This window comes from Pseudoduganella danionis, assembly GCF_009720775.1.
Taxonomy (GTDB): Bacteria; Pseudomonadota; Gammaproteobacteria; order Burkholderiales; family Burkholderiaceae_D; genus Rugamonas; species Rugamonas danionis.
In genome coordinates this window covers 346,029-752,178 of record NZ_WNKW01000002.1, presented here as the reverse complement: position 1 = coordinate 752,178, position 406,150 = coordinate 346,029, and the positions used below count along the sequence as shown (strand labels likewise).

The 406,150-nt window shown below is 59.6% G+C and carries 362 protein-coding genes, 3 tRNA genes, 1 rRNA gene, 1 other RNA gene and 1 riboswitch (1 of these 368 running past the window's edge); of the genes, 142 read left to right on the top strand and 225 right to left on the bottom strand.

Translation table 11 applies throughout. From position 1 onward, the window contains the following. Window positions 1-116 (bottom strand): 16S ribosomal RNA (locus tag GM655_RS11540); the annotation flags it as partial. Between the two features lie 539 nt (window positions 117-655). Here GM655_RS11540 and GM655_RS11535 point away from each other — a divergent pair. The 3 genes from GM655_RS11535 (at window position 656) to GM655_RS11525 (ending at window position 4,093) form a co-directional block, all read left to right on the top strand. After that, window positions 656-2,014, top strand: a complete 1,359-nt coding sequence (locus GM655_RS11535) for a sensor histidine kinase (protein ID WP_155434785.1) — start codon at window positions 656-658, stop codon at window positions 2,012-2,014. A 59-nt stretch (window positions 2,015-2,073) separates the two neighbouring features. Next, entirely contained in the window at window positions 2,074-2,835 is a 762-nt protein-coding gene (locus GM655_RS11530) for a LytR/AlgR family response regulator transcription factor (RefSeq protein WP_155434784.1), read from the top strand. Window positions 2,836-2,926: 91 nt separating this feature from the next. After that, window positions 2,927-4,093, top strand: coding sequence for a sensor histidine kinase (locus GM655_RS11525; RefSeq protein WP_155434783.1), 1,167 nt, complete (start codon window positions 2,927-2,929; stop codon window positions 4,091-4,093). On the opposite strand, the gene GM655_RS11520 is transcribed toward GM655_RS11525, so the two are convergent. The 3 genes from GM655_RS11520 to GM655_RS11510 all read right to left on the bottom strand — a co-directional run bounded on the left by GM655_RS11520 (window position 4,090) and on the right by GM655_RS11510 (window position 6,973). Beyond that, window positions 4,090-5,181 carry a porin gene (locus GM655_RS11520; protein WP_503826588.1) on the bottom strand — a complete coding sequence of 364 codons (1,092 nt, stop codon included), beginning with the start codon at window positions 5,179-5,181 and terminating at the stop codon, window positions 4,090-4,092. The genes GM655_RS11525 and GM655_RS11520 overlap by 4 nt on opposite strands. A gap of 182 nt (window positions 5,182-5,363) precedes the next feature. After that, window positions 5,364-6,017 (bottom strand): class I SAM-dependent methyltransferase, encoded by a 654-nt coding sequence (locus GM655_RS11515; protein ID WP_155434782.1) that lies wholly within the window; start codon window positions 6,015-6,017, stop codon window positions 5,364-5,366. 14 nt (window positions 6,018-6,031) lie between these two features. Continuing rightward, complete coding sequence (locus GM655_RS11510; RefSeq protein ID WP_155434781.1) at window positions 6,032-6,973, bottom strand: CysB family HTH-type transcriptional regulator; 942 nt, start codon at window positions 6,971-6,973, stop codon at window positions 6,032-6,034. Between the two features lie 153 nt (window positions 6,974-7,126). Between GM655_RS11510 and GM655_RS11505 the strand changes: the two genes are divergently transcribed. From GM655_RS11505 to GM655_RS11475, 7 genes are read left to right on the top strand one after another with little or no spacing between them, the layout of a single operon-like run. Further along, window positions 7,127-8,818 (top strand): nitrite/sulfite reductase, encoded by a 1,692-nt coding sequence (locus tag GM655_RS11505; protein WP_155434780.1) that lies wholly within the window; start codon window positions 7,127-7,129, stop codon window positions 8,816-8,818. After that, complete coding sequence (locus GM655_RS11500; protein WP_155434779.1) at window positions 8,811-9,413, top strand: DUF934 domain-containing protein; 603 nt, start codon at window positions 8,811-8,813, stop codon at window positions 9,411-9,413. Before GM655_RS11505 ends, GM655_RS11500 begins: the two co-directional genes overlap by 8 nt. 9 nt (window positions 9,414-9,422) lie before the next feature. Beyond that, window positions 9,423-10,142, top strand: coding sequence for a phosphoadenylyl-sulfate reductase (locus GM655_RS11495; RefSeq protein WP_155434778.1), 720 nt, complete (start codon window positions 9,423-9,425; stop codon window positions 10,140-10,142). Window positions 10,143-10,190: 48 nt separating this feature from the next. After that, window positions 10,191-11,123 carry a sulfate adenylyltransferase subunit CysD gene (cysD, locus tag GM655_RS11490; RefSeq protein WP_155434777.1) on the top strand — a complete coding sequence of 311 codons (933 nt, stop codon included), beginning with the start codon at window positions 10,191-10,193 and terminating at the stop codon, window positions 11,121-11,123. Beyond that, complete coding sequence (locus GM655_RS11485) at window positions 11,123-12,442, top strand: sulfate adenylyltransferase subunit 1 (protein ID WP_155434776.1); 1,320 nt, start codon at window positions 11,123-11,125, stop codon at window positions 12,440-12,442. Before cysD ends, GM655_RS11485 begins: the two co-directional genes overlap by 1 nt. Window positions 12,443-12,490: 48 nt before the next feature. Next, window positions 12,491-13,258 carry a uroporphyrinogen-III C-methyltransferase gene (gene cobA / locus GM655_RS11480; protein WP_155434775.1) on the top strand — a complete coding sequence of 256 codons (768 nt, stop codon included), beginning with the start codon at window positions 12,491-12,493 and terminating at the stop codon, window positions 13,256-13,258. 39 nt (window positions 13,259-13,297) lie between these two features. Next, window positions 13,298-14,089, top strand: a complete 792-nt coding sequence (locus GM655_RS11475; protein WP_155434774.1) for a glutaminyl-peptide cyclotransferase — start codon at window positions 13,298-13,300, stop codon at window positions 14,087-14,089. Between the two features lie 6 nt (window positions 14,090-14,095). On the opposite strand, the gene GM655_RS11470 is transcribed toward GM655_RS11475, so the two are convergent. Genes GM655_RS11470 through lptF form a run of 3 tightly spaced genes read right to left on the bottom strand, consistent with a single transcriptional unit; the run spans window position 14,096 to window position 16,781 of the window. Next, a complete protein-coding gene (locus tag GM655_RS11470) occupies window positions 14,096-14,467 on the bottom strand; it encodes a sirohydrochlorin chelatase (protein ID WP_155434773.1) in 372 nt (123 codons plus the stop codon). An 11-nt stretch (window positions 14,468-14,478) separates the two neighbouring features. Continuing rightward, a complete protein-coding gene (gene lptG, locus GM655_RS11465; protein WP_155434772.1) occupies window positions 14,479-15,648 on the bottom strand; it encodes an LPS export ABC transporter permease LptG in 1,170 nt (389 codons plus the stop codon). Beyond that, the gene (gene lptF, locus GM655_RS11460) at window positions 15,645-16,781 is read right to left on the bottom strand and encodes an LPS export ABC transporter permease LptF (protein ID WP_155434771.1); all 1,137 of its coding nucleotides are present in this window, start codon (window positions 16,779-16,781) and stop codon (window positions 15,645-15,647) included. Before lptF ends, lptG begins: the two co-directional genes overlap by 4 nt. Before the next feature lie 102 nt (window positions 16,782-16,883). On the opposite strand from lptF, the gene GM655_RS11455 reads away from it, so the two are divergent. Beyond that, window positions 16,884-18,377 carry a leucyl aminopeptidase gene (locus GM655_RS11455; protein WP_155434770.1) on the top strand — a complete coding sequence of 498 codons (1,494 nt, stop codon included), beginning with the start codon at window positions 16,884-16,886 and terminating at the stop codon, window positions 18,375-18,377. Between the two features lie 76 nt (window positions 18,378-18,453). Here GM655_RS11455 and GM655_RS11450 read toward each other — a convergent pair whose 3' ends face one another. From GM655_RS11450 to GM655_RS11440, 3 genes are read right to left on the bottom strand one after another with little or no spacing between them, the layout of a single operon-like run. Then, on the bottom strand, window positions 18,454-18,903 hold the full coding sequence (locus GM655_RS11450; RefSeq protein WP_229632517.1) for a hypothetical protein: 450 nt from the start codon (window positions 18,901-18,903) through the stop codon (window positions 18,454-18,456). A gap of 59 nt (window positions 18,904-18,962) precedes the next feature. Further along, window positions 18,963-19,157: a DUF1653 domain-containing protein gene (locus GM655_RS11445; protein ID WP_155434769.1), complete on the bottom strand. Its 195-nt coding sequence runs from the start codon at window positions 19,155-19,157 to the stop codon at window positions 18,963-18,965. Then, the gene (locus tag GM655_RS11440; RefSeq protein WP_155434768.1) at window positions 19,157-19,564 is read right to left on the bottom strand and encodes a phiTE_015 family protein; all 408 of its coding nucleotides are present in this window, start codon (window positions 19,562-19,564) and stop codon (window positions 19,157-19,159) included. The genes GM655_RS11445 and GM655_RS11440 overlap by 1 nt, the downstream gene beginning before the upstream one ends. Window positions 19,565-19,981: 417 nt before the next feature. Between GM655_RS11440 and xth the strand changes: the two genes are divergently transcribed. Continuing rightward, a complete protein-coding gene (gene xth, locus GM655_RS11435) occupies window positions 19,982-20,749 on the top strand; it encodes an exodeoxyribonuclease III (protein ID WP_155434767.1) in 768 nt (255 codons plus the stop codon). 29 nt (window positions 20,750-20,778) lie between these two features. On the opposite strand, the gene GM655_RS11430 is transcribed toward xth, so the two are convergent. The 8 genes from GM655_RS11430 to prpB all read right to left on the bottom strand — a co-directional run bounded on the left by GM655_RS11430 (window position 20,779) and on the right by prpB (window position 34,505). Then, entirely contained in the window at window positions 20,779-24,411 is a 3,633-nt protein-coding gene (locus GM655_RS11430; RefSeq protein WP_155434766.1) for an EAL domain-containing protein, read from the bottom strand. A gap of 251 nt (window positions 24,412-24,662) precedes the next feature. Next, a complete protein-coding gene (locus tag GM655_RS11425; RefSeq protein ID WP_155434765.1) occupies window positions 24,663-26,333 on the bottom strand; it encodes a cation acetate symporter in 1,671 nt (556 codons plus the stop codon). Beyond that, window positions 26,330-26,638: a DUF485 domain-containing protein gene (locus GM655_RS11420; RefSeq protein ID WP_155434764.1), complete on the bottom strand. Its 309-nt coding sequence runs from the start codon at window positions 26,636-26,638 to the stop codon at window positions 26,330-26,332. The genes GM655_RS11425 and GM655_RS11420 overlap by 4 nt, the downstream gene beginning before the upstream one ends. Window positions 26,639-26,731: 93 nt before the next feature. Then, window positions 26,732-28,633: a propionate--CoA ligase gene (locus tag GM655_RS11415; protein WP_155434763.1), complete on the bottom strand. Its 1,902-nt coding sequence runs from the start codon at window positions 28,631-28,633 to the stop codon at window positions 26,732-26,734. A 34-nt stretch (window positions 28,634-28,667) separates the two neighbouring features. Beyond that, the gene (prpF, locus tag GM655_RS11410) at window positions 28,668-29,858 is read right to left on the bottom strand and encodes a 2-methylaconitate cis-trans isomerase PrpF (RefSeq protein WP_155434762.1); all 1,191 of its coding nucleotides are present in this window, start codon (window positions 29,856-29,858) and stop codon (window positions 28,668-28,670) included. A 2-nt stretch (window positions 29,859-29,860) separates the two neighbouring features. After that, on the bottom strand, window positions 29,861-32,458 hold the full coding sequence (gene acnD / locus GM655_RS11405) for a Fe/S-dependent 2-methylisocitrate dehydratase AcnD (protein ID WP_155434761.1): 2,598 nt from the start codon (window positions 32,456-32,458) through the stop codon (window positions 29,861-29,863). After that, window positions 32,458-33,603 carry a bifunctional 2-methylcitrate synthase/citrate synthase gene (gene prpC, locus GM655_RS11400; protein WP_155434760.1) on the bottom strand — a complete coding sequence of 382 codons (1,146 nt, stop codon included), beginning with the start codon at window positions 33,601-33,603 and terminating at the stop codon, window positions 32,458-32,460. The genes acnD and prpC overlap by 1 nt, the downstream gene beginning before the upstream one ends. A gap of 14 nt (window positions 33,604-33,617) precedes the next feature. Then, window positions 33,618-34,505, bottom strand: a complete 888-nt coding sequence (gene prpB, locus GM655_RS11395; protein ID WP_155434759.1) for a methylisocitrate lyase — start codon at window positions 34,503-34,505, stop codon at window positions 33,618-33,620. Between the two features lie 173 nt (window positions 34,506-34,678). Here prpB and prpR point away from each other — a divergent pair, with 173 nt between their 5' ends. After that, window positions 34,679-36,337 carry a propionate catabolism operon regulatory protein PrpR gene (gene prpR / locus GM655_RS11390; protein WP_155434758.1) on the top strand — a complete coding sequence of 553 codons (1,659 nt, stop codon included), beginning with the start codon at window positions 34,679-34,681 and terminating at the stop codon, window positions 36,335-36,337. Window positions 36,338-36,470: 133 nt separating this feature from the next. Here the strand turns inward: prpR and clpA are convergent, their stop codons facing one another. Next, on the bottom strand, window positions 36,471-38,777 hold the full coding sequence (gene clpA / locus GM655_RS11385) for an ATP-dependent Clp protease ATP-binding subunit ClpA (RefSeq protein WP_155434757.1): 2,307 nt from the start codon (window positions 38,775-38,777) through the stop codon (window positions 36,471-36,473). Further along, complete coding sequence (gene clpS / locus GM655_RS11380) at window positions 38,774-39,076, bottom strand: ATP-dependent Clp protease adapter ClpS (protein ID WP_155434756.1); 303 nt, start codon at window positions 39,074-39,076, stop codon at window positions 38,774-38,776. The genes clpA and clpS overlap by 4 nt, the downstream gene beginning before the upstream one ends. A 322-nt stretch (window positions 39,077-39,398) precedes the next feature. Between clpS and cspE the strand changes: the two genes are divergently transcribed. After that, complete coding sequence (cspE, locus tag GM655_RS11375) at window positions 39,399-39,602, top strand: transcription antiterminator/RNA stability regulator CspE (protein ID WP_008446468.1); 204 nt, start codon at window positions 39,399-39,401, stop codon at window positions 39,600-39,602. Window positions 39,603-39,683: 81 nt separating this feature from the next. Here the strand turns inward: cspE and chrA are convergent, their stop codons facing one another. Together chrA and icd are read right to left on the bottom strand one after the other, a co-directional pair. Then, complete coding sequence (chrA, locus tag GM655_RS11370; RefSeq protein WP_155434755.1) at window positions 39,684-41,027, bottom strand: chromate efflux transporter; 1,344 nt, start codon at window positions 41,025-41,027, stop codon at window positions 39,684-39,686. A 74-nt stretch (window positions 41,028-41,101) separates the two neighbouring features. Further along, a complete protein-coding gene (icd, locus tag GM655_RS11365) occupies window positions 41,102-42,355 on the bottom strand; it encodes an NADP-dependent isocitrate dehydrogenase (RefSeq protein ID WP_155434754.1) in 1,254 nt (417 codons plus the stop codon). A 197-nt stretch (window positions 42,356-42,552) separates the two neighbouring features. On the opposite strand from icd, the gene GM655_RS11360 reads away from it, so the two are divergent. Further along, a complete protein-coding gene (locus GM655_RS11360; protein WP_155434753.1) occupies window positions 42,553-43,113 on the top strand; it encodes a pseudouridine synthase in 561 nt (186 codons plus the stop codon). A 148-nt stretch (window positions 43,114-43,261) separates the two neighbouring features. Here GM655_RS11360 and rpsT read toward each other — a convergent pair whose 3' ends face one another. Beyond that, on the bottom strand, window positions 43,262-43,528 hold the full coding sequence (gene rpsT, locus GM655_RS11355; RefSeq protein ID WP_154359505.1) for a 30S ribosomal protein S20: 267 nt from the start codon (window positions 43,526-43,528) through the stop codon (window positions 43,262-43,264). Window positions 43,529-43,710: 182 nt separating this feature from the next. Here rpsT and murJ point away from each other — a divergent pair, with 182 nt between their 5' ends. Then, a complete protein-coding gene (murJ, locus tag GM655_RS11350; RefSeq protein WP_155434752.1) occupies window positions 43,711-45,261 on the top strand; it encodes a murein biosynthesis integral membrane protein MurJ in 1,551 nt (516 codons plus the stop codon). Window positions 45,262-45,397: 136 nt separating this feature from the next. Here murJ and GM655_RS11345 read toward each other — a convergent pair whose 3' ends face one another. The 38 genes from GM655_RS11345 to xrtB form a co-directional block, all read right to left on the bottom strand. Then, entirely contained in the window at window positions 45,398-45,871 is a 474-nt protein-coding gene (locus GM655_RS11345) for an FxDxF family PEP-CTERM protein (RefSeq protein ID WP_155434751.1), read from the bottom strand. Window positions 45,872-46,085: 214 nt separating this feature from the next. Further along, the gene (locus tag GM655_RS11340) at window positions 46,086-46,772 is read right to left on the bottom strand and encodes a type II secretion system protein (protein ID WP_196308746.1); all 687 of its coding nucleotides are present in this window, start codon (window positions 46,770-46,772) and stop codon (window positions 46,086-46,088) included. Then, window positions 46,772-47,152 (bottom strand): type II secretion system protein, encoded by a 381-nt coding sequence (locus tag GM655_RS11335; protein ID WP_155434750.1) that lies wholly within the window; start codon window positions 47,150-47,152, stop codon window positions 46,772-46,774. Before GM655_RS11335 ends, GM655_RS11340 begins: the two co-directional genes overlap by 1 nt. Further along, complete coding sequence (locus GM655_RS11330; RefSeq protein WP_155434749.1) at window positions 47,146-47,613, bottom strand: type II secretion system protein; 468 nt, start codon at window positions 47,611-47,613, stop codon at window positions 47,146-47,148. Before GM655_RS11330 ends, GM655_RS11335 begins: the two co-directional genes overlap by 7 nt. Window positions 47,614-47,619: 6 nt before the next feature. Beyond that, complete coding sequence (locus GM655_RS11325; protein WP_155434748.1) at window positions 47,620-49,650, bottom strand: secretin GspD/PilQ domain-containing protein; 2,031 nt, start codon at window positions 49,648-49,650, stop codon at window positions 47,620-47,622. Further along, window positions 49,650-50,207: a hypothetical protein gene (locus GM655_RS11320; protein ID WP_155434747.1), complete on the bottom strand. Its 558-nt coding sequence runs from the start codon at window positions 50,205-50,207 to the stop codon at window positions 49,650-49,652. The genes GM655_RS11325 and GM655_RS11320 overlap by 1 nt, the downstream gene beginning before the upstream one ends. Beyond that, a complete protein-coding gene (locus GM655_RS11315) occupies window positions 50,204-50,758 on the bottom strand; it encodes a hypothetical protein (RefSeq protein WP_229632516.1) in 555 nt (184 codons plus the stop codon). The genes GM655_RS11320 and GM655_RS11315 overlap by 4 nt, the downstream gene beginning before the upstream one ends. After that, a complete protein-coding gene (locus GM655_RS11310; RefSeq protein ID WP_155434746.1) occupies window positions 50,743-51,288 on the bottom strand; it encodes a hypothetical protein in 546 nt (181 codons plus the stop codon). Before GM655_RS11310 ends, GM655_RS11315 begins: the two co-directional genes overlap by 16 nt. After that, window positions 51,285-52,127, bottom strand: a complete 843-nt coding sequence (locus GM655_RS11305; protein WP_155434745.1) for a hypothetical protein — start codon at window positions 52,125-52,127, stop codon at window positions 51,285-51,287. The genes GM655_RS11310 and GM655_RS11305 overlap by 4 nt, the downstream gene beginning before the upstream one ends. Then, window positions 52,120-53,784: a GspE/PulE family protein gene (locus GM655_RS11300; protein ID WP_155434849.1), complete on the bottom strand. Its 1,665-nt coding sequence runs from the start codon at window positions 53,782-53,784 to the stop codon at window positions 52,120-52,122. Before GM655_RS11300 ends, GM655_RS11305 begins: the two co-directional genes overlap by 8 nt. Before the next feature lie 68 nt (window positions 53,785-53,852). Continuing rightward, window positions 53,853-55,049: a type II secretion system F family protein gene (locus GM655_RS11295; protein WP_155434744.1), complete on the bottom strand. Its 1,197-nt coding sequence runs from the start codon at window positions 55,047-55,049 to the stop codon at window positions 53,853-53,855. Between the two features lie 29 nt (window positions 55,050-55,078). Beyond that, a complete protein-coding gene (gene gspG, locus GM655_RS11290) occupies window positions 55,079-55,522 on the bottom strand; it encodes a type II secretion system major pseudopilin GspG (RefSeq protein WP_155434743.1) in 444 nt (147 codons plus the stop codon). A 128-nt stretch (window positions 55,523-55,650) separates the two neighbouring features. Continuing rightward, a complete protein-coding gene (locus GM655_RS11285; RefSeq protein WP_155434742.1) occupies window positions 55,651-56,439 on the bottom strand; it encodes a LuxR C-terminal-related transcriptional regulator in 789 nt (262 codons plus the stop codon). Continuing rightward, a complete protein-coding gene (locus GM655_RS11280; protein WP_155434741.1) occupies window positions 56,436-57,152 on the bottom strand; it encodes a response regulator in 717 nt (238 codons plus the stop codon). The genes GM655_RS11285 and GM655_RS11280 overlap by 4 nt, the downstream gene beginning before the upstream one ends. A 204-nt stretch (window positions 57,153-57,356) precedes the next feature. Next, window positions 57,357-57,983, bottom strand: coding sequence for an NF038129 family PEP-CTERM protein (locus GM655_RS11275; protein WP_196308745.1), 627 nt, complete (start codon window positions 57,981-57,983; stop codon window positions 57,357-57,359). Between the two features lie 12 nt (window positions 57,984-57,995). Continuing rightward, window positions 57,996-61,055 carry an ExeM/NucH family extracellular endonuclease gene (locus GM655_RS11270; protein WP_155434739.1) on the bottom strand — a complete coding sequence of 1,020 codons (3,060 nt, stop codon included), beginning with the start codon at window positions 61,053-61,055 and terminating at the stop codon, window positions 57,996-57,998. A 154-nt stretch (window positions 61,056-61,209) separates the two neighbouring features. Then, window positions 61,210-62,193, bottom strand: coding sequence for a TIGR03790 family protein (locus GM655_RS11265; RefSeq protein WP_155434738.1), 984 nt, complete (start codon window positions 62,191-62,193; stop codon window positions 61,210-61,212). 97 nt (window positions 62,194-62,290) lie between these two features. Next, on the bottom strand, window positions 62,291-63,706 hold the full coding sequence (locus GM655_RS11260) for a mannose-1-phosphate guanylyltransferase/mannose-6-phosphate isomerase (protein ID WP_155434737.1): 1,416 nt from the start codon (window positions 63,704-63,706) through the stop codon (window positions 62,291-62,293). Continuing rightward, window positions 63,703-64,863: a nucleotidyltransferase family protein gene (locus GM655_RS11255; protein ID WP_155434736.1), complete on the bottom strand. Its 1,161-nt coding sequence runs from the start codon at window positions 64,861-64,863 to the stop codon at window positions 63,703-63,705. The genes GM655_RS11260 and GM655_RS11255 overlap by 4 nt, the downstream gene beginning before the upstream one ends. 9 nt (window positions 64,864-64,872) lie before the next feature. Next, entirely contained in the window at window positions 64,873-65,874 is a 1,002-nt protein-coding gene (galE, locus tag GM655_RS11250; RefSeq protein ID WP_155434735.1) for a UDP-glucose 4-epimerase GalE, read from the bottom strand. A gap of 32 nt (window positions 65,875-65,906) precedes the next feature. Beyond that, the gene (locus GM655_RS11245) at window positions 65,907-66,593 is read right to left on the bottom strand and encodes a hypothetical protein (protein WP_155434734.1); all 687 of its coding nucleotides are present in this window, start codon (window positions 66,591-66,593) and stop codon (window positions 65,907-65,909) included. A 104-nt stretch (window positions 66,594-66,697) separates the two neighbouring features. Next, window positions 66,698-67,576, bottom strand: a complete 879-nt coding sequence (gene epsG, locus GM655_RS11240; protein WP_155434733.1) for a chain length determinant protein tyrosine kinase EpsG — start codon at window positions 67,574-67,576, stop codon at window positions 66,698-66,700. Window positions 67,577-67,589: 13 nt separating this feature from the next. Further along, on the bottom strand, window positions 67,590-68,993 hold the full coding sequence (gene epsF, locus GM655_RS11235; RefSeq protein WP_155434732.1) for a chain length determinant protein EpsF: 1,404 nt from the start codon (window positions 68,991-68,993) through the stop codon (window positions 67,590-67,592). Window positions 68,994-69,062: 69 nt separating this feature from the next. Beyond that, a complete protein-coding gene (gene epsE, locus GM655_RS11230; RefSeq protein ID WP_155434848.1) occupies window positions 69,063-69,851 on the bottom strand; it encodes a polysaccharide export protein EpsE in 789 nt (262 codons plus the stop codon). 31 nt (window positions 69,852-69,882) lie between these two features. After that, window positions 69,883-70,854 (bottom strand): EpsD family peptidyl-prolyl cis-trans isomerase, encoded by a 972-nt coding sequence (locus GM655_RS11225; RefSeq protein ID WP_229632515.1) that lies wholly within the window; start codon window positions 70,852-70,854, stop codon window positions 69,883-69,885. Window positions 70,855-71,104: 250 nt separating this feature from the next. Continuing rightward, window positions 71,105-72,487 carry an undecaprenyl-phosphate glucose phosphotransferase gene (locus tag GM655_RS11220; RefSeq protein WP_155434731.1) on the bottom strand — a complete coding sequence of 461 codons (1,383 nt, stop codon included), beginning with the start codon at window positions 72,485-72,487 and terminating at the stop codon, window positions 71,105-71,107. A 10-nt stretch (window positions 72,488-72,497) separates the two neighbouring features. Beyond that, entirely contained in the window at window positions 72,498-73,787 is a 1,290-nt protein-coding gene (gene epsL, locus GM655_RS11215) for an XrtB/PEP-CTERM-associated polysaccharide biosynthesis outer membrane protein EpsL (RefSeq protein ID WP_155434730.1), read from the bottom strand. A 47-nt stretch (window positions 73,788-73,834) separates the two neighbouring features. After that, a complete protein-coding gene (locus tag GM655_RS11210) occupies window positions 73,835-74,497 on the bottom strand; it encodes a CAAX prenyl protease-related protein (RefSeq protein WP_155434729.1) in 663 nt (220 codons plus the stop codon). A gap of 125 nt (window positions 74,498-74,622) precedes the next feature. After that, entirely contained in the window at window positions 74,623-76,536 is a 1,914-nt protein-coding gene (locus GM655_RS11205) for an ATP-binding cassette domain-containing protein (protein WP_155434728.1), read from the bottom strand. Between the two features lie 138 nt (window positions 76,537-76,674). Then, window positions 76,675-77,703, bottom strand: a complete 1,029-nt coding sequence (locus GM655_RS11200) for an SDR family oxidoreductase (RefSeq protein ID WP_155434727.1) — start codon at window positions 77,701-77,703, stop codon at window positions 76,675-76,677. A 13-nt stretch (window positions 77,704-77,716) separates the two neighbouring features. Next, the gene (locus tag GM655_RS11195; RefSeq protein ID WP_155434726.1) at window positions 77,717-78,997 is read right to left on the bottom strand and encodes a nucleotide sugar dehydrogenase; all 1,281 of its coding nucleotides are present in this window, start codon (window positions 78,995-78,997) and stop codon (window positions 77,717-77,719) included. 36 nt (window positions 78,998-79,033) lie between these two features. After that, the gene (locus tag GM655_RS11190; protein WP_229632514.1) at window positions 79,034-79,789 is read right to left on the bottom strand and encodes a WecB/TagA/CpsF family glycosyltransferase; all 756 of its coding nucleotides are present in this window, start codon (window positions 79,787-79,789) and stop codon (window positions 79,034-79,036) included. Then, complete coding sequence (wecB, locus tag GM655_RS11185) at window positions 79,786-80,967, bottom strand: non-hydrolyzing UDP-N-acetylglucosamine 2-epimerase (protein WP_371866781.1); 1,182 nt, start codon at window positions 80,965-80,967, stop codon at window positions 79,786-79,788. Before wecB ends, GM655_RS11190 begins: the two co-directional genes overlap by 4 nt. 78 nt (window positions 80,968-81,045) lie before the next feature. Continuing rightward, window positions 81,046-82,098, bottom strand: coding sequence for a glycosyltransferase family 4 protein (locus GM655_RS11180; protein WP_155434725.1), 1,053 nt, complete (start codon window positions 82,096-82,098; stop codon window positions 81,046-81,048). After that, window positions 82,095-83,543, bottom strand: coding sequence for a phenylacetate--CoA ligase family protein (locus tag GM655_RS11175; RefSeq protein ID WP_155434724.1), 1,449 nt, complete (start codon window positions 83,541-83,543; stop codon window positions 82,095-82,097). The genes GM655_RS11180 and GM655_RS11175 overlap by 4 nt, the downstream gene beginning before the upstream one ends. 61 nt (window positions 83,544-83,604) lie before the next feature. Beyond that, window positions 83,605-85,095 (bottom strand): O-antigen ligase family protein, encoded by a 1,491-nt coding sequence (locus GM655_RS11170; protein WP_155434723.1) that lies wholly within the window; start codon window positions 85,093-85,095, stop codon window positions 83,605-83,607. A gap of 46 nt (window positions 85,096-85,141) precedes the next feature. Next, complete coding sequence (gene epsI, locus GM655_RS11165) at window positions 85,142-85,837, bottom strand: exosortase-associated protein EpsI, B-type (RefSeq protein ID WP_155434722.1); 696 nt, start codon at window positions 85,835-85,837, stop codon at window positions 85,142-85,144. Beyond that, window positions 85,834-86,742, bottom strand: a complete 909-nt coding sequence (xrtB, locus tag GM655_RS11160) for an exosortase B (RefSeq protein ID WP_229632513.1) — start codon at window positions 86,740-86,742, stop codon at window positions 85,834-85,836. Before xrtB ends, epsI begins: the two co-directional genes overlap by 4 nt. A gap of 284 nt (window positions 86,743-87,026) precedes the next feature. Here xrtB and GM655_RS11155 point away from each other — a divergent pair, with 284 nt between their 5' ends. Next, window positions 87,027-88,118, top strand: a complete 1,092-nt coding sequence (locus GM655_RS11155) for an acyltransferase family protein (protein WP_196308744.1) — start codon at window positions 87,027-87,029, stop codon at window positions 88,116-88,118. Window positions 88,119-88,180: 62 nt separating this feature from the next. Here the strand turns inward: GM655_RS11155 and GM655_RS11150 are convergent, their stop codons facing one another. Further along, the gene (locus GM655_RS11150) at window positions 88,181-90,523 is read right to left on the bottom strand and encodes a heparinase II/III domain-containing protein (RefSeq protein ID WP_155434720.1); all 2,343 of its coding nucleotides are present in this window, start codon (window positions 90,521-90,523) and stop codon (window positions 88,181-88,183) included. Window positions 90,524-90,939: 416 nt separating this feature from the next. Here GM655_RS11150 and GM655_RS11145 point away from each other — a divergent pair, with 416 nt between their 5' ends. From GM655_RS11145 to GM655_RS11120, 6 genes are all read left to right on the top strand, one after another. Next, complete coding sequence (locus GM655_RS11145) at window positions 90,940-92,388, top strand: lipopolysaccharide biosynthesis protein (protein WP_155434719.1); 1,449 nt, start codon at window positions 90,940-90,942, stop codon at window positions 92,386-92,388. A gap of 66 nt (window positions 92,389-92,454) precedes the next feature. Beyond that, window positions 92,455-93,600 carry a glycosyltransferase gene (locus GM655_RS11140; protein ID WP_196308743.1) on the top strand — a complete coding sequence of 382 codons (1,146 nt, stop codon included), beginning with the start codon at window positions 92,455-92,457 and terminating at the stop codon, window positions 93,598-93,600. Beyond that, window positions 93,597-94,742, top strand: coding sequence for a glycosyltransferase family 4 protein (locus GM655_RS11135; RefSeq protein WP_155434717.1), 1,146 nt, complete (start codon window positions 93,597-93,599; stop codon window positions 94,740-94,742). The genes GM655_RS11140 and GM655_RS11135 overlap by 4 nt, the downstream gene beginning before the upstream one ends. Then, window positions 94,739-96,331 carry a glucosamine inositolphosphorylceramide transferase family protein gene (locus GM655_RS11130; RefSeq protein ID WP_155434716.1) on the top strand — a complete coding sequence of 531 codons (1,593 nt, stop codon included), beginning with the start codon at window positions 94,739-94,741 and terminating at the stop codon, window positions 96,329-96,331. The genes GM655_RS11135 and GM655_RS11130 overlap by 4 nt, the downstream gene beginning before the upstream one ends. Before the next feature lie 61 nt (window positions 96,332-96,392). Next, a tRNA-Arg gene (locus GM655_RS11125) sits at window positions 96,393-96,467 on the top strand. Window positions 96,468-96,539: 72 nt separating this feature from the next. Continuing rightward, entirely contained in the window at window positions 96,540-98,057 is a 1,518-nt protein-coding gene (locus GM655_RS11120) for a glucosamine inositolphosphorylceramide transferase family protein (protein ID WP_443094155.1), read from the top strand. A 76-nt stretch (window positions 98,058-98,133) separates the two neighbouring features. On the opposite strand, the gene GM655_RS11115 is transcribed toward GM655_RS11120, so the two are convergent. The 20 genes from GM655_RS11115 to GM655_RS11020 form a co-directional block, all read right to left on the bottom strand. Then, the gene (locus GM655_RS11115) at window positions 98,134-99,003 is read right to left on the bottom strand and encodes a class I SAM-dependent methyltransferase (protein ID WP_155434714.1); all 870 of its coding nucleotides are present in this window, start codon (window positions 99,001-99,003) and stop codon (window positions 98,134-98,136) included. 122 nt (window positions 99,004-99,125) lie between these two features. Beyond that, complete coding sequence (locus tag GM655_RS11110) at window positions 99,126-99,518, bottom strand: RidA family protein (protein ID WP_155434713.1); 393 nt, start codon at window positions 99,516-99,518, stop codon at window positions 99,126-99,128. Next, the gene (locus tag GM655_RS11105; RefSeq protein ID WP_155434712.1) at window positions 99,518-100,693 is read right to left on the bottom strand and encodes an acyl-CoA dehydrogenase family protein; all 1,176 of its coding nucleotides are present in this window, start codon (window positions 100,691-100,693) and stop codon (window positions 99,518-99,520) included. The genes GM655_RS11110 and GM655_RS11105 overlap by 1 nt, the downstream gene beginning before the upstream one ends. 12 nt (window positions 100,694-100,705) lie before the next feature. Then, window positions 100,706-101,560 carry an enoyl-CoA hydratase family protein gene (locus tag GM655_RS11100; protein ID WP_155434711.1) on the bottom strand — a complete coding sequence of 285 codons (855 nt, stop codon included), beginning with the start codon at window positions 101,558-101,560 and terminating at the stop codon, window positions 100,706-100,708. A gap of 25 nt (window positions 101,561-101,585) precedes the next feature. Next, window positions 101,586-102,104, bottom strand: a complete 519-nt coding sequence (locus GM655_RS11095; protein ID WP_155434710.1) for a MarR family winged helix-turn-helix transcriptional regulator — start codon at window positions 102,102-102,104, stop codon at window positions 101,586-101,588. A gap of 22 nt (window positions 102,105-102,126) precedes the next feature. After that, on the bottom strand, window positions 102,127-104,538 hold the full coding sequence (locus GM655_RS11090) for a bifunctional salicylyl-CoA 5-hydroxylase/oxidoreductase (RefSeq protein WP_155434709.1): 2,412 nt from the start codon (window positions 104,536-104,538) through the stop codon (window positions 102,127-102,129). A gap of 10 nt (window positions 104,539-104,548) precedes the next feature. Continuing rightward, the gene (locus tag GM655_RS11085; protein ID WP_196308742.1) at window positions 104,549-106,177 is read right to left on the bottom strand and encodes an AMP-binding protein; all 1,629 of its coding nucleotides are present in this window, start codon (window positions 106,175-106,177) and stop codon (window positions 104,549-104,551) included. Between the two features lie 144 nt (window positions 106,178-106,321). Further along, on the bottom strand, window positions 106,322-107,035 hold the full coding sequence (locus GM655_RS11080) for a response regulator (protein ID WP_155434708.1): 714 nt from the start codon (window positions 107,033-107,035) through the stop codon (window positions 106,322-106,324). 116 nt (window positions 107,036-107,151) lie between these two features. Continuing rightward, on the bottom strand, window positions 107,152-112,104 hold the full coding sequence (locus tag GM655_RS11075) for a two-component regulator propeller domain-containing protein (RefSeq protein ID WP_155434707.1): 4,953 nt from the start codon (window positions 112,102-112,104) through the stop codon (window positions 107,152-107,154). 12 nt (window positions 112,105-112,116) lie between these two features. Then, window positions 112,117-113,292 carry a patatin-like phospholipase family protein gene (locus GM655_RS11070; RefSeq protein ID WP_155434706.1) on the bottom strand — a complete coding sequence of 392 codons (1,176 nt, stop codon included), beginning with the start codon at window positions 113,290-113,292 and terminating at the stop codon, window positions 112,117-112,119. Between the two features lie 82 nt (window positions 113,293-113,374). Further along, window positions 113,375-115,165: a gamma-glutamyltransferase gene (gene ggt, locus GM655_RS11065; protein WP_155434705.1), complete on the bottom strand. Its 1,791-nt coding sequence runs from the start codon at window positions 115,163-115,165 to the stop codon at window positions 113,375-113,377. 213 nt (window positions 115,166-115,378) lie between these two features. Continuing rightward, window positions 115,379-116,137 carry a 3-hydroxyacyl-CoA dehydrogenase gene (locus GM655_RS11060; protein WP_155434704.1) on the bottom strand — a complete coding sequence of 253 codons (759 nt, stop codon included), beginning with the start codon at window positions 116,135-116,137 and terminating at the stop codon, window positions 115,379-115,381. A 102-nt stretch (window positions 116,138-116,239) separates the two neighbouring features. Continuing rightward, window positions 116,240-116,767 carry a hypothetical protein gene (locus GM655_RS11055; RefSeq protein WP_229632512.1) on the bottom strand — a complete coding sequence of 176 codons (528 nt, stop codon included), beginning with the start codon at window positions 116,765-116,767 and terminating at the stop codon, window positions 116,240-116,242. A gap of 99 nt (window positions 116,768-116,866) precedes the next feature. Continuing rightward, on the bottom strand, window positions 116,867-119,056 hold the full coding sequence (locus GM655_RS11050; RefSeq protein WP_155434703.1) for a sodium-translocating pyrophosphatase: 2,190 nt from the start codon (window positions 119,054-119,056) through the stop codon (window positions 116,867-116,869). A 209-nt stretch (window positions 119,057-119,265) separates the two neighbouring features. Next, window positions 119,266-119,922, bottom strand: coding sequence for an adenylate kinase (gene adk, locus GM655_RS11045; RefSeq protein ID WP_155434702.1), 657 nt, complete (start codon window positions 119,920-119,922; stop codon window positions 119,266-119,268). A gap of 262 nt (window positions 119,923-120,184) precedes the next feature. Beyond that, window positions 120,185-120,937 carry a 3-deoxy-manno-octulosonate cytidylyltransferase gene (gene kdsB, locus GM655_RS11040; RefSeq protein WP_348699934.1) on the bottom strand — a complete coding sequence of 251 codons (753 nt, stop codon included), beginning with the start codon at window positions 120,935-120,937 and terminating at the stop codon, window positions 120,185-120,187. A 3-nt stretch (window positions 120,938-120,940) separates the two neighbouring features. After that, window positions 120,941-121,117, bottom strand: coding sequence for a Trm112 family protein (locus tag GM655_RS11035; RefSeq protein ID WP_071651656.1), 177 nt, complete (start codon window positions 121,115-121,117; stop codon window positions 120,941-120,943). Beyond that, the gene (gene lpxK, locus GM655_RS11030) at window positions 121,098-122,186 is read right to left on the bottom strand and encodes a tetraacyldisaccharide 4'-kinase (protein ID WP_371866780.1); all 1,089 of its coding nucleotides are present in this window, start codon (window positions 122,184-122,186) and stop codon (window positions 121,098-121,100) included. Before lpxK ends, GM655_RS11035 begins: the two co-directional genes overlap by 20 nt. A gap of 66 nt (window positions 122,187-122,252) precedes the next feature. Then, a complete protein-coding gene (locus GM655_RS11025) occupies window positions 122,253-122,687 on the bottom strand; it encodes an ExbD/TolR family protein (protein ID WP_155434700.1) in 435 nt (144 codons plus the stop codon). 9 nt (window positions 122,688-122,696) lie between these two features. Further along, window positions 122,697-123,302: a MotA/TolQ/ExbB proton channel family protein gene (locus tag GM655_RS11020; RefSeq protein WP_155434699.1), complete on the bottom strand. Its 606-nt coding sequence runs from the start codon at window positions 123,300-123,302 to the stop codon at window positions 122,697-122,699. Window positions 123,303-124,310: 1,008 nt separating this feature from the next. On the opposite strand from GM655_RS11020, the gene xseA reads away from it, so the two are divergent. Next, a complete protein-coding gene (gene xseA / locus GM655_RS11015) occupies window positions 124,311-125,663 on the top strand; it encodes an exodeoxyribonuclease VII large subunit (protein ID WP_155434698.1) in 1,353 nt (450 codons plus the stop codon). Window positions 125,664-125,698: 35 nt separating this feature from the next. On the opposite strand, the gene GM655_RS11010 is transcribed toward xseA, so the two are convergent. After that, entirely contained in the window at window positions 125,699-126,691 is a 993-nt protein-coding gene (locus GM655_RS11010) for a glucokinase (RefSeq protein ID WP_155434697.1), read from the bottom strand. Between the two features lie 274 nt (window positions 126,692-126,965). On the opposite strand from GM655_RS11010, the gene GM655_RS11005 reads away from it, so the two are divergent. Both GM655_RS11005 and sodB read left to right on the top strand, forming a co-directional pair. Then, the gene (locus GM655_RS11005; protein WP_155434839.1) at window positions 126,966-127,946 is read left to right on the top strand and encodes a LacI family DNA-binding transcriptional regulator; all 981 of its coding nucleotides are present in this window, start codon (window positions 126,966-126,968) and stop codon (window positions 127,944-127,946) included. A 124-nt stretch (window positions 127,947-128,070) separates the two neighbouring features. Beyond that, entirely contained in the window at window positions 128,071-128,649 is a 579-nt protein-coding gene (gene sodB / locus GM655_RS11000; RefSeq protein ID WP_155434696.1) for a superoxide dismutase [Fe], read from the top strand. An 87-nt stretch (window positions 128,650-128,736) separates the two neighbouring features. Here sodB and GM655_RS10995 read toward each other — a convergent pair whose 3' ends face one another. Further along, window positions 128,737-129,375: a TetR/AcrR family transcriptional regulator gene (locus GM655_RS10995; RefSeq protein WP_155434695.1), complete on the bottom strand. Its 639-nt coding sequence runs from the start codon at window positions 129,373-129,375 to the stop codon at window positions 128,737-128,739. Between the two features lie 66 nt (window positions 129,376-129,441). On the opposite strand from GM655_RS10995, the gene GM655_RS10990 reads away from it, so the two are divergent. The 7 genes from GM655_RS10990 (at window position 129,442) to GM655_RS10960 (ending at window position 136,449) form a co-directional block, all read left to right on the top strand. Beyond that, window positions 129,442-130,623 (top strand): TCR/Tet family MFS transporter, encoded by a 1,182-nt coding sequence (locus GM655_RS10990; protein ID WP_155434694.1) that lies wholly within the window; start codon window positions 129,442-129,444, stop codon window positions 130,621-130,623. Between the two features lie 119 nt (window positions 130,624-130,742). After that, window positions 130,743-131,069, top strand: a complete 327-nt coding sequence (locus GM655_RS10985; protein ID WP_155434693.1) for a DUF4148 domain-containing protein — start codon at window positions 130,743-130,745, stop codon at window positions 131,067-131,069. Window positions 131,070-131,135: 66 nt separating this feature from the next. Beyond that, the gene (locus GM655_RS10980; protein WP_155434692.1) at window positions 131,136-132,593 is read left to right on the top strand and encodes an efflux transporter outer membrane subunit; all 1,458 of its coding nucleotides are present in this window, start codon (window positions 131,136-131,138) and stop codon (window positions 132,591-132,593) included. Between the two features lie 50 nt (window positions 132,594-132,643). Beyond that, on the top strand, window positions 132,644-133,141 hold the full coding sequence (locus GM655_RS10975) for a MarR family winged helix-turn-helix transcriptional regulator (protein ID WP_155434691.1): 498 nt from the start codon (window positions 132,644-132,646) through the stop codon (window positions 133,139-133,141). Between the two features lie 15 nt (window positions 133,142-133,156). Further along, window positions 133,157-135,325, top strand: coding sequence for an FUSC family protein (locus tag GM655_RS10970; protein ID WP_155434690.1), 2,169 nt, complete (start codon window positions 133,157-133,159; stop codon window positions 135,323-135,325). Continuing rightward, window positions 135,315-135,515: a DUF1656 domain-containing protein gene (locus GM655_RS10965; RefSeq protein WP_155434689.1), complete on the top strand. Its 201-nt coding sequence runs from the start codon at window positions 135,315-135,317 to the stop codon at window positions 135,513-135,515. Before GM655_RS10970 ends, GM655_RS10965 begins: the two co-directional genes overlap by 11 nt. A gap of 31 nt (window positions 135,516-135,546) precedes the next feature. Beyond that, complete coding sequence (locus GM655_RS10960) at window positions 135,547-136,449, top strand: HlyD family secretion protein (protein ID WP_371866779.1); 903 nt, start codon at window positions 135,547-135,549, stop codon at window positions 136,447-136,449. Window positions 136,450-136,458: 9 nt separating this feature from the next. Here the strand turns inward: GM655_RS10960 and GM655_RS10955 are convergent, their stop codons facing one another. The 4 genes from GM655_RS10955 to GM655_RS10940 all read right to left on the bottom strand — a co-directional run bounded on the left by GM655_RS10955 (window position 136,459) and on the right by GM655_RS10940 (window position 140,489). Further along, a complete protein-coding gene (locus tag GM655_RS10955) occupies window positions 136,459-136,791 on the bottom strand; it encodes a hypothetical protein (protein WP_155434688.1) in 333 nt (110 codons plus the stop codon). 59 nt (window positions 136,792-136,850) lie between these two features. Then, window positions 136,851-137,516, bottom strand: a complete 666-nt coding sequence (locus GM655_RS10950) for a thiol:disulfide interchange protein DsbA/DsbL (protein ID WP_155434687.1) — start codon at window positions 137,514-137,516, stop codon at window positions 136,851-136,853. Between the two features lie 76 nt (window positions 137,517-137,592). Further along, window positions 137,593-138,513, bottom strand: coding sequence for a cobalamin-binding protein (locus GM655_RS10945; protein ID WP_371866778.1), 921 nt, complete (start codon window positions 138,511-138,513; stop codon window positions 137,593-137,595). An 8-nt stretch (window positions 138,514-138,521) separates the two neighbouring features. Beyond that, window positions 138,522-140,489, bottom strand: coding sequence for a TonB-dependent receptor family protein (locus GM655_RS10940; protein ID WP_155434686.1), 1,968 nt, complete (start codon window positions 140,487-140,489; stop codon window positions 138,522-138,524). A 78-nt stretch (window positions 140,490-140,567) separates the two neighbouring features. Beyond that, window positions 140,568-140,744: riboswitch (cobalamin riboswitch) on the bottom strand. 168 nt (window positions 140,745-140,912) lie between these two features. On the opposite strand from GM655_RS10940, the gene GM655_RS10935 reads away from it, so the two are divergent. After that, a complete protein-coding gene (locus GM655_RS10935; protein ID WP_155434685.1) occupies window positions 140,913-141,710 on the top strand; it encodes a DODA-type extradiol aromatic ring-opening family dioxygenase in 798 nt (265 codons plus the stop codon). A 1-nt stretch (window position 141,711) separates the two neighbouring features. Here GM655_RS10935 and GM655_RS10930 read toward each other — a convergent pair whose 3' ends face one another. Next, window positions 141,712-142,470: a penicillin-binding transpeptidase domain-containing protein gene (locus GM655_RS10930; protein ID WP_155434684.1), complete on the bottom strand. Its 759-nt coding sequence runs from the start codon at window positions 142,468-142,470 to the stop codon at window positions 141,712-141,714. 159 nt (window positions 142,471-142,629) lie between these two features. On the opposite strand from GM655_RS10930, the gene GM655_RS10925 reads away from it, so the two are divergent. Both GM655_RS10925 and GM655_RS10920 read left to right on the top strand, forming a co-directional pair. Further along, window positions 142,630-143,061 (top strand): GFA family protein, encoded by a 432-nt coding sequence (locus GM655_RS10925; protein WP_155434683.1) that lies wholly within the window; start codon window positions 142,630-142,632, stop codon window positions 143,059-143,061. Window positions 143,062-143,091: 30 nt separating this feature from the next. Then, window positions 143,092-143,271, top strand: a complete 180-nt coding sequence (locus GM655_RS10920; protein ID WP_155434682.1) for a hypothetical protein — start codon at window positions 143,092-143,094, stop codon at window positions 143,269-143,271. A 9-nt stretch (window positions 143,272-143,280) separates the two neighbouring features. Here GM655_RS10920 and ylqF read toward each other — a convergent pair whose 3' ends face one another. Then, window positions 143,281-144,204, bottom strand: coding sequence for a ribosome biogenesis GTPase YlqF (gene ylqF / locus GM655_RS10915; RefSeq protein WP_229632530.1), 924 nt, complete (start codon window positions 144,202-144,204; stop codon window positions 143,281-143,283). A 160-nt stretch (window positions 144,205-144,364) separates the two neighbouring features. Here ylqF and GM655_RS10910 point away from each other — a divergent pair, with 160 nt between their 5' ends. Next, window positions 144,365-146,350: an OPT family oligopeptide transporter gene (locus GM655_RS10910; RefSeq protein WP_155434680.1), complete on the top strand. Its 1,986-nt coding sequence runs from the start codon at window positions 144,365-144,367 to the stop codon at window positions 146,348-146,350. On the opposite strand, the gene GM655_RS10905 is transcribed toward GM655_RS10910, so the two are convergent. Further along, window positions 146,347-147,273, bottom strand: a complete 927-nt coding sequence (locus GM655_RS10905; RefSeq protein ID WP_155434679.1) for a histone deacetylase family protein — start codon at window positions 147,271-147,273, stop codon at window positions 146,347-146,349. The genes GM655_RS10910 and GM655_RS10905 overlap by 4 nt on opposite strands. 135 nt (window positions 147,274-147,408) lie before the next feature. Here GM655_RS10905 and GM655_RS10900 point away from each other — a divergent pair, with 135 nt between their 5' ends. From GM655_RS10900 to GM655_RS10875, 6 genes are all read left to right on the top strand, one after another. Continuing rightward, the gene (locus GM655_RS10900) at window positions 147,409-149,415 is read left to right on the top strand and encodes an alpha/beta hydrolase family protein (protein WP_155434678.1); all 2,007 of its coding nucleotides are present in this window, start codon (window positions 147,409-147,411) and stop codon (window positions 149,413-149,415) included. Between the two features lie 73 nt (window positions 149,416-149,488). Continuing rightward, complete coding sequence (locus tag GM655_RS10895) at window positions 149,489-150,409, top strand: AAA family ATPase (RefSeq protein ID WP_155434677.1); 921 nt, start codon at window positions 149,489-149,491, stop codon at window positions 150,407-150,409. A gap of 5 nt (window positions 150,410-150,414) precedes the next feature. Next, window positions 150,415-151,425, top strand: a complete 1,011-nt coding sequence (locus tag GM655_RS10890) for a DUF58 domain-containing protein (protein ID WP_155434676.1) — start codon at window positions 150,415-150,417, stop codon at window positions 151,423-151,425. Beyond that, on the top strand, window positions 151,422-153,422 hold the full coding sequence (locus GM655_RS10885) for a transglutaminase TgpA family protein (protein WP_155434675.1): 2,001 nt from the start codon (window positions 151,422-151,424) through the stop codon (window positions 153,420-153,422). Before GM655_RS10890 ends, GM655_RS10885 begins: the two co-directional genes overlap by 4 nt. Beyond that, window positions 153,413-154,534, top strand: a complete 1,122-nt coding sequence (mltB, locus tag GM655_RS10880) for a lytic murein transglycosylase B (RefSeq protein WP_155434674.1) — start codon at window positions 153,413-153,415, stop codon at window positions 154,532-154,534. The genes GM655_RS10885 and mltB overlap by 10 nt, the downstream gene beginning before the upstream one ends. 424 nt (window positions 154,535-154,958) lie before the next feature. Beyond that, window positions 154,959-155,297, top strand: a complete 339-nt coding sequence (locus GM655_RS10875; RefSeq protein ID WP_155434673.1) for a hypothetical protein — start codon at window positions 154,959-154,961, stop codon at window positions 155,295-155,297. A 59-nt stretch (window positions 155,298-155,356) separates the two neighbouring features. Here the strand turns inward: GM655_RS10875 and cysM are convergent, their stop codons facing one another. Continuing rightward, window positions 155,357-156,259 carry a cysteine synthase CysM gene (cysM, locus tag GM655_RS10870; RefSeq protein ID WP_155434672.1) on the bottom strand — a complete coding sequence of 301 codons (903 nt, stop codon included), beginning with the start codon at window positions 156,257-156,259 and terminating at the stop codon, window positions 155,357-155,359. Window positions 156,260-156,531: 272 nt separating this feature from the next. Between cysM and GM655_RS10865 the strand changes: the two genes are divergently transcribed. Next, complete coding sequence (locus tag GM655_RS10865) at window positions 156,532-158,295, top strand: FAD-dependent oxidoreductase (RefSeq protein ID WP_155434671.1); 1,764 nt, start codon at window positions 156,532-156,534, stop codon at window positions 158,293-158,295. 45 nt (window positions 158,296-158,340) lie between these two features. Here the strand turns inward: GM655_RS10865 and GM655_RS10860 are convergent, their stop codons facing one another. From GM655_RS10860 to gyrA, 17 genes are all read right to left on the bottom strand, one after another. Next, window positions 158,341-159,678, bottom strand: a complete 1,338-nt coding sequence (locus GM655_RS10860) for an MBL fold metallo-hydrolase (RefSeq protein ID WP_155434670.1) — start codon at window positions 159,676-159,678, stop codon at window positions 158,341-158,343. A 232-nt stretch (window positions 159,679-159,910) separates the two neighbouring features. Then, window positions 159,911-161,287, bottom strand: a complete 1,377-nt coding sequence (locus tag GM655_RS10855) for a M20/M25/M40 family metallo-hydrolase (RefSeq protein WP_155434669.1) — start codon at window positions 161,285-161,287, stop codon at window positions 159,911-159,913. 141 nt (window positions 161,288-161,428) lie between these two features. Further along, window positions 161,429-161,779: a ComEA family DNA-binding protein gene (locus GM655_RS10850; protein WP_155434668.1), complete on the bottom strand. Its 351-nt coding sequence runs from the start codon at window positions 161,777-161,779 to the stop codon at window positions 161,429-161,431. 114 nt (window positions 161,780-161,893) lie between these two features. After that, window positions 161,894-162,835 carry a D-glycero-beta-D-manno-heptose-7-phosphate kinase gene (gene rfaE1, locus GM655_RS10845; RefSeq protein WP_371866776.1) on the bottom strand — a complete coding sequence of 314 codons (942 nt, stop codon included), beginning with the start codon at window positions 162,833-162,835 and terminating at the stop codon, window positions 161,894-161,896. Window positions 162,836-162,845: 10 nt separating this feature from the next. Then, a complete protein-coding gene (locus GM655_RS10840; RefSeq protein WP_155434667.1) occupies window positions 162,846-164,213 on the bottom strand; it encodes a UDP-glucose dehydrogenase family protein in 1,368 nt (455 codons plus the stop codon). A gap of 13 nt (window positions 164,214-164,226) precedes the next feature. Beyond that, a complete protein-coding gene (gene lapB, locus GM655_RS10835; protein ID WP_155434666.1) occupies window positions 164,227-165,402 on the bottom strand; it encodes a lipopolysaccharide assembly protein LapB in 1,176 nt (391 codons plus the stop codon). Window positions 165,403-165,411: 9 nt separating this feature from the next. Then, window positions 165,412-165,714, bottom strand: coding sequence for a LapA family protein (locus GM655_RS10830; protein WP_155434665.1), 303 nt, complete (start codon window positions 165,712-165,714; stop codon window positions 165,412-165,414). A 156-nt stretch (window positions 165,715-165,870) separates the two neighbouring features. Continuing rightward, window positions 165,871-166,176 (bottom strand): integration host factor subunit beta, encoded by a 306-nt coding sequence (locus GM655_RS10825; protein WP_155434664.1) that lies wholly within the window; start codon window positions 166,174-166,176, stop codon window positions 165,871-165,873. Window positions 166,177-166,185: 9 nt separating this feature from the next. After that, on the bottom strand, window positions 166,186-167,865 hold the full coding sequence (gene rpsA, locus GM655_RS10820; RefSeq protein ID WP_155434835.1) for a 30S ribosomal protein S1: 1,680 nt from the start codon (window positions 167,863-167,865) through the stop codon (window positions 166,186-166,188). 168 nt (window positions 167,866-168,033) lie between these two features. Continuing rightward, the gene (gene cmk, locus GM655_RS10815; RefSeq protein WP_155434663.1) at window positions 168,034-168,699 is read right to left on the bottom strand and encodes a (d)CMP kinase; all 666 of its coding nucleotides are present in this window, start codon (window positions 168,697-168,699) and stop codon (window positions 168,034-168,036) included. Window positions 168,700-168,704: 5 nt separating this feature from the next. Continuing rightward, window positions 168,705-170,018, bottom strand: coding sequence for a 3-phosphoshikimate 1-carboxyvinyltransferase (aroA, locus tag GM655_RS10810; protein WP_155434662.1), 1,314 nt, complete (start codon window positions 170,016-170,018; stop codon window positions 168,705-168,707). Window positions 170,019-170,042: 24 nt separating this feature from the next. Then, on the bottom strand, window positions 170,043-170,945 hold the full coding sequence (locus tag GM655_RS10805) for a prephenate dehydrogenase (protein ID WP_155434661.1): 903 nt from the start codon (window positions 170,943-170,945) through the stop codon (window positions 170,043-170,045). A gap of 57 nt (window positions 170,946-171,002) precedes the next feature. Further along, complete coding sequence (gene hisC, locus GM655_RS10800; protein WP_155434660.1) at window positions 171,003-172,112, bottom strand: histidinol-phosphate transaminase; 1,110 nt, start codon at window positions 172,110-172,112, stop codon at window positions 171,003-171,005. Window positions 172,113-172,252: 140 nt separating this feature from the next. After that, window positions 172,253-173,326, bottom strand: a complete 1,074-nt coding sequence (gene pheA / locus GM655_RS10795; protein WP_155434659.1) for a prephenate dehydratase — start codon at window positions 173,324-173,326, stop codon at window positions 172,253-172,255. A gap of 3 nt (window positions 173,327-173,329) precedes the next feature. After that, the gene (gene serC / locus GM655_RS10790) at window positions 173,330-174,439 is read right to left on the bottom strand and encodes a 3-phosphoserine/phosphohydroxythreonine transaminase (protein ID WP_371866775.1); all 1,110 of its coding nucleotides are present in this window, start codon (window positions 174,437-174,439) and stop codon (window positions 173,330-173,332) included. 10 nt (window positions 174,440-174,449) lie between these two features. Further along, window positions 174,450-175,001: a DUF2059 domain-containing protein gene (locus GM655_RS10785; protein ID WP_155434658.1), complete on the bottom strand. Its 552-nt coding sequence runs from the start codon at window positions 174,999-175,001 to the stop codon at window positions 174,450-174,452. A gap of 107 nt (window positions 175,002-175,108) precedes the next feature. Next, the gene (gene gyrA, locus GM655_RS10780; protein ID WP_155434657.1) at window positions 175,109-177,754 is read right to left on the bottom strand and encodes a DNA gyrase subunit A; all 2,646 of its coding nucleotides are present in this window, start codon (window positions 177,752-177,754) and stop codon (window positions 175,109-175,111) included. Window positions 177,755-178,200: 446 nt separating this feature from the next. Here gyrA and ompA point away from each other — a divergent pair, with 446 nt between their 5' ends. The 8 genes from ompA (at window position 178,201) to GM655_RS22960 (ending at window position 184,178) form a co-directional block, all read left to right on the top strand. Next, window positions 178,201-178,932: an outer membrane protein OmpA gene (gene ompA / locus GM655_RS10775; protein ID WP_155434656.1), complete on the top strand. Its 732-nt coding sequence runs from the start codon at window positions 178,201-178,203 to the stop codon at window positions 178,930-178,932. A gap of 90 nt (window positions 178,933-179,022) precedes the next feature. Beyond that, window positions 179,023-179,718 carry a bifunctional 2-polyprenyl-6-hydroxyphenol methylase/3-demethylubiquinol 3-O-methyltransferase UbiG gene (gene ubiG, locus GM655_RS10770; RefSeq protein WP_155434655.1) on the top strand — a complete coding sequence of 232 codons (696 nt, stop codon included), beginning with the start codon at window positions 179,023-179,025 and terminating at the stop codon, window positions 179,716-179,718. Window positions 179,719-179,732: 14 nt separating this feature from the next. Continuing rightward, window positions 179,733-180,425 (top strand): HAD family hydrolase, encoded by a 693-nt coding sequence (locus tag GM655_RS10765; RefSeq protein ID WP_155434654.1) that lies wholly within the window; start codon window positions 179,733-179,735, stop codon window positions 180,423-180,425. Window positions 180,426-181,002: 577 nt separating this feature from the next. Next, window positions 181,003-181,740, top strand: a complete 738-nt coding sequence (locus GM655_RS10760; protein WP_155434653.1) for an NYN domain-containing protein — start codon at window positions 181,003-181,005, stop codon at window positions 181,738-181,740. 115 nt (window positions 181,741-181,855) lie between these two features. Then, the gene (locus GM655_RS10755; protein WP_155434652.1) at window positions 181,856-182,590 is read left to right on the top strand and encodes a hypothetical protein; all 735 of its coding nucleotides are present in this window, start codon (window positions 181,856-181,858) and stop codon (window positions 182,588-182,590) included. 166 nt (window positions 182,591-182,756) lie between these two features. Continuing rightward, a complete protein-coding gene (locus tag GM655_RS10750) occupies window positions 182,757-183,260 on the top strand; it encodes a hypothetical protein (RefSeq protein WP_155434651.1) in 504 nt (167 codons plus the stop codon). 37 nt (window positions 183,261-183,297) lie between these two features. Beyond that, window positions 183,298-183,906 (top strand): hypothetical protein, encoded by a 609-nt coding sequence (locus GM655_RS10745; protein ID WP_229632511.1) that lies wholly within the window; start codon window positions 183,298-183,300, stop codon window positions 183,904-183,906. Beyond that, the gene (locus tag GM655_RS22960) at window positions 183,891-184,178 is read left to right on the top strand and encodes a hypothetical protein (RefSeq protein WP_229632510.1); all 288 of its coding nucleotides are present in this window, start codon (window positions 183,891-183,893) and stop codon (window positions 184,176-184,178) included. Before GM655_RS10745 ends, GM655_RS22960 begins: the two co-directional genes overlap by 16 nt. A 340-nt stretch (window positions 184,179-184,518) precedes the next feature. Here the strand turns inward: GM655_RS22960 and ssrA are convergent. After that, window positions 184,519-184,878, bottom strand: a transfer-messenger RNA (tmRNA) gene (ssrA, locus tag GM655_RS10740). A gap of 262 nt (window positions 184,879-185,140) precedes the next feature. Between ssrA and GM655_RS10735 the strand changes: the two genes are divergently transcribed. Then, window positions 185,141-185,440 carry an antibiotic biosynthesis monooxygenase family protein gene (locus GM655_RS10735; protein WP_155434650.1) on the top strand — a complete coding sequence of 100 codons (300 nt, stop codon included), beginning with the start codon at window positions 185,141-185,143 and terminating at the stop codon, window positions 185,438-185,440. Between the two features lie 40 nt (window positions 185,441-185,480). Further along, complete coding sequence (locus tag GM655_RS10730; RefSeq protein ID WP_155434649.1) at window positions 185,481-185,783, top strand: hypothetical protein; 303 nt, start codon at window positions 185,481-185,483, stop codon at window positions 185,781-185,783. Here GM655_RS10730 and GM655_RS10725 read toward each other — a convergent pair whose 3' ends face one another. The 4 genes from GM655_RS10725 to GM655_RS10710 form a co-directional block, all read right to left on the bottom strand. Beyond that, a complete protein-coding gene (locus GM655_RS10725; RefSeq protein WP_155434648.1) occupies window positions 185,784-188,096 on the bottom strand; it encodes a putative bifunctional diguanylate cyclase/phosphodiesterase in 2,313 nt (770 codons plus the stop codon). A 27-nt stretch (window positions 188,097-188,123) separates the two neighbouring features. Next, window positions 188,124-189,317, bottom strand: coding sequence for a nicotinate phosphoribosyltransferase (pncB, locus tag GM655_RS10720; RefSeq protein WP_155434647.1), 1,194 nt, complete (start codon window positions 189,315-189,317; stop codon window positions 188,124-188,126). After that, window positions 189,314-190,177: a cysteine hydrolase family protein gene (locus tag GM655_RS10715; RefSeq protein ID WP_155434646.1), complete on the bottom strand. Its 864-nt coding sequence runs from the start codon at window positions 190,175-190,177 to the stop codon at window positions 189,314-189,316. The genes pncB and GM655_RS10715 overlap by 4 nt, the downstream gene beginning before the upstream one ends. 160 nt (window positions 190,178-190,337) lie before the next feature. Next, a complete protein-coding gene (locus tag GM655_RS10710) occupies window positions 190,338-190,949 on the bottom strand; it encodes an FMN-dependent NADH-azoreductase (protein ID WP_155434645.1) in 612 nt (203 codons plus the stop codon). Between the two features lie 118 nt (window positions 190,950-191,067). On the opposite strand from GM655_RS10710, the gene GM655_RS10705 reads away from it, so the two are divergent. Continuing rightward, on the top strand, window positions 191,068-192,042 hold the full coding sequence (locus GM655_RS10705; protein WP_229256190.1) for a LysR family transcriptional regulator: 975 nt from the start codon (window positions 191,068-191,070) through the stop codon (window positions 192,040-192,042). An 82-nt stretch (window positions 192,043-192,124) separates the two neighbouring features. Here GM655_RS10705 and GM655_RS10700 read toward each other — a convergent pair whose 3' ends face one another. Beyond that, window positions 192,125-193,030 carry a DnaJ C-terminal domain-containing protein gene (locus GM655_RS10700; protein ID WP_371866774.1) on the bottom strand — a complete coding sequence of 302 codons (906 nt, stop codon included), beginning with the start codon at window positions 193,028-193,030 and terminating at the stop codon, window positions 192,125-192,127. A 190-nt stretch (window positions 193,031-193,220) separates the two neighbouring features. Between GM655_RS10700 and GM655_RS10695 the strand changes: the two genes are divergently transcribed. Next, complete coding sequence (locus GM655_RS10695) at window positions 193,221-193,817, top strand: FxDxF family PEP-CTERM protein (RefSeq protein ID WP_155434644.1); 597 nt, start codon at window positions 193,221-193,223, stop codon at window positions 193,815-193,817. Window positions 193,818-193,887: 70 nt separating this feature from the next. On the opposite strand, the gene GM655_RS10690 is transcribed toward GM655_RS10695, so the two are convergent. Then, window positions 193,888-194,226 (bottom strand): beta/gamma-crystallin, encoded by a 339-nt coding sequence (locus GM655_RS10690; RefSeq protein WP_155434643.1) that lies wholly within the window; start codon window positions 194,224-194,226, stop codon window positions 193,888-193,890. Between the two features lie 46 nt (window positions 194,227-194,272). Beyond that, window positions 194,273-194,971, bottom strand: a complete 699-nt coding sequence (locus GM655_RS10685) for a beta/gamma crystallin family protein (protein WP_155434642.1) — start codon at window positions 194,969-194,971, stop codon at window positions 194,273-194,275. Window positions 194,972-195,153: 182 nt separating this feature from the next. Between GM655_RS10685 and GM655_RS10680 the strand changes: the two genes are divergently transcribed. Both GM655_RS10680 and GM655_RS10675 read left to right on the top strand, forming a co-directional pair. Then, window positions 195,154-196,545, top strand: a complete 1,392-nt coding sequence (locus GM655_RS10680) for an MATE family efflux transporter (protein WP_155434832.1) — start codon at window positions 195,154-195,156, stop codon at window positions 196,543-196,545. A gap of 141 nt (window positions 196,546-196,686) precedes the next feature. Continuing rightward, a complete protein-coding gene (locus GM655_RS10675; RefSeq protein WP_155434641.1) occupies window positions 196,687-198,897 on the top strand; it encodes a S9 family peptidase in 2,211 nt (736 codons plus the stop codon). An 80-nt stretch (window positions 198,898-198,977) separates the two neighbouring features. On the opposite strand, the gene GM655_RS10670 is transcribed toward GM655_RS10675, so the two are convergent. Further along, window positions 198,978-199,169: a CsbD family protein gene (locus tag GM655_RS10670; RefSeq protein WP_155434640.1), complete on the bottom strand. Its 192-nt coding sequence runs from the start codon at window positions 199,167-199,169 to the stop codon at window positions 198,978-198,980. Window positions 199,170-199,439: 270 nt separating this feature from the next. Here GM655_RS10670 and GM655_RS10665 point away from each other — a divergent pair, with 270 nt between their 5' ends. Both GM655_RS10665 and GM655_RS10660 read left to right on the top strand, forming a co-directional pair. Then, on the top strand, window positions 199,440-200,267 hold the full coding sequence (locus tag GM655_RS10665; RefSeq protein WP_155434639.1) for an HDOD domain-containing protein: 828 nt from the start codon (window positions 199,440-199,442) through the stop codon (window positions 200,265-200,267). Window positions 200,268-200,445: 178 nt separating this feature from the next. Continuing rightward, window positions 200,446-200,721, top strand: a complete 276-nt coding sequence (locus GM655_RS10660) for a flagellar protein FliT (protein WP_155434638.1) — start codon at window positions 200,446-200,448, stop codon at window positions 200,719-200,721. Window positions 200,722-200,816: 95 nt separating this feature from the next. Here the strand turns inward: GM655_RS10660 and GM655_RS10655 are convergent, their stop codons facing one another. Next, complete coding sequence (locus tag GM655_RS10655) at window positions 200,817-202,349, bottom strand: type IV pilus assembly protein FimV (RefSeq protein ID WP_155434637.1); 1,533 nt, start codon at window positions 202,347-202,349, stop codon at window positions 200,817-200,819. Between the two features lie 153 nt (window positions 202,350-202,502). Here GM655_RS10655 and fumC point away from each other — a divergent pair, with 153 nt between their 5' ends. Beyond that, window positions 202,503-203,900 (top strand): class II fumarate hydratase, encoded by a 1,398-nt coding sequence (gene fumC / locus GM655_RS10650; RefSeq protein ID WP_155434636.1) that lies wholly within the window; start codon window positions 202,503-202,505, stop codon window positions 203,898-203,900. Window positions 203,901-203,910: 10 nt separating this feature from the next. On the opposite strand, the gene GM655_RS10645 is transcribed toward fumC, so the two are convergent. Then, on the bottom strand, window positions 203,911-204,729 hold the full coding sequence (locus tag GM655_RS10645; RefSeq protein ID WP_155434635.1) for a hypothetical protein: 819 nt from the start codon (window positions 204,727-204,729) through the stop codon (window positions 203,911-203,913). Between the two features lie 174 nt (window positions 204,730-204,903). On the opposite strand from GM655_RS10645, the gene GM655_RS10640 reads away from it, so the two are divergent. Beyond that, window positions 204,904-205,122 (top strand): RNA-binding S4 domain-containing protein, encoded by a 219-nt coding sequence (locus GM655_RS10640; protein WP_155434634.1) that lies wholly within the window; start codon window positions 204,904-204,906, stop codon window positions 205,120-205,122. A 144-nt stretch (window positions 205,123-205,266) separates the two neighbouring features. Continuing rightward, window positions 205,267-205,557 carry a DUF883 family protein gene (locus tag GM655_RS10635; protein ID WP_155434633.1) on the top strand — a complete coding sequence of 97 codons (291 nt, stop codon included), beginning with the start codon at window positions 205,267-205,269 and terminating at the stop codon, window positions 205,555-205,557. An 18-nt stretch (window positions 205,558-205,575) separates the two neighbouring features. Here GM655_RS10635 and GM655_RS10630 read toward each other — a convergent pair whose 3' ends face one another. The 10 genes from GM655_RS10630 to GM655_RS10585 all read right to left on the bottom strand — a co-directional run bounded on the left by GM655_RS10630 (window position 205,576) and on the right by GM655_RS10585 (window position 212,513). Beyond that, window positions 205,576-206,037 (bottom strand): DoxX family protein, encoded by a 462-nt coding sequence (locus GM655_RS10630; RefSeq protein WP_155434632.1) that lies wholly within the window; start codon window positions 206,035-206,037, stop codon window positions 205,576-205,578. Window positions 206,038-206,066: 29 nt separating this feature from the next. Beyond that, window positions 206,067-207,713 (bottom strand): MNIO family bufferin maturase, encoded by a 1,647-nt coding sequence (gene bufB, locus GM655_RS10625; protein ID WP_155434631.1) that lies wholly within the window; start codon window positions 207,711-207,713, stop codon window positions 206,067-206,069. 21 nt (window positions 207,714-207,734) lie between these two features. Continuing rightward, window positions 207,735-207,989: a BufA1 family periplasmic bufferin-type metallophore gene (locus GM655_RS10620; protein WP_155434630.1), complete on the bottom strand. Its 255-nt coding sequence runs from the start codon at window positions 207,987-207,989 to the stop codon at window positions 207,735-207,737. A 222-nt stretch (window positions 207,990-208,211) separates the two neighbouring features. Next, entirely contained in the window at window positions 208,212-208,412 is a 201-nt protein-coding gene (locus tag GM655_RS10615) for a YjfB family protein (RefSeq protein ID WP_155434629.1), read from the bottom strand. A gap of 73 nt (window positions 208,413-208,485) precedes the next feature. Beyond that, the gene (mobB, locus tag GM655_RS10610; RefSeq protein WP_155434628.1) at window positions 208,486-209,022 is read right to left on the bottom strand and encodes a molybdopterin-guanine dinucleotide biosynthesis protein B; all 537 of its coding nucleotides are present in this window, start codon (window positions 209,020-209,022) and stop codon (window positions 208,486-208,488) included. 67 nt (window positions 209,023-209,089) lie between these two features. Next, window positions 209,090-209,269: a hypothetical protein gene (locus GM655_RS10605; protein WP_229632533.1), complete on the bottom strand. Its 180-nt coding sequence runs from the start codon at window positions 209,267-209,269 to the stop codon at window positions 209,090-209,092. A gap of 76 nt (window positions 209,270-209,345) precedes the next feature. Next, the gene (locus GM655_RS10600) at window positions 209,346-210,077 is read right to left on the bottom strand and encodes a general secretion pathway protein GspB (RefSeq protein ID WP_155434627.1); all 732 of its coding nucleotides are present in this window, start codon (window positions 210,075-210,077) and stop codon (window positions 209,346-209,348) included. Beyond that, the gene (locus tag GM655_RS10595; protein WP_155434626.1) at window positions 210,078-211,790 is read right to left on the bottom strand and encodes an AAA family ATPase; all 1,713 of its coding nucleotides are present in this window, start codon (window positions 211,788-211,790) and stop codon (window positions 210,078-210,080) included. It abuts the gene before it with no gap. A 31-nt stretch (window positions 211,791-211,821) separates the two neighbouring features. After that, on the bottom strand, window positions 211,822-212,340 hold the full coding sequence (locus tag GM655_RS10590) for a hypothetical protein (protein WP_155434625.1): 519 nt from the start codon (window positions 212,338-212,340) through the stop codon (window positions 211,822-211,824). Beyond that, the gene (locus GM655_RS10585) at window positions 212,340-212,513 is read right to left on the bottom strand and encodes a hypothetical protein (protein WP_229256189.1); all 174 of its coding nucleotides are present in this window, start codon (window positions 212,511-212,513) and stop codon (window positions 212,340-212,342) included. The genes GM655_RS10590 and GM655_RS10585 overlap by 1 nt, the downstream gene beginning before the upstream one ends. Before the next feature lie 316 nt (window positions 212,514-212,829). Between GM655_RS10585 and GM655_RS10580 the strand changes: the two genes are divergently transcribed. The 12 genes from GM655_RS10580 (at window position 212,830) to GM655_RS10525 (ending at window position 226,651) form a co-directional block, all read left to right on the top strand. Continuing rightward, the gene (locus tag GM655_RS10580) at window positions 212,830-214,188 is read left to right on the top strand and encodes a GIN domain-containing protein (protein WP_155434623.1); all 1,359 of its coding nucleotides are present in this window, start codon (window positions 212,830-212,832) and stop codon (window positions 214,186-214,188) included. 386 nt (window positions 214,189-214,574) lie between these two features. Beyond that, window positions 214,575-215,444, top strand: coding sequence for a glucosamine kinase nucleotide-binding domain-containing protein (locus GM655_RS10575; protein ID WP_155434622.1), 870 nt, complete (start codon window positions 214,575-214,577; stop codon window positions 215,442-215,444). Window positions 215,445-215,448: 4 nt separating this feature from the next. Then, window positions 215,449-216,183: a GntR family transcriptional regulator gene (locus GM655_RS10570; RefSeq protein ID WP_371866773.1), complete on the top strand. Its 735-nt coding sequence runs from the start codon at window positions 215,449-215,451 to the stop codon at window positions 216,181-216,183. Next, window positions 216,180-217,295, top strand: a complete 1,116-nt coding sequence (gene nagA / locus GM655_RS10565) for an N-acetylglucosamine-6-phosphate deacetylase (protein ID WP_155434621.1) — start codon at window positions 216,180-216,182, stop codon at window positions 217,293-217,295. Before GM655_RS10570 ends, nagA begins: the two co-directional genes overlap by 4 nt. A gap of 5 nt (window positions 217,296-217,300) precedes the next feature. Then, complete coding sequence (locus tag GM655_RS10560) at window positions 217,301-218,314, top strand: SIS domain-containing protein (protein WP_155434829.1); 1,014 nt, start codon at window positions 217,301-217,303, stop codon at window positions 218,312-218,314. Between the two features lie 25 nt (window positions 218,315-218,339). Further along, on the top strand, window positions 218,340-219,626 hold the full coding sequence (locus tag GM655_RS10555) for an ABC transporter substrate-binding protein (RefSeq protein ID WP_229632509.1): 1,287 nt from the start codon (window positions 218,340-218,342) through the stop codon (window positions 219,624-219,626). A gap of 1 nt (window position 219,627) precedes the next feature. After that, window positions 219,628-220,485: a carbohydrate ABC transporter permease gene (locus GM655_RS10550; RefSeq protein ID WP_155434620.1), complete on the top strand. Its 858-nt coding sequence runs from the start codon at window positions 219,628-219,630 to the stop codon at window positions 220,483-220,485. Then, window positions 220,482-221,285, top strand: coding sequence for a carbohydrate ABC transporter permease (locus tag GM655_RS10545; protein ID WP_155434619.1), 804 nt, complete (start codon window positions 220,482-220,484; stop codon window positions 221,283-221,285). Before GM655_RS10550 ends, GM655_RS10545 begins: the two co-directional genes overlap by 4 nt. Beyond that, a complete protein-coding gene (gene nagZ / locus GM655_RS10540) occupies window positions 221,282-222,787 on the top strand; it encodes a beta-N-acetylhexosaminidase (RefSeq protein WP_155434618.1) in 1,506 nt (501 codons plus the stop codon). The genes GM655_RS10545 and nagZ overlap by 4 nt, the downstream gene beginning before the upstream one ends. 23 nt (window positions 222,788-222,810) lie before the next feature. Beyond that, the gene (locus tag GM655_RS10535) at window positions 222,811-224,127 is read left to right on the top strand and encodes an MFS transporter (RefSeq protein ID WP_155434617.1); all 1,317 of its coding nucleotides are present in this window, start codon (window positions 222,811-222,813) and stop codon (window positions 224,125-224,127) included. A gap of 4 nt (window positions 224,128-224,131) precedes the next feature. Next, the gene (locus GM655_RS10530; RefSeq protein ID WP_155434616.1) at window positions 224,132-225,244 is read left to right on the top strand and encodes an ABC transporter ATP-binding protein; all 1,113 of its coding nucleotides are present in this window, start codon (window positions 224,132-224,134) and stop codon (window positions 225,242-225,244) included. Window positions 225,245-225,349: 105 nt separating this feature from the next. Continuing rightward, entirely contained in the window at window positions 225,350-226,651 is a 1,302-nt protein-coding gene (locus GM655_RS10525) for a hypothetical protein (RefSeq protein WP_155434615.1), read from the top strand. Window positions 226,652-226,732: 81 nt separating this feature from the next. On the opposite strand, the gene GM655_RS10520 is transcribed toward GM655_RS10525, so the two are convergent. The 4 genes from GM655_RS10520 to GM655_RS10505 all read right to left on the bottom strand — a co-directional run bounded on the left by GM655_RS10520 (window position 226,733) and on the right by GM655_RS10505 (window position 232,897). After that, window positions 226,733-227,938 carry a DUF5009 domain-containing protein gene (locus tag GM655_RS10520; RefSeq protein ID WP_155434614.1) on the bottom strand — a complete coding sequence of 402 codons (1,206 nt, stop codon included), beginning with the start codon at window positions 227,936-227,938 and terminating at the stop codon, window positions 226,733-226,735. A 4-nt stretch (window positions 227,939-227,942) separates the two neighbouring features. Continuing rightward, window positions 227,943-229,046: an acyltransferase family protein gene (locus GM655_RS10515; RefSeq protein WP_155434613.1), complete on the bottom strand. Its 1,104-nt coding sequence runs from the start codon at window positions 229,044-229,046 to the stop codon at window positions 227,943-227,945. Beyond that, complete coding sequence (locus GM655_RS10510; protein WP_155434612.1) at window positions 229,043-230,119, bottom strand: glycoside hydrolase family 18 protein; 1,077 nt, start codon at window positions 230,117-230,119, stop codon at window positions 229,043-229,045. Before GM655_RS10510 ends, GM655_RS10515 begins: the two co-directional genes overlap by 4 nt. 108 nt (window positions 230,120-230,227) lie before the next feature. Next, window positions 230,228-232,897, bottom strand: a complete 2,670-nt coding sequence (locus tag GM655_RS10505; protein WP_155434611.1) for a TonB-dependent receptor — start codon at window positions 232,895-232,897, stop codon at window positions 230,228-230,230. A gap of 332 nt (window positions 232,898-233,229) precedes the next feature. On the opposite strand from GM655_RS10505, the gene GM655_RS10500 reads away from it, so the two are divergent. Beyond that, window positions 233,230-233,970, top strand: coding sequence for a GntR family transcriptional regulator (locus GM655_RS10500; protein ID WP_155434610.1), 741 nt, complete (start codon window positions 233,230-233,232; stop codon window positions 233,968-233,970). A 147-nt stretch (window positions 233,971-234,117) separates the two neighbouring features. Further along, window positions 234,118-234,960 carry a transposase gene (locus GM655_RS10495; RefSeq protein ID WP_155434609.1) on the top strand — a complete coding sequence of 281 codons (843 nt, stop codon included), beginning with the start codon at window positions 234,118-234,120 and terminating at the stop codon, window positions 234,958-234,960. Between the two features lie 91 nt (window positions 234,961-235,051). Here the strand turns inward: GM655_RS10495 and GM655_RS10490 are convergent, their stop codons facing one another. From GM655_RS10490 to rpsP, 9 genes are all read right to left on the bottom strand, one after another. Next, window positions 235,052-237,775: a M16 family metallopeptidase gene (locus GM655_RS10490; RefSeq protein WP_155434608.1), complete on the bottom strand. Its 2,724-nt coding sequence runs from the start codon at window positions 237,773-237,775 to the stop codon at window positions 235,052-235,054. Window positions 237,776-237,868: 93 nt separating this feature from the next. Next, window positions 237,869-238,648, bottom strand: a complete 780-nt coding sequence (locus GM655_RS10485; RefSeq protein ID WP_155434607.1) for a transporter substrate-binding domain-containing protein — start codon at window positions 238,646-238,648, stop codon at window positions 237,869-237,871. 126 nt (window positions 238,649-238,774) lie between these two features. Further along, window positions 238,775-239,110 carry a DUF3579 domain-containing protein gene (locus tag GM655_RS10480; RefSeq protein ID WP_155434606.1) on the bottom strand — a complete coding sequence of 112 codons (336 nt, stop codon included), beginning with the start codon at window positions 239,108-239,110 and terminating at the stop codon, window positions 238,775-238,777. Between the two features lie 224 nt (window positions 239,111-239,334). Then, entirely contained in the window at window positions 239,335-240,303 is a 969-nt protein-coding gene (locus GM655_RS10475; protein WP_155434605.1) for a CobD/CbiB family protein, read from the bottom strand. 55 nt (window positions 240,304-240,358) lie between these two features. Beyond that, entirely contained in the window at window positions 240,359-241,024 is a 666-nt protein-coding gene (locus GM655_RS10470) for a CoA pyrophosphatase (protein WP_155434604.1), read from the bottom strand. A 110-nt stretch (window positions 241,025-241,134) separates the two neighbouring features. After that, a complete protein-coding gene (gene rplS, locus GM655_RS10465; RefSeq protein ID WP_155434603.1) occupies window positions 241,135-241,521 on the bottom strand; it encodes a 50S ribosomal protein L19 in 387 nt (128 codons plus the stop codon). Between the two features lie 107 nt (window positions 241,522-241,628). Continuing rightward, window positions 241,629-242,375: a tRNA (guanosine(37)-N1)-methyltransferase TrmD gene (gene trmD / locus GM655_RS10460; protein WP_155434602.1), complete on the bottom strand. Its 747-nt coding sequence runs from the start codon at window positions 242,373-242,375 to the stop codon at window positions 241,629-241,631. Between the two features lie 21 nt (window positions 242,376-242,396). After that, on the bottom strand, window positions 242,397-242,957 hold the full coding sequence (rimM, locus tag GM655_RS10455) for a ribosome maturation factor RimM (RefSeq protein WP_155434601.1): 561 nt from the start codon (window positions 242,955-242,957) through the stop codon (window positions 242,397-242,399). Window positions 242,958-242,971: 14 nt separating this feature from the next. Further along, window positions 242,972-243,217, bottom strand: a complete 246-nt coding sequence (rpsP, locus tag GM655_RS10450; RefSeq protein WP_155434600.1) for a 30S ribosomal protein S16 — start codon at window positions 243,215-243,217, stop codon at window positions 242,972-242,974. Window positions 243,218-243,438: 221 nt separating this feature from the next. On the opposite strand from rpsP, the gene GM655_RS10445 reads away from it, so the two are divergent. Then, a complete protein-coding gene (locus GM655_RS10445; RefSeq protein WP_155434599.1) occupies window positions 243,439-243,867 on the top strand; it encodes an NINE protein in 429 nt (142 codons plus the stop codon). Window positions 243,868-244,071: 204 nt separating this feature from the next. On the opposite strand, the gene GM655_RS10440 is transcribed toward GM655_RS10445, so the two are convergent. The 8 genes from GM655_RS10440 to GM655_RS10405 form a co-directional block, all read right to left on the bottom strand. Beyond that, the gene (locus GM655_RS10440) at window positions 244,072-245,862 is read right to left on the bottom strand and encodes an acyl-CoA dehydrogenase (RefSeq protein ID WP_155434598.1); all 1,791 of its coding nucleotides are present in this window, start codon (window positions 245,860-245,862) and stop codon (window positions 244,072-244,074) included. A gap of 120 nt (window positions 245,863-245,982) precedes the next feature. Continuing rightward, window positions 245,983-246,915: an electron transfer flavoprotein subunit alpha/FixB family protein gene (locus GM655_RS10435; protein WP_155434597.1), complete on the bottom strand. Its 933-nt coding sequence runs from the start codon at window positions 246,913-246,915 to the stop codon at window positions 245,983-245,985. A 10-nt stretch (window positions 246,916-246,925) separates the two neighbouring features. Continuing rightward, on the bottom strand, window positions 246,926-247,675 hold the full coding sequence (locus tag GM655_RS10430; protein ID WP_155434596.1) for an electron transfer flavoprotein subunit beta/FixA family protein: 750 nt from the start codon (window positions 247,673-247,675) through the stop codon (window positions 246,926-246,928). Between the two features lie 223 nt (window positions 247,676-247,898). Next, complete coding sequence (locus tag GM655_RS10425) at window positions 247,899-248,126, bottom strand: sulfurtransferase TusA family protein (protein ID WP_155434827.1); 228 nt, start codon at window positions 248,124-248,126, stop codon at window positions 247,899-247,901. A 231-nt stretch (window positions 248,127-248,357) separates the two neighbouring features. Next, complete coding sequence (gene alaS, locus GM655_RS10420; protein ID WP_155434595.1) at window positions 248,358-250,967, bottom strand: alanine--tRNA ligase; 2,610 nt, start codon at window positions 250,965-250,967, stop codon at window positions 248,358-248,360. Window positions 250,968-251,035: 68 nt separating this feature from the next. Then, entirely contained in the window at window positions 251,036-251,788 is a 753-nt protein-coding gene (gene ugpQ / locus GM655_RS10415; RefSeq protein ID WP_155434594.1) for a glycerophosphodiester phosphodiesterase, read from the bottom strand. Window positions 251,789-251,836: 48 nt separating this feature from the next. Next, on the bottom strand, window positions 251,837-252,133 hold the full coding sequence (locus tag GM655_RS10410; protein WP_155434593.1) for a Txe/YoeB family addiction module toxin: 297 nt from the start codon (window positions 252,131-252,133) through the stop codon (window positions 251,837-251,839). Continuing rightward, window positions 252,111-252,383 carry a type II toxin-antitoxin system Phd/YefM family antitoxin gene (locus GM655_RS10405; RefSeq protein ID WP_155434592.1) on the bottom strand — a complete coding sequence of 91 codons (273 nt, stop codon included), beginning with the start codon at window positions 252,381-252,383 and terminating at the stop codon, window positions 252,111-252,113. Before GM655_RS10405 ends, GM655_RS10410 begins: the two co-directional genes overlap by 23 nt. A 165-nt stretch (window positions 252,384-252,548) precedes the next feature. Here GM655_RS10405 and GM655_RS10400 point away from each other — a divergent pair, with 165 nt between their 5' ends. Together GM655_RS10400 and GM655_RS10395 are read left to right on the top strand one after the other, a co-directional pair. Then, on the top strand, window positions 252,549-253,778 hold the full coding sequence (locus GM655_RS10400; protein WP_155434591.1) for a CaiB/BaiF CoA transferase family protein: 1,230 nt from the start codon (window positions 252,549-252,551) through the stop codon (window positions 253,776-253,778). Beyond that, window positions 253,778-254,551, top strand: coding sequence for a hypothetical protein (locus GM655_RS10395; protein WP_155434590.1), 774 nt, complete (start codon window positions 253,778-253,780; stop codon window positions 254,549-254,551). Before GM655_RS10400 ends, GM655_RS10395 begins: the two co-directional genes overlap by 1 nt. Before the next feature lie 80 nt (window positions 254,552-254,631). Here the strand turns inward: GM655_RS10395 and GM655_RS10390 are convergent, their stop codons facing one another. Then, a complete protein-coding gene (locus tag GM655_RS10390; protein WP_155434589.1) occupies window positions 254,632-254,967 on the bottom strand; it encodes a hypothetical protein in 336 nt (111 codons plus the stop codon). 196 nt (window positions 254,968-255,163) lie between these two features. Here GM655_RS10390 and GM655_RS10385 point away from each other — a divergent pair, with 196 nt between their 5' ends. After that, window positions 255,164-255,865 (top strand): hypothetical protein, encoded by a 702-nt coding sequence (locus GM655_RS10385; protein WP_155434588.1) that lies wholly within the window; start codon window positions 255,164-255,166, stop codon window positions 255,863-255,865. 61 nt (window positions 255,866-255,926) lie between these two features. On the opposite strand, the gene GM655_RS10380 is transcribed toward GM655_RS10385, so the two are convergent. Beyond that, window positions 255,927-257,234, bottom strand: coding sequence for an MFS transporter (locus tag GM655_RS10380; RefSeq protein WP_155434587.1), 1,308 nt, complete (start codon window positions 257,232-257,234; stop codon window positions 255,927-255,929). 104 nt (window positions 257,235-257,338) lie between these two features. On the opposite strand from GM655_RS10380, the gene GM655_RS10375 reads away from it, so the two are divergent. After that, window positions 257,339-258,259: a LysR family transcriptional regulator gene (locus GM655_RS10375; RefSeq protein ID WP_155434586.1), complete on the top strand. Its 921-nt coding sequence runs from the start codon at window positions 257,339-257,341 to the stop codon at window positions 258,257-258,259. A gap of 45 nt (window positions 258,260-258,304) precedes the next feature. Here the strand turns inward: GM655_RS10375 and GM655_RS10370 are convergent, their stop codons facing one another. From GM655_RS10370 to GM655_RS10355, 4 genes are read right to left on the bottom strand one after another with little or no spacing between them, the layout of a single operon-like run. Beyond that, window positions 258,305-259,177, bottom strand: a complete 873-nt coding sequence (locus GM655_RS10370) for a DUF6178 family protein (protein WP_155434585.1) — start codon at window positions 259,175-259,177, stop codon at window positions 258,305-258,307. Window positions 259,178-259,185: 8 nt separating this feature from the next. Continuing rightward, window positions 259,186-259,962 (bottom strand): hypothetical protein, encoded by a 777-nt coding sequence (locus tag GM655_RS10365; protein ID WP_155434584.1) that lies wholly within the window; start codon window positions 259,960-259,962, stop codon window positions 259,186-259,188. Between the two features lie 2 nt (window positions 259,963-259,964). Further along, on the bottom strand, window positions 259,965-260,465 hold the full coding sequence (locus GM655_RS10360) for a hypothetical protein (protein WP_155434583.1): 501 nt from the start codon (window positions 260,463-260,465) through the stop codon (window positions 259,965-259,967). A gap of 33 nt (window positions 260,466-260,498) precedes the next feature. Beyond that, the gene (locus GM655_RS10355) at window positions 260,499-260,792 is read right to left on the bottom strand and encodes a DnaJ domain-containing protein (RefSeq protein ID WP_155434582.1); all 294 of its coding nucleotides are present in this window, start codon (window positions 260,790-260,792) and stop codon (window positions 260,499-260,501) included. 176 nt (window positions 260,793-260,968) lie between these two features. On the opposite strand from GM655_RS10355, the gene GM655_RS10350 reads away from it, so the two are divergent. From GM655_RS10350 to GM655_RS10335, 4 genes are all read left to right on the top strand, one after another. Beyond that, window positions 260,969-262,735, top strand: a complete 1,767-nt coding sequence (locus GM655_RS10350) for a glutamine--tRNA ligase/YqeY domain fusion protein (protein WP_155434581.1) — start codon at window positions 260,969-260,971, stop codon at window positions 262,733-262,735. Window positions 262,736-262,904: 169 nt separating this feature from the next. Next, window positions 262,905-264,746, top strand: a complete 1,842-nt coding sequence (locus GM655_RS10345; RefSeq protein ID WP_155434580.1) for a CHASE domain-containing protein — start codon at window positions 262,905-262,907, stop codon at window positions 264,744-264,746. A 200-nt stretch (window positions 264,747-264,946) separates the two neighbouring features. Beyond that, window positions 264,947-265,654: a glycine-rich domain-containing protein gene (locus GM655_RS10340; protein WP_155434579.1), complete on the top strand. Its 708-nt coding sequence runs from the start codon at window positions 264,947-264,949 to the stop codon at window positions 265,652-265,654. Window positions 265,655-265,742: 88 nt separating this feature from the next. Next, a complete protein-coding gene (locus GM655_RS10335) occupies window positions 265,743-265,955 on the top strand; it encodes a hypothetical protein (RefSeq protein WP_155434578.1) in 213 nt (70 codons plus the stop codon). Between the two features lie 81 nt (window positions 265,956-266,036). On the opposite strand, the gene GM655_RS10330 is transcribed toward GM655_RS10335, so the two are convergent. Next, the gene (locus tag GM655_RS10330) at window positions 266,037-266,276 is read right to left on the bottom strand and encodes a hypothetical protein (protein ID WP_155434577.1); all 240 of its coding nucleotides are present in this window, start codon (window positions 266,274-266,276) and stop codon (window positions 266,037-266,039) included. A 418-nt stretch (window positions 266,277-266,694) separates the two neighbouring features. Between GM655_RS10330 and GM655_RS10325 the strand changes: the two genes are divergently transcribed. Continuing rightward, window positions 266,695-266,964, top strand: a complete 270-nt coding sequence (locus tag GM655_RS10325) for a hypothetical protein (RefSeq protein ID WP_155434576.1) — start codon at window positions 266,695-266,697, stop codon at window positions 266,962-266,964. 6 nt (window positions 266,965-266,970) lie between these two features. Here the strand turns inward: GM655_RS10325 and GM655_RS10320 are convergent, their stop codons facing one another. Beyond that, window positions 266,971-267,864 carry an SDR family oxidoreductase gene (locus GM655_RS10320; protein ID WP_155434575.1) on the bottom strand — a complete coding sequence of 298 codons (894 nt, stop codon included), beginning with the start codon at window positions 267,862-267,864 and terminating at the stop codon, window positions 266,971-266,973. Window positions 267,865-267,875: 11 nt separating this feature from the next. Here GM655_RS10320 and GM655_RS10315 point away from each other — a divergent pair, with 11 nt between their 5' ends. The 4 genes from GM655_RS10315 (at window position 267,876) to GM655_RS10300 (ending at window position 271,432) form a co-directional block, all read left to right on the top strand. Further along, entirely contained in the window at window positions 267,876-268,904 is a 1,029-nt protein-coding gene (locus tag GM655_RS10315) for a CDP-6-deoxy-delta-3,4-glucoseen reductase (RefSeq protein ID WP_155434574.1), read from the top strand. A gap of 65 nt (window positions 268,905-268,969) precedes the next feature. After that, the gene (locus tag GM655_RS10310) at window positions 268,970-270,310 is read left to right on the top strand and encodes an MFS transporter (RefSeq protein WP_155434573.1); all 1,341 of its coding nucleotides are present in this window, start codon (window positions 268,970-268,972) and stop codon (window positions 270,308-270,310) included. After that, complete coding sequence (locus GM655_RS10305) at window positions 270,307-270,978, top strand: DUF1345 domain-containing protein (RefSeq protein WP_371866771.1); 672 nt, start codon at window positions 270,307-270,309, stop codon at window positions 270,976-270,978. The genes GM655_RS10310 and GM655_RS10305 overlap by 4 nt, the downstream gene beginning before the upstream one ends. A 103-nt stretch (window positions 270,979-271,081) precedes the next feature. After that, complete coding sequence (locus GM655_RS10300) at window positions 271,082-271,432, top strand: HPF/RaiA family ribosome-associated protein (RefSeq protein WP_155434572.1); 351 nt, start codon at window positions 271,082-271,084, stop codon at window positions 271,430-271,432. Window positions 271,433-271,459: 27 nt separating this feature from the next. On the opposite strand, the gene GM655_RS10295 is transcribed toward GM655_RS10300, so the two are convergent. After that, window positions 271,460-272,248, bottom strand: a complete 789-nt coding sequence (locus GM655_RS10295; protein WP_155434571.1) for a helical backbone metal receptor — start codon at window positions 272,246-272,248, stop codon at window positions 271,460-271,462. Between the two features lie 144 nt (window positions 272,249-272,392). On the opposite strand from GM655_RS10295, the gene GM655_RS10290 reads away from it, so the two are divergent. Next, complete coding sequence (locus GM655_RS10290) at window positions 272,393-273,394, top strand: GGDEF domain-containing protein (RefSeq protein WP_155434570.1); 1,002 nt, start codon at window positions 272,393-272,395, stop codon at window positions 273,392-273,394. Here GM655_RS10290 and GM655_RS10285 read toward each other — a convergent pair. Then, complete coding sequence (locus tag GM655_RS10285) at window positions 273,391-273,960, bottom strand: DUF5610 domain-containing protein (RefSeq protein ID WP_155434569.1); 570 nt, start codon at window positions 273,958-273,960, stop codon at window positions 273,391-273,393. The two genes, GM655_RS10290 and GM655_RS10285, sit on opposite strands and share 4 nt — an antisense overlap. A gap of 66 nt (window positions 273,961-274,026) precedes the next feature. Here GM655_RS10285 and sbcB point away from each other — a divergent pair, with 66 nt between their 5' ends. After that, entirely contained in the window at window positions 274,027-275,481 is a 1,455-nt protein-coding gene (sbcB, locus tag GM655_RS10280; protein WP_155434568.1) for an exodeoxyribonuclease I, read from the top strand. Between the two features lie 92 nt (window positions 275,482-275,573). Here the strand turns inward: sbcB and pyrF are convergent, their stop codons facing one another. Beyond that, on the bottom strand, window positions 275,574-276,395 hold the full coding sequence (pyrF, locus tag GM655_RS10275) for an orotidine-5'-phosphate decarboxylase (protein ID WP_371866770.1): 822 nt from the start codon (window positions 276,393-276,395) through the stop codon (window positions 275,574-275,576). 151 nt (window positions 276,396-276,546) lie between these two features. Between pyrF and GM655_RS10270 the strand changes: the two genes are divergently transcribed. The 3 genes from GM655_RS10270 (at window position 276,547) to GM655_RS10260 (ending at window position 279,267) form a co-directional block, all read left to right on the top strand. Next, window positions 276,547-277,311 carry an SDR family NAD(P)-dependent oxidoreductase gene (locus GM655_RS10270; protein ID WP_155434567.1) on the top strand — a complete coding sequence of 255 codons (765 nt, stop codon included), beginning with the start codon at window positions 276,547-276,549 and terminating at the stop codon, window positions 277,309-277,311. 323 nt (window positions 277,312-277,634) lie between these two features. Beyond that, window positions 277,635-278,015, top strand: a complete 381-nt coding sequence (locus tag GM655_RS10265; RefSeq protein WP_155434566.1) for a VanZ family protein — start codon at window positions 277,635-277,637, stop codon at window positions 278,013-278,015. A 64-nt stretch (window positions 278,016-278,079) separates the two neighbouring features. Next, the gene (locus GM655_RS10260; protein ID WP_229632508.1) at window positions 278,080-279,267 is read left to right on the top strand and encodes an MFS transporter; all 1,188 of its coding nucleotides are present in this window, start codon (window positions 278,080-278,082) and stop codon (window positions 279,265-279,267) included. A gap of 5 nt (window positions 279,268-279,272) precedes the next feature. On the opposite strand, the gene GM655_RS10255 is transcribed toward GM655_RS10260, so the two are convergent. The 5 genes from GM655_RS10255 to GM655_RS10235 all read right to left on the bottom strand — a co-directional run bounded on the left by GM655_RS10255 (window position 279,273) and on the right by GM655_RS10235 (window position 282,732). Next, on the bottom strand, window positions 279,273-279,803 hold the full coding sequence (locus GM655_RS10255) for a hypothetical protein (protein ID WP_229632507.1): 531 nt from the start codon (window positions 279,801-279,803) through the stop codon (window positions 279,273-279,275). Then, the gene (locus GM655_RS10250; RefSeq protein ID WP_155434565.1) at window positions 279,803-280,648 is read right to left on the bottom strand and encodes a DUF6160 family protein; all 846 of its coding nucleotides are present in this window, start codon (window positions 280,646-280,648) and stop codon (window positions 279,803-279,805) included. Before GM655_RS10250 ends, GM655_RS10255 begins: the two co-directional genes overlap by 1 nt. Before the next feature lie 29 nt (window positions 280,649-280,677). Further along, window positions 280,678-281,472, bottom strand: coding sequence for a hypothetical protein (locus GM655_RS10245; RefSeq protein ID WP_155434564.1), 795 nt, complete (start codon window positions 281,470-281,472; stop codon window positions 280,678-280,680). Between the two features lie 68 nt (window positions 281,473-281,540). Further along, complete coding sequence (locus GM655_RS10240; RefSeq protein ID WP_229632506.1) at window positions 281,541-281,987, bottom strand: DUF6160 family protein; 447 nt, start codon at window positions 281,985-281,987, stop codon at window positions 281,541-281,543. A gap of 235 nt (window positions 281,988-282,222) precedes the next feature. Further along, window positions 282,223-282,732 (bottom strand): DUF6160 family protein, encoded by a 510-nt coding sequence (locus GM655_RS10235; RefSeq protein WP_155434562.1) that lies wholly within the window; start codon window positions 282,730-282,732, stop codon window positions 282,223-282,225. Between the two features lie 536 nt (window positions 282,733-283,268). Between GM655_RS10235 and GM655_RS10230 the strand changes: the two genes are divergently transcribed. Genes GM655_RS10230 through GM655_RS10205 form a run of 6 tightly spaced genes read left to right on the top strand, consistent with a single transcriptional unit; the run spans window position 283,269 to window position 289,138 of the window. After that, complete coding sequence (locus GM655_RS10230) at window positions 283,269-284,039, top strand: C39 family peptidase (protein WP_155434561.1); 771 nt, start codon at window positions 283,269-283,271, stop codon at window positions 284,037-284,039. A gap of 50 nt (window positions 284,040-284,089) precedes the next feature. Beyond that, entirely contained in the window at window positions 284,090-285,139 is a 1,050-nt protein-coding gene (locus GM655_RS10225; protein ID WP_155434560.1) for a transporter, read from the top strand. Window positions 285,140-285,160: 21 nt separating this feature from the next. After that, entirely contained in the window at window positions 285,161-286,837 is a 1,677-nt protein-coding gene (locus GM655_RS10220) for an OmpP1/FadL family transporter (protein ID WP_155434559.1), read from the top strand. Between the two features lie 18 nt (window positions 286,838-286,855). Then, window positions 286,856-287,404 carry a DUF2059 domain-containing protein gene (locus tag GM655_RS10215; protein WP_155434558.1) on the top strand — a complete coding sequence of 183 codons (549 nt, stop codon included), beginning with the start codon at window positions 286,856-286,858 and terminating at the stop codon, window positions 287,402-287,404. After that, the gene (locus GM655_RS10210) at window positions 287,401-288,402 is read left to right on the top strand and encodes an AraC family transcriptional regulator (RefSeq protein WP_155434557.1); all 1,002 of its coding nucleotides are present in this window, start codon (window positions 287,401-287,403) and stop codon (window positions 288,400-288,402) included. Before GM655_RS10215 ends, GM655_RS10210 begins: the two co-directional genes overlap by 4 nt. 55 nt (window positions 288,403-288,457) lie before the next feature. Beyond that, the gene (locus GM655_RS10205; RefSeq protein ID WP_229632505.1) at window positions 288,458-289,138 is read left to right on the top strand and encodes a cyclic di-GMP-binding domain-containing protein, MshE-related; all 681 of its coding nucleotides are present in this window, start codon (window positions 288,458-288,460) and stop codon (window positions 289,136-289,138) included. 104 nt (window positions 289,139-289,242) lie between these two features. On the opposite strand, the gene GM655_RS10200 is transcribed toward GM655_RS10205, so the two are convergent. Next, window positions 289,243-290,880, bottom strand: coding sequence for a M28 family peptidase (locus GM655_RS10200; protein ID WP_155434555.1), 1,638 nt, complete (start codon window positions 290,878-290,880; stop codon window positions 289,243-289,245). A gap of 99 nt (window positions 290,881-290,979) precedes the next feature. Here GM655_RS10200 and gluQRS point away from each other — a divergent pair, with 99 nt between their 5' ends. Beyond that, on the top strand, window positions 290,980-291,876 hold the full coding sequence (gene gluQRS / locus GM655_RS10195; protein WP_155434554.1) for a tRNA glutamyl-Q(34) synthetase GluQRS: 897 nt from the start codon (window positions 290,980-290,982) through the stop codon (window positions 291,874-291,876). A gap of 19 nt (window positions 291,877-291,895) precedes the next feature. Next, window positions 291,896-293,473 carry a CYTH and CHAD domain-containing protein gene (locus GM655_RS10190; protein WP_155434553.1) on the top strand — a complete coding sequence of 526 codons (1,578 nt, stop codon included), beginning with the start codon at window positions 291,896-291,898 and terminating at the stop codon, window positions 293,471-293,473. Window positions 293,474-293,490: 17 nt separating this feature from the next. On the opposite strand, the gene GM655_RS10185 is transcribed toward GM655_RS10190, so the two are convergent. Then, window positions 293,491-294,096 carry a LysE family translocator gene (locus GM655_RS10185; protein ID WP_155434552.1) on the bottom strand — a complete coding sequence of 202 codons (606 nt, stop codon included), beginning with the start codon at window positions 294,094-294,096 and terminating at the stop codon, window positions 293,491-293,493. Window positions 294,097-294,231: 135 nt separating this feature from the next. Then, complete coding sequence (locus GM655_RS10180) at window positions 294,232-295,197, bottom strand: LysR substrate-binding domain-containing protein (protein WP_155434551.1); 966 nt, start codon at window positions 295,195-295,197, stop codon at window positions 294,232-294,234. Window positions 295,198-295,301: 104 nt separating this feature from the next. Between GM655_RS10180 and GM655_RS10175 the strand changes: the two genes are divergently transcribed. From GM655_RS10175 to GM655_RS10160, 4 genes are all read left to right on the top strand, one after another. Next, complete coding sequence (locus GM655_RS10175) at window positions 295,302-296,003, top strand: HAD family hydrolase (RefSeq protein ID WP_155434550.1); 702 nt, start codon at window positions 295,302-295,304, stop codon at window positions 296,001-296,003. A 136-nt stretch (window positions 296,004-296,139) separates the two neighbouring features. After that, window positions 296,140-296,691 (top strand): DinB family protein, encoded by a 552-nt coding sequence (locus GM655_RS10170; RefSeq protein ID WP_155434549.1) that lies wholly within the window; start codon window positions 296,140-296,142, stop codon window positions 296,689-296,691. Next, window positions 296,688-297,779: a 2-hydroxyacid dehydrogenase gene (locus GM655_RS10165; protein WP_155434548.1), complete on the top strand. Its 1,092-nt coding sequence runs from the start codon at window positions 296,688-296,690 to the stop codon at window positions 297,777-297,779. The genes GM655_RS10170 and GM655_RS10165 overlap by 4 nt, the downstream gene beginning before the upstream one ends. 114 nt (window positions 297,780-297,893) lie before the next feature. Continuing rightward, a complete protein-coding gene (locus tag GM655_RS10160) occupies window positions 297,894-299,291 on the top strand; it encodes a DUF3422 family protein (RefSeq protein WP_155434547.1) in 1,398 nt (465 codons plus the stop codon). Here GM655_RS10160 and GM655_RS10155 read toward each other — a convergent pair. Continuing rightward, window positions 299,254-300,150 (bottom strand): alpha/beta hydrolase, encoded by an 897-nt coding sequence (locus GM655_RS10155; RefSeq protein ID WP_229632504.1) that lies wholly within the window; start codon window positions 300,148-300,150, stop codon window positions 299,254-299,256. The two genes, GM655_RS10160 and GM655_RS10155, sit on opposite strands and share 38 nt — an antisense overlap. 87 nt (window positions 300,151-300,237) lie before the next feature. On the opposite strand from GM655_RS10155, the gene GM655_RS10150 reads away from it, so the two are divergent. Further along, the gene (locus GM655_RS10150) at window positions 300,238-301,041 is read left to right on the top strand and encodes an alpha/beta fold hydrolase (RefSeq protein ID WP_267874296.1); all 804 of its coding nucleotides are present in this window, start codon (window positions 300,238-300,240) and stop codon (window positions 301,039-301,041) included. 40 nt (window positions 301,042-301,081) lie between these two features. Here the strand turns inward: GM655_RS10150 and GM655_RS10145 are convergent, their stop codons facing one another. From GM655_RS10145 to GM655_RS10130, 4 genes are all read right to left on the bottom strand, one after another. Then, window positions 301,082-301,534 (bottom strand): hypothetical protein, encoded by a 453-nt coding sequence (locus GM655_RS10145; RefSeq protein WP_155434545.1) that lies wholly within the window; start codon window positions 301,532-301,534, stop codon window positions 301,082-301,084. 62 nt (window positions 301,535-301,596) lie between these two features. Then, window positions 301,597-302,226: a glutathione S-transferase family protein gene (locus tag GM655_RS10140; protein WP_155434544.1), complete on the bottom strand. Its 630-nt coding sequence runs from the start codon at window positions 302,224-302,226 to the stop codon at window positions 301,597-301,599. Window positions 302,227-302,279: 53 nt separating this feature from the next. Next, on the bottom strand, window positions 302,280-303,209 hold the full coding sequence (locus GM655_RS10135; protein ID WP_155434543.1) for a nuclear transport factor 2 family protein: 930 nt from the start codon (window positions 303,207-303,209) through the stop codon (window positions 302,280-302,282). 46 nt (window positions 303,210-303,255) lie between these two features. After that, window positions 303,256-303,696, bottom strand: a complete 441-nt coding sequence (locus tag GM655_RS10130) for a hypothetical protein (protein ID WP_229632502.1) — start codon at window positions 303,694-303,696, stop codon at window positions 303,256-303,258. A gap of 118 nt (window positions 303,697-303,814) precedes the next feature. Between GM655_RS10130 and GM655_RS10125 the strand changes: the two genes are divergently transcribed. After that, entirely contained in the window at window positions 303,815-304,288 is a 474-nt protein-coding gene (locus GM655_RS10125) for a GNAT family N-acetyltransferase (RefSeq protein ID WP_155434541.1), read from the top strand. Here the strand turns inward: GM655_RS10125 and GM655_RS10120 are convergent. Further along, window positions 304,278-305,015, bottom strand: coding sequence for an SEL1-like repeat protein (locus GM655_RS10120; protein ID WP_155434540.1), 738 nt, complete (start codon window positions 305,013-305,015; stop codon window positions 304,278-304,280). The two genes, GM655_RS10125 and GM655_RS10120, sit on opposite strands and share 11 nt — an antisense overlap. Window positions 305,016-305,297: 282 nt before the next feature. Here GM655_RS10120 and GM655_RS10115 point away from each other — a divergent pair, with 282 nt between their 5' ends. The 6 genes from GM655_RS10115 (at window position 305,298) to GM655_RS10090 (ending at window position 310,455) form a co-directional block, all read left to right on the top strand. Further along, window positions 305,298-305,822, top strand: a complete 525-nt coding sequence (locus tag GM655_RS10115; RefSeq protein ID WP_155434539.1) for an RNA polymerase sigma factor — start codon at window positions 305,298-305,300, stop codon at window positions 305,820-305,822. After that, window positions 305,819-306,376, top strand: coding sequence for a hypothetical protein (locus tag GM655_RS10110; RefSeq protein WP_155434538.1), 558 nt, complete (start codon window positions 305,819-305,821; stop codon window positions 306,374-306,376). Before GM655_RS10115 ends, GM655_RS10110 begins: the two co-directional genes overlap by 4 nt. 140 nt (window positions 306,377-306,516) lie before the next feature. After that, window positions 306,517-307,074: a PAAR domain-containing protein gene (locus GM655_RS10105; RefSeq protein ID WP_155434537.1), complete on the top strand. Its 558-nt coding sequence runs from the start codon at window positions 306,517-306,519 to the stop codon at window positions 307,072-307,074. Then, entirely contained in the window at window positions 307,061-307,702 is a 642-nt protein-coding gene (locus GM655_RS10100; protein ID WP_155434536.1) for a hypothetical protein, read from the top strand. The genes GM655_RS10105 and GM655_RS10100 overlap by 14 nt, the downstream gene beginning before the upstream one ends. Further along, window positions 307,699-308,247, top strand: a complete 549-nt coding sequence (locus tag GM655_RS10095; RefSeq protein ID WP_155434535.1) for a hypothetical protein — start codon at window positions 307,699-307,701, stop codon at window positions 308,245-308,247. The genes GM655_RS10100 and GM655_RS10095 overlap by 4 nt, the downstream gene beginning before the upstream one ends. Before the next feature lie 159 nt (window positions 308,248-308,406). Continuing rightward, entirely contained in the window at window positions 308,407-310,455 is a 2,049-nt protein-coding gene (locus GM655_RS10090) for a M13 family metallopeptidase (RefSeq protein ID WP_371866767.1), read from the top strand. An 89-nt stretch (window positions 310,456-310,544) separates the two neighbouring features. On the opposite strand, the gene fabR is transcribed toward GM655_RS10090, so the two are convergent. Further along, window positions 310,545-311,225: an HTH-type transcriptional repressor FabR gene (gene fabR / locus GM655_RS10085; RefSeq protein ID WP_155434534.1), complete on the bottom strand. Its 681-nt coding sequence runs from the start codon at window positions 311,223-311,225 to the stop codon at window positions 310,545-310,547. Window positions 311,226-311,381: 156 nt separating this feature from the next. Between fabR and GM655_RS10080 the strand changes: the two genes are divergently transcribed. Together GM655_RS10080 and GM655_RS10075 are read left to right on the top strand one after the other, a co-directional pair. Continuing rightward, on the top strand, window positions 311,382-312,455 hold the full coding sequence (locus GM655_RS10080; protein WP_155434533.1) for a ferredoxin reductase: 1,074 nt from the start codon (window positions 311,382-311,384) through the stop codon (window positions 312,453-312,455). 18 nt (window positions 312,456-312,473) lie between these two features. Continuing rightward, entirely contained in the window at window positions 312,474-313,655 is a 1,182-nt protein-coding gene (locus tag GM655_RS10075) for a fatty acid desaturase family protein (RefSeq protein ID WP_155434532.1), read from the top strand. Window positions 313,656-313,672: 17 nt separating this feature from the next. Here the strand turns inward: GM655_RS10075 and GM655_RS10070 are convergent, their stop codons facing one another. After that, window positions 313,673-313,894, bottom strand: a complete 222-nt coding sequence (locus GM655_RS10070; RefSeq protein ID WP_155434531.1) for a hypothetical protein — start codon at window positions 313,892-313,894, stop codon at window positions 313,673-313,675. A gap of 124 nt (window positions 313,895-314,018) precedes the next feature. Here GM655_RS10070 and GM655_RS10065 point away from each other — a divergent pair, with 124 nt between their 5' ends. Then, entirely contained in the window at window positions 314,019-314,912 is an 894-nt protein-coding gene (locus GM655_RS10065; protein ID WP_155434530.1) for an SDR family oxidoreductase, read from the top strand. 50 nt (window positions 314,913-314,962) lie between these two features. Here GM655_RS10065 and GM655_RS10060 read toward each other — a convergent pair whose 3' ends face one another. The 3 genes from GM655_RS10060 to GM655_RS10050 all read right to left on the bottom strand — a co-directional run bounded on the left by GM655_RS10060 (window position 314,963) and on the right by GM655_RS10050 (window position 318,610). Next, entirely contained in the window at window positions 314,963-315,643 is a 681-nt protein-coding gene (locus GM655_RS10060; protein ID WP_229632501.1) for a hypothetical protein, read from the bottom strand. A gap of 71 nt (window positions 315,644-315,714) precedes the next feature. Continuing rightward, window positions 315,715-317,112, bottom strand: a complete 1,398-nt coding sequence (locus tag GM655_RS10055; RefSeq protein ID WP_155434529.1) for an alkaline phosphatase — start codon at window positions 317,110-317,112, stop codon at window positions 315,715-315,717. A 25-nt stretch (window positions 317,113-317,137) separates the two neighbouring features. Beyond that, window positions 317,138-318,610: an alkaline phosphatase gene (locus GM655_RS10050; RefSeq protein ID WP_155434528.1), complete on the bottom strand. Its 1,473-nt coding sequence runs from the start codon at window positions 318,608-318,610 to the stop codon at window positions 317,138-317,140. Window positions 318,611-318,851: 241 nt separating this feature from the next. Between GM655_RS10050 and GM655_RS10045 the strand changes: the two genes are divergently transcribed. The 4 genes from GM655_RS10045 (at window position 318,852) to GM655_RS10030 (ending at window position 321,109) form a co-directional block, all read left to right on the top strand. Further along, window positions 318,852-319,343, top strand: a complete 492-nt coding sequence (locus GM655_RS10045; protein WP_155434527.1) for an Hcp family type VI secretion system effector — start codon at window positions 318,852-318,854, stop codon at window positions 319,341-319,343. Between the two features lie 497 nt (window positions 319,344-319,840). Beyond that, window positions 319,841-320,227 (top strand): hypothetical protein, encoded by a 387-nt coding sequence (locus GM655_RS10040; RefSeq protein WP_155434526.1) that lies wholly within the window; start codon window positions 319,841-319,843, stop codon window positions 320,225-320,227. A 151-nt stretch (window positions 320,228-320,378) separates the two neighbouring features. Further along, on the top strand, window positions 320,379-320,726 hold the full coding sequence (locus GM655_RS23305) for a penicillin-insensitive murein endopeptidase (protein WP_155434525.1): 348 nt from the start codon (window positions 320,379-320,381) through the stop codon (window positions 320,724-320,726). After that, window positions 320,723-321,109 (top strand): hypothetical protein, encoded by a 387-nt coding sequence (locus GM655_RS10030; protein WP_229632499.1) that lies wholly within the window; start codon window positions 320,723-320,725, stop codon window positions 321,107-321,109. The genes GM655_RS23305 and GM655_RS10030 overlap by 4 nt, the downstream gene beginning before the upstream one ends. A gap of 349 nt (window positions 321,110-321,458) precedes the next feature. On the opposite strand, the gene GM655_RS10025 is transcribed toward GM655_RS10030, so the two are convergent. Together GM655_RS10025 and acs are read right to left on the bottom strand one after the other, a co-directional pair. Continuing rightward, a tRNA-Ser gene (locus tag GM655_RS10025) sits at window positions 321,459-321,549 on the bottom strand. An 86-nt stretch (window positions 321,550-321,635) separates the two neighbouring features. Further along, window positions 321,636-323,624 (bottom strand): acetate--CoA ligase, encoded by a 1,989-nt coding sequence (acs, locus tag GM655_RS10020; RefSeq protein ID WP_155434524.1) that lies wholly within the window; start codon window positions 323,622-323,624, stop codon window positions 321,636-321,638. A gap of 230 nt (window positions 323,625-323,854) precedes the next feature. On the opposite strand from acs, the gene GM655_RS10015 reads away from it, so the two are divergent. The 4 genes from GM655_RS10015 (at window position 323,855) to GM655_RS10000 (ending at window position 327,048) form a co-directional block, all read left to right on the top strand. After that, window positions 323,855-324,460: a TIGR00645 family protein gene (locus GM655_RS10015; protein WP_155434523.1), complete on the top strand. Its 606-nt coding sequence runs from the start codon at window positions 323,855-323,857 to the stop codon at window positions 324,458-324,460. 14 nt (window positions 324,461-324,474) lie between these two features. After that, window positions 324,475-326,004 (top strand): fumarate hydratase, encoded by a 1,530-nt coding sequence (locus GM655_RS10010; protein ID WP_155434522.1) that lies wholly within the window; start codon window positions 324,475-324,477, stop codon window positions 326,002-326,004. Further along, window positions 326,004-326,846: a glutamate racemase gene (gene murI, locus GM655_RS10005; RefSeq protein ID WP_155434521.1), complete on the top strand. Its 843-nt coding sequence runs from the start codon at window positions 326,004-326,006 to the stop codon at window positions 326,844-326,846. Before GM655_RS10010 ends, murI begins: the two co-directional genes overlap by 1 nt. A 126-nt stretch (window positions 326,847-326,972) precedes the next feature. Then, window positions 326,973-327,048, top strand: a tRNA-His gene (locus tag GM655_RS10000). A gap of 665 nt (window positions 327,049-327,713) precedes the next feature. Here the strand turns inward: GM655_RS10000 and GM655_RS09995 are convergent. The 8 genes from GM655_RS09995 to GM655_RS09960 all read right to left on the bottom strand — a co-directional run bounded on the left by GM655_RS09995 (window position 327,714) and on the right by GM655_RS09960 (window position 333,981). Then, on the bottom strand, window positions 327,714-328,280 hold the full coding sequence (locus GM655_RS09995; protein ID WP_155434520.1) for a recombinase family protein: 567 nt from the start codon (window positions 328,278-328,280) through the stop codon (window positions 327,714-327,716). Window positions 328,281-328,545: 265 nt separating this feature from the next. Then, window positions 328,546-328,854: a hypothetical protein gene (locus tag GM655_RS09990; RefSeq protein WP_155434519.1), complete on the bottom strand. Its 309-nt coding sequence runs from the start codon at window positions 328,852-328,854 to the stop codon at window positions 328,546-328,548. Then, a complete protein-coding gene (locus tag GM655_RS09985; RefSeq protein ID WP_155434518.1) occupies window positions 328,851-329,267 on the bottom strand; it encodes a hypothetical protein in 417 nt (138 codons plus the stop codon). The genes GM655_RS09990 and GM655_RS09985 overlap by 4 nt, the downstream gene beginning before the upstream one ends. A 294-nt stretch (window positions 329,268-329,561) precedes the next feature. After that, a complete protein-coding gene (locus GM655_RS09980) occupies window positions 329,562-330,740 on the bottom strand; it encodes a plasmid recombination protein (RefSeq protein ID WP_196308741.1) in 1,179 nt (392 codons plus the stop codon). A 100-nt stretch (window positions 330,741-330,840) separates the two neighbouring features. Next, window positions 330,841-331,200: a hypothetical protein gene (locus tag GM655_RS09975; RefSeq protein WP_155434516.1), complete on the bottom strand. Its 360-nt coding sequence runs from the start codon at window positions 331,198-331,200 to the stop codon at window positions 330,841-330,843. Then, entirely contained in the window at window positions 331,200-331,469 is a 270-nt protein-coding gene (locus GM655_RS09970) for a hypothetical protein (protein WP_229632498.1), read from the bottom strand. Before GM655_RS09970 ends, GM655_RS09975 begins: the two co-directional genes overlap by 1 nt. Window positions 331,470-331,568: 99 nt before the next feature. Then, window positions 331,569-332,510 (bottom strand): hypothetical protein, encoded by a 942-nt coding sequence (locus GM655_RS09965; protein ID WP_155434515.1) that lies wholly within the window; start codon window positions 332,508-332,510, stop codon window positions 331,569-331,571. Between the two features lie 109 nt (window positions 332,511-332,619). After that, the gene (locus GM655_RS09960) at window positions 332,620-333,981 is read right to left on the bottom strand and encodes a tyrosine-type recombinase/integrase (protein WP_155434514.1); all 1,362 of its coding nucleotides are present in this window, start codon (window positions 333,979-333,981) and stop codon (window positions 332,620-332,622) included. Window positions 333,982-334,388: 407 nt separating this feature from the next. Between GM655_RS09960 and GM655_RS23240 the strand changes: the two genes are divergently transcribed. From GM655_RS23240 to GM655_RS23185, 3 genes are all read left to right on the top strand, one after another. Beyond that, window positions 334,389-335,864 carry a DUF4214 domain-containing protein gene (locus GM655_RS23240; protein ID WP_155434513.1) on the top strand — a complete coding sequence of 492 codons (1,476 nt, stop codon included), beginning with the start codon at window positions 334,389-334,391 and terminating at the stop codon, window positions 335,862-335,864. A 183-nt stretch (window positions 335,865-336,047) separates the two neighbouring features. Beyond that, window positions 336,048-336,509: a hypothetical protein gene (locus GM655_RS09950; protein ID WP_155434512.1), complete on the top strand. Its 462-nt coding sequence runs from the start codon at window positions 336,048-336,050 to the stop codon at window positions 336,507-336,509. Window positions 336,510-336,618: 109 nt separating this feature from the next. After that, window positions 336,619-336,744, top strand: a complete 126-nt coding sequence (locus GM655_RS23185; protein ID WP_267874295.1) for a hypothetical protein — start codon at window positions 336,619-336,621, stop codon at window positions 336,742-336,744. Between the two features lie 47 nt (window positions 336,745-336,791). Here GM655_RS23185 and GM655_RS09945 read toward each other — a convergent pair whose 3' ends face one another. From GM655_RS09945 to dusA, 5 genes are all read right to left on the bottom strand, one after another. Further along, window positions 336,792-337,199, bottom strand: coding sequence for a hypothetical protein (locus GM655_RS09945; protein WP_155434511.1), 408 nt, complete (start codon window positions 337,197-337,199; stop codon window positions 336,792-336,794). A gap of 137 nt (window positions 337,200-337,336) precedes the next feature. After that, entirely contained in the window at window positions 337,337-337,684 is a 348-nt protein-coding gene (locus GM655_RS09940) for an energy transducer TonB (RefSeq protein WP_155434510.1), read from the bottom strand. A gap of 65 nt (window positions 337,685-337,749) precedes the next feature. After that, complete coding sequence (locus GM655_RS09935; protein ID WP_155434818.1) at window positions 337,750-338,088, bottom strand: energy transducer TonB; 339 nt, start codon at window positions 338,086-338,088, stop codon at window positions 337,750-337,752. 109 nt (window positions 338,089-338,197) lie between these two features. Beyond that, on the bottom strand, window positions 338,198-339,952 hold the full coding sequence (locus GM655_RS09930; RefSeq protein ID WP_229632497.1) for a methyl-accepting chemotaxis protein: 1,755 nt from the start codon (window positions 339,950-339,952) through the stop codon (window positions 338,198-338,200). 336 nt (window positions 339,953-340,288) lie between these two features. After that, window positions 340,289-341,314: a tRNA dihydrouridine(20/20a) synthase DusA gene (dusA, locus tag GM655_RS09925; RefSeq protein ID WP_155434509.1), complete on the bottom strand. Its 1,026-nt coding sequence runs from the start codon at window positions 341,312-341,314 to the stop codon at window positions 340,289-340,291. A gap of 168 nt (window positions 341,315-341,482) precedes the next feature. On the opposite strand from dusA, the gene GM655_RS09920 reads away from it, so the two are divergent. After that, on the top strand, window positions 341,483-343,099 hold the full coding sequence (locus tag GM655_RS09920; protein ID WP_155434508.1) for a family 43 glycosylhydrolase: 1,617 nt from the start codon (window positions 341,483-341,485) through the stop codon (window positions 343,097-343,099). Between the two features lie 209 nt (window positions 343,100-343,308). Here GM655_RS09920 and typA read toward each other — a convergent pair whose 3' ends face one another. From typA to GM655_RS09850, 14 genes are all read right to left on the bottom strand, one after another. Continuing rightward, window positions 343,309-345,144 carry a translational GTPase TypA gene (typA, locus tag GM655_RS09915; protein WP_155434507.1) on the bottom strand — a complete coding sequence of 612 codons (1,836 nt, stop codon included), beginning with the start codon at window positions 345,142-345,144 and terminating at the stop codon, window positions 343,309-343,311. 166 nt (window positions 345,145-345,310) lie between these two features. Next, window positions 345,311-346,231, bottom strand: coding sequence for a tRNA pseudouridine(55) synthase TruB (gene truB, locus GM655_RS09910; RefSeq protein WP_155434506.1), 921 nt, complete (start codon window positions 346,229-346,231; stop codon window positions 345,311-345,313). Between the two features lie 11 nt (window positions 346,232-346,242). Beyond that, window positions 346,243-346,656, bottom strand: a complete 414-nt coding sequence (gene rbfA, locus GM655_RS09905) for a 30S ribosome-binding factor RbfA (RefSeq protein ID WP_155434505.1) — start codon at window positions 346,654-346,656, stop codon at window positions 346,243-346,245. 74 nt (window positions 346,657-346,730) lie between these two features. Next, window positions 346,731-349,580 (bottom strand): translation initiation factor IF-2, encoded by a 2,850-nt coding sequence (gene infB, locus GM655_RS09900; RefSeq protein WP_155434504.1) that lies wholly within the window; start codon window positions 349,578-349,580, stop codon window positions 346,731-346,733. 46 nt (window positions 349,581-349,626) lie between these two features. After that, window positions 349,627-351,192 carry a transcription termination factor NusA gene (gene nusA / locus GM655_RS09895; RefSeq protein ID WP_155434503.1) on the bottom strand — a complete coding sequence of 522 codons (1,566 nt, stop codon included), beginning with the start codon at window positions 351,190-351,192 and terminating at the stop codon, window positions 349,627-349,629. After that, window positions 351,189-351,677 (bottom strand): ribosome maturation factor RimP, encoded by a 489-nt coding sequence (rimP, locus tag GM655_RS09890; RefSeq protein WP_155434816.1) that lies wholly within the window; start codon window positions 351,675-351,677, stop codon window positions 351,189-351,191. The genes nusA and rimP overlap by 4 nt, the downstream gene beginning before the upstream one ends. 285 nt (window positions 351,678-351,962) lie before the next feature. Further along, a complete protein-coding gene (locus tag GM655_RS09885; RefSeq protein ID WP_155434502.1) occupies window positions 351,963-354,116 on the bottom strand; it encodes a pseudouridine synthase in 2,154 nt (717 codons plus the stop codon). After that, complete coding sequence (gene scpB, locus GM655_RS09880) at window positions 354,103-354,879, bottom strand: SMC-Scp complex subunit ScpB (protein ID WP_155434501.1); 777 nt, start codon at window positions 354,877-354,879, stop codon at window positions 354,103-354,105. Before scpB ends, GM655_RS09885 begins: the two co-directional genes overlap by 14 nt. A 258-nt stretch (window positions 354,880-355,137) precedes the next feature. Further along, window positions 355,138-356,163, bottom strand: coding sequence for a glucokinase (locus GM655_RS09875; protein WP_155434500.1), 1,026 nt, complete (start codon window positions 356,161-356,163; stop codon window positions 355,138-355,140). A gap of 300 nt (window positions 356,164-356,463) precedes the next feature. Next, complete coding sequence (locus tag GM655_RS09870) at window positions 356,464-357,426, bottom strand: VTT domain-containing protein (protein ID WP_155434499.1); 963 nt, start codon at window positions 357,424-357,426, stop codon at window positions 356,464-356,466. 51 nt (window positions 357,427-357,477) lie between these two features. Continuing rightward, window positions 357,478-359,163, bottom strand: a complete 1,686-nt coding sequence (locus tag GM655_RS09865; protein ID WP_371866786.1) for an ABC transporter ATP-binding protein — start codon at window positions 359,161-359,163, stop codon at window positions 357,478-357,480. A gap of 92 nt (window positions 359,164-359,255) precedes the next feature. After that, window positions 359,256-360,398 (bottom strand): ABC transporter permease, encoded by a 1,143-nt coding sequence (locus GM655_RS09860; protein WP_155434498.1) that lies wholly within the window; start codon window positions 360,396-360,398, stop codon window positions 359,256-359,258. Next, on the bottom strand, window positions 360,395-361,333 hold the full coding sequence (locus GM655_RS09855; protein WP_155434497.1) for an ABC transporter permease: 939 nt from the start codon (window positions 361,331-361,333) through the stop codon (window positions 360,395-360,397). Before GM655_RS09855 ends, GM655_RS09860 begins: the two co-directional genes overlap by 4 nt. A 10-nt stretch (window positions 361,334-361,343) precedes the next feature. After that, window positions 361,344-363,167, bottom strand: coding sequence for an ABC transporter substrate-binding protein (locus GM655_RS09850; protein ID WP_155434496.1), 1,824 nt, complete (start codon window positions 363,165-363,167; stop codon window positions 361,344-361,346). Between the two features lie 537 nt (window positions 363,168-363,704). On the opposite strand from GM655_RS09850, the gene GM655_RS09845 reads away from it, so the two are divergent. Further along, complete coding sequence (locus GM655_RS09845) at window positions 363,705-366,533, top strand: TonB-dependent receptor domain-containing protein (protein WP_229632495.1); 2,829 nt, start codon at window positions 363,705-363,707, stop codon at window positions 366,531-366,533. A gap of 203 nt (window positions 366,534-366,736) precedes the next feature. On the opposite strand, the gene GM655_RS09840 is transcribed toward GM655_RS09845, so the two are convergent. Next, window positions 366,737-366,934 (bottom strand): hypothetical protein, encoded by a 198-nt coding sequence (locus GM655_RS09840; protein WP_155434494.1) that lies wholly within the window; start codon window positions 366,932-366,934, stop codon window positions 366,737-366,739. 31 nt (window positions 366,935-366,965) lie between these two features. Here GM655_RS09840 and GM655_RS09835 point away from each other — a divergent pair, with 31 nt between their 5' ends. After that, entirely contained in the window at window positions 366,966-369,836 is a 2,871-nt protein-coding gene (locus GM655_RS09835) for a TonB-dependent receptor domain-containing protein (RefSeq protein ID WP_155434493.1), read from the top strand. A gap of 71 nt (window positions 369,837-369,907) precedes the next feature. On the opposite strand, the gene aroG is transcribed toward GM655_RS09835, so the two are convergent. The 4 genes from aroG to GM655_RS09815 form a co-directional block, all read right to left on the bottom strand. Continuing rightward, window positions 369,908-370,987 carry a 3-deoxy-7-phosphoheptulonate synthase AroG gene (gene aroG, locus GM655_RS09830; RefSeq protein ID WP_155434492.1) on the bottom strand — a complete coding sequence of 360 codons (1,080 nt, stop codon included), beginning with the start codon at window positions 370,985-370,987 and terminating at the stop codon, window positions 369,908-369,910. Between the two features lie 356 nt (window positions 370,988-371,343). Next, window positions 371,344-372,804, bottom strand: a complete 1,461-nt coding sequence (tldD, locus tag GM655_RS09825) for a metalloprotease TldD (RefSeq protein WP_155434491.1) — start codon at window positions 372,802-372,804, stop codon at window positions 371,344-371,346. A gap of 90 nt (window positions 372,805-372,894) precedes the next feature. After that, entirely contained in the window at window positions 372,895-373,695 is an 801-nt protein-coding gene (locus GM655_RS09820) for a carbon-nitrogen hydrolase family protein (RefSeq protein WP_155434490.1), read from the bottom strand. 22 nt (window positions 373,696-373,717) lie between these two features. Continuing rightward, window positions 373,718-377,947: a YhdP family protein gene (locus GM655_RS09815; protein WP_155434489.1), complete on the bottom strand. Its 4,230-nt coding sequence runs from the start codon at window positions 377,945-377,947 to the stop codon at window positions 373,718-373,720. Between the two features lie 47 nt (window positions 377,948-377,994). On the opposite strand from GM655_RS09815, the gene glnE reads away from it, so the two are divergent. The 4 genes from glnE to GM655_RS09795 all read left to right on the top strand — a co-directional run bounded on the left by glnE (window position 377,995) and on the right by GM655_RS09795 (window position 385,390). After that, window positions 377,995-380,913, top strand: coding sequence for a bifunctional [glutamate--ammonia ligase]-adenylyl-L-tyrosine phosphorylase/[glutamate--ammonia-ligase] adenylyltransferase (glnE, locus tag GM655_RS09810; RefSeq protein WP_371866785.1), 2,919 nt, complete (start codon window positions 377,995-377,997; stop codon window positions 380,911-380,913). A gap of 130 nt (window positions 380,914-381,043) precedes the next feature. Further along, window positions 381,044-381,505: a cache domain-containing protein gene (locus GM655_RS09805; protein ID WP_155434487.1), complete on the top strand. Its 462-nt coding sequence runs from the start codon at window positions 381,044-381,046 to the stop codon at window positions 381,503-381,505. 176 nt (window positions 381,506-381,681) lie between these two features. Continuing rightward, complete coding sequence (locus GM655_RS09800) at window positions 381,682-384,636, top strand: TonB-dependent receptor domain-containing protein (RefSeq protein WP_155434486.1); 2,955 nt, start codon at window positions 381,682-381,684, stop codon at window positions 384,634-384,636. Between the two features lie 373 nt (window positions 384,637-385,009). Continuing rightward, the gene (locus GM655_RS09795) at window positions 385,010-385,390 is read left to right on the top strand and encodes a hypothetical protein (RefSeq protein WP_155434485.1); all 381 of its coding nucleotides are present in this window, start codon (window positions 385,010-385,012) and stop codon (window positions 385,388-385,390) included. Window positions 385,391-385,485: 95 nt separating this feature from the next. On the opposite strand, the gene gap is transcribed toward GM655_RS09795, so the two are convergent. Next, window positions 385,486-386,496, bottom strand: coding sequence for a type I glyceraldehyde-3-phosphate dehydrogenase (gene gap, locus GM655_RS09790; RefSeq protein WP_155434484.1), 1,011 nt, complete (start codon window positions 386,494-386,496; stop codon window positions 385,486-385,488). Between the two features lie 63 nt (window positions 386,497-386,559). Continuing rightward, window positions 386,560-388,554 carry a transketolase gene (gene tkt, locus GM655_RS09785; RefSeq protein WP_155434483.1) on the bottom strand — a complete coding sequence of 665 codons (1,995 nt, stop codon included), beginning with the start codon at window positions 388,552-388,554 and terminating at the stop codon, window positions 386,560-386,562. A 164-nt stretch (window positions 388,555-388,718) separates the two neighbouring features. Between tkt and GM655_RS09780 the strand changes: the two genes are divergently transcribed. The 3 genes from GM655_RS09780 (at window position 388,719) to GM655_RS09770 (ending at window position 392,075) form a co-directional block, all read left to right on the top strand. After that, window positions 388,719-389,444 (top strand): 16S rRNA (uracil(1498)-N(3))-methyltransferase, encoded by a 726-nt coding sequence (locus GM655_RS09780; RefSeq protein WP_155434482.1) that lies wholly within the window; start codon window positions 388,719-388,721, stop codon window positions 389,442-389,444. A gap of 200 nt (window positions 389,445-389,644) precedes the next feature. Then, entirely contained in the window at window positions 389,645-390,949 is a 1,305-nt protein-coding gene (locus GM655_RS09775; protein ID WP_155434481.1) for an aspartyl/asparaginyl beta-hydroxylase domain-containing protein, read from the top strand. A 4-nt stretch (window positions 390,950-390,953) separates the two neighbouring features. After that, window positions 390,954-392,075, top strand: coding sequence for an aspartyl/asparaginyl beta-hydroxylase domain-containing protein (locus GM655_RS09770; RefSeq protein ID WP_196308740.1), 1,122 nt, complete (start codon window positions 390,954-390,956; stop codon window positions 392,073-392,075). A 143-nt stretch (window positions 392,076-392,218) separates the two neighbouring features. Here GM655_RS09770 and GM655_RS09765 read toward each other — a convergent pair whose 3' ends face one another. After that, window positions 392,219-395,110, bottom strand: a complete 2,892-nt coding sequence (locus tag GM655_RS09765; RefSeq protein ID WP_229632494.1) for a TonB-dependent receptor domain-containing protein — start codon at window positions 395,108-395,110, stop codon at window positions 392,219-392,221. Window positions 395,111-396,346: 1,236 nt separating this feature from the next. Between GM655_RS09765 and GM655_RS09760 the strand changes: the two genes are divergently transcribed. Beyond that, window positions 396,347-397,990 carry an NAD(P)/FAD-dependent oxidoreductase gene (locus GM655_RS09760; RefSeq protein ID WP_155434479.1) on the top strand — a complete coding sequence of 548 codons (1,644 nt, stop codon included), beginning with the start codon at window positions 396,347-396,349 and terminating at the stop codon, window positions 397,988-397,990. A gap of 25 nt (window positions 397,991-398,015) precedes the next feature. Here GM655_RS09760 and corA read toward each other — a convergent pair whose 3' ends face one another. The 5 genes from corA to glnA all read right to left on the bottom strand — a co-directional run bounded on the left by corA (window position 398,016) and on the right by glnA (window position 403,788). Next, the gene (gene corA, locus GM655_RS09755) at window positions 398,016-398,984 is read right to left on the bottom strand and encodes a magnesium/cobalt transporter CorA (protein WP_155434478.1); all 969 of its coding nucleotides are present in this window, start codon (window positions 398,982-398,984) and stop codon (window positions 398,016-398,018) included. A gap of 77 nt (window positions 398,985-399,061) precedes the next feature. After that, complete coding sequence (gene ntrC, locus GM655_RS09750; protein ID WP_155434477.1) at window positions 399,062-400,567, bottom strand: nitrogen regulation protein NR(I); 1,506 nt, start codon at window positions 400,565-400,567, stop codon at window positions 399,062-399,064. Between the two features lie 67 nt (window positions 400,568-400,634). After that, window positions 400,635-401,750, bottom strand: coding sequence for a nitrogen regulation protein NR(II) (glnL, locus tag GM655_RS09745; RefSeq protein ID WP_155434476.1), 1,116 nt, complete (start codon window positions 401,748-401,750; stop codon window positions 400,635-400,637). Further along, entirely contained in the window at window positions 401,747-402,250 is a 504-nt protein-coding gene (locus tag GM655_RS09740) for a DUF4124 domain-containing protein (RefSeq protein ID WP_155434475.1), read from the bottom strand. Before GM655_RS09740 ends, glnL begins: the two co-directional genes overlap by 4 nt. 122 nt (window positions 402,251-402,372) lie before the next feature. Beyond that, window positions 402,373-403,788 carry a type I glutamate--ammonia ligase gene (glnA, locus tag GM655_RS09735; RefSeq protein ID WP_155434474.1) on the bottom strand — a complete coding sequence of 472 codons (1,416 nt, stop codon included), beginning with the start codon at window positions 403,786-403,788 and terminating at the stop codon, window positions 402,373-402,375. Window positions 403,789-404,100: 312 nt separating this feature from the next. Between glnA and GM655_RS09730 the strand changes: the two genes are divergently transcribed. Next, window positions 404,101-404,559 (top strand): rhodanese-like domain-containing protein, encoded by a 459-nt coding sequence (locus GM655_RS09730; RefSeq protein WP_155434473.1) that lies wholly within the window; start codon window positions 404,101-404,103, stop codon window positions 404,557-404,559. On the opposite strand, the gene GM655_RS09725 is transcribed toward GM655_RS09730, so the two are convergent. After that, window positions 404,556-405,950 (bottom strand): TAXI family TRAP transporter solute-binding subunit, encoded by a 1,395-nt coding sequence (locus GM655_RS09725; protein ID WP_155434472.1) that lies wholly within the window; start codon window positions 405,948-405,950, stop codon window positions 404,556-404,558. The two genes, GM655_RS09730 and GM655_RS09725, sit on opposite strands and share 4 nt — an antisense overlap. 28 nt (window positions 405,951-405,978) lie before the next feature. Then, on the bottom strand, window positions 405,979-406,150 hold the 3' portion of the coding sequence (locus GM655_RS09720; RefSeq protein WP_229632493.1) for a transglycosylase domain-containing protein. It continues 3,353 nt past the right edge of the window; 172 of the gene's 3,525 nt are visible here — the last part of the coding sequence; its start codon lies off the right edge, out of view; it ends in the stop codon at window positions 405,979-405,981.

The following is a 406,150-nucleotide window of genomic DNA, read 5'->3' as shown; positions in this document are numbered from 1 at the left end:
TATTACTCACCCGTTCGCCACTCGCCACCAGAGCAAGCTCCGTGCTGCCGTTCGACTTGCATGTGTAAGGCATGCCGCCAGCGTTCAATCTGAGCCAGGATCAAACTCTTCAGTTTAATCTCTGTTTTTTGCCATTTCTGGCACCGTTATTTCTAACGGGTCGCTCACTCAAAATACTGACAGTTCGCTTCTTTTACAAAGCGTCCTATTTCATTTATTTCTTGTGAACATTTGATATTTTTTAAGTATCACGAAGACTAGCTTCGTGTGCACTTTCATCAAACGTCCACACTTATCGACTGTGAATTTTTAAAGAACTTTTCTTTGGCACTGCTTGCTGCGTTTCGACAAATCGTTTTGTTTGTCAGCAGCAGAGAAGCGAGAGTATGAAGCGTTTAAATCGTTTCGTCAACCCCTACTTTTCAACTCGTTTAACTCGGCGCTGCTTCTGAGCGACGCCTTGTTTTGCGAGGGGGCGAACTATAGCAAATAGTTGGCGGCTTAGGCAAGCCCTGCTTTTTATCGCGCTTTTCACCGTCCAATCCCGTTTTTATGCAGACTGTCGCATTCACTTGGCAAGTACAGGCTCGCCTCGTTACAGTTGTAACATCTGGCCCATTGCCATACAGACCGAATTCAGGAGTGCTTCGTTAATATGCTGCCCAATCCCAAAACCCAGGAAACACTCCGCGCCGCCGGTATTTGGCTGCACCGCTTTTTCGACACGGTGGCGACCTGGGTAACCCAGCTGTCCTGGTGGAAGTTCTTAGTCTTTGCCATCCTGATGCTGATTGCAGGCTCTATTCTGCAGGACGAATTATTCTCCTCCGGCCCAGATGAGGAAGTTGTTGTCCATAATGAAAAACGTCCGAAGCGGAAAAATGGCGACACCAACATCCTGATCGACGATAGCGGCATCCATTTCAACCCGCGCGGCAAAATTCGCAACAAGGATAGCGAAAGCAGTGCCCCGCCGGCATCCCCCACGCCACCACGCGAGCCTGCTGAACCAAGGGAGCCTGCTGAACCCGCTCCCGCCGCCGAGCCTGCGCCACCGGCCGAAGCTACCCCTCCCGGCCAGCGCGGCAAAGGCGGCAAATCGACCGCCTCGGTTCCTGCGCTGCCTACCCTACCGGGCGAAGAGGTGCATATCGACTTGCCACCACAAATTGGCGAGGAACTGTCGAATGCTATCGAAGAAGCTGTCGACGATGCGGCCGAGCAGAAGGTTACCCGCTACCATCGTCAGGCTTCGACCTGGTTCAAGAGTTTCGTCACCCTGCTGGTACTGGCACTGTTCGGCACCAAAGCGCTGATGGGCGGCAAGAAACGCGCCGAAGCAGAAACCCAGAACGCCAATGCGGCAGCGGAACGGGAATCCATGCAGCGCCAGCTCAGTGAAGCCAAAATGCAGATGATGCAGGCACAGGTAGAACCTCACTTCCTGTTCAATACGCTGGCCTCGGTTGAACACCTGATACAGACAGACCCGCCACGCGCCTCGGCCATGCAGCGCAGCCTGATCAAATACTTGCGCGCGGTGCTGCCCCAAATGCGCGATAACACCCTGATTACCAATCTGGGCCGCGAAGCGGACATGGTGCTGGCCTATCTGAACCTGCTGAAAATGCGCATGGAAGAGCGCCTGACCGTGGACTTCGACATCCCTGAAGGCTTGCGCACGGCCGCCTTCCCGCCCATGATGCTGCAGTCCATGGTAGAAAATGCGATCAAGCACGGCCTCGAAGCCAAGCCGGAAGGCGGCACGCTGAAAGTGCGCGCCGATGTGGCCCACAACAAGCTGCGCGTGATCGTCACGGATGATGGTCTCGGCTTCGGTGCCATACCTAGCGATGGCACGGGACTGGGCCTGATGACCATACGCGAACGCCTGAAGCTGCTGCACGGCGATCAGGGCCAGCTATTGATCGCGGCCAACAGCCCTAGCGGGGTGATCGCCACGATTGAGGTGCCCTACCAGCTAGCCCAGTCGTCCGATAAAAAACCCAATTGATTATTCACCCGATTCGTTGAATAATCGCTTAACTAAAAAACATCAAAGAGCACGTACACATGCCTACAGCAATTATTGCCGACGACGAGAGACTGATGCGCGACCAGCTGCGTATGCGGCTGGAACAGGTCTGGCCTGAACTGGAGATTATTGGCGAAGCCAAAAATGGCGATGAAGCCATCGAACTGGTCGATCAGCTCAAACCTGACTTTACCTTCCTTGATATCCGCATGCCGGGCAAAACCGGCATGGAAGCCGCCACGGCCATCGGCACCAAAAGCCACATCGTGTTCGTCACCGCCTACGATGCGTATGCCGTGGAAGCATTCGAGCGCGGTGCGGTGGACTATGTGCTGAAACCACCTGAGCCCGAGCGCCTGCAGATTACCGTTGATAGGCTGAAGACCCGCCTGTCCAAACCGGCTGCCGACGTCAATGCCAGCGTGACCGCCATGCTGTCGCAACTGGCAGAGAAGATCGCCGCCCCCAAGCCGGCCCACCTGCAATGGATACAGGCCAGCATCGGTCAGGATCTGCGCATGATTCCCGTAGAAGAAATCCTGTTCTTCCGCTCGGATGAGAAATACACCTGCGTCCAGACCGAACGCTACGAGGCGCTGATCCGCAAACCCGTGCGCGACCTGGCAGACGAGCTGGACCCTGCCCTGTTCTGGCAGATCCACCGTGCCACGCTGGTCAACGTCAACGCCATAGAGGGCGTCACGCGCGATATCCGTGGCCGCCATCTGGTCATGATCAAAGGCCGCCCCGAGCGCCTTGAAGTGAGCCGCAGCTTCCTGCATCTGTTCAAACAGATGTGATACTGCCGGCGACGCCTGCGGCAGCGCAAGCTGCCGTGCTTCGCTTGTTCTAGTGTAGAGCCATGCGGTGCAAGCCGCGACGGAGAATTCCATGGCTCGCCACCGTACCCTGTTATGGCTCACCACCGGCATAGCCTTCGCCATCGTCTGGCTACAGCGCAGCCGCCATACGCCCGCCAGCACCAACCCCACCTCCCAGCGCAGCCGCAGCATCATCCAGCATGCCAGCGACGCCATCATTTCCACTGACGAACATCAGCGCATCTTGCACGCCAATCCTGCTGCGGCTGCCATGTTCGACACCAGCGTACAAGCCATGGAAGGCGCGCCACTACAGCGTTACCTGCCACGTGGTCAGCGCCAGTACAGCGACAGCGGACAGGGCCGCTATTTCGGCGAGACCGGCATACGCCTGCGCATGAAGGGGCGCCGCGCCGGCGATTATCTGGTGACGGGACAGCGCGCGCACGGCCAGCTCTTTCCACTGGAAGGTTCGATTTCGGCACTGAACGAGAATAATCACAACATCTACACCATCATTCTGCGCGACATCACCGAACGCAAGCAGGTGCAGGAGCAGCTGGAGCAGTCCTACGCACAACTACGCCAATTGTCCGCTGCACTGCAGACCATACGCGAAGAGGAACGCAAATATATTGCACGGGAATTACATGATGACTTGGGCCAGTTGCTGGCCACCCTAAGGGGCGATCTGGCACTACTGAAGCGCGCCCAACCATTCGGACCCTCAGCGCGCAAGCTGCTGACGGGTATGGACACTCTGCTGATGTCGGCCATTACTTCACTACGCCGCATCGCCAGCAATCTGCGGCCACGCGCACTCGATGAAGGCGGACTGTACTACGCACTGGAGAGTCTGCGCCAGGACTTCGTCAATCGTTACAACATCCCGTGTCAGATGCAGGCCAGCGAAGAGGAATTGATACTGAATGATACCTACAGTACGGAGATTTTCCGCATCGTGCAGGAAGCGTTGACGAATATCTCGCGCCACGCAGAAGCCAGCAAAGTTTCACTGTCGCTGCAGCGCCAGCCGCCCGATTTAAAGATAGAGATACAAGATGATGGACGCGGCATCGCCGAGCAGGACATGGACAAGGCCATGACTTTCGGCCTGCTCGGGATGCGCGAACGCGTGCGTGCTTTACGGGGCGAGATCACCATTATCAAAGACGGCGGCACACGGATCACTATCCGCCTGCCGCTGCCGGATCAGGCTCCCGCCCCTGCCGCTTAGAACGAGTGGCGTACGCCGATGTTGAAGGCCTTGTTGCCCGAACCAGCTTCGTTGTTGTTGCCAACGGTATAGCCAGCGCCGTTCTTGTTCTTGATCTTGGCGTAAGCCACGTAGGTGCTGGTACGCTTCGACAGCGCGTACAGGTAACCCACAGCCCACTGGTCAGCATCTTGATTGAAGCTGGTCTTGTCGTTCTTACGGGTGTAAGAAGCCAGAACGGTACCGGCTGGTGCCACTGGAACCGACACACCGATCAGCAGATCGTTGCTGTCCAGACTAGCTTTAGGAGCAACAGCGTAACCGTAGGCATTAGCCACTGGCAGAGCAGCGCTGTTCACGCCTTTGTCTGCGCCGTAGGCGAAGTAGGCTTTAGCAACCTGGAAGTCGTAGTTGATGGCGAACAGGGTGTTGCGGCCGGTGTCCTGCAGCTTGGCTGGGGTGGAGCCTACAGCAGCGGTGTCGTTGTTACGGTTGTTGTACACCAGACGGGCATTCAGAGGACCTTGAGCGTAGTTCAGGCCCAGACCGAATTGACGGCCAGCGGTGGCGCTGCCAGCTTGCTCGCCCAGCGAGTACAGGGCTTCGGCGCTGAAGCCTTCCATCGTAGGCGTAACGTATACCAGAGCATTGCTGGTACGGGTGTTAGCGCCTGCGGTTGGGAACAGATTCTTGATGCTGCCAGCGTAGCCAGCGCCGAATGGGTCAGCAACCTGGCTCATGGCGTTGTACAGCATCGTGTATTGACGGCCGATGGTCAGGCAACCAGCTTCTTTGCTCTTCAGACCAACGTAGGACAGACGGTTGAACAGAGCGCTGTTGGTGTTGTCCAGTGCGCCGTCGTCCACTTTCAGACCGGTTTCCAGTTGGAAGATAGCCGACAGGCCACCACCCAGATCTTCGGTACCGCGGAAGCCCAGACGGGACTGGCCGCCGATGCCGCTGGTTACTTTGGTCACACTGCCGGCGGCGCCACCGCGCTCGCTCACCAGACCTGCATCGACCAGACCGTAGATCGTAACGTTCGATTGAGCTTGGGCTTGTGCGGCGAAGCCGCCGATGATCATTGCTGCCAGAGTCAGTTTTTTCACTTGAAAATCTCTTTGATGAGTTAATAGAAGGTAAAGCTTGTTTTGCATCTACGGGGCGAATCATGCCTACCAATTGCTTCAGGAATGTGACATGACCGGATTTGTTGCAAATCAACGTCATAAAAGAAAAAGCCGCTAAAAGCGGCTTTTTTCGATAATTCTCAAGGAAATCCGTGCATCTGCTATTTCAGTCGGCAGCTCAGCAGGTAGTAATATTCCAGCCGCTCGACACGGATCTGGCGCGCTGCCGTGGCAAAACGCTTACGCAGGGTGCTGTCGGTCAGGTAATTTTTCATAATCTCGTAACGCTGGCCGTCATCGGCCGTGAGGATCTGATAAGTATTGCCTTCGGCGTCGGTACGGGCGAACACCATGGAATTGCCGTCCACATAGGACTCGTCCAGCAGCACCAGCAGAATATCCTTGCCCAGTTTGGCACGCAGCGTCTTCAGGTATTTCTCCTGATCTTCGCGCTTCACGTGGCCCCACAGGCCGGCAGCGAACACGGCGGTGTACTTGCCTTCCAGCCCGTCCGGCAGATTAAACGCATCCATCACGCTGAAAGTGACCACATCTTCGTCCAGACCACGGGTTTCGGCCAGTTCTATCATTTCCGGTAGCAAATCGGTGGCATGCACGGATTCCGCCACTTCGGCGATCAGGTCAGTCCAGTAAGCCGTACCGCAGGCCAGCTCCAGCACTTTATGGCCCTGGAACAGCTCGGCGACCATTTCCTGCAGGTCGTCCAGATCATCGAAGCGCTCTTCCTGCGCATAGACCTGATCATAGTTGTCGGCGTTGACGGCATAGAATTGTGCCAACTGATTGGTAATCATGGGATGCTTTCTCTTTATAGTTCGTAGTGCTCTTTTTCACCGTTCATGGCCTGCTCGATCAGCTTACGGTTGAGCGTAGGCGCCAGCAATTCAATGAAGGTATATATATAGCTGCGCAGATACGCGCCCTGCTTGACCGCCACCCGCGACACATTCATGCCGAACAGATGGCCTACAGGGATGGCGCGCAGATTCTTGTCCCGTTCCGGGTCAAACGCCATACCGGCAATAATGCCTATGCCCATGCCCAGTTCCACATAGGTTTTAATGACATCAGCGTCTATGGCTTCCAGCAACACGTCCAGCTTCAGACCACGCAGGGAAAACGCATGGTCGATCTTGCTGCGGCCGGCGAAGGCGCTATCGTACGTGATGATGGGGAAAGCGGCAATTTCTTCCAGCGTTACTTGCTTGGATTTCAATAAAGGATGGTCAGGCGGCACCACCACCACGTGTTCCCATTGATAACATGGCAATGTGATCAAACCATTAATTTCCGCAATCGATTCGGTAGCAATGGCCAGATCAGCCTGATCGCGCTGTACCATCTCAGCAATCTGCTGGGGATTACCTTGCAATAAAGATAAGCGCACCTTGGGGAACTTCACCATGAAGGCCTGCACCACTTTCGGCAAGGTGTAGCGCGCCTGGGTGTGGGTGGTGGCGATGGTAAAACTGCCGCTGTCCTGTGCCGCGTACTCTTTACCTATGCGTTTCAGGCTATCGATTTCCTGCATAATCAGTTCTACCGACTCCAGCACCAGCCGGCCCGGCTCCGTCAGGCCGCGGATACGCTTGCCGTGACGGGTAAAAATATCCACGCCCAGCTCCTCTTCGAGCTCGATAATGGCCTTGGACACCCCCGGCTGCGAGGTAAACAGTGCCTTGGCAGCGTCGGTCAGGTTGTAATTCTGGCGTACAGCTTCGCGCACGAAACGCAATTGATGTAGGTTCATTGCAGGTTCTGGCCCATCTTAATTATTAAGTGTTCTAGCTTATACCCAATACGTATATAAGCAAATAAAGACTAAGTCGTATGGAATAAAGACGAAGTTTATTACTATTGCCGCTAGTTTGGGGATTCTAGCCAGCGACTATCTAGGAAGAATATGTATCAATACGACCAATATGACCATCTCATCGTCCGTGAACGCATTGCCCAGTACCGCGATCAGGTACGCCGCCGTCTCGCCGATGAGCTGACCGAAGCCGAATTCCTGCCGCTGCGCCTGCAAAACGGCCTGTACATGCAGCGTCACGCCTACATGCTGCGTATCGCCGTGCCTTACGGCCTGCTGGCATCGAAACAGATGCGCATGTTTGCCCATATTGCCCGCAAGTACGACCGCGGCTATGGCCACTTTACCACCCGCCAGAACATCCAGTTCAACTGGATGGAGCTGGAACAGACCCCGGACATCCTGAGCGAACTGGCTTCGGTGGAAATGCACGCCATCCAGACTTCGGGCAACTGCATCCGTAACACCACCTCCGACCCGTTCGCCGGTGTGGCCGCCGACGAGATCATCGATCCGCGTCCGTATGCGGAAGTGCTGCGCCAGTGGTCCACCTTCCACCCTGAGTTCATCGCGCTGCCGCGTAAATTCAAGGTTGCCATCAATGGTGCTGAAGAAGACCGCGCTGCGATTGCCGTGCACGACATCGGCCTGACCGTGGTGCGCAATGAAGCGGGCGAAATCGGCTTCAAGTTCATGGCCGGTGGCGGCATGGGCCGTACCCCTATTCTGGGTAGCGTAATCCGCGAATTCCTGCCATGGCAACACCTGCTGACCTACACGGAAGCCGTGATGCGCGTGTATAACCAGTACGGCCGCCGCGACAACAAGTACAAAGCCCGTATCAAGATACTGCTCAAAGCCATCGGCGTGGAAGAATTCACGCGTCAGGTGGAAGCCGAATGGGCCGACCTGAAAGATGGTCCAGAAACCCTGACGCAGGATGAAATGCAGCGCGTGATCGACTACTTCCAGCCGCATGCCTACAAGGCGCTGGACAACATCGACTATCTGGCACAGCACGCCGACAACAAGGCGTTTGCCAACTGGGTCAAGCGCAACGTCAAGGCACACAAGCAGGCTGGCTATGCCGCCGTGGTGCTGTCGCTGAAGAAGACCGGCGTGCCGCCGGGCGACGCGACCGCCGAACAGATGGACTTCATGGCCGATCTGGCCGACAAATACAGCTTCGGCGAACTGCGCGTCACGCACGAACAGAACATCGTACTGGCCGACGTCGAACAGTCGCAGTTGTACACGCTGTGGGAACAGGTCAAAGCCAAAGGTCTGGCCACGCCGAATATCGGCCTGCTGACCGACATGATCTGCTGCCCGGGCGGCGACTTCTGCTCGCTGGCCAATGCCAAGTCTATCCCGATTGCAGCGGCGATTGCCGAGCGCTTCGACAGCATCGACTTCCAGCACGACATCGGCGAAATCGAATTGAATATTTCGGGCTGCATCAACGCCTGCGGCCACCACCACGTGGGCGGTATCGGCGTACTGGGTGTGGATAAGGATGGCAGCGAATGGTATCAGGTCTCGATCGGCGGCGCGCAAGGTAACAACGCCGCCATCGGCAAGATCATCGGCCCATCGTTCTCGGCGCTGCAAATGCCGGAAGTAATCGGCCGCCTGCTGCAGGTGTATGTACGCGAGCGCGCCGAAGGCGAACCGTTTGCCGAATGCGCCCAGCGTCTGGGCATCGCCCCGTTCAAGGAATTTGTATACGCCACGCCGATCGTCGAACCCGGTCGTCTGGTAGGAGAGGATGAATATGCATGATGTAAAGACCCAGAACGCCGGCCAGATCATCAAAGGCCGTAGCGTCGTCGAAGATCAATGGCTGGTACTGCGCGGCCCGGAACTGCCGGAAGGCGTGAAGGCCGAGGCTGAAGACATCGCTGCCCTGGCCGTCCCTGCCGGTAAAGTCATCGTGCCGGTGGCAGTGTGGAACGCCCAGCGCGAAGCGCTGCTGGCACGGGCTGCAAATGGCGAAATCGGCGTCTGGTTCGCCAGCGACGAACGCCCGGAACCACTCAAGGACGATCTGGCCAAGTTCGCAGTCGTCGCAGTGGACTTCCCGAAATTCACCGATGGCCGCGGCTATTCGATCGCCTACAACCTGCGCACCCGCCTGGGCTGGACCGGCGAGCTGCGTGCGATTGGCGATGTGCTGCGCGACCAGCTGTTCTCGATGCAGCGCGTGGGCTTCGACGCCTATGCCGTACGCGCCGACCGCAACATCCACGATGCGCTGAAAGGCCTGTCCGATTTCTCGGAAACCTATCAGGCTTCGGTCGACCAGAAAGTACCGCTGTTCCGCCGCCACACCCGCAACGTGGGTGTCAATACTGGCGATGCCGGCTTCGGTATCTAAGGACACACCATGACTGACCTGAACCAGAAAATCGCCGACACCAGCGCCACGCTGGCGCGCATTGCGGCCGACTTCAGCCCCGCTGTTTTCGCCTCCAGTCTGGCCGCCGAAGACATGGTGCTGACGGACCTGATCCTGAAGGCCAAGCTGAACATCGGTATCTTCTCGCTCGAAACGGGCCGTCTGCACAAGGAAACGCTGGACATGCTGGATCGCGTCAAGCAGCACTACGACGGTTACGAGATTGCCCTGTACCGCCCGCAGGCAGAAGCAGTAGAAGGCTACGTGGCCCAGCATGGCCTGAACGCTTTCTACGACAGCGTGGAAATGCGCCGCGAATGCTGCCGCATCCGCAAGGTCGAGCCGCTCGGTCGTGCACTGGCCGGTAACAAGGCATGGGTCACGGGTCAGCGCCGCGCCCAGTCCACCACGCGCGCCGAACTGCATGTGCAGGAAGATGATCCGGCCCACGGCATGACCAAGTTCAATCCGCTGGCCGACTGGTCGGAACAGGACGTATGGGACTACCTGCGCAACAATGGCGTACCATATAACGCACTGCACGATCAGGGCTACCCGTCGATCGGCTGCGAACCTTGCACCCGCGCTGTCCAGCCGGGCGAAGATGTGCGCGCCGGCCGCTGGTGGTGGGAGAACCCCGACTCGAAAGAGTGCGGCCTGCACATGGTCGACGGCAAACTGATACGCATTAAATCCGTGGCGGCGTAAGCTCCAGCGCCACAGAAAACCCAGTACACACAAGAATAGGCAATCGTCATGAACGCTCTCGTTGAAAACCACGCCGCGCACGTCAATTCGCGCCACCTCGATGCTCTGGAATCGGAAGCGATCCATATCCTGCGCGAAGTCGCGGCCGAATGCAGCAACCCTGCCCTGCTGTTCTCGGGCGGTAAAGACTCGGTAGTGCTGCTGCGTCTGGCGGAAAAAGCTTTCCGTCCCGGTAAATTCCCGTTCCCGCTGGTGCACGTCGACACCGGCCACAACTTCCCTGAAGTGATCACCTTCCGCGACAAGCGCGTGGCCGAACTGGGCGAACGCCTGATCGTGGGTTCGGTGGAAGACTCGATCAAAAAAGGCACGGTACGTCTGCGTAACCCGCAAACCGATTCGCGCAATGCCGCGCAAGCCGTGACGCTGCTGGAAACCATCGCCGAACACGGCTTCGACGCCTGCATCGGCGGCGCGCGCCGCGACGAAGAAAAAGCCCGCGCCAAGGAACGCATCTTCTCGTTCCGCGACGAATTCGGCCAGTGGGATCCGAAATCGCAGCGTCCGGAACTGTGGGATCTGTATAACACCCGCGTCCATCCGGGCGAGAACATGCGCGTGTTCCCGATCTCGAACTGGACCGAACTCGATGTGTGGCAATACATCGCCCGCGAAAAACTGGAACTGCCGCCGATCTACTTCGCGCACGAACGTCAGGTGATTCCACGTAACGGCCTGCTGGTGCCGCTGACCGATCTGACCCCGCCACGCGAAGGCGAAACGGTGGAAACGCAGGTGGTACGCTTCCGTACCGTGGGCGATATCTCCTGCACCTGCCCGGTATCGTCCGATGCAGCAACGGTGGAGCAGATCATTGCCGAAACGGCCGTGACCCAGATTACCGAACGTGGCGCCACCCGTATGGACGACCAGACCTCCGAAGCCTCGATGGAAAAACGTAAAAAAGCAGGATACTTCTGATGAACGCACGCATAGAAACCCAAGCCGCAGACCAGACCGAAAAAGGCCTGCTGCGCTTCATTACCGCCGGTTCCGTCGATGACGGCAAATCCACCCTGATCGGCCGCCTGCTGTTCGACAGCAAAGGCATTTTCGCCGACCAGCTGGACGCCATGTCGCGCTCCAAGCACAAGCGCACGGTAGGCGACACGGTCGACCTGTCGCTGCTGACGGACGGACTGGAAGCCGAACGCGAACAGGGCATTACCATCGACGTGGCCTACCGCTACTTCGCAACCCCTAAGCGTAAGTTCATCATCGCCGATACGCCGGGCCACGAACAGTACACCCGCAATATGGTGACGGGTGCTTCCACCGCCGATGCCGTGATCATTCTGATCGACGTGTCGAAAGTGAAGCTGCGCGAAGATGGCGGTGTGGATCTGCTGATCCAGACCAAGCGCCACTCCACCATCGCTCACCTGCTGCAGATCGAGCACGTGATCGTGGCCGTCAACAAGATGGATCTGGTGAACTACGACCAGAGCATCTACGACCGCATCGTCAAAGCCTACGGCGAATTCGCTGCCACGCTGGGCCTGAAAGACATCACGCCGATTCCGCTGTCCGCCCTGACCGGCGACAACGTGGTGGACAAGAGCGAGAAGCTGGACTGGTATCAGGGCCCTACCCTGATCGAGCTGCTGGAATCGCTGTCGGTGTACGACGAATCGCACGCTGCGCCATTCCGCTTCCCGGTACAGCTGGTGGCACGCCACAACGGCCACGAAGCCAACGACTTCCGCGGCTACATGGGCCGTATCGAAGCCGGCAAGGTTTCGGTAGGCGACAAGCTGGTGGTGCAGCCTTCGGGCCAGAGCGCTACCGTGAAAGACATCCTCACGCTGGAGGGTTCGCACCAGTCGGCCGTGGTGGGTCAGTCCATCACCCTGCTGCTGAACGAATACCTCGACATCTCGCGCGGCGACATGCTGGCCGGCGCCGAACAGCCAGCCACCCTGCTCAAGCAGCTCAAAGCGGACGTCTGCTGGATGTCGGATGAAGCACTCGACCTGCGCCGCAAATACTGGATCAAGCACGGCACCAAACAGACTTCGGCCAAGATCACCACCATCGAGTCTCTGCTGGACATCAACACCCAGCAGCGTCACAGCGCAGAAGGCCTGAAGCTCAACGATATCGCCCGTATCGGCCTGACTGTGCAGCAGCCGCTGGCAGCCGACGCCTATGCCGATATCCGTGCTACCGGCGCCTTCATCCTGATCGATGAAGTCACCCACCAGACCGTGGCTGCGGGCATGATCCGTCTGGCCGACTAATTGGCAAACGTAGCACTCGTAGCAACCGCAGCAAACTAGGAGCACAGCATGTCAGCATTGGGAAAAGTCTATCTGATCGGCGCCGGTCCCGGCGCGCAGGATCTGATCACATTACGTGGCGCGCGCCTGCTGGCGCAAGCCGACGTGGTGCTGCACGACGCTCTGGTGACAGACGAAATGCTGGAGCTGTGCCCGCAAGCGGAGAAAATCCTGGTCGGCAAGCGCTGCGGCCAGCTCTCCACGGCGCAGCAGTTCATCAACAAGCAGATGATCGATAGCGCCAAGAAATTCCCGCTGGTGGTACGCCTCAAAGGCGGCGATCCGATGATGTTCGGCCGCGCCGATGAAGAGCTACGCGCGCTGGAAGAAGCTGGCATCGAAGTGGAAGTGGTGCCCGGCATTACTACCGCGCTGGCCGCCGCCGCCGCCACCAAACAGCCGCTGACCAAGCGCGGTGTGGCACGCAGCGTGGCCTTCTTCACCTCGTCCACGGCGCCGGAACACAGCGAGCACGAGGCCATCCCCGACACCGACACGCTGGTGCAGTACATGGGCGGGCGCGAAGCCATCGCCACGGCAAAACGCCTGCTGGGACAAGGGCGCCATCCCGAAACGCCAGTAGTGGTGATCGAGAACTGCAGCCGTCCCGACCAGCATATCCGCCGCCTCACCATCGCCGCGCTAGCGCAAGGACTGGGCGCTGCCCACGGCCCTGTGCTAGTGATGCTGGGCGACGCCATGCAGATGCGCGCCCACCAGTACGATGCCGATAGTGCCTTGACCACCGAAGCAAAACCTCAACAACGCCGCGCCTGATCCGTAATAGAATATCCATTGCTACCAACCGAGGTCACAATGGATTTTCTGCGCACGTCGTACGTCACTGCCCGCTACTCATTCGCCCTGCTCGCCACGAGCCTGCTGCCGCTGGCCGCTGCTGCTGCCATTCCCACCTACGATTTCAAGGTCGTGCGCAGCTATCCGCATGATCCGCAGGCGTTCACGGAAGGCTTGCTTTACCGCGACGGCTTCCTTTACGAGAGCACTGGCCTGAACGGCAAATCGTCGATCCGTAAAGTGAATCTGGAAACGGGTGCCATCCTGCAAAGCAAGGACATACCGCCGCAGTATTTCGGCGAAGGCCTGACCGTATGGGGCAATGCGCTGGTGGGGCTCACATGGCAGACCCAGACGGGCTTTGTATTCGATCTGGCGACCTTCGAAATGCGCAGCCAGTTCGTCTATCCGGGTGAAGGCTGGGGCCTGACCCAGAACGGCAAAGAACTGATCATGAGCGATGGCACGGCCACGCTGCGCTTCCTCGATCCCAAGACCTTCCTCGAAATACGGCGCGTGAAAGTGACGGCAGACGGCATCGCCGTCGATCAACTGAACGAACTGGAAGTGGTGGGCGACGAAATCTTCGCCAACATCTGGCATACCAGCACCATCGCCCGTATCGATCCGGCGACGGGCAAGATCATAGGCTGGATCGATCTGGCCAAGCTGTATCCCGCTGCCGGCAAAGGCCTGAATGGCGAAAACGTCCTGAATGGCATCGCCTACGATGCAGAAAAAAAACGCCTGTTCGTGACGGGCAAGCTGTGGCCCAAGCTGTACGAAATCAAACTGGTGCCACGCAAATAAAGCGGATTAGACAGGCAGCGACGCCACGCAGTAGTCCGACAGCGCATTGAGCACGGCCGCATTTTCTCCGGCAGCTTCCACCACCTTGATGGCCACTTGCGGAAAGCTGCTGCGCAGTTCTTCCACCATCACCGGCAAGTCACGCATCACATGACCGCCCTGCCCCAGAAATACGGGCACCACGGTCACCTGCGTGACGCCGCTGGCGGCCAGCTCGGCCACCAGTTCGGGCAGGCGCGGCGCCATCAATTCAAGAAACCCAAGACGCACTTGCACATCAGGCAAACGTGCCTGCGTCAGATCGCGCAGCTTTTCAAACGGTACAGCCCACGCTGCAGAGCGTGCGCCGTGGGCAAACAATACGAGTGCGCTGCTCATAAGCTGATTCCTTAATGTCGTTCCACCCACCACAGCGCCCACAGCGCCAGTAGCAGGAACAATATACTGGGCGCTATTGCCGTAATCACGGCCGGCCATGTGCTGAGCATGCCCAGATGGGAGAACAGCGTATTCACCAGCAGGAAGCTCACACCGATCATAATGCCGATGAAAATCTTCAGGCTCACGCCACCGGCACGCGTGTGCAAATAGCCGAATGGCAGGGCTAGCGCCATCAGCACGAAAATCGCCAGCGGGTCGAACAGCTTCTTCCAGAACGCGATCTTGAAGCGCTCCGTCTCCTGCTTGTTTTCCTGCAGGTGGCGCGTGTAGGCTGCCAGCTCAGAAGCCGACATACGATCCGGATCGGAGCCTGCCACCGCAAGGATGCGCGGCGTTACCTCGGACAGCAGATCCTTGGTCGCCAGCTTGCTGGTGCTGATCATGCTGGTATCCTGCGCGAAGTTGTTCTCCAGCGTGGCCACACTGCCTGGTTTCAGCAGCCCCGGATTGGTGAACAGGTTTTCCGTCACGTCCGTCATCTGCCACAGATTATTGCCCTTGAACGATGCAGTCGCCGCCAGCGTAATCGAACGCAGACGCAGTTCGTTATCGAACTCGTACAGCTTGACGCCGACCAGCGTACCATCCGGCTGCACCTTTTTCACATTGAAAAAACGCGAACCGATGACAGTGCCCTTCATGCCTTCCGATTTGACGATGTCCTTGGTCCACAGGCCGGAACGAAATTCCGAGGAAATCGCAGCGCCACGTGCCGTCAGCTTGATTTTCTCGGCGATAGGCGCGGTACGGGGCGTAATCACTTCACCGAACAGAAAAGTCACCAGCACCAGCACCAGCCCCACCTTGGCCAGCATCCATGCCACCATGCCGGTCGACATGCTGGACGCACGCATGATGGTGAATTCCGAAGTGGCGGCAAACTGCGCCATCGTGTAGATGGTGCCGATCAGCGCGGCCAGCGGCATCACTTCGTATACATGGCCCGGCAACTGCACCAGCACATACAGGAAGGCGTACTGGATCGCGTAACCGTTCTTGCCTACCGAAGGCAGTTCCCCCGTCAGGTCCATAAAGGCCTGCAGCGCGAGGAAGGCCACCAGCACAAAGGCAACGGCCTGCAGAATGGAGACCGCGAAATAGCGTTGCAGGATTTTCATTTGAGTTCGGCCTTCTTGTCAGCAGCGCGATTGCGCTTCAGAGCCGACAGCAAAGCCAGCGGATGATAACGGTGGTTCAGGTTGAGGCGCCAAGCAAACAGCGCAAACACCAACAGCAGAGCGATCAGGTGCAGCGGCCACCACGACATCACGAAGCTGGCCTTACCCTGTTTGACGCTGGCCTCGACCAGTTTGACCATATTGCTATAGCTGAAGAAGATCAAGAGCGCGATGATCAGGTTGGCCGAGCTGCCCGCGCGAGGATTGACGAAACCGAGCGGTATGGCCAGCAGTATCAGAATCAGGCAGGTCGCGGGCGAAGCGATGCGCCACAGTAGTTCGGCACGGGCGAAGTTGGAGTTATCCGCCAGCAGTTCCATGGTGGGCACAGCATTGATATTGCGTTCGGCATCCAGATCCTGGCTACGCGGCGTTACGCGCATGCTGTAGCTCTCAAATTCCATGGTCTGGAAATCGGACTGGCCTGGGGTACCCTGATAACGACGGCCATTCTTCAGCACCAGATAGCGCTCGCCTTTAGGACCGATATTGATCACCCCTTCGCGCGCCACCACCACTGCCGTACCATGTTCGTCGACCGTATTGACGAACACGTTCTGCACCACGGCCTTCTCACCGGCCACACCTTCGACGAAGAAAATCCGGTTGGCGGAAGCCGATTCCTTGAACTGGCCGGGCGAGACTTTCTGCAGATCCTCGCGCTTTTCGAAGCGGTCGACATATTCCGAGCTTTTCAGCTGCGCCCACGGCGTCGCAACAAAGCTCAGGCCAGCCGTTAGCAGCACCAGCGGCAGGCCGAAACTCAGCACCGGCGGGATCCAGCGGGTCAGGCTCAGGCCAGAGGCGAACCACACCACCATTTCCGAATCGCGGTAAGTGCGGGTGACCACCATCAGCACAGAAATAAAGCTGGTGAGGATGACGATAGTTGGCAGATAATTCAAGGCGGCGAACGCGATCAGCGCGATCACGTCGCCAGATGCGACCTTGCCGCCGGCAGCCTTACCAAGGACGCCGATCAGGGTCCACGTCACGCTGATACTGAACAGCACCGTGAAGGTGGCCCCGGCTGCACTGGCCATTTCACGACGTAAGGCGCGTTGAAAGATCATTCGAAGTTTATAATTCGGCAGTTAAGGGCTCATCACAGAGCCACAGTTTAAATAACAGCCTGTATAACGGGCTGGCAATTCGTACACGACACGGAGAATCAAATGGACTTTAGCATAAAAGCATTCGACACAAAAAACACCATCGCTACGGCCAAAGCCGGCGTTGTGGCCGTCGCAGTCTTCGAAAACAAGAAGCTGTCGCAAGCGGCCAAGGCACTCGATGCTTCGGGCGAAATCAGCGCTGCGCTGAAGTCTGGCGACATCTCCGGCAAAGCCGGCAGCACCCTGCTGCTGCGCGGCGTTAAAGGCGCCAGCGCCGAGCGCGTACTGCTGGTAGGTCTGGGCAGCGAAGACAGCATCAGCGAAAAGAGCTTTGCCAGCGGCGTGGCCGCTGCACTCAAGGTGTTTGCTACCCTGGGCGCAAGCGACGCTATTATCGCATTGCCGATGTCGGAAGTGAAAGAGCGCGACGTTAACTGGGCAATCCGCTGCGTAGTGCAGACTGCCCACGAAGGCGTGTTCCGCACCGACGGCCAGAAGAGCAAGAAAGACCCTGCACCAGCCGGCGTGAAGAAAATCGCTCTGGCCGTGGCCAGCACCGCCGCCACCAAGCTGGCACTGGCTCAGGCCATCGCGATTGCCAACGGCATGGACCTGACCAAGGAACTGGCCAACCTGTCGGCCAACGTCTGCACCCCGACCTATCTGGCCAATACTGCCAAAAAACTGGGCAAGGATTACAAGTTCGACGTTGAAGTGCTGGACCGCAAACAACTGGAAGCCCTGAAAATGAACAGCTTCCTGTCGGTCACCAACGGCAGCGAACAGCCACCGAAGTTCATCATCCTGAAACACATGGGCGGCAAAGCCAAAGACGCGCCAGTGGTGCTGGTCGGTAAAGGCATTACCTTCGACACGGGCGGCATTTCGCTCAAAGCCGGCCCCGGCATGGACGAGATGAAGTTCGACATGGGCGGCGCCGCATCGGTACTGGGCACCTTCCGCGCCATCGGCGAAATGAATCTGAAGCTGAACGTGATCGGCGTGATCGCGGCTTGCGAAAACATGCCATCGGGCCGCGCCACCAAGCCAGGCGACATCGTCACCTCGATGAACGGTCTGACCATCGAAATCCTGAACACAGATGCGGAAGGCCGTCTGGTCCTGTGCGATGCGCTGACCTATTCGGAGCGCTTCAACCCGGCCGCCGTGGTCGATATCGCCACCCTGACGGGCGCCTGCATCATCGCGCTGGGCCACCATAAGAGCGGCCTGTTCACGCGTGACGACGAAGCCCACAACAAGCTGGCCGACGAGCTGCTGGCCGCCGGTAAAGCTGCCAGCGACACCGCATGGCGCCTGCCTATCGGCGAAGAGTACAACGAACAACTGAAGTCCAACTTCGCCGATCTGGCCAACATCGGCACGCCGGGCGGCGCATCCTGCACGGCTGCAGCCTTCCTGGAAAACTTCACCCGCAAGTACACCTGGGCCCACCTGGACATCGCCGGCACGGCATGGAAATCGGGCGGCGCCAAGGGTGCTACCGGCCGTCCGGTACCGCTGCTGACCAACTTCCTGATCAACCGCACCTGATCCGGTTAGCCCATGCAAAAGGCCCGCAGTGCGGGCCTTTTTTTATGCCGGGCGGCGCTGCTGCCGCAGCCAGGCTTCAGTACAGCGTCACGCCAGCCGCCGGTGCGGGCGCCATATCGCGCTCGGTAGCAGGCCGCATCAGCACCGTCAGCGTGGCCGGATATTCGTAGCCGGCACCCGTGTTCTTGTCGACGAAGTAGCCCACGCCTGCTGTCAGCACCAGATTGCCCCACAGGCTGCTATTCACCTTGGAATCAACTTTCTCGTAAGCCCAGCCAGTGCCATCCTGCTTGCAGTCGATACGCAGCGGGCTGGCGCTCTTGCGCAGGCTGATGCGGGCCGGCGTCGTCACGAACCATTTGCCCACATCGTTGGACAGCACACAGCCAACACCAGCGATCTGGCGGTGATTGAGCACCGTCTGCACCAGCACGGACTGCTCGGTGTTTTCCGTCAGCGTCGCGCAGGCACTCAGCGCCAGCAGTGCGGCCATACCGGCAGTAACAGGGAATAAGCGATAGAACATGGTCGACCCAGAGTATCTTCGGTCACACCAGTGTAGCAGCGGGGAGGAAAAGCAAAGGCTCAATCAAGCGGTGTAAAGCGTGGTACTTTCACGCCATCGACCTCGACGAGTTCGAAGAAAACATCTTTGGGGCGGGTCCAGACGGTGCCGTTCGCGGCGCGATACACGATGACTGGACGGAGATCAGCTTCCTGGGTGGCCTCACACACGAGTTCGTAGAGGCCACCTTTGTAATGCCTGTAGCGTTGCGCCATCAGGCGTTGTGATGCACGCGATCCGCCGTTTTGGCCGGTTGCTCGGCCACGGTTTCCTGCTTCTGTTTCAGACTCTGCACCACTTTCAGGATATCGTCCAGACCACCGGCACCGCCGAGCGACGAGAACGCGTCCAGTACTTCGTTGAGCACCTGATTACGCACCGCCGCATCGTTCTGTGCAATGGCCGGAGCGCGCTGTACTGCCTGTTTGGCTTTTTCCTGAGCTTCGGCTTCCTTCTGGGCAGCCGTTTTACGACCGCCGGGAGCTTTGCCGTGGGCCAGCGCTGCCTGCCAGATCACCCAGCGGCGCTGGGTCTCAAAGACCAGGTATTCATCAGGTTTATCTTCGCGACGTCGGACGATGTGACCGTCTTTCTGTGCCCATGCTTCAAATGCAGCTCGCATTTTTCATCCTTTGCAAATGCGCTACGCGCAATTCACTATTAAAACCACAAGTAATTTCCATATAGTACCATTTATTATTATTTTACAACATAAAAATATGTGTGGTACTTGTTATTTTTTATTGCCGCCGAGAAAAACTAGTTCTCTGATGAATTTGCAATAGTATATTTCTTTTTTGCTTACTATGTCTGTATTTTCCGTTCAATTTTGACAACGGCGAGACATTTTCAGAAATTTTTTTTCATTTTTCGGCGATTTGCTGCATTTTAGCCTCGCCCTCGTTCCGCACAAAGTCCTTTTCGATGTTTTTTTACAAAAATGATTAACTATGCAACAACAACCTGCCTGCGGCAGATGCGGTAAGATGCGCGGCATGAATTCAACCGCCCCAACGGCAACGCAAGAAAGAACACAACAATGAAATTGGCCACCTGGAACGTCAACTCTCTCAACGTCCGCCTGCCCCATGTACTGAAATGGCTGGAGGAAAATCCCATCGACGTGCTGTGTATTCAGGAAACGAAGATGACGGATGATAAGTTCCCGCAAGCCGCGATCGAAGCGGCCGGCTATCACGTCGTCTACAGCGGCCAGAAAACTTATAACGGTGTCGCCATCATTTCCAAGTCGCCCATCGCCGATGTGGTCAAGAACAATCCGCTGTATGAAGATGCCCAGCAACGTATCATCGCCGCTACGATAGATGGCGTACGGGTGGTGTGTGCCTATGTGCCTAACGGCCAGAGTATCGATTCCGACAAATACCAGTACAAGCTGGGCTGGCTGGCCGCCTTCCATGACTGGATCAAGGCCGAAGCAGCGCAGTATCCGCAACTGGCCGTGGTAGGCGATTACAACATTGCGCCGGAAGACCGCGATGTGCACGATCCGGCCGCGTGGGAAGGACAGGTACTGGTGTCGGTGCCGGAGCGCGCAGCGCTGCAGCGCCTGCTCGACATCGGTCTGGCCGATGCCTACCGCCTGTTTGAACAGGCGGAAAAATCGTTTAGCTGGTGGGATTATCGTGCGCTGGGTTTCCGTCTCAACAAAGGGCTGCGCATCGACCACATACTGCTCTCGCCGGCGCTGGTACAACGCTGCAGCGCCTGCATAATCGACCGCGTGCCGCGCAAATGGGAGCAGCCTTCCGACCACGCGCCCGTGGTGGCCACGCTCGACGAATAGACACCACCTGACAGCCTGCCGGCGCCTGCTCAGGCGCGCGGCAGCAGCAACTGGGCCGTCGCATGCGGCACCGGCTGCGAGAACAGATAACCTTGCGCATACTGGCAGCCGCTACGCTGCAGCAAGGCATACTGCCCTTCCGTCTCCACCCCTTCCGCCACCACCGATAGCTGCAGGCTGTCCGACAGCGCAATAATCGCTTCGACGATGGCGCGGTCTTCCGCGCTCGCCTCCAGATCCTTGACGAAGGCCCGGTCGATCTTCAGCTTCTTCACAGGGAAGCGCTTGAGATAGGCCAGACTCGAATAACCAGTGCCGAAATCATCGATGGAAAGGCGGATACCCAGCTTGTCGATCTGCCCCAGCACATCCAGCGTCTGCTCGCCGTGCTGCATCAGTGCCGTTTCCGTGATCTCGAATTCGATCATCTGCGGGTCCATGCCCGTATCGGACAGTATGGTACGGATGGCGTCCATCAGACCACGGTGCATGAACTGGCGCGGCGACAGATTCACCGCCAGCGGCACCGGCAGCATGCCGGCCGCGCGCCATGCCATGCTCTGGGTGCAGGCCTGTCTGAGCACCCACTCGCCCACAGCCACGATCTGGCCATTCTCTTCCAGGATAGGGATGAAATGGTCGGGCTGTATCAGCTCGCCCTTGTGGCGCCAGCGCAGCAGCACTTCCATGCTGTGCAGGCGGCGCGTACCGATGTCCATGATGGGCTGATAGTACAGCTCGAATTCATCCAGCGCCAGCGCGCCGCGCAAGCTCGACTCCAGCTCGAAGTGGCGTGCGGCCGTCTGATTCATGGCCTCTTTGAAGTACTGGTAATTATTCCGGCCGCTGGCTTTGGCGTGGTACATCGCCGCATCGGCGTGGCGCATCAGCGTCTCCACATCGCCGCCATCATCAGGGAATACGGAGATGCCGATCGACGGGGTGATATGCAGATTGCGCCCTTCCAGCGGGAAGGACTCGGACAGCGCTTCGATAATCTTCTGCGCCACATTGCTGGCTTCTTCGGACGAGCGTATGCCCGGCACCAGCACCACGAATTCATCGCCGCCCAGGCGGGCCACAGTATCGCTGGCGCGCACCGCGCGGCACAGGCGGCTGGCCACTTCCTTGAGCAACTGGTCGCCTGTCAGGTGGCCCAGCGTATCGTTGATGGTCTTGAAGCGGTCCAGATCGATGAACATCACGGCCAACAGGCGTTCCGAGCGCAGCGCCGCCAGCATCGCACGGTCCAGCCTATCGGCCAGCAGCGAGCGGTTGGGCAGGCCGGTCAGGCTATCGTGATAGGCCATGTGATGCACGCGCGCTTCGGCCTGCCGGCGCTCCACGATTTCAGCCTGCAGCTGGGCATTGGCGCCCGCCAGTTCGGCCGTACGTTCCTGCACGCGCAGTTCCAGCTCATCGCGCGCGCGGCGCACAGCATCGGCCGCCTCGTGGCGTTCCGTCACATCGTCCACCAGCCAGACGGAGCGCCCGCGCGGCTGCGACAGGTCGAACGGCCGACCCGATAGGCGGCCCCAGAACAGCGAGCCATCGCGCCGCACCAGCCGGTATTCGGAGGCGTGCACCCGGCCCGCCTCGAAATCGCGCGCGGTGGCCGCACGGGCCCTGTCCCACTCCTCCAGATCGGGATAGAAGGACTGCACGCTGAGCGCCTGCATCTCGCCCGGCGCGTAGCCGAACAGCTCTTCCATCTTGGCGTTGCAGCGCACGTTGCGGCCCTGCTCTATCATCGAGATGCCCATCACGGCACTATCGAGGATGGCCTGATTCTCCAGCAGCGCATTGCGCAGCGATTCTTCCGCGCGCTTCTGTTCGGTGCGGTCTTCGATCACCCAGATGGTGCCCTGAGTCGGATCTTCAGGATTGATGACATAGCCGATTAGCTGCGCCCACATGCGTGTGTCATCAGCGCGCCGCATTTCGATCTCGGTCTGGAACGGTTTGCCCACCGACAGGAAGGGATAGGCTTTAGCGCCCAGCGCTTCGTAGTCGGCACGGGACGGATAGAGCGCCATGCCGGGCAGGCCTAGCGCCGCATCGCCTTCGTAGCGGAACATCTCGGCAAAGCCGCGATTGTAGCGCGTGACCACGCGGTTCTTGGTGAACAGAATGCTCATCGACGCATTGGTCATGATGGCTTCGACTTCCATCTGCATCTGGCGCGATACCGTCACGTCTTCCAGAATCCAGATGGTGCCGCCTTCATGGTGGCTCGCATCGACGGCTTTGGCACGCACGCGGCACCAGAACAGACTGCCATCTTTGCGCTTGAATTCATACTCGGCGAGTTCAAACGGCAGCCCTTTGCCCAGCAGCGGCGCCGCTTCGCGCCGGAACGCCCGGTACAATTCATAGGACGGAAACACGGCCGAAGAAGGCTGGCCTATCATTTCGTTGACATCGTAGCCGAACATCTGTGCCATGCGCGGATTGCAGCTAACTACCGTATGCGATTTACTGAACAGGATACCGATCGACGCATTATCAAGAATCGCCTTCTGTTCCAGCAGTAGCTGGCGCGTGCCTTCTTCATGCTGACGCTGGGCGCTGCGGTCATCGAAGATCCAGATGGTGTCCTGCTGCGAGCGGCCCGGATTGATCACGTAGCCAAACGCGTGGGCCCAGAAAGTCGAGCCATCCTGCCGGCGCATTTCCATTTCGGCCTGATAGGGCTTGCCGCTGGCCAGCAGTGGCAAGGCTTGGGCCATCACGGCATCGAACATCGCACCGGACGGGTACAGCGTGGACGTCAGGCGCCCCACCCCGCTATCGACACTGAAGCCGAAGAATTCGGCAAACCGGTCGTTATAGCGCAGGATGCGGTGATCGCGCTGGAACACGATGGCCAGCGGCGCATTGTCCATAATGGCCTGCATCTCCAGCAGCGCACGGCGCAGCTTTTCCTCGTCGATGCGGTGCTCGTTGATGTCTTCGACGATCCAGATGGTGCCATCGGCCGTATGGCTAGGATCGATCGCCCGCCCATACAGACGGGCCCAGAACAGCGTGCCATCCTTGCGCCGCAACTGCGCTTCGCGTTTGAACGACAAGCCCTGTACCAGCAGCGGACCAGCCGCCCGCCCCAGTTCGATAAACTCCGCTTCGGACGGGAAGACTTGATTGGTAGATCCGCCTTCGAGTTCCTGCCGGCTATAGCCCAGCATCTCGGCACAGCGGATATTGCATTCCTGTACGGTGGCATCTTTGGTGAACAATATCCCGACCGCGGCATTTTCCAGTATGGCCTGCTGCTCGAGCAGCGTCTTGCGCAGCGCGCGCTGGTCGCGCTCCAGCTCGGTAATATCATGGAATACGATGGTGGCGCCACGCACGCCAGCGCTGGCCGGCAGCGGCTTGCTGCTGGCCTGTACGGACAGATAGCGCCCGTCGGCACAAGTCAGGCAACTGTCCCAGCGCTGATAGTCCTCGACTGCCGTCTGCATGGCGGCCAGGCTGGCAGCGCGCACATGGCGCGCAAACAGGTCGCCCGCATTGCGCCCGGCCGGATCCGTACCCAACAAGGCCACCAGTTCCGGATTGGCAGCAAGCAGCGTGCCGTCCACGTCGTAAGCGCAGGCGGGAACGCCTACCAGCGCGAGGGCCTCGGCAATAAATTCGGAATAGCTTGCAACGTAAGTCATGAAAACCTGTGGCATCTGATCGGCGATGCCACCTCGCCCATTACCACTTGGCAGCATAGTTGGCAGATGATAAACCACAAACTCGGACTACGCCAACGCGGCGCCCGAGCAAAGCTCCTAAAAACGACAATGCCCGGCGAACCGGGCATTGCGTTTCAAGCATTATTTATTTTCGGCTAATTCAGTCACTTGATATAGCTAAGTTTCGCATTGAAAGTTAGCGCATCGCTGTGGCGCTTAGCCGGCTACCATCAGTGACCGCTGGCAGCATCAGCACCGATACCGGTTTCCGAACGCATTTCCTGCGCTTCGTAACCAGCACGGTCTTCTGCCGCACGCTTGCTCTTGTCGGTGATCGAGAACAGCCAGATACCAACGAAGCCTACCGTCATCGAGAAGATGGCTGGCGAAGCGTAGGGGAAGATTTCCTTGGCATTGCCCAGTACGTCCACCCACACCGATTTCGACAGTATGGTCAGGCCCACTGCAGTGATCAGGCCCATGAAGCCGCCGATGGTAGCGCCACGGGTGGTGCAGTCTTTCCACAGCACCGACATGAACAGCACAGGGAAGTTAGCCGAAGCAGCAATTGCGAAGGCCAGCGACACCATGAAGGCGATGTTCTGCTTCTCGAAGGCGATACCGAGTGCCACAGCAACGATACCCAGAGCGATGGTGGTGATACGCGACACTTTCAGTTCGCTGGCACCGGAGGCTTTGCCCTTCTTGATCACGGTAGCGTACAGGTCGTGCGACACAGCGGAAGCGCCCGACAGGGTCAGACCGGCAACCACGGCCAGAATGGTCGCAAATGCCACAGCCGAGATGAAGCCCAGGAACACGTCGCCGCCCACAGCCTTGGCCAGGTGGATAGCTGCCATGTTGTTACCGCCCAGCAGTTTGCCGGCACCGTCCTTGAATTCAGGGTTGGTGCTGACCAGCACGATTGCGCCGAAGCCGATGATGAAGGTCAGGATGTAGAAGTAGCCGATCCAGGTGGTGGCCCAGAACACGGATTTACGTGCTTCTTTTGCGCTAGGTACGGTGAAGAAGCGCATCAGGATGTGTGGCAGGCCGGCGGTACCGAACATCAGTGCCATACCGAACGAGATTGCCGAGATTGGGTCCTTGATGAAAGTACCTGGGCCCATGATGGCTTCTTTTTTGCTGTGCACTTCTACAGCTTTCGAGAACAGTGCTTCAGGGCTGAAGCCGAATTGTGCCATCACCACGAAGGCCATGAAGGACGCGCCACCCAGCAGCATCACTGCTTTGATGATCTGCACCCAGGTAGTTGCCGTCATACCGCCAAACAGCACGTAGATCATCATCAGCGTACCAACCAGCACCACGGCGATCCAGTAGTCCAGACCGAACAGCAGTTTGATCAACTGACCTGCACCCACCATCTGGGCGATCAGGTAGAAGGCCACCACCACCAGCGTACCGGAAGCGGAGAACACGCGGATCGGGGTCTGCTTGAAGCGATAAGCCGCTACGTCAGCAAAGGTGAAACGGCCCAGATTACGCAGACGCTCAGCCATCAGGAAGGTGATGATAGGCCAGCCGACCAGGAAGCCGATCGCGTAGATCAGACCGTCGTAACCGTTCAGGAATACGGAAGCGGAAATACCCAGGAAGGACGCGGCCGACATATAGTCGCCGGCGATCGCCAGACCGTTCTGGAAACCGGTGATACCGCCACCGGCGGTGTAGAAGTCAGCGGCCGATTTGGTTTTGGCGGCAGCCCATTTGGTCACGAACAGGGTGAACACCACGAACACGCCGAACATTATGATCGCGGTCCAGTTGGTGGCCTGTTTGGCGGCCTGGCCCAGATCGCCGCCAGCAGCCAGAGCAACACCGGAGGCACCGAGCAGCCCGACGGCTGCCATCAGAGAGAGAAACTTACGTGCGTTCATGCTTTCACCTTTGCTTTGATGGCTTCAGTCAGTTCGTCGAATTCGCTGTTGGCGCGACGTACATAGATGCCGGTGATGACTACGGTGAACAGAATGACGAACAGACCGAGAGGCATACCCCAGGTCATGACGCCGGCACCGAGCTTGGATGCCATGAACTCTTTATTGAAAGCGATCAGCAGGATGTAGCCGTAGTAGACCACCAGCATGGCCAGCGTCAGCCACCAGCCGTAGCCCGAACGGACTTTGACCAACTTGTGATAGTTGGGATCACTTTTTATTTTCTGAACGAGATGATCTTGCATTTTATGTCTCCTATTTTAGGTACAGGTACTCTTTTTTTATTCGAGCTTGAGGCAAGATTAAAGGGGCTGGCTTACCAGCCCCTTACGGCAAAATTAATTTTTGAGGCCGTTTTGCACTGCGTTCTGGATCTGTTGTAAAGATGCAGGATCTTCGATGGCGGTCAGGTCGCCCGGGCTGCGGCCCTCGCAAATCGCCTGTATCGAACGGCGCAGCAGCTTGCCGGAACGGGTCTTCGGCAGTTGCGGCACGAAGAAGACGCGTGCTGGCCGCGCCACCGCACCGAGCTGACGATCGACCACGGCGAAGATTTCCTTCTCCTGCGCCGCACGCTGCTCGTCGCTGCTGACTTCGGCGGCGTTCTTGGCGATCACGAACGCTACCGCCACCTGCCCTTTCAGCTTGTCCTCTACCCCGACCACGGCCACTTCCGACACATTCGGGTGGCTGGTAATCGATTCTTCGATTTCACGCGTACCCAGGCGGTGGCCGGCCACGTTGATCACGTCGTCGGTACGGCCAAGGATGAAGTAATAGCCGTCCGCGTCGCGCAAGCCCCAGTCGAAGGTGGAGTACACCTGCCGGTCGGTGAAGGTGGACCAGTAAGTGTCAACGAAGCGCTGGTCGTCGCCATACACGGTCTGCATGCAGCCCGGCGGCAGCGGCCCTTCGATGACCACTACGCCTTTTTCGTTGGCGCCGCATTCCTCGCCGGTCGATTCATTAAGCAGTTTGACCTTGTAGCCGTACATCGGCACACCGGGGCTGCCCAGACGCGTCGGCAAGTCTTCGATGCCCTTGGCGATAGACAGAATCGGCCAGCCCGTTTCGGTCTGCCAGTAGTTGTCGATGATGGGCACATGGAGTTCGTCGTAAATCCACTGCGAGGTGGTTTCATCGAGCGGCTCGCCCGCCAAATACAGTGCGCGCAGCGACGTCAGATTGTACTTGCGCATATATTCGGGTGGCTGCTTGCGCAGCACGCGGATTGCCGTCGGCGCCGAGAACATGCGGGTCACCTTGTACTTCTCGACGATGCTCCACCAGATGCCGGGATCAGGGCAGATCGGCATGCCTTCATACATGATAGTGGCCATGCCGGCGATCAGCGGGCCATACACGATGTAGGAGTGGCCCACTACCCAGCCGATGTCCGAGGTGGCGAAGAAGGTTTCACCGGCGTTGCCGCAGAAGTTGTACTTCATCGACGAGGCCAGTGCCACGGCATAGCCGCCCACGTCGCGCTGCACGCCTTTCGGCTTGCCGGTGGTGCCCGAGGTGTACAGGATGTAGGACGGTTCGTTCGACTCCATCCAGGTGACCGGTACTTGCGCGTCCATGTGGACGGCGCGCAGTTCGGCGTAATCCACATCGCGCCCTGCTACCAGCTCCATCGCTGCCAGCTTGCGGTCCACCAGCAGCACCTTGGCCGGCTTGGCCGACGACAGGTTGATGGCTTCGTCGAGCAGGTGTTTGTAAGGGATGGCTTTGCCGTTGCGCGAGCCACCATCGGCCGACACGATCAGCACCGGCTTGGCATCATCGATGCGGCTGGCCAGCGAGTTGGCGGCAAAGCCGCCGAACACCACCGAGTGGATCGCGCCTATGCGGGCGCAGGCCAGCATCGCAAACGCCGCTTCGGCTATCATCGGCATGTAGATCAGCACACGGTCGCCACGGCCTACGCCGAGCGACTGCATGACGGCGGCGCAGCGCTCGACTTCGCGCTGCAGTTCAGTGAACGAATAGCTGCGTTCCGTATTCGTTTCGGTCGAAATGGCGATCAGCGCCGCCTTATCGCCCTGGCTAGCCGCCCAGCGGTCCACCGCGTTGTAGCACAGATTGGTGGTGCCGCCCACGAACCACTTGGCGAACGGCGGGTTGGAATGATCGAGCACTTGCGTGCATGGCGTGTTCCAGTGGATCAGCGCAGATTCGTCTTGCCAGAATTGTTCAGGCGTGGCGATAGAGCGCTGATAGAAATCAGCGTAATTCATGTCTCCTCCATACTCCGTATCAGATTGCAGCTATTTAGAACGTATCACCAGGTACGCGTACCCATCCCTCCATCAGTACGCGGGCGCTGCGGCTCATCACCGCCTTGGTCACGCTCCATTCACCATCCTTGAGCTGGGCTTCCGCGCCCACGCGCAAGGTGCCGGACGGGTGGCCGAAGCGCACCGCCGGCAGCGCCTTGCCGCCTGCCGCGAGGCTGACCAGCGTGCCGGGGATGGCGGCGGCCGTGCCGATGGCAACGGCGGCCGTGCCCATCATGGCGTGGTGCAGCTTGCCCATGGACAGAGCCCGCACCAGCAGGTCGATGTCGCCGGCTGCCACGGCCTTGCCGCTGGATGACACGTAATCTTTAGGTGGCGCCACGAACGCGATCTTGGGCGTGTGCTGGCGTTTGGCCGCTTCGCTCACATCCGAGATCAGGCCCATGCGCAGAGCGCCGTGAGCACGGATGGTTTCGAACATGGCCAGCGCCTTGGCATCACCGTTGATGGCATCCTGCAGTTCCGTACCCGTGTAGCCGATAGCGTCGGCATTCACGAAGATGGTCGGAATACCGGCATTGATCATGGTGGCCTTGAAGGTGCCCACACCGGGCACTTCCAGATCATCCACCAGCTGGCCGGTGGGGAACATCGAGCCACCTGCGCCCTCTTCTTCGGCCGCAGGGTCCATGAATTCCAACTGGACTTCAGCCGCAGGGAAGGTCACGCCATCGAGTTCGAAGTCGCCCGTCTCCTGCACTTCGCCATTGGTCATCGGCACATGGGCGATGATGGTCTTGCTGATGTTGGCCTGCCAGATACGGACTACGGCTACGCCATCGCGCGGCACGCGGGCCGCATCGACCAGACCGCCGCTGATGGCGAAGGCACCGACGGCAGCCGACAGGTTGCCGCAGTTACCGCTCCAGTCGACGAAAGCCTTGTCGATGGAGACCTGACCGAACAGGTAGTCGACGTCGTGATCGGCCTTGCTGCTTTTGGCGAGAATCACAGTCTTGCTGGTGCTGGAAGTAGCGCCACCCATGCCGTCGATCTGCTTGCCGTACGGGTCGGGACTACCGATCACGCGCAGCAGCAAGGCGTCGCGTGCGGCGCCCGGCTGCTGTGCCGCTGGCGGCAGATCCTGCAGGCGGAAAAAGACGCCTTTGCTGGTGCCGCCGCGGATGTAAGTCGCAGGGACTTTGATCTGTGGAAGATGCGCCATGATCAAGCCGCCTTGGACGACGCGAGGAAGTCCTGCGCAAAGCGCTGCAGCACGCCGCCCGCTTCGTAGATCGACACGTCTTCCGACGAATCGAGACGGCAGGTGACCGGCACTTGCAGGGTTTCGCCGTTCTTACGATGGATCACCAGCGTCAGCGTGGCACGCGGTGCACGCTCACCGACCACATCGTAAGTTTCGGTGCCATCCAGCGCCAGCGTCAGACGGTTCACGCCCGGCTTGAACTCGAGTGGCAGCACACCCATGCCGACCAGATTGGTGCGGTGGATACGCTCGAAGCCTTCGGCCACAATCGCTTCCACGCCGGCCAGACGCACGCCTTTGGCAGCCCAGTCACGCGAGGAACCCTGACCATAGTCGGCACCGGCCACCACGATCAGCGGCTGTTTGCGTTCCATATAGGTTTCGATGGCTTCCCACATACGTGTGACTTTTCCTTCCGGCTCCACACGGGCCAGCGAACCGGCCTTGATGCTGCCGTCAGCATTACGCACCATCTCGTTTTTCAGCGTCGGGTTAGCGAAAGTGGCACGCTGCGCCGTCAGGTGGTCGCCACGGTGGGTGGCGTAGGAGTTGAAGTCTTCTTCCGGCAGACCCATTTTGTGCAGGTATTCACCGGCAGCGCTGTCCATCATGATGGCGTTCGATGGCGACAGGTGGTCGGTGGTGATGTTATCGCCCAGCACGGCCAGCGGACGCATGCCTTTCAGCGTACGCTCGCCTGCCAGTGCGCCTTCCCAGTATGGCGGACGGCGGATGTAGGTCGATTGCGCACGCCAGTCGTACAGCGGCTCGGCCTTCTCGGCCACGGCATTGCTGCGGTCGAACATCGGAATATACACTTTGCGGAACTGCTCGGGCTTGACGGAAGCAGCTACCACGGCGTCGATTTCTTCGTCGCTAGGCCACAAGTCTTTCAGCGTCAGCGGCTTGCCGTTGGCGTCGGTACCCAGCACATCTTTTTCGATGTCGAAGCGAATGGTGCCGGCAATCGCATAAGCCACCACCAGCGGTGGCGAAGCCAGGAAGGCTTGCTTGGCGTAAGGGTGGATACGGCCGTCGAAGTTACGGTTACCGGACAGCACAGCGGTAGCGTACAGATCACGCTCCACTACTTCCTGCTGGATTACCGGATCAAGCGCGCCGGACATGCCGTTGCACGAAGTGCAGGCATAGGCCACCACGCCGAAGCCCAGCTTTTCCAGCTCAGGCATCAGGCCCGCTTCTTCCAGATACAGCGTCACGGCTTTGGAGCCGGGCGCCAGCGAGGATTTCACCCAAGGCTTGCGCAGCAGACCAGCCTTGTTGGCATTGCGTGCCAGCAGACCGGCAGCAATCATGTTGCGCGGGTTATTGGTGTTGGTGCAGCTGGTGATCGCCGCGATGATCACAGCGCCATCCGGCATTTTGCCCGGTTCATTTTCCACCACACCGGAAATGCCGCGTGCTGCCAGTTCCGAAGTCGGCACACGCTTGTGCGGATTCGATGGACCAGCGATGTTACGCACCACGGTGGACAGATCGAACTTGAGTACGCGTTCGTACTCGGCGTTCTTCAGCGCATCCGACCACAGGCCCGTATGCTTGGCGTACTGCTCTACCAGTACCACCAGCTCGTCGTCGCGACCGGTCAGCTTCAGGTACTTGATGGTCTGTTCGTCGATCGAGAACATCGCGGCAGTCGCACCGAATTCCGGTGCCATGTTGGCGATGGTGGCGCGGTCGCCCAGCGTCAGCGCCGTAGCGCCAGCACCGTAGAATTCCAGATAGGCGGAAACCACTTTTTCCTTGCGCAGGAATTCGGTCAGCGCCAGCACGATGTCGGTCGCGGTGATGCCGGCTTGCGGCTTGCCGCTCAATTCCACACCGATGATGTCCGGCAGACGCATCCACGATGCGCGGCCCAGCATCACGGTCTCTGCTTCCAGACCACCCACGCCGATAGCGATCACGCCCAGCGCATCGACCATAGGCGTGTGCGAGTCGGTACCGACCAGCGTATCAGGGTAAGCCACGTTGTCACTCACCTGAATTACCGGCGACATACGTTCCAGATTGATCTGGTGCAGGATGCCGTTACCAGGCGGGATCACGTCCACATTCTGGAAGGCTTTCTTGGTCCAGTTGATGAAGTCGAAGCGGTCTTCGTTACGACGGTCTTCGATGGCGCGGTTCTTGTTGAACGCGTCCGGATCGAAACCGCCGCACTCCACGGCCAGCGAGTGGTCCACTACCAGCTGGGTCGGCACCACTGGGTTGACCAGCGCTGGATTGCCACCTTGCTCGGCGATCGCATCGCGCAGACCGGCCAGATCGACCAGTGCGGTCTGGCCCAGAATGTCATGGCACACCACACGGGCCGGGAACCATGGGAAGTCCAGATCGCGCTTGCGTTCGATCAGCTGCGACAGCGAAGCATTCAGCGTGGCAGGATCGCAGCGGCGTACCAGATTCTCTGCCAGCACGCGCGAGGTGTACGGCAGCTTGTCGTAGGCACCGGGCGCGATCGCATCGACGGCGGCACGCGCGTCGAAGTAATCAAGCTTGGTACCCGGCAGGCTTTTACGGAATTGGGTGTTCATTATTTGCGGTCCTTGATAGGCACGAATTGCAGGTCTTCAGGGCCAACGTAGTTGGCGCTAGGACGGATGATCTTGTTGTCGATGCGCTGCTCGATGATGTGAGCGGCCCAGCCCGAAGTACGCGAGATCACGAACAGCGGCGTGAACATGGCGGTCGGCACGCCCATCATGTGATAGGACACAGCCGAGAACCAGTCCAGATTCGGGAACATCTTTTTAACTTCCCACATCACGCTTTCCAGACGTTCGGCGATGTCGTACATCTTGGTCGAACCGGCTTCTTCGGACAACTGGCGTGCCACGTCCTTGATCACCACGTTACGCGGGTCGGAGATGGTGTACACAGGGTGGCCGAAACCGATCACCACTTCCTTGTTGGCCACGCGATTGCGGATGTCCGCTTCGGCTTCGTCCGGATTCTCGTAGCGTTTCTGGATTTCGAAAGCGACTTCGTTAGCGCCACCGTGCTTAGGACCGCGCAGCGCGCCGATCGCGCCGGTGATCGACGAGTACAGGTCGGAACCCGTGCCGGCGATCACGCGGCTGGTGAAGGTCGATGCATTGAACTCGTGTTCTGCGTACAGGATCAGCGAAGTATGCATGGCGCGTACCCACGATGCCTGTGGCTTCTCGCCGTGCAGCAGGTGCAGGAAGTGGCCGCCGATCGAATCGTCGTCGGTTTCCACGTCGATGCGTTTGCCATTGGTGCTGTAGTGGTACCAGTACAGCAGCATGGAGCCGAACGATGCCATCAAGCGGTCAGCGATATCGCGTGCGCCCGGGGTGTTGTGGTCATCTTTTTCCGGCAGCGTGCAGCCCAGTACGGATACGCCCGTGCGCATCACATCCATCGGGTGAGCCGATGCAGGCAGCGCTTCCAGCGCGGCTTTCAGATTGGCTGGCAGGCCGCGCAGCGATTTCAGTTTGGCCTTGTAGGCTTTCAGTTCTGCTTCGGTCGGCAGTTTGCCGTGTACCAGCAGGTGGGCGATTTCTTCGAATTCGCAGGTATTGGCAACGTCCAGAATATCGTAGCCGCGGTAGTGCAGGTCATTGCCGCTCTTGCCGACGGAGCACAGTGCAGTGTTACCGGCTGCAACGCCCGACAGGGCAACGGATTTTTTTGGTTTGAAGGTAGCTTCGGTCATTTGGGATTCTCCTCTTACTTTTTCTGGGCGGCGAACAGGGCGTCGAGCTTTTGCTCGAAGCTGTGGTAGTTGATGCGCTCGTAGAGTTCAGCGCGGGTTTGCATGGTGTCGACCACGTTCTGCTGGGTGCCGTCGCGACGGATGGCGGTGTAGACGTTTTCGGCAGCCTTGTTCATGGCGCGGAAAGCCGACAGCGGGTACAGCACCAGACCAACGTCGGCACCGCGCAGTTCATCGACAGTGAACAGCGGGGTCGCACCGAATTCGGTGATGTTGGCCAGCACCGGCACTTTCACGGCGGCGGCAAATTTCTTGTACATGGCCAGATCGATCATGGCTTCCGGGAAGATCATGTCGGCACCGGCTTCCACGCAGGCGACAGCGCGCTCGATGGCAGCATCCAGACCTTCAACAGCCAGCGCATCGGTACGGGCCATGATGACGAAGTTTTCATCGGTACGCGCATCCACGGCAGCGGCAACGCGGTCGACCATTTCCTGCTTGGTGACGATCTCTTTGCCTGGGCGGTGGCCGCAGCGCTTGGCGCCTACCTGATCTTCGATGTGCATGGCGGCTGCGCCAGCCTTGATCATCGATTTGACGGTACGGGCCACGTTGAAGGCGGAGGCGCCGAAGCCGGTATCCACGTCGACCAGCAGCGGCAGGTCGCACACATCGGTAATGCGGCGCACGTCGGTCAGCACGTCGTCGAGGCTGGAGATGCCCAGATCCGGCAGGCCCAGCGAGCCAGCCGCCACGCCGCCACCGGACAGGTAAATGGCTTTGAAGCCGGCACGTTTAGCCAGCAAGGCGTGGTTGGCGTTGATCGCACCAACGACTTGCAGAGGGGATTCTTCCTGTACAGCTTTGCGGAAAGCGGCGCCTGCGGAATATAGACTCATGTTGTGACCTTTCAATGTTGCGTTAAGTGCTGTCCTTAGTGCAAGCAGCGTGCCATGCAGCCAGCCTATACAAATCAATCACTTAGCAAACCATAACGTTCCACAAATGTTTCATTCTCGTTTCAAATGTGTTTCACATTGAAACATCGCAACACCTACTCTAGAATGCAAGCATGCGCCATTCCACTCCCCTACCCTTCGACGCCAACGACAAACCCGTGATCTGGACGGTGTCCGTTTCGCGCCTCTCCGACCTGTTCCGCGACATCACGCTCGAATACGACGACCTCGCCACCATCGAACCGATCAAACTGGGCTTCGACGAAGCGGCGCGGCACATCCGCGAGCGCATGGCGACGGAGCGCTGCGATGCCGTGATTGCGGCGGGCTCGAATGCCGCCTACTTGAAGGGGCGTTTGTCCGTACCCGTCGTGATCGCGCGCTTCAGCGGCTTCGATGTGATGCAGGCACTGGCGCGGGCGCGGCGCGTATCGGACCGCATCGGCATCATCACCTATCAGGAAAAGCTGCCCGAACTGACCGAATTTGCCAGCACCTTCGGCTTCGATGTGGCTCAGCGCACCTATGCCACGGAAGAAGATGCACGTGCCCAGATCAATGACCTGAAGGCGGCTGGCATCAAAGCCATCGTCGGCGCCGGCCTGATTACCGACCTGGCCGAAGAAGCGGGACTGACCGGTGTGTTCGTGTATTCGGCCACCTCGATCCGCGACGCTTTCGACAACGCGCTGGAAATGGCGCGCCTGACGCAACTAGAATCGAACCGCCACCGCGCCCGCGGCACAGTCGAGAAAGACACGCTGCGCGCCAAGCACGGCATCAACGATCTGCGCGGCGAATCGCTGGCGATGGAAGGCATACGCCAGTCCGTGGTGCTGTACGCGAAATCGGCCGCCACCGTGCTGATACAGGGCGAAACGGGCTGCGGCAAGGAACTGGTGGCGCAGGCCATCCATCGCGAAAGCCCGCGCACGCTGGGCCAGAACCGACCCTTCGTGGCAGTCAACTGCGGTGCGATTGCCGAGTCGCTGCTGGAATCGGAACTGTTCGGCCATGAGGAAGGCGCGTTCACGGGCGCACGACGGGGTGGCCATGCCGGCCTGTTCGAAGCAGCCAACCGCGGCACGCTATTCCTCGACGAAATCGGCGAGATGCCGCTGACCTTGCAGACCCGCTTGCTGCGTGTGCTGGAAGAGCGCGAAGTGGTGCGGGTAGGCGGCACCCGCCCCATACCCATCAATGTACGCATCATCAGCGCCACCCACTGCGACCTTGAACAGCGCGTACGCGAAGGCCGCTTCCGCGCCGATCTGTTCTACCGGCTGGCCGTGCTGCGCCTGACCTTGCCACCGCTACGCGAACGGCCCGACGATATCGTACCGCTGGCTGAATGGTCGCTGAAAAATGCACTGGCATCGCTGGGCGCACGGCCCCATCCTAACCTGCATGCAGAAATGCGCGCCTGCGCACCCGTACTGCAAGCCTATGACTGGCCCGGCAATGTGCGCGAACTACGCAACCTGACGGAACGGCTGGCGCTATTCCTCGCGGCCGAACCGCTACAGGCGCTGACGCCCGCCTTCGCCCTGAGCGTAGCACCGGAACTGAGCTATGCAAACCGCCACGAGCCAGTGGCACTAGCTGGCAGTCCAGCCCCCGCACTAGCGCCTATGCCAGCGCCACACGCTGCCAGTGAAAGCGTCAGCGCCGTACTGGCACGCTTTGGCGGGCGGCGCGATGCCGCCGCCGACTATCTCGGCATCAGCCGCACCACCCTGTGGCGCAAACTGCGCGCTGAAGGCCAAAACTAAGCCGGGGTCAGGTCGGGCATTGGCGCAGAGTTCGGCTGGCTTATAGCAAGCTCTGCACCAATGCCCGACCTGACACCTGCACTTTGCCCGACCTGACCCCACAAAAAAAAATCGGGGCGAGGCCCCGATTTTCTTATTCCACTTCGACCGTTTCCGGTGGCGTGCTTGGTGCAGCATCCGGCGGTTCCGGGAACTCCAGCTTGACCTGATCTTTTTCGTCCAGATCCACCGTCACGCGGCCGCCCGTTACCAGTCGACCAAACAGCAGTTCATCGGCCAGCGCTTTGCGGATCATGTCCTGGATCAGACGCGCCATCGGGCGTGCGCCCATCAGCGGATCGAAGCCTTTCTTGCCGAGGAACTTGCGCAGATTCTCGGTGAATACGGCTTCCACTTTCTTCTCGTGCAGCTGCTCTTCCAGCTGGATCAGGAACTTGTCGACCACGCGCAGGATGATTTCCTCATCCAGCGGACGGAAGCTGATGGTGGCGTCGATACGGTTGCGGAACTCCGGCGTGAACATACGCTTGATGTCCGCCATTTCGTCGCCCGCCTGCTTGGCCGTGGTGAAGCCGATCGAGGCCTTCTGCAGGCTCTCGGCACCGGCATTGGTGGTCATGATGATGATCACGTTGCGGAAGTCGGCTTTGCGGCCGTTGTTGTCCGTCAGCGTGCCATGGTCCATCACCTGCAGCAGGATGTTGAAGATGTCCGGATGGGCTTTTTCGATCTCGTCCAGCAGCAGCACCGCATGCGGCTTCTTGGTGATGGCTTCCGTCAGCAGGCCGCCCTGATCGAAACCGACATAACCCGGCGGCGCGCCGATCAGACGGCTGACCGCATGGCGCTCCATGTACTCGGACATATCGAAGCGGATCAGTTCGATGCCGAGGATGAAGGCCAGCTGTTTCGCCACTTCCGTCTTGCCCACGCCGGTAGGACCGGAGAACAGGAAGGAACCAATAGGCTTGTCCGTTTTACCCAGGCCAGCACGGGCCATCTTGATGGCCGACGACAGCGCTTCGATCGCTGGGTCCTGTCCGAACACCACATTGCGCAGGTCGCGGTCGATAGTCTGCAGCTTGCTGCGGTCGTCCTGGTTGACGGTCTGCGGCGGAATCCGCGCGATCTTGGAGATGATGTCCTCGATCTCGGTTTTACCGATGGTCTTCTTCTGCTTGGATTTCGGCAGGATGCGCTGGGCAGCACCGGCTTCGTCGATCACGTCGATAGCCTTGTCCGGCAGATGACGGTCGTTGATGAAGCGCGCGGCCAGTTCGGCAGCGGTGGACAGTGCCGACGCGGAATACTTCACACCATGGTGTTCTTCGAAGCGCGATTTCAGGCCACGCAGAATCTGCACGGTCTGCTCCACGGTAGGCTCGTTCACATCAACCTTCTGGAAGCGGCGGCTCAGTGCGTGGTCTTTCTCGAACACGCCACGGAATTCCGTGTAAGTGGTCGCGCCCACGCATTTGAGCTGGCCATTCGCCAGTGCTGGCTTGAGCAGGTTGGATGCATCGAGCGTGCCGCCGGACGCCGAACCGGCACCGATGATGGTGTGGATCTCGTCGATGAACAGAATGCCGTGCGGATTATCCTTGAGCTGCTTGAGCACGGCTTTCAGACGCTGCTCGAAATCGCCGCGGTATTTGGTACCGGCCAGCAGCGCGCCCATGTCGAGCGAATACACCACGGCATTCTGCAGAATTTCCGGCACATCGCTCTGGGTGATGCGGTAGGCCAGACCTTCGGCGATCGCGGTCTTGCCCACGCCAGCTTCGCCCACCAGCAGCGGGTTGTTCTTGCGACGACGGCACAGGATCTGGATCACGCGATCCACTTCCTCTTCGCGGCCGATCAGCGGGTCGATCTTGCCTTCGGCCGCGGCCTTGTTCAGGTTCTGGGTGTACTGGTCAAGCGGGCTTTCCTTAGGCTGGCCTTCGCCGCTAGGCGTGCCTTCCTCGCCACCTTCCGAAGCCTTGGCCGGTTCGCCCTGCTGATCCTTGCGTACACCGTGCGAGATGTAGTTGACCACATCCAGACGGGTCACGCCCTGCTGGTGCAGGTAGTACACGGCATGCGAATCCTTTTCGCCGAAGATAGCCACCAGCACGTTCGCGCCGGTCACTTCTTTCTTGCCGTTGGACGCCGACTGCACATGCATGATGGCACGCTGGATCACGCGCTGGAAGCCCAGCGTCGGCTGGGTATCCACTTCGCCCGTGCCGGGCACGGTCGGCGTGTTATCACCGATGAAATTGGTCAGCGTTTTGCGCAAGTCTTCAATATTGACGGCGCAGGCGCGCAACACTTCGGCAGCCGAAGGGTTGTCCAGCAAGGCCAGCAGCAAGTGCTCTACCGTGATGAATTCGTGCCGTGCCTGTCGAGCCTCGACAAACGCCATGTGCAAACTTACTTCTAATTCCTGCGCAATCATACTTCCTCCATCACACATTGCAGGGGGTGGCCTGCCTTGCGGGCGTGCGTTAAAACAAACTCCACTTTGGTACTGGCGACGTCTTTGGAAAATACGCCACACACACCTTTGCCGTGCTGGTGCACGCTGAGCATGATTTGCGTGGCCGTTTCGCGGTCTTTATTGAAATACTCCTGAATAATGGCCACCACGAACTCCATCGGGGTGTAGTCATCATTCAGCAGCGCCACCTGATACAGCGGCGGCGGTTTCAGTGCCTGCCGCTCCAGGAGCGCTTCGGTGTCATGCTTGGTTGCCATACGCTTATATTCTAATGCTTTCAGTCTTGTTGCAATGTGATTTCACATAGCTGTGTCTATAGTTTCCATCTTACGCGTTTTCTCGACTTGCCGCAGATGGCTCCCTCTCTTGCAAATTCAAGAGTTGCATTTCCACCAATTTAATTCAAAGTAGCAAAATGGATACAAATATGCTTGACATTAGAATTTGCTACGCTAACAATGCGTTATCGGCTGCGTGCAGAAATGTACATGTTGATAAGAAGTGAGGCGTGAGGAGGGGGCAAGAAGCTTCTTGCTTTTATGGCTCGTGTGATCCGTTTTAATTTTGAAAGTTCTTTTTATGGCAACAGGTACTGTTAAGTGGTTCAATGATTCCAAAGGTTTTGGCTTCATCACTCCTGATGACGGCGGCGAAGATTTGTTCGCTCACTTCTCCGCAATCAACATGAACGGTTTTAAGACCCTCAAAGAAGGTCAAAAAGTTCAATTCGAAGTCACGCAAGGCCCTAAAGGCAAGCAAGCTTCCAACATCCAATCCGCTTAATTTCTTAAGCAGCAGATGTAAAAAACCTCGCCATGCGAGGTTTTTTTTCGCCCCTAGGTCTGGGCACCTGTTGTAACAGCCCTACAAAAAGTATCCATGAAGCAACCCTGCTGCAGCGCAGAAAATGATCACTTTGTGCACTTTTTGCTGGTAGCGTATCAGCGCTAGCGCCGCCACCACAGCGATCAGCGCTGCTGTCAGATCAAACTGCCCTGCCCAGCCCTGCGGCCAAAAAACGTTGTAACCGAAGAACAGTGCGAGATTGGCGATCACCCCTACGACGGCCGCCGTGATCCCCGTCAAAGGTGCGGTCAGTTGCAAGTCGTCGCGCGTGGCTTCTACCAGCGGGCCGCCAGCCAGAATAAAAATAAACGAGGGCAGAAAGGTGAACCATGTCACCAACAGCGCTGCGACGGTGCCCGCCAGCCAGGCCGGCTGCGCGCCGTTCAGCGCCTGCCCGTAGGCACCCACAAAGCCGACAAAGGCCACCACCATGATCAGCGGACCGGGCGTGGTTTCGCCCAGCGCCAAACCATCCATCATCTGCGCCGGCTGCAGCCAGCCGTAATGCATGATAGCGCCCTGGTACACATAAGGCAGCACGGCGTACGCCCCGCCAAAGGTCAGCAGCGCCGCCTTGGTGAAGAACCAGCTCATCTGGGTCCAGGTGTGCTGCCAGCCCAGCAGCAAGGTCAGCGCGCCCATGGGCAACAGCCACAGCAACAAGCCGCTGACCAGCACCAGCAGCAGGCGCGACCAGCGGAACTGCGCGTGCGCAGGCGGCGGCGTGGAATCGTCGATTACGGCCGCACCATAGTGCTGTTGTACGGCGGCGCCATGACCCGCGATGCTGAATGCGGCAGGCCGCCAGCGCCCGCCCAGATAGCCGGCCAGCGCCGCCAGCCCGATAATCAGCGGGAAAGGCCAGTGCAAGGCAAAGATGGCCACAAAAGCTGCGGCGGCGATGCCCCACAGCCAGCCATTGCGCAGCGTACGTTTGCCGATGCGGTGCGCCGCCTGCAGCACGATGGCCGTCACGGCCGGCTTGATACCGTACAGCATGCCTGCGAGTAGCGGCAGCTGGCCATAGGCCGCGTACAGCCATGACAGCACGATCAGCAACAACAGCGAGGGCAGCACGAACAGCACACCCGCCACCACGCCACCACGCGTGCGGTGCAGCAGCCAACCGATGTAGGTCGCCAGTTGCTGGGCCTCGGGACCGGGCAAGGTCATGCAGTAATTGAGCGCATGCAGAAAGCGCCGTTCCGAGATCCAGCGGCGCCGCTCCACCAGCTCTTGATGCATGAGCGCGATCTGGCCGGCCGGACCACCGAAACTGATGCAGCCTAACAGCCACCAGTAGCGTACGGCCTGCCAGTAACCCGGCGTGGCCGGACTGCTTTGCGCTTCGTGCTGCACCATCCACTCTCCCCTGTGCGGAAATAAAAAAAGGCCCGCTTCATCGCTGAAGCGGGCCCTGTATGCTAATGCAAGAATTACATGTTGGCGATCATCACGTCGCCGAAGCCCGAGCACGAAACCTGGGTTGCGCCTTCCATCAGGCGGGCGAAGTCGTAGGTGACTTTCTTCGAGTCGATCGATTTTTCCATCGACGAGATGATCAGATCAGCAGCTTCAACCCAGCCCATGTGACGCAGCATCATTTCAGCCGACAGGATCAGCGAACCTGGGTTCACATAATCTTTGCCTGCGTACTTAGGTGCGGTACCGTGGGTAGCTTCGAACATCGCTACGGAATCCGACAGGTTGGCGCCTGGAGCGATACCGATACCGCCCACTTGTGCTGCCAGTGCGTCGGAGATGTAGTCGCCGTTCAGGTTCAGGGTAGCGATCACGCTGTATTCTGCTGGACGCAGCAGGATCTGTTGCAGGAACGCGTCAGCGATCGAATCCTTGACGATGATGTCTTTGCCGGTCTTAGGATTCTTGAATTTGCACCATGGGCCGCCGTCGATCAGTTCAGCGCCGAATTCGGTTTGTGCCAGTTCGTAAGCCCAGTCACGGAAGCCACCTTCGGTGTACTTCATGATGTTGCCTTTGTGAACGATGGTCACGGATGGCTTGTCGTTGTCGATCGCGTACTGGATCGCTTTGCGTACCAGACGCTGGGTGCCTTCTTTCGACACTGGCTTGATGCCCAGACCCGAGGTCTCTGGGAAGCGGATCTTGGTCACGCCCATTTCCTTGATCAGGAAGTCCATCAGTTTCTTGGCGCCTTCCGAACCTTGCTGGTATTCGATACCGGCGTAGATGTCTTCCGAGTTTTCACGGAAGATGACCATGTCGGTTTTCTCTGGCTCTTTCACTGGCGAAGGCACGCCGGTGAAGTAGCGCACTGGGCGCAGGCAGACGTACAGGTCCAGCTGCTGACGCAGAGCCACGTTGAGCGAACGGATACCGCCGCCAACTGGAGTGGTCAGAGGGCCTTTGATGGAAACCACGTAGTCTTTCAGTACCGTCAGGGTTTCTTCTGGCAGCCATACGTCCGGACCGTACACATTGGTCGATTTTTCGCCAGCGTAGATTTCCATCCAGCTGATCTTGCGCTTGCCAGCGTAGGCTTTGGCAACAGCAGCATCGATCACTTTGATCATGACTGGGCTGATGTCGACGCCAGTACCATCACCTTCGATGTACGGAACGATAGGGTTATCTGGTACATTCAGGGAAAAATCGGCGTTGACGGTGATTTTCTGGCCGTCGGCAGGTACTTTGATATGTTGATACATCGTGATCTCCGAAGTGGACGCTAGACTAGCAGCGAGCTGCTATCAGGCAGGAATTAGTTGCACGGTGGTACATTTGTCCGAAGTCTTCTATAAGACATAAGACGGGCGTTTCACATTATGCACGAGTATTTTACTAGGCGCTACGGTTTTTCAGATACTGGCCAATAAGCCTACACCAAAAACACCCCAAGAAAAGTATGTCTCTCATTCTATTTAACAAACCTTTCCAGGTACTGTGTCAGTTCTCACCACAGGACGGCCGTGCGACACTGGCCGACCACCTCAGCATTCCCAATATCTACCCTGCCGGCCGGCTCGACGCCGACAGCGAGGGACTGATGCTACTCACGGACGACGGCAAACTGCAGCATATGATAGCCCACCCCGACCATAAGGAAGCCAAGGTCTACATCGTGCAGGTGGAAGGTGTACCGGACGCAGCAAGCCTGGCGAAATTACAGTCGCCGCTTGATCTGGGCGACTTCGTCACCAAGCCTTGCAAGGCGGTACAGATCGAAGCGCCGGAGTGGTTATGGCCGCGCAATCCGCCCATCCGCGAACGGGCCGATCAACCTACTAGCTGGCTGGCAATTACACTGCAGGAAGGAAAGAACCGGCAGGTGCGGCGCATGACGGCGGCCGTGGGCTTGCCCACGCTGCGACTGGTGCGCACCGCCATCGGCGGCATTTCGCTGGCCACCCATCCCTTGATGCCGGGCGAATGGATGGAAGTGTCGCCCAAGGATATAAATACCTGAGCAAAGCAGCAGCGCGGCCAGCCGGTGCAAACAGGCTGGCCTGCATTGGCCATTTACGACGAAAAAAAACCCGCCGCGCAAGCACAAAAACCCGCACCAGCCAGAGGCTAGTACGGGTTTCTAAACAGCTAACTTCCCGTGAGGGAAATTAAGCGGCCAGTGCTTTCAGAGCAGCGGCCAGACGGCTCTTATGGCGAGCTGCCTTGTTTTTGTGGATGATCTTCTTGTCGGCGATGCTGTCGATGGTCGACACGGACGATTGGAAGATAGTCGTTGCAGCAGCCTTGTCACCAGCTTGGATCGCTTTGCGAACTGCTTTGATCGCGGTACGCAGGGTCGAGCGCTGAGCCGAGTTGTGAGCGTTTTGCTTAACTGCTTGACGAGCACGTTTGCGCGCTTGTGCGGTATTTGCCATGGAATTTCCTAAAACAGGGTAAAGGTTCGTTTGCAAACATTTATGTTTGCCAAGCAGGTGCAATTCATTGCATCTGCCGATCAAACTACTGCTTGCCAAACATTAGTGTCTGCATAACAGAATTTTGTACAGCCTGCGATTATAGCGATATTTTCCGTCAGGAGCAACTATAATCATGCCCCATGAACTTGCTTAAAACTCTAGCCGCCATCTCCAGCATGACCATGCTGTCGCGCGTTACCGGCCTGTTGCGTGAAACCCTGTTTGCCCGCGCCTTTGGCGCCGGCGCCTATACAGATGCCTTCATCGTCGCGTTCCGCATTCCCAACCTGCTACGCCGATTGTTTGCCGAGGGTGCTTTCTCGCAAGCCTTCGTGCCCATTTTATCCGAGTACAAGAACCAGCACGGCCAGGAGGCCAGCAAGACCCTGGCCGACCATGTGGCCAACACGCTGGTGTGGGCCACGCTATTCGTGAGCGCCATCGGCATTATCGGCGCGCCCATCTTTGTTTACCTGATCGCCACCGGCCTCGACCAGCAGGCCGGCGCTTTCGATGCCGCCGTCTGGATGACGCGCCTGATGTTCCCTTATATTAGCTTCATGGCGTTTGTGGCGCTGGCGGGCGGCATCCTGAATACCTGGCGCGAGTTCAAGATACCGGCCTTCACGCCGGTACTGCTAAACCTGTCCTTTATTGCCGCTTCGCTGTTCCTGCAATCGCATCTGGAGCAACCGATCTATGCCATGGCAATTGCCGTCTTCATAGGCGGCATCCTGCAGGTAGCCATCCAGATCCCTGCCCTGATCAAGATCGGCATGCTGCCTACACTCTCTTGGAATCCAGCCGCTGGCCTGAGCGATCCGGGCGTGCGCCGCGTGCTGAAAAAGATGGGGCCGGCCGTGTTTGCCGTCTCGGCCGCCCAGATCAGCCTGATGATTAACACCAGCATCGCCTCGCGCCTGGCTGAAGGCAGCATCTCGTGGCTGTCCTATGCCGACCGCCTGATGGAATTTCCCACCGCCCTGCTAGGCGTGGCATTGGGCACAATCCTGCTGCCCAGCCTGTCCAAAGCCCAGTCAGATGGCGATCCGCAAGAATATTCGGATCTGCTGGACTGGGGGTTGCGCCTGACCTTTTTACTGGCCCTGCCGGCCGCGGTGGGACTGGCGATGTTGGCCGAACCGCTGATTGCCACCTTGTTCCACTACGGCAAATTCACGGCCGAAGCGGCCAGCCAATCAGCCCGCCCGCTGATCGCCTATAGCGCTGGCTTGCTGGGGATTATTCTGGTAAAAACGCTGGCACCGGCATTCTATGCACGGCAGGACATCCGCACGCCCGTCAAGATCGCCACCGGCGTGCTGCTTGCCACCCAGCTAATGAACTGGCTGTTCGTTCCGTATCTGCAAGTCGCAGGGTTGGCGCTATCGATAGGCTTGGGCGCCTGCATTAACGCCGCTTTCCTGTTTGCCGGACTGCGCAAACGCGGCATCTATATGCCAAAACCGGGCTGGCCACTGTTCTGCCTGAAGCTGGTGATCGCCTGCGTCCTGATGGGTGCTGCCGCTTGGTATGGCGCGCACGAAGTCAATTGGCTGGGCATGCAGCACCATACTCTGCTGCGCATAGGCGCACTGCTACTGGTCATCGGCGCCTGCGCGACGGTGTATTTCGCCGTACTACTGGCACTGGGCTTCCGCCTGCGCGACTTCAAGCGCAGCGCCCGCTAATCAGCACTACAGGTGGCCGGCCCACGCCAGCCACCACCCTCCGACTTCTGATACCGCCCCTCCAATAGTCGCCCTCGCCTATCGACAGGCGAAAAAAAACCCGCCGAAGCGGGCTTTTTTTCAAGTCAGCTATAAATTAAGCTGCTTTGTTTGCTTTGCGACGAGCAACTACGCCCAGCAGCATGCCATAGGTTTCTGGTTCTGGAACAGCGGTTACACTGTAGGTACCAGCATACGAAGCTACTTTACCAGCAGTAGGAGTACCGAACAGTTCCAGTTTCCATGGGGACTTACCGATCAGCTCAACGCCAACGAATTTCAGCTTACCGCTGCTCGATTGCGACAGATCAGCTGCAACGCCGTTCAGGTTGGTAGCTGCATCGAAAGTCAGATTCTGACCGGTGACGCTGATTGCTACATCGAAATAGCCCGACGAGTTCGAGGTAAAGTTAATTACATCTTTACCACCCGACAGAATGCCATCACCCAGAACCGAGCTCCAGGAATAGGATTCACCATCGGTGTTAACTACGATAGTTTGGTCGCCAGCATAGGCACCGAACGAAGCAGCAGCCAGCAGAGCGCCAGCAACGAAAGATTTCAATTTCATATGATTTCCTTAATCAGACGAATTGTGGCTAAGCTTGCGCTGGCCACGCATTAGTTAAACGGAGTGCTACGGAACAGATCATATCATAACAAGATGGAAAGCAATTGTAAATTTTCCATTTAAGTTTCAATACTAGAAACTATTTTCGCGATATGGGAAGCCTATCTGCAGTGCAACATTTTTATCGCTTAATTAGTGCATTCAAGAAAAGAAGTTACTGCGAATTTTGACGTGAGGGCAACTCGATTTGCCCCGCCTCCGGGCTCGAAGGCGCGGCCCCAGAGGGAAAGCCCGGTTTAGCCCACTCATCCGACGCCTCGGTCTGCACGCCTTCCGCCGTTTCGCTAGTTTTTTTCGCGCTTTGTCGTGCTGATGCGACATTTTCGCTAGATCTTGCTGCCAGTTCGTGGCTGGGTGGGGTTTTATCTGTCATAGACGCGGCCGAAAATTTCCAGTCTGAAATTTTCAAGGCACCTGAAAAACCCGCGAATCGACTCGGAAAATTGCTCAACTTCACAGGTTTTGCATTAGACAAACTATAAACTGCCACGACTCCCCGCTTATCGCCGGCATAGACGATGCCCCATTCGACACGTCCAGTCACCGGATCCGCAAAAATCTTGCGCAAATGCCGTCGTGGCGTCGGGAATCGCGGGTCACGTAGCAGATCATTGAGTGAGCCCGGCAAGCTAGCCTGGCCCGCAGGCGTGGCCTCGGCATAGCTCTGCAACGCATCGCTAAAAGCCGCACCGATCAACAATAACTCCTGCTCCGCCTTGCTGCGCTGCAGCATTGCGCCAAGCTTAATAGCCGAGGCAGTCACCAGCCCGATAATCGCGAGCAAAATAACCAGGCTCAGGTAGGTAAACCCGGACTGTCGACGATGAGCAAATGGAAACATTACCAATCCGCGTAAGGCTTGCCGCTGCGATCAATGCCCGCAGCTCCGCTGCGGATGTTATACACCCCGCCCTTGCTACCATCCTCGGGGGGGACGATGATCCAGCTACTGTCGCTGTCCGTCAGCGGGTCTACCGGCATGGCACGTAGATATTTTTTCTCCACCAGTTGTTCTAGCGTATCCGGATAGCGCCCCGTATCGCCATAATACTGATCCAGTACTTGTCGGACATTACGCAGGTTATCCGCCAGCACCACCTCCTTCGACCTGTCTATGCCGGGAAAAAAACGCGGTACAGCCAGCGTGAGCATCAATGCAATAATGCCCAGCACCACCAGCAATTCAATCAGCGTAAATCCTCGATGACGCATGCTTACCATTTCCTATATGGGACACCATTGAGCCCCGATTTTTCACTGAGACTATAAACATCATAGACGTCGCTGCCCTCGCGCGGCTGGTCCGGCTCGCTAGCATAACTACGCTTGCCCCAGGTCTGAGCCTCGCTCAGGGAAGGATCAGTATTCAACGGGTCGCGCGGCAGGCGGCGTAGAAAGTACAGCTTGGCATGCGCAGGGTTCTGCACATCCGGCACACCGATCACCAGCGACTCCAGTGACTTGGGATAGCCCGTCTCGCCCAGCATTTTCGTGATGCGGCCCTGGTCATAGGCCAGCTTATAGGCATCGATAGCCTGACGAATCTGATGCAGATTCTCACGCAATTCCTGCTCCTGACGGCGCTGCACCACGATTTGCGCAGTCGGCACAACCAATGCACTCAACAGGCCCAGTATGGCCAGCGTCACCAACAATTCAATCAGCGTGAAGCCCTTCATCATGATGGATCAGGGGCGCGGCTGCAGCGGTGACGGCGCGACGACCTCACCTTGCGCAGCGGATTCGGCACTACCTGCAACTTGCGGTGGGACCGGAGCAGACAGGCCGCTAACAACTGGCAGTGGCATGCCCCCCACCGCTACAGGCGGCGCGACCGATGGTGGCATAGGCACCGGCAGCGAAACCGGCGCCGGGACAGGCGCCGGGACAGGCGCCTGGGTAGGCGCAAGCGGCATGCCAGTCACCGCCGGAGCTGCCAGTACACGCACCGACATATCGGGGCGACGGCGGAAGCTTGCCTCCGTCCCGGCCGAGAATTCGGACACCGATGCTTCCGGACGCTGCAGATTGCGGATCAAATGCGGCGTAATCGACAACACGATCTCAGTCTTCTGGTTGTCGTCACGCTTGTTGCCGAACAAGCGGCCCAGCACAGGCAGATCACCGAAGCCCGGCACATGGTTGCCGGAGCCACGCTCTTCGCTGTTGATCAGCCCTGCCAGCACCTGATTCTCGCCATCCTTCAGTTGCAGCATGGTGCTGGCCTGACGCGTACCGATCTGGTAGGCCGTGCCACCATTCTTGGTGGTGATAGTGCCGGTCAAATTGCTAACTTCCAGCGCGACGCGTATCGCCACCTCGTTATTCAGGTACACGATAGGCTCCACATTCAGCTTCAGCCCCACTTCCACCAGACTGATGGAGTCACTGGCAAAGCCGCCCACGCCCGACGACACGGTGGTGGTAATCACCGGCAGCTTGTCACCGATAACGATGCTGGCCTTTTCCTTGTTGCGCACGCGAATGCGCGGATTGGCCAGCAAGTTGGTGTTGTTGTCCTTGGTATTCGCATTCAGGCTGGCCGATACGCCTGTCACGCCTATATTGCGCTGGTTCAGATTATTCAGATCGCGCACCGTAATGCCCGAACCACCCGTGGTGGTCAGGGGCGCCAGCTCCACGGTCGTGGGCCAGGCCACACCGAGGTCGGTGGTACTGCCCCGCTTCACCTCCAGAATCTCCACTTCCAGCATCACTTCCGGCTCGGGCGTATCCTGCAATGCTATCAGCCGCTCGGCCAGACGGATCGCATCTGGCGTATCGCGCACGATCAGCAGATTGAGTTTTTCATCCACCACCACGTCACGCGTCTTGAGTATGGTCTTGAGCGTATTGGCCACCTGCTTGGCTTCAGCGTTCGCCATGAAGAAGGTCTTGACCGACATCTCCTGATATTCCTTCAGCTTGGCCGCCACATTCGGGAAGATCAGGATGGTATTGGCATCCATCACCTGCTGTTCCAGCTGGTTAGTCAGCAGCATGAAATAGATGGCCGATTCCACTGTGCTGTTCTTCAACAAGATGGTGGTACGCTGGTCCAGCTTCACATCTTTATCGAAGATGAAATTAAGCCCCGAGCGGCGCGCAATCACATCAAACACCTGCTTGAGCGGCGCGTCATGGAACTCGATGGTGATGGCCTGCTTATACACTTTGGCCAATCCCGACTCGCTCGCCGGCGGTGCCAGCTTGTCCATCACGTCGCGCAGCATCAGGCGCGCTTGCTCGTGGGCCGGCTGTTCAGAGAGTACGGCATTGAGCTTTTGTCTGGCCAGCTCCAGCTCGTTTCTGTTCAGATGCAAGCTGGCGGCTTCCAGCAGTTTGCCCAGCCGTTGATCGCGCTCCAGCAGACGCAGGCCGGCACGGGCCCGTTCGTTCTGCGGGTCTAGCCCCTGCACACGCAACAGGCTCTGTTCGGCCAGGTCAACCCGTCCCTCGGCACGGTAGCGTTCCGCCTGATCGAGGAAGCGCTGTGCTGCCACTTCGCGCGCGCGCAGATAGGCAGCACGGTACTGGGGATTGGTCGGATCGGCTTTGCTGGCCTCCTGATACTTCAGCAGGCCAGCCTCGATCTTGTCTTCGGCAATCAGCGCACGGCCATCGCGGTAAGCCATCTGGCCGGCACAGCCGCTCAGTGCAGCCGCCAGCATGGCAGGCAAAGCGGCACGGCGGCCCAGATTTGTCAGGTGGCTAGCCATCAGTCGAGTGCTCCAATATTCATCTGTTGTACCTGATTCAAAGGCAGATAGGTAATCGACATCGCTGGCGGCGCGATCTTCTCCACGCGGTAGCTGCCGTCGATAATGGTTTGCGGCCGGACGACATAGGTCTTGTCGCCCCGTACCAGATAAACTTCCCATACGCCATCGGCCAGCGCCTTGCCGATCACGGCAAATGGCACGGGTGGCGCCGTCGGCGCTGCTGGCGCCGCATGGGAAACGGCTGCTGGCGGCGGTGCTGGCGGATTCCAGCTTTGTCCTTGGAAGATGCCTGCGCCCGCTGCAAACGTGGCCTCATCTGCCTCCCCCACCAGCGTGGAGCGTGGAATCAGGCGCAAAATTGCCGCGTCGGCATGCGCCTTGGCGTTGCGTTCAGGCGCAGCTGCGCTGGGTACCGATGCAGCTTCGCTTGTAGCGGCTGGCACCGACCGCTGCACGGCTTCAGCAATGCCGCTATCGGGACTGCTATCGCCGAAGATCAGCAAGGCCGCCGCAGCGGCCAGCGCCAGCGCCATCAATATCTGATATGGCTTCATGCGCCGCCATCCTTCAGATACAAGGTCAGGCGCAAGCGTGCTTCCACTATGGGCTCGCCGATCTGCTCGCGCCGGAATGCCACTTCATCAAGCGCAGCAAACGGCATGGTGCGCAGGGCCTGCAAGGCAAACTGCCAGATCGCCTGATACGGGCCTTGCACGGGCAATGTGATCTGATAGGTCGTCACGCCACTGGCCACATCACGTGCCGTCTTGTATTCCCCTTGATTTAGCACTAGCCCGTTTTTGGCAGCCAGATCGAACAGGACTTTCACCTGCTGTTCAGCATAGCGTTGCGGCCCCAGCACAGCATAAAAGTCGGCCAGATTCTGATTGGCTGTGGGCGCTGCTGGCGCCGTTACCAGTGCCGGCAATGGCTGTGCAGGCACTGGCCGTACAGCTGCGTGCTGAGGCACTAGCCAGAGCCAGCTCGCCATACCGGCCACCATCAGCGCAACGGCGATACACAGCGGCGCGCCGGCCCGGGCCAGCGCAAGCCGGCCACGCAGCAACAAGGGCGCCAGTTCCAGCCACTTCAGCGTGCCAGCCATATCGCCTCCACCTGAAAACGCAGGGGACGATTGGCGTCCTGCTCGTTCATTTCATGCCGCGTCAGCGTCACACTGCTGAACAGTTCCTGCTGCTTGAGCTGAGCCACATAGGCCACCATATCATCGCTGGTCCTGGCTTCTGCCATAAGCCGCAGCACTTGCTTTCGCGGATCCGGCTCCAGCGCCAGTAAAGCAATCTGGTGCGGTGTGGCGGCCAGAACGGCATCCTGCAGCTCGCGCCATGGCAGATTCAATTGCTGAATGGCGCCATTAACGAATTGTGCCTGGGCCGGCGTAAGCACCGGCTGGGCAATTTCGCGCGGCCGGCGCGACAAGGCCTCCGCGCGCTGGTGCAGGTGCTGCAGTTCGGCCGCACGGTCACGTTGCTGCTGCACCAAGCGCCAACCGGTGAACGCGGCCGTCGCGCACAGCAGCACCGCGGCGCCAGCCAGCAGCAACACAGCCGGATGAGTATGGAATAGCGTACGGCGCACGCTCGCCGCGGCGAAATCGATTTTGACGGCTTTCATTGTGCACACCCGCTGAGTGCCAGCTGGGCCAGCACCGACATCGCGCACCTGGCGCCCTGCTGCGCCTGATCGAGCACGGCGCACGGTATGTGCTCAGCATGGCTGACCGGCCCATGCCACAGCTTGGGCGCACTGCCACATACTTGCAGCAACTGCGGCGCTGCCATATCGAGCCGCAGTGCCTCGCGCTGCAGCACCTGCCCCAGCCACAGCTGATCGGCATTCTGGGCCGACGGCATGGGCAGCACCCGAATGGCGCGCACGGCGCTCGCGTCGGGCTCGAGCGCCGCGATACTCAGCACACCATCGTGGACAGCAGCAAACCATGCACCGGGCCGCAATGCACGCCGCCAGCGATTCAGCACAGCGATCATCTGCGGCTCGATGCTGACAATCCGCAAGCCGTGTTCTTGTGCCTGCAGTTGCAGCACTTCCAGCAACTCGCGCGGCATAGCGGCCGCCCAAAATGGTGCGGCCGCATTCCAGTCTGCGCTGATCTGCCAGCCCGCCGGTGCTTCGCCGTACAGTGACTGGAAGCGCAGGCCGGCGCTGGCCTGCAGATCGGCCAGCCGGGCAGCGCCAGCCGGCGGCTCGACGCGCCACAGCCGGACCAGTTCATCTGCCAGCACAAAACGCACGGGCCAGCCGGCCAGTTGGTGCCCGCCCAGCAAGGCACGCAGCCCCTGCGCCAAGCCATCATAAGGATGCGCAACCGCCGCGCTGCACACGTGTTGTGCCAACACTTCCACACCAGCTTTGCGCCAGCGGCTTTCGCGCAACAGGCTGACGCCTTGCGCTGCGACGCCTATGCGCAGCGACTGTCCCCAAGCTCTACGCATGCAAAGTCACCCGTTTGATTTCTGTCAGCGTGGTAGCTCCACGCTTGACCAGTTCCAGCGCCGCCTGCCGCAGGCTGCGGGTTCCGTTGGCATAAGCTGCCTGCTTGATCTGGCGGATAGGCCGCTTATCCACAATCAGTTCGCGGATTTCGTCATTCAGCGTGAGGATTTCAGCTATCGAACGGCGCCCCTTGTAACCTGTGCCACGACAGTCGCCGCAGCCCTTGCCCTGCATGAAGCGGTAGTCATAAGCCTCGCTGCGCGTCAGTCCTACACTGGCCAGTTCCTGCAAATCGGGCTCATACGCGGTAGCGCAATGGGGGCAGTTCATCCGGATCAGGCGTTGTGCCCAGATGCCGTTCAGCGCCGAGACAAAGGCATAGGGGTCTATGCCCATGTGGGTGAAACGGCCGAATACATCGAACACATTGTTGGCATGCACAGTCGTGAGCACGAGGTGGCCCGTCAGTGCCGACTGCACGGCAATCTCCGCTGTCTCGCGGTCGCGAATTTCGCCCACCATGATTTTGTCCGGATCATGCCGCAATATCGAGCGCAGGCCCTTGGCAAAGGTCAGGCCTTTTTTCTCGTTCACAGGTATCTGCAATATGCCGGGCAACTGGTATTCCACCGGATCTTCAATCGTGATGATTTTCTCGCGCCCGTTATGGATCTCGGTCAGCGCCGCATACAGCGTAGTGGTCTTGCCGGAGCCGGTGGGCCCGGTCACCAGCAGCATGCCATAGGCTTCCTGCGCCAGTGCGCGCAGCGCCGCCAGCGACGGCGCATCGAAGCCCAGTGCTTCCAGCGTCAGCGAACCATAGGCCTCGATCATGGCGCGCTTATCCAGAATGCGGATCACAGCATCTTCGCCGTGGATGCTCGGCATGATGGAGACGCGCAGATCGATTTCGCGGCCGTTCGCTTCGACCCGGAAGCTGCCATCCTGCGGCACGCGACGCTCGGCGATATCGAGTTCGGCAAGTACCTTCAGGCGCGAGATGATCTGCTCGGCCAGCTCGACGCCATGCACGGCAGTGGCATGATCGAGCACGCCATCCACACGGTATTTCACGGCCAGACCGCCAGCCGTGCTTTCCAGATGGATGTCGGACGCCGCAGCCTTGAGCGCATCGTACAGCGTGGAATTCACCAGCCGCACGGCCGGGCTGGCAGCCTCCGACACGGAAGCGAACGACAGCACAGCCGCCGTCTTGCCGTCACGCCGCCCTTCCGCCGTACCGGGCAGCAGGCTGTCCGTAGCGCGTGCCGACTCCTCCTGTTTGGATAGATAGGCCTGAATATCGGCCTGCAGTGCCAGCCGGGTCGACAGCGGCGCCTGCGGCGTGGCCCGCGCCTGCGTTCCCAGCCAGGTCTGCAAATCCAGATCGAAAGGATCGGCAATCACCCCGACCACGCCGCCATCGGCCGCGCGCAGCAATACGCAATGGCGCGCCATGGCTAGCGATAGCGGCAATAGTTCGAAGGCCGGCGCCAGCGCCAGCATGTCGGCAGTTTCCAGCACCGTCATGCCGAACGGGCGCGCCAGCGCCTGTACTACCTGACGCGGCTCCAGCCCCGTCTGGGCCTGCAGCTCGTCGACCAAGGTCCGTCCCGAGGCACGGCACACCCGGCGCGCGCGTGCTAGCAGCGCCATATCGATGGTGGCCGGCGCGCCCTCGCCGGTCGCGCTAACGCTGCAGCCTGGGCTGGGCACGGCGGCCGTCATGACATATCTCCCGCCAGATCGAAGATGGGCATATACAGCAACACCACAATCGCGCCGACCACCAGACCGATGGCGGCCATCAACAGCGGCTCGAAAGTACGGGTAAAGCGGTCTATCCAGCGGCTGATTTCGCCGTCGTAGAAGGCGGCTGATTGGGTCAGCATGGGCCCCATGTCGCCAGTGCGCTCGCCGACCCGCAGCATGCGCAGCGAGATCGGCGTGGTCAACTGGTTGGCCTCGAACGCAGCCGACAGCGGCAGCCCCGCCTCGACCGCATTGCGAGCCTGCTGCAAATGCTGGCGCAATGCCGGCGAAACCATGCCCTGCACGGTTTCGATCGCTTGCACGATGGTGATGCCGCCCTCGCTCAGCATGCCCAGCGTCAGATACAGACGCGATAGTTCGTAAATACGGGCCCGTTCACCCACACCGGGCAAGCGAACCAGCAGACGCATTACGCCGCCGTTGCCAGCCAGCCGGCGCACTGCCAGCACGCCGCCCACCAGAAGTAGCGCGACGGCCGCCAGCAGCAGGCTGGTATGCTGGGCGGCGAACTGGCCCCAGTTCAGCATCTGCTGGGACATCCAAGGCAGATTGCGCCCGGCGCCCTGATAGACTTCGGCAAACCGTGGCACCACATACGCGATCAGGAACAGACTGACACCGCCGCCGACCAGCAGCAGGATGCAGGGATATATGGCAGCCGACACCAGTTTGGCGCGTACCAGATCGATACGCTGCTGGTAGTCGATATAGCGCGCCAGCGCCCGCGGCAGATCAGAAGTGCCTTCGGCCGCACGCACTATGCCCACATACAGGGGCGGGAACAATTCCGGCTGCTCGGCCAGCACGCTCGAATAACGCTGGCCTTCGCGCAAGCCGGCCAGCAGACGCTCCAGCACATTGCGCGTGGCCGGGCTGGCTTCTTTTTCCAGCAGCGCTTCCAGCCCTTCGACAATGCCGAGTCCAGCCGTGAGCAAGGCCAGCAATTCCTGGCTGAACAGCACCAGCGACAGGCCGCCGGATGTGGCGCCGCTGCGCCGCCAGCCCAGTGTCGTGCGCTGCGGCGCAATCGCGCTCACGTACAGCCCACGCGCCTCGACCTGGCGGCGCGCGTCGACTTCATCGCGGGCGTCGACCAGCATCTGGCCGATCACCATATCGGCCGACAGTGTACGGACTTCGAACTGCATCGGGTGGCAACTTTCCGGATCAGGGCAGCTTACTGCGTGGTGATGTCGGCGTCTTCGCCGCTACCGCCAGGCTGACCGTCGCGGCCCAGCGAAATAATCTCGAATTCAGCTTTGCTGCCGGGCGCCTTGTACTGGTAAGGATGGCCCCAGGGATCGGGCGGTATGCCTTTTTTCAGATACGGCCCATTCCATTTGGCGCCTGCCGCAGCCGGTGCCGCCAGCAGAGCCGCCAAGCCCTCTTCCGTATTCGGATAGCGCCCCACATCGAGACGGTAGGTGTCCAGCGATTTTTCGAACGCTTCAATCTGGGCCCGGGCGATCGTCACTTCCGACTTGCCCAGCTGTGAAAAATACTTGGGGCCTACATAAGCGGCCAACAGACCAATGATGACGATTACAACCAGCAATTCCAGCAAGGTAAAACCGCCAGCCTTGGGGGCGCCTGTCTGACGACAACTCTTCGCTACATCCATCCGAACAACTCCTTAAACCAACCCACCTGCTTGCAAGAGACAAGAGGCTACCATGGGCTTTATTTATCCGACAATCTTTTCTTTTTGCACCACATCGACCTACGAGCCGAGTGCCAAGCGCTAGGTTTTCAGGCCACACGCGCGAGCGGCGCCGGCGGCTGCTCGAACAGCAGCAAAGCCATGCCGCGCGCGATCGCATGGGTGCGGTTCGAGACGCCAAGCAGCCGGTACAGGTGCTGCAAATGGTTCTTCACAGTCAGCCCGCTAATCCCCAGTATCAGGCCGATTTCTTCATTACTCTTGCCCTCGCGGACCCAGTGCAGTATCTCGCGTTCGCGCGCCGTCACCGGACGGGCCAGCACGCCATCCTGCGCCTGCCACTGGTTCAGCCGCAGCAAGGTCAGATGCAGCGTGGGCAGTAACAGGCTGAAAAAATAGCCATGCCGCGCCCGCGGCCGCTGCGGCAAATTAAACAGCAGGAACACCGTATCCTGCCCTGCCGTTCGGCCATTACCGTGCAACATCACATTATCCAGCCCCAGATCACGCAACTCGCCCAGATAGGCGTCCAGCGGCGACAGGTTTTCACTGCCACTCGCATCGAGCCAAGCCGGCAGCAAAGATGCAATCCGGCAGGTCCGTGCCAGCCGCAGCGCCAGACCGTCAAGCGGATTGCAGATACGCGCCAGCAGTCCGCCCTCGAGCACGACAGAGTGCAGCGTGTCGAGATGCTGCAGCACATCGCCCGGGCCGAACTGCAGACAGACCATCAACTGATGCGGCAGCAGCGCCTGCAAGGGGCCCTGCGACCACAAGAAGAACTGGCGCCGCTCCTGCACCGGCAATGCCGCTTCGATGGCATGCAGCAGATACTCCTGTTCCAGCTTGCTCAGAATGACCAGTGCCTCGTAGCTCATGCGGACGCCGCCTGCATCGAAGCGCCGCGTGCCACATAGCGGTAACCACTACCCCGTACGGTTTCTATACAACCCTGTCGGCCACTGGGCTGCAGCGCTGTGCGCAAGCGCCCCACATGGGTGTCGACCGTACGCTCGGCCACATAGACAGCACTGCCCCACACTTGATCCAGCAACTGCGCCCGGCTATGCACACGCTCCGGATGCTGCATAAAAAAATTCAACAACTTCAACTCCATGCCGACTATGGCCAACTGCTGGCTACCCGCCGTCACCCGCAAAGTATGGGGATCCAGCCGCAGGCCGCTGGCATCCGGCGCCGCCTGCGGCTGCAACACAGGCCACCGCCGCAGCAATGCATGCACGCGTGCCACCATCTCGCGCGGGCTGAAGGGTTTGGTCATATAGTCGTCCGCACCGCTTTCGAGTGCCATGATCTTGTCCGGCTCGCCACAACGCGCCGTCACCATCATGATCGGCAGCGCACGGGTGCGCGCTTGGGCGCGCAGGCGCCGTATCAGCGTCAGGCCCGACTGCCCGGGCAGATTCCAGTCCAGCAGCAAGACATCCGGCAGACTGTCTTCCAGCATCAGTAAAGCAGTTTCAGCATCATGCGCGCGGCTGACCGTATGGCCGGCCATGCCGAGATTCAAAGCGATCAGCTCTAGCGTCGCTGGCTGGTTTTCAATGACAAGGATATGGGCAGGTGGCATGGCAAATCCGTGTAAAGAAAATACTATGCAATATGCAACATAGCTTTACTAATATGATTTGCCTTCAGGATTTAGATGTTTTCGATATATATCCAGTATTTATCAGCGTTACTAGCAATGCGAGATCAACAAAAGTTGTGCGCGACAAACAAAAAAACGACAGCACCGGCAAACGGCCTGTCGTTTTTTTGAGTCAGGCTACACTCAGGCTGGCAACTGGCGGCGACGGACCAGGCCCAGCAGGGCCACACCGGCGCCCAGCATCAACCAGCTGGACGGCTCGGGCACGGCCGTGATCTGCACCAGACCATTGTCGTAGCCACTCAGCAGCAAAGTGCCATGGCCGCCGGCCGTAGCAGCCGGCACGAATTCCAGATTGAGGGCACTGAAGCCGTCACTGCTGACCGGATACTGCAGCAGATCGCCTTGGGCATCGAACAGCGCCACACTGAAACTGGAATTGCTATTGCCGGGAGCACCGTCGATGCTGAGGTCAAAACTGATCTTGCCACCTGCGTAATTCACTTCATGCCGGAGCTCGCTCCAGCCATTCAGCGTGGTATCCAGCGTGTAGCCAGTGGCCAGGCTGCCCGTTACATCGCTCAGTTGTGCGCTGGCAGGCTGGATGAAACCGCCGAAATGGCTGAGCTTGGCCCATGCCGGCGAGGGATCCATGGGCGCGCCGCCCAGCTGGATGTCTATCCAGCCATTGCTGCCCAGGGTCAGCGTATTCAGTTCAACATGGAAGGTACTGGCCGCCGAAGCCAGCGTCGCGCACGTGCCCAGGGCCACGGCCAGCAGGCCGCGACGGAAAGTAGTGAGATTCAACATATTCATGATTCCTTAAAAAGTACCGCTGTAGACTTTAACTGCCGAATAGCGCACCGTGCCGCTGCCAGACTTGCTGAAGGTGGTAGGCACGACCACGCTAGCCCCCGGGGCCAGATTGCCGCTCAGCGTGATATACGGCGCGCCGTTATGGCTGCCGCTTGCATTGACCAGCGTGGCATCGGCCACCAACCCCACCAGCTCGACCTGCAGCGGGCCTTGCAGCGCCACATTCGAAGTATTCGTCAGCGTCAGGCTACCCACCCATTTGCCAGTGGAACGGTTCAGCACCAGTCCCGAGGCGGCGGCACGCACGCTGCTGCTGACATCGGTATAAGGCGCAGCCAGATTCAGGCTGATCACCACTGGATCGTGGTCCGACGCACGGTAAGGAGCGCTGGTGTATTTATCCTGCGGCTTGCCATCCGTGTTGTAGTCCACCACGGTCGGCTCATCGGCATTGTTATGCCATTCGGCCGCATCGACCACCTGCCCATTCAGTGCCGGGCTGGCCAGTGCGTGATCCAGATAACCGGCTTCGCCATTGAACACAAACGAGTAAGGCATGCCGCCACCAGCGCGGACGAAACGCTCGAGCTGGTTGACATAGCCCGTGGCCGTAATGGCAGCTATCGGATCTTCCATGCCGTAGGAGTTGAAGTCGCCGATCAGCAGCACGCGGTTGTCGCCGGCAGCCGCCGTCACCTGCGGAACGAAACTATTCACCAGACGCTGCGCCTGCTGAATGCGGGTGGCATTCCAGCAACCCTGGCTATCGCCCTGGTCGGCATCGGCACCGTTACCACTCGGGCAACTACCTTTGGACTTCAGGTGATTGACGATGACAGAGAACTTCGCGCCATTCGCAGCCTGGAAGGTCTGGGCCATAGGCGGCCGGTTGTTGATGGCGTCGGCATCGGACAGTGCGCCACCAACCAGTTTCACGCTGGCCAGTTTGTAGATCATGGCGACACGGATAGCATCGGTACCAGTGCTGGCGGGCTTAGGCACGACGGCATACGTCTTCAGGCCGGTGCCCGGCGAAATGGCTTCGTTGAGCGCATCGACCAATTTGGTAACGGTGTATTCGCCCTTGTTCTGGATTTCCATCAGGCCATAGACGTCAGCATTGATGGCCTTCAGCTCACCCACGATCTTGGCGGTCTGGCGGTTGAACTCATTCAGATTGTCGGCCCCGCGGCAATTGGACTTGGACACGGCGCTACCAAGCGAGCAGCCCTGCCCCGTATTGCCCAGATCATCCGTACCGTTGGTAAAGGTAGTGAAGTAGTTGAGCACGTTGGCGCTGGCCACCTTGATATTACCGGCTACCAAAGCGGGCACATCGGCACGTGGATTATCGGCCGAGAACACGGGCGCCACGGTCGGTTGCAGCTTGAAGCCGGCACCGCCACCGCCTTTGGCGCCGAAATCGATCACGCCCGTCAGGTCACGCACACTGAAGCCAGCGCGCAGCGAACCATCTTCCCCCAGATACGGAATCGTGGTCGGGGTGACGAAAATGCCGTCATCGAGAATGATCTGATTCTTCTGGTTGGCAGCGGCCTGGGCCAGTGCTTCTGGCGTACCGGGACGGTAACGGTTGGAAGCAATTTCCAGACGCCCCGAGGACAACGTGACTTCGCCACGGTCGCCCAGGAATTCCAACTGCGACACGGTCAGCGGGTTGGTGAAACGCACCAGCATGCCTTCCACGCGCGCCAGATCATCGTATGGCAACTGGATATTGGTCGGTGCAATCACCTTGTCCTTGTCCAGCCGGATGATGGCTGTGACGTTGGTGAGTTCAGTATAGGAACGCGTTGCGCCGCTGGCCGTGTATTCGCTCACGGTGCCGCTAATGCGCACCAGATCGCCGACTTTGACGGTGCCGATATTGGCAGCCGTGGTGTAAACAAACAGACCGTCCGAGGTAGCGGGGTCGCCATCGCCTACGGCATCCTGAATGAAGAAGCCAGTGCCGACTTTCGCCGTTACCACGCCCTCGGTGGTCTGGGTGGTATTCACATAGGGACTGGCTGCCGCCGCGCCCTGAATCTGCGGAATGGTATGGCTTACTGCGGCCGGCGCAGCCACCGTCACATTGATCGTGCAGCTAGTCTGCTGCGACTGATCGTTATCAAAACGGATGGTGACTGGATAGGTGTTCGCCGCCACACCCGCGCCCACATTCAGCGTTACGCTGGCGTTGGCGCCTATGCCCGCTGCCGCCACGAAATCGACCAGGCTGATGCCGGGGATGCTGGCAGAAGTAATCACGGCATTGTTGACGATACCATCCGCATCGGTGGCGCTCAGTGCGGCGCTACCGCCCACGCCCACGCCCAGCGACAGGCTGGCCGGGCAAGTGGCAACGATAGGGGGGGCGGCTGGCGCGGAACAGGCATGCGAGGCCGTGCTGGTGTTGCGCGGCGCAGGCGCAGCCGTGCTGAAGTCGCTGCTATTGTTATTGGTATCGGTACAGCCATCGGCTGCGCGCAATGCCGCCGTGGTATTCGACAGCACTGGTGCGGCAGCACTACCTTCGAAGTAATTGGCGCCGCCAAAACCGATCAGATCGACGAAGCTAGCCACCGCAGGCGATACGCCCGACAGCAGCGTGCCACTATTGACCAGCGCAACCTTACCAGTGGAGCCGCTCAGGTTCAGCGCGCCGAATGCATCCGGTGCAGGCAAGTTATCGGTGCCGCCCGTGCCAGCGCCTTCCTGCACCAGGTAATACTGCCCCGGTTGCAATACCACGCCTGCCGGGATAGGCGTCTTTTGCCAAGTGCCGCCCGTGGCCGATGCGTACTGCACACTCCAGCCACCGATATTCACCGCGACATCGCTGCGGTTAAATAGTTCGATGTAGTCATTCTTATACTTGGCGCCAGTATTGCCGCCACCACCGTACACTTGGCTAATCACCACTTGGGCGCCCGTATCAACAGGCACCGCGACGACAGCCAGTGCCGGGGCAGACAGCGCACCCAGCAATGCAGCGGCCATGGCCGTGCGGCGCACAGGCCTGGCCTGTGCCGCAACGCGCGACAAATAGGAGGTTTTTTTCATGGAGTTTCCTGAGGTAGTAAGTGTCGAGAATGCAGAGTTAACAAAATGTATTTAAACATGACATTTTGCATAGTAATCTGCACGCTTGACGCCTTGATGACAGTGCATTAGTCCGTTCAGACTAAGCACTGCCGCTCAGGACCTCCACGCGGATTCAGTGGCGGTAGGGTGCGGCCAGCGGTTCGCCGATAAACAGGCCCTGGGCCGGCCAGGCGACACTTTTCCAGTAGGCTTCGATCGCACTGGCGCCGCGTAGATACTGGCTCAGCAGCACGGTAGAGTTAGGGAATTTCTGCCAATGGTTGCAAGGCTCCGACACGGTGCCATAGCTGGCCGTTGCACCGGCATCGAGCCAGCGCAGGCTGCTCATCTGGCGCTCGCCCAGCAAATCACCGCCGAAAGAAGTCAGGTGATCGGCTAGCGCGCCAGGGAGAAATTTAAGCGTATTCAGCTTGGGTACGCTGGCCAGTCCCGTCTGATACAGCATGATATCGCTGACCTGCTCGATACTGTCCGCCTGCATTGTCTTGATGGTCAGCTTTTGCTGCGGCAATACCATCGAACGGGGGAAAAACCGTGCCCGGCTACTCCGTGCAGCATCGCTGGTCTGCAGAAAATACGCGCTGGCCTGAGGCACAGAAAATCCGCTGGCCACACCACGGTCGATAAGCGCTTTGGCGTTCTCGACGTTATCGGTAGGCAGCAACATCGACAAACGCAATTTCAGCTCGCTATACGGCCGCGCGCTGGGCGAGTTGTAGTAGGCGCTAGGCTTGGCCGGACCACAGGGTTTGGCGCACAAGGCACTATCCAGTCCCAGCGTATAGGCTGCTGTAATGGAATTGCACTCCACCGCATACGGCGCCGTCCACACCATCAGCACGGCCTGTATCTCCGGCGCCAATTTAGCGTCGATCTTGCCTTTCAGTGCCTCAAACTCCTCCGCGTCGAGTTTGCGCGGAGTATGCGGGATCTGCACGTGGACGATGTTGGCGGCCGGGATGCCGCGTGCCTTGCGATAATACTCGCCGACTTCGACGCTGTTCGGCTCATCGTCATTGACAACCACAGCCAGTTGCGCCGCAGTCAGGCCGCGCGCCGGCAGAAACTGGGCATGAACAGCAGTCAGCAGCGACATGGCTGCACAGAATAGAAAAATATGGCGCAAGTAAGTCAGCTTTCAAAAAAAACGGAAGCCGCAGCTTCCGTCTCGATTATAGCGTTATCGTGCCCGCTTAGGCACGCTGGTACACATCTTCAAAGCGTACGATATCGTCTTCGCCCAGATAGCTGCCAGACTGTACTTCAATCAGATGCAGAGGCAATTTACCGGGATTTTCCAGCCGGTGCGTCATGCCGATAGGAATATAGGTCGATTCGTTTTCCGTCAGCAGCGTAACTTTATCGCCACAGGTTACCGCGGCCGTACCGCTGACCACGATCCAGTGCTCGGCACGATGGTGATGCATCTGCAGCGACAGTTTGCCGCCCGGATTGACGGTAATCCGTTTGACCTGGAAACGCTCGCCGACATCAATCCCTTCGTAACAACCCCATGGACGATACACTTTGGTATGGTGCAGGTGCTCGGTACGCTGCTTGGTCTTCAAATGATCAACCACGTTCTTCACGCGCTGCACCTGATCCTTGTGCGCGACCAGCACCGCATCGTTGGTCTCCACCACCACCAGATCCTGCACGCCGATGACGGCGACGATACGGCTCTCGGCACGCACCAGCGAGCCGCTCACGTCATCCAGATAGACGTCGCCGCGGGTCGTATTACCGTGCCCGTCGTGCGGCTGAACTTCCCACAGGGCCGACCACGAACCAACGTCGCTCCAGCCTATGTCGGCCGGCACCACGATGGCGTGCTTGGTATGTTCCATTACGGCATAGTCGATCGAATCCGATGGGCATGCCGTGAACGAAGCCTCGTCCAGACGGCAGAAATCCAGATCGCGGTAATCCTTGCCCACTGCCGTCGCAGTGGCGTCGGCGATGGCAGGCGAATACTTCTGCAATTCCGCCAGATAGACTTCGGCGCGGAACAGGAACATGCCACTATTCCAGTAGTAATTGCCGGCATCGACAAAGCCCTGCGCCTTGGCACGGTCCGGCTTCTCGACGAAGCTATCGACCGCATAGCAGTGTGGCGCGGCTGCGGCGGCGCCGCTACGAATGTAGCCATAGCCCGTCTCCGGCGCCGTCGGCACAATGCCGAAAGTCGCCAAAGCGCCCTGCTCGACCAGCGCAGCAGCATGACCGATGGCGGCAAAGAAAGCACCGACATGTTCGATCACGTGATCAGCCGGCAACACCAGCATCACCGCGTCCGGATCGATGGCGCGCAGATAATGCGCGGCGGCAGCCACCGCGGGTGCCGTATTGCGGCCTACAGGCTCCAGCAGTATGCCGAGCGGGTCAATGCCAATTTCACGCATCTGCTCTGCCACGAGGAAGCGGTGCTCGTTGCCGCATACGATCAACGGCGCCTGCATCTGCGCGCGCTCATGCAGGCGCAATGCGGTTTCCTGCAGCATCGTACGTTCCGAAACAAGTGGCAGTAGCTGCTTAGGCAATACCGCACGCGAAAGCGGCCACAAACGGGTTCCAGACCCACCGGACAGGATTACCGGGTAAATTTTCATGCAATATTTCTCTTTTTGGTTAATTCGCTATCTTGCGCCGTGCGCCGCTTGCTACGCCGATCGCGTGCATTGGCCCACGAGTCGGGATGGGTTTCGGAGACGTGCTTCATCTCGCCACAGCGGTCGACACTATAATCCTTAAACACGATCATTTCGTTTAAAGAAACATTCGGTAACACCCTAGTGTATTCGAAGAGTACACTGCGCACCACCTCCGCCCCGGCACAGATATGGCTGCCATGGCCTATCCAGGTCGGCCCGACGATATGCACGCCGGCCTCGATGCGCGTGCCCGAACCAATATAGACGGGACCTTCGATACGCGTGCCTTCCCAGTCTATGCTGGTATTCAAGCCCACCCACAAACCATCATTGATCTGTATGCCGGGCATGTGCAGGTTCGCGACCTCCCCCATCAGTACGCTCTGACAGGTTTCCCAATAGTCCGAAACGCTACCGATGTCTATCCAGTTGTAGTTGCGCGTCTGGGCGTAGAACGGCAGTCCTTTCTCGGCCAGCAACGGAAATAACTCCGAACCGATATCAAAGGTCTGGCCGGAAGGAATCAGGTCTATGACTTCAGGCTCGAAAATATAGATGCCGGTGCTGACAAAATTCGATTTGGCATCCTGCTGACTGGGTTTTTCCTGAAATTCCGTGATACGGCCATCCGTGTCCGTCACCACCACGCCATAATTCGACACCTTGTCCCACGGCACTTCCTTGGTGATGACAGAGGCCAGCGCGCCCTTGCGGCGGTGCTCGAACAGCGCCGACTTGATATCCAGATCGATCAGCGCGTCACCGCACAACACGATGGTCGTGTCGTCGAAGAAGCCACCGAACTCCTGGATTTTCTTCATGCCACCCGCCGAACCCAGCGGCTGCGGCACGACTTCGCCCTCATCCGTGGTGTAGCCCTCGAAGGAGTAGCCGATCTGTACGTTGAACTGATGGCCTTCGCCAAAATACTCTTCTATCTTTTCATGCAGGTAGCTGACGTTGACCATGATTTCTGTCACGCCATACTTTTGCAAATGTTCAATCAGATAGGCCATCACTGGCTTGCCCAGGATGGGGATCATGGGCTTGGGCAAATCATAGGTAAGCGGACGTACGCGCGTGCCCTTACCCGCAGCCAGTATCATTGCTTTCATGCAGATCCCTTATATCTTGGACATCGTTTGCCAACGCCAGGAATCAGCACACATCTGATCTATGTTGCGTTGGGCCTTCCAGCCCAGTTCCCGCTCAGCCAGACCGGGATCAGCATAGCATGCCGCGATATCGCCCGGGCGCCGCGCTGCAAACTCGTACGGAATAGGCTTACCGCTGGCCTGTTCGAATGCGCGCACCATTTCCAGCACGCTATTGCCACGTCCGGTACCCAGATTGTAGGTGTACACACCGGCACCGTCGGCCAGCTTTTGCAAGGTGGCCAGGTGGCCAAGTGCTAGATCAACCACGTGTATGTAATCACGCAAGCCGGTACCATCCGGTGTTGGATAATCATTCCCGTAGACCGAGAGAATTTCGCGCTCGCCAGCTGCCACCTGCGCCACATACGGCACCAGATTATTCGGGATGCCATTCGGCTGTTCGCCGATCAGACCACTTTCATGCGCGCCCACCGGATTAAAGTAACGTAGCAAGGCAATCCGCCACGATGGATCAGCCTTGTAGAGGTCGCGCAGTATTTCCTCTATCATCAACTTGCTGCGGCCATAAGGGTTGGTGGCCGACAAGGGGAAGTCTTCCAGTATCGGTACCGAAGCCGGATCGCCATAAACTGTTGCAGACGAGCTGAATACCAGCGTCTTCACGCCGAATTTCGCCATGGTTTCAAACAACACCAGGCTACCTGTCACATTATTGTCGTAGTAGCGCAAGGGCTGCTCGACCGACTCGCCCACCGCTTTCAGTCCAGCGAAATGGATTACCGCATCGAACTGGCGGGCAGCGAACAGCGCTTCCAGTGCGCCACGGTCGCGGATGTCGGCCTCGACCCAGTCCAGCGGCTGGCCAGTGATCTGACTAAGCCGCTGCACAACGGTTCGATGGCTGTTACACAGATTATCCAGCGCCACGACCGCGTGCCCAGTCTTGAGTAGTTCGACACAAGTGTGGGAGCCGATATAGCCTAAGCCCCCTGTCACGAGAATATTCATCTTTAATCCTTGGGCAATTAAGTAATAGCGTTTTACTTTCCGCGCAGTTGAAATGCTCTATCCATAGACGACAACAAGCGCCCGGCGTCGACCCACACTACAAGATCATCGAATTCACCGCCCACGGCGGCAGATTCCTGAGTTTTCTCCCGGCTGATGTACTCGCGGGATGCCGTGACATTATGCAGCTCATCTATATTAAAACCATTTGCGCCATTTTGAATCTGTGGTCGTCCTTGCGGGCTGACGCCGAAGTTATTCTTTCCTGTCGAGAATACTATGGCCGGAGCGCACAGCAACGCGATGGAGCATTCGTCTTGCCCGACGACATACACGAGCTTACCGCTAGCCAGACGCCGCAATATCGTCCTGTTGGGAACCACGTCGCGCTGCACCGAACTCCCCGTCAATGCCGGTGTCACACTGTAACGTAGTAGATGCCACCAGCCATCGACACCATCAATACCTAAGGTCACCCATGGTATGTAACCCGTACAATCGGCATCAGTGGAACACGGCGCATCAGTCTCTTTGCCATCGCTAGATGAAGTAGCAGGGCGTGGGAGCCGCCCGTGGGAAACTGCATAGCCTTGCAGAGCATCGCGCGCTGCAGCCAGGCGCAGGTGGGTAAGGTGTTCGCGCCGCTGATCAGGATTCAGACGTTCGGCGAACCGCATCAGCAATGTTGCCGCGCCTAGAACCAGTACCAGCATGATCATCAGGGCTGCACCATTTTGTTCAGCCCTGGGGTGCCTAGTCAGAAGAGACATCGGTATCAACCGAAAGGAAAAGCCGGCATGGCCGGCTTTATCCTATGTACAAATTAAAAATCTACCAGCACGGATCCGATGACTTCCGCACCGCTGTGGCGCATCTGCTCGCGCAGCAGATTGATATCTTCGATACGCGTATGATTCTTACGCGCCACCACCAGGACACCACCGACACGCGACGCAATCGCCAACGCATCAGCGCCAACCGAGAACGGTGCCACATCGTACAGCACCACATCAAAGTGCTGATCCAGACGCGGAGTCAGCGCAGCAAAACTGCTCCGGCTTAACAGTTCCTGCGGATTTGGCGGCAGCGTGCCAGCCACCAGCACGGACAAATCGACAAACGCATCGACCTTGGCCACAACATCCGTATCGGCACGACCAGCCAAAATGTCCGACAGGCCCTGGCGCGCTTTCAGATCGAAGATTTCGTGCTGACTAGGCTTACGCAGATTGCTATCAACCAGCAGGGTATGCTCGCCCAACTGGGAAAACACCACGGCCAGATTAGCAGCGAACAGGCTGGTACCTTCGCCCGAATCGACACCAATAATAACCAGCCCCTTATGACCACGGGCGAACCAACGCAGCATCAGTTGACTGCGAATTGCACGCAATTGCTCGACCTGATTACTGAATGGTTGATAAGCCGCCAACAGTTTGGGCGAATAGCTGCCCTCGCCCGCCTGCAGGTAGGGATAGTCAAACTGACGTGCCAGCACCTGCTGAATATCACTTTCTGTAATCAGACCGAGACGCTGTGCGGCCTCACCAAAACGTATACCCAGCTCTTTTTGCATGCGCAGCACGCGCTCAGCATTTTCAGGTGTGATTTTGCCAGACTCAAGCAGCAGTCCACCGATACTGGAATCGGAAGTACGTGGCGTCGGAGTTGCAGAAGAAACAGATTGGACTGGAGCATTCATAGCAGTTCCCTTATTAATTCAAACGCAGACGACGAGGCGACAACAGATTACGCAGGCGGCTAGGCTTACGCGTCGTGACATTCCAGTCGATTACCCCAAACACAGGGATTTCCAATGCTTCGGTCAGATCAGTATCGGAGCGCACGCGTCGATCCAGCAATTCAGCGGCCAGCGCCAGACCTACGCCCAACATCGAGCCCAGCACGAACGAGAGCAGCACATTCAGGAACACTTTAGGACTGGACGCTTCGATCGGTGCCACAGCCGGATTAAGAATGGCCACATCGGACTGCTCGCTCTGACCTTCCAGATGCGTCTGAGAGAAGCGCTGCGAAGTGATATCAAATGCACGCTGAGCATTTTCAACATCCTTGGCCAGAGCACCCAGTTCGTCGCGAGTACGATTCAGTTCCAGAACCTTGCGTTTCTGCTCTTGCAGCGCGGCACGGATATCCGCTTCACGGCGACGGAAAATAGTCGCGTTATTTCCAACGCTGCTACCGGTACTCTTGATAGCGGCATTCAGATCAGTACGCAACTTCTCCACCTCTGCTTTGGCAGCCTGATACTGAGGGTGATTACGATCGAGTCGTTGCGACAACTCGGCCAACTTGCTTTCTGCATTGCCAAGGCCTATGCGCAGATTTTGCACCAATGGATTGCCATTGATGTCAGGCGAATCAACCGAACCATTTGCCATGCCCGCACGCGAATTCGCTTCCATCAATTGTCCCTGCGCAGCAACGAGCTGGGCGGACAGATCATTCAGGCGGTTGGTTTCAACGTCGAGACGGTTATCAACGCTGACAATGCCATTTTCCTGCTGATACTTCGACAGGCGCGACTGGGTCGCTTCCACATTGTCACGCAATTGCTTCAACTGTTCATTGAAGTGGGCGGCGGCCTTCTTGGAAGGTTCGACTTTCAACGCAACGCTGATCTTCTGATATTCATCCGCAAAGGTATTAGCAACCACGGCAACGAATGCAGGGTCGTTGCCCTTAAAGCTAATTTCCACTACGCTACTTTCCCGCGACGGAACAATCTCCAGCTTCTTGAGCAATAAGTCGGCCAGCCAGTCACGTACAGTGCCCTTGCCTTCCGTGGAATCATTAAATTGCTGAATCACCGTCGGATTCGTCGCCAAGCCCAAGCGATCAATTACGCGCAGCGCAACGTTCTTACTGCCGATAATATCTGTCTGGGTTGCCATATATCCGGGCATCAGTTGCCCCGGCATCGTCAGCCCCGTTACAGGATCGACACCTTTGTAGTTCAAAAGAATGGAGGCAGTCGCCTTGTAGGTTTTAGGCAGGACCAGACTAACGATAGTCGTGGCAACGACTGTAACCAACAGCACCATAAGCACGATCCCTTTACGGGCGCGCAGGACGTGCAGGAATTGGGTAAGGTTCATGGAAACACTCTCACAAGAATTGCAGACAGAAGCCTGAGTTAAACCAAAGTACTAACTCAGGCCCACGGCTTAAAACAGACTTTCCTTAACATACACTACGTCATCAGGCTGAACCAGATCATCCTGCTTAGCATCGAGCACTTGCTGTTTACCGTTGACGTCGCGACGTTTAATCACCATACCGCGCTCCGTTCCACGAGGTGTCAGACCACCGCCCGCCGACAGCGCTTGCAAAACGGTCATGGAGCGTTCAAGACGTACTGGACCAGGCCGCTGAACTTCGCCGTAGATATAGAAGCGTGGTGCGCGCTCGACATACAGCACGTCATTCGCTGCCAGTTCGAGATCTTTGTTCAGCTCGCCGCTACGCACCATACCGATGATGTCCACAATTTCCTTGGTGGTGGTGCCGTTGCGCTTACGGATCAGCGACACAGCATCACCGCCGTCGGCAGCAATGCCGCCCGCCATCGCCAGCATATCCAGTACGCTGCGGCGTCCTTCAATCGGATAGCGCCCCGGACGATTTACCTGGCCGAGTACTGAAATTTGCTGGTTCTGAATTTGCGTGATCAGGATACTGACTTGTGCTTTACGCAGAAAACCACCGCTTTCGAGCAAACCACCCAGTTTTTTCTCAGCGCTGATTGCAGTCAAGCCGCCAATTTCAACCGGTCCCAATAATGGGAACGTGATTGTTCCGGCGTCACTCACCCGGGTCTCTGTCGCCAGATCGGGATTACCGTACACGGTGATTTTAAGAATATCACCTGGACCCAGCACTGCGTCTGCCGCCTGAGCACCGCCAACCATCAGCAGTAGCGCCAGCAAAGCGAACCATTTTGTCAGTTGTTTCATCATGATGCGACCTCTTATCTGTCAGAAAAATTTATTTCAGACCAGCAACGCCACGCGCCGTGGCCGCATCATCGGCTTTAGCCTCCGATTTATCGCTGGTGACCGCCGCAGGCGCTTCGACCGCCGCTGGAGCGCTTGCCGGCGCAGCAGCTTTCTCAGGCGGTTGACGGCCATTCAGGTATTCAATCTTGGCTTTGCCGCGCAGACGTGCCAGTTCCGCATCCGCCGCATCTTTATTCTTCTTGTTCACCAGATATTGTTCAATCTGACCTGCTGCTGCCGCCAGTTTTACCGGGACATCTTTGATTTCAGCGATTACTACCAGCAAGCTACGCTCGCCTTCTTTGATAATGAACAACTGACCACGCGGCATATTGACCAGCTTATTCGCCAGTTCAGGTGGTAGTTCGGCGCTAGTGCGCGAAATCTGGGTGCGGCCGAATGCTACTTTATGCTGCTCCATCCAGCTCGCTACTTCTTCCAGCGACTTTGCGCTATCGATCACGCCCTTCAACCCGTCGTTCATATCTTTAGTCGCGAAGACCAGTTCATTCATATCGAACTGCTTACGATTGGTGAAGAATTCAGGATGCTGGTTGAAGTAGGCCTCTACCTCCGCCGCGTTAGGCTTGGTTGGAGCGCCGAGTTTTTTTTGCAAATACGACTGGGCAATAATCAGGGCTTTGGCACGTTCGATCGCCTGCACTACTTTGGGATCACGGTCCAGCTTGTCCTGCACAGCTTCGTTCACCAGCAACTGGCGATCCACCAGCGATTCAATCAACTGCTTGCTGGCTGCTTCCTGCTGAGGTGCCTGCACGTTGGCCCGCTGCAGTTCTTCGTTCAATTGCGAAACGGTGATTTCCTCACCATTAACACGAACCAGTGCCTGGCCGGGCTTAGATTCCTTATTACCGCAAGCGCTCAAGCCAGCGGCAACAAGCAGTAGCGTCGCAAGAGTTTTAGCACGATTCATTGAGTTTGCCTTTTTGATCTGGTTCAATGTATTTATCCTCGATAGTCCAAAATTGTGCTTCCGAAAGCGACTGCTATGCGGTGCCCGTAATGCCTGCGATGAAAGTACAACAATGCTTTAATGACAATTAATATTGACAAAAATCTATAAATGCTGGCAACGAAGTATGCACTTTACCCCCAGTGATTGTCAATATTATAAATAGAGTATAAGCGCGCTATCACAATAATAGCTTACGATAATGTTAACCATTTCACTGAACAGGAAAACGTTCAGCTCAGTGGGCATTTTCCCGCTTTAGAACGACATGCACCGTCTTTAAGATAATCCAAATGTCTAGCCACAATGACCACTTCCTTAAATAATCAAGGTCGTAATGTATGCGCGCCTCCATCTTATCCAGCGTTTCCGTCTCTCCCCGCAAACCATTGACTTGCGCCCATCCGGTAATGCCGGGTTTGACCTTATGGCGCAACATATAGCCCTTGATCAACTTACGGTATAACTCATTGTGTGCCACGGCATGGGGACGTGGTCCCACGATACTCATACGTCCCTGCAAGACATTAATAAACTGTGGCAACTCATCAAGCGAAGTGCGACGCAGGAAGGCGCCAACGCGGGTTACCCGCGCATCGTTTACCCGCGCCTGCACGACCGTTGCGCCATCGTCCGTCACAGTCATCGAACGGAACTTGTAAACGATGATTTCCTCGCCATACAAGCCATAGCGGCGCTGACGGAAAATCACGGGGCCCGGCGAACTCAGCTTTACAGCCAGCGCGATGATCAACATGATCGGCAACAGTGCGATCTGGATAATCAATGCCAGCACGATATCGCTGACACGCTTGACCAAGCTATTAATACCTGTGAATGGCGACTCGCGAATGGCAACCACGGGCATACCACCCACGCTATCAAAGCGGGCCTGCATCAGGTCAAACACGTAAATATCCGGAAGGAAATATACCGACGCTGTCGTATCCTGCAATTCGTCGAGCAGTTTACGGATACGCGGCTGTGCAGAGATCGGTTGGCTGATGAAGATCATCTTCACATTGTGTTCCCGCACGTAGGCTGGGATATCCACCATTTTCCCAAGTAAAGGATCACGATTGCCGCCAGCGATACGGTCTTCGACCCGATCATCGAAGAATCCTAAGACTTGCATGAACAGATTAGGATGCTGCTTACATACGTTAGCAAACTTTAGACCTACTTCGTTCACCCCCACCACGACGACCGAACGGACTTCACTATCCTTACTGGAGCCGAAGGTGACACTACGTAACGCCCAATGACTTGCCAATAGAATCAGGGGAGTAAGCACAAACCAGGCTTTTACCGCCTGGTTATCCAGTCGAGCACTGAGACCGCTTGCGAAACCAATAAAACATAGTAGGCTCACCGTAATCAGCCAGCCCACCACAGTATCCCGGGTATAGGCCAACATCCTGCCACTACGCCAGGTACGGTACGGGTCAACATACTGATAGACCGACGACGACACAAAAAACGCCAATATCATGAGCACCAGCGCATAACCGGTAAAGGGCTCGTGGAACGCTAAACTACAAAGATAAAGCGTCCCCATAATAACGAGCGGATCAAGCACCCGCTGGAAAAACGAAATCAGAGGAATATCACTGAGGGTCATGGGACGACTATCAATATTGCACATTAACATTAAGGCTAACACCTTTGGCACGGTAATTACCGTTGCCAAATACTGCCGCGGCGAGGCCACTACGGGCTTCTCTAAACACGGTACCGGACACCTGCACCCGGTTCATAGGCAGATAACTGAGCCCCGCCGACACGCGCCGGTTACGATCACTGACATCCAAAGTACTGCTGCTTACCAGCAAACCGCTAAACGTGCGGCGCTCAGCCCGTCCTTGGGCCGTCGCCTGCAGTTTGGAAGAAATATTCCACACCACATTAGCACTTACCCCGGTTTGCATTGCATAGCTGGCCAGCGCACTTTCAACGGCCACAAATTCACGCCAGACGGCACCATTCAGCCCAAGCTGGCCATCCATAGACGTGGCGGCCTTCAGCTTGGCATTGAACCCGCTCGAATCACGCTCGGTGAAATAGACATGCTTACGCTTGGCCCAGCCGCCTAGAAATTGAAGATTAGTGATAGGAGTGACACGCCAGTCAACATTGAGTTTGACGTCATTCTGGTCATTGCCCGCATCGATCACGCGCCCGTTAATACTACGCAGGGTATCGTAACGGCTACGGATCTGATCAACTTGCAGGCCGATCGAACTGCCGGAGGACGCGAGGTAATCGATGCCGACAAGTCCCGCCCCCACAGTACGGTTGTTATAAGCCTGAGCGCTAAGGTCAAAGCTATACATATCGCGCGTATATCCTACCCGTGCGCGCCAGCTTGGATGGAAACTCCAGCGTGCCGTGGCAAATTCCTGACGCTGCACGCGCAAATTACGCTCACTGGTCACGACGTCGGTGTAGGGTGCCAGAATTTGCTCATACATACCACCAAGCGTGCCCTGCAGGCGATTTCCCAACTGCCAGTTCAATTCGACTTCAGCGTCCTTGCCATTGTAGTCAAGCTGGGTAAAGTGCTGAAACTTTACCCTGCTCACATTAGCCTGCACCTTGACCATCTGACGCCCAATATTCTCATTCACCTGCAAACCTGCCTGCAATTGACTCGAACGATCACTACGCACACCACCGTAACCCGGGTTGTTGTCGCTCAACCGGAACAGGTTATCGTCATAGGACTGGCCCAAGGATGCGTAAGGATGTATGCCGGGCTGAGTTTCCTGTGCATTCGCACTGACGGCACCAATTAATGCAACACCCAGCCAGCAACTGCGCACAAAATCAGTCGTTCTATCGAGACGGGGCAATTTTCCCCAGGCGGTCACTAACTTAGTCCGGCGATGGCAATCAGAGAAAATGTCCAGAGGGCTCAGCATGAATTATTCGTCTTTTAGAAATGTTAAAAATTCGATATTTCGACATCTTACCAGTAAGTCCACTGGCCAGTAACCAGAATCCAGATGCCTAACCCACCGTTAGTAACCGCATGGGCCAATATAGGCACCCATAACTTCTGGGTTCGCATGTACAGCAAACTATAAATACCGCCGGCAACCATACCGGCCAGCCACAAGTTATGCTCAATTCCGAATAATATCACTGAAACAATGAAACTTTTGCAATTAATTGCGGCTGGCGCAAGCTTCTCAAAGTCCTGAGCAACTATCCAACGGGCCAGAAATGAGCGCCAGAATAGTTCCTCCATGACCGGCACCACCACGGCACCGCCAAATAACCTAATCCCTACCAGCAACCAGTTAATCTGCCCGTCATCGCGCGGATCAAAACCAGCAGATTTTCCTACGACCATCCAGTCTGCATTCAATGCTATCCAAAGCCACAATACCAGCAACCCGGCACTGATAGACAATAATAGTGAGCGCCACTGAACACGAACTGACACCAACTCTTGATACTGTTTCCAAAATGCGACGAGGACTATTGAGACGGCCACGATTTTGACGGGATACAGCCAACGCAAGGCTTCCGCACTCAGGCCAAAACGACTCAGAGCATCGGCTACGGCGATGAACGCCATATAAATCGCGAACGGCAACACACGCACGAATGCAGCACGACTAATCATTTTGCCTCCCTTTGACGACGGCAATATGACCAGGCTCCATTTTTTACCAGGTCGCATTCCGATGTTAAAACTCGCAGCAAGCACATTGCGCAATACACCCTTCCGCCAGCTAAACCGGCCTTAAATTAGAGATGACTACGTGCCTCGATTTGCTCCCATTTCTCGAGTGCTTCCAGCAACAGAACTTCGATCTCTTCGATGCGAGCACTCATGCGCTTGGCCTCTGCCGGATTCTGTCGGTAGATATCTGGTGCAGCCAAAGCAATCGACAAAGCACGTTGCTCATCCTCGAGCAACGCTATTTGCTCAGGCAGGGCTTCCAGCTCACGCTGTTCCTTGTAGCTCAGCTTTTTCTGTTTACTCGCTGGCGTGGCTGGCGCGGTGACGGGTGCACTAGGCGCTGCTGTAACGGGTTTGGGTGAATTTTTCTTTTCAGTCAATGTTGCACTGGCAACGCGCTCCCAATCTGAATAGCCGCCTACATATTCACGCCACCGGCCTTCGCCCTCGGCAACAATCACCTGAGTAACCACGTTATCAAGGAACATACGGTCGTGACTAACCAGGAATACGGTTCCGGTGTAATCCTCCAGCAACTCCTCCAGCAATTCCAGGGTGTCGATATCCAGGTCATTGGTAGGCTCATCGAGCACCAGGCAATTGGCAGGCTTGGCGAACAGACGCGCCAGCAGCAGCCGGTTACGCTCACCACCCGAGAGAGACTTGACTGGTGAACGTGCACGCTCGGGCGCAAACAGGAAATCGCCGAGATAACTCATCACATGCTTGCGCTGACCATTCACTTCAACCCAGTCGCTACCTGGCGCAATCGTATCCATCAAGCTGGCCTCTTCATTCAACTGGGCCCGCATCTGATCAAAATAAGCCACCTGCAAGCGCGTTCCCAGTCGAGCTACGCCCTGATCCGGCGCGAGCTCGCCCAGTATCATCTTCAGCAGCGTGGTCTTACCTGCGCCATTCCGTCCTATCAAGCCTACTTTATCGCCGCGCAATATCGTGGCACTAAAATCGCGCACGATCACCTTCTCACCAAAGCTCTTGGACACATTCTCGAGATCGGCGACTATTTTTCCTGAACGCTCGCCAGCCGACAGTTCCAGCTTGACTTGTCCCTGCTGTTCACGTCGCGCTGCGCGTTGCAAGCGCAAAGCTTCAAGCCGGCGCACCCGCCCTTCATCACGCACGCGGCGCGCTTTGACCCCCTTGCGTATCCAGACCTCTTCCTGCGCAAGGAATTTATCGAACTTGGCTGCCTCGACTTCTTCGATCTCTAGTTGTTCGCTTTTACGCGTCTGATAAGCGCTGAAGTTGCCCGGATAGGACAGCAGGCGGCCACGGTCGAGTTCAATGATGCGGGTGGCCACATTATCGAGAAAACTACGGTCGTGGGTAATAAACAGGACTGAACCCTTAAAGTCCCGCAGCAATGCTTCCAGCCATGCAATTGCCGCAAAATCCAGATGATTGGTTGGCTCATCCAGTAACAACACGTCTGGCCCTGCCACCAGCGCAACTGCGAGCGCCACCCGCTTCTGCATCCCACCGGAAAGTGTTCCTATGAGTGCGGCACCATCCAGATTCAGACGATCGAGCGCGGTTTGCACTTTATTGGCAATATTCCATCCGTCAGTCGCATCAAGTTGCAGTTGCAATTCATGCATGCGCTCCATGAGCGACTCGTCATCGCCCTGCCCAAACTGGGCCGTCAATGCCTCGTATTCCTGCAGCAATTGCTGCTGCGCGCCCATACCCAATGCGACAGCGCTATGCACTGATTGGGCCGGATCAAAGCTGGGCTCCTGTTCGACATAAGCAATTTTCAGCCCTTGCTGCTGGACCAGCAAGCCGTCATCAAGTTTGGTACGGCCAGAAATAATTTTGAGCAATGAAGATTTGCCCGTGCCATTTCGGCCGATCAAGCCAACACGCTCCCCGGTTTCAAGCGAAAATTCAGCGTTGTCGAGCAATGCAACGTGACCAAAGGCCAGTTGCGCGGAGGAGAGAGAAATGACAGCCATAGAAGGAATAGGGCGCAACGGCTTTTAGCATTACCGTAACACCAGTAAGATGATGAAAGAAGCCATCATTGTAATGGCAGAAGTAGCCCCGCTGGCGTGATACTTCACGCCAGCGCTTTTCTACCAATACCCAACGAACTAACTTAGCTGAGACACATACCAGGCTAGTGATTCTTGCAGACCATCGGCGATGCGATGGCTAGGGGCATAGCCCAGCAAGCGCTTGGCTTTTGAGACATCCGCTTGAGAATGACGTACATCACCGACGCGGAAATCGCCATAGCTAGGCTTAAAATCAGCCAGATGCGGAAACTTCGGAGCGAGTGCTGCACGCATGCTTTCACATACTTCATTGAGCGTCGTACGATCGCCGACCGCCACGTTATACACCTGGCCGATCGCGTCTGTATCAGTCACTGTGGCGGCCAATAAGTTGGCCTGTACAGCATTGGCAACGTAGCAGAAATCCCGGCTGGTTTCGCCATCACCGTTAATGCGCACCGATTCGCCGGCGATCATGGCTGCAATCCACTTGGGAATCACTGCGGCATATGCGCCGGCTGGATCCTGACGAGGACCAAAAATATTAAAGTAACGCAAACCCACGGTGGCCATGCCGTAGGTACGGCCAAATACGTCTGCATACAACTCATTGACCAATTTGGTCACAGCGTAGGGCGAAAGTGGACGACCAATGGCGTCCTCCACCTTCGGCAACGCTGGGTGATCACCATAAGTGGAACTCGATGCCGCGTATACGAATCGTTCGACCCCGGCATCACGTGCCGCAACGAGCATATTCAGGAAGCCGCTGATATTGCATGCGTTGGTAGTGATCGGATCTTCGACGGAGCGAGGAACACTGCCTAACGCAGCCTGATGCAAAACATAATTCACACCGGCACTCGCCTGACGGCAAACCTCTACATCACGGATGTCGCCCGTGATCATTTGGAAGCGCGCCCATTGCTGAGGGCTTACAGCGGCCTGGACCTGATCGAGGTTATGCTGATGCCCCGTGATAAAGTTATCGAGTCCAACGACTTGCTGATCGAGCTTGAGCAAAGATTCGAGCAAGTTCGAACCGATGAAGCCGGCAACGCCCGTCACCAGCCACTTACGTGGCTGGGCAAGCAATTGCTGGCGCAAGGTTTGATACGCAGTCATGTCCATCCCTATCTTACAGACGCCATACGCGCAGGCCAGCCTGCTCCAGGGCAGCCTGGTTGAAGCAAGCTTTTACGTCAATGAAGCAACCGCCCTTGACCAGCTTCGCTGCGAAATCCTCGGCGGCCATCGCAATGAATTCCTTGTGCGATACTGCAGCGACAATCGCGTCTGCGCGTGGCAGATCTTTCCAGCTAGTCAGTTGCACCCCATATTCATGTTCTGCACCTTCGGCCTCGGCATGCGGATCATGCACAAACACTTCCACGCCATAGCTCTTCAGTTCAGCGATCACATCGGCCACCTTGGAGTTGCGCAAATCGCCGCAGTTCTCTTTGAAGGTCAAACCCAGCACGTTCACACGTGCGCCTTTAATGTAACTGCCTGCAGCAATCATATTCTTGATGGTTTGCTCAGCAATATATTTCGCCATGCCATCGTTGATACGACGCCCCGCCAAAATCACCTGCGGGTTGTAACCAATTTTCTCGGCTTTGTGGGTCAGATAGTACGGGTCGACGCCTATGCAATGGCCGCCTACCAGACCAGGGCTGAACTTCAGGAAATTCCATTTGGTCCCTGCAGCCTTCAGCACTTCGCTGGTATCAATGTCGAGTTTATCGAAAATAATCGCCAGTTCATTCATCAGTGCGATATTCAAATCGCGCTGAGTATTTTCAATTACTTTTGCCGCTTCGGCCGCTTTAATCGACGATGCACGGTGCACGCCCGGGATAACGATGCTCTCATACATCTTGGCCACAGCTTCCAGCGTCTCGGGAGTATCACCGGAAACGATCTTCAGGATCTTGGTCAGCGTATGCTCACGATCACCTGGATTGATACGCTCTGGCGAATAACCTACGAAGAAGTCCTTCTTCCAGGTCTTACCCGATTCTTTTTCCAGCACTGGAATGCAGATTTCCTCAGTGGCGCCAGGGTAAACGGTCGATTCATACACCACGATGGCGCCCGATTTCATATGGCGGCCAGCACTACGCGAAGCACCGACCAGCGGGGTAAAGTCAGGCTGACGCGCATCGTCAACCGGGGTCGGAACCGCCACGATGATAATGTCCGCCTCACCCAGCTTGGTCGGGTCAGAGGTGTACTCGGCAAATTTCGAAGCCGCCATTTCCTCATCGGTCAGCTCGCGCGATGGGTCAGTACCACGCAGGCAAGCATCTACTTTATTTTGTGCAATATCAAAACCGATGGTACGGGCATGCTTACCAAATTCAACCACCAAAGGCAGGCCCACATAGCCCAGTCCGATAACAGCGATAATAGTCATAAAAAATCCTTCACCAGAAAAATAAACGTGGAACTGCTAGCGGCGTATCCATTCCTTGAGGAAAAGTCCGATAAACGCCATATCATCAATAAAATAACGCCGGAACATGCGACGCGGCTCTTGCAGGAAACGGTAGAACCACTCGAGACCATTACGTTGCATCCACAAAGGCGCACGCTGCACCCGACCAACGACGACGTCAAAGGTTCCCCCTACGCCCATGGCAAATGGTATCTTCATCTGCTCTTGGTAGCGTCCCAAAAAATGCTCTTTCTTGGGTGAACTGATTGCGACAAACAGCAAATCGGCCTTGGCCGCACTGATAGCGTCAACCACGCCCGCCTCTTCTTCGGGCTTCCAATAACCGTTGCGATATCCGGCCACAATCAGGTTCGGAAAGCGCTGCTCGTACACTGCCTTGACCCCTGCAACCACTTCCTCTCGTGCACCCAACAGATACACACGCCACTGGCGCTCGGCTGCGCGCCCCATCAAAGAATCAAACAGGTCGACACCGGCGACGCGCTCCTTGATAGGCTTCCCCAGCAAGCGCGAAGCCCATACCACAGGCATACCGTCAACATTAATTAGTGCGCATTCGTTAATAATACGGCGCAATTCCGGATCACGATCAGCTTTCACGAGCTTGTCGACATTCACGACCACGTGCTGATGAGGTTTGCCGCTCGCGATAAAGCTCTCGACACGCTGCAAAGTCTCCTCCATGGTCAGATTATCCATCTGACACCCCATCATGGTGATCCGGCCCGGATCGTTGACCGGATTGCTCATGCCAGCACTCCCGCCAGTATGGTGACTATGCGCTCAGCAGCCTTGCCGTCCCACAAAGCCGGACGACGCCCTTGCTTTCCTTGGCCACTCAAAATCAGCCTAACCTGCGCCACCATTTGTTGCGGATCCGTTCCGACCAGCACATTGGAGCCTTCGTCTACCGTAACCGGGCGTTCGGTGTTTTCGCGTATGGTCACGCATGGCACGCCGAGTGCAGTCGTCTCTTCCTGCAAGCCGCCACTATCCGTCAGCACGACTGCGGCGTCTTTCCACAAGTTCAGGAAAGCCATATAGCCCTGTGGGCCAACCAGCATCACGTGGGGGCCCAGATCAATGCCAAACTTGTCCAGATTAGCTCGGGTACGCGGGTGAACCGGGAAAATTAATGGCAATTCTGCAGAAATCTCGCGCAATCCTTCAGCAATTCGCGCCATCGTGACAGGATCATCGACATTACTTGGACGATGCAAAGTCAGCACCCCATATCGGGCTCCCGCCTGCGCCGCCTTGAAACCATTCGGATCCAGGGTTTGATCACCTGACTGAGCAAGCTTTGCTGCTTGGTACAACACATTGTCGACCATCACGTGACCGACATAGTGCACGGCGGACGCTGGTTTCCCCTCCCGTGCCAGATGTTCGACACCACTGGGTTCAGTCACAAAAAACCAGTCCGTGATGCTGTCCGTCACCAGACGGTTAATTTCTTCCGGCATCGTCAAATCACCACTGCGCAAGCCGGCCTCGACGTGAGCGACCGGAATCTGCAATTTCTTGGCAACGATGGAACAGGCTAGCGTGGAGTTGACGTCACCCACCACTAGGACAGCATCAGGTCGCTGCTGCTGGCACAACTCCTCGAACGCCAGCATGATTTTGCCCGTTTGCTGAGCATGACCACCACCGCCAGCCGCCATGAACAAATCGGGAGCTGGGATACCCAGCTCCTCGAAAAACACATCATTCATGTCGTGATCGTAATGCTGACCGGTATGGATAATTTTAAAATCCAGCCCTCCATGTGCCTGCAATGCGCGCACTATCGGCGCAATTTTCATGAAATTTGGCCGTGCGCCGGCAACCAGGTAAATCAAAGGCTTGGTCATAAGATCGAAAGTTCCGCCAAATAAAAAGTTCCAGCCCTGTGCGCAACATTCGTCCATGATGCGCCGCAACATTATTCGCCAAGGCCGCCACACTGTACACCATGCGGACCCGCAATGGCAATATAGGCAACATCAAGCAACAAAAAAATACTATTGCTTCAACACAGCATAACGATCCTGCAAGCGAGAAAGGACCACACTTGCCTCGTATTCGGATAACACTCGCTGATGGGCTCGTTTGGCCATGGCTTCTGCCGCAGGCCGATCTGACAGCACCTCGACCAAGGCACAGGCCAGCGCATCAAGATCCCCCACATCAACCAACTTGCCGCAGTCCCCGTGCTCCAACATGCAAGGCACTCCGCCTACCCGTGTCGCCACTACTGGTACGCCCGCCACCATGGCTTCTAAGACGGTCATCGGCATTTGCTCAAAGTGGGATGGCAGAACAAATGCTGCCGCACGGGCTAACAGCTGTGATCGCTGGCTCTCGTCTACCCAACCAGGCAATTCAAGGACATCCAGTATGCCTAGTGTGCTAGCCAATTCACGCACCTGAGTGAACTCGCCCTCACCTCCAAGAATCAGTCTGGCTTCAGGCACTTGATCTCGCACGCGTTTAAACGCGCGCAACAAATCATAAACGCCCTTCTTATTATCCAAACGTCCCAAAAAAAGAATGTCGCTACTCTGCTGGCGTGCAGGACTGCTACCGTTGATCTGTATCGGATTGGGCAACATTTCAATCTTCTTTACACCAATGTCTGTTAGCAACTTCATCGCATCATCGCTTAACACTAGCGCGTAATCGACGCGGCGCATCATGGCGATGGCAAACTGCCGCTGCCGCAGACTCATACGCTGTTCGAGAAACACCCGGAATTCTCCACTATGCAAATGGAATATCACCGGGCATCTGAAAAACTGCGCCACGCGGATGAATACGGCCTTGCGCCAAAAGCTAGCTTCAGAAGCCACATGTGCATGCAACAAGGCCACCTGACCGGTAGCCATTAACCATGTGACACGCAGTAGCGCCCAGGCAGCTACCCAAGCTTTATGTAAAAAACCGGCACTTATATGCGTCTGGATAAACACACAGCGCCCGTCGCGCTCATAGCCAACGCGCAACAGGGTGCCGATTACCGTCGCAATCCCCCCTTTGGCAGTCGGTGAGGGACCGATCATTACCACCCGCTTCATACTTCCCCCTGAATATGGGAAGCTCCCAGATAATTGCTGATATCCAGATTTTGTACCAAAAGCTTGTGTTTGCCTGTCGATGTCCGTGCGATCTCGTCGACCCGAACAATATCAACCTCCAAACCACCCTGTGTCTTGGCCCTGATGCCTGCAGATAATTGCGCGCGCGCTGACTCATTGAGTTCGGTTGCAGACAGTACTTTCAGAACGGCACGCCCCGGCTCGTTTTGTTCGAATTGCATCCGGTCCGCATCCGCCAATTGCTCAAAATGCGCAGCCCCGATAGTACAAATGGACACCAGCCGCTGTTCCTTACAAACCAGAAATTCCTGCAGTCGTCCTTCAATACGATCAACCACAGGGAAACCCGGCCTGATCGTATTGGGAGTGGCACTCCACATGGCCAGATCACCTGTGCGATAACGTATCAGAGGCATGACACGGTTATCAAATCCTGTCCCGACAATTTCACCGAGCTCACCGGGACGCGTCACCGGATTACCGTCAAATCCAATAAGTTCGAGTTTTCCGTACAGTGGCCAGAAAAAATAGCGCGGATCTTCCGGTAACGAAATAGCTTTTAGCGCTCTCTCGGTGTGTCCATAATCAAGTAAAACCGGGCAGTTAAATACCCGCCGTATGAGCTCAATCTGATAGTCATACACATTTTCAGAGAACAGTTGTACGCAGCGTATACGTTCGGTGATATCTGGCGCCGGATTTGCCTCCAGCCATTTAGCAAATGGCACTAGCGCGGAAGGGAATGCATGTATAAAAGTAGGCTGCCATTCACGCGCAGCGGCCATATACCGCGGCATGTGTTGCGGCTCCAGATGATCAGAACTTAAATGCAGATACCGTTTGATCGGATCATACATCCAGATCGGCCCGCCTGGACGATCGGCACCGGGTACAGTGCGTCCACGCAACGCCAAGATCCGATCGGCGGGCCCTATCCCAGCTACCGTATCAAATGTACCGTTATAGGCAAAATCTTTGGAGCGGGATACATATTTCTCCAAATACAGGCGCATCGGTATCGATGTCGAGCCGCCCGTATGCGCTGCCAAGCGATGCCGTGCAGCCTTGGCGCTCGAGAGATAACTCGTCATCGCACTCTTCAGGCTCACCTTCTCCAGCAACGGAAAAGCGGACAGCAATTCCTCCGGCGAGCGATCACGACGAACTTCTGCCTGCATAGCCTGATAGGCTGGGACCGTCTCAGCCGCCCAGCGCAGAGTCTGCATCAACTTCTCATCGGCACGCTTCGCAGTCCACACCGGATCGCGGCAGCCATGTATTTCGGCAAGAAATTTTTCGTATTTGACGCCATAACGCAGGCTGGTCGGGAAATGCGAGTAAATTCCACCCAATGTCGTCTTGATCCACTGCGGCGCTGCCGTGTAGTGCTTCAAGAATGGGTGAATAATGTCTTCCATCGGCATGCGATTTTCTTCTTTTAAAATTGCGCAAACTTGCTAACTACCGGCAGGCCGCTGAGCCCCATTAAGCTATAGGACGCAACATCTTGCTTGCTTGATGCCATTGCGGCGCGACCTCCCGCTCGGCCAACTGAGCAACCCTCTGCTTGCGCGCCTCTAGACCCAAGCCTATGGCAATCGCCAGCCAGTAAAACACATGTAATAACTCAAATATTAGGCGAGTACCCGACATGCATTGCACAAAGAACACAACCAGAGCAACCGACATCCCATTGAAATAAGCCCGCACTAACGGTGTCTGCGTTTCATCCCGCGCCAAGCGCCTATACAGGCGCCAGACTTGCAAAAGGAAATATACGATGAGCGGTATCCCAACAATCCCGTGATCCTTAACCAAGCGCAGATAAGCATTGTGCGGGTGCCCCTCCACAATCAAGCCCTGACGTGCCGGAGTGGACCACAAAATTGAGTTAGTCCCATCACCCAAAATCGGGTGTCTCGCCACATCGGGCAACAATGGTAGCCAGATACCGCGGACCCTACCTGCCGTCAGTGGATCATTATGTGCACCGATCGTACCTTTCTGCCCCATGCCCGTAGTAGCACGCTCAATAATAGAATCCGGCAAGACTGCCGCGACTACTGCAAAAACCAGTACGCCGGCAAAAATATAGCGATAACTACCACGCAAGAAGAAGAATGCAAATGTAACAAGAATCACACCCAAGAAGGCGGCACGGGAAAAAGTCAGTACCAAGGCTAATACGGTCGCGCCCATTACTGCCGCGCCCCATATTTTGGCATTCAAACTACGATAGGACGGGAACATAAACAGTGCCGCTGCGTACGCGGGCAAAAGTTCAACGGCGAGCTCATTGGCATGCAAGCCCGTCGCATTAAGGAAGGTCCGTGCGGCCGGCGTAGCCATTTCGCGTAGACTCAGCCCTGATAAACCGGCCACCAAGAAGACTAAGATAGGCAGCATGACGATAGAAAAGCCGACTAACGCAACCCAGCGCTGTGGCTTTTCACTTTGTGCCACCGCCGCGCACAACAACCAAACTGCCACCAATATCAGCATAGGCTTGATCAATTCAGCCACTAAATATGCTTTTGCAGTGGTATATAGCGTTGGCGTGGTCAGATAATAATGGGGGGCGATATTGGGCACTTTCCCCATACCAATTACCGCCCCCAGTGATAAGAGAGCAATAATTGGCAGGAATAAACGCCAAGGAATAGGGGCTAACCACCGTCTTCCGACAATCCCCGCTAACAGGGCAGCCCCTAAAGTTCCCGCCAGCACGATGTTTAAAGGAGTGAACCCCGGAATTCCTAACAACTGTCGCGGCATCAGCACGGTCGCTGCCAAAGGCATCATGATGACGACCAAAATGACGCCAACACGAAAATCCACCATGGTCGCGATCAATCCACACACCAGTACTACCAGCGCGATCAACGGCACCCCTGCCCCTAAACCAACGAGCATGCCCAACAGGATCGCAAATAATAAGAATCCCGCAATGAAGAGTATATGCTTAGTGCCTGACATGAACGAAGCGATTCCTGAAATGTGAATGAGATAGGCGCGTAAGCAATTATGGCTTACTTGCGCCGCCCAGCAAACGCTGCGCCAAACGGGGATCGACCTGACCCATCAATTCAGTCGAGAAAGCAGCTTGTTTGGCGTACGCCTGGGTTGCATTATTCGACAATGAAGAGACGCGGAACAGATACCCGTCCGGAATCACGCCCGACATCGCATACTTCAGCTGAGCGATCTGACGATCCACATAACTTTGCACAACCGTGTCGCCCATCGTGAACCAGTAAGTAACTGGCTCGATACGCACATCTCCTTGACGGGCAACCATGCGGGTACCGCGGATATTCGCATTCGCGACATGCAAATTCGCCTGCTCCAGCTGCGAAATCTGGAAACCTTGCGCTGTATAACAAACCTCCTGCCGGTGCGCACGCAGTTGCCGAGTTTGACTTCCACCGTAGGCGATAGACAGCATGATCCGTTCACCGGAGGTCGAGTTGACATACGTACGATTCAACGTTTGATCATAAATGCGTGCAATCAGCTCCTTGGTGTCTTCCGAAGGCACGAATGGCACACCGCCAGTCTCCATCACCCAGTTACCAAACTGCTTAGGCACTGCCGATTCCAAGTCAATCGCATCTTCCTTGCGCGTCAGGCGCTTGGTCGGCGTTAAGTACGCCGTAGCACAAGCGGCCAGCACCATTAACGTCGCAATTACCAGCGACAATCGCATAAAACGCTTCATACTGCCCCTCCAGTGGCTACCTTGCCATCATTCTTATCCGCATCAGGCGCCCCAAAACGCAGCAGCGAATCCACACCGATGATCAGCATCAAGGCACTGGCGAACAGCACCATGCCCGCAAAACCATGCAGGAAGCCCTGCCCTGCGGCGTCACCAAAGTGGTAGGTGATCAAGGTCAGCACCATCACACGAATCACATTGGCCGTGAAGGAAATAGGCACGATCAACAGTGCCAACGTAATATTCCGGAACGTTGAATCATGTCGCACGATATTTAAGTACAGCAGCCCCAGGGCCTCGAGCGTAAATAGGGTATGTAACCCGGCGCAGGCATCAGCGACCAGCAGACTATACTGACCGATCTGCAGCATCACGCCGGTACGCGCGATCGGATAGCCCGCCCAATACAGCACATGCTCGGCAACGTAAGAAACTGCAGTCTTCATTGGCAGGGTCAGTGCATCCACCAGCGGCCCGGGCAACGGAATCATGAACAGCATGAAGAACAAGGGGAACCAATAAGCTTTCAGTGCGGCCGGACCACGCAGCAATAGCAACAGACCAATCAGAAGCCACAGCGAGGAACCGACCTCGAAAAGCAATATTTCCTGTGAACGTCCGAGGATATACAGCAATAGGCCAAATACCAACGGTACCCAGCCCCATACACTACCGGACTTGCCGGCGCTAGCTGCGAGCATTTCATCCCATTTGCGATACATCAGCCAAATAGAAATGGAGAGCACGATAGGACCATGCGCCTGCTCGTCTGAACTCCAGATGCCTGTCAGCAAGCTATATATTGTCGGCACAAAAAGAACCAGCAAACCAACAATAATAGGTAGCGACTCAACCAGCCTTGGAAACCGTGCACTTATACCTGCTGCGGTGGGTAAACTTTGCATGTTCGTGCTCATCATTCCTCAACTACGAGAAGTACTTAAAAATGGGGAAATGGCCATCAAGAGAGCATGAATGTTAACACAAATGCTACTTAATGTGCATCTATAGCAATTATAAAGCCATTCATCTTAGACGCCACTTATTTCCACCTTGCCTAGAGGTAAATGTACTTCAAATCTTGACTACTTCGACGATTCAGGCATACTCATTGGTTGTCTTTAGCTATTTGACAACGACAACTATCGCACAACATCTGCCCCCATCCATTGCGCAAACGGAGTTTAATTTGAAGTTTCTATTTTCTGCACCGCTCATAGACGAGCGCATAACGGAGACAGGCGGTCGCGCCACTGGCTTCGACTATCTACGAATAGGACTAGCTGCGCTAGTAATCTGCTTCCACTCGATGATCACGAGCTACGGTAGCAGCTTTCAGGAGGACGTAACTCATCACGGCGCAGGACGCGCGTGGTACCTCATTCTCCCCATGTTCTTCGCCTTGAGCGGCTTCCTGGTTGCTGGCAGTCTGGAACGCTCCAAGAGTATCGGCGTTTTTCTTGGCCTGCGAGTATTTCGCATCTTTCCTGCCTTGGCCATGGATACCCTCGTCTGTGCGCTGCTACTTGGGCCAATGCTGACAACCTTACCATTGGGTGAATATTTCAGTAATTCAACTTTCCACCAGTATTTCCAGAATATATTGGGGATTATTCATTTCGAATTACCTGGCGTATTCGAAACTAACCCATCTCATAAGGTAAACGGCCAACTTTGGACCATCCCTGTCGAGCTGGAATGTTATATAACTCTTACCGTTTTGGGTATACTTGGCTTGCATCGTCGTCGCTTCATGATGCTTGCCGCCTTTTTGGCACTCTTTGCCTACAGTGAATGGCAGATTTTATCCCGCGGCGATGAAGCCTATACGGGACGCATTCTACTGCTGAGTTTTTGCGCAGGTGTTGCATTCTATCAATTCCGTGACTATATTCGCCTCAATCTGCTTGTTGCCATTCTGGCCCTGGCTATTTCGCTGCTGTGCCTTACCTCCCCGCAAGGCGGCTATTTACTGGCAGTTCCCGTCACCTATCTGACCGTCTACCTCGGTCTGCGCAACCCACCGAAATCGCATCTGTTAGAAACCGGTGACTATTCGTACGGACTATTCTTATACGGTTATCCGATCCAACAAACCATGGTCTTCCTCTTCCCGTTCGCCCATACCTGGTGGGGCAACCTAGTATTGTCCATTCCTATGGCTCTACTATTTGCCGTCGCTTCCTGGCATTTGGTTGAAAAGCGAGTTCTTAAACACAAGACCATACTATTTACTGCGGATAAGTGGTATCAAAATAAAGTCCAGCAGCTTAAAGGATAAGTACCCGAAAAAAAAACCTGCAAGTTTTACCTTGCAGGTTTTTTTATGTGCGCTTATTTCAACTAGTTCTTAGTATAAGTCGCCGAGCCATTGGCATAGGTCACACTCCACCCTGCTCCCTTGACTACCCAACTACCGTCCGCATTTGGTACTGCCGATGGTAGAGCGCTAGCGCAGTCCGTGCTAATCACGGTCGCATAAGTCGTTGCCGCAACTTTAGTGTTGAGCGTATAGCGACCATGCCACTGCCCAGCTGCGGCCGCATTCGTCGGAGCCGTAATCGAGGATAGCGTCATCGCACCAGTATTATTGATTTTCCCACAGGCTGCTGCCGTGCCATTGCGGATCGTGAACTGGCTATTATCAGAGCTCGCAGGAGTAACCTGGCCATGGACATTCCACTCCCAAGCCACCGGGGTCGTTGCTGACAGCGTATCAAACACTAGCACGGTCGAGGGACGAATATATACCAGGGTACGCAATGCCTTGGTCACTGGGCTGTTAGGTACAACACTTACGCTATAGGCCTTGCTGGCATCACCACTCACCATATCGACCACACCATCACTACGGAAGCTGCTGACGATGCCGGTTGCATTGACATCGCCTTTACCATTGGTGTCCTGACCTTGTCCTTTGCCACCATCGTAAGTAATGCCATTGTGCGCCGCAGTGGTTTTCGACCAATTAATGAAATTGTAGGAGCCGTAATAGTCGTACAGCCCTGTCTCTACCAGCAATGCCGCGCCTTGGCTATTAATTGTAAAGGTATTCTGGTCTGCATGAGAATGGTTATAAGAGCCGTAGCCACTGCTCTTGAAATATACCGATGTACGCATGCGATCTGCAAGACTGCTATGCATGGCCGTCCAACCTACCGATGGCAGCCAGATTGAATTAGGCGTGTTAGCAGGCAGCGTGCTTTGCTTTACCAGCGGCGGCGCCAGAATTGCCTGCAAACGCGAATAATCACCAGCTATCGACTGTCCGTTATACCAGCTATACAGCGGATCACCTGCACGCGCAGCATAGGGACGGAACAGACGGCCATTCGGCTCACTGTTATCTTCGCTAGCACCATCGCCAAACATACCAAATGGGCTACCCGGAGGATAGAAATAAACCAGGGTACGTCCTAAATTGCGGGCCCAGGATTTAGCCATGACGTCAACACCGGTGGTCCAGCGTAAAGCGTCCCAGTTCTCCTGCGACTCGAGTTGCCAGATAAGGTAGTTGGTACCACTGGCAAACCCGCCATCATCGCCACCGAAAGGACTAAGCCACTGTGGGAACAATGGATAGGTCGCGTTAAACCAGGTAGTCGCTTCAGGAATATCGCCCACCGTCAGCGCTGCCACGGTCAAGGCATTTTGCAGGGTGTCGACTGCAATCGAGTTCAACGGCTTGGCGGCAACCCCTTCGGTGACATCGGTCAACGATGCCATCAACAGCACCATACGGCCCTTAATCGCTGCCAGTATGGTTGCGCGCTCATCGGTCGTGAAATCCTTGTACAGCCAATCGTAACCAAAGGCAATAGTCCACACCACCCGCGCAGCACCGAGCGGCTCCTGCGCGAAGCTGGTGGCGCCATTCGGATCCAATCCGGCCAGGAATAAAATGCGACGTTTTGCATCCGCGATCACGCTAGTCTTGCGTTCAAGCATAGCCATGAAAGCCGCTTCACGTGCAGCCTCCGATAGCTTGGTCATTTGATTCATAAACGCAAGATTAGCCGTGGCAATCGCCGCAGTGGAATAGCCCGAGACTTTCGCCGCAGACGATGGATCCACCGGCATAGCTTCGCCGACTTTGCCATCGACCCGACGACGCAATTCGGACATGCCGCTGACACGCGCACCAGTCGTCAGATCAGCCAGCCATGCAGTCCGTTCCGCCCCAAGCGGCTGCGCACGGGGGTGTGCCAAGGACGAGGCAGTCTTCAGCGCAGTCGCGACCGGCGGCACGGTAAAATCACGCGCCGTACTAGCAATCTGGAAACGCCGGGCCGGACCCCATGCGGTAGCGCCCTTGGTGCGCACCTTCCAGATATAATTCCCGGCGCCCAACTTCGTCGGCCAGTGGTACCAGGCAGTGGTAGTGCTAACAGTCGAAATCAAAGTAGACGTACCAAATGTTGCGTCTGTAGCCTTGCTCAACTGCACTTCATAGCCTGTTGCGCCTTTGATGTTCGACCAAGCCAACACCGGTGGATCGTGATCGATAACGGCACAGTCCATAGGCTGCAATGCGCGGTTATAAGGGGATGTTTGCGGCCACTCATTCGCACTTGCCGGCGTACAGGCAAGCGGACTGTTAATCGGACCTGCATAGGCACTGGAAATCTGGACGGCAAGCCCGACCAACACTGGGGCGGCCATGCCGCCTAGGGTACGTTTCAACATGATTCACTCCTTGTTGCAAATTTTTGAACCATCAGAAGCAAATATGCTCTGCTAGCCGGACCAAAGTTGCATCTTGCCTCACCAGCAACGCCTGGCTGCACTGACTGCAACACATCCTTAGTCACGATAGCGGAAAAGCTTATTTCCGTAAAGAAATTATTTCCTATGGTGTAGAGATTTCTCGGTAGGATACCCCTATCAGACTGGAACGGCAATTATCAAAAAGATATAAATATAGCTTATATGGAAAAACGCAACGCCTTAAACATACGCTAACAACGCATGCATGATGTACAATACTTTGCCTTCCGGTAGCCTCTTCGTCGCCCTAAACAGATAAGCCAACACCCCATGCCTGCGCGCCAGCTCCCTCCCCTCAAATTCATCGTTTCTCCTAGCGTAAAAAGGGGTGGGTAATGGGGGTTGGACGCCGTTCCCTGTGGCTGGGCTTATCTCAGGTCATAGAAGTTGGTTTACAAGTTGTTTTACCGATGCTGCTGGTTCGCCACCTGTCACAGGCTGCTTTTGGCGATTACCGCTTAGTTTGGCTGATTGCGGCCGGCCTGGCTTCCATCGCACCGATGGGCATGCCCAACACACTGGCTTACTTCCTCCCCCGTACAAGCGGCTTGGAAAGAGAATCGCATGCAGCGGTCGGAGTTTGGTACATGCTGCTGATCGGAGCCATATCGACCTGCGGCGTCACTATAGGTATTGCCTACTTCGGTCCTACGGCCGAGTTTCGCGCCATGGCGTGGCTGGCGGGGCTATTCACCGGCATCTGGGTCACCGGTGGCTTACTGGACTATCTGCCCGTAGCTGACGAACGCGGCGACTGGCAAGCCAGAGCCGTCATTATTCTGGCGCTACTGCGCTGCGTACTTGCGAGTGCCGCAGCGATCCACTACGAACAACTAGACTATGTATTTTATGCCTTGTCGATTTCAGCGCTGGTCAGGCTGGGCATGATCCTCGTGTACGCGCGCCGCCAACACCGCTTTGGCAGCACATTACCAACCCGCAGTTACTGGTCGGCACAGGTCCGGCTAGCCTGGCCTATCGGCCTGTCTTCACTCATGGTTTCCATACGCCGTCAGGCCGACCAGTGGATTGCAGCAGCAATTTTTGGCACCGTACAATTTGCCATCTTTTCCCTGGGTGCAGTGTTTAGCTCGCTAGTCCTTTTGATGCGACGCGCCGTTTCTAGCACCCTGATGCCTACCATGAGCAAGCAGCACGCGGCAGGCGATTGGGACGCAATTATTGATACCAACAACCGTGCCAACCTGGTCGTCGCATTTTTCGCATTGCCTTTGCTCGCATTTATTTGGTGCTTTGGCGAGCCGATCTACACAACCATCTACACGGCACAATACGTGGGCGCCACCCCCGTGATGCGGGTGTTAACGGTCAGCTGGTTGCTGCAGATAGTTGAACTGAACAGTATGATATTGCTCGCCGGCCAAATGCACTATTCGGCGCGCATCAGCACCCCTTTGCTGCTGTTATCGCTCGTTATCAGTGTCATTAGCGCGTACGCCTTCGGTCTTGCTGGCGCCGCCGCCGGCGGTGTTTTGGTGGCCTTTATCGAACGCAGTCTGCTAATTCGGCAATTGGGCAACTATCTCAACATTCCCATACGCCGGCTTCAAGCCTGGGGAACGCTGCTCACCATGATGGCCGTTTCCTGGGGCTTGGCAGGGCTGGGCCGACTTATATTTGAGTTCCGCCCCGAAGCGATTGCACCTTTACCAGCCATGTTAATGCTGGGTGTTGTTTTACCACTCCCCTATTACCTCATCGCACGCAAGTTCGGGTGGCTACCGCACACCCTACTCAACACGCCGTCCATTTCTTCACACTGAGCTATGACTGTCAACCCAACCACTCCGCTACAGCCAGTAAAACCTGCTGGCACACGTAAGCGCATCATGATCGTCTGCCCGTCGTTAGGCTTCGGCGGCGCTGAAACGCAGATCATCGTCACAGCAATAGGTATGAAAGCGCGCGGCCATGAAGTTGCGATTTATCTTCTATCCACGGAAAAAGATCGTGCCGACGAGGTGCGCGCTGCCGGGGTGACCTTGTGGGAAGACAACCGTAATAGCCGGCTCGATCTGCCTTTGCTGCAGCGCCTGCGACGCGTTGTGCGGGACTGGAAGCCAGATCTGATCCATGGTTACCTATTCGACGGCAACCTATATGCACGCCTTGCCGGCATGGGACGAAAGGTTCCCGTGCTCAGCGCAGAGCGCAGTAGCGACTATGCCTTACGCCCCGCACAGACAGTGGCACATCTGGCCAGTCGCTGGCGCAGCGACGGTGTGGTTGCCAATTCCTGGGCCGGAGCAGCGCTGGCCAAGCAAATGTATCCCAGCCTGAAAAATCATATTCATGTTACCTGGAATGGCATAGATGTCGCGGAAGTACAGCGCCGCGCTGCGGCTGCGTCAGGTATGCGCGAGACGCTGGGCATACCTGAACAAGCCAAAGTCGCTTGCTTTGTCGGCATGGTCAAGCCCGACAAAGATTTTCTGCTGGCGGTAGAAACCACGCGCGCATTGCTGCAGCAGGCAGACACGCCATGGCATGTCATCTTCGTCGGCGCGCCTATCTATCAGTTCATGACCTACGCGGCCGGCGGTGCAGCGGAAATGGATAGCTATGCGGAACAGGTTGAAGCCGCGTTTGCAACCCTGCCGCTGCAACAAAACGTGCACCGCCTTGGCAATAGCAAGCAGGTAATCGAATTGATGGCGCAATCTGATGTATTTTTCTCCACCTCGGTGCGCGAAGGTTTCCCCAATGTCGTACTGGAAGCCATGACAGCTGGCGTACCTGTGGTCAGTACTGCCTACTCCGACATCCAGATGATCTTGCCGCAGCCGTGGCAAGTGGTGACTGAACGGGATAGCCATACCATGGCGGCAGCCATCATACGCGCAGCAGAAGACAAAGAGCTGGCCCAAATCCAGAAGGACTGGGTCAACCAGCACGCCACACTCGATTGCGCTGTCGATGCGCTCGAAGCGGTGTATGAGCTTTACATTCCGCGTCCGGCTGGGCTTGCATCATGAGCCAGCCTATCCATTTATGCATGCTGGCATTGACCGCCTACCCCGTGTTGGCCGGTCGTCGAGACTCACGCGAACTGGGCGGCGCCCAGGTTCAGCAAGTCATGATAGCGCGCGCACTCGTCAAGGCGGGAGTCAAGGTCACCTTCATCTGCATGGACTATGGCCAGGCCGATGAAGAATGGATAGACGGAATCCGGGTGCTGCGCACCTATGCACCGGATGACGGTATCCGCGGCCTGCGCTTCTTCCATCCGCGCGCTACTGGACTGTTTAGCGCCATGCGCCGCGCCAATGCCGACATCTACTATCAGCGTAGCTCCGGTAACGATACCGGTCTGATGACAAGCTGGTGCCGTCTCAACGGCAAGGCCGCCATCTACGCCGGTGCGTCAAATCTGGATTTCGAACCGGGCCCGCCCAATGTCCATAACCGGCGCGATCAATGGCTATTCCGTCGCGGCCTGCGCCAGGCGGATGCCGTGGTGGTACAGAATCCGCGTCAGCAGGAACTGCTGCGTGCGAACTACCAACGCGACGCGGTGCTAATTCCCAGTTGCTATGCGCGTCCTGGCGATGCAACGATGAACCAGTCCGCCAGCCCTCCAGACGAAATTTTATGGGTGGGAATGATACGCAAGGTGAAACGGCCTGACCGTTTTCTCGCGCTGGCTCGAGCCCTGCCGCACCTGAAATTCCGCATGATAGGTGGCGCCATGGGAGACTCTGCGGAAGTTCTGGCTTACTACCAGCACATTGCCGACGAAGCCGCGACATTGCCGAATCTGGAGTTCATGGGCTTTCTGCCCTTTGCGGAGGCCGACGTCTATTTCGACCGAGCAGCCTTGTTCGTGAATACCTCAGATCATGAAGGCTTCCCTAACACATTCCTGCAAGCCTGGGCACGCAGCGTTCCTACCGTCGCCTTGTTCGATACCGGCTCACGCCTCGATGGTCAAGCACCGTATGTCCTGGCATCGGACGATCACGACCTGTGCGATCAAGTGCAGCGGCTAATGAATCAGGCGCCCTTGCACGCAGACTATGCCATGCGGGCGCAACGCTTTTTTTCCAGCCATCATGCACCGGAAGCGGCGGCCCAACACTATCTTGAATTGTTGTCTAATCTAGTGCGCACAAAATGAGCTCATCCCAGATTCAGATACAGGTGATCAGTAGCGGCCCGCAGTTACCGGACTGGGCCAATAGCATGCTGCTGGATATGCTGGCCATTGAAAAAACCGTGTGGGCAGGCTGGACCCGGGTAGCAAGCGCTGCGCCTGCCCTAGGCTTAGGCGCACGTATTTACCAAGCCTTCGATCAACGATTGATGGCACGCGGGGTTTCGATAGACCAGTTGAAAACGCCTGCACATGTCCCTGCGCACGTAGCGGAGGCCAACTGGACGAGCACGCAAGGCATCACTAGCGTCCCCGAGCAAGCCATTGCTGAGTGGTGCGACAATGGTACCGGACTGGTGATCTGGCTACTCCCAACCGCCCCCAGCTTTGCCGTCCCGCTACCTGCCCACATCGCCGTATGGGGACTGACACTGGGTAACAACATGGCCATGCATCCGCTGGCCAGCGCACAGGAAATGCTGCAATCGCCTCACCTCTGCGAAACCTGCCTGTATGATTTTGCTGCCTCGCCACCCACACTGCTGTATCGGTCGATGAGCGCCGCTGTGACCAACTCACTCGCCGCGACACGACAACGTGCACTCAAGAAGGCCAAAGCATTCATGGTACGGTGTCTCGCAGCACAACAATCGCAGCAACAACTGCTGCCACCCGCATTAGCCGATACGGCGGCAAAATGGCTAGCGCCAGTAGGCACTGCACCCCACGGATTTGAATTGCTTGCCGGTGTAGCCCTGCGTATTCTGCGCAACCGACTAGAACGGCGAAAATACCTGGATCAATGGCAACTGGCATTTACTTTCGATCCTAACCCGGACTGGAACGACCTGGAGCATTTCCATTTCGTCGTTCCACCTCGGGAGGTTTTCTGGGCCGACCCCATGCCGTTGTATTGGCAGGATCGCTACTGGATCATGTTCGAGGAACTGCCATTCGCTGCTCCGTGTGGCCGCTTGCTGGCAATCGAGGTTAAAGCCGACGGAAGTTATGGTAGCCCGCTTGCGGTCATGGAGACACCTCATCATCTGAGCTATCCATTTGTATTGCAAGAGCAAGGCCAACTGCTAATGGTGCCGGAGACTTCGGCCACCAGACAAGTCGAGTTGCATCGCTGTGTAGACTTTCCCGGTAAGTGGGAACTGGACACTGTACTGTTAAAAGGCGTGAATGCGGTTGATACCACGATCTGGCGTTCGCCTGAAGGACATTGGTGGATGTGGGTCAGCGTAGTGGAAGAAGGCGCTGAACGGGGCGAGGAGCTGCACATCTACCATGCTGAGCAATTACGTGGCCCGTGGCTACCCCATGCATGTAATCCTGTGGTCTCCGACATCCGCTGCGCTCGCCCGGCTGGCCCTATCATCGCCGATGATCGCGGCCTGCTTCGGCCGGCACAAAATAGTGCAGCGGCCTATGGTCACCATATAGAATGGCGCCGGATCACTCAGTTAAGTCCGGATCATTATGAGGAGCAATCGGAAGGTCAGCTACTCCCGCCGCAAAATACTGCGTGGCTGCGTATACATACCGTAGGCGAAGCGAACGGGCTGCGCGTCCTGGATGTGATGGTGCGCAGGCCGCGACACGGCTAATGGAAACTTTCATCGGGCTCTACGCGCACGAGTATGGGTCCGCTATAATGACGCCCGCGGCCTCCCCGTAGCACAATGGATAGTGCACATGCCTCCTAAGCGTGGGATACTGGTTCGATTCCAGTCGGGGGGACCATCACCGCTCTGCGCTTGCCTTTAACGTACGGCGTAATTCGCCCTGCTTGTTAGATAAACTGGAGAAGCCTTGATGGATGTAAATGCAGGAAGCCCGAAACTACTACAACTGATAGGGTTCCCCCATCCTGCGACATGGCCGCAGGGTCTTATCATTGCAATCAACGCGCTGGCTGCAGAATGGACCTTGATTCACGATCAGACGGCGGCGCCGGACGCCGATGAATATCGGCCACATAATAGCTGGCTCGATTCACTTTTCCGCTGCCTCGATCGCGCCTTATATGGCCGTGCCGACTCCGCCACTCTCACGGCAAAGCTGGAATCCGTGCCGCCTGCCGGCCCGCTAGATACTGCCACTACTTTGCTTGCCTATACTGCAACAGGCGCTAAGCAACAAGCACTGCTTCGCAAACAAGCCATACTTTATATCGAATATGAGGGACTGGCACTCGGGCACATAAACGATGCTGCACGTGACCGGCTTGCCATTCCAGGCGCCACCCTTGCAGCCAAAGTATGGAGCACGGACGGCTATAACGCACAGCTGCTTTTCCACGGCGAGCTGGACATGGACCACCGCTCACTTTGCAAGAGCACGACACTTATTGCCGCAAAAGTGCCAGCGCTATTACGTGGTGCACTGGCTCGGCAAGCTCTACCTACTGCGGCAGGCCTGCCGCAGCCGCGCGCAACACAAGCCCCCAGATCAGCCACGCATCTATTCTTACGTTTGCTCAGAGCGATTATTAAGAAGCTACTCTGGCGTGATCAGTGGCGACTGGAGATATTTACGCATACAGAAGATAGTCCGACACAAGCTCGCTTCTCACATGTGATTGCGCCGCCAGCCAGCGATTTCTGGGCTGATCCTTTCCTGGTAAAAATTAAGAACCGTCTATGGCTGGTTTTCGAAGCCCTGCCGTTTTCTACCGGCAAAGGCAACATCAGTGCCATGGAGCTTACACCTGATGGCCAGCCCAAGTCCGCCCCGCAAATAGTGCTCGACGAACCTTGGCATCTCTCCTATCCGTTCCTGTTCACCGAAAATGAACAGACCTATATGATTCCAGATGCCTCCATGAGCCGCCAACTTTACCTCTATCGTTGTGGCGATGATCCTTTAAATTGGGAAAAATTAGCACCACTGATCAGCGATCAGTCGCTAGCTGATGCGACTCTGATTCGTTATCAGAACAAGCTCTGGATGTTTGCCAGCCACGGTGACCGCGGCGCGAGCATGGACGATACGCTGCACATTTATATGGCTGATCAGCTTACCGGGCCATGGAAAGCACACAGCTTAAACCCAGTAAAAATCGACGCTCGCTCATCTCGCCCGGCGGGCAATATGTGGATTTCGAAAGACGGAAACTTGCACCGCGTAGCGCAGGACTGTTCAACTGTGTATGGCGGCGCAACCGTTTGCACTCGCATCGTCAAACTCAGCGAAACCGAGTTTGAAGAAGAAATCGTGCAAGCATGGGGAAGCGAATACAATACTGCGAGTACTCCTTGGCACACATTTAACCAGCTTGACGGAATTCAAGTCATCGACCGATTGCAGATCAGTTCGCGTTACCGCAGCTAATAGTCGGCAGTTTTCCGCTACGCGCGCCGAGCAACAGGCCCTGCGCGCTTGCACCTCATCACTTATCCGGAACTGATCAAAGCCTGTGCTTGCGACCTACGGCGGCACAGGTTTTAAAGTTATTCCGCAGCGCGATAAGCGGCAAAAGTTTGGCAAGCCCAACATAGGCCAAGCGCTTCAGACCCGACAGACGTTCCAGCTTCTTGCTTAACATCTGTTGTGGAATTAATCTGAAATCTAGTTCAATTCCTCTGGCTGAACAAAGCCCGCCTATCTGCTTATTGGATCGGTAAAAGGTTTCACATTGTGCATATTCCGCAATTACCCGGCCCATCATTTGCCGCGACATATTGCCCGGTGGTGGTACGCCAAAACCAAGCCGAACCAGTAATCGGATCATCGCTTGCTGTAGCGCCCCTTTCGGCAGCCAATGGACCAATGCCAAATGGTAGTGTGGCTCGATCAGCCTGAAACGGGCCGGGAATAGCGTTAGCAGGCATCCTTGAGTGCCGAGCAAACGATACAATTCGGCAGCCACGCCATCCAACTGGGCAACATGTTCGAAGACTTGATTGGCAACAATAATATCGAAATATCCGTCGGGAAAGCCAACCTTACCGTCAGATCCCACCAGCGACAATAACGGTACCGAGTCCGGATACATCGTCTCGAGCATAGCACCTGAGGCAATTAGTTTTTCGTCAATCTCGACACCGAACGCCTGTACGCCCTTACTTCGCAAATAACCAACAAACTCACCACGCCCGCAACCGAAATCTAGCACTCGCAGGCTGGTAATTTCCCGTCCCGAAATCTGCGCTAAATTTTCCAGATGCCGCCAAAGGTTGAGGTTATCTTCGGTTTGCAAGTCAACTGGCGAGAGATCTCGATACTTTCTATCGCCTGAGCATTCACGGAATTTTGGTAACGAGCTTGTTAGTTCCATATTCCCTCCGAGCCGGCCCAGGGGCCGCGAGTTTAGACGTTGGCATATTTATAATACACCATCTATTCTCAAATACTACCGCTGAACTAAAAAACGGCTCGTCCGTTTAACGCAACAAATCTCTATGCAGGCACTACCGCCGTCACCTCGATCTCCACTCGTGCCCTATCCTCCACCAGCCCGGCCACCTGCACCGCCGTCATGGCCGGAAAATGCTTGCCTATGATTTCGCGATAGGCAGCACCGATCTCCTTATAGGCCGCCACATATTCGCGCTTGTCGAGCACATACCAGGTCATGCGCACGATATGCTCGGGGCGCGCCTGCGCCTCGGCCAGCACTGCCACCACATTCAGCAAGGCCTGGCGCACCTGCGCAGCAAAATCATCGCTATGAAACACGCCCTGTCCGTCCCAGCCTATCATGCCGCTGACGAACACCATACGCCCGCTCGCCGCCACCCCGTTCGAATAGCCCCGTGGCCGCGCCCATCCCGGCGGTTGTAGAAAATCCATCACATATCCTTGTTCTTCGCTGCACGCAGCAGTTCGCGCGCTATGATCAATTGCTGCACCTCGGTGGCGCCTTCGTATATGCGCAGCGCACGGATTTCGCGATACAAGCGTTCCACCGGCTGCTCGCTCACCACACCCAGCCCGCCGAACATCTGCAAGGCCGCGTCGATGACCTGCTGCGCCGTTTCGGTCGCCGTCAGTTTGGCCATGGCTGCCTCTTTCGTGACTATGCGGCCCTGATCGCGCTGCCATGCGGCGCGATAGGTCAGCAAGGCCGCTGCATCGATGCCGGTTGCCATCTGCGCCAGCTTCGCCTGCGTCAGCTGGAAGTCGGCCAGCACCTGGCCGAACATCTGTCGCCCTGTCGCACGCTGCATGGCTTCATCGAGCGCACGGCGGGCAAAGCCCAGCGCCGCTGCCGCAACGGAAGTGCGGAACACATCGAGCGTCGCCATCGCCACCTTGAAGCCCTGCCCGGCCTCGCCTATGCGCTGGCTGGCCGGAATACGGCAGCCATTAAATCGCAAGCGCGCCAGCGGATGCGGCGCAATCACTTCGATGCGCTCGGCGATCTCAAAGCCGGGCGTGCCGGCATCGACAATGAAGGCACTGATGCCGCGCGCGCCGGGCTGCTCGCCGGTACGCGCAAACACCACGTAAAAGTCAGCGATGCCGCCATTGGAAATCCAGGTTTTTTCACCGTCGAGCACATATTCGTCACCATCGCGCACAGCAGCGCACTGCATGGCCGCCACATCGGAACCTGCCTGCGGTTCGGACAAGGCAAATGCGGCAATCGCCTCGCCGCGCGCCACGCGGGGCAGATAGGCCGCCCTCTGGGCTGCACTGCCATGCAGGCAGATGGCACCGGAGCCCAGCCCCTGCATGGCAAAGGCAAAATCAGCCAGCCCGCTGTGGCGCGCTAGCGTTTCGCGTATCAGGCAGATGGCGCGGGTATCGATCGTCGCACCCGCCGCGCCACACTCGCTGCCGGCAATTGCGTGGGCCAGCCAGCCAGCGGCACCGAGCTGGCGCACCAGCGTGCGACAGGCCTGGTCCACATCGGGTTCATGCTGCTGGCTGATATGCTGACTGGCCCAGCTATCCAGCGCCTGCTCCAGGGCCGCATGCTGTGCTTCGAAAAATGGCCAGTCCAGATAAGATTTATCGCTCATAGTGATTCCGCTTCAATCGCCCTCAAAGGCGGGGCGCTGCTTGGCCACAAACGCATGGTAGGCGCGGTGGAAGTCGTTGGTCGCCATGCAGATGGCCTGCGCCTGCGCTTCCGCTTCGATGGCTTCGTCCACGCCCATATTCCACTCCTGCTGCAGCATTTTCTTGGTCATGCCATGCGCAAAGGTCGGGCCTTCGGCCAAGCCCAGCGCCATGGCCTGCGCCGCAGCCAGCAAGTCCTGCGGCTCATGCAGGCTGTTGAAATAGCCCCAGCGTTCCGCCTCGATGCCCGACATGGAGCGCCCCGTGTAGAGCAGTTCAGCCGCCCGCCCCTGCCCGATCACGCGCGGCAGCAAGGCACACGCCCCCATGTCGCAACCGGCCAGGCCGACACGGGTGAACAGGAAGGCCGTCTTGCTGCGCGCCGTGCCATAACGCAGATCAGCGGCCAGCGACAAGATGGCGCCGGCACCGGCGCACACACCATCCACTGCCGCAATCACGGGCTGCGGACAGGCGCGCATAGCCTTGACCAGATCGCCCGTCATGCGGGTAAAGGCCAGCAGACCGGGCATATCCAGTTCCGTCAGTGGTCCGATAATGTCATGCACATCGCCACCGGAACAGAAATTCTCTCCGGCTCCCGTGATAACGATGGCCTTGATGTCGTCGGCATAGGCCAGCGCGCGGAACAGATCACGCAGCTCGGCATACGAATCGAAGGTGAGCGGGTTCTTGCGTTCGGGACGGTTCAGCGTCAGCGTCGCCACACGGCCTCTGACTTCGAACAGAAAATGGCTGGCCTGATAGTCGCCAAGCTGGCTACGGTTGCCGGGCAGCTGCTGTGCTTTGCCGGGTAAATATCGCATACTGTGCATCCTTCCGCGTGGCGGATTATTTGTCGCCCGCAGCATACAGGTGCTGCTTCATCTGCGACAGTAACTCGATTAATTGTCCTTTATCGCCGGCCGACATGTCCTGTAGCAGTTCTGCCACCCAGCTCTCATGCACGGCCGCCATGGTGGCAAAGGCCTTGCGGCCGGCCGCTGTCAGCTTTACGCTGTAAGCGCGGCCGTCTTTCGGATCCGCCACCCGCACCACCAGCTTCTCCTGCTCCAGCTGATCGGTAATGCCGGTAATATTCCCGCCCGTGACCATCATGCGCTTGGACAGCTCGCCCATGCGCAATCCTTGCGGGTAGCGTTCCAGTTGTGCCATCAGGTCGAAGCGCGGCAAAGTAATGCCGAAGTTGGCGCGCAAACGGCTGCGGATTTCATTTTCGATCTTGGTGGTGCACGACAGCATACGCAGCCACAGCTTGAGCGACTGGTGATGATCCTGCGTCAGGCGGCTAGCCAGATCGAGCACAGGCGAATCGTCATCCTGTGGCGTATTTTCAGACGGTACTTGCATCTCTTTTGCTTCCATATTGAATTCATCCCTCGAGCAGGCGGGCTGCCTGCTGCTGGGGCGATAGCCCGCTGCTGCTGGCGGCCAGTTGCCGTTCGCGTTCAAGATTGCGCTCGAGCTGCTGCTTGCCCGGCAGGTACTGGCGCGGCCAGTGCACAGCGCTATAGCCTATCTTTGCCGCTTCCGTCAGCGTCCATGCAGGATTGGCCAGATGCGGGCGCCCCACTGCGCACAGGTCGGCACGGCCTGCGGCGATGATGCCATTGGCGTGATCGGCTTCGAAGATGGAGCCCACCGCGATGGCGCCTATGTCCGCCTCGTTACGGATGCGGTCCGCAAACGGGGTCTGGAACATGCGGCCATAAACGGGCTGCTCGGCCTTGCTGACCTGTCCAGACGAGCAATCAATCATGTCGGCGCCGGCCGCCTTGAACATTCGCGCTATCTGCACCGCGTCGTCAGGTGTAATCCCGCCATCCACCCAGTCATGCGCGGAGATGCGCACGCTCATCGGTTTATGCTGCGGCCACACTGCACGCATGGCGGCAAACACCTGCAGCGGATAGCGGCAACGGTTTTCCAGCGAACCGCCGTATTCGTCCTCGCGCTGATTAGTCAACGGCGAGATGAACGACGACAGCAGATAGCCGTGCGCGCAGTGCAGCTCGACCCAGTCAAAGCCTGCCTGTTCAGCCGCCCGCGTGGCCCCTACAAAGTCCTGCTTGATGCGCGCCATGTCCTCGTGCGTCATGGCGCGCGCAACTTGCGACACGCCTGCCAGATACTGCTGCGGCGAAGCCGACACCAGCGGCCAGTTATCGCGTTCCAGCGGCTGGTCTATGCCGTCCCACATGGCACGGGTGGAACCTTTGGCACCGGCGTGACCGAGCTGGATGGCAATGCGGGCATCGCTATGCTGGTGCACGAAATCGACGATGCGCCGCCACGCCTGCGTATGTTCTGGCGCATACAGGCCGGGGCAATGCGGCGTGATACGCGCATCGGCCGACACACAGGTCATCTCGGCAAACACCATGGCAGCGCCGCCCAGCGCGCGCGCACCGAGGTGGGCCAGATGGTAGTCGCCGACCGTGCCGTCAACTGCGCTGTACTGCGCCATCGGCGAGACGACGATGCGGTTCTTCAGCACCAGCTCGCGCACTTTGAGTGGGGTGAACATCGGCGGCGGTGCAGCAGTTTCGCTCGCATTCCCCGCGCCCCGCATTACAGGCGCCGTCAGACCCACTGCCGCATAGGCCCGCTGGGCGAACCAGTGCTCATAGTCCTCCACATAGGCGGCATCGCGCAAGCGCAGATTTTCATGTGACAGGCGCTGGCTGCGCGTCAGCATGGAATAAGCAAACTGCGGCGCTTCGAGCGCCGTATAGCGCTCCACGTTTTCGAACCATTCCATCGAATTGCGCGCAGCGCTCTGCAGCTTGATCACCTCCACCGCCCGCACACGCTGGTAGCTCTCCAGCGCACTAGCCGTATCATCGGCATGGGCAAAGCAGCGCGCCAGTTCGATGGCGTCTTCCAGCGCCAGCTTGGTGCCCGAGCCTATCGAATAATGCGCCGTGTGGGCCGCATCGCCCATCAGCACCACCGGCACGCGCCGCTGCCCGATTTCCTGCCAGTGCACCCAGCGCTGGCAAACGATGCGGGGGAACACCATCCACATGGCCGAACCACGCAGATGCGCGGCATTCGACATCAGGCTATGGCCACCGAGTATGTCGGCAAACAACTGCTCGCAGAAGGCTATCGACTGTTCCGCCGTCATCTGCTCCAGCCCCGCCGCGCGCCATACGCTTTCGGGCGTCTCGACGATAAAGGTGGATGTCACCCCATCGTACTGGTAGATGTGCGCCTGGAACCAGCCATGCTCCGTCTGTTTGAAGGCAAACGTGAAGGCCTCGAACTTCTTGCGCGTGCCCAGCCAGACAAAGCGGCAGCGGCGCGCATCGATCTGCGGCTGGTAGCTGGCGGCATAGCGCGTGCGGATACGGCTGTTCAGGCCATCGGCAGCAATCACCAGATCGGCCTGATAACGGACCGCAATGACCTGATCGTCTTCGACTTCCGTCTCGAACACCAGCGCAACGCCCAGTTCCTCGCAGCGCTGCTGCAGTATGTTCAGCAGATGCTTGCGGCCTATGCCGCAAAAACCGTGGCCGCCCGAGCTGACTTTCTCGCCCTTGAAATAGGTGTCGATATCATCCCAGTGATTAAAGGAAGTCTGTATCTCGCGCGCGCTGACCTCATCGGCCAGCGCGAGATTACCCAGCGTCTGGTCGGAAAACACCACGCCCCAGCCGAAGGTGTCATACGGGCGGTTGCGCTCTATCACCGTGATCTGGTGGGCCGGGTTCTGCTTCTTCATCAGCAGGCCGAAATACAGGCCGGCTGGTCCGCCGCCTATGCATACAATATTCATACGAATCTCTTTATTCTGTGCGTAGCTTGAAGCGCTGCAGCTTGCCCGTTTCCGTACGCGGCAGCGCGGGCAGGAAGCGTATGGCGCGCGGATATTTATACGGTGCGATCTGGGCTTTGACAAACTCCTGCAACTGCGCCACCAGTTCCGGTGCGGCCGCATAGCCGGAGCGCAGCACCACATGGGCTTCGACGATCTGCCCGCGCTCTTCGTCGGCGCGGCCGATCACGCCGCACTCGGCCACGGCAGGATGACGCAGCAGCACGTCCTCCACTTCCGGGCCGGCGATGTTGTAGCCGGCCGAAATAATCATGTCGTCCGTGCGCGAGCGATAGTAAAAATAGCCGTCCGCATCCATCTCGTAGGCATCGCCGGTCAGGTTCCAGCCATTGAGCACATAGTCGCGCTGGCGCGCATCGGCCAGATAACGGCAGCCGGTCGGACCTTTTACGGCCAGCCGGCCTATCACTCCCGGCCCCACTGGCTGTCCCTGCTGGTCGAGGATGCAGGCCTGATAGCCGGGCACGGGTTTGCCGGTCGCGCCGGGACGGACTTGATCACCGGCTGCGGAAATAAAGATGTGCAGCAGCTCGGTCGCGCCTATACCGTCTATCATGGTCAGGCCGCTGGCCTGCAGCCAGCTTTCGCGCGTGGCGATAGGCAGGGCTTCGCCGGCCGAGACGCTTTTTTTCAGGCTGGTCAGATCGTAGCGCCCGAACAGGGGCGCCATCTGGCGGTAGAAAGTGGGCGCCGTAAAGCAGATGGTGGCGCGGTACTTCTCTATCGCCACCAGCAAGGTTTCGGGCGTCAGCTTTTCCAGCAGCACGGCACTGCCGCCCACCCGCAACGGAAACAGCAGCAGGCCACCCAGGCCGAAGGTAAAGGCTAGCGGCGGCGTACCGATGAAGATATCGTCAGCCTCGCTGCGCAGTACCGAGCGGGGGAAGCAATCGCAGATGGCCAGCACGTCGCGGTGAAAATGCATGGTGCCCTTGGGGATGCCGGTCGTGCCCGAAGTGAAGCTGATCAGGCAGACATCGTCGGCAGCCGTATCGGTGGCTGCGAATGCCTCGGGCTGGCCTGCCATTAGCGTCTCCAGCATGGCGTCACCGGTGCCGCCGAAGTAGACCGTGTGCTGGCGTGCCGCTGCGGTCAGATCCATCGCTTCCACTTCGGCCCGCAGGCTGTCGGCACACAGCACGGCGTTGACTTCGGCCTTGGTCGCGATCACAGCGAGCTCGCGGGCACGCAGCAGCGGCATGGTGGGCACGGCGATGCAGCCGGCCTTCAGCACGGCCAGTATGCAGGCCGCCATCATCGGCGTGTTTGCCCCGCGCAGCAGCACGCGGTTGCCCGTTTCCAGTCCCAGCGTGCCACGCAAGACATGGGCAATACGGTTCACCTGCGCGTGCAATTGGGCGTAAGTCCAGTTATCATGCTCGCCGCGCAAAGCTATGCGCTGGCCATCTCCACGTGCTAGCGCACTATCGAGCAGCTCGACGACGCAATTCAGGCGCGGCGGATACTGCAGCTCGGGCAGATCGAAACACAACTCCGGCCACAGTTCTGCGGGCGGCAAATGGGCGCGCGCAAACAGGTCGGTATGGGCACTGGCAGAACTGGCTGGCATAGGCTTCATGATCCCCTATCGAAAATAGTCGCACACATCGCCCGCAATCGGAAGATACTTTAAGTTTAAACTATTTTTCCAGCAAGGGCAAAGCGCGGGCAGCGCAACGGAACACTGGAGAATTTACCGGCCCACAGCGGACCAGCGTGACTATCAGGATGCAGCCTGCAAAACCAGATCGGTCTGATAGCTGACGGCGCGCAGCACAGTTTTCAATGCTGTCTGAAGTGCCGCCACCGACAGTGGTGCTGCCTGCAGTTGCTGCAAGCAGGCCGCCGCTCCGCTCAGTCCCAGCGTGACACAGCCCGCATGGAGGCGGTCCAGCCGCTGGCGCAATTCGTCCTGATGCCCCTGCTCCAGCAACGGGCCCAGTTCCTCGCTCGCCGCCGTAAGCTGGGTGGCAAAGCCATTCAGATACACCAGCAGGCGTTCGCCATTGATGCCCAATCTAGCCAGCGTGCGTGCCGGTTCCTCGGCAAGGTGGCGGTAGCTGGACTGGCCGCCATCCTGCAGCGCCAACAGGTGCTGGCGCACCTGATCGACCTGAAACGGCTTGACCACATAGCCGCTCGCCCCGCTCTGGCTTGCCTCCTCCACCGTATGGGTATCATTGGCCGAAGTGACCAGCACAAACGGCAGCGTAGCAAAGTCGCTATGCTGGCGCAGGCGCTGCAGCAGCTCCAGCCCGGACAAGCGGGGCATGCGCAGATCGCAGAAACAGATGGCCGGCCGCAGCCCTTGCTGCAACTGCTGCCACGCATCCTCGCCATCTTCGGCTTCGACGATTTCGAACTGGCCGCAGCTGTCGATCAGGTGCATCAGCACCATGCGCGACACCACATCATCATCGACTACCAGAACTTTCATGTATTTACCTGTGCCTTGTTACTTGCGCTTCAACCCCGCGCGCCAGACTGCGCTGCCGATGGCACTGTGAGCGATCTGGCCCATCTTAACCGAAACCTTCTACGACTGGCTGTCCTCTAGCGCACTTTCTGCAACAGTTCGCGCAATTGCGGCAGCGCTTCACGCAGGCGTACCCAGTCGGCATGGTCGGCCGCCAGCTCCAGATCGCCGCACAGCGCCTGCAATTCCTGCTCCTCCAGATAGCCGGCGCTGCCTTTCATCCCGTGCAGCAGCCGCCCGGCCACATCGGCCGCACCGTCTTCTATCGCATGCTCCAGCTCCGCCAGCCGCAGCGGCACATCCTGATTGAAGGCACTGCGCAGGCGCTGCTTCAGATCCGTGCCCCCACTATGCTGGGCCAGTCGCGCCGGTTCCAGCCCCGGTGCGGGCGCCGGCGCCACGCCGAACATGGCATCGAGTTCCGCCGTGCCGCCCGTTGTCTCGCTACGCGGCGCCATGCGCGGCAGATGCACCCCGCGCTGCAACTGGCGCTCGATGGCGCGGCTGAGCTGGAAGTGCAGCTTGTCTTCATCGATAGGCTTGGTGAGGAAATCATCCATGCCCGCCGCCAGATAGCGGCTGCGGTCTTCTTCGCTGGCGTTCGCGGTCAGCGCGATTATCATCAGCTCCTGATCGCGCACCGGCGCATCGATCGGACCGCCGGCACGGATGATCCGCGTCGCACTGGCGCCATCCATTTCCGGCATGCGGCCATCCATCAGGATCAGGTCATAGCGCGTCAGCGAGCAGGCTTTCACGGCCAGCGCACCATTGGCAGCAATATCCACCTTGTGGCCCAGATCTTCCAGCATCATGCGGATGATGATCTGATTGGTAGGGAAATCTTCTGCGCACAGCACCTTGAGCTGGTGGCTATGCGGCTCGCGAGGCACATGCGGCACCATGGTCGGCGCCACGCCATTGGCCAGCGGCAGCTCAAAGGTGAAGGTGCTGCCCTGCCCAGGCGTGCTGACCGCACTGATCTCACCGCCCATCAGTTCCACCAACTGGCGGCAGATGGCCAGTCCCAGCCCCGTACCGCCATAACGGCGCGTGGTGGAAGCATCGGCCTGTTCGAACTGCTGGAACAGACGGGGAATGGCGTTCGCCTCGATGCCGATGCCGGTATCGCTGACGCTGAAGCGGATGCGGTTCATGCCGCTCCTGTCACTATCCACGCCGGCCGGCACGCGCTCGACGCGCATACGCACCGAGCCATGCTCGGTGAACTTGAACGCATTCCCCACCAGATTCACCAGCACCTGGCGCAAACGGGTAGGATCGCCCACCACATATTGCGGCAAGTCTTCGCCGAACTCCAGGCTGAAGCCCACGCTGTGGGCAGCGGCCTGCTCTTCGAACAGGCTGACCACATTTTCCACCGCCGAGGACAGCGAGAAGTCGATATTCTCGATGGTCAGCTTGCCTGCTTCGATCTTCGAGAAATCCAGCAGATCGTTAATGATGGACAGCAGCGACTGGGCATTCGCTTGCGCGCGCAAAATCTGTTCGCGCGTGCTGACGCCCAGCTTCAGATCGCGCAAGGCGAAGCCCAGCATGCCGATCACACCGGCCAGCGGCGTGCGCATTTCGTGGCTCATATTGGCGAGGAACTCGGACTTCTGGCGCGTGGCGTCTTCCGCCTTCTGCTTGGCCAGGCGCAGACGTTCATCGTTTTCCTGCAAGGCGCGGTTGGCCAGCGCCAGTTCGTCCGTGTGCAGCCGCACCTGACGCTCCTGCTGCACCAGCTGCTCCTGCGTGCGGCGCAAGGTCTGCAGGGTTTCTTCCAGCTGCTGGTAGGCACGGGCATTTTCCAGCCCGGCCGCTGCGTGCGCGGCCAGTGTCTGCAGCATGTCCATGTGCACCTGCTGGTAGGCGTGTTTTTCCTTGCTCTGCACGCATAGCAGGCCCACTACCTTGTCCGTCACGATCAGCGGCGCATACATCATCGACTCGGCTATCGATGCAGGCTGGCCATCTTCGCGGATGCAGGGCACCAGATTATCCAGCCCCGATTCATCCATATATTGGCGGTACTCGCCATGGAAGTCGTTGATGAAAACCGGCTGGCAATGCGTCAGACACCAGACGGCGAGCTGGTTGGGCTGATCAAGCCGGCGCTGGTAAGGCAGCGTACGCACGCCCTCCTCGATGGCAAACGGAAAATCGATCACGCCGGCATCTTCGCGCACAAAGCCGATGCCGAAGATCTGCGCATTCATCAGGTGATGCACGTGGCGGTACAGCGTCTGCATGCTGGTTTCCACATCCAGCGTGGCGCTCATTTCGCGTCCCAGTTCACTCAGCACCGAGATATTGCGGTGCGCCTGTTCCACGTTTTCCTTCTGGTGCTCCACTTCTATCTTCTGCCGCTCCGCATCGATGCGGCGTTGCTCGGCTTCGGCCCGCTGCGCTTCGGCTTCGAGCCGGCGCAGCTCCAGCTCCTGCTTCTGCTGCTGCAGCAGCAGATTCTTCTGCTCCACTTCGGCAGTGCGCGAACCGACCAGATTTTCCAGCCGCAGCTGCTGATGGTGCAAGCTGCGCACGCGGCCACGATAGACCGCATAACCGGCACCAGCAGCAGCAATGAACACCAGCAGCCGGAACCACCAGGTTTTCCAGAACGGCGGCAGGATGGTAATTTCCAGCGTTGCCGCCTTATCGTTCCAGATGCCGTCCTTGTTGGCCGCCTTGACGCGGAAGATGTATTTGCCCGGATCCAGATTGGTGTAGGTGGCGAAGCGCTTATCCGAATCAGTCAGCACCCAGTCTTCATCAAAGCCCTGCAACTGATAGGCAAAGCGGTTGCGCTGGGGCGCGGCAAAGTGCAAGGCCGCGAACTCCAGCGAGAACACGGAATCACGCTCGCTCAAGGTCAGTGCGGCCGTATGTTCTATCGCAGTCTTCAGCACATCGGGGTGCTCGGTCTGTCCCGGTTTGACGGACTTGTTAAAGATCTGGAAGTCGGTAATCACCACGCCCGGTGCAACGCTGTTCTCGCGTATCTCTGCCGGCATGAAAGTGGTGATGCCGTTAAAACCGCCGAAGTACAGCGTGCCATCGGCTGCGCGCATGGCCGAGCCATCGAAATACGCGCCCTCGATAGTGCCATCCGCCCCCGAGTAATTGCGTATCAGGCCAGTGCGGGTGTTCAAGCGCGACAGCCCGCTATTGGTACTGAGCCACAGGTTGCCCGCATCGTCGGGCAAGATGGATGCAATCGCGTCATCGGCGAAACCATCCTTGCGCAGATAGGGGTGGAAGCTGATGCTGCCATCCTTGCCCTGCGCCATGCGGTTCAGGCCCGCAGCGGTGCCCACCCAGATAGTGCCGCTACCATCCTCGTACAGATAATGTACTTCGTCGTGGCTCAGGCTATGGGGATTATTGGCCTCGCGGCGAAAGTGGCGGAACGCGCCCGTCTTGCGGTCGAACAGATCCAGACCATTGAACGTTCCTACCCACATGCGTCCCTGCCGGTCTTCCAGTATCGGCCGCACCACATTGTCGGACAGGCTGTTCACGTCCGACGGATCATGCCGGTAAGTGCGCACGGCCATGGTCTGCGGATCGAGCCGGTGCAGGCCGCCGCGCGAAGCGATCCAGAGTATGCCACTACTGTCGGCCACGATATTGCGGATAATGTCACTGGCCGGATCACCATGGGCAAACGACGTTACGCTGATGCTGCCATTGGCCATGTTCAGATGATTCAGGCCAGCGCGGCCACCTATCCAGATATTGCCCTTCTTGTCACGCAGCAGCGTGGTCACATGGTCGTCGCTCAGGCTATTCGCGCTGCCCGGCGTATAGCGCCAGGTACGCGCCGTACCGCTGACAGGATCGTACAGATTCAGACCGCTGCTGGTGCCCAGCCACAGCCGCCCCTGCGTCTCGCCGATGATCGCGTGTACTTTGTTGTCCGTCAGCGTATTCGGAATATCGGTCTGGCGCACGATGCGCGAGAAACCGCCGCTGCCCATGTCGACCCGGCTCACGCCGTCATTCCAGGTACCGACCCAGAACGTCCCTACCCGGTCGCGGTACAGCGAAGATATCTGGTTATCCGCCACACTATGGCTATCGCTGAGCTGATGGCGGTACTGCTGCAAACGGTTCTCTGCCGGCACCCAGCGGAACAGGCCATCGGCCTGCGTACCTATCCAGATATTGGTGTCGGGATCCTGATACATCACGGGCACGCTGGCGCCGGCGCGCAAGCCTTCGCGCGGACCGAAGCGGCGCCGCTGCGGCTCGCTGCCCAGCAGGCGCCACTGTTCCAGCCCGCCCAGCGTCCCCACCCACAGCGACTGTTCGCTATCGACCTGCAGCGACAGCACCGTATTGAATTTGCTGTTACGGCTGGCGTCCATGGTGAAATGCTGGAAGCGCATGGCGCCCGGCGCCAGCATATCCAGTCCGGTGGCTGTGGCCACCCACAGCCGGCCGCTGGCATCGCGCGCCAGCGCATTCACCTGATCGTTGGACAAGCTGCCCGGATCAGCCGGATCGTGGTGCCAGCTGACGAAGCGGCGCGTGCGCGGATCAAACAGGTGCAGGCCATCGCCGCTGGCCAGCCACATGGAACCGGCGCCGTCGTCGACGATGGCACGGATATGCCGGTTACCATTGCCGCGTTGATTAGATTCGCTGGGCAGATAATGGATGAAGGTATTGCTGTCGGGGTCAAAGCGATCCAGTCCGCCGTCCGTGCCCAGCCACAGCTGGCCGGCTGCATCGACATGCAGCGCGCGCACCCAGTTGTCGATCAGGCTGCGCGGATCCGAGACTGCGCTCTTGAAGGTGACGGCTCGATAACCGTCGAAGCGGGTCACACCGGCCTGCGTGCCCAGCCAGATAAAGCCCTGCCGGTCCTGCGTAATCGACAGCACGGTTTCCTGCGCCAGCCCGTTCTCGACGCGGAACTGGTCGAAGCGCAGCGTGCGTGGCGGCGGGCCAGCCCAGACGGCACCAGCCCACAATAGCAATGGCAATAGCAGATAACGGCAAAAACGTAGATTCAGCGACAAAGCGTAGCCCGATCAGGATTCGAAGAATGCCAGTACATCGTCCTTGCGCGCGAAGGTATCGTGCTGGCCAAGGCGGATCAACTCGCAAGTATAAGATGATTCAAACAGCAGATAGGAAGCCAGTGCAGAGCCGCGCGATTCGGTCGCGCCTATGCCGGACAGCATGGTACGTATCGGCGCGGGCAGGCTGGCTACATGGCGCGCTGCGATGCCATCGAGCCGCTCGGACGGTGCAATCACCAGCAGCTTCACCGGTTTCAGCGGCGTCTGTTCTAGCAAGGACTCCGGCAGCAGCGACAGGGTGCGGTTAATGCGCTCCAGCCGCTCGATATCGACCGCCAGACTATCGAGGAAAATGGACGACATGGCATGGCCGGCGATCTGCGCCAGACTCGGATAGCGCGACGCGCCCTGTTCGGCAGCGCTGCGCGGCGGTTCGGTCAGGCGGCCCGCCCCGACCACCAGCACTTTGCTGGCGCCGAGGTGGATGGCCGGCGAAATCGGCGCGAGCTGGCGCATCGAGCCGTCGCCGCAATATTCACGGTGGCCGCCCATGTACAGCGGCGTGGCCGGGAAAATGAAAGGAATCGCAGATGACGCCAGCAGATGCTCGACGCCGATCTGGTCCTGCAGCGCCACCCGCTGCATGCGTACCCATGGCGCGATATCGGCCGCAGTCTGGTAAAAGGTCAGGTGATTACCGGCGCTGTACGACGATGCCGTTACGGCCAGCGCATGCAGCAGGCCTTCCGACAGCACGGCATCGAGGCGCGGCAGATCGAGCATGCGGTGCAGCAGGCCGACCAGCGGGGTGTTATCGAGCAGGGAAGCCGGCGGCTGGGCGCGCCATTTGCGCAGCAGCCAGCCGAACGACAGCAGCGACAGCCAGCGCGCACCGGAGCGGATCACGCCGAGCGAATCAGCGCGATAGACCTGCCCTACTTCGATGTGCTCCCACACGTCCAGCAGTTTCTGTACGCCTTCGCCGAAATTATCGGCACGGCAGGCCAGCGCAGTGGCATTGATGGCGCCAGCAGAAGTACCGCAGATGATTTCGAAGGGATTGCGTGCCGGCGGCCAGCCGGCCTCCCACAGTATTTGCGAGATCGCCTGCAACACGCCGACCTGATAAGCGGCACGTGCACCACCACCTGTCAGTATCAGGCCGGTTTTCTTATGAATTCCCATTCAAAGAGATTAGCAGGGTCTGAGTAGTTTGGGGAGTCCCAGCCCTGCACTTAGAGTGACTTCGGCCTATTAAGTCACTAACTTAGTCACCTAATACGACACCTTCGCGACGCGGATCAGCGCCACCGAACCATTCGGCCTTGCCGTTGACCACACGCCGCTGTATGCCCTGCAGGCCGGAATTGAACTCGGACTCGCGGATCTGGTGGCCGCGCGCCTTCAGCTGTTCGATCACTTCCGGCGTGACGCGGCCTTTTTCCAGTTCGGTCGGACCGTTGCGGCTACCGAAATTGGGCAGGCTGATGGCCTGCTGCACATCGAGCTGCCAGTCCAGCGTCCCGACCAGCACCTTGGCCACATAGTTGATGATGGTAGCGCCACCGGGCGAACCAGCCGCCAGTGCCAGCTCCTTGGTGCCCTTCTTGAACACCAGCGTAGGCGACATGGCGCTGCGCGGACGTTTGCCGGCCTGCACCCGGTTGGCAATCGGACCATCGGCATCGCGCGAATCGAAAGAGAAATCGGTCAATTGATTATTCAGCAGGAAGCCATCCACCATCTGGCGTGCGCCGAAGGCATCTTCCACCGAGGTAGTCATGGACAGTGCGCCACCATAGGCATCGACTGCCACCAGATGGGAAGTCGATGGCTTGTCGATGGCGCTATCAGCACCCCAAGCCAGCTTCAGCGTGTCCGGCACACCGTAGGCAGCGCGCCCCATGGAGCGCTCGCCGATCAGCGCCGCGCGCTGGGCCAGATAGGCCTTGTCCACCAGTGCCGCCACGCCTTTGCCGGGCAGCGGTACGAAATCGGGATCGGCTATGTAGTGGTCACGGTCTGCATAGGCCAGCCGGCCCGCTTCGCTGAACAGGTGTATGCCCTGCGCCGTCAGTTGGCCGTCGACCGGCTTGTGCGGCGCGATGTCTTTGATCTCCAGCACGCCCAGCATCTGGGCGATCGCCACCCCGCCCGACGAGGGCGGCGGCGCACCGCATACCGTCCACGCTTTGTAGTCGGTGCACAGCGGCTGACGCTCGAGCGCACGGTAGCCGGCAATGTCGGCCACCGTCAGCTTGCCCGGATTGGTCGGATGGCCAGCTACCTTGGCCGCGATATCGCTGGCGATACGTCCCTGGTAGAAGGCATCGGCACCGCCTTCGGCAATTTCGCGCAGCGTACGCGCCAGCTCGGGATTTTTGAGCAGATAGCCTACCGGACGCGGTTTGCCCTGCTCATCGAAGAAGTAGGCACGGGCCACGGGATCACGCGCCAGATAACGGTCCCACGACAGTAGTCCATTCAGGCGCGGGCTGACTTTGAAACCGTCTTCAGCCAGCTTGATGGCTGGCGCGAACAGCGTTTTCCACGGCAGGCGGCCATGCTGCTTGTGCGCCATTTCCAGCATGCGCAGCACGCCCGGCGCGCCGACCGAACGGCCACCGATCACGCCCGTTTCACGCGACACCGGCTTGCCGTCCGCATCCTGGAACAGATGTTCGTCCGCTGCAGCCGGTGCCGTTTCACGGCCATCGTAGGACTGCACGCGCTTGCCATCGCTATACAACAGGAAAGCGCCACCACCTATGCCGGACGATTGCGGCTCCACCAGCGTCAGCACCAGCTGGGTTGCAATGGCTGCATCGATGGCCGCGCCGCCCTGCTTGAGCATCTGGTAGCCGGCCTCCGTCGCCAGCGGATTGGCTGCCGCCACCATGAACTTCTGCGCCGATTTGCCCGCCTTGGCCGCATAGCCGGTGGCGATTTCGGGGGCAGCTTCGTTGCTGCTGCGTTGAGCGTAGGCCGGAACTTGCAGCGCAAGCAGCAGCGGCAGGGACAGCGCCAGATGCGCGCTGAGCGACTTCAGACGGAACATAGACTCTCCAAAATAAAAAAGCGCGCAGCCTGCGCTGCGCGCCCGATCACTTTGGAATCCTACACCAAAACCTCGCACGGGGTCAGGTCGGGCATTGGTGCAGAGCTCGCCACCGTTTTTCGTCGCGCCAGCTCGTGCCCACTTGCCCGACCTGACACCTGCACTTTGCCCGACCTGACCCCGTGGGGGGGGGGGACCCCGTGGGGGTGCTGCTTACTTCGGCTGCATGCGGATGGCGCCGTCCAGACGGATGGTTTCGCCATTGAGCATGCTGTTTTCGATGATGGCCTGCGCCAGCTGGGCATATTCGCCCGGCTTGCCGAGGCGCGGCGGGAACGGCACCATGGCACCGAGCGCCGTGCGTACCTCTTCCGGCATGCCCATCAGCATCGGCGTTTCAAAGATGCCGGGAGCAATCGTCATCACGCGGATCGCGTTGCGCGACAGGTCGCGTGCCATCGGCAGCGTCATGCCAGCTACAGCCGCTTTCGAGGCAGCATAGGCCGCCTGACCGATCTGGCCATCGAAGGCTGCCACCGAGGCCGTGTTGATGATCACACCGCGCTCGCCACTTTCCGTCGCCGCCGTTTTGCTCATGGCATCAGCCGCCAGACGGGCCATGTTGAAGGTGCCGATCAGGTTGATGTTGACGGTACGCTGGAACAGTTCCAGCGGATGGGGGCCATCTTTACCCACGGTTTTCATGGCCGGCGCCACGCCGGCGCAGTTGATCAGGCCACGCAGCGTGCCCAGTGCAGTAGCTGCCGCTACGACGGCCTGACCGTCCGCTTCCGAGGTCACGTCGCATTTGACGAATACGGCGTTCAGTTCGCCAGCCAGCGCCTGCCCCGCTTCCGCCTGCACGTCCGCCAGCACCACTTTGCCGCCCTGCGCAACCAGCATGCGCGCCGTTGCCGCGCCCAGTCCCGAAGCGCCACCCGTCACGATGAATACATTGTCCTGAATTTGCATGTGTGTCCCTATCTGGTTTTTATTTGACGTTTACGTTAACGTCACCTGCGCATTGTAGCGAATTTTTGGGCTGGAACGGGGAAAACCTGCTGATCATAGGCACTAGCACTGTATCCACACGCCATTGCGACTGCACACCTGCCCCTGCGGCGTGATGACCATGCCGGGCGCCGCATTATTCAGGCGCCCGCCTGCAGCATCATTGCATCCCCCTGCCGTGCAATTATTCAACGCGCGCGGCACGGACGGCGCCGCAACTGGCGCCGGACTGCCTATCGCAGGCGCGGCGGGGGTGATCGCTGGCAGCATGGACCTGTCACGGTTGGTCGTGGAAAGTACAGGTAAGGGAATTGATGGTGCCAGCCGCGTATCGGGCAGCGGGTCTATTCTTTGGGGGACAGGTCGGCGCGGCATGGGCACCCGCGCGGGTGCCGTACGGCACGGTTGCACGGCCAGATGCTGGCCATCGGCGCTCAGCGTGCAGACAGGCAGGCGCGCATAAGCTTCGCGTTCAGCCGGTCTGGAGCTGTCGGCAGCACTGGCGGACTGCGCTTCCGCGATGCCGCAGTACGCCATCAGCATCGCCGCCAACAATACATGCGCGAGCCGCCGACTGATATGTATCTGCATAAACATCCCCCTCCTCCGCCCCTGCTGCCAGCTTCATTATTGGCCAGCGCAGTGACGAAGGATAGGGTGCGTAACAATTACTAACGATAGTGCTGCTGCTTACTTGGCAGGCGCATCGGACGCAGCAGGCTGTGCTGCAGTGCCTTCCGTCGGTGCTGCCATCTGTGGCGGCGGTGGCGCATCGGCACGTTGCATCATCGCCGCCGCTGGCGCGGCAACCGCAGCGACGGGCGCTGCCGGCGTCACAGCCAGCCAGCCCGAAGCAGGCAGCAACGGCACCAGCAGCAGCGCCACGATGTTGATGATCTTGATCAGCGGATTCACGGCAGGACCTGCCGTATCCTTGTAGGGATCACCCACGGTATCGCCCGTCACAGCGGCTTTGTGCGCATCCGAACCTTTGCCGCCGAAGTGGCCATCTTCGATGTACTTCTTGGCGTTATCCCATGCGCCACCGCCCGTGGTCATGGAAATCGCCACGAACAGGCCGGTAATGATGGTACCCATCAGCATACCGCCCAGTGCCGCAGCACCGAGCAGCATGCCGACAACTATAGGCACCACCACGGGCAACAGCGAAGGCACAATCATTTCGCGGATCGCCGAAGCCGTCAGCATATCCACTGCCTTGTCATACTCCGGTTTGCCCGTGCCATCCATGATGCCCTTGATATCACGGAACTGGCGGCGCACTTCCACCACCACCGCACCGGCGGCGCGGCCTACGGCTTCCATCGCCATCGCGCCGAACAGATACGGTATCAGCCCGCCGATGATCAGCCCCACGATCACCATAGGGTTGGACAGATCGAACGTGATGCTCTTGCCCGCCGATTCCAGCGCATGGGTGTAGTCGGCAAACAGCACCAGTGCAGCCAGACCGGCCGAGCCGATGGCGTAGCCTTTGGTCACGGCCTTGGTGGTATTGCCCACGGCATCGAGCGGATCGGTAATCGCGCGCACGGATTCCGGCATACCGGACATCTCGGCGATACCGCCGGCGTTATCCGTCACGGGACCGTAAGCATCGAGCGCCACCACGATGCCGGCCATGGACAGCATGGACGTCGCCGCAATCGCTACACCATATAGCTGGCCCAACTGATAGGACACGAGGATGGCCGCACACACGGCCAGCACCGGATAGGCGGTCGACTTCATCGATACACCCAGACCGGCAATGATGTTGGTGCCGTGGCCGGTAGTGGAAGCTTCGGCGATGTGTTTAACCGGATGGAAGTCCGTACCCGTGTAGTACTCGGTGATGTAGACCATCAGCCCCGTCAGCACGATGCCGACCACGGTGCAGCCCATCATTTTCATGCGCATGGCTTCATCGGGCCACACCTGCCACGTAATCACGGCAAAGCCGATCAGCGACAGACCGGCTGCCCACCATAGCCCCGTGTACAGCGCCGACATGATTTTCTTGCCCGGCTGGGCCTTGACCATGGCGCAACCAATGATGGAAGCGATGATGGATACGGCGCCCAGCAGCAGCGGATACACGATGGCCGTGGTCGGTGCATTCACGATCAGCAGCGCACCGAGCAGCATGGTGGCGATCAGCGTCACCACATAGGTTTCGAACAGGTCGGCCGCCATACCGGCGCAATCGCCCACGTTATCGCCCACGTTATCGGCAATCACGGCCGGATTACGCGGATCATCTTCGGGGATGCCGGCTTCGACCTTGCCCACCAGATCCGCGCCCACATCGGCGCCCTTGGTGAAGATGCCGCCGCCCAAACGGGCGAAGATGGAAATCAGCGAAGCACCGAAGGCCAGACCGATGAGCGGTTTGATCAGATCATGCGGGTTCGCGTTAGCACCCGCAGGGTTGGCCGTCAGATAGATATAGAACAGCACCACGCCCAGCAGGCCCAGCCCCACTACCAGCATGCCGGTAATGGCGCCGCCCTTGAAGGCGACATTCAACGCTTCGTTCATGCCCTTGGTCGCGGCCTGCGCTGTGCGCACATTGGCGCGCACCGAGACATTCATGCCGATAAAGCCGCAGGCACCGGACAGCACTGCGCCGATCAGGAAGCCGATGGCAGTGCGCAGATCGAGCAAGGCGCCGATCAGAACAAGCAGCACCACGCCGACGATGCCGATGGTGCGATACTGGCGCGCCAGATAGGCGGCCGCGCCCTCCTGTATAGCGAGAGCGATTTCCTGCATGCGCGGATTACCCGCATCCTGTCGCAATATCCAGCTACGCGACCATAAACCATAAACCACGGCGATCACGCCGCACGCCACTGCAAACCATAGACTAGCTGCCATAGTGTCCCCTTATTGTTATTGAACAAGTCTACAAACCACACTCAGAAAACTGACGCCATCCGGGTAGGACGACGCAGCCAACTAACCTGCGTACTGCATCACTTCAAAACGGGAGAGCACCGAGCGCTAGCTCTTGCCTACAGGGCGGTCTGCGCACCACCGGCGCAGACATAAAAAAAGCGGACACTCGGTCCGCTCTACTGTAACGCTTATTCCGTCAGCGCGGCAAATGCCGCGTCACGAATTTGTTCTACCGGACCCACACCGGAGATGCGGCGGTATTTCGGTGCGCCTGGCTGGCCGGTGCTGGACCAGTTGTTGTAGTAGCCCAGCAGCACTTCGGTCTGGTTGTGATACACGTCCAGACGCTTCTTCACGGTTTCCGCTTTGTCGTCGTCACGCTGCACCAGATCTTCGCCGGTCACATCGTCTTTGCCTTCGACTTTAGGTGGGTTGAACTTGATGTGGTACACGCGGCCCGAAGCAGGATGGCTGCGGCGGCCCGACATACGCTCGACGATGGATTCGTCTGGCACATCGATTTCCAGCACGTAGTCGATCGCCACGCCGCTGTCCTTCATGGCGTCAGCCTGGGCGATGGTGCGTGGGAAGCCGTCGAACAGATAGCCGTTGGCGCAATCCGGTTCGGCCAGACGGTCTTTGACCAGACCGATGATGATGTCGTCCGACACCAGACCACCTGCGTCCATGACCTTTTTCGCAGCCAGACCCATTTCGGTGCCAGCTTTGATGGCCGCACGCAGCATATCGCCAGTGGAAATTTGCGGGATGTTGTATTTTTCTTTGATGAAATTAGCCTGAGTGCCCTTGCCGGCACCTGGTGCTCCTAAAAGAATAAGACGCATGAAAAATTCCTAAAACAGATATGGATATGGGTGATGTGGAAACAGTAGATCTGCTGCAAGTCTGACTATCGTACGCAACTTACCACAAAACCTCGTCTCTACGCCAATTTGTGACAGCTAAAACCGCTCTTATGGGGCGAATCCGGGGCATGGAGAGATATTCCGTATGAATATCGCACCACCGTAAACAGTTATAACCGTTTGAACTGACGACTGCCTGACGCGGAGCACCCGCTACAACAGCCGCCAGATGGACAGACTCTCAGTAGAACTGGCGTACGCGCGCCAGATCTTCCGGCGTATCGACACCGGCCGCAGGGGCGCTATCGGTCACATGCACGGCGATCGGATAGCCATGCCACAGCACGCGCAACTGCTCGAGCGCTTCGATAGATTCCAGTGGGGAAACATCAAGCGTCGGGTAAGCCTGCAGGAAATCGTTACGGTAGGCATACAGACCGATATGGCGCAGCGGCACATAGCCGGCCGGCAGCGCGCTCTGGTCCTTGGCAAAGGCATCGCGGTGCCACGGGATGGTGGCACGCGAGAAGTACAGCGCCCGCCCCGCCTTATCCAGCACTACTTTCACCACATTGGGGTTGAAGGCATCGGCCGCATCATGCAGCGGATGGGCGCAGGTAGACATCGGCACATCGGCATTGATGCGGGCCGCAGCGGCCTGCAGCAGCGCGGGGTCGATCAGCGGTTCGTCGCCCTGCAGATTGACCACCACCGCATCGGCCGGCAGTGCCAGCGCACGTGCCACTTCAGCGATACGGTCCGTGCCGGACGGGTGATCGGCACGCGTCATGCACACTTCCACGCCATGCTGTTCGCAGGCAGCGCGGATATCGGCATGGTCGGTGGCGACGATAATGCGGCTGGCACCGGCCAGCGCAGCCCGTTCGGCCACGCGCACCACCATCGGTTTGCCGCCAAGGTCGGCCAGCGGTTTGTTCGGCAGGCGGGTCGAAGCCAGACGCGCCGGAATGATGACGATGAACGGTGCGGCCACCGCTTATTCCGCCTTATCCTGCAGGGTGCGGGCTTCGTCGGCCCACATGATGGGGATGCCATCACGGATAGGGAAAGCCAGACGGTCACCCTTGCAGATCATTTCCTGCGCCTTTTTATCGTACTCCAACGGGCCCTTGCAGACAGGGCAGACCAGGATATCAAGCAAACGAGCGTCCACGACATTTCTCCACGATTTGAGCGGCCAGCGCGGCATCGATGCGCGCCGAGACCGGGACAACCCACAAACGCGGATCATCTCTGAGTTCTTCAATTTGCGCACATTTTACTGCATCCTTCTCCGTCATCAAGATCAGATCGGCCTCCAGTGCTGCAAACGGACGATCGAGAAAATCGTGATGATCGGGCAGCGGCAGTTCCTGCACCTGCAGGCCAGCCGCTTTGAGCATGCCGAAAAAGCGCGCCGGATTGCCGATGCCGGCCGCCGCCACTATGCGCAATGCGGGCCGGGCGGCCAGTTCGACCAGCGAGGTGCGCTGCTGGCGGTCGCATAACTGTTCCGCATAGTCGCCGGCCAGCACCATCTGGTAAGTGCCATCGGGCAGCCCGCCACCCGGCTGGGCCGCGCCGCGACTGGCGCCTACGCTGGCCAGCAGACCGGAGCTGAGCTGCGGCGCATTGATCACGGTCACATCGCGGCGCCGACTCACCGGCTCGCGCAGCGGACCGGCGGGCAGCAGCCAGCCATTGCCGGCGCCACGGCCATCGAACAGGATGATCTCGACATCGCGCTGCAGCGCGTAATGCTGCAGGCCGTCGTCGGTTAGCAAGATATCGATCTCGGGGTGCAGCGCCAGCAGGGCCTGTCCCGTCGCAGCGCGGTCGCGTCCCACCATCACAGGGCAGGCGCAGCGCTGCCAGATCAGCAGCGGTTCATCGCCCACCTGCGCCGCCGTGGCGCTGCCATCGACCAGCCGCGGCGCCGTGTGCTTGCTGCCGTGGCCGCGCGAAATCACGCCGGGCCGCAAGCCCGCAGCTTGCAAGGCCTGCACCAGCCAGATCGTCAGCGGCGTCTTGCCGGTGCCGCCGATGAAGATATTCCCCACCACCACTACCGGCACGGGCAGACGGGTGGACCGCAGCACGCCGGCACGGAATAGCGCGGCGCGCACGCCGCTCAGGGCACGGAACAGCAGCGAGACCGGCCACAGCGCACAGGCCAGCGGGCCGCGCCTGAGCCATGCACGCGTCAGCCGCGCTTCCAGCGCCGAACCGGCTGGCGCAGGCACGGCCGCTGCAGGCAGCTGCTCAGAAGATTGAGAAGAAGGAGAATTCACCGGCACCGACGCTTGCGCTTACTTAGCCGCACCGGTTTGCGCGGCAAACGTGAGCTTTTCGTAACCGGCCACGCGCGCCGCTTCCATCACGTTGATCACCATCTGATGCATGGCAAACTGGTCGGCATTGACGATCACCACCGGCGACTGGCCCGCCGCCCCGCCCTGCGCCGCGGCGTTCTTCATGGCCTGCGCCAGCCCCGCCACATCGCGGAACGAGATCGGCTGCTGGTTGATGGTGTAATTGCCCTTGGCATCGACCGTCACATTGAGTTCGAACGGCTTCTCCGTGGCCTTTTGTGCGTCGGCCGTGGGTAGCGTAATCTGCAGTTCGGTGAACTTGCTGTAGGTGGTAGACACCATCAGGAAGATCAGGATCACCAGCAGCACGTCGATGAAGGGAATCAGATTGATTTCCGGATCCTCGCGGCGCTGGCCTTTGCGGAAGTTCATGCGGCGTCCTTACTTGCGCTTGCTGTGGACGATGTCGACAAACTTCACCGCCTGCTGTTCCATCTCGAGGATGAAACTATCGACCAGCGCACGGAAATGGCGGTAGAACACCAGTGCCGGCATGGCAATGGCCAGGCCGAAGCCGGTGTTATATAGCGCCACGGAAATCCCGTGCGCCAACTGGGCCGGATTGGAGCCGGTGGCATTCTGCGCACCGAAAATCTCGATCATGCCGACCACCGTGCCGAACAGGCCCATCAGCGGCGCCAGCGTGGCGATGGTACCCAGCGTTGTGAGGAAACGTTCCAGCGTGTGGGCCACACCGCTGCCCGCCTCTTCGATCGACTCTTTCATCACTTCGCGCGGCGAATCGATATTGCGCAGGGCGGCGGCAAACACCACGCCCAGCGGCGAATTCTGTTCCAGCTTCTCGATGATTTCCGGAGTGACCTTGCCGTTGCGGTAGACCAGCACCACGTCGTCCAGCAACTTCTTCGGCAGTATCTTGCTGCGGCGCAGATACATCAGCCGTTCAATGATGAGGGCAGTGGCAACAATCGAAGCGGTCAGCAATAACCAGATAGGCCAACCGGCCGCTTGTAAGATGGCGAGCAAAACAGACTCCTGAATAGATGAACACCCGAAGGCGCAATGTATCTTGTTGGGACGTACTCGGCAAGTGGCAGGCCAAGGGCGGTGAACATGTGCTTATCCCCAAAACCGAGTTCTTCACATTTTCTGTGGACAATTGTGTGTGCAATACCGTACAGAACATATTAAGCCATTGATTTATATGGGGAAAATTATCAAGCTCAAAAATAGCGCAGTGCAGCAGCGCCCGCGCTCCTGTGTGCACGCAAAAGTTGTGCCCATATTCTGTTGATAAGATTGTGAGCAAGGCATGGGGTGGCCCGTTAACTCATTGATTTCAATCAATATAGTTCTCCTGCGCAAAATTCCAGCACGGGGGGAGTCAAGCGCCGATTCCATTGTCAATGTGATATTTTTTACCCCTGGCAGGGACAACTGTGCAGTTCTGCACAAATTATGTGGATAAGATTGTGCGCAAGGCTGTACGTGGTAGCTAAGTACCTTGATTTATAAGGATATTTATTTCCAGCTCAAAAAATAGGCAGCCACGGGCAGCCTAAAATTCCCGTTTGAGCTGTGTACTTCTACACACTTTGTGTGGATAAGATTGTGCGCAACGGCCGATGTAATTAGGCAAGTATTTGATTTGGAAGGAAATTACACGCATGCATAAAAATAATGCAGAGACGACATCTGCGCAGTTCTGCACCGCATGTGGAGAAAATTCCTGTCGGAATCGCCGACGCGGTGGATTTCTACACATTTTTTGTGGATAACTTTGTGCGCAACCACCCATGACTTATGCAAAGCACTTGATTTATAAGGAGTTTTTGCCGCTGCACAGGAATTTAGCAGGGTGATTTATCGTTTAAAATCAGTGCCATAGATGCAATATTTAGGGCAATCTATACCGTGTGACGGCTATATGACGGCTTTCCAGTCATGTGGATAGCTATGCACAGCCGCGGACGCGTTAAAATCCCGCACTAGCCGATTTTCCCCGTCCACCGGACGCCCCTCGCTGTCGCCACTATGAATTCTGCCGATACTGCCACCCCGCCCAGCGCTCCCGTCATCAGCGTGAGTGCCCTGAACCAGGCCGTGGCCCGATTGCTGGAACGTTCCTTCCCGCTGACCTGGATCAGCGGCGAAGTCTCCAACTTTACGCGCGCCAGCTCGGGCCACTGGTATTTCACCCTCAAGGACGATGCCGCGCAGGTGCGCGCCGTGATGTTCCGTGGCCGCGCCCAGTACGCCAGCTTCATTCCGCGCGAGGGCGACAAGGTGGAAGTACGCGCACTGGTCACGCTATACGGTGCGCGCGGCGATTACCAGATCAACGTGGAAGCCATCCGCCGCGCCGGCGTGGGTTCGCTGTTCGAAGCCTTTCTGCGCCTGAAGGAAAAGCTGGAAGCGGCCGGCCTGTTCCACCCCGAACGCAAGCGCCCACTGCCGCTATTCCCGCGCACGGTGGGCATCGTCACCAGCCCGCAGGCGGCGGCGCTGCGTGATGTGCTGACCGCGCTGCAGCGGCGCGCACCCCACGTCAACGTGGTGCTCTACCCTACTCCCGTGCAGGGTCAGGGCGCAGGCGAGAAAATCGCTGCCGCCATCGATACGGCCTCGCTGCGCAATGACTGCGATGTGCTGATCGTCTGCCGTGGCGGCGGCAGCATCGAAGACCTGTGGGCTTTCAATGATGAAGATGTAGCTTATGCTGTCGCCAACTGCCGCATGCCGGTGATCTCCGGCGTGGGCCACGAAACCGACTTCACCATCTGCGATTTTGCTGCCGACCTGCGTGCCGCCACGCCCACCGCAGCAGCCGAACTGGCCGTGACGCCGCGCGCCGACTGGCTGGCCGAATTACGCTCGCATGTGATCGATCTGCGCCGCGCCATGCGCCGCACGGGCAGCGAAGCGGCACAGACCTTGGATAACTACAGCCACCGCCTGCTCAGCCCTGCCGCGCAGATCCGCCAGCAGCGCCTGAAACTGCAGGCGCAGGCCAGCACGCTGACCCATGCCAACCGCGCACCGCTGGCACAGGCACGCTACCAGATGCAGCGACTGAGCGACCGGCTGGCAGCGCTCAAGCCCGATGTAAGGGCACAGCGCACGGGGCTCGCCCATCTGCAATACCGCGCCACACTGGCGCTGGGCACACAACTGAGCCAACGGCGTGAAGCGCTGGCCGCATGGTCGTCGCAGCTCGCGCTTTTGAATCCGCAACGCACGCTGGAACGCGGCTATGCCATCGTCAGCGATGCACAGGGCAGCATCGTGCGCGATCCGGCCCAGCTCACCGCGCCCAGCACGATTACGCTGCGCGTCGCAGGTGGCAGCGCGCAGGTGGGCGTGGCATCGGTACAGCCGCTGGAATAGGTCGCACCGCATCAGTCGCAGCGCAGGCAAGTAGCTCAGGTTGCCGACAGCATGGCCGACATGCCGATCAGGGTAGGATATTTTTCCGTGATCACCAGCGTGGGGATGTGCGCCAGATAGTCGGAGAAGCGCCCCTTCTGTTCGAAGCGGGCGCGGAAGCCGGAGCGTTCGAAGAACGCCAGCATGGGCGGCACCACGCGGCCACCGATATAGATGCCGCCTTTGGCGCCCAGCGTCAGCGCCACATTGCCGGCCACCGTACCCAGCATTTCGCAGAACGCCAGCAGGGTCTCTTCACAGACGGGACAAGTGCGCGCCAGACCACGTTCGGTAATCTGCACGGCATCCAGTTCCTGCGGCGTGATGCGCGCCCGTTCGGCCAGCGCCCGGTACACCAGCGCCAGCCCCAGTCCCGACACCAGCCGTTCGCTCGACACATGCTCGTGATAGCGCCGTGCATAACGCAGGATCTCAATTTCGCGCTCGTTCATGGGAGCGAAAGTACTGTGCCCGCCCTCGCTGTCGATGGCAATCCAGCGCTCGCCGGCCGGCACCAGCCCCGACACGCCTAGCCCGGCATCGGCGCCCACCAGTCCTATCATGGCGCCCTCGCGCGCCACACCGCCGCCGATCTGGTGGCGGTGCGCCGCATCGAGATAGGGCAAGGCACTGGCCAGCGCCTTGAAATCGTTCACCACCACCAGCGACTTCAGGCTGAACTGCGAGCACACGGCTTCGATGGAAAACGACCAGTGGTGATTGGTCATCGTGACCCAGTCGCCGTCAATCGGGTTGGCGATGGCGATGCCGGCATAGCGGGCCTGATAGCCGCCAGCCGCCACCGTGGCCGGCTGCGACAGATAGGCCACCAGTGCCGCCCCCAGCGTGGGGTAGTCGGCGCAATCCGTCTCCCACACGGCGACGATGCAGTTGGGTGCCGTCTCCAGCCCGAAACTGGCGCGCCTGCCGCCTACGTCCGCCAACAGGCGGGGGCCACTCGAGAGGTGGATATGTGCGACGGTCTCCATGCTGCTTCCTGTTCTATTTCTGCGGGTACGCTGTTGGCTCAGCTTTTCGCGATTATATGCCAGCACATGCTTGAAAACGATTTCAAACTACTTTTTACCCACAAAACCATGGCGTTTTGACCGTCTGGCGGGGGCAGGAGTGACAATTGCCGGATTACTCAGCGATTTATGGTAATCTGCTGGCGAAAAGGTTTTCATAACCTGTACTCCCCCATTCTTAGCAGCAGGACATCCCTTGGCAGACAATACGCGACACTCCGGCCCTTCGACTCTGATGGATGTTGCCCGTCTGGCGGGCGTCTCGCCCAGCACCGTTTCGCGCATCCTCAACGGCACGGCCCGCGTCTCCGACGACAAGCGCGATGCCGTGCTGGCCGCCATTGAAAAAGTGAAGTTCGCGCCCAACCAGATGGCGCAAGGCCTGAAAAAAGGCCGTTCCATGACCATAGGCATCGTGGTGCAGGATATTTCCTCGCCCTTCTTCGACGAAACCCTGCGCGGCGTCGACGATGGCCTGAAAAACACTGGCTATGCTTCGGTGATCGTCAGCGGCCACTGGGATGCCGAGGAAGAAGCCGACCGTATCCGTTTGCTGCTGGCACGCAAAGTCGACGGCATCATCCTGCTGTCGGGCCGCATGTCGGACCAGACGGTGTTGAACTTCTCGACCCAGCGCCCCATCGTTTCTACGGGACGGGCGCTGCACACGGCCAGCGCACTCGGCTTCAAGCTCGATAACGAAGCGGGCGCCTATCTGGCCGTACACCATCTGATCGAACTGGGCCACCGGCGCATCGCCTTCATCACGGGTCCGGCCAACAATATCGATGCCGGCGAACGTCTGGCCGGCTATACCCGCGCCCTCAAGGAAGCCGGCATCGCGCTCGACGACAAGCTGATCGTGGAAGGCAATTACCACGAATCGAGCGGCATGCTGGCCATGAACCAGTTATTCGATACCCACCAGCAGTTCACGGCCGTCTTCGCCGCCAATGACCTGACGGCCTATGGCGCGCGGCTGGCGCTGTACCGCAAAGGCATACGCGTGCCGGACGATATCTCGCTGGTCGGCTTCGATGACCTGCCCGGCTCGTCCTACACCACCCCGCCGCTGACCACGGTGCGCCAGCCCCTGTACGACATCGGCCGCATCGCCACCCAGGCGCTGATGCGCATTATTAACGGCGAACCGGCACGCGGCGAAGTGCCGCCGCTGGAACTGGTGGTACGCGAAACCACGCGGCGCGTACGCTAGCTTTCCGGGTTTAGCCACACGGAATTGAAGGCTTTCCTGCAGCGAAAGCGCTTCCGCTTTACAATGCTGGACGTTTCGACAAAAATCACTCCGGTTTTAAACAGCAACCATTAAAGGAATAACAATGGAACATACTCTGCCACCTCTGCCCTATGCCATCGACGCTCTGGCGCCGCACATCTCGCAAGAAACGCTGGAATACCACTACGGTAAACACCATCAAACGTATGTGACCAACCTGAACAACCTGATCAAAGGTACCGAGTTCGAAAACCTGTCGCTGGAAGAAATCGTCAAGAAATCGTCGGGCGGCGTGTTCAACAACGCAGCTCAGGTGTGGAACCACACCTTCTACTGGAACGGCCTGACCCCGAACGGCAAAGGCGCACCAGAAGGCGCGCTGGCTGACGCCATCAACGCCAAATGGGGTTCGTTCGACAAGTTCAAAGAAGAGTTCACCAAGTCCTGCGTAGGCAACTTCGGTTCGAGCTGGACCTGGCTGGTGAAAAAAGCCGACGGTACGCTGGACATCGTCAACACCTCCAACGCTGCGACCCCGCTGACCACCGATGCCAAAGCGCTGCTGACCTGCGACCTGTGGGAACACGCTTACTACATCGACTACCGCAACGTCCGTCCTAAATATGTTGAGACCTTCTTCAAGCTGGCCAACTGGGACTTCGCAGCCGCCAACTTCGCCTGATCGTCGATCACGCAATAGCAAAAAGGGAGCTGCACGCTCCCTTTTTTTATGCCTGCAATGTGCGGCTGCCGCGCTAGCCGCCAGCCACTAAACGTAAGGCGTGCCGGCCAGTGCTGCCTGCACGGCCGCATTGCCCTGCTCTACCCGCGTCAGAAACACAGCCTGCGCCTGCGCTTCATCAGCACTGATACGGTAGCGCTGATGCGCTTGCAGATAGGCCGTACTCCAGCAGGCCAGCAACAGGCTGGCCGCCAGCTCGGCATCAGCATCAGGTGCCACCCGCCCCGCGCTGTGCGCCAGTGCCTGCGCCAGTGCGGCTTCCAGTTCCCCCCGTATCGCCCGCGCTCTGGCCTTGAGCGCTTCGCTGGCGCCCACGGCTATCACAAAGCTGGCGCTGCGGGCCGAGAAAGCCAGCGCCGGATGCTGCTCCTGCACCAGCTGGTGCGCCAGGCGGCGCAGCGCTTCCAGAGGCGCTAGCTGCGGCGACTTAGCGGCCAGCGCGGCCAGCAGCAGCTCGCGCCCTTCCGCATCGCGGTCGAAGAACATGTCCTCCTTGCGCTGGAAGTGGTTAAACACTGTCATGCGCCCTACATCGGCCGCTTCGGCGATGTCATCCACCGTCACCTGATCGAAGCCCCGTTCGATGAACAGGCGAGTGGCGGCATCGGAAATAGCCTGACGGGTGGCCTGGCGTTTGCGGGATCGGCGGTCGGGAGCGGTTGACATGGCGAGATTATACTGGATACAATTTATGTACTGAGTACATTTTTATACTCGGACTAAATATCCACCATGCCTACCTCCCTCTACATCATCTATGCCACGCTGGCGCTAGACGCCGTCGGCCTTGGCCTGATCTTCCCCATCCTTCCCCGCCTGCTGGAGCAAGTCAGCCAGCAGGGCGAAGTGGCGCCCTATCTGGGCAGCATGACGGCGCTGTACGCCGTCATGCAGTTTGTCTTCGCGCCCGTGCTGGGCGCCCTCAGTGACCGCATAGGCCGCCGCCCCGTGCTGCTGCTGTCGCTGGCCGGCGCCAGCATCAACTACCTGCTGATGGCCTGCGCACCGCAGCTGTGGATGCTGTTTCTGGGCCGCGCCATTGCCGGCCTGAGCAGCGCGAACATGTCCGTCGCCACCGCCTACATCACTGACATTTCCACCACCGGGCAGCGCGCCGCCCGCTTCGGTTTATGCAACGCCATGTTCGGCGCCGGCTTTATCATCGGCCCCGTACTGGGCGGCCTGCTGGGCGAGCACTGGGTACGGCTACCCTTCATCGCCGCGGCCGCCCTGAACGGCGCCAATCTGCTGCTGGCGCTCTGCGCCCTGCCCGAAACCCGCGCGCCCAGTACCGAGCCGCTGCAACTACGCCAGTTCAATCCGCTGTTGCCGCTGCGCTGGGTGCTCGGGCAGCGGCAGCTATTGCCGATCACGCTGGTGTTTTTCGCCTTCAGCGCAGCCGGCGAAGCCTATGGCACCTGCTGGGCCCTGTGGGGACAGGATGCCTTCCACTGGAATGCGCTGCACATCGGCATGTCACTCGGTGCTTTCGGCGTCTGCCAGACACTGGCGCAGGCGCTGCTGCCCGGCCGCGCCACCCGCCTGCTCGGAGAACGGCGCGCCATACTGGCCGGCCTGCTGGGCGCCTGCAGCGCACTGGCCGTGATGGCCATGGCCAGACAGGACTGGCAGGTATTTGCCGTCATGCCCCTGTTCGCGCTGGCCGGCATAGGCGCACCGGCGCTGCAGGCACTGGCCAGCCGCCTCGTCGCGCCCGAACAGCAAGGCGAATTCCAGGGTGTGCTGGCAGCCGCCGTCAGTCTGGCTTCGATCCTTGCGCCGCTGGGTTTCTCGGCCATCTACATGGCGGCACGTGCGCATTGGCCCGGCGCCATCTGGCTCTCCGTACTGGCCGTCAATCTGGCCATCATGCCGCTGGTACTGCGCCTGCGCTTCAACACGTCCGCAGCCTGAGCACGTGCTCGCTCCTGCCAGTCACAAGAAAAGCTATCGCCGTGATAGAAAACAATTACTTTACAAATGTACTATTCATCTATATAGTTTACTCATCCCAACCCGCTAGGAGCATCAAGATGAGCACCATGAGCAAACAGTTGTTGAGCGCCGCCGCTACCGCCGCATTCGCTATCGCCGCTACGGCCACCACCATTACCAGCGCCTTCGCCCAGACCAGCGCACCGGCCGGCAAAACCGCCACTACCGCCGCAGCCGCAGCCGCCACCACGGCCGCCGCACCAGCCGCCGTGACTGCCGCAGCACTGGCCACCAGCACCCAGCCGGCAGCGCTGACGCGCGAGCAGGTACAGGCCGCCTATCTGGAAGCGCGCAAGAACGGCACGCTGATCGAGACCGAAGTGGACCTCGACGTGGCCCAGACCCGCAAGCACTACGCGAAATAAGCTGGTTTGCCGTCCAGACCACCCGCCTGCATCGACTCTGACCACCATCAGCTTGCCGCGACCAGCATGAACCGCCAGCGCCTCTCTGCCCTTCTGCCAGCCACCATCAGCGCCAGCCTGCTCGGCCTGCTGATGCTGCTGGCCGGCTGTGCCCCGATGGAAGCGGTGCGCACGCAGGCGCAGCCTGTCAACGCTGCAGCGCTGGATGCGGGCAAGGCGATCCGCGCGGCCCGCGCCGACGCTGAATGGCCGACCGAGCACTGGTGGGAAGCGCTGCACGACAGCCAGCTGAACCGCATCGTCGACAGCGCACTGGAACAGCAGCCGACGCTGAAGGCAGCGCAGGCGCGCGTACGCCAGGCCGAAGCACTGGCCGGCATCACGCGCGCTGCCACGCTGCCGCGCGTGGATGCCAGTGCCAGTGCCGACCGAGAACGCTACTCGGCCAATAGCACGGTTCCGCCTCCGCTGGCTGGCAACTATGCGTGGAAAGCCAGCGCCGCCGTCACGGCCAGCTACGACCTCGATCTGTGGGGCCGTAACCGGCAGGCACTCAGCGCGGCACTCGATGAGGTGCAAATCGCCTCGGCCGAAGCCCAGCTCGCGCGTCTGACGCTGGCGTCTACCATCGTGCGCAACTACGTCCAGCTATCGCTGCAATACGCGCTGCACGATAGTGCGGAACAGAGTCTGGCGCAGCGTCAGTGTCTGCTCGATATTAGCCGCCAGCGTCACAAAGCCGGTCTGGCCAGCGAGCTCGATGTACGCAGCATGGAAACCACGCTGGCGGCAGGACGGCGCGAACTGGAACAGATAGAAGAATCCATGGCCCTGCTGCGCAACCAGCTGGCCGCCCTTTCTGGCAAAGGTCCGGGCGACGGTGACACGATCGCCCGGCCAGTCCTTGCACTCCAATCCGGGCACGATGGCGCGCTGCCAGCGCAACTACCGGCCGAACTGCTAGGCCACCGGCCCGACATCGTGGCGCAGCGCTGGCGTATCGAAGCGGCCAGCGCGCGCATCGGCGTGGCACAGGCGGCGTTCTACCCGAACATCAACCTGAGTGCCTTCGCTGGCCTGCAGTCCCTGGGCTTTAGCCATCTGCTGGATGGGCATTCGGCCATGGCCGGCGTCACACCGGCCATCAGCCTGCCCCTGTTCGAGGGTGGCCGCCTGCGCAGCCAGTTGCAGGAACAGGGTGCGCTCTACGATGGTGCAGTGGAACAGTACAACGCCAGCATCGTCCAGGCGCTGGCGGAAGTGGCGAACGCACTGGTGCGCATCAATTCGGTGCACGAGCAGCAGGCGCTGGCCAGTCAGGCAGTGAACGTCGCCAAACGCCAGCAGCAGCTGGCCGAACAGGCTTATCGTGCCGGCCTGAGTGACGCGCAAACCACCATCAGCGCGCAACTGACGGTGCTCAATGAGCAGCAGCAGCAGGCAGTCGTGGCAAGCAAACAACTAGAGAACTACACATTGTTGATGACGGCACTAGGTGGCGGCATAAAACTGGAATTGCCATGAAACTAAAATAGTACAATCGGGACTTCTATAAGATAGCAGAGGAGTAGGCAATGAGTAGTTTTGCAGCGACCACAAAGCGCTTAAAAAACATCCATGCCCGCATGCCGGAATTCCCGGAAGACCTGATGCGCGTACTGCGCATGACCTACCACATCCAGAAACGGATGAAGGACCTGAGTAACGCGGCGCTGCGCAAATATGATCTGGTGGACGCCAGCTACATGGTGCTGGCCGTGCTGTACGGCTCCGAGGATGAGACCTCCACCGCATCCACGCTGGGCGAAGCCTGCATGGAAAAACCGGCCAACCTCACCCGCGTCTGCAACGATCTGGAAGCGCAGGGCCTGATCACCCGCGGCAACCGTCCCGGCGACCGGCGCTGCGTGATGATCAAACTGACGGATACAGGCCGCGCGCTGGTGGAAAAAGTGCTGCCCGAAGTGTATGGCACCACCACCCGCGCCTACGACGGCTACAGCCCCGTGGAACTTAAACTACTTGAAGATCTGCTGCGCCGGCAGCTGAATAATCTGGAAGCGCTGACCTAGCGCATACGCAAACACATGAACCCTGCCCCCGCCGCTGCCAATCAGAACACCAGAACAGCAGAACCGCGCGGGGCAGCGGCCCGGCTGGCGGCGTGGTTAGCAGCCGAAAGCCGCAACTGGTTCAACAGCGAAGGCGAACGCTGGATCTTCGTCGCCCGCACCCTGCTCGCTTCCTACTGCGCCCTGTGGCTGGCGTTCCGGCTCGGACTCGATGCCCCCTACTCGGCACTGGCCACCAGCGTCATCCTGGCACTGCCAAATAGCGGCATGGTGCTGGAAAAAGCCTTCTACCGTTTTCTCGGCACCCTGGTTGGCTGCACGGCTGCCCTGCTGCTGGTAGCCCTGCTGCCGCAATCCCCCATCCTGCTGTATCTGGGCGTGGCACTGTGGATAGCGCTGTGCACCAGCGGCGCCGCCATGCACCGCAACCAGCAGTCTTACAGCTTTGTACTGGCCGGCTATACCGCCTGCATGATCGTGGTGCCGGCCATCGACGGGCCCGAACACGTGTTCAATCTGGCCGTCACGCGCGTGACGGAAGTCGGGCTGGGCATCATCTGCGCCGCCGTCATCCACGACGTGGTGTTCCCGCGCCGCCATGCGCGCAATGTGATGCGCACCGTGCAGAACCGCTACACCAGCTTCATCACCTTCTGCACGCAGGTGCTGGAACAGCGCCTCACGCCGGCCGAAACCGAGCTGGCCCACCTCAAGTTCGCTGCCGATATCGCCGCGCTGGAATCGGGCCGCGCTGCCGCCTTCTTCGAAGCTGGCGATGGCCGCGCGCGCACGCGCCAGCTACATGCCTTCAATGCCGCCTTCATGACCGTGCTGACCACCTTCTATACGCTGCACCGGCTGATTCACCGCCTGCACGGTGCCGCACCCGAACACGCGCAAAGCATACTGGCACTGGTGCAGCCCATCCACAGCCATCTGGCCAGCGCCATGTCGCAGGATTTGACGCCGGCCCGCATGGCCACCATGCGCACGCAGCTGGCCAGCGATATCGCCAGCGCACGCTACCAGTTAAACCAGTTGTCGGCGCACAGTCCCATCGCACGCGCCCAGCAGATCGACTTCGACACCACCATCGAACTGCTGGAGCGCTATGTGCGCGACCTCGGCGACTTCATCGCCATCTACCATGGGCTGACGCAGGAGAAGCGCCAGCAGGTCAGCGATCCCGGCGCCTACACGCCGAAAACTCCGCCCGCCATCGTGCTGGCCAGCGGCGTGCGCGCCGCCAGCACCCTGCTGGTAACCGTGGCTGCGTGGTACTGGCTGGCCTGGCCGCAGCTAGGCAATGCCATCGTCATCGCTACCATCTTCTGCGCACTGGCCTCGTCCTCGCCGCGCCCCACGGCCATGATCAAGCAGGTGCTGATCGGCTTCGGCATCGCTGCCCCGCTGGCCTTCGTCACGGAATTCTTCCTGCTGGCGCGCGCCAACGATTTTGTCACGCTGGTGCTGGCCACCATGCCGGTGCTGGCGCTGGGCGCCTATCTGCTCAGCGGTGCACGCTGGGCCGGTGCCGGCATAGGCATCTGCATGTTCTGCGCCACCCTGCTGATACCGGCCAACCTGATGCACTACGATATGGAGAACTTCATCAACAGCGAACTGGCATTGCTGCTGGGCGTGGTGGTGGCCTACCTGATGTTCAGCGTGGTGCTGCCCGAGCACACCATGGGCCAGCGCGACCATGTGGCGGCAGCGCTGTGGCGCGAAGCCTCGCGTGCCTGCAAAGCCCCCATGTTCCGTCTCAAGCGCCGCTACGACAACCGCGTACGCGACCTGCTCAGCCAGTTGAATGCCGCTGCCGGTCCCGCGCCGGGCCCGGCAGTGCGCACCATCGTCAGTCAGGGCCTCACCCTGCTTGAACTGGGCCACGCCATCATCGACCTGCGCCTGTATATCGCACAGGCACCCGCAGGTGCTGCCCGTACAGCGCTGCAAACGCTGGTCAGCCAGCTCGCACGCTACCTGCAGGCGCCCGACCACGCGGCCGCCGCCACCACGCTGCAGATCACGCTGGCCACCGGCACGGCCGTGCGTACCGAGCTGGCCGCCGCGCCGCCAGACCAGCAGCTGGCATTGCAAGCCACCCTGCCCGATTTACATGCCATCTATACTTCATTGCAAGATCAGCTCAGCACAGGAGAAACCCGCCATGCCCCGTGAAATCGATCTGTTCGGCGTCCTGATACCGGGCGTACTGCCAGTCTTCCTGCTCAGCATGGCGTTACAGGGCGTGCTCGATCACGCCCTCAGCCATCTGGGCGCCTACCGTCATAGCTGGCATCCGGCGCTGGCGCGGCTTTGCCTGTTCGTCTGCATTTTCAGCGCCCTGCTGATCACCCTTTACCAGTAACCAGCCACCTCCCTGCCCCCGAGAGTACAACGTGAACGCTACAAGAATCTTCCGCTATTTTCTGACTTTGCTGCTGCTGGGCGCTGCCCTGTGGATGGGCCGTGCCGCCTGGGACCACTACATGGCATCCGCCTGGACGCGCGATGGACGCATCAAGGCCGATGTGGTCACCATCAGCGCCGACGTGGCCGGCACCGTGACGCAAGTGCTGGTGCACGACAACCAGCTCGTGCAAAAGGGCGACATCCTGTTCACCGTCGATCAGGCGCGCTACCGCAATGCCGTCACACAGGCGCAAGCCCTGCAGGCAGCGCAGCAGGTGGAACGGGGCCGGCGCAGCAAGGAAGCCAGCAGGCGTGCAGCGCTGGATAGCGCCATCATCTCGGCGGAAAGCCGCGAGACGGCGGCCTATGCTGCCGATACGGCCGGTGCGCAGTATCAGGCTGCACTGGCGGCGCGCACGCTGGCCGAACTGAATCTGGAGCGCACTGTGGTGCGTGCGCCTGTCACGGGCTATGTGACCAATCTGAATGTGCATGCGGGCGACTTCGCCGCAGTGGGCGCTGCCAAGCTGGCGCTGATCGACGCCGCTTCGTACTATGTAGTGGGGTATTTTGAAGAGACCAAGCTGCCGCTGCTGAAGGCCGGCGACGCGGTGGAGGTTCAGCTAATGAGCGGTGCGGCCGCGCTGCATGGCCACATCGCCAGCATCGCCCATGGCATTACCGACCGCGATGCCAGCACGGGGCGCGAGCTGCTGGCGGACGTCAATCCTACGTTTAACTGGGTCCGGCTGGCGCAGCGCGTGCCGGTGCGCATCGCGCTTGATCCGCTGCCGCAGGGGCTGGAACTGGTGGCGGGCACCACCTGCACGGTCATCATCCGCACTGCGCCGCAGCCGGCAGCGCGTGCAGCGCAGCGGCCGCACGCCTGAACGGCCGGCTTATTTCTCGGGACTGAGGTGGGTCAGCGCGTAGCTCACGTGCTGCCACCAGTGCTCGCGCGACTGTACGCTGCGCAGGCATTTCTTGTCGATTTCGCCTTTGAAGACAGGGTCGGCGCACTGCTTGGTCGCCAGCGCATTGCGCTGGTTTTCCGCATTGCTCAGCGCCAGCGTAAGCCAGACCACCAGCGCCAGCGCCAATGCAGCCAGACTCCACGCCAGATGGTTGATATACGCCCATTCGAACAGGTTTTCGATGATAGGTGAAGATTCTTTGTAGATCTTCATCACCTGCCCTTCGACGGCTTTCTGTTCGTCGCTAATCTCTTTCATACTGACCCCGTCTGGCGTTGCGCTGCTTTTACGCAGTTGATTACTCGGTAACTGCTGGCTTACTTCTTGGCCGCGCGCTCTTGCAGCGACTTGGCGATCAGGCTGTCGGCCACGGCAAACATGGCAGCGTGTGCAGCCGGTACCGAAGTCAGGCCATGGCCTGCCACGGCTGGCGAGGTGGTGTAATGACCGTCGATCACGATGGCTGGTACGCTATCGAGCTTATACAGGTTAGCCATTTGCACGCCGCGCTTCATGCGGGTTTGAACGCCAAACGAGTTAAAAGTTTCCAGATATTTGGCTTTGTCTATGCCGTTTTTCACCACGAAGTCCAGCACCAGCTGGTCCGTGTTCAGGCGGTTGCGCTCCACGTGGATAGCGCGGAACAGCTTTTCGTGCATGCCGTTACCCAGTGCGTTCATCGCTTCGAGCGTGTAGAAGGCCTTGGCCTGTGCATCTTCACCGAGGTGCATGCGGCGGAACACGATCTTGTCGCCCTGCTTCTTCACCCAGTCGGCCAGTGGCACGTCCAGCGCGTTACAGTGCGGGCAGTGGTACATGAACACTTCCAGCACTTCGACTTTCTTGCCCGTGTCCGGGCGGCTAGGCGCGTTGACGGTGTTGAAATCCAGACCGTCTTTGAAATCGGCGGCATAGGCGCCGCTGGCAGCGGCCATGAAGGCGGCAGTGGCTAACAGGGGGCGCAGAAAGCTCAGGAAACGCATAGTAGTCCTTGTTCAAGATAGGTGGCAAACGCGGGCAGATTACCACCTTTTTCCCTGCCCGCAAATTAACCGAAAATTAAGGCTTGCCGGCGGGTCGGTGCTGGCGTGCCGTTTCCAGCTTTTCGCACAGCACGGCAATGCCGTCGGCGATGCGCGGAGTGGCCCGCACCAGCAGTTCGCTATCGAGCATGAACAGGTTGCCCCGCTTGACGGCCTCCATGGCCGTAACCTTGCGCCAGATCTGGATGCCGGATTCGGCATCGTGGCGCTGGCCGCCGATGATGGCTTCCGGATTGGCCTTCAGCACCGCTTCGCTGCTCACATTCGGCGCCGGCACGCGCTCATCGGCAAACACATTCTGGCCACCGCACACGCGCATGGCGTCGCTGGCGATATGCTCTCCATTCAGCGTATAGATGGGCCTTTCCCAGATCTGGTAGAACACCCGCACTACTGGCCGGGCGGCATAGCGGGCGCTCAGAGCGGCGATTTTCTGCCGGTAGTCCTGCGCGGCTGCCTGTGCCACGGCTTCGGTGCCCATCAGCTGGCCGAGACGGGTCAGACTGGTAGCGACCTGCTCCAGTTTCTTCGGTTCGCTGTAGAACACCGGCACGCCGAGGCTCTTGAGCTGTTCGATCTGGCGTGCCGTGTTACCGCTCTGCCACACCACCAGCAGATCGGGCCGCAGCGCCAGCACCCGCTCCAGATCGATCTGCGCATCGCTGCCGATCAGGGGCAGGCGCTTGGCCGCCTCCGGATAGTCGCTGAAGTTCATCGCGCCTACCACCCGCTCGCCCCCGCCTGCGGCGAACAGCAGCTCCGTGATGTGCGGTGCCATGGCGATCACGCGCTGCGCCGGCTTGGCCAGTGTGACGGTATTGCCGGCATCATCACGCACGGTGATGGCCGCCTGCGCGGCACCGGCGGCGACCATGCCGGCACTGGCGCCCAGCAGCGCCAGCATACGAAGATGAGGGAGGTAAGCGTAAGTCTTCATGGTCTAGCTCAGAAGGTGTAACGCGCGGACAGCTTGAACTGGCGGCCATCAGCCGGATAGATCGCACCGTTGCAGTCGAAGGCCTGCGAGTAGTAGTGCTTGTCCGTCAGGTTCAAACCCTGCACTGCCACTTCCCACTGGCCGTAGGTGCGCGCATAGCGGGCATCGAACGTGGTGTAGCTTGGAATGCGTGCGTTGCACTGGTTGGTGAAGTCGTTACCAAAGCGCTGGCTATCGACCCACTGGGCGCCCAGATCGGCCGTCTGGCCGCTGGCTGGCGTCCAGCTAATACGTGCACTCAGCGTGTTCTTTGGCACCAGTACCATCTGCTTGCCGTTGTTGCTGCCTTCGGTGAAGCTGGCATCCACGTGCTGGTAGTGGCCGTTCAGCGTCCAGTCGGCGTTGATGCGCTGTTCTGCATCGAGCTCGAAGCCCTGACGGCGGGTCGGCGCCAGATTGACATTGGCGTAGACCGACTGGTCGTAGAAGATCTCGTTGACCAGTTGGTGACGGAACACGCGCGCCGTCAGTTTCTGCAGCGCGCTGGCGTAACTGGCACCCAGTTCAAGATCGTGCGACTGCTGCGCTTCCAGCGGCTGATTTTTCTTCTGCGGGTAAGCATTTTCGTCCGAGGTAGCCAGACGGTAGCTCTGGCCAGCCTTGCCGAATACCGTGGTATGCGCCAGCGGCATATAGCTGGCCTGCAGTTCCCATGCATTCACCGCCTGCACCGCGCTGTAGGCCTTACTGCCATAGCCGAACGGATCGCGGAAATTCTTGTCGAACAGTTCGCGCCGCACACCCGCCGAAATACGGCCCTGATGGGCTGCATCGAAGCGCAGTTCATCGCGCAGATAGATGGCCTTGGAGTGCTGGTTGGCGTCAGCCGAATAGCTGCTCGTGGCCACACGGGTCCAGTACATCAGATCGACGCCGGCTACCGTCTCGTTGAGCAGACCAGCCACATTGCCCAGATGGCGCACACGCGGCGAGAACTGGGTCTGCTTGCTGTCATACTCCATCACATACAGGGATGGGCTGTAGTAAGTGCCCTTGCTGTGCTTCTTACGGTAGGACAGATCAGCCGCCACGTCATAGGCGCCAAAATGGCGCTGGCCGAAGACAGTCAGGCGGTCGCTATCGAGGCTGGCGGCGTCGTTGGGCGTACTGGCCTGACGCGGATTGCTGGCGAACTGCTGGGCCGTCAGCGAACCGGGCAAGCCCATGTCCTGACGCGCGCCCTCGTAACGGAAGCCGGCCCGGCCCGCGTCATCGAACCACTGTGCGCCACCGGCGAACTGGGTCTGCTTGAATACGTTGTTATCGCGGTAGTTGTCGGTACGCTGGGTATCGAGCGTGGCATCGGCCGCAAAGCCCTCCCATGCGTGCGCACCGGACAGGCGCAATTCGCCCGCGCCGAACTGGCCGCCTTCCACAAACATCGTGCCACGGCGGCTGAACTTCACCGGACGGCGCGTAACGATGTTGACTACGCCGCCCGTGGCGCCATCGCCGTACAGCACACTGGCGCCACCACGGGTGATTTCGATGCGTTCCACGCTGTCGATAGGAATGGTGGACAGGATGGCATTACTCAGTTCATTTTCCGACAGGCGCACGCCATCGAGCACGATCACCATATTCTGACTGCTATTGGTGCCGAAGCCGCGCAGGTCCAGACTGAAATCGGGGCTGCCGTCGAGGCTCTGGCGGCCATACACGCCGCCGATCTTGCGGATGGCGGCATTCACGTCGCTCACGCCCGCGCGCTGGATATCTTCGGCATGAATTACCACTGCACCGATAGGTGCCAGCGCCGGATCGGCATCAAAGCGCGAGCCGGTGACGATCACCGGTGCCAGCACCTGCGCGACCTGCGCAGCAACGATTTCCTGAGCCAGAGCGGCCAGCGGAGTAAGGGAAGTAAAGCAGAGAGCCACGGCTGCAGCGAGCCGGCGTGGAGGGAATACAGGCATGAGATTCAGTTCCAAAAGAGGCATCCGCCTGCGTCCCCGCAAGCCGGAAGTGTACGGAAGACGCACAGGCAGCACCTGCACGCTTCCCCCTGTCTGGCCGGTATCCGGGCTGGCACGGCGCTGATTGCGCCATGCGTTACCGTTGCGGGGGCAGCACACCTTAGCCGCAGCGCTGGCAAGCGCGCACGGCCCTGTGTTTCCCGTTTAACTGCCAGCGCGAACACGCTGACAAGCACCAAAACCCGCGCATTATACGCGTCTGCGCGCGCGCAGGCGCTTTTGCCGGAGGCTGTGCCGGGCCGTTGCACCGGCAGTGGCGGCGCTACGATTAACTATTTAGATCGAATCTATCGACATTTCATGGATTGATAAGGCAGGCTGCCGTCCTTATAGTTATGGGCATCATTCCAACGGAGTCTGCTCATGTCTACCCTGCCTACCTATTTTCTGTCCCACGGCGGCGGCCCCTGGCCGTTCATGATGGATCAGGTCGGGCATCTGTACGCCAGGCTGGACGCCTCGCTGCGCGCCCTGCCGTCCGAACTGCCGGCCAAGCCGAAAGCCCTGCTGGTCATTACGGCTCACTGGGAGGGGCGCCAGTTCATGCTGTCCTCTTCGGCCAAGCCGCCGATGATCTATGACTACGGCGGCTTCCCGCCGCACACCTATGCAGTGCAGTATCCGGCGCCCGGTGATCCGGCACTGGCCGCGCAGGTCAAGCAACTGCTCGACGCGGGCGGCTTCCCTGCTGTGCTGGACGAGCAGCGTGGCTTCGACCATGGCACTTTCAGCGCGCTGTATCCAGCCTATCCGCAAGCGGACATGCCCATCGTCCAGCTATCGCTGCGCCATGATCTCGATCCGCTGGCACACGTACAGGTCGGCCGCTTGCTGGCACCGCTGCGCGAACAGGGCGTGTTAATCATCGGTAGCGGCCTGAGTTTCCACAATCTGCGCGCTTTCAACGCCCAGGGTGCTGCGGCAGCAAAGGCGTTTGACGACTGGCTGCGCACCAGCATGGCATTGCCGCCAGCCCAACGCACGGCCGCGCTGCTGGAATGGGAAAAAGCGCCGGCCGCACGCATGGCACACCCGCGCGAAGAACACTTGCTGCCGCTGATGGTGGTGCTGGGAGCTGCCGAAAATGATGCTGCCAGCGTGCCCTATCACGAGGATGCTTTCATGGGTGCGCTGGCCGTAAGCAGCTTCCGCTTCGGCTAGCCTACAGTGCGTCCAGCCATGCGGGCAACTGTGCCAGCATGGCATCGCGCGCACGGAAACCGGCCGGGCCATCCAGCGCCTCGTCACTTTCGAGCCGCTGCTGCACGAACGTGACGGTGCGCCCTGATTTGCTGGCCCAGCCCACATACCAACCTAGCTTGCCGTGCGCACCATAGCTACCCGCCCCGGTCTTGCCAACCACTTCCCAGCCATTCGCCAGCTTGCCGTGGTGCGCAATCTGTGCGGTCATCATGTAAGCCTGTGCCGTCACGCCCAGTTCGCGCCGCACCAGCCGGCCCAGAAAAGCCAGTTGTCCGCGCGGCGTAATCTGCAGCGAGGAATTCAACCACGCCTTGGTCAAGCCACCTGCAACGTCCTGATTACCGTAGCTGAACTGCCGCACATAGCGGACCAGGCGCTGCTCACCGAGACGCTGGGTAATCTGCTGCGAATACCAGACGACTGACCATGCCATCCACTGGGCCGGAGCGATATCCTGCTTCCACTCCGCGCGCCAATCCACGTAGCCGGGCTTGAACGGCCACACCGGCTGATGTTCGTCCACCAGTATTTGCGCGTCATACGCCATCAGGCTGATAGCGAGCTTGAAAGTCGACATCGGCGAGGTGGCGATATCGCACTGGCCTTCCTGCCGGATCACGCTATCGTTGGCGCTTTCCGCCAGAAGATTGCAGGTCGTGGCGGCGCCATAGGCCAATGGCGCTGCAGCCAGCAGTATGGTGAAAGAAATCGGCTTCATCGTTTAAAAAAATTGGAGGGGATGGCTTCCCACCGGCGACACAGGCCGGATCGCACAAGGCAGACCTCGCAGTGGAATTCGCGCTATAGTGCCAGCGCCAGTAACAGAGCACAACCCGAGCACAACCCGAGCACAAGCAGCTAACGCGGAGCAGATCGAATGGATATGGAAATCAAGGAGGCCCACGGCGCCTGTCATTGCGGCACGGTGCAGTTTCACGTCAGGCTCACGGATGGTCTGAAAACTGCGCGGCGCTGCAATTGTTCCTACTGTCGCATGCGCGGTGCAGTGGCCGTGTCGGCCAGTCTGGCCGATATCACCATCACGGCCGGCGCCGATGCACTGACGCTGTACCAGTTCAACACCATGCAGGCCAAGCACTACTTCTGTTCGAAATGCGGCATCTATACGCACCACCAGCGCCGCTCCAATCCGCAGCAGTATGGTGTCAATGTGGCCTGCCTGGAAGGCATCAGCCCCTTCGACTTCGCGGTGGTGCCCGTCAACGAGGGCCAGCTCCATCCAAAAGATAGCGCCGCAACAGGCCCTGTCGTAGCGGGGCATCTGCACTACCGCCCCGCCATCGGCTAGAATCGCGCCACTGCTTAACGCGAGAATGACATGAAACGGAATGTGCGCAATTTTGCACTGGCCATGCTGGGCGGCCTGTGCGGCAACCTGATTTACGTCCACACACTGGGCGATCCCACAGACTATCACTGGGGACGCAGCCTGGTGTTCTCCTGCTTTATGGCGGCCTCACTGGTCGCCCTGCAGATTTACCGCCAGCGCCAGAACTGAGCGGCTACCTTAGGTGCCGCGCTTGCCGCGTGCAGCCTTCTCGGCTTTCTCAGCTTCCTTGGCGGCCTTCTCGGCCAGACGGGCAGCTTCAGCGGCAGCAAACTGCTCGAGGCGCAGGGCGCGGCTAGTCGGCGTTTCCAGCGAAATGCGGCCTAGCGCACCGCTGCGGTAGTCGCCGAGGAAGACGTGCGAGGCTTTTTCGAAATCCAGATCGCCGCCCTTCTGGCGGAAGCCGCGCCGTGCAGCGATGCCTTCCACCACGGCGATGCCGTCCATGCTCTCGATCTCCTTGAAGCCGTAGCGCGCCACCAGCAACTGCGGGTAGGACTGCAGCAGTTCATCAGCGAGGAATACGGCCACTTCCTCTTCGATCACGGCATTGGTGCCCACTGCGTGGCTGGCCGCCAGCATCAGGCCATCGCTAGGCATGGCGATCTTAGGCCACAGCATGCCGGGCGTATCGACCAGAATGGTGTTCTTATCCAGGTACAGCTTCTGTTGCTGTTTTGTCACAGCCGGCTCGTCGCCCACTTTGGCCACGCGCTTCTTCAGCAGCGCGTTCATCAGGGTCGATTTGCCCACGTTGGGGATACCCATGATCATGATGCGCAGCGGCTTGGTCGGCACGCCGCGGTGCGGCGCCAGCGCGCGCGCCAGCTCGGGTATGCGCGCCACATCGGCCGGCTTTTTGGTGGTCATGGCATACGCGCTCACGCCTTCCTGCGCGTTGTAATAGGCCACCCACGCTGCCGTCGCAGCCGGATCGGCCAGATCGACCTTGTTAATGATCTTCAGGCACGGGCGCTGGCGGAACTTGCGCAACTCCAGCACCATGGGGTTGGTGCTGGCCTCGGGCAGCCGCGCATCGACCACCTCGATCACCAGATCGGTGTTCTCCATCTGCTCGGCCGCCTTCTTCTTGGCAGCGTTCATATGCCCAGGGAACCATTGTATCGACATGCTCTGACCTTCTAAAACGTTCTGACAATCCGCTATTTTACCTGCTGAGCCGTGCAGCTTTCGGATATGATGGGTCGCTTTTGCCGTTTCTAACCATATCTACAATATTTATTTTTCGACCGGAGTGCTGAAGATGAGCATAGCTGCACCGTCCAACCCGAAGGAAATCACCCTGCGTGGCATCATCCTGGGGATACTGATTACGCTGGTATTCACCGCCGCGCAGGTCTATCTGGGCCTCAAAGTAGGCCTGACCTTCGCCACCTCGATTCCTGCGGCCGTGATTTCCATGGCTTTGCTGAGCGCCTTCAAGGACGCCACCATCCAGGAAAATAACATCGTCCAGACCATCGCCTCGGCGGCCGGCACGCTGGCCTCCGTGATCTTCGTGCTGCCCGGCCTGATCATGATAGGCTGGTGGGAGCAAGTACCGTTCTGGCCCGTATTCGGCGCCTGCGCCGTGGGCGGCGTGCTCGGTGTGATGTACACCATGCCGCTGCGCCGCGCCCTCGTGTCGCAATCGGACCTGCCCTACCCTGAAGGCGTGGCTGCGGCCGAAGTACTGAAAGTGGGCATGGCCTCGCGTTCCGGCGCCGAAGAAGGCAAAGCCGGCCTGTGGGCCGTGATCTGGGGCAGTCTGGCATCGGCCGCATTTGCCGCCGGCGGCGCCATCAAATTCATGGCCGCCGAAGTAGCAATCTACTTCCGTACCGGCAGCGGCGCGACCGGCATCGGCGCTTCCAGCTCGCTGGCCCTGATCGGCGCCGGCCACCTGATGGGCATTACCGTCGGTATCGCCATGCTGGCCGGCCTGCTTATCGCCTGGGGCATCATGGTGCCCCTGATGACCAGCCTGACGCCCGCAGCTGCTGGCGTGGAAGCTTCGGCCCACGCGCTGGGCATCTGGTCCAAGGAAGTGCGCATGATGGGCGCCGGCGTGATTGGTCTGGCCGCGATTGTCACGCTGGCCGGTCTGGCCAAGCCGATTTTCAGCGGCCTCAAATCGGCCATGGAAACCGCCCGCAAAGCCAAGCTGGAAGGCGTCACGCTGGACCGCACCGAGCAGGATCTGCCGATCTTCATCGTCGGCCTGATTACCCTGATCTCCATGGCCCCTGCCGGCTGGCTGCTGGCCAGCTTCCTCGATGGCACCACCATCGCCAGCCTGAGCGTGCCGCTGGTGGCCGTCGGCATCGGCTACATTCTGATCGCCGGCATGTTCGCTGCCGCCGTATGCGGCTACATGGCAGGCCTGATCGGCTCCTCCAACTCGCCCGTTTCGGGCATCGCCATTCTAACCATCCTCGGTGCTGCACTCAGTGTGGGCATGGTAGGCCGCAGCATCCTGGGCCCGAACACGGCACAGGCGCTGATCGCGTTCGCCTTGTTCGTCACCACCGTGGTGCTGGCCGTGGCCGTGATCGGCAACGACAATCTGCAGGATCTGAAAACCGGCCAGTTAGTCGACGCCACGCCGTGGAAGCAGCAGGTCGGCCTGCTGATCGGCGTCGTCGCCGGTTCCTGCGTCGTGCCGCCCGTACTGGAACTGCTCAACCACGCCAACGGTTTCGTCGGCGCCGCCAACACCCACGCGATTTCCGCCCAGCCGCTGGCCGCACCGCAGGCGCTGCTGATCTCGACGCTGGCCAATGGCGTCATCGGCGGCAATCTGCAATGGAATCTGCTCGGCTACGGCGCGCTGGTCGGCCTGCTGCTGGTGCTGATTAACTTCGCGCTCAAGAAAGCCAGCAATGACAAATACAGCCTGCCACCGCTGGGCGTGGGTCTGGCCATCTACCTGCCTAGCGCCGTGATTACGCCAGTGGTGATTGGTGCGATTACCGGCTATCTGTTCGAACGCGCGATGGAACGCAAGACGGGCGGCGAAACGGCCAAGCGTCTCGGTGTGCTGATCATGTCGGGCTTCATCGTCGGCGAGAGCCTGTTCAATGTGGCACTGGCCGGCCTGATCGTGCTGTCCGGTAAAGGCGAGCCGCTGGCGATAGCCAACAGCCTCAGCGAATCGCACACCATGATCATTGCCCTGATCGTGGGCAGCGCCGCCGTCTGGGGTCTGTACCGCTGGTCCGCCCGTCAGGGCGAACGCATCGTCAACTAGATTTCTGCCAGCGCCTTGAGGTGCGCTACCACGCTGCGGCCCAGTGCCGACAGGTTGTAGCCACCTTCAAGGCAGCTCACGATGCGGCCCTGCGCATGCTGGCGCGCCACCGCCATGATCTGCTGCGTGATCCACGCATAGTCTTCTTCCACCAGCCCCATGCCGCCGATTTCATCTTCGCGGTGCGCATCGAATCCCGCTGAAATAAAAATCATCTCCGGCTTGAACGCGTGCAGCGCCGGCAGCCAGTGTTCCAGCACCACCTTGCGCACTTCCTCGCCGCCCGAGCGGGCCGGCAAGGGCACATTCACCAGATTCGCAGTAATCGGCTCCGGCTCCGTGTAGGGGTAGAACGGATGCTGGTAGAAGCTCGCCATCAGCGCGCGCGGTTCGTTACGCAGCGCTTCTTCCGTGCCATTGCCATGATGGACATCGAAGTCCACCACCGCCACCCGCGCCAGACCGCGCACATCAAGCGCATGCTTGGCCGCCACGGCGACATTGTTGAACAGGCAGAAGCCCATGGGCTCGATCGGCCGCGCATGGTGACCGGGCGGACGGATGGCGCAGAAGGCATTCTCGATTTCGCCATCGATGACGGCATCCGTGGCCGCCACGGCCGCGCCGGCAGCGCGCTGGGCAGCGCTCCAGCTATAGTGGTTCAGCGTGGTATCGCCATCAATCGGATAGGTGTCGCCTTCGGCCGGTACGTTGTCGCGCACGATGGCGATGGCATTGCGGCTGTGATTGCGTTCCAGATCGCTGAGCGCTACCAGCGGTGCTTCGCGGTGCTCGAACAGATCGTTCACATGGGCGCTGATCAATTGGTCGGCAATCGCCTGCAGGCGCGCCGGAGATTCGGGGTGCCAGTCGCCCATGTCGTGACGGGCGCAATCGGGATGGCTGTAAATAGCTGTGGTCATATCGCGTGGTTCTACTCGTATCGCCCAATTTACCATAGAAGCCACAAAGCCATACTTGCCATAATGTCGCAATAGACAATAAATCAATTGACTAATATGATAATCAAATAATAAATTATTCTAGCTAAGGCTCTTATGCGTTCTCCTGTTTTGCTGCACCGACTGGCACTCCTTGCCACCCTGTTTAGTCCCGCCCTCCACGCTGCCACACCCGCCCTGCCCGACGTCGCGAGCTTTTTCAAGGCCCGCGAAATCAGCAACGTGACGCTGTCCCCCAAAGGCGGCTACGTGGCCAGCACGTCGATACTGCCGGATGGGACACAAGCACTGGTAGTCCGCGAAACGGCAGACCCCACCAAGCTCAAAGTCATCACCCGCAATGCCGTGGACAACGCCAAAGTCACCAGCGTGCACTGGATTAACGAGCAGCGACTGGGCTTCACCGTCAAAAATATGCAGATCGAGTTCGAAGGCAACTGGGACGAATTTGCCGTCGACCGCGATGGCGAGCGCCGCGTCCACCTGATCGCCGGCAACTGGGGCCACCGTCAGGAAAGCGTAGGCACCCGCTTCACCAACCGTACGCTGACGGCCGAATACGGCTTTTACGATACGGCCCATGATGGCTCGGACGACATATTGGTGGAGAAGTATGTCTGGAACCATACCGACCGCCAGCCAGACCACTCGCGCCTGTACCGCCTCAACACCCGCACCCAGATCCTGCGCAGCGCGTTCGAAGGCAACCAGCCAGAAGCCGTCAAGCACTGGATCACCGACAGCAAGGATATGCCACGGGTGGTTTCCTCCACCATCAAAGGGCGCTGCATCAGCTACTTCCGCAATCCGGAAGACACCGAATGGAAGGAACTCAGCAACGGCGTGTGCTATTCCGACCAGCGCTTCCAGCCCCTGTTCTTCGACGGTGCCGATACCCTGTTCGTGCGCGCCACTTACAAGAACTACGGCGCGCTGTTCCGCTATGACCTCAAAGCGAAGCAGATGGACGCCGAGCCTATCGTCGAGACGCCGGGTTTCGATTTCACGGGAGCCCCCGAGATCGACCGCGCCACCGGCAGGCTGCTGGGCTTCCAGTTGCACACGGATGCCGGCACGACTGTCTGGCTGGACCCGAAACTAAAGGCCGAACAGGCCAAAATCGATGCGGCGCTGCCGGGCACCGTCAACACCGTATCGTGCGCGCAGGATTGCAGCGCCAGCCCGGTGCTGCTGATCGCTGCGGTCTCCGATCGCCAGCCATTGCAGTACATCCTGTACACCCGCGCCACGGGCGCCATGATAGGACTGGGCAGCACCCGCTCCAATATCGCCATGGCGCAGGTGGGGCCGCGCAGCTTCCATCATTACAAGGCGCGCGATGGCCGCAGCATCCCCGTGTATGTCACGCTACCTGCCGGCAAACCGGCCGGCCCGCAGCCTGCCATCATACTGGTGCACGGCGGCCCGCAGACGCGCGGCTCGTCGTGGGAGTGGGATAGCCAGGCGGCCTTCCTGTCCTCGCGCGGCTACGTGGTGATCCAGCCGGAATTCCGCGGCAGTACCGGCTTCGGCGCCGAGCACTTCCGCGCCGGCTGGCAGCAGTGGGGGCTGAGCATGCAGGACGACCTGACCGATGCCGCACAATGGGCCGTAAAGCAGGGCTGGGCCGACAGCAAGCGCATAGCGCTGATGGGCGCCAGTTACGGCGGCTACGCCACGCTGATGGGACTGATCAAGGAACCGCAAGTGTTCCGCTGCGGCGTCGAGTGGGCAGGCGTAACCGACATTAATCTGATGTTTAGCTCTACCGAATCGGATATGTCGGAAGAGTGGCTCGGCTATGGTGCGCGCAAACTGATAGGCGATCCGGAACGGAATTCCGAGCAGTTCCGCGTCACCTCGCCACTGCTGCGCGCGGCCGAACTGAAACAGCCGCTGCTCATGGCCCACGGCGCGCAGGACCGCCGCGTGCCGCCCGAACATGCGCGCAAATTTGCCGATGCCGTCAAGGCCAACAATCCCGACGTGAGCTACCTGATGTACAACAACGAAGGCCACGGCTGGCGCCATGACGACAACAACATCGATTTCTGGCGCAAGGTCGAGACCTTCCTCGATAAAAATCTGAAGCACGCCAACTAAGGGCAAGCTGCCATGGTATCGCTGGCACGGTTTCTCGCTTAGAATCAGGGCAGAGCAACCGTCCATCGCTACCATGCACCAGCAACTGCAAGCCGTCGCCCGTCAGGTTGGCACTGTCATTGTCGGCAAAGACCGGCAAATCCGTCTGGCCCTCACCTGCCTGCTGGCAGGCGGCCATCTGCTGATCGAAGACCTGCCCGGCGTGGGCAAGACCACGCTGGCCCATGCTCTGGCCCTGTCGCTGGGCCTGAATTTCAATCGCCTGCAATTTACCAGCGATCTGCTGCCGGCCGATGTCAACGGCATCGCCATCTATCAGCGCGAACAGGGCGCTTTCGTATTCCACCCCGGCCCCATTTTCACCCAGGTGCTGCTGGCCGACGAAATCAACCGCGCCACGCCCAAGGCCCAATCCGGCCTGCTGGAAGCCATGGCGGAACAGCAGGTCACCAGCGATGGCGTCACCCGCCCCCTGCCTGCGCCGTTCTTCGTGATCGCCACGCAGAATCCCGGCCACCAGATCGGCACCTATCCGCTGCCCGAATCGCAACTGGACCGTTTCCTGATGTGTCTTTCGCTAGGCTATCCCGATGCCGCCGCCGAACGTGCCCTGCTGATGGGCGAAGACCGCCGTCAACTGCTGAAAAACCTGCAGCCGCAGATGCTGCCGGCCCAGTTGCTGGCAGCGCAGCAGGCCGTGCGCGAGATCCATGCTGCGCCAGCCCTGATCGATTACGTGCAAGCGCTGGCAGCGGCTTCGCGCAACAGCCCATGGTGTGCCGAAGGCCTCAGTCCGCGTGCTGCCATCGCCCTGCTGCATGCGGCGCGCGCATGGGCCATGCTGGCGGGCCGCGACCATGTGCTGCCCGAAGATGTGCAGCTCGTGCTGGAGCCGGTCTGCGTGCACCGCTTGCGTCCCTTGCCTAGCGCGCAGGGAGGCGTGCAAACTGGCGCAGAACTGGTGCAACGCTTACGGCTCGCTGTACCAGTCTGAAAACCATGACGGCGCTACTGCAGCGATTCCGCAGCGCCGTGCACGCCCGCTGGCTATACCATCTGGGCGGCGCGGCAGCCAGCAGCATAACGCTGGGAATGCGCCGCATTTACATCCTGCCCACCCGCGCGGGTCTGCAATGTGCGCTGCTGCTGATGGTGATGCTGGTGGGCTCGCTCAATTACAACCTCGGTCTGGGCTATGCGCTGACCTTTCTGCTCGCCGCCTGCGTACTGGCCGACATGGTCGCCACCGCGCACAATCTGGCCGGCCTGCAACTCACGCCGGGCCACACGGCACCCGTGTTTGCTGGCGAAACGGCCAGCTTCCGGATCGAACTGGCGCCTGCCCGCGCGCGCCAGCACTACGCCATCTGGCTGGGCTTTCAGGACGCTGGCGACAGCGTACAGCCTTGCGACGTCGGCACCGCGCCTGTCGCCAGCGTGCAACTGCGCGCAGCAACCAGCCGGCGCGGCTGGCAGGCTGCCGGCCGCATACGGCTGGTGACGCGCTTTCCGCTTGGCCTGTTCCGCGCGTGGAGCTATTGGCAGCCGGCCCTGCAGGTGCTGGTCTACCCTGCCCCCGAACAGCCGCCTGTGCCCTTGCCTGCCATGGGCGCTACTGCCGGCCATGGTCGCAGCCGTACCGGTAGCGAACATCTGGCCGGCCTGCGCGACTACCGGCCCGGCGACAGCCCCCGTCATCTGGCTTGGCGCCAGATCGCCCGTCACACCAGCAGGCCCGAACTGCCGCTGCTGGCCAAGCAGTTCGAAGGCGGCAGCGCCAGCCTGTTGAGACTCGATCTGGCCACGCTGCCGCCGCAACTACCGCTGGAACACAAGCTGTCACGCCTGTGTGCATGGGTGCTGGCAGCGGAATCCTCCGCTCAGCCTTACAGCCTGCGGCTCGATCAGGTCTTTATTCCTGCCGCACTGGGCCCGGCCCAGCAAAGCGCCTGCCTGCGCGCACTAGCCCTATACGGCGACAACCCTGCAGAGCAGGAGCCTAACCCATGAAGCGCCTGCTGCAAAACCTGCACCGCGAGCAGAGCGACACCCTGCTGCTGCTGCTGGCTGCATTCGCGGCACTGCTGCCGCATACGCTGCATCTGCCGTGGTGGATCAGCCTGGCCATCGCTGTTACGCTGGGCTGGCGCGCCCTGCTCACTTGTGCGGGCTGGCGCCTGCCACCAATCTGGCTATTGCTGCCCGTGGCGCTGGCTGCCATGGCCGGCGTCCATGCGCAATTCCACACGTGGCTGGGACGAGATGCGGGGGTGGCCATGCTGACCCTGCTGCTCGGGTTCAAGATGCTGGAAATGCGCGCGCGCCGCGATGTGATGGTGGTGATCTTCCTGTGCTACTTTGTCCTGCTCAGCAACTACTTCTACAGTCAATCCATGCTGATGGCACTGCACAGCATACTGGCGCTGGCACTAATGCTGAGCGCCCAGCTATCGTTCCAGTACGGCGCTTACCAGCCGCCGCTGCGCCAGCGTGTGGCGCTGATCGGGCGCCTGCTGCTCTACGGCGCCCCGCTGGCACTGCTGCTGTTTCTCGGTTTCCCGCGCATCAGTGGCCCGCTGTGGGGCCTGCCCGGCGATGCCCACACGGGCAGCTCTTGCCTGTCCGACAGCATGGCACCGGGCAGCATCTCCGCGCTGGCCCGTTCCGACGCACTGGCCTTCCGCGTGCAGTTTCAGGGACCGCATCCGTCGCCGTCGCAGCTTTACTGGCGCACCATCGTGCTGGGCGACTACGATGGCCGTAGCTGGACGCGCGTGCCCCCCAGCCGCGGCCTGCACCGTGCCGACCTCGATATCCGCGTGCGCAATCCGGCGCTCGTCTACGAACTCACGCTGGAAGTGCAGCAGCAGCCATATCTGCCGGCGCTGGAATTGAGCGGGCCGCAGCTAGAGCTGGATCACTATCGGGTGCACGACACCGACGAGATGGAATTCGTCACCACCCGCACCCCGGGCGAAAGGCTGCGCTACCGTAGCCGCGCATGGCTGACATACAGCCTGCAGGCCGACGCCAGCCCCGCTACGTTGCAGCGCTGGCTGGAACTACCGGACGGCTACAATCCGCGCACGCTGGCACTGGCGGCACGGCTTGCGGCCGACCATGCCACCGCTCCCGTGCTGGTGCAAAGGCTGTTGCAGCTACTACGCACCAGCGGCTATCGCTATACGCTGGAACCAGCCCTGCTGGGCCGCCACGCCGTCGACGAATTCCTGTTCGATAGCAAAGCCGGCTTCTGCGAGCATTTCGCTGGCGCCTACGTGTTCACCCTGCGCGCCATGGGTGTGCCAGCGCGCGTGGTCACCGGCTATCAGGGCGGCGAATTTAATCCGGTCGATGGTGTGCTCAGCGTGCGCCAGGCCGATGCCCACGCCTGGGCCGAATTCTGGCAAGCCGGCGTCGGCTGGCAGCGCGTCGATCCCACGGCAGCGGTGGCGCCGCAGCGCATCGCCGGAGCAGGCGCGCTAGCAGCGCCTGAACGCGGCAGTACAGAACTGCTGCAAACCCTGAGCGGCGAAGCGGCATCGCTGCTCACATCGCTGCGCTTCCAGTTTGCTGCACTTAACAACCAGTGGAACCAGTGGGTGCTCGACTACAACCCGGAACGCCAGCAGGCGCTGCTCAACAGTACGCTGACCGGCAGCGCACAGGCCAGCAATTTATGGCCTTACGGCGCTGGCGCACTGGGCCTGGCAATGCTACTGTGTGGGCTGGCGTGGCTGCGCCGGCGCCGCCCGCGCGATCCGCTCACGCAGCTATATGCGCAGTTCTGCCGCCAGCAGGCGCGCCGCGGCTATGCGCGCGCCGCGCATGAAGGGCCGCTAGCCTATGCGCAGCGGCTGCGGCTGCGGCCCACGAGCGCAGCGCAGCAAGCCGCCTTGCAGGAATTTTTATTGCTATACAGCCGTCTGCGCTATGCTGCGGACAGCCCCGAATCACGTACTGCATCGCTGGCGATGCTGAGGAAACTGTTAGTTCTATGTCGATAAAGCCGTTGATCACCGCCCTGCTGCTGGGCCTTTCCGCCACTATGCTGGGCAATGCCTGCGCCGCACCCGTCCAGCACAAACCCGCCAAAGCCAGCAAGGCTGCTGCCCATAAAAAGAAAACCGCGAAGAAAAAAGCGCCCGCCGTCGATTACGAAGGCGAATTCGTCAACTTCGGCGACTGGAAGGAAGTCAGCAGCTTCCTCGATGACGTGGCGGCACGCAATCACTGGGACCGGGCAGAACTCAATACGCTGATCGCGCAAGTGCGCTTCGTCGATTCCGCCGTCCAGTTGATCAAGCCTGCGCCACCGGGCAAGCCGAAAAACTGGCAAGCCTACAGCAAGCTGTTTATCGAACCCGTGCGCATCAATGCTGGCCTGAAGTTCTGGGCTGAAAACAGTGCAGCACTCGAGCGGGCGGAAAATCTATATGGTGTGCCGGCCGAAGTCATCGTCGGCATCATCGGCGTGGAAACCGTATACGGCCGTAACACGGGCCGCTTCCGCGTGCTCGATGCCCTAACCACGCTGGCTTTCGCTTACCCTGAAGCGCCGGCCCGCACCGAGCGCATGGCCTTCTTCCGGCGCGAACTGGAAGCGGCGCTGCAATTCGCGCGCAAAAACAATCTCGATCCGCTCAGCCTGCGCGGTTCCTTCGCCGGCGCGATCGGCATGCCGCAATTCATGCCCAACAGCGTGATGAAATTTGCCGTTGATTTCGATGGCGATGGCCAGATCGATCTGCTCAATTCGCCGACCGATGCCATCGGCAGTGTCGCCGCCTTCCTCGTCGCGCATGGCTGGCAGCGCGAACTCAATGGTGCCATGGTCTACCCTGCTACGGTGGCGCCGCACCTGCAATGGGAACGCATGCTGAATCAGGGATTGGTGGCCAGTTATAGCTGGAATGAACTAAAGGCCGCCGGCGTGAACACCGACACTATGCCACCAGAAATTACAAAATATGGCCTGGTGGACTTGCAAAATGGCGCAGAGCCCACAGAATACTGGTTAGCAAACGGGAATTTCTTCGCTATCACGCAGTACAACCGCAGTTATTTCTATGCCATGTCGGTGCTGGAACTAGGCCGCGCCATCAAACAGTTGCGCTAACGAATGTAAGGAAGCGTAACGACTCTTGGAATATGGACTTGCCAACTGTATTGTATAGTTGACACGAAGAAATTTTTTCGACAAACTTGCGGTAGTTGAGGAATATACCAACGCGGGACACAAGCTAATTGTTTTATAATTAAGCTTATGGATTCAATAATTGTGAGCGCAGCCAGCATAACATGAAGGCCGGTGTATAATTCTCACACAATGTTGCAGAGCGACAACAGTACACATGAGCAGCATGATTCTTGTTGCTTATGGGTATGAGTTAGGTACAATTGTGTATATATTATGAAAATTGTTATCCCGGAATCCGTCCGTGTGTGAATTCGTTCCTGGTAAGGAAGAACGTGAACGCAGCTAAGCGAGCTCCGAGTGTTGTACTTTGCAGGACAACTTTACAGAAGGAAAAAACGAAATCATGACAAACCAAGTCGGCATAGACATGAACAACGATGCGGATGGCGATGATCTGCTGCAATACAATCCCAACCGCCTGCTGGATACCCTGATCGAAAACCTGCGCCTGAAAAACGACGCAGCACTGTCGCGCGCACTGGAAGTGGCGCCACCAGTGATCAGTAAGATCCGTCACCACCGTCTGCCAGTCGGTGCTTCGCTGCTGATCCGCATGCACGAAGTAAGCGACTTGAGCATTCGCGACCTGCGTTACCTGATGGGCGACCGTCGTAACAAGTTCCGTATCAGCGACAAGCAGTTCAAACCGAAAGAAGGCGAATCGGGCGGCGGCCAGAGCTAATCGGCACCGGTCCTGCAAAACACCCTCATCCCCGGCAACGGCGATGAGGGTTTTGTTTTTTAGGCGGGGAATACGCCGGTGGACAAGTAGCGGTCGCCGCGATCGCAGACGATGAACACGATGGTCGCATTCTCCACCGTTTGCGAAATGCGCAAGGCGATTTCGCACGCTCCGGCGGCCGAAATACCGCAGAAGATGCCCTCTTCCGCTGCCAGCCGGCGCGCCATGCGTTCGGCTGCTGCCTGCGATACGGCTTCCACCTGATCGACGCGGCTGCGGTCATAGATCTTGGGCAAATAGGCTTCCGGCCATTTGCGGATGCCGGGGATGGACGAACCTTCTTCCGGTTCGGCGCCGATGATCTGCACGTTGGGGTTCTGCTCCTTCAGGTAGCGTGACACGCCCATGATGGTGCCCGTGGTGCCCATGGCGCTCACGAAGTGCGTCACACGGCCTTCCGTATCGCGCCAGATTTCCGGCCCCGTGCCTTCGTAGTGGGCGCGTGCATTATCGCCATTGGCGAACTGGTCCAGAATAATGCCCTTGCCATCCTTCTGCAGCTGCTCGGCCATGTCACGCGCATATTCCATCCCGCCCGTCTTGGGCGTGAGCATGATCTGGGCGCCATAGGCGGCCATGCTCTGGCGCCGTTCCACGCTCAGGTTTTCCGGCATCAGCAACAGCATCTTGTAGCCGCGCAGCGCAGCCGCCATGGCCAGCGCGATGCCCGTGTTACCACTAGTCGCTTCGATCAGCGTATCGCCGGGCTTGATATCGCCGCGCTCCTCGGCGCGCTTGAGCATGGACATGGCAGCCCGGTCCTTGACGGAACCGGCCGGATTATTGCCTTCCAGTTTGCCCAGAATAATGTTGTTGCGCGCCCGTGCGTCGGCACCGGGCAGGTTGACCAGCTGAACCAGCGGGGTGTTGCCTATCGTATCTTCCAGGGTTTTGTAAGCCATCTTATTGTTCGTTCGTGCCAGCTAAAACCCCATTCTAATCCCATAAGCGCCCGCCTTGCTTGAAACCCCGCTCTGCCGCGGGGAAACTTGCATTATTCACGGCTGCTAGCAGGTTTTCCGAATTGCAACGCCCAGCCATATACGAAAACCGCACGTCAAACTGCAACAGACCCGGTTTTTATGCTGGTACGGGGGTGCAAGTTCACACACCTGCCGCGCCGCTTCCGCTAGACTGGCTACACTCTCACCACCACTTTCTGAGCAGGACTGATATGCCCAACAAGAGCCCGGAAATGCTGCCTGAACTTACTGCCGACGACCCTGTCTCCGGTCCCGGCATCGACCTCGACACCCGCCGTCACCAGATCTTCCCCACCCTGAGCGAAAGCGATGTGAAGCACATGCTGCGTTTCGGCACGGTGCGCCAGTTCGGCGATGGCGACTGGATCTTCCGCGCCGGCCAGACCAGCTTCGGGCTGGTGCTGGTGCTGCAAGGCCAGATCGAAGTCAGCCGCTACGACGGGCTGGGCAATACCGCCCACATCACCTTCCATCAGGCCGGCCAGTTCGGCGGCGAAGTGGCGCAGCTATCGGGCCGGCCCTCGCTGGCCAACGGCCGGGCGATGGGCGAAACCGAAGTCTTGCTGATCCAGCCGGAATCGCTACGCGCCCTGCTGATCGCCCATGCTGATCTGGGCGAACGCATCGTGCGTGCCCTGATCCTGCGCCGTGTCGGCCTGCTGTCGCTCAATTCCGGCGGCCCCTTGCTGGTGGCGCCGCGCGGCCATGGCCGCCTGCATACGCTGCAGAGTTTTTTGTCCGCCAATGGCCACCCGTACGAAGCACTCGATCCCGAACACAGCGCGCAGGCCGCGGCCCTGCTGGCGCACTACCAGCCCAAGCCGGAAGAACTGCCGCTGGTGGTCTGCCCCGATGGCGCGGTCAAACTCAATCCCAGCGTGGTGGATATCGGCCGCTGTCTGGGCATGCTGCCCCAGCTCGATAGCGACAAGGTGTGGGATGTGATCATCGTCGGTGCCGGACCGGCAGGGCTGGCGGCGGCCGTGTATGCGGCGTCGGAAGGCCTGTCCGTGCTGGTGCTGGAAACCCGCGCTTCGGGCGGGCAGGCAGCGGCCAGCGCCCGCATCGAAAACTTCCTCGGTTTCCCCACCGGTATCACGGGACGGGCGCTGGCCGGCCGCGCCTATGTGCAGACGCAGAAGTTCGGCGTCGAAGTGGCGATCCCCGCACCGGCCGGACGGCTGCTGTGCGATACCTACCCGCTACAAGTGGAAATGTGCGGCAGTCTGCAGCGTCTGCAGGCACGTACGGTGGTGCTGTCCTGCGGCGCGCGCTACCGCCGTCCTTCGCTGGCCAATCTGCGCCAGTTCGAAGGCAAAGGCGTGTATTACTGGGCTTCGCCGATCGAGGGCAAGCTATGCAAGAACGAACAGATCATCCTCGTCGGCGGTGGCAATTCGGCCGGTCAGGCGGCCGTATTCCTGTCTACCCAGGCCAAGCATGTGCACATGCTGATCCGCAAAGACAGCCTGGCTTCCACCATGTCCAGCTACCTGATCGAACGGATCGAAGCGACGCCGAATATCACCCTGCACACGCAAAGCGAAATCGTCGCGCTGGAAGGCGACGAGGAAGGCTTGCGGCAGGTAAGAGTACGTCATGCACCGAGTGCGCAGGAAACCGACTATCCCGTATGCCGCATGTTCCTGTTCATAGGCGCCGATCCGAATACGGACTGGCTGCACGACTGCGGCGTGGACGTCGACCAGCACGGCTTTATCCGCACCGGTTTTGACGTCACCAAAGCGCAGTGCCGCGCCAACTTCAGTCAAGGCGTGTATCCGCCTGACCTGCCGGAACGGGCGGCGCTGGAAACCAGCGTGCCGGGCGTGTTCGCGATAGGCGATGTGCGCGCCGGCTCCACCAAGCGGGTGGCTGCCGCTGTGGGCGAAGGTGCGGCCGTGGTGGCACAGATCCACGCCTTCCTTGCCAGCCTGCCGCTGACGCAAGCCTAGCCAGCCCTTGGCGCGTTGCAGGCCTGGCGGCTGGACGCCGGGCCGCTAGTCTGCTGCAGAGGCGCGTGCCTGTATGCGGCGCAGTTGCGCTGCCTGATAGGCAGCAAAGGCGTCATTGAACAGGCAGCGGATCAGCGGATCATCGACCACATCGGCTTCGGGCGGCGCGCCGTCGATGCGCACATACATCGACGTCAGCGACTCGCCCAGCGCCAATCCCGCATACAGCTTGGCCAGCGGTATCGCGGTCTGCCACTGCGGCGTGGCGATGCTATCGTCCAGTGCAATCTCGTCGCCATGGATGCGGTAGCGGAACTGCTGCCCCCTGCCCTCGTGGTCGTACACGCTGAGCTGCCAGCCGCAGGCCGCCGTGAAATAGCTATCCTTGGGCAGTTCCATTTCGCGGTATTTGTGCAGCAGGCCCGCGCGGCAGAAATCCAGCGCCAGCGCGGTCTGCTCAGGCGTGAGCGCTGCGAAGTGGCGGGCGATTTGCGCCGTCGGCGGCGGCACCAGCTCCGGCCGGTAATCGAAATCAACATCCTGCTCGCCCACCGGTATCACCCATGACAGCGGCGCCGCTGCTGCCAGTCCCTGCGCACTCAGCTCGAAACTAACGCCAGGATTCATGCGCACCACCTGCGTGTGCGGCAGCCACTCGGCCAGCGCAGCCGCAAACTGGCGATAGGTCACAGGGAACATCGCGTGGTTGTACCACGACCACGGCTCCTGCACGAACTGGCAGGAGCTGGGCACCACATAGCGTGGCGCCAGCGCCTGCAACTGCTGCGGCCACTCCTCGGGCAACGCCGGCGCGCCACTGCTGGCATGGCTGGCGCGGCCGGGCGCAATCACATCCACCTCGCGCATGGTCTGGAATGGCCACAGCACCATATCCCACGGCGCGTACGGTGCCAGCTGTTCCAGCGTTTCCGGGTCCATCCACGCATCGACCACGTTGAGCACATTCAGGCCGGCAGCGCGCACATGGAACATCGAATCGACATCGGCATCGAGCGCACGGCGCGGTATCACCTCGAACGGCCCCAGATGCACCGGCTCATCCACCTTGAGCGCATGCACATTGCTAAACCCCAGCTCCCGTATCAAATCGAACAGCTCATCGAAAAGGCAGTACAGATAAATCGGCGTAGCCCGGTCGAGCAAGTCCAGACTTTCGAAAGAACAGTGGTCGTCGTGAAAGTGGGAAATGAACACGGCGTCCACCTGCAGCTTGCGGATCTGCGGCAGATCGAAGCGCACGGAAGGAAAGGCGTGACAGTTGCGGCTAAACGGGTTTTCGAACACGGGGTCGAAAACGATGCGCCGGCCTGCGCATTCAAACACATAGCCGGCATGCAGAATGCGGGAAATTTTCAGAGTCATGCCGCCATGGTAGCAAACTCAGCACCAACTTCGGGGTCAGGTCTGTCATTCAGACATCGAAGGCACACTATTGAGGAATCTCAATGCTGAGTAATTTGTCTAGGCGCCAAAAATAAGGATGAATTTTACGAGGCGTCAAACACAAAACAAAACAGCACGATTGATATATCTCAACCGTACTGCTTGGGTGTCCTAATGACAGACCTGACCCCGAAGTTACGAAGTTACAAGGTTAGCGCAGCGGGACGGGATAGGTGGCGGGGCTGACGTTGCCGTCGTTATCCACCGCCTGCACGCCGAAGTAGTAATTATCCTTCGATAGCGTTAGCGTGGCTTCCGTGGCTTTGCCGACGAAACGGCTGCCCTGCCAGTCGGCCGCTCCCGTTTCGCGCCACACCACGCGGTAGCCGGCCAGATCCGGCTCCACATTGGCTTGCCATACCAGTTCCGTATCGTTCTGCAGCTTGGACGTGCGTACCTGCACCTTGGCCGGTGCTGCCGGCGCCAGCGACAGCGTGGCCAAAGCGGCCGCATTCACCCGTGCTACCTGTGCGATATAGGCATAGTCGTTGTACTGCGGCAGATCGCCTATCAGTACGCCGTTTTCCGTGCGGATGTTCTGGTGCTGATGGTTGAAGTCTTCTGCCGGTTCGGTAAAGCGCAAGGCCGCGTAGCCGCGTTCGAGGAAGGGCATGTGGTCGCCGCCGCGCAGATAGCGGTCGCGCCGCTGGATCACATTGACCTTGAAGCCAGATACGTAACGCTCACCCGATTCTTTGACGGAGCGCGCCAACTGGCGCGACAGCGAATCGTTCTCGCCGCCCGTCTGGATCAGCGTACGCACTACTTCGCTGTTTTCCTTCTGCACCGGCAGGCCTTCGGCAAACAGGCGCACCTGCTTGTTATCGATCTTGCCGTGTTCATCGCGCGAGCTGCCGATGATATCGTTGGTGAACATGCCGGCGATGTTCAGATTCTTCTGCTTGGCCTGCTCGGCCCAGTGGGCCGCGCCCAGCAAGCCCTGCTCTTCCGCTGCCACCGTCATGAACACCAGCGTGGCATCGAACTGGTAGCGCGCCATCACGCAAGCCATTTCCATCACGGCTGCCGTGCCGGAAGCATCGTCGTCGGCGCCCGGCGCATCGCCATTCGCATCCATCACATCGGTATTGCGCGAATCATAGTGGCCGCTGACCACATACATGCGTTCGCGCGCAGCGTCCTGCGTGCCGGGCAGCGTGGCCACTACATTGACGATTTCCGTAGGGCGGCTGATGCGCGCCGAAACGGGCGCGATATGGCTATCGAACGCCACCTGCAGCTTGCCGCCCGCCGCGGCGCCGCAGCGCTCGAGTTCGCCCTTGATCCAGCGCCGTGCCGCACCTATGCCTTCCGTTTCGGAGACAGTATCGGACATGGTATGGCGCGTGCGGAAGCTGACCAGCTTGCGCACATAGCCTTCTATGCGTTGCGGCGATATCTGTTTAACGATCTGGTCTATCTGGGCCTGATGGCGGCGCGTATCGGGGCCATCGGCGGCGGCCTGCGCAGCGTAGGTAGTCAGGGCAGCCAGCACGGCCACACTCAGGGTCAGCGGTTTCAGGTACATCTACAGTCTCCGTGGAAGATATCCGGCTATCTTCTCACGCCGCCGACTCGAATTTTCGCTCTGAAACAATTCTCAAACAAAAACCCGCAGCTTTGCGCTGCGGGCAAGGGTCAGGCTCGCGCCGCTAGGCCGGCCTGTGCCTCATTTGGCTGCCGATGCCGGCTTGTCTGCCTTGCTGGCTTTGCTGGTTTTACTAGCCGGCGTGGCCATCGCAGGAGCGCCTTCCATAGCTTTGCCGTTGACCACCAGCCCAGCCGCCGACAGCTTGGCCGCATTCTTGCCGCCTATGCCTTTGACGCGCTGTTCCAGATCGGCCCAGTCCTTGAACTCGCCCTTCTTGCGCTCTTCCAGTATGGCCTTGGTCTTGGCCGGCCCTATGCCTTTCACGCCATCCAGCGCGGCCGCATCGGCCTTGTTGACATCCACCTGCGCGAACGCAAAGCTCATGCTGGCCACCAGCGTGGCAACAGCCAGTATCAGTTTCCGCATCATGTCTCTCTCCGTTAGGTTGCAAGGGCGACCATCGCACCTTGAAGCCCCATAACGACAGGGCGCCAGCGCGGTTGACGCGCTGACGCCCTGAAAGACTGCCGAACCTGAGCTAGATCAAGCGGGGAACAGTTCCTCGCGCGTGACGGTGGCCGTACCGAGCTTGCCGACCACGATGCCGCCGGCACGGTTGGCCGTCTGCACGGCCTCCTGCCAGCTAGCGCCAGCACCGAGCATGGCAGCCATGGTGGCGATTACGGTATCGCCGGCACCGGACACGTCGAACACTTCACGCGCCTGCGCAGGCATGTGGAATTGCTCGCCTTCCGTGTACAGCGTCATGCCTTCTTCCGAACGGGTCAGCAGCAGTGCGTCGAGTTTCAGCTCGCTGCGCAGCTTCTGCGCTTTGGCCGTCAGCTCTTCCTCGCTGCGCCACTCGCCGACGATGCGGCGCATTTCCGATTTGTTCGGGGTCAGCACCGTAGCGCCCATGTAGCGCGTGAAATCGTCGCCTTTCGGGTCGACCATCACTACCTTGCCGGCCGCGCGGGCCGAAGTGACCATGTCGGCCACATTCACCAGACTGCCCTTGGCATAGTCGGATAGCACGATCACATCGTAGTCGTTGAGCAGGGCCTTGAACTGCACCAGCTTATCGCGCAGCACAGTATCAGTCGGCGCTTCTTCGAAATCGATACGCACCATCTGCTGCTGGCGGCCGATCACGCGCAGCTTGATGATGGTGGAAATGGCCGCGTCGCGTTTCAGATAGCTGTGGATGCCGCCGCCTTCCAGCAGTTGCGCCACTTCGTCGCCCGCCTCGTCGGCACCGACCACGCCCAGCAGGCCGGCATGGGCGCCCAGCGCGGCCGCATTACGCGCCACGTTGGCGGCGCCGCCCAGACGCGCTTCGCGTTTCTCGATACGCACGATAGGCACCGGCGCTTCCGGCGAAATACGGCTCACATCACCGAACCAGTAACGGTCCAGCATCACGTCGCCTACTACCAGTATGCGCACCTGATCCAGTGCCGGCGCTACAGTCACACTCGTCGTCACGGCAGCCTCGTTATGCGCGGGTCAGGATGGAACGGCCGATGCCGTGGTACTCGAAGCCTGCTTCGGCCATCACTTCCGGCTCGAACAGATTGCGGCCGTCGAAGATGATGGACTGCTTGAGCGCCGCTTTGATGCGGTCGAAGTCCGGGCTGCGGAAGGCCTTCCATTCCGTCACGATCACCAGCGCTTCGGCGTCCGTCAGAGTATCCATCGGGCTGCTGGCGAAACGGATGCGGGCCAGTTCCTCGGCACTCAGGTCGAGCGCGAGTACGCGCTTGGCTTCGGCCATGGCGACCGGGTCGTACACGGCGATGGTGGCACCCGCATCGATCAGCTGGCGGATCAGCACACGGGCTGGCGCTTCGCGCATATCATCGGTGTTCGGCTTGAATGCCAGACCCCAGACAGCGAAGTGCTTGCCATTCAGATCGGCGCCGAAGCGCTTGACGACTTTCTGGCCCAGCACCAGCTTCTGCTTGTCGTTGACGGCTTCCACGGCGCGCAGGATCAGCAAGTCCTGATCATACTGGCGTGCCGTACGTTCCAGCGCCTGCACGTCTTTCGGGAAGCAGGAACCGCCATAGCCGGCACCGGCGTACAGGAAGCTGTGACCGATGCGCGGGTCGGAACCGATGCCGTGACGTACGGCTTCGATATCGGCGCCCACCTGATCGGCCAGATTGGCCAGCTCGTTCATGAACGAGATACGGGTGGCCAGCATGGCGTTGGCCGCATACTTGGTGAACTCGGCCGAACGCACATCCATCCAGAAGGTACGTTCGTGGTTACGGTTGAAGGGGGTGTACAGCTTCTTCATCAGGCCATGCGCCTTTTCGCCTTCCGGCGTGCTGTCGCAGCCGATCACGATGCGGTCGGGACGCATGAAGTCTTCAACGGCAGCGCCTTCCTTGAGGAATTCAGGATTCGACACCACGGAGAATTTGACCTCGGCGCCACGCGCCGTCAGCTCGCCCTGCACGGCCGCCTTGACGCGGTCAGCCGTCCCCACCGGCACGGTGGATTTGTCGACGATGACTTTAAATTCCGTCATGTACTTGCCGATGTTGCGGGCAGCAGCCAGCACGTACTGCAGGTCGGCCGAGCCATCTTCATCGGGTGGCGTACCGACCGCGATGAACTGCAGCGTACCGTGTGCCACGGAAGCGGCAACGTCGGTGGAGAACTGCAGGCGGCCCGCGGCGCGGTTGCGCGCTACCACTTCTTCCAGCCCCGGCTCGTGGATAGGAATGCCGCCGTTGTTGAGCAGGTCGATCTTCTTCTGATCCACGTCCAGACAGAACACATCGTTGCCCAGCTCTGCCAGGCAGGCGCCCGTCACCAGACCCACATAGCCCGTGCCGATAATTGTAATTTTCATGGTGTTACTCTTCTTAATTCATGACATTGAGTTCTTCGGTGCGGCGCGGCGGGTAAGTCTCCCAGCGGCTGCATCCCGGGCACTGCCAGTAGAACTGGCGTGCTTTAAAACCGCAGTGGCTGCACTGATAGCGTGCCAGCTTCTGCGTATAACCGTGTACCAGATTCTTGACCATGGATAGCTCGGACACCACCGACACCGGCGCATCCATCAGGCGTGCTTCCAGCAGCTTGTCCAGCCCCAGCAGGGTCGGCGTGCGGCGCAGTTCATCCACCACCAGCTGCTTGGCCGCACCTACGCCATCGAGCTCCAGCACGGCCTTGTAGACCACCTCGATCAGGTCGATCGAGGAAGCCTGTTCCAGATACGATTTGAGCAGGTTCACGCCTTCCTGCGCGCGCCCTACTTTGCTATAGCCATCCATCATGCGCTGCGCGACCAGCGCCGTATGCGGCACGCTGATCTGCTCGACGCGGCGCCACGTCAGCAGGGCCGCTTCCACATCGCCCTGTGCCAGCTGGGCGTCGCCGATCAGCATGGTGGCGCGCACGTTGACGCGGTCGGCCTGCAGCGATTTCTCCAGCAGCACCAGCGCATCCTGCGGGTGCAGGTGTACCAGCGCGTCCTGCGCGAGTTCGCAATAGAACTGGGCGATTTCCTTCTGACGCGAACCGGCACCGGCTTCCTGCAGCGCCAGCGCCGCTTCGATGGCACGTTGCCATTCCTTCTCGCGCTGGAAGATCTCCAGCAGGGCTTTGCGGGCCTGTACGGCGTACTGGCCGTGCAGCATGGCGTTAAAGGTTTCTTCGGCGCGGTCCAGCAGGCCGGCCTTCAGATAGTCCATGCCCAGTTCATACTGGGCGTGCTCTTTCTGCTCGACCGGCAGATCGGGACGGGCCAGCAGATTCTGGTGCACGCGGATCGCGCGCTCGGTTTCGCCACGGCGGCGGAACAGATTACCGAGCGCGAAGTGCATATCGGCCGATTCCGGGTCCATGCGCACGATTTCGATGAACGCATCGATGGCTTTATCGGGCTGCTCGTTGAGCAGGAAATTCAGGCCTTTGAAATAGCCACGTGGCAGCGTGCGCGATTCCGATACCAGTTGACGGATGTCGACGCGTGCGGCGACCCAGCCCAGTCCGAAAAAGACGGGGATACCCAGTAACCACCAGAGTTCTAATTCCATGCTTTGTATTTATTGTGGTTTGACGCTATCCGGCTGCGGCTGGGCTTGTGCCTGCAGCGCCGAGCTTTGCAGCGTCGTGATCGTGGTTTTATGTTTATTGGTTTCGCGGCGGTGGCGGAACACCGTCGGCGTCAGCGCCAGCACGCCAAGGAAGGCGCCGGCCACAAAAAAGCCGAGCAGCATCAGCACCAGCGGGCCGTGCAGATCATAGTGCAGGAAAAGGTGCAGATCGACCTCCTGCGTGTTCTTCAGCGCAAAGCCGAAAAACAGGACAAAAAGAACGCAACCTATCAGGGTGGATAGTAATTTCATCAGCCTGCTTCCTGTTCATCAATTCCAAGAGCGCAAGTATGCACTAGAAACGCCTTTGCGCAAAAATTTACGACACTTCCCCCATGGCGACACGGCCACGGGCATAAAAAAAGCGGCATCCGCAGACGCCGCTTTTCTCTTCTAACCTTCAGACGCTTAGTCCTCGATGATCGGTTGCCCGACCATGGCGTCCACCCGTTCGCGCAATTGCTTGCCCGGTTTAAAGTGCGGCACCCGTTTTTCCGGCACCATCACTTTATCACCCGATTTCGGATTACGTCCGATACGCGGGGGGCGGCTATTGAGGGCAAAGCTGCCAAAACCACGGATCTCGATGCGCTGACCACTCGCCAAAGCGTTGGTCATGGCATCGAGGATGGTCTTGACCGCATATTCCGCATCTTTCGCCACCAGCTGAGGGTAACGCTCAGCCAGACGGTTGATCAACTCGGACTTGGTCATCGACTAGTCTTAGTTCTTGTTATCGAACTTGGCTTTCAGCAGAGCGCCCAGGCTGGTGGTGCCCGAAGCAGCGTTGCTGTCGGTAGCAGCCATTTTTTGCATGGCTTCTGCGGTCTCAGCGCTATCTTTCGCTTTGATCGACAGCTGGATGCTGCGAGCTTTGCGATCGATGTTGATGACCAGCGCTTCAACGGTGTCGCCCACTTTCAGGTGGGTGCCAGCGTCTTCCACGCGGTCACGCGAGATTTCCGAAGCGCGCAGGTAGCCTTCAACTTCTTCCGACAGTTGGATCACGGCGCCTTTAGGCTCAACCGATTTCACGGTACCCGAAACCAGGGCACCTTTGTCGTTCATTGCTGCGAAGTTGTTGAATGGGTCGCCTTCCAGTTGCTTAACGCCCAGGGATACGCGCTCACGCTCAACGTCGATGGCCAGAACGATGGCTTCCAGTTCGTCACCTTTCTTGAAGCGACGCACGGCTTCTTCGCCGGTTTCGGTCCACGACAGGTCGGACAGGTGTACCAGACCGTCGATGTTGCCAGCCAGGCCGATGAACACGCCGAAGTCGGTGATCGATTTGATCGCGCCTTTGACTTTATCGCCCTTCTTGTGGGTAACACCGAAGTCGTCCCATGGGTTAGCTTTGCACTGTTTCATGCCCAGCGAGATACGACGACGCTCTTCGTCGATCTCCAGAACCATGACTTCTACTTCGTCGCCCAGTTGGACAACTTTGTTAGGAGCAACGTTCTTGTTGGTCCAGTCCATTTCGGAAACGTGTACCAGACCTTCGATACCTTGTTCCACTTCCACGAACGCGCCGTAGTCGGTCAGGTTGGTGACTTTACCGAACAGACGGGTGCCTTGTGGGTAACGACGCGACAGACCGGTCCATGGGTCATCGCCCAGTTGCTTCACGCCCAGCGAAACACGGTTCTTCTCTTGATCGTATTTCAGGACTTTAGCGGTGATTTCTTGACCCACGGTCAGCACTTCCGATGGGTGACGTACACGACGCCATGCCAGGTCGGTGATGTGCAGCAGGCCGTCGATGCCGCCCAGATCCACGAACGCGCCGTAGTCGGTGATGTTTTTCACAACGCCGGTCACCACGGTGCCTTCTTTCAGGGTTTCCATCAGTTTCTGACGCTCTTCGCCCATCGAAGCTTCGATAACGGCGCGACGCGACAGAACCACGTTGTTACGCTTGCGATCCAGTTTGATCACTTTGAATTCGAGGGTTTTGCCTTCGAATGGGGTGGTGTCTTTTACTGGACGGGTGTCTACCAGCGAGCCTGGCAGGAAGGCGCGGATGCCGTTGGTCAGAACGGTCAGACCGCCCTTGACTTTGCCATTGACGGTACCGACAACGATCTCGCCCGATTCCATGGCTTTTTCCAGTGCCAGCCACGAAGCCAGACGCTTGGCTTTGTCGCGCGACAGGATGGTATCGCCGAAACCGTTTTCCAGCGATTCGATGGCCACGGAAACGAAGTCGCCTACTTTGACTTCCAGTTCGCCTTGGTCATTTTTGAATTCTTCAACAGGGATGAATGCTTCCGATTTCAGGCCGGCGTTGACGATCACGAAGTTGTGATCCAGACGAACGACTTCAGCCGAGATCACTTCGCCCGAACGCATGTCTTGACGCGACAGGGACTCTTCGAAGAGGGCTGCAAAACTTTCCATATTAGACATTATGACTTCCAGGTTACCAACAAGGCTCGCGAAATGCGACTTCAGTTGGGTTAGGGTTGATAAAAGTACTGCTGTACTGCTTTGCTACTACTTACTCACTTACTAACTCGTTACGGTACTGCGTATTCTGTTCTGCTGTGAGCGCTTACTTGCGTGCCATCACTTGGCAGCGGCATACCACGCCAGCACCTGCGCCACCGCCTGTTCGGCGTTGATTTCCGAGGTATCGAGCACCAGTGCGCCCTGCGGCGGCACCAGCGGCGCTACGGCCCGATTGGTGTCGCGCTCGTCGCGCGCCTGCAAATCCTTCAGCAGATCATCCATATTAGCAGAAATTCCCTTAGCTATCAATTGCTTATACCGGCGTTCCGCACGCGCAGCCACACTGGCTGTCAAAAACACCTTGAGCGCGGCATGCGGGAAGATCACCGAGCCCATGTCGCGCCCGTCCGCAACCAGACCGGGCGCCTTGCGGAAGCCCAGTTGCAGACCCAGCAGCGCATGGCGTACGGCGTGGAAAGTTGCAATTTTGGAAGCGGCATTCCCCACGGCTTCGGCACGGATCGCTTCGGTGACGTTTTCATGCGACAGTATGATGTCGCCGCCCTGAAAACTGCACTGCAGGTGCTCGGCCAGCTTGGCCAGCGCGTGCTCGTCGGCCAGATCGGTGCCACGGCGCAAGGCCGACAACGCCGTCAGGCGGTACAGCGCACCCGAGTCGAGATAGTGGAAACCGAGTTGATCTGCCACACGATGGGCAACCGTGCCCTTGCCGGACGCGGTCGGGCCGTCGATGGTGATCACAGGAATGATGGATGTAGGCATATTTACTATTTTGCAATTGCCGCAAACGCAGCAAAGTATTCAGGGAACGTCTTGGCGACGCATTTAGGATCATTGATCCGCATCACATTTCCCTTGCGGGCAGCGCCATCCAGCGCTACCAGCGAGAAACACATGGCCATGCGGTGATCGTCATAAGTGTCTATGGTAGCAGGCTGGATCACGGCCGGTGGGGTTACACGGATGTAGTCCTCGCCCTCTTCCACGATGGCGCCCACCTTGCGCAGCTCGGTGGCCATGGCGGCGATACGGTCGGTTTCCTTGACGCGCCAGCTGGCGATATTGCGCAGCGTGCTGGTGCCGTCCGCATACAGGGCGGCCACGGCGATGGTCATGGCCGCATCGGGGATGTGGTTGAAATCGGCGTCGATGGCTTTCAGCACGCCGTTCGAACGCGCTTCTATCCAGTTGTCGCCCATGGTGATCTGGGCCCCCATCTGTTCCAGCGCGCCGACAAAACGCACGTCGCCTTGAATGCTGTCCTTGCCCACGCCTTCCACCCGCACCGGACCACCAGCGATGGCGCCCGCCGCGAGGAAGTAGGACGCCGACGAAGCATCGCCTTCCACATGGATCACGCCGGGCGACTGGTACACCTGACCCGGCTGCACGGTGAACGAGGCCCAGCCATCCTGCTCCACCTGCACGCCGAAACGGCGGATCAGGTTCAGGGTGATTTCAATGTAAGGCTTGGAAATCAGCTCGCCTTCCACGGCGATGGTAATCGCGTGTTCGCGTGCCATCAGCGGCGCTACCATCAGCAGCGCCGTCAGGAACTGGCTCGACACATTGCCGCGCACCGACAGGCGCTGCGCGTGTATCTTGCCCTGCTTGATGTGCAGCGGCGGGAAGCCGGGGTTGCCCGTGTATTCGACATTGGTGCCGGCCGCGTTGAGTGCATCGACCAGATCACCGATAGGACGCTCGTGCATGCGCGGTACACCGTGCAGCGTGTAGTCGCCACCGATCACGGCCAGCGCTGCCGTCAGCGGACGGATAGCGGTACCAGCGTTGCCCATGAAAAGGTCGGCCTTGGCATTGGGCAGTACCCCTGCCACGCCTTTGACGTGATGGATGGTGCCCGTAGCGGTTTTCTCTTCGCGCCACTCCACGCCCAGCGAGCGCAACGCGGCCAGCATCACGGCGGTATCGTCCGAGGCCAGCAAATCGACGATTTGCACATCGCCCTGCGACAGCGCGGCCAGCAGCAGCACGCGGTTGGAAATGGATTTCGAGCCGGGCAGACGGACGGCACCTTCGGCGTGCGCCACCGTGGCCAGATCTATGTATTCGTGAGTCATGCGAGTTCCTGATGTATTCAGTGCTTATTCAGCTTGGTCTTGCGCGGGCGGCTGCTCGGCCGCCTCGATCGCGGAGATCCACTGGTGGCGCGCGCGCTGGGCATTGCTATAGATGCCCTCCAGCGCTGCGCCGTCACCGGCGGCCAGACGGGCACGCAGGCCCGTTAATTGTGCCAGATATGCATCCAGCTCCGTCAACAATGCCGTCTGATTGGCCAAGCTTATGTCGCGCCACATTTCGGGCGACGATCCGGCGATCCTTGTGAAATCGCGGAAGCCACTGGCCGCATACTGGAACAGTAAGTCTGCATGCGGCTTGTTGGCGATGTCGTCCACCAGCGCATACGCCAGCAAGTGCGGCAAATGGCTTACGGCGGCAAACACCTTGTCATGTTCCTCGGCGGACAGGCGGTGGATGATGGCGTGGCAGGCGCGCCATGCGGCGGCCACGGTTTCCACATCGGCCGCACTGTTTTCCGGCAAAGGCGTCAATACTACTTTCTTGCCGATGTAGAGATCGGCAATGGCCGCATCGGGGCCATTGGTCTCGCGGCCGGCGATCGGGTGGCCCGGCACGAACTGGGCCAGTTTGGCGCCCAGCGCGCGCTGCGCCGCCGCCACCACATCCGACTTGGTACTGCCGGCGTCCGTCACCACGGTGCCCGGCTGCAGGTGCGGTGCCAGCGCCGACAGGATCGCTTCCGTCTGCGCCACCGGCGCGGCCAGCAGCACGAGGTCGGCGCCTTGCAGCGCCTGTCCCATATCGCTACCGATCACGTCGATAATGCCCAGCTCCTGCGCCCGTGCCAGCGAGGCGGTGGACCGCCCCATGCCGACGACCGAACCCACCATACCGGCCTGCTTCAGTGCCCGCGCAAACGAACCACCGATCAGACCTACACCGAAGATGACGACTTTATTCAGCATTGATTCAGCTTTATCTCTCAAGCGGCTGGCCCGCTCAGGCCAGCCTGATTTACCTGCTTATTCAGCCAGTGCCTTGCTCAGCGCCGCGATGAACACAGCGTTTTCCTGCGGCAGGCCGATGGAAATACGCAGCCACTCCGGCAGGCCGTAGTTACCGACCGGACGCACGATCACGCCCTGCTTGAGCAGCGCCAGATTCACGCGCGCACCGGCGCCGGCATCGCTGCCGACTTTGACCAGCACGAAGTTACCGTAGGACGGCACATACTCGAGACCCAGTTGTTCGAAAGCGGCGACGAACTGCTGATAGCCTGCCGTATTGTTGGCCGCGCTCTTCTGCAGGAATTCCTTGTCGTTCAGCGCCGCGATGGCCGCAGCCTGCGCCAGCGAATTGACGTTGAACGGCTGACGGATGCGGTTCATCAGGTCAGTCAGCGGCGGCTGGGCAATCGCGAAGCCCACGCGCAGACCGGCCAGACCATAGGCCTTGGAGAAGGTACGCGACACCATCAGGTTAGGATATTTTTTCACCCACTCGGCCGACTCGAACTGGTTCTCGGTCGCGAGGAATTCGTTGTAGGCTTCGTCCAGCACGACCACTACATGGGCCGGCACCTTGTCGAGGAAGGCGGTAATCTCGGCGGCCGGAATGAAAGTGCCGGTCGGGTTGTTCGGATTGGCGATGAACAGCAGACGGGTGTCCGCTTCGATGGCGGCCAGCATGGCGTCCAGATCATGGCCATGGTTCTTGGCCGGCACCACGATGTGGCGCGCACCGACGCCTTGCGTCGCCAGTGCGTACACGGCGAACGAGTATTGCGAGTACACCACCGACTGGCCGCGCTCGACGAAAGCGTGGGCAGCGATTTCCAGAATATCGTTACTGCCGTTACCCAGCGTGATCCAGTCAGCCGGTACGTCGTAACGCTTGGACAGCGCGCCTTTCAGGTCGAAGCCGGCAGCGTCAGGATAGCGCCCCAGTTCTGCCGCCGCAGCGTTCATGGCTTGTACAGCCGATGCGGGTACACCGAACGGGTTCTCGTTCGATGCCAGTTTTACGATAGCCTCTTCGTCGAGGCCGAATTCGCGTGCCACCTCAGCGATGGGCTTGCCCGCCTGGTAGGGGGCGATTGCGCGAACGTAGTCTGGGCCGTAATTGTTGGACATAGTCTCTCTCTGTTTTCTCGTTAAATACTCGATTAATAAAACGACGCTGATGCCGCACTCACGGCATCAGCCAACTCGCGGCGGGTAGACTCGGCGGCGTCTGCCCGCCCGCAATTCTGCGCGTGCCTGAACTAATGCGTTCAGGTCAGGCTGACGGGATAGGAACCCAGCACCTTGAAGAAGGCCGCGTTACTCTGCAGCGATTCCAGTGCCTTGGCCACGGCTTCGTTCTGCACATGGCCTTCCACATCGACGTAGAAATAGTATTCCCAGCTCCCCGTGCGGGCCGGACGCGATTCGAAGCGCGTCATCGACACGCCGTACTGCGCCAGAGAACCGAGCAGGCCATACATGGCGCCGGCCTTGTGCGGCGCGGCCAGTGCCAGCGAGGTACGGTCTTTGCCGGACGGGCCAGCCTGCAGATAGCCGATCACGGCAAAGCGCGTGCGGTTGTGCGGGTCATCCTGAATATTCGCCTTGACGGTGCCGAGGCCATAACGCACACCTGCACGCTCGCCTGCAATCGCGGCCAGCGTATGGTCGTCACGCGCCATGCGCGCGGCTTCCGCATTCGACGATACGGCGCGGCGTTCGATATCAGGGTAATTGTTGTTGAGCCAGATCTGGCACTGGGCCAGCGCCTGCGCGTGGGCGCAGATGGCTTTCACGCCATCCATATTGCCCGTACCTGTCAGCAGGCTGTGGCGCACGGCGATCGACACTTCGCCGCTGATGGTCAGCGGCGTTTGCAGCAGCAGATCGAGCGTGCGGCCAATCGCGCCTTCGGTGGAATTCTCCACCGGCACCACGCCGAATTCGGCGGTGCCCGCTTCCGTCGCGCGGAACACTTCATCGATCGACGAGCAAGGCAGCACATCAACGGCCGTACCGAACTGCTGATACACGGCCTGTTCGCTATACGTCCCGGCGGGGCCGAGGAAAGCGATGGTCACGCGTTTTTCCAGCGAACGACAGGCCGACATGATTTCGCGCCAGATGGTCTGCAGTTCGGTATTGCCCATCGGGCCGGGGTTGCGTTCGGCCACGCCGCGCAGGATCTGCGCTTCGCGTTCAGGGCGGAACACGGGGGCATTGGTTTCGGCCTTGACGTGGCCGACCTGCTGCGCCACGCGGGCGCGCTGGTTGAGCAGATCCAGAATCTGCGCGTCTATGCTATCGATCTGTTCCCGTAAGGGTTTCAGTTTGTCTGTCATGGATTATCGGCCAGCGAATTCGTTTAAGTAGTCTACGAGCGCTTGCACGCCCTCGATAGGCATCGCGTTATAAATCGATGCCCGCATACCACCGACGGACTTGTGGCCCTTCAGCTGCAACAGCCCGCGCGCTTTTGCGCCGGCCAGGAATGCTTCGTTCTTGCTCTCGTCCTTCAGGTAGAAAGGTACGTTCATGCGCGAACGGTAAGGTTTTTCGACGCGGGTCTGGTAGAAGTCGTCCGCATCGAGCGCTGCATACAGCAGCTCGGCTTTGGCTATGGCGCGCTGCTCCATCGCCGCTACCCCGCCCTGCTGTTTCAGCCACTGGAACACCAGTCCGGCGATATAGATGCCGTAGGTAGGCGGCGTGTTGTACATCGATTCGTTATCGGCCACCAGCTTGAAATCGAAAGCCGACGGGCAAACCGGCAGCGCTTTGCCCAGCAGGTCTTCGCGCACGATGACGATGGTGACACCGGCCGGGCCGATGTTCTTCTGCGCACCAGCAAAGATCAGGCCGAACTTCGATACATCGATAGGCCGCGACAAGATGTGCGAGGACATATCGGCCACCAGCAGCACCTCATTTAACTTCGCTTCCGGCACGTCTGCCAGACCGGCCGGCACGCCGTTCTCGAAAGCGAATTCGACACCATCGATGGTCTCGTTGGTGCACATGTGCAGATAGGCGGCGTCAGGCGTCAGCTTCCACTCGGCCACGGGCGGCACGCCCGTCTTGCCTGTAGCGGCGATATTCACGCTGGCGTACTTGCCCGCTTCCTTGATGGATTTGCCCGACCACGAACCCGTATGAATGAAATCGATCGTTGCTGGCTGCGGCTTGTGGCCCACCAGATTCAACGGAATCAGGGCGTTCTGCGACAGACCGCCGCCCTGCATGAACAGAATCTTGTAATTGTCCGGTACTGCCAGCAGTTCGCGCAGATCGCGCTCGGCTGCCTTGTAAATCGAAATGAATTCGGGGCCGCGGTGGCTCATCTCCATCACCGACATGCCGCTGCCATGCCAGTCCAGCATTTCGGCAGCAGCCTGGGTCAGCACTTCCTTCGGCAGTACGGCAGGGCCGGCGGAAAAATTATAGATGTGAGTCACGTTGCGATCCTTATTTGGTTTTTTTGTTTTCCTGCATTTTCTGCATCAGCGGACCGACGCGGCGCGCCACCACCTGCTGGCCGATCTGCATGCCTTCGGCCATCAGCTTGGGCATCGACGCCAGCATCTTGCTGCCCACTGGCGTGCGGTAGAACGCAGTAATCTGTTTGAGTTCGTCGGCCGTGTAGGTGCGCGCATACAGCGGCACGGTTTCGGCCAGCACTTCATCAACCAGCGACGGGTCGCTCAGCATTTCCTGCACGGGCTTGATAGCCGCCGGCAGTTCCGCTTCCATCTTGATGATGGCGGCCTGCTTGTCCTGCTCCGACGCTTTCGGATTGTTGCGGATCGCCGCTTCGGCACCGGCACGCATGGAGCCGCCGATGTTCTGCGCCATCTGCTGCATCATGCCGTTCATCATGGTGCGATAGTTCATCGCCTCGAACAGCTCGCGTGCGGCTGCCGTGGAAGCGTCCGTAGCCTGGGCATAAGCACCACCACTGGCCAGCAGGGCCAGCGCTGCTACAGCAGTTGCTAAGGTATTTGCTACGATCTTTTTCATCTTCACTCCACAGTAAAAAAAAGGGGCCAGCTTCATTGTCGCATTTATCCGCGCAATAAACCTGACCCCGCTGCCAGCCGGAACAGCGTCCGGCTTATGGCGTTGACTTACTCGGGCTGGGCGTCAGCCGGTTTGGCGTCAGGCCCCGGTTCCAGTTCCACTTCGTCGATGTCGGTTTCCACCACGCGCTGCAGGCCGGACAGCTTGGTGCCGTCTTCCACCGCGATCAGGGTTACGCCTTGCGTGGCGCGGCCCATTTCACGGATTTCCGACACGCGGGTACGGATCAGCACGCCGCCGGTGGTGATCAGCATGATTTCGTCGCTGGAATCAACCAGCGTCGCTGCCACCACCTTACCGTTACGTTCCGACGTCTGGATCGCGATCATGCCCTTGGTACCACGGCCATGACGGGTGTACTCGATAATCGGCGTACGTTTGCCGAAGCCGTTCTCGGTCGCCGTCAGTACCGACTGCTGCTCGTTCTCGGCCACCAGCAACGCGATCACGCGCTGGCCTTCGTCCAGATTCATACCGCGCACGCCGCGGGCGTTACGGCCCATAGGACGCACATCGTTTTCGTCGAAGCGCACGGCTTTGCCGGCGTCGGAGAACAGCATCACATCGTGCGCGCCATCAGTCAGCGCAGCGCCGATCAGGAAGTCACCCTCATCCAGATCGACCGCAATGATGCCGGCCTTACGCGGATTGCTGAAGTCTTTCAGCGGGGTCTTCTTCACGGTGCCCAGGCTGGTGGACATGAACACGTAGTGATCTTCAGGGAAGGTACGGTTGTCGCCCGACAGCGGCAGAATCACGGTGATCTTCTCGTTATCGGCCAGCGGGAACATGTTCACGATCGGCTTGCCGCGCGAGTTGCGCGAGCCTTGTGGTACTTCCCATACCTTCAGCCAGTACATGCGGCCACGGTTGGAGAAGCACAGGATGTAATCGTGGGTGTTGGCGATGAATAGCTGATCGATCCAGTCTTCTTCTTTGGTAGCCATGGCCTGCTTGCCGCGACCGCCGCGTTTCTGCGCACGGTATTCGGAAATCGGCTGAGCTTTCATGTAACCCGTGTGCGACAGAGTCACCACCATGTCCTGCGGCGTGATCAGATCTTCCGTGCCCAGATCGGTCGCATTGTGCTCGATGCTGGAACGGCGCGGATCTTTGGCGCGGTCGCCGAACTCGTTGGCGACGTGGGTCATTTCATCGGTGATGATGGTGGTCACGCGGGCCGGGGTGGCCAGAATGTCCAGCAGGTCGGCGATTTCGGCCATCACGTCTTTGTACTCGTTGACGATCTTGTCCTGTTCCAGACCGGTCAGGCGCTGCAGACGCATCTGCAGAATTTCCTGCGCCTGATCATCCGACAGACGGTACATGCCGTCAGCCTGGATGCCGTAGTGCTTAGGCAGGTGCTCTGGACGGAAGGCTTCGATGCCGCCGATGGTGCTGCCTTCGCTGGTACGGGCCAGCATCTCGCGCACCAGCGAGGAATCCCACGAACGGTCCATCAGGGCAGCTTTTGCCACTGGCGGGGTTGGTGCGGCCTTGATCAGGGCGATGAATTCATCGATGTTGGCCAGTGCCACGGCCAGACCTTCCAGCACGTGACCGCGTTCGCGCGCCTTGCGCAGTTCGAACACGGTACGGCGGGTGACCACTTCGCGGCGGTGCGACAGGAAGCACTGCAGCATCTCTTTCAGGTTGAGCAGGCGCGGCTGGCCATCGACCAGTGCCACCATGTTCATGCCGAAGGTATCCTGCAACTGGGTCTGCTTGTACAGATTGTTCAGCACCACTTCCGGTACTTCACCGCGTTTCAGCTCGATCACCACGCGCATACCCGATTTATCGGATTCGTCGCGGATGTCGGAAATGCCTTCCAGCTTCTTGTCGCGCACGTTTTCGGCGATACGCTCGAGCAGCGACTTCTTGTTCACCTGATACGGCAGCTCGTCGACGATGATGGCGGTGCGGCCGCCATCCTTGCCGTATTCTTCGTAGTGGGTCTTGGCGCGCATGACCACTCGGCCACGGCCCGTGCGATAACCATCGCGCACGCCCGAGACGCCGTAGATAATGCCGCCGGTCGGGAAGTCCGGTGCCGGAATGAGCTCGATCAATTCGTCGATCGAGCAGTGCGGGTTGTTCAGCACGTGCAACGCACCCGAGATCACTTCATGCAGGTTGTGCGGCGGGATGTTGGTGGCCATACCCACTGCGATACCGGACGAGCCGTTGATCAGCAGATTAGGGATACGGGTAGGCAGTACCGTCGGTTCTTTTTCCTTGCCGTCGTAGTTAGGCTGGAAATCCACGGTTTCTTTGTCGATGTCGGCCAGCAGTTCGGCCGAGATCTTGTCCAGACGGCACTCGGTGTAACGCATTGCCGCCGCGCCGTCGCCATCGACGGAACCGAAGTTACCCTGACCATCGACCAGCATATAACGCAGCGAGAAGTCCTGCGCCATACGCACCAGCGTGTCATAAATCGAGGCATCGCCGTGCGGGTGGTACTTACCCATGGTGTCACCGACCACACGGGCGCACTTGACGTAAGGACGGTTCCACACGTAATTCGACTCATGCATCGAGAACAGCACCCGGCGGTGCACCGGCTTGAGGCCGTCGCGCACATCCGGCAAGGCGCGGCCCACAATTACGCTCATGGCGTAATCGAGGTAGCTCTTGCGCATCTCTTCTTCGAGGGAAATTGGGATTGTTTCTTTTGCGAATTGATCCATTGGCGGGTCGACTGATCTATGACTGTGATTTATTAAGCAATGTATGCCGCAGGTACTGCATCTCTTGCACCGCCCTCCGTAAGGATGGGCAAGCGTGCGATTTTACCATGCGCGCAAGGCGACCTGCGCAAATCCGCCACTGCGCCACTTTCAAGTGCGTTGCGCGGTCTACAACAGGTTGTAACACCTTGTAATATTCATGACACATTGAGGAATTATTATCGACAATCACGTTGCAACTAAACAACATTTTGGTCGAAAGCGGCGCGGAGTCATGTTGGAGCCCACAAACCTCGCCAAATCGCTTGTGGCAGAATGAACTAGACCCTCATTGCATGTTTCACAATCGAGAAAGCGGAGCGACGCCCCTGCGTGGTAAAATTGGTCTTATGTATCACTACGTCGCGCAGTTTTCTGCGGATATCACCCCCGAAAGGAAGAAAAAGATGAAAAAACTGATTTCGATGCTGGCCATCTCGGCTGCATTCGCCGGTTCGGCTTTCGCCCAGACCGCGCCGACCGCGCCACCATACGCGCCTGTCACCCAGGACATCAAGGCTGCTACGCCTAAGAGCGCATATGTGCAGGATGCCCGCGGCGTAATCGCCCGTGACCCATTCGGCCTGTGCTGGCGTACCGGCTACTGGACCCCGGCTGATGCCGTGCCAGGTTGCGACGCGCCAATCTGCAAAGAGCCAGAGAAACTGGAAAACGGCAAGTGCGTAGCACCTGCACCAAAACCAGCCGCACCTGCGCCTGCAGCACCGGTAGCGCCAGCCGCACCAGCCGCTCCTGCACCGAAAGCCGTTGCACCAGTGCCAACCGCACAAAAAGTGAGCTTCGCTGCTGACGCCTTCTTCGACTTCGACAAATCGGTTCTGAAACCAGAAGGCAAAGCCAAACTGGACGACCTGAGCTCGAAACTGGGCACCATCAATCTGGAAGTCATCATCGCCGTAGGTCACACTGACTCGGTCGGTACCGATGCTTACAACCAGAAGCTGTCCGAGCGTCGTGCTAACGCTGTCAAAGCTTACCTGGTCGCCAAGGGCGTAGAAGCTAACCGCGTGTACACCGAAGGCAAAGGCGAGAAACAACCTGTAGCCGACAACAAGTCTGCTGAAGGCCGCGCCAAAAACCGTCGCGTAGAAATCGAAGTGGTAGGCACCAGCAAGTAATTGCCCACCGCATCAAGGAAAACCCGCTTCGGCGGGTTTTTTTACGCCTGCTGATTTAGAATAGCGGGATTCGCTTTTGAGAAAAACACTATGAACGCCGATCCATTAGAACTGCAGAAATTTGCCGACCTGGCCCACCGCTGGTGGGACCCCACTTCCGAATTCCGTCCGCTGCACGAAATCAATCCGCTACGTCTGGAATGGATCAATGCGCGCGTGCCGCTGGCCGGCAAGAAAGTGATCGACATCGGTTGCGGTGGCGGCATTCTCAGTGAATCGATGGCACGCAAGGGCGCCAATGTGACGGGCATCGATCTGGGCGAAAAAGCCCTGAAAGTGGCCGACCTGCACTCGCTGGAATCGGGCGTGGCAGTGCGCTACAAGCTGATTTCGGCCGAAGCCATGGCCGCCGAAGAAGCCGGCCAGTACGATGTGGTGACCTGCATGGAAATGCTGGAGCACGTACCCGATCCGGGCGCCATCGTGCGCGCCGCGGCCACGCTGGTGAAACCGGGCGGCCATGTGTTCTTCTCGACCCTGAACCGCAACCCGAAATCGTATCTGTTTGCGATTCTCGGTGCCGAATACTTGCTGCGCATGCTGCCCAAAGGTACACACGACTACGAGAAGTTCATCACCCCGTCCGAGCTGTCGCAGTACATCCGCAGCGCCGGTCTGGATGTGGCGGGCTTCAAGGGCATGGGCTACAACCCGCTGACCAAGTTCTACTCGCTCAACAACGATACCAGCGTCAACTATCTGGTCGCTGCCACCCGTCCGCTGTAAGAAAGACCTAGCCCATGAGCCACCCTGCTGCGCCGCGCGCCATACTGTTCGACCTCGATGGCACGCTGGCCGATACGGCGCCCGATCTGGCCGCCGCCGTCAACCTGCTGCGCACCGAGCGCGGACTGGAGCCAACTGCTTACCATGTACTGCGCCCGACCGCTTCGGCCGGTGCGCGCGGCATGATCGGTGCGGCCTTCGGCCTGACGCCGGAAGATGAAGGCTTTGCCGTGCTGCGTGACGGCTTCTTCGCCAACTATCAGGCTGCCATGGCCGTCAACAGCGGCCTGTTCGACGGTGTACAGGAACTGCTCGATGGCATCGAGGCGGCTGGACTGCGCTGGGGTGTGGTAACCAATAAATCGCAGCGCTTTACCGATCCGCTGCTGCCGCAGATCGGGCTGGGTCACGCCGGTTGCGCCATTTCGGGCGACACCACGGCGCATGCCAAGCCGCATCCGGAACCGCTGCTGGAAGCGGCACGCCGCCTCGGTGTGGCACCGGAACAGTGCTGGTATGTGGGCGACGATCTGCGCGATATTCAGGCGGGCAAGGCGGCAGGTATGCTGACCATCGCCGCTGGCTGGGGCTATGCTGGCGCCGAAGAGCCGCTGAGCTGGCAGGCTGATTATCTGCATACTCAACCGCTGCAACTGCTTGCCCTACTGCGCGATTGTCTACGCCAGCAGGCTGAACTGGCCGCTTAACTACCACTGCCAGTTTCAGCTGGCAGTAGTCCTATCCATTTCCTTGAATTGGGGATCCCCCTGCCCCCACCACTTTCTACCTGGCGGTAGGCACAACTGCGTCGCCAAATACGCGGGTCAAGCAGTTCCGACGACTCCCCTCTCCAATCAGCATAGCGACGATCCTGCAATTGCCCTTAATCCACTTGGATTACAACGCTACGCTAATTTCACGTTCTACCACGAGCTTACAAACCTTCTCGTTTTCAATTGCCTATATGCACTCTAGTTCGATACCGAACTAGCATATCCCTCCGCTGACTGCTGCATATTGCCCATCATTCAGGTTCAGATCTTTAAATATCGTCAAGAGTGACAAAGCGTGAATTTTTCAAAATGGCAATATGTTACGCTGAATGTCTGCGAAGTAATTAGAGCACTTGAAAGTTAGAGAGCCTTTTACACCGCTTGGTCACAATGCTGACACACTAGGCGCAGACTGCTTTCGGCCAAAAGCAGACAGATGTTAGATTTCAAGCCGGTAGGTTAAATTTAACTTTGGGATATGAAAGCGTAGTTTGAGGGTAACTGGATACTTATGACCACAAACGCAAAATTAGCAGTTCTGATTGACGCCGATAACGCTCAAGCGTCTATCGTAAAAGAGCTTCTTGAAGAGGTGTCTACTTATGGAACGGCTTCGGTAAAGCGGGCTTACGGTGACTGGACAACCACCAATCTAAAGGGCTGGAAAGACACACTGCATTTGATGGCGATTCAACCAATTCAGCAGTTCAACTACACTACCGGAAAGAATTCAACCGACTCTTCGCTCATTATCGATGCAATGGATTTGCTTCATGCGCAGCAACTTGATGGATTCTGCTTAGTGTCCTCGGATAGCGACTTTACGCGCTTGGCAACTCGTATTCGTGAAGCAGGTTTGGTCGTGTATGGCTTCGGTGAAAAGAAAACTCCTGCGGCATTTGTGGCTGCGTGTGACAAGTTCATCTATACCGAAATCCTAAGGCCAGCTGCAGCGGCGCAGCCAGCAAAGTCAGCAATGGACAAGGAAGCAACAAAGCCTTCTTCTATCAATCTGGGTGAAACTGAGGTTATCATTCGCAAGGCCATTACCGCATTTGCTCGAGATGATGGCTTCGCTGCTCTCGCTGGTGTTGGAGCGCTAATAATAAAAAATAGTCCCGCCTTCGACCCGCGTAATTACGGTTGCCAAAAACTGGGAGAGCTCATGCGCAAACTTTCATTTATTGAAGTGAAAGAAGTACACAGGGATGACTCTCCTATCGTCCATCTATACGTTCGCTTGAAATAGAGGAATCTTGTCCAAATACGGCCAAAAGCGGACCTAGGTAATCCCAATCGTTTTTTTAAGACCTCTTAACCAATAGCTTTTTCAGGCGTAAATGATAGCTTAACCTAGAGGGCGTATGCACGAGTCGCAGATAGAGCATGTTTTGGAGGAGCTTCGAGCTTTACAGCACCGTTTCAATGTACCGGCGGACTCTTCGATTCCTAGCCTTGATGGGTCGGACCGGGCCACATTTAAACGCTTGGTAATAGAGGCAAAGAGCGTAGTGAATGCCGGCTTAGGCGGATTAAATGATTTTGGCGTCCCGTTGCTTAAGATGCAGAACCTAAGCGGTTTCGGTGCATGGAATCCCCCTACGCCGGATGAGCTATTGGAGGCTATTGCCATTGTAGAAGGCGCGCTTAACCAAGTACGTCGAAAAAAATCTCAGCCAGTAAGAGTGCCTGGAGGAGTTCAAATTCTACTTTACGTTGACGCTCAACGAATCCTCGAAATGCGAGCCGTACAGTCACATCAATGGGATTTAAGGAAATTAGTTCGTTTGCTGGAGGAGGTAAATCTAGCTCACCAAAATCAAATGCATATGGCAACTGCCATGCTTGTGCGGGCAATAGCAGATCATGTGTCTCCCATCCTTGGATGCAAAAAATTTTCTGAGGTCGCCAATAATTACACTGCACCCCGTTCTTTCAGCGACCAGATGAAACTCCTAGACGGCTCCATGCGCAAGATCGCAGATATGCATCTACATCAGCAGATCCGGAAATCGGAAGTGCTTCCAGCAGCAGCACAGGTCGACTTCAAGGCTGCATTAGATGTCTTGCTTGCTGAGATCGTACGGGTACTTCGGTAAAGGATTTAGACGCCCCATTCTCGGCAAGGGAATAATGACTGAGAACGGCCATTAGCTGACGGTCGATCTTCGGCCAAAAACCGCCGGTGGCCGGCGTCTACAGAGATTCCTCCTTCCTATAACTGAACATACTATATTGTTAATTATCTATGCCACGCTAAAAATTATGAGCACAGTCACTGCGTATCATCAACTTGGCCGCTTTATCGTTCTCTTCCAGCATCTGGAGGAGTCTGTAAACAACCTACTTGAGCTGCTTGCGGATACCGAAGGCGAGACCGTTCGAATCCTGGTCCACGAACTCGAATATAGCAAACGCTTAAAAACCGTTGATGCCCTTTTCGCTCGCTTCATTGATCTTCGTAAGAATACTGACCCGCTCGCGAAAACTGAGTTTCACAAGCTGGTTGTTGAACTCGGAAAACTTGGTGAACGTCGGAATGAGCTTGTTCATTCCAAATACAACCCTTGGATTAACGTTCACGGCCGAGAAGGTCTTCTTCGCACCAATTCAAAATTACGGGGCAGTAGCGGGGAGCGTGAAATTAAGGAGGAGGAGCTCCAGCCTGAGGCGTTCGACTCCGATCTTCTTAAACTGAGCGCCACTGCAAAATCGCTTGAGGCGTTTCGTTGCAAAGTAATTGATTGGTTGTACCCAGATGCAACATAACTTTCTATTAATTTGGATGCGATGACGCGCAACAATTATGGACGCAGAAAAAGTTAGAATCTTTCTCGAGTCGCTTAGCGACGAGCAGACTGAACTTGGCAATCGAAAAGACCAAGAAGAATATGACCAACAATTCGCCGCTTTCGAAGGAGCTTACCTTAAAGGAAATTGTTATCTTTGTGGTGAGGATTTTGACCAAATGCGTACCGACTCTCCGTGCACGCATTGGCTTCTAAGGCGGACAAAATTTAAAAAAAAGGACTTTCCTAAAATTTATGAAAAATATGACTACCACAACATCGCTGCATTTCTGCGTTGGTGTGCAAATCAAGAGAAGCCACTTCGCAATATCAATGATTTGAAGGAAGAAAAAGCCGAACGGAAGATTATTAGCTACACGATTAAATGGAAAAATATTGAGTGGACATTTGACTGCTCTAGAAACGATCTAGCTGGTCATGGTAATGGGTTTTCATCCTATCCACATTATCACTTTCAAATGCGAATCGATGGCCGTGAATTTTTAAACTTCAATGACTTCCATGTTCCATTCTCAGACCGAGACCTTTTTATGTTTGCGGCGAGTGAGTTGCCGACAGTACGTGCGGGTTTCGGCCCGGGGGGGCTGGAATGCAGCAGGCTGTAGAACTTGATCCAGAGGTTGTCATCGATGACACGGAGCCAACGGAACGCTACGAGGATGCCACTTTTGATCTTTCGACCATAATAATTAGTGACGCCAAGCCCATTTCAGGGGAGATGCTGTTGGAAGTAATAAATGAGGCAAAAAAGACCAATCGCACATTTGCATCGGTCGCTAAAGAGCGGCTTATCGACAAAGCAAGTGTTAAAACGATCATCTCGCCATCTGAGTCCATACCTGATATAGCTTCACGGACGGAAAATAAGTCGCGCTAACCGGCTGCCTTAAACTCTAATGGCTACTGAGAACGTCCGCTTCGGGGCGTAAGCAGACAATAGACTAATCAAAGACAATCTTACTGTAGAGAAAATCGGCACGCCGCCTGCGGCGGCCAGCGCTCGCTCGCGCTCGCGCGAAATCGCCTACGGCGATTTCTAGTCGGGCGAATCGGAGAGGGTTGCGCTTGCAAGCGCAACCCGCCGCGCGGGCGGCGCGCTTGCGCGCCGAATTCCCCGCACGGCCCCGCGTCCCGCGGGTTCAATTCCCGCCAGTTGAAGCCTGCGGCCAAAATAAAAGGCCCGACGCATAGCGCCGGGCCTTTTATTTTGCATCCAGTGGTGGAGCCGGCGGGAATTGAACCCGCGTCCGCAAGCACTCCACAGACAGTTCTACATACTTAGCACTATCATTTAATTTAACCTGTACAGCACGGATGTGCACGTTATGGACAGGCGATTCACCTTAAATTTAGCGCTGCTTCAAGTGACCCGTTACAGCGCGATTCCCTGTAAATGACTCCATGACTTTTAACGGTCCGCCCCAGGGAAGAAGCGTTTAGGAGCTAACAGCCCTTAGGCTGCCAGTGCGTACGAGTTATCGTTTGCAGTTATTGATTTCTGGGTGTATTTACGAGGTAACCAGGCCTCGGTATGCCCTGTTCTGCTTTGCAACCCACGTCGAAACCAGGTCGGCCCCACAGACACCACCATTCTACTCCCTTTTCCGGCCGCCTGCACCCCCGTCAAACGCCCGTCATATTTGACCACTATCATGGCCACAGTTCTCACATAGAACCACCCATTAGCACCGCACGACGGTCGCTACTACCGGCGCCGGCGGTCGGGAAATATACCGGCACCAACACCTTTTCCTCTCATACGCACGCTGCGCGCACAGCCGTACTACCTGTGTCGCCACGCTTGAGGCACAATAGCGGCATACCATGAAAGGAAGTTCCATGATCTACGAAGTAGCCGAGCTGTACATCAAACCCGACGCGCACGATGCCTTCCAGGCTGCTGTGACCCAGGCCATCCCCGTCTTCAAAGCCGCCAAGGGCTGCATTTCCATGCGCCTCGACCGCGACATCGAAGTGCCCGACACCTACCATCTGGTAGTGGGCTGGGAAACACTGGATAACCACGTCGTCGATTTCCGTGGCAGCGAAGGCTTTGTAACGTGGCGCGGTCTGGTGGGCAGCTATTTTGCCCAGCCACCGAAAGTGGAACATTTCAATACCGTGGTCAACGGCTTCTAAGCCATTCGTATGTGCAATTCCTGACAGGAGGCACCACATCATGACCCGTACCATCCACCGCAATTTCTCCGAAGTGACGGACGCCGAAAGCGCCCGTAGCGCCCTGCTGGCCAGCGGTTTTCCCCAGTCCTGCATCCAACTGACCAAGCATAAGCCGCTGCCTGCCAGCGTGCCGACCAGCACGGTCGGCAACATCCTCGATGCGCTGACGCCGGGCGGCGCGGCGGCAGCGGCGGCGGCGCGCGAACGCAGCGGCGCCATGCTGACGCTGGATATCTACGATGAGGATGAGCGCGACAAGGCCGATGCCATCATGGCCGGCTTTGGCGCCCGCCACGCCTGATCAACCGGCAATGCTAGCGACACTGCCCGCAGTGCCGCTAGCGCCAGCCTGCTCGGCAGACAGGCGCGCCATCCATGCACCCGCATCGGCCACGGCCTGCGGCTTGGCGTAGAAATACCCCTGGAACACGTGACAACCGGCGTCACGCGCGGTGATCGCTTGTTCCAGCGTTTCTATGCCTTCCGCGACCACTTCCAGATCAAGTGCGGCTGCCAACTGGCAGATCGCACGTACCACGGCCACCGCATCAGGCGCAGGTAAGGGCTCGATCAGACCACGGTCGATTTTCACCGTGCTCAGCGGTAGCTGGCGCAACATGCTCAGCGACGAGAAGCCCGTACCGAAATCGTCCATCGCCACCTTGATGCCCAGTTCTTCCAGCACCGTCAGTTGCTGGCGCGTATCTTCCAGATTATCGACTGCCGCACTCTCGGTGATTTCCAGCGTCAGGCTTTCGGCCGGTATGCAAGTGTTTTCCAGCAGCTCTTTCACGCGCTGGGGGAAACCGGGATTGAGCAACTGTACCGGCGAGACATTCACCGCCACCGGCACACAGAAGCCCAGCTCACTACGCCAGCGGGCAATCTGGCAGCATGCCAGCTCCAGCAGACTGGAACCAAGTTCGCCGATCAAGCCGGTGCGTTCGGCCACGGCGATGAATTCCACCGGACTGACCTGCCCTACTTCGGGACGGTACCAGCGCGCCAGCGCTTCGAAGCCCAGCAGCTTGCCGCTGGCAGCATCGATCTTGGGCTGGTATTCAAGATAGAACTCGTGATTGCGTATGCCCTTGCGCAGCGCCTGTTCCGTCGCCAGCGTATCGCGCGACATCTGCACGAAGCGCTGTTCAGCCATGGCCAGCGACGTGCCGGGCGTGCGCTTGGCCTGGTACATGGCGGCGTTGGCCGCGCGCAGCAAGGCTTCGGCGCTGTCGGCATGGGTGGGGAATACGGCCATGCCCATCGATGCATCGATAAAGTATTCGCCACCGGGCACTTTGAGCGCCTGCATGCAGGCCGCGCGCAAGCGCTCGGCAATGCCGCGCACATCGCCACCGGATGGATCGATAATGGCAAACTCGTCACCGCCCAGCCGCATCAGCTCGCCCGTTTCGCCCAGCGCTTGCTGCAGCGCCGCAGCAAACGCCTTGAGCAACTGGTCGCCCGTCAGGTCACCCTGACTCTGGTTGAACAGCTTGAAGCGGTCGATATTCAGCACCACCAGCGTGCACTGCATGGATCCATCGTCCAGATAGCAGTACTCGCGCAGATGGCGCATCAGCACGCTGCGGTTGGGCAGGCCCGTCAGCTCGTCGTGGCTAGCCTGATGCAGCAGCGCGCGCGCACTGGCATTGCGTTCGCTGTCATCGGTAATCAGTATCTGCGTGGCTTGCTGGCCATCCCATTCCACCCGCCACGCTTCAAAGCGCAGTTCCAGCTTACGGCCGCCGGCCACTTCGCAGCGGTCTTCCCAGTGCGCCACGTCCTGCTGCCCCGTCTGCAACATCAGGTGGTGGCGCAGCAAGGTCTGCTCGCAGAACAAGCCGGCTGGCAGTTCGCGCAAGCTGGCATACGCGCCCTGCCCCAGCGGCACGCCGTACAGATTGCGCACGGCCGGATTGGCGTACAGGATGCGCGCGCTATCCGTCACCAGCACGCCCTGCACCGTATGCTCCGTCATCTGCTGAAAACGTACAGCCAGCCGCGCCGAATCACGGATCGCACCTTCCAGCGCTGCCAGCGCAAATATCACACCGATCGCGGTACGGATCAGCGTGGCCCATAGAATATTGGCGGCCAGCCCCTGTTCGGCATAGATGATCAGGAATAGCTGGTTAAAGCCCAGCAGAATCAGCAGGGGGCCGACCCAACGCTCCAGCCCGTTCTGGCGCCACAGCCAGCGCATGGACAATGCCCCCATACCACATAACACCAGCAGATACAGCATAGGCCAGTAGAACAGCTTGTGACCGGCGGGCGGCAACATCAGTGTCAGCGTGGCCAGCGCTGCCAGCGTGATGGCGGCCAGCGGCGACAGCCTACGCCCGGCCAGTCGCAGCACGCCGGATGCGAGGAACAGCATGCTGGGGATGGCGCCCTGCAGCGCCAGCAGCGTGGGCAGCAGCGTTAGTTGCGGCGGCAGCACCAGATGCAGCAGATAGCCTAGCGGCAGCAGCACGGCGCATAGCGTGGCCAGCCCCATATCGCGCGCAAAGGTCTGGCTGCGGTGACGGCGCCAGATCAGCAGCAGACAGGTGCCCATGATGCTGAACACGCCGGCATTGATCAGGTATAGGTAGTGGGTGGCGGTCATCTCAACGACACTTCGGTTCTACGCATGTCAACTGTTATGGTGCTGAAAAACCTGACGCAGATAGGCCAGGAAGGTTTCGTCTTTGCACAGAGTTTTGCCGGGCGAATCGGACAGCTTGGCCACCGAATGGCCGTTGCAGGCCACCAGCTTCATGACGCTGTTGAGCGGCTCCAGTCCCATATCGTTGGTCAGATGGGTGCCGATGCCGAAGCCGGTCATGATGCGGTCGGCAAAATGGAAGTACAGGTCAAAGGCCTTCTGCAGGTTCAGGCCATCGGAAAACACCAGCCGCTTGGTATGCGCATCGATGCGCAGGCGCGCATAGTGGGCCAGTGCTTTTTCGCCCCACACCACAGGATCGCCCGAATCGTGGCGCAGGCCGTCGAACAGCTTGGCGAAATACAGGTCGAAGTCGTTGAGGAAGGCGTCCATGCCCACCACGTCGGTCAGGGCCACGCCCAGATCGCCGCGGTATTCCTGCACCCAGGCTTCCAGCGAAGCTTTCTGAAAATCGCGCAGGCGCACGCCAAACGCCTGAAACGACTGCATGTATTCATGCGCCATGGTGCCTATAGGTACCAGCCCGAAGCGCATGGCCTGATACACATTCGAAGTGCCCTTGAAATACTCGGGCACCTGCCGGGCCAGACACTGCACTACTTCATCATGCCAGGCGCCAGAATAGCGCCGGCGCGTGCCAAAATCGGAAAATTCGAAAGGATGGCGGCGCGCCGGCTGCTGGCCGAAGGCCTTGAGCGCGGCGACTTTGGCCTGCAGGCGGGCGCGCCCTTCAGCCAGCGCTGCGCTGTGATCGAAACGGCGGAAATACAGCTCGTTGACGATGTACAGCACGTAGATTTCAAAGCCCATCACGTGCACCTGCGGTCCGCTCGCACGTATGGTCAGCGTGTCGCCGTCCGTGCCCACCGTGATGAAACGGCGTTGGAAGCGGAACACGGTGAGGAAGTCGACGAAATCGCTCTTGATGTAGCGCAGCGTGCGCAGGTAGCGCAATTCTTCGTCGCTAAAGCTCATGGCGCACAGATGATCGAGCTCGCGCTCGAGTTCCTCGCGCAATTCGCTGAGCGCATAGGCCGGCTGGTTACGGCAGACGAATTCGTATTCGGTATGGGAATTCGGATGGCCATGCAGCAGCGCCTGCCACATGGTGAATTTATACAGGTCTGTTTCCAGCAGACTGCGGACTACCGGCGCCGTCATGCGCTGGCCACCAGTTCGGCCTGAGCCTGTTCCGCTGTGAGTAAGCGCACACCGCGCGCCTGCATGGCTTGCAGGAAGTCCTGATAGGCGGCCTCGAAGCCCGCCACGGGGCTCATGCAATCGGTAATTAGCGCCAGCCGCGCCACCATGTCGGCACCGATGTGGGCGACGATGTGCTCCACCGTGGCCTTGACGCAGTGGCTGCCCGCTTCGCCTGCGACGTAGATCACGTCGGCCTGCGCCAGCCGCGCAATGAAGGCCGTGTTCAGCGCAGTCTCCGGATCGTCCGCATCGGGCACTTCCGCCATCACGGCCGAATAGTGCTCGGTCCACGGATTGCTGCCCTTGTTCAGTTTATGCACCACGCGCTGCTGCGCATCTTCCCACTGGGCGTAGGCCTGGCGCACATCTTCATGTACGTTATGGCCCCAACTACCGATTTCGCAATGCAGCGGCCACACCATCAGGCGATAGCGCCCGGTGGCTTCCAGTTGATCGAGGTAGTGCAGCACGCGCGGCAGTGCGACCGGCTGGCGCGGCTGGAATTCGCCGGCGCGCACGGCAGCCGCACTGATTTCCGTAAAAGGCGTGACGGCACTGCCATCGGCGCGCTGCCAGAACGTGGGGTGGGCAACGTCGTAGCGGTGGTGCGAGTCGAGCGTGATGCTGATCTCGCTCAGCGCATCACGGCCATAGTTGATCAGCCGGGCGAGGCGCAGCATGTCCTGATGAGCGCCGGCGACAGGCAGCGCGGGCGCGCGCACCTGAGCACTGACGGGATCGACGGGGCAGTACGCCGCCGGCAGATCACAAAAATCATTTTGCGGATCGATGATCAGCAAATGCAACTTCCTCGACATGGGGACTCCAGAACAAACACAGAAATGCGCAATGAACCTTGCGTAACCGCAATTATCAACGAAGACGGCGAAAATCGCAGAACAAACCGCACGCTCAAAACAAAAAAAACTCCCTGCGGCACGCAACCGCTAGGGAGTTGGACTCTGTTGTCTAGACAGCTTAGGCGGCAATCGCCTCGAGCTGGTTGCGGCTCTGGCTCAGCGCTGCTTCCACCGCCGCTTCGCCCATGGCCACGCCTTCGGCCACGATGAAGCTGACATCAGTCATGCCGAGGAAGCCCAGCACGGTGCGCAGATAGGTGGTGACGTGGTCATACGCAGCGGCAGGGCCGGCGCTGTAGACGCCGCCCGTGGCAACGAATACGATGACCTTCTTGCCGTGCACCAGACCTTCAGGGCCGTTGGCGCCGTATTTGAAGGTGCGGCCAGCGCGGGCCACATGATCGATCCACGCTTTCAGGCCGGACGGTACGGAGAAGTTGTACATCGGTGCGCCGATCACGATGGTATCGGCGGCCAGCAGTTCGTCCACCAGCGCATCGGAAGTCTTGATGGTGTGGGCCTGCTCGGCATTGCGCTGCTCGGCCGGGGTGAAGTAGGCGCCCAGCATCTGTTCAGTCAAGTGCGGCACGGGGTTGGCGGCCAGATCGCGCGTGACGACTTTGCCATCCGGATTGGCGGCCTGCCATTTGGCAAGGAATTCGCCGCCCAATTGGCGCGACAGGGAACCTTGTTGACGTACACTGCTATCGATGTGAAGTAAGTTTGCCATGTTCAATTCCTTTTCAAAGGGAGAGGGATTGCAGGCATGATAGTTCGAGATTATTATCGACGAAATAGGTTTAATTTAAATCGTATTCATCGATAAAATCGATAACAGAAAGTACACCATGCGCGATCCCGGCCTGCCCTCGCTAGACCAGCTCCGTGTTTTCATTGCCGTCATCGACCATGGCGGCTTTGCCCATGCGGCACGGGCCCTGCACCGCACCCAGTCCGTGATCAGCTACACCATCGCCAATCTGGAAGACCAGTTGAATATCGCCCTGCTCGACCGCAGCAAGCGCAAGCCCGTGCTGACGGAAGCGGGCAAGGCCCTGCTGGCCGATGCGCGCGCCGTCTCGCTCAAGGTGGACGGCATGCGCGCGCGCGCCAAAGCCCTGTCGGCCGGACTGGAAGCGGAAGTCTCACTGGTGGTCGACGTGATGTTCTCGACCTGCAAACTGGTGCGCATCCTGCACGCCTTTCAGAACGAGTTCCCCACCGTGGCGATGCGCCTGCGCACGGAGGCGCTGGGCGCGGTGACCCAGCTGGTGATGGAGCGCGAATGCCACATCGGCATCAGCGGCTGGATGCCCGGCGCACCGGACACGATCGAGCGGCAGAGCTGCGGCTTTGTCACCATGGTGCCGGTGGTCTCGCCCGAGCACCCGCTGGCCCAGATCAAGGGCAAGATACCCAACGATGTGCTGCGCGAGCATACCCAGCTGGTGCTGACTGATCGCAGCACGCTGACCAAGGGACAGGATTTCGGTGTGCGCGCACTACGCGACTGGCGGCTGGGTGACCTCAGTTCCAAGCATGCGCTGCTGCGCAGCGGCATAGGCTGGGGCAATATGCCCGTCGAATTCATTCAGTGGGATCTGGATAACGGCAAGCTGGTGCAGCTCGACGTCAGCGAAGGCAGTTCCTTCAGCTTCCCGCTGTACGTGATCCGCCGTGGCGACGAAGAGCCGGGACCGGCCACGCGCTGGCTGATGCAGCAATTCCTCGAACTGGAAGATGCGGCGCCTGATGCAGCGCAGGCCGAATGTGCAGCCGCACCCCAGCGCGCACCGGCACCGCTGACGCTGCGCCGGCGCTAAGCCGGCCCACACGCCGTACGGCGCCGAGCCGGAATCGGGCGCCGGCCGGCCGCACCGCAGCCAGCGCGCCCATGCCAGCGATTCAATCGCCGGCGCGCGGATTGAAGGCCAGATCGCGCGCCATGGCTTCATACACGGCGCGGCCTTTCTCGCTGGTGGCCGGCGGCAGCACCACTTCCAGCAGCAGATACAGGTCACCCGCCTCCTTGGCTGGCAGGCCACGTCCGCGCAGGCGCAGCTTGCGCCCCGTCTGCGAACCGGCCGGCACATTCACCGTCAGTTTTCCGGACGGCGTGTTCACTTCGATTTCGCCACCCAGCGCCAGCTCCCATGGCGTCACCGGCACGCTGGCATACACATCGCGCCCTTCGACGCGGTAGCGCGGATGGGGACGGAACTCGACTTCCAGATACAGATCGCCGGGGCCACCAGCACCGCCCTGCCCCTGGCCGGACAAGCGCAACTGCTGGCCCGCGCTGATACCCTTGGGGATATTCACCGTCAGCGTGCGTTCGCTACGGTAGCCATCGGCCTCCGTGACGTAGACGGTGATGTTGCGGCTGGCGCCCTGATAGCTGTCCATCACATCGATGGCGATGCTGGCATGGCTATCGTCGCCTTTGCGCGGCCGCGCCTGACGCCGCCGTCCACCGCCCAGGTTGGCAAACAGGTCGGCAAAGAAATCGCTATCCATGCCGCCAAAGCCTCCGCCACCGCCATGAGTACGGCCCCAGTCCGGCGGCGGGCGGAACTGCTGGCCTTCACGGTAGTGGTGGCCACGCCCCAGATCGTCGTAGGCGGCGCGTTTTTCCGCGTCGCCCAGCACGCCGTAGGCTTCGTTCAGCTCCTGGGTCTTTTGCTGGGCATTGGCCTCCTTGCTGACGTCCGGATGGTATTTCCGTACCAGCTTGCGGTAAGCCTTCTTGATTTCATCTTCGCTGGCCGTCTTGGCGACACCCAGCGTCTGGTAGTAATCCTTGTATTCCACTTATCGCGCTCCATTCTCAGGCTGTCGCCCCTCGCCATAGTCTAACCGCAAACACTGTCATACCACGCGCCCCCAGACGGCCCAACACTACAATCTTGCAACTATTTAAAACAGTTGAGTCAGAACACAAACCATGTGAAAATTAGTTGTAATTATTGAATTTCTAAAAAGTTACTTTTTGGGAGGAATAATGAACAACGTCACCAAACAGATCAGCCGCCTACTCACTAGCATTGCTTTCGTGGGCGCCGCCGGCAACGCCGTAGCGGACGTAGACCAGAACAATGCCTGGTCAAATCAGGGAGAAATTAACTCACAAGCGAGTTCGCTGAACTGGCAGCAATCTGTCGTAACGGGCAAAGCCGGCATATTAAGCAGCGTGGAGTTATGGGCTACCGAGGCACCCGGTACTTTCGAGTTCTATATTAACCGCGGCACGGGTTGGCAAGACGATGCTCATGACTTTTCGACGACGCTGAGCCCGGCCGCCAATAGCCTGATTTCCATCGACGTCAGTGCGGCAGCCTTAAATTTTGCTGTAGGTGACCATTTCGTCATCGGTATCAAGGGTATGGGGCCGAGCAACGATTGCTGCGGCTTGGGCATGACCACCGGGGACACCTATGCCCCGGGTACGCTCTATCTGGACGGCTGGGCCTATAGTAACGGCTATGACCTGGGCTTCCGCACCAATGTCAATGCCGTGCCCGAACCGGAAACCTATGCCATGCTGCTCGCAGGTCTGGGCCTGCTCGGCTACCTGCGCCGCCGCAAGCAGCAAGCCTGATACGCTAAAGGTGCGACGCTGAGCCGGCTGCCCCCTAAGCTAACGAAACCCGCTGCCCGCGCCCCGTTCTTCAGGGGCGCTCGCTTCTGCCGACAGCTTGGGCCAACTCGTCGAGCTCGCGCACTGAAGACATCATATTGCTCAAGTCCTTGAGCTGGGCGTACTCGCCCTTCTCCAGTACCTTGCAGCGCCCTTTGTACTGCTTATGCTCGCACACCTGCCAGCGGCCGCTCTGCACCACCACACTGGAAGTCCGGTCATTGAAACCGAGCTTGTCGAGATCGGGTTCAGATTCATGCAGCTTGATCGCCGGGCCGCCGAAGTTCGCCCGCGTGTATAAGGTAATTTCGCCGGCCTGCGCGTACAGGCTGGCACTCAGGGCGAACGCAGCGAACAGCGGCTTCCTCATCACGGCTCCCGGACGATTAACTGAGATGCATGATAACGCATCCCGCTCAGCGGATACGGCGCAGCGAGGAAATGCGGTTATTCATGTTGTCGAGGTATTCGTAACGGCCCGGTTCCAGCACGATGCAACGGCCACCGAAATCGGCATGCTCGCACAGCTCCCAGCGTCCTTCATTGACGATGATGGAACCTGCCTGATCATTGAAATCGTAATCGACCAGCGTACGCACTTCGTTACGGATGCCGAGGCGGGCGCCATTGAAGCCGGACTGGGAAAACAGTTCTATCGGTTCGCGGCCATTACCATGGCCGCGCTCGTCGTCGCGCTCCCAGCGACGGCCGTGGCGCTCGCCACGCTCATTGCGGTCATTGCGGTCATTGCGATCCCAGCGGTCGTTATGGTCGTTGCGCTCATTCCAGTCGCCGCGGCCGCCGATTTCGCGCACCGAAGAAATCATGTCGTTAAAGCCGGCCAGTACCGGATACTCGCCCCGTTCAACCACCATGCAGCGGCCACGGAAATCCGCATGCTCGCATAGCTGCCAGGTACCGGAACGCACGACCACGCTGGACGCGCGGTCGTTGAAATTATAGGGCACCAGATCGGGCGTTTCGCCACGCAGCGTGATGGCCGGTCCATTGAAATTGGCATGGGTATACAGCGTGATTTCACCGGCCTGGGCCATGGCGACGGGCAGCGCCAGCACGAAGGCGGCGCGGATAAAACGGAGCAGAGAGATTTTCATGATCGTGAGTATGAGCTAGGTGTCGACACACTGGCAAGTTGCCATGCAGCTCTAACGCGCGAGCCAGCGCGCAGGCTGACGGCCGGCCATGCTCAATTTGCAAGAATTTGTAAGACAAAGCCATGGCCCGCACGCTAGAATGGCCGCCACACAACTGCTATGCCGCCGCACCACCTTTGCCTATGCCGCACAAATTTACCTCGCACAATCTCCGTCACGAAATCGCCGCACTGTGGGCACTTTCCTGGCCCATGCTGATCGGCCAACTGGCCACCGTGGGCATGGGCGTGGCCGACGTGGCCATGACGGGCCACGCGAGTGCCGACGAACTGGCGGCGGTGGCGCTGGGCACCTCGATCTGGTCGATTATTCTGGTGACGGTGAGCGGCATCATGATGGCGATAAACAGCATCGTCGCGCACGATGTGGGCGGTGGCGAGCTGGGCAAGATTCCCCACGCTGTACGCCAGTCGCTGTGGAAGGCGGCCGGCATCGGTGTGCTGGCCATGCTGCTGGCCAATCTGGCCACGCTGCTGTTCGAGCACCTGCAGCTGACGCCCTATGTACATGGGCAGGCCGCCCTGTTCGTACACATCATCAGCTTCGGCCTGCCACCATTTGCCGCCTACCGCGCCCTGTATGGCTATAGCACCAGCATCAACCAGACCAAGCCGGTGATGGTGATCGCCCTGCTGGGGCTGGCCTTCAATGTGCTGAGCAACTGGCTGCTAATTTTCGGCAACTGGGGCCTGCCCGCCGTGGGCGGCGTAGGCTGCGCCATTTCCACGGCCCTGTGCATGTGGCTGATGCTGTTCGCCATGCTGGCGTGGATGCGCTTTGCGCCGGCCTACCGTGCTACCTACCCGTTCACTCACTGGGAAGGCCCGCACTGGCCGGAAATCCGCAATATGCTCAAGCTCGGTCTGCCCATAGGCATCACCTATTTTGCCGAAGTCAGTGCCTTCGGCTCCATCAGCCTGCTGGTCGCCCGCTTCGGCGCCGTGCAGATTTCGGCACACCAGATCGCCCTCAATTTCACATCGCTGGTGTTCATGGTGCCGCTCAGTTTCGGCATCGCGCTGATCACCCGCGTCGGCCATGCCGTGGGTGAAGGCAATCCGCAGCGGGCCCGCTTTGTGGCGTGGGTGGGCGTGTTCATGTCGCTGGCCTTCGGTGCCCTGTCGGCCCTGTTCATCGTGCTGGCGCGCACGCAGATTGCTGCCGCTTATACTTCCGACCTGGCCGTGCAGGCCCTGTGCGCTTCCCTGCTACTGCTGGCCGCGCTGTTCCAGCTGTCCGACGCCACCCAGGTGGCCACCTCGTGCGCCATCCGCGGCTACAAGGTAACGCGCCAGCCCATGCAGATCCAGCTAGTGGCTTTCTGGGGCTTTGCGCTGCCGCTCGGTTGCTGGCTGGGGCTGGCGCCGGAATGGCTGCCCTGGCGTCCGGCCCAGCCCATGGCGGCACAGGGCTTCTGGATCGCGCTGGTGATCGGCCTGACGGTAGCCGCTCTGCTGCTGAGCTGGGCACTGCACCGGCTGTCGCTGCAGCGTGCGCAGGGCCAGCCGCACTAGCCACATACGGGGCGAAATCCGCATACCGGACGCCGAAGGAAAAACGGTTTTCGCCCGTAGATTCAGAACATTGCCATCTCGCCATGACAGGCCCGCTCTGGTATCGTCTCGGATTCCGTCAACCTGAGACTATTCCCCGCCATGCGCTTCATACTCTGCTTTCTGGCCCTCCTGACCGGAGCCCAGGCCTCTGCTGAAAAACTCACGCTAGACCGACTGCATTCCGACCCTTCGCTGAGCGGCCCCGGTGTGCGCAGCCTGAAAGTGTCGCCCGATGGCGCGCGCGTGACTTTCCTGCGCGGCCGCGAAGACAACCAGTTCCAGCTCGACCTGTGGGAATTCAATCTCAAGGACAAGTCCACCCACCGTCTGGTCGACTCCAAGATACTGGTGCCGGACGAGAACCTGTCGGCCGCCGAAAAAGCCCGCCGCGAGCGCGAGCGCACGGCCAGTCTGAAAGGCATCCTCAGCTATAGCTGGTCGCCTGACGGCAAGCAGTTGCTGGTGCCGATAGCCGGCAACCTGTACCTGATCGATGCCAGCAAGCCCGATGCAGCGCGCATGGTCGCCAGCGGCAATGTGCTCGATCCGAAAATTTCGCCGAAAGGTCGCTACGTTTCCTTCGTGCGCGACCAGAATCTGTACGTGATCGATCTGAGCACGGGCAAGGAAAAGCAACTCACCAGCGATGGCAAGGACACCGTGCATAACGGCGAAGCCGAATTCGTGGCACAAGAAGAAATGGGCCAGACCAGCGGCTACTACTGGGCCCCGGACGATAGCGCGATTGCCTACAAGCGCTACGACGAAGCACCAGTACCGGTAGCGCGCCGTTTCGAAATCTTTGCCGACCGCACCGACGTGGTCGAGCAGCGCTATCCTGCCGCCGGTGATCCGAATGCGCTGGTCAGCCTGCACATCGTTTCGCCGGTGACGGGCGAAATCCGCAACGTTGATCTGGGCAGCAATCCCGACATCTATCTGGTACGTGCCGACTGGAGCGGCAACGCCAAGGCCCTGCTGTTCCAGCGCCAGAGCCGCGACCAGAAGAAGCTCGAACTGATCGCCGTCGATGCAGCCACGCTGGCGCAGCGCGTGCTGGTGACCGAAACTTCGCCGACCTGGGTCAGCATCTTTGACGACCTGCGCTTCCTGTCCGGCGACCGCTTCATCTGGTCGTCCGAGCGCACCGGACGCAAGCACCTGTATTTGTACGACATGAGCGGCAAACTGCAGCACGCCATTTCGAGCGGCGAATGGGGCATAGACCGCGTACTCGCCGTCGATGAAAAGAGCGGCCGCGTGTTCGTGCAGTCCAACCGCGACGCCGTAGTGGACAGCCAGACCTATGCGCTGAAACTCGATGGCAGCAGCGCCAACAAGCCAGCCCGCGTGACGCAGGGCGATGGCTGGCACGATGCGTCCTTTGCGCGCAATGGCGAAGTGTTCGTCGATACCTATTCGAATCCGGACCTGCCGCCACAAGTGAGCATCCGCCGTCCGGATGGCAGCATGGTGAGCTGGCTGGAACGCAATGAACTCAATGCCAGCCACCCTTACGGCAAATACCTCGATGCCCACCTGAAAACCGAATACGGCACACTGAAATCGAAAGACGGCCAGACCCTGTACTACTCGATGATCAAGCCTGACGGCTTTAGCGTGATGAAAAAGTATCCGGTCTACCTGTCCACCTACGGCGGCCCGCACTCGCAGCACGTGGCACGCCGCTGGGGCAATCTGTTCGACCAGTACATGGCGCAGCAGGGCTTCATCGTCTGGCGTCTGGACAACCGTGGTTCGTCGCGCCGTGAACGCGCTTTCACCGATGCCAACTACCACGATCTGGGCAAAGTGGAAGTGGAAGACCAGCTCACCGGTATCGAATGGCTGGGCCTGCAGAGCTATGTAGATGCCAAGCGCATCGGCGTGTTCGGCTGGAGCTACGGCGGCTTCATGACGCTGCGCCTGCTGGCGCAGGCTTCGGACAAGATCGCCATGGGCGTTTCCGTTGCGCCAGTGACGGACTGGGCACTGTACGACACCCATTACACGGAACAGTTCATGGGTACGCCTAAAGAAAATCCAGAAGGCTATGTCACGGCCGGCGTGTACTCCCACCTCGACGGTTTGAAGTCGCCGCTGCTGCTGATCCACGGCATGGCCGATGACAATGTGCTATTCACCAACACCACGCGCATGATCGATGCGCTGGTCAAGCGCAATGTGCACTTCGAGCTGATGACCTATCCGGGCGCCAAGCACGGCATCTCCGGTCGCGGCCCGCAGCGCCATGTGTACGGCTACATCGAAGCCTTCTTCAAGAAGAATCTGAAGCCTGAAACCAACTAACTACCGGACGTCACGCCGGTAGTTCCAGCAACAGCCGCAGGCAGCCATGCCTGCGGCTGTTGCTTTATGGGGGCCCGCAATTAATTGCGATTGCCCTTGGCGATATCCTTCACGGCTTCCTTGGCATCGCCCAGCCCTTTTTGCAATTTACCTGCAGCCTGCTGGCTCAGTCCTTTGGCCTGCTGTTCGCTACTGCCCACCAGCTTGCCCACTTCCTGCTGGACCTTGCCACGCACTTCGCGCGCCTTGCCTTTTACCTGATCTTTGTTCATGGTCAACTCCTCTATCAACAATGAAACGATGGTACACACAGCGTTGCGCTATGTGCATATGCGTCAATATAGGCAGTCGCAACCTTGTACTCCGTGCGCCAGCACACGCTGCGGGGATACACTGTCGATGCGGCATCGCAGCAGTCACACGCAGGCGATAATCGACTCGGCAGAAAAGATACGCTGACGTAACAAATTTGTTTCTTTCCCCACGGGAATCGCTATATAGTTAGCAAACAGCAACGCGCCCTTTCAACAGGAGAAACCAACATGAAGCTTGATGCACTGTTCCAGAATCCCACTGCGTTGCCCACCGCGCCCAAGGTGGTTGAAGAGCTGATCAGCAGTTTCGACAAAGCCAGCGTTTCGACGGAAGAAATCGCCAAGAAGCTGTCCACTGATCCTGTGTTGAGCGCGAAATTACTGCGTCTGGCCAACTCCGCTTACTACCATGTGTCGCGCAGCATCGGTACGGTGGAAGATGCGGTACTCATGCTGGGCTTTGTCACCGTCCGCACGCTGGTTATCAGCTCGGGACTGGTCAGCGGCTTCAAGACCGTGCCGGGGCTGGACCTCAAACAATTCTGGCGCTACAGCCTGAACGCGGCCGTATCGGCCAAATGGATCGCCAAGAAAACCAAGGAAAATACCGACCTCGCCTTCACCATCGGCATGATGCATGGCATCGGCCAGTTGGTCATCCACTCGGCCATGGCCGAGCAGGCCATGGCACTGGACAAGATTGCCGGTCCGCTCGATGCGCGCCGCCTCGATGCGGAACAGGCTTCGTTTGGCTACACTTTCGCCGACGTGGGAGCCGAACTGGCCCGTCGCTGGAAATTCCCGCCCACCTTTGCCGAGACCATCGCCGCCTTCCCCGAACCGCATCACAACGGCGAGCTGAACCGACTGGCCGCCGTGGTCGCGCTGGCAGCCTGGCGCGCCCGCGTCGAGCAGGCCCAGCTTAACGCAGAAGAAATCGCTGCCTGCTACCCGACCGATCTGGCCGAGGAACTGGGACTGGATGATGATGCGCTGATAGACGAAATGCCATCGCCGGATGAATTATCGGCGGGTCTGGAAGAACTGGTGAAATAAAAACGCCGCAAAACAGCCGAAAACAGTAATTAAGTAACAACAAAAACCGTCCGAATCACCATCGGACGGTTTTTTTTCACTTTTTTTCAAAAATATTTGAAAAAGACCCTAAAGTTCCCGTCCACCCCGACGTTAATCAGGACATGCGGTAATCCGCCTAACCAGCCAGGGTGCGAATATGACCTCCAGCGAAGTCCTCTCGATGTACGAAAATATTGCCGGTATGACCAATCACATGGCCGCTGCCGCACGCATGGGTGACTGGGATGGCCTGAGCAAGCTGGAAAACCGCTGCGCCGCCGAAAGCCGCGCCATCAGCACCGGCGTTCCTGCCCTGAGCGGTGCCCAGCGCCTGCGCAAGATCGACCTGCTGAAACAGATCCTGGCCAACGATCGCGCCATCCGCGACGTGACCGAACCCTGGATGAACACCATTCCCGGCATGGCTGCCTGATCCGGCACCTGCCCAATAAAAAAGCGCCTTACTTCGGTTAGGCGCTTTTTTTTCGTCCGGCCATGGCGCCGGACTCCGCTCCCAGCACCTGCAGCTTACTGCTGCATCAGCGATTCCGGCGTCACTTCTTCCAGAGGCGGCGCTTCCTCATGCTTCACTTCCGGCTCGGACCCTTTCTTCTTGCGCAATAGTTGTCCGATTTTCAATGGTGGCGCGCCCCGCTTCTTGCGCCAGAACAGCCAGCCGGCCAGACCAAGCACCAGCGCCGCCACGCCAGCAGCGGCCGCAATCAGCGGCAGATTGCTACTGCTGGGAGCTGGTTCCGGCGGTTTCTCTTTCTTGTATTTCAACTTAGGCAGGACTTTTACTTTTTTCATGGGAACGGAAGCCGCCTCGCTCGCTGCCGAGGCCGCTCCCGAGGCTTCGGCCGAGGCCGACGCCGACGCCGTTTCGCTGGCTTCGGCCAGCGCTGCAGCAGCCCGCGCTTTGGCCAGTTCGCCCTGCACGCCGGGCGGTGGCACCCAACGTTCGCCGCTGGCCGCTTCGCCGCCGGCAGCCGGTTCCGATGCATGGGCAGCAGCACTGCTCGCCAGTTTTGCCGGTGCCGAGGCGGCCATGCTAGCCGATGCCGAGGCGCTGGCCGTGGCGGATGCCGCAGCCAGCTTGCTGCTAGCGGCTGCCGCTGGCGCGGGCGCCGAGGCACTGGCTTTGGCCGCAGGCGCTGCGCCCAGCGCCCCCTGCAGCACTTTCAGCTTGCCTTCCAGCTCAGTCAGTTTGCTATTCAATTCCTGGCTATGGGCGTCGAATGCCGCGCACTCCTTGGCCGCTGCTGCCGGCGCTGGCGCAGCAGCACAGGCGGCCGGTGGCTGAGCGCGCTTGACGCCTTTCGGCAGTGGCAGATGCGGCATGGGCAGCAGCGCTTGCGCCACGGGCACCGGTAGCGCACCGTCGGCTGCTGCCTCGCCGGAACTGGCTGCCCGGGCAGGCGCAGGCTTGGCAGGCGCTGCCGGACGACGCACCGGTGCGGCAGCAGCGCTGGCGCGCAAGCCTCCGGGTGTGCCCACTTCAGACTCATGCAGTGACGGCATCGGTGCCGCACGCGAGCGGGCTGGCGCGGGCTCCGCATGGCTAAGCGGGACAGCAGGGGCAGCAGCCACGGCTGGCAACGGTGCCGGCGCAGGACTGCCCACGGCCGCTGCCGACACCGCACTGGCGCGCATCGATGGATTCGGATCGGCCTGCAGCCAGACGGTGGCGGCACGCACTTCCTGCCGTCCGCCGCCACTCAGTTCGAGAAACAGGTGCAGATAATCAGCTTCGATAGGCCGTGAGGTACTCACGCGCAGATACTGGCGGCCTTCGCGCCGCACTATCGTCATATGCAGGCCACTCAGCGCCGGATTCATGCTGATGTTGGCGCCCCGGTAGACGTTTTCCTGCGCCAGCCGGACCTGCAAACTGGCCGCCTCGTCGGGCGCTACCTGCACCAGTTCGATATCGGCCGAGAGTGGCTGGCCGATGTAGGAGCGCACCGCAATATCGCCCAGCTCGGCCGCAGGCGCAGCCGTCGCCAGCAGCAAGCTGCCGGCGATAGTGGTGATGGAAGTCAGTAGTGGTGAACGCTGCATGTCGGGTGCGGCTGGACGCAAATGCTAAAAGTGTATCAGCTATAACGGCAATTTTTCCCCGTTTTGTAGCCCTCGGTTAATTTTTCCCGGCTAGGCTACACTATGCACAGATGATCAAATGGACAAGCTTGCCCACCTTGTAAAGGATGCCCCATGGATACCCGTACCGAACACGACAGCTTTGGCCCGATCGAAGTAGCGGCAGCGCAGCTGTGGGGCGCCCAGACCCAGCGCTCGCTCGAACATTTCCGTATTTCCAGCGAACGCATGGCACCGCAACTGATCCATGCGCTGGCCAGCGTCAAGCGCGCCGCGGCCAGCGTCAACCGTGATCTGGGCCTGCTGGCGGCCGACAAGGCGCAAGCCATCGTGCAGGCCGCCGATGAAGTGCTGGCCGGCCAGCATCCCGACGCATTCCCGCTGGCCGTGTGGCAGACCGGTTCCGGCACCCAGACCAATATGAATATGAACGAAGTGCTGGCCAACCGCGCTTCCGAACTGCTGGGCGGCAGCCGCGGCGCGGGCCGTTTGCTGCACCCCAACGATGACATCAATCTGGGCCAGTCCTCCAACGACATCTTCCCCACCGCCATGCACGTGGCCGCCGCCGTGGCATTGGAAACGCAGGTGCTGCCCGCCCTGCAGCAGCTACGCGCCACGCTTGCCGCCAAGGCGCACGCTTTTGCCGACATCGTCAAGATAGGCCGCACCCATTTGCAGGATGCCACCCCGCTCACGCTGGGGCAGGAGTTTTCCGGCTATGTTGCCCAGCTAGACTTTGCCGCACAGGCCATCCGCCAGACCGTGCCGGGCCTGCTGCAACTGGCGGCGGGCGGTACCGCCGTAGGCACGGGCCTGAATGCCCATGCGGAATTTGCCGAGCGCATCGCCGCCCAGTTGGCCGGCACGCTGGGCCTGCCTTTCGTTTCGGCCGACAACAAGTTCGCGGCACTGGCCGGTCATGATGCACTGGTGCACGCTCATGGCGCGCTGAAAACGCTCGCTACGGCGTTGATAAAGATCGCCAACGATGTGCGCTGGATGGCGTCCGGCCCCCGTTCCGGCCTCGGTGAACTCAGCATTCCCGAAAACGAACCGGGCAGCTCCATCATGCCGGGCAAGGTCAACCCGACCCAGTGCGAGGCGCTCACCATGCTGTGCTGTCAGGTCATGGGCAACGATGTGGCCATCACCATGGGGGGCGCATCGGGCAATTTCGAATTAAATGTCTACAAGCCGCTGATCGCCCACAACTTCCTGCAGAGCGCGCGCTTACTGGCCGACGGCATGCACAGCTTTGAACACCATTGCGCCGCTGGCATCGCACCGCAGCACGAGCGCATCACCGAACTGATGGAGCGCTCGCTGATGCTGGTGACAGCCCTCACGCCCCATATCGGCTACGACAAGGCGGCCGCGATCGCCAAAAAAGCTCAACACGAAGGTAGCACGCTGCAGCAGGCTGCGCTGGCACTGGGCTATGTGACGCAGGAAGAATTTGCCCGCTGGATCGATCCGCTCGCCATGACGCGCCCCGGCGCGCATGGCTAGCAATGGAATGCTAGAAACCCTGCACGTAGCGCAGCCCCAGCAAATATTCCGGTGCGGCGGCCGCATCATGACCCGGATGCACGCGCCACATGATGGCGGCACTTAACCTGCCCTGACGGGCCATGCCGCTTGGGCGCAAGGTGTAGCGCAGTTCCACATCATGCTCGGTGGCCGTGGGGCGCAGATTGAGCATGGCCGTGCCATAGGGCAGCGCTCCCGGTTCCCCTGTGAGCGCCACATTGCCGCTGCCGGCCAGCGTGCCACTACGCACACGCGCCGGTACGGACAAGGTGAGCGCCAGGCTGTCGCCCGATGACAGCCACTCGCGCCGCGCCCACGACAGGCTGTATGCCAGCGTACGTACCGAGGAGACTTGCGCCAGCAGGCTATCGGGCGCGCCCAGTCCTTCCGTGCGGGCGGCCGAAACCATGGCAGTGACCGCGCTGTGCGGCGTCAGCGCATAGCCTAGCGTGGCGGCAGTAAAGCTGGTGCTGGGGCGGGTATACATGGCTAGCGCCGGGCTCTGCTGAGGACCAGTAACGCTGGCCGCTTCGCGCAGCACGCCGATGCTGACGATACCGACGGCGGCACCGAGCTTGCGCTCGAATTCGGCGCTGGTAAGAAAGCGCTGCCCCGGTGCATTCAGCGTAGGGCCAAGCGGATCGAGCGGATCGAGCGGCACCAATGGCGCCGGCAAGCTGCCCAACTGTAGCCGCGCAGTGCTAGCGCCCAGCACGCTGTCGCTGACACTCTGTCCAACTGCTACAGCAGGCAGTATCACCAGCGGCAGACCGCCAGTGATCAGGCAAACAATTGCGTGACGCATCATGCACCTCCTTGCGGCCGGATCCGCCTACGCAGCACCGGCTTGAGCCTTCTCTGATTACAGCATACACAATGCTTTTCTGGACAGCAACCTCAAGCTTATAGAGTACACTGCCACCCATGCGCCAATCCGGCGAGCGGGATGCCTTGCGTTCCCATCATAGCAACAGAGGACAATATGCAGAAAGTCAGTTTTGAATTGAGTGGTGAATTTGTTGAATTGAATCAGTTATTGAAATTGGTAGGCCTGTGCGACAGCGGTGGCGCCGGCAAAATGCTGGTCGCTGGTGGCAGCGTCAAGGTCGATGGCAAGCAGGAACTGCGCAAAACCGCCAAGATCCGCGCGGGCCAGTATGTGACCATCGGTGACGTGCGTATCGATGTGCAAGGCAATTAATACTCATTGCATCAGAGAAATAGTACGATACACTATAGCTAGCGGCAAAATTTGCGGCCACACAAACGTGCGGCCATTTTGTGCACTATAGTGGAATTGTCGACTCGGCAGTTCCGTCACCATTTTGTTAATCAGGGGTGCGTCATGGACGATCCGGAAGTGAAACTGCAAACGCAGGAACGCTTGCTGGAAGATTTGCGGCAAGTGATAGAGAACGCCGAGGATTTGCTCAACAATACCAACGCCTTTCACAGCCAGCTATACCAGATTGCCCGCACCCGGCTGGCGCAGGCCTTACACTACGCCACGGAAGAACTGGCGCGCTTCGAAGATATCCAGGTCGAGCGCATGATAGAGCTGACCCGTGCCGCCAACTTGCTGCACCAGGACCTGAGCGGCGAAGCGCGCCTGCTGCGCGCTTTCAATCGCCATTAAGCCCCCTGCCCCGGCTGACTAGCACAACCGCCGTCCCAGCCAAGCATCGAGCGAAATCCGCCCCGGTCCGTAGACCGCCAGCGCCAGCAGCATCACGCCCCAGTAGAAATGGTCATTGATGGCGGCAGGGCATTCGAAGCTGAACAGCTGCGGATAGGACAGCACCGCCATGCAATTCACCAGCAGCAGCGCCAGTGCCGCAGGACGCGACAGCAGCCCCGCAAACAACAGTAGCGGCAGCACCAGCTCCCCGGCCGCGCCCAGATAAGCTGCCAGTTCCGGCGCCAGCAGCGGCACATGGTATTCCTCGCGGAACAGCGCCAGCGTGGCGCTCCAGTCCGCAATCTTGACCATGCCCGCCTTAAAAAACTGCCAACCTACATACAGGCGCAGGAATAGCCCCAGTGCTGCGCCACCCCAGTACACCACTTGCTCGTCCAACGCCAGACTACGCTGGTACAGTGCCGTGAAAACCCGCATGATTTCCTCCCAAATTAGCTTGGTCGGAACTAGCGCACTATCCTGACAAAAATTTCGCAGGCCAGCCATTGCTGCAACTGGCCGGCAAAATCAAACGCTGCATCCAACTCGAAAGCCGCATCCAGTGCATCGCCCAGCGTGGCGCCGGCGGCCAGCACTGTCAGGGCTGCGTGGCTGGCCGGGCTGAGTGCGAGCAAACGTGCGCGCCATTGCGGCCGGCACACCAGACCGAATTCATTGCCATGCACAGGCGCATACGGCGCCACCGCACTATCTGGCTGATGAGCACACCATGCATCAAGTACCGTCCATGCGGGCGCCAGCAGCGTACAACTGGACGCCAGTTGCAGATGCAACTGCTCGAGCTGGTCCGGTGGCACAGCTGCCAATTCAGCCGCATCAAGCACCGGCGCTGCCGTCGCATAATGGGCGCGGTGCATGGCCCATTCGAGCTCCGCCATAGCGGGCAGATAGGGTAGCTCGGCCACAGGCGGGAAGCTGTGCAGAAACGCGGCAAAGCGTGCACCGAAACAGTTCAGATCGGGATTGTCGGACGGATGGACATGGCCATAGGCGCGCGTCAGGCCCTCGAAAAATTCTTCGCCTACCAACTGGCGTATCACCGGATAGGCCGAGGCCAGTATCTTGTGCCAGCCCACGGTGAGGTTGCCGCGATACAGGGCAAAGCGGTGTTGATTCTGCTCGCCCTTGAATAACGCCAGCGCGGCCGGCGTTTGCAGCGGATCGAACAGGGCGGCCGTGAAAGCCTGCTGGCTGGCGGCCAGCGCCGGCACTTCCTGCGTAGCACGGGCCGGCTGCAGCGCTGGCGCCAGCAGCAGCGGCGCAGCGTACCGGGTCTGCAACACATCCGCCTTGGCGGCATCGGCCAGCAGCACTTCCAGCGGTGGCACATCGGTATCCCACTCGATCAGCGTGGGCACGGCGCCGAAGCGCTGCAAGGCATGCTGGTAAAGCTGCCAGACTTCTGCGCTGACGGGCGCGCCGTGGTGATCGATCACGGCCTGCGGCGTCACCAGATGGCCGGCCAGATGGATTTCGCCCACCGTGCCGGGCCGTATGGCGGCCATGGCAGCGAGCGCATCCTCGCCGTGATTGCATTGATTGACGTACAGATTATTCACGTCCAGCAGCAGCGCACAGCCTGTGCGCGCCACGAGTTCCGCCAGAAACTCGGCTTCGCTCATCGCGTCATGCCGGTAGCGCAAATAGGTGGAAACATTTTCCAGCAGAATCTGGCGCTTGAGCACATCCTGCACTTGCTGCACGCGCGCACTGAGCAGGTCGAGCGCAGCGTGATCTAGCGTCACGGGCAGCAAATCATTGAGCTGCCGGTCGGCAACGGCGCTCCAGCACAGATGCTCAGAAACCAGCGCCGGCTGCACGCGCTCGACCAGCGCCCGCACCCGTTCCAGATGTTGCGCAGAGAAGCCGCGTGCCGAACCCAGACCCAGCCCCACTCCATGCAGGCTGACGGGGTAATCATGGCGCAGCTGTTCCAGCACATGGCTATCCCAGCCGCCCTGATCCAGATAGTTTTCCGTGTGAACTTCCAGCCAGCCCACCTTGGGCCGCTGTTCCAGAAACTGCCGGTAGTGTGGCGTTCTGAGCCCGACGCCCACACCGGCGACGGGCGCTGCACTCCCATTCAACGACATCGCGCTGCGCCCGAAATATGCTTACTTGGCCGGTGCCATGGTGGTCTTGCCACCGGATTTTTCGCAAGTGCCTTTGGGAACATACTTCCATTCGGTCGGGGCATTGTCGGTCTTGGCCTGGCCAGCGCAGGAATGGGCAGCGGTAGCGCAGTCATTGGCGCCCGCTTTGGCCACGCCGTAGCACTTTTCTTTTTCATCGGCAGCAGCGGCCTGGGTCATGGAAGCAGCGCAGACGGTGGCCAGAGCGGCGGCGATCAGGGCTTGACGTTTATTCATGGTAAATCTCCTCGATATTAAAAGTGGCGTTGTGCTGCACAAGCGTGTGCAACTGTACAGTAGTCGCAGCGCACGGGCGTGACCTTACACACTTTTTTCAGATTTTTTTTCGGGAGTAATCAGCCGACCAGTCTGGCCAGAGCAGCGGGCACGGATGCGCGCACGCACACCGGCGCGGCCAGCCCGTGGTAGGCGGGGCCGCAACGGCGGAGACGACGGCGCTCAGGCCGTGGTATTGATGGTGTTGCCGAGGTGCGAAGGCAGATTCGGTGCCGATGGCACTGGCGGTATCGCTTCGATCAGCGCGCTGGCGCTAGATGCCTGAATATCCTGCGCTTTTTTCAACACGGCCACGCCTACGGCCTGCTTGGTGCCGGTGTCAGCAATCGTGCTGGCAGTCTGGGCAATGCCTGAGATGTCCATGAAATCCTCCATTAAGGGGTATCACTTCTATTACGGACAGTGCGCGGCAAACTTTAGGCAGTTAGCCGAATTTTTATTTCGATTCTTTGTAGTAATTCCGTACCCAGTCGAGCACTGTGGCGCGCTGGTTCAGGTCCAGCCAGACCAGATGAGGCGGCAGTCCGGCCGGCGCTGCTTGATCAGAAGCAACGGCATAAATATACGGATCATGTGGATACAGCGGTGGCTTGCCGACCTCGGGACGGTAGACTTCCAGCTTGGGTATCGGATCGGATTTAAAGCCTTCCAGCAAGGTCAGGTCGGCCGGCGACATGCGCGCCAGTTGCTGCTCCAGCGTAGGCTCGGGCGCCCCGCGCAACTCCTGCACGATGGACACGCGATAGGGCGAGGCCACCATCACTTCTGCGGCACCGGCCATGCGCAGGCGGGCACTATCCTTGCGGGGCGGCTCGAGTTCGAGGTCATGGTGGCTGTGCTTGATCATATTGATGCGCACACCCTCTGCCGCCAGACTGGCGATCAGAAATTCCAGCAAGGTGGTCTTGCCGCTGCCAGAGGTACCGGTCACTACCAGCACAGGGGAAAGCTGGCCGCCAACGTGCTTCAGCATATTGCTACTCCGCGAAATCAGGTTGCCGCCATTATACGCAGAGCAAGCATTACGCGGCTTTAGGCACTTATTCGTCGAGCGGCTTGAACGGCTCGTTGCGCTGCTGGCTGCCGCCAAGCAGCAGCATGCCTATGCCTATCCACAGTGCCGCGTAAGAGGTGCCGGCGTTGCGACCAGTGTGCTCCTCGGCGGCATGGGCACGCGGCATCATGAAAGCGGCTGCGATCAGCAGGGGCATCAGTTTCAAGTGTTTCATCATAAATCCGTGCGAGAAGATCAATGATGTAAAAATATCACTGCCGCGTGACGCCTTGATGACAGACCTAGTACGGTACGCGGTAGCGGTAGCCGCGGAAACTGAAAACGGCTTCGCGCGGCTGCAGTTTTTCCAGCACCAGCCCGGGCGCCACTTCCTCGCCTTCGTGGCGCAGTACCTTGTCGATCAGCAGCAGCCGGTCGGCCGGATTCGGCGAATAGATATAGCCGCCCACGGCGACGGCAGGAATGGCGCGCTGGATAGGCTCGGGCAGTTCGCGCAGATTAAGCACCGGCTCCTCATTGGCGCGCACCGCCGCAGCCGGCTTCGCTGCCGCCACGGGTGGCGGCATAGCCGCGCTGCTAGCCGCACCGGCTGACGCTAAAGTGGCCGCCGCCGATGCCGCACTTGCTGCGTTGTCGCTGGTGCGTGCTACCGCACCGCCGTGCGCTACCGGCACCGGCAAGGGTTGCGGCATGGCCGCAGGCGGCGCGCTCCCCCTCAGCGTGAGTTCCTGCTTGAGTTCGGGCGGGGCGCCCGTCACTGCGGGGCGCGGGGTCGACGGCGGCGCAGCGGTCAGCACGGCCGGCGTCGAGCCGGGAGCAGGACGCAACAACAGCACCAGCAACGCCACGATCACCACGGCCATCAGCAAGGCGGCCAGCACCAACGGGCGGCGCCACCATGGCAGCGCTGCCGCCAGCGAGGGCGCCTGCATGCTCGCACCATGCAGCGTAGGCGCACTGCCCAGCTGCCTTTCCGCCTGCGCCTTCTTCAGCGCTTCCAGTATGTAGGACATCTATTTCCCCTCCGCTGCCAGCAAGCGCGGCTCGCGCACCCCACCCTGCTGATACAGGCGGATAAAAGTTTTCGGACCAGCCACGCCATCGGCCTTGAGCTTCTGCTCGTTCTGGAATTCGGTCAGACGGGTGCGCAGCGCGGCATTCAGCGGCTGCCCCTCGGCCGGCTTTTTCAAGCCGTAGATCTGTGCCAGCCGGCGCGCCAGCCAGTCCACATCGGGGCCTTTATCGCCCGCCGAGACTTCATCGCGCCAGCTGCGCGGTGCGCGCCAGTAGGTACTGAACTCGCCGCTGTAACGTGCTTCCAGCGCCGCCAGCTTGATGCGCTGCGGTTTGCCATCGGCACCCAGCAAGGTGGCGTAATCGTCATCTAGCGCGGTCAGCAATAAGTAGTTAGGCTGCACCGGATCATCGTGCAAGGTCAGCACGGCGGGCCTGTCGAGCTGGCGCAATTCTTCCAGTCCGCCTTTCGCAGTCAGGCAACGCAGATTCAGCCTGGCCGCCAGCGCACATGGTTCCCCATCCGGCAGTTTCAGATCCCACCGTGCCGCCAGTGCGCGCAGCGCGTCTGCTTGGTTATATGCCGTGCCCGCAACTGCCGCAGCGGTCGTCGGCACGGTGCCGGCAGCCTGCTGTGCTAGCGCCGGTGCAGCGGTAGCAGCAGCCGGCTGCGCCGATGCCGGCGCAGGTGTCAATGCGGCTGCGGCGCTCGCCCTGGCCGCAGCCGCGGGCACTGTGGTAGCCGCTACCGCGCTCGGCGCACTGGCCGCCACACTGGACGATGCGCGGCCGTAGGCTAACCACACCCCGGCGCTGAGCAGCACCCCGCCCAGCACACCGGCTGCCAGCATAGACCAGCGCGCTGATGGCTGCGCCGCGCGGCCCGCCTCGGTACTGGCAAACACTTCTGCCGCCGCCTTGCGCAGAATCGCGCGCGTAACCTGCGGCTGGTTCTCGACATAAGCGCCCAGCAGCGCACGGTCGCACAGCAGATTGATACGGCGCGGCACGCCCTTGGTCAGCTTGTGCAGCAGCGGCATCAGCGTACGCGGGAACGGTGCACTGGCCACCGCCCCTGCTACGGCCAGCCGGTGCTCGACATAAGCACCCGTTTCAGCCGCTGTCAGCGAACCGAGGTGGTAGCGCGCAATCACGCGCTGGGCCAGTTGCTCCAACTCCGGCTGCGCCACCATGCTGCGCAGTTCAGGCTGGCCGATCAAAATAATTTGCAGCAGCTTGCGTTCACTGGTTTCCAGATTGGTCAGCAGGCGCAACTGCTCGAGCACGGCCGCTGACAGGTTCTGCGCCTCGTCGATGATCAGCACATTGTTGCGCCCCTGTGCATGGCTGGCCAGCAGATAGGCGTTGATGGCATCCACATAAGTCTTGACGCTGACCGCGCCCGCGCCATGCGCGGGCAGCACGATGCCGAATTCGTCGCAGATCGATAGCAGCAATTCTTCCACCGACAGCTTGGGGTTGAAGATATACGCCAGCTTGCAATTCTCGGGGATCTGCTCCATGAAGCAGCGGCAGACCGTGGTTTTACCGGCGCCGATTTCGCCCGTCAGCAGCACGAAGCCGCCGCCACTACCCACGCCATACAGCAGATGCGCGAGCGCCTCGCGATGGCGTTCGCTCATGAACAGGTAGCGCGGATCAGGGGCGATGGAAAATGGCGGCTGCTTGAGATGGAAGTAATGGGTGTACATGGTCGGGACTACGCTGGCTGCAAGGCCAGCTCTATTTTGTCCGCGCACGCGCGGGCGGCATCTGCACGGCCGGCGGCTGCACCGGCGGCATGGGCTTGAACTTGGCGCAGTATATCTTGGCGCGCGTATCGAAATACACGATCCGGCTAGCCGGCTTGGATTCGCGCACGGGATAGGCCGATGTATCGATGCGGGTGTAATGGTGACCAACCTGGGCGATGATGGCTTTCTCCAGATCTTCGGGCGGCGCTTCGGCTACAGCACCGACAAAGATGTAAGGACTGGTATCGTCGCTGACCATCACTTCCGGTATCGTGATACCCCACAGCGTAGCGCCGTCGGTCTTGAACCAGAACGCGCCGCCCTCGTGCTTGTACGGCTCCTTGAAGAATTTCACCAGATAGTCGTAGAAATACAGATTATCCGTGTGATCGCGGCACAGTACGGCATTGCCGATGATGGTGCCAAAGGTGGTGGGCACGGCCTGCGCCATGCCGGCTTGCGCGGCCAGCGCCACAGCGGCCAGCAGTGGACGCCAGCATGAGCGCATCAGGCTTTGGACAACCACAGACGGTTGGCGCTGATGCGTGCCTTGGCCGTGGCAGGCAAGGCTTCGTAGCAACCGGGATGCTGTTTCAATGCGCCCTCGCGGATTTCCTTGTGCAGACCGTTAATAATAAAAACGTACAGCACCGAGCCGTCTTCCTTATTTTTTGTCCCCATATACTTGATCATGTGCGCTCTCCAGATACGTGCGCAGGTGTTTCCCGGCAATACGTTCAATAACGGCAGTCAGTTGCCTACAACTTTAGCCTATTGTTGGCTATAAATTTGTGATTCCTATTATGACAGTTTGAATTCAAATTACATACTATTTCCATGCGTCAAAAAAGTAGCTATTGCAGCCGGGCAGCCACCGTTCAGCCGCGCATTTTTGCAGCTGATGCCGCGAATTGGCACATTCGTCCCAAACCGCCTACGCAGCGCCGGCAAAACCCTTATCGTTTCACCATCGCCACTACCGATGATCGAGACCATCATGAAGCCTACGTTGACGCCCGCCAAGCTGACTGCCGCCGTTGCCGCCACCCTGCTGCTGGCCACCCTGCCAGTCCATGCCGATAACAAGACCGATACCGCCAGCACCACGGAAAACCGCAATGTGGCTGCGTTCAGCAATATTGCCGTGGATGGTCCTTTCCACGTCATCATCAGCAACCAGCCCGGCACCAGCATAGAACTGAGCGGCCAGCGCCGCCAACTGGCGGAAATTGAAACCAGTGTCAGCGGCGACACCCTGACCGTGCGCCAGCCACGCCACAAGAGCAAAGGCTGGACCTTTAACTTTAGCTGGAACAAGGAAAGCAAACCGCCCGTTACCATACGCATCAGCGCTGCCACGCTGAAAAGCCTGCGCAACAGCGGCAGCGGCGATATCGAGCTGCAGAATGTGCAAGGCCAGCAACTGGCGCTGTATGCCGAAGGCTCGGGCGACATTTACGCCAACGGCAGCGTCCGCGATCTGACGGTGCAGGCTTCCGGCAGCGGCGATCTACGCCTGCGCACGCTCAAGGCCAACAGCCTGAATCTGACCCTGAACGGCGCCGGCGATGTCGAAGCCGCCGGCATGACGCAAGACGTCAACCTGACGCTGAACGGTTCGGGCGACCTGCGCCTCGACGACCTGCATGCGAGCCGCATCAATGCCGCCCTGCATGGTCCCGGCTCGCTCTCCCTGAGCGGCAGCAGCGCCGAATTGCGCACGGAAATCAGCGGCTCCGGCGATCTGGATGCCTGCACCCTGAGCACGGAAGCAGCCAGCGCTGCGCTGCGCGGTCCCGGCGAAGCCTGCATCTCCGGCAATCTGAAAAAGTTCGATGGTGAAGTGCGCGGCTCGGGCGACCTGACCGTACGGGGCCTGCAGGCTGCCAGCGTGCGCGCCGTGCTGACGGGTCCCGGCAATATGATCCTGAGCGGTAACGTCGGCCAGCTCAATGCCGAACTGAGCGGCTCCGGCGATCTGGAAGGCCAGAACCTGCAAGTCGGCCGCGCCATCGCACGCAGCCGCGGCCCCGGCAGCATCTATCTGAGCCGCGTGAACGAAACACTGGACGCAGAAATGAGCGGCTCGGGCGACCTGAGCGCCACGGCAGCCTGCAAATCCGTCAAGCTGAGCATTCAGGGTCCCGGCGACATCAAGCTCGATGGCCGTACCGAACAACTGACGGCGCAGCTCAATGGTTCAGGCAACCTGAATGCCCGCCAGTTGCTGACCCAGCAGACTGACATACAAGTGCGTGGCCCCGGCAATGCCGTGGTCAATCAGGCCGGCCGCACGTCCGGTGAACGCACCCAGCTAGTCACCTACGAACGCCGCGGCCAGCGCAGCACCCAGTGAAGCTTCCAGCGGGCAGGCCAGCGCGCCTGCCCGTGCATACTCCCGCAGCACCGCCCCGCCTTCGTACTTTCCTGCCTACCCGCCACTTGCCCCACCCCGCGTTTCCCGCATCAGCAGCCCCGCCGCATCACTGCACAACGCATCTTAAGCAGCAGAAAACTGACCAGATGCAGACCAAAGTGGCATGCAAATACCACACTCCACCCAAACGCTATATTTTTTACTATTTCCTTTAATAACAGTCACTTAAGCAAAATTTACAGCATACAATTGCCAGTCCACTTCAATATTTTATAATACCAGTTAAATACCTGTTGACAAGCTGGTTTGCAAGCCCCTATAGTGCCCTCAACGCCGGACTTCCACGGCGACTTACACAGATAATCATGATCGAATTCTTACTCGGGGTAGACGGCGGCGGCAGCGGCACCAGAGTACGTCTGGCACGTACTGATGGCATAGAACTCGCAGAAGGCGTAAGCGGTCCATCCGGCCTGATGCACGGCATCGCCAATGCCTGGAAGGCCGTCGAGGAAGCAGCCGCCATGGCCTACCGCGCCGCCGAGCTGGCGCCCCCCGAGCGTAGCCACGTGGCCATCGGCCTCGGTCTGGCCGGCGTGCACAATAAACAGTGGGCTGCCGAATTCGTCGCGGCCAATCCCGGCTATGCCCGCATCGCACTGGAAAGCGACGGCCACACCACCGTACTGGGCGCGCACCGCGGCCAGCCCGGCGCCATCATCGCGCTCGGCACGGGCAGCGTGGGCGAAATCAAACGACTCGACGGCGTCCACGTGGAAGTGGGCGGCTGGGGTTTCCCCGCCGGCGACGAAGCCTCGGGCGCGTGGATGGGACTGCGCGCCATCAACCATATGCAGCAAGTACTCGATGGCCGCCAGCCTACTGACGCTTTCAGCCACGATGTGGCGCAAGCCTGCGGCGGCGAACGCACGGCGATCCAGAACTGGCTGGCCCGCGCCAGCCAGACCAATTATGCGCAACTGGCGCGACTGGTGCTGCAGCATGGCGAAAGCAATGAGGTAGCACGCGCCATTCTGCTGGAGGCGGGCCGTCAGGTTGAACTGATGGGCAATGCGCTCGATGGCACGGGCACCCTGCCGATCGCCCTGTGCGGCGGCCTCGCTGCGCCGCTGCGCCCCTATCTGCCTGTCTCCATGCTGCGCCGTATCGTCAACCCGCAAGGCGATTCCGCCGCCGGTGCGCTGCGCCTGATCCAGCAGCACCTGAAAGGATAAGCCGGTGCTGAGCCAACTGCGCGATTTCCGTCCCGACGCCGACAGCGACACACCACTGTATGTGCAGCTGGCGAACAAGCTGACCGATGGCATCGCTGCCGGTGACTGGCGCGTCAACGAAGCCCTGCCGTCGGAACGGGTGCTGTCGGAAATGCTGACCATCTCGCGCGTCACGGCACGCAAGGCCATCGACATGCTGTGCGAACGCGGCATGCTGACGCGCAAACGCGGTTCCGGCACCTACATCACGCCCAAACTGGAACAACCGCTGTCGCGCCTGACCAGCTTCTCGGAAGAGCTGCGCGAACGCGGCTTCTCGGCTGGCTCGCGCTGGCTGCAGCGCGAGATCGGCATCGCCTCGCCGACCGAAGTGCTGTCGCTGGGCCTGTCGCCAAATATGCCGGTAGCGCGCCTGAAGCGCCTGCGTACGGCCGATGATGTGGTGATGGCGATCGAAACCACCACCATCCCGGCCCAATACATGCCGAATCCGCACAGCGTACAGGATTCGCTGTACGGCTATCTGGAAGCCAATGGCACCATCCCAATGCGCGCGCTGCAGCATATCCGCGCCGTCAACGCCAGTGCCGAACAGGCGCAACTGGCCAACATACCTGCGGGGGCAGCCATGCTGCACATTACCCGCGTCAGTTATCTCGACAACGGCGCAGCGGTGGAACTGACCCACTCGTATTGCCGCAGTGATTATTATGAATTTGTAGCGGAGTCGCGCAGATGAGCGATGCAATCAACGGCAGCAATAGTATTCAGGGCAATATCCTCACCACGGCAGGCTGGGTGCATGGCGAGATCACGTTCGCCGAGCGCATCAGCGCTATCCACGGTGATCATGCTGGCCCCGAGCTCAATCGCGACGATTACATCCTGCCCGGCTTTATCGACCTGCACGTGCATGGCGGCGGCGGCAAGGATGTGATGGAAGGCGGCGACGCCATACACACCATCGCTGCAGTGCATGCGCGCCATGGCACCACCAGCCTGCTGGCCACCACCATGACGGCGCCGCCGGAAGATATCGAACAGGCCTTGCGCGGCATACAGCGCGCCGTGCAGCAGCGCGGCCAAGGCGAAGCCCGCGTGCTCGGCGTGCACCTCGAAGGCCCGTTCATCAACTCCGGCAAGCTCGGTGCCCAGCCGCCCTATGCGCGTTCGGCCAAGCTGGCCGACGTGGAACAGCTGGAAGCACTGGCGCCACTCAAACTGATTACCGTCGCACCCGAACTGGAAGGCCATCTGGAACTGGTACGCGAACTGTCCGAAGCGGGCATGCGCGTGCAGATCGGCCACACGCTGGGCAGCTACGAAGATGGCGTGGCAGCGCTCAAACATGGAGCCCACGGCTTCACCCATCTGTTCAACGCCATGACGGGCTTGCACCACCGCGAACCGGGCATGGTGGGCGCTGCGCTGGCGCATGCCCATTACGCCGAAGTCATCCCTGATTTACTGCACGTGCATCCGGGTGCCATCCGCACCGCGCTGCGCTGCATACCGCAACTGTATTGCGTCACCGATTCAACCTCCGCTACGGGCATGCCCGATGGCGAATATATGCTGGGCCGCCACACCGTCATGAAGTGCATGGGTGGGGTCAGGCTGGCCGACGGCACGCTGGCAGGCAGCACACTCACTATGGACCAGGCGCTACGCAACCTGGTCGGACTCGGCCTCGATCTGGCAGATGCCTCGGCACGGGTCTCAACCAACGCGGCCGACTATCTCGGCCTGCAAGAGCGGGGCCGTCTGGCTCCCGGCACCTATGCCGATCTGGTGGTGCTCGACCGTGACCTGAACCTCAAAGCCGTCTATATCGAAGGAGAACTGTTGTGACCTCAATGATGTTGAAAGAAGCCCTGTCCGCCGCTGATTGCGTAGCCCTGCAACTGGCCAGCGATGGCGATGCCTATGCGGAGCTGGGCCGCAAATTGAGGAGCACGTCCTTCTCGACCGCACTGACGATCGCGCGCGGCAGCTCGGACCACGCCTGCGCCTACGCGGCCTACCTGATCATGGCCCGTCTGGGCCGCGTGGTAGCTTCGCTGCCGATGTCGCTGGTCACGCTGAACAAATCGCCGCTGATTACGCGCGACACGCTGGCCATCTCCATTTCGCAATCGGGCCAGAGCCCGGACGTGGTCGAGCCGATCAAATACTTCCGCGACGGCGGCGCCACCACCGTGGCCCTCGTCAACGATATCGAATCGCCGCTGGCCCACGCTGCCGAATACGCGATTCCGCTGCGCGCCGGCAAAGAGCAGAGCGTCGCCGCCACCAAGAGCTTCATCACCAGCATGGTCGCTGGTGCCCGTCTGGTCGCCGCATGGCAGAACGATCCTGAGCTGCTGGCCGGTCTGGAAGCGCTGCCCGAATCGCTGCGCGCGGCCACCAAGGTAGACTGGAGCTCGGCCATCGACGTGCTGGCACCGGCCCGCAACATCATGGTGGTCGGCCGTGGCATCAGCTTCCCGGTCGCACTGGAAGCTTCGCTGAAATTCAAGGAAACCTCGGCACTGCAGGCCGAAGCCTTCAGCGGCGCCGAAATCAAGCACGGCCCGATGGCCCTGATCGAAGACGGCTACCCGCTGGTGATCTTTGCTACCCGAGGCCCAACCCAGGCCGGTCTGCTGCAACTGGCCAGCGAAATGCGCGGCCGTGGTGCCCGTGTGCTGCTGGCGGCACCGGCCGATGTGGCCGAACGCGATCTGACCCTACCAGTAGCGGCCACGCCGGACCTCGATCCTATCGTGGCGATTCAGGCCTTCTACGTGATGGCGGCCCAGCTGTCGGCTGCGCGTGGCATGGACCCGGATGCACCGCGCCACCTGAGCAAAGTCACCAAGACCAACTAAGCAGCACCACGCCGCGCCACCATCCATGAGCATGCAGACCTTGCGCAAACTATCGGCACTGCTGGTCGCATGGATGGTGGGCTCGCTGGCCACGGCGGCTAGCCCTAGCTTGCCACCGGTCCAGAAAATCGAATTCTGGACCTTCAGCATGAAGCCCAAATTCACCCCCTACTTCGAACAGCTGGTGCAGCGCTACGAGCGCGACAACCCCGATGTGAAAGTGGAGTGGGTCGACTTCCCGTGGGATATCATCCAGACCAAACTGGTCACCCGCATCGTTGCCGGCACCCCGCCAGCACTGGTCAATCTCAACGTGCCCTGGGCCGACGAATTTGCCCGCGACGGTCTGCTACTGCCGGTGGACGGCCTGCTGGCCGATGCGCGTGCACGCTACCTGCCCGGCACGCTGCAGGATCTGACCTTCGGCGGCAAGACCTACGGCTTCCCCATGTATAGCAACGTGGCGGTGATCACCTACAACACCGAAATTTTCAAACAGGCTGGCATTACCCGCGCCCCGCGCGACCTCGATGAACAGCTACAGTTTGCGCGCCAGATCGCGGCCCGTACGGGCAAGGCCGGTCTGTGCCCTGCGCTGTCGAAAATTGACGGCCTGATGATGCAACAGGGTCTGCCGCTGCTCCGCGATGGCAAAGCCGTCTTCAATTCGCCGGCCCATGTGGCGCTGATCCGCAAGCTGGCAGACACCTACCGCGCCGGCGGCCTGCTCAAGGATGCGCTGTTCGCCGAGGATAACTTCCCCGCCGCCATCGACGCCTACAAAGGCGGCCGTCTCGGCATGCTGCTGGCACCGCCCACAGCCGTGCGCCGCATCGAGACGGACGCCAAGGATATCTACGCCATCACCGATGTGGCGCCTGCGCCGCTCGGCCCTACCGGCATCGCCGATGGCGGCTGGCTGGTGCATTTCGCCGTACCGAAAAATGTCAGTCCTGCGCTGCTGCCTGCGGTGGGCAAGTTCGCCCGCTACCTCACCAACGACGCCAACCAGCTGGCCTTCGCCAAGCAGGCCAGCGTGTATCCGGCCATGGCGCAGGCAGCCAACGATGCCTTCTTCACCACCGTGCCGGCCGGTGCCGGTGCGGCCGAAAAAGCCGTCGCTGCCGGTGCCGTCTCCATGCCCCATTCGCATACGATGTACGTGGCCGGCATTGACGATTACGACGAACTGCGCCGCTATCTGGTGAAAGCCGTGGAAGCGGGAGTGACGGGCAAGCAGGATATCCGCCTCGCGCTCGATCAGGCCGTGCTGCAGTGGAACCGCAAACTTGCCAGCCTGCGGAGCCATTAAGATGCGCAACCTGACTGCATGGCTGTTCCTCGCACCGGCACTGGCACTGCTGGCGGTGTTCTCGTTCTGGCCCGTGGCCTTCGGTTCGCTGCTGGCGTTTACCGACTATAGCCTGATCCGCGATACCCACTGGGTAGGTCTGGATAACTTCCGCTACATCTTCAACAACGAGATGTTCGTCACGGGCCTGAAAAACTCCCTCGTGTTCCTGCTGATGGTGCCGTTCGTGCAGATCGGCGCGCTGAGTCTGGCCGTGCTGGTGAATAACCAGCTACCCGGCATCCGCTACTTCCGCGCCGCGTTCTATGTGCCGGTCGTGACTACCGTCTCCGTGGTCGGCATCATGTGGGGCTTCATGTTCCACGAACAGGGCGCGCTCAATTACGTTCTCATGCTGTGCCGTCTGGTTGATGCGCCCGTAGGCTGGTTGTCCAATGATAGTCTGGCGCTGTTTGCCATCATGTTCGTTACGCTGTGGCGCGGGCTGGGCTGGTATATGGTGATGTATCTGGCTGCGCTGCAGGCCGTGCCGGCCGATATGCAGGAAGCCGCCATCCTCGATGGTGCCAGCCGCTGGCAGCGTTTCTGGAAAATCACCGTGCCCATGCTGCGCCCTACCATCATGGTATGCGCCATCCTGTCCGTACTGGCTGCGCTCAAGGCTTATCAGGAAGTGGATGTGCTGACCCAGGGCGGTCCGATGAACTCTACCTTCACGGGTCTGTACTACGCTTACGATCAGGGCCTCAAGCACCTGAAACTGCCGCGCGCACTGGCCGCCAGCTTCGTCATGTCGGTGTTCTGCATAGGCATAGCGCTGTTATGCCTGCGCTATCTGAAACCCAAACACCGCCCATGAAGAAGCTTGCCCATTATCTGCTGCTGAGCGCACTGGCACTGGTGTGCGTGTTCCCGTTCTGGTGGACACTGGTCACGGCGCTTTCCACGGAAGGAAATATCTTCGCCTTCCCGCCCACGTTCTGGCCGCGCGAGCCATCCATGGCAAATTTCATCGCCGTGTTCGAAACCCTGCCCATGGCCAGCTTCCTCGGCAACTCGCTGCTGATCGCGGCCTGCACCGTGTTCTGGAAACTGACGCTGTGTTCGGCGGCTGCCTATCCGCTCGCGCGCATGCAATTCAAGGGCCGCAAGCTGGTGTTCGGCCTGATCCTCGCCACGCTGGTGCTGCCGTCGGAAGTGAACTTCCTCGTCAACTTCATCACCGTTACCAAACTCAGTCTGGTCGATACCTACACGGGCGTGATCCTGCCGAATGTCGTCACGGCCGTGGCCATCCTGCTGCTCAAGCAGGCCTTCGAAGAAGTACCGCAGGATCTGATCGATGCGGCGCGTGTAGACGGCGCTTCGGAGTGGACCATCTTCTATAAAATCATGCTGCCACTGATCGCCCCGTGGCTGGCCACGGTCGGCATCCTCACGGCGGTGGAAGCATGGAATGAATACATCTGGCCATCCATCGTGATGAGCAAGCCAGACCAGTTCCCGCTGTCGGTTGGCGTGCTGTATTTACGCGGCACGTTCGGCAGCAGCACGCGCGTGATCGCCGCCGGCACCGTGCTTACCATACTGCCTACACTGGCAGCCTTCCTCTTTACTCAACGATTCTTCATGCGCGGCATGGATGGAGCAGTGAAATGACCTTAACCCCACAAGTAACCCAAGACCAGTTGCGCAAGCTGGCCGGCCAGCTAATCATGATCCGCTTCCCCGGCACCACGCTCGATGCCGCCACTGCTGATTTTCTCAAGACGAACGGCATCCGCGCCGTCTGTCTGTTCCGCGGCAATATGACCGACTCGGTCCAATTGGCCAAACTGACTGCCGATCTGCGCGCCGTGATGGGCGACGAAGCCCTGATCGCCATCGATCAGGAAGGCGGCGCCGTGGTGCGTTCCACCTGGGTACCGGCACCACCAGCAGCCATGGGTCTCGGTGCCGCCAACGACCTCGATCTGAGCTACCGCACGGGTGCCGCCGTGGCGCGTGCCGTCAAGGCGCTGGGCTTCAACTGGAACTTCGCGCCGGTGCTGGACCTGAACAACAACCCGCACAACCCCGTCATCGCCGAGCGTTCGTTTGGCGCCGAGCCTACCCGCGCGGCCGAACTGGCGATGGCATGGATGGCCGGCTCGCATGCGGAAGGCGTGGCCTGCTGCGTCAAGCACTTCCCCGGCCATGGCGACACCAGCGTCGATTCGCACCGCGACCTCCCTACCGTGGACAAGCCGGTGGCCGAACTGGAACGCATGGAACTGGCGCCGTTCCGCATCGCTGCCGGTGCTGCACCGGCCATGATGACGGCGCACATCGTCTACCCGACGCTGGACGCCGACAATCCGGCCACCATGTCGCGCCGCATTCTGACCGGCATGCTGCGCGAGGAATGGCAGTATCAGGGCATCATCATCACCGACGGCATGGACATGCACGCAATTGCGGGCCGCTACGGCGTCGGCAATGCCGCCGTGCGTGCACTGACGGCCGGTGCCGACATGGTGATGGCGCTGGGTACTACCGAAACGCAGGAAGAAACCCTGAACGCCATCGCCGCTGCTATCGCCGCGGGCGAAATTTCGCAGGCCGATATCCAGCACCGTCTGGCCCGCCTCGGCGCACTGGCACAGGCATACCCGTGCAAGCAGCGCTCGTACAAGGAAGACGCCAGCGACCGCCGCATCATGGCCGAAGGCTGGCAGCGCAGCCTGACCGCCTACGGTGCACCACAGCGCCCTGCCGCTGGCGCGCGCGTGCGTCTGGTGGCACGACAGGATGTGGTCAGCGACGGCGTCTCGGAAGCCGGTGTGCCAGCCGCCGTGGTGGCCGACTCGCTGCGCACGCTGTACGACGTCGAACTGGTCACCTACGACAACGCCGACAGCTTCGACTGGAACAGCCTGCCCGATGATGGCCGCTACACGATGTTGGCCTCCACCTCGCGCCTGCGCTATGGCGACAACGCGCGCAACAACTGGAAGCCCGATCTGCATCTGGCGCTGTGGAACCCGTATCAGGCGCTCGACATCCAGGCCCCTGCTCTGCTGACCTACGGCTTTGCCCAGCCGGCACTCGAAGCCATCAATCTGTGGCTGTCCGGCGCGCTGGAAGCGAATGGCCGCGTACCGGTCGGCGGCTTCGAATAATAAGAACTGAGGGGAGACACCACATGGAACACAGCACACCCGCCGTACGCAATCCGAAATTCTGGGTACCCAGCCTGTATCTGGCACAGGGCCTGCCGTTCTTCGCCGTGATGATCGTGGCGAACCAGATGCTCAAGAGTATGGGCGTGCCCAACGACGAGCTCAATCACTGGACCGGCTTGATCGGCTTTGCGTGGGTATTCAAGCCATTGTGGAGTCCCTTCCTCGAACTGGCCAGCAGCAAGAAGCTGGTGGTGGTTGGCTTCCAGATTCTGGGCGGCCTGTGTCTGGGCGGCGTGGCACTATCGCTGCATACGCCGTTCTGGTTTGCTGCAGCGCTGACCATGCTGGGACTGGTGGCGATTTCCGCCGCCACCCACGATATCGCCTGTGATGGCCTGTACATCACCAGCCTTGATGAAAAAGGTCAGGCAGCTTACGCCGGCTGGACCGGCACTTTCTTCAATGCCGGCAAATTCTTCACCACGGGCGGCCTGCTGCTGCTGGCCGGTCACTTCGAGAAATCCATAGGCGTGGTGCCCGCATGGACGATTAGCTACTGCATCCTCGCCGCCATCATGGTCACGCTGGGGCTGTACAATAGCTGGGCGCTGCCGCTGGCGAAGAACGCCACCAGCGACGAGCACAATGCGGCCGCGATTGCGCGCACACTGTGGCAGGTCATCATTGAATTCTTCCGTAAAAAAGGCATCTGGGTTTCCATCATCTTCATCATCCTGTTCCGCGCCGGCGAGGCGCAGGTGCAGTCGATCGGCCCGCTGTTCCTGCGCGAAGCGCGCCATCTGGGTGGCCTCGGCCTGAGCACGGCCGAAGTGGGCGCCGTGTATGGCACGGTGGGTACGGTGGCCTTCGTGGTGGGCAGTATCGCTGGCGGCTATTTCACTTCCTGGCTCAGCCTCAAGCGCGCCATCCTGTGGCTGATACTGGCCGTGAACCTGCCGAATCTGGCCTTCTATCTGCTGTCCGTATTCCAGCCCACCGAACTGTCGGTGATCGGCGTGGCCCTGAGCGTGGAGATGTTCGGCTACGGCTTCGGCTTCGTCGGTCTGATCCTGTACATGATGCAGGTAGTCGCACCGGGCAAATACCAGACTGCCCACTATGCGTTCGCGACGGGCGTGATGCAACTGGGCTTTGTGCTGTTCAAGCTGTTCAGCGGCGACATCCAGCTAGCACTGGGCTACCGCAATTTCTTCGTGTGGGTGATGGTGTGCGCCGTGCCGGTGGCCGTGCTGTCGCAGCTAATTCCTATGGCCGCCCGTCCGCAGCAGGACGAGGCACCAGCGGAAGGCAACCCAGCCACCGCCAGCGCAGGTTGAGTCCATGGCCAGTGTCAGTCTCAAACAGATCGTCAAGCATTACGACAAGACCGCCGTACTGCACGGCATAGACCTCGATATCGCCGACGGCGAGCTGATGGTATTCGTCGGCCCGTCCGGCTGCGGCAAGTCCACCCTGCTGCGCATGATCGCAGGGCTGGAAAATATCAGCAGCGGCGATCTGCATATCGGCGGCGTGCGCGCCAACGATATTGCGCCGGCCCAGCGCAAGCTGGCCATGGTGTTCCAGTCGTATGCGCTGTACCCGCACATGACGGTGTACGACAACATGGCTTTTGCGCTCAAGCTGGCTGGCCAGAAGGCGCCCGCCATCGACGCCGCCGTGCAGCGCGCTGCCGACACCTTGCAGATCTCCCAGCTATTGCAGCGCAAACCGTCCGAACTGTCGGGCGGCCAGCGCCAGCGCGTGGCCATAGGCCGCGCCATCGTGCGCACACCGGAGCTATTCCTGTTCGATGAACCGCTGTCGAATCTCGATGCCAGCCTGCGCGTACAGATGCGGGTGGAGATCAGCCGACTGCACCGCGAACTGCAGACCACCATGATCTACGTCACCCACGATCAGGTCGAAGCCATGACGCTGGGCCAGCGCATCGCCGTGTTCAACGGCGGCCGCATCGAGCAGGTCGGCACGCCGCACCAGTTGTACAACCATCCGGCCAATCTGTTCGTGGCGGGCTTCCTCGGCACGCCGAAGATGAACTTCATCAGCGCCGAGGTGATTTCCTGCAGCGCCGATCAGCTCAATCTGCTGCTGCCGGGCGGCGCCATCGTCGCCGTAGCTTGCGCGGCGGGCAGCAGTGCCAACAACGGCGAGCGCGTCACGCTGGGCGTGCGCGCCGAGCACCTGCAACTGCTGCCCGCAGCGCACGACAACACGGTGGAAGTACGCATCGGCCATATCGAATATCTGGGCGACCAGTCCATCGTCTATGCGAGTCTGGATGGCCGCAGCGAGCTGATTGCCATCCGCGCACCCGCTGCAACGGCCGCGCTACAGGCCGGACAGCGCTGCCATTTGCAGCTACCCGTGCTGCAGTGCCACATTTTCGACCGCAGCGGTCTGGCCCTGACCAGCACCGCACGGCACGCTTGATTTCAGTTTTTCCGCCAGTTTTATGTAACAATACGCGGGTTTACTCCGTCGCGACGGCAGGGCCTACCAGCCCGTTCGCTCAATTGTTTGATAGAAGGATAATTCATGTCCCACATTCGTTTCGCCCGTCTTAGTCTGCTGCTGGCCGCCATTGGCCTGAACGCTGCCCCTACCCTGCTGGGTATGACCCCTGTGGTTGCCGCCGAAGCGGCCAAACCGGCCGAACCGCCTAAGGACACCATACGTCCGGAAATCTACAAACTGATCGATCCAGCCCAGACCAAGGTCCTGCTGGACAATAAGAACTTCGCCGAATTCCAGAGCCGCATCGACCAGTCGGCCGCCATGGCCAACGTGACGCCGTACGAGCAGTTCATTCTGAACCAGATGCGCGTGCAACTGGGCCAGGCTTCGGGCAACCATGAGATGAGCGTCAAGGCGCTGGCTGAAATGGTGGAATCGGGCCGCCTGACCCCGGAAAACAAGCTGCGCTTCATCGATGCTATCGCCGGCATCTACTACAGCAACATCAAGGACTACGATCAGGCCATTACCTGGTTCAACCGCTATGGCACCGAATCGGGCGACACCCAGAAGCAGCGCCAGTTCATCGTGCGCTCGATGTTCTTCAAGAACGACTACGCCGGTGCCAAGGCTGAAGTGCTGAAAGACGTGGAAGCAGCCAAGAAAACCGGCATCGCACCACCGAAGGATGAACTGAACCTGCTGGGTAACATCGGCATCAAGACCAAGGATACCGAACTGTATCTGCAAGCGGTGGAAGAGCTGACCCGCTACTACGCCACGGAAGACTACTGGTTCGACCTGCTGAACCGCACGCGCGGCAAAAAATCCTACTCGACCCGTTTCGATCTGGATGTGGCCCGTCTGAAGGCACTGGCTGCGCCATCGAAAATGGAAACGGAAGACTACCTGGAACTGGGTGATCTGGCCGTGCTGGGTGGCTTCTTCACCGAAGGTAAAGTGGCGATGGACAAGGCCTATCCTAACGGCGTCCCTGCCGGCAAGGACAAAGCCGTGATCCAGAAGGTCAAGGACAGCGCCAACAAGGGTGCCGCCGACGATGCGAAAAACATCGACAAAGGTATCGACGCAGCGATGAAATCCAAAGACGGCGTGGGTCTGGTCAATCTGGGCTACAACTACATCGCACTGGGCCAGTTCGACAAAGGTATCGACCTGATGAAACAGGGTATCGCCAAAGGCGTGGCCAAGAACCCTGAAGATGCCAAGCTGCGTCTGGGCTATGCACTGGCACTGGCCGGCAAAAAAGACGAGTCGGTCAAACTGCTGGAAACCATCACCGGCAACGACGGCCGTGCCGATCTGGCCCGTTACTGGATCATGTATCAGAACCCGCCTAAAGCTGTTGCTGAAGCCAAGTAATCAGTAAGCCTTAGCGCGAGTACAGCGCATCAATTCTGCGGCCGGATTATCCGGCCGCAGTGCTTTCCGGGTATCGCCGGATCAGAATTTCAGGCGCCAGCCAGCGCGATTGGCCAGCGCCGTCCAGCCCATCATCGCCAGTGCCAGCACGGCTGCATTCAGCAGGCCCGCATGACCGCCCTGCTGCAGATACGGCCACCACCAGCGCGGCATATGCAGCACGGCCATGGCCTGCTCCCACAGATCGGGCGCGATATACGCAAACAGCGCGTTGGCGCCAGCCGGCAGCAGGAAGACACACCAGCGCCGCCATTGCAGCAGATCGATCAGCACATGGAATACGATGTACAAGGCCAGTATCAGGCCCGCACACACCAGCGTGTAGGATTCTGTTGCATAGATCTTGTTGATGCCGTGATAGGGTCGCAGCAGCAGGCCGGCCACGAACATTGCCAGTGCCAGCCAGGTCAGCGCACGCACGCGCTGCCACGGCGTGTTGTCCGCCTGCGTGAGCAGCAGCGTGGCCAGCACACCGGCCAGCATATTGGCCGAGGTGGAGCCCAGTAACTGCGGCACGTTCACGAGCGCGTTCAACGCCGCGGGAAAAGTTACGGCACCGGCCGTCGCGCCCATGTACAGCACCAGCAGGCCGGCCAGCGCGCCCGTCAGCGCCATGGGATTGCCGCCTGTGGCCAGATACAGCAGGCTGCAGACCAGATAGGCCCAGCCTATCATGCCCAGTATGCCCCACCAGCCATGGGTCAGATACACGCTGGGGAAATCCGCATCGGGCTGACCGCGGAACAGCAGCAGCAAGACCAGCATCAGCGCGCCGCCCAGCCATGCCTGCCAGCGCGCCCCGCCCTGGCGCCACAGCAGCAGCATGGCCAGATAGAATAGCGTCATATACCACGCGCGCGGCAGCAGCGCCTGGGCGCTATAGCGGTAGGCATTGGCCAGCACCACCCCGGCCACCATCAGGCTCACCGCACGCCAGCACAGGCGGCCCAGCAGGGCCGGCGTCACCTGCCCGATTGCGCGGCGCAGTGCCAGCGGAATCGCCATGCCGGCGATGAACAGGAAACCGGGGAACACCAGATCAGGCAAGGTGATGCCGTCCGCGCGCGGGCCTGCGTGCTCCAGCCAGTACGGTATCGCAGGCATGCCGCCCAGATAATTCACCCAGATCATGGTCAGGATCACGAAGCCACGGAAGGCATCGAGGCTGAGCAAGCGCGCCGTGCTGCCTGCGCCGGCGTCGGCGCCGTCTAAAGTATGGGCACGCATCGCACTAGACCTTTACATACCACTGGCGCTTATCCATCTGCCAGCCGACTATCCAGCACAGCAGCATGAAGCACAGTGCAAACAGTAGCGACGCCACCTGCGGCGCGGCCAGCGGCTGGAATAGCTGCTGGTACAGCCATGTATAGCCGCTCACCGTGCCCACGTGCAGGCGCACCAGCACGACCACGGCCAGTTCCGACAGCATGAAAATGAACAGCGTGTTCTTGCCATACACTTCGAAGAAATAGGTCCAGCCGCGCTGGCCGCGTACTTCGATCACATACACCAGCAGCGCCAAGATCAGCAAATCCAGCCCTATGGTCAGTACCACGTAGGAACTGGTCCACAGCTTTTTATTCAGCGGCAGCACCAGCTGCCAGCACAGCGCCAGCAGCACCAGCAGCACGCCCGCCTGCACCATGCGGCGCAGCGTTGCCACGCCCGTACCTTGCTGCAGTAGTAGGCGGCCCGTGAAATAACCGGCCAGCAGATTCACCGTCGCCGGCAGCGTGCCGAGCAAGCCTTCCGGATCAAACGGTACGCCCTCGCCGTGATACAGGTGTGCTGGGCCCAGCAGCCACAGGTCGAATTTGGCCGGGGCATTGCCGGCCAGCGTCAGATCGCCGAACGTCAGCAATAGCCACCAGTAGCCGAGCAGCGCCAGCACACAGTACAGCACTGCACCGCGCATGCCCCAGAAATTCAGGATCAGCGTGGCCAGCAGCGAACACAGGGCGATGCGCTGCAGTACACCGGGGATGCGGGTGGTGGCCAGCGGGATCAGGCCCCAGTTGCCGCTGGCATCCTGCGTCACAAAGGGGAACCAGAACATCAGGAAGCCCAGCAGGAAAATGATGACGTTGCGCTTGAGCGCCTTGCGCAGTACGGCACCATGGCCTTGCGCAGCATAACGCGGCACGGCAAAGCTCAGCGCATTACCCACTACGAACAGGAAGGTAGGAAACACCCAGTCCGTCGGCGTAAAGCCGTGCCACTGGGCGTGCAGCAGCGGAGCAAACACGTGGCCCCAGTCGCCCGGCGTATTCACTACGATCATCAGCGCAACCGTCAGGCCGCGCAACACGTCCAGCGCCAGCATGCGCTTCATTGCTGGCGCTCCGCTGCGCCAGCGCCCATGGCACGCAGATAGGCGCCAGCCGGCACGCCGGCCATGCCGCTGCACAGCGCATCAGCGCCTTTGACAGGCTGGCGGCACGGCGTATCGCGGTCCAGTGACCAGTAATGCAGGCCGGCTAGCTTAAGCTGGCCGACGGCGCGCGCCAGCCGCTGCATATCGGCCACGGTGAATACGTTTTCCACCACATCGTTCACGCCCAGCATGGGCGTCAGTTCGATCTGGTTATACGGGATACCGTACTTGCGGTGCACATTATGCGCGGCCTGCAAGGCCGAGCGGCCCATATCGCAGCGGCCCTTGCGCAGCACGCACACCTTGCGCGTGGCGGGGCCGTAATCCATCACCATCAGGTTGAAAGTGTAGTTGCGCAGGCCCTGCTGGCGCACCGACGCGAGCACTGTTTCGCCCAGCGTATTCAGGCTGTGCAGGCTGCCATCGGAAGCGGCGTGGGTGGCCACGGTAAAACTGAAGCGCAGTGCAGGACGGCGCTGCTGCGCTACTACGGCACGCCCGACCAGCGCATCGATCTGCGCCGCAGTCTGGCCTTCTTCGATATCGAAATCTATGCCCAGCAAGGCGGGCGTATCGTAGCGGCTAATAAAGCGCTCCATGCCTTCATCGCTGGCACAGGTGAACATATGACCCTGCCCGCCCGTGGATACGATATAGCCTATGCCGGCCTGCGCAAACGCGGCCACATTAGCCGCCGCAATCTGTGCCCCGCTCACGCTGCCCCAGACTTCATCGCCGCACTCGCCGCTGGCAAAGGCCCAGCTCAGGGCGGCGCGGCCGAAACGGCGCGCGCCATCGGCCAGATAAGGCATGCGCACGCCTTGCGGTGCCACCGTAATCACGGGGGCGGCATCATCCTGCCACTGCGCCAGATGTTTGTAGGCGCTCAGCACCACGGGCGGCGCGCCAGGCGCTGCGGCAGCAGGCGCGGAAGCTGCGGAAGCGGAAGCCGCGTCGGCGGCATGGCTGGCCGCGCACGTGAACAGCATGGCGCCAGCCAGGGCCAGTGCAGGCAAGGAGATTCGATGCATAGTTAATCCTGTCATACAAAGAAAAAAGGCTGCCGGCACCAGTGCCGGACAGCCTTGCTTAATCGCGGCCCGCCTTGTCAGACATAGCGGGCCGGATCAGTCATGCCATTAGAACTTGACGCGCAGACCACCGTACACGGTCTTGCCGTTTTTGTACACGCCAGCGATCTGGGTGGTGTCGGTCTTGTACACGGTCATCAGCGGATCGTTCAGATTCTGCGCTTCCACCGTGAACATGACGTTCTTGTTCAGGGTGTAGTTCAGAGCGATGTTGAGCGAACCGTTAGGGCTCTGGAAGTAGTCCGCACCGCCGCGGTTACCCAGCTTGTACACCGAACGGTGGCTGTAGGCGATACGTGCGCTGAAGCGGTCATCTTCGTAGAAGGCGCCTACGTTGTAGGAGTTCTTCGAGGTGCCGTACAGGGTGCAGTCTTCGCCAGCTTTACCGTTGCAGGTGCCGCTATCGAGCTTGTCGGTCTGTTTGCCATCGGAGTAGGTGTAGTTACCCGATACGCCGATGCCGCCCCAGACGTTCTGCTCGTAAGCCAGGTTCAGGCCATTCAGCTTGCCGTTGGTATTGACCGGTGCCGAGATGTCGTAGTTGGCGATCACGCCGCCTTTGGATGCGTCAGCGTATGGCAGGATGCTATGGCCATAAGCGATCACACCTTTCAGGTCGCTGCTGAACACACCAGCCGACAGCAGAGCTTTAGGTGCGAAGTACCATTCCACGCTCAGATCCAGGTTGTTGCTGCGGATAGGAGTCAGGTAAGGATTGCTGCCGACGCCGTTGTGCTGCAGGTCGCGCAGGTCGTTACCAGCCAGTTGGCCGAAGTCAGGACGCGACATGCCGCGGTTCACAGCGAAGCGAGCGATCAGGTCTTTCGACAGGTCGGCACGCAGGTTCAGGCTAGGCAGTACGTCGTTGAAGGTCTGCTCGTACTGTGGCTTACCGCCTGGCAGGTAAGCGCGGATGTCCATCTTGGTACGCACCAGACGTACACCAACGTTACCGCTGATGGTTTCGGAAGGCTGCAGGTTAGCCATGATGTAGCCGGCGCTGGTGTCTTCCTTGATGTTGAACTCTTGCTGGGTAGCGTGAGTGTTGAAGGTAGCGTACTGGGCTACCCACGATGCCACGTAATCATTGCTGATCTTGAACGGGTTGAAGCCTGGGGTTGGGTTCACAGGCAGGTTGCCGTACCAGTTAGAGCCGTAGTTGCCGATGGCGCTGTCCGGAATCTGTTTCTCGTCATCCGCACCTTTGCCCAGCACCATGCCCATCTTCTGCAGATCGCGCTCGTGCTTGGCGAAACGGGCACCGAATTTGATCGATGGCACCACATCCGAAGCCAGCTTCAGATCAGCGTCAACCTGGCCATAGGTTTCCTTGTCGGTCGACGAGGTGTAGCTACCCCAGCCGCCAATGCCACCGCCGCTGCGCACGAACTTGTCGCCGCCCGGTACGTTCAGCACGAAGATGCCGTCACTGGTCAGCGAGTAGCCAGCACCCTGGTTCCAGCCGCTCAGCACTTCGAAGCCGACGTCCTTGGTCTTGCCGCTGCCGCTGGTGTGACCCAGTTTGCTGGTCAGGGTCAGGTCGTCGCTGACTTTCCATTTAGCGTCAAAGTTCAGGAATTTCGAATCGGTTTTCGCATCAGGACGTGCAGCCACGTCTTCCACTACCGAGAACGCACCGGCGGAACTCGCGCCGAAGGCATTCTTGTCATAGAACACAGAAGTCAGCGTATTGCCGGCCACAGTGTAGGAACCGGTTGGTTTCACGGCATTGCCATTCCAGCCAGGGCCGTTGAAGGCATTGATGGTGTCGGCCATGAAGTTGGTGTTGTAGTTCTTCGCGTCGACAGTCGACAGGAAGCCCGACAGGTCCAGCGTGACATTGCTTTGTGGTTTCCACTGCGCTTCCAGATAACCACCGTTACGCTTACGTTCCTGTTCGAACAGCACGGCGCCGCTCAGCAGCGAAACGTTTTTGCCAGCAATGGCTGGATCCGGATAGTTGGCAGCGGCTTTATCCCACCATACGCCTTCCGAACCGGCGCGTTGCAGTTTGCGCGACTGCGAGAACACCTGGGCCAGAATACCGAAGGTGTTGTCTTCGTTTTTCCAGTTAGCCAGTGCGGTAATCGCTGGGTCGGTCGACTTGGCAGCGGTCGAGTAAGCCGCTTCGACGGAGGCCGAAGTGGTCAGGCGATCCTTGAATTCCAGTGGCTTGCGGGTCTGGATATCGACGGTACCGGCAGCGCCGCCTTCGACCAGATCAGCTTGCGACGATTTGTGCACCACGATGCGGCCCACCAGATCCGATGGCAGCAGGGTGTAGGAAACGCTACGGCCGCCAGCAGCGATGTTAGGACCATACCAGTCACCGCTCGATACGGTGTGGCCGTTCAGGGTGGTCAGGGTGAATTGCGAGGACAGGCCGCGCAGTTGTACGTGTTCGTTCTCGCCGAACGAACCTTCCGCCGAACCGGCGCTGGTGGTGGTCACGCCAGCCACGCGCGACAACGAGTCAGCCACGTTTTTGTCCGGCATTTTGCCGATGTCTTCCGCGGTGATCACTTCCACCAGCGAATCCGCATTTTTCTTCTGGTTCAGCGACTGCTGCAGCGAAGCACGGATACCGGTCACGATAACGGTGGCTGGTTCTTCTTTAGCTTGCTGAGCTTGGGCCGACATGGCAACGCTCATGGCCAGCATGGCCACGGCTGCAGCGATCGGCTTCATGCGCTGTTCTGCGGTGAAATTACCTTTCATATACTCCCCCTTTGATTGGTGGCTTCTCTAAGCCAGTCCAGGTTAAACGTAGATCTCAGAAGCAGTTGGTTGCCGCCGCAACTTCCTGCAGATCCCTTCTTTGCAACCACTTACAAAACCAATTTAACGCCAATATACTCCAGACCAATACCAGAACACTACCAGTTTTCGATATTTTTCTTCATGTTGTATGAACAATACATACCACTTTGTTGCTTTCTATCACAGGCGAGAGGCGTAGCAGTGGTCTAATTCGATAAGACCAGTGTAATACCGCAGAACTGGTCTTTTTTGGTATTATTTTCCAACAAACCAAAGGGAGACCACTGGGTATGAATGCGCTAGCACAGATCATGCAGAAGTTGGGCGAAAACAACAGTCAACCCCTGTATCTGCAGCTACAGCGTGCTTTGCGCAGCGCTATCGACAGCAAACTGTTCGGCAAGGATGGTGCCCTGCCCGCCGAGCGCCAGCTGGCCAGCGAACTGGGGCTCTCGCGCATCACGGTGCGCAAAGCCATCGATGGACTGGTGGAAGAAGGCCTGCTGGTACGCCGGCCCGGCTCGGGCAATTTCGTCAATACCCGGATAGAAAAGAACTTCGCCAAACTCAGCTCGTTCTCGGAAGATATGCGCGCACGCGGACGCCAGCCGCACAGCGTCTGGCTCAAACGCAGCGAAGGCATCGTCGCGCCCGAGGAAGCGCTGCGGCTGCGGCTCAGCCCGGGTACGCTGGTCTACCGTTTCCACCGCATCCGCTATGCCGATGACGTGCCGGTCTGCCTCGAATATGCCACGTTGGTAGGCAGCAGCCTGCCCGCACTCGGTGCCGTGCAGGATTCGCTATACACGGCGCTAGAGCAGGCTGGCAACCGTCCCGTGCGCGCGCTGCAGCGCCTGAGCGCCCTGCTGCTCACGGGCGAACAAGCCAGCCTGCTGCAGACCAAAACAGGCGAAGCCGGACTGGCCGTGGAGCGCATCGGTTTTCTGCGCGATGGCCGCGCCATTGAATTCTGCCGCTCCTACTTCCGCGGCGACCTGTACGACTTCGTAGCCGAACTCAACGCCACTTAACCCTGAGGGGTCAGGTCGGGCAAAGTGCAGGGGTCAGGTCGGGCAATTGTGCAGCCTCGACTGTAAGCATCAGCAAGTTTCATACGAGAGCTTCCGTCTGTTGAGGAATTTCAATTCCGCTTTCGTACGCTCAGCTACATTGCGCCTATGACCCGACCTCTCCGAATCGAATTTGACGGTGCGCTGTATCACGTCACCACGCGCGGGGATCGCTGTGAATTCATTTATCACGACGACATCGATCGAAATTGCTGGCTAGATATACTGACGCAGGTGTGCGCGCGTTTCGATTTTGTAATCTATGCCTACTGCATGATGGGCAATCATTTTCATCTACTGATCGAAACGCGCAAAGCCCATCTGGCACAAGGGATGCGCCAGCTGAATGGCATCTACTCGCAAACCTTCAATCGCCGCCATCAATTAGTCGGCCATGTATTCCAGGGCCGCTACACGGCAATACTGTGCCAGAAAGAATCCTATCTTCAGGAACTCGCGCGCTATATCGTGCTCAATCCAGTGCGCGCCCAACTGGTTAAATCAGTGGATGAATGGAACTGGAGCAGCCATCGATATGTCATGGGTGCAGTGCCCTGCCCTCAATGGCTGAATACAACGGCCTTGCTCTCGCATTTCGGCAACGATCTGCAACGCGCCAAGGACTCCTACTATAAATTTGTACTACAAGGCCTAAACGCCGGCCACCCCATGGAACAATTGCGTCACCAGCTTCATCTGGGCGAACTGGCACCGCAGGTAAAAGCTGAGTTGGTCGAAGCGGCCCTGCAATCTCACGACATTCTACGCGCCCAGAAAGGCGCTTTACATCGTCAGCTCAGCGAATATTTCACAGCTAACCAGAGCACTGAAGCTGCCATTATTCAGGCTCATCAGTCACTGAGCTTTTCCATGAGTGAAATTGCGCGACATTGCGGCTTTTCGCGCCGCAAGGTAGGCAGAATAATTCGTGCCCACCTTACCAAGCAATAGCAATAAGCAGCAAGGCGCAGCAACACCGCATCAATGGCAACTTGCCCCGATGCCCGACCTGACCCCTGCACTTTGCCCGACCTGACCCCACCTATTTTTTGCTGGCGTCGCCGGCCGTCACCACCGACAGCCGGGCCGGATCGATGGCCGCGCGGAAGGCCGCATTCACCTGGGCCAGCGTGGCCGCGCGCAGCTTGGCCTCATAGGCTTTGCTCCAGCTATAGCTGCGCTTCCGGAACAGATTATTGGTCCAGCCGGCGGCCACGATGGCGTCCTGGGCACGGTTCTGCGCGCGCTGCTGCAGCAGGCCGGATTTGGCGCGCGCCAGTTCCTGTGCAGTGAAGCCCTGTTTGACGGCCAGCTCGAGTTCCTGCCGTATCGCGGCCGAGAGTTTTTTCAGGTTCTGCGGCGCCGCGATCGCTTCGATGGTGAAGCTGCCCGCATTATCGAGCTCGCCCGCCTGCAGGCCGCTGCCGCCACCGTAGGACAGGCCATCCTTCTGGCGGATGCGGTCCATCAGACGCGATTTCAGGCCGCCATCGCCGAAGATGTAATTGGCCAGTTCCAGCAGCGGCATGGCCTCGTCGTCGATATTCAGCGCCAGCGGCAGGCGCGCCAGATACACGCCATTTTCCTTGTCCGGCGTATCGATGAAGCGCTGTAACGGTGCCTTGTCGGCATTGCTGCGCACCAGCGGCGCGTAGGCGGCCTGGCTATCCCAGCCGGCGAACTGCGCTTCCACCACGGGCTTGATGGCCGCCGCATCAAAGTCACCGACGATGGCCAGCTCGCCGTGGCTGGCGCCATAGTACTGGCGGTGGAAGGCCACCACCTGCTCCAGCGTCATCGCCTTTACGGCAGCCAGCAATTCATCGGTGCTCATGCTCGCACGCGGATCGCCTTTCGGATAGTGGTCCAGGTATTCGTCCAGCGCATTGCGTGCCAGCGTCTGCGGCTCGTTGCGTGACGCTTCGATGGCCACCAGCCATTGCTGGCGCAACTGCTCGAATTCAGCCGGCGGGAAGCTGGCATCCTTGAGTACATGCGCCACCAACTGCAGCGCTGCCGCCAGATGGGGGCCGGTCGTATCGAACTGATACAGGCCGCCGGACATCTTCAGTTCCGACATGGTATCGGCCAGTTGCTGGCGCGTGTAGCGGCTGGTGCCGCGCATCAGCATTTCATGAGCCACGCTGGCCACCACACCCTGATTGAACAGATTCTTCTCGTCGCCCCAGTGCAGCTGCAAATGCACGGACACGCTAGCGCCACGGTTCTTCTTGGGCAGCAGCGCCACTTTCAGACCGCCTATATTCAGGCGCTCGGTGCGCGCATCGATATTGTCCTGATCGGGATTGAAGACTTCTGCCGTCAGCGCGCTGTGGTGGCCTTGGAAGTCGTGCATGACCTGTGCGACCGTGGGCGCCGCAGGGATCTCGGCGCGCTGGGGTGCATCGTCCGGGATGAAGCTGCCCACCACGCGGTTGTCACGCTTCAGATAGCGCCCTGCCGCTGCCGCCACCTGCTGCGACGTAAAGCTGGGCAGCTTGTCGCGCCCTTGGAATAGCAGACGCCAGTCACCGAGCGCGATTTCTTCCGACAGGCTGACCCCGACCCGCTGCGGATCGTTGAGGGCTTTTTCGATACCGTTGGCAAAGCTGCGCCGCGCCCGCGCCATCTCTTCCTCCGTGGGCGGTGTGCTGGCAAAACTCTCCACCGTGGCGATCAGCGCATCGCGTACCGGCTCCAATGGTTCTCCGGCTTTCACCACGGCCCCCATCAGTTGCAGGCCCGGCGCATAGCCGGTCTGGCCGAAGCTGAATACCTGTGCCGCCTTGCCGGTTTCCACCAGCGCCTTGTGCAAGCGGCCGTTCGGCGTATCGCCGATGATCTCGGACATGAAGCTCAGTGCATCGCTATCTTCCTGCAGCGCCGAAGGCACTTTGTAGCCCAGCACGACCAACTGCATATCGCCTTTGCGGCGCACGACAAAACTGCGCTCGCCATCTTGCACCGGTTCCACCGTCCAGAACGGCGGCAGGCTGCGCTTGGGTTTGGGGATCACGCCGAAAGTCTTGCTGATCCAGGCCAGCGTGCTGGCCGGTTCGAATTTGCCCGCCACCAGCAGCACGGCATTGTCGGGCTGGTAGTAGGTGCGGTAAAACGCCTGCAGATTCTCGATGCGCACATGCTCGATATCGCTGCGGTTGCCTATGGTCGAGCGGCCATAGCTATGCCAGTCGTAAGCCACACTCTGCATGCGTTTGAGCAGTACGCCGAAGGGATTGTTCTCGCCACTCTCGTACTCGTTGCGCACCACCGTCATTTCCGTATCCAGATCCTTGCGTGCCACCTTGGAATGCACCATGCGATCCGCCTCCATCGCCAGCGCCCACTTCAAATTATCTTCGCTGGCCTGGAATACTTCGTAGTAGTTGGTACGATCGAGCGAGGTGGTGCCATTGAATTCCATGCCACGCTGGGAGAACTCCTGCACAATGGATGGGTTTTTCGGCGTGCCCTTGAACAGCATGTGCTCGAGCAGGTGGGCCATGCCTGTCTCGCCGTAATTCTCGTGGCGCGAGCCGACCAGATAAGTCACGTTGACGGTGACGGTAGGCTTGGACGCGTCGGGAAACAGCAGCACCTTGAGGCCGTTGGGCAGACGGTATTCGCTGATCCCGTCCGTCTCCGGGCCACGTACGACGCCTTGCGGCAGGGTGCTGGCAGCCCATGCAGAGCCGGTGGCATAAGTGGACAGGCCGCACAGCAGCAGGCTGGCGGCAGCGCAGGATTTCAAACGGCTGCAGTTCATGGAGGCTCTCGCAAATTCTAGGAACTGGCAGCATACGCCTAGCCGCAGCGATGTGACTAGGCACTTAAGCAGAATTTAATCGCAGCGGCCCGTTCACGGCAGATCCAGTATCTCGCGCCGGAAGTCGGCCTGCGCCATTTCCGCATCGAGCGCGAACCAGAACTGCTCGGCCAACTGGCGGTGCTGCGCATAGTAGGCAGACGAAAAAGCAAAATACATATTCTGCCGCGCATAAGGCTGAGCCATACGCTCCACTTCCGCGCTCAATCCTTGTGCGTGTATCTGTTCCTGCGCCGCCAGATCGAGCAGCACGGCCACCTCGGCCCGGCCGATATGCAGCTTGCGCAGATTAGATTCGGTATCGCGCGCGCCATCATCATATGCCACCCGCATTTGCTGCAGCCGGTCCGTCACGGCCACCAGCCCCGAATTGACCAGCACGGGCGTGGTCAGATGTTCAAACGCCTGCCCATTCCAGCCCGCCACCGTGCCGCGCTTGCGGTACACCCCGAAGCTCACCACGGCAATGGCGCGCGCCGGCACTTCGGCTTCGCCCGCCCATGGAAATTGCAGCAGCTTGCGGTTTTGCGCCACGTAGGCGACGCCGTTGAGCGCATCGATTTGTCCGGCCTGCAGCATGGCGCGGCAACGATTGATGGGCGCGGAATAAAACCTCAGTTGCAGGCCCAGTTTAAGCGCACTGCGCTCGGCCAGCTTTTGCGCCCAGCCATCATGCTGGGGCGTGGTGTAAGGGGGATAGGCCACGGCATCGACACACACGCGCAATACCGGCTCTTGAGCCTGCGCCACACTACACAGCAGACAGCACAGACCAAGCACGGCCAGCCTTTGGATCAGCGGCGCAGCACGCATAGCTTCCCCTCCCTTGCATCCTCAGGACGACGTTACTTTTCTTTCATTAATTGTAACGCTGAAGGGGCGGCAGAACAATCGGCGCCATGCCGGCGGCATAGCGCGATCATCGAAATCAGCAGACGCTCAGGTCTTGTCCGGCAGAATGCAGGCATCGACCATTTGCAGGTCGTTGTCTTTGGCGAAGGAAATCACGAAATGGTAAGCCATGGGCTCGAGGTCGCGCAGTTTGCCGTTGACGACCACCGATTTCACGCCATCGAGCACCACCGGGCGCACATAGGGCGAGAACTGCAGGTGGGAATCGCGGCCACCGCCGAAGCCTTCCGGCTTGAAGCAGGCCATGACGCCGCACAGACGTTCGGCCCAGTCGCTAGGACGGAACTGGCGGCCATTGCTGGTACGGCCGATGATGAAGAACGAATCCTGCTGTTCTAACGGATTGTGGGCTGACTCGGCCATAGGCGGGCTGCTTCTGCGTAGATACTTGTTGGTAACAAGAATGCGTGAATGGTCCCGACGGATTTGCCGGGCGGATATCATTCTGTAAGAATCTTACGTATTATATCTTATAGAAGACCTTAATACGTAAGTCCTTGAATAAACGTCGCTAATTTTCACGATCAAGCATTTTGGTGCAGAAATACCATCTTTCTGCACCACGGCAATGCACCTATTGTACCCTTTTAGGGCGCCGCCCCCAGCCACACTGCGCCGGACAGCAGCAATAACAACATCATCCACAACAGCAAGGCACGCCACACCAGGCCCACCGTGCTTTGCAGTGCGCGCACATTCGGTTCTTCGCCCGGCAGCACGTCCGGCTCTTCGTCGCTGGTATCCACCGTGGCAGCATCGACCGGCAACACCTTGGCGGCATTTTCTGCCGGCGTGCCGAGGCGCACGCCCATGGCGCCGCCACCAGCGGCCAGAATGATGCCGATCGCTTCATCAGTCCAGCGGTGCGCGAAGTTACGCCAGGCGTAGATGGCGTCTTCGAAATTGCCGACCACGGCGAAGGCCACGGCCGTCAGGCGTACGGGTATCCAGTCTATCCAGTAGAACGCGCGCGCGGCGAACTGGCCGAACGCTTCGTTGCGCATATGTTCGGGTTCATTCCATGCGCGGGCCAGATGTTCGGCCACGCGGTACATCACGGCGCAGGCGGGGCCCAGCGGCATGAGGAACCAGAAGAACACGCCGAATACATTCCGGTGCGTGGTGATCAGCGATTTTTCCACTGCCAGACGGGCGATTTCCGAGCTCTCCATGCCCACCGTATCCTGCTTGGTCCATTCACCGAGCAGCTTGCGTGCGGCCGCTTCGTCGCCAGCATTCAGGGCCAGTTGAATCGAGGTGAAATAGTGGCTGTAGTGGCGGAAGCCCAGCGTCAGGTAGACGATCAGCACGTTCCACGCAAACGCAGCGAGGAACAGGTTGTAGTGTTTGAGGACGCCGTAGATCAGGGCGGTCGGCACCATCAGCAGTGCCATCATCAGGAACCAGCCCATGCGGCCATGGCTCGAATGACCGGCGTTGAACCAGGTCTCCATGCGCAGCGCCAGTGCCTTGATTTCCGCGTAAATCGGATTATCGGCCCGCAGTGGCTTCATCTGCTCGATCAGCAGCGCGCATAAAATAGAAAGAAATGTCATCTAACGTCCTTGGATAGGGCTAAGCTGCAATGCCCGCTACGATAGCGCACCGAGCTTAGGCACGCAAGAAATGGAACAGATTGCGCAGCATGCCGGCCGTGGCGCCCCAGATGAAATACTCGCCGTAGGGCATGGCGTAGAAGCTGCGCCGCCCTGCCGGCAGTTCGACCGACAGGCGCTGGTGGTTCTGGCCGTCCATCAGAAAATTCAAAGGCACTTCAAATACTTCCGCCACTTCGCCAGGGTCAGCCTGCAGTGCAAACGGCGGCTGCAGCAACGCCACCACTGGCGTGACGCAGAAACCCGTGCCCGTCAGATAGTGCGGCAGCGTACCTAGCACATCGACATGGCGACGTGCCAGACCGATTTCCTCTTCCGCTTCGCGCAGCGCCGTGTCGATCGCATTGGCATCATAGTCTTCCGCGCGGCCACCGGGAAAACTGATCTGGCCGGCGTGCGCGCTCAGATGTTCGGTACGCAGCGTCAACAGCAGCTGCAGTCCGTTTTCGCGCGCTACCAGCGGAATCAGGACCGAGGCTGGCGTGGGCGCCTGCCTGGGCGCCAGCATGGCCGATTCGTCGGCCGTTTCGGCCTGCCATGCGGGCTGCTCGGCAAAGCGCTGGCGCAGCCAGTGTGGCGTGAGGCGCTCCAGTGCCACGGCGGCTTCGCCGGCCACGCCATCGACGGGCAATGCGCGGGGATCAAACGGGGGGCGTGCCAATACGCTCTCCTCCAGTGATGAAATCAGAACAAAAAAGGGCGCCAGCGGCGCCCTTTCCCGAGGCCTGCAGCCTCATGCTTCCTAAACTAACGCAGCTATTGTCGTGACAATTATGCAGCGTCGGTTTTCGCCGCTGGGCGACGGTTAGGCAGCTTTTCTTTGATACGTGCCGATTTACCGGAACGATCACGCAGGTAGTACAGTTTAGCGCGACGTACGTCACCGCGGCGTTTCACTTCGATCGAAGCGATCAGCGGGGAGTACAGCTGGAAGGTACGCTCAACGCCTTCGCCGGACGAGATTTTACGAACGATGAAGTTCGAGTTCAGGCCACGGTTACGACGGGAGATCACAACGCCTTCGTACGCCTGAGCACGCTTACGGGTGCCTTCGACGACGTTTACGTTAACGATCACGGTATCGCCAGGTGCAAATTCAGGAATGTTTTTGCCCAGACGAGCGATTTCTTCTTGCTCGAGTTGTTGAATCAGATCCATTTTACGGCTCCATAAACCATCATGCTGGCGCGCTGACCTACTTGCCCAGTAGAGGATGGGGGGTTACACGTGCAGGCAACATGCCTGCACATTACATCAGCAGATTTTTACAAACCTGCCAAAAACTGTTCGTCTTTGCGCGTCAGCAAACCGGCTGCACGGGCTTCAACGAGTAAATCGGGGCGCTTGCGCGCGGTCGCTTCCAGCATGCGCTGGCGGCGCCATTTTTCAATTTCGGCGTGGTTGCCGCCCATCAGTACCGGCGGCACAGCCACACCTTCATACGTCTCGGGGCGCGTGTAGTGCGGCGCATCGAGCAGACCATTGACGAAACTATCCTCCACGGCCGACGCATCCGTGTTCAGCACGCCAGGTATCTGGCGGATCACGGCATCCATCAAGGCCATGGCCGGCAGCTCGCCACCGGACAGGACGAAATCGCCGAGGCTGATTTCTTCATCCACGCAGCGGTCCAGCAAACGCTGGTCGACTGCTTCGTAACGGCCGCACAGAATGACCAGACCGGCTTCCTGTTTCAGCTCCATCACCCGCGCATGGGTCAGCGGTTTGCCTTGCGGCGACATGAACACGACGCGCGGCGCAGGCAGACCGGCATCGGTCTGGCGCTGCTTGGCGGCATTCAGCGTCGCTTCCAGCGGTTTGGCCAGCATCACCATGCCGGGGCCGCCACCATAGGGGCGATCATCCACGGTGCGGTGATTATCGGTGGTGAAATCACGCGGATTCCACAGCGACAGACCACATTTATTCTGTTCGAACGCACGCCGGGTGACACCCGACTGCGTCAGAGCGGCGAACATTTCAGGGAACAGGGTCACGACATCAAATTGCATGGCGGGCCGCCCTCTTTATGTTCAGTAATCAAGGCCCCAGTCGACGATGATTTTCTTTGCGGCCTTGTCTACCTTGATGACATACGCGTCCACAAATGGAATCAGGCGCTCTTGCGCCGCATCTTCCGGAACAGCTTCGGCCGTGGCTGCTGGCGTAATGCGCAAGATCGATTGGGGACCATTGCTCATCATGTCAGACACCGTACCGAGGTGCTCACCTTGCAAATTCTCTACTTCCAGACCGATCAGATCGGCCCAGTAAAACTCGTCGTCCGACAAGACCGGGAAACGGCTACGGGGAATCGACACAGCAGCACCCTTGAGTGCTTCCGCGACGTTACGGTCCGTAATGCCGATAATTTGCGCCACCACATCGCCGCCATGCATTTTGCTATGCTTGACATCGACATCATGGACACCCGGCTTATCGAGCCACCAGGTTTTAACCCGCAGGAGTGCATCCGCATCTTCCGAGAAAGGACGTATCCTGACCCAGCCTGCAACGCCGTAGGCACCGTAGACAAAGCCTACCTGTGCCAGATCGTCGGGGACTTGCACCCCGGATGCATTCTTGACGGTCAAACCAGCAACCAGAATTAAGCTGCTTTGTTCTGGGCTACCAGACGTGCAACTGCTGGCGACAGTTGTGCGCCAACCGATTGCCAGTGAGCCAGACGGTCAGCGGTAATGCGCAGAGGCACTTCACCACCGGAAGCCATCGGGTTGTAGAAACCGATACGTTCGATGAAACGGCCATCGCGACGATTGCGCGAGTCGGTTGCAACGATGTTGTAGAACGGACGCTTCTTGGCGCCTCCACGAGCTAAACGAATAACGACCATAATATTTCCAAAAAGTGTGCTAGGACGGAAAAAGCCGCAAATTATAGCGCGCTTTGCCGCGAAGCAGCAAGCGTTAATGAAATAATCGGGCAATGTTGGGGTAATCAAAGATTATCCCCCGATCCGGCGTGCGGAGCAATAGGCTGAAGCACAAAAAAACCTCCACCGGAGGCGATATTATGCCCGATACTGCTGTTTTACCGGCAAATTAGCGAACAAACATGACCGAAGTGCATCAAGTCCGCCACAAAAACAAAACTCTGGCCGCTCTGCTGGCCTTCCTGCTGGGCGGCATCGGTGCCCAGCGCCTGTATCTGGGCGGCCTGCGCGATCGCGCCCTGTGGGCCCACCTGAGCGCCCTGCCACTGTGTGCGGCCGCCAGCGCCCTATGGCCCCATGCCGACGCCTTCTACCACCTGCTGCCCATCATCGTATCGGGCCTGATCGGCTTCCTTGAAGCGCTGGTCATGGGCCTGACCAGCGACGAGAAATGGGATGCGCGCCACAACCCCGCCAGCGGGCACCAATCGGCCAGCCAATGGCCGCTGGCCGTGATTCTCGTGGCCAGCATGATGCTGGGCGCCGGCAGCCTGATCGCCACCATGTCGCGCCTATTCGACCTGCTCTACACGGGCGGCGCCTACGGCTAAACCAAATTCGGGGTCAGATCTGTCATTCGGACATGCAGACCACACAATTGAGATGTCGCAATGCCCTGCCGAATAAAACGGGCATACGGCCACATAAAAAAACGCTCAGCGCAAAACTTGCCGCTGAACGTTTTTAGAGAATGATCTTGAGATAGCTCAAAAATCGGGGCCGAGTGTCTGAATGACAGACCTGACCCCGATTTTTTAGAACTGCTCGACGTCTAGTGCCAGCACGCCGCTGCTGCCGGCTACGATGGCGCTACGCAGGCTGCTTGCTTGCGACAGGATGTGGTCGGCAAAGAAGCGTGCCGTGACGATCTTGGCGCTGTAGAAGGCTGTATCGCCTTCGGCTGCATCCAGCTTTTGCTGGGCAATCAGCGCGGCACGAGCCATCTGCCAACCACCCAGTACCAGACCAGCCAGCTTCAGATACAGCACGCTACCGGCAAACACGCTCTTGATGTCGCTCTTGACGTTGGCCACCACGAAGTCCACCACCGCTTCCAGATCAGCGCTGGCGGCGCTCAACTGGGCTTCGATGGCCTTGAAGTCGGCGCCTTCACGTGCGGCCAGTTCGGCTGCAGTCGCGCGTACTTGTGCGATGAGGTTCTTCGCTACAGCACCGCCGTCACGCACGGTCTTGCGGCCGACCAGATCGTTGGCCTGAATTGCCGTGGTGCCTTCGTAGATGGTCAGGATCTTGGCATCGCGGTAGTGCTGGGCTGCGCCCGTCTCTTCGATGAAGCCCATACCGCCATGCACTTGCACGCCGTCACGGGTGACGTCCTGCGACATTTCGGTCGACCAGCCTTTGATGATAGGCACCAGATATTCGTACACGGCCAGCGTGGACTTGCGCACTTCCGCATCGGCGTGGTTGTGGGCGATATCGCTCAGACCCGCACCAACGTAGGCCAGCGCACGCGCCGCTTCCGTCTGCGAACGCATATTCATCAGCAGACGGCGTACATCCGGATGGTGGATGATGGCGACTGGACCAGCAGAACCGGCCAGATCACGCGACTGCACGCGGTCCTTGGCGAAGGTGACGGCCTTCTGGTAAGCGCGCTCGGCCAGACCGATACCCTGCATGCCGACGCCGAAGCGGGCCGCATTCATCATGATGAACATGTATTCGAGGCCGCGGTTTTCTTCGCCCACCAGCGTGCCGATCGCGCCGCCGTTGTCGCCGAACTGCAGTACTGCCGTCGGGCTGGCCTTGATGCCCAGCTTGTGTTCGAGCGAGACGCAGTGCGCATCGTTGCGTGCGCCCAACGTGCCATCGGCATTGACGAGGAACTTAGGCACGATGAACAGCGAAATGCCTTTCACACCAGCCGGTGCGTCCGGGGTACGGGCCAGCACCAGGTGCACGATATTTTCGGTGAAATCGTGTTCGCCGTAGGTGATGAAGATCTTGGTACCGAAGATTTTGTAAGTGCCATCTTCCTGCGGCACAGCGCGCGTACGCACGGCAGCCAGATCGGAACCGGCCTGTGGCTCGGTCAGATTCATGGTGCCGGTCCATTGACCCGACACCAGTTTTTCCAGATAAGTGGCCTTCTGTGCATCGCTGCCCGCGGTCAGCAGCGCTTCGATGGCGCCATCCGACAGCAGCGAGCACAGCGCGAACGAGATGCTGCCCGCGTTGAGCATTTCGATGCACGGCGTAGCCAGCAGCTTGGGCAGACCCTGACCGCCGAATTCGACCGGATGCTGCACACCCTGCCAGCCCGCTTCCGCGTAGGCCGTGAACGCTTCCTTGAAGCCTTTCGAGGTGGTGACTTTGCCATCGGCCAGATAGCTAGGCTCTTTGTCGCTGGCGTGGTTCAGCGGCGCGACCACGTTGGCAACGAACTTGGCGTTCTCTTCCAGCACGGCTTCGGCCGTGTCCGGCGTTGCGTCTTCATTGCCGGGCAGCGCGTTCACGGCGGCCAGATCGGCCAGTTCGTTCATCACGAACAGCATGTCTTTCAGGGGGGCTTGATAAGGCATCGTTTTTCTCCAATATCTCCAGAATTCTGCAAGTTTGCGCACCTAGACGCTAAAAAAAAGCCACGACAATCCGGCGTCCGGATCAGCGTGGCTCTGGCTGGCGCCTAGTGCGTCGGGGGATTAGCCCAGTTCAGCTACCAGTTGCGGCACGATCTCGAACAGGTCGCCCACGATGCCGTAGTCGGCCACCGAGAAGATAGGCGCTTCCGGATCTTTGTTGATCGCCACGATGGTCTTCGAGTCTTTCATACCGGCCAGGTGCTGGATGGCGCCCGAGATACCTACGGCAACGTACAGATTCGGTGCCACGATCTTGCCGGTCTGGCCTACCTGCCAGTCGTTCGGCACATAGCCAGCGTCCACTGCAGCGCGCGAAGCACCCATAGCAGCGTTCAGCTTGTCAGCGAGCGGTTCCAGAATCTTGAAGGCTTCGCCCGAACCCATGCCGCGGCCACCGGAAACGATGATCTTGGCAGCGGTCAGTTCTGGACGGTCCGATTTGGCCACTTCACGGCCGACGAAGGCCGATTTGCCGTTGTCGGCAACAGCTGCCGCGGTTTCGGTCGCAGCCGAGCCACCGGTAACAGCAGCGGCGTCGAAGCCGGTTGCGCGCACGGTGATGACTTTCACCGCGTCGGTCGATTGCACGGTAGCGATGGCGTTACCAGCATAGATAGGACGCTCGAAGGTGTCGGCCGATTCTACTTTGGTGATTTCCGAAATCTGCGCTACGTCGAGCTTGGCAGCAACGCGTGGCAGGATGTTTTTGCCGTAGGCGGTAGCTGGCGCCAGAATGTGGCTGTAGCCGCCGGCAATCGCCAGCACCTGCTCGGCCACGTTTTCGGCCAGACCTTCAGCGAAATAAGCGGCGTCAGCCACGATCACTTTGGATACACCGGCGATCTGGGCAGCGGCAGCAACGGCTGCGCCTGCGTTGGAACCGGCCACCAGCACGTGCACATCACCACCGCACTGGGCGGCTGCAGTCACGGTGTGGAGGGTGCTGCCCTTCAGGCTAGCGTTGTCGTGTTCAGCGATAACTAATGCGACCATGATTGTTCCTTTAGATGACTTTGGCTTCGGTGCGCAGTTTTGCGACCAGGGTGGCGACGTCCGGTACGGTGATACCAGCGGAACGCTTGGCCGGCTCGGCCACTTTCAGGGTTTTCAGACGCGGGGTCACGTCTACACCCAGATCTTCCGGCTTGGTCACATCCAGCGGCTTTTTCTTCGCCTTCATGATGTTCGGCAGCGTCACGTAGCGTGGCTCGTTCAGACGCAGGTCGGTGGTGACGATGGCAGGCAGGGTCAGCGCCAGAGTTTCCAGACCGCCGTCCACTTCACGGGTCACGGTGACTTTGCCGTCTTCCAGTACGACTTTCGAAGCGAAGGTCGCCTGTGGCCAGCCCAGCAGCGCAGCCAGCATCTGGCCGGTCTGGTTGGAGTCGTCGTCGATCGCCTGTTTGCCCAGGATGATCAGCTGTGGTTGTTCTTTGTCAGCCAGTGCTTTGAGCAGCTTGGCCACAGCCAGCGGCTCCAGTTCGGCGCTGGTTTCTACCAGAATGCCACGGTCGGCGCCGATCGCCATACCGGTGCGCAGGGTTTCCTGGCACTGGGTCACGCCGCACGATACGGCCACCACTTCGGTCACTTTACCGGCTTCTTTGAGACGGGTGGCTTCTTCCAGCGCGATCTCATCGAATGGGTTCATCGACATTTTGACGTTGGCAATATCCACGCCGGTGCCGTCGGATTTGACGCGCACTTTAACGTTGTAGTCGACCACGCGCTTAACGGGTACCAAGACTTTCATAACTGTGCCTTTGGAAAAAGTAAAAATCGGGGTTAAAACCGGGCCAAGGTGCTGTACATCACTCGCACCAGTTAGGCAGGACTAAATTCTGTGGGCTAGATTATATGAGAAATTCACGCCACACAAGAAAATAAAGCACGATCGTGCGTTTTTTAGCTAGTAGAAATCGTCTAAAAAATAAATCTCCTAGACGATGACTGGAAAAAAAACTAGAGCAATGCGCTTATTTGCGGCGCATCAAAAACACAAACTCGCGGCCCATCTGTACGTGCGACAGCAGAGCGTTACCGGTCTGTTTGCAGAAGGCCTGGAAATCCCGTACGGAACCGGGGTCGGTCGCCATGATGCGCAGCACTTCCCCGCTCTGCAGTTCTGCCAGCGCTTTCTTTGCTTTCAGAATAGGCAAAGGGCAATTCAAACCGCGTGCATCAAGTTCCTGGTGGAATTCCATGATTGCTTCTTCTAATATCGTGTCGCTCATCAAAAACCTGCTCGTTTTGTTAGGACTGACGCCAGTCTACTCCAAAACGGAAGGAATGACGCGCTGCACCAAAATAGTTCATTGTCCGTTGCATCTTTGCAACGCAAGCTGGAAAGTATACAACAGCCTGTCATGAACGACAACGGCCTGCGTGAGTCACGCAGGCCGCATAAACACTACTCCGGCAAGGCGTTCAGTAGATTAAACGCGCTCCCCCACCCAGCCGATGACAGCGGCCAGCGCTGCCGGCAAGGCCGCAGCATCGGTACCGCCGGCTTGCGCCATATCGGGGCGTCCGCCACCTTTGCCGCCCACTTGTTGTGCAACGAAGTTGACCAGTTCGCCTGCTTTGACTTTGCTGGTCGAGTCCGCCGTGACGCCGGCGATCAGGCTGACTTTGCCATCCTGTACGCTGGCCAGCACGATGGCGGCGGTTTTCAGCTTGTCTTTCAGCTTGTCCATGGTTTCGCGCAGGCCGGCCACATCGGCGCCTTCCAGCACGGCGGCCAGCACTTTCAGGCCTTTCACGTCAGTGGCTTGCGCAGCCAGCTCATCGCCCTGACCCGAAGCCAGTTTCGACTTCAGTGCAGCCAGTTCTTTTTCCAGCGATTTCACGTGGTCTTGCACCTGCGCGATACGGCTGCCCAGTTCGTCCGGATTGGTTTTCAGCGCGGCCGCCGCGTCCAGCAGACGGCGGTTCAGGTTTTGTACCAGTGCCAGTGCACCCACGCCGGTAACGGCTTCAACGCGGCGGATACCGGCAGCCACACCACCTTCGGCAATGATCTTGAACAGGCCGATATCGCCGGTGCGCTGCACGTGCACGCCACCGCACAGCTCTTTCGAGCTACCGATGTCGAGTACGCGTACTTCGTCGCCGTATTTTTCGCCGAACAGGGCCATCGCGCCATGCTTGACTGCATCGTCGAACGACATATGCTGGGCTTTGGTGGCCTGGTTTTCCAGAATTTCCTTGTTGACCTTGGCTTCCACTTCAGCGATCTGCTCGGCCGTCAGCGGTGCATTGTGGCTGAAGTCGAAACGGGTTTTGTCCGGATCAACCAGCGAGCCTTTCTGCGCCACGTGGCCGCCCAGCACTTCGCGCAGCGCTTTGTGCATCAGGTGGGTCGCCGAGTGGTTACGGATGGTGCGACCACGCTTGTCCAGATCGACTTCGGCCGACACGGCATCGCCCACTTTCAGCGTGCCCTGTGCCAGCACGCCGTGCTGGCCAAACACGTCGGCCTGTATCTTCAGCGTGTCTTCCACGTCGAAGTGGGCGCCAGCGGCTTTGATCACACCGTGATCGCCAACTTGACCGCCCGATTCAGCGTAGAACGGGGTGGTGTCCAGCACCACGATGCCCTGCTCGCCTGCATTCAGTTGCTGTACCGGAGCGCCGTTGCTGTACAGCGCGATGACCTTGGCGTTCGCGCTCAGTTCTTCGTAGCCGACGAACTTGGTTTTCTCGCCGCTGTATTCGACGTTGGCAGCCATTTTGAATTTACCGGCAGCACGCGCGGTTTTCTTCTGCTGTTCCATCGCGGCAGCGAAACCTTCTTCGTCCAGCGTGATGTTGCGTTCGCGGCAGATGTCGGCCGTCAGATCCAGCGGGAAGCCGTAGGTATCGTACAGCGTGAAGGCGGTAGCGCCGTCCAGACGGCTAGCGTCCTTGGCCAGTTGCGCTTCCAGGATCTTCATGCCGTTTTCCAGCGTTTCGCCGAAACGTTCTTCTTCCTGCTTGAGTGTCTGGGCCACGCGTTCCATGGCTTCCGTCAGCTCAGGATAGGCGGTGCCCATCTCGATGTTGAGGTCGTTCACGAGCTTGTAGAAGAATGGCTTGGTCTGACCCAGTTTGTGACCGTGACGCAGCGCGCGGCGGATGATACGGCGCAGCACGTAGCCGTGGCCTTCCGAGCTAGGAATGATGCCATCGACGATCAAGAAGGAAGCAGCGCGGATGTGGTCGGCGATCACGCGCAGCGATTTCGATTCCAGATCGGTGGCGCCCGTCTCACGTGCAGCAGCCTTGATCAGTGCCTGGAACAGGTCGATTTCGTAGTTGCTGTGGACGTGCTGCAGCACAGCCGCCAGACGCTCCATGCCCATGCCCGTATCCACGCATGGCTTAGGCAGCTTGTGCATCACGCCCTGTTCGTCGCGGTTGAACTGCATGAACACCAGATTCCAGATCTCGATGAAGCGGTCGCCGTCTTCTTCTGGCGAGCCCGGAGGGCCACCCCAGATGTCGGCGCCGTGGTCGTAGAAGATTTCGGTGCAAGGGCCGCATGGGCCGACGTCGGCCATCTGCCAGAAGTTATCCGAAGCGTAGCGCGAACCTTTGTTGTCGCCGATACGGATGATGCGCTCTTTCGGTACGCCGATTTCGTTGGCCCAGATATCGTAGGCTTCGTCATCTTCGAAATACACGGTGACGGTCAGTTTCTCGGCTGGCAGCAGATAGACCTTGGTCAGCAGTTCCCACGCGTAGTTGATCGCGTCGCGCTTGAAGTAGTCACCGAAGCTGAAGTTACCCAGCATTTCGAAGAAAGTGTGGTGACGTGCCGTGTAGCCGACGTTTTCCAGGTCGTTGTGCTTGCCGCCGGCGCGTACGCAGCGCTGCACGGTGGTGGCGCGCGAGTACGGGCGGGTGTCGAGGCCGAGGAATACGTCCTTGAATTGCACCATGCCGCTATTGGTCAGCAGCATGGTCGGATCATTGCCAGGTACCAGCGGGCTGGAGCGGACAATCGTATGACCCTTGGATTCGAAAAACTTGAGGAATTTGTCGCGGATTTCAGATGATTTCATGTCGTAAGCAGAAGTAGCTGGCAGATGCAAAGGGTTGATTATATATGAGCGCGCGGTGTAAAGGGCTGTCAGGCGTAGGCAGGGCCGATCAAATCGATACGGTCGGTGCAAAAGCCATCCACACCCCAGCCCAGAATTTCGCGCGCGCGGGCAGGATCGTTGACGGTGTAGCAGAACAGGCCGTAACCGGCCTGTTTGACGGCCGCCGCCTGTGCCGCCGTCAGGTGACGCTGGTTGGTGTGGATGGCCACGGCGCCCAGCGCCTGCGCCTGTTCCAGCCAGTTGTCCGGCAGGCGGTCCAGCAGGTAGCCGCGCGGCAGCTCCGGCACGGCATCGCGCGCTGCTGCCAGTGCAGCGTAGCTGAATGACGATAGCAAAGGCAGCTTAGCGGGATCGCCGGCAGCTAGCTCCTCGGGGAAATGATCGCGTGTCATTTTTGCAACCCATTCACCCGTCGCGGCCTCAAACCCATCGGCCGGTTTGATTTCCACATTCATCCAGATCTGTTCGGCCCGGCAGAAGGTGATGAAATCCGTGTAGCGGGGGATCGTGACGCCTGCGTAGGCAGGGCCGAACCAGCTACCGGCATCCATCACCGCCAGTTCGGCCGCCGTGCTGGTGGCGACGCTGCCCTGCCCAGCCACTGTGCGGCCAAACTCGGGATCGTGGATCACCATGCCGATACCGTCGCGCGACAGCATCACATCAAATTCCACCGCATGGAAACCATGGGCAAGACCGGCGCGCAGACCGGCCAAGGTATTTTCCGGTGCCAGCGTGCCGCCGCCCCGGTGCGCAACAATTTTAGGATATGGCCACATGGTTCCACACTATCACGCCAGCGGGCGCGATCGAATTAACAGTGTTAGTCAATAGTGATAACGGCAAGCGACAATATTGAGCACGCCATCAACGTAGGCATACACCAGCCGGTGCGTGAGATCAATACGCCGCGACCAGAGCCCTGTCAGATTTCCTTTCAGCGGTTCCGGCTTGCCGATTCCACTATATGGCGAGGATAGGCAGGCATCAATCAGAAGATTGATTTTCTGCGCAAGTTTCGGATTTTCAATTTGCCAGTACTGATAGTCCTCCCAGCCTATATCCGTAAAAGCTACAACGAACTGGGCGGCCTGCTTCTTGTTACTTGCCTTCTGGTTTTTCATTGCGTACCAGTGCCCGTCTACGGGTCTTGCCGGCATTTAGCTGCTCCAGAGAGGCGAGTAGGCGGCTGGCGTTCTTGGGCGAACCGAGCAGGTAAAGTGTTTCCTCGATTGCGCTGAAATCCGACAGCGACAGCATAACGACCGCCTCGCCATTCTGGCGAGTGATGATCGCTGGACTGTGATCCGCACAAACATCGTCCATCACACTCTTCAGCTCCGCGCGCGCCTCGCTAAAAGTTAACACGTTCATCTATGATGCCCCTCAGGCTATTGAATAAAACGGTACAGCTTACCCCGCAAATCATTGTACACAAATCTGTACAAGAAACGAGATGCAGACGAAAAAACCTTGTGCACAAGCCGAGACGAACCACTACACTAATGGCCTGATAGCAAATTTGTAAAGGTAGACCTCATGACCGTTGCACTAGCATTAGGACATATCCGCGTCCTCGACCTCAGCCGTGTCCTCGCCGGACCATGGTGTTCGCAGAATCTGGCGGACCTCGGCGCCGATGTGATCAAGGTGGAGCGCCCCGGCAGCGGCGACGATACCCGTGCATGGGGCCCGCCCTACGCCAAGGATGCCGACGGCAAGGACACCACGGAAGCGGCCTACTATCTGGCGGCCAATCGCGGCAAGCGCTCGATCACGGTCGATATCGCCAGCGCTGGTGGTCAGGCCCTGATCCGCGAACTGGTACGCCATAGCGATGTGGTGCTGGAGAACTACAAAGTCGGCCAGCTCAAACGCTACGGTCTTGATTACGAATCCCTCAAAGCCATCAAACCGGATCTGGTGTACTGCTCGATTACCGGCTTCGGCCAGAACGGCCCCTACGCTCACCGCGCCGGCTACGATTTCCTGATTCAGGGTATGGGCGGCCTGATGTCCGTCACGGGCGAGCGCGACGACCTGCCCGGTGGCGGACCACAAAAGGCCGGCGTAGCGCTGACCGATCTGATGACAGGCATGTATGCCACCATCGCCATCCTCGCGGCCCTCACCCACCGCGACCGCAGCGGCGAAGGCCAGTACATCGACATGGCCCTGCTCGATGTGCAGGTCGCCATGCTGGCCAACATGGGCAGCAACTACCTGAATAGCGGCAAAGCGCCTAAGCGCTGGGGCAATGCCCATCCCAACATCGTGCCTTACCAGACCTTTGCCTGCAGCGATGGCTACATCATCGTCGCCAGCGGCAATGATGGCCAGTACCAGAAATTTGTCGAAGTAGGCGGCCGCCCCGATCTGGCCACCCATGAGCGCTATGCCACCAACCCGCTGCGCGTACAGCATCGCGATGAACTGGTGCCTATCCTGGCCGAAATGGTGGCCAAACAGACCCGCGCGTTCTGGATCGAACAACTGGAAGCAGTAGGTGTGCCTTGCGGCCCCATCAACAACCTCGATGACGTCTACAAGAATCCGCAAGTACTGGCACGTGAACTGGTAATGGAGGTGCCCCACCCGACGGCCGGCACCACCAAGCTGGTACGCAGCCCGATGAAGATGTCGCGCACGCCGACCGATGTGGCCGTAGCGCCACCGCTGCTGGGCCAGCATACGGACGACATCCTGCGCGAAGTGCTGGGCCACAGCGACGCCGAAATTGCCGCCTTGCGCGCACAGGGAGTGGTCTGATGCATACCCCGCTCAACGCTGAAATCACCCGTCTGTACCGCCTCGACGGCGACAACGACAGCCAGCCACTGGAACTGGTTTCAGCCGCGGGCCTGACGCGCGCCATGGTACTGGAATTCCGTCGCAAGCCGGAGCAGGCCGTACCGCGTCACTGGGACAACCTGTGCCGCATGGCCAACTACCTGCAGGAGCAACTGGAATTGCCGGCACCGGCCGTCAGCATTTCCGGCAAGAACAGCTATCGGCTCTGGCTGTCGCTCAGCCATGCGGTGCCGGTGGAGCAGGCAGAAACCTTTTTGCTGCAACTGTGCGCAAGCTACTTCCCCGATGTGCTGGCAGACGAACTGGACTGGCTACCGCAGCATGGCGGCCAGCATGCGCAGACCAGTGTGGAATGCCCACCGCGCGTGCAAAGCAATGGCCAGTGGTCGGCCTTCATCCACCCCGGCATGGGCGCTGCCTTCGAGGAAGAAGCCGGTCTCGAAGTGGAGCCGCCCGCCGCAGGTCAGGCCGCTTTTCTGGAGCGTCTGCACAGCATCAGCGCTAGCCAGTGGACCCATGCCTGCGCCCTGCTGCAAAGCCAGCAGACTGAAGCCACTCCGCCAACAACGACGGCAAACACCGCCAAGGCAGAGGCCACGCGCCCCGCCGCGGCCGCGCAGCCACGCAATGACGGCCTGCTGCTCAAAGACGCTACGCTGGACGACATCATCCAGCACCTGCATGAGCGCAATATCGAGCCGACTTTCCGCCACCTGCTGCCCAGGCGCTAAGCAGGCGGCAGGTGGCGCGCACAGTGCCGCCCGCAGCTGCCGCGTACAGTTCTACCCACACCTGCCGCATACCCGGGCATTCAGGCACGCGTACTGAGATCAGTCTGCAATTCCTGCAACTGGCTTTGCACCGCCTGCACGGCGCTGCGCGTATGGGCTGAGATCTGCGGCACGTTGATGCACACTTGCCGCGCGCGCTCCACCAGTACCCGCATTGCCGCCAGTAGCCGCTCCAGCTGAGCGCTATCGGCCGTGGCCAGCATTTCGCCCAATTTATCGGCATGCTGGTCGAGCCGCTGTACGCTGTTGCGCAATTCCGCTGGCAGCAGCCGTTCGCCGGAACAGGCTTGCGCCGCCTGTCCTACGGCCTGTGTCAGCAATTGAAAGCGGTGATGAATTTCCAGTGTCGGCAACATAATGCTTTCCCTCCGAAGTGGCGGCATGCACGGCTGTGCTGCTGCTATTTCGACTCGCCAGCGTCCGCCACGTTGCATGCGGCTGCCCACGAAAAGCTGCAACTCTGAGACAGATCAGCTTTCGTCAAGCTTGCAAATTTTGTAAGTAGTTGTGACATGACTCGGCGCTATCAACTTTGCAAGATATGCTGCCGCCATGACTGCCCGCCCCCGCGCCTTGCCGCCCATTCTGCTGACCGTACTGCTGCATTGCGCACTGCTGCTCGCCCTGCTGCAAGGCGTCCAGAACCAGCGCCAGACTCGCCAGCGCGGTCCCGCCATCCAGTGGCTGCTACCCGCCGCTTCTGCTCCCGTCACCCCTCGCCCGCACGAACCGCCCCCCAAGCCCGCCCCCTTAGCAGCAGCCAAGGCAGCAGCGGCCATCACTCTGCACAAGGCCAGCGCTGCTGCCCCGCAGTCATCCAGCGTCACAGAAAGTCCGCCTGTGATCGCGGCTAGCCCCAGTGCTGCGCCAGTGACGCAAGCGCAAGACAGTGCGCACGATGATCCGTTTGCGCTCGACAAACCGGCAGCAGCCCGCGCCGCGCCAGCCAGCGCCGACGAACTGCTGCAGCAGGCTAGAAAGAGTGTCGGCCGTATCGATCAGCAGTTGCGCGCGGAATCGCCCCAGCGTTTTCCCTTACCGCCGCCAGACAGCATGCAGGCCAGGCTGGAACGTGGCATCAATGCGGCGCATGAGGCGGTGCCGCCCAAGTGGTATCAGGGCGCACGCATGGTGGAGCTGAGCACGCCGGATGGGGAGCGCAAATCCCGTCTGTATAAGATCGTCACAGCGTTCGGCAGCTACTGCGTCACCATCAGTCCGGAAGGCCGGCGCTCCTATTCCAACTGCCCCTGAGCCGGACCAGCGCAGCAGGCCCGGCAGCCCCCAGCGCTATCACAGCGCTATGCCTGGCCAGTTACAGATCGGCCTGCGCCACCGGCGCGAGCTGCCGCAGCCGCCAGCCTATGGCCAGTGCCAGCAGCGACAGGCTGCCCAGCACCAGCACCACGCCGGGCCAGCCATGCGATTCCCACATCAGGCCGCTGAGCGACCCCACCACACTGGAACCGAAGTAATAGAAGAACAGATATAGCGCCGAAGCCAGCGCACGGTTGCCCAATGCGCGCCGTCCCACCCAGCTACTGGCCACGGAGTGCGCGGCAAAGAATCCGAAGGTGTACAGCGCCACGCCCAGCACGATCAGCGGCAGCCAGTTCGACAGCGTCAGCAGCAAGCCCACCGGCGGTATGGCGATCAGTGCCCACAGCACATGGCGCCGGCCATAGCGGTCGGCCAGACGCCCCGCCCACACCGAGCTGTAGATCCCCAACAGATACAGCAGCGACAGCGCACCCACCACGCTCTGGCTCAAGGAAAACGGCGTCGCCAGCAGGCGATAGCCAATGTAGTTGTACAGGCTGACGAACGAACCCATCAGCAAGAAAGCCAGCGCGAACAGCCAAGGCATACCCGCATCGGACCAATGGCCGCGGAAAGCCGCCGGCATGGCACGCCAAGCTGTGTGCTGCGGGCGGAAATGGCGCGAGGCCGGCAGCGAGCGCCAGAACTCCAGCGCCGCCAGTACCCCTGCCGCGCCCACTACGGCCAGCGCCAGCCGCCATGAAAAATGGTCGCTGAGCAGCGAAGCGATCACCCGCCCCGCCATGCCGCCTAGCGCGCTGCCGCTGATGTACAGCCCCATCGACAGGCCCAGCGAATTCGGCTCGATTTCCTCGCCCAGATAGGCCATGGCGATGGCCGGCATACCGCCCAGCGCTATCCCCAGCAGCGTGCGCAGCGCCAGCAGTTGCGCATAGTTGTGCGCACCGGCACAAGCTATCGTCAGCAAGGCGGCCAGCGCCATCGCGCCCACCATCAGCGGCTTGCGCCCCAGCCGTTCCGACACCACGCTGGACGCCAGCAGCGACAGCGCCAGTGCCGCCGTCGAGCAGGACAGCACCATGCTGCTCCGCGCTGCGCTCAGAGCAAACTCATGCGACAGCAGCGGCATCAGCGGCTGCACGCAATACAGCAGCGCAAAGGTGGAAAAGCCGCCGAAGAACAGTGCGCGGTTGCTGCGCCGGAACGCGGCGCTGCCCGCCGCAATCCGCGCCGTGCCGCCGGAACGGTCGGCTGCGCTGCTGGCTGGGCTAGTGGCTGCGCTGCTGGCAGAACTGCTGGCGCTCAGGGCATCGGAATCAAGGCTGGCGACGGGTGGTGGCATGAACTAACTCTCGGTCAGGCAGGGAATCTGCATCTTAGGATTGCCGCCGCCTCGCGTCCAATATATATTTAAGGCGATTCTTATACTTTTTACAGATAACAACTATGGAATTGCGCCATCTGCGTTACTTTGTCGCCGTTGCAGAAGAACTCAGTTTTACCCGTGCTGCCGCCCGCCTGCACATAGGCCAGCCGCCGCTGAGCCACCAGATTCAGCAGCTTGAGAGCGAAGTGGGCGCTCAGTTACTGGACCGCAGCAAGCGCTGGGTGCGCCTGACGCAAGCGGGCAAACTGTTTCTCGACGATGCGCGCCGCGTACTGGCGCTGTCCGAGCAGGCGAAGCAGACAGCGCGCCGCGCCGAGCGCGGTGAAGCGGGCGAACTGCGCGTCGGCTTTACCTATTCCACGCCGCTGACGCCGCTCTTCGCCAGCGTGGTCAACCGCTACCGCCAGCAATATCCGGGCGTCACGCTAACCCTGCACGAACTGCCGACCGTGCCACAGATCGCCGCCATCGCCGAACGCGAACTCGATCTGGGACTCGTGCGCCCGCCCGACATCAGCATCCCCGACAGTGTCAGCCTGACCGCCCTGCGCCATGATCCGCTGGCACTGGTGCTGCCCATCGGCCACCCGCTGGCCAGCCAGCGCAGCGTGAGCATCAGCGATCTACGCGATCAGCCGCTGGTGATGTATCCGCGCACCACGGGCACCGGCATCTATCCGCAGATTTTCCGTCTGTGCCGCGCTGCCGGGTTCCAGCCCAGCATCGCCATGGAAGCGGGCGAAGCGTCCACCATCATCGGCCTCGTCGCGGCTGGCTGCGGCATTTCCATCCTGCCGGCTTCGTTCGAAATTATCCGCTTGGCCGGCGTGTGCTACCGCCCGCTCAGCGATGCAGCGGCCACCACGGCGCTGATGCTGGCGCAACGCAAAGAAGAAAGTTCGCCGCTGGTCGCAGCCTTTGTCGGCATCGCCATGGCGATCGCCAGCGAGCATCAAACGGAAGAAAGGGGAAACGGATAAAGTAGCCGACGTGGCGGCGAGCACCGCCACGTCGGTCGCAGACACTTAGGCGTAGTCGGCGTCGAGTTCGGAACCGGCGTAGTTTTCCAGTTCGGCGAACAAGGTTTTCATGGCCGTGCGGCCGGTGATGTTCTGCAGCACGCTGCAGGAGCGGCGGTAGTTATCGATGCGCTCGACCAGCACGGGATGGTGCTGGGCCGGCACCACAGCCAGCAGTGCTGCCCAGCCCTGCTCGAAATCGGGCTTGTTCTTGCGCACGACTTTGACGAAACGCTCGAACTCCTTCTGTCCTGTACGCGCGACGATGCGGCCGCCACCTTCGACAGCAAAGATCACGGCCAGCGCAATCACGCCTTCCGCATTCAAGTCGGTGTCGCTGACGGCGCCTTCGCTGTTGTGGCGGCGCAGCCAGTTGGCCAGCCGCACCACGGCCTGCACTTCCTTACGCTGTTTCAGCATGACCTGATAGCGCTCCATGCCGTTCCAGTTCTGGTTGGGATCGGTCTGACACAGTTCCACGAACAGGTCGCGCAGACGCCGCGCCGCGTACAGCGGATCGGTATCGTACTCGCCTACCAGTGCATCCTGCGGCATGGCCGAGAGTTCCTTGACCAGCCGGAAGCCCTGCTGGAACGCATGCTCGGCGCCATGCTCGATCAGGTATTCCAGACCGGCCAGATCGGTATCGTCACCCAGCACATGCTCGAGTCCCAGCGACACCCCGCCCACCGTCAGCAACAAGGCTTTCTGTATGCCTTCGGCCGTGCGGTCGTTGGTGAACTTTTCGGCCACCATGGCGGTAATGCCGGTCAGCTCGTCGGCCAGCGCGTAGGCCGCGTCGTCGTCCGGATGAGTGGCCAGTTGCTGGATCGCGCGCGTCAGGCGCGGCAAACGTTCTATGACTAATGCAGGCAGCATGACAACCCTTACGAGAAGATCTTGGTGCCCATGCTGCGGCGCGAGCCGGGCTTGGCTGCACTGCGCGTGGACGGTACCTGCTTGCGCAAGCGATACAGCAGTTCGCGGGTGGAACGCTGCAGGATGCTCGGTTCCGCATCGGGATCGTCGTCGTACTCGGCATCGGCCAGATCGGCGCTATGGCGGAATTCCGGGAACAGCTCGAACAGGGCACGGTCCCAGCCATCTTCCGAAGCCTGCGCCAGCGCGATGGCCAGCGGCACGACGTCGTTATCAGACGAGGTCTGCCCCGTCAGATACGGGCCTTTGGAAATGATTTCACCCGCCACTTCGAGGATCTCTTTCGGCGCCATCGAGAACAGAATCGCAAACACGGTGGCACCGTGGTCGGTGGCCGAAGCAGCCGCCAGCAGTTCATTGCGACGGTCTTCGTCATCAGTCGAGAACACCACGCCGTGGATGTGGGCGAACAGCGATTCGGCGATACGCTCGGGATCATCCTCGATCAGATCGTCCTGCCACGTGGCAGCGATGAAGGCCAGACTGTCGGCCCAGGCTTTAGGCGGCACCAGCAAGGTCGCCAGCGACATCTTGCCGCCGTCGAAACCGGCCATGTGCAGCGCCGTCACTTGCGGTGGTATGTTGTTGAGCACTTCCACCACGGCCAGATCGCCGAACTGGTCGGCCGCTTCGGCGAAAGCTTCTTCGGCGTGCTCGATCGAGCCAGCCAGTACCAGCTCGGTCACCTGCTTGCTCAGTGCCGGCAGATTGCTATTGTCACTCATGCTTAATCTCCATCCTGATCGAACATCTGGGCGAAGTCATCGCTCGCCTGATCTTCATCGTCGATATCATCCCCATCATCATTGGCCGACAGCTGTTCGAGCGACTGGTCGTCGTCGTCCCAGCGGCGCGGATTGAGGTGCAGGAAAGCCGTGATAATGGCCTGACGGCCCAGTTCCGGCATATTTTCTTCCAGTGCCGCGTACATGCGCGCGGCGGCTGCACCCTTGCAGCCAGCCATCGCGAACACCCGTGCGGCATCGCCGAACTCGTAGTCTTCCGCTTCGGCCAGCAAGCCTTTCGGATCGTTGAACTCGAGCTGATCGACCAGCGCGAACGCCAGCATATTGACATCTTCGATGCCGCCACCACTCGCATATTCTTCCACCAGCGCGTCTATCATGCGCTGATAGTTCTTGCGATCGGGCGGATCGCCCAGTATGCCCTCGATCTGGCCTTCCAGTTCGCGCGCCTGATAGGCGAACTCGGGATGTACTTTTCTCATTACTTACTTTCCAATTTTTCTTATTTGATACGATCAGGCCGGTGGCAACTGGGTGCCGTGCAGATTGAATACCGAGCGCCACAACTGATAGGCTTCCGCCTCCGCATCAATAATGATGCGGTGATTCAGACTCTGGTTGTATTCCTCGCGCTTGGCGGGATCGGACAGGATCTCGTAGGCCTTGGTGATGCTTTTGAAGCGGGCTTCCGCGCCGGGGGCCTGATTGCGGTCCGGATGGAAGCGCATCGCCAGCGAGCGATACACCTTTTTAATCTCATCTTCGCTGGCGTTAGGCGCGATACCCAGTGTGTTGTAATAATTTTCCATTTTGGAAACTCCGGGCCTTGTTGCCGAAACAGGTAAAGGCGAATTATACCCGCCCCGCGCCGCCAGAACCCGCTCTGGCCGCCGCTTGCCCGCATTTCCCCCGAGGATGGGCTGGGGATACGGTAGAATGCCTGCCATAGCTATCAATATGAACTTTTTTTCTAGCCACAATACAGATGAGCAACGATAAAAACAGCCCAGCGCCAGCGCTGCCTTCGAACTTTTTGCGCGCCATCGTCGAATCCGATCTGGCGGCCGGCACTCACGTGCGCGAAGGCATGCCTAGTGTTATTACCCGCTTCCCGCCCGAGCCGAACGGCTATCTGCACGTAGGCCATGCCAAGTCGATCTGCCTGAACTTCGGTCTGGCACGCGACTATCAGGGCCGCTGCAACCTGCGTTTCGACGACACCAATCCGGCCAAGGAAGAACAGGAATACGTCGACACCATCATCGACAGCGTGAAATGGCTGGGCTTTAACTACGACTACCCCAACGCCGCCGGCGGCATCGACCACCACCTGCACTATGCCAGCGACTACTTCGACCAACTGTACGCGATGGCCGAATACCTGATCGAGCAGGGCTATGCCTATGTGGACAGCCAGTCGGCCGAAGATATGGCCGCCAACCGCGGCAACTTCAGCACGCCGGGCAAGAACTCGCCGTTCCGCAACCGTCCGGCGGCCGAATCGCTGCAACTGTTCCGCGACATGAAGGCAGGCAAATACGCTGATGGCGAGCACATCCTGCGCGCCAAGATCAGCGAAGACGCCATGTCGGCGCCCAATATGAATATGCGCGACCCGGCCATCTACCGTATCCGTCACGCCCACCACGTGCGCACGGGCGATGCGTGGTGCATCTACCCGATGTACGACTACACCCATCCGATTTCGGATGCGCTGGAAAACATCACCCACTCGATCTGCACGCTGGAATTCCAGGATCACCGTCCGTTCTACGACTGGCTGCTGGCCACGCTGTCGAAGGGCGGCTTCTTCAAGCTGCCCGTGCCGCGCCAGTACGAATTCTCGCGTCTAAACCTGACCTATGTGGTGACCAGCAAGCGCAAGCTGCGCCAGCTGGTGGAAGAGAACATCGTCGACGGCTGGGACGACCCGCGCATGCCCACCATCGTCGGCCTGCGCCGCCGTGGTTACACGCCGGAAGCCATCCACCTGTTCTGCGAACGCATAGGCGTGACCAAGGCCGACGGCTGGATCGACATGAGCACGCTGGAAGGCTGCGTGCGCGAAGACCTGGATCCGAAAGCACCGCGTGCGACGGCCGTGCTGCGTCCGCTGAAACTGATCATCGATAACTATCCGGAAGGCCAGACCGAAGAATGCAGCTCGCCCGTGCACCCGCACCATCCGGAAATGGGCGTGCGCACTTTCCCGATTTCGCGCGAACTGTGGATCGAAGCAGAAGACTTCATGGAAGTGCCGAGCAAGGGCTATTTCCGCTACTACCCGCCGATCGACGACAAACCGGGTGCACGCGTGCGTCTGCGTCATGGCTATGTGACCGAATGCACGGGCTACGACAAGGATGAAAACGGCAACGTCATCGCCGTCCACGTCAACTACTTCCCGGATTCGAAATCGGGCACGCCCGGTTCCGACAACTACAAAGTCAAAGGCAATATCCACTGGGTATCCACGGCCAGCGCGCTGCAGGCCGAAGTGCGCCTGTACGATCGTCTGTTCACCGATGCCCAGCCCGATGCGGGCGGCAAGGACTTCATCTCGCTGCTGAACCCGAACGCCAAGGAAGTGGTGACGGCTTATCTGGAACCGGGCATGAGCGCTGCCCTGCCGGATCAGCGCTACCAGTTCGAGCGCCACGGCTATTTCGTCGCCGACCGCGTCGACAGCCAGCCCGGCAAACCGGTGTTCAACCGCATCGTCACGCTGAAGGATAACTGGAGCGCCAAGTAAGTCGCTGCAGCCAGTCCGGTCCAGCCGGTGGACTCCGACAGGAGCCACCGGCTTTTTTCATTCCAGCTACAACAGTTCGTTCAGGACAAATATAAAAGAGACAAAATTAATCAAGTCGCCACAAATGACTTCCGCTATAGTCAGCCGCATCCCATAAGCGAGCTGAACAATGGACACTCTGCATGCCAAACACCGCTGGTTCGAGCCTGACCGCCCCGTCTGGTGGACCGGCATCCTGCTCGCCTTGTTGATCGGCATCTGCCTGCAGATACTGGTGCGCCACACCATCGAACATGAAGCCTACGGCCGCTTTACCCAGCAGGCCTTCAACACGCGCTACAGCATCAATGCCCGCCTGAGTTCCTACACCGATGTACTGCGCGGCACGGCCAGCTTTCTGGCCGCCAGCGAACATATAGACCGCCGCGGATTTCACCGCTACGTCAGCGGCCTGATGCTGAAGAAACAGTTTCCCGCGCTCGACAATATCAACTATGCCCAGGTAGTCAGCGCTGCCCAGCGGCCTGCATTCGAACACTGGAGCAGCCATAGCGGCGATGGGCACGCGAGCGGCTATCCCGATTTCCTCATCCACCCCCAAAGCCAGCGCGACAGCTACACCGTGCTCACCATGATAGAGCCGACCGACCACTTCCGCGATCGCATAGGTCTTGATATCAGCGTGCGCCCCGGCGCCGCCGAGGCACTCGCGCGGGCCCGCGACACGGGCCAGCTGATGACCACCGGCATGCCGATCGAAAACACCCGGCATGCCCAGGGCTGGGCCCTGGCGCTGCGCATGCCCATCTACCGCAAGGATATGCCGCTAGGCGATGTCAACCAGCGCCGCGCCGCCTACATCGGCTCGGTCGGCATAGGCTTCAGCGTGCCGCGGCTGGTACTGGGTGCGATGGAGGGTAGCCAGCCACAGGCGGTTCATCTGCGCCTGTATGACGATGGCAAGAACAGCGACGGCAGCCAGTCCGCACCGACTTTGCTGTTCGATAATCTGAGCAGCCTGCCCGCCAGCCAGCGCGCGGCCAACAACTTCAGCGTCAGCCTACCGCTGGACTTTAACGGCCGCACCTGGACTGCCGAATTCAGTGCACCGAGCGCCATCTGGCTGTCGCGCTTCGACGCTTTCCTGCCGTGGCTGGCGATGACCACGGGCTTCATCGGCGCCCTGCTGTTCTACCTGCTGTTCCACACACTGGCCTCGTCGCGCCGGCGCGCCATCGCAATGGCCAAGGCCATGACGCAGGAGTTGCGCGACAGTCAGGACCGCTTGCAGCAGTCCTACCACACCTTGCGCCAGCTAGGCGCCCATGCGGACCAGATCAAGGAGCAGGAACGCAAGCGCATCGCGCGCGAAATTCACGACGATCTGGGCCAGAACCTGCTGGCCCTGCGCATCGAGACGGACATGCTGGCCACACGCACACGTTTGCGCCACCCGCGCCTGCATGCACGCGCCTGCCACACGCTGGCACAGATCGATAGCACCATCAAGAGCGTGCGCCACATCATCAACGATTTGCGCCCCACCGTGCTCGATCTGGGCCTGACCCCGGCCGTGGAATGGCAAATCGCCCAGTTCCGCCAGCGCTCGGGCATAGTCTGCGAACTGATCGAGCAGCAAAGCGATATCCAGATCGACGACCACTGCGCCACGGCCATCTTCCGCATCCTGCAGGAATCGCTCAGCAACATCATGCAACATGCGCGCGCCAGTCTGGTACGGGTAGAGCTACGCCACAGCGACGGCATGCTCAACATGACCATCAGCGATAACGGCATAGGCATGGGCGAAGGCAGCCGCAACAAGGTCGGCTCGTTCGGGCTGGTGGGCATGGAAGAGCGCATCCACCTGCTGGGCGGCCAGTGCACCATCACGGCCGGCCACCATGCCGGCACCACCGTTTCGATTTCCGTGCCGGTCGACTATATGGCACCGCCCTCGATCGAAGACATCAATGCCACGGCCAGACTGGCGGCCGAAACCAGCCTGTAGGACGGGGCGCAAACGCGCGCCGCAAGCGGGGAACGGAACCAGACTTTTCCTGCGCGCGTCAGCGCAATCTGTCGCGGCGATCAGAATTTGCTCAGAAAGTTTGCGCAAAATCAAAAGCCTGTTCTGCTCAACAGACAAAATTGCTTCTGCTCCACCCCGTTCCCCCTAAATTTTGCCCAACAATTGCAAAGGATGCCCCCATGAACGTTATCGATGCGCTCGATCTGGAACCTATCAAAGTCAAACTCATGCACAAGGAATCCGGTGAAGGCTGGACGCTGGAACATGCCAACGCGGTAGAACGCGAATACCGCCGCTTCCTGTATCTGATGAAGACCTTCCCGCAGGAACAGGCGGCACCGCTGGTGGATGTCGATACCTTCTGGCATTACCACATCCTCGATACGCTCAAATACGCGGAAGATTGCCAGGCCGTGTTCGGCCACTTCCTGCACCACTTCCCTTACATCGGCCTGCGCGGCGAAGAGGATTTGGCCGCCCACGAGCGTCTGGGCGTACGCATGCAGCAATTGTATGAAGAAACTTTCGGCACGGCCTATCCGCTGCTGCTGGGCGCAGATGAACAGCCAGCCAAGGGCAGCGCCTATTCGGCCGTGGCCAGCCAGACCGCCTATTCCGCCGTCGCCGGCAAGACCGCCTATTCAGCTGTCGCCCAGCAGACTGCCTACTCGGCTGTAGCCAAACAGACCGCCTATTCGGCCGTGGCAGCCAAAACGGCTTACTCGGCAGTCGCCGCCCAGACCGCTTACTCGGCCGTGTCGGCCCAGACGGCTTACTCGGCAGCGGGCCAGCGCACTGCGTATTCAGCCGTGTCGAGTGCCGCAGTCGGCCAGAACGCGGACAGCGGCCTGTTCACTGTACGACCACGTCTGCCCCAGGCTGCCTGAGGCAAAATAGTGCCGGTTGGAAATTTTTTGGCATTTGCCCAAAAAAGTGGCATACTGTAGGGTATCCGAACAACTCTGGGAGCCCGCCATGGCCGTCCAGCCAGCCGTACAATCTTCGACCGTACAGGTCCAGCCTACGCAATTGACGCCTTCGACGGCCGGTAAAGCCGTCGACAAGCCTGCCGAGCAGGTGAAACAGGCGGCACCACCACCACCACCGCCGCCTCCACAGGCCGCGGTGGCGCCCACCGTGAATACCAGTGGCCAGCGCATCGGCACGACCATCAGCACCTCGGCCTGAATTCAGGTCAGGCGCGGGCGCAAACAACAACGGCGCGTTACCGTGAGGTGCGCGCCGTTATCTTTTCCGCAGTTACCCTGATCAGGCAGCCATCAGCTCGCGCAATTCGCGAATGCTGAAATCGCTGATCTCGTGCATACGGATCAGGATGGTGGCGCCGATAGGCAGGGTGTTATGACGGATCTTGCTGATCACGGGCGGCGCTACTTCCAGCGCGCGGGACAGGGCTGCATCGTTTTTCAGTTGCAATTTCTCGATGATAGCGTCCAGCACGCGATTTGGATTGTAGGTCGGCGAGGAGGTGATTTCTTTGAGAGACATGATGAATTTTAGATAATTTTGGTCATTCTTGAATAAAAAACGACACACGGGTAAAAAAAATTTTTGCTCTATTACCGATGTAGCACTACGAATTTCAGAAATTTATCCTGATTTTTAGAGCCATATCGAAATAATACACGTTTTCGTTAGCGATCATCTAACAGACCACTTTATTTCGTGAGATTGTGAGAGATTCTACCCCTAAAACTTATGTTAGGCATTCATCTGTTGTAAGAAAGGGTATAAATTTTTGTAAAGCGAGCTGAACTGCTCAAGTCCGGCACTGTCAGGAATGCCGTATGATGTGGGCGAATTTGATATTCGACAGCCAACTGAGGTTGTTATTTTGACACACTGTGCAGCAACACGCGTATTTGCGCACTTTTAAGCTGCAATCTTTACAAGTTTTTACAACACCATGACCTACGAAGAATTCCTCGATGAAGTAACCACCCTGCTGTACGAAATGTACGAGCTCGACGACGCTGCCGCCATCAAACTGGTGATGGACGCGCAAGCCAACGACTACTTCGTCAAGCATGATGATCTGGAAGAAATGCGTACGCCCGAACAGGCGCGCATCGATGCCAAAGCCCTCTACAAGGCCAAGCAGGACCGCAACCAGACCCAGAAAAAACAACAGCAGCGTGTGCAGCAGCAGCGCAAGCGCAAGCCTGCCGCACAGTAAGACAGCTCAGGCCGCCGTTCGGGCCTGTTGCAGAAATGCCTGTACAGTAGGATAGCGCAGGCGCATACCCAGCTCGCGCCGCAAGCGCCGATTCTCCAGCTGGCGCGATTCCGACATGAAGGACAGCAGCGCCGGTGTCACTACCTGGCGCAGCTCGGCGCGGGACAAGCGTGGCGGCCGCGCCAGACCATAAGCGTCGGCCACGGCATCAAAATACTCGCCCATTTTCATCGCACTGTCGTCCACCGCATGATAAATGCGCTGCGGACGGGCGCGGAACAGCGCCGCCACCACGATGCGCGCCAGATCATCGGCATGGATATGGTTGGTGTGCACATCCTCCGCGGCACACAGGGCCGGCGTGCCGGCCTGCAGCCGCGCCAGCGGCAGGCGATCGGCCGCATAGATGCCCGGTACCCGCAGTATCGACAACTGCCCGCACGCATGGCGCGCCCACTGGCGCAGCATCTGCTCGGCATCAACCCGGCGCTGCGCCCGCGCCGTGGCCGGCGCCACGGCACGGGTTTCATCAAAGCGCGCACCGCCGCAATCGCCATACACGCCCGTGGTGCTGACATAAACCACTTGCGCCCGCTCAGGTAAAATGGCGGTCAGGTGACGCGTGCGCACATCCTGCCCGCCTTGCGCGGCCGGTGGCGCCAGATGTAATACTGTATGGGCTAGCCCACGCAGCCGACGCAGCGTGGCAGGCTGATCCAGATTGGCTACCAACGGCTGTGCGCCCCGCGCGCGCAACTCGGCACAGCGGGCCGGCTGGCTGGTCACGGCGAAGACGCGGAAATACGGCGTCAGCAGGGGCAGCATGCGCATGCCCACATCACCGCAGCCGATAATCAGCAGGCGCGGACGGCGGAATTTTTGTAGTGAGATTTTATTCATCGAAGGATTGTATGACGTTTCAAGTTACTGTACAGCCTAGCGGCCACCAATTCAGCTGCGAGGAAGACGAAACCATTCTGGCCGCCGCCGTCCGTGCCGGCATAGGCTTGCCCTATGGCTGCAAGAACGGCGCCTGCAGTTCCTGCAAAGGCAAAGTACTCAGTGGTACGGTCAGCCACAAAGCCCATCAGGAACGCGCCCTGCCGCCGGCAGAAGAAGCGGCCGGCATGTCGCTGTTCTGCTGCGCGACTGCGCGCAGCGATCTGGTCATCGAAGCGCGCGAAGTGGCTGGCAGCGAAGACTACCCGCTGCGCAAAATGCCATCGCGCGTGGCCACGCTGGAAAAAGTCGCACCGGATGTGGTGGTGATGACGCTGCAACTGCCGGCCAATGAAACGCTGAAGTTCCGCGCCGGCCAGTACATCGAATTCCTGCTGCGCGACGGTAAGCGCCGCAGCTACAGTCTGGCCACGGCGCCGGACCAGAACCAGCCACTGAGTCTGCACATCCGCCACATGCCGGGCGGGGTGTTCACCGATCAGGTGTTCTCCACCATGAAGGAGCGCGACATCCTGCGTTTCGAAGGTCCGCTCGGCACCTTCTTCGTGCGCGAAGATAGCGACAAGCCTATCGTGCTGCTGGCCTCCGGTACCGGCTTTGCGCCCATCAAGGCCATAGTCGAGCACCTGCAGGCGCAGGGTTCACAGCGCGCCATGACGCTGTACTGGGGCGGCCGCCGTCCGCAGGACCTGTATATGGATGCACTGTGCCGCCAGTGGGCGCAAACGCTGCCTAACTTCCGCTACGTGCCGGTGGTCTCCAACGCCCAGCCGGAAGATGGCTGGCAAGGCCGCAGCGGTTACGTGCACGCAGCCGTGATGGCCGACCTGCCCGACCTGTCCGGCTATCAGGTGTATGCCTGCGGCGCACCGATCGTGGTGGAATCGGCCAAGCGTGATTTCGTCGCCCAGTGCCAGTTGCCGGAAGAAGAGTTCTACGCCGACGCCTTCACCAGCGAAGCAGACCTCAACCAACCCTAAGTTCTCACCCCAGCGGGCGCCGACACGGATGCCGCGCCATCCGGCGCGGCGCCCTGAAAGTGCCCATGTCCGACAGTACTGCTTCAGCCAATCACAAAGCCAACCACGACGCCAGCGAGCCTGCTGGCAGCAGCCCCGCCGCAAACAGCAGCAGCACTTCGCGCAACGGTTTCAGCGTACTGCGCCACCGTAATTTCGCGTTCTACCTGTCGGCCCGCACGCTGGGCACGCTGGCCGTGCAGATGCAAAACGTCGCCATCGGCTGGCAGGTGTACGCGATGACGCACGACCTGTTCGATCTGGGTCTGATCGGGCTGGCCCAGTTCGCGCCTTTCCTGTTACTGATCCTGCTGGCCGGCCACGCGGCCGACCGCTACAACCGGCGCAATCTGGTGGCACTGGCACTGGCCGCGCAATTGCTGTGCGGCCTGCTGCTACTGGCGTTTACACTGGCCGGCCTGAGCACCGTCTGGCCCGTGTTCGCGGTGCTGGTGCTGTTCGGCAGTGCGCGCGCTTTCATGGGCCCGGCCACGCAAGCCATGCTGGTCAATCTGGTGCCGCCGGAAAGCTTCAGCAAGGCTGTGGCGCTGAGTTCGTCCAGCTTCCATCTGGCCATCATTCTCGGCCCCACGTTGGGCGGCCTGCTATATCTGGCGGGACCGAAAACGGTATACCTCATTTCTTCCACGCTGTTGCTGCTGGCCGTGCTGCTGATGTGCCTGACCAAGCCGGCACCGCAAGCCAGCCACCGCGAACCGGCCACCTGGCATACCGTACTGGAAGGCCTGCGCTTCGTCTGGTCCAAACCGGTGATTCTGGGCGCGATCTCGCTCGACCTGTTCGCCGTGCTGTTCGGCGGCGCCACCGCGCTGTTGCCGGCGCTCGCGCATGACGTGCTGCATGTGGGGCCAACGGGGCTGGGCATGCTGCGTACCGCGCCCGGCATAGGCGCCGCCGTCTGCTCCATCACGCTGACCTTCTTCCCCATCACGCGCCGGGTGGGCGCATGGATGCTGGGTGGTGTGGCCGTGTTCGGCGTCTGCACGCTGGTGCTGGGTTCCACCACCACCTTCATCGTGGCGCTGGTGGCCCTGTTGCTGATGGGCGCCGGCGACATGATCAGCGTATATGTACGTCACCTGCTGGTACAGTACGAAACGCCGGATGCCATCCGTGGCCGCGTCAGCGCTGTCAATTCCGTCTTCATCGGCGCCTCGAATGAACTGGGCGAATTCGAATCGGGCCTGACGGCCGGCTGGATGGGCCTGACGCGTGCCGTGCTATTCGGTGGCGCTGCCACGCTGGTGGTTACGGGATTGTGGAGCATATTGTTCCCCGTGCTGTCGCGCATGGACCGCTTCCCCCACGAGGAAAGAAACGCAGAGAACAAGGAGGAGAGTCTGTGAGCTTGCCGCTGCCGCGCATCATCCATACTCGCCCGCACCTGAGCGCCGCGCTGGCGCTGGGTGCGGCCACCGGCCTGCTGCTTCCGGCCAGCTGGCCGGTGCTGACCCGTTTGCTGACGGCGTGGAACACCACGGTATGGAGTTATCTGCTGATGATGGCCGTAATGATGGCGCGCGCCGACCATCACGATATCCGCCGCACGGCCTGCCGCCAGGATGAAAAAGGCCCCGTCATTCTGAGCATGCTGTCGTTGCTGATCCTGGCCAGCCTGGCCGCCATCGTCTCGCAGCTATCCGTGCTGAAAGACGCACCGCCGCAGGACATGTGGTCCCACTATGGTTTCGTGGTGCTGACGCTGGCCGGCTCGTGGTTCATGATAGGCACCATGTTCTGCTCGCACTACGCCCATCTGTTTTACATCAATCACGCCAATGGCGAAGACAGCCCGCCCGTGCTGCAATTCCCCGACCAGAATCTGGTCCCCAATTACTGGGATTTCCTGTACTTCTCATTCACCATCAGCGTGGCCGCACAGACGGCTGACGTGAGCATCCACAGCCGCGAGCTGCGCAAAGTCGTGCTGGGCCAGTCCGTGCTGTGCTTCTTCTACAACCTGGCCGTGCTGGGCCTGTCGATTAATATCGGCGCTTCGTTGATCAACGCCTGAACTTGCCCACTGTCTGCGCGCGCTGCTTAAGTCCGGCCTAAGCGCCCACCTGAGCAAAAAAGGAGTAAGATGAAATCGCAGTTCAACAACAAGGAGCAAGCATATGCAAATCATTATCCATGCCGACAAAACCATCGAACGTCATGCCGGTCTCGATGAGCACGTACAAACTGTCGTGAAGAATGCGCTCCAACGATTCGACGAACAAATTAATCGCGTCGAAGTGCATCTGAGCGACAATCTGGTCCAGAAATCTGCTGACGGCGACAACCGCTGCATGCTGGAAGCCCGCGTCACGGGTCTGCCACCGATCGCTGTGAGCGACCACGCTGCCACCCTGCATCAGGCCATCGGCGGTGCTGCCGAAAAACTCAAACGCGCTGTCGATAGCGCACTGGGCCGTCTGCAGGATAAACGCCACACCGGCGTCGCCATCGAAGCCGACGCCGAATAAACCGCGGCCTGTCAGCTCACCACGGAGCTAGCGCCCTGCTAGCTCCTGCAAATACCGCAAGCCCTGCAGCGCTCTGCTGCCATACCACGACAGCATTTCCCCATCCACCAGTTGTACCGGCTTGCCTATCTGCTGTGCCAGCACGGCCGCATGCGCTTCCGTGAAGCGGTAAGGTTCGCTCGACAGCAGTACGCCATCGATTTGCGCCAGCAATTCCGGCGCCCAGCTAAATTCCGGATAGCGGATTGCGTAGCCCTGCAATTCCGCCGGCAACTGCCAGCCGATTTCAGCCAGCATGCGGGCTATATAGGTATCGCCTGAAACCGTCATCCACGGGTCTTGCCAGATGCAGTACAGCACCGTGCGCGGCGGCGCGGGCGGCATGGCACGCAGGCGCGCATATTCCGCCTCGAAGTCGGCACACCATGCGGCCGCTTGCTGTTCACGGCAGAACACCCCGCCCAGCAGGCGCGCGAGCGCCAGATTGTCGCGCGGCGCAATCGGATGCGTGACGATCACATGGGGAATGAATTCAGCCAGCAGCTCGACGGTCGGCTTTTCGTTTTCATCGATATTTACCACCAGATGGGTGGGCGCCAGCTTGCGGATCTTATCGATGTTGACATCTTTGGTGCCCCCCACCTTGGGTATGTCCTGCACGATTTCGCTCGGATGGATGCAGAAACCCGTGCGCCCTACCAACTGGTCGGCCAGCCCCAAGTCGCATAGCATTTCCGTAATCGAAGGTACCAGCGAAACGATGCGCGCATCGGCCGCAGCCCGGTGCACGGTTCCCACTGCATCAGTCCATTCCATGGCGGGCTTTTCCTAAACTTAAAGGCGGTATTGGAGCACCGCCCGATAGATCATGCAACAACTTCCTGAACAAAATTTACACAGGCTTACAGACAGTTCAGCTATGATAAACAGGCGAATCAACTAGCATTCTGAAAGACCACATTGAAACACATCAGCACCTTCGGCGCCTCGCACTACCAGATCAGCGATTTGCAACTGCTGCGCAATTCCACCGACGCTGACGCCATGGCCAGACTGCTGGCCCCCTGCCCCATCATGCGGCTGGCAGCCGAGGAAAGTATCGCCGAATCGCAGATCGCCCACCTGTACATCGTCCTGCGCGGCGCGCTGGCGGTCGCCACCGACACCCGTACCGGCATGGCCGATGGCACCATCAGCAAGATACTGCCGGGCGAGAGCGTGGGCGAACAAGCCGTGCTCGACGAAGAAGCCAATCTGAATGCCATCACGGCGCTCGAAGAAACTGATGTGCTAATGATTAAGGCGGAGCTGGTGTGGCAGCTAATCGATGAATCGCATGTGCTCGCACGCAATCTGCTACGCCTGCTGTCCTTCCGCATCCGCGCTGCCAATGCGCAACTGCGGCGACGCCAGAAGCTGGGCGAGTTCTACCGCCAGCTTTCCATGATCGATGGTCTGACCGACCTGTACAACCGCTCCTGGCTCAACGACCTGCTGCCCACCATGGTGGCGACAGCGCACGGTTCGCACGCGCCGCTGTCCCTGATCATGCTCGATCTGGACCACTTCAAGCGCTTCAATGATACCCACGGCCATCTGGCCGGCGATCAGGCGCTGCGCACGGCAGCCGGCGTGCTGGGCAGCGCGCTGCGCCCGACTGATTTTGCCGTGCGTTATGGCGGCGAAGAAATGATGGTGCTACTGCCCGACACCAGCGAAAAAGTCGCAGTGGCCGTGGCCGAGCGCCTGTGCGAACGCATGCGTCAGGCGCTGGTGTTCAGCGATATGCGGCTGCCGCTACCACATATCACGGCCTCGTTCGGCGTGGCCAGCCTGCAGCCGGGCCAGGACGAACAGGCCCTGATTGCCAATGCCGATGCGGCGCTGTACCGCGCCAAGGCGCTGGGGCGTAACTGTGTGGCCCAGCATCAGGCGGCGCCGGAACCCACCGCAGCCGTCTAGCCGGCGGAAGCCGGCTCAGGCGCAGGCTGGGCCTTGTGAGCCGCCGCGAAATCGGCGTACCCCTTCTGCACCAGCTCATAAGTCTTGTCGATGTTGCTGGCAATGTCGCCGTTGAGCACCTTCAGCCCGTCCAGCACGCCGCGCGCTTCCTTGAAGCCCTGATCGACACCGCGCTTGAGCGTCGCCATGAACTTGTCGAGCACCGCGTCATTATCCTCACCCGGGTGCTGCTGCTTGAAAGCATCGTAAAACGCGGTGGACAGCGATACAATGCGGCTCGCCGTGCCTTCCGGCGTATTATCCTGCGACATGGCGTTCTGGATAGCGTTGTCGCCGAAGTCATCCTTGAGCGCCTCATTGATGCCGGTCAGCGCCGTTTTCAGCACGACCGACAACGGTTCATTGGAAGAATTCAACGCTACCGTCAAGGAAGCTTGTACGATAGAGCCATTGAGCTGCGCCTTGGCCTTGGCCGTCAACGACATCTTGCTGTCATCCTTGGCCGCCGCTGGAACACTGGTGCTGGCGGATGTGCCGCCCGAAGTTGCCGATACTGGAGTTGCCATGATCTCACTCCTGATGAGGGGTATCCTGGAATGATCGGCAGAATAACGAATAACTTGACCGCATTTATGAGCATAACCACCTTTCTCTGGCACGATTACGAAACATTTGGCGCCAACACGCGCCGCGACCGGCCAGCCCAGTTTGCTGCCATCCGTACCGACGCCGCCCTGAACGAGATCGGCGATCCGATCATGCTGTATTGCAAACCCGCGAATGATTTCCTGCCCGATCCGCAATCCTGCCTGATTACCGGCATCACGCCGCAGCAATGTCTGGAATGGGGCGTGCCCGAGCACCGCTTCGCCGCCACCATCGAACAGGCATTTTCCCAGCCCGGCACGATAGGCGTGGGTTACAACACTATCCGCTTCGACGACGAGATCACGCGTTTCATGTTCTGGCGTAATCTGATCGATCCCTATGCACGCGAATGGCAGAACCAGTGCGGCCGCTGGGACTTGCTCGATGTAGTGCGCATGACTTACGCGCTGCGGCCCGAAGGCCTCATCTGGCCCACCAAGGAAGATGGCAAACCCAGCTTCAAGCTGGAAGATCTGGCGCGTGCCAATGGCCTCGTGCATGAAGCGGCACACGATGCGCTGTCCGACGTACGCGCCACCATCGCGCTGGCCCGCTTGATCCGCCAGCACCAGCCCAAGCTGTTCGACTTCTGTCTGGCCCTGCACAAGAAGGACCGCGTGGCCGATGAAGTAGGCCTGCATCTGGCACCGGCCCTGCGCCAGCCCTTCCTGCACGTATCGGGCATGTTCCCGGTGGAACGCGGCTGTCTGGCACTGGTCTGGCCGCTGGCCACCCACCCGACCAATAAAAACGAGCTGATCGTGTGGGATTGTGCTTACGATCCGCGCGAACTGTACACGCTCGATGCCGACACCATACGCACCCGCATCTTCACGCGCAGCGATGCCATGCCGGAAGGCATGACGCGCCTGCCCGTCAAAAGCGTGCACCTGAATAAATCGCCTATGCTGGTTGCGAACCTGAAAACCCTGTCGCCCGCCATGGCCGCCAAATGGGGCCTCGATCTGGAACAGGGCAAGGCTCACGCCGCAATTGCTGCAGAACTGGCAGCAACGGGGCCGAATATGGATGCGATCTGGGCTGAAGTGTTCTACCGCCCTGCCGGTGCGCCACTCGATGTGGATGAAGACCTGTACAACGGCTTCGTCAGCAAGGACGACCGCCGCCTGCTCGATGGCCTGCGCAAGGAAAGCCCGGCCCGTCTGGCGGCAGCCTCGCCAGCGTTCAGCGACGCGCGTCTGGGCGAGCTGCTGTTCCGCTACCGCGCGCGCAACTTCCCTGAGACGCTATCGGAGACGGAATTCGAACACTGGGAGCAGCACCGTGCAGCCCGCTTCTACGATGGCGCAGGCGGCGTGCGCAGCATAGACCAGTTCTTCGGCGAGATCGATCACCTGCAGCAGGACGCTGATGAGCGCGCCGAACAGATACTCTCCGAGCTGTACGAATATGTGGAGCTGATTGCACCGGCCCAGTAAGCCAGCCTTCAGCAGAAACACACAGGGCCCGCTGCAGCAACTGCAGCGGGCCCTGTGTGTTCAGTGCACCAGTCTGGCGCTGCAGCCTAGCTTCAGGCGCGATACTGGTTGATGGCGTCGCGGGTTTCCAGTGCCACGCGGCGCGCGGCAGCAGCGAAATCTTCACCGGCCTGCTGCGGAGCGTACAGAATCGCGCGCGAAGAATTGATCATCATGCCCGTGCCGTTGGCCGTGCGGCCCGATTTGACGGTCGCAGCGATATCGCCACCCTGCGCACCGATGCCAGGCACCAGCAGCGGCATGTCGCCGACGATGGCGCGTACTTGCGCCAGTTCTTCCGGGAAGGTTGCGCCCACTACCAGTGCGCACTGGCCGTTGCGGTTCCACTTCTGCGCCACCAGTTGGGCCACATGCTGGTACAGCGGCTTGCCATCCACATTCAGGAATTGCAGATCCGAGCCGCCCGCATTCGACGTGCGGCACAGGATGATCACGCCGCGATCGGCCCAGTCCATATACGGATCAACCGAATCGGAACCCATGTAGGGATTGACAGTCACGGCATCGGCGCCATAGCGGTCATAGGCTTCGCGCGCATACTGCTGGGCCGTTGCGCCGATGTCGCCGCGCTTGGCGTCGAGGATCAGCGGAATGTGCGGATAATGTTCACGTGCATAGGCACAGATCTGCTCGAGCTGGGCTTCGGCACGCAGGGCCGCGAAATAGGCAATCTGCGGCTTGAACGAGCAGGCCAGATCGGCCGTCGCATCAATGATTTCGCGGCAGAAGTGGTAGATGCCCTGCGGGTCCTGCTGGAACTGGGCGGGCAGCTTGGCCAGATCGGGATCGAGACCCACGCACAGCAGCGAGTCGTTAGCCGTCCAAGCGGCGGATAATTTATTGATGAAAGTCACGGCCCTGCCCTCTTATTCTGTTGCAAACCCTCTATTGTAACGAAAACCGCGCCGCCCCGGCCGAACTGCTGCGCCGCCAGCCGCTCTGGCAGGGCAAAACTGCGTCGTGAGGCTGATAGAATTCAGCCTTCAATCTAACCGGGACCCCACCATGAAATTAAGCCAGAAAGTCGCCATCGTCACCGGTGCTACGCAAGGCATAGGACTGGCCTGCGCCCAGCGCCTGATCAGCGAAGGCGCCAGCGTGATGCTGGTCGATATCAAACCGGAGGGCGCTTCCGCCGCTGCCGAGCTGGGCGAACGGGCCCGCTTCTTTGCTGCCGACGTCAGCCAGAAAGCCGATGTGGATGCCATGGTCGCTGCCACGCTGGCCGCATTTGGCCGCATCGATATCCTGATCAACAATGCCGGCGTGACCCATGCGGCCAATTTCCTCGACGTGTGCGAGGAAGATTTCGACCGCGTGTTGCGCATCAACCTGAAATCCATGTTCCTGTGCGGCCAGGCCGTGGCGCGCGAAATGGTCAAGCAGCACAGCGGCTGCATCATCAATATGTCCAGCGTGAACGCGGAACTGGCGATTCCGAATCAGGTGCCGTATGTGGTATCGAAAGGCGCTATCAACCAGCTCACCAAAGTCATGTCGCTCAATCTGGTCAGCCACGGCATCCGCGTCAACGGCATAGGCCCCGGCACCATCCTGACGGAACTGGCCAAGCAGGCCGTGATGGCCAGCCCCGAAGCGCGCCACACCATCCTGTCGCGTACGCCCATGGGCCGCTGCGGCGAGCCGGAAGAAGTGGCTTCGATTGCGGCCTTCCTCGCCAGCGACGATGCCAGTTATATGACGGGCCAGACCCTGTATGTGGACGGCGGCCGCCTGGCGCTCAACTACACTGTAGCCGTCCAAGACTGAGATATAAAAAAATCGCATGTCTGTTATCGGAAACGACAATTAGACAAATATCTGCGCGACACCCATAATCTCACCTGTCTCCACTATTCTCCTCCAAGAAAATAGTTTTAAGCCCGCTTTCATCAGCGGGCTTTTTTTTGCCCCGATATTTTGTGCGGCGTCATCACGCCGTCACAATCGCTACCTATACTGGATCCATCTTCGGTACATGCACACGATAAGCATGACGGAAGTACAGTGCGCCGGCTTGCTGGCGCACTTTCTTTTTATACCTGCCGAAGCGCAGCCGCTCTTTTCGCGCCAGCCGTGCTATTGTCCGCACCATGCTCAAGCTACTACTCCTCACCGACACCTACGGCCGCCTGCGTTACTGGACTGCCATCACACTCTACCTGCTGATACTGATCCTCGGTTCACTGCCCGGCGCGCGCCAGGACATAGGCCAGGTGGCTTCCGGCCTGATCCTGCACAGCATCGCCTACGCGGGCCTGACCTTTCTGCTGTTCACCGGCGGCAGCGGCCTGCCGCGCCAGCGTGCCGTGAAAGCCGTGCTCACCATCGCCGCCATGGGCGCCCTCGATGAATACATCCAGATCTTCTTCCCCTACCGCCATGGCAGCGTGGGTGACTGGGCTGTGGATGTCAGTGCCGCCATGGTGACGGCCTGCAGCCTGTACTGGCTGTGGCAGCGCCGGACAAACTAGGCCACGCTCAGCAGCATTTTTTGATCACCGGTAGAATTGCCGCCTGCTAACTGTAGGAGATGCAATGAGCCAGTCTCACGCTCAGCAAGACATTTCGGCCGGCATGGTCTGGCTGCTCGCCAGCGCTACCGGCCTGATCGTCGCCAATCTGTATTACGCCCAGACGCTGATCGGTCCTATCAGCCAGGCGACGGGGCTGGCAGCCAGTGCAGCCGGTCTGATCGTCACGCTGACCCAGATCGGTTACTGCCTCGGTCTGCTGTTCGTCGTGCCGCTCGGTGATCTCTTGGAAAACCGCCGCCTGATCTGCCTCGCCTTGCTGGCCTGTGCCACCGCCCTGTTGGCCGCCGCCAGCACCAGCAGCGCCAGCCTGTTTCTGTTCGCCGCCTTCTGCATAGGCCTGACCGCCGTCGCCGCGCAGATACTGGTGCCGTTCGCAGCCCACCTGTCGCGCCCCGAAACGCGCGGCCAGACCGTCGGCACCGTCATGAGCGGCCTGCTGATGGGCATTATGCTGGCCCGCCCCATCGCCAGTCTGGTGGCCGATGCGCTGGGCTGGCACGCCATCTTCATCCTGTCCGCCGTCGCCACGCTGGCACTGGCACTGCTGCTGCGCAAACGTCTGCCCCAGCGCCAGCCACATGCGGGCCTGCATTACTTTGCCCTGCTCGGCTCGCTCTGGCATCTGCTGCGCGACACTCCCGTGCTGCGCCGCCGCGCCGCCTATCAGGCCTGCATGTTCGGCGCTTTCAGTCTGTTCTGGACCTGCGTTTCGCTGGAGCTCACGGGCCCGCGCTTCCAGCTCAGCCAGACCGGCGTTGCGATTTTCGCGCTGGTCGGCGTGGCCGGCGCCATCGCCTCGCCCATCGCCGGCCGCCGTGCCGATCAGGGCAAGAGCCACTCGACCACGGCCGCCGCCCTGCTGCTGGGCGTGGCCGCCTTTGCCCTGCCCCTGCTGGTGCACGGCAGCCGGCTGCTGGAACTGGCGGTGCTGGTGCTCGCGTCCATCGTGCTCGATATGGGTGTCTCGGCCAATCTGGTCACGGGCCAGCGCGCGCTGTTTGCACTCGCAGCGGAAACCCGCAGCCGCCTGAATGGCCTGTACATCGCCATCTTCTTCCTCGGTGGCGCAGTCGGTTCGTCGCTGGGTGCGTGGATGTTTGCCCAGCATGGCTGGCAAGGCGTGCTGTGGACCGGGCTGGCCTTCCCCCTCACCGCCTTCGTGATCTGGCTCGTTGCAGCGCGCGACTAGGCCCGTTAATGGGACCACAAGCGCACCTGTCCCTGCAGGGACACGGTGCCGTTGATATTCAGGCTGCCCAGATTGCCCGTGACGGGCGCCAGCGGATCGTTCTGTACGCTCAGCGATTCGAAGCCCAGATTGGTATAGCGCACAAAGCCGGGCAGGCCGATGGCGATGTAATCGCCGCCGCCATCGCTGCGGGTCTGCACACCCAGGCTGACGGCAAACATGTCGACCTTGCCGCGCACATTCTTGAATACAATGTAGCGGTTCTGCCCGTCGCCATTGAAGCCCAGCGACAGCCGGCTATCGCTGACCGCTCCCACCAGCGTCGGATCGTTGAGCGAAATATGGGCGGCAAAGCTGATGCCATCCTGCGCCGAGACCTGGGCCAGTTCCTGATCGTCGAGCGCACGCAGGCTGCCGGCACTGGCGCTAGCTGCCGTCAGCCACAGCAGAGCGGTAATAACACTAGCAGTAGCAAGCTGCCGCCCATGCCAGGGCGCTTTGCAGATGCGGGACAGGGGGAGCAGTCGGCCGGCCATCAGTGCTTGAACTTGATATCGAGGTACTGAATCTGGATCGAACCTATGCGCGACGATCCCAGATCGACGGTAGGCTGGCCCGGGCTGACAAACGAAATATTATCGACCACGATGCCGCCGGCCGGCGCCACACCGCTGCCATAACGGCTATCAGGCCAGTCGATGCCGATATGCAGACGCGGCCCCGTTTCATCACTGAGCGCATTGATCACGGCCGGCTGCGACGCCACATTGGACAGCATCCACGGCGTGTTGGTGAACATGCCGCTGCCGTCGACAGCCCCCACGTGGATGCCGTTCCACACCATGGCTTCCGTATCATCGGTGCGGCCACGCGGGCGCAGCGACAACTGGCCGATATCCATGCGCAGCGCAGCGCCAAAGGCCACGCCATCATTGACTTGCGGCGTGGTGAACTGCAGGCCGCCGCCATACAGCACCAGATCCTTGATGACCACGCTGCTCTGTTCGCGCGTTACGCCATCGGCCGTAATGCCCCAGTCGTAAGCCATCTGCCAGCGCTGCTGGGCATAGGTATTTTGCGGGAAGGCGATGTTGACCACATCGGCCAGGCCCGCAGCGCCGGGGACGATATCGAGTCTGTACGGATCGGAAAACGGCAGCGGATTATCGCTGCGCGAGGCACTGAATTTTTCCACATACAGCGTGGTGCCTATTGGTGTGGTGTAACTAACACGCGCATCGCCACTCATGGCAAAGCCGTTCAGGTCAAAGCTCACACCGTCGCGTCCGCGCACGGCTGACATGGCAGCATCGCTAAGCGGTTCCAGTGCCTGCGCGGGTGCGACTAGCACTAGCGTCAGCAGCGCCAGCAGCTTGGTCATGCTAAACGAGTGTGCCAGCGCGCTACGCATCAGCGGCCTTTCGGCAGGTTGGCGGGCACCAGCCCGCTGGTGTTGAGCGCCTGCAGCTTGTCGCGCCAGTTCAGCCACACGCCGGCCTGCGCGGCATCCGTTGCGGGCGCGCCATTGGTGGTGGGGAATTGCACGGTAGTCTTCAGCAGCGACACCCAGAAGTCGCGGCTAGGGCCGCTCGCATCGCCGGCCGTCACGCCCCCCACCTGCGCCAGCGTCAGGCAAGGTGCGGTGCAAGAACCATCCCAGCGTTTGCCGCCCAGCGCATCGCTGCGCGAGTCGAGCTGCACGGTGCTGCCATCGGCAGCGATACCCGTCACGGCCATCGAACCGGACAGGGTGTTGATTTTCATACCGATGTCGCCACTGATGGCTTCAAAGCCGAAGCGCATGCCGATCGCTTCGCGCGAGGCGCCATCGGCTGCATTGCGGTAGACGAATTCGAAATAAGGATTGGCAATATGTACCAGACGCTGGGCCTCGCTGCCATCGCTGCGGCCAAACTGCAACAGCGAAATATCTAAGTCGGCGCCCGTGCCATTGCGTGCCGAGTAGGTGTATTCACCGAGGCGCACATTGCGCAGATTAGCGCTCAATGCAATGTCGGCATCGAGCGACACTTTGCTGAAATCAAAGCCATTCAGACTGGTATTGGTCATCGCGACGATACCCTGTCCATGCATGCTGGACAGTTCCGCTTCGCTCAGCGGCTGCATCTGGGCCGATGCCGTCAGCGTGCAGCAGGCCAAAATCAGCCCCGCGCACAGCCACAGCGAGTGCAAGGTCATCTTCATGGATAGAGAGCAGACAGGCGCAGAGACAACAACAGCCGCTTGCGCGGCTGCTGTTGAAGCTCAGCTAATTAGTGAGCGAAGATCCAGACGGTGGTACCGCGCATGTCGATCTGGTTCATGGCAACCGAACCGAAGGAAGCTGCGTTGTTGCCCATCTTGATCGAATCAACCGACACGTTCAGGTAGTGGCCGTCAGCAACCACGCTCGATGGGATAGCGATCTGCACAACATCGCCGCCGGTCGCAGCATTGTAGAAGGTGCCTGGGTTGGTCACGCCAGCAGCGCCAGCAGCGGCCAGGAAGGAGTTCTTCGACAGGATATCGATGTTAGCGGCGATCAGACCGTTAACTTTGATACCGTTGAAGCTTACCGAACCGCCGCCCATACCGTTGGCGTCCAGAGCGTCCGTATCGGTGTAGGTGAAGGAATTGATTTTGATGTTCAGGTTAGCAGCGATCGATACGCCGTCCTGACCGCTTACGGTGCTCAGCTCTGCGTCTTGGATTGGGGTCATGGCCGATGCCGAGAAAGCCACGGTTGCCAGGGCTGCTGCGATTGCGGTTTTGAAGAATTGCATTGTAAGTCTCCGTTTATGTTGTGAACCAATATGGTTGTGTTTTTGTTTTCTTACTTGTTGTGCTGCTAAGCCATCTTAGGGCCGCAGCTTTATTACCGTCTAGCTTGCTACACTGACCTGACAGGCCAAGCTACAGACCCGTCAGGCCAGTTCGTTGCGTTGCTCAGCTAGATTAGTGTGCGAAGATCCACACGGTGGTGCCGCGCATGTCGATCTGGTTCATCGCAACCGAACCGAAGGAGGCAGCGTTGTTGCCCATCTTGATCGAGTCGACCGACACGTTCAGGTAGTGGCCGTCAGCTACCACGCTTTGTGGGATAGCGATCTGAACTACGTCGCCGCCGGTGGCTGCGTTGTAGAAGGTACCTGGGTTGGTCACGCCAGCAGCGCCAGCAGCGGCCAGGAAGGAGTTCTTCGACAGGATGTCGATGTTAGCGGCGATCAGACCGTTCACTTTGATACCGTTGAAGCTCACCGAACCACCACCCAGACCGTTGGCATCAACTGCGTCGGTATCGGTGTAGACGAACGAGTCAATCTTGATGTTCAGATTGGCAGCGATCGACACGCCGTCCTGACCGCTAACGGTGCTCAGTTCTGCGTCTTGAATCGGGGTCATGGCCGAAGCCGAGAAAGCGAAGGATGCCAGGGCTGCTGCGATTGCGGTTTTAACGATTTGCATTTGTGATCTCCGGTTTGTGTTGGTTTTGTAATGTGGGCTCACGTTCCTCAGGTCCTTCCTAGCCTCCGGGTAGGAGTTTCGGGGTGCACTGCTTGGTGCGTGAAATCTTAATATTTGGCTATTAAGTGATTCCATCTTAAAAGTCCTGTTGAACAACGGTCTATCTTTTCACGCTGACCCAAAAAGCCAACGACTTGACCTTGAGAGCCATTGAGAGTGAGAGCAATGTTGCAAATAAGTTGTCCCTGCTACCACAGCATGTGTCGAAAAAGTCTAGAGGTACATTTCTAAAAAATTGCATGCCTCACGGAACCGATGCGTGCGTTAATGGCATCAATAAAAAACCGCGAACGCTTAGTGCCCAATAAAAGCACGGTCGTTCGAATAAGCAAAGATGGAGACTACATGACACCAGCAATGGGGCGCCAGACGCCCCGGGGCCTCGCTCACTCTGCGCCCCGGAAAAACCTGTTTCACGCGCGGGCCATGCGTGTGCACCGCACGCTCTGCGCGCGCGCAAGCCGGGCTGGCTGATCATGCTGATGATCCTGCTCGGCGTGCTCGCGGCCGTCATCGGCGGTGGCGGTCTGATCGAACGTCATACGCCGCAAGACCGGCCTAACGACCAGTACGAGATGCCGCAAACCCTGCTCGGCGGAGGCAGCTATGTGCAATCGTTCAAGTCGGAACCGTTCTCGGAACTCAAGTACCGCCACATCGTGCGCCAGGCGTTCGACTTTAGCTGCGGCTCGGCCGCGCTGGTCACCATCCTCAACTACCACCTCGGCGTGATGGTCAACGAACAGCAGGCCATGGAAGGCATGCTGGAAAAAGGCGAGAAGGAAAAAATCATCGAGCGGCGCGGCTTCTCGCTGCTCGACATGAAGCGCTATGTCGGTTCGCTGGGCCTGTCCGGCGCCGGCTTCCGCGCCGAAATCAAGGATCTGATGGCCCTCAACGAACCGGCTATCGTGCCGATCGACTATGCCGGCTTCAAGCACTTCGTCGTGTTGCGCGGCATCCGCGACGGCGTGGTATTTCTGGCCGATCCTTCGGCCGGCAACATGGTTTTTTCAGTGGAAGAATTCGCCCGCTGGTGGGACAAGAACACGCTGTTCATCATCTCCCCCGCGGCCGGTCAGCAGCCGGTAGCAAAGATGGCGCTGACCGATCACGAACTTGGCGTCACGGACATGGACCGCGTCACCAACAAGGGCCGGCTGGATGGCCCTATGAGCAACTCGGCCCAGCAGTTACTGCGGGCTGTCAATTCGGGCGCCGCAGGTACCTGGATGCACCGTAACTAAACCCTCACAGCTACCGCAGCGCCACGCCCACTCTCACAAGGATGACCACCATGAAGTTCCCGCTCGCCCGCCCGCTCGCCCTCGCTCTCGCCACCGTGTTTGCCATCCCGGCATGGGCCCAGCTCGACCCCACGCCACCCGCACCGGCACCGGGCGCCGCACCAAGCACGCCAGCGCCCAGCAGCGATGCGGCACGCGATGCACTGGCCAAGAAAGAAGGTGAAGGCGATCAGAGCGCACTGCTGCAGCAGACCCTGACGGCGGTCGACAAACAGTACTCGCTGATCCGCCGCAAGCAGATTGCCGTAACCTATGACCTGACCTATTCCTACGTCGGTGAAGAGCGCATCGTTACCGATCTGGCCAACGGCAGCACCACTTTGTTCAACATCGAGAACACCAGTTCGCACAGCGTCACCAACACCTTCTCGGTCGACTACGGCCTGCTCGACAACTTGACCGGCAACGTCACCATGCCGCTGATCTCGCGCTACTCGGACAACAACCTGTCCAATGGCGCCTCGAATTCGCTGGGCGACCTGTCGCTGGGCGCACGCTGGCAACCGTTTGAAGCCAAACGCGACCGCCCCGGCCTGACCATGACCAGCAATGTGCGCCTGCCCACGGGCCGTAGCCCGTTCAAGATTATCGCCGGTAGCGGCGAAGCCACGGGCAGCGGCGTGGCCGCTGTCACGGGCGGTTTGAGTGTCAACCGCATCGTCGATCCGGTCGCTCTGTTCGGTTCGCTGAACTTCACCGTCAGTGCACCGGCTAAAAATCTGTGGCAAGTCAACGGCACGCGTATCCTGACCCGGGTACAGCCGGGCAAGACGCTGGGCTTCGGCATGGGCTTTGCCTACGCACTGTCGTATGGCATTTCCACCACACTGTCGTTCCAGCAAGCCATCTCGGCCGGTTCCAAGCTGCGCTTTGCCGACGGCCTCGAAGCCAAGACCCATATGCAGACCTCGAGCATACTCAACATGGGTCTGGGCTACCGCATTTCGCCCAAGACCACCATCAATCTGTCGGTGGGCATAGGCTTGACGCCGGATTCGCCGAACATGACGGTGGGCATGAACATGCCGCTCAACTTCTAAGCCTGACCGGATCGCGCCGCCATGTTGCCGCACTTCGCCAGCGTCCCCACCAGCGCATGGGCCTCTGCACGGCCCCATGTACGCCTGCGTCCGGCCGCACTCGCCGTGACGGGCGCGCTGGCCGCCATCTGCGGTAGCCTGTGGCCGCAAGCCACCCAGGCAGCGCTGACGGAAAACCTCACCACCAGCGTGGTCGCCATGTCGCTGGGCAATGCCGTCACGGCCGATCCGCCCGGCATCGCATCTATCCATTTCAATCCAGCCGGACTGGCCAGGCTGACCGGCGATAGCGAAAGCATCCACAATTTCGTCGCCTCGATCCGCACCTCGGCGGCGCTCACGCCGGGGCCGAATTTCGACATCGGCGGCTGGCGCGACGATCCGCTGTCGAACACGCGCACCGGCCCGGTACGCCAGATCATGTTCGTGCCCGGTTACGGCGTGCCGGGCTGGCGCCTGCCGGCCGTGGCCGTGCCCGGTGTGGGCATGGCCTGGAACAAGGCCGGTTCGCCATGGACTTTTGCCACCGACAGCTATATGTCGCAGGCCATGAGTCTGGACCGCACCACTGATCCGAATGATCCGGGCCAGTACCAGGGCCGGCAGGAACAGATCCAGCGGCTGGTGTATCTGTCGCCATCGGTGGGCTATAAATATTCCGACACGCTGCGCTTCGGTGTCTCCGTGCCGATCGCCCACGCTGCTTTCGTGGTCGATACCAATATGCGTTTCCCCAACGAGCTGCTGGGCGTGTTCGGCCAGTTGCAGAAGGGCTGGTGCCCTGAAGATGGCGGCAACATCATCGACGTGCTAGGCCTGGGCGTGTGCGGCGGCGGCAAGGATGGCATGGTCAGCCCGTTCAAAAAGGCCGCCAATATGCGGCTCGAAATGACGGCGCCATTCGATCCCACCATCAATCTGGGAGTACTGTGGGAACCTAATCCGCGCTTCGCGCTCGGCGTGGTATATCAGGGCGGCTCAAAAACCCATTACACGGGCTACTACCAGTTCGACACGGAGCCCATGCTGCGTAACTTCGTACGCGGCATGAACGCCAGTCTGCTCGGGCCTATCGCGGGTGCCACGCTGGGCTTCCCGAGTTCGATACCGGCCACGCAGAAGGGCAATATGAGCGCGATTATTCCCTTCCCGTCGCACTTACAGGTCGGCATCAAACTGCGCCCCATCAATCTGCTGCAGCTCAATGTCGATGCCAGCTATGCGCGCTGGAGCGAGTGGGATGCGCTGCGCTTCCAGTTCGACCAGAGCATCAAGCTGCTGGAAGTAGCGCGCCTGTACGGCATACCCGATTCGGGCAAGCTGGTCATCCCGCGCGGCTACCGCAGCCTGGTCAATTTCGCCTACGGCGTGCAGCTATTCCCGATGGACCGCCTGACGCTGCGCTTCGGCTTCGAGCCGCGCAAAACCTCTGTGCCCAACGACAAAATCGACTTGCTGGCACCGCTGCCCAACACCAAGCTGCTCAGCGCTGGCCTGAACTTCAAGGTCAACAAGAATCTGGACATCAGTGTTACGGGCTCGTATATGAAAGGCCGCTACAACGTGCCTGCCAATACAGACTGCAACCTCAATTGCAGCAACTTCCTGAACATTATTTATAACCCCTATGCCGGACAAAACGTCAACGGCGATATCCACGTGCGCTATGTCGGATTTGAAATCAACAAGCGTTTCTGATTGAACAAGGAGCAAACTATGAGCACACCCATCCTCACCCGCAGCCTGCTGGCTCTCGCACTGAGCGCCATCTGCGCCGGAGCCTTGGCCGCACCGGCCGCACCGTCCAAGCAAGCCCTGGTCGAACAGGTACTGAAGTTATGGAATCCGGACACCATCGGCCAATCCATGCTGCAAGTACCGGTTGCCGACGCCGTGCAGCAGGCCCGCGCCATGCTGCAGGGCCGTGCCGCGCCGGAAAAACGCGACGCCGCCATGGTCGACATTGTCAACGAAGCCAAGGCCTTCATGGCCGAAGCCACGCCGATTACCAAGGCCAGCGCCGACAAACTGATACAGGCCAAGATAGCACCGCTGATGGCAGAGCGCTTCAGCGAAGAAGAACTGCGCCAGCTCATCGCAATCCTGGAATCGCCCGTGAAAAAGAAGTTCGAGAGCATGCTGCCGGAGATGCAGAAGACGCTCGGTGAAGGCGTAGCGGCCGATACGCGCGCCGTGATCGACCCTAAACTGCAAGGCCTGAAAGAGAAAATCGGCCTGCGTCTGCGTGCTGCGGTAACGCCATGAGTTACTCGTCCGCCCTGCATCTGGTGCGTGGCGTCAAATCGCGTCTGGCCAGTTCCGGCGTAGCGGCAGATGCACTGTTTGCCCAAGCCGGCCTGAGTGAAGGCGAAGGTCTGGCCTGCGATGCACTGACGCTGTCCGACAAATTAAGCCATCTGTGGGAACTGGTGGTGGCGCAATCGGGCGATCCCCTGATCGGCCTGAAGATCTCCTCGCCGCACCGGCTCGGCTGGCTCGGCGTGATGGGCCACATCATGCTAGTCTCGCCCACGGTACAGAGTTCGATCGAGCGCTGCCACGGCAATACCCGGGTCGGTCTGGTGCTGCCCGGTGCCCAGCGCGTGGTGCCGCAACAACGCTACGACTTCGTCTGGTGCGTGCTGCTACGCTCGCTGCGCTGCGCCGCCGGCCGCGATGATATCGCCCCCGTGGTGGTGGAATACACCTTCCCCGAACCGGCTAATGCCCACGTTTATCAGGAGACCTTCGGCTGCCCCGTCAAGTTCAATATGCCGCAGAACGTGATGGAGTTTTCCGATACCGATCTGGTGATGGCGCTGCCGGCCAATCCGCCACTAGCAGCCGGCAGCGGCGCGCCCGTGCTGGCGTCGCTGGCCAAGGCCGAGCCGCCCACCTTCAGCGCCAAGGTACAGGCCCTGCTGGCCAGCCTGCTGCCGAAAGGCCCGCCCCATCGCGACGATGTGGCGGCCCAGTTGATGATGAGCGAACGCACCTTGCAGCGCCGGCTGGCCGAAGAAGGCACCAGCTTCACCAATCTGGTGGACGATACGCGACGCGAACTGGCGCGCCAGTCACTGAGTTGCGGGGAATTGTCACTAAAGATGCTAAGCTTCCAGCTCGGCTTCTCGGAACCGAGTGCGTTCTACCGCGCCTGCAAGCGCTGGTTCGGTATGGCGCCTTCGGATATCGTGCATCTGGCCCATCAATCGGGGCAGGAGCCGGAATCGCTACAGGCAGGCTTGCCGCGCAAGTCGGCATAAAAACAACATCAGGAGAACAGCGATGGGATGGTTGTCGAATACACAAAATAAATCGATGCTGGGTCAGCTGCTGGTTAAACAGAAGCTGATTACGGAAGAACAGCTCGCGCATGCAATTGAAACCCAGCGCAAGACGGGCCAGCGCCTCGGTGATATTTTTGCCGAGCTTAACCTCATCACCCAACAGCACATCGAAGACGCTCTGCGCAAGCAGCGCCGTCTGCGTATGGCCGCCGCCATCGCCACTTCGCTACTGGCGCCGCTGGAAGGCTATGCGGCGCAAGCCCTGCCCTCGCTGGCGGTCGGCACGCCCGTCATGCTGAGCAAGGACCAGCGGGGCATGCAGATCAACGAGCGCCCCGGCCTGCAAGCCATGAGTGAAGAAGAACTGGGTGAGACTTCAGCACAAGGCCTCAGCGACCAGTTGGTCACCGCCGTCAAGGACGCCAAGCACAACGGACTCGAAGTGATAGGCGACATGGCCAAGATCGTCAATCCTGTGCTGGGTTTTCTCGAAGCCGATACCAGCATGAAGAATGTGGTCTACGATCCTAGCCGGGCCACCGCCACCATCAACAAGGATGGCTCGCTGACGCTGGCCATGCCATCGTCTATCGGTGAAATCAACTTCGATAACATCCGTGTCAAAGGTTCGGAAGGGCCTAGCTTCGGCAGCATCGCCATCCGCGGCATCGACCTGACGGGCACCACCATCACCGTCTCGTTCCACCACTAAGGCCGCCGCAACACCAGCGGTAGAAACAACAACGGCGGACAGTATCGACTACTGTCCGCCGTTTTTTACGCCCGCTGCTGCGGGCTCACTGCTTATTTCATTGCTTATTTCTTGTTGCGCGGCTGGGCGAAGGCATCGCCAGCTTTCCACTCGGGCAGCTTGGCGCCGTTGGCAATCACGCGGCCCAGATTCAGCGTGTACTGTGCCGTCTGCACCATGCCCGACAGATCCCAGCTAGCGTCGTATTCATCCGTCACCTGATGGTAGCGCGGACCATAGGCTGCGGCCTTGGCTTTGGCGGCTGCCACGTCCTTGATGTAATCGCGGCCCGATTCGATCGAGAAGGCCGGTACACCGTTTTTGGCGAAGTTGAAGTGGTCGCTGCGGAAGTAGCCACCAGCCAGATCCGGCTCGGCATCGGCGATACGCATGCCCATGGCCTTGGCCGTGGTTTCGGCCAGCTTGCCCAGTTCCGTGCGCTCGCTGCCCTGGGTACCGATATCGCGCGTGGCGCCGACAAAGTTCAAGCTATCCAGATTCAGGTTGGCCGCGGTTTTCGCCAGTGGCCACAGCGGTGCTGCCGCATACGCTGCGCTACCGAGCAGGCCCTGTTCTTCTGCCGCTACCCACAGGAACATCTGGCTGCGCTTGGCCGGCACACGGATGGCTTCCTGTGCCATCGCCAGCAGGGCGGCCGAACCGGAAGCGTTATCCACCGCACCGTTGAAAATCACATCCTTGCCGCCGGTAGCATCGCCCTGCTTGCCCAGATGGTCCCAGTGTGCGCTATAGATCACCACTTCGTCTTTCAGTTTCGGATCCGTGCCCGGCACCACGGCCGCCACGTTGAACTGCTCGACCTTGCGCACGGCAGCCTGCATGGTGCCGGTCAGCTTGGCGGCCAGCGGCACAGGTTTGAAGTCCTTGCGCTCGGCGGCAGCACGCAGCGCATCGAGATCCTGACCGGCGGCAGCGAACAGCGCCTTGGCCGTGGCTTCCGTCATCCAGCCTTGCAGCTGGGTACCCAGCGTGCCGGCCGCCAGTTGGAAGCGCTCTACGCCGGACCAGCTATTCTGGATCACGCTCCAGCCATACGAGGCGGAAGGCGTGGTGTGAATCAGCAGCACACCGGCTGCGCCCTGACGGCGCGCTTCTTCGAATTTATAGGTCCAGCGGCCATAGTAGGTCAGGCCTTTGCCGTTGAAGCGGTTAGGCTGTTCGGCAGTCGGCTGCGGGTCATTGACCATCATCACCAGCGTTTTGCCCTTCAGGTCCATGCCCTTGAAATCGTTCCACTGTTCGTCCGGCGCAGTGATGCCGTAGCCGACGAATACCAGCTCGCTATCGAAGCTGTGGGTGGCCGTGGCATCGCCCGGCGCAAACACCCAGTCGTCGCCGAAACGGGCAGGCAGCGCCTGGCCACCGGCCTGCAGCGCCAGCGTGCTGGCGGCAGCGTCGGTCTTCACACCGGCAATCATCACGGACTGGCGGAAGCTGTCGCCATTGCCCGGCTTCAGGCCCAGTGCCTGCGACTGCGCTTCGAGGTAGGCAACCGTCAGGTCCGCACCGCGCTGGCCCGTGCCGCGGCCTTCCAGCACATCACTGGCCAGAAATGCCAGATGGGCGCGCAGCGGCGCTTCCTTGACGACGGCGGCACCGTTGGCGCCAGCATGAACAGGGAATGCCAACGCCAGGCTCATAGCCACGGCGGAAGCAAGATAGGAGGGGGTCATTTTTTGCATGATTTCCTGAGTTCTTAATTGTAGTGGGCGGGCTGTGTATTTTGCTGCGCAATTTTGCCGCGCGTACATTGTAGACCATCGCCGCGCTAAAATGGCGGCATGACAGACCGCCCATCCTATATCGGCCGCTTCGCGCCCTCACCTACCGGCCCCCTGCATCTCGGCTCGCTGGTGGCCGCCATGGCCAGCTATCTGGACGCGCGCGCCCACCATGGCCAGTGGCTGCTGCGCATCGAAGACGTCGACGGCGACCGCAATGTGGCCGGTGCCGAACAGCACATCATCGCTTCGCTGCAGCGCTGCGGCATGCACTGGGATGGCGAGATCACGCGCCAGACCGAACGCACAGCGCTGTACGAACTAGCTTTGCGCCAGCTCGGGGATCTGGTCTATCCGTGCGGCTGCTCGCGCAGGGAGATCGCCGATTCGCAGACCAGTCTGCGCGGCAAACAGGCGCAGAACCTGATCTATCCGGGCACCTGCCGCAACGGTCTGGCAGCAGGCAAGAGCGCACGCGCGCTGCGCCTGAAAGTGCCGACCGAGCCGCACTGTATCATTGCCTTCGACGACCGCTGGGCCGGCCATCTGAGCCAGGATCTGACGGATGAAGTGGGCGACTTCATCATCCGCCGCGCCGATGGTTACTGGGCTTATCAGCTCGCCGTGGTGGTAGACGATGGTGCGCAAGGCATTACCGACATCGTGCGCGGTGCCGACCTGCTCGACTCGACCCCGCGCCAGCTGTATCTGCAGCAGGTACTGGGACTGCCCCAGCCGCGCTATCTGCATGTGCCCGTCGTGTGCAATGCGCACGGCGACAAATTATCCAAGCAGACCGGCGCCACCGCCTTCGATCAGGGCGTGCCGGCCGAACAACTGCTGCAGCATGCGCTGCTGCCGGCCGCGCGCTTCCTCGGTCTCGATCTGCGCGCCGCCAGCATAGACGAGTTCTGGCAGGTCGCCATTCCCGCATGGGCGGCGCTGATCCGGCTGTAAGCTGCGCTACACTGTCGCCATGGAAGTCGAACTCAAACTCCTGCTTGCGCCGGAACACCATCAGCAGCTACGCCAGCATCCCTTGCTGGCGGGGCTGGCGACGCGCACCCAGCCACTGCTGGCGCACTATTTCGACACGCCCGACTTGCATCTGCTGCGCCACGGCGCCGGTCTGCGCGTGCGCAAGGAAGATGGCGTCTGGGTGCAGACCATGAAGGCCGGCGGCAGCGTGCAGAATGGACTACACCAGCGCAATGAATGGGAAGGCCCCGTCAGCCGTCCATGGCCGCAACTGGGCAAGCTGCGCAAGCTGATTGGCGACGATGCTCACTGGCGGGACGTGCTGGCGGCGCCGCACTTCAAGCAGCGGCTGGAAGCCCTGTTCGCCGTCGTGGTCGAGCGCGAAATCTGGCAGCTCGACTATGCGGGCAGCCAGATCGAACTGGTGCTCGATTGCGGCCACATCGAACGCCATGGCCAGCAACTGCCGCTCAATGAAATCGAACTCGAACTCAAGCAGGGCAAGCCGGAACACCTGTTTGCACTGGCCCTGCAACTGCTGGAACACTTGCCGCTACAGCTCAGCAACGTCAACAAGGCCCAGCGCGGCTATAGCCTGTGCCGCCAGACGGGCACACAGGCCCACCACGCCCGCACACTGGTGCTGCCGGCCGATGCCACGCTCGATGCAGCGCGCCATGCCATCCTGTTCAACTGCCTGCAGCAGGTGCAGGACAACGAGCCGGCTGTAATTCACAGCGACCATGCGGAAGCGCTGCACCAAATGCGCGTCGGTGTCCGTCGCTTGCGCTCGGCGCTCAAGCTATTCCGCAGCGTGGCGCCCTGCCCGCGCCAGCTCAAACAGGACTGGCGCTGGCTGGCGCAGCTACTGGGTAAGGCACGCGACTGGGAAGTGCTGGGCAGCGCCACGCTGGCGCGCGTGCAGGCCAGCCCCGGCGGCCCGGCTGGCCTGCATGACCTGCCGGCGCTGGTACAGCAGCAGGTGGCTACACATAGGCAGCAGGCCGCGCAGGCTTTGCTCTCGCCGCGCTATACGCGCCTGCTGCTGCAGATGGGACACTGGCTGCTCACCGGCGCAACCAGCAGCAGTGCTGCAGCCATGCAGACCAAGGGCGCGCGTATCGACGCCGCGCAAGCTGACGCCACGCACGGCATTGATGAGGAAGCCAACACCAGCGCAGCCGAGTTCTCGCGCCACACCATGCGGCGCCTGCGCAAGACCTTGCTGAAACGGGCCAGACGCATGAGCGACACGGATGCAGCCAGCATCCACCGCACGCGCATCGCGGCCAAGCAGTCGCGCTATGCGCTGGAATTCTTCCATACACTGTATCGCGGCAAAGCCTTGCGCAAATATCTGGCCACGCTGGAAGCTACGCAGGAAGCGCTGGGCCAGCACAACGATCTGGTGGTGGCCGACCGCCTGCTACAGCAACTGGGCGCCGGGCATCCGGCTGCAACGCCAGCCGCACGCCACATCGCTTTTGCACGCGGCTACCTGCGCGCCCTGCAGGCGAAACTGCCAACCGATCTGCACGCCGTACAGGCAGGCCTGCGCGAGCTGCCGCGCTTTTAATGGCTGCCAGTTCGCGACTAGTTAGCACCCTGCAGTATCGGGTACAGCGAGGCTACCAGCGCCAGCGCCATCACCACGTTGAAGATGCGTACCGAACGTGCATCCTGCAGCACCTGCCGCATGGCCACACCGAACGACGCCCAGGCGCCCACGCAGAAGATGCCGATCAAGCCAAACACGCCAGCCAGCATGGCCACATCGAGCACCTTGAAACCGGCCGGCAGATAGGTGGTCAGCGCGCCGATTGCCATCACCCACGCTTTCGGATTCACCCACTGGAAGGCCGCTGCGGCAAAGAAGCTCATAGGCTTGCTGGTGCTGGCCTCGCCCGCACTCATGGGCGCCGCATGGGCCAGTTTCCACGCCAGCCATAGCAGATAGGCAGCGCCCGCATACTTGAGCACCACCTGCAGCATGGGCACTTGCTGAAATACCGTGTGCAGGCCCACGCCGGTGGCGAAAATCATGAAGGTAAAACCGCTGCAGATGCCGAACAAATGCGGCAGCGAACGGCGGAAGCCGTAGTTCAGTCCCGAAGCCAGAATCATGGTGTTATTCGGGCCGGGTGTGATGGAACTGATGGCAGCAAACGTGCACAGGGGCAGGAATAATTCGATGGACATGGTGCGATCCGGTAGTGTCAGGGAGTTTTTATTGTAGGGAGGATTAGCGGATCTGTACCAGTACACTTGCTCAAACACTTGGCAGGGGTGTACTGGCCGTTTGGCCGACACAAAACCACCGCACCGTCGTCCGTATCAGCTGGCCGCTGCCACGCGCTTGCGCTGGCGCCCCAGCAGCTTGTAGTAGCCTTCCAGCTCGCGCCGCACCAGTTCCTGCCCGTGTTCGATCACAAAGTCCTGAAACGCTGCCGCCACTTTCGGGATGGGCTGGTCCGTCAGGTGCATGATGTGCCAGTCCGCTTCCACCGGCTGGGCCGGCGTGGGCAGCACGGCCAGCAGGCCTGCTTCGAATTCCAGCCCGCAGGCGTGCACGGACAGAAAACCTACGCCCAGTCCCGCCGCCACCATACGCTTGATCGCCTCGTTACTCGATACTTCCGAACCAAATTCCAGCGGGTGGCCCGCTTCGCGCAGCAGCCGTTCCACGGCCGTGCGCGTACCCGAACCCCGTTCGCGCACCAGCAGGTTGGCGCCTAGCACATCGTTGAGCGTGAGCTTTTTCTTCTTCATCAAAAGGTGGTTCGGGCTGGCCACAAACGCCATCGGGTGGCGCGCAAATTTGGCCGCATTGGTACGCAGTTCGCGCGGCGGCGTGCCCATGATGGCCAGTTCGATTTCATGGCGCGCCAGCATCTGCACGATTTCAGCGCGATTTCCCACCTGCAACTTCAAGCGCACATCGGGACGCTCCAGCGTGAACGGTACCAGCATGGGCGGCAGCAAATGCTCTGCCGTGGTCACGGCGCCTATGCGCAAGGTACCACTGGTCACGCCCTGCAGCGCAGCCAGTTCATCGCCGGCCTGCTCCCACAGGCGCAGTATGCGTTCCGAGAATGCCACCATCACTTCACCGGCGGCCGTGAGCTGGATATTGCGCCCCACCTTGCGCGTCAACGCCATGCCTGCATTCTCTTCCAGTGTGCGGATTTGCAACGAAATCGCCGGCTGCGTCACATGCAATGCGTCCGCCGCCCGCGCCACGCTTTCGTGCCGCGCTACCAGTACCAGCGCCTGTAACTGGCGAAAACTCGCAGGATACATAAGACATTCCTTATTGATTATAGAAAAACTCTAATTTTTCTTTACTTCATTCTACCTCTATATTCAAACCATCCACTGCCTACTAATCTTTTTGCGAGCCCACCATGAGCATAGACGTGATATTCCTCGGTCTGGACGGCGTACTGTTCGACACCGAAGCGCTGCACCTCGCCGCCTGCAACGCGGCCTTTGAGAACGCCGGTCTGTCGGTCCGCTGGTCGCTGCCGGCACTGCGTGCCGCTGCCGCAACGCACGGCTATGCGCGTGCAATCGGCGCCGCCATCAATGGTGAGGTATTCGCGCGTGACAAGGACAAGGTCGCCGCGCTATATGCCGACAAGCACCGCCATTTCCATCAGGCCATCACGGCCCAGCCGCAGAAAGCCCTGCAGGCCGCCATGGTGCTGATCGACGACGCCATCAGCGCGGGCGGCAAAATCTGCATCGTGACCGACCTGCCGGCCCACTCCACTTCGGCCCTGCTCACCGGCTGCTTCGGCGCCGACGTCAACAGCCTGTTCACCGTGGTTTCGGGCGGCGCGTCGTTCGAAGGCCCGGCCGGCACCGGCCCGTATGCGCACGCACTGGCAGCCATCGGCATTGCGCCACAGGATGCCATCGCCATCGACACCGCCGTACCGGCCCTGCAGGCAGCCAAGGAACTGGGCCTGTGGACCGTCAGCGTGGCACCGTATGGCAACGAAGTGGTACGTCCGCCGCAGTTCATCACCTTCGATGCGCTCAGCGAACTGCAGGCCAGCCCCTACACGCCGGACCAGCAGGCGTTGCAGGAACTGGCCGCGTAAGCCGCTACCGGAGCGCGCCGCTCCGGCCTCCGGCGTCGCCCCTGCGGCGACGCGGGGATAAGCTCGCCCCGAAGCTGCGCCAGCATGGCAGCAACACCGTATAATGCAAAGCCACCATTACCGTGCGAGCCCTGACATGACACCAGCCTCGATCCAGCTACTGGCGCAATACAACGCCGGCATGAACCAGCAGATGTACACGGCGGCAGCACAACTGCCCCATGCAGAACTGGTAGCCGACCGCAAAGCCTTCTTCGGCTCTATCATCGGCACCATGAACCACCTGCTGGTGGGCGACACCATCTGGCTGCGCCGCTTTGCCGGCCATCCGGCCGCCTACAGCACCCTGGCCCACTTGCTGGAACAGCCGCCCGTGAGCGGCCTGACGCAAAGCTTTGGCGACGACCTGCCTGCCCTGCTGGCACACCGCCGCCGCTTGGACGCGCTGATTCTCGACTGGTCGCAGCAGGTCACGGCCGAACATCTGGCTCAGGCCTTCGCCTACCGCAACATCAAGAACGAAGCCTTTTGCAAGCACTTCGGCAGCCTGGTACTGCACTTCTTCAACCACCAGACCCACCATCGCGGCCAGATCAGCACCCTGCTGTTCCAGGCGGGTGTCGACGTGGGCGTGACCGACCTGCCGGCATGGATACCCATGATGGCAGAAGGCAGTAGCCAGGCATGAAGCTCGCCGTCTACAGTGCCCAGCCCTACGACCGCCGCTTCCTCGACGAAGCGCGACAAAACTTCGCCGGTGGTGGTGTCGATGCCGTGTACTTCTCCGACGCGCTGACGCTGGACACCATCCCCCTGGCGCAAGGCTGCACTGCCGTCTGTGTGTTCGTCAACGACCAGCTCGATGCTCAGGTACTGGCGGCGCTGCATGCGAGCGGTGTGCGCGCCGTGCTGCTGCGCTGCGCAGGCTTCAACAATGTCGATCTGCAGGCCGGCCACGCGCTGGGCCTGTTCATGGCACGCGTGCCCGCCTATGCACCGGAAGCCGTGGCCGAACATGCGCTGGCCATGGTGATGACGCTGAACCGCCACACCCACCGCGCCTATGCCCGCGTACGCGAAGGAAATTTCTCGCTCGACGGCCTGCTCGGCATGACGCTGCACGGCAAGACGGTAGGCATCGTCGGCGCCGGCCAGATCGGCGCGGCAGCGGCGCGCATCTTCCATGGCATGGGCTGTCAGGTGCTGATCAGCGATCCGATGCCGCTGCCTCATCTGGCCGCCGTGGCGCGCCACGTGGAACTGGCCGAACTGCTGGCCAGCGCCGACATCGTTTCGCTGCACTGCCCGCTGATGGACAGCACACGCCATATGATCAACGCTGCCAGTCTGGCCCGCATGAAAACGGGGGCCATGCTGGTCAATACGTCACGCGGAGGCCTGATCGACACTGCCGCCGTGATCGAAGCACTCAAATCGCGCCAGCTCGGTGCGCTGGCCATCGATGTCTACGAGCAGGAGGCCAGCCTGTTCTTCCACGACCATTCGAGCGACATCATCGCCGACGACGTGTTCCAGCGCCTGCTGACCTTCCCTAACGTACTCGTTACCGGACATCAGGGCTTCTTCACCATCGAAGCCATGCGCGAAATCGCCAGCGTCACATTCGACAATCTGGCCTGCTACATCCAGCACCGTCCCTGCCCCAACCTGCTACCCGCAGGGATTGCGGCGACCTCCGCGGCCCCTACCCCGGCGGCCAGCCCTGCTACAACGTCTGCGCATACCGAAGCGGCATCGATCGCGCCGAAAAAGTAATCGCAAGCCAGCGGCAATGCCGCTAACATCGTCCGTCGCGAGATTGCCGCCAGTGCGCTATACTGCACTGCAGCAATCCGCGTTTTAACAGCTTCGTACTCGCCGGGGAAGGCCATGTCTCTCGCTTACCGTAGTAACGCCGATTTCGCCAGTCTGAATCACGCCATGCGGGTGCCGCTATCGGCGGAAATCCACTCACGCCCTTTCCTGCAGTTGCAGGCGCCGGAAAGCCTGACCCATTTCGCCCTGTACGTAAAGCAGGAGCAGCCTTCGCAAAAGCAGCATCGCGGCAGCCAGCACGCCATCCTGCAGCAGCTATGCATGCACTACGGCGTGGCCGTGCCACATGCGCAGGCGCGCTACTTCTTCCACGATTTCGGCCAGTTCCGCCTGAAGTGGGAGTGCCACACCGAGTTCGCCACCTATACTTTCGTCGAACAGGGTCAGCCTGATACGCCTTGCGATCTGGCCGTGCAGCACACGCCGCTGCAGCAGGTGCCGCAGGAATGGCTGGCCAGCCTGCACGGCAAGATCATCGTGGCGGCCCATGTGCTGCTGTGTAAAGGCCGCGCTGACGACGATACCAGCACGACCACCATCCGTTCGCTGTTTCAGGGCAAGTCGCTGGTGTGCAGCAATGTAGGCAGCGGCGCCGAAGTCTGGACCGACTTCCTGATTCAGCCCGATGGCTTCAGCCGCTTCGTGGTGCGCGACCTGCAGCTACGCGAATATCAGGCCGGCCGTCTGGTCGGCCGTCTGCTCGAAATCGAAACCTACCGCATGATGGCGCTACTGGGCCTGCCGCAGGCGGAAGCCACCCAGCCTGAGCTGAACAGCATCGAAAACGAACTGGCCGAGCTGACTGCCTTGCTGGTGCAGAGCGACCAATCGGACGCACCGGCGCCGGCGACGCCCGAAGATCAGGGCCTGCTCCACCGCATCACCAGTCTGGCCGCGCGGTTGGAAAAAATCTCGGTGAATAACAGCTACCGCTTCGCTGCGTCGCAAGCGTATTTCAGTCTGGTGCAGGCACGCATACAGGAGCTGCGCGAAGTGCGCATCGAAGGCATGCCCACGCTGGCCGAATTCATGGGACGGCGGCTGGCACCGGCCATGCACACCTGTACCTCGGTGGCGCGGCGGCAGGAAACGCTGGCCCAGCGTATCGCCCGCAGCAACGACCTGCTGCGCACCCGCGTCGGCATCGAGCAGGAACGCCAGAACCGCAAAATACTGCAGTCGCTCGATACCCGCGCCGCCCAGCAACTGCGCCTGCAGCAGGCGGTGGAAGGCCTGTCGGCCGTGGCGATTTCCTATTACACGCTGGGGCTAATCGGTTACGCGGGCAAGGCAATGAAGGCGGCCAACCTGCCCATCAATCCGGATGTCCTGACCGGCATCGCCGTGCCGCTGGTAATCACCGGCGTGTGGCTAGGCTTGCGCCGCCTGCACAACCGGCTCACTGGCCACAGTGCTAGGAGTTCGGCTGTAGCGGCGCCTCAGGGCCACTAGCAGCGGGATTGGCTGCCGCTACGGGCGGCAGGTCGAAGCGCTGCGCCAGAAAACCGGCGATGCGCTGCTGGGTGCTTTCCAGGTACGGAATATTCAGGTGATCGGAGTCGGGCACGATTTCGTCCGCATGTAGCTGGCCCAGTTTTTCCACCAGCAGGTCGGTATGGCTATGCGGTACCACATCATCCTGTTCGGCGCGCAGCACATAGGTGGGCGCCTTCAGGTGGTGCGCATATTTGACCGACTCGAAGCGGTGGCGCAGCACATACTCCACCGGTATGGCCTTGAACTTGCGTTTGGCAATCGCAAGGATGGAATCGTAAGGCGTAATCAGCACGATGGCATGGGCATCGCGCTCCATCGCCACCTGCACGGCCACGCCGGAACCGAGACTGCGTCCCACCACGGCGATGCGTTTCGGGTCGACATGATGGCGCTCGGCCAGCCAGTCGTACAGCATGCGCCCATCGTCGACGAAATGGGTTTCGGCCGGATCGCCATGCGAATCACCGTAGCCGCGATAGTTCATAGCCAGCACCGCCATGCCGGGGAACAGCTTGCCCGCATCGCGCGCCACCCACGACACTTCTTCCGAGCGGCCGCCGAAATAGATCACGGCCGGATGGGGGCCGTGGATGGGCGGCGTCATCAGCCAGCCGGACAGCCGCGTGCCATCCTTGGCGCGGATCACCACGGGACGCGTGCGGTGCCCGCTGCTGTAAGGGCGCAACACTTCGCGCTTGCTGCCCAGAGGGTTGAACAGCAGGCGTTTCTGGCTGGCCGCCACGGCAGCCGTCAGCCCTACCCACAGCACGCTGGCGATACCGGCCAACCCCGCGACTTTTTTCGTATGTTTCATGTAACAGCTAGCTTCCTGAGGACGACTGTTGCAGCAGATGAGGCAGTGTAGCCGTTTTCACAAGTGCCACCACCATGCCGGTATAATATGCGGTCTTTTTTTCGACCCTGTCCGAGTATGAAACCTGCTGTCGTACTGCTGCATAGTTCCATGAGTTCCAAAGCCCAATGGGGCGAGCTGGTGTCGCAATTATGCGACGGCTACCGCTGCATCGCCGTCGATCTGCTCGGCTACGGCAGCGCACCGTTTCCGGCCGAGCTAGGCCCAGAATACCGCCACACGCTGGCGCACGAGATCGACGCCGTCAATGCGGCCATTGCGGCCCATCTGCAACCGGGCGAAGCTTTCCACCTGATCGGCCACTCATATGGCGGCGCTTCGGCCCTGCACATGGCGCGCCGCATGCCGGAACGCGTGCTGTCGCTGACCGTGTTCGAGCCGGTGGCCTTCCACCTACTGCCGGAACAGCACCCGGCGCGCGCGGAAATCGTCGCCGTAGTCGAGCGCATCAAGGCCTGCACCGAAGCGCAGGACGCGACCCGCATCTTCATCGATTACTGGAACCGGGCCGGTTCCTTCGATGCCGCACCGGCCGCCGCACAGGCCAAAATGGCCGGCATGATCGCCAAAGTGAAGCGCGACTTCGAAGCCCTGCTGGGCGAACCGGCCACGCTGGAAGATCTGGCCGCGCTGACCATGCCGGCACTGGTGATGTCTGGCCTGAGCAGCCCCGCGTCCACCCGTCTGCTGGCGGAACAACTGGCGCTGGCCCTGCCTAACGCGACCGCGCTGCAGACGCGCGGCGGCCACATGGGGCCTATCACCCACGCGGCAGTGGTCAATCCGGCCATCATCAGCTTCCTCAGCGACGCCGAAATCACGGCGGGCTAAATGTCAGCGGCAAGACCAGCCGGACCAGCCTAAACGCGCCCTAGCGGCGCGTATGCAGCGCCAGCGAAGTGATTGCGCACTCGCCATTCAGTTCACGGGTCAGCATGAACTGCACCGTACCGTGCTTCTCCGACTGCGCACTAAACGACTCGGCCAGATAGGAGCGCGACTCCTGCTGGCGCCCCACCAGCAGGCGCTTGCTTGCACCGGCAGGGAATTTGACCAGTGGCTGCAACTGGCTAAGTCCGCCCGTCTCGTGCAGCACTGCGCGCAGGCCGGCGGCCAGTTCGGCAGAACTCTGCGCGCCGCCCGCCACCATCAGCCCGGCCAGATTGTCGGGCGATTCGCCAGCTATCAGGCGCGCCGCAAAACGATGCAGGCAGCTCATGCGCATATCCTTGGCCCCCCCCTCCTCAGCCTGCGCCGCCAGCGGGGCAGCCGCTGCCAATGCCGCCATCAAACACAACCGCCCGAACCACTTGTGCTGCTCCATACAACTCCTGTTGTTAAATTCTTGCCGACGCGCTTATTGACCTGTCAGATTGCGGCGTCTGCTCAGGCCATACCATTCCTGCAATGGCGCGCAAAGCCGTCGCCGGAGCGCTGCGCCAGCCGTTCCAGATAGGCCGCAACGGCCGGATAGTCGGGCCGCTCCATCGGCGTGCTGTTCCAGCGATTGGCCGACAGGCCCAGCACCACGTCGGCCAGCGTGAACTGCTCGCCTGTCACGTACATGCCGGTACGCTGTAGCTGACGCTCCAGTATGCCCATGTGGCGGTTCCAGTTGGCTATGCTGGCCGCCATGGCCGCCGCATCGGTATGCTGCGGGCTTTGCCGCACCAGCGCCATGAAGGCATAGCGCCACGAGTTATTCAGTTCGCCCGCCTGCCAGTCCATCCATTGCTCCACCAGCGCGCGCGCCGCAGGCTCCTGCGGCAGCAGATCACTGCGGCCATGCTTGCTGGCCAGGTAACGACAGATGGTGCTCGACTCCCACAGCGTGGTGGGTCCGTCGATAATCACCGGCACCATGGCATTCGGATTCAGCGCCAGAAATTCTGGCGTATCGGTCGCACGAAAACCCGAGCCCCAGTCTTCCTGCTCGTACGCCAGTCCCAGCTCGGCACAGGTCCACAGCACCTTGCGCACGTTGATGGAACTCGTCTTACCTAGTACTTTCAGCATCGGCCATTCCATTGAAAGTTTAAACAACCCAGCATACCCCGCTGCGCGAGACTTCAATCCCGCTTCAGTGCGCGCAATTGCTCCAGTTGGGTCTGCGCTTCGTTCGTCAGGTTCTCGCTCAGCCGCGACAGACGCAGCACCTCCTTATTGGGTGCGGTGCAGATCAGCGTCGGTGCCGCTGCATCATAGCTGCACACAAATACCATGCCGTGTGCCACCTGCAACTGCGATTTCTGCGGCATCAGCGCCTGCAATCTGAGGCCGCCGTTATCCAGTTCCGCCTGCACCGGAACGCCGATAATCGCACGTGGCGCCGGTCCGCTCATTGCGGGCGCGCCGCCCAGCGACACGGGCGCAGAACTGGAGCCCGCCAGCATACCCAGCCCATCCGGCGCCAGATACAACTGGGCCTGCGATGCTGTACCGGCAAACAGCGAAGCATTGGTGCCCCAACTGCCGGCCAGATGGGCCGGCAATTTTGGAACGGGCGCCGCGTCCACATGCTCGTAACTGAAGATACGGCTGATGCGCCAATCCTGGCCCTGCATACGCATCAACTGGGTAAAGTAGGCCTGCCCTGCCTTGAACTCCGCCTCACCCTTGGGCGTGACGTAGAACGCATGTTCGCCCGTCACCAGCACGCCGTACACCTGTTCGTCCAGACGCATGGGGAAAAAGCGCACCGTGCCGGGGATGGCCGCGCGGCGCATGCGTACTGCGCTGCCCTTCATGCTGTCATTGGCCGCCGCCAGTGCAGGCTTGCCGATCAGGGTGCCGCCGCGATCGTGATAGAACTCCACATCATCGGCCAGAAACGCATTCATGCCATCCGCATCGGCGCGGTTATAGGCATTCCAGTAAGCCTCGTCAGCGCGACGCGCGCTGCGCTCCCAATCGTCCGCAGCGACTACTGACGGCAGCAGGAATGCCTGCAGCATCCCCAGCGCAAAGGCACACGCTGCCCAGCGACCTGATTTCATCATCGAAAACCTTTATGTCTGTCGGCCCGCCTGCCGGCGGGCCTGCGCATCACAGCAGCTGTATCTGTGCCGGATCGGAAACCCGCAAATGGGTCTGGTAATAGAACTTGTCGCTACGCCGGCCCGCGTCATCGAAGAACCAGATCGTGACGCGGCGTACCGGCCCTTTCACCAGTATGTGCTTGCCACGCGCATAGGCGGCCAGCTGGCCACCGAACTTGGCTTCCACCTGCGCCAGTGCTTCCGGCGTAATCTCCAGCGACACATTGCGCTGGTCACGGTAATCCTTTTCCGAGTTCAGGTAGGTGAAGCCGTTTTGCGAACCGATGCCGCGCACCTGCAGATCGAGCGTGATATACACCGGCTGGGGCGCCACATCGGCCGCCATCATGATGGCCTGCTGCGGCGACAGCGCATCTTTCTGCACCGGCGCCTGCGTCGCGCAGCCTGCCAGCAGCAGGCTCAGAAACAGGGCTTTTATCTTCAGCAAAATTTTCTCCAAATTCAGTGGCATCGTGCACAACCCACAGCATAACCCAGTCTGCGCTTCATGCTAAAGTGGCAGGCTAGCCCGCCCACTATTTTTCACGCTTACGCACTCTGTCGCTATGATTATTGCCCTCGAATCGCCCAACCAGCCCGACGTACGCCAACTAATCGAAGACCTCGACGCCTATCAGGTGCCGCTCTATCCGGCCGAAAGCCACCACGGCGTCGACATCTCGGTACTGGAGCAGCCTAAGGTGCTGTTTGCCGTGGCACGCAGCGACGATGGCGCGGCGGTAGCCTGCGGCGCCATAGTGCTGGAAGCAGAATACGGCGAATTGAAGCGCATGTACACCCGCCCCGAGCAGCGCGGTCAGGGCATCGCGCGGCGTCTGCTCGACTTCCTCGAGACGCAAGCGCAGCAACGCGGCTGCCGCGCCTTTGCCCTGGAGACCGGCTATCTGCAGACCGACGCCATCAAACTCTACCAGCGCTGCGGCTATGCGCTGTGCGGTCCGTTCGGCGACTACCTCGAAGATCCGAACAGCGTATTCATGCAAAAGCGCGATTGTGGCCTAGCCAGAACTACTGGCTAACGCTAATCTGTATCGGCACACTAGAAGCCTGCAGACGGTCTTCGATGTCGAAGGCATAGGTCATGGCCCAACGCGGCTCTGACACGGGCGGCAGGCCGAACTCGATCAGCGCATCGACCCCGTAAAACCACAATACGCGCGAGAGCTCATCGCGCTCAGGTTTGGTGGCCAGATCTGCTTCGGCAGCGCCAGCCTTCAGGCGCGATTCGGCGATTTTTTCGCCTCCGGCATAGCGCCAGAGTATGGTGCCGCGGTCGGGTTGCACCAGTACCGAAACCTTTACGTCATCTGCATTACCGGACACGCGACGCGCCTTGCCACGCGCAATAAGTCGGGCCAGTATGCCGGCTTGATAAGTACAAGCCTTCAATTGTGCTGTAGGCCAGCCACCAATTTCTGCAACAAAAGCCGCAGCTTGCTTAAGAGGATCGCTCGCGGGCAGACACTCCTTCGACAGCAGGTCCGGCTGCTGGGCCGCCCACCACAGTGCGGCCGCCGGATCATGCAGGCCAACCGCATAGTTAGCAATCAGATGAAATCTGGCCAACGGTGCACCAGCTTGTGCAGCACGGGTATAGAGAGCGGCGGCCTTCTCCCAGTCCGCATCGACGCACTCGCCAAATTCATGCAACTGCCCCGCATACTCCAGCACATCGGCTGGTGCATCAGGCAGCCGTTCATTCAATTTCGCAGCCAGCGCATCACAGCGCTTTTCGAACACCAGCATACCCAGATCCAGAATCTCGCGAGGACTAGCCTGTACCGCAGGGGCCAGCGCGCCTGCGAACAGCGCCAGCACCAGACTTGCTATCGGAGCCACCCGACTTCTACTCAAGAACATGCATACCCTCCGAAATAACTTGCAATGTTGAACTTTCAACACCAGCATACCATTCCACCGGGCTTGGCAAATGCGCAAAATGTCACCGAACCGAGAACACAAAAGCGCAGATCAGCAAAATTTCCGGCAGCGGTGTAAGAAATCCCGTATGCGCCTGACTACCTTGTTATGAACAGCACAAACCACTACCCCCTCTACCAGCAGGCCGTGCAGGACTATGGTTCCGACATCGCCCGCTTCACGGCGGGCTATGAGCGCGATCCGGCGCGGCGGCGCGAGCTGCTGCAGGAAGTCCATCTGGCACTGTGGCAAAGCCTGGCCCAGTACAAGGCCGACTGCTCGCTGCGCACCTGGGTCTATCGCGTCGCCCATAACGTCGGCGTGAGCCATATCCAGCGCAGCCTGCGCAATGCTGAACGTCACAGCGTAACGCTGGATGAAATCGACAGCATGCCCAGCGAAGCCGCCGAAATCGCCCAGACCGAGCGCCGCCTCGATCTGCAGAAAGTCATGGCGCTGATACATAGGCTGGCGCCGCTGGACCGGCAAGTGATGCTGCTGTATCTGGAAGACCTGGATGCAGCAGGCATTGCTGACATTACCGGCCTCTCGGCCCGCAATGTCGCAACCAAGGTGCACCGTATCAAAGCCGTACTGGCCAACCAACTAGGCATGGAAAGGAAAACAGCATGAGCAACGATCCGCTGAAATCGCTGTGGCAAACACAGGAAGTAGTTCCCGTCCAGTTCACGCAGCAGGAACTGAGCAAGAAGTCCCGTACGCTGCACTGGCGCGTCAACGCACGCAACGCGCTCGAATATCTGGCCTGCGTGCTGGTCATCGCGGGCTTCTGGGGTTATCTGCGCGAGTTCCCGCAGCCGCTGCTGCGCCTCGGCAGCATACTGGTCATCCTCGGTACCGTATATGTGGCGTGGCAGATCCACCGCCGCGCATCAGACGCGCCAGCCTCACCGGGCTTGCCCGGGCTGGTCTACCACCGCCAGCAACTGGAGCGCCAACGCGACGCCCTGCGCTCCGTCTGGGCCTGGTATATCGGCCCGCTGGTGCCCGGCATGGTGGTGTTCCGCTGGGGCGTGGAAACCCAGCTCGATGCCAGCGCACCGTTTGCACGGGGGCTGGTTGCCAATCTGGCGATAGCAGCCGTACTGGTAATCGTGGTGCTGATCAATCTGTACACCGCGAGCAGGCTGCAGCGCCAGATCGACCAACTTCCGACATCGCACTGATCGCCAAATTCTCGCCCTGACTTATACCTAGGTTCCCATGACATTAAGTGCATAAATCATTTTCATTGACTGCAGTCAACGTCGCCTGTAAATCCACGGCTAAACTTTTACAGGTGTTCCACCTCTAGCGGGAATCCTTCGTGCGGCGTTACACCATAACTTTGCATGCATTGACTAGCACGGGTGGAAAAGTCATCACTGCTAGCGCGAGCGGCAATATCGCTGGCAAAAAAATTGCACTTGAAGGAGATCGTGTCTTTTGCCCTGCATGCAAAACGGAAGGCAAGATATTCTGCGTAGGGCCGCGCAATCGGGAACACTGGAATGGCAAAAAAATTGCATTAGAAAACGACTTTTGCCTATGCAAATGCCCAGTTCTACCAAAACTCGTTTCGGTTCAAAATGTCCGATACCAGCAAATCTCTGAGACAGGCACACCAACACATGCCACCGCTAGCGATAGCGCGTCTAATGATGGTCATCAATATGAAAGTATTATTGAACAGTACTTCTCGCTGGCCGGCGCAAACGGAGAACCTATTAATGACTTCCACTACGACCTGCTCGAGGATGGTGTGGTACGTACTAAAGCAAGTCCATTTATCAATGGCAAAACAATACAAATTGAGGGAAACAGAGAACTAGACCTGATTGCTTGGCTTTCACCAGGAGCAGAAAATGAGCATGGCAAAACCTGATGCCAAGGATAAGCACGATTTGGATCCTCAAATGCAAAAACTCGCCGCAATGGTTTATGGCGAATCATCGGCAAAGGATAATCTGGATGAGATGTACGCTTTGGCGAGTGTACTGGAGCGGCAACGGATAGCCAGAGGCTTTCCTGATATAAGTACCTTTGCCGCCAAAGACAAAAACTTCTCGTTCGTTGTTAGCGACGGTAACCCACGCTATCAAAAATTCACGCGTGCAAGTGAGTTAGAAATTACGCACAACACAGGTATGCAATTCGCGATCGAAGCTGCACAAAACGCAATGTCCGGGGGTTCCGATTTCTCAAATCGCGCATTCTTCTGGGACGGCGCTGACATCAAAGAAAAATATAAGACCCATGCCAAAGTACGCGTTGGTATTAGATTCTCTAAACCCGAACACAACATCTACAAAATCGCCGAATCGACTTTATTGGTTATCAAGCATAAAAACATCGTACGAGTAGATAGTTCCACGGGTAAGCGAGTCCTAAGCCGCGAAGAAATCGGCCGCTTTGACCATGTTTACGAATCCACGGCCGCGTGGGGTGGAACAATTTTCTGGAAGCTCTCGTCGGAGTATCTACAAGTGATGAAAGCAAAGGAATACCGTTGAAACCGGCCCAACTTAGCCATTTACTCATGCTTATTCTTTTCGGCGTACACGAAATAGTTTACGCCCATCCCCCCTCAAAGTCTGTGCGCGAGAGTTGCTTATTAAATCAGCCGACGACCGCAAAAATCCGTCTCAACCACCTCTCAACCGACTACGTCTTTGAGCAAGATTCTTATGTCGAAGATTACGATTCACCATACTATTTTCTGGAAGATGGAACAGAAATCGGCTACGCCGAAAAGGCTCAAGCGGCGGCTTTAGTTTATTCAAAGAAGATATACCACCTCTCAGCCGCACGCCCCATCCCATCATCATTAGAGATTCCCCACCATTTCAGCCCGGCACTCGCAACGTGGGACCGGATCAGGGAAGGTGAAACGAGCTATCTATGTGTGGGCTTTAATTTTGATGGACTTGGTCATAGCGGTTCCATGCAGAATCTTCGTGGTGGATTTTTACTGCAATTAGGCTCAAATAACACAAAGCTCTACTATATCGAAGGCGATGTTCGAAGAATTTCCCCTGCACACCGACATACAAAATAGCAGCTCACCTATGCAAGGGCTACGATAAGCATGGACGCAGCCACGCCGCAATATTGCGATACAAACCCAGCCAGAAATCCCCCGTTTCCCTCGGTATAATCCGCCCACGCGGACCAGCATTACCCCCGGCTGGTCCCGCTGTCTACATAAAGGAACCCTGTGAAACGCACGCTTATCAGCGCCGCCTGCTGCGCCCTACTCGCCTTCTCCGCTCCCGTACTGCATGCCCAGCAAGCTGCCGGCAGTACCGCCCTCGTCTCCGGCATCGACCCGAAATCGCTGGACCAGAACATCCGCCCGCAGGATGATTTCTATGGCTACGTCAACGGCGTCTGGACCCGCAACACCGAAATCCCGGCCGACAAATCGACCTGGGGCACCTACATCGAACTGCGCGAGATCGCACAGGGCCAGTTGCGCACCATGATGGAAGCGACGCTGAAAAACCCCGGCAAAGCGGGCAGCGAAAGCCACAAGATCGCTGATCTGTACAGCAGCTACATGAACGCCAAGGCGCGTGATGCGGCCGCTTTCAAACCGCTGCATGCTGATCTGGCACGTGTGGCCAGCCTGAAGGACAAGAAAGATCTGCCGGCCCTGTTCGCCTACCTGCAACTGCAAGGCATCCAGACGCCTATCGGCACTGGCGTTGCACCTGATGCGCAGGACCCCGAACACTACACCGTCAACGTCAGCCAGTCCGGCCTGGGCCTGCCAGACCGCGACTATTACCTGAAAGCCGACGACGCCAAACTGAGCAGCGTGCGCGAAAAATATCTGCAGCACGTGGCAACCCTGCTGGCCATGAGCGGCGACAAGGCCGCCACCGAACACGCTGCACAGGTGCTCGATATCGAAACCCGTCTGGCCACTGCACAATGGACCCGCGTGCAAATGCGCGACCCCGTCAAATCCTACAACCGCGTGCAGTTCGACCAGTTCGGCGCACTGGCACCGGCGTTCGACTGGCAAGCCTACTTCAGCGCCATGGGTCTGGCCAGCAAAGCCAGTTCCGCCGTGGTGCGCCAGCCTAGCTACCTGAAGGGCCTGTCCGAAACGATTAACGCCGTGCCGCTGGACGCATGGAAAAGCTACTTCAACTGGCGCATCGTCGAGAGCTATGCGTCCTACCTGAACACCGACACCGTCAAGGAGCGCTTCGCCTTCGAAGGCACGGTGCTGCGCGGCGTGCCGCAAAGCGAACCGCTGTGGCAACTGGCGCTGCGCTACACCGATGGCGCGATGGGCGATGCCGTCGGCAAGCTGTATGTGAAGATGTTCCTGCCGCCGGAAACCAAGCCGCGCGTGATGGCCATGTTCGACAACTTCGTCGCCTCGTTCCGCGACGGTATCGAGCAACTGGACTGGATGGGACCGGAGACCAAGAAAGAAGCTCAGGCCAAACTGGCCGCGCTGAAACCGAAGATCGCCTATCCGGAAAAATGGCGCGATTACAGCGCGCTGAAAACCCAGTCGCACGACCTGATCGCCAACGTGCGCGCCGTGCGTAGCTGGTCGCGCCAGCAGAACTTCGACAAGCTGGGCAAGGAAGTCGATCGCGACGAATGGTCGATGACGCCGCAAACCGTCAACGCCAGCTACAGCCCTGCGCTGAATTCGATCACCATTCCGGCCGCGATTCTGCAGCCGCCGTTCTTCAATGTAAAAGCGGAAGACGCCGTCAACTACGGCCTGCTGGGCATCACCTTCGGCCACGAAATCAGCCATGCATTCGACGATTCGGGCAGCCAGTACGATGCCAAAGGCCGTCTGCGCAACTGGTGGACGCCGGAAGACCGCCGCGCCTTCAAGGAGCGCGCTGCCGGTCTGGTCAAGCAGTACGGTGCCTACAGCCCTGTACCGGGCTACTACATCAACGGCGAACTGACGCTGGGTGAAAACATCGGCGACAACTCCGGCCTGTCGATCACCTACAAAGCCTACCAGCGTTCGCTGGGCGGCAAGCCTTCGCCAGTGCTGGATGGTCTGACGGGCGAGCAGCGCCTGTACATCGGCTTCGCCACCAAGTGGCGCGCCAAGCTGCGTCCGGAAGCGGCCATCGCCCAGATCAAGAGCGATCCGCACTCGCCGGGCGAATTCCGCGCCAAAGGCACGGTGATGAACCAGCCGGGCTTCTACGAAGCCTTCGGCATCAAGCCGGGCGACCCTATGTATCTGCCGCCCGAGCAGCGCGTCATCATGTGGTAAAAATTCGGGGTCAGGTCTGTCATTTGGACACTGACTCCCCGAATCTGATTTAGCTCAATACGAACTTTTCCGAAACGCCACCGGCAACGCTAGTCATTGTCGGCTGGCGTTGCACCCTGATGGGGGTCTTTTTCCTGCCACTTGGAAGCCCCCAGCAGGATCACGTGCAGTTGCTGCACGAAGTTCTCTTCCATCTCCCATTCCAGCAGCGGCTGGCCGGGCGGCAGATCAAGAATATCGGTCGCTGCCGCCAGCATGGTCATGACGACCAGCCCGCACACCATCTGCAGCCGCGGCGTGGACAATTCGCGATAGCGTCCCAGCGCGCGCAAATCCTGCGCCATTTCGTTGGTGAAGTGCGTCACATCCGTACGAATCGCCAGCCGCAGAATGCGGCTGCCGCCCGAGCGCTCGGTGGCAATGAACTGGAACTGCAGCCGGTTCGCCTTGACATAGTCGAGGTAGACGCGCACCGAACGGCGCAGAATGGAACCGCGCGACACATCAATCTGGCGCGCTTCGCGCAGCAGACGACGCAGCGTAATGCCCATCTCGTCCACCAGTTCGAGCCCCAGTTCGTCCGTATTGCGGAAGTGGCGGTAAAACGCATTCGGCACCACGCCCGCCTGCCGTGCAATCTCGCGCAGGCCCAGACTGGTGAAGCTGCGCCCTTCCCCTACCAGCGTCAGCGCCGCTTGCAGCAAAGCTCTGCGGGTGCCCGTCTTGCGCTCGGGGCGGGCCGTACTTTCCTCAGTATCGTGTTCGCTCATGGTCGTCGTGTGTACAGATGTACCACTATTTTACCCGCTCAACGTGGGGAGACGCGAGGCCGAAAGAGCATACTTGCCCATTTATTAAGCACAACACGCTTGACTTGATGTGTACAAGTGTCCACAATTACGTCGATTCTATTTATTTGCTATACCATGACGATCCAAGCATCACTGGCGCGTCTGGCGGACATGTTTGCCTACCCGCTGCGCCATTCCCACTACGTAGAGCTGGTCAACCCGCTCTGGACTACCCATAAACTGATGGCACGGGTAATCGCCGTGCAGCAGGAAACCGAGGATAGCCGTACCCTGACCCTGCGTCCCGGCACGGGCTGGCGCAGCCATCGTCCGGGCCAGTTCGTGCGCCTGGGCGTGCCCATCGACGGCCAGCGCCATACCCGCACCTACTCGATTTCGTCCGCGCCTAACCGCGACGATGGCTGCATCACGGTCACCGTCAAGGCTGTGCCGGGCGGCCGCGTATCGCAGCATCTGGTACAGCAGGTGCAGGTGGGCGAATACCTGCCGCTGGGCGAACCGCAGGGCGAATTCGTGCTGCCGGAATCCATGCCGGTGCGCCCGCTATTCATCACCGCCGGCAGCGGCATCACGCCCATCATGAGCATGCTGCGCAACTATGTGCAGGAACTCGAGGTGATACCGGACAGCGTGCACCTGCACTACGCGCCACATCCGCGCGAGGTGATATTCGGCAGCGAACTGGCAGCGCTGGCTGCCAGCCAGCCGCATTACAAGCTGCAGCACATTTACACGCGTGAAGGCGGCGCCCACTTCAACGCGGCGCAACTGGAAGCCGTCTGCCCCGACTGGCGCGCACGCGAAGTCTGGGCCTGCGGGCCGGCCAGCCTGCTGGAAGCGGTGGAAGCCCACTGGCATGCTGCAGGACTGGACCATCAGCTGCATGTGGAGCGCTTCCACGCGCCCATCGCCATCAGCACGGAGGCTGCCACGGCGGGCCGCGTGCGTTTTGCTGCCAGTGCGACCGAAGCGGCATCGGATGGCGTCAGCAATCTGCTGCGCATCGCCGAAGATGCCGGCCTCAATCCCAAACACGGCTGCCGCATGGGCATCTGCCACGGCTGCGACACCAAGCTAGTGAGCGGCAGCGTGCGCGACCTGCGTAACGGCACCCTGATCGCCGAACCGGGCGACACCGTGCAAGTGTGCGTCTGTGCCGCCGTGGGCGACGTCGAACTGGCGCTGTAACTAATCATCGAGAATTCCATGCCTATTCCATCTCACCTTACTCCCGCCGACATCGACGCCTTTGGGGCGCAGATCGAAGCGATCCGCAATGAAGTCATGGCCGACCGTGGCGAGCGCGATGCGCGCTATATCCGCCGCCTGCTGACCATCCACCGCTGCCTAGAAATTGGCGGCCGCCTCGGCATTTACGCCAGTCTCGCGCTGCTGCCGCAATGGGGCCACGCGCTGGCTAGCTGGGCGCTGTTCTGGCCCGTGATGGTGCTGGGCGTGCTGACGCTGGGCGCTGCCAAGATTCTGGAAAATATGGAGATCGGCCACAACGTGCTGCACGCCCAGTGGGACTGGCTGCGCGATCCGGAGATCCAGTCGGGCCGCTGGGAGTGGGATCACGTCTGCCCGTCCGACCAGTGGAAGCACGCGCACAACGTCAAGCACCATACGTGGACTAATGTGCTCGGCAAGGATGCCGATGTAGCGGGCTATGGTCTGCTGCGCATGTTCTCGGGCCAGCGCTGGAAGCCGTTCAATCTGGGTAACCCGCTGTGGGCGCTGCTGCTGGCGATCTTCTTCGAGTGGGGTATCGCGATTCAGGAGCTGGAGCTGGGCCGCGTGATCAAGGGCCGCATGAAGTGGTCGGTGCTGCGCCCTATGGTGCTGCGCACGCGTGCCAAGATCTGGCGTCAGATGCGCAAGGATTACCTGCTGTTCCCGCTGCTGGCTGGCCCGTTCTTCTTCTATGTGGCCGGTGCGAATGCGGTGGCCAACATCGTGCGCAATCTGTGGACTTATCTGATTATCTTCTGCGGCCACTTCCCGATGGACGTGCATGTATTCACCAAGGCCGATGTGGAAAATGAGACGCGCGCACACTGGTATGTGCGTCAGTTGCTGGGCTCCTGCAATATCAGCGGCGGTAAGCTGTTCCACATCATGAGCGGCAATCTGAGCCACCAGATCGAACATCATCTGTTCCCCGATATGCCGAGTAACCGTTATGGCGAAGTGGCGCCGCGTGTACGCGCACTGTGCGAGCAATATCGTCTGCCGTATCACACGGGTTCGCTGACGCGCCAGTTCGGCACCACGGTACTGCGCATACTGCGCATGAGCTTCCCCGGTTACAGCCCGTATCTGGACAGCGCACCACCAGCGCGTGCGCCGCGTACGCGTGCCACCACTGAATCGACGACGCCAGCCTGATTAGCGCGCTGTGTGATTCACGCCCTTGCGCCATTACGTGCTGTGCGGCTTTTGCGCCGCGACGCAGATCGCTTGGGCGCTGTATGCTGGTATTTGGTCTCGCCCATTGCCGCGCGCTGTTTGTTGACGATGCGCGCGGCCACTTCCTCCTCCCTACCCGGATAGCGGCCTTCCTGTTTGAACTTGCGTTCCAGCATACGGTATTCGCGCTCGCGCTTGGGACTTGCTCCTTTGGGCATTTCCGCCTCCTTTAGCCAAGCTGACAAAATACCGCAGTGGGCGCTCCGGATATGCGACATACCGCACGGAGAGGATCACTGAAAGGGCAAAAGATGGTGCTTCATCTTCAAGGGAGCACGCATCATGAGTCATCCAGACAGCAGCAACCAGCGCCCACCCAACTATCCCGCGCCACCCTTCCCGCACCAGCAGCAAGCCTGGCCGGGTCTGGCCGGCAAGATGTCACCTCGCCCCGATCATGGTGAAACCAGCTATCGCGGATCCGGCAGGCTGCAAGGCCGCAAAGCCCTGATCACAGGCGGCGATTCCGGCATAGGCCGGGCTGCGGCAATCGCCTACGCGCGTGAAGGAGCGGATGTCGCCATTAACTATCTGCAGGCCGAGCAGGACGATGCCGATGAGGTTATCGCCCTGATCCGTGCCGAAGGCTGCAAGGGCATCGCTTTGCCCGGCGATATACGGGATGAAGAATTCTGCAAACAACTGGTCGCCGATGCGGCCCGCGAACTGGGTGGGCTGGATATCCTCGTCAATAACGCTGCGCGGCAAATTGCTCACGACTCCATTCTCGATATCACGAGCGAGCAGTTTGACGACACGTTCAAGACCAATGTCTATGCCATGTTCTGGATTACCCGCGCGGCCCTGCCTTTGCTGAACAGGGGGGCTGCCATCATCAACACCACTTCGGTCAATGCCTATGATCCCGGCGAATACATCGTCGACTACGCGGCCAGCAAGGGCGCCATCATGATCTTCACGAAAGGGTTGGCCAAGCAGTTGGCGGCCAAGGGCATACGGGTCAATGCCGTGGCGCCCGGGCCATTCTGGACGCCGTTACAAGTGACAGGTGGCCAGCCCCCCGACAAACTGCAGGAATTCGGCGCCCATACGCCGATGCAGCGACCAGGCCAGCCAGCCGAACTGGCTGGCGTGTATGTGCTACTCGCCTCGAATGAGGCTAGTTATGCGACGGGACAAGTGTATGGCGCAGTGGGCGGCAACGGTGGCCCTTGAGCGGGTAGGCCCGCAACCTGCCGAGTAAGCCCCGCAAATTCAGCACCGGCTCAGTCGAGAAAATCGCCGTACTCGCGCTGGGCAAAGCCCTTCAGGTTCTGCCATGGCAGAGTAGCTGTGACGCTGGCCTGCGGCTGAACTTCGATGCGGTTAAAGATGGTGGCGGCCTGATCGCCGCTCTCGATCAGCAAGGGAATCTGGCGCTGCTCGTCCCACAGCACACGGCGGAAAGAACCATTGCGCACCAGTTCGCGCCAGCGCGCGCTAGGCACTGCCGAGGCGCGCGAGGACAAGGGCATCGCCATCACCAGCTTGGGATCGAACAGATAATAGGCATTCGGCCACGAGCCATCGAAATCAACGTTGCCATACTCGCCGGGCGGCACCGCAATGACTTCCTTATGCGCGAGATCGATGTACTCGAGGCGAGGCTTATCGCCCGCCAACTGCACGTGACGCGGCAGTTGCGCAGGATTGAAGTGCTTGTGCACGCTGCGCTCATGATCGCCGGCATGGGCGGCGGCAGCCTGCGGCGGCAGCACGCGCGCCACCCAGACGTGGCCGGGACGGCGCAACATGGTTTCCTGATAGCGCACTTCGCGCGTAACACCTTCGGCAGTGACAGCTTTGCTGTAGTACTGGATATTCAGGTCGAGTGGTGGCGCTACTACGCTGGCAGCCTGCGAGGCGCCTGCGGCCAGCAGAAGAATCAGGGCGAGTGTACGGAACATGCTTGCTTAGAAAAAGACAAAAACGTAAACGGAAAAAGTGCCCGGCCATGCAGACCGGGCACCGCGCATGATCAGAAGCCGAAGGCCGACTTCAGCAGCGTGAACACTTTGGTGTTGTCGATGGTGCCTTTGAAGGTCTTAGCACCAGCACCGGTTGCGAACAACTTGACGTCGCCGCCACCGTGGGTTTCGCTCGACAGCTTCACGCCCGTCTCCTGCAGGTAGTTGTCGCTCAGCGCGGTAGCACTGTCAACACTGTTGCGGGTGTTGGGACGGTTAGGACCATTACCGAACACTAGCGTGGTGTAGGTATTGCCGTCGGCATCCTTGCTAGGCTGGCCAGTCTTGTAGTCGCGATTGATGTCCAGAATAGGATTACCACGCTTGCCGTAACCATTGAAGGCCAAGGTGTGATCATGGTCAGCAGTCACTACGATCAGGGTGTTGGCCAGCGTCGGGTCAGTCAGCTTGGCCTTGTCCAGTGCTGCCTTGATCGCATCGTCGAAAGCGATGGTATCGGTCAGCGCGCGCTTGGCATTGGTGCCATGCAGTGCATGGTCGATACGGCCGCCTTCCACCATCAGGAAGTAGCCATTGCTATTCTGCGACAGCAGGTCCATGGCCTTGACAGTCATCTCGGCCAGGCTAGGCTGGTTGGCGCCCTCGCCCACCGGTGGCGTGGCAGTGCGGTCCAGTTCATATTCGAGGTGGCTGCGGCTGCTGTACAGACCAATGAACTTCTTGCCATTGGCGGCGGCGTTCATTTCAGCTTTGGTCGCGGCCACGGTGTAACCTTTGGCTGCCAGTTCAGTCAGCAGGTTGCGGCCATCAGCGCGACCAGTCTTGTTGGTCGCAGCGTCGTAAGGCGTAAAGTGGTTGCGGCCGCCGCCCATCAGAACGTCGACGCCGTCACCGAGCGCGCTGTTATAGCCGGCGCCGCCTGGCACGGCCTGCGCAGCAATCGCGTATTGGGCGTTGCGATTGCAGATGTGCGAGAAGGTAGCCGCAGGCGTGGCGTGGGTCAGTTCAGTGGTGGTGATCGAACCGACAGCCTTGCCCTTGGCCTTCGCCAGTTCCAGTATGGTCGGTACCGATTTGCCGTTGGTGCTGGCGCAGTTATCGACGGTCAGATTGCCGTTGGCATCCTTGCTGGGAGACGTAGCCACCGTTTCCGAGGTCATCGAAATGACTTCGTTGGCCATCTTCACGCCCGTCATGTAGGCGGCCATCGATGGTGCCGAGTCGGTGGTCTGGGCGTCGTAGGAATAGGTCTTGACGCGCGCGGTGCGCTCCAGCTTATCCATGGTCAGGCTACCGTCTTCGCCATACTTGAAAATGCGCGAAGCAGTAATGGTGGACGGGCCCATGCCGTCGCCGAGGAAGAAGATGATGTTCTTGGCTTCGCCCGCTGCGTTGGCGGCACTGGCAAAGCCCAGTGCCAGAGCGGCTGCAATGATAGTGTGCTTCATGTTCTGTTCCAGTCTATAGATTTGATCAGAGGCCGGCGGCCGCTTTCACCAGAGCGTTGACCTTGGTGTTGTCGATGGTGCCGTTGAAGGTGTCGGCGCCTTTGCCGATCGCGCCGAGGAACACGTCGGTGCCGCCGTGGGTCTCGTTGCCCGCCGAGACGCGCACCACGGCTTCCTGATGGTAGGTATTGGCGCTGGTGACGCTGTTATCGAGGCTGGCCATGGCGGAGCGGCTGCTCTGGGTACGGTTCTCGCCGTTGCCGAAGCCGATGATCGAGTACGGTGCACCATCGTTATCTTTGGTGACGGCACCGGTCACGTAATCCTTCACTACACCCAGCACGCCCGCTTCGCTGGCAGTGGTCTTGCCGGTGCGCTTGGCGTAGCCGTTCAGTACCAGCGTGTGATCGTGGTCAGCGGTGACAACGATCAGGGTGTTTTTCAGATCGGGATCGGTCACGCGTGCTTTGGCGATGGCAGCCTTGATGGCGTTGTCAAAAGCGACGGTGTCCTGCAGCGCTTTCTTGGCGGTGGTTTCATGCAACGCGTGGTCGATACGGCCGCCTTCTACCATCAGGAAATAGCCTTTGTTGTTCTTGCCCAGCACGTCCATGGCTTTGGTGGTCATCTCGGCCAGGCTAGGTTCCTTCGCCGGATCGCGGTCGAGGTCATAGCTCATGTGGCTGGAGGTGAACAGGCCCAGCAGACGGTCGGTCTTGCTGGCGTCGATGGCGCTGAACTCGCTCGCGTTGCTGGCATAGGCGTAGTTCTTGGCCTTCATTTCAGCGATCAGATCGCGCCCGTCGGCGCGCTTGCCGCCGTCTTTGGTGGTCATGAAGAATTGACGGCCGCCGCCCAGCAGGACGTCCAGACCATTGGTGCCCAGCGCGCTGTTGTAGCCAGCACCGCCCGGTACTGCCTGCGCAGCGATATCGTTTTCCAGATCGCGGTGGCAGATGTGCGAGTAGGTTGCGGCCGGCGTCGCATGGGTCACGCGGGTGGTGGTCACGACGCCGGTGGCCAAACCTTTGGCCTTGGCCTGTTCCAGCAAGGTCGGCACGGATTTGCCGTTGCTGCTGCCGCAGTTATTGCCCAGCAGGTTGCCGTTGGCATCGGCGATCGGGCTGTTGGCGACAGTGTCGGAGGTCATCGAAATGACTTCGTTATTCATCTTCACGCCGGTCATGTAGGCGGCCATCGACGGTGCGCTGTCGGTCACTTGCGCGTCGTTGGAGAAGGTTTTGACGAAGGCCGTTTCCGGCAGGGTGTCCATGGTCAGCTCGCCATCTTCACCGACCGAGTAGATGCGGGCTGCTGTCATGGTGGTCATGCCCATGCCGTCACCGAGGAAGAAGATCACGTTGGTCGGCGTCGGGGCTGGTGGCGTGGTATCGGCCGGGGTGGACGACGAGCTGCTATTGCCGCAGCCGGTGATCAAGGTCGCGGCTGCGATGCTCAGCGCCGTCATCAAGAAAGCTTTGCGTTTCATGTTGTACATCCAGCTTGGTTTAAAAGCTGTGAATGTAACAACGCACTGTGACAGGGCCATGACGGAAGCTTAATTTTCCCAGGTTCCAAAGAGACTCTTGGCATTGAAGATGTTCTGTGCCGTGATTCTGCTCAAGATGAGCAGTCTCCTTGTTCGAGACAATCGCCTTCGGTATTCCAATTGAGCACTCGCGTAAGTATGGCAAGTCCGGACAGGGTCGAACTTGCCAAACCAACTCAGGGAGGAACTGATGGCGATCGACGTATACCTGCAGATCGAAGGCATCAAGGGTGAATCGACTGATGCAGCACACTCAGGCTGGATTGAGTGCACTTCGGCACAGTGGGGCGTGATGCAACCCAAGAGCGCCACGTCCTCCACAGCGGGTGGTCATACGGCTGAACGCTGCGACTTGCGCAGCATCTCGATCACTAAACTAGCAGACCTGGCGTCACCGGTTCTGATGCAAAACTGTGCATCTGGTCGAACCTTAGCCAAAGCCCGCATCGAGTTCATGCGGGCCGACGGTCAGGGCGAGCGCATCAGGTATTACGAAGTCGAACTCGAAAACGTTCTGATCGGTTCGGTCAATCAGTCGGTTCATGAAGGCGATATTCTTCAGGACTCCGTGAGCTTGAAGTTCTCGAAAGTGCGCTGGAAGTACACGCAGCAGAGAGTGCTGGGCGGCGCCGGCGGCAACACTTCCGGCGGCTGGGATCTCGCCTCCAACCGTATCGCATAACAAGGCAATCATGGGAGTTATCGTACAGCCCAAAGATCCGCGTGGATATTTCATGCTACCGCAGGCTCCTGCAGATGCTGGCTATTACGTATATGGCACACCGGGCGACGGCGCAGCGCAATTCACTGCACCCAAGTTGTTGAGTCTTATCTTCGCGGTCTAGCGCGAATGGCAATCCTTCGATGATCAAAAATTTGGGATCGGGAATATCAGCATTTCAAAGGGCGAGAAATTCGGCCACGCTTCACACACTAGCGGTCTGGAGGTCGATGTCAGGCCTCTGCGTAAGGACGGAAAGCATCTTCCAGTGACCTACACCGAGACCAACTACGATCGGGACGGAACGGCAAAACTGATCGAAATGTTTAGGGCGCATGCTGTCGGCTCGATTTTTATCTTCTTCAATGACACGAAGATCGCCGGTGTGCGGCCTCGCTTCAAACACGATAACCATTTCCACTTCCAATTCAATCAGGTAGTCAGATAAGGGGGCACCGATGCTCGCTGTTTTTCTTGTGCTGGGGGCCAGCGCCAGCGCACAGGCAAGCGTGGCAAGGCGTCCTATTCCGCATGATGCTAAGTCAGTTATCCGCTCCGTTCATGTCGCTGCAAAGACCAAAAATTACCGAGCATTAAAGGCGTTGATGGTGCCCGAGTTCAAATGGAGCTTTGGTGGCGATAGCGATGCGGATCAGGCTATCGAAGCATGGAAGCGCGATCAAGAAACGCTACATGAGCTATCACGTGTTACTCGGCTACGCTGCTCCTTCATAATTGATGCGAACACGATCCAATGCCCTACCCACGCAGGCCTCTACTATCGAGCAGGATTTACTAAGACTGCTGAGGGTTGGCGTATGTCGTACTTTGTTGCTGGCGATTGATATCACAACAAACTGAATTACCAACCGTATCGCATAATTGGAGTCAACATGACCATGATCATTCAGCCGCGCGATGATCGCGGCTTCGTGATGATTCCCCAGCACTTACGGCAACCCGGGCTCCGGTGTTAATCAGTATGTTCACCCTAGAATGCTGACATTAATATTTGCAGTCGAACGTGAATGGCAAACAATGGATTCCCGTCGTTTCGGCGTCGGTGATATCAGTTCCGCTGGCGGCACTGCCGTCAATGACCATGAATCCCATCGCACCGGTCTTGATGTCGATATACGGCCATTGCGCAAGAACGGGAAACATGTCGCCTGTGTATATCAGGATAAAGATTACGACCGATCCGCAACAGAAAGACTCATCAATCTCTTTAAAGCGCTTGCCCCAGTACCGCTGCTTATTCTGTTTAATGATTCGAAAATTGCAGGGGTGCGGCCATGGCCCCGACACGATGACCACTTTCACGTGCAACTCAAACTGCGATGATGAGACACATCACTAAGGGCTTTTTAGCCGGGGCGTTCGTTTTCGGATTCGCCTTTGCAGCGCCCCAAAAGGCATGGGACGGCACTTACAGCTCTTTTTCGGGCTACGTACTTGTCTACTCGAACGATCTGGCTGAAAAGGCACCGCCAACTAAAGCAGACCGACGCGCCTCGTTCGCCGTTCAAGGCGCAATCGCCAAGACTTTGTTTGAGTCCATCGGTCCGGATCAAAAGGATGCCTGCGGTGCATCCACCGATTTGCGCATCCGGGCGCGTGGCGACTTAAGTTGCACCCTTTATAAACCAGACAAGAAGAATCCTTACACTTGCCACTTCGGTCTGGACTTGAAAACAGGTAAGAGCATCGCTGGCTCGATTTGTTGATGCTGGCCCAAACGAGGCGAACTGTGACAAGCACATTCTGGTCAAGTTCATTGGTCGCCCCCATCCATGCAGTGATAGTTAGCTGACGTTGCATCGTCTCGGGAGGACTTATTCTTTGAATTCCGGAATTTCCCGGAATTTGCATACTAGAAAGAAATTTGCGCTACGCGCTGGCGCCTCCGGCGCGCTGCCGCCACGCGGCAGCAAAGTGGCGATTCGGAGCGGCTCGCCCCTGCAGGGGCGATGCCTTCGAATCCCCGCGCAAGGCCCGCAGGGGCCTTGCTTCTCTCCGCCATGAAACAAATGCAAAAAGGCCACCCGAGGGTGGCCTTTTTAACATTTGTATTCCTGGCGGAGAGAGGGGGATTCGAACCCCCGATAGGCTATAAACCTATACACGCTTTCCAGGCGTGCGACTTCAACCACTCATCCACCTCTCCTGCTTGCTTCCCCTTCCGGAGAAGCCGCGAATTATAGCAAATATTCCCAAGACTACAAAGTTTATTTGCCACGCCTAACTTATTGCTTAGGACGCTTCTTTCAGCTGCTCCAGAATCGCTGGATTTTCCAGCGTGGAGACGTCCTGCGTAATCGTCTCGCCCTTGGCCAGCACGCGCAACAAACGACGCATGATCTTGCCCGAACGGGTCTTCGGCAGGTTGTCACCAAAACGGATTTCTTTCGGTTTGGCGATAGGGCCGATCTCTTTCGCCACCCAGTTACGCAGCTCCAGTGCCAGTTTCTTGGCATCGTCGCCAGTCGGACGTGCCTGCTTCAGCACGACGAAGGCGCAGATCGATTCGCCCGTGGTTTCGTCCGGCTTGCCGACCACCGCAGCTTCCGCCACCAGCGGATTGGCCACCAGCGCCGATTCGATTTCCATCGTGCCCATACGGTGACCGGAAACGTTCAGCACGTCGTCGATACGACCGGTAATGGTGAAGTAGCCGGTGTCCTTGTTACGGATCGCGCCGTCACCTGCCAGATACATCTTGCCGCCCAGCTCTTCCGGGAAGTAGCTCGATTTGAAGCGGTCCGGGTTATTCCAGATGGTACGGATCATCGATGGCCATGGACGTTTCACGACCAGAATACCACCCTGGCCATTCGGCACGTCGGCGCCCGATTCGTCCACGATAGCGGCCATGATGCCCGGCAACGGCAGCGTGCACGAACCCGGTACCATCGGGGTTGCGCCCGGCAGCGGGGTGATCATGTGACCGCCCGTTTCGGTCTGCCAGAAGGTGTCCACAATCGGGCACACTTCGCGGCCAACCTGGGTGTAGTACCACATCCAGGCTTCCGGATTGATCGGCTCACCCACGGTGCCCAGCAGACGTACGCTGGACAGGTCATAGTTCTTCGGATGCACGCTGGCGTCCAGATCGGAAGCTTTGATCAGCGAACGGATCGCGGTAGGCGCCGTGTAGAAGATGCTGACTTTGTGCTTGGCGATGGTGCCCCAGAAGCGGCCGGCGTTCGGGAAGGTTGGAATACCTTCGAATACCACCTGAGTGGCGCCCACTGCCGTCGGGCCGTAGGCAATATAGCTGTGGCCAGTGACCCAGCCGATGTCGGCGGTACACCAGTACACATCGTTAGGCTTGATGTCGAACGACCATTTCATCGTCAGCGCGGCCCACAGCAGGTAGCCGCCGCTCGAGTGCTGCACGCCTTTCGGGGTGCCGGTCGAACCAGAGGTGTAGAGAATGAACAGCGGATGCTCGGCATCGACCCATTCTGGCTCGCATTCGGCCGACTGGTTGTCTACCAGATCGTGCAGCCACAGGTCGCGGCCTGCGACGAAATTGATGTTGCCGCCCGTGCGTTTGTAGACGATCACGTCCTTGATGGTGTCGCAGCCGCCCAGTGCCAGCGCTTCGTCGACGATAGCTTTGAGTGGTAGCTGTTTGCCGCCGCGCATCTGTTCGTCGGCGGTGATCACGGCCACGGCGCCGGCGTCGATGATACGTTCCTGCAGCGATTTGGCGGAGAAGCCGCCGAACACTACCGAGTGGGTCGCGCCGATACGGGCGCAAGCCTGCATGGCAGCCACGCCTTCAACCGACATCGACATGTAGATGATGACGCGATCACCTTTCTTGATGCCGCGCGATTTCAGGCCGTTGGCGAATTTGCAGACTTTTTCGTGCAGTTCCTTGTAGGTCACGTGCACCGATTTGCCGTCATCCGCTTCAAAGATGATGGCGGTCTTGTCGGCATTGCCGTTCTGCAGATTGCGGTCCAGGCAGTTGTAGGATACGTTCAGGTGGCCGTCTTCGAACCATTTGTAGAACGGGGCATTGTCTTCGTTCAGCACTTTGGTGAACGGTTTCTGCCATACCAGGTTTTCCTTGGCCAGACGGCCCCAGAAGCCTTCGTAGTCGGCAGCTGCTTCAGCGCACAGGGCGTTGTAAGCATCCATGCCCGATACGGTGGCCTGCGCGGCGAACGCTGCTGGCGATGGGAAGATGCGGGATTCTTGTGGACCTTGTTGAGTCGTAGTGCTGGTCATGCTCGTCTCCTGAGTTTGTAATCTTTGAGATAACCATAATCGCCGTCGCTTACTGAGCCCTTACAGGCCGTGGTGGCGAACAGACTATATTAACATTATGTCATTTTACCAAGATTTCCGCGCGCTGTAGCACGCACCACAGCAGACGCGACATTGCACTGCGATACATTCAATGCGCGTGTAAAATATCGGCAACCCGCGCTACGGCGCTATTTCCGGAGTTCCCCTGCATGACCCAACCCAGCCCGAATCCGCGCCCGCTGCGTCCCCTGCCTGCTTTTATTTTCATGTCGCGCTGGCTGCAACTGCCGCTGTATCTGGGTCTGATACTGGCACAGTGCGTCTACGTGTTCCATTTCTGGGTCGAACTCAAAGACCTGATCGGCGCAGCGCTCGGCAACGAAGCAGCGCTACAGCACATCTTCGCTGCCGTGGCCGTGCCCGGCGCGCCCGTGCCGGACAAGCTCAATGAAACCACCATCATGCTCGTCGTGCTGGGCCTGATCGATGTGGTGATGATTTCGAATCTGCTCATCATGGTCATCATCGGTGGCTACGAAACCTTTGTGTCGCGGCTTGATCTGGATGGCCATCCGGACCAGCCCGAGTGGCTGTCGCACGTGAATGCTTCCGTGCTGAAGACCAAGCTGGCCATGGCCATCGTCGGCATTTCGTCCATCCATCTGCTCAAGACTTTCATCAACGCCAACGCCTACGAAATCAAGGTGCTGGTGGCGCAAACCGTTATCCACGTTGTGTTCCTGCTGTCCGCGCTGGCGATTGCCTACACTGACCGCATCACCAGCGTAACGCATCAAGAATCCAAGTCACATTAACCCGCGAGACCATCATGACCATCATCAAGCAAGAAGACCTGATCGATTCCGTTGCCGCTGCTCTGCAGTACATCAGCTACTACCATCCGGCTGACTACATCGAGCATCTGGCGCGCGCTTACGAGTCCGAGCAAAGCCCTGCTGCCAAAGACGCTATCGCCCAGATCCTGACCAACTCGCGCATGTGCGCGGAAGGCAAACGCCCGATCTGCCAGGACACCGGCATCGTCAACGTGTTCCTGAAAATCGGTATGGGCGTGCGCTTCGAAGGCTTCACCGGCACCGTGACCGATGCCGTCAATGAAGGTGTGCGCCGCGCTTACAACTACGATGACAACAAGCTGCGCGCTTCCATCGTGGCCGACCCGCAGTTCGACCGCAAGAACACCAAGGACAACACCCCGGCCGTGGTGCACATGGAACTGGTAGAAGGCAACACGGTCGACGTGAAGGTCGCAGCCAAAGGCGGCGGCTCGGAAAACAAATCGAAGATGATCATGATGAATCCATCCGATTCGCTGATCGACTGGGTACTGAAAACCGTGCCGACCATGGGCGCTGGCTGGTGCCCGCCGGGCATGCTGGGTATCGGTATCGGCGGCACTGCCGAGAAAGCCATGTTGATGGCCAAGGAAGTGCTGATGGAAGACATCGACATGTACGAACTCAAACAGCGCGGCCCGCAGAACAAGCTGGAAGAACTGCGTATCGAACTGTGCGACAAGATCAATGCGCTCGGCATCGGCGCACAAGGTCTGGGCGGCCTGACCACCGTGCTGGACGTGAAGATCATGATGCACCCGACCCACGCGGCTTCGAAACCCGTGGCGATGATTCCTAACTGCGCGGCAACCCGTCACGGCCACTTCGTGCTGGATGGCTCGGGTCCTTCCTACATGACCCCGCCACCGCTGTCGACCTGGCCTAACGTAAGCTGGGCACCGGACACGGAACTGTCGAAACGTGTCGATCTGAACACGCTGACCAAAGAAGAAGTCGCTTCGTGGAAACCGGGCCAGACCCTGCTGCTGAACGGCAAAATGCTGACCGGCCGCGATGCTGCGCACAAGCGTATTCAGGACATGCTGGCCAAAGGCGAACCGCTGCCAGTGGACTTCAAAAACCGCGTGATCTACTACGTCGGTCCGGTCGATCCAGTGCGCGACGAAGCCGTAGGCCCAGCCGGCCCGACGACCGCGACGCGTATGGACAAGTTCACCGACATGATGCTGGAGAAAACCGGCCTGATCGCCATGATCGGTAAAGCCGAGCGCGGCCCTGCTGCGATCGAATCGATCCAGAAGCACAAATCGGCTTACTTGATGGCCGTTGGTGGCGCCGCGTATCTGGTGTCGAAAGCCATCAAGAGCGCCAAGGTACTGGGCTTCGAAGACATGGGCATGGAAGCCATCTACGAGTTCGACGTGGTCGATATGCCAGTAACGGTCGCCGTTGATGCCGCTGGTACGTCGGTGCACAACACCGGCCCGAAAGAATGGGCAGCCAAGATCGAACAACTCAACGTACCTATCGTTAAAGCCTGATGTCCTTAAGCCGTAGCGCGCACGCCCCCATCGGCGTCTTTGATTCCGGTGTGGGCGGCTTATCGGTACTGCGGCACATCCGTGCCCAGTGCCCGCAGGAAGATCTGCTCTACTTCGCCGATTCCGCCCATGCGCCGTATGGCGAAAAGAGCGAAGCCTATGTGGTGCAACGTTCGCTGGCGATTGCGGAATTTCTGCTGTCGCTGGGCGCCAAGGCGCTGGTGGTGGCCTGCAATACGGCCACTGTGGCAGCCATCAAGGCGGTACGGGCGCGATATCCGGAGCTGCCCGTGGTGGGCGTCGAACCGGGCCTGAAACCGGCGGCAGCGGCCAGCCACAACGGCAAAGTGGGCGTGCTGGCCACGGCGCGCACGCTGCAGGGCGAAAAATTCCTGCAACTGCGCGAGCAGATCAGCAACGCTACGGGTGCCGAGTTCCTGCTGCAGCCCGCCGTGGGGCTGGTGGACCAGATCGAACTCGGTGATCTGCACAATCCGGCCATCGCGGCCATGCTGGAGCGCTACATCGCGCCCTTGCTCGAGCAAGGTGCTGATACGCTGGTGCTCGGCTGCACCCACTACCCTTTCGTGCGCGACGGCATACAGCGTGTGCTCGACCATCACGGACGCAGCGATGTGCAGCTGGTCGATACGGGTGATGCCGTGGCGCGCCAACTGGTACGCCTGCTGACGGCGGCTAGCCTCTTGCGCCCAAGCCTGGTTGATGCTGCGTCAGCACCTGCCACGCTGCGCGCCTACACCAGCGCGCCCGTAGCAGCACTGGCGGCAGCTTTCGAGCACTTGCTGGGATGGCACCCGCAAGTGGAACAGGTGGCCGTTTAAGCTGTTCTGGCAGGCATCTGAAGCTTCCTTCTGGAAAACTTGCATTTACATTTGCACGTTTAAGAATCGGCCTGTATAATGCGGCACCTGCACACGAAACGGTGTGTAGTTGGAAGTAAATCAGTGGTGGCTGTAGCTCAGTTGGTAGAGTCCAGGATTGTGATTCCTGTTGTCGTGGGTTCGAGCCCCATCAGCCACCCCACAGAATACGCAGCAAAATCAAGAGGTTACAAGTTTTTGGCTTGTAGCCTTTTTTGCTTTCTAGCCCGCCCAATTTCGCCATGTAACCACTGTGTAACCCGGCGCCACCAACACCCCCATGGTACGCACCTAGTACGCACAAGATGGCCACGCCCGGCTGTTAAGCAGCGCCAGCAATGCGCGGTTATAGACCGAGCGAGGGGGCTAGACTTTGAATCCAACCCTTTCCGGTTATTGGTTAAGTTCGCGGATGGGTTCGCAGCTAAATGCGCGGAAATTGGGATTTTGTGGAAGTGAATAACCGACTATCAAAGCGGTCTTGGCAACTCCCATCCACAAGCGGCAGGCCGGTATGGCACTCGATTACGCCATTTTTCAAAACGTGAATTTTGCGGCTATAGAAATTTCCCTACGGCGGCGGTTTTTTGCCTAAGTGACTCTAGCCCTTTTTATCCCTCTCCCCCTCTCCAAACATGGGGGAATCTCTAGGCAGGCTTATGCCAACCCAGCGAATGAGGTCTGATATGGCGGCTGACCGTCTGCGGAAAATTGGGCAGACGGTTAATCAGCTTTACACCAGCGGTGGCAACCTCGATGGCGGCAAGGGTCGCGTTTCAAATGGCACCCTTGCGAGGTCTAGGCCAATACCACCCAAATACAGAGTAATTACGCTGGCTTTACCACGCCCAAGACGTTAGCACGCGATACTCCATACTGGCGCGCCAACTCGCTAACGCTTACGCCCTGCGCATACTTAGCGGCTATCTCTTCACGCTGTACGGCGGAAGTCTTTGAAGGGCGGCCCAGCGTCTTACCCTCGCTCTTTGCACGTGCCAGCCCTGCTTGCGTGCGCTCTACCAGCATGTCGCGCTCCATCTCAGCCACCGCTGCCAGCATAGTCAGCATCATCTTGCCAGCAGGTGAGGCAAGGTCTAGCTTGCCCAATTGCAGAACGATTACCGAGATATTGCGGCTGGCCAGCAGCTTTACTGTCGCGCCCACGTCCTGCGCGTCACGGCCCAACCTATCCAGCTTGCTAACTACCAGCGTCTCACCATCGCGAATCTGCCCAAGCATGGCGGCAAACTGTGGGCGCTGACTGGCGCTGGTCTTGCCCGATACTGTGTCATGGAACCAGTAATCAACCTTGTGGCCTGCCTTCTCTATCTCGATGCGCTGATTGTCGGCGGTCTGGTCTGCCGTGCTAACTCGTCCGTATGCGAAGGTTGCCATGTTGATTCCTGTTGAAGGTGTTAGAAAACGGTGTCAGAATATATCCATATGTTAGAAAGTTCAACCCCTAAATTTCTAACATGTGTTTCTGTGGCCACAGCTACCTGTTAGAAATCGTTCGTTTCCTAACACCCTGATTGCATTCGTTCTAACGCGGTCTTCCGTCTGAACATCGAACCAACTATGGATTGATGTAACCCCAATGGGGGAACATGCCGGACTGGCTTAATCTCGCGGCCCACAATTGCGCCGCCAAACAAATTCACTAACTGGTGAAATCAAAGTAACTACCCAGATTAGATATGTCCGCCGCCGCCTGTGTAATGAGTTCTAGGTAGCGCTCGATGCAGGCGGTGAAGCAATTGATGGCACTAGAACCATATTTTGCCTCTTCCTCATTCGTCCAAACAGCACCGTCAACCTGCTGATATATCGAGTCGACCAAGACCGCTATGTTTTCCAAGGCTCCTTCGATGTCTCCAGCGCGAGACGTCATTTCTGAAACTACGGAATGAACGGTGCGACCATGTGACTGAGCGAGCGCTAGCACGTTTGGTGGAATAGGCGCGTTCATGCTACACCTCGCTCGTCAGCCATGCCGTGCAAGGTGCCGGACAACTCATCACAAATCTGCTGAGCAAGCCAAAGCATGTTACTCAACTCTTCTTGAGAAATATCCAGCAGGAAGGACATCACCTCATCGGCAAACTTGGCAGCGGCTCGCAAATCTTCTCCAATATCGGTCGCCAAAGCAGCCTTTGCCTTATCTAACATCTCACTAGCAAGCTGCTTAGCAAGGCGCAGCATCGTGCGTTGCTTATCGTTTGCGCTCATCAGTGTGAGCAACTCGCAGAGTTGTTCGGCCCTCATGCTAGCGTGGTCGATGTCATCAATGCGATTGACGTGCATTGCACCGTATGGCGCATCTAAGACGATTGGCGTTGGTTCGCTGTTCAGGTGTGTGTGGGACGGTGTGACGACTTCCATTAGTTTGCGGCCTCATCAAAGTTGAAGTGACCACCACCAGCACGGATTTAGGCGGGTGAGTGGCAGTATCAGGGTTGGCGAACCGGCACACACGGCAACCGGCATACCCGAAGGTATCCCCAACACTGCCACTCATAGGGACGTGACAATGCAACAGACGTAAAAAAGCCGCCTTAAGGGGGCGGCTATACGCCGCGTGTATTCAGGTCGCCAAACCCGGCACCGTCTTTTTTAGGTGCGAAAACAGGATAGTCCTGTACTTAGTTGTTCGTCAAGATATTCGTCATCCTTTCGTCAAACGTTGTAGGGCACGGCATACGGGCCAGCTACGCCGCTTCTAGACATCGCTAGCACCGCGCTAACCGCTGCGCCTGCTAACGCCCTGTGTGATGCCTTGCGGGCTGGTGGGCGTATCCAGTCACCTGTATCGCTATCCCATAGTTCCGCAGGCTGGTCTAGGCTCTCGCGGGTGAACTCACTATCGTGCTGCCGGTCATCTGTGGCCATCGGCTGAGGAACATGCGCTAGCTCGATACTGGCAGGCTCTAGGCTGGCTTCTGGCGCGTTATCTGCTGGCGCTTGTGGGCTGGCTTCGGTCTGCTGCTGCGCTGGCTGTGTGGCCTGTTTTGATGGTGCGGAAGGGGCGAACCCTACAGAGCATAGGGTTTCATCATTAGCTAACGTGCCAGTGTCTGCAAACCCTAGGTTTCTGCTTTTGCGCTCTGGCTTGCATGGCTTCGTCATCATCTGAACAAACCCGCCCTTCTTAGGCTCCGGCTCTGGCAGGTCGATTCCTAGAGCCAGCATCAGCGGCACTGGGTCTCTTCCATGCGGCGCAAGCAGCGCATCTATCACGTTGTCCTGCAAGCCTGAATTGGCATGTAGGCACTCGCGTATCAGCGCTAAGGCTCTCTGCCTTTCTGTGGCGCTAATGCGCTTCTGTGGCGTTGGTTTGCTCAGCCCATACTTTGCTGCCACTCCGCTATAGAAGTCATCCTGCATCGCTACCAGCCGATGCCGCCCGCCCACTAGGTCACTGCCCACCATGCGCCCATCAACAAGCGGCAATAGCAACACATGGCAATGCGGAGCTGATTCATCGTTATGCACTACCGCGCTTAGGATTGGCACCTTGAAGTATTCGCCCGCCCAACTAACCGCATCTACAAAGAACTGGCGCTGGTCTATCTGGGTTGCTAGTGGAAGCGAAAACACCAACTCTACGACTCTAACTGCATCGCGTCGAAGCTTTGTAACGCCCGCGGCTTTCAGGGCAGTCTGACTTTCCTTTGCAATCATCTCCGCACTATCAGCGCCAGCAAGTACCAAGTTATAGACAATTCGGCTTACATCGATATGCCCATCTGCCCCTAATTCAGCGGCAATCTCGCGCAGATTGTGTTTTGCTGCCGCACGAACTATACCCGCTCCTACTAATTTCTTTACTCTAAGGAAGTGGCTCTCCGCGGTCATTGCACCCCCCCGCATAACACCAGCGCCAGCATAACCAGCAGCAGCAGTGTGTTAGCTTGAATGGACAAAAACCGCGCCATCTGAAACAGCGCGGCCCGCATTAGCTGCCCTTCCGGTTACGTTTTGACAGCCAAGCATTTACGGCGCGGCGGTCGTCGTCGTTGAATTCGTAGATGCCGAACTTAATAGGGTAGCCGTCACGGTCGATGCCTGGAACCCTGCGCGCCTTTCTGCTAATTCCACGTCTACGCAGTTCCGCCATCAGTTCTGGGCCATTAGACGCGCCCGCAATACGGTCAATTTCTTCGCGCTTGCGTGGTCTAGTCATCAGCGCATGGATTACGCGTAAGTGTCGCGGGTTATCCGTGCCGGTGAACTTTACGCCGCTTTGTGCGGTAGAATCTTGGGTGTCAGCGCCAAGGGTCAATTCTGCAAACAGTGGGGATTGGCCCTTGTCCATTATGCGGCGCTCCCTTCTGCCACAAGGCGCTTGATGTCATCGACTTTCCAAGCCAAGCGGCCATTAATGCGAACAGGACGAAGCGGGCCGTTTTCATGGCAGGCCCAAGCGCGCAGCGTTTGCGCTTGGCGCATGAGGTGGAAGGCAGCGCAGGCCGTTTCTACATGGCTGCGGTTCTCTTGGTCGATTGGCGGGAAGTTTTGCAACCGCTTGGCGGCGGTTGCGGATTTGATAGCATGTTGTAGTTCGTTGATATTTGCGGTTTGCATTTTGAATCACCCTTTCGCATCGCTGCGTGTTGAAGATGATTCATTGGAAACTGGGGTGCTAGTGGGGACGCAAGAGTAGGGCTGTGGGGTATTTTCTCCCTACTTACCGGAGTATTGCGTGTGTCTTTCCGTTCTCACCCTTCCTTGATTAAGCGCCTCCTGCCATGCCGCTATAAATGGGTCATCACCAGCACCAAATAGGTCTGGATGTTCACGCTTGCAAGCTGCCTTTATCTTCCTTTTTCCCCCAGTGATTACCGCCAGCGGTTTATATCCAGCTTTAGCGATTTCTTCTTCTATCGCACGTATTTGCCTTTCTCGCTTCGTTATCCCCATAACATCATGCGCGGCTAAATCACCCATCGCAGACACCTTTTCGCTTGCTGGCGCTGGCTCGCTCATATTTACACTATGCAGCGCCGCCTTCGCTTGCTTGAGGCGTTCTATCTGCTCATCGCGCACCTGAATTTCCAATGGTGTCACACACCTTGATAACTCATACTCTTTGATTTTTGCGTCAATCTCCCGTTCGCGTGCACCTGCGTCCCAAATTGCGCGGCGCTCATCATCGGATAATGGTTCTTGGTTTTTTGGCAGAGGCCAAGGCGGAAAATCATCAGCCTCCAATGGGGAAAACAAGTCTAGCGGCTCGCCTGCTTTACTTTGCAGAAAACTCGCAAAGTCCGCTCTATCGAAGCCGAATAGCTCATAATCAATTGACGTTACTAGCCCGTCATCACTTTCAAAACTCCCGCGATGGAAAACATATTCAATGCGTTGAATGGCGCATTTCTGTTGCATGGCTTCCGCAAGCACAAGCCCCCTAGTTTTAGAGTTGACAATGATTGGCGGCGCTCCATCCATCAGCAAGCCCCAGCTTAGAAGGCAGTCAGCGGCCTGTTGTGCGGTCGTGCCTGGCGTCTGCTGAATCCGTCTAATCAACTCCAACACTGAAATGAATCTGTCGTCTACCGGCTGCTTTGCCTGCGGCTGCGGCGTCTTTGTCGCTGCTAACTTAGCCTTTATTTCATTGATTTTCAAACCAGCCACCCCTCCGGTGCGCTCCTCAGAAATGGGGCACCAGTCAGGCCGGTGAGGTTCCGGCTTTTCGCCCCGTCGGGCTAGACTGATGCTTAAACTTCTCGCGCTTCTAGTTTGCCACTACGCGCAGCACTACGGAAGTTGCTGGCGCTGGTGTGAACTTAACGCCTGCCTCGTTCAGCATCCATTGCTCGAGCTTCGTATGCCACATTCGCAATAGGTCTAAGGGGCGCTCTCTATAGTGTTTTTCGGCTGTGGCGCTGGGTTTATGCCCCATCACTTGCGCGACTATTCCGGCAGGCATCTCCACCCACTCAGCAAGCGAACCAAACGAGCGGCGCAGACCGTGTAGCGTGACATTAGGCAGTCCAGCCACAGCCAGCGCTCTCTTATGCCCCGGCGTCGGCTCCGCTAACTGTCCATTGTCAGACGATGCGCTAGAGAATACAAACTCGTTGCGGCGGGGCAGTGCTGCCAATAAATGCGCCACATACGGGCAAAGTGGAATAGTTCGCTCGCCTTCAACCTTGTCGCGAATGGTCAAACTTAGCCATTGAAAATCAACGTCAGCCCACCGCAAGCCCGCAAGCTCACGGCGACGGGCTCCAGTCAGCAGCAAGGCTTGTAGATAAGCAGACTGCACCTTATTGTTCATTTCACGTACAGCCTTGAACCAAGGGGTAAGCTGCTCACGTTGCAAGCTATCGTTACTCTTAGCATTATTTCGGGGTATCTCGTCTCTTACCTTACTGGATTTGCAAGCACCCACAGGAACAAGACCGGCGTATTTTTCGTTAGCTGCACACCAATTCATAAATACAGATAACAGACGGAAAGATAACGCCGCCTGCGTCGGCCTATTCTCCGTCTCACCTGCCAGCCATTCAGCAATACGGGTACTGGTTAGGTCAACCAAGCGAACATCGCGCAAAGAGGCAAGCGGGCCTGGCTCAGTTAATCCCTTGCCCCGCTTCTTGGGCTCACCACCTGCGCGCATAACATTCTCATGGTCACGGATATGCCAATCACTCCAGCCAACCTTGCCCCCTCGCCTTTTGGCGCTCCTGCGGGCTTCAATATAAATCGGCCACAATACCCCCAGCGTTAGCGTTTCACGCTCCTCCTGCGCCTGTATTGCTGCCGCTTCGGCCTCCTTTTCCGCTTGTGCGTTGCGCTCCGCCTCGATTGCTGCCGCCTTCACTTGGCGGGGGTCTTTCCCACTATCGGTTAGCACTTTCAATCGTCGGGCTTCGGCTTGTGCCTGCGGTATCTCCCAAGCACTAGGAGAACCGATGCTTATACGCATGGTTTGCCCGTTCAGCTTCCCCTGAAAGATAAATGTCTTCACTCCGTTTGCCGTGACCCTCAAGCCCAAGCCCGGCGCAGTAGCATCCCAAAGGAACGATTGGGACTTACCATCCTCACAGCAGAACTTCCTAATCCGCCCCGCAGTAAATGCTTCTTTTGCCATAGCTCAATACTCCATCAGTCCGTGTAACCGCCATGTAACCCTGATTTGAGTATATCAATCTACAATGATGCAAACAAGCACACACGACAATAATCGTAAGTCATTGATATTTATGAATATGGCGAGTTTTATAGTTGCATTTCAACACCAATAAATACATAAATCGCCGGATTGTGATTCCTGTCGTCGTGGGTTCGAGCCCCATCAGCCACCCCACCCTCGCGCTATATGGCCTGTTGCTCTATCGATATCCAGGCGTAGCGCCTCCAACACAATCCCCCCTCTGGTCCATCTAGTCGATTTGGGCAATCTCTGGCAAATCCGCAACAGTATGACGGTAACGTGGATTCTTGTTCAATTTTTATGTAAAAATTGCATGACTATAGTCTATTGTCTGGAGGAGCACTGTGGCAAATATCACTGTTAATCTCAGCAGCAATATCATCAACACTCTCTTTAAAGAGATCAACAACAACGACACCCTGGCCGACAGCATTGCCGGCTTCTTCCGTACAGAAAATAGTTTCGGCGACAATCATCCGAGCTTCACCAATGCCAGCCTGGATAACGGACGTCTGCACCTCAGTTATAGCGATGGCGCCTATAGCAACAGTGATGGCGTAGTACAGGCCAACCCGAATGCGAGCAGCGGCACGGCAACCGCAACCAGTCTGGAAGAATACTACCCGCTTCATTTCCGCCTGACGGCGACGGGCCTGATTAACTACATTTATTCCATCAACGGCGCCAATACCATCATCGACACTTCTGGCGCCACAATTTCTTCTGTCAACATACAGAGCCTGCTACCGAGCTACAGCCCTGATTACGACAGCCTGCTTGGCAACGGCACCGATACCATGACAGGTTCGATCACCATCGCCCCCGGCGGCGCGCTCAGCGGAACAGTGAGCTCATTGAGCTACAAAGCCGAAAAAATCGTGGCGTCCAGCACGCTAAGCGGTAACTTTTCTATTAGCAGCAGCAACGTCAACAACTCGCCGAATCTGGGCGCGATGACGGTGTCGGGTACGGCATCCAGCTTTATTGAAAAATACACAGATGGCAGCATACTCAGCCTGACCAATCTGGCACTGCCTGTCAGCTCCAGCACGGTCATCAGCCCCGACTTGCTGGGCAATGAAAAGAACTTTGCGGGTGATGACGTCTTCGACATCGTCATGGGTTCACCTCTCACCAAGGCGTGGACTTTTGCCAGCGGCGCAGGCAACGATAAAATCAGCCTCCAGGGTGGCGGCAACAGTGTGCTGATCAATGCTGGGACAGGCAACGACACCATCAGACTAGCGGACGATGGCCACGTCATCAATGGCGGTGCGGGGAATGACACGGTCATCCTCAGTGCGAACAGAGCTGCGTACACCATCAGCAAAACCGTCGATGGCTATAATCTGCAGACCAATGGTGCAGCGGGTCCGATCGATACACTGTCCGGGGTGGAGCGCCTGCAGTTTAGCGACGCAACCATGGCGCTGGACATCAGCGGCACTGGCGGCCAGGCTTATCGGCTGTACCAAGCTGCTTTCAATCGCGTGCCCGATAGCGCCGGCCTCGGATACTGGATCAGCGCCATGGACAAAGGCATGGCGCTCAATGACGTCGCAGCGCTCTTTGTCAGCAGCAAGGAGTTCACAGATCTGTATGGTACAAATCCCAGCAACACCGACTTCCTCAACAGTATGTATCAGAACGTCCTGCACCGTGCCGGCGACCCTGCCGGTTTCGCTTTCTGGCTGGGCCATATGAATGCGGGTGACGTTACGCGCTCCGAAATGCTGGCCTATTTCGGAGAGAGCACGGAAAACCAGGCTGCACTATTAGGCAGCATAGGTAACGGTTTTACCTATAGCCCCTGGGGTTGAGGCAGCACGCCCTGCCAGAGCGACCAGCGGTGCACGCCACTGCCTGGTTGCTCGGGGACGTCGCTCGACTTCCCGTCACAAAAATTTCTTCGCACCTGTTTCCGAAAAGCACTAAATGGCGCTACAATAAGATCTGCTGCGCGTTCGCGCCACGTATGTCACTCTCTGAATTCCAGCTCCGCCATGTCTGAAGAAAAAACTCTGCACGAAGTCGCCACCTACAGCAAGGACACTCCGACCAGCCGCCCCGATCTGGACGGCCGCGCCGGGGTTTTCGTTCCCACCGAAAAGTTCGATGTGGCAGGTTCGACGTCTATCCGCAAAGGCTCGGGCATCGCCGGTTTCGGCAATCCTGATGGCTCGCTGACGGTGTATTTTGAAAACAACCGCTTCGATGACAGCAGCCTGCATAAATGGGAGAACAAGGTGCGCAAAGCCTATGACCGCATGGTCATGAATGCACCTACCGTGAACAAGGCCAAGCTGGACCCGAAAATGCTCGAATACGTCGGTTTCATCGATGGCCAGGGCATACAGCTCAAGCATCCGGAACTGCTGCAGCATTGGCTGGAGCAATCGGGCGCAGTCGATACGGCACCGGCCGGCCCTATTGTGGTCTGGCCTAAATCGAAGAATCGCTTCTAAGCCACGAGGCATAGTCCTACACAGTGTCGGAGCATAGTCTGACGCACAAATGACAACTCCCGCGTTATGCTGAACTTACAACAAGTTCAAACATACGCGGGAGTTTGCTATGGTACGCACCTTACATCTTGCTACGGGCGCGCTGTTGCTAAGTCTGGCATGCGCAGCCACCTATGAACTCTGCTCCGGCAGCATGCTGGATCAGCAGAACACCGCCCTCTACCAGCTACGCTAGCAGGAGGCAGCGGATCTATCCTCCACCTGCCTCATGCAGTAGGACGCTTAACGACGGCGGCCACCCCAGCCACGGCCGTGGTAATGGCCGCCGCAGCACCAGCGTCCAAACGAGAAGTCCAGACCGATGCTGACCGGTGGATAGTAGTAGGCCGGTGCCGGTGCGTAATACACCGGCGCTGGAGCGTAATACACGGGTGCCTGGGTCACGTAAGTGGTGGTGTAAGCAGGTTCGCTGGTGTAGGTCACGCGGTTGCTGCTAACTGGCAACTCTTCCGTCGTATAAACGGTCGCAGGGCCACTGGCTACCATGCGGTCGGACGGCATGACCGATACAGTATGCCACTGGTAGGGATCCTGTACGCGGGTGGCAGTCGAATAATAGGCAGGCTGCTGGGTTGCGCAGCCACTCAGGCCAGCCACCGCCAGCACGGCAACGATCAGGTTTTTGTTCATGGCGCATCTCCTCTAATGGCGCCACTATAAATCCAAGTAGCCCGCGCCGGCACAGGCATTACAGCTTGTTACACCCGTTGTTACAGATGAAAAAAAAGGAACCGCTAGCGGTTCCTTTTTCTGTCGGGACGGGAAGATCAGTCCAGCTTCCAGGCGTAGTCCACCTTGGTCCAGGTTTCGGCAGGTGCGCCGTCCTTGGTGCCCGGCTTGAACTTGCAGGCGCTCAGCGCCTTGATGGCGGCCTTGTCCAAATTCTTGAAACCGCTGCTCTTGTCGACTTTGGAGTCGATCACGGTGCCGTCCGCCTTGACCAGGAAGGACATCGAAACCGTGCCCTGCTCCTCGTTCATCAGCGACGCTTTCGGGTATTCCGCTTTGCAGGTCTTGGCATCGAACGATGCTGGAACCTCGGCAGCAAATGCTGCGGGTGCGCTCGAAACGAGCACTGCTGCTACCACACTCAACCAACGCTTATTCGTCAACATCTGATTTCCCCCCAGTATTTAGTATCCGGCACACCGGCCATGGCGTCATGGCCGGCGAGGTAGTCTTACAGCTTCCAGCTATAGTCAACCTTGGTCCAGGTTTGGGCGACTGCGCCATCCTTGGTGCCAGGCTTGAACTTGCATGCGCTCAAGGCTTTGACTGCGGCCTTGTCCAGGTTTTTAAAACCGCTCGATTTTTCTACTTTCGATTCCACCACGGTGCCGTCAGCGGCCACCAGGAAGGACATCGTTACATCGCCTTGCTCTTCGTTCAGCAGCGAAGCTTTTGGATATTCAGCTTTGCAGTTTTTTGCATCGAGCGATGCAGGAACTTCAGCAGCAAAGGTGGTCGAAGCAGCCGACAGAATGAAGGCGGCAAAAACACTGGTCGAAAACTTATTCATCATGCGTTCCAAGCTAATTATTATTAACAACTGATTAATCGAATCCCACAGCGGACCTACGTGCCACACAAAAGCGTGGCGGCAGACTGCGGCAAAGGTTTGCTACAAATTAAAACTCTTCCCACTCATCACTACCAGCGGCGCTAGGTGCAGGCGCAGCCTTCTTGGCTTTGGCAGCCGGTGCAGCGGCTGGTGCTGGAGCAGCAGCCAGCTTCTTCACTGGTGCACGCGGCGCTACCGGCTTGGCAACCACCTTGGCGGCGGCCGCTGGCTGGTAAGCCGCTACACTGCGCTCATCACCTTCCGTCAGTTTGAAGATGCTGACCACACGTGCCAGTTCATTGGCCTGATCCTGCAGACTCTGGGCAGCAGCGGCAGCTTCTTCTACCAGTGCAGCATTCTGCTGGGTCATGGCATCCATCTCGATAATCGAGTGGTTAACCTGTTCGATACCTGCGCTCTGTTCCTGGCTGGCGTTGGCGATTTCGCTCATGATGTCGGTCACGCGGCGTACCGAGGACACCACTTCTTCCATCGTCACACCAGCCTGGCCTACCAGCTTGGTACCTGCGCCGACTTTCTCTACCGAGTCGTCGATCAGCATCTTGATTTCTTTGGCAGCGCCAGCGGAGCGCTGGGCCAGATTACGCACTTCCGATGCCACCACCGCGAAGCCGCGACCCTGTTCACCGGCACGGGCTGCTTCCACTGCAGCGTTCAGCGCCAGAATATTGGTCTGGAAGGCGATGCCATCGATCACGCCGATGATGTCCACAATCTTCTTGGCCGAAGCGTCAATCGAGCTCATGGTGTCGACCACTTCCGACACCACTTTACCGCCGCGCAGTGCCACATCCGAAGCCGCCGATGCGAGCTGGTTAGCTTCACGGGCATTGTCTGCATTCTGTTTCACGGTCGAGGTCAGCTCTTCCATGGCCGAAGCGGTTTTCTCCAACGAGCTGGCCTGCATTTCGGTACGCGACGACAGGTCGATGTTACCGGCAGCGATTTCACGCGATGCGGTACCGATGGTTTCCGTACCCGAACGTACCTGGCCTACGATGTCTACCAGGCTGTTGCGCATTTCTTTCATTTCGGCCAGCAGGCTGTCCTGATCCTGACCTTCGGTGTTGATGCTGATCGACAGGTCGCCGTTGGCGATAGCGCCAGCGATCGATGCGGTGTAATCCGGTTCGCCGCCCAGCTGTTTCAGCAGACCACGGGTAATCATGTAAGCAGCCACCATCGAAATTGCTACCGCTAACAGACCCATGATGATCATGAAGTTACGGGCGCTGGAGAAGCCTGCAGCGGCATCATCCTTCACCTGCTCGTTCATCTTGTCTTCCAGCGCGGCCAGTTGTTCCAGCGCAGCCATCCATTTTTTCTGGGCTGGACGGATTTCTTTGATCAGTACTTTGGTCGCGTCTTCGGCTTTATTGGCCAGCCACATTTCCGACGCTTTAGCGATCGCCGGCATGGCGATGGCTTCCTGTTCTTTCACGGTGGCCAGCAGGGCTTTCTCTTCGGCCGTAGCTTCCAGCGCGAACTGCGAGCTCAGCTTGGTCTGTGCATCACCGTATTTCGATGCCAGTTCCTTGATGCGATTCATTTCTGGCTCCATATCGCCAGCATCGGTCATCAGGGTCAGGATACGCAGCGAAGTAATACGGTCGCCGACGTTGTTACGCATATCAACCACCAGACGCGACACCACGTTGTTCACCGAAATAACGTGATCCAGACGTTGCTGGATCTGGCTCATACGCAGAATGCCGACGGCAGTCACCGCCACGAGGAATAATAGGACCAGCGCAAAACCAAGACCCAGGCGCGTTCCGACTTTCATTTTTGCTAAATTCATTTCGTCTTCTTCGTAAGTGACAAAGTTGATATGAGTGCCGCAGATGGTCCCGTTTTGTAGACGACACGATCTCGCTGGCCCTTGCTGCTAAGTAATATCTATGACAGTAGCAAACAATGACTGCGAATGCAAAAAATGCGATCCGAACTGGTCTGGCTTGTCGCTTTTGAACCGCATCCCACACAAGCACGCAGCGTGGATATGTGTGAATATTTGGGAATTATAGATGCAAATTTTTCCTCGAAGCAAGCAAAACCTGCCGCAAAAATGCGCAAACGAACTTTCTGCGCGGAAATACCAACAGTCCCGTGGAAAGTTCGCTTTTTTGCGGAAAAATCAGGCAGGCAGACGCAGACAGGCGGCTGCTTCACGTAGCAACGCAGGGTCGCCCAGTGCCAGTTTTTTGGAGTCGGACAGGGTCTGGCGGAAGCCGCGCGCGCCGGGCAGACCTTGCATCAGACCCAGCATATGGCGCGTCAGGGAGTTGAGTTTGAGGCCGTACTGGCCGTACAGATCCAGTTGCGACTGGATATAGGGAATCATCGCTTCGATCACCTGTTCACGGGTTTTCGGCGCGCGCGTATCGCCGTAATAACGCTGGTCGAAATTGGCCATCACAAACGGATTGTGATACGCCTCGCGACCCAGCATTACGCCATCCACATGCTGCAGATGCAGGTCGATTTCCGCTTCCGTTTTGATGCCGCCATTGATCAGGATTTCCAGTTGCGGGAAGTCGCGTTTGAGCTGATAGGCCACTTCGTAGCGCAGCGGCGGAATCTCGCGATTCTCTTTGGGCGACAAGCCTTTCAGCACGGCGTTACGGGCATGCACGATGAACGTTTCGCAGCCGGCTTCGGCAATCGTGCCGACGAAATCGCGCACAAAGCCGTAGCCCTCTTCCTTGTCGATGCCGATGCGGTGCTTGACTGTCACATCGATAGTGACAGCATCACGCATGGCTTTCACGCAATCGGCCACCAGCTGCGGCTCCAGCATCAGACAGGCGCCGAAAGCACCCTTCTGCACGCGCTCGGACGGGCAACCGCAGTTCAGGTTGATTTCATCGTAGCCCCACTGCTGGCCCAGTTTGGCACTGGTGGCCAGATCGGCCGGATCGCTACCACCCAGTTGCAGCGCCACGGGATGCTCGGCTTCGTTGAAGCGCAGGTGGCGTTCTACATCGCCATACACCAGCGCGCCCGTGGTCACCATCTCCGTGTACAGCCAGGTATGCTGGCTGATCTCGCGGTGGAACACGCGGCAGTGACGGTCAGTCCAGTCCATCATCGGCGCCACCGACAGACGGCGGCTAGCCTGCACAGGGGCGGAAGCGGAGGTCGGTGGAGTGGTAGCGCTCATGACGTGAAAGGCAAATATGCTAGGGGGTCGACATTATAGCCCGAATAGAGCGGGAATACCGCCCGCGCCCGCCTGCGCAAAAAAGCTGGCCGGTTTGGCGGATTTCGGAATTGCCGGCTGCGACGGGACGGAGCAGTATCGCTGCATCCCATCTTTCGTGCTTCCGCCATGAACCCCAACCCGCGCCGCCATGCCCTGAAAACCCTGATGACGGGCGCTGCCGCGCTCGGCGCAACTGTGCCGGCGCAAGCTACCGGCCAGCCTGTGCGCTGGGGCACTAGCCACGAAGGGCAGCGCAAAGCCGATCTCGGCGATGGCAGCTACCGCAACCCCATTCTTGCGGGCGATCATCCAGATCCCACCATCCTCAAAGATGGCAGCGACTATTACATGACGTTCTCGTCGTTCTTTTCCTATCCGGGCATCATCATCTGGCACTCCACCGATCTGGTGAACTGGGTGCCCGTAGGGCCAGCCCTGCATCAGCCGCTGGGCACGATCTGGGCGCTCGATCTGTGCAAGCATCAGGGCCGCTACTTTATCTACATTCCCGCCAATCCCGACAATCAGGGCTGGCGCATCTACGTGATCCATGCCGAACATATCGCAGGGCCGTGGAGCGCGCCCATCGACACAGGCATCCGCGATTGCATCGACCCCGGCCACATCGTCGGCGAAGACGGCAAGCGCTATCTGTTTGTGAATGGCATCCGCAAAATCCGCCTGAGTGACGACGGCCTGCGTGCCGAAGGCGCGCTGGAAGCAGCCTATCAGCCATGGCGCTATCCGGCCGACTGGGTGGTAGAAAACTTTGCGCCCGAAGGTCCGAAGCTGCTGCGCCGTGGTGACTGGTTCTATCTGATTACGGCAGTGGGCGGCACGGCCGGTCCGGCCACAGGTCACATGGTGATAGCGGCGCGCGCCCGTTCCATCCACGGCCCGTGGCAACACTGCCCGCATAATCCGCTGGTTCGCAGCAGCAGCGCTGCCGAACCGTGGTGGTCGCGCGGACATGCCACGCTGGTGGAAGGCCCGGCCGGCGACTGGTGGATGGTATACCACGGCTACGAAAACGGTTACCGCACGCTAGGCCGCCAGACCTTGCTGGAACCGATAGAGTGGACCGCAGATGGCTGGTTCCGCGCCCTCGGTGGCGACTTGTCGCGCCCGCTGCCGAAGCCGCGCGCCGCCAGCAAGGCAATGGCCGCTGCAGGCGTAGCCGGCTTTGCCCTGTCGGACGACTTCTCGCGTAACCGCTTCGGCGTGCAATGGAGCTTCCACGATCCAGCGCCGGACGAAATGCAGCGCGTACAGTATCTGCCGCAGGCACTACGTCTGCGCGCACGCGGCCAGACCCCGGCCGATAGCACCCCGCTCACCTGCGGTGTCGGCGACCGCTCCTACGAGGCGGAAATCAGCCTCGAACTGGAAGGCGCGACGGAAGCGGGGCTGCTGCTGTTCTACAACCACAAAGCCTTCGTCGGCGTCGGCTTCACACCCGAACTGATCAAGACCTACGAATATGCCGAAGAACAGAGCTGGATGCGCCAGCCCGCTAGCGCGCGCAATGTACGTATCCGCGTCAGCAATCTCGAACACGTGGTGACCTTCCACTATTCCTACGATGATGGCCGGAGCTGGCAACTGCACGGCCTGCGCATGGAAGTCTCGGGCCTGCACCACAATGTATTCGGCGGTTTCATCAGCCTCAAGCTGGGCATCTACTGTGCTGGCACGGGCAGCGTGCGTCTGATCGATTTCAAGTACCGTGCGCTGCCGTCGTAGCGGCCATGATGGGACTACGGATGCAGCAAGCGCAGCAGCGACCACACCAGCACCACGCTGCCCCTCAGGCAGGCAAATAACAGGTGGAACGGGAGAACTCGGGCAGCGCCGCGCCGCCCAGCCACTGATTCAGGCGACTCAGCATACTGTCTCCTTTCACCATGAAAAAAGCCGCCCGTAGGCGGCTTTTCAACATCTTACACTGGCGATTACTGACCTTCGCGCGAAGCTTTTTTACGCTCGTGCTCTTTCAGGTAACGCTTACGCAGACGGATGGACTTAGGCGTGATTTCTACCAGTTCGTCGTCTTCGATGAATTCAACCGCGTATTCCAGCGACATCTGGATAGGTGGAACCAGACGCACAGCTTCGTCGGTGCCCGAGGCGCGCACGTTGGTCAGCTGTTTGCCTTTGATCGGGTTCACCACCAGATCGTTGTCACGCGAGTGGATACCGATGATCATGCCTTCGTACACAGGGGTGTTGTGCTCGACGAACATACGGCCGCGATCCTGCAGTTTCCACAGAGCGTAGGCCACAGCGGTGCCGTCGTCTTGCGAGATCAGCACGCCGTTACGACGGCCAGCCAGTTCACCTTTGCTGGTGTCGACTGGAGCGTAGGCATCGAACACGTGGGACATCAGACCGGTACCGCGGGTCAGGGTCATGAATTCGCCCTGGAAGCCGATCAGACCACGGGCTGGAATACGGTATTCCAGACGCACACGGCCTTTGCCATCCGATTCCATGTTCTGCAGGTCGCCACGACGACGGCCCAGTTCTTCCATCACGCCGCCCTGGTTGGCTTCTTCTACGTCCACCGACAGCATTTCGTATGGCTCTTCACGGACGCCATCAACCATCTTGAACACAACGCGTGGACGCGAAACGGCCAGCTCGAAGCCTTCACGACGCATGTTTTCCAGCAGAATGGTCAGGTGCAGCTCGCCGCGACCCGATACTTCGAACACGGTGTCGTCGTCGGTTGGCAGCACGCGCAGTGCCACGTTGGATTTCAGTTCTTTGTCCAGACGGTCACGCAACTGACGCGAGGTGACGAATTTACCTTCGCGGCCGGCCAGTGGCGAGGTGTTGACCATGAAGTTCATGGTCAGGGTAGGCTCGTCCACGGTCAGCATAGGCAGCGCTTCCGGGGTATCTACCGCGCACACGGTCGAACCGATGCCGATTTCTTCGATACCGTTGATCAGCACGATGTCGCCAGCCATAGCTTCGTCAACCAGCACGCGCTCCAGACCTTTGAAGTTCAGTACCTGATTGATACGGCCTTTGGTCGGGGTGTCGTCAGGGCCGTTCAGGAACACGACGTCCATACCTGGCTTAACGCGGCCACGGTTGATACGGCCGATACCGATTTTACCCACGTAGGACGAGTAGTCCAGCGAGGTGATCTGCATCTGCAGCGGGCCGTCTGGATTGTCGTCACGTACTGGTACGTATTTCAGGATCGCTTCGAACAGTGGCTTCATGTCGCCGCCACGTACCGATTCGTCCAGACCGGCGTAGCCGTTCAGACCCGATGCGTAAACGATAGGGAAGTCCAGCTGCTCGTCGGTAGCGCCCAGCTTGTCGAACAGTTCGAAAGTTTGGTTGATCGCCCAGTCAGCGCGTGCGCCCGGACGGTCGATCTTGTTCACCACCACGATAGGTTTCAGGCCCAGTGCCAGCGCTTTGCGGGTCACGAAACGGGTCTGTGGCATCGGGCCTTCCTGTGCGTCCACCAGCAGCAGCACGGAGTCAACCATCGACAGCACGCGCTCTACTTCGCCGCCGAAGTCGGCGTGGCCCGGGGTGTCAACGATGTTAATGTGGGTGCCTTCGTACTCTACCGCGCAGTTCTTCGACAGAATCGTAATGCCACGCTCTTTTTCGAGGTCGTTCGAGTCCATGACTCGGGTATCAACTGCCTGGTTTTCACGGAAGGTGCCAGACTGACGCAGCAGTTGGTCAACAAGAGTAGTCTTGCCGTGGTCAACGTGAGCGATGATGGCGATATTGCGAATTGCGCGTTTAGTATTGGACATGGTCTTTTATATTTGCTGAAAAACTGCGAGTTCGTACAGGATGTACGGGAGGTGCCAATTTCTGGAACCGCGTAGTATAGCATGGTGCGGTGCAACTCTTTGCGGAATCCTGAATATTTTCAAAGAGTTGCCGAATTGGCTGTATTGCACGGGGCGAGCCCCGGGTTTATTGGGTAAAAGCGATCAGGCGCTCCGGTGCAAGGATCTGGTATTCACCGAGCTGGGCAGTGCCCAGCAGCTTGGCATCGAGGTACACGCGTACCCTGCCCTGTTCAGGCGGCAACGCGATCTGTTCCTTGCCTAGTGCGAGGCGCTGGCCATTGAGGAAGCGCTTGGCCAGTTCCGCCGTCAGCTGCACGGCGGGAAAGCTCGATAGCAGCGCATCGACGGGCGCCAGCAGCGACAGCGGTGCAGCGTGTGCACCCAGCGTTTCCAGTGTCAGCATGCCTGCCGTGGTCAGCGCACCGACCTGCGTGCGGCGCAATGCCTGCAGGTGTGCGCCCGTGCCCAGTGCGGCACCGATGTCCTGCCCCAGCACGCGGATATACGTGCCCTTACTGCAGGTGACCACCAGTTTCAGGAACGGCGCTTCATATGACACCAGCTTGAGCTCATGGATCACCACATTGCGTGCCTCGCGTTCCAGCGTGATGCCGGCACGCGCATACTCATACAGCGGCTTGCCGTCGCGCTTGAGCGCCGAGTGCATGGGCGGCACCTGCGCGATGGGACCACGGAACTGCGCCAGCACGGCTTCGATCTGCTCCAGCGTCACCGCCACGGAGCGGGTGTCGATCACCACACCTTCGGTATCACCGGTATCGGTGGTCACACCCAGATGGACGGTGGTTTCATAAGTCTTGTCGGCTTCCAGCAAGTCCTGCGAGAACTTGGTGGCTTCGCCAAAGCACAGCGGCAGCAGGCCCGTGGCAAACGGATCGAGCGTGCCGGTGTGGCCGGCCTTCTTGGCATTCAGGATGCGTTTGGCTTTGATCAGCGCGTCGTTACTGGAAAAACCTACCGGTTTATCGAGCAGCAGCACGCCGTCCACCAGATCGCGGACCTTCTTGGGAGACATAGGTTTCATTGCGGCGCGGCTTACTCGCTAGCAGCTTTATCGGCGCCATCGCCTTCATCATCGAGCGAACGGGTGCTGTTGGCCTGATCGATCAGGGCCGACAGTTCCATGCCGCGCGAGGTGGACATATCGTGCACAAAGTGCAGCGCTGGCAGCGTGTGGATGTGCAGACGCTTGCCCAGCTGATTGCGCATGAAACCGGCCGCAGCGGTCAGACCGTCCAGCGTCTGTTTCACCTGTTCTTTGCTGTCTTTCAGCAGGGTGAAGAAAATTTTGGCGTGCGCGTAATCAGGCGTCAGCTGCACTTCGGTCAGCGTGACCATGCCGATGCGGGGATCTTTCAGTTCGAAAGCGATGATTTCCGACAGATCGCGCTGGATCTGGTCGGCCACGCGCTGACCGCGCTGTGGGATGGTTTTGCTATGTTTTGCCATGATGATTCCATAAACGGCAAGTGGACGGGAGCGTTTGCCCCCGTCCACTTTACCAGTACTGCCCAGTGCGCGGATTACAGCGTACGAGCGATTTCCTGAACTTCGAACACTTCCAGCGAGTCACCCACTTGAATGTCGTTGTAGTTCTTCAGCGACAGGCCGCACTCCAGACCGGCGCGAACTTCTTTCGCATCGTCCTTGAAGCGTTTGAGCGAGTCGATCTCGCCGCTCCACACCACGATGTTGTTGCGCAGCAGACGAACCGAGGAGGTACGCTTGACGACACCATCGGTAACCAGACAGCCGGCAATCGCGCCCACTTTGGAAACCATGATGACCTGACGTACTTCCACCTGACCGGTAACGGTTTCGCGTTTTTCCGGTGCCAGCATGCCCGACATAGCGGCTTTCACTTCTTCAATCGCATCGTAAATGATGTTGTAGTAGCGAATATCCACGCCGTTCGACTCGGCCAGCTTGCGTGCCTGTGCATCGGCACGGGCGTTGAAGCCGATGATGATGGCTTTCGATGCCACGGCCAGATTGACGTCCGATTCGGTAATGCCGCCGACTGCAGCGTGCACCACTTGAACGCGCACTTCCGAGGTCGACAGTTTCTGCAGCGAGCCAACCAGCGCTTCCTGCGAACCCTGCACGTCGGTCTTGATGATCATCGGCAGGTTCTTCACTTCGCCTTCGGCCATCTGGTCGAACATGTTTTCCAGTTTCGCAGCTTGCTGCTTGGCCAGTTTCACGTCACGGAACTTACCTTGACGGAACAGACCGATCTCGCGAGCTTTACGCTCGTCCGCCATAACCATGACTTCTTCACCGGCTTGCGGCACTTCGGTCAGACCTTGAATCTCGACTGGGATCGAAGGACCGGCTTCGCCGATAGGCTTGCCGTTTTCGTCCAGCATGGCGCGCACGCGGCCATACGAGGAACCAGCCAGAATCACGTCGCCGCGCTTCAGCGTACCCGACTGCACCAGTATGGTGGCAACCGGACCCTTACCTTTATCCAGACGGCCTTCAACCACCAGACCGCGGGCAGGTGCTTCTACCGGTGCTTTGAGTTCCAGCACTTCGGCTTGCAGCAGTACCTGTTCCAGCAGCGCATCGATACCAGCACCGGTTTTCGCCGACACTGGCACGAATGGCGAATCGCCACCGTATTCTTCCGGCACAACCTGTTCGGCCACCAGTTCCTGCGTCACGCGATCCACGTTGCCGCCCGGTTTATCGATCTTGTTGATTGCTACCACCAGCGGTACACCGGCAGCCTTGGCGTGCGAAATCGCTTCCTTGGTCTGTGGCATCACGCCGTCGTCGGCTGCTACCACCAGAATCACGATGTCGGTCGCCTTGGCACCACGTGCACGCATCGCGGTAAACGCTTCGTGACCCGGGGTATCGAGGAAGGTGATGATGCCGCGCGGGGTTTCCACGTGGTATGCACCGATGTGCTGGGTAATGCCGCCTGCTTCACCCGAGGCCACTTTGGCGCGACGGATGTAGTCCAGCAGCGAGGTCTTACCGTGGTCAACGTGACCCATCACGGTGACGACTGGTGCACGTGGCACGGATTCGAAGTGAGCGTGCTCACCCTGATCTGCCAGCAGTGCTTCCGGATCGTCGATCTCGGCTGCAAAGGCTTTGTGGCCCATTTCTTCGACCAGAATCATGGCCGTTTCCTGGTCCAGCACCTGGTTGATGGTGCACATCTGACCCAGCTTCATGAGCTGCTTGATCACTTCCGACGCTTTCACGGACATCTTGTGCGCCAGTTCGGCCACAGTGATGGTTTCCGGGACGTACACGTCTTTGACGACCGCTTCGGTCGGTGCCTGGAAGTTGCTTTCGCGTTCTTCCGCATGGGCGTTGCGACGACCGCCGCCCTTGCCACCGCGCCAGCTATCGCGGCCCGTGCTGGCTGCACCAGCACCGGCACCACGGCCTTTGCTACCACCTGGCGCGCCACGCTTGCGCGCGTCGTCGTTCCAGGTCGAAGCCACATTGGCCGACTTGATGGATTTCTTGTCGTTGCCGCCGGCTTTCTTGTCGGCTGGTTTGTCGCCCGGCTTGGCCGCAGCAGCTGGCGTGGTCGCTGGCTTGTGCAGCGTACCTTCCGGTGCTTTCGGCTTGACTGGCGCAGGCGCTGGCTCAGGTGCTTTGATGGCGCGACGTGGCGCGTTCATCATGGCTTTAATCTGGGCCACTTCATCGGCCACGGCTTTACGGGCGCGTTCGGTTGCGTCAGCTTTTTCAGCGGCTTCCTTGGCAGCCAGTTCGGCTTTCTTGCGGGCTTCTTCAGCCGCGGCTTTTTTCTTCTCCTGCTCGGCCGCGTCGTTCACGGCTGGCGCAGCAGCAGCTTGCGCAGCAGCTTTCTTGGCTTCCGCTTCAGCATCTTTCTTGGCCTTGGCTTCGGCTTCGGCAGTGGCTTTCGCCTGCGCTGCTTTTTCCGATTCCAGCTTGGCCAGACGTTCCTGCTTCTCGCGCAGTTCCGCTTCCTGACGCGCGATCAGCTCCGCCTGTTTGCGCGCTTCTTCTTCGCGACGGGCCACTTCGGCGGCGTCGATCACCGGTGCGGCAGGGGCTGCCGGTGCGGTGGTTGCAGGTTCGTCACGCTGCACGAAGGTACGCACTTTCTTGACGGCGACCTGAATCGTGCGGGCCTTGCCATTGGCATCGGCCTGCTTGATTTCAGTGGTCTCTTTGCGCGTCAGCGTGATTTTCTTCTTCTCGGTTTCACCCGAGGCGCCGTGGGTACGGCGCAGGTGTTCCAGCAGCTTATCCTTATCATCTTTCGACAATGGATCTGACGTCGAACTTTTTTCGACGCCGGCAGAACGCAGCTGCGTCAGCAGCAAATCTGCAGGCATCTTCAGTTCGGTGGCAAATTGGGCTACGTTGTTACTCGCCATTCAGTCCTCTTTTCTATGTGTCGCGGAGATGATAAAGATACTCAAATTAAGCCTTTGCAGATTCGACTAGACCCCATGCCTTGGCTTGCAGGCCTTTGGCACGATCGTCGTACTTCGAGTCAACCAACTTCATCTCATCGTCGGTCACATCTTCAAATTCATTCTTAATCAATGCACGGGCGCGGTCGGACGACAGGGCCAGAATGGCACCGAATTCGTCGTAGGCCAGACCCGCGAATGCTGCCACCGTCTTGATACCGGCCAAACCCAGCTTGCCGGCGGTGATGCGGTCCATACCTTCCAGACCGACCAGCGCTTCGTCCATGCCTTCCAGGCCTTCTTCCGAAGCAATCGCTTCGGTGACCAGAGCGTCACGGGCGCGGGTACGCAGTTCGTTGACGGTTTCTTCGTCAAACGATTCGATTTCCAGCATTTCGGAGATCGGCACGTAAGCGATTTCTTCCAGGCTGGCAAAGCCTTCTTCTACCAGAATGTCGGCCACTTCCTGGTCAACATCGAGTTTTTCCATGAACAGCGCGCGAATCGCGGCGGTTTCCTGGGCTGCCTTGTCGGCCGATTCTTCGGCCGTCATGATGTTGATCTTCCAGCCCGTCAGGTCGGAAGCCAGACGCACGTTCTGACCCGAACGGCCGATGGCGATGGCCAGATTCTCTTCGTCCACCACCACGTCCATGGCGTGCTTCTCTTCATCGACCATGATCGACGAGACATTGGCCGGAGCCAGTGCACCGATCACGAACTGGGCCGGATCTTCCGACCACAGTACGATGTCAACGCGCTCGCCACCGAGTTCGCCGGTAACAGCCTGTACGCGCGAACCGCGCATACCGACGCAGGTACCGATAGGATCGATACGCTTGTCTGCCGTGTAGACGGCGATCTTGGCGCGTACGCCAGCGTCGCGTGCTGCCGATTTAATTTCCAGCATGCCTTGTTCGATTTCCGGCACTTCCAGCTCGAACAGCTTGGAAATGAATTCCGGAGCGGTACGCGACAGAATCACTTGCGGGCCGCGCATATTGCGGTCGATACGCAGGATGTAAGCACGTACGCGGTCGCCGATACGCAGGTTTTCTTTCGGGATCATCTGATCGCGTGGCAGACGGGCTTCGATCTTGCCCGACTCGACGATCGCATCGCCGCGTTCCATACGCTTGATGGTGCCGGTCACCAGCGAATCACCGCGCTCGAGGAAGTCGACCAGAATCTGTTCGCGCTCGGCGTCACGCACGCGCTGCAGGACCACCTGTTTGGTGTCCTGGGCGAAGCGGCGGCCGAATTCCACGGATTCGATCGGTTCTTCGATGTGGTCGTCCACTTCGATGTCAGGAATCTGTTCCTTGGCTTCGAAGTGCAGAATTTCCTGATCCGGCAGTTGCAGACCTGCCTCGTCAGGCACGACGTGCCAGCGGCGGAAGGATTCGAACTCACCCGACTCGCGGTCGATCGAAACGCGGATGTCCACTTCACCCTCATAGCGTTTCTTCGTGGCTTGCGCCAACGCGAATTCCAGCGCGCCGAAAACCACATCTTTATCGACGTTCTTCTCACGCGCCAGCGCGTCTACCAATAACAAAACTTCGCGACTCATGCTTTGCGTCCCTTAAAAACCACCTGCGGCACCAGGCGTGCCTTATCCATATCGGCGAGCGTAAACTCCAACAGCGCCGGACCTTCATTACTCTCAAATTCCAACGACAAATTCTCGCCCTGAGGTTCCTGCAGGATCCCCTGGAACGATTTCCGGTTGTTCGTACCCGGCATGGCTACGCGCAGTTTGATGATAGCTTCGCTACCGGCAAAACGCGTAAAATCAGCCAGTTTGCGCAGCGGGCGATCCAGCCCCGGCGACGAGATCTCGAGACGCTCGTAATTCACGTTCTCGACCGTCAGCACGTGCGACAACTGGTGACTCACCGTCGCGCAATCCTCGACGGTAATCGGACCTTTTTCTTCAGCGTCGGCAGCGCTGAAATCGATAAAGACGCGCAAAATCCCGCGCTCGCCCCGCTCGACATCAACCAGCTCATAGCCCAGACCAGCAACGGTCTTTTCAATTAATTCCGGCAGCTGCAAGAAATTCTCCAGATTAAAGTCTATTTCCAACTTAACAAAAATAGACCATTCAAAACGGTTCACCAAAAAAAAAATGGGCATCTGCCCATCTTCTTGTACTACCTAGCCAGATGAAAGCGCTGTTACAGGATGCACTGCAACGAACTTTTATTAGGCTGCTCATTATAACCTGATCTGCACTGCGCCGCAATAACGGCTTCCGTGCAAAATCAGGCTAAATGAGCGTTACAAGCGGCATCTGGCCGTGCCGGAGCGGGTTTTCACACCGTTCCGGCAGACTCCGGATCAGCCTTTGCGACGGCGAGGCATGCCATGGCCGCTGGCGCCGCCACGCGACTCCTGACCACGACGAGGTGCACCGGCACTGGCAAAGCCGAAGGTGGTTTGCAGCGGGTCGGGCTGACGCGGGCCTTTATTGCCACCTTTACCACCTTTGCCGCCATTGCCAGCACCCTGCCCCTGACCACGGCCTTGACCTTGCGCACGCGGACCTGGCGCTTCGCCGAGCGGACGACCACCGGCATAGGCACCGATACCCTGCGGACGGCCACCCGGACGACCCGAACTCTGGCCGCCACGGCCATTGCCATTGCCGCCACCATTACCGCCACGGCCACCGCCATTTCCATTGCCGCCCCGGCCGCCGGAACGGGCCGGCTTGGCGAACGGCAGCGCATTGGCGTTGCTCAGATCGGCGCGGTTGAAGTTAGGCTCGTCTTCGTCGTCGTAATCATCGTCCAGATCGTCGCGCTCGGCACCACGGCCGCGCTGCGGACGCTTTTCCGGACCTTTGTTCTGGGCTGGCTTGGCTTGCTGCGGGCCTTTGCCGCCACGCTGGCCGGCCGGCGCAGCCGCACCGTCCGTGGCCTTTTTCTCGACACCGTAGGCCGACATCATGGCGCGCACGGCATTTTCTTCCAGCTCTTCCCAGCGGCCGCGTTTCAGGCTGCTCGGCAGCGTCATCGCGCCGTAGCGGGTACGGATCAGGCGCGACACGGTCAAGCCGATCGCTTCGAACATACGGCGCACTTCGCGGTTACGGCCTTCGCCAATGATCACGCGATACCATTTGTTGATGCCTTCGCCGCCACCGTCAGCGATCTTGGAGAATTGCGCCAGACCGTCTTCCAGCTCGACACCGGCCAGCAGCTTCTGGCGCATACCCTCTTCCAGCACGCCCAGCGTACGCACGGCATATTCGCGGTCGATCGAGTAGCGCGGGTGCATCAGGCGATTCGCCAGATCACCGGAAGTCGTAAACAGCAGCAGACCTTCGGTATTAAAGTCCAGACGCCCCACGGCCAGCCATTTGCCGGCCTTCATGCTCGGCAGGCGGTCGAATACGGATGGACGGCCTTCCGGATCGTCCATCGAGACGATTTCGCCGGCTGGCTTATGGTAGATCAGCACGCGCGGCGGCTTCTTGCTGACGCGGCGCTGGATCAGCTTGCCATTGAGACGCACCGCGTCGGTCGGCAAAATGCGCTGGCCGATGTGGGCCGGCTCGCCGTTGACGGACACGCGGCCCGCCACGATCAGTTCTTCCATGTCGCGGCGCGAACCCAGGCCCGCTTCGGCCAGCACTTTGTGCAGCTTGGGCGCATCGTCATCCGCCGTCAGATCGCGCCGTACGGCCTTCTGCTGCTGGCGGCCTTTGACTGGCTCGTCGCTATCGAAGGCATCCGACGTCACGTAGGAGAAGGCTGCGTCGGCGTCATTCGCCTTGGCACCGGCGCCTTGCTGGCCACGCTGCTTGCCATGCTTGCCCTTGCGGCCATTACGGTTGTTGTTACGCTGCTCGCCGCGTTCGTGACGTGGCTTACCACCTTCCTTGGCTGGCGCAGCGGCAGGCGCTTCGACTACAGCCGCTTCCGCGACTGCTTCGCCACCAGCGGCCTGCACTTTTTCTGCCTGCGCCTGTGCCTGCTGGGCCTGACGCACAGCACGCTGCTCGCGCATCTGGCGCGGGCCGCGCGGGCCACGACCGGCCGGTGCGGCTTCAGCTTGCGCGCCAGCGGCGCTCGCCGGCGCTTCGCTCGCAGCAGCCGCCGACACCGTCGGCGCTGGTGCAGCCACGACAGCCGCTGCCGATGCATCGCCAGCCGCTTTGGCCGCAGGCTTGCGTGCACGCGGCGCCTTGGCCGGCGCAGCTTCGCCACCTTCTGCCGCTACCGGCGCTGCTTTGGCACGGGTTTTCTTCACCGGAGCAGCCGCTACCGACGCCACTACGGCACCTTCGCTGGCGACCACTACGCCATCAGCGCCGCCATCGGCCTTGGCCTTGGTGGTGCGGCGCGGCTTGGCAGCAGGTGCTGCACCGTCCGCAGCAGCGGCAGCAGCATCGGCTTCGATCTGCGCCTTGGTGCGGCGCTTAGGCTTGGCGACGGCGGCTGCCGGCGCGACGTCTTGGACTGTCTCTGGGGAATTAGGTTTGTTCATTATTCGTTTCTGGGTTGTGCTCAGCGTCAACCGTTACATCGGGCGCAGAAAATGTCGTTACATCGTGGCTGGTTTGCGGGTGGTCGGCCGCAGCGTCCTGCGCCACAGCTTCCTCACCTGCGCTGCCAGCGGCAGCTACGGCGCTCTGCGCCGCTTTATCAAAGTTATCCTGCAGGGCTGCTTCCAGCGCTTCCAGATCCGGACCATTACCCTGCTGCTCGCTAATTTGCTGCAACGGTGGCAGCTGGGACAGCGAATTGAGTCCCAGATCATCAAGAAACTGCTTGGTCGTGCCCAGCAAAGCTGGCCGGCCGACTACATCGCGGTAGCCCACCACATCCACCCAGCCACGGTCTTCCAGCATCTTGATGGTCTGCGAGTTGACGGCCACACCGCGGATTTCCTCGATGTCGCCGCGCGTTACCGGCTGGCGATACGCAATAATCGCCAGCGTTTCCAGCGTTGCCCGCGTGTATTTAGGCGGTTTTTCCGGATTTAATCTATCCAGATACAAACGCATTTCCGGACGGCTCTGGAAGCGCCATCCCGTCGCCAGACTGACCACCTCGATACCGCGGCCGGTCCAGTCCTGCCTTAATTCTTCCAGCATTTCCTTGATGGTATCCGCCCCGATACCGGGACCACGTGGCCGCCCCTGATCATCGACTTCGACATACAGTTTTTTCAAACTGTGAATCGACAAAGGCTCCTGGGCGCATAGCAAAGCCGTTTCGAGGACTCGTTTAGCCTCAGCTGTATCCATAGCTATCTTGTGGTTGCATTTTCATGCAAGAAAGAAATCAATCACATTCAGTGAGGCGGGGCAGCGCAACGCTGCCGGCTGGAATACTCGCTGAAGCTGTTTTTCCGACACCCGCGCTGGGCGCCGGGTGGGACAGAGGGACATGCCAGTTGATACCAGAAGCAGTATTTCTGACAGATTGATGAATTGTACCTGATAAAACGCCTCTACGCGCATGTCGCGCCAGCGAAATATCGGCTCAGGGCTGCTCGCTGCGCCTCAGACGGCGGCCAGTTTTTCTGCCAGAATTGCCGAAACGCCAACAAATGCCGGATATTCGGCCGTAATCACCCAGGTCGGCACCTGCGCCAGATAGTTGCTGAAACGGCCTTTGGCTTCGAAGCGGGCGCGGAAACCCGAGCGGTCGAAACGCGCGCCCAGCTTGGGCACGATGCCGCCGCCTATATAGATACCGCCCTGCGCGCCCAGCGTAATGGCCAGATTGCTGGCCACCGTACCCAGCATGCAGCAGAACGCTTCGATGGTTTCATCACACAGCGTGCATTCGCCCGCCAGTGCGCGGCGCGAAATTTCGGCAGCCGCCAGCGGCTCGGCCGGCATATCGGTATGGTGCGCCAGCGCGCGGTAAATCAGTTCTATGCCCACACCGGAAATCAGGCGTTCGGCAGAAACGTGGTCGAATTCCTTCCATGCGTACTGCAGGATGGCCACTTCCAGCGCATTGGCCGGTGCAAACGTCACGTGGCCACCTTCGCTGAGCAGCGCGGTCCAGCCATCCTTGCCCGGAATCAGACCGGAGACACCGAGGCCCGTGCCGGCACCCACCAGGCCCAGCGGCGCGCCATCCACGGCCACACCACCGCCCACCTGATGCTTCTGGCTAGCCGACAACTGTGGCAGCGAACGGGCCAGTGCCGTGAAATCGTTGACCACGACCAGCGTTTCGAAATTCACTTCACGGCGCAGCGCTTCGATCGAGAATTCCCAGTGGTGGTTGGTCATGCGCACCATATCGCCCGTAACAGGATTGGCGATGGCGATGGCGCCGTGGCGGATACCGGCCACGCCGGTTGCCGCCACCGCGGGCGATGCCAGATACGCGACCAGGGCGGCGGCCAGGGTCGGGTATGCAGCACACGCCAGCACTTCGATCGCTTCTATCTTGCCCGCAGCAGTTTCCAGTGCAAAGCGCGCATTGGTACCACCGATGTCCGCCAGCAGACGCGGGCCACTGGCCGTCGCAGTGGTCTGAATGGGAGGCGTTTGTAGGGACTGAGCTGTCATGATAGATCGAAATGAGTTGATCCCTAAGCTTAAAGTATTTTACTAGTAAGACGCAAGAATTCTTTGTAGTTTTAGTACACATAACTGCGTCATGCCACATAAAACCACGATCCGGGATATTTTTTACGTAGTATGACTACTACTTCAGCCCGCGTAGGAATTCCCTGAGGAAACACGGCGCGGCAAAAAAATACCCGCGCTGAGGGCGCGGGCAGAGTTCATCAAACGGAAAAGGTAGTGCTGCCGCTGGCGCGGCGAGTGCACTGGTATTACTGCTACAGCGCGGAGGGCGGGCGCTGTCTAGTGCGCGGCAGCACTATTGCCGGTGCCGCCAGTAACGGACTGGTCAGCGCCGAATTCCGCCTTCCACGCATCAAGGCCACCCAGCAGAGGACGGGCACGGTGGAAGCCATGGCTGACCAGATGCTTGGCCACCTGCGCGGCCGTTACATCATTGGGGCAGCTGCAGTACACGATGATGGGGTGGTCCTTGTCCAGCGCCGCCAGTTCGGGGATGGGGTCGCCGCCGTTGTAAGCCAGTGCACCCGGCACGGCCGGATCGAGCAACTGGGCCGTCACGCTACGGGCATCCACCAGCACGGGCTGGTGGCCTTGCGCCAGCAGGCGTTTCAGTTCTTCCACCGTCAGCCGTTCGATATCGACCGCCTGACGGAAGCGCCGCCGCTCCACATATTTGTACACGATGAACAGCACCAGCAGACCGCCCAGCACCATCAGCGCCGTCGAGCCCATGGTGTTGAGGATGTCCAGCACCTGATCGATCTGGGTATGGAAGGCCGCGCCCAGCGCGATCCCGCTACCGCTCCACAGCAGGGCACCGGCCACGCTGAAGCCGAGGAAAGTGGCATTCGAAGTACCCAGCGCGCCAGCCAGCGGCGGCGCGATAGTATTAAAACCGGGGATGAACTTGGCCACCACCAGCGCCTTCGGACCCCAGCGGTTGAAATTGTCTTCCGTCTGGCTCACACAGTAATCGGGCGACAGCGAAATCTGGCACAGCAGGCGCAGGATGCGCTTGCCGAAATAGCGGCCCGCACGGAACCAGAAATAGTCGCTGATCAAGCAGGCCAGCAGGCTGACGGCCAGCGCGGCCGGCCAGCTGATGCCACCGTCCACGGCAAATGCGCCCGCCACGATCAGGATGGGAAAGGCAGGGATGGGCAAGCCGATCTGCTCGACGAGTACCACGCCGAACACGATCAGCACGCCGTATTCCTGCAATAAGAGTATGAGATTGGCCATCCGGCTATCTTATCTCAAATTCCTGCGCGCCGTTTCGCGCCCGCGCGGCGGCTAGCGACTCGCGTGGCCCGGAATGGCGGCCAGCAGCGTACGCGTGTAAGGGTGCTGCGGCTGGCGGTACAACTGGTCCGCCGGCGCCAGTTCCACCACCCTGCCCTGCTGCATCACCATCACCTGATCGGACATGTACTGCACCACCGCCAGATCGTGCGAGATAAACAGGTAGGACAGGCCCAGCTCCTGCTGCAAATCCTTGAGCAAGTTGAGCACCTGCGCCTGCACCGATACATCGAGCGCCGAAACGGATTCGTCGCAGATGAGGATTTCCGGCTGCAGCGTCAGGCAGCGGGCGATGGCGATGCGCTGCCGCTGGCCGCCGGAGAACTCGTGCGGGTAGCGCTGCAGAGCGCTGGCCGGCAAGCCCACCTTGTCCAGCAGACTGGCCGCCATGGCCAGCCGTGCGGCTGCGCTATCGCCTATGCCGTGGATACGCAACGGCTCCAGCAGAATCTGGCCTACCGTGAAGCGGGGGTTGAGCGAGGCATAGGGATTCTGGAACACGATCTGGATGCGACGCTTGTATGGCTGAAACTCGCGCGCCGTCAAAGCCAGCAAGTCGCGCCCATCGAACAGCACGCTGCCACTGCTCGCCTTTAGCAAACGTAGCAGCATCAGCCCGACCGTGGTTTTGCCACTGCCCGATTCGCCCACCACGCCCAGCGTCTGGCCACGCGCCAGCGTGAACGACACATCATCCACGGCACGGAACTCGCGCTGGCGCCACCAGCCATCGCGCAACTGGTAATGCTTGCTCAGATGGTTCACCACCAGCAGCGGCGCGGCTTCCGGCACAGCGGCAGGTCGTGCTTGCGCTGGCAAGGCTGGTGCATCCAGCACGCCGGCGGACGACGCCGACGCTAGCGTGGCTGGCAGGTCCGGTACGGCGATCAGGTCTGGCAGCATCAGCTGGTCGCCGATCACGGGCAGGCGCGCGGGACGCTGACCCAGCACAGGGCGGCAGCGCAACAGGGCACGCGTGTATTCATCCTGCGGCTGCTGTAGCACAGCCATCGCCGGCCCCGTTTCGCGCACCTGGCCGTGACGCATTACCACCACCGTGTCAGCAATCTGTGCCACCAGCCCCAGATCATGGGTGATGAACAGCACCGCCATCTCGCGCCGCTGCTGCAGGCGCGCCAGCAGTTCGATGATCTGCTGCTGTATCGTCACATCGAGCGCGGTGGTCGGTTCATCGGCAATCAGCAGACGCGGTTCGCAAGCAATCGCCATGGCAATCATCACGCGCTGCTGCTGGCCGCCCGACATCTGGCCCGGATAGCTATCGATCTTGTGCACCGCATCGGCAATGCCCACTTCGTCCAGCAGTTCCAGCGTGCGCTGGCGCGCCTGCGCACGGCTCATGCCCAGATGCAGACGCAGCACTTCACCGATCTGGGTACCCACCGTGAGCACGGGATTGAGCGAGGACATGGGGTCCTGAAAAATCATCGCGATCTCGCGCCCGCACAAGGCCCGGCGTTCGGCGCGATCCAGCGCCAGCAGCTCGCGCCCGCCGTAGCATATGCTGCTGGTAGCAGCCACCGCACTACTCTCTGCCGGCAGCAAGCCCATCACGGCAAGCGCGCTGACGGATTTGCCGCTGCCCGATTCGCCCACCAACGCGACCGTGCTGCGCGGCGCCACGCTGAACGACACGCCATGCACCACTTCCGTCATGTGCCGGCCATCGCTACGGAAGCTCACGCGCAGATCGCGGATTTCCAGCAATGGCGCCGCTGCCGACAATGGCGCCTTAGACTGCGGCGCGCTCAAAATTTCACCTTGGGGTCGAGTGCATCACGCAGCGCATCGGTCAGCAGCGAGAATGCCGTGACCAGCAAGGCCATGGCCAGTGCGGCCGCTGTCAGCTGCCACCAGCGGCCGAGGATCAGTTCATTCTGCGCTTCATTCAGCATGCTGCCCCACGACACCACGCCCACCGGCACGCCAAAGCCGAGGAAGCTCAGCACCACTTCCGCCTTGATGAAGCCCACCACCAGTATCGACAGCTGCACCAGTGCCACATGGCTCACGTTGGGGAAGATATGCACGAACATGCGGCGCCAGTGGCTGGCGCCGATGGCATCGGCTGCCAGCACATATTCGCGTCCCTTGTGCTTGAGGTATTCGGCGCGGATCAGGCGATAAGGGCCGGTCCATCCCGTCAGGCCCAATATCAGCACGATGGTCAGTACGCCTTTCTGCTGCAGCACGGCGGCCACGGCCAGTATCATCAGTACGGAAGGGATGGCCGTGAATATGTTGTACAGGCCATTCAGCAGCGCATCCGCCAGCCCGCCCCAGTAGCCGGCCAGCGCCCCTAGCAAAGTGCCCAGCGCCACCGCCAGCAGGGCCGCCACCAGCCCTACCACCACTGAGGTTTCACCGCCTTTGATGGTCTTCTTCAGTACATCATGGCCCCATTTGTCGGCACCGAACGGCAGTGTCGCCAGCCGCACCGTGCCAGCACCTGCGCCGCTGTTGGCGCCTGTGCCAGCGCGCAACTGAGCCAGATCGTCGGCCAGCGGATCGACCACGCCATACATGGGCAACGCTGCGGCGCGCAAAGCACGGATATCGTCCGCCAGCGGATCGTAGGGGTTGTCGCGCCAGACAGCTCCAGCAGCGCCAGTCGCCGTATCAGCAGCAGTAGCGCGCGCCGCAACCGCGCCAGCCAACGACGCTGATGCAGTTGCCGGCGGCGCCGTGGCGCCGCTGGCCCAACTGGGCGGAGCGTAGCTGACAGCCACTTCCTGCTCCCAGTCTGCCACGATCAGACCGCAGGCCGACAGCAGCAAGACCAGCAGAAATGCCAGCACCACGGCCAGCGCCCCCATGGCCAAGCGGTCGGCCCGCAAGCGGCGCCATGCCAGCAGCCACAGGCCGGGCGTGTGGATATGGGTCGCCATCATGACAGCCGCACCCGTGGGTCGAGTGCCTGATACAGCAGGTCAGTCAGCAAATTCACCAACATGGTGGCCAGCGCCACATACACGGTGATGGCTTTGATGACGGGGAAATCGCTGCGCTCCACGGCGAGTATCACTTCGCGCCCTATGCCCGGTATGCCGAAGAAGCGCTCGAGCAGGAAGGCACCGATCAACAGCGACGGCAGGCTGGCCATCACATGGGTAAGGATGGGGATGGCCGCATTGCGCAGCACATGCAGCCACATCACGCGGCCTTCGCCCAGCCCTTTGGCGCGCGCCGTGCGCACATAGTCCTGCCCCACTTCGTCGAGCACAAAGCTGCGGTACAGGCGCAGCGTGGGCGCGATCGACACGGCCAGTCCGATCAGGATGGGCAGGCTGGCATAGCGCAGCAGGTTATCGCCGAGCTGCTCGCCCCAGCCCTGCACGGGGAACAGCCCCAGCTTGTAGGCTAGCTGGTACTGGAACACGATGATGTAGACCAGGATGCTGACCGACATGCCGACCGTGCAGACGACCATCACCAGCCGGTCCGTCAGCGAGCCGCGCACGAATGCGATGGCCAGCGCGAGCGCAATGCCCAGCGCCGTTTCCAGCAGCGTCAGCGGCAGCAGCACCGTCAGCGATGGCCCCAGCCGCGTCGCGATAATCTGCCCCACAGGTTCGCCCGTGGCCCAGCTCAGGCCAAAGTCCAGCGTAACAATCTGGCGCAGGAAAATGCCCAGTTGCACCCAGTAAGGCTGGTCCACGCCGAGCTGGCGGCGGATATTGGCGATGCTTTCCGCATTCGCCATTTTGCCGGCCAGCAGATAGGCCGGATCGCCGCCTACCCAGTTGAACAGGATGAACAGCAGCAATACCACGCCCAGCATAGTGGGCAGCATCTGCCCCAGACGCCTGACTATATAGGCCAGCATGGTCCCACCATTATTTCACCACCTTCATTGCGCCATCCTCATTTTTATCCTTGCGCTCGATATCCAGATATTTCCATTCCTGATGCAGGATGGGATGCCGTTTATACCCGAGCACGGCTGGTTGCGCCAGCATGCTGCGGTAGCGCGTGTAGGCCGGCATGGCCGCTGCCTGCACTTCCAGCTGGCGCGCCATCTGGCGGTACAGGGCATCGCGCTGCGGTCCCGGCGGTAGTGCCCGGCTGGCTTCGAACCAGCGGTCGTACTGCGCGTCCTGGTAGCAGCCATTGTTATTCTGATGGATATTCTTACCGTAGAACAGCTGCATGAAATTATCGCCGTCCGGATAATCGGCCATCCACTGATAGGTGCGGCTTTGCAGCTGGCATAGCTGCTCGGCCTGCTGGATGTCACTGAAGATCATGCGCTGGCTTTCCATCCGTATGCCCAGCCGGGTATAAGTCTTGCGCCACAGTTCGGCCATCTGCAGCCCGGCCGCTTCGCTGCGCGAGGTATAGTGCAGCACCAGCGGTTTGCCATCGGGCAGGGTGCGCCAGCCGTCGGCACCCTTGCGGTAGCCGTAGCGGTCCAGCAGTTGGTTGGCCAGCACGGGATCGTATTGCAGCAGGCTGCGGTAGGCCGGATCGTGGCCGGCCACGCCGGGCGGCACCGGCATGGCCAGACGCTCGGCCTCGCCATTGAGCAGCAGACGGATTTCTTCGTCCACGTCATGCGCCATGGCGATGGCGCGGCGCAAGGCGATCTTTTCTTTGCTGAACCCGCCCACCACGGGATCCTGCATATTCCAGTAGTAATAGGTCAGCACGGGATCGACGATGCGCTGCAGCTGTATGCCCTGCGCCGCCAGTTCGGGCCGCAGCTTGCCGTCGAGGATGGCGCGCGGGGCCAGCGGCCCGTCCAGCCAGAACAGGTCGGTCGCGCCGCTGGTGAAAGATAGCCAGCGCGACTGGTCTTCCAGCTGCACGCTGATATCGATGCGCGCTATTTGGGGAATTTTCTTGCCCTGCATCTGGCGCACGATGCGGGCATCGGCCGCGCTGCCGTCGGCGCTGGCGGCATAATCCCAGCGCTCGTCGCGATAGCCCGGGTTGGCATCGAGCACGATACGGCTGCCGCGCACCCACTTGCCCAACTGGTAGGCGCCGGTGCCGACCGGATGGCTGGCCACCTCGCCCTTGGCGTCGCCATAGCGCTGCACCACTTCGCGTGCCACGGCAGCCAGCGGTTCATAGGCCAGTATCATGCCCAGGCTGGGATCGGGCCGGGTCAGGTGCAGACGCAGAGTGTAGCGGTCCAGCTGCTCGAAACCGGCCACGGCGGCATCGTAATCCATGCGGCCACGCTGCCTGGCTTCGGCTGCCAGCGCGTCGAGTCCGACGATGCGCCCTTCCAGCAGCCAGCTATTCGGCGAAGCCAGTTGCGGATCGAACAGGCGCTTCCATGAGTACAGGTAGTCGGCCACCGTCAGTTCGCGCCGCTGGCCGCCGAAGGCCGGATCGGGTGTGAAATAAATGCCGGGCTTGAGCCGGATCAGTACACTGAGGCCGTCGGCCGAGACTTGCGGCAGCGCTGCCGCCGTCTGCGCCGCCAGCCGCACGGGCCGGGCCAGATAGTCATAGGTGTACAGAGTTTCGAAGATGGCTTCGGTGATATGGCCGGTGTACAGGTCGCGCCCCTGGGCCGGATCCAGGCTGGCTTCGGCCGCCGGCAGGATGTAGCGCAAAGTCTTCACGGGCGCTGCCGCCATGGCGGCACCAGCCCAGCAGCAAGCCCAAACGACGGCTACCACACGGGCCAGCGAACGGGGACCCAGCATATTTCTCCTCGGACAACTCGAACAGGTGCTGGAACGATACCTTACTTTGGCGCCGCCAGACAGCATCTGTTTGAAGCAGCCCGAACGGACCGGCCCGGCGGCGCATCAAACAGGCTGATCGCACTGTTTCCCATGGGAATTTCTACTGTCGCGTAAAAGTAACACACCCAATAACTTTACATTTGTATCATAAATTTTGCACCGCACCAAAATAGTGCATCATTGACGCCTACCACCATATTTTCCCTGCCAATTTGACTTTCACTCAATCTTTCGCGAAGCAAGTTTGCCCCACGCACCAAATTAGAGCGATTTCTCACCATTTTTGTGCGCATTATTGCCGTATATTCAATGATGCCTTCTTAATATCTGGATGCAAGTAGTTGCATTGACAGCACTACGAGCGACTGTTCAGATGGGTCATGGACGAAAGAAGCAGGCTGTCTTTCGCCGCCAGGTGCTTACCCCACCGATATAAAAAAACACATTCACACCCGTTTTAAATTGGGAGCAAACATAATGATGGTTGAAACTGTATTGTCCCGCTCTGTACGCCTGATTTGCGCCAGTGGTCTGGCCTTCGGCATGCACGCGGCAGTTGCACAGACCAGCGCCGACGCACCTATCCAGCGCGTCGAAATTACCGGCTCGAGCATCAAGCGCATCAGCGCTGAAGGCGCACTGCCGGTGCAAACCCTGTCGAAACTGCAGATCGAACAGAGCGGCGCCACCACCGTGGCCGATCTGGTCGCTTCGCTGCCTTCGATGCAGGGCTTCACCACCTCGTCGATGTCGGTCAACGGCGGCGGCGGCGGTCTGCAGACGGCCTCGATCCACGCTATCGGCGAAGGCTACACTCTGGTGCTGCTGAACGGCCGTCGTCTGGCCCCGGCAACTTCCGGTTCGACCGTCAATCTGGCCAGCATTCCGCTGGCCGCCGTTGAGCGCGTAGAAATTCTGACCGACGGCGCCAACACCCTGTACGGTTCGGACGCGATTGCCGGCGTGGTCAACTTCATCCTGAAGAAAAACCAGACCGACGCCATCATCGAAGGCACTTACAACACTCCGCAGAAGAGCAATTCCGGCTCGAGCAGCAACATCGCCATCTCCAAAGGCTGGGGCGATCTGGAAACCGACGGCTACAACATCCTGCTGTCCGCTTCGCATGACGAAAGCAAGGCCATGTATGCGAGCGAGCGTAGTTTCTCCAAGAGCGGCGTGATTCCGTTCTGGGACAATGGCAAACAGTACAATCTGTACCAGCTCAGCTCGAACTCGATTCCGGGCAACGCCACGGTTAAATACAAGACCGCAGCCGGCGTCGCCACCAGCAAATCGTTCGGTCCTGATTTCCTCGCGAGCGGCAAGTGCAACGGCCCTAACCTGTTCAACGTGGGTAACCGCTGCCTGTTCGATTACGCCGCTACGGTGGAAGACGTACCTGGCCTGAAACGTAATTCCGGCTTCGGCTCGCTGAACCTGAAAATCAACAAGGACACCAACTTCTTCGCTGAAGCACTGGCCTCGTCGTTCAGCAACACCGCACAGTACGCGCCACCAGCCCAGCCACTGGGCATTCCGGTCGGCAGCGCCCTGTACAAGAAATCCATCCTGCCTTACCTGTCGCGTCTGGGCATCGATCCTAACTCGGTCACCAGCGTGACCATGAACCTGCGTCTGGCCGATGCGGGCGGCCGTGCCGACGAATACAAAACCGAAGCACGCCACCTGGCCTTCGGCGTCGACGGTTCGTTCAAAGGCATCGACTACCGCGCAGCCTACACCCACTCGGAAAACACCCAGACCGATACGGCAGCAGGCGGCTACATGAGTCTGAACGCCTTCGACGCGCTGGTCGCTTCCGGCAAGTTCGATCCGTTTGCGGCACCGGGCAACTCGAAAGATGTGCTGGCACCAGCCGTGCTGCACAACCAGTTCAGCGAAACCAAGTCCAAGATCGATATGTTCCAGGTCAGCGGTTCGACCGAACTGTTCAACATGCCTGCCGGCGTAGCCCAGCTGGCTGTGGGCGCCGACTACACCAAGCAGAAGTATTCGGAAGCGCCGGATGCCTACTCGCAAGGCCAGAACGTGCAGCAGCCTGACTTCACCGACGCCATCGTTGGTGGCGGTGCCGGTGCGCTGCCGATCGATGCCCACCGTACCAACTGGGGTACTTATGCCGAGCTGCTGCTGCCACTGGCCAAGCGCATGGACCTGACCATGTCGACCCGTTACGACGATTTCAGCGCCGTGACCAACGACAAGAACTTCGACACCGCCGGCAACCTGATCGCTCCGGGCAAACAGGGTGAATCGGCCAGCAAAGCCACCTACAAACTGGCGCTGCGCTGGAATCCTATGGACTCGCTGCTGGTACGCGGCTCCTACGGCACCGGCTTCAAGGCTCCGACCCTGACCAACATCGTCAAACCACTGGTAAACGGCGGTTCCTCGCAGTTCCACGCCTGCCCGATCACCTCGGCCACGGATCCACGCTTCCCACTGTGCAACCCGGGTTCGTCGGAATACAACCTGCTGACTGGCGGTAATGCGGCCACCGGCGCTGGCGCGCTGAAACCGGAAGAGTCGAAACAGTTCACCTTGGGCTTCCGTCTGGAACCTATCCCTGCGCTGTCGATCGGCTTCGATCTGTGGGACGTGAAACTGACCAACCAGATCCAGACTCTGTCGGAAGATGTGGTGTTCAATAATCCTAAGGTCTACGACAGCCTGCTGCGCAGCTACTACGACCCTATCCAGAAACAGAACGTGCTGGCCGCCGCGCTGACGCCGTTCAATCTGGCCAGCTCGCACTACCAGGGTATCGACTGGGATCACACCTATAAAACTTCGACCGCTTTCGGTAAGCTGAACGTGCAATGGACTGGTACCTTCATGTCCAAAGCCGAGCAGGATACCCCGGGCACAGGTCTGGAGAAAAACATCGGCCGCTTCAACTCCTACTCGGAAGTTACCTTCCGCTGGGTTTCCAAGCTGACCGCTTCGCTGAAAACCAGCGACAAGTTCACCCACGCGATCACGGCTAACTACCACTCCGGCTACACCGACCAGGTGTACACCGAAGACGACAGCGTTGTGAACGTGCTGAACTCCGATGGTAGCCAGGGTGACACCGTGGCCTTCAAACGCCGCGTATCGTCCTACACCACCATCGACTGGCAGACCAAAATGGCCTTCAGCAAGAAGTTCACGCTGACTGCCGGTGTGAAGAACCTGTTCGACATCGATCCGCCATTCACCATCCGCAACGCCGGTGGTGGTAACCAGTCCGGTTACGACGGTCGTTATGCTGATCCGCTGGGTCGTCAGATCTATCTGGTTGGTAACTACAAGTTCTAATGCCTGCTAGTGCCTGAGTTCGCTCAGGTGCTCGCCTCGCCCGCCCGCGCAAGCCGGCGGGCTTTTTTTATGGCCTCAAGCCCCCCCTCCCGCATGGGGCAAGTGTGGCGTAGATGTGACGCCGGCCTGTGCGGCTTTAGGCACGCAGTGCCGCGCATGCTGCAAAAAAAACCACAGCGACGCCAAAGATTGCCTTCTTTTTATTAAAAAAACAATGTTATAAAAAGCGAAGTCAAGCCCGCGCCAAATTTGTGCGTTTTCTGGCCTGTAAAGCCAGGCTGCTTGTCTAAGCGCAGTACAGCATCATCAATTTGTTTCAGAAATGTTTTCATATTGACAGCGCTCTCTCGCCAATGCTCTGATGAAAAAGAGAAGAACTCGCATTTCTTCTCGAATGTCATGACTTTGTTTCATCAAACTGGGAGATTCATAATGATGGTAGAAACTGTATTGGCGCGTTCCGTGCGCCTGATCTGCGCCGGTGGTCTGGCGCTGGGCATGCACGCGGCCTGGGCGCAGACCAGCGCTGAACCGGAGCACATTGCACGTGTAGAAATTACCGGTTCCTCGATCAAGCGCATCGCCAAGGAAGGCTCGCTGCCCGTGCAGACGCTGACACGCGCCGATATCGAGCAAAGCGGTGCCAACAACGTGGCCGATCTGGTGGCCCAACTACCCTCCATGCAAGGCTTTATTACCTCCTCGACTTCCGTCAACGGCGGCGGCAACGGTGTGCAGACGGCCTCCATCCACGCGATCGGCACCCAGTACACGCTGGTGCTGCTGAATGGCCGCCGCATGGCGCCGTATGGCACGGGCAGCGCCGTCAATCTGGCCAGCATCCCGCTGTCCGCCGTCGACCGCGTGGAAATTCTGACCGATGGTGCATCCACGCTGTACGGCTCGGACGCGATTGCCGGCGTGGTCAACTTCATCCTGAAGAAGAATAATCAGGATCTGTCCATCGAAGGTACTTTCGACGCACCACAAAAATCCGGCGGCCGCAGCAGCAACATCTCGATCACCAAAGGCTGGGGCGATCTGGAAAATGACGGCTACAACGTGCTGCTGGCCTACAGCCACGACCAGCAGAAAGAACTGAACGCCAAGCAGCGCGATTTCGCCAAGACGGGCGCCCATCCGTTCACGCACAACGGCAAGAAGTATGTGACCTGGCAGACCAGTATCAACTCTACCCCTGCCAACGTGGAAGTGGTCACGGCCAATGACGACGTGGTACTGAACACGGACCTGCTCAACAAGGGTTCCTGCACCCAGGCCAATACTTTCTCGCGCAATGGCGCTTGCCGCTTCGACTATCCGGCCACCGTGCAACTGCTGCCGGAACTCAAGCGCGATAGCGTATTCGCTTCGGGCAAAATGAAACTGGGCAGCGACACCACGCTGTTCGGCGAACTGGTGCTGTCCAAATTCACCAACACGGCGCGCTATGCGCCAGCCGCCCAGCCACTGACGGTGTTCAGCACCGATCCCGTATCGGGCGTCAAAACCGTCAATCCGAACTACATCGGCGCTTACAACAAATCCATCGTGCCGCTGCTGGCTGGCCAGAAGATCAATCCGGCCGATGTGACGGATGCACTGTTCAACTACCGCGGTGCCGATGCGGGTGGCCGTACCGATGAATACCGTACCGACGCCACCCACTTCGTGCTGGGTGCCGACAGCAATATCGCAGGCTGGGATGTGGGTGTGGCGTATACCCATTCGCAGAACAAGCAGACCGACGAAGCGCTGGCCGGCTATATGAGCGGCGACAAATTCGAAGAACTGGTGCGCACGGGCGCCTACAATCCGTTTGTGTCCACCGACGGTGCGGCAGCGATTCTGGCCCCGGCCGTGCTGCGCCAGCAGCTCGACGTGATCAAATCGAAAATCGACGTGATCGGTGCCCACGCCTCGCGCGAAGTATTCACGCTGCCCGGCGGTCCCGCTGCACTGGGTCTGGGTGCGGACTTCACCAAGCAAAGCTACACCGATACGCCAGCCAAGATTGCGCAGGGCCCCGGCCCCGGCAATCCCGGCTGGACCGACGTGGAAATCGGCGGCGGCACGGGCGCCCAGGCACTCGACGCGACGCGCAATAACTGGGGTGCTTTCGCCGAGCTGCTGATGCCTATCGCCAGCAATTTCGAAGCCACTACGGCGGTGCGCTACGACAGCTATGCGGCCGTCAGCAAGCATAACAACAGCTACGACTCCAACGGCAAGCTGGCACCGTCCGGCAAGGTGGGCGAAGATGTGGCCAAAGCTACCTACAAGCTGTCGGCACGCTACACGCCGACCCAGCAACTGCTGCTGCGCGGTTCCTATGGCACCGGCTTCAAGGCGCCGACCATGAACAACATTGCCGACCCGCTCAAAAATGCCGGTTCGTCGAATGCCTTCCCTTGCCCGGTCAAAGCGCCTGATCCGCGCGCCGTGTACTGCCGTCCGGGCTCGTCCGAATACGGCCTGCTCGACGTCGGCAATCCGGCTACCGGCGCAGGTGCCCTCAAAGCGGAAGAGTCCAAGCAGGCCACGCTGGGCTTCCGTCTGGAGCCGAGCAGCATGCTGTCCTTCGGTCTGGACCTGTGGGACGTCAAACTGAAGAACCAGATCCGCACCTTCTCGCAGGATCAGCTGTACACCAACCCGGTACTGGCCAACCAGTACATCGCCGTGTACGCCGACCCTATCCAGAAGAGCAATGTGCTGGTGGCCATCCGCAAACCGCTGAACCTGGCTTCCTCGCACTTCCAGGGTCTGGACTGGGATACCACCTTCCGCAGCGATACGCCGGTAGGCCGCGCCAGCATCAACTGGACCGGTACCTATATGCTCAAAGCGGAACAGGAAACCCCGGGCGTGGGCGTGGAGAAAAGCATAGGCCGCTTCAACTCGTATGACGATGTGGTGTTCCGCGTGATTTCCAAAGTGGTGTTCACGCTCAAATCGTCGGACAAGCTGAGCAACTCGCTGACCGTCAACTACCGCAGCGGCTACCACGACAAGCCCCTGACGGAAGATGATGCGGCCGTGCGCGAAGTGGGCGCCGACGGCAGCATCGGCGGTGTAGTAGCGATGGAACGCGATGTGCGCTCCTACACCACGCTGGACTACCAACTGAAAGCCAACTACGTGAAGAACCTGACCCTGACGGCCGGTATCAAAAACCTGCTGAATCAGGATCCGCCTTTCTCGGTGCGTAACTCGGGCGGTGGTAATCAGGTGGGCTACGATGGTCGCTACTCCGACCCGCTGGGCCGCAGCTTCTACCTGACCGCCAACTACAAGTTCTAAGCGCGGAAAACGGACAAGGCCGCCACGCAGTTCGCTGCGTGGCGGCCTTGTTATTGGTTGATGCTGGCGGCTTATTTAGCGGCGGCTTCGGCAGCCATGGTGGCCAGACGGCGCGCACGCACAGCGGCCGCCAGATCCTGCAGCACCTGCACGCTGCTATCCCAATCGATGCAACCGTCGGTGACGGACTGGCCGTACACCAGTTCCTTGCCCGGCACCAGATCCTGACGGCCGGCTACCAGATGCGATTCCACCATCACGCCGATGATGCGCTGATCGCCGCCAGCCACCTGACGGGCGATATCGGCACATACAGGAATCTGGTTTTCCGGCTTCTTCGAGCTGTTGGCATGCGATGCATCGATCATCAGGCGCGCTGCCAGACCTTGCGCCGCGATGGCCTTGCAGGCTTCATCCACACTGGCTGCATCGTAGTTCGGGGTTTTGCCACCGCGCAGAATGATGTGGCAGTCTTCATTGCCGTTGGTCGACACGATGGCCGAATGGCCGCCCTTGGTCACGGACAGGAAGTGGTGCGGCTGCGACGCTGCCTTGATGGCTTCCACGGCGATCTTGACGTTGCCGTCCGTGCCGTTCTTGAAGCCCACCGGGCAGGACAGGCCGGAAGCCAGTTCGCGGTGTACCTGCGATTCCGTGGTACGCGCGCCGATCGCACCCCAGCTGATCAGGTCAGCGATGTACTGCGGGCTGATCACGTCCAGGTATTCGGTGCCGGCCGGCAGACCCAGTTCATTAATGTCGCGCAGCAGTTCGCGCGCCATGCGCAGGCCGTCGTTGATGCGGAAGCTGCTGTCCATGTAAGGGTCGTTGATCATGCCCTTCCAGCCCACCGTGGTGCGCGGCTTTTCGAAGTACACGCGCATGACGATTTCCAGATCGGCGCCCAGTTCCTGACGCAGCGGCGCCAGCCGGCGTGCATATTCCATCGCCGCTTTCGGGTCATGGATAGAGCATGGGCCGATCACCACCATCAGACGGTCGTCCTGACCGTGCAGAATGCGGTGCAGCGCAACGCGGGCGCTGGCCGCCGTGTGTTCCGCCGCTTCCGAGCACGCAAACTCGCGAATCAGGTGGGACGGTGGCGTCAATTCCTTCATTTCGCGAATTCGTAAATCATCGGTACGTGGCATGCTGTTCTCCAAAATATTCAAAAAGATTTAAAAGGTATTTCCAAAGCCGATTACTAAATGTCAGGGTAAAAAAAAACCGCCTCAGAGGCGGTTTTTCGGAATTTGCTGGAACTCGTTTTTGCTTCTACGTGCACCGGCCGCTACTCCACCGCCTCTGGGTTGGAATTGCTAAAGTAAAAATAGCCGGTAAAGAAAAAGCGGGTCATGTACAAGCTTCCGTTTCGGTTTCGATGCCACACTGGACATCAGGTGCAACGACTATAAACCCATAGCTTGGCACTTGGCAAGCGCTTTTTTTCTACACGGCAGGGGCCTTCGACAAAATTTTCATCGGTTCCACTGCCGCAAAGCAACTTTTACACGGTGCCGCCCACCGTCACGCCATCCAGTCGCAGCGTAGGCTGGCCCACGCCCACGGGCACGCTCTGGCCTTCCTTGCCGCACACGCCCACGCCCGGATCGAGGCGCATATCGTTGCCTATCATGGACACGCGGTTCAGCACTTCCGGACCGTTGCCGATCAGGGTAGCACCTTTCACGGGATAGGTGATCTTGCCGTTTTCGATCATATAGGCTTCGCTGGCCGAAAACACGAATTTACCGTTGGTGATGTCGACCTGGCCGCCGCCGAAGTTGACCGCGTACAGGCCGTTCTTGACCGAGGCCAGAATTTCACCGGGGTCCTTGTCGCCGCCCAGCATATAGGTGTTGGTCATGCGCGGCATGGGCAGGTGGGCAAATGATTCGCGCCGTGCATTGCCCGTCACCGGCATCTTCATCAGCCGCGCATTCATGGTGTCCTGGATATAGCCTTTCAGGATACCGTCTTCGATCAGCGTGGTGCACTGGGTAGGATTGCCTTCGTCGTCGATATTGAGCGAACCGCGGCGGTCCGGCAGCGTACCGTCATCCACCACGGTGACGCCCTTGGCCGCGACACGCTCACCGATGCGGCCCGAGAAGGTGGACGAACCTTTGCGGTTGAAATCGCCCTCGAGGCCGTGGCCTATGGCTTCGTGCAGCAGGATGCCGGGCCAGCCCGGCCCCAGTACCACCGTCATCGGGCCGGCCGGCGCGGGACGCGCATCGAGATTCACCAGCGCCGAGCTGACCGCATCGGCAGCATACTGCTCGAGCAGCGCGTCGGTGAAATAACCGTAGTCATAACGCCCGCCGCCACCGGAAGAACCGACTTCGCGCCGGCCATTCTGCTCGGCGATCACTGTCAGCGAAACGCGCACCAGCGGGCGGATATCGGCCGCCAGCACGCCATCGCTGCGCACCACCAGCACCACATCATATTCGGCCGCCAGACTGGCCATGACCTGCACGATGCGCGGGTCTTTACCGCGCGCCATCTGTTCGAGCCGCTCCAGCAGTTTGACCTTGGCAGTGGCATCGAGGGAAGCGAGCGGATCGTTCGGCAGATACAGCGAACGGCCACCGGTCGGCGTCATGGCGCTGGCCACTTTCACCTTGCCGGCACCGGCGCGCGCAATGGTGCGGGTGGCGCTGGCAGCCGACAGCAGGGCCGCTTCGGAAATATCGTCGGAATAGGCAAACGCGGTACGGTCGCCCGATACGGCGCGTACACCCACGCCCTGATCGATCGAGAAGCTGCCCGTCTTGACGATGCCCTCTTCCAGACTCCAGCCTTCGTTCTTGGTGAACTGGAAGTACAGGTCGGCATAATCGACCTTGTGGGTAAACATCGAGCCCAGCGTCTTGAGCAGCTTGGCTTCGTCCAGCCCGAACGGCGTCAGCAGAATATCGCGCGCAACGGCAAGGGTGGACAGATTCGGTTCAAATGGCTTCATGGTAGCTTCTATCTAGGTGATACGGCAGAGTACTGCGGGGTGACGCATGGTAAGGCGAATAGCTGCGATTGTAGCCCAGTGCCGCCCGTTTCACATGGTGCGGTGTTTCAGCGCGGGCAAGCTGCTGCGCACGCTGTCCATATACGCGGCATCGATCTGGCCCTGCACCACGCCCTCGCCTTCGGCCTGCACGGCCTTCACCACGCCCCACGGATCGATCAGCATGCTGTGGCCCCAGGTGCGGCGCCCATTCGGATGCTGGCCGCCCTGCGCTGCCGCCAGCACATAGCACTGGTTTTCGATGGCGCGCGCGCGCAGCAGAATTTCCCAGTGGGCCTGGCCGGTGGTGTAGGTGAACGCAGCCGGCACCACGATCAGGGCCAGCGGGCCCATGGCGCGATACAGTTCGGGGAAGCGCAGGTCGTAGCAGACCGACATACCGACCTTGCCGAACGGCGCTTCGAACACGCCGGGCGCCGTGCCGGGCACGATGGTGCGCGATTCGTCATAGCTTTCGCCCCCCTTGCTAAAGCCGAACAGGTGGATCTTGTCATAGCGGCTGACCTGCTGACCGTGCGGGTTGTACACCAGCGTGGTGTTGATGACTTTGGCCGCATCGTGCGAGGCCAGCGGCAAGGTGCCGCCTATCAGCCAGATGCCCAGTTCGCGCGCCAGGCCGGCCATGAAGTCCTGTATCGGCCCCTGCCCCAGCGGTTCGGCCACAGCCACCTTGTCGCTATCGTTGTGGCCCATGATGGCCCAGTATTCGGGCAGCAGCACCAACTGCGCACCGCCCGCTGCCGCTTGCGTCACGAGACGGCGCGCAGTAGCGATATTGTCCGCCACGCTGGGCGAGGAAATCATCTGGATGGCAGCTACGGTATGGCTCATGTCTACACTCGCACAAAAAAAATCAGGGGGCGCCTTTGGGCGGTGGCGGCACTTCCGTTTTGGCCGTTTCGATCTTGGTCACGACCGGCGCTTTCCACGGTCCCGTCACCTGCATATGATAAGTCAGCGCCTTCATCACGGGCGCACTCAGGAACAACTGGGCCAGGAAGCTGCCCAGCCCGATCACGGGATTGACGGCCAGCGCATACACGAGAGGCGCCGTACCGAGATTGACTTCAGGGATCACCACCACATGCAGATTGGTGGTTTCATTGGCCAGATCGGCACTGCCGTCCATCAGCACGGTGGCGGCCACGCCATGCATTTTCAGGTTATCGGTGCGCACAATGCCATGGCTGATGCCAGCGCTGGCCGTGATGCCGTCGAACGCCAGCCCTTCCGAGAACACATCATGGAAGTCCAGCTTGAGCAAGCGCGGCAAGGCTTGCAGGCTCAGCACACCGAGCAGCTTGGCCGCGCCGGGATCCTGCTTGAGGAACTGGCCTTTTTCCACATTCAGCTTGATCTGGCCCGACAAACTCGGCCAGTCGAGTGCATAAGGCAGTCCCTTCCAGCCGATTTCGCCCGACAGATTCCCCTTGCCCCCTTTTAAAGTACCGGCAAAGCCAAAGCGGTCCAGCAGCTTGCCCGCGTTGGCAATGTCCAGATCGAAAATCAGGCTGGAGTCGTGGGCGCCATCCTTGCTCACCCAAAGGCCGCTGCCCTTGAATTCGCCATCAGCATTCGACAGCAGCAGTTTGCTCACGCGCCATTCGTGCTGCGCTGCCAACTGGGCATTATTGGCCTGCAATTCCAGCCGGCCCAGCGCCTTGTTGAACAGTTCGAACCGTTCGACCACGATATCGAGTGCCGGAATAGTGGTGCTGGCCGCCTGGCTGTCGAGCAGCTCCTGCACATCCTTGGAAGCTGATTCCGGGATCACCAGCGATGACAGGCGTGCCGTCACCTTGCCCAGCCCCTGTCCGGTGGAAGGTTCGCTCCAGGTCAGATAGCCATTGGCCTGAGTGGAATCAATATTCGCCTGCCACACGGTTTTCTGCCGCCCTACACCCAGCACCACATTTTCCAGTTTGCGGTCGCCGATAATCAGTTCGTTGCTGCGCGCAGCGATGGTATCGGGCATCACGTACTGCAGCAGATCGGCGCTATCACTGGCCGCACTGGCGCCGCCATCCTTGCCGCCTATGGAATTGGCAAAGTCCAGCCAGGCATCGACATTCAGCGCACGCAGATTGACGTGATAAGCCAGGCCGCTCTCCGGTTCCGGCGCCGGCGTGGCGATGCCTATGCCGCCGCGCACCAGCTTCCACGCCTGCTTGCCCGTCTTGGCGCGCTGGTAGCGCGCCGCCATATTCCCGCCCAGACTGATGCGGATATCGTCGTGCAGGCTGCCGCTACTATCGGGCGTCAGCGCGCTGTTGAGCACAAAGCGCAGCGGCATGGCCTCGCTGGCCACTTTCCGCAGCGGCACAGGCAAGTCCACCGTCAGTCCGTTCAGGCTGGAATCGACGGCCACCGTGACCTGATGGTCGCGTGCCGTCACCGTGCCCGTGTAGCGCGTAGCGCCGGCAAAATGGCTGGCCAGCCGCTGCATGGCCGGCGAACCATATTGTTTGCGGAAGCCGTCCGCCGTCAGCGTGCCCGCCAGTTTGACGACGATGGCATTGTCGCGCTGGCTGCCGCCCGTGATGCTGACCGGGCCGCCGAGGAAGTTACCGGACAGCTGGTTCAGATTGACGCCACGTTCATTGAATTCGATCTTGCCCTGCGCTGCCTGCACGGGCGGCAGCTCGTTCATGAGCGTGATTTCATTGTTCTGCAACTGCAGCGAGCCCTGTACCTGGGCATCGATCAGATGCGCGAGCGGCAGTTGCAGCTTGAGCGCCAGCTTGGCATTGCCGCTGGCCTGGGTCTCGTCGGTAAAGTTGGATATCCATTCCAGCACAGGGCTGCTGGCTACGTACTTGAGAAATTCTTGCATGGGGCCCGCCGCATTGCCATCGATTTCCAGCAAGGCGTTATGGGCATCCAGATTCGCTACCACGGCTTTCACACCGCTCAGCGCCACCCCGCCCGTGGTGGCCGTGTCGCCGCGGATTTCCATGCGCGCGCGATCGAATACGAAACTGCCTTTGATATGCTCGGCCTGCGGCCACAACGGCAGCGGCTTGCCATCCTTGCCGAGGTCCTTGCCATCATGCAGATACTGGCCCGGCGCGTAATTAAGCTTGCCTTCCGTGAGTTTGCCCGCCACGCGGAATTCACCGCGGTTACGCTCGGCGCCAGTCTCGCCATGGAAAGGGAAATGCGCGAGGTCGCCGCGCAGGCGCAGATTCACATCGCTGGCCACGCCACCTTCGAGCGCGCCCGTCAGCCAGGCGCGCAGATCATGCGGAGTCTGGATCGGCAGATAGCTATCGATGCGGTTGATCTGGAAGTTATTCAGCGTGCCGCTAAAGTCCACCGTGCCCAGGCCCTTGCCGGCCAGCGGCATGCGGTGGCTGCCCTGCAGCGTACCGCTCATGCCCTGCTGCAGAAAGTCCATGCTATCGATCTGGAACAGCAGCATCTCGTCGCGCTCGAAGCTCCAGCGCGCTTTCAGATTCAGGTGTTCAAACGGCATCGACGGGCTGCTGAAATAATCCGGCATGTGTAGCACCAGCTGCTGCGAATTCAGGCTGAAGCTGCCGCCTTTTTCCGTGGCATCGATCGCCCCGCTCAGGTTCTCGAAGCCGGGGATGGCCGGCATGGCGGCAATGGCCGGCGTGCGCGCCGTCTTGGCCTGGCCGGGCCGGGGCGGCTGCGGTTTCAGGCCCAGCCCCACCAGATCGCCCTTGATGCGATAGGCTTGCAGGGCCGGATAGGCGCCGCGCCATTCGGCGGAAAAATTCTTCAGCAGGCCGCGCGGTGCGAAATCGGCCAGCAACTGGCGCTGATGCTCGCTCAACGGCAAACGCTCGGCCAGACCGGCCATGCTCTGCAAATCCAGCTGGGCCGCGCTGATGGTGGTCTGTTCCGGCTTCGGCCCGCTGGCCGCCACATAGCGCTCCGACAGCGAAGTGGGCGCCATCACAAAACCATCGCTGGTGGTCAGGCTTAGCTGGCTCAGTTCCACCGCATGACCGAGCGCGCCGAACGGCACGCTGCCCGCGCCCTTGGCGCCTTTGACCACCAGCGGCAGCACATTCGGCAATTCTTCCCGTGCAGCGATGCGGCCGCTGAGCTGGCGCAAGTCCAGCACGGGCAACTCCTTGCCCAGCACGGCCGACACATTCTGCAGCCCCAGATCGGCCGTGAAGCCCGTCAGGCGCGACTGGTCTATGCCCAGCCAGGCGCGCAGCGAACCGCCGCCGCTATGCAGCTCGAACGGGAAGTCCAGCCATGGCTTCCACGTCAGCAGATCGGTATTGCGGATATCGGCATACAGCTCGCCCTTCCACATGGACAGATTCGACACGCGCGCGCCAAACGCCGGATGGCTGAAATCGGCGCGCACATCGAGCGGCGCGGCCAGCGCGGCAGGCGGCGTGGCGCGCACGGCCAATTGGTGGCGCAGCCACTGGTTGCGCAGCACCACATGCACGCCGTCCAGCGCCAGCAAAGGCGCCTGGCGTTGCTGGTCCAGCCATTGCACGCGCCCTTCGCGGATCACGATTTCGCGCTGCGCCAGCAGCCAGTCGGCGCCCTTGCCGTCGCTGGGCTTGTTCAGATCAAGCAGCATGCCGGCCACGTACAGCCGGCCCTGTGCATCACGCAACACACTCAGATCGGGCCGCACCAGCTCGAGCGATTCGAAACGCACGCTGGCCGACACCGCGCTCCACCACGACAGCGTGGCCGACACACTGGGCAGGCTCAGGGCCGGACGGCCGGCGCTATCGTGCAGCACCACGTCACCCAGGAACAGATTCGGGCGCAGCCCGTGCCACGAGGCATACACCCGGTCTATGCTCACGGCATTGCCGACGGCGCGGCTGGCCAGGCGCTCGATATCGCCTTTGTAATGGTCGATATTCGGCAGCACGGCATAGCGCAGCGTGAGGAACAGGATGGCAAAGGCGAAATACAGCAGCAACGCCAGCTTCACGGTGAAGCCCAGCACGTGGTGGCTAGCCAGATTGCAAAAACGGTAGAACGCCGTCAGCCGGTGCCAGCGCGTGGCGATATAGCCCTCGCCATCCGGCTGGCCGGGCGGGGTCGCGCTCACGTTCTGGTCATCTCGTTTTTGCATCAATCTGCTAAAAATTCCGCTAATAATTCAGGCCATGCGGCAAATAAATCGCTACACTCGAAGGCGGACGGTCGCGCCAGCGCGGCCATTCTACCCTATGCCCGGCCTGGCGCAGTGTTCGACTACGCCGGCGCACGGCAGTTTTACACGTCGTTACCACTGCTAAGCGGCAGTCCGTCAACAGGATAAAACCCTACATGAGTGCAAGCAAGATCGAACCCACCGTCTCCCGTTTCTACCAGCGCTGGCTGGCTGCCGCCCCCACGCGCGCGGCCCAGTCCGACGCCGCCGCCGAAGTCGCACTGGACCAGATCGATCTGGCCGCCTATCTGCAGCGCGAAGCCGAGGCCCAGGCAGGCGCACCGCCGCTGCCGCTCGGACGCGCCATGCGCCGCCTGCGCAACCTGCTGGTGAATGGTCTGATCCGGCGCGATCTGGCCGGTCTGGCCAATCTGAACGAAGTGGTGACGGCCATGACACGCTTTGCCGATTTCGCCATTGCCCGCCACGTGGACGAGCTGATGGCCGAACTGGTGGCCGCACACGGCATGCCGACCGGGCGCGATTCGGGCCGCCCGCAGCAACTGATGGTACTCGGCATGGGCAAACAGGGGGGCGGTGAGCTCAATGTGTCGTCCGATATCGATCTGATTTTCGTCTATCCCGAAGATGGCGATACCGTCACCAGCGAAAGCGGCCAGCGCAGCCTATCCAACCATGAATTCTTTATCCGTCTGGGCAAGCGCCTGATCGCGGCGCTGGCCGAAATCACCGAAGACGGCTTTACCTTCCGGGTCGACATGGCGCTGCGCCCCAACGGCAATTCCGGCCCGCTGGCCTGCAGCCTGAATATGGTGGAACAATATCTGATCGTGCAGGGGCGCGAGTGGGAGCGCTATGCCTGGGTCAAGGCGCGTGCCGTGACGGGTACGCAGGAAGATATCGCCGCGCTGGAAGCCATCGTGCGGCCTTTCGTGTTCCGCCGCTATCTGGACTTCGGCGTGATCGATGCGATTCGCAATATGCACGCCCAGATCCGCGCTGAAGTGAACCGCCAGGAGCGCTTGCATCCGGACCGCAGCAACAACGTCAAGCTGGGCCGCGGCGGCATCCGCGAAATCGAGTTTCTGGCCCAGGTGTTCCAGCTTATCCGCGGCGGCCGCGATGCCGCGCTGCGCGACCGCTCGACCCGCACCACGCTGCGTATCATCGCGGAAAAAGGGCTGCTCAGCCACGCCATCGTCTACCAGTTGCTGGCCTCCTATACCTTCCTGCGCAATCTGGAGCACCGTCTGCAGTATCTGGACGATGCCCAGACCCACACCCTGCCCGCCAACGAGGCTGACCGCCTGCTGGTGGCGCAGATGATGGGGCTGGACGACACGGCCACCCTGCTCAGCCAACTCGAAGCGCACCGCCAGTTCGTCGCGGGCCAGTTCGACGAAATGTTCTCCGACAAGAGCAACAGCCCGAGCAGCAGTAGTGGCGGCGAAGCCGAACATGCGATCAACCCGCAGGTATCCGACGCCTGCGCCGATCCCGATAACCGCGAAGCGATGGTGGCGCGCTTTGCCGCGCTGGGCTTCGATGATGCGGCCGGCGCCGCCCAGCGCCTGATCGGCACCTGGCAGGCACCGCGTTTGCAATCGCTGCCGGAAGCCAGCCGCGACCGCCTGCTGGGATTGGTCAATCTGGCCCTGCCGCTGATCATCCAGTGCTCGTGCGAGACCAGCGGTGGCAGCCAGCAAGCCACGCTGGGCCGGCTGCTGGACTTCCTTGAAACCATTGCGCGCCGCTCGGCCTATCTGTCGCTGCTGACGGAATACCCGCACACACTGGCACGCGTGATCGGCATGATGCATGCAAGCGGCTGGGCCGCGAAATTCCTCAGCCAGCACCCGATACTGCTGGACGAGCTGCTCGATGGCCGCCTGCGCACCACGGAATTCGATGCAGCCGAAGTGGCGGCCGACCTGCAGCGCCAGCTCGCGGCCGACCCTGGCGACACGGAACGCCAGATGGACATCCTGCGCGAAACCCATCACGCCCAGCTATTCCACCTGCTCGCGCAGGATCTGGCCGGCGACCTGACAGTGGAAAAACTGGCCGACCACCTGTCGGCACTGGCCGACACCATCGTGGCCGCCGCCATCAACGCGATCTGGCAGACCATCGCTACGCGCCACCGCGCCGTGCCGCAGTTTGCCGTGATCGCTTACGGCAAACTGGGCGGCAAGGAACTCGGCTATGTGTCCGACCTCGACGTGATCTTCCTGTACGACGATACCGATCAGGAAGCACCGGCCCAGTATGCCAAGCTGGCGCAGCGCTTCATCACCTGGATGACCACCCATACTTCGGCCGGCATCCTGTTCGATATCGATACGGCGCTGCGCCCGGACGGCGCCAGCGGCATGCTGGTATCGAGCGTGTCGGCCTTCGAGAAATACCAGAGCAGTTCGGCCTGGGCATGGGAACATCAGGCCCTGACGCGGGCCCGCTTCTGCGCCGGCGATACGGCCATAGGCCAGCGCTTCGATGCCATCCGCGAAGCCGTACTGCGCAAGGAACGCCCGGCCGACGGCCCGCTCAAGCAGGAAGTCATCGCCATGCGCAAACGCATGATGGACGCCAAGCCCAACCACAGCGCCCTGTTCGATCTGAAACAGGACCCGGGCGGCATGATAGACATCGAATTCATCGTCCAGTTCATGGTGCTGCAGCATGCGGCACGCTATCCGCAGCTAACGGCCAATGCCGGCAATATCGCCCTGCTGCGCATGTTCGGTGAACTGGGGCTGATCTCGACCGAAAGAGCCAGCCAGGTGGGTGATGCATACCGCCAGTTACGTAAACTGCAGCACCAGCTACGTCTGCAGGGCCAGGATCTGGCCCGGGTGGAACCGGCGCTGGTGGCGCACCATGCGGCACAGGTCACCGCCTTGTGGCAAGAAATATTTATGTAGAAATGTTGCTACCTCACAACTTTCTTCTTAGCACAATGATGAGAGTTGGTCTACACTGGTTCGCACTGCAGGCGTGAGACAGCAGCGCTGCCGCTCGCCTCTGCACAACCATAAAATGAGGAGAAACCACATGAAAGCATTATTACGCGCTACGGCGCTAGGTATCAGCCTGCTAGCCACGTCCGTATCCAGCTACGCTGGCGACAAAGCTAGCCCCGACGAAGCCGTGGCCATGGTGAAAAAAGCCGTGTCCTTGATCAAGTCCGAAGGCAAGGAAAAAGCTTTTGCCGCCATCTCCGACCCGGCCAACACCACTTTCCACGACCGCGACCTGTACATCTATGTGTACGACATGAATGGCGTGGCTGTTGCGCACGGCAACAATCCCAAGATGGTCGGCAAGCCGCTGATCGGCATGAAGGATAACGAAGGCAAGCTGATGATCAAGGAAATGGTCGATCTGGCCAAATCCAAGGGCAAAGGCTGGGTCGATTTCAAATGGCCTAACCCGGTGACCAAATCGGTCGAAAGCAAATCCGGCTATATCGAAAAAGTCGACGACGTGCTGGTCGGTTCGGGCGTCTACAAATAAGCGCTGCCCGCCCTGCCTCCAAAAAAACCGGGACTTGAGCCCGGTTTTTTTTCGTCCCTGCACGCCGCCCCCTGCTGCAAAAAATTCAAGTTTTTACGGAACTCCTCGGCTTACGGTCCGGTCTATTAGCGATCAAGCGCTGCAGCCCTCACCTCGCCACTTACAGGAGTCCGCGTATGAACCAGCCATTTCTCCGTCACCGTCCGCTGTATCTGCTCTGCCTGGGCAGCCTCGGCCTTGCCAGCACTTGGCCCGGCTGCGCCGCTCTAGCCCAGACGCCCGAACCGGCCACAGCGCCAGGCAGCGACAGCCTGCAGAAAGTGGTGATCACCGGTTCGCGCATTGCGTCGCCGGCCGCTGCCTCGCCCTCGCCTTTGCAGATACTGAGCTCGGCCGATATCGCCGCCTCGGGCGCCACCAATTTGCAGGATTTGCTGCAAAAAAATCCCACCATGGGCACACCGACGCTGAGCCGCGGCAATTCCAACTTCCTCACCTCGGGCGGCGGCGTGACCACCGTCAACCTGCGCAATATGGGCGATAGCCGCACGCTGGTATTGGTCAACGGGCGCCGCTTCGTTTCCGGCGTGCCCGGCGATAGCGCAGTCGACCTCAACACCATCCCCACTGATTTCATCGAACGGGTGGAGCTGCTGACGGGCGGCGCATCCGCCACCTATGGCTCGGATGCCGTGGCCGGCGTGATCAACATCATCCTCAAGAAAAACTTCAACGGCGTGCTGCTCGACGCGCAGACGGGACGCAGCGACCAGCACGACGACTTCAAGAAAAAACTCGCGCTCACCTTCGGCCTTACCAGCAGCGATGGCGCGAGCAATCTGATGGGCCACTTCGGCTACTCCAAACAGGGCGCTGTCTACAGCCGCGACCGCGCCGCCACGGCGCTCGACCAGACCTCGGCAATTACTCAGGGCCATCCCGAACTGGCTTTCGTCGCGCGCCGCCCGAATTATTCGGGCTATGCACCACAGGGGCATTTCTTCGGCGATACGGAAGACTTTACTTACGACGCCAACAACCAGATCATTCCGTGGAACCAGAACGGCAGCGATGCCAGCGGCACGGGCGCCACCGGCTACAACCGCTCGGCCTACCGCCTGATCGCCGTGCCGGTCGAGCGCTATCTGTTCGCCACCAATGGCAACTGGGCCTTCAATGACCAGCACAGCGCTTTCTTCGAAGGCACCTATGCCTCGTCCAAAGTGGCCACCAATATCGAACCCTTCCCGCTAGGCTCGGATCAGGTCTACAAGCCATCCGGGCAGGTGCCGGCCGGCTCCATGATCAGCGGCAAGCTGGTGCGCAATCCGCTGATCCCCCAGTATCTGTATGAGCGCATCAGCGATACGGATGGCGATGGCGTGCCCGATTACTTCTTCACGCGCCGCCTGAGCGAATTCGGTCCGCGCCATTCCGTGGTCGAGCGCGATACCTTCCGCCTGGCCACCGGCATGAAGGGCAGCTTCGGCCAGTGGAACTACGATGCCTACCTCGCCTACGGCAAAACCAAGGAAGCGCAGAACTCGACGGGACAGGTGAATGTGGCCAGCTTGCGCAATGCGCTCGAAGCCATCCCCGGACCGGACGGCACACCCGTGTGCGCCAACAGTTCGGCCGTGGCCGAAGGCTGCGTGCCCATCAGCCTGTTCGGCTACAACAGCATCACGCCGGCCGCGCTCAAATACGTCACGGCGCCGGGCTCGCTGCAAACCGCCATCACGCAGAAACTGGCCGGCGCCAGCGTGACAGGCGAAGTGCGCGGCCTACCCGCTGGCGCGATCGGCATTGCGGCCGGGCTGGAATGGCGCGACGAGGATTCCAGCGCCGTGCCCGATCCGCTCACCCAGACAGGCCAGAATGCCGGCAATGCCTTGCCGCCCACCTATGGCAACTTCAGCGTGCGCGAAGCCTTTATCGAAACGCGTGTGCCCCTGCTCAAAGAGAAGCCGTGGGCGCGCGAACTGAGCTTCCTCGGCACGTTCCGCCATGGCGACTACTCCACCGTGGGCAGCACCAATAGCTGGAATGCGGGTCTGGAATGGCAGATCACGCCGGACTTCAAACTGCGCGGCACGCGCGCCCAGTCTACCCGCGCACCGAATATCAACGAGCTATACACGGCGCCCAGCCAGGACTTCCCCAACGGTCTGGTCGATCCCTGCGAAGGCATCAATATCAACAACACCAGCGCGCTGGGGCTGAACTGCCGCAATGCGCCGGGCGTGGCAGCGAACATGGCCGCGCACGGCGGCGTGTTCACACTGAATCAGGCCGACCAGCAAGGCATCAGCGGCTACAACAGCGGCAACCCCGATCTGAAGGCGGAAAAAGGTCGCTCCACCACCGTAGGGCTGGTGGTCACGCCACGCGGCATCCCCATGCTGCGCAAGTTCACTTTCACGGCCGACTACTTCCTCATCAAGATCGCTGATGCCATCGTCGCCACCGACCGCCAGTACGCACTCGACCAGTGCTACAACCACAACAACCCGGTGTTCTGCAGCTTCATCGTGCGCCGCCCTGCATCGGTTGGCAACCTCAGCGCCGGCTCCATCCAGTACAGCAATCTGAGCGTGACCAATAGCGGCGGGCTAGGCACGGAAGGCGTGGATGTCAGCGCCTCGTGGGCCGACAAGCTGGGCCCGGGCGACCTCAGCGCGCGACTGAGCTGGACCTGGTTGCGCCAGCTATGGCAGAAGGCTACGCCGGAGGCGCCGGAGAACTCCGACGTGGGTGAAGTCACGGCCAGCAATACCAATGCGCCGCGCAACCGCGCGGGCCTGAATCTGGCCTATAAATGGAAACAGCTAGGCGTCAACTGGGTCACCACCTACAACGGTCCCGTTTCGCTCGACGACCAGTTCCTCAAAAGCCTGAACATCGCACCCGGCACGGTGGGCGTAGGTTCGCGCACCTACCACGATGTCCAACTCACCTACGATCTGCGCAAAGCCGTGCAACTGTATCTGGGCATGGACAATATTTTCAACACCAAGGCGCCGCCCATCATCACGGGCCTGCCCGGCAACCAGCCCGGCACGGAAACCGATAGCTCGACCTACGACGCCATCGGCCGACGCTACTATCTGGGTCTGCGCGTCACGCTCTAGTTGCCGGCTACGCAGGGTGGCGGTGCACGACAACCATGCGTAAGGCATTCTGTCGCTTTGGGATGTCTCGTTTTGTCTCGTTCTGTCTCGTTTGAACTCGTCGGATCAACGCCGGTCTAACAGAGACAAGACGAGACAAAACGAGACAGGACGAGACATGGAAACGAGACAGCATACTTTTCCCGGCATTTTGCCTGCGGACGCCCTACGCGAGCTTAGGCACTTTCTCAGTTGCACAGACTCGCCGCTGCCCCTAGCCGATGCTATAGGCACGGCTATCACGGAATGGATAGCACGCCAGCCAGCAGCAGACCAGCCCCACTGCGGGTATCAGTGGAAGCAGCTCTTTCTACCTGCGGGAACTGAACTTCGTATGAGCCATAAGGGGCGCCACTATTATGCGCGGGTTCATGGCGATCAACTTATCTACAACCAGCATGCTGTCTCCCCACGCGCCATGGTGCTATCTATTGCTGGCGAAGGCCGTAATGCCTGGCGCGATTTGTGGCTACACCTGCCACAGGAAGGTAACTGGATCAATGCTGCCCGTCTGCGCAGGCTGCAAACAGGACAGGATCAGAACCAGCCCCGTGGCCCGGCCGCCGCACTCAGCGCAGCAGCGCAGGCCATGAATCAGGCATTAAAAGCTGCCGTCACCCTGATCGAGCACGTCGATTACCAATCCACTACAGTGCTGGAACGACGCCTGCCCAAAAACCGCCGCAGTGTCGACCTGCTCGAAGATATAGACTGAAGTGCCGTCCAGTCAGCACCGGCGAAAAAAAAAGGCAGACCTCGCGGTCTGCCCTGGCGTCAGTCATGCTGCGCACGCGGCGCAGCGCTGGCTGATTACTTGGCGTTCATCAGTGCCACGGTGGTGTCCAGCATACGGTTGGAGAAGCCCCACTCGTTGTCGTACCACGACGATACTTTGACCAGACGGCCCGACACTTTGGTCAGCGTAGCGTCGAAGTTCGACGATGCCGGGTTGTGGTTGAAGTCGATCGACACCAGCGGTTCGGTCTGGTAGGTCAGCACTTCTTTCAGCGCGCCTTCAGCAGCGGCTTTCATCAGCGCGTTAACTTCTTCCACGGTGGTGTCGCGCTTGGCGATGAAGGACAGGTCGACCAGCGATACGTTGATGGTCGGAACGCGGATCGCGAAGCCGTCCAGCTTGCCGTTCAGTTCGGGCAGCACCAGACCTACGGCAGCCGCAGCGCCGGTTTTGGTCGGGATCATGCTCTGGGTAGCCGAACGGGCGCGACGCAGGTCTTCGTGCATCACGTCGGACAGTACCTGATCGTTGGTGTAAGCGTGCACGGTGGTCATCAGACCGGTTTCCACGCCGATTGCATCGTTGAGTGGTTTGACCAGCGGTGCCAGGCAGTTGGTAGTGCACGAAGCGTTCGAGATCACGGTGTCGGAGGCTTTCAGCACGTGCTGGTTCACGCCGTACACGATGGTCGCGTCCACATCCTTGCCGCCTGGAGCCGAGATAATGACTTTCTTGGCGCCGCCTTTCAGGTGAGCCGAAGCTTTTTCCTTGGTGGTGAAGAAGCCGGTGCATTCCAGCACGACGTCCACGCCCAGATCGCCCCATGGAATTTCAGCAGGGTTACGCTGTGCGAAGACGCGGATTACGTCGCCGTTCACAATCATGTTGTCGCCGTCAACGGTCACGGTGCCTGGGAACTTGCCATGGGCGGTGTCGTAGCGGGTCAGGTGGGCATTCGACTTGGCGTCGCCCAGATCGTTAATTGCCACGATCTGGATGTCCTGTTTTTTGCCGCCTTCGTAGAAAGCGCGCAGCACATTGCGGCCGATGCGGCCGTAGCCGTTAATTGCAACTTTAATCGTCATACTATGCTCCTGAGTAGAAAAATAGGTGATGCAACTGCTAGAGGTTGAACCTTAACGCAATACTTATGCAATGACAGATTTGGCTTTGGCCACGACGTTTTCCACCGTGAAGCCGAAGTGCTTGAACAGCACGCCTGCCGGAGCCGATTCACCGAAGGTATCGATGCCGACTACAGCGCCTTCCAGACCAACGTACTTGTACCAGAAATCGGTCACGCCGGCTTCGATCGCCACGCGTGGCAGGCCTTTACCCAGTACGCCGGCCTTGTAAGCGGCATCCTGACGGTCAAATACATCGGTCGAAGGCATGGACACCACGCGGCTGGCGATGCCTTCAGCGGCCAGTGCTGCGGCGGCAGCAACAGCCAGTTCCACTTCCGAGCCGGTGGCGATCAGCACCACTTTGGCATCGGCCGCGTCGCTCAGTACGTAACCACCACGGGCGATATCGGCCACTTGCTGGCTGCTGCGCTCCTGGTATGGCAGGTTCTGACGCGAGAAGATCAGGGTCGATGGGCCGTTCTTACGCTTGACCGCTTCGCCCCATGCCACCATCGACTCGACGGTGTCGCATGGACGCCAGTTGTCCAGCTGAGGAATCAGACGCATCGACGAAATATGCTCGACCGACTGGTGGGTCGGACCGTCTTCGCCCAGACCGATGGAGTCGTGGGTGAACACGAACAGCGAACGCTGTTTCATCAGCGCAGCCATACGCAGCGCGTTGCGGCTGTAGTCGGAGAAGGTCAGGAAGGTGGCGCCGAATGGAATGTAGCCGCCATGCAGGGCCACGCCATTCATGATGGCAGCCATACCGAATTCGCGCACGCCGTAGTTGATGTGGTTGCCCGGCTTACCGGAACGCACAGCAACGCACTCTTTCCAGTTGGTCAGGTTGGAACCGGTCAGGTCGGCCGAACCGCCGAGGAATTCCGGCAGCACAGGGGCCAGTGCCTGAATTGCGTTCTGGCTGGCTTTACGGGTCGCGATGTTTTCTTTCTTCTCGATGCAGCTAGCGATACCGGCTGCCAGTGCGCCGTCGAAGGCGGCTGGCAGGTCGCCGGCCATACGGCGGCTCAGTTCAGCCGCTTCAGCCGGGAACTGGGCAGCGTACTTGTTGAACAGTTCGGTCCATGCCGCTTCGCGCGCAGCGCCGGCCGCCTTGGCATCCCATGCGCCGTACACGTCGGCAGGGATTTCGAACGGAGCAGCGCTCCAGCCGATGTATTCGCGGACAGCAGCCACTTCTTTGTCGCCCAGTGCAGCGCCGTGCACTTTGTCGCCGCCTTGCAGATTCGGCGAACCTTTGCCGATCACGGTCTTGCAGCAGATCAGGGTCGGCTTGTCGGCCGTCTTGGCGGCAGCGATGGCGGCCGATACGGCTGCCACATCGTGGCCGTCGACCGCGCGGATCACGTTCCAGCCATAGGCTTCGAAACGGGCCGGGGTATCGTCGGTGAACCAGCCTTCTACTTTACCGTCGATGGAAATGCCGTTGTCGTCGTACAGGGCGATCAGTTTTTTCAGGCCCAGCGTGCCGGCCAGCGCGCACACTTCGTGCGAAATACCTTCCATCAGGCAGCCATCGCCGAGGAAAGCGTAGGTGTAGTGGTCGACCACGTCGAAACCTGGCTTGTTGAATTCGCTAGCCAGCAGGTATTCGGCCAGTGCCATACCGACGGCGTTGGCGATACCCTGACCCAGCGGGCCGGTGGTGGTTTCCACGCCCGGGGTGATGTCCACTTCCGGGTGGCCCGGGGTTTTTGAATGCATCTGGCGGAAAGCCTTGATGTCATCCATGCTCACCGCGTAGCCGCTCAGGTGCAGCAGCGCGTAGTGCAGCATGGAGCCGTGGCCATTGGACAGCAGGAAGCGGTCGCGGTTGACCCATTTCGGGTTGGCCGGGTTGTGGCTGTAATGGCCACTCCACAGCGCTACCGCGATTTCGGCCATGCCCATAGGCATACCTGGGTGGCCGGAATTGGCCTTCTGGACGGCGTCCATTGCCAGCGCGCGAATCGCGTTAGCCATTTGAGTGGTTGGGAGCGTAGAAGTCATCGTCGATCTATCACGAAAGTATGGAAACTGGGGGCAAGGAATACGGCTACGGTACTACCTACTTGCTGAACCCATTATTTTACCAGACCGAGGCGGCCCCGATTTAAAATTGCATATCTACACATACTAACCATCCCCCCCACTACGTATTAACGGAACCCTGCATGCCACGCTTTTACCTGCCCCAGTCATTAGCCATCGGCCAGCTTGTCCAGCTGCCCGAAGCGGTCGCCCACCACATCAGCGTACTGCGGCTGGCACCGGGCACACTGATCACGCTGTTCAACGGCGAAGGCGGCGAATACAGCGCTGTCCTAGATCAAGTGGAAAAGCGCCGCGTCAGCGTGGAAATCAAGGCCCATACGGCGCGCGAAGCGGAACTGCCGTTCGGCATCACGCTGGCCCAGGCCCTGCCCGAAGCCAGCAAGATGGACTGGATCATCGAAAAAGCCATAGAGCTGGGCGTCACAGCCATCCAGCCACTGGCGGCCCAGCGCTGCGTGGTACGCCTGTCGGCCGAACGGGCCGAAAAGAAGCTGGCGCACTGGCAAGCCATCATCGCTTCCGCCGCGGAACAGTGCGGCCGCAACCATCTGGCCCGACTCGGCGAGCTGCAGGACTACAAACAGTGGATCACCCAGCAGGACATGCACCGCCGCATCATCCTGACGCCGCGCGCCGAGCAATCGCTGGCCGACTGGGCGCGCCACCAGAGCCCGCAGGCCGTGACGCTGGTGATCGGCCCTGAAGGCGGTCTCAGCGAAGCGGAAGAAGATCAGGCTATCCGCCATGGCGCGCTGCCGCTGGCCATGGGGCCGCGCATCTTGCGCACGGAAACGGCGGGCTTGGCCGCTGTGGCCGTATTGAGCGCCGCCTGGGGCGGCATGTAAGCCTGCCCGCTGCCGCCGTCGGCCAGCTTGCACTGGCGGCATCCGAGGCCGGCGGGCTCCTACACCGTAGCACCCGATCAAAGTGACGTATCGCCCCAACACTCGCGGGCGATAAGCTGCCTTCCTTGCCTTCAAAGCAAGTACAGCAGCTATAATTTTTCGTCCGGCCCCAGGCCGCCGAATCATTGGCTCACTTGATCATGATCACCTCCTCTACCGGCGCGAACGCGCCCAGCGATGCCGCCGTACTCGAAGCGGCCGCTATCCAGGCCAGCAAAGCAGGCAAGGACGACGAAGCCGTCCGGCTCTGGAATTTGCTGCTGGAACTGCAACCACAACACACACTGGCCCTGACCACGCTGGGCAAGCGCGCTTTCCGTCTGGGCGACCATGCGGCTGCGCGGCGCGCGTTCGAACGGCTGGTGCGCAGCGAACAGGATAATCCCCAGCACTGGGTCAATCTGGCCATGGCCTGCCAGGGCCAGCGCGATGAAAAAGCCGAGGAGCTGGCCATCCACAATGCGCTGGTGGCCGATCCGCACGATATGGTGGCCCTGCTGCTGCGTGCCAATCTGCTGGAACGTCAGGGCAAGACCCACAAGTCTGCCACCGCCTATGGCGCCGTAGCACAGGTCGCACCGCCGCTCGAGCGGCTCGATCCGAATATGCGCGGCGCGGTCGAACATGCGCACCGCTACATCGAGCGCTACCAGACCGACTACGGCAACTTCCTCGACGAGTTCATGGAAGCCAAATACCGTGAATACGCCGGCGAGAACATCCAGCGCTTCCGCGACTCCATCGATCTGATGGTGGGCCGCAAGCGGCGCTACGATTCGCATTCCATGATGTACCACTATCCGGGGCTGGTGCCGGTGGAGTTCTTCCCGCGCGAGCAATTCCCGTGGCTCGATGCGATCGAAGCAGGCACCGACATCATCCGCGACGAATTCCTGCAAGTACTGCAGGCCGAGCAAGGCTTCCAGCCCTATCTGACCTATCCGGACGACGTGCCGCACAACCAGTTTGCCGAGCTGAATAATTCGCCGCGCTGGAGCGCCTTCCACCTGATCAAGGATGGCCGCCCTATCGCCGGCAATGTGGAGAAGTGTCCTAAGACCATGGAATTGCTGCGCGGCGCGCCCCAGCCCGAGCAGCCCGGCCGCACGCCCACCGCCATGTTCTCGCTGCTCAAGCCGCGCACCCGCATACCGGCCCATGTGGGCGTATCGAATGCGCGCCTGCTGACCCACGTGCCGCTGATCATTCCGCCCGATTGCGGCTTCCGTGTCGGCAATACCACGCGCGAATGGGTACCGGGCCAAGCCTGGGTGTTTGACGATACCATCGAGCACGAAGCCTGGAACAATAGCGACAAGCTGCGCGTCATCATGATCTTCGACATCTGGCACCCCCAGTTGTCGCTAGCCGAACGCAGCCTGATCACCGAACTCACCAATGCGATCTACGCTTTCAACAGCGATTCCGCCAGCTACGAAACCTGACACTATGACTGCATCGCATCAAGACGCCACTGCCGCGCGTGACCACTATCTGCAACTGACCAGCAACGGCCAGGGCGGCCCGCAAGCCTGGTTCGGCCTGGCCCAGGCCCAGCATGCGCTGGGTGAAATCAAGGCGGCACTGGCCGCGCTGGAACAGGCCGTCAGCGCCGCGCCCGACAATCTGCAACTGCTGCTGTACAAGGGCGACCTGCTGGCCGCTGACGGCAATGCCCCGGCTGCGGCCGCCTTTTACCGCACCGCGCTGGACGCAGCCCCGCCCGACCAGGAACTGCCAGCCCAGTTGCGCGCCCATGTGCAGAAAGCCCGCCACGCGTGTGCTGAATACATGGAAAAGTTCGAGCAGAAACTGCAGAACAATCTGGCCCAGGCCGGCTATACCCATGGGCGCGAACACGCACGCTTCCGCCAGTCGCTGGACCTGCTGCTGGGCCGCAAACAACTGTATCTGCAGCAGCCGCGCCTGTACTACTTCCCCGGCCTGCCACAGATTCAATACTTCGAGCGCGAGGCCTTCCCGTGGCTGGATCAGGTGGAAGCGGCCACGCCCGCCATCCGCGCCGAACTCGAACAGATCCTCAAGGATCAGGATGCGTTCGAACCCTATCTGAAGCCCGATCCCACCCTGCCCGCACGCGAACGGGGCGGCCTGCATAACAACCGCGACTGGAGCGCTTTCTACCTCTACCGCAACGGCGAAATCGTCGCCGAGAATGCGGCGCGCTGCCCGGCCACCATGGCTGCCATGGCCCACGTGCCGATGCCGCAGATCGCAGGCCGCGCACCGACCGTGCTGTTTTCGCTGATGCGCCCGGGCGCCCACATCACGCCGCACACGGGCATCCTGAACACCCGCTTGATCTGCCACCTGCCACTGATCGTGCCGCAGGGCTGCAGCCTGCGCGTGGGCAATGAAACGCGCCACTGGGAAGAAGGCAAGGCCTGGGTGTTCGATGACAGCATAGAACACGAAGCCTGGAACCGCAGCAACGAGACGCGCGTCATCCTGCTGTTCGAAACCTGGCGTCCCGAACTGAGCGAGAGCGAACGCACGCTGGTCAGCACCATGCTGGGCAGCATAGAAGACGGCAACGACTGGGAAACCTAGGCCGCCGTACAGCCCCCGCACAAGACAAACGCCCGCTGGCAGACTCGCCAGCGGGCGTTTTTTTTCGCCAGCGCATGCACTGGCACGGGACGAAAAAAAACGGCGGGTCTTGCGACCCGCCGTTTTAGCAATGACTCAAGCGATTAGAACTTGGCAGTCATGTTCAGGAACAGCTTACGGCCCATCGAGTCGTACATGGATGGGAAGGTATTGCCGTTACCCGAGCCGGTACCGTACTTCGAGGTGATTGGAGGATCACGGTCGAACAGGTTGTTGATACCGCCCGACAGGGTGATCTTCTTGGTCACATTGTACGAAGCAGCCAGGTCGATGTAGTTAGCCGAAGCGAAGTGCTTCTCTACATCCAGCGCGGTGCCATGCAGCAGCGGGTTCGAGCTGGTGGTCTCGATGTCCACGCCCTGGAAGTAACGCCAGGTCAGAGCCAGGTCGGTAGCCCATGGAGTATTCCAGTTCACACGGGCTTTATGACGCCATTTCGGACGTGGCTGGCCGCACTTGCCGGCGCCGTTGTACAGGCCTACGCAGTCGTAGGAACCGTCACCTGGCAGTTCTTCCACTTCGAAGGTCTTCAGCAGGGTGCCGGTTACCGAGAAGCCCAGGCTACCGTATGCGCCGATCTTCTGGCCATAGCTGGCTGCCAGGTCGATACCCGAGGTTTTGAGCGAGCCGATGTTGGTGTTGGTGCCAACGATCGAAGCTTGTGGCAGCAGCCACAGGGTGCCCAGACGGTCACGGGTGATCTTCGAGCAGAACACTGGGTTGCCGGTGTTCAAGCACTTGTCCAGAGTGGTGGTAGGCTGAACGTTCGAGATCGTATCGTTAACCTTGATGTCGAAGTAGTCGACGGTCACGGTCAGGTTACGGATCGGGGTCAGCACCAGACCAATGGTGTTCGACTTCGAGGTCTCTGGGTTCAGTTTAGGGTTACCACCGGCCAGGTAGTTGTACTGACCTGCTGGCGAATCCTGAATGTTGCCGTACTGAGCAGCGGTTACGCCGGTGTTGGCGCACTGTGCCAGGGTGGCGGTAGGCTTGGCGCCTGCACATGGATCAGCGTCGTTGTCGTACAGGTTGTTACCTGCTGGCGAGAACAGTTCGTTGATGTTAGGTGCGCGCACAGCTTTCTGGTGCGAAGCACGTACCTTCAGCATCGAAACTGGCTGCCAGTCCATACCCAGACCGTAGGTGTTTGCTTTCACGCCGGTGTCGATGTCGGTGTGACGATACGACAGGTTGGCGCCCAGCGATTCAGCGAACGGTTTGTTTTCCAGCAGTGGCAGACGAACTTCACCGAAGATGTCTTTCACGACATAGCGGCCCGACACTGGTTTCACAGGACCACCGGAACCATCCAGGTCGAAGTTCTGCGAAGGACCGTCAGGATTCAGGGTCAGCGCTTCCACGCGACGCTCGAAGCCGAACGACACGCCTACGCCGTTGCTGTTGCCTGGAATCTTGATGCCGTATTCGCCCAGATCTGCAGCGACGTTACCGCCCTGGATCTGCTGTTCGGTCTGACCGAACGATTGGCCAGGAATCTGGATGTAAGCCAGTTGTTCTGGGGTGATCTTGCCCAGTTGCCATGGGTTGTAAGGTACGCAAGCCAGGTCGGTGCCGTTCACGAACGATGCGCACTGTGCTACGCCGTTGACGTTGACCACGTCCAGCGCTTTAGCGCCGCGCTCTTTCGAGAAGTAGTTATTCGAGCTACCCGAGTAACGTACTTTCGAGGTTTGTGCGAACAGGTCGTAGTTCCAGTTACCGATATCGCCCTTCACGCCCATCAGCATGCGGTACGAGGTATTGGTGAACAGTGCATCACGGCCACCGCCTTCGACGTTACGACGCTGGATAACTACGTCGGTGGTGTCGGTTGGCGAGTTCAGGCTCATGGCGGCCTTCATTGCTGGGGTCAGCAGTGGGTTGTCGCCTTTGATGGTGTAAACGTTACCGAAGATACCGCCTGGAGCGATCTGTGCATCGGTGCGGTCATCGTGGAAGGCGAAGTCTGCGTAGACTTTCAGCTTCTCGTTGACGTCGTAGCGGGCCGAAGCAGCTACGCCATAACGTTCGTCAGGACGCTGCAGGTGGTTGATCGGGCCGAAGTTGTACTGGTCCAGCGCGTTGTTGAACAGGCGTGGGGTACCGTTAGCATCGGTGGTGTAGACCTTGCCGGTTTTGGTGTTGGTGAAACGGCCGGTGGCGTTGGTGCCCGAACCGCCGCAAGCGAAGCCTGCAGCCGAAGCCGACAGCGAGCAAGCGGTGAAGTCACGTTCGGATTGCAGCAGCGCGTCGTCTTGTTTGTAGCTGAAGAACAGGGTGGCGTTACCTTTGCCGTCGCCGAAGTTACCACCGATCAGCAGGGAAGCGTCTTTCGAACGGCCATCCAGACCTTTGTTGCCTGGAACAGCGAACTGGGCTGGGTTGGTGGCAGCACGGCCAGCAACCAAGCTCGAAACGCCTGCGGTACCTTGTTGTTTATGGTTGTAGCCCGAACCGTTCAGTTCGATCTGAACGCCTTCGAAGCGGTCGTTCATGATGAAGTTGACCACACCGGCCACAGCGTCAGCACCGTACACGGCGCCTGCGCCACCGGTCAGCACTTCGATACGCTTGATCAGCGGGGTTGGGATTTGGTTCAAGTCGGCAGCCGACGAACCCGGCGAGCCAGCTGGCAGACGGTGGCCGTTAACCAGTACCAGGGTACGGTTCGAGCCCAGACCACGCAGGTCGACAGTCGCGGTACCGGTCGAGCCGTTGACCACGTTACCGGTTTGCGCTGCGAAGGCCTGTGGCAGGTTGTTCAGCAGGCTTTCGACGTTACGCACGCCGTCGGTTTTGATGTCTTTCGCGCCCAGTACAACGATCGGGCTGGTGCCGTCGGTGTTCAGGGTCGGGATGCGCGAACCGGTTACTTCCACCTTTTGCAGAGGCGCGTCAGCTTGCTGCGCGGTGGCAACTTGCATACCCAGCGCCATACCGCCGATGAACATCACGCGGATCGAGCGAGACAATACTGTTTCCTTGATCATATTATTCAATTCCCTTGGTGTGTTTAGTAGACGTTTCACCGCATCTTTTGGATAACAGATAAAACGACCCATTTCTTGATTTAAACTCCGCCGTTTCTGAACAACCTGGATAAAACCATTCAAAATCCGACTTACTACGCTTGCTCTTTCACTGGTAAAAATCCGGCCTACTTCTCAGTTCCTGAAATCTAGTCGAATTTTTCCGCTATTCATAAAAACATAGCAACTCAAACGTTGTCAATGCGCGTAAGCGGCCTGTTCCGGCAGCGCGGGGAGCTAGCGTCGCACCGCATGCAATATGTATTGCAATGCAACATACAGCGCGAAGAAGTTTGAACGCACGGCAAAAAAAATGCCTGACGCCATCACTCTGCTGTCTCGTCCTCACAACAGAAACGCGCCCAGCCCACCGGCCAACGCTAGCGAGATCAGCTTTGCTTTGATTTCCCTGAACTTTTTAACAATTTAACGCTGCCAAAACGCAACAAATCCGCCCATCTTGGCCACTCTGACGCAGAAGCAGACTGCACCGGGGAATTACAGTGAAATATGCGTTCGTCAAGCAGAAACCAGCGAAAATCAAGGGAAAACCATGAAACATCAAAACAAAGATTGTACAAAGCGCAGGATGTGGTTGCATTATGGATAAGTATTTTCCACCTGAAAAATTCCATACGGAAATAGTTTCCTACACTCTAGACCTAACCTATGCGCGAAAAAGGAATTTGCGCAAAGTCGCCTTTTAACAACATAGTCTGAACTTGCCTAATGAAAAAAAGTATATTTATGGCAACTAAATTTACAAGCTACCAGCTTCCTGCCAGCCTGCTCGAGGCATGCCGCATGCACTCTTTTCTATCTATTCAGAACCCGCTCAACCTTCCATATATTCATTCGCTTAAATCTTATTTATTATCGTTCGCGCAATATATTTAAAATAGCCAGATTGCGCCCTTATTAAATTGATGCGCCGCCGTTTTTATTAACGCCAGTTCTGATAATAAAATCGGGCAGGTATTTTTCTATCGCCCGCCTGTTTATCTGACACCGATATATCCCGGCATCAGCAGTTTCTGGCTGGCGCACAGCCGCTGCCCGCCACTGCTGCGTTGGCATGCTTATCGCGGTAAAATACCGGCTTTTACGGGACGTAATGGCTGAGCCAGTCAACGCCCCGCTCCACCTGGCGCCTAAACAGTGCCCCTACAGGAAGCCCCCATGCTGCGCATAAACGAACTCAAACTGCCCCTCCATCACGCCGAAGCGGAACTGCCTGCGGCCATCCTCCAGCGTCTGGACATTCCAGCAGAAGACTTGCTCGGCTTCACGGTCTACAAGCGCAGCTACGATGCCCGCAAAAAATCCGCCATCGTGCTGATCTATGCGCTCAATGTGGAACTGCGCGATGAGGCTGCCGTGCTCAAGCGCATGCACCACGACCATCACGTGATGCCGGCACCGGATACCGGTTATAAATTCGTCGCCACGCCCGAGCAACTGGCCGCTGCCCATGCCGGCCAGCCGCGCCCGGTAGTAATAGGCACCGGCCCTTGCGGCCTGTTCGCCGCACTAATACTGGCGCAGATGGGCTTGCGCCCGATTATTCTGGAGCGCGGCAAGCAAGTGCGTGACCGTACGGTCGACACCTTCGGCTTCTGGCGCAAGCGCAAACTCAATCCCGAATCGAACGTGCAGTTCGGCGAAGGCGGCGCCGGTACTTTCTCGGACGGCAAACTGTATAGCCAGATCAAGGACCCCAAGCACTATGGCCGCAAAGTGCTGACCGAGTTCGTGCAGGCGGGCGCCCCCGAAGAAATCATCTACGTGAGCAAACCCCACATCGGCACCTTCCGTCTGGTCAAGATGGTGGAACAGATGCGCGCGAATATCGAAGCCATGGGCGGCGAATACCACTTCGAGAGCAAGGTAGTCGATCTGGAGATCGAACAGCAGGCCGACGGCGGCCAGATTCGCGGCGTGGTACTCGAAAACGGCCAGCGCATCGCCACCAACCATCTGGTGCTGGCCGTGGGCCACAGCGCGCGCGACACCTTCGAAATGCTGTACAACCGTGGTGTGTACGTCGAAGCCAAACCGTTCTCGATCGGCTTCCGTGTCGAGCACCCGCAATCGCTGATCGACCAGTGCCGCTTCGGCCCCAACGCCGGCCACCCGATACTGGGTGCGGCCGATTACAAGCTGGTACACCATGCCAGCAATGGCCGCGCCGTGTACAGCTTCTGCATGTGCCCGGGCGGCACGGTGGTCGCCGCCGCCTCGGAACCGGGCCGCGTGGTCACCAACGGCATGAGCCAGTACTCGCGCAACGAGCGCAATGCGAATAGCGCCATCGTGGTCAGCATTTCGCCGGAAGTCGATTATCCGGGCCACCCGCTGGCCGGCATTGCCTTCCAGCGAGAACTGGAAGCCAAAGCCTTCCAGCTGGGCGGCGCCAATTACAATGCGCCGGGCCAGCTAATGGGCGACTTCGTGGCAGGCCGTCCATCCACCGCTTTCGGTTCCGTGGTGCCATCCTTCAAACCGGGCGTGCATCTGACCGATCTGGCCGAGATACTGCCGGAGTTTGCCGTCACCGCGCTGCGCGAAGCCTTCCCCGCTTTCGATAAGCAGATCAAGGGCTACTTCAAACAGGATGCGGTGCTGACGGGGTTGGAAACGCGTACTTCGTCGCCGGTGCGCATCAAGCGCCGCGACGATACGCTGCAAAGCCTGAACACGCGCGGCCTGTTTCCGGCCGGCGAAGGTGCCGGCTATGCAGGCGGGATACTGTCAGCCGGCGTGGACGGCATCAAGGTGGCGGAAGCCGTGGCCCAGTCGATCTTGGCCGGCGCCGCCAAGTAAGCGCCCTATCATCGCCAGCGCCGCGCTACAACCAGCCGGCGCGGCGGAAGCGCCGGTACAGATACAGGCACACGCCCACCATCACGGTGAGCGCCATCGGATAGCCATACTGCCATTCCAGCTCGGGCATGACTTTGAAATTCATGCCCCACACGCCGGCAAACGCGGTGCAGATGGCGAAAATGGCAGCCCATGCGGCCAGGCGCTTGTTCACTTCGTTTTCCTCGATGGCCACCATGGACAGGTTGACCTGTATTGCCGTGGCGATGGTGTCGCGGATATTGTCCAGCGCTGCGCTAATGCGGTGCAGATGGTCGTGCACATCGCGGAAGTATTCGCCCGTGTCGCGGCACAGGGCCGGCACACGCCCGCCGTGTAGCCGCCCGACTGCTTCCATCAGCGGCGCCACGGCATGGCGTACTTCCGTCACCTTGCGCTTGAGCGCATACAGGTGCTGGATGTTGTCGCGCTGTTTGCCCTTGGAGAAGATCAGCTCTTCTATCTGCTCCAGTTCCGATTCCAGCATGTCCAGCACGGGGAAATAGCGGTCCACCACCGCATCCATCAAGGCATACAGCACGAAGGCCGGGCCTTGCCGCAGCATGTGCGGTTCGCGTTCGGCGCGGGCCCGCACACCGAGAAAATTCTGCAGGCTGTGGCTATCGCGCGAGGACAGCACGTAGTTATCCCCGACGAAGATATCGACTTCGCCCACCACCACTTCGCCATCGCGGCAATCGATGGTCTTCACCACCACGAACAGCGAGTCACCGTATTCCTCGATCTTGGGCCGCTGGTGGCCGCGCCGCGCATCCTCGACGGCCAGCTCGTGCAGGCCAAACTCCTCCTGCATCACCTGCAGTTCTTCCGGCTGGGCGTCGCGCAGCGCCACCCAGACGAAGGTTTCCGGCTGGCGCACATACTCGCTGATGTCTTCCACCGGAATGTCGGCCAGCTTCTGGCCATCCTGATACGCCACACAATTGATCAACATACTGTATCCAAAAAAAATAAGCTCCTGGCTTTGCAGCCAAGAGCTTACCTGAAAGCGGCCAGCGCGGGCGTTAGTGCCTAGTCATCCTTGGCGCCGTCGATGCCGAGTTCCGCGATCTTGCGGGTAATGGTATTACGGCCTATACCCAGCCGCACTGCCGCATCGTTCTTGCGCCCGTGCGTATGCTTGAGCGCCGTACGGATCAGCGAGGATTCAAACTGGCGGCCCAGCACAGCCATGACTTCCTGCTGGCCCGCGCTCAGCATGCTGGCAGCCTGCGCTTCCAGCAGGGCCAGCCACGCATCGGGTCCGCTGGCCGGTGCGGCTTCACTCGCCGGCAGCACATGCACGGTGCCATGCGAAGCGGGCATGCTGTAAGGTTCGCTGCTGGCCGTGCTGGCGACAGCCAGCGCAGCATTACCACCCTGCTGCTCCTGCGTGAGCTCCAGCGGCAGATCCTTGATCTCCACGGTCTGCCCCGGCGCCATCACGGTAATCCAGTTGCACAGGTTTTCGAGCTGGCGCACGTTACCGGGCAGGTCCAGCCCGCACAGGAACTGCAGCGTAGCGTCGCTCATGCGCTTGGCTTCCACGCCCAATTGTTTGGCACTCTGCACCAGGAAGTGGCGCACCAGAATGGGGATATCCTCACGCCGCTCCCTCAAACTGGGCAGACGCAGACGGATCACGTTCAGACGGTGGTACAAGTCTTCACGGAACAGGCCTTCGCGCACACGCTGCTCGAGATTCTGGTGCGTCGCCGTAATCACGCGCACATTGGCTTTCAGCGGCTGGTGACCGCCGACGCGGTAGAAGTGGCCGTCCGATAGCACCCGCAGCAAACGTGTCTGCAGGTCGAATGGCATATCGCCGATTTCGTCGAGGAACAGGGTGCCGCCTTCGGCCTGTTCGAACCGGCCGCGCCGCGAAGTCTGGGCGCCCGTGAAGGCGCCGCGCTCGTGGCCGAACAGTTCCGATTCCAGCAGGTCTTTCGGGATCGCCGCGGTATTGAGCGCGATGAAAGGCTGGGTGGCACGGGGGCTGTGCTTGTGCAGCGCACGCGCCACCAGCTCCTTGCCGGAACCGGATTCGCCCGTAATCAGCACCGTCACATTCGATTGCGACAGCCGGCCGATGGCACGGAAAACTTCCTGCATGGCCGGTGCCTGCCCCAGTATTTCAGGGGTTTCGGCCGGACCCGATTCGACGCTGGTCTCGCGCAGGCTCTCGTCCAGCGCACGCCGGATCAGCTCTACCGCCTTGTCGATGTCGAACGGTTTGGCCAGATATTCAAAGGCCCCGCCCTGGAAGGCTGCCACGGCGGAATCCAGATCCGAGAAGGCCGTGATGATAATCACCGGCAGGCCGGGGTAGCGGGCTTTGACCCGCTGCAGCAGATCGAGCCCGGAGTCGCCCGGCATGCGGATGTCGGACACCAGTACCTGCGGTGTTTCAAATTCCAGCGCGGCGATCGCATCGCGGGCATTGGCAAAACTCTTGGTCGCCAGATTTTCCCGTGCGAGTGCTTTTTCCAGTACCCAGCGGATCGATTCGTCGTCGTCTACTATCCAGATTGGCTTCATGTGTGTTGTGTGTTCCCGCATTGGATCTTCTATCAAGGACGCGGTCTTCGCTTCCGCCCGCACTCGCTTATGGCAATGGCAGCAGGATGCGGAAGTCCGTACATCCAGGCCGGCTATCGCACTCGATCACGCCCATGTGCTGCTGCACGAAGGTCTGTGCCAGAGTCAGCCCCAGACCGCTCCCGCCTTCTCTGCCCGACACCAGCGGGTAGAAAATCCGGTCGCGGATCTGCGGCGCGATGCCCGGTCCGTTATCAATGATATGCAAGTCTAATGCCAGCCCGTAGCGGACCTTTGCCAGCGTTACCTGACGCGCTACCCGCGTCTTGAAAATGATCTCTGCATCACCGGCTTCGATGCGTGCCGCCAGTGCCTGCGCGGCGTTGTGCGCGATGTTGAGCACCGTCTGGATTAACTGCTCTTTATCGCCGCGGAATTCGGGGATCGATGCATCGTAATCGCGCCGTATGGTCAGGCCGCTGGGGAACTCGGCCAGCATCAGGCTGCGCACGCGCTCCAGCACTTCGTGGATATTCACATCGCCGACGATGTGCGGACGGCGGTGCGGCGCCAGCAGGCGGTCCACCAGCGTCTGCAGGCGGTCCGCTTCCTTGATGATGACTTGGGTGTATTCGCGCAGCTCGCCCGCATTCAGTGCCGGCAGCTCCATCTCCAGCAACTGCGCCGCGCCGCGTATGCCGCCGAGCGGATTCTTGATCTCGTGCGCCAGATTGCGTATCAGTTCCTTGTTGACCTGGCTCTGGTCGAGGATGCGTTCCTCGCGATCGAGCTTCAGATGCTGCAGATGCTCGCGCAGTTCTATCAGCAAATGGCCAGACGGCTCATCGAGCGCCGTGACGATGCTGTGCACATGCAGCGCTTCGCGCCCGGCCCGTTCCAGCATCAGATCCTGCCGCATGTCGGCGTAGCGGTGCTCGCGCGCCTGGGCGCAGATGTTATCGAGTTCGGCAGGATTGAGGAACTGTGCGCTCAGGGTCTGGCGCGACAGCGCCTTGAGCGAGCTTTCCAGCAGGTTTTCGGCCGCCGCATTGGCGTACACGATGCGGCCATCGGCATCGAGCAGCAGCACGGCCGAAGCCAGCAACTCCAGCCCCGCCAGCGCGGCCGGACGCTGGCCGCCGGCTGCCGATACCTGATTCAGACTATTCGCTAAACTGCTCATCGGATATTCGCGATCTCACGTTTTAAAGCGTCAATATTTTTTTCCGTGCGGCTGATGCTATCCCGCATGCCAGCCACCCGTTCCAGATACTTGGCGTAGTTGCGTTCATCGCCCTGGCGTTCCGGCTCGCCGTTATTGAAAGCCTTACGCTGCTCGGCCAGCTTCTGCTGTTCGGCGCGCAGCTCTTCTTCCAGTATGCCGCGCCGGTCGGCATCACGCGCGCGCTGCTGGGCTGCATCGACACGCGGGAATTCACCGGGCACCAGCGCTGGCGGCGCACCGATTCGTCCCGCCGGTGCCGCCGGTGCAGCATGCTTGGGCGGGGCTGCCACGACGACGCCGGGCAGCTCCATCGCCTTGCACTGCTTGCCCCGATTCACGTCGGTATATTCCACACTGCCCGTGGGCGAAGTGCATTTGTAAATCTGCCCGTGCGCAGCGCCACTGCCCGCCAGTATCAGCAGGCCGGCCAGCGTGCGACAGAACGCGTGTTTCATCATCAGTCTTCCGTGTCTCACCATGGAGCCCGACTATACAACATCCAAATAAAAACGCGGGGAAAGCGCTGCTCGCCCCGCGTTTTGTTCTGCATGACAGGCACCGGCTAGCCGGTGCACCGCGATTACAGCGAGTAGTACATATCGAATTCAGCTGGGTGCGTGGTCATACGCATACGCTGAACGTCCTGCATTTTCAGTTCGATGTAGGCATCGATCATGGAATCGCTGAACACGCCGCCACGGGTCAGGAACTCGCGGTCTTTGTTCAGGTTGTCCAGTGCTTCTTCCAGCGACGAGCACACGGTTGGGATCAGTGCGTCTTCTTCTGGTGGCAGGTGGTACAGATCTTTCGATGCTGCTTCGCCCGGATGGATCTTGTTGGCGATACCGTCCAGACCAGCCATCAGCAGTGCTGCGAAGCACAGGTAGACGTTGGCCAGTGGGTCTGGGAAGCGGGTTTCGATACGGCGGCCTTTAGGATTGGCCACGTGTGGAATACGGATCGAAGCCGAACGGTTTTTCGCCGAGTAAGCCAGTTTCACTGGTGCTTCGAAGCCTGGCACCAGACGTTTGTACGAGTTGGTACCTGGGTTGGTGATCGCGTTCAGTGCTTTAGCGTGCTTGATGATACCGCCGATGTAGTACAGCGCGGTGTCCGACAGACCGGCATAGCCGTCGCCAGCGAACAGGTTGACGCCGTCTTTCCAGATCGACTGGTGCACGTGCATGCCCGAACCGTTGTCGCCAACGATAGGTTTCGGCATGAAGGTGGCGGTTTTGCCGTAGCTGTGGGCCACGTTCCAGACCACGTATTTCAGGTTCTGGGTCCAGTCAGCACGCTCAACCAGGGTCGAGAACTTGGTGCCGATTTCGTTCTGGCCAGCGCCAGCCACTTCGTGGTGGTGTACTTCGACCGGAATGCCCAGCGATTCGAGGATCAGGCACATTTCCGAACGCATGTCCTGGAAGCTGTCGACTGGTGGCACTGGGAAGTAGCCGCCTTTGACGGTAGGACGGTGGCCGCTGTTGCCGCCTTCGATTTCCTTGTCGGTGCTCCACGATGCTTCGTCCGAATCCACTTTAACGAAGCAGCCGGACATGTCGATCTTCCAGCGTACGCTGTCGAAGATGAAGAATTCTGGTTCTGGGCCGAAGTAGGCGGTGTCGCCCATGCCCGACGATTTCAGGTAGGCTTCAGCGCGTTTGGCGATGGAGCGTGGGTCACGGTCATAGCCCTTGCCGTCAGCAGGTTCGATCACGTCGCACTGCATGAACAGGGTGGTTTCTTCCATGAACGGGTCGATGCGGGCGGTTGCTGGGTCTGGCATCAGGATCATGTCCGATGCTTCAATACCTTTCCAGCCGGCGATCGAGGAGCCGTCAAACGCGTGGCCCGATTCGAATTTGTCGATATCGAAGTGCGACACTGGCACGGTCACGTGCTGTTCTTTACCACGGGTATCAGCGAAACGGAAATCAACGAATTTGACTTCGTTTTCCTGGACCATTTTCAGTACTTCTGCGGCTGTCATTGCCATGCGTATCTCCTAAAGGAATGTGGGGCTCGTGCGTCATTGGTAAGCAGTATTCGTGCCAGCTCCAAACATTTTGGTGCATGTTTCAAGTCGCAGGCATCGTGCAGGTAAATTCTTTTAAAAACTCACCAGCACGGAACCACGCCCTGATTTGAGGCACATCAATACCGCACCAAATAAGTGCAAATCCGATTTTTCGCACCGATTTTGTGCATTTTCCGAAAAACCACCAAAAATGCACAGCCTTGGTGCAGCCTTGCGTGTAGCGGGTGCAGGCAGCCTATAATAAACGCAAACCCACTACTGGAACACGTCATGAGCAAAATTGAAGAGATCCTCGCCCTGGCCCGTAGCCGTAGCAAGGACTGGCCGTACGCGGGCGCTGTCACGCCGCAGGAAGCATTTGATCTAGTCAGTGCCGAACCGGCCATCAAGCTGGTCGATGTGCGCACTCATGCCGAGCGCGACTGGGTAGGCAAGGTGGCCATCCCCGACGCGCAGTACAGCAATGTGCAATGGATGCTGTATCCGGGCGGTCTGGCCAATCCCGATTTCATCGAGCAGCTCAATACGGTGGCCCGCAAGGATCAGATCCTGCTGTTCCTGTGCCGCTCCGGCGTGCGCTCGCGCGCCGCTGCCAAATCGGCCACCGAACATGGCTACCAGCACTGCTACGATATTCTGGAAGGCTTTGAAGGCGACAAGGATGAAGTAGGCCACCGCCGCAACATCAACGGCTGGTGCAAGGATGGCCTGCCCTGGATAGGCGCTTAAGTTGCACTGACGGCTGCACTGACGGCCGGCGCTGCCTCGGCCGCCGCCGCGCCACCGCCCGCCTCACCCAGCAGGAATTCGATACGCTTGCGCACGAACTGTATATGGCTGCGCAAGCCGTACAAACCATCGGCAAACGAGAGCGGAATCGATACCTGATTCACCAGTTCCTCGATCTCGTTCAGGCGCTGTAACTGCGCCGCATACACTTGCAGCCGGTCTTCCGGCGTCGCCGCTTCCACCGCCTGCTCAACCGCGCGCAACTGGCCATACCAGCGATACACGCGCGAACGGATGCGCCACACATACAGCGGCGGCACCACTTTCGACAGCGGCAGCAGCAAGGCGCCCAGCGCCACCACCACGACCCACATGCGGTCGAGGAAATTGGCCAGCCAGAAGGTCATATAGCGCTGCAGCAGCGGCGGGCCGCTCTTGTAGAATTTGGCCGCTTCCGGATGCACGGGTATCTCCGAGTATTTCGCCGACGGGAACTGGCCCTGCTGGGCAAACCAGCCGGAACCGCCGTGAATATTGGCCGCTGCCTGCACGAACAGATCGACCAGTGCCGGGTGCAGATTTTCGCGCGCCACCAGCGTGGCCGTGGGTGCGATCAGATCGAAATTACTGGCCGGCAGATCGCGCCCCAGATCGACGATCCCACGTGGCAGCATCACATGGGTCAGGAAAGGCAGCTTGCGGCCATAGGCTTCGGCCTGATGGAAGTTGAACAGCTTGATGCCGGGCGTCTGCAGCAGCATCTGGATCAGCGGCGCTTCCGGCGCCGAAGTGAATACCAGCCCGTCGATACGGCCGGCCAGCAGTTCTACCGTGGCCGGTGTATTGGCCAGCGAATAGCGCCGCACCTGCTGCTTCTCGATGCCGTTCAGTTCCAGCACCTGACGGAACAGCCGTGGCGCGCCTGCCCCTTCCGGCCCGAAGTTGATCTTCAGGCCTTTTAACTGGCTCAGACGGGTAATCGGAGGATGATCCTTGCGCTCGCGCAGGAACAGCCACAGCGGCTCAACGAACAGGCTGCCCAGCGAACTCAGTCCCTCCTGCTCGGCCACTTCCTCGTTGGTGGTACCGCTCTGCATGAAAGCGATATCGGCCTGCCCTTCCTTCAGTAGGCGCAGATTCTCGCCCGAGCCGGCCGAAGGCACCAGCGTGACCTTGACGCCATGCGCCGCCAGCGCCGCCGCGTATTTTTTGCCGAATTCTGCGTAGGCGCTATTGTCCTGCCCCGTCGCCAGCCGCACCGTGCGCGGTGGTGCCGGATCGACCAGCCAGTAAGCCAGCAGACACACGCCCACGATCAGTACAATGGTCGGTGCCGCTGCCACCAGCAGGTCACGCAGGGAAAAACGGGAAAAGCGCAGAATTTTTTTCATCAGAGATTACACAGTTAAACCGGTCAGGCTAGCCACCGCAGGCGCGCAGCGCAGAAGCTTGCGCCACTTTGCCCGTGGTCGCTGCAACCGGCAGCACGGCAGCGGTCGGCGCAGCGCCAGCAGGAACAGCAGGAGCAGCGGCGCCACCTGCGGCGGCCTTGTTCAGATTGACCGGTGCCGCCAGCGGCGCCTTGCCTGCT

Excerpts from the sequence above, each read along its gene's own strand:
- epsI (WP_155434722.1), bottom strand. The coding sequence starts at position 85,837 with ATGAAGCGTTTTATGCGATTGTCGCTGGTAATTGCGACGTTAATGGTG.
- GM655_RS10325 (WP_155434576.1), top strand. The coding sequence starts at position 266,695 with ATGACCTACGAAGAATTCCTCGATGAAGTAACCACCCTGCTGTACGAA.
- GM655_RS10250 (WP_155434565.1), bottom strand. The coding sequence starts at position 280,648 with ATGACCAAGCTGCTGGCGCTGCTGACGCTAGTGCTAGTCGCACCCGCG.
- GM655_RS10985 (WP_155434693.1), top strand. The coding sequence starts at position 130,743 with ATGAGCACCATGAGCAAACAGTTGTTGAGCGCCGCCGCTACCGCCGCA.
- GM655_RS09795 (WP_155434485.1), top strand. The coding sequence starts at position 385,010 with ATGAGCCATAAGGGGCGCCACTATTATGCGCGGGTTCATGGCGATCAA.
- GM655_RS10395 (WP_155434590.1), top strand. The coding sequence starts at position 253,778 with ATGCATACCCCGCTCAACGCTGAAATCACCCGTCTGTACCGCCTCGAC.
- GM655_RS11455 (WP_155434770.1), top strand. The coding sequence starts at position 16,884 with ATGGACTTTAGCATAAAAGCATTCGACACAAAAAACACCATCGCTACG.
- epsG (WP_155434733.1), bottom strand. The coding sequence starts at position 67,576 with ATGAATGCTCCAGTCCAATCTGTTTCTTCTGCAACTCCGACGCCACGT.
- ugpQ (WP_155434594.1), bottom strand. The coding sequence starts at position 251,788 with ATGTGGCCATATCCTAAAATTGTTGCGCACCGGGGCGGCGGCACGCTG.
- GM655_RS11190 (WP_229632514.1), bottom strand. The coding sequence starts at position 79,789 with ATGAGCAATCCGGTCAACGATCCGGGCCGGATCACCATGATGGGGTGT.
- adk (WP_155434702.1), bottom strand. The coding sequence starts at position 119,922 with ATGCGTCTTATTCTTTTAGGAGCACCAGGTGCCGGCAAGGGCACTCAG.
- GM655_RS10585 (WP_229256189.1), bottom strand. The coding sequence starts at position 212,513 with ATGGGGACAAAAAATAAGGAAGACGGCTCGGTGCTGTACGTTTTTATT.
- truB (WP_155434506.1), bottom strand. The coding sequence starts at position 346,231 with ATGAAACCTATGTCTCCCAAGAAGGTCCGCGATCTGGTGGACGGCGTG.
- GM655_RS11530 (WP_155434784.1), top strand. The coding sequence starts at position 2,074 with ATGCCTACAGCAATTATTGCCGACGACGAGAGACTGATGCGCGACCAG.
- aroG (WP_155434492.1), bottom strand. The coding sequence starts at position 370,987 with ATGCCACGTACCGATGATTTACGAATTCGCGAAATGAAGGAATTGACG.
- GM655_RS10705 (WP_229256190.1), top strand. The coding sequence starts at position 191,068 with ATGCGCGATCCCGGCCTGCCCTCGCTAGACCAGCTCCGTGTTTTCATT.
- GM655_RS09800 (WP_155434486.1), top strand. The coding sequence starts at position 381,682 with ATGAACCAGCCATTTCTCCGTCACCGTCCGCTGTATCTGCTCTGCCTG.
- GM655_RS11130 (WP_155434716.1), top strand. The coding sequence starts at position 94,739 with ATGAGCTCATCCCAGATTCAGATACAGGTGATCAGTAGCGGCCCGCAG.
- GM655_RS10510 (WP_155434612.1), bottom strand. The coding sequence starts at position 230,119 with ATGCATCGAATCTCCTTGCCTGCACTGGCCCTGGCTGGCGCCATGCTG.
- GM655_RS10260 (WP_229632508.1), top strand. The coding sequence starts at position 278,080 with ATGAGCCAGTCTCACGCTCAGCAAGACATTTCGGCCGGCATGGTCTGG.
- GM655_RS10135 (WP_155434543.1), bottom strand. The coding sequence starts at position 303,209 with ATGATGAAATCAGGTCGCTGGGCAGCGTGTGCCTTTGCGCTGGGGATG.
- GM655_RS10170 (WP_155434549.1), top strand. The coding sequence starts at position 296,140 with ATGACACCAGCCTCGATCCAGCTACTGGCGCAATACAACGCCGGCATG.
- GM655_RS10065 (WP_155434530.1), top strand. The coding sequence starts at position 314,019 with ATGAGTCATCCAGACAGCAGCAACCAGCGCCCACCCAACTATCCCGCG.
- GM655_RS10905 (WP_155434679.1), bottom strand. The coding sequence starts at position 147,273 with ATGACCACAGCTATTTACAGCCATCCCGATTGCGCCCGTCACGACATG.
- GM655_RS10160 (WP_155434547.1), top strand. The coding sequence starts at position 297,894 with ATGTCTCTCGCTTACCGTAGTAACGCCGATTTCGCCAGTCTGAATCAC.
- GM655_RS10230 (WP_155434561.1), top strand. The coding sequence starts at position 283,269 with ATGCTGATGATCCTGCTCGGCGTGCTCGCGGCCGTCATCGGCGGTGGC.
- epsE (WP_155434848.1), bottom strand. The coding sequence starts at position 69,851 with ATGAAACAACTGACAAAATGGTTCGCTTTGCTGGCGCTACTGCTGATG.
- GM655_RS10425 (WP_155434827.1), bottom strand. The coding sequence starts at position 248,126 with ATGGAATTCCACCAGGAACTTGATGCACGCGGTTTGAATTGCCCTTTG.
- GM655_RS09870 (WP_155434499.1), bottom strand. The coding sequence starts at position 357,426 with ATGGCCAATCTCATACTCTTATTGCAGGAATACGGCGTGCTGATCGTG.
- GM655_RS10380 (WP_155434587.1), bottom strand. The coding sequence starts at position 257,234 with ATGCCACCACCCGTCGCCAGCCTTGATTCCGATGCCCTGAGCGCCAGC.
- lapB (WP_155434666.1), bottom strand. The coding sequence starts at position 165,402 with ATGGAATTAGAACTCTGGTGGTTACTGGGTATCCCCGTCTTTTTCGGA.
- GM655_RS10940 (WP_155434686.1), bottom strand. The coding sequence starts at position 140,489 with ATGCCTGTATTCCCTCCACGCCGGCTCGCTGCAGCCGTGGCTCTCTGC.
- GM655_RS11335 (WP_155434750.1), bottom strand. The coding sequence starts at position 47,152 with ATGGTAAGCATGCGTCATCGAGGATTTACGCTGATTGAATTGCTGGTG.
- GM655_RS09930 (WP_229632497.1), bottom strand. The coding sequence starts at position 339,952 with ATGAATTTAGCAAAAATGAAAGTCGGAACGCGCCTGGGTCTTGGTTTT.
- GM655_RS10040 (WP_155434526.1), top strand. The coding sequence starts at position 319,841 with ATGCTCGCTGTTTTTCTTGTGCTGGGGGCCAGCGCCAGCGCACAGGCA.
- GM655_RS10530 (WP_155434616.1), top strand. The coding sequence starts at position 224,132 with ATGGCCAGTGTCAGTCTCAAACAGATCGTCAAGCATTACGACAAGACC.
- GM655_RS09865 (WP_371866786.1), bottom strand. The coding sequence starts at position 359,163 with ATGACGGAAGTGGTGCATGGCGTGTCGTTCAGCGTGGCGCCGCGCAGC.
- GM655_RS10730 (WP_155434649.1), top strand. The coding sequence starts at position 185,481 with ATGACCCGTACCATCCACCGCAATTTCTCCGAAGTGACGGACGCCGAA.
- GM655_RS11500 (WP_155434779.1), top strand. The coding sequence starts at position 8,811 with ATGCATGATGTAAAGACCCAGAACGCCGGCCAGATCATCAAAGGCCGT.
- GM655_RS10925 (WP_155434683.1), top strand. The coding sequence starts at position 142,630 with ATGGATATGGAAATCAAGGAGGCCCACGGCGCCTGTCATTGCGGCACG.
- GM655_RS10315 (WP_155434574.1), top strand. The coding sequence starts at position 267,876 with ATGACGTTTCAAGTTACTGTACAGCCTAGCGGCCACCAATTCAGCTGC.
- GM655_RS11310 (WP_155434746.1), bottom strand. The coding sequence starts at position 51,288 with ATGAAAGCCGTCAAAATCGATTTCGCCGCGGCGAGCGTGCGCCGTACG.
- GM655_RS10125 (WP_155434541.1), top strand. The coding sequence starts at position 303,815 with ATGATTATTGCCCTCGAATCGCCCAACCAGCCCGACGTACGCCAACTA.
- GM655_RS10640 (WP_155434634.1), top strand. The coding sequence starts at position 204,904 with ATGCAGAAAGTCAGTTTTGAATTGAGTGGTGAATTTGTTGAATTGAAT.
- GM655_RS10110 (WP_155434538.1), top strand. The coding sequence starts at position 305,819 with ATGAGCAACGATCCGCTGAAATCGCTGTGGCAAACACAGGAAGTAGTT.
- GM655_RS10060 (WP_229632501.1), bottom strand. The coding sequence starts at position 315,643 with ATGTTCCGTACACTCGCCCTGATTCTTCTGCTGGCCGCAGGCGCCTCG.
- mltB (WP_155434674.1), top strand. The coding sequence starts at position 153,413 with ATGTCGATAAAGCCGTTGATCACCGCCCTGCTGCTGGGCCTTTCCGCC.
- GM655_RS10885 (WP_155434675.1), top strand. The coding sequence starts at position 151,422 with ATGAAGCGCCTGCTGCAAAACCTGCACCGCGAGCAGAGCGACACCCTG.
- GM655_RS10840 (WP_155434667.1), bottom strand. The coding sequence starts at position 164,213 with ATGAAAATTACAATTATCGGCACGGGCTATGTGGGTCTGGTGACGGGC.
- GM655_RS10600 (WP_155434627.1), bottom strand. The coding sequence starts at position 210,077 with ATGTCCTACATACTGGAAGCGCTGAAGAAGGCGCAGGCGGAAAGGCAG.
- GM655_RS11135 (WP_155434717.1), top strand. The coding sequence starts at position 93,597 with ATGAGCCAGCCTATCCATTTATGCATGCTGGCATTGACCGCCTACCCC.
- GM655_RS11255 (WP_155434736.1), bottom strand. The coding sequence starts at position 64,863 with ATGAAAGCAATGATACTGGCTGCGGGTAAGGGCACGCGCGTACGTCCG.
- GM655_RS11080 (WP_155434708.1), bottom strand. The coding sequence starts at position 107,035 with ATGAAAGTTCTGGTAGTCGATGATGATGTGGTGTCGCGCATGGTGCTG.
- GM655_RS10785 (WP_155434658.1), bottom strand. The coding sequence starts at position 175,001 with ATGAAAAAGATCGTAGCAAATACCTTAGCAACTGCTGTAGCAGCGCTG.
- GM655_RS10555 (WP_229632509.1), top strand. The coding sequence starts at position 218,340 with ATGAGCATGCAGACCTTGCGCAAACTATCGGCACTGCTGGTCGCATGG.
- GM655_RS10345 (WP_155434580.1), top strand. The coding sequence starts at position 262,905 with ATGGACACTCTGCATGCCAAACACCGCTGGTTCGAGCCTGACCGCCCC.
- GM655_RS10320 (WP_155434575.1), bottom strand. The coding sequence starts at position 267,864 with ATGAATAAAATCTCACTACAAAAATTCCGCCGTCCGCGCCTGCTGATT.
- GM655_RS10310 (WP_155434573.1), top strand. The coding sequence starts at position 268,970 with ATGTCCGACAGTACTGCTTCAGCCAATCACAAAGCCAACCACGACGCC.
- xth (WP_155434767.1), top strand. The coding sequence starts at position 19,982 with ATGAAATTGGCCACCTGGAACGTCAACTCTCTCAACGTCCGCCTGCCC.
- GM655_RS11415 (WP_155434763.1), bottom strand. The coding sequence starts at position 28,633 with ATGAATTACGCTGATTTCTATCAGCGCTCTATCGCCACGCCTGAACAA.
- GM655_RS10205 (WP_229632505.1), top strand. The coding sequence starts at position 288,458 with ATGCTGGGTCAGCTGCTGGTTAAACAGAAGCTGATTACGGAAGAACAG.
- cmk (WP_155434663.1), bottom strand. The coding sequence starts at position 168,699 with ATGCCTACATCCATCATTCCTGTGATCACCATCGACGGCCCGACCGCG.
- GM655_RS10235 (WP_155434562.1), bottom strand. The coding sequence starts at position 282,732 with ATGCAAATCGTTAAAACCGCAATCGCAGCAGCCCTGGCATCCTTCGCT.
- prpR (WP_155434758.1), top strand. The coding sequence starts at position 34,679 with ATGCGCCATTCCACTCCCCTACCCTTCGACGCCAACGACAAACCCGTG.
- GM655_RS11180 (WP_155434725.1), bottom strand. The coding sequence starts at position 82,098 with ATGAAGCGGGTGGTAATGATCGGTCCCTCACCGACTGCCAAAGGGGGG.
- chrA (WP_155434755.1), bottom strand. The coding sequence starts at position 41,027 with ATGGTGCAGCACGAAGCGCAAAGCAGTCCGGCCACGCCGGGTTACTGG.
- GM655_RS10255 (WP_229632507.1), bottom strand. The coding sequence starts at position 279,803 with ATGGCCGGCCGACTGCTCCCCCTGTCCCGCATCTGCAAAGCGCCCTGG.
- GM655_RS10950 (WP_155434687.1), bottom strand. The coding sequence starts at position 137,516 with ATGCGTTTCCTGAGCTTTCTGCGCCCCCTGTTAGCCACTGCCGCCTTC.
- acnD (WP_155434761.1), bottom strand. The coding sequence starts at position 32,458 with ATGAACACCCAATTCCGTAAAAGCCTGCCGGGTACCAAGCTTGATTAC.
- GM655_RS10860 (WP_155434670.1), bottom strand. The coding sequence starts at position 159,678 with ATGACTCTGAAAATTTCCCGCATTCTGCATGCCGGCTATGTGTTTGAA.
- GM655_RS11295 (WP_155434744.1), bottom strand. The coding sequence starts at position 55,049 with ATGCAGTTCGAAGTCCGTACACTGTCGGCCGATATGGTGATCGGCCAG.
- GM655_RS11345 (WP_155434751.1), bottom strand. The coding sequence starts at position 45,871 with ATGAAATTGAAATCTTTCGTTGCTGGCGCTCTGCTGGCTGCTGCTTCG.
- epsL (WP_155434730.1), bottom strand. The coding sequence starts at position 73,787 with ATGCTGAGCCCTCTGGACATTTTCTCTGATTGCCATCGCCGGACTAAG.
- GM655_RS11315 (WP_229632516.1), bottom strand. The coding sequence starts at position 50,758 with ATGGCTGGCACGCTGAAGTGGCTGGAACTGGCGCCCTTGTTGCTGCGT.
- GM655_RS09740 (WP_155434475.1), bottom strand. The coding sequence starts at position 402,250 with ATGATGAAACACGCGTTCTGTCGCACGCTGGCCGGCCTGCTGATACTG.
- clpA (WP_155434757.1), bottom strand. The coding sequence starts at position 38,777 with ATGATTGCGCAGGAATTAGAAGTAAGTTTGCACATGGCGTTTGTCGAG.
- GM655_RS11010 (WP_155434697.1), bottom strand. The coding sequence starts at position 126,691 with ATGGAGACCGTCGCACATATCCACCTCTCGAGTGGCCCCCGCCTGTTG.
- GM655_RS10890 (WP_155434676.1), top strand. The coding sequence starts at position 150,415 with ATGACGGCGCTACTGCAGCGATTCCGCAGCGCCGTGCACGCCCGCTGG.
- GM655_RS11265 (WP_155434738.1), bottom strand. The coding sequence starts at position 62,193 with ATGTCGCTGCTGACTGCTGTTCATGCCCAGTTTCTGCCGGCGCGCGGC.
- lptF (WP_155434771.1), bottom strand. The coding sequence starts at position 16,781 with ATGATCTTTCAACGCGCCTTACGTCGTGAAATGGCCAGTGCAGCCGGG.
- GM655_RS10100 (WP_155434536.1), top strand. The coding sequence starts at position 307,061 with ATGGCAAAACCTGATGCCAAGGATAAGCACGATTTGGATCCTCAAATG.
- ylqF (WP_229632530.1), bottom strand. The coding sequence starts at position 144,204 with ATGAACGCTGCCAAGAAGAAGGCGGCCGAGCAGATGGAGAACACCGAT.
- GM655_RS10270 (WP_155434567.1), top strand. The coding sequence starts at position 276,547 with ATGAAATTAAGCCAGAAAGTCGCCATCGTCACCGGTGCTACGCAAGGC.
- GM655_RS10120 (WP_155434540.1), bottom strand. The coding sequence starts at position 305,015 with ATGCTGGTGTTCGAAAAGCGCTGTGATGCGCTGGCTGCGAAATTGAAT.
- GM655_RS11270 (WP_155434739.1), bottom strand. The coding sequence starts at position 61,055 with ATGAAAAAAACCTCCTATTTGTCGCGCGTTGCGGCACAGGCCAGGCCT.
- typA (WP_155434507.1), bottom strand. The coding sequence starts at position 345,144 with ATGTCCAATACTAAACGCGCAATTCGCAATATCGCCATCATCGCTCAC.
- ggt (WP_155434705.1), bottom strand. The coding sequence starts at position 115,165 with ATGTTCCGTCTGAAGTCGCTCAGCGCGCATCTGGCGCTGTCCCTGCCG.
- alaS (WP_155434595.1), bottom strand. The coding sequence starts at position 250,967 with ATGAAATCATCTGAAATCCGCGACAAATTCCTCAAGTTTTTCGAATCC.
- GM655_RS09935 (WP_155434818.1), bottom strand. The coding sequence starts at position 338,088 with ATGAATAAGTTTTCGACCAGTGTTTTTGCCGCCTTCATTCTGTCGGCT.
- GM655_RS10340 (WP_155434579.1), top strand. The coding sequence starts at position 264,947 with ATGAACGTTATCGATGCGCTCGATCTGGAACCTATCAAAGTCAAACTC.
- GM655_RS10655 (WP_155434637.1), bottom strand. The coding sequence starts at position 202,349 with ATGCAGCGTTCACCACTACTGACTTCCATCACCACTATCGCCGGCAGC.
- GM655_RS10505 (WP_155434611.1), bottom strand. The coding sequence starts at position 232,897 with ATGAAAGGTAATTTCACCGCAGAACAGCGCATGAAGCCGATCGCTGCA.
- acs (WP_155434524.1), bottom strand. The coding sequence starts at position 323,624 with ATGACCAGCACTACGACTCAACAAGGTCCACAAGAATCCCGCATCTTC.
- GM655_RS11085 (WP_196308742.1), bottom strand. The coding sequence starts at position 106,177 with ATGAAGCCTATGCCAGCCAGTTCTGCCAGTGCCCATACCGACCTGTTT.
- GM655_RS10590 (WP_155434625.1), bottom strand. The coding sequence starts at position 212,340 with ATGCGCTCATGCTGGCGTCCACTGCTGGCCGCTGTGGCGCTGGCCGCG.
- GM655_RS11525 (WP_155434783.1), top strand. The coding sequence starts at position 2,927 with ATGGCTCGCCACCGTACCCTGTTATGGCTCACCACCGGCATAGCCTTC.
- GM655_RS09980 (WP_196308741.1), bottom strand. The coding sequence starts at position 330,740 with ATGACCGCGGAGAGCCACTTCCTTAGAGTAAAGAAATTAGTAGGAGCG.
- GM655_RS09820 (WP_155434490.1), bottom strand. The coding sequence starts at position 373,695 with ATGAGCCATACCGTAGCTGCCATCCAGATGATTTCCTCGCCCAGCGTG.
- GM655_RS11485 (WP_155434776.1), top strand. The coding sequence starts at position 11,123 with ATGAACGCACGCATAGAAACCCAAGCCGCAGACCAGACCGAAAAAGGC.
- GM655_RS11445 (WP_155434769.1), bottom strand. The coding sequence starts at position 19,157 with ATGGCGCAACGCTACAGGCATTACAAAGGTGGCCTCTACGAACTCGTG.
- GM655_RS10200 (WP_155434555.1), bottom strand. The coding sequence starts at position 290,880 with ATGCAAAAAATGACCCCCTCCTATCTTGCTTCCGCCGTGGCTATGAGC.
- GM655_RS10805 (WP_155434661.1), bottom strand. The coding sequence starts at position 170,945 with ATGCTGAATAAAGTCGTCATCTTCGGTGTAGGTCTGATCGGTGGTTCG.
- prpF (WP_155434762.1), bottom strand. The coding sequence starts at position 29,858 with ATGGCGCATCTTCCACAGATCAAAGTCCCTGCGACTTACATCCGCGGC.
- GM655_RS10485 (WP_155434607.1), bottom strand. The coding sequence starts at position 238,648 with ATGCGTGCTGCGCCGCTGATCCAAAGGCTGGCCGTGCTTGGTCTGTGC.
- lptG (WP_155434772.1), bottom strand. The coding sequence starts at position 15,648 with ATGAAAATCCTGCAACGCTATTTCGCGGTCTCCATTCTGCAGGCCGTT.
- rplS (WP_155434603.1), bottom strand. The coding sequence starts at position 241,521 with ATGGATCTGATTCAACAACTCGAGCAAGAAGAAATCGCTCGTCTGGGC.
- GM655_RS10180 (WP_155434551.1), bottom strand. The coding sequence starts at position 295,197 with ATGTATCCTGCGAGTTTTCGCCAGTTACAGGCGCTGGTACTGGTAGCG.
- GM655_RS10365 (WP_155434584.1), bottom strand. The coding sequence starts at position 259,962 with ATGAGTGACAATAGCAATCTGCCGGCACTGAGCAAGCAGGTGACCGAG.
- GM655_RS11025 (WP_155434700.1), bottom strand. The coding sequence starts at position 122,687 with ATGAACTTCCGCAAAGGCCAGCGCCGCGAGGATCCGGAAATCAATCTG.
- GM655_RS10760 (WP_155434653.1), top strand. The coding sequence starts at position 181,003 with ATGACCACAAACGCAAAATTAGCAGTTCTGATTGACGCCGATAACGCT.
- GM655_RS09985 (WP_155434518.1), bottom strand. The coding sequence starts at position 329,267 with ATGGAAGTCGTCACACCGTCCCACACACACCTGAACAGCGAACCAACG.
- GM655_RS11275 (WP_196308745.1), bottom strand. The coding sequence starts at position 57,983 with ATGTTGAATCTCACTACTTTCCGTCGCGGCCTGCTGGCCGTGGCCCTG.
- GM655_RS11495 (WP_155434778.1), top strand. The coding sequence starts at position 9,423 with ATGACTGACCTGAACCAGAAAATCGCCGACACCAGCGCCACGCTGGCG.
- GM655_RS10175 (WP_155434550.1), top strand. The coding sequence starts at position 295,302 with ATGAGCATAGACGTGATATTCCTCGGTCTGGACGGCGTACTGTTCGAC.
- GM655_RS10375 (WP_155434586.1), top strand. The coding sequence starts at position 257,339 with ATGGAATTGCGCCATCTGCGTTACTTTGTCGCCGTTGCAGAAGAACTC.
- GM655_RS10970 (WP_155434690.1), top strand. The coding sequence starts at position 133,157 with ATGAACCCTGCCCCCGCCGCTGCCAATCAGAACACCAGAACAGCAGAA.
- GM655_RS11330 (WP_155434749.1), bottom strand. The coding sequence starts at position 47,613 with ATGATGAAGGGCTTCACGCTGATTGAATTGTTGGTGACGCTGGCCATA.
- fabR (WP_155434534.1), bottom strand. The coding sequence starts at position 311,225 with ATGAGCGAACACGATACTGAGGAAAGTACGGCCCGCCCCGAGCGCAAG.
- GM655_RS11285 (WP_155434742.1), bottom strand. The coding sequence starts at position 56,439 with ATGAGCTACGAGGCACTGGTCATTCTGAGCAAGCTGGAACAGGAGTAT.
- corA (WP_155434478.1), bottom strand. The coding sequence starts at position 398,984 with ATGTTGATCAATTGTGTGGCGTATCAGGATGGCCAGAAGCTGGCCGAC.
- GM655_RS10935 (WP_155434685.1), top strand. The coding sequence starts at position 140,913 with ATGTCTACCCTGCCTACCTATTTTCTGTCCCACGGCGGCGGCCCCTGG.
- GM655_RS10895 (WP_155434677.1), top strand. The coding sequence starts at position 149,489 with ATGCACCAGCAACTGCAAGCCGTCGCCCGTCAGGTTGGCACTGTCATT.
- GM655_RS11515 (WP_155434782.1), bottom strand. The coding sequence starts at position 6,017 with ATGATTACCAATCAGTTGGCACAATTCTATGCCGTCAACGCCGACAAC.
- GM655_RS10580 (WP_155434623.1), top strand. The coding sequence starts at position 212,830 with ATGAAGCCTACGTTGACGCCCGCCAAGCTGACTGCCGCCGTTGCCGCC.
- GM655_RS10445 (WP_155434599.1), top strand. The coding sequence starts at position 243,439 with ATGACCGAAGTGCATCAAGTCCGCCACAAAAACAAAACTCTGGCCGCT.
- GM655_RS09760 (WP_155434479.1), top strand. The coding sequence starts at position 396,347 with ATGCTGCGCATAAACGAACTCAAACTGCCCCTCCATCACGCCGAAGCG.
- GM655_RS11140 (WP_196308743.1), top strand. The coding sequence starts at position 92,455 with ATGATCGTCTGCCCGTCGTTAGGCTTCGGCGGCGCTGAAACGCAGATC.
- GM655_RS22960 (WP_229632510.1), top strand. The coding sequence starts at position 183,891 with ATGCAGCAGGCTGTAGAACTTGATCCAGAGGTTGTCATCGATGACACG.
- GM655_RS10245 (WP_155434564.1), bottom strand. The coding sequence starts at position 281,472 with ATGAAGATGACCTTGCACTCGCTGTGGCTGTGCGCGGGGCTGATTTTG.
- GM655_RS11440 (WP_155434768.1), bottom strand. The coding sequence starts at position 19,564 with ATGCGAGCTGCATTTGAAGCATGGGCACAGAAAGACGGTCACATCGTC.
- tldD (WP_155434491.1), bottom strand. The coding sequence starts at position 372,804 with ATGAAGCCATTTGAACCGAATCTGTCCACCCTTGCCGTTGCGCGCGAT.
- GM655_RS10295 (WP_155434571.1), bottom strand. The coding sequence starts at position 272,248 with ATGGAATGGACTGATGCAGTGGGAACCGTGCACCGGGCTGCGGCCGAT.
- xseA (WP_155434698.1), top strand. The coding sequence starts at position 124,311 with ATGAATTCTGCCGATACTGCCACCCCGCCCAGCGCTCCCGTCATCAGC.
- aroA (WP_155434662.1), bottom strand. The coding sequence starts at position 170,018 with ATGACTCACGAATACATAGATCTGGCCACGGTGGCGCACGCCGAAGGT.
- GM655_RS10330 (WP_155434577.1), bottom strand. The coding sequence starts at position 266,276 with ATGTCTCTCAAAGAAATCACCTCCTCGCCGACCTACAATCCAAATCGC.
- prpC (WP_155434760.1), bottom strand. The coding sequence starts at position 33,603 with ATGACCGAAGCTACCTTCAAACCAAAAAAATCCGTTGCCCTGTCGGGC.
- GM655_RS11475 (WP_155434774.1), top strand. The coding sequence starts at position 13,298 with ATGGATTTTCTGCGCACGTCGTACGTCACTGCCCGCTACTCATTCGCC.
- xrtB (WP_229632513.1), bottom strand. The coding sequence starts at position 86,742 with ATGCAAAGTTTACCCACCGCAGCAGGTATAAGTGCACGGTTTCCAAGG.
- GM655_RS10710 (WP_155434645.1), bottom strand. The coding sequence starts at position 190,949 with ATGGCAAACTTACTTCACATCGATAGCAGTGTACGTCAACAAGGTTCC.
- wecB (WP_371866781.1), bottom strand. The coding sequence starts at position 80,967 with ATGTTGCGGCGCATCATGGACGAATGTTGCGCACAGGGCTGGAACTTT.
- GM655_RS09775 (WP_155434481.1), top strand. The coding sequence starts at position 389,645 with ATGATCACCTCCTCTACCGGCGCGAACGCGCCCAGCGATGCCGCCGTA.
- GM655_RS10745 (WP_229632511.1), top strand. The coding sequence starts at position 183,298 with ATGGACGCAGAAAAAGTTAGAATCTTTCTCGAGTCGCTTAGCGACGAG.
- GM655_RS09850 (WP_155434496.1), bottom strand. The coding sequence starts at position 363,167 with ATGCTGGGTCCCCGTTCGCTGGCCCGTGTGGTAGCCGTCGTTTGGGCT.
- GM655_RS10750 (WP_155434651.1), top strand. The coding sequence starts at position 182,757 with ATGAGCACAGTCACTGCGTATCATCAACTTGGCCGCTTTATCGTTCTC.
- gluQRS (WP_155434554.1), top strand. The coding sequence starts at position 290,980 with ATGACAGACCGCCCATCCTATATCGGCCGCTTCGCGCCCTCACCTACC.
- GM655_RS11280 (WP_155434741.1), bottom strand. The coding sequence starts at position 57,152 with ATGCCACCTGCCCATATCCTTGTCATTGAAAACCAGCCAGCGACGCTA.
- GM655_RS09970 (WP_229632498.1), bottom strand. The coding sequence starts at position 331,469 with ATGCAAACCGCAAATATCAACGAACTACAACATGCTATCAAATCCGCA.
- GM655_RS10875 (WP_155434673.1), top strand. The coding sequence starts at position 154,959 with ATGACAAACCAAGTCGGCATAGACATGAACAACGATGCGGATGGCGAT.
- GM655_RS09805 (WP_155434487.1), top strand. The coding sequence starts at position 381,044 with ATGAAAGCATTATTACGCGCTACGGCGCTAGGTATCAGCCTGCTAGCC.
- GM655_RS09815 (WP_155434489.1), bottom strand. The coding sequence starts at position 377,947 with ATGCAAAAACGAGATGACCAGAACGTGAGCGCGACCCCGCCCGGCCAG.
- pncB (WP_155434647.1), bottom strand. The coding sequence starts at position 189,317 with ATGACGGCGCCGGTAGTCCGCAGTCTGCTGGAAACAGACCTGTATAAA.
- GM655_RS11510 (WP_155434781.1), bottom strand. The coding sequence starts at position 6,973 with ATGAACCTACATCAATTGCGTTTCGTGCGCGAAGCTGTACGCCAGAAT.
- GM655_RS09730 (WP_155434473.1), top strand. The coding sequence starts at position 404,101 with ATGAGCAAAATTGAAGAGATCCTCGCCCTGGCCCGTAGCCGTAGCAAG.
- tkt (WP_155434483.1), bottom strand. The coding sequence starts at position 388,554 with ATGACTTCTACGCTCCCAACCACTCAAATGGCTAACGCGATTCGCGCG.
- GM655_RS10475 (WP_155434605.1), bottom strand. The coding sequence starts at position 240,303 with ATGACATTTCTTTCTATTTTATGCGCGCTGCTGATCGAGCAGATGAAG.
- GM655_RS11305 (WP_155434745.1), bottom strand. The coding sequence starts at position 52,127 with ATGCGTAGAGCTTGGGGACAGTCGCTGCGCATAGGCGTCGCAGCGCAA.
- GM655_RS10945 (WP_371866778.1), bottom strand. The coding sequence starts at position 138,513 with ATGAAGACTTACGCTTACCTCCCTCATCTTCGTATGCTGGCGCTGCTG.
- rpsA (WP_155434835.1), bottom strand. The coding sequence starts at position 167,865 with ATGGAAAGTTTTGCAGCCCTCTTCGAAGAGTCCCTGTCGCGTCAAGAC.
- GM655_RS10575 (WP_155434622.1), top strand. The coding sequence starts at position 214,575 with ATGATCGAATTCTTACTCGGGGTAGACGGCGGCGGCAGCGGCACCAGA.
- GM655_RS10400 (WP_155434591.1), top strand. The coding sequence starts at position 252,549 with ATGACCGTTGCACTAGCATTAGGACATATCCGCGTCCTCGACCTCAGC.
- GM655_RS10190 (WP_155434553.1), top strand. The coding sequence starts at position 291,896 with ATGGAAGTCGAACTCAAACTCCTGCTTGCGCCGGAACACCATCAGCAG.
- pheA (WP_155434659.1), bottom strand. The coding sequence starts at position 173,326 with ATGACAGACAAACTGAAACCCTTACGGGAACAGATCGATAGCATAGAC.
- GM655_RS10900 (WP_155434678.1), top strand. The coding sequence starts at position 147,409 with ATGCGTTCTCCTGTTTTGCTGCACCGACTGGCACTCCTTGCCACCCTG.
- GM655_RS10140 (WP_155434544.1), bottom strand. The coding sequence starts at position 302,226 with ATGCTGAAAGTACTAGGTAAGACGAGTTCCATCAACGTGCGCAAGGTG.
- GM655_RS11535 (WP_155434785.1), top strand. The coding sequence starts at position 656 with ATGCTGCCCAATCCCAAAACCCAGGAAACACTCCGCGCCGCCGGTATT.
- GM655_RS10015 (WP_155434523.1), top strand. The coding sequence starts at position 323,855 with ATGACCCAACCCAGCCCGAATCCGCGCCCGCTGCGTCCCCTGCCTGCT.
- GM655_RS11090 (WP_155434709.1), bottom strand. The coding sequence starts at position 104,538 with ATGAATATTGTATGCATAGGCGGCGGACCAGCCGGCCTGTATTTCGGC.
- GM655_RS10435 (WP_155434597.1), bottom strand. The coding sequence starts at position 246,915 with ATGGTCGCATTAGTTATCGCTGAACACGACAACGCTAGCCTGAAGGGC.
- GM655_RS10165 (WP_155434548.1), top strand. The coding sequence starts at position 296,688 with ATGAAGCTCGCCGTCTACAGTGCCCAGCCCTACGACCGCCGCTTCCTC.
- sbcB (WP_155434568.1), top strand. The coding sequence starts at position 274,027 with ATGAGCATAACCACCTTTCTCTGGCACGATTACGAAACATTTGGCGCC.
- GM655_RS10370 (WP_155434585.1), bottom strand. The coding sequence starts at position 259,177 with ATGCTGCCTGCATTAGTCATAGAACGTTTGCCGCGCCTGACGCGCGCG.
- GM655_RS10735 (WP_155434650.1), top strand. The coding sequence starts at position 185,141 with ATGATCTACGAAGTAGCCGAGCTGTACATCAAACCCGACGCGCACGAT.
- GM655_RS11115 (WP_155434714.1), bottom strand. The coding sequence starts at position 99,003 with ATGGAACTAACAAGCTCGTTACCAAAATTCCGTGAATGCTCAGGCGAT.
- GM655_RS10560 (WP_155434829.1), top strand. The coding sequence starts at position 217,301 with ATGATGTTGAAAGAAGCCCTGTCCGCCGCTGATTGCGTAGCCCTGCAA.
- GM655_RS11360 (WP_155434753.1), top strand. The coding sequence starts at position 42,553 with ATGTCTCTCATTCTATTTAACAAACCTTTCCAGGTACTGTGTCAGTTC.
- GM655_RS09875 (WP_155434500.1), bottom strand. The coding sequence starts at position 356,163 with ATGACAGCTCAGTCCCTACAAACGCCTCCCATTCAGACCACTGCGACG.
- GM655_RS10520 (WP_155434614.1), bottom strand. The coding sequence starts at position 227,938 with ATGCGTGCCCATACTTTAGACGGCGCCGACGCCGGCGCAGGCAGCACG.
- GM655_RS09940 (WP_155434510.1), bottom strand. The coding sequence starts at position 337,684 with ATGTTGACGAATAAGCGTTGGTTGAGTGTGGTAGCAGCAGTGCTCGTT.
- GM655_RS10285 (WP_155434569.1), bottom strand. The coding sequence starts at position 273,960 with ATGGCAACTCCAGTATCGGCAACTTCGGGCGGCACATCCGCCAGCACC.
- GM655_RS09855 (WP_155434497.1), bottom strand. The coding sequence starts at position 361,333 with ATGCTGGCCTATATAGTCAGGCGTCTGGGGCAGATGCTGCCCACTATG.
- GM655_RS10855 (WP_155434669.1), bottom strand. The coding sequence starts at position 161,287 with ATGTACCTGAAACCGCTGACCCTGAGTGTGGCCGTGCTGGCTGCCCTG.
- rbfA (WP_155434505.1), bottom strand. The coding sequence starts at position 346,656 with ATGGCAAAACATAGCAAAACCATCCCACAGCGCGGTCAGCGCGTGGCC.
- GM655_RS10695 (WP_155434644.1), top strand. The coding sequence starts at position 193,221 with ATGAACAACGTCACCAAACAGATCAGCCGCCTACTCACTAGCATTGCT.
- GM655_RS10865 (WP_155434671.1), top strand. The coding sequence starts at position 156,532 with ATGCCCAACAAGAGCCCGGAAATGCTGCCTGAACTTACTGCCGACGAC.
- GM655_RS10480 (WP_155434606.1), bottom strand. The coding sequence starts at position 239,110 with ATGGCCGAGTCAGCCCACAATCCGTTAGAACAGCAGGATTCGTTCTTC.
- GM655_RS10635 (WP_155434633.1), top strand. The coding sequence starts at position 205,267 with ATGGACGATCCGGAAGTGAAACTGCAAACGCAGGAACGCTTGCTGGAA.
- GM655_RS11420 (WP_155434764.1), bottom strand. The coding sequence starts at position 26,638 with ATGCAAGATCATCTCGTTCAGAAAATAAAAAGTGATCCCAACTATCAC.
- ompA (WP_155434656.1), top strand. The coding sequence starts at position 178,201 with ATGAAAAAACTGATTTCGATGCTGGCCATCTCGGCTGCATTCGCCGGT.
- gspG (WP_155434743.1), bottom strand. The coding sequence starts at position 55,522 with ATGGATGTAGCGAAGAGTTGTCGTCAGACAGGCGCCCCCAAGGCTGGC.
- infB (WP_155434504.1), bottom strand. The coding sequence starts at position 349,580 with ATGGCGAGTAACAACGTAGCCCAATTTGCCACCGAACTGAAGATGCCT.
- GM655_RS11260 (WP_155434737.1), bottom strand. The coding sequence starts at position 63,706 with ATGAAAATTTACCCGGTAATCCTGTCCGGTGGGTCTGGAACCCGTTTG.
- nusA (WP_155434503.1), bottom strand. The coding sequence starts at position 351,192 with ATGAGTCGCGAAGTTTTGTTATTGGTAGACGCGCTGGCGCGTGAGAAG.
- GM655_RS10300 (WP_155434572.1), top strand. The coding sequence starts at position 271,082 with ATGCAAATCATTATCCATGCCGACAAAACCATCGAACGTCATGCCGGT.
- clpS (WP_155434756.1), bottom strand. The coding sequence starts at position 39,076 with ATGGCAACCAAGCATGACACCGAAGCGCTCCTGGAGCGGCAGGCACTG.
- GM655_RS11325 (WP_155434748.1), bottom strand. The coding sequence starts at position 49,650 with ATGGCTAGCCACCTGACAAATCTGGGCCGCCGTGCCGCTTTGCCTGCC.
- GM655_RS10070 (WP_155434531.1), bottom strand. The coding sequence starts at position 313,894 with ATGCCCAAAGGAGCAAGTCCCAAGCGCGAGCGCGAATACCGTATGCTG.
- GM655_RS10920 (WP_155434682.1), top strand. The coding sequence starts at position 143,092 with ATGAAACGGAATGTGCGCAATTTTGCACTGGCCATGCTGGGCGGCCTG.
- GM655_RS10115 (WP_155434539.1), top strand. The coding sequence starts at position 305,298 with ATGAACAGCACAAACCACTACCCCCTCTACCAGCAGGCCGTGCAGGAC.
- GM655_RS10440 (WP_155434598.1), bottom strand. The coding sequence starts at position 245,862 with ATGCCTTATCAAGCCCCCCTGAAAGACATGCTGTTCGTGATGAACGAA.
- GM655_RS09960 (WP_155434514.1), bottom strand. The coding sequence starts at position 333,981 with ATGGCAAAAGAAGCATTTACTGCGGGGCGGATTAGGAAGTTCTGCTGT.
- GM655_RS11105 (WP_155434712.1), bottom strand. The coding sequence starts at position 100,693 with ATGAGCGATAAATCTTATCTGGACTGGCCATTTTTCGAAGCACAGCAT.
- GM655_RS11200 (WP_155434727.1), bottom strand. The coding sequence starts at position 77,703 with ATGACTGCGTATCAAACCTTGCGCCAGCAATTGCTTGCCCAGCCACGT.
- GM655_RS10360 (WP_155434583.1), bottom strand. The coding sequence starts at position 260,465 with ATGAGAAAAGTACATCCCGAGTTCGCCTATCAGGCGCGCGAACTGGAA.
- GM655_RS10620 (WP_155434630.1), bottom strand. The coding sequence starts at position 207,989 with ATGAATAAACGTCAAGCCCTGATCGCCGCCGCTCTGGCCACCGTCTGC.
- GM655_RS11005 (WP_155434839.1), top strand. The coding sequence starts at position 126,966 with ATGGATGTTGCCCGTCTGGCGGGCGTCTCGCCCAGCACCGTTTCGCGC.
- GM655_RS10525 (WP_155434615.1), top strand. The coding sequence starts at position 225,350 with ATGTCCCACATTCGTTTCGCCCGTCTTAGTCTGCTGCTGGCCGCCATT.
- GM655_RS10225 (WP_155434560.1), top strand. The coding sequence starts at position 284,090 with ATGAAGTTCCCGCTCGCCCGCCCGCTCGCCCTCGCTCTCGCCACCGTG.
- GM655_RS09860 (WP_155434498.1), bottom strand. The coding sequence starts at position 360,398 with ATGATGGCGACCCATATCCACACGCCCGGCCTGTGGCTGCTGGCATGG.
- icd (WP_155434754.1), bottom strand. The coding sequence starts at position 42,355 with ATGTATCAACATATCAAAGTACCTGCCGACGGCCAGAAAATCACCGTC.
- rpsP (WP_155434600.1), bottom strand. The coding sequence starts at position 243,217 with ATGGTCGTTATTCGTTTAGCTCGTGGAGGCGCCAAGAAGCGTCCGTTC.
- dusA (WP_155434509.1), bottom strand. The coding sequence starts at position 341,314 with ATGAGCGCTACCACTCCACCGACCTCCGCTTCCGCCCCTGTGCAGGCT.
- murI (WP_155434521.1), top strand. The coding sequence starts at position 326,004 with ATGTCCTTAAGCCGTAGCGCGCACGCCCCCATCGGCGTCTTTGATTCC.
- glnA (WP_155434474.1), bottom strand. The coding sequence starts at position 403,788 with ATGGCAATGACAGCCGCAGAAGTACTGAAAATGGTCCAGGAAAACGAA.
- gyrA (WP_155434657.1), bottom strand. The coding sequence starts at position 177,754 with ATGGATCAATTCGCAAAAGAAACAATCCCAATTTCCCTCGAAGAAGAG.
- GM655_RS09885 (WP_155434502.1), bottom strand. The coding sequence starts at position 354,116 with ATGAACAAACCTAATTCCCCAGAGACAGTCCAAGACGTCGCGCCGGCA.
- GM655_RS10690 (WP_155434643.1), bottom strand. The coding sequence starts at position 194,226 with ATGAGGAAGCCGCTGTTCGCTGCGTTCGCCCTGAGTGCCAGCCTGTAC.
- GM655_RS11220 (WP_155434731.1), bottom strand. The coding sequence starts at position 72,487 with ATGACCCTCAGTGATATTCCTCTGATTTCGTTTTTCCAGCGGGTGCTT.
- GM655_RS10630 (WP_155434632.1), bottom strand. The coding sequence starts at position 206,037 with ATGCGGGTTTTCACGGCACTGTACCAGCGTAGTCTGGCGTTGGACGAG.
- GM655_RS10990 (WP_155434694.1), top strand. The coding sequence starts at position 129,442 with ATGCCTACCTCCCTCTACATCATCTATGCCACGCTGGCGCTAGACGCC.
- rpsT (WP_154359505.1), bottom strand. The coding sequence starts at position 43,528 with ATGGCAAATACCGCACAAGCGCGCAAACGTGCTCGTCAAGCAGTTAAG.
- GM655_RS10515 (WP_155434613.1), bottom strand. The coding sequence starts at position 229,046 with ATGAAGCGCATGCTGGCGCTGGACGTGTTGCGCGGCCTGACGGTTGCG.
- GM655_RS10350 (WP_155434581.1), top strand. The coding sequence starts at position 260,969 with ATGAGCAACGATAAAAACAGCCCAGCGCCAGCGCTGCCTTCGAACTTT.
- GM655_RS10755 (WP_155434652.1), top strand. The coding sequence starts at position 181,856 with ATGCACGAGTCGCAGATAGAGCATGTTTTGGAGGAGCTTCGAGCTTTA.
- bufB (WP_155434631.1), bottom strand. The coding sequence starts at position 207,713 with ATGTCGTTGAATGGGAGTGCAGCGCCCGTCGCCGGTGTGGGCGTCGGG.
- GM655_RS10910 (WP_155434680.1), top strand. The coding sequence starts at position 144,365 with ATGAGCATAGCTGCACCGTCCAACCCGAAGGAAATCACCCTGCGTGGC.
- prpB (WP_155434759.1), bottom strand. The coding sequence starts at position 34,505 with ATGAGTCTATATTCCGCAGGCGCCGCTTTCCGCAAAGCTGTACAGGAA.
- cobA (WP_155434775.1), top strand. The coding sequence starts at position 12,491 with ATGTCAGCATTGGGAAAAGTCTATCTGATCGGCGCCGGTCCCGGCGCG.
- GM655_RS11425 (WP_155434765.1), bottom strand. The coding sequence starts at position 26,333 with ATGAACGCACGTAAGTTTCTCTCTCTGATGGCAGCCGTCGGGCTGCTC.
- GM655_RS11505 (WP_155434780.1), top strand. The coding sequence starts at position 7,127 with ATGTATCAATACGACCAATATGACCATCTCATCGTCCGTGAACGCATT.
- GM655_RS10055 (WP_155434529.1), bottom strand. The coding sequence starts at position 317,112 with ATGAAGCACACTATCATTGCAGCCGCTCTGGCACTGGGCTTTGCCAGT.
- GM655_RS10155 (WP_229632504.1), bottom strand. The coding sequence starts at position 300,150 with ATGAAACATACGAAAAAAGTCGCGGGGTTGGCCGGTATCGCCAGCGTG.
- GM655_RS11110 (WP_155434713.1), bottom strand. The coding sequence starts at position 99,518 with ATGGATTTTCTACAACCGCCGGGATGGGCGCGGCCACGGGGCTATTCG.
- GM655_RS11175 (WP_155434724.1), bottom strand. The coding sequence starts at position 83,543 with ATGCCGATGGAAGACATTATTCACCCATTCTTGAAGCACTACACGGCA.
- GM655_RS10660 (WP_155434638.1), top strand. The coding sequence starts at position 200,446 with ATGACCTCCAGCGAAGTCCTCTCGATGTACGAAAATATTGCCGGTATG.
- GM655_RS10645 (WP_155434635.1), bottom strand. The coding sequence starts at position 204,729 with ATGATGCGTCACGCAATTGTTTGCCTGATCACTGGCGGTCTGCCGCTG.
- GM655_RS10490 (WP_155434608.1), bottom strand. The coding sequence starts at position 237,775 with ATGAACTGCAGCCGTTTGAAATCCTGCGCTGCCGCCAGCCTGCTGCTG.
- GM655_RS11145 (WP_155434719.1), top strand. The coding sequence starts at position 90,940 with ATGGGGGTTGGACGCCGTTCCCTGTGGCTGGGCTTATCTCAGGTCATA.
- GM655_RS11170 (WP_155434723.1), bottom strand. The coding sequence starts at position 85,095 with ATGTCAGGCACTAAGCATATACTCTTCATTGCGGGATTCTTATTATTT.
- GM655_RS11450 (WP_229632517.1), bottom strand. The coding sequence starts at position 18,903 with ATGTTCTATCGCTTATTCCCTGTTACTGCCGGTATGGCCGCACTGCTG.
- GM655_RS10145 (WP_155434545.1), bottom strand. The coding sequence starts at position 301,534 with ATGGAGCAGCACAAGTGGTTCGGGCGGTTGTGTTTGATGGCGGCATTG.
- GM655_RS10825 (WP_155434664.1), bottom strand. The coding sequence starts at position 166,176 with ATGACCAAGTCCGAGTTGATCAACCGTCTGGCTGAGCGTTACCCTCAG.
- GM655_RS11205 (WP_155434728.1), bottom strand. The coding sequence starts at position 76,536 with ATGGCTGTCATTTCTCTCTCCTCCGCGCAACTGGCCTTTGGTCACGTT.
- GM655_RS11430 (WP_155434766.1), bottom strand. The coding sequence starts at position 24,411 with ATGACTTACGTTGCAAGCTATTCCGAATTTATTGCCGAGGCCCTCGCG.
- GM655_RS11300 (WP_155434849.1), bottom strand. The coding sequence starts at position 53,784 with ATGGCGCTGCTAGCACGCGCGCGCCGGGTGTGCCGTGCCTCGGGACGG.
- GM655_RS11050 (WP_155434703.1), bottom strand. The coding sequence starts at position 119,056 with ATGGCAGCTAGTCTATGGTTTGCAGTGGCGTGCGGCGTGATCGCCGTG.
- hisC (WP_155434660.1), bottom strand. The coding sequence starts at position 172,112 with ATGTCCAACAATTACGGCCCAGACTACGTTCGCGCAATCGCCCCCTAC.
- GM655_RS10615 (WP_155434629.1), bottom strand. The coding sequence starts at position 208,412 with ATGGACATCTCAGGCATTGCCCAGACTGCCAGCACGATTGCTGACACC.
- GM655_RS10550 (WP_155434620.1), top strand. The coding sequence starts at position 219,628 with ATGCGCAACCTGACTGCATGGCTGTTCCTCGCACCGGCACTGGCACTG.
- GM655_RS10045 (WP_155434527.1), top strand. The coding sequence starts at position 318,852 with ATGGCGATCGACGTATACCTGCAGATCGAAGGCATCAAGGGTGAATCG.
- fumC (WP_155434636.1), top strand. The coding sequence starts at position 202,503 with ATGGATACCCGTACCGAACACGACAGCTTTGGCCCGATCGAAGTAGCG.
- GM655_RS10595 (WP_155434626.1), bottom strand. The coding sequence starts at position 211,790 with ATGTACACCCATTACTTCCATCTCAAGCAGCCGCCATTTTCCATCGCC.
- GM655_RS11210 (WP_155434729.1), bottom strand. The coding sequence starts at position 74,497 with ATGATTAGTCGTGCTGCATTCGTGCGTGTGTTGCCGTTCGCGATTTAT.
- GM655_RS10535 (WP_155434617.1), top strand. The coding sequence starts at position 222,811 with ATGGAACACAGCACACCCGCCGTACGCAATCCGAAATTCTGGGTACCC.
- GM655_RS23305 (WP_155434525.1), top strand. The coding sequence starts at position 320,379 with ATGCTGACATTAATATTTGCAGTCGAACGTGAATGGCAAACAATGGAT.
- GM655_RS09945 (WP_155434511.1), bottom strand. The coding sequence starts at position 337,199 with ATGAACAAAAACCTGATCGTTGCCGTGCTGGCGGTGGCTGGCCTGAGT.
- GM655_RS10385 (WP_155434588.1), top strand. The coding sequence starts at position 255,164 with ATGACTGCCCGCCCCCGCGCCTTGCCGCCCATTCTGCTGACCGTACTG.
- GM655_RS10725 (WP_155434648.1), bottom strand. The coding sequence starts at position 188,096 with ATGACCGCCACCCACTACCTATACCTGATCAATGCCGGCGTGTTCAGC.
- GM655_RS10665 (WP_155434639.1), top strand. The coding sequence starts at position 199,440 with ATGAAGCTTGATGCACTGTTCCAGAATCCCACTGCGTTGCCCACCGCG.
- GM655_RS10830 (WP_155434665.1), bottom strand. The coding sequence starts at position 165,714 with ATGAAATTACTATCCACCCTGATAGGTTGCGTTCTTTTTGTCCTGTTT.
- GM655_RS09950 (WP_155434512.1), top strand. The coding sequence starts at position 336,048 with ATGTCTGAAGAAAAAACTCTGCACGAAGTCGCCACCTACAGCAAGGAC.
- GM655_RS11340 (WP_196308746.1), bottom strand. The coding sequence starts at position 46,772 with ATGTTTCCATTTGCTCATCGTCGACAGTCCGGGTTTACCTACCTGAGC.
- GM655_RS09975 (WP_155434516.1), bottom strand. The coding sequence starts at position 331,200 with ATGGACAAGGGCCAATCCCCACTGTTTGCAGAATTGACCCTTGGCGCT.
- GM655_RS09770 (WP_196308740.1), top strand. The coding sequence starts at position 390,954 with ATGACTGCATCGCATCAAGACGCCACTGCCGCGCGTGACCACTATCTG.
- GM655_RS10930 (WP_155434684.1), bottom strand. The coding sequence starts at position 142,470 with ATGAAGCCGATTTCTTTCACCATACTGCTGGCTGCAGCGCCATTGGCC.
- cysD (WP_155434777.1), top strand. The coding sequence starts at position 10,191 with ATGAACGCTCTCGTTGAAAACCACGCCGCGCACGTCAATTCGCGCCAC.
- GM655_RS10210 (WP_155434557.1), top strand. The coding sequence starts at position 287,401 with ATGAGTTACTCGTCCGCCCTGCATCTGGTGCGTGGCGTCAAATCGCGT.
- GM655_RS10765 (WP_155434654.1), top strand. The coding sequence starts at position 179,733 with ATGAGCCACCCTGCTGCGCCGCGCGCCATACTGTTCGACCTCGATGGC.
- cysM (WP_155434672.1), bottom strand. The coding sequence starts at position 156,259 with ATGGCTTACAAAACCCTGGAAGATACGATAGGCAACACCCCGCTGGTT.
- GM655_RS09990 (WP_155434519.1), bottom strand. The coding sequence starts at position 328,854 with ATGAACGCGCCTATTCCACCAAACGTGCTAGCGCTCGCTCAGTCACAT.
- GM655_RS10405 (WP_155434592.1), bottom strand. The coding sequence starts at position 252,383 with ATGAACGTGTTAACTTTTAGCGAGGCGCGCGCGGAGCTGAAGAGTGTG.
- GM655_RS11245 (WP_155434734.1), bottom strand. The coding sequence starts at position 66,593 with ATGATCATGCTGGTACTGGTTCTAGGCGCGGCAACATTGCTGATGCGG.
- glnL (WP_155434476.1), bottom strand. The coding sequence starts at position 401,750 with ATGAGCAGTTTAGCGAATAGTCTGAATCAGGTATCGGCAGCCGGCGGC.
- GM655_RS11100 (WP_155434711.1), bottom strand. The coding sequence starts at position 101,560 with ATGCGATATTTACCCGGCAAAGCACAGCAGCTGCCCGGCAACCGTAGC.
- GM655_RS10185 (WP_155434552.1), bottom strand. The coding sequence starts at position 294,096 with ATGTCCATCGAATTATTCCTGCCCCTGTGCACGTTTGCTGCCATCAGT.
- GM655_RS11120 (WP_443094155.1), top strand. The coding sequence starts at position 96,540 with ATGGATGTAAATGCAGGAAGCCCGAAACTACTACAACTGATAGGGTTC.
- GM655_RS10220 (WP_155434559.1), top strand. The coding sequence starts at position 285,161 with ATGTTGCCGCACTTCGCCAGCGTCCCCACCAGCGCATGGGCCTCTGCA.
- GM655_RS09840 (WP_155434494.1), bottom strand. The coding sequence starts at position 366,934 with ATGACATTCGAGAAGAAATGCGAGTTCTTCTCTTTTTCATCAGAGCAT.
- GM655_RS10265 (WP_155434566.1), top strand. The coding sequence starts at position 277,635 with ATGCTCAAGCTACTACTCCTCACCGACACCTACGGCCGCCTGCGTTAC.
- GM655_RS10975 (WP_155434691.1), top strand. The coding sequence starts at position 132,644 with ATGAGTAGTTTTGCAGCGACCACAAAGCGCTTAAAAAACATCCATGCC.
- scpB (WP_155434501.1), bottom strand. The coding sequence starts at position 354,879 with ATGGATACAGCTGAGGCTAAACGAGTCCTCGAAACGGCTTTGCTATGC.
- GM655_RS11060 (WP_155434704.1), bottom strand. The coding sequence starts at position 116,137 with ATGCAAATTCAGGACAATGTATTCATCGTGACGGGTGGCGCTTCGGGA.
- GM655_RS10335 (WP_155434578.1), top strand. The coding sequence starts at position 265,743 with ATGGCCGTCCAGCCAGCCGTACAATCTTCGACCGTACAGGTCCAGCCT.
- GM655_RS10215 (WP_155434558.1), top strand. The coding sequence starts at position 286,856 with ATGAGCACACCCATCCTCACCCGCAGCCTGCTGGCTCTCGCACTGAGC.
- GM655_RS10965 (WP_155434689.1), top strand. The coding sequence starts at position 135,315 with ATGCCCCGTGAAATCGATCTGTTCGGCGTCCTGATACCGGGCGTACTG.
- GM655_RS10675 (WP_155434641.1), top strand. The coding sequence starts at position 196,687 with ATGCGCTTCATACTCTGCTTTCTGGCCCTCCTGACCGGAGCCCAGGCC.
- GM655_RS09780 (WP_155434482.1), top strand. The coding sequence starts at position 388,719 with ATGCCACGCTTTTACCTGCCCCAGTCATTAGCCATCGGCCAGCTTGTC.
- murJ (WP_155434752.1), top strand. The coding sequence starts at position 43,711 with ATGAACTTGCTTAAAACTCTAGCCGCCATCTCCAGCATGACCATGCTG.
- GM655_RS11195 (WP_155434726.1), bottom strand. The coding sequence starts at position 78,997 with ATGACTATTATCGCTGTTATCGGACTGGGCTATGTGGGCCTGCCTTTG.
- GM655_RS10430 (WP_155434596.1), bottom strand. The coding sequence starts at position 247,675 with ATGAAAGTCTTGGTACCCGTTAAGCGCGTGGTCGACTACAACGTTAAA.
- GM655_RS10050 (WP_155434528.1), bottom strand. The coding sequence starts at position 318,610 with ATGTACAACATGAAACGCAAAGCTTTCTTGATGACGGCGCTGAGCATC.
- GM655_RS10545 (WP_155434619.1), top strand. The coding sequence starts at position 220,482 with ATGAAGAAGCTTGCCCATTATCTGCTGCTGAGCGCACTGGCACTGGTG.
- GM655_RS10240 (WP_229632506.1), bottom strand. The coding sequence starts at position 281,987 with ATGACCCCAATCCAAGACGCAGAGCTGAGCACCGTAAGCGGTCAGGAC.
- GM655_RS10010 (WP_155434522.1), top strand. The coding sequence starts at position 324,475 with ATGACCATCATCAAGCAAGAAGACCTGATCGATTCCGTTGCCGCTGCT.
- GM655_RS10030 (WP_229632499.1), top strand. The coding sequence starts at position 320,723 with ATGATGAGACACATCACTAAGGGCTTTTTAGCCGGGGCGTTCGTTTTC.
- GM655_RS10410 (WP_155434593.1), bottom strand. The coding sequence starts at position 252,133 with ATGAAAAACCAGAAGGCAAGTAACAAGAAGCAGGCCGCCCAGTTCGTT.
- mobB (WP_155434628.1), bottom strand. The coding sequence starts at position 209,022 with ATGCTGAAGCACGTTGGCGGCCAGCTTTCCCCTGTGCTGGTAGTGACC.
- galE (WP_155434735.1), bottom strand. The coding sequence starts at position 65,874 with ATGAATATTCTCGTGACAGGGGGCTTAGGCTATATCGGCTCCCACACT.
- GM655_RS11070 (WP_155434706.1), bottom strand. The coding sequence starts at position 113,292 with ATGGGAATTCATAAGAAAACCGGCCTGATACTGACAGGTGGTGGTGCA.
- GM655_RS10075 (WP_155434532.1), top strand. The coding sequence starts at position 312,474 with ATGCCTATTCCATCTCACCTTACTCCCGCCGACATCGACGCCTTTGGG.
- GM655_RS10080 (WP_155434533.1), top strand. The coding sequence starts at position 311,382 with ATGACGATCCAAGCATCACTGGCGCGTCTGGCGGACATGTTTGCCTAC.
- GM655_RS09835 (WP_155434493.1), top strand. The coding sequence starts at position 366,966 with ATGATGGTAGAAACTGTATTGGCGCGTTCCGTGCGCCTGATCTGCGCC.
- GM655_RS11055 (WP_229632512.1), bottom strand. The coding sequence starts at position 116,767 with ATGCAGATACATATCAGTCGGCGGCTCGCGCATGTATTGTTGGCGGCG.
- trmD (WP_155434602.1), bottom strand. The coding sequence starts at position 242,375 with ATGCAATTTGATGTCGTGACCCTGTTCCCTGAAATGTTCGCCGCTCTG.
- GM655_RS10670 (WP_155434640.1), bottom strand. The coding sequence starts at position 199,169 with ATGAACAAAGATCAGGTAAAAGGCAAGGCGCGCGAAGTGCGTGGCAAG.
- GM655_RS11470 (WP_155434773.1), bottom strand. The coding sequence starts at position 14,467 with ATGAGCAGCGCACTCGTATTGTTTGCCCACGGCGCACGCTCTGCAGCG.
- GM655_RS11150 (WP_155434720.1), bottom strand. The coding sequence starts at position 90,523 with ATGTTGAAACGTACCCTAGGCGGCATGGCCGCCCCAGTGTTGGTCGGG.
- nagZ (WP_155434618.1), top strand. The coding sequence starts at position 221,282 with ATGACCTTAACCCCACAAGTAACCCAAGACCAGTTGCGCAAGCTGGCC.
- ntrC (WP_155434477.1), bottom strand. The coding sequence starts at position 400,567 with ATGAAGCCAATCTGGATAGTAGACGACGACGAATCGATCCGCTGGGTA.
- GM655_RS09725 (WP_155434472.1), bottom strand. The coding sequence starts at position 405,950 with ATGAAAAAAATTCTGCGCTTTTCCCGTTTTTCCCTGCGTGACCTGCTG.
- GM655_RS10685 (WP_155434642.1), bottom strand. The coding sequence starts at position 194,971 with ATGAAAATCTCTCTGCTCCGTTTTATCCGCGCCGCCTTCGTGCTGGCG.
- GM655_RS10150 (WP_267874296.1), top strand. The coding sequence starts at position 300,238 with ATGCGGTCTTTTTTTCGACCCTGTCCGAGTATGAAACCTGCTGTCGTA.
- cspE (WP_008446468.1), top strand. The coding sequence starts at position 39,399 with ATGGCAACAGGTACTGTTAAGTGGTTCAATGATTCCAAAGGTTTTGGC.
- GM655_RS23185 (WP_267874295.1), top strand. The coding sequence starts at position 336,619 with ATGGTACGCACCTTACATCTTGCTACGGGCGCGCTGTTGCTAAGTCTG.
- GM655_RS10850 (WP_155434668.1), bottom strand. The coding sequence starts at position 161,779 with ATGATGCGGAAACTGATACTGGCTGTTGCCACGCTGGTGGCCAGCATG.
- GM655_RS10390 (WP_155434589.1), bottom strand. The coding sequence starts at position 254,967 with ATGTTGCCGACACTGGAAATTCATCACCGCTTTCAATTGCTGACACAG.
- ubiG (WP_155434655.1), top strand. The coding sequence starts at position 179,023 with ATGAACGCCGATCCATTAGAACTGCAGAAATTTGCCGACCTGGCCCAC.
- GM655_RS10495 (WP_155434609.1), top strand. The coding sequence starts at position 234,118 with ATGACCCGACCTCTCCGAATCGAATTTGACGGTGCGCTGTATCACGTC.
- GM655_RS10680 (WP_155434832.1), top strand. The coding sequence starts at position 195,154 with ATGCCGCACAAATTTACCTCGCACAATCTCCGTCACGAAATCGCCGCA.
- GM655_RS10995 (WP_155434695.1), bottom strand. The coding sequence starts at position 129,375 with ATGTCAACCGCTCCCGACCGCCGATCCCGCAAACGCCAGGCCACCCGT.
- GM655_RS11320 (WP_155434747.1), bottom strand. The coding sequence starts at position 50,207 with ATGAAGCCATATCAGATATTGATGGCGCTGGCGCTGGCCGCTGCGGCG.
- GM655_RS09920 (WP_155434508.1), top strand. The coding sequence starts at position 341,483 with ATGAACCCCAACCCGCGCCGCCATGCCCTGAAAACCCTGATGACGGGC.
- GM655_RS10715 (WP_155434646.1), bottom strand. The coding sequence starts at position 190,177 with ATGTCGAGGAAGTTGCATTTGCTGATCATCGATCCGCAAAATGATTTT.
- GM655_RS09995 (WP_155434520.1), bottom strand. The coding sequence starts at position 328,280 with ATGGCAACCTTCGCATACGGACGAGTTAGCACGGCAGACCAGACCGCC.
- gap (WP_155434484.1), bottom strand. The coding sequence starts at position 386,496 with ATGACGATTAAAGTTGCAATTAACGGCTACGGCCGCATCGGCCGCAAT.
- nagA (WP_155434621.1), top strand. The coding sequence starts at position 216,180 with ATGAGCGATGCAATCAACGGCAGCAATAGTATTCAGGGCAATATCCTC.
- GM655_RS10500 (WP_155434610.1), top strand. The coding sequence starts at position 233,230 with ATGAATGCGCTAGCACAGATCATGCAGAAGTTGGGCGAAAACAACAGT.
- GM655_RS11095 (WP_155434710.1), bottom strand. The coding sequence starts at position 102,104 with ATGCAAGTACCGTCTGAAAATACGCCACAGGATGACGATTCGCCTGTG.
- epsF (WP_155434732.1), bottom strand. The coding sequence starts at position 68,993 with ATGAACCTTACCCAATTCCTGCACGTCCTGCGCGCCCGTAAAGGGATC.
- GM655_RS10980 (WP_155434692.1), top strand. The coding sequence starts at position 131,136 with ATGAACCGCCAGCGCCTCTCTGCCCTTCTGCCAGCCACCATCAGCGCC.
- GM655_RS10355 (WP_155434582.1), bottom strand. The coding sequence starts at position 260,792 with ATGGAAAATTATTACAACACACTGGGTATCGCGCCTAACGCCAGCGAA.
- sodB (WP_155434696.1), top strand. The coding sequence starts at position 128,071 with ATGGAACATACTCTGCCACCTCTGCCCTATGCCATCGACGCTCTGGCG.
- GM655_RS10955 (WP_155434688.1), bottom strand. The coding sequence starts at position 136,791 with ATGAAAGAGATTAGCGACGAACAGAAAGCCGTCGAAGGGCAGGTGATG.